Origin of the sequence: Bradyrhizobium sp. BWC-3-1 (genome assembly GCF_032917965.1) — a bacterium.
GTDB classification, from domain to species: Bacteria; Pseudomonadota; Alphaproteobacteria; order Rhizobiales; family Xanthobacteraceae; genus Bradyrhizobium; species Bradyrhizobium canariense_D.
In genome coordinates, this window is the sequence record NZ_CP136625.1 from 1,419,368 (window position 1) to 1,873,983 (window position 454,616).

The following is a 454,616-nucleotide window of genomic DNA, read 5'->3' on the forward strand; positions in this document are numbered from 1 at the left end:
CGCCGAAATCGCCGGCGAGGTCGTCGAGCTCTACGATGCCGCCGCCGAACAGGTTGCGACGCGGCTCAGCCTCGGCGGCGATCGCGAGGTGGCGATTATTGGCGATCGCGACCTGCTGTTCGACGCTATCGCCAATCTCGTCGACAACGCGATCAAGCACGGCTGCAAAGGCGGGCAGGTGACCGTCACCTGCAGCAGCACCGACGGCGGTGCGACGATCGCGATCGCCGACGACGGCCCGGGCATTCCGGCGGATCAGCGCGATCACGTGTTCAAACGCTTCTACCGGCTCGAGCAGAGCCGCTACACCCCGGGTAACGGCCTTGGCTTAAGCCTGGTCGCCGCGGTCGCTCGCCTCCATGGTGCCGAGATTGCCCTGCACGACAACGCGCCGGGCCTGACGGTCCAGCTCAGCTTCCCGCCGCACCCGACCTAGAGCTCGATCACGCCGCGGCGGGCCGCATGTGCCACCGCATCGGTGCGGCCGGTAGCGTCAAGCTTGTCGAGCAGCGAGCCGACATGGAATTTCACCGTGTGGACGGAAATGCCGAGCTGACGCGCGATCATCTTGTTGGAGCCGCCTTCCGCCATCAACGCCAGCACGTCGAGCTCACGCTGCGTCAGCGCAATGTCCTCAGGCATGATGCGCGGATCGCGAGTGACAATCGTCGCGACGGCTTTCTCGCCGGGTTCGGCGAGGCGAAGCCCGGCGATATTGCCGAGCAGAGCAGCCAGGCGATCGGCGAGGGCGGGATCGTCGATCTCCAAAGCCAACACGATCTCGGGCGCGATGTCCTCGCTCACGCCGCCGGCCTCTCGCCGATCGTGACCTTGAAGCTGACCGGCTCGCCGCCGCGGCGCGCCGCGATATCGACCACCGCGCCCACGCTCGCCGGACCCAGCGTCCGCGACAGCGCGCGCACGCCGGACAGCTTCTGGTCGTTGACCGCGACGATGACGTCGCCCTGGCGGATGCCGGCCGCCGCCGAAGGGCCGGCCTTGTCGACATTCATCACCATCGCGCCGACGCCGTCGTCGAGCCGGACCGGCTGCAGCCCGAGGCCGAGATATCCGCGTGCGATGCGGCCGCGCGCCTCTAACTGGGCCGCGACCCGCTCGATCGTCGCTGTCGGGATCACTAGCACACGCCTCGGGCCGAGCACGGCCATGCCGAAGGCTTCGCCCGATGCGTCGAGCGCGAGGCCGCCCTGCTGGCTGGAGCGCAAGCGGACGTCGAGCTCGATCCGCGCGTCGATGTCGCCGCCGCGCAGGGAGCGCCAGCTCTTGCCGGACTGCGACACCATCGCGAGCGCGGCGCTCGGCGTATCGCGGTTGGTGGCGACGACGACCGACAACGCGCCAAGGGGCGGCACAATTGTGGCCAGCTTGACCGGGGCAATCGCCGTATCGGCGCGCAGCAGTGCGATATCCGTCGTATGGTCGCGGCCGGCGATCGTGGCGGCCGCGGTGCTGCCGTCGGGGAGGCCGATCTCGACGTCGCCCTCGTCGGCCAGCGCCTCGTCGGCGGTGACGATCAGGCCGGGTTTCCAGACGAAGCCGGTGGCGCGGGAACGATGCGAATGGACGGCGACGACGGACGGCGCGGTGCGGGACACCATATCCGCGAGCGCGGACGACAGCGAAGTCAGGGGAGTTGAGTCGGTCATGGCAGGCTCCTGTAAAGCTGTCCTCAATCTGGGATGTCGCGGGCGATCGCGTAACTGGCCGCATGGCCAGGAAATAAGCAGGGAAGCTGGTCCGTAAGAGCACGGCCGACGAACATGTGATTGGAGCCGCTCACGGGAACGTGTAGCAATCGGCTCGACCTTGTGCCGTACGGCCTCAAGCCTTTTTGCGAGCCCTGATTGATGACCATCGACCTTACCCGCCGCACCCTGCTTCAACTCGCCGGCGCCAGCTCGCTCGCAATGGCGGCTGCGGGCGCGGCGCGCGCCGAGGGCACACCGCAGGGCGGCGGTCCGACCTATGCCAGCCGCACGCCGATGCGCGTCGGCATGGTGACGCTCCGGGTGAAGAATCTCGACAAGGTTGCGAACTACTACCGCGACGTGATCGGGCTCACCGTGATGGAACGCTCGGCGAGCGCCGCCAAGCTCGGCACGGCCGGCATCGCGCTGCTGGTGCTGGAGGCCCGTCCTGATGCCGAGATCGAGCCGCGCAACGCCGCCGGCCTCTATCACACCGCCTTCCTGATGCCGACCCGCAAGGACTTGGCCCGCTGGCTGGTAGCAGCCGCTTCGCATCGCGTGCCGCTGTCGGGCTTTGCCGATCATCTCGTCAGCGAATCCGTCTATCTCGACGATCCCGAAGGCAACGGCATCGAGGTCTATGCCGACCGCGATCCCTCGCAATGGCAGTGGAGCGAAGGCAACGTGAAGATGGCGGCCGACGAGCTCGACATTCCCGACCTGCTGTCGCTGACCAATACGCGCGTGCCTGATTATGCCAAGGCACCGGACGGAATGCGCATCGGCCACATGCATCTGCGCGTCGGCGACCTCGCGCAGGCGCAGAATTTCTACCACGGCACGATCGGACTCGACCCGACCCGCAGCCGCAACGGCGCCGCGTTCCTGTCGTCGGGACGCTACCATCATCATCTCGGCATAAACGTGTGGCAGAGCGAGGGCGCCGGCCAACGCGACGATCAGACAACGGGGCTCGCCTGGTTCTCGCTGGTGACAGCTAAGCAGGATCTGCTCGCCGCACAGGAAGAGCGCCTGCGCAAGGGCGGCGCGAAAGTCACGGCGCTAGCGGACGGCGTTGAGGCGATCGATCCCTGGGGCACGCGGGTGCGGCTGATCAGGATTTGATCGCCGGCACGAGCGTTGGTAAGACCGTCAGGCGCTAGCCAGTTTCCGGGATTCACACCTGACATGTCCGATTTTCGCGGCGTCTTCCCTTATCTCGTCTCTCCCGTCGCTGCCGATGGCGCGGTGCGGACGAACGTCCTCGCAAAGCTCTGCGACGATCTGATCGGCGCGGGCGTCCACGGTCTGACCCCGCTCGGCTCGACCGGCGAGTTCGCCTATCTCAACGCCGCCCAACGCACCGCGGTCGTGCAGACCACGATCGAGGCGGCAAGGGGACGTGTGCCTGTTGTCGCGGGCGTCGCCTCCACCTCGACGGCAGATGCGGTGGCGCAGGCGAAGGCGTATCAGAAGCTCGGCGCCGACGGCATTCTGGCGATCCTGGAAGCGTATTTCCCGCTCGCCGACGCCCAGATCGAATCCTATTTCCGCGCCATCGCGGATGCCGTGGACATCCCCGTCGTCATCTATACCAATCCGCAATTCCAGCGCTCCGATCTCACCCTCGAAATCATCGCGCGCCTCGCCGAACATCCGCGCATCGGCTACATCAAGGACGCCTCGACCAACACCGGCCGGCTGCTCTCGATCATGAACCGCTGCGGCGATGCCTTGCGGGTGTTCTCCGCCTCCGCCCATATCCCGGCCGCGGTGATGCTGATCGGCGGCCTCGGCTGGATGGCGGGCCCCGCCTGCATCATTCCGCGCCAGAGCGTCGCGCTCTACGACCTCTGCAAGGCCGGCCGCTGGGACGAGGCGATGGCGCTCCAGCGCAGGCTGTGGCGCATCAACGAAGCTTTTGCCCGCTTCAACCTGGCGGCCTGCATCAAGGCCGGCTTGGCCATCCAGGGGTACGACGTCGGCGATCCTGTCCCGCCGCAGGCCGCTCTCACCGCCGATGCGCGCAAGGTCGTAGAAGCGGCATTGCGGGAGCTGGCGTAGCGGTTTGTCACGCGGCAATGGGCCCCGGCACGGGCAGCGGAACCGTCCTTAGCTGCCCGATTCGAGAAACTTCCATTCATTTTCGACGTTGCTGCGTGAGCTGGCTCTGTCACCTCCCGGCATGTGCATTCGAGAGATCGTCTTCAGCATACGACACGGTGATCACTGATGAATCGTCGCTACGCAATCATTGCGGCGGCTTTTGCCGCCCTGCTGCTCGTGGTAACTGCCGTGAAGGTCCAGCATGCGCCATGGACAACCCCCTCCGCGCGCGCCGTCGAGCAACGTGGTCCGCTGTCCGAGGCCGAAAGGGCCACCATCGACATCTTCGAACGAGTGTCGCCCTCGGTTGTCCAGGTTGCGGTGAGATCGGCCGCTACTCCAGTCATGGGAGAGGAGGGGCAGGGCGGCGCTTCCGGCACGGGATTTGTCTGGGACCGCGACGGGCATCTCGTCACGAACAACCATGTCGTGGCCAATGGCGGCGAGATCGCGGTCCGCTTTGCGTCGGGAGAGGTGGCTCGGGTTGATCTGATCGGCACCGCCCCCAATTACGATCTTGCGGTCCTGCGGATCCGCAGCGTGCGCGAGCTTCCACCGCAGGTGGCTCTCGGCAGTTCGACCGACCTGAAAGTCGGGCAATCCGCGTTTGCGATCGGCAATCCTTTCGGGCTAGATCAGTCGATGACGAGCGGCATCATCAGTGCCCTCAAGCGGAGGCTTCCGACCCATGGCGGCCGGGAGATTGCCAATGTCATCCAGACGGATGCCGCAATCAACCCGGGCAATTCGGGCGGGCCGCTGCTGGACTCCGCCGGCCGGCTGATCGGCGTCACGACTGCGATCATATCGCCGTCCGGCTCGAATGCAGGCATCGGTTTCGCGGTGCCGGTGGACGTCGTGAACCGGATTGTCCCCGAGCTTATTCGCAATGGCCGCGTGCCGACGCCCGGCATCGGCATCGTCGCCGCCAGCGAGGATGTGTCGACGCGGCTTGGCGTCCAAGGGGTGATCGTGGTCCGGACAGCCCCCGGCAGCCCTGCGGAACAGGCGGGGATTCGCGGTGTCAACTTGTCGACCGGAACGGTCGGAGACATCATCACCGCGGTGGAAGGCAAGCCGGTGCGGCGGCTCTCCGACCTGACTGATGCGCTCGAGCAGGCCGGTGCCGGTAAGACCGTTCGCCTCACAGTAAAGCGGGATTCGGACACCCGTGATATCAATGTGGGCATCATCGACATAGAGCGCTCCTGACCCGGCAATCTGCGGCCAGAGCGGGCGTGACACGCAATGCAGATGTGCCGCGGCTCGGTTGTATCGACCGCAAAATCGGCTAAAACCCCCGCGGTCGTTTTCTGGGTTTCAAGGACATGGTGGAATGAACATTCTTCCCGGCAATTTGCGTTTCGGAGCGGGGCAGCCCGTCAAGCGTTTGGAAGACCAGCGACTGCTCACCGGGAAGGGGCAGTTCATCGACGACAAGCCGGAAGATGGCGCGCTGTGGTTGTACCTGCTGCGCTCGCCGCATGCCCATGCGAAGATCGTCTCGATCGACACCAGCGCCGCCACGGCGATGCCCGGCGTGACCGCGGTCTATACCGGCGCCGACCTCGTCAAGGACGACATCGGCGTTATCCCGACCTTGAGCATCTTCAAGCGCCCCGACGGCAAGCCGATGACGGTGCCGCCACGCCGTCTGCTGGCGCACGACATCGTGCGCTATGCGGGCGAGGCCGTGGCTGCCGTGGTGGCCTCCTCGCGTGCCGACGCGCAGAGCGCAGCCGAAGCGATCGTGGTCGAATATGACGTGCAGCCGGCGGTGGTCGATCCCGTCGAGGCGGTCAAGCCCGGCGCGCCCGTGGTGTGGCCGGAGGCCCCCGACAACATCGTCGGCGCGATGGCTTACGGCGATGCCGCCAAGGTGGACGAGGCTTTTGCCAGGGCGGCGCATACCGTCGAGCTCGATCTCGTCAGCCAGCGCCTGGTGCCCTCGGCGATGGAGCCGCGCTCGACCATTGCCGAGATCGACAAGACGTCCGGCCGTCTCCTGCTGCATGTGCAGTCGCAGACGCCTGCCTCGACCCGCGACGTGCTGGCCGAGGCCGTGCTGAAGCGTCCCAAGGACAGCGTTCGCGTGCTGGTCGGCGATATCGGCGGCGGCTTTGGCCAGAAGACCAACCTCTATCCCGAGGACGGCATCGTCGCCTATGCCGCAACCAAGCTGAACAGGAAGATCCGCTGGCGCGGCGACCGCACCGACGAATTCGTCGGTGGCACCCACGGCCGCGATCTTACCTCGACAGCTTCCTTTGCGCTCGACGAGAAGGGCAAGGTGCTGGCCTACCGCGTCAGCTCGATCGGCTGCACCGGCGCGTATTCCTCAGGCGCGGCCAATATCATCCCGCTGGTGCTGGGGCCGTTCGTGCAGACCGGCGTCTACGATTTGCCGCTGGTACATTTCGAGGTGAAGTCGGTGATGACCCACACCGCGCCGGTCGGCGCTTATCGCGGTGCGGGCCGCCCGGAGGCCGTGTTCATCGTCGAGCGCCTGTTCGACGCGGCTGCACGAAAAATCGGCATGGATCCGCGCGCGATCCGGAAAGCGAATTACATCAAGCCGGCGCAACTGCCCTACACCAACGCTGCAGGGCAGGTTTACGATTCCGGCGCCTTCGCGCACATGCTCGATCGTGCCGTGAAGCTTGCGGATTGGGACGGCTTTGCCGCGCGCAAGAAGGCGGCGAAGAAGAAGGGCCTGCTCTACGGCCGCGGGCTCACCTCCTATATCGAATGGACCGGCGGCCGCGCCCACACCGAGAAGGTCAGCCTGCATGCGACCGCGCAGGGCCGCGTCGTCCTGCATTCCGGCACCATGGCGATGGGGCAGGGGTTGCAGACCACCTACACCCAGATGATCTCCGACACGCTCGGCATCCCCATGGACAAGATCGACGTGGTCCAGGGCGACACCGATCTGGCGACGGGCTTCGGCAGCGTCGGCTCGCGTTCGCTGTTCGTCGGCGGCACGGCGGTCGCGGTCTCATCCAACGATCTGATCCAGAAGGCGCGCGAGAAGGCGGCGAACGTGCTGGAGACCTCGATCGAGGACATTGAATATCAGGGCGGCATGCTCACCGTGGTCGGCACCGACCGCCGCATCAGCCTGTTCGACATTGCCGAGAAAGAAGGCGGCGCAAAGCTCAGCGTCGATTCCGAAGGCGAGGTGGACGGTCCGAGCTGGCCGAACGGCACCCATATCTGCGAGGTCGAAATCGATCCCGAGACCGGCGTCTCCAAGGTCGTGCGCTACACCACGGTCGACGACGTCGGTGTCGCGGTGAACCCGATGCTGGTGACGGGACAGATCCATGGCGGTGTGGCGCAGGGTATCGGCCAGGCGCTGTATGAGGGGGTGTCCTATGATGCCGACGGCCAGCTGCTCACCGCGAGCTACCAGGACTATTGCATCCCGCGCGCCGACGACGTTCCGCCGATCGTGGTGACGCTCGACGATTCCGCGCCCTGTCGCACCAATCCGCTCGGCGCCAAGGGCTGCGGCGAATCCGGCGCCATCGGTGGCCCCCCTTGCGTCACCAACGGCGTGATGGATGCGCTCGCCGAGCTCGGCATCACCCAGCTCAACACGCCCCTGACGCCGCAGAAGATCTGGCAGGCGATCCGGGATGCGAAGGTGGGCGGTTAGCGGCCATTGTCGTGCTGGCTGTCGCCACAAATCCAACTCGTCGTCCCGGCCTTCGCCGGGACGACAGTGAGACCGGGACGACAGTGAGAATGTAGTGCCAGTGCCCCTCAGATCCCCAACATCATCTTCGCAATAATATCGCGCTGGATCTCCGAGGTGCCGCCGAAGATCGTATAGGCGCGGCCGTTGAGATATTCCGGCATCACCGTCAGCATCTCCTCCGGCATCGCCGGCTTGTGGTTGAGCTTGTAGAGCGGGCGCATCGGCTCGACCGCGAGGGCGTCATGGCCGATGACGTCGGCGCCGAGCCGGGTCACGGCCTGGCGGATCTCGCTGTTGCGCAGCTTCAGGATCGACGACACCGCACCGGGATTCTGTCCGGTCTGCAGCGCCGACAGCACGCGCAGCTCGGTCATCTCCAGCGCGTCGATGTCGACCTCGACTTCGGAGATGCGCGTCGCGATGTCGGGACTGTCGATCGCGCCGCCCGTCAGATCGGACTCGGCAAGCTCCGCGATCGCCTTCAGCCCCTCGCGCAGCTTCGCCGAGGCGATGCCGGAGCCGCGCTCGAACTCGAGCAGATACTTGCCGTAGGTCCAGCCCTTGCCTTCCTCGCCGACGCGGTTCGCCACGGGAACGCGCACGTCGTCGAAGAATACCTGGTTGACCTCGTGGTCGCCGCCGATGGTGAGGATAGGACGCGTCGTGATGCCCGGTGTCTTCATGTCGATCAGGATGAAGCTGATGCCGTCCTGCTGCCGTGGCCCGTCGCTGGTGCGCACCAGCGCGAACATGCGGTTGGCGTGGTGGGCATGCGTGGTCCAGATCTTGGTGCCGTTGATGACGTAGTCGTCGCCATCGCGCACCGCGCGCGTCTTCAGCGAGGAGAGATCGGAGCCGGAGCCCGGCTCGGAATAGCCTTGGCACCAATAATCCTCACCGGACAGAATGCGCGGCAGGTAGAAGTTCTTCTGCTCGGGCGAGCCGAAGCCGATGATGACGGGCCCGACCATCTTCACGCCCATCACATTGACATTGGGCACGCCGGCCCGCGCGCTTTCAGTCTCGAAGATCCAGCGCTGCGCCGGGGTCCAATCCGGCCCGCCATGCTCGACCGGCCAGCCCGGCGCGCCCCAGCCTTGCTTGTGCAGCGTGCGCTGCCAGGCCATGCCGATATCGGGATCGGAGAACACCGACGGCGTCAGCGCCGTCGCGCGCTTCATCTCCTCGGTGAGGTTTCTGGCAATGAAGCCGCGCACCTCGTCCTGGAAGGCGCGCTCCTCGGCATTGAACGACAGGTCCATGATGCGCTCCTTGTATCAGGCCGGCACGCTGGCGCGGCCAAGCCGGGCGTGGCGGCCATAATGGTGGGCGCTGCCGCCGAACAGCGTGTCGAACGCGACCAGCCGCTTGAAATAGGCGCCGACCTCGAGCTCCTCGGTGACGCCCATGCCGCCGTGAAGCTGGATCGACTGCTCGCCGACGAAGCGCGCAGATCTGCCGATCTTCGCCTTCGCGCCCGACGCGGCCCGCGCGCGCTCGACCGGATCGGCGTCGAGCTTCAGCGCGGCGCGCAACGCCATCGAGCGCGCTTCGTCGACCTGCACCGCCATGTCGGCGAGGCGGTGGCGGATCACCTGGTTGGCCGCGAGCGGCCGGCCGAATTGCTTCCGGATTTTTGTGTACTCCAGCGTGGTGTCCAGCAGCACCTGCATGATGCCGACGGCCTCGGCGCCAAGCGCAGCCATGGCGCGATCAACAGCCCATTCGATTGCCGGCAGCGCGTCATGCCCGTTGCCGAGCAAGGCATCCTCCGGCAGTTGCACGTCCGACAGCTCGATGTTGCAGGCCCGCCCGCCGCCGAGGCGCTCGTAGTCGGAGATCGCAACACTCGGAGTTGTCGCCTGCACCAGGAACAGGCCGATGCGGCCGGAGGAGCCCTGATGATCATGGATATGCGCGGAGACGATGATCTCGTCGGCGGCGTGGCCATCGAGCACGGCAATCTTGCGACCGGCCAGGCGCCAGCCTTGCGCCGTGCTGTGGGCGGTGGTTGCGACCTTGGCAAGATCGAACCGCGCCGCGCGCTCGGAATGCGCGAGCGCGAGCTTCAACGATCCGTCCGCGATCTTCGGCAGGATGGCCTGCTTCTGCGCCATGCTGCCGCATCGCTCGATCAACGCGGCGCCAAGCACGACCGACGCGATATACGGCTCCGACACAAGCCCGCGGCCGAAGGCTTCCATCAAAATACCGATCTCGACCGCGCTGCCGCCGAGCCCGCCACACTCCTCCGCGATCGGCAGCGCCAGCCAGCCCAGTTCTGCGAATTGTTTCCACACCGCCGGACTGAAGCCGAGCGGATCGTTCGCCATCTTGCGGCGGTGATCGGCATCGTAGCTTTCGGCCACGAAGCGCTCCGCGCTTTCGCGCAGCAGGCGTTGCTCGTCGCTGAGATTGAGATCCATCCTGTCTACTCCGCGGCGGCCGGCGGCTTGCGGACGGAGGGGTGTAGGCCCGATGGATCGACGATCATGCCGAATTCCTGAAGATTATGCGCGTGACAGAGCTGATGCAGCGCAAAGGCCTGGTCGATTGCAGCCGGTTGGCCCATCACGTCAACCGAACGATTCACGGCTTCCTTGGTCAGCTTCAGCGCAAAGGACGGTTTTGACGCGATTTTGCGCGCCAGCGCCAGCACGGCGGATGACAGCTCTGCGCGCGGCACGACCCGGTTGACCATCCCGAGTTGATGCGCCTCCTGCGCGCTCCATGCGTCGGCCGTGAACAGAAATTCCTTGGCCTTGCGCGGGCCGAGCTCCCAGGGATGCACGAACCATTCGACGCCGCAGACACCCATGGTGACCACGGGATCGCAGAACTGCGCATCGTCACTCGCGATGATGAGATCGCAGGCCCAGGCCAGCATCAGGCCGCCGGCGATGCACTTGCCGTGAACCTCTGCAATTGTCGGCTTGGCGAGGTTGCGCCAGCGCCGGGTGATCTGGAGATAGATCTCCTGCTCGCGCGCGAAGCGGCCATGGGCGTTTGCTTCGGCGAAGCCGCCCCAATTTCCGATCGGCGGAAAATCCACGCCCGCTTCATTCTTGCTGCCGGGTCGCAGGTCATGGCCTGAGGAGAAGTGCGGACCATTGCCGGCGAGAATGATCACCTTGACCGCGTCGTCCTGCACCGCCTCGTCGAAGGCGGCGTTGAGATCGTAGGTCATTTGCAGGTTCTGCGCGTTGCGCGCGTCGGGCCGGTTCATCACGACCCGGGCAATCGCCGGCTCCGGCCTCTCCACGAGGATGGTCTCGAACGAGCTCATCGCGTTCCCCTGGCGTTCCCGACCTGGCATTATTGTTCCCTCAAGTTGACTATTACAGCCAGGATTAAGCAAGAGGCTTGCGTACATCGGCTGCTTTTCACAGGCCACGGCCGGGACGCAAGATGTCTGGCATCTCGCGCGCGCAATCTGGTAGCTTGCGCCCGATTCCACCGGGAGAAATTTGATGCGCAAGATCCTGACCGTGCTGGCGGCGCTGGCCTCGTTGAGCCTCACCAATTGCGGCTATAACGCGATCCAGAGCGAGGACGAGCAGATCAAGGCCAATTGGTCCGAGGTCGTGAACCAGTATCAGCGTCGCGCCGATCTCGTGCCCAACCTCGTCAACTCGGTGAAGGGTTTTGCGCAGCAGGAGAAGGACGTGCTGCTCGGCGTCACCAATGCCCGCGCCAAGGTCGGCAGCATCCAGGCGACGCCCGAGGTGCTGAACGATCCCGCCGCATTCCAGAAATTCCAGGCCGCCCAGGGCGAACTCTCCGGCGCGCTGTCGCGGCTGCTCGTGGTCACCGAGAACTACCCCCAGCTCAAGTCGGATGCGCTGTTCAAGGATTTGATGTCGCAGCTCGAAGGCACCGAGAACCGCATCACGGTGGCGCGCAACCGCTACATCAAGGCGGTGCAGGACTATAACGTCACCATCCGTTCGTTCCCGAGCAACGTCACGGCGATGATGTTCGGCTACAAGGAAAAGCCGAACTTCACGGTCGGGAACGAGAAGGAAATCTCGACCGCGCCGAAGGTCGATTTCAATCCGGCGCCCGCGCCGTCGAAGTAAGTGCCTTCGACCCCGATGCATGCCCCACCCACCACCGTCATTCCCCGCGAAAGCGGGGAATCCAGTACGCCGCGGCTTCACGGTTCAATCACTGCTGCCTCTGGAATACTGGATCGCCCGCCTTCGCGGGCGATGACAACGATGTTGTGGCGTGCCGTTTTGGGCTTCTCAGCATTCGTCCTCGTCTTCGCGCTCCTGTTCACCTTTGCGCTCCCCGCCTCAGCCGATGTCGCCGTGCCGCAACTGACCGGCCGCGTGGTCGATCAGACCGGCACGCTCTCCAGCGGCGACATCGCCGCGCTGTCGCAAAAGCTGCAGGACTTCGAGATGCGCAAGGGCAGCCAGATCGCCGTCCTGATCGTGCCGACGACGGACCCGGAGACCATCGAGCAATTCGCGATCCGCGTCGCGGAGGCCTGGAAGATCGGACGCAAGAAGGTCGACGACGGCGCCATCCTCGTTGTGGCCAAGAACGACCGGCATTTGCGCATCGAGGTCGGTTACGGCCTCGAGGGCGCGCTCACCGACGTCACGTCGCGGCGCATCATCGATGAAGCCATCACGCCGAAATTCAGGAGCGGCGATTTCGCCGGCGGCATCACGGCGGGCGTCGACCGCATGATCCGCGTCATCGACGGCGAGCCGCTGCCGACGCCCTCGCGCAGCGTGAATTTCGGCGATTGGAACGACGTCGAGCCGCTTTTCTACTTCCTGCTGTTCGGCCCGCTGGTCATCGGAGGCATCCTGCGCTCCATGTTCGGGCGGCTGTTCGGTTCGGGAATAACGGGAGCGATCGTTGGTGTCCTCGCCTGGTTCGTGATCGGCTCAGCGGTCATCGGACTGGGCGTCGGTGTGCTCGGCGCTGTCCTGACGTTTATCGCCGATCTGTTTGGGGCGGGATCGGGCACGGGGTCCTCGCGTCGTGGCTCGTGGTCGAGCGGCTCGTCATCCGGCGGCTGGAGCAGCGGGTCGTCGTCGAGCGGCGGCTTCAGCGGTGGTGGCGGCAGTTTTGGCGGCGGCGGCGCCTCGGGGAGCTGGTAGGTCATGAGCATCAGGCGCATCACCCGGCATCTGCTCCAGCACCATTGGCGTGCCAAGCAGGTGTTCCCGAAGGGCGTGCTCGACCGCATCGAGCAGGCGATCAAGCGCGGCGAAGCCAGCCATTCCGGCCAGCTCCGCTTCGTGGTGGAAGGCGCGCTCGACGGCGGCCCGCTGTTTCGCAACCAGCCGGCGCGCGAGCGCGCGCTCGACGTGTTCTCGCAACTGCGCATCTGGGACACCGCGCACAACAATGGTGTCCTGATCTATCTCCTGCTCGCCGACCGCGATGTCGAGATCATCGCCGACCGCGGTATCGATGCGAAGGTTGGTGGCGAGCGTTGGGAGAGCATCTGCCGCGCCATGGAAGTCGAGTTCAGGTCGGGGCAGTTCGAGCGCGGCGTGATCGGCGGCATCGAGGCGGTGTCCCGGGAGCTGACAAAGCACTTTCCGTCAAGCGGCCCGCACCCCAACGAGCTGCCGGATGCACCGGTGCTGATGTGACGGACAGTGATGTGGACAGAGCGGGCGTCATCCACGCCCGTCGTTGACCACGTGGGGGCGGCAGACCCTGTCCGTTGCGCGGCCGTTCATCTTCGCCCGGTTACAAATTGCTTCATACCCGCCACACCGGTTCCACGTTCCCGGCCCAATTCGGCCCCGGATGACTCCCTAAAATTTCGGTAAGCGGGTCCCGAAGTAAGGATTTCGCAAGCAATGAAAGTTACCAAAAGGTCAATCCAGAGTGGAGTATTTGAGCTGTGAGCGAACCAATGGCTGAGCAGGCTGCCCAAACGACCGGTGAGCAGACGAGCGTCGTCGAAGCCGCCGCGACCGCGCCGCAGGCCGTCGAGTCTGCGGGAATCGAGGCCCCTTCGATTGCCCCTGACCACGAGGCGCCGCCCAAGCCTGATCCGATCGAGATTGAGCCGCCGCGGATCGAGGTGCCGAAGTTCGAGGCCCAGGTTGAGCCCAAAGCCGAGACCAAGTCCGAGCCAAAGCCCGGCAAGCTCATCGTCATGGCACCCGCAGAGCGGTCCTGGGACCGTGAGGAGTTTGCGCCGCATGTGAAGGCGGACGAGCCGCGCGAGAGCGGCGGCGCGCGCCGCCTGTCGGCGATGGCCGCGGTAGTGGCGATTGCAGCCAGTGTCGGCGCCATCAGCGGCGCGCTCGCGACCGCAGGGATGATGCACTTCGCAAGCTCCGCGCCGGCACAGGTTGCCGACACCAGCGCGCTGGAATCCTCGGTCGCCCGGATTGATGCCGATGTCGTCGCGCTCAAAGCCAACGTCGAGCATACCTCCAAGACCGGCCTCGGCCAGTTCAACCGGACCAACGACCGCCTCGACAAGCTCGAGAAGGCGCAGGCCGAGCCAATGGCCAAGATCGCAAAGCTGTCCGAGACGGTCGACAAGCTCCGCGCCACCCCGCCCGCGGCGCCCGTCCAGGCCGCAGCCGCCGTGCCCGCCAAGGAGACCACTGGTTCGATCGCACCGACCCAGGTTGCAACCGCCGCAGCTGCGCCGGCTCCCGTCGCACCCAAGACCGAGGTCGGCCGGTTGCCGACGGTCGAAGGCTGGGTGCTGCGCGACGTCTCCAACGGCGGCGCACTGGTCGAGGGCCGCGGTGGCCTCTACGAGGTGTATGCCGGTGACCCCATCCCAGGGGTTGGCCGTGTCGATGCGATCCGCCGTCAGGACGGCCGCTGGGTGGTCGTCACCAGCAAGGGGCTGATCGTCGCGCGCTGAGCGGCCCATATCCGATTTCCGAAAAGGCGCTTCACCACGATGTGAAGCGCCTTTTTGCTTGAATAGCCGTCCCTGCGCGGTGTTACCTGAGGCATGAGCCGCGCCTTGCGAATTCTCGTTGCCGCCGCCGTATTTTTCGGCGGCATCGTGTCGTTGTTGGCCGCGGAGAACGCGCAACTGGCACGCGGCACGGCGATCACCGATCCCGATCTCCTGCGCGAGCTCGACCAGCACGATGCGCTCACGATCTCGCGCCTGTTGTGGCCGGAGCGGAACGCGAACTTTCCGCTGACGACCGATCTGATGTTTTCGTGGTTGTCGCAGCTCAAGGAGATTCCTCCCGCGATCGAGGCGGAGATCGATCGCTACGTCGCCCAGCAGAAGGCGGCATATCCGACCGAGACCATCGGCGTCGGCGAGGGCTTCGACGTACAATTGTTCGATCGCGCCAATCTGAAATCCCGCGACACCCGTTTCGTGCTGGCCGGCATCGTCAACCGCATGGACCGGGCCTATGTCTCGGAAGACTCCTGCGGCGAGATCAGGCTGATCTATCGTCTTGTGCGTTTCGAGACCAAACCGGATGGCGGCAGGACAGCCACGCGGCTGCCGATGACGCTCAATCTGGTGATGAAGGCGCGCGACGTGCGCCAGATGGACGGGAACGGCAAGCCGATCACCTGCGCCGAGGTCGCGCGACGCTGGCTCGGCAATGGCGACTGGCAGGGGCTGATCGGCAGCGACTTCTTCCCTTACGATGCGATGCTCGATCGCATCGAGACCAACATTCAGATCTCAGTTGCGGCGAAATCGGCGCTGCACGATTTCCGCTCCGACTATCTGCTCAAGGTGTTCAAGTACGACGCCGCCTCGAAGACGTTCGAGGAATCGACGCTGGAGAACCAGATCGACCGCGACCGCATTCTCGCTGACAATGATCTCCGGCGCGACTTCAGGGATTGGCTGCTCGCGCCCGATCATCTTCGCGACTTCGATCGCGGTACGGTGCTGATCCCCGAGAAATTCCTGGCCAAGGCTGCAATCGTGCCGACGCCAGCCGGCCTCGATGCTTCTCCGTTGCAGCCGGAGTTCGGGATGGTGCAAGGGGAGGGCAACGGAGAGGGACAGGGCGAGCCGGTCTTCTCCGACAACGACGTGGTTGGTGCGTTGAAGCAAGCTGCCGCGCGCGGGGACATGCAGAACGTCCGCTCGGTCGCGGGCTTCCAGCGCCGCCTCAATGACGTCACCTGCGCCGGCTGCCACCAGACCCGCGGCATCGGCGGCTTTCACTTCCCGGGCGTCGATTGGCTTGCGGACAAGCCGTCCAACTCGACCATCGTGCCGGCCTCGCCGCATTTTCTTGGCGACCAGGTCCGCCGCCGTGACATCCTGACCGCGATGACCGCAGGCAAACGTCCTGATTTCTCACGTGGATTTGCCAGCCGGCCGCAGACCCGCGGCAGCACTGAGCTGGCGGGGACCGAATATCAGGACGGCTGGGGCGCGCATTGTTCCCTGGAAAATGCGGGATCGCGATCGACCGACAGGAGTTTTACGTCATGGAGCTGTGCTAAAGGATTGACCTGTCAGGCTGCCGCGGCTTCGCGCCGCATCGGCATGTGCTTCATCAAGACGCGTTAGGCTGTCTCGAACCGGTTTGGATGACCCATGACGGACTCCAGCGAAGCCAACAAGGAGCGCAATCGCGAGATCGCGCAGAATGAAGAGGCCAAGCAGGTTACCGGCAGCATCCGCGTCAGCACCTGGGCGGTCGCGGTCGTCGTCATCATCGGCGGAATCCTGTTCACGCTCGGCTGGCTGGCGCTGAAGTAGTCGGCGCCCTCACTTCGCGTAATTCGTCATCCGCTTGCCGGGCAGCAGCTCGTAGGCCGGCCTCCAGCCGGGCAGCGCGGCCATGCGGCCAAGCCAGGCGTGAATGGCGGGATAGCTTTCCTCGAAATCAAAGCCGTGCTCGTCGCTCGGATAGTGCAGATAGGCCATCATCGAGATATCGGCGACGGTCGGCGTGGTTCCGATCGCGAATTCGTTGTGCTGGAGATGACCGTCGAGAATGCCGAGAAAATCCTCGAGGCGCCGGCGAAAATGTTTTAGCACCTGCGGATCGTTGTTTTGTGTGAAGGCGCGCATGAAGCGGTAGGTCGCCATGTAGCCGGTGAGCTTGTGGTTGTCCCAGAACAGCCAGCGCAGCAGCTCGAACTTTTCCTCCTCGGTCTCGGCGCCGAAACGCCCGTGCTGCTCGGCAAGCTTGAGCAGGAGAGGCGCGGTCTGCGTCATCTTCACACCGTCGACTTCGAGCACGGGAATCTCACCCATCTCGTTCACGCTCTTGCGCCATTCCGGCGTGCGCGTGACGCCGCCGCCAAAATCGGTCCAGACCGGCTCGAACCTCTCGCCGCAAAGCGTCAGCATCAGCGCCAGCTTGTAGCTGTTGCCGGATTCGGGGAAGTAGTGCAGGCGGTAGCTGGGCATGGGACCTCGCGATGACTGTGATTGTTGAAGCGATCTACGTCGTCGTCCCGGCGAAGGCCGGGACCCATAACCACCGAACGCAGTTTGGCGAAGATTTGGAGTTATCAGCTTCGTTCGACAACTTCCTCTCTGGGATATGGGTCCCGGCCTTCGCCGGGACGACAGCGTGGATGTATGACCGCTGTCGGCTCCTTACCCCACAGCCCCCTGGGACCGCAGCTGCTTGATCGCGGCGTCATCGTATCCCGCGCCGCGCAAAATTTCGTCACTGTGCTCGCCGACGTCGGGCGGCTTGCGCGGCTGCACTTTCTTGGCGCCGTCGATCCAGATCGGGCTGGAGATGGTGAGCATGGTGTCGTTCTCGAACGGCACTAGCACCTCGTTATCGAGCATCTGCTTGTCGTTCGGGATGTCGTCCAAAATGCCGACAATGCCAAACACCAGTCCGTTGCCGTCGAGGATCTTGCGCCATTCGGCGAGATCCCTGGTCGCGAAGGTCTCGTCAAAGATCTTGATCAGCTCGACGGAGCGCGCGTGGCGGTCGGGTTTGGTGGCAAAGCGCGGGTCGGTGATGAGATCTTCGCGGCCGAGACACCTGGCCAGCGTCGGAAACTGTTTCTCTTCGCTCAGCAGTGACAGGATCAGCCAGCGGCCGTCCTTGCACTGGTAGTGGTTGGCGACCGCGTTCAACGCGCGTTCGCGCGGCCGCCGCTCGGCGAACTTGGCGCCGCAGAGCTTTGCCTGCGCCAGCACGCTCGCAGCCCACACGCCGTTCGCCATCAGATTGGAGGCGACGTGCGAGCCCTTGCCGGTCTTCTCGCGCTGGTACAGCGCGGTGACGATCGCGCCGTAGAATGCCATGGCGCAGGGATGGTCGCCCATGCCGGCGACCGAGCGGGCTGGCGTCGTGTCGGTGTCGGCGCGGACGAGGTCCATCAGGCCGGAGCGCGCCCAATAGGCGTTGCTGTCGAAGCCGGGCTTGTTGGCCTCTTCGCCTTTCTCGCCATAACCGGTGAACGAGGCGTAGATCAGGCGATCATTGAGATGGGCGAGATGGTCATAGGTGATGCCGAGCTTGGTGCGCACCGGCGGCGGCATGTTGGTGATGAAGACGTCGGCCTCTTCGACCAGCTTGTAGAGCACGGCCTGCGCTTCCGGCTTTGCGAGGTCGAGCGCGATGCTCTTCTTGTTGCGGGCCTCCAGCAGCCAGGCGAAATTGTGCTCGCTGGTCGGATAGCCCGGAATGTTGGGCAGATTGCGGTAGGGATCGCCGGCGCCGGGCGGCTCGATCTTGACGACATCGGCGCCGAAATCCGACAGCACGGTCGCGGCCGCTGGTGCTGCGATGAAACTCGCGCAATCCAGCACCTTGAGCCCTGCAAAAATGCCCTTTTCCATTGCGGCGTTGCTCCCTCACTCGTGTTGTATCCCGCGCGCTGGAATTGGCGAGGGCCACGTCACGGCAGCATTAGACCGATGTTTCGGCGGGATGCAACGCTCCTCGCCGCGCCTCACTCATCCCCTGCGAGCAGGGCAGCATTGCCGCCGGCTGCTGCGGTGTTGATCGTCACGGTCTGCTCGGTCGCAAAGCCCGCGAGGTAGTGCGGGCCGCCGGCTTTCGGGCCGGTTCCGGACAGGCCGTTGCCGCCGAACGGCTGCACGCCAACCACGGCACCGATCATGTTGCGGTTGACGTAGATGTTGCCGATCTGGACGCGGTCGACGATCGCCTCGATCGTATCGTCAATGCGGGAGTGGATGCCGAGCGTCAGCCCGTAGCCGGTGCGCTCGATCGCTTGCAGGACGCGTTCGAGATTTTCCGCACGATAGCGCACGACGTGGAGGATCGGGCCGAACACCTCCTCGGTGAGCTGGCCGGCATCCCCAAGCTCGAAGATGTGCGGCGCCACGAAGCAGCCCTCCGGCGCGGTGCCGGCAAAGTGCAGCCGTGCCTCTCTCCTCATCCGTGCGATATGCGCATCGAGGCGCTGCTTGGCCTCGACATCGATCACCGGCCCGATATGGGTCGCGACGTCGCTTGGATCGCCGATCTTCAACTCGCGCGCCGCGCCCGCGATCATCTCGATCATGCGGTCGGCTACGTCCTCCTGCACGAACAGCAGCCGCAGCGCCGAGCAGCGCTGGCCGGCGGAACGAAACGCCGAGGTGACGACGTCGTCCGCGACCTGCTCTGGCAACGCGGTCGCATCCGCGATCATGGTGTTGATGCCGCCGGTCTCCGCGATCAGCGGCACGATCGGCCCGTCCCTGGCTGCCAGCGCCCGGTTGATGCTGCGCGCGACCTCGGTCGATCCGGTGAAGACGATTCCACCGATATCGGGGTGCGCGGCCAGTGCGGCGCCGATGCGGCCGTCGCCAGTGACGAGGTGCAGCGCGCTTGCGGGGATGCCGGCCTCGTGCAGCAGCCGCACCGCCTCGACCGCGATGCGCGGGGTCTGCTCTGCGGGCTTGGCCACCACGCTGTTGCCGGCCATCAGCGCCGCCGTGACCTGGCCGAGGAAGATCGCCAGCGGAAAATTCCATGGCGAGATCGCCACGAAGACGCCGCGGCCGCGCATGGCCAGCGCATTGCTCTCGCCGGTCGGGCCCGGCATCGCCACATCGTTGCCGAACAGCTTGCGACCCTGCGCGGCATAATAGCGGCAGAAGTCGGTGGCCTCGCGCAGCTCCGACAGCGCATCGTCGAGCGTCTTGCCGCCCTCGCGTTGCAGCAGCGCTATGAAATGGGGCGCGCGGTTCTCCAGAAGATGCGCGGCCTGCTCCAGCGCCGCCGCGCGCGTGGCTGCGGGTGTCCGGCTCCAGGCGGCAAAGCCGGCGCGCGCCGCAGCCATTGCCGCATTGGCCTGATCCGGCGTTGCGTCCGCGATCGGCTTGAGGTCGATCGTCTCGGCCTTGACCTCCGTCAGCAACCGGTCGAGCGCGGCGCGCGCGCCGAATTCGACGCCGCGCGAATTGCGCCGCTCCGGCGCGAACAGGTCGCCCGGCAACGGAATCTTGGGATGGGCCGCGTGCTGCGGCCGGACGATGGCATCCGCCGGGCGCTGCAACAGCGCCGTAACCGGCACGCGATAATCGGACGCTTGCGCCACGAAGGAGGAGTTGGCACCGTTCTCCAACAGTCGCCGCACCAGATAGGCGAGCAGGTCGCGATGGCTGCCGACCGGGGCGTAGGTGCGGTAGGCGATGTCCGGGTGATCCTTGGCGAGCTGCTCGTAGAGCGCCTCGCCCATGCCGTGCAGGCGCTGGAATTCGAAGCCGCCGTTCGCACCGGCAAGCTCCAGCACGGTCGCGACGCTCAGCGCGTTATGGGTGGCGAATTGCGGGAAGATGCGTGGCCGCAGACTCAACAGCTTTTGAGCGCAGGCGACGTAGTTCAGATCCGTCATCGCCTTGCGGGTGAACACGGGATAGCCGTCGAGCCCGCGCTCCTGCGCGCGCTTGATCTCGGTGTCCCAATAGGCGCCCTTGACCAGCCGCACCATCAGCTTGCGGTCGTGCGCCCGGGCGAGCGCATCGACATAGTCGATCACGTCGCCGGCGCGCTTCTGATAGGCCTGGATCGCGAGGCCAAATCCGTCCCAACCGGCAAGCGAGGGATCGGCGAGCGTTGCCGCAATCACGTCGAGGGACAATTCCAGCCGGTCGGCTTCCTCGGCGTCGACGGTGAAGTTGAGATCATGGACCTTGGCGCGCTGCGCCAGGTCCAGCAGTTGCGGCACCAGCTCGGCCATCACACCGTCGCGGCTGATTGCCTCGAAGCGCGGATGCAGCGCCGAGAGCTTGACGGAGATGCCGGGCCGGTCGGGCAGGGGATGGTGACCCGCCGCCTTGCCGATCGTCTCGATGGCACTGGCATAGGCGTCGAAATAGCGCCTGGCATCGGTGGCGGTGCGGGCGCCTTCGCCGAGCATGTCGAAGGAATAGCGCGCCCTCTCGCCGGAGCGCGGCCGGGCCCGCTCCAGGGCCTGCGCGATGGTCTCCCCCAGCACGAAATGATTGCCCATCAGCCGCATCGCCTGGCGCGTGGCGGTGCGCACGGCGGGTGCGCCCAGCCGCTTCACCAGCCGGCCGATGGTGCCGTCGGGCGTCTCGCCGGGCCGGATCACCCGCGCCGAGAGGCCCAATGCCCAGGCCGAGGCGTTGACCAGGAAGGCGGTGGACTTGGTCTCGTGGTGGATGAAGTCGCCCTCGCCGAGCTTGTCCTCGATGAACTGGTCGGCGGTGCGCGCGTCCGGCACGCGCAACAGGGCCTCGGCCAGCACCATCAAGGCCAGCCCTTCCTTGGTCGAGAGCGCAAATTCCCGCAGCATATCCTCGACTCCACCAAGCCGGTCGTCGCGCTTGCGGATGGCTTCGATCAGCCGCGTCGCGGTGCGATCGATCCGCGCCTCCTGCGGCGGGCCGAGATGCACAGACGGCAAAAGGCGCGCGGCGATATCGGCGTCATCGGGCGCGTAGGCGGCGGAGAAGGGAGGCGGAATGTTCGGCATGGCGTGTCCTGTGGCTTCAATTCAGGATAATGCCCACGCTACCTTAGCTCGATAGACAATTTAGCTCATTCGGCTTAGAAAATGAAGTCGCCCAGTCATTTGACCTTACGGAATATGGAATTAGATCGAACCGACCGGAAGATCCTCTCGATTTTGCAGCAGGACGGGCGAATCGCCAATGTCGAGCTCGCGGAGCGCATTGGGCTGTCGCCGACCTCGATCGGCGAACGGCTGAAGCGTTTGCAGCGAGAGGGCTTTATCGAGGGCTATGGCGCGCGGCTCAACCCGCACCGGCTCGGCCTCGGCCTCCTGGTGTTTGTCGAAGTGCTGCTCGACAAGACTACGCCCGACAATTTCGAGCGTTTTGCCTGCGCGGTGAAGCTGGCGCCCGAGGTGCTGGAGTGTCACATGGTCGCCGGCGGCTTCGACTATCTTGTGAAGGCGCGGCTGGCAGACATGGCTGCGTATCGGCGCTTCCTCGGCGAGACCTTGTTGTCGATGCCCGGCGTGCGCGAAACGCGAACCTATGCGGTGATGGAGGAGATCAAGCGCGACGCACCATTGCCGGTGGACTAACGAAGTGCCGTCGCGATTGTCATTGCTGTGGCGTCCAATGGGCGGTCTTCGCGGGCAAATAGTTCTCCCTGTGCAATCGCAACGCCTGTCGTCGAGTGCACTGACCGTTTCTAAAATTTCTTGGCCCGGCTCCCGGATCGATCCGGGAGTTAGCAAAAGCCGGCGGGCTTATACTTTGAGGTTCTCTGCGGAGCTTTTGCCTCGGTTTGCGATCTCTTCATATTCCACCGTCTGTCCTTCGTTCAGGGACGACAGACCGGCTTTCTGCACTGCCGAGATATGCACGAACACATCCTTGCCGCCCGACGCAGGCTGGATAAATCCATAACCCTTCGTCGGGTTGAACCACTTGACCGTACCTTTAGCCATCACGACTTCTCCGCGGGTCTTCCTCCGAGATCTCGAACCGCCAGTCCCCGCCAACCGGCCGGTTCGGTCCTAATACGATACGCGGAATGTGGCTGGCTTGGTAGCTCAAACCACATCGGCATTTCGGCGAATTCCGCTCAACTTCGCGGCGTTTTTGCCGGATTTGCCCTTTCCGCGGTCACTTGGTCGGCGCGCCGCGCCATCCGTCAATAAGTCGCGGCCAGATAATCGACGATCTTGCTGACATCGGCATCGTCGATGGGGGCGCCATAGACCTTGATCATCTTGGTCACCTCGGCCTGCCAGAAACCTTTCTTGTCCTTCATCGGCGGCTGCGTGTTGATGTAGTCGGCGGAGTGGCAGGCGCTGCAATTGCCCTGCACGACTTCGAGATTGGGCCCGGGCTTGAACGCCGCGACCTCATCGGGGGTCTTGTAATTGACCGGTGCTGCAAGTGCCGAACCCACCACGGCGGCGAGGGCGAGCGTGATGGCGAGGAAAACGGTGCGCTGCATGATCATTCCCCTCAAGCCACGGTGACGCGGACGGTTTCGACGACGTTGCGCAAGTAACCCGCCGGATTCCAGCGCGGCGTATCCGGCTGGGTTTCGCCGCCATTGCCGGTGGCGCGCACCTTGAGCTCGTGGGAGCCCGCCGCGAGCTTCACCGGCAGCGTCCATTCACGGAATGAGTATTTGCCAAGATCCTTGCCGAGCCTGGCGTTGGTCCAGGTCTTGCCGCCGTCGGTGGAGACCGCGACCTCCTTGATACCCTTGCCGCCGTCGAAGGCGATGCCGCGCAGCGTCGTGCCGCCTGCTTTCAGCTTGGCTCCGTCGGGGACGCTGGTGATGAAGGAACGGATGGTGAAGCGGTTGATCGGGATCGTCGCCTTCGGCGCGGTGCCCGGCTCGACCGCATTGTTCGGCGTGTCCGGAATGCGATAGGCCGACTTCATCCAGAACCCGTCATAGACATTGTCGACGACGGTGATCTCGTTGAGGTGCTTGACCCAATAGGTGCCGAAATAGCCGGGCACGATCAGGCGCAGCGGAAAGCCGTTGAGGAACGGCAGGTCCTCGCCGTTCATGCCATAGGCCAGCATCACTTCGCCGTCGCTGGCGTGATCGATATCGAGGGCCTTGACGAAGTCGGGCGTCTTGTCGCTGACCGGACCGTCCATGCCGTTGAAGGTGACCTGCTTGGCGCCGCTCTGCACGCCCGCCATCGCCAGCACGGTCTTCAGCGGCACGCCGCGCCAGCGCGCATTGCCCATCGCGCCGTTGGCGAGCTGACCGCCGGCCACGCGCGGATCCAGGAAGCCGCGGCTGTTGCCGGAGCACTGGTTGACGGCGACGATCTCGGTCGCCTTCATCTTCCTTATATCCTTCAGCGACAGCTTGAGCGGCTTGTCGACCTTGCCCTTGACCTCGAGCGTGAACTTGTCGGGGTCGAGACTGTAGGGCAGGTCGGAAAGGTGATAGCGCACGAAGAACGCGTTATTCGGCGTGATCGGGCCGTCGTTGAACACCGCGAACGGCGTCTCGAGCTGCGGCGGGCGGCTGGTCAGGCCGATCATCGGCCGCTTCTGCGGATATTTCACCAAAGGTCGTTCGCCATTGGCGAAGGGCAGGGTGACGGTGTCGAGTGCCAGCGCTTTGGTCGGGTTCAGTGCAGTCGCAACAGCGGCAAGACCCGCTCCTTTGAGCAGGTCGCGTCGATCGAACATGTGGTCTCCTCCCGGAGCTTTTCGTTGGATCACGGTCATCACCGCGATCTCTCACTCATCTGTCGCAACGACTCAGATGAAGTCAATTCGTGCTTTCGCAGCAGGCCCATGCCGCTGCGTTGCAGCAAGCCGGTGTTACGCCGCGACGCGTTCGCCGGGATCGACGAGCGCCGACAGCTCCCTCGCGTCCGCAACCACACGCACGGCCATCGGTTCGTCGCGGCCGCGGATCGCGACCTCCTGCTGCGGCAGCGCATCGTCGGCAAGGCCGGCGGTCCGGCGGACTTCCTCCGAGACGATCGCTTCGCAGGCCAGCGTCTTGGTCATGTCCTGGAGGCGGGCCGCGACGTTGACAGCATCGCCCAGCGCCGTGAAGACGATGTGATCGCGATACCCGATGTCACCGATGATGACCTCGCCGCCATGGATGCCGATGCCGAAGCGGATCGGCTGGCGTAGATCGTGGGACAGGAGCTCGTTGAGCTCATCGATATGCCTGGCGATGCCGGCGGCGGCCTTCAGCGCCTGCCGGCAGGCGGTTTGCGGATCGGCGCTCAGTCCGAACAGCGCCAGCATGCCGTCGCCGACAAATTGGTTCGGCTGGCCGCCATTCTCGATCACAGCCTGCGAGACGGCGCCGAGGAAGCGGTTGACGATGAACACGGTGTCGAACGGCAGCCGCTTCTCGGCCAGCTGCGTCGAGCCGCGCATATCCACGAACAGGCTGACGAGATAGCGCTCCTGGCCGATTCTGGCAGGCGTCGAGGCCTGTGTGTTCGCCGAAAGCGTATGCGCGGTGAAGAGCTGGAAGAAGGAGAGATCCGACGTCGGCCGCAGCTGGCAGGCCAGCCTGATCGAGGGGTCACTGGTGCCGACACGGGTGAGCACGAACGCCTCGCGCTGCGACGGCTCGGGCAGGGCGCCATGATCGCCGATGATGCGGATGCGGCAGGTCGAGCAGCGGGCGCGGCCGCCGCAGACGCTGGCATGCGGCACATTGTGGCGCAGGCTCGCTTCCAGCACGGAGAGGCCCTTGGGGACGCGCACCGTCTTGCCGTTGCCGTAGGACAGCGCGATCATGCCGCCGCGCCGCTCGCACAGGGCGCGCGCGCCACGCGCCAGCAGCGCCAAAGCGAGCAGTCCGAGATAGCCGGCGGTGAGGCCGCCGGTGATGCGGTCGAGCATCGCGGCCTCTGCCGTGGTGCCCAGCTGGCGGCGCGTGAGATTGTGCGTCCGCCATTCCCCGTCGTCGGCCTCGACCTCGACGCTGCGGCCACCCTGGTAGACACCCAGCAGCGACAGCGTCGGGATCAGCACGGCAGCCGCGAGCAGATAGGGCGCCGCGCGCGTGAAGAACGGTTTGAGGCGAAGCCAGAAATAGATGCCGATGCAGCCGTGCACCCAGGCGATGAGAAGCAGGATCGTCATGGTCCAGATACGGTTCGACGCGACGAAGAACAGATAGAGTTCCTGCGGATAGAGTTTTTGGTGTCCGTAAAGCGTCTGACCGAGCCGCACCCCGATCACATGCGCCATGACCAGCGCGGGGATGCTCAAGCCCAGCACGAGCTGCAGCGGCTCGACCGTCCGCCAACGGAACTGCCGGCGCTGATACAACGCGTAGATGCCGAGCCCCATATGCGTGAGCGCCGCCGTGTAGAACACGATCGCAACCGGCAGGAACTGCCAGAACAGCATGTGGTAGTAGACCCCGATCTCCATGGCATCGACCGAGATGTTGCCGAGCGCATGGTTGAGGAAATGGCTGACCACATAGGCGAACAGGATGACACCGCAAACCAGCCGCACCTGGCGTACGCTGATGGCGCGGGAAAGATCGGAAAATCGTGTGGATGCGGTTGCGGCCATGATTCTGTTGTATCAGTTCATGAAGGAGAACAGCCAGCGTCGCGTTTAATTCCGGGGGTGGATAGCGCGCCCGATCACATGCGCGGCAAGCGGCCGCAATCTCCGTGTCGTCCTGGACAAGCACCCCCGGGGGCGCACGCGGATCCGGGACGACGGTACCCAACATTGACTCCCCCTCCCAGGTTGGCGAAAAGCGCCGCCGTGAGGACAGCTCCCGACATCACGATGCTCCCCGCCGGCGCGGCGCGCCGGCCGCTCGTCATGGCCGCGGCGATCATCGCCGCGATGACGCTGCTGCGCATCGTCTACGCCTCGGTCATCGAGCTGCGCACGGACGAGGCCTATTACTGGACCTGGTCGCAGGAGACGGCGCTCAGCTTCCTGGATCATCCCCCCGGCATCGCCTGGCTGATCCGGTTCGGTACTGCGATCTTCGGCGACACCACACTCGGTGTGCGCTTCGGCGGCATCGTCGCGATGCTGGTGACGCAGCTCCTGCTCGCGGACATCGTCCGCCGCCTCACTCATGATGTGCGCGCCGTCGTGCTCGCGGTGCTGATGCCGGAGGCCGCGCTCTATTACGGACTGCTGATGGCCAAGGTCGCGCCCGATGTCGCCATGATCCCGTTTGCGGTGGCAATGATGTGGTGCCTGGTGCGGCTCGCGCAGGGCGGCGACGGCCGCTGGTGGCTCGCGGCCGGCCTGTTCGCCGGGCTCGCGATGCTGTCGAAATTTACCGTGATCATGTTCGCACCGGCGGTTGCCGCCTTTCTGCTGGTGCCGGATTGGCGCTGGCGCTGGTTGCGCAGCCCCTATCCTTATCTCGCGGTCCTGATCGCAATCGCCGTGTTCTCGCCGGTCCTGATCTGGAACGTGCAGCACGACTGGGCCGCGATTCGCTTCCAGGGTGTGCGCGCCACCACCAGCTACGGCATCTCGCTCCGCACATTCGGCGACTACATCGGCCTGCAATTCGGACTGGTCGGCTTCGTCATGCTGCCGGTGGTACTGACGGGGGTGGTGCTGACGGCGTGGCGCGGCTATAGCACGCGCGAGCCGGTCGCGATTTTGCTGTCGACCGCGGTCCTGGTGCCGTTTCTCTATTTCCTGGCGAAATCGCTGACCCTCCGCGTCGGCGACACCTGGCCGATGTTCATGTGGCCGGTCGGTTTCGCCGCCGCCGCTGTCAACCTCACCATGCTGTCGCGTGAAAAATGGTCGGCGCGGATGATCAGATCGTCGCTGTTCTGGGTCAACACGGCGGTGGTCTCCGGCACCGCCTTTGTCGTCATCGTGTTCCTCTACTACGTCGCCGCGCCCTGGAATTTACTTGGCAAGATCGATCCGATCGGTGCCGAGTCCGGTTACGAGCAGGTCGCCGCGCGCGCACAGGCCGCATTGGACGAGACTGGCGCGACCTGGATCGCCACCACGGACTACCGCACCTATGCCATGATGCGCTGGCTGTTCAGGGGCCGGGTGCCGGTGATCGAGATCAACGAGCGCGGCCGCTTCCAGGACTTTCGCGATCCGGGCATGGACCGGATCAAGGGCCACGTCGGCATCTATGTCGGGCGCGAGCCGGACAATCGCTCATCACTGTGGGAGAACATCCCCGCCAAGCGCGAGCCGCTCGGTCAGGTCGAGCGCCGCTGGCGCGGTCTCGTGATGGACACGTACACGCTGGAAAAGCTCACCGGCTGGACCCCAGAGCTGTCGCCGCCGAAAGACTCGCCGCTGTTCCGGTGGCGCGTGCTGGCGGGCGAGTTTGAGCGGCGTACGCTCGCCTAGCAAGGCGGCCTTCTTCCTTCTCCCCTTGCGGGAGAAGGTGGCGCGAAGCGCCGGATGAGGGGTCTCTATCCGCTAAGACGACTGCGAGAGGCGCGCGCGGAGAGAACCCCTCACCCGTCTCGCCGCTCTGCGGCGAGCCACCCTCTCCCGCAAGGGGAGAGGGGAAAACGAGTCCGCCGCGCAAGATGGCGTTCTACTCTTCCTCGTCCTTCTTCCGCAGCAGATCCGTCGCGAGGTCCGACAGCTTCGGCGGCGGCAGTGCGGCGAACGGCAACGGCCGTGTGACGTCGATTGCGGCGAGGCCGAGCCGCGCCGTCAGTAATCCATTCAGCATGCCTTCGCCCAGCCGCTGCGACAGCTTCGCCGCAATGCCGTGGCCGAGCATCTGCTGCACCAGGCTGTCGCTCGCCGCCATGCCGCCGGTGATGGCGAGATGGGCGATGACATGGCGGAGCAGGCGGATCATGCCCAGCGCGCCAGGCCGGCCGCCATAGAGGAAAGCGAGCTGGCGGATCAGGCGCAGCGACACGATGAACACAAACATCACGTCGATCGCCGCTCGCGGGCTCACCGCCGTGACGATTGAGACTTTTTGCGCGGCTGACGACACCAGCCGCCGCGCCTCGATGTCCAGCGGCGACATCAATTCGCGCTCGGCGAGCCGGATCATGTCGGCGCCGTCGATGATCTCGCCGGCGTGGCTCTCCAGGGCGGCACGGGCGCGCGCGAGCTGCGGGTTCTGATGCGCTATCTTGAGCAGATCCTGCACGATGATGCGGCTCTCCTTGCGATCGTCGCTGGCAAGAACAGCGGCTGCGCGCTGATGCAGCTTTTCGATGGTTGCTAGCCGCGCCAGCCCGAAAGCCTCGCGTCCGGTCACCACCGCGAGCGCAAGCGCGGTGATGAAGGCAAGGGCCACTCCGACGAAGCCGAGGCTGTCGCTGCGCGCAAACAGATCCTCGATCAGACGGACGACGCCGAGTCCGACCCCGAGCAGCGTCAGCCCGGCAACGCCGGACCAGAACATTGGGCCCCAGGGAAAGCCGCGCCGCGCCGGAAGCGTCGCTGCGATTGGCACCGGCAAATTCGCCGGATCGGGCTCCGGCGTGATCTGGATGGTGGTACGGCCGAGCCGGGTCGTCTCGTCGGCCTCGGTGACGACGACGCCGGGGTCGTCGAGCCGGAACGTCGCCGGTCGCCGTGGCTTCGATCGGTCGTTCATGACAATTTGTCTCCGATCAGGAACTGCAAGGCACGGTCGAGGCGGATGTGAGGCAGCGCCGGGTGGTCGGCCCCCTCACGTTCGAGCTTCGGCGGACGGAAGCGCAGGAAGCGAAAATCGCTCTTCCCGGCGGCCTCGGTCGAGAGGCCGCGGAATGCGTCGGTGCCGTTGAACAACGGCTCGGGATCCAAGGGCAGGTCGCCCGGAAAGGTTGCCACCTCGGTGCTGCCGTCGAAGAATTCGCCGCCGGCGCTTTCTCCCGCGGCGGGCGTTCCCAAGATCGACGGCAATTTGTCACGGCCATGCGCGACCTGCGCCTCGCGCGTGGCGCGGACGGCGGCGAGCGCGACGACGTCGATCGCCGCACCGGTATTTTCCGCGCGCGCAACGGCGCGGGTGACCGCGCGGCGCAGCACGGCCTCGAGCCGGTCATGGCTGGAATGATGCAGATGATCCGCCTTGGTCGCCGCGAACAGCACGCGGTCGATCCGCGGCCGGAACAGGCCGGAGAGGAATGTGCTGCGGCCGATGTTGAAGCAGTCGAGAATGCCCGCGAGTGCGGCTTCGAGATCGTGCAGCGCTTCGGGGCCGGCGTTGAACGCGGCGAGCGCGTCGGCCAGTACGATCTGGCGATCGAGCCGAGCAAAATGATCGCGGAAGAACGGCCGCACCACGACGTCCTTGTAGGCCTCATAGCGGCGCACCATCATCGCCCACAGCGATCCCTCCGGCGCCTGGCCACCCGCGGGTACGTCGAGCGGCGCAAAGGTCAGCGCCGGTGTGTCGGCGAGATTGCCCGGCATCAGGAAGCGGCCGGGCGGCAGCAGGCTCATCGCAAACCGCTCGTCGCGGCAGCCTTGCAAATAGCCCCTGAAGAGCTTTGCGGCCGTCAGCGTCGCCTGCTCGTCCTCGCGCGCCTCGGGCTTGAGCGTTGCGAGATGCGCGTGCCAATCCGCGGCAAGATGGACGCGCGGCGCCTCGCGTGACAAGGCGAGACTTTCGGCCGACCATTGCTCAAAACTCTTCTGAAGCAGCGGCAGGTCGAGCAGCCACTCGCCGGGATAGTCGACGATGTCGAGCGTCAGCGTGCGGTCGGCGCCGTTCTGGCGCTGGTAGTCGATGACGAGCCTGAGCTCGCTGATGTCGACAGTCGAGTTCGGCCAGCGCCGCTCCTCGATCAGCGCGCGCAGATGGCTCTCATAGGCAAAGCGCGGCACCGCGTCGTCCGGCTGCGGCGCCAGATGCGCCCGCGCGATCCGCCCGGATGAATAGGCCTCGAACACCGGAAACCGGCCGCCACGGGTGAGGCCGTGGATCAGCGCGGTAATGAACACCGTCTTGCCGGCCCGGGACAGGCCGGTAACCCCCAATCGTACCGTCGGATTGAAGAAATGCTCGCCGTAGTCGATCAGCGCCCGAGCCGACAGGCGCGCCTCCTCGATCATATCCTGGAAACTAAATGCCATATGAACGTTGGGAATCCCGGGCGAGGGCGGATAGGCAAAAAGGACTAATCACAAAAGTGGCAACTGCCTGAGGAAAATCAAGCTTCATACTTCCACCGTCTTTGTCGGCAAATCAGCCGTTTGAACGACGCGCCGATCCCGAAACACCCATACAAGAGGGTATTAACTCACCTTGCGGATTGCCATGACCGTCTTCCAATTGAAACAGCTCGCATCCTCCTCCGTCCACGCAGCCGCCGACGCGGTCGGCTGGCATTACGACCGCGCCGAGTTGATCGCCGACGGCGTGATCCACGCGATCGGCGTGCTCTGCGGCATCATTGCCGCGACCGTGCTGGTGGTGCTGACGGTGCTCTTTGCCGACGCGACCGACATCGTCGGCGTCTCGATCTACGTCGCCGGCCTGCTTTCGATGCTGGTGTTGTCGGCGACCTATAATCTGTGGCCAGTCTCGCCGGCCAAATGGCTGCTGCGGCGCTTCGACCATTCGGCGATCTATCTCCTGATCGCGGCGACCTACACGCCGTTCATCCTGGAGGTGAAGGACAGTGGGTTCGCGCTGGTGCTGCTCGCCGGCGTCTGGTGCGTGGCGCTCCTCGGCATCGTGCTGAAACTTCTCTACCCCGGCCGGTTCGACCGCGTTGCGGTCGGGATCTACCTAGCGATGGGCTGGAGCGGCATCATGCTCTACGATTCCGTGGTCAAGGCGCTGCCTGCGCTGGTGCTGGGCTTCGTCCTTGCGGGTGGACTGCTCTACAGCTTCGGCGTGATCTTTCATGCCTGGCGGCGGCTGCGCTTCCAGAATGCGATCTGGCACGGCTTTGTCTTGGCCGGCGCGGCGTGCCATTATACCGCGGTGCTCGACCTCGTGTTGAGCTGAGCAAGCTCCGCGAAGCGCAATAAGCCAAAACGGTACAAGACAAGAGGAGACGTCGCATGCAGGTGACCGGCAAGGTCGTGGTCGTCACGGGCGGCGCCAACGGCATCGGCAAGGCGCTGTGCGAAGCCTTTCACAAGGCGGGTGCGGCCAAGGTCGTCGTCGCCGACATGGACGCGGACAACGCGCGGGCGGTCGCGGCCACGGTGGATGGCGCGGCCTTCAAATGCGATGTCGCGCAGGAAAAGGATATTTCCCACGTCATCGAGGAGACCGAGCGTCAGTTCGGCCCGATCGAATTGTTCTGCTCCAATGCCGGCATCGGCGGCGGCTTCGACCCGATGTCGGTCAATGCCGGCGGCGCCTCGGATGAGCCCTGGCAGCGCAGCTGGGCGATCCACGTCATGGCGCATGTCTATGCGGCGCGGCATCTGATCCCGCGCATGAAGGCGCGCGGCGGCGGCTATTTCCTTAACACGATCTCGGCCGCCGGCCTGCTGTCGCAGGTCGGCAGCCCGGCTTACTCCACCACCAAGCATGCCGCGGTCGGCTTTGCCGAAAATCTCGCGATCTCGCACAAGGCGCACAACATCCGTGTCTCGATCCTCTGCCCGCAGGGCGTGGACACCAACATGCTGCGTTCGATCCCCAAAGGCCCGCAATCCGGCGACGGCGACCTGTCGCCCGAGCAGGTCGCCAAGGACGTGCTCGCCGGTCTCGATCAGGAGACGTTCCTGATCCTGCCGCACCCGCAGGTGCTCGGCTACATGCGCAAGAAGACCGAGAATTACGACCGTTGGATCGGCGGCATGGCCAAGATCCAGGCTAAGATGCGGGAAGATTTCGGGACGTAGGAAGGGGCCTGCCACGACCTCCGGTGTCGTCCTGGCTTTCGCCAGGACGACGGTCGGCCCTCAATGCTTCTGCCCGTACAGCACCGGCACCGCCGAATCCACGACCACCTCCACCAGGCTCGTCCCTTCGAATGCCATCCCGCGCTTGAGCGCCTCGCCCAGTTCGGCCGCCTTGCTCACCCGCACCGCATGGCAGCCCATGCCCTCGGCCAGCCGCACGAAATCGATCCCCGGCAACTCGAGTCCCGGCACGTTCCTCACCTGCATCACCTGGCTGAACGAGCGCATCGCGCCGTAGCCGGAATTGTTGATGACGATGATCGTGAGCGGCAGCTTGCGCTGCGCGGCGGTCCACAGCGCCTGGATCGAATACATCGCCGAGCCGTCACCGATCAGGCACACCGTGCGGCTCGCCGGCTTGCCGAGCGCCATGCCGACCGCGGCCGGCAGCGAGTAGCCGAGGCCTCCGCTCGCCATGGTGTAAAAACTGTCCTGGCCGCGCATCGGCATGAACTTTTGCATGGCCGGCCGGTGCGAGGGGATTTCCTCGACCAGCGACGCGCCGTCCGGCATCGCCTGCGACAGCGAATGCAGCAGGAATTCGACCGGCAACGGATCGGCGGCTTGCGGCGTCGGCGGCAGCGTTCGCCCCTTCGGTGCCGCGCGCTTGCTCTCCGGCAAGAGGTCGAGCAGCATTGCGAGCGCCGGCTTCATCGTCGCGATGATGCTGGTGCCGACGGGCGTTACCGCCGCGGCATCGGGGTCATCGGTGATCTGGAAGATCGTCGCGCCGCCGTCGAAGATCGCGGCATGGCCTTCGACGTGGAAGGTGAACACCGGCGCGCCGATCACGACGACGAGGTCGTGCTCGCGCAGCGCGTCCGACAATTGCGCCGGCGAGGCATGCAGGAAACCCGCGAACTGGGGATGACGTTCCGGGAACGAGCAGCGCGCCGAAAACGGGCTGACCCAGACGCTGGCCCTGGCCTTCTCGGCGACGCGCACCATCAGGTCGACCGCGCCGGCGCGATCGACGCCGGGGCCGACGACGACGGCAGGGTGCTTGGCCGAGCCGAGCGCGGTGACCAGCGCCTTCATCGCGTCAGCTTCGGGCCCGATCTCGCGGCTGACCTTGCGCGCTTCGACGGGAGCTGTCGCATGCGCCCAGTCGTCGACCGGGATCGACACGAAGGTCGGCCCGCATGGCGGCTGCATCGCGGTGCAATAGGCGCGCGCGATGGCGGCCGGAACGTCCTCGGGCCGCGCCGGCTCCACGCTGTACTTCACATAAGGCCTCGGGAATTCGGACGCACGCTCCGCATACAGGAACGCCTGCAACGGCAGGATCGAGCGTGCCTGCTGGCCCGCGGTGATCACCAGCGGCGTCTGGTTGCGATGCGCGGTATAGATGTTGCCCAGCGCGTTGCCGACGCCGGCGGCCGAATGCAGATTGACGAAGCCGGCATTGCGCGTCGCCTGCGCATAGCCGTCGGCCATGCCGACGGCGGAGGCTTCCTGAAGCGCGAGCACGTAGTCGATGTCGTCGGGCCAGTCGCTCAGGAACGGCAGCTCGGTCGAGCCGGGATTGCCGAATACCTTCTTGATGCCGAAGGAGCGTAGCAGGTCGAGCGTCGCCTGCTTGACGGTGACGGATTTGCTGCCGGTCGTGCCGTTCTTCGCCATGGTTTCCGTTCCTCTAATTCCTCTTCCTGAGGAGCGCGTCTTCGCGCGTCTCGAAGGATGAAGGCCCGGCTGGTGGCCTCGCCCTTCGAGACGCGCGCAAAGGGCGCGCTCCTCAGGGTGAGGGTCTAGCAGCAGTGTATCACCACACCGCGGTCCCCTTCATCGTCGGCTGCCCCTCCGCGTTCGCGGTCCACAGCTCCATGCCATCAGCGGTCTCGTTGGCGTTGATGGAAAATTCGCTGCCCTCGAACAGCGGTTGCACCCCGCGATAAGTAAACCTCTTCGGCGCCTTGCCGCCGTGCAGCTTCGCCGCCATCTCGATGATGAACGTTGCCTGCAGCGGCCCGTGGAAGATCAGGCCCGGATATCCCTCGACCTTGGTGACGTAGTCGCGGTCGTAATGGATGCGGTGGCCGTTGAAGGTCAGCGCGGAATAGCGAAACAGCAGCACGGGATCGGAGACATGCGTCTGGCGATGCTGCGCCTTCGGCGGCGGAGGCGGCGCCTTTGCCGGCGCGGACGTCGTCGTCATCTCGCGATAGACGATGTCCTGCCGCTCGCGGATGGCGATGCCGCGCGGCGAGGAGATGCTGTGCTCGACCGAGACGAAGCACAGCGTGCCGGTCGAGCCGGTCTTCACCTGTACGTCCGCGATGCGCGAGCTCCGCGTCGATTCGTCGCCGACGCGCAGCGGCTGCAGGAACTCGATCTCGCCGCCGGCCCACATCCGGCGCGGCAGCGGCACCGGCGGCAGGAAGCCGCCGCGGGTGGGGTGGCCGTCGGGGCCGAGCATCGACATCGGAAACACCGGCTGCGCCAGGCACCAATGCACCGTGAACGGCGCCGCGTCGCCCGGCTTGGGCGCGCCGACCTCCTGGAACAGCGTCGCGCGCAGGCCCTTCACGAGCAGCGCGGTGACGGTGTCGGTTGCCTCTTCGCTGCGGCCGATCCATTGCCTGAGATGGTCGATGTCGAGCTTCTCGGTCATGACGCCTCGCGCTTGTTGTTACGATTTCTTGGCCGGTCGTTCGCCGATCGCCGGTACAGCACCATAGCTGCGCGTCTCGCCGACAATGATCGGCGCAGGCGCGGGATAGCTGACGCGTCCTTGCGGCGTGTCCACCTCGATGCGGCGCAGATGCGGATGCTTGGTGAGGTCCGCCATGGTGTTGACCTCGGCAAAGGCGATGTCGGCCTCGGACAGCCGCTTCAATAGCTCATCGCGCGTCATCTTGCCGAAGGCATCCGCGACCGTCTTGTCGGTGAAGTCGCGGTTGCGCACGCGCTCGACCATGTTGGCCACGCGCGGATCGGCGGGCAGATCCGGCTGGTCCAGCACTTTTGCGCAAAGCGTCTTCCATTCGCGCTCGCTCTGGATCGAGATCAGGATGTCCTTGCCGTCGCTGGACGTGAACACGCCATAGGGCGCGATCGAGGGATGGCGCAGCCCCATGCGCTTGGGCGGATTGCCGGCTTCGGAATTGAGCAGCGGCACGGTGCACCAGTCCGCCATCACGTCGAACATGGAGATGCGGATGTCGGCGCCCTTGCCGGTGCGTCCGCGCCCGATCAGCGCCTCCAGGATCGCCGCATGCGCGGTGGCGCCGGTCGCGACGTCGACGATGGACATGCCGACGCGCGAGGCGCCGTCGGGATTGCCGGTGATTGAGGCAAGGCCGCTCTCGGCCTGGATCAGGAGATCATAGGCCTTGCGGTGCGCATAGGGGCCGTCGTCGCCATAGCCGGTGATCGTGCACGAAATCAGCCTGGGATAATCCTTCAAGAGCCGCTCCCGCGAAAAGCCGAGTTTGTCCATCGAGCCCGGCTTGAGGTTCTGGATCAGCACGTCGGCGCTCGCGATCAGTCGCTCCAGTTCGGCGCAACCTTCCTTGGTGGCGAGATCGACCACCGCGGATTGCTTGCCTCGGTTGAGCCACACGAAGTAGCTGCTCTGGCCCTTGGCCGCCGCGTCATAGCCGCGGGCGAAATCGCCCTCGGGCCGCTCGATCTTGATGACTTCCGCGCCGGCATCCGCCAGCCGCGACGAGCAGAACGGTGCCGCCACCGCCTGCTCGACCGCAATCACCCTGATCCCGTCAAGTGCTCCCATGATGGCTGCCTCAGTACGAGCGGGGCATGCCGAGGACGTGCTCGGCGATGAAGGACAGCACGAGATTGGTCGAGATCGGCGCGACCTGATAGAGCCGCGTCTCACGGAATTTGCGCTCGACGTCGTACTCCTCGGCGAAGCCGAAGCCGCCATGGGTCTGGACGCAGGCATTCGCCGCTTCCCAGGACGCATCGGCCGCGAGCATCTTGGCCATGTTGGCCTCCGCGCCGCAGTCGAGCCCGGCCTCGTATTTGCGCGTCGCTTCCTTCACCATCAGTTCGGCCGCGCGCATCGCGGCGTAGGCCTTGGCGATCGGGAACTGGATGCCTTGGTTCTGGCCGATCGGCCGGCCGAAAACGCTGCGCTCCTTGGCGTAGCTGGTGGCCTTGGCGATGAACCATTTGGCGTCGCCGACGCATTCGGCAGCAATCAAAATGCGCTCGGCATTCATGCCGGAGAGGATGTAGCGAAAGCCCTTGCCCTCTTCGCCGATCAGATTTTCCGCCGGCACCTTCATGTCGGTAAAGAACACTTCGGTGGTGGCATGGTTCATCATGGTGCGGATCGGGCGGATCTCGAGGCCCTTGTTCTTGGCCTCGCGCATGTCGACGATGAACACCGAAAGTCCATCCGTGCGCTTCTTGACCTGGTCCTTCGGCGTGGTCCGCGCCAGCAGGAGCATCAGGTCGGAATGTTCGGCGCGGCTGGTCCAGATCTTCTGGCCGTTGACCACGTAACCGGCATTGCCGTCCTTGCGCGCAAAGGTCTTCAGCGAAGTGGTGTCGGTGCCGCTGGTCGGCTCGGTGACGCCGAAGGCCTGCAGCCGTAATTCGCCGCTCGCGACCTTCGGCAGATATTTTGCCTTCTGCTCGTCATTGCCGTGCCGCAGCACGGTGCCCATCGTGTACATCTGGGCGTGGCAGCCGCCGCCGTTGCAGCCCGCGCGCTGGATCTCTTCGAGGATCGCCGCGGCCGCTGAAAGCTTCAAGCCCGCGCCGCCATATTCCTCGGGGATCAGCACCGAGAGATAGCCGGCCTCGGTCAGCGCGTCGACGAAGGCCTTGGGGTAGGCCATCTCACGGTCGAGCTTGCGCCAGTATTCGCCGGGAAACTGCGCGCAGAGCTTTGCGACGGCTTCGCGGATGTCGGCGTGATCTTCGGTGTGGTGTTCTTCACTCATGGGGTTTCCCGTATGTGCGGCAGTTAAGATAACGCCGGCCGATCCTCTGGCGTTGTGAAAACACTGCCAGCCCCTATGCTCATTTGCTATAGCGTATGGAGTAGCCTTCCAGGATTGGCAAGCATGGATTTCCGTCAGCTCAGGACCTTCAGTTGCGTGGCGGAGCTCGGCAGCCTCTCCAAGGCGTCCGATACGTTGCGCGTGGCGCAGCCGGCGCTCTCCAGGCAGATCAAGCTCCTGGAACACGAGCTGCGCACGGAATTGTTCACCCGCAACGGCCGCGGCATGGTGCTCACGGATGCCGGCCGCCTCTTGCTGGCGCGCACCTCCGGCATCGTGCGGCAGATCGACCAGATCCGCGACGACATCCAGTCGTCCAAGGGGCCGCCATCGGGCCAGGTCGTGCTCGGCCTGGTCCCGACCGTGAGCTGCGTGCTGTCGGCGCGCTTCGCGCGGCGCTGCGTCGAAAAATTTCCCGGCATTTCGCTGCGCATCGTCGAGAGCTACAGCGGCCATCTCGTCGAATGGCTGCATCGCGGCGAGATGGATCTCGCCATCCTCTACGGCCGCTCCGCCGATCTGCATCTCAACGTGGAGAGCTTGGGGCGCGACAACATCGTCGCGGTTGGTCCGCGCGGTTGTGGCCTCGCGCGCAAGAAGAGCGTCGATGTCGGCTGGCTGCTGCGGCAACGGCTGGTGCTGCCCAGTCATTCCCACGGTCTCCGTGCGCTGATCGAGCATGCGGCGGCCCAGCGCAAGATCAAGCTCAACGTCCAGCTCGAAGCGGATTCGTTCCGCGTGCTCACGAGCCTCGTCGAGGAAGGCCTCGGCTTCGCGCTGCTGCCGCCCTCGTCGGTCCACGGCGAGGTCGCGGACGGGCGGCTGGAAACGGCTGTCGTCTCGAAGCCGATGACGCGCGAACTCATATTCGCCTCTCCGATCGACCGTCCGGTCTCGACGGCCTCGCTTGCCGTCACCGCCCTCCTGCGCGAGGAAGTCGCCGCCTGCCGCAAGGACGGCGTGTGGGACATCAAGTTGAGTTAGATGTGGCGGTGCGGTTTAGGACAGAAGGCCGTATGCGACCCATCGCATGTTGCGCGAGCTGTCATGCCGGAATTTTATAGCTGGGGTGGAGTCGCCCGCTCTCAATCCACCCTCGGTGTCATTGCCGCGAAGGCGGGCAAATCCAGTATTCCAGAGCCCGCAGTGCTTGAGCCGAGAAGCCGCGGCATACTGGACGCCCCGCTTTCGCGGGGCATCACAGTGGGGCCTACCCCGGTATCCTCACCGGCAGCGACTCGTACCCCTTGATGAAGCTCGAATAGATCCGCTTGGGCTCGCCGACCACCTCGATGCGGTCGAAGCGCTTCAGCATCTCTTCCCAGACGATCTTGAGCTGGAGTTCGGCGAGGCGCATGCCGACGCAGCGGTGGATGCCGAAGCCGAAGGAGAGATGGGTCCGCGGCCGCGGGCGGTCGATGATGAACTCGTTCGGCTTTTCGAACATCTCCTCGTCGCGATTGCCGGAGACGTACCACATCACGACACGGTCGCCCTTCTTGATGTGCTTGCCGCCAACTTCAGTGTCCTGCAGCGCGGTGCGCCGCATGTGCGCGAGCGGGGTCTGCCAGCGGATCACTTCGGGCACCATGGAATCGATCAGTTCCGGGTTGGCGCGCAGCCTGTCGTACTGCTCCGGATTCTCGTTCAATGCCAGCACCGAGCCGGTCATGGTGTTGCGCGTGGTGTCGTTGCCGCCGACGATGAGCAGGATGATGTTGCCCATGAGATTATCGGGGTCCATGAAGCGCGTGGCATCGTTGTGCGCCATCAGCGACAGCAGGTCGTTGCGCGGCGCGGAGTTGACGCGCTCGTTCCAGAGCTTGGACATGTAGGCGTAGCATTCGTCCATCTCGCGGCGGCGCTCTTCGGCCGAGGCCACGATGCCGCTCTTGGGCAGCGCGGTCGCGACATCGGACCAGCGCGTCAGCTTGCGCCGTTCTTCCCAGGGGAAGTCGAACAGGGTGGCTAGCATCTGCGTCGTCAGCTCGATCGAGACGCGCTCGACGAAATTGAAGGTCTCGTTGCGCGGCAGATTGTCGAGCACGGTCTGCGAGCGCTGGCGGATCAGTTTCGCCAGTTCGTCCAGATGCGTCGGCGTGAACATCGGCGACACCGTCTTGCGCTGCGACGAATGACGCGGCTGGTCCATGGCGATGAAGCTCGGCCAGTCATAGCCTTCCGGCACGTCGCGGATCCCGATGCCACCGAGCGTTGAATCCGAGGAGAACAGGCCGTGATTGGTGTCGACATGCATGATGTCGTTGTACTTCACCACCGACCAATACGGCTCGATCGGCGCATTGGTGCAGTAATGCACCGGCTCTTCCTTGCGCAGCCGCTCGAACCACGGCCACAGGGTGTCGTCCTGGAACAGCCTGGGCGCGCCCGGGTGGAATTGCGCCAGCGGCGTCGCATAGGCCTCCTCGCGCGCCCTGCGCATGCGTTCGGCCTTGTCCACTTGAACCGGCGCTTGGATGTTCATGGTGGTTTGCTCCAGTTGCTTGCTTAACCTCTCCCGCGTGCGGGAGAGGGGGCACAGCTTCCTTGTGGACGTGTCGAACTCATCTTTGCGAATCTAAGCCGCGATCTTCACCGGCAAGGTTTCAAGACCCTTCACGAAACTCGAATAGACCCGCTTGGGTTCGCCGACCACCTCGATATGGTCGAATCGCTTGAGGATCTCTTCCCAAATAATCTTGAGCTGGAGTTCGGCAAGCCGCAAGCCGACGCAGCGGTGGATGCCGAAGCCGAACGAGAGATGGGTGCGCGGCCGCGCGCGGTCAATGATGAATTCGTAAGGCTTTTCGATCGCATCGGCGTCGCGGTTGCCCGAGACGTACCACATCACGACCTTGTCACCTTTCTTGATCTGCTTGCCGCGGAACTCGAAGTCCGCAAGCGCTGTGCGCCGCATATGGGCCAGCGGCGTCTGCCAGCGGATCACTTCCGGCACGAAGCTGTCGAGAAGCGCTGGGTTTTCGCGCAGCTTGCGATATTGCTCCGGGTGCTGGCTCAGCGCGTGGAGCGAGCCCGACATGGTGTTGCGGGTGGTGTCGTTGCCGCCGACGATCAGAAGGATGAGATTGCCGAGGAAGTTCTTCGCGTCCATGTCGCGCGTCGCGGCGCCATGCGCCATCATTGACAACAGGTCGCTCTTCGGCGGCTGTTCGATGCGTTCCTTCCACAGTCGCGTGAAATAGCCCGCGCATTCCGTCAGCTCGGCCTGACGCTCGTCTTCGGTGGCGACGAGGCCGTCGGGGCCGGGAATGGTGGTCGCGATGTCCGACCAGCGCGTCAGCTTGCGGCGATCCTCCCAGGGAAAGTCGAACAGCACCGCGAGCATCTGCGTGGTGAGCTCGATCGAGACATGGTCGACCCAGTCGAACACCTCGCCGCGGGGCAGATTGTCCAGGCACTCGGCCGAGCGCTGGCGGATGCTCAGCGCGAGATTGTCCAGATGCGTCGGCGTGAACATCGGCGCCACGGTCTTGCGCTGCGCCGCATGGCGCGGCGGGTCCATCGAGATGAAGCTCTCGCGGCGCAGTTCCGGATCGATGTCGCGGATGGTGATGCCGCCGAGCGAGGAGGCCGAGGAGAATACCGAATGATTGGTCTCGATCTCCATGATGTCGTTGTAGCGCGTCACCGACCAATACGGCCCGAACATCGAGTCCTTGCAATAGTGCACGGGATCTTCGCGGCGCAGGCGATCGAAATAGGGCCAGAACGTATCGGTCCTGAACAGCTCTGGGTCGCCCGGATCGAACTGCTCCAGCGGCAGTGACGTAGCGCGTGCGCGTAACGCGTCGAGCTTCGCCGCGTTTTCGATGGTCCCATGCATGATCGCTCTCCCTGACATCAACCGCGCGTTCTCGTTGAATTCTGCGCTGCGGTATTTGATTTGCAATTACAGCCGGTTGTCTGCGCCGGAGCAAGGGCGAGTTTTGCCACATGGGTGTGATGTAGCCCGGATGGAGCGGAGCGAAATCCGGGATTCGGTCCGCCACTGCCGCTGTCCCGGATTGCGCTGCGCTCCATCCGGACTACGAGGCCATTGATCCAACAACGTGATCTCGCGCACGCCCTCGGCCGTGGAATCGTGCCAGAAATCGACCGGAATCGAGCTAAATCGAACCCGCCCATCTTGGGGATCGACTAATCTCTGATCTATAAGTTTGATCGAACCAGGTCCGCACCCCGAGGTTGCCGCCGTGAACGACATGCAATGGGCCCCCATCGGCTCCGAACCCTTACCCCCGCCGCTGCCGCCCACGCGGGTCGATTTCACCGGCAACCGTACCGAGTTTCGAAAATTGGTCACCAAGGGTGCCCTGCTCGAGCTCGTCACCTTCGGCTTCTACCGGTTCTGGCTCGTTACCGACATCCGCCGTCATCTGTGGGCGAACACCGCGGTTGATGGCGATGCCGCCGAATATACCGGGCGGGCCAAGGAGCTGCTGGTCGGCTTCCTGTTCGCGCTCGCGATCCTGGTGCCGATCTACCTCGCTTACTTCCTTGTCGGTATCGAGTTCGAACGCTGGCAGGGCTTTGCCTCGACGCCGCTGTTCATCAGCTTCTACGCCTTTGGTCAGTTTGCGATCTTTCGCGCGCGGCGCTATCGCCTGACGCGCACGGTCTGGCGCGGCGTGCGGTTCTGGATGGACGGATCGGGCTGGGCCTATTCGTTCCGCGCCATGCTATGGGGCTTGCTCGTGTTCCTGACGCTCGGGCTCGCATTGCCGTGGCGCGAAGCCTCGCTCGAACGCTACAAGCTGCGGCACACCCATTACGGCGATTTACGCGGCGATTTCGAAGGCGACGGCTGGACATTCTTCAAGCGCGGCTGGTGGCTGTGGCTGCTGAGCCCGATCGCGATGGTGATCTTCCCGCTCGCGCCGTTCTTCTATGCCGAGTTCAAGGCGCGCGAGTGGCGCTGGTGGCTCGACGGTATCCGCATCGGCGACGTCAGCGTGTCCTCGCAATTGCCGCACAACGCATTCTACGCGTTGTACTGGAAAGTGATCGGCTGGTGGATGCTGCTCTCGGCCATCTTCGCCGCCTATATCGGCGGAGCGACCATGCTCGTCGTCAAGCTGAGCGGTCTTTCGGTCGAGCAGGCGTTGGTGCCGGGCAATGCCGCCAAGAGCATCCCGACGCTGGTGATGATGGTGATCGGCTACTTCGCACTCGCTCTCGCCCTCAACATCGTCATGCGGGTCTATCTCCAGCGCGATCTCTGGGCCAAGGTGCTGGAAACTGTCGAGGTGCACAACATCGGAGCCGCGGCGGATGTGCGCGGCAGCGCCGAGCTCGCCAGCGCGCTCGGCGAAGGCTTTGCCGATGGACTCGATGTCGCGGGATTCTGAGCTGTGAGTGAGTTGTCCACAGAGGTCCCGGCGCAATCCGCAAAGCCGACGATCTTCTTCGACGGCGTGTCGAGCCGCAGGCGGCAGGTGGCGCTGACGCTCGGTGACGCGCTCGAGATCCTCGAAGAGGGTGCGACGCCCGTTCGCTGGGCCTATGCCGACATCCGCCGCGCCGATAGCCCGCCCGGCATCTTGCGGCTCGCCTGCGCTTCCGCTCCGCCGCTGGCCCGGCTGGAAATCCGCGACGCTCTGCTCGCGTCAGACGTGACCGCGCGCTGCATGCGGCTCGACGAGCACCAGACCTCGCGCCGCGGGGTCGCAAAAATCGTCGGCTGGTCGATGGCTGCCGCCGTCTCCATTGTCTGCGTCGTGCTGTTCGGCGTGCCGCTCGCTGCCGACCGCCTCGCGCCGCTGGTGCCGAAACCGATCGAGCGGCGCATTGGAGATGCGGCGGAGGTTCAGGTGAAGACGATCTTCGGGCGCAGCGAGTGCCAGGATGGGGCGGGGAAAGCGGTCTTCGTCAAGCTCGTCAATCGGCTGCGCGATGCCGCCGGCCTCGACGACGATTCCATGACCGCGGGCGTGCTGCCGACCCCGGTGCCGAACGCGTTCGCGCTGCCGGGCGGCAAGGTGTTCGTGCTGAAGGGCCTGCTCGACAAGGCCGAAAATGCCGACGAGATCGCCGGCATCCTCGCCCACGAGCTCGGTCATCTCAAGCATTACGACAACATGCGCGGCCTGATCTACAACGGCGGCACCTCGTTCCTGATCGGCCTGTTGTTCGGCGACGTCACTGGCTCGAGCGCCGTGATCTTCGCCTCGCGCAGCGTGGTTGAGGCTTCCTATTCGCGCGAGGCCGAGACCGCTGCGGATACGTTTGCCATCGAGATCATGCACAAGCTCGGCCGTTCGCCTAAGCCTGCAGCCGAATTGATGTTCCGCATCACCGGCAAGGAAGGCGGCGGCCTCACGTCGATCCTGGCGAGCCATCCGCTGACCGAGGACCGCCTCGCGCGCATGACGAAAGAAGACCGCCCCGCCAGCGGCCCGCCGCTGCTCACGGATGCGGAGTGGCAGGCGCTGAAGGGGATCTGCGGCAGCGGCAAGGTGTGACGGCCCGCCCTCAGCGCATCACTTCGCGGGCGCAGCAGGTGGATTCGATCCGGTGGTGACGCTCGGCGCGTTGTTCGGATTGGAGGTCGTGGTCTGCGGGCCGACGTCGCGTCCATTGTAGAAGAAGACGGCAGCGACCACGGCGATCACGAAGATCGCGCCGATCGCCCAGCCCACCGGGCTGTTGCGGCGTGCTCTGTCTGCCCTGCGGTCATCCTGATAGGTCATCGTGCTCTCCATCGTAGAGCAGGAAAACCTTGCGCGAGCGAACCTGTTCCTAACGTGACGCGGTTTGCAAGCCGGCGCCTATCTCGTCCCGTAGGCGCGGTCGCCGGCGTCGCCGAGGCCCGGCAGGATAAAGCCGTTCTCGTCGAGACCTTCATCGACTGCGGCCGTCCAGATCGGCACGTCAGGATGCAGTCCGCGCAGCCGTTCGAGCCCTTCGGGGGCGGCGATCAGGCAGGCGAGGCGAATATCCTTGGCGCCGCGCTCCTTCAGCCGGTCGATTGCGGCCACAGCCGTGTTGGCGGTCGCAACCACGGGCGTCACCACGATCGCCAGGCGCTCGCTGAGATCGGACGGCGATTTGAAGAAGTACTCGACCGCGGCAAAGCTGTGCGGCTCGCGGTAGAGGCCAATATGGGCGACGCGCGCGGTCGGCACCAAATCCATCATGCCGTCGACGAAAGTGGTGCCGGCGCGCAGCATCGGCACGAACACCAGCTTCTTGCCCGCGATCTTGGCCGAATGCATCGTCGCCAGCGGCGTTTCGATAACGGTATCGGCGAGCGGCAGGTCGCGCGTCACCTCGTAGCACAGCAGCATGCCGATCTCCTTGATCAGCTCCCGAAACGATTTGGTCGAGATCGATTTGTCCCGCACCAGGGTCAGCTTGTGCTGCACCAACGGATGATCGACGATCGTGACGCCTTGCATGATCGGATGCCTTTCTTCCTTCTCCCCTTGTGGGAGAAGGTGGCGCGAAGCGCCGGATGAAGGATCTGTTTCCGCGAACTCGAACGAGAGACTAGAACACCGTACCGTCGCTGATCACCTTGAGCGGCGGCGAACCATCGGGCCGGCGCGCGAAGGCGATGGCGCGGCCCGCGGCCCAGGTGCCGCCTTCGAGAATGCTGGCGAGCGGCAATGTCTCAGGAGTGCGCCCGAGTTTGGCGCGGACCAGTTCGGCGAGCCGGTCCAGCAGCGCCACGGTCAGCGCGCGCCACTCGACGACGAGCAGGGAATCCACCGCATGCGCGCGCTCGGCATCGGCGGCGTCGCGCAGGCGCAGCACCTCGTGATCGACGAACAGCCCGCCATTGCGATATTCGGCAAGCCCGGTCAGGCCGTCGATGTCGGTGACGTCGAATCCGGCGCGCTGCAGCGGCTCGATCAACGAATAGCTCAGCCATTGCGACAGCTTGTGCAGGGGCACGAGACTTTCCGTTGAGTCGTTCGCCTTGATCGCCGGGTGGTGCCAGCAATCACCGAGCGGAATTCCGGCAAGCTCCAACCGAGACGGCCAGATCGGTCCGAGCTGGTTCAGCACGGCGGTCAGGATGGCGGGCGCGGGAACCGCGCCGCCCTTCGCCTGCGCCGCGATGTGATCGAACAGCCCGCCCGGCCGCGGGGTGTCGTGCGAGCCGAACACGTCCGCGCGCTCCGCCACCAGCTTGCCCAAGCGGCGCAGCAGATCGGTCCGCCCCTCGACCCCGAGCAGCGGATTGGCATCGCTCACCTGAAAGGCCGAAGTGAGCGCGGCGAGTGGCAGTCGCGCGAGCACGTCGGCATCGGTCCTGAAGGGCGCGCGGGGATCGTGGGAAAAAAGACCGCTCGCGAACATGTCGAGGCTCGCAATCGCAAGCCCCTCGGATCGGCCGACGCTTTGTCCCGTCACGGCGTCCCGGTATCGCCACGCCGCCCCCGCGCCGGCATCGAGCAGCACGCTGACGATGGCAAGGTCGAACTCCGCGCGCGCCCGCGCCGCGCGATCGGGCCATGACGCCGCGTCCGCGAGCCGCGCCCAACGGTCGACGCCACCAAGCACGAAATGGCGCCAGCGCGCATGAAACGGGATTTCCAAAGTGGGATAGGCTTTGCGCGTCACTGCGACAACGGCATCAGCAACGCCGTCCATGCGGTCGAGATCGATGGTGAAGTGCGTCAGCCCGCCGTTCAGGCCGATCTCGAACATCTCGCCGGCTCGCGCGCGAACCGCTGCTGCGCTGAGCAGCGAACGGGCCTGCAATTCCAAAGCGTCTGCCATCAATCGATCAGTATTTTTCCAGCGAACGCCCGACCACGCCGTCGACGTCCTTCTCCGGCGCGATGTCGGTGGAGTAATAGCCGGCGGCCTTCTTCGCGGCGATCTCGACATAGGCGTCGGCGGGAATGAGCTCGGGCGGGATCGGCACGCGCTCGACGATGTCGATGCCCTGCGAGGTCAAAGCGTCGTGCTTCATGTCGCTCATCGACAGGAAGCGGTCGATGCGCTTCAGGCCCAGCCAGTGGATGGTGTCGGGCATCAATTGCTGGAAGCGCGCGTCCTGGACGCCGGCGACGCATTCGGTGCGCTCGAAGTAGGCGGCGGCCGCGTCGCCGTCCTCCTGGCGCTTGCGCGCATTGTAGACCAGGAACTTCGTGACCTCGCCGAGCGCGCGGCCTTCCTTGCGGTTGTAGATCACGAGCCCGAGTCCGCCCTCCTGCGCGCCGCGCGCGGATTCCTCGATGCCGTGAATGAGGTAGGGCCGGCAGGTGCAGATGTCGGAGCCGAACACGTCGGAGCCGTTGCACTCGTCATGCACGCGGCAGGTGATCTTGGTGCGATGGTCCGGCAGCTTGCTGACGTCGCCGAACATGTAGACTGTGGTGCCGCCGATCGGCGGCAGAAACACCTTCATGTCCGGCCGGGTCACCAGCTCGGGGAACATACCGGCGGTCTGCTCGAACAGCGTGCGCCGCAGCTCGGTCTCGTTGGTCGCAAAGCGCTCCGCAAGGCCCGGCAGATACCAGACCGGATCGATCGCGATCTTCACCACCGACACGCTGCCATTGGCGTGCACGACGTCGCCGTCGGCGCGCAGGCGCTTGGCGGCGAGCGCCTCGCGGATCTCCGGCAGGTCCAGCCGCGCGCGCGTCACCGCAATGCTCGGCCTGATGTCGATGCCCTCGGCGATGTCCTTGCCGAAATTCTCGGCGACGAGATGCCCCCAGGGATCGAGCGCGACGATCTTGGCGGGATCGCTCCATTGCGGGAACGGCCCGATGGTGGCGGCCGGAAAGGTGTTGGTGAGGTCGGGACGTCGGATCGGATCGAGCGCGCCGGCGGACACCGCGAGCGCGCGGTACATCGCATAGGAGCCGCCATGGCTGCCGATCACGTTGCGATCCCCAGCGCGCGACACCGTGCCGATGATCGGTCCGCGGGCGCGTGCGTCGGCGGCGCCCCAGTGGATCGGGAAGGCGGCTGTCCTGCCCGGCTCCGGATGGGAGGTGAGGCGGATGTGGTCGGTACGGTTCGCGCGGCTCATGACCAAACTCCTAAAAAGCCAACGGCCCGCCGCTCGGACGGGCCTTGGCTCGTCGCGCTGCCGATGCGGAACACCGGCGGCGCGAGCTCAATCCAACATATTGTAGCGGGCAGTCGCGACAGACAAGTTAATCGTGCTGCGCGGGGGCGGGGCGGTTCGCGGCCAAATTCCTGTCGTCCCGCGACCCGGCAGCGCTTGCCCGAGTCCCACGCTACCGCACTGGCGGAGCTCTCCGCCACCGCAGTAAGATGATGAAGTAATTATGGTTTTCACGTTTTCAAGAGGCGCCACACGGTTGGCGTGCCGGGCGTCGAGTTTCTGGACAAAACGTGTCATCAAACCAAAACGTACAGATCGCCTTTGCCGCATCGCCTTCCTTGGAGACCGCCATGCCCGCCCCCGCCTACATCGACCCCCGCAACGGTAAGCTCTATCCGCTGGACCAGCCGCGCTGGTGCTCGGACGAGCGCACGCCGCTGCTGGTGACGCCCGGGGCAGGGATGTCGCGGGAGGAGATCGAGCCGCGCACGCGTTCGCTCTGGCGCTACCGGGCGGCGCTGCCGGTCGAGATCAAGACTCCGATCACGCTCGGCGAAGGCTGCACGCCGCTGGTGCAGCAGGCCTGGGGCGAGCTGCGCCCGTTCTTCAAGCTCGAATGGTTCAACCCGACCGGCAGCTTCAAGGACCGGGGCTCCGCCGTGATGCTGTCGTTCCTGCGGCAGATCGGCGTCGACGCCATTCTGGAGGACTCGTCCGGCAATGGCGGCTCGTCGATGGCGGGTCTCGGCGCCGCCGGCGGCATGCGCGTGAAGATTCTCGCGCCTGCATCGACGTCACCGGCCAAGATCGCACAGGTCCGCGCCTATGGCGCAACGGTGCAGTTGGTTGAGGGCCCGCGCGAGGAATCGGAGGCCGAGGCGATCCGGCAGTCGGACCAGGCCTTCTATGCCAGCCACAATTGGCAGCCGTTCTTTCTCGAAGGCACCAAGTCGCTCGCCTATGAGATATGGGAGGACCTCGGCTTCCGCGCCCCCGACAACGTCATCGTTCCCGTCGGCGCCGGCAGCAGCCTTTTGGGTTGCGCCTTTGGTTTCCGTGAGCTGTTGAAAGCCGGCCAGATCACCAGGCTGCCGCGGCTGTTCGCGGCGCAGCCGCTCAACTGCTCGCCGATCGATGCAAGCTTCAAGGCCGGCGTCGACACCCCTGTCGCGCGCGAGGTGAACAAGACCATCGCCGAAGGCACCGCGATCAAGCATCCGCTGCGCCTGCGCGAGATCATCGCCGCGTTGCGCGAGAGCGGCGGCGGCGCTGTCGCGCTCACGGAGGACGAGATCGTCGCCGCGCTGCGGCGTCTTGCGCGGCAGGGCCTGTTCGCCGAGCCGACCAGCGCAAGTGCTGCCGCCGCGCTGGACAAACTATCCGCCACCGGTAGCATCAAGGCGACCGAGACCACGGTCGCGGTCCTCACCGGCACCGGCCTCAAGGCCGCGACCATCGTTGCCGATCTCGTGCAATAGGACCGCGAGGAGGCGAAGCCGTCGCCGTCATGGGCTTGCGTTGAACCTTTGGCATCCGTCGTCAGCCTCATGAAAAACTGACATTGAGCGAAGGGAGAGTTCCATGGCCGACCAAGACCCGTTTGCTGGTTTCAAGGCAGTCCAGAAGGAAGCCTGGTCGCTGTTCACGCCGATGGAAGTGTTCACCACGCCCTCGGCCGCCAAGCTCGTGAGCTTCGCCGGGGTCGCGACCGGCCAAATGCTGCTCGACGTCGGATGCGGCACCGGCGTTGCCGCGATCACGGCGGCGCGCCGCGGTGCGAAGGTCAGGGGTCTCGACCTGTCGCCGGTCCTGCTCGAGCGCGCCCGCGAGCACGCGCAGCTGGCGAATCTCGATGTCGACTTCGCCGAAGGCGACGCCGAAAGCCTGCCCTATGGCGACAACGAGTTCGACGTGGTGCTCAGCCAGTTCGGCCACATGTTCGCGCCGCGCCCCGAGGTCGCCATCGGCGAGATGCTGCGCGTGCTGAAGCCCGGCGGCACCATCGCCTTCTCCACCTGGCCGCCGCATCTCTATGTCGGCCGGATGTTCGCGCTGATCGGCCGCCATCTGCCGCCGCCCGAGGGCGTGGCATCACCGGTGTCGTGGGGCGATCCGAAGATCGTCGCCGAACGTCTCGCGGGGAAAGTGAAGGATATCGCCTTCGAGATGGACATCATGACGCCGTCCGCACTCAGCCCGCAGCATTTCCGCCGCACCATGGAAACGACGATCGGGCCTTTGATCAAGCTCGTCGCCCAGTACAAGGACGAGCCGGACAGGCTGCGGAGTTTTCGCAGCGAGTTCGAGGCGCTGATCTCCGAATATTACGACGGAAGCAACAACGTGATGCGCCAGCAATTTTTGATGTCGAAGGCGAAGAAGGCGTAAAGCCGCGCCACGGTGCTTTCCTTCTCCCCTTGCGATCTCACTCCTTCAGATCGTTCACGCGCCTCACCCAAATGCGTACATCGGTGAGCACGTCGGGCAGCGCCGCCTTGACCTCAGCCACGGTCATGCCGGCCTTGATGCGGGGATCGTAGAGCAGGTTGAGGATGTACTGGTCATAGACGTCGAAATAGCCCATCGAGACGTTGTCGTTGAACATGGTCCAGGGCACGCTGGCGGTGTCGTTGATCGGGCCGAGCGATTGCAGCAGCTCCTCATAGGCGCAGTCGAGGAAGGTGAAATCGCCGTTGTCGACGGTGAGGATGACGTCGGAATGCTCGATCTCGAAATTGTCGTTCTTGCGGAAGCCGGACAGGCATTGCGGATCGAGCGAGGTGCGGATCTCGCGGGCCTTCTCCGCACCGTAGAAGCTCGAGATGGTGCGGAACAGATCGCGGTCGCGCACGAGCTTCACGCGCACATTCGCCGCTTCGCTGGAGTCGATCATGGCGATGTCGAGATGCTGCACGCGCTTGCCGATGTCGGCTACGACTTTCGCGAGCTGCGCCTTGCGGTCGGCGCGATCGCTCTCGGCGAACACGCGCACCGGTCCGTCGAACTTGCGGATGCGATCGACACGGCCGGCAAGGTGGTATTCGGCGCCGAACGCTGTCTTCAGAAAGCCGTCGACGATCTCGCCGTCGGTAAAGCTCTTCTTCTCGGCGCGCTGGCGCGAAGCGATCGCGGGCAATTCGCCCGCGACGGCGATGGTAGCGGTGTCAGGCGCGAACGCGACGGTGGCGAGCGCCAGCAGCACGATGCGAAAGCCGGACGGAGACGGGGCCAATGCGCTCATTGCCAGGCGACGCTGCCGTATTCGGAACCGACGCACAAGGCCGCATATCCACGCGCCGCCGATTCTTGCTAGTTGTTCAGCACGACCACCGTGGTGCCGACCCCGACGCGGCCGTAGAGGTCGGTGACGTCGTCATTGGTCATGCGGAAGCAGCCCGAGGACACCGCCTGGCCGATCGTCTCCGGCTCGTTGGAGCCGTGGATGCGATAGAGTGTCGAGCCCAGATACATCGCGCGCGCACCGAGCGGATTTTCGACGCCGCCCTTCATGTGACGCGGCAGGTCCGGCCGGCGCGCCAGCATCTGTGACGGCGGCGTCCAGTCCGGCCATTCCTTCTTGGCGGTGATCCGGTGCACGCCGCCCCAGCGGAAGCCGTCGCGGCCGACACCGATGCCGTAGCGCAGGGCCTGGCCGTTCTGGAGCACCAGATAGAGCCGGCGCTCCGAGGTGTTCACCACGATCGTGCCCGGGGCGTAGTTGCCGTTATACATGACGGTGGTGCGGGGAACTGGGCTCGAGCCGCCGCGGAAGAAATTCGGGCCGCCGCCCATGATGTCGCGCGAGTCGAACTCCTCGGCGAAGGCGCCGCCGGCGGTCGCCGACAGCAGTGCGATGGCGGCAATCGGCGCGGCAAAATACCGGATCATTGTTCCCCCAGCAAAAAATCGATTCAACTGAAGTTACAGGCCATATTTGCGGGCTTTCCGCAAGCCACGGCCTCGTGAGACGGGGCATCCTTAACGGTTGGAGTTACCAAACCGGCAACCGCGCCAATTTGCCGGAAAGTATTAGCCAAACCAGCGCATCGCCGCGCGGGGCAGGGCGGCGACGCCGGCTATTGCTTTGACGAGACGAGCGAACAATGATTGATCGGATGGATTGTTGGAACATTGCCGGTTGCGGGAGCTGACGGATGAACGGTGCGGAAAGTCTGGTGCGGACGATGGTCAAGGGCGGGGTCGACGTCTGCTTCTCCAACCCCGGCACCTCCGAGATGCATTTTGTCGCAGCGCTCGACCGCGTGCCCGGCATGCGTTGCGTGCTTGGCCTGTTCGAAGGCGTGGTGACCGGCGCCGCCGACGGCTATTTCCGCATGAAGGGCACGCCGGCCTCGACGCTGCTGCATCTCGGCCCCGGTCTTGCCAACGGCCTTGCCAATCTGCACAACGCCAAGAAGGCGAATTCCGGCATCGTCAACATCGTCGGCCAGCACGCCGTCTACCACATCGACTACAACGCGCCGCTGACCTCCGACATCGAGGGCCTGGCCCGGCCGATGTCGTCCTGGGTCCGCACTTCGCCGGACTCCAAATCGGTCGCTGCCGACGGTGCCGCGGCGATCGCCGCCGCCAAGAGCGCGCCGCCGCAGATCGCGACCCTGATCCTGCCCGCCGACACCGCCTGGAACGAAGCGGACGGCATCGCCGAGGTTCCGGCCGAGCAGCAGCGCGCGAGCTATTCGCCGCAGGCGGTCGAGCAGGCCGCAAAGATCCTGCACGGCGACGGCGAGGGCACGCTGCTGCTGATGACCGGCAGTGCGCTGAGCGAGCAGGGCCTGGCGCTGGCAGAGCGCATCGCCGCCAAGACCGGTTGCACCGTGATGGGCCCGACCTTCCGTCCCAGGATGGCGCGCGGCCGCGGCCGCTTCTCGATCGACCGCATCCATTACGTGATCGACAACGCGCTGCAGATGCTGGCCAGGTTCCGCCATATCGTGCTGGTCGAGTCCGACGATCCCGTGGCGTTCTTTGCCTATCCGAACAAGCCGAGCATCCTCAAGCCCGAGGGCTGCGAGGTGCATCGCATGACCTCCTGGGGGGAGAATTCGGTCGCTGCACTGGAAGCGCTCGCCGGCGCGGTGAAGGCCAGCGCGAAGGACGTCAAGCCGCAGGCCGCGGCTGAGCTGCTCAAGCCGACCGGCGCACTGACCCACGCCTCGATCGCGCAATCGATCGCCTATGCGATTCCGGAGAACGCGATCCTGGTCGACGAATCCCTCACTACCGGCCGCGCCTTCTTCCCGCCGACAGCGGCGGCTGCTCCGCACGACTGGCTCCAGAACATGGGCGGCTCGATCGGCTTCTCGACGCCGCTCTCGATCGGTGCCGCGATCGCCTGCCCGGACCGCAAGGTGATCTGCATGGTCGGCGACGGCAGCGCGATGTACACGATCCAGTCGCTGTGGACGCAGGCGAGAGAAAATCTCAATATCGTCACCATCGTGTTCGCCAATCGCATCTACCAGATCCTGCGCGGCGAGTTCGACAATGTCGGCGCCGGCGAGCCCGGCCAGCGCGCCAACGACATGCTGCGGCTCGACCGGCCGACGCTGGATTTCGTGGCGCTGGCCAAGGGCATGGGCGTGCCCGGCCGCGCCGTCACCAACGCGGACGAGTTCAACAAGGCGCTGGCCGAGGCCGTCGCCGAGCCCGGACCGCGGCTGATCGAAGTCCAGATGTAGGGCACCGCATCAGGAGCGCCGAGGGCCGGGGGCAAGATGCAGACCGAGCTGAACAAGGTGATCGCGGCACTCCGGGACTTCTACGCACACGAAACATTCCTGTTCGAGAAGGACATCGGCGAGCGTGCCATCACGCACCGCTTCGCTGTGCATCTGGAGAAGCAGTTCTCCGGCTGGTCGGTCGATTGCAACTACGACCGGCTAGGCGAGCGTACGCTGCATCTGCCGCACGGCACCATCATCTCGACCGACGATCATCTGGGCAAGTCGATCTACCCTGACGTCGTGGTGCATCAGCGCGAGATCCCGAACAATTTGCTCACCGTGGAGATCCGCAAGGCCAGCAATCACACCGCGCTCGACCACGACCAGCACAAGCTGATGGCGTTGACCGATGCGCATGTCTGGTTCGCCTTTTGGATCGGCGTGCTGCTGGTGCTGGACAAGGACAACGTGACGATCTCGGAAGTCTATGTCAGCGGCGTCCTCGATCAGCCGCTGTCGCGCTGGTTCGCCACGCGGCTGGAGGAGGTCGGCCTCGGGATGGCGCGTTAAGGCGTGTGCCGAATTGTCGCCTTTAATTCAGCTATTCCCTTGAGTCATAGCCCAAGCGCGATCTCGGCCCATTTCAGCATGCGGTCGCTATTGAGGAACGCCAGCACCGCCGGCTCGAGCGACGCTGTGCCGCCCGGTGCGAGCAAAGCCGTCGCGGCCACCATGTCGCAGCGTTGATTGAAGGCGAGTGAGAGCGCGGCCTTGGCGTTCCCCTCGACGCGATATGCCCGGCTGCGGCCGCGCATTGGACCGACAAGGATCTCTCGGCCGGCGGCCGTCGGCGTTGCCTTCCCAATCAGCGCCAGGTCGCCCATCTGCTCGAGGTCGCCGTCATCGGCAATGCCGGTGGCGCAATTGCAAAAGCCGAGCTTGGCGCGAACGTAGAGCTGGACTTCGCCGCCGCAATCCGCGGCCTTGCAGCGGAACGCTTTTCCTTTCCCCCAGGGATCCGCACCGAAAGGCCAGTCGATTTCCGTCCACACTGGGCGAACCTCGCCGGAGGTCGCTGTTGCGCGTGCCGGTTCACCGGATCGCAATATCCAGAGCGCTGTGGCTGAGCAGAACAGTGCGATGGCTGCGCTGGTTGCAACGAGCTTGCTTGTCAGGCGCATGGAAGTTGCCGCGACATCTTTGCTAATTCTGAGCCATCAACTTTCGTGCGGCCGCGAGGTCCTCTCGCGACGAGTCGCCATTTCTCGCGGTTTCGACGACTTTCGCGTAGTACTGGCGGGCCTTCACAGGATCCCCCGCTTTCTCGGCCGCGTGAGCGGCGCCGATCGTCGCGCCAAATCGGTTCGGCTCCTTGCGCATCGTGCTTTCGAACGCGACCAATGCCTCCGTCGCCATGCCGCGTTCGAGCAGCATGGTCCCGTAAAGCTCGCGTGCGGGGGCAAGTGGACCCGGCGTCACGATGGATTTTTCGGTCTTGTCTTCGGCATCGGCGGCAAGGCGCATCGCTTCCAACGCATCCGCCTGCTTCCCCAGGGCGTTGAGCTGCCAGGCTGTAGCGACCTGCCGCTGAATGTCCACGATTTCGGCCCAATAGGCGTCCTTGTCCTGCTGCAGCTTGTCCCGCAACTCCGCCAGCTTGGCGATGTCCGCCGTTGCCGCGTCTGCATTGCCGGAGCGCGCGGCGCCAAGGGCGCGGGCGAAATAGGTGATCGCATCGGCATAGGCAAACCGGCTCGGCTCGACCTTCAGCGCGGCGGCGCCCTGCCAATCACCGCGCTCGACCATATAGCGCGCTTGGCTGGCCGCTATCGCGTAGGGACCGGCGCGCACAGCCGGCACATAGCCAGTGGTCGCAATCATGTCCGCGATGACCTCGCTGGCTCGGCTGTCCTGCGCAAGCTGGAGCAGCGCGTAGACCATATAATCGTCGGCATGCAGCTGCTCGCTGGGGTCTTTGCCCTCCTTGGCAGCCTTCGCGGAACGGCTATTGGCGTCGATGGATTCGTTCCAGTAGCCGACGCGCGTGAAGATGTGCGACGGCATATGCAAGGCGTGCGGTGCCGCCGGCGCGATCTCGGAATAACGCTTAGCAGCGTCGAGTCCTTGCTCTGCGATCGCCGGATAGTCATAGAGATGGATCAGGTAATGTGCGACGCCGGGATGCCGCGGCTGGCGCTTGAAGATCGGCTCCAGGATAGCGGCGCCCTTGAGCTGGTTGGCATAGGACTTGTCGTTTGGTGACGCCGTGACGTTCAGCGTAATGGCGTAGGCGATCTGCGCCTCGTCATCATCGGGATAGCGCGCGGCGACGGCTTCGGTTGCCCTGAGATAGGCCTGCGCACGCTGTCCAAACGTCGTCTTTTCGTCGCCCGAATAGAAGGCCAGCAGCGCATCGATATAGTCGCGTTCGCGTTCGCTCTTGGCGCCGAGTGCCTTCGCCTTCTGCAGCGCGGCGAGCCCTCCGGTGAGGTTTTCCTTCGGCGCGGCAAAATGCGGATTGTACAGCAGGCTCAGCGCAATGCCCCAATAGGCGATCGCGCATTCCGGATCGGCCTGCAGCGTCTCCTCGAAAATTTCCTTTGCGGGCCGGTACCAGAACGAGTGCTGATAACGCATCCCGCGATCAAAGCGGCGCTGCGCCACCTCGTTGCAGGAAGTCTGGAAGTGCACCTTGCCAAATTGCTCATCGGCCCCGTCTTCCGCGCGTGCGGCGGGCGTGCCGGAAATCGAGCCTAAGGTAGCGAGGGCGAGAAGAGAGACGGTTCTCAAGGCGAGCGCGCGCATCGGCCCCTCCGTTTCTGTTCAGAATAAATCTGGTCAGATGGCGCCGATAAAACCGAGGGCGCCGAAGTTCGTACTGCTGAGATCGGCAATGGCAATTGCGTTGTTGAAGGATTTCTCCATTCGCGATGCGAGTCAACAGGAAGCGGACGGATTTGCGTTAGGGAAGCACGCCTGCCAGGATCCATCCGCCGCGCGTCGAGGCGAGTGGGTCACAAGGCCGCTCGCATGACGAGCGGCCTTGCATCATCATCGTCCGTCACCCGCTCAATGCAGCGGATCGCCCTGGCCGAGCGCGTAGGCGACGAGGTCCTTCAGCGCGAAGCCGGAGCCGGTCACCGGCGTCCATTGCGGGTCGAGCGACAGCACGGAGGAATTATCTCCGAACATCATGCCGAGGAAGACTTCTGCGACGATGCGACCGCCGACCGGTCCGAGCTGCGGTGTCTTGACCGTGGCGGGCCCGCCGGTGGCGGAGATCGGCATGTTGGTCGCGTTTTGCCGCGCCTCGGCGAGGATGTAGGCCCACAGTGGGCAGTTGTCGGCGAACACGCCGTTCGCGATGCTCGCGATCTTGACTTGCGGATCGCCCGGTCCCGGCTCGTCGACCGCCTTGCCGATGATGATCTCGTCGTCGGTCAGCGGTGTCAGCTTCATCGCCTTGGCGACGGCCTGGCCGGACGGCAGCCCAAGCCGCCAGCTGCGCTCGAGATTGCGCAGCGCTAGCGACGCCGGATTGGAGGCGACTTCCGGCGGCAGCTTGCGCAGCGGGTCCACAAGCGAGGCATCGATGCGATAGGCAAACTGCAGCCGCCTCTTGTTGTCGGGATTGGCGTCGTCGTCCTCGACGCCATAGGGGCGCGTGTCGAGATCGATGAAGCGGCCCCAATCCATGGCGCGTCCTGGTCCCATCGCTCGGAAGCCGGTCAGTGCGTTGTGGTCGGGATTGTTGGGATCGGGAAAGATCTGCAGCAGCATGTTAGCCGCGTCGTTCAGCCGGTAGCCGGGGCGGATCATGGAGTGCCCGAGCCGGTAGGCCGCGACCGAGAACTCGACCGGCATGAACGGATAGGTCTTCCAATGGTAGTAAGCGAGCTTGCCGCGGTCGTAGCGACCCGCGGTCTTCAGCTGGTCCAGCACGCTGGCGTGGACGATGCGCGGCAGGAAGTCGTTCAGCACCACGTACTGATAGTGGAATCGAACGCGCTGCTGCACCTCTTCGAACGACAGGCTGTCATTGTCGTCGACCATGCGGTTGTGAAAGCGCAGCATCAAGGCTTGAAACTGCGAGACAATGCTGTTCTCGTCGTTGCGGGGATCGCCGATCAGCGCGCGGCCCTTGAAGCGCGGCAGATCGACGGCATCGAGCACGCCCGCGCCGGTGACCTTCTCGCCGAGCCGGAACTTGATGCCGTCATACATGTAGGGCTGGTCGTTCGGACCGCGGCCGTAGACATTGTCCATGTCGAGCGACGGCGTGCGGAAATCGACGAGCCCGTCGGGGTCCTGCTGCTTGGTCAGCGAGCTGACCGGATCGAAGGTGATGTCGTGGTCGATGAACTGGCCGAAATAAGTGTAGAGCGAGGGAATGCCGCTCTCTTCCGCGTCCGGTCCGTCCTTCGGCCCGTCGAAGCCGGCGACCATCTTGTCGGCGAGCGCCGACAGGTTTGCGATCGTGTTGGAATCGTTCGGGCCGAATTTGGCCGGTGCGAGCTTGCGGAACATGCGGCCGAAGCGGCCTTGCGAAAGCGGCGAACGCGTTGCGTTCAGACCGCGCGGAACAATTGCGTGGCGGCTGCTCATTGAAACACCTTCCTGAAAAGTCGAATGGAAAGATCGGGCTAAGGTTTCTCGCGCTGGAGTTTGCAGCCTAGGCGCGATCACGCCTGCCACGAGCGAGATGGATCACAATTGCCCGGTATCGAAATTTTCGGAAGGTGCGCCTTGGCCCGCAAGCCACGGCTGCGCATCGTGAATTTCTCGGTGCTGATGACGGATAACATTCTCGTCATCGACGGACGCAAGCGGCTTCGCACAGTTTCAATTCGCCGGCACGTCGGCGGAGCGGGTCGTCTTCACGCAAAAATTGTGGCGGCGCGCGCGTCATACGCGCACGCCGCCAATTCGTCAGTAGTCGCGCTGCTGCGAGAACGCGTAGCGCGGGTTGATGCCGCAATAGGACGACGTGCCGGAGGCGGTAGCGAGGCACTGCTGATAGCTGGCGAACTGGCAATTGCCGGGGTAACCCCACGAGCGGCCCTGGATGCAATATCGATCGTTCGCAGGATGTGCCTGGGCTGCCGGGGATGCTACGGCGAGCAGGGCCGCGAGCGATGCGAGAGTGAGGATGGTGCGACGCATGTCAGTCTCCTTCGAGAGCGAGTGGGTGGGAATGCCAGCGAGCCTGGCTCGTCTGTTGCGCAGTCATGCCTGTATTGGTGTCGCCAGAATGCTTTGCGTTCGCGACAAGGCACATCATGACGCAGCCTGCTGCCGGCAATGTGATCTCGGCCACAGTTCACCATGGGGTTCGAGCCTATCGTGAACGGACTTGCACGCGTCGATCCCGCAGAAATACGCTTGCCTTATTCGGATCAGGTATTTTGGAGGTTCTAATGCAGAAATCATACTTGCTGGCTGCGACAGCAGCGCTGGCGCTTCTCATGCAGGCACCACTCGCGTTGGCGCAGGGCGCACCAGCCGCCGCCGGAACCGCGGCGTCTGCGACGACAACCGCCGCGCCGGCAACGACGACGACCGCGCCGGGCGCAACCAGCGACACCTCCAGCCAGCCGACCGACTCCAAAAAGAGTGCGTCGAAGAAGCCGGCGAAGAAGAAGATGACGCGGCAGCAGGAGATCGATCACTCGGTCGACAGCGGCACGGTGCCCGCGCGCTACCGCAGCTCGGTGCCGAAGCAATACCAACAATACATTCCGTTCGATAAGCAGTGACGGATCGCACGGCAGCGCGGCGTGATCGGGCATCGCGCCGCCAATGCCATCGCGTGAAATAGGACCTTGGCCGGACGGAATCCGGCCATACATCCCCAGTGGCGGTCCGCGCGAGCGGTGCTAGAGTAGGTCGAAGCCTGGGGGGAGTAATGAGTGACGACGTGAAGGATGCTGGCCTCGTGGCGATGATCAGCAGCATCCTGGGAGGCAACAGGCGCGCCGCAGACAGTGTTGCGCCGCCGCCGGTCATCGAGGTTCCGCCGCCGACCGCGCCGACGAACGGATTTGAGCTGGTCGAGCTGCCCGCCGCCGATACGCCGCCGGCCAACCTCGAGGACAAGCCCGAAACAAATTCCGAGAACGCGCTCGATGCGGCGCTGGCCCCCGCGAAGTCAGTCGAGCCGCCAGCGAAGATCGCCACGACACCTGATGGCAAGCAGTTGCTGCCTGCTGAAGCGATCGCCGATCTCGTCCTGGGTGAGCTGCGCAAGCTCGAGAATTTTCCGGCGACCGGCGCCTCCGTCACGGTCTACGGCTACAGGCACTGGAACGCGATGATCACCTTCGCGCCGTTCTCGACCACGTTCCGGGATGCCACGCGGTTCCGGCAGGCCATGCCGGACATCGTTTTCAAGCTGCGCCGTTTCGTCGTACTTGAGATATGATCCGGGATGATCGCCAGCTTCTGCCCGCCGCGATTGCTTGCGGCGCGAAGGCGCGGGCCGTGAGCCCGAACAGTTCGACAGGATTTTCGACTTGAGCGTTGCCTTTACCAAGGAAGAGAGCGCGGAAACCGCCGCCGAGACGCTGTTGCCGGATCGGCCGATCTCGCCGCATCCAAACCTCGTGACGGAAGCAGGCTTGCAGGCGTTGCAAAAGAAGCTTCAGGACGCGCGCGAGGCCTATGAAGCCGCGCAAGCCATCGAGGACGTCAACGAAAAGCGCCGGCAGTCGGCGGTGCCCTTGCGTGACGCCCGCTATCTCACCGAACGGCTGCGCACGGCGCAGGTCATTCCCGCCCCGGCCTCGACCGATGTCGTCGCCTTCGGCAGCACGGTGACGTTCAGCCGCGCCGATGGCCGCGTGCAAACCTATCGCATCGTCGGCGAGGACGAAGCCGATCCCAAGGCCGGCACGATCTCATTCGTGGCACCGGTGGCGAAGTCGTTGATGGGGAAGGCGGTCGGGGATGTCGTGGGGTCCGGTGCGCAGGAGATCGAGATTTTGTCGATTGGGTAGGGGGCGTTTATCGATGGTTTCCGCTGTGTCCGCGCAACAAGGCGCGATAGCTGGATGAGGCGGTTTCTGTCGGGAGCATTGCCGTTTTACGCGCTGGCCGGGTTGGCCATGTGCATGTACCTCGTCCTGTACAGGACAAATCTCTTCGACCTGAACGCCGTCGTCCAGGATGCGACCGGCTCGGCGTGGTTTCCGGCCTTCATATTCGTCTGCGTGCTGCTGGAGGCGGTCTTCCCGTATTTTGGCTATTTCCCCGGAACCGCTCTCATCCTGATGTCCGTGGCGCTCAATCCAAAGCCCGCGGACGTCTCCGTTTTCATCGTGGCGTGGTTGGCCATCATCCTGGGCGCCGTTCTGAGCTACGGACAGGCTCGTTTTTTCAGACCGCTGTTGCAGCGGATTGCCTCAAAGGCGGCACTGAACCGGTGTGAGTCCCTCCTCGACGCCTACGGTCCTTACGCGCGAATTGCGCTGTTCCTTCATCCCAACGCCTGCGCGATGTATTTCACGGCACTCGGACTCCTCGGCCGCAACCTGACGCGCGAGCTCGCCTATCTCGGCGTGGGCGCAGCAGCCTCTGTGGGCATTCTGTTCGTCGTGGTGACCAGACTTGTGTCGTCCGTAGGCACCACGGACGATGGAGAATTGCAGCTGCTGCTGGCCGCAGCGCTGGTTACTATCGGGACGCTGGTCGGTCTCTACGCCGCCTGGCGGCCGGCGCGGGTTGCGTGAAGCTTGATGCGATCGCGCTTCAGGTCCCCTGCAATGATGCCATCATGCCGGTGTTTTGCCCGACGAGTCAAATTCTATTTCGGAAAAGTCGCAATCCCGTAACATTGATCCGACTGAGGTCGGCTACTGTGCATGGGGTTGTTTTCGATGTTTTTGATTTGGACGGGTGAAGTCAGCCGCCGAGCGTCGGTTATCGTCCGCAACAAATGATAGTTCAGGAAGGTGAATGGTGGGCGCACAAGGGATCGAACCTTGGACCTCTCCCGTGTGAACCACAATCCGTAGATCCCAGTTAACCAAATACAGCCATAGTTGGAATGTAGAAATTCCTTTAGTTGATGGTGGTTATGGCCATACTTGGCCATAAGAGCCCATAGGTGACCTTACTACATTTTGTATGCCCCCGTTGTGCCCGCCGTGGGTTTTCCCTTGGGGCACAAAAAACGGGGGAGGTCTGAGACTCGGTTCTGTTTGGGTCTGTGGATCCTCCCTCCGCGGGCACACAACAAGGAGAAGGTCTGAGGCCCGGTTCTGTTCGAGGGCTGAACGCCTTCTTGGGGGGCACACCGGGCACAGAGAGAGGGAATGAATCATGACGGAGCCGGCCAACCAGCTGACACTCACTGATACGGTAATCCGCAAAGCAACGCTGCCGCCCGGTAAGTCGCAGCATTATCTCCACGACGACAAGCTGCCCGGCTTGGCCTTGCGCATGCGCGCCACCGGCGGCCGGACCTGGGTCTACCTCTTCACCAAGCCGGGGGTGAGGGGGACCCAGCGCAAGACCCTCGGCGCGTGGCCTAAATATAGTGAGAAGGCCGCGCGCAAGGCCGCCACCATCGCCGCAGGCGAGGTCGTCAAGGGCTTGGACCCGAACGACCCGAAGCGCGAGGCGAGGCGGCAACAAGCAGCCGAGAAGCAGCGCACCACGCTCGCGGCCCTCATTGTTGAAGATGGTCCCTACCAGATGTCCTTGACCGAACGTCAAGTCGTCAACTGGAAGCCAGCAATGTCGGCGCTGCGGCGCGGGCTCAAGGATCACGCCGAGACCGGCGTAGGGGACCTAACGAGACGGCAGATCATGGCTGCGGTGGACAAGATTGCCAAGACCGGCAAGCGCGGTGCAGCCAAGGACTTGCGCAAGCACGTGCATACCTTTCTCGAATGGTGTGTCGGCGAGGGCTATGTCGAGCACAACGCGCTCGCCGGCTATCGCGCGCCCAAGGAAACCCGGGCGCAAAGGGTCGGACGCCGAACGAAGGGGCGCGCTCTGACCGATGAGGAAATCATCAAGGTCTGGAATGCATCAGGCAAGCTCGGGGCTTTCGGTCTCCTGGCACGCATGTGCCTGCTTGGCGGCCCGCGCCGCAGCGAGCCTACCATGATCGAGTGGCGAAAGCACATCATGGACGACCGGATCACCTTCGATGCGGCGTGGACCAAGATGGGACTGCACCACGATGTGCCGCGCACTCACCTGGTTGACGAGGTGCTCACGGCCGCGAAACATTTCCAGCGGGCAACCTCTGACTATGTCTTCCCGTCGCCAAAGACCGGCGGCCAGATGTCCGGCTTCACCAAGATGGTCAACCGCTTGGTCAAGGAAGCGAGCGTCGCCAAGTTCACCATGCACGACTTAAGGCGCAGCTTGCGTACCATCATGTCACGCTGTGGCTACGACAACGAAATCCAGCGTCTATGTGTTGGGCAAAAGCCCAGCGGAATCGATCAGGTCTACAATCACGACGAACAGTGGATCATCCGCAAGATGGCCTTTGAAGCTGCTCACGACTACATTGCGGAGTTGGTCGGCGCGAAACGGGTCGGCAAAATCGTGCGCCTTCAGCGGACGAATCCACTTGACCCGATCAAGGCAGAGCTCCTCGGCCGTCTCCGTGAGCATTATGCGGCTGAGGCGCCTTAGTGGTCTTGTCGCACTGGGACAGGTAGTCGCGCACCGCGTCGACACGATAGAGTGGCCGGCCATCGACGTAGCCGCCATTTCAGCGGGTGGTTTGGATCGCGCCGCCACGCTCCAGCGCGCCAGGCGTGCGCCGGATGACCGCGGCCGTCTCTAATGCCGCACAATTGGAGCTACAGGGCAGCGTATCGATATCGAACGTCGCGGGCGGCGGCATGCCGCCGTTTTTGCGTGGCCGCTTCGTAGCGTGCAGCTTCTTGCCACCGTCTTGCACCCCCAAATACCTCGATCGGAGTCTTCCCGCCCATGCCTGCGCCCGAACCGTGACCCGCTGAGGCAATAGAAGCGCAGGCTTCTTCAGGAACAAAGAGATCTAGAGCTTAAGCATAGCTGCCGGGTAGCTGTGGCGTGCAAAAAGGACGAAATGCATCCATTTGCCGAGAGGTGATGGGGGCTCGTGCGCCCGAGCCGTTGGTGTACTTGAAGTGTACCGCACGTGTGCGTGAGCGTGCGATTTGGTGGGGATAATTGCGTGGTATTTGGCGCGGAAAGCTTGCTAAACACGCTGTGGCGTGATCGGGCCAGAAACCAAAGTTGTAATGGAATCAAGGGCCTGTGACCGAAAGTGAGCACGGATTTGACGGGAAAACCCGCGAATCATAGTATGCTGGCCCCGGCAGGTGCCCCCCAGAGCTGACACTCTGAGGGGCGTGGTCCTGGAGGACCTACTTGCCGACATTATCTCGGGGTGTCTTCCATTCGTGGTAGACGCCCCGAGCCGTTTCGAAGACCATCATGCCGGCGTTGATCGCCACGATAGTCATCGATGCCGCCAGGACCACCTTCCAGCAAAGAAGCCAATTCATGGCTCCCTCCTTTCCAGCGGTTGACGAAATTGCACCTGATCTAAGAATCAGACATTGCTGTCTCAAATCACTCGACTAGGTGTACCCCTAACCAAATATGGCTTTGGTTTCGAGTCAATGTACATTTTGTTGTCCCGTTCCATCAGCTTGATTCCACTCACAGAATCGATCCTAAGTCCTATCATCGATTCGGCCGTGATTCGTCAAAAACGTCGATAAATCCAGACTCGATGCCGATTCCTAAACGAGTCGACCCGTACGATTCTGTGGATACGATTCCGAGCCTTGACGGTTCGAATCCTTTAAACAGCACGCGATTCGGAATCCTTTTTCGAAGGATTCGTACGACGCATCGAAAGGGTCGCTTGTTCATGCGTAGGCCTGGCTGCTCATGTGTGACCATCAAGCTGTCCTCGCTAATCCGTCGATCATGATCGACCACGGGCGACAGGACGAGTTATCCGCAGAGCATGCTGCGATCAAAATTGGGTTTCTTAAGTGCTGATATCAACCATCTCGGTAATCTGCGATTTATGGGAGCGACTGACAACATCCGCAAAAAGGCTGAGCTGCCTGCCGCGTATTTTGCCCGAATGAAGGCCGGAGGAATGAACATCACCAAGCACCTGCTCCTAGCCGACTATGCTGGTGATCCGTCGAAACTCGCCTTCGACAACGCCTCGTATAAGGAATTCCGGGACCTTCGTTTTGAGCGGATGTGGGATATCTTGTCGTCAACAACGAATCCTGAAGTCACGTAACAAGCAACGTCCCTTAAGCGGTTAAACGGCACCATGTCGACTATTCACGAGAATATCGTCGAGAAGCTCATTGCGGAGCTGACCGACAAGAAGTCACTGAGCGCAGAAAAGATCAAGGCGCTGCACAGTCTGCTGATCGCCGAGGGGAAACTGCGTCCGGACGATCTCATCCAGTTGTTTTCGTCCGACGACGGTGAGGTCGCATGATCAAGATTGTCGCGGCTCATATCGAAGAAGTCCGGGGTATCCGCAAGCTGGATATCCGGCTTGACCAGGCAACGTTCGCGATTTCGGGACCTAACGGGTCGGGCAAAAGCGGCGTGATCGACGCAATTGAATTTGCATTGACCGGGCAAATCGGCCGGTTGACGGGGCCCGGTACAAAGGACCTTTCCGTCAGCGAGCATGGGCCCCACGTCGACAAGGTGAAGTTTCCCGATGCTGCCTTTGTCAAGCTGGAGGTGTATTTTCCGTCCCTGAAGAAGGCCGCATCCATCACGCGCCAGGTGTCGGCACCGAAGAAGCCTGTAATCACTCCAAAGGATCCTGCCATCAAGGCGGCATTCGAGGAGATCGCCTCGCATCCTGAGATCACGCTGTCTCGCCGTGAGATCCTGCGGCTCATTTTGGTAGAGCCAACGAAGCGGTCGGACGAGATCCAGACAATTCTCAAGCTGGATGCGGTCGGGCAAACTCGCGGTGCCCTGAATACGGCCCACAATCGGCTGCAGACCGCACTGAAGGCCGCTGAGGGCCAGGCTTTGTCAAGCCGCGACACGCTTGCGCGGCATCTCAATATTGGCGAGTTCAGGCCCGAAGAAATCCTTACCTCGGTCAATGCCCGGCGCAAAATGCTAAACCTGCCTGAGATCGCCAAGCTCGCGGCGGACACGAAGCTGGATCAGGGGTTGTCAGAACCTGGCAAGGATCCAGACTTCAACAAGCAGGCTGTACTCAGGGACCTCAACGCGGTGTCCGAGGGGATTTCAGTACTTCCCAGGGCCGGAACGCCTGCGGCGGATGCCATCCTCGCAGCCATTTCCCGGCTTGAGTCCGATCCATCGCTGCTCAGTGCCCTTCATCATCGTGCTTTGGTCGAGCGCGGACTTGACCTTGTCGACGGCCCGCTCTGCCCGCTGTGCGATCACCGCTGGGCCGACGAAGATCATCTCCGGAGCCACCTGGCCGCGAAACTCGCGAAGTCGGAGGAAGCTGCGACGTTGCAGGCAGCGATGCTCTCCTCCGCGGGTGATCTTTCCCGCGAGTGCGCCAAGCTACGGGAGCTGCTCGTGGCTGGCTACCGCGTCGCGGCTGGCCAGAATCATGCTGCTTCGCGATTGGCGATTGAGGGATGGGGTAAGGAACTCGAAGGGCTGCGGGCTGATCTTGGTAAAATGGAGCGTATCATTGGCCTGAAGCCGCGTCTGACGTCCGGCTGGGCCGGACCTCCGAAGGACTTCGCCGACGTCCTTGCATCGCTGGTGGCCACCGTGGAGTCCAAGCCGGATCAAACGGCAACCGTGGATGCGCAGACGTTTCTCTCGGCCGCACAGCTTCGGCTTGATGATTATCGCGAGGCAATGCGACGGAAGCAGCGCGCCGAGACTGCAAGCCAAGCTGCGAAGGTGGCTTATGATGCTTACTGCACCGTGATGGAAGCGGAGCTCGATGCGCTCTATCAGGATGTGCAGGAAGACTTCAGCACCTTCTATCGCCTGATCAACGAGGGCGATGAGGAGAAATTCACGGCCAAATTGTCGCCGACCGCTGGCAAGCTGGATTTCTCGGTGAACTTCTACGAACGGGGCCTCTTCCCGCCTGCGGCCTTTCACAGTGAGGGGCATCAGGACGGCATGGGCGTTTGCCTATACCTTGCTTTGATGAAGCGTCTCTCGGGAGACAAATTCACGCTCGCCCTCCTCGACGACGTCGTGATGTCCGTTGACTCAGGTCATCGGTACCAGTTCTGCAAGCTGCTCAAGACGCATTTTCCGAACACGCAGTTCGTCATCACGACGCATGACCGCTTGTGGGCGGAGCAGATGCGATCGGCTGGGCTGGTGACGGGCAAGACATCGCTCTCGTTTCACGGATGGACTGTGGAAACGGGGCCCCTCGTCGAGTCCAATGCAGAAGTATGGGACGATATCGCGGCAGCTCTTGCGAAGAATAAAGCGCCTGAGGCGGCAGGGACGCTTCGCCGGCACCTGGAGTATGTCGCGCGGCGTTTGGCGGACAATCTTGGGGCAAGCCCGATTTTCAAATCGGATGGAAATTACGAACTGGGTGAACTCCTGCCGAGCGTTCTGGTGCGGCTGCGCGAATTGTGCGGCAAGGCGGCCGATGCGGCTCAGTCATGGGGAAACAGTGCTGAGAAGGATGCCGCTCTGGAGCGGAAGAAGTTGCTTTCGACGTGCAACGGCGCCGTCAATGTCGAACAATGGGCCGTGAATAAGGCGGTTCACTACAACGAGTGGGCCAACTTCGGGCGCAAGGATTTTGAACCAGTGATTGCTGCCTTTCGTGAGCTCCTCGGTTGCTTCCGGTGCGATGGATGCGAGTCGTGGCTATATATCACGCCACGCGGCCATCCGGATTCCGTGCGCTGCTCGTGCAGCCGCGTGAACCTGAATCTCAAATCGAAGGGGAAGTAAGCTGTTGTTTGGCGTACTGCCCAGGCGTCATTTCAGAAATTGGGTGTGGACTACGACAGCACTTTACTCGCTATTTGACCTTCCCTGCGCGGCTTCCTAGCTTTGGACCATGTTTGAGATCACAGGCGATGATATTGCGGCTTTGAACGACACAGACCTGCGCACACTCGTGGGCCGCCTGTGTGAAGCCGAGCTACGCGGAGGAGGCCTCTCAGTCTCCGCGGTGACTTATGGCGGAAATCAGACTGCCAAGGACGGCGGCTTGGATGTCCGCGTGGCAGCGCCGGCCGGATCGGCCGTCAACGGCTTCATTCCCAAGCCTCAGACCGGTTTTCAGGTAAAGGCACAGGATATGGCGCGAGCCGACATTCTCCATGAGATGAAGCCCAAGCCGGCACAGGTGCTACGCCCCTCGATTATCGAGCTGGCCGATATGGACGGGGCTTATGTCATCGTCAGCTCCAAGGGGGCGGTGACAGACATCGCCCTGAACGACCGCCGGGCCGCGATGGAAGAGGCACTTGTGGGCACGACTGCCGCCGGGAAGCTTGTTCTGGACTTCCTCGATCGCGACCGCATGGCGACGTGGGTTCGCGACCACGCGGGCGTTATCCCGTGGGTCCGCGAGCATATCGGCAAGGCTGTGCCGGGCTGGAAGTCGTTCGGGTCATGGTCACTTGCCCCCGGCGGGGCTGAGAGCAGTTACCTTTTTGACGAGCACGCGCGCATTCGCACCGGCGACAAAGATGAAGGCGATGGCATCTCCGCGATCGATGGCATCAATAAGATCCGCGAGGTGTTGTCGAGGCCGGGGCGGGTGGTTCGACTGGCTGGCCTGTCGGGCGTGGGCAAGACCCGTTTGGCAGAAGCTTTGTTCGAGCAATCGGTGGGGGATGCCGCTCTCGATCCCTCCCTTGCGATCTACACGAATGTCGCTGACGAGCCCAATCCGCCGCCGGTTGGCTTGGCATCGGACTTGAACGCCAATAACACCCGCGCGATCCTTGTGGTCGACAACTGCCCTCCGGAGCTGCACCGAACGCTTTCGGAAGTGGCGCGCGCGCAGGGGTCGTCCATCAGCGTCATGACGATTGAATACGACATTCGTGACGACCAGCCGGAAGGCACCGATGTCTTTCGCCTTGATACCTCATCCACCGACTTGATCGAGAAGTTGGTCGCGCGGCGCTATCCGGATTTGTCCCAGGTCGATGCGCGTACTATCGCCGTGTTTTCTGACGGCAATGCGCGCGTCGCGCTTGCGCTCGCCTCGCGGATCGAAAAGACCGAGCGTGTCTCTGAGTTGACCGATGAGGAGCTGTTCAAGCGGCTGTTCCAGCAGCGCCATGACCCCGATCCATCGCTGTTGTTGATCGCGCAAGCTTGCTCGCTGGTCTATTCCTTCGAGGGGGAGATGCTTGACGGCGATACGGCAGAGCTTCCAACACTCGGGCAACTGATAGGGAAAACGACGGACGAGGTCTACCACGGCGTTGCCGAACTGCACCGTCGCGATCTTGTGCAGGCGCGTGCACAGTGGCGCGCGGTCCTGCCCCACGCCATTGCAAACCGCCTTGCCAAGATGGCGCTTCAAAATATCCCGCCGGCCCGGCTAAAGTCCCTGCTGGTAGATAATGCATCCGAACGCCTGCTGCGTTCGTTCTCGAGGCGGCTCGGCTATCTCGATGACAGCAAGGAGGCAAAGGCCCTTGTGGATGGCTGGCTGGCCCCGGGCGGTCTTCTCGGCGACGTGAGCGACCTTAACGAACTCGGGTGCGCGATCTTCGCAAACATTGCCCCTGTCGCGCCCGAGGCCGTTCTAACGGCGATCGAGCGTACCGTCGCGTCGGGCGACGAGGAGACACTTAATCGCTGCAAGCACTTTGTGCGTCTATTACGGTCGCTGGCGTACGAGGAGAGATTCTTTGAGCGCGCCATCGCTGTTTTGATAAGGTTTGCAGCCCTTAACCCCGACAGCGAAAATGATGGTGACGCCAATCGGGTCGTCGCGTCATTGTTCTACATCGTTTTATCCGGGACCCGCGCACCCATCGATATGCGGATCGAGGTCGCGCAAGATCTACTGTCATCCGGCGATGCGAATGAGCGTGCGGTTGGCGTTGCAGCGCTGGAGTCGCTGCTAAAAACCGATCATTTCATGTCGAGCTATGATTTTGATTTCGGAGCCCGTTCGCGGGATCACGGTTATCATCCAGCCAACGGCGTCGAGGTCCGGTCGTGGTTCGACACGACGTTGAAATTGGCCCGAAGCGTAGCTCTTTCGAATAACCCGATTGCACCCGCTGCGAAGAAGGCGGTCTCACAGGAGTTTCGCAGTCTCTGGAGCCGCTCCGGCCAGGCTGAGCAGCTTGACCAACTCTTCCGTGACATTGCCGGCGCAACCTTCTGGCGCGACGGATGGGTCGCGGTGCGAGAAGCGCGTCGACTGGATGGCAGGGCCATGCCGCCGGAGATTCGCAAGCGTCTGACGGAATTGGAGGAATATCTTCGCCCGAAGGACCTTGTTAACCGGGTGCGAGGCCTTGTCTGCGGGCAACGCGGCGGCGCCCTCGATCTCGAAGATTTCGACGATGAGGAAGGGGACGAAGAGTCTGCCGCGGAAGATACGGTCCCCGCTCCTCGCAAGGTACAAGAAAGCTACGAGGTACGCGCTGCGCGTGCGGCGGCGGCGATCCGGGAGCTTGGGCACGATGTCGCTGCGGACGAAAACGCGTTCCGTAAGCTGTTGCCGGAGCTTATGAATGGCAACGACAAGGAGCGCATGTTTGGCGCGGCGCTTGCCGAGGCCTCGGAAAACCCGCGAGCATTGTGGGATGAGGTCGTCAAGCAATATGGTGACACGAAAGATGCGCGTCTGACCTTAGTCGGCGGGGTCTTGCAGGGCCTGTTGAAGCGCGACGAGGCGCTGGGGAACGTCATCCTTGACGAAGTGCTGTTCAGCGCAACGCTCGACGAGTCATTTCCTGTCTTGCAGGCGTCGGTAAACATCGATGGTCCAGCCCTTGGTCGCTTGCATAAATCTCTAGAGCTGGGAAAAGCGCCGATTGAAGCATTTAACAATCTTGCCTACGGCCGCGCGTGCGAAAACATCCCTGGACCAGAGTTTCGGGATCTGTTGCTCGCGATATCGCGCAAGCCGGGCGGCATCCCGGTTTCCGTGGAACTCATCGCCATGCGCCTTCATTCCGACGGATCGGCCAAGCGCCCGCCTGCACCAGAGGTTCGCGAGGCGGGCCGGGAAATTCTGGACCGCTTCGAGTTTCGACGTACAACGGGCCGCGCGCACCGGGACGATCACGAGCTTGGCATGGTGGTAAGAGGGACGCTGAGCGGACCGGAAGGCGCTCTTGTGGCTCGGCGGCTTAGCCGTAAGCTGATGGATGCCGCATCAAGGCACGATGTCCGCGCCTACGACAACGACGATCTCCTGAACGGTTTATTGCGGGTTCATCCATCCGATGTGCTTGACGAACTTTTCTCCGGTACTCCAGCCGAGATCAAACGTAGCGTAAGTTTTTTCCAGAATCTTTCTCGCCATCGTCAGAATATTTTTGGCGGCATTACGGACGATTGTATCCTGGAATGGTGCGATCGCGAGCCCGTGCTCCGCTATCCGCTTATGGCTTCCGTTGCAATCCTATTCAGCGGCGACGATGAAAACGCCGCGATTGAATGGCAGCCCCTTATTGGTGAGTTGCTCAAGAAGGCGCCTGACTCTGCGCTTGTCTTGCACGAGATTGTCCGGCGACTTTATCCCTCGTCGTGGAGCGGATCGCTTGCGACCGTGTTGGAGAAGCGGCAAAAACTGCTTAACGCCTTACCGGGCGCAACGGTGCCAGCTTTGGAGGCCGCTGTTGAAGCCGCAAATGAGCGGCTCCAGAAAACCATTGACGCGGAGCGGTTAAGCGAACGCGACGAGGACAAGCAGCGCAACAACCGTTTCGAGTGAGCGAAGAAGCTAACCTCGCGCCACCAGCAGCGTTCAATATGGTTTGCAGTGTTCGCAGTGGGTGCTCGGCGAGCGATAAGTGTTGTGAGAATCAAGGCTGTCTTTGAGCGTCTCCGGATGAGAATGGCCGACGATCCATTCTGGCGGGATACTAGCTCGAAGCATAAACGTGAAATCGATCGGTGCAGACCAGTCAGGCTGATTGCATGTTAAGCGGGTCCATTCCCGTAACATCTTGGCGGCTAATTCCGTACGCGTGGCAAGGCTGACTATTCGCAGTGGCAAATCTATCTCTAGAAGGGTTGGCACGCCCGTCTCTTTTAAAACATGCCGGTAAGTGTAACCGAGCACGGCGGATATCCATTCGCTGCCATAGATGAGGTAGTGATTGGCCTCATTAACTAAGGCCTGATCGTCGGCAACCACGTAAAGGAGGCCTTCCTCGTGATTATCGTCGAGTTGCGCGATGGCTTCCGGAAGACGCTTTCTGAGATACTGCAACTCGGAATGAGCTTCGACGATAGCGTGGAGTTGCTGTTTTAGCGCTGCGCGATCGTGTTTCCGCAGGCCTTCCCGATGATACACCCCGGCATCTGCAGTGCGGCAGCCGTGATAGGTTCGGATCGTCGCCGTTTCGATAGCTTCAGCGAGATTCGCCGTGTGGTATTCGAGATCCGCAGCGAGGCCCTTTTCGAGAACGCGCAACCATTCGGAATCATCCCAGCACAAGTCACGAAAAACGCCAGGCTTCAATCGTCGCAAGCCATTGGCACGCATGCGGGGACCAAGCCACGCAGTGAGCTGTGGCATCCAACTCATCGGTTTCTTCCAGATGAAGTGGTGTTTGTTCCAGACGTGGTCGTTGTTCGCCAAGGACGAAGATAGAATGTACAGCTCTTCGAATGTTTGAGTCATTGCAAAGGACACAGTGTTTTTGGTGGACCATCATCAAGCTTATTTAAAGCACGCCAAGTACGGAGCCAATGGCGCTCAATACTGCTGCGATGCCCGTAAGCACGGCGGCTGTACTATTTAGCTGAGAGGATTCGTAGAACGCGACTTGTCCGCTCATGATGTGCAGCTCGGGGACGTCCGAGATCGAGGCGGCCGGTTGCTGGATCGGAACGCGGCTGGCTTTCCACCAATAGGCGGCCGCAGCGATTGCAGTGCCTAAACCAGCGAGCGCAAAGATGACGGCTAACCAACGCGTGAAGTTCATGCTGCAACCTCGACCGGGCTTGTTTGATTCTCCGAATACAAGCATAACGCTAAATAGACTGCCGGTGCATGCTTAAGCAAATAGCCGTCACTGCTCGTCGAACTACGAGCCTGCGGTAATCGGCACCCGCTGCAGGCCTGTGCCGCAACCAACACTTTTAAAAGAGGCGCCCGCTTTCGGGACAGTGATAGCGCCGCCGTCATGGAATGAGGGCGGAGCCCGAAGCGAGTGCAGTCGCAAGACCGATTAACAAGGCACCCGCGCGATGGGCAGTGATAGCGGTGCCGCGAAGCGGGCGCGCTTCGTGTGAGTGGCACCGGCGAGCGAAACATTTTCGCATCACAAAGCGCCCCGACATATCGGCGTATGGAAAACGGCAATCGCTTTCTAATTAACAAGAATGACATTCAGTCGCATCGGTCCGTGCCGCTATATCTGCTGCGTCGCACAACAGCTTTCGAAGGAGCAGCAAATGAAGGCAATGGTGGGAACGGGTGGGTGTACGGGAGTAATTGCGGCAAAGACCAATGTGTTCGGTCGCGGAGCGACTGGCTGAGCAAGCAGGGCGCGAGAGCGCTGGCAAAGTTGCTGGAAGCCTACTGGCACGGCGAGCGCTATCCCGCAGCGCGCTTCTGGGCCGAACCTGTTGATGAGCGCTTCTCCAAGATCGGCACTTACGAGATTTATCGTATCGCCTGCGACCTCATCAATGGCCTGCCGCCCACCCATCGGTAGGGGCAACAAGACCGGTCGGGAGTCCCTGCGAACACGCGGGCCTGCTGCAAAAAGGATGAAGGGTTAGCGGCTTTTGAAGCTGCGTCGCAGTTGGTCGCCCTTTTGTCTGGGCTTCCTTTGGCCTTGGCGTTGCACTCGTATTATCGCCATGGAGAGCCCTTACGGCCGCGTTAGCTGCAGCGCGCTCAGTCAGGAAGTTTGCTACGACGACAGAAAGGCCCGTTTTGTCTCGGGTATGAGCGCAAGCTCGCGACCGGGCGCGGTGGCTTCATCACGGAGCAGCGCGGCACGGCGATTAATAATAGCTGCCGCAAGCTTGGAAAGCTTTCCGAGCCGAAGCTTATGACATCCTCTGTAATCTCAGCCGCGCCCGTGACAACGATCTCAAGTGCTTCCTTCACGCCTGAAATTCGCGATGTGCGCATATGTCGCTCGTATTCATAAACAAGCTCCTTGAGTTCGTCCTCAAGTTCAGTGGCGCTCCAGTCTTCTGCTACCATCTTACGGATCCAGCGGCGCATACTGCGGATAAAGTGCTGCGTGCGCTCTTCCTCGCGGAATCCAAAGACATCTTCCCATGGCGCGCGCGTGTCGAGCTGCGGAAGTTCCTTGAGCACCACGGTCCAAACGGTATGAGGCCGCTTGGCGCGTGGAAGAGTCTCATACTGGCGACCGACACTCGCGACGTTGTCAAACCCAGCAGCCTGCAACATCGCGACGTTGCGCTGCATAACCAAAGCTTCATACAGCATCTTGCGCGTTTGGATCTTGGGGTCGCGCCAGCCTACGCGCGAACGCGGATGCCAGCCGTTCGACGCATCAAAGTCGCCGATGTCAGGCCGGCCGATATATTTCATTTCGTTCGGCTCTTCGTTTATGTAGGGATTTCCCACGGGGATAAGACGCCGGTGCAGCGCGCCGGCGGCCCCCGCTGTATTGGCAGAGACGAAGGCGTCTCCTGAATCATAACCCATGTTTTGCGGGGTCAGCAGCAATCCGCGCTTTGCGAGATAACGCAGGGTTGCCGTTTCGGTATTTTCCTCATAGCCGCCAACGATTTCGCACGTCACGTCAAGATCATGCGTGAGGTAAATGCGGTCGAACAGAAGTGAGACTTTCTTGGCTACGCTTTCAAGCGGCCAAACCGCATCGCCGTGATCAGAGTCCGGCGGCCAATCGAGGCCATAGGCAAGATTCGACGGGAGCAGGGACGGCGGTCATTTTCGAGCGAGCCGTTGCAGGGCCTTAGCTTCCGCGTTCGTAAGCCGCAGCAAAACCTGCGGCGGATGGAAGCCGTCCCGGATTTCGCGCAACTCTTCTATCGTGATCGGCCCGACCCGCTTCACGGCTGCGAGCAGGATCGCGACCGCCTGCGGCGCACCGTGGAAATACTCCATAAAGGAGGCATGGTCGACACCGGCGCCATCGCGGTGCTTTTGCCAGATCGTGCGCGGATGAGCACGGTTGACATCGCTGATGGTCGCGACTCCGACCACCGCGGCCGTGGGACGAGTGGCGTAAATCCAGAGCCGCGTGCCATTAGCAAGTTCAGGAATCCGGCGTCGCAATTCTATCGTCTTCGTTCCGTCTAGGATCGCATCCGCATAACCCGGATGGATTGATATGATTGCGTCGCTTGCGTCAGGCACTTGACCATCCACGATCGAGAATTGCGGCCAACTGGACGTTAGGCAGCGGGGTTGTTGTTTGAAGATTCGACGATCCGTCGGCGCCGAGTCGCCGTAGTGTATCGAGTGTGACGGGATTCGGGAACCGGATTAGGCTGTCGAACGATGTTGCCAGGACGTCCGATGATGCCGTCAAAGGCTCGAGATCCTCGACCACGGCTCGCTGCAAAAGCTCATCGGATACGCGTTCCTTGCGCAGGATCGTCGCGTCCACGATCCGGCCAGCCGCCACAATGGCCGCGCGTCCGCCCGAGCGCTTGGACTCGTAGAAAAGAATGGGCACGCCGGGCCGCATCAGAGGTGCAGTCCGGGGGCTATTGAAATACGTCCGCAGGCCGACGAAGGCCGCGTTCGGACGGCCGAACATGTAGAGCTGATCGGCCGTACCAAGCAGGTCGTCGGCGAATGATTTTGCGATTGGAACGATGACGCCATCGCGGCCGGGCCACACGATCAAGGTTGGCGCGAGGGCGGCTTCCAGCGCGGCGAATTGAACCGTGATATCGCTTCCGTTGGCGCCTCTGACGGAAAGGCCGGATTGAACCGCACTGGCAGGCGGTACGGCTTCGGGCAAGGCGAGGCCGGTCCGTCGGCGCGTCTGCCGTGCAATCGCGGTCCAGGTCGAGGGCGTGAGAGGGCGCCCCAACGCGACCTTGATCAGGATGTCAGAATGGGCCGCGGGCAAAAAGCCGCGGAGCTTGGCGGCGCGGTTGACAGTCGATTGCCCCGGAATGGCTCTGAGCTCGATGGTGACAGGGCCCGAATGGCAGGAATCCCGGATCGCTTCGTCAAGGAGATGCTCCGCAAAGGTTTCGGAGGACACATGATCGGGCCGGACATGCACCAGCATGCGAGCGGGTGCATCGATGCTCGCCGGTGCCCGATAGATCCCGACCGCCACCAGCTTGCCATCCTCAAAGATTCCATGCGTACTCGCCCGCTGAAACGCCGCCGCCGATGGAAGATACTCAGCGACCAACCCCTCGCCGACGTTTTGGGAGGCAAGGTAGGCTCTCGCTTCACTGCTCGTGGCCGCCTTGGTTTCACACTTCGTCCCCTTGAGTTGGCCACGTTCGCGGTTCGGCTCCTCCGCGGGTAACAGCTCCACGAATTCATCCAGGCCCGCAACATCCACACCGATGAGCTTCAGCAGATCGTCGCGGGCATTCAGCAGAGCGTTGTCACTGGTGATATAGCCGGATGCCCGTATCAAAGCTGCTTCCGCAAGGTGCCGCGCGTCGCTAAGCGCTTGGCGCGTCCCGGCTTGCGCGTGGTTCGTATCGACGAACACGGTTTTGTGGATGGCATCCGCCAGCGGATCTACGTCTTCCTTCCGGAAGGCGGGCAGCTTCGGCAATTGCCGCGCAAGCTTCAGAGGTGTGTCGTTGCCAGGGTCCTTCGAGGTGCGCTCGAGCTCGATGATGAATTCGGGCGCAACCGCCAGGCGAACGAGATGCGCAAGGGCCGCTCCGAAAAGGCAGTTAGCCGTCGCCGATCGCGCGCGCTCCTGTACTAGGTCGAACAGGACATTGAGATCGATGAGGTACAAAGGTGCCTCAAAGGCGCTGCGCGGGCGAAGGCCCAGGTTCACAACGCCCTGCCCGGAGACGGCTGGTGGCGCCATTAGCGTGAAGAAATTCGCTGTATCCAGCTCCAGCGAGCGCAACACGATACGGCGTTGCCGCGCCTGGCCGCCGTCGCGAACATGCCGGGCGGCTTTCGTAAAAGGCTTGTGCGGTCGCGAGGTCCGAAGCCACCGCCGCCGTTATCGCGATGTAGCCGCGGCTTTCGAGGTGCGAGACAAGGCCGCTAACCGGCGCCGACGCAACACCGCTACGGCGATGTTCCGGGTTGACCGCGACGGCCTGTATGCGGGCATTGGGAAACACACCGCTAAACAGGATGAAGCCGGCCACCTGCGACGTGCCGTTTTCGCGAGCCAGCATCACCCTCAGCCGCTTCTGCATGATGGCATCGCGATAAGCCGCTTCCGGCAAGAAGCCGAGCGCTTCCTTCTCGCTATCGGCCAGCGCGCGAATGGCCGTGAAGTGCTGCAACAAGGCGGCGGGGTCAGTCTCGGTGCGATAGATGAAGCGTCTCGCCGACTTCTGCGATATACCGTTATCTTTCATAGGCAATGACCTGGCGGCAAAAACATCGGGCAGACTATGCGCTGTATCTTCTGCAAACGGGACTCAACCAAAAGTAGGAGTATAGAGCATATTATCCCCGAGTCCCTCGGAAATACCGATCACGTGCTCCCGCGCGGCGCCGTCTGCGATACTTGCAATAACTATTTTGCGCGCAAGGTCGAAGGGCCCTTGCTGGATACGCACTGGTTTCGGCATGCCCGCTCCCGGCAATGGGTGCCTAACAAGCGCGGGTTAATTCCCCCGATCCGAGGTATTGTCCCGGCGGCCCGTATGTCGGCCGATGTATGGCTGGACGGCTCGAAGCTTACTTTCGGAGGGCGCAATGAGCGGGAGCGGGATGTTCTTACCGACGCCATTCTGACAGGGCGCGCACGGTCCGTGTACATCCCGATCATCGAAGCGATCGATCCGCGCCTGATGTCGCGGTTTCTGGCCAAGGTCGGGCTGGAGGTGTTGACGCAGCGGCTGCTTCCGGTTGACGGGTGGAATGAAGAGATCGTCGATATGCCGGCGCTCGATCCGCTTCGGCATTTCGCGCGGGTCGGCGATCGTCCGGAGAAATGGCCCTTTTCACGCCGCCGGATTTATGGCGAAGACGATGTGCACGGGGATGGTGACGGCTACCAGGTCATGCATGAATTCACGATCCTTTGTGAACCGTTGCCCGAGCCCGGGCATCTCGATCTCTATGCCGTCGTGTGCATCTTTGGCGAAGAATTCGCGATCAATCTTGGAGAGCCCGAGATCGCCAGCTATGAACGGTGGCTGACGGCCCACGACGGGACGAGCCCACTTTACACTTCGGACAAGCTGCCTCTTCCGCCAGTGTTCGAATGACGCGCAGGCCGGTACACTTGCGCGTGGCTTGAACAAGGAGCGTCCGGAATGGCTGACGGTGAACAAGGCGACTTGCTGTCCGGTATCGACGACGTTTCCCTGATGAGGTTCCTGCTTGAGGATCTTCATGACGGCCTCTTGGGGAAAGTCCAGCGCTTTCGTTACTGCACCATCTCGGCGAACAGCATGGGCGCCGGACGATGTTGTTCGGCGGTCATGTCACGCATAAGCATGGGTCGAGGCGCGCTCATCCTTCGTCCACGGAAACTATGTAGCGACCGTTTTGCTGTGCCAGAGTCTCATTGAAAATCTTCTAGCCGCGCTCCTGCATGGTGGATTATTGGACGAGTTGCCTCCGGGCATTCAATTTGACGAAGCGCTGAAGCGTTGCAGGGCCGCCGGTATTTTGAGCGATGGGATGTGACCGAGCTGAAGAAGCTCGTCGCCCTTCGGAATCCACTGACGCACTTCAGGAACGTGTATGACGAGCGAAGTCTTCCACCGGCGCTCGATGGCGACCGGGCGGTACACCAGCGACATATTAAGTAAGGACGGTTAGTTCGCCATTTCGCTCGCATCGCGCATGATGGGGAAACCGCAGTTCCGGCTCGATGACACTCCGGGCTCCTTTTCATTGGGAATTTCAAGCTAAACCCTTCAAATTCAATGATCTATAAATAGATCACAAGGGCTTAAATGAACTATTTATAGAGCGTCGGCTTGACATTAGCTTCGTGATGGTCTATAAATAAACCATGAGACTTCTTTTGGCCTATTTATGGATCAAACGTGCCCAAGGCCAACCGTCCTGTTTCACCCTATGCCGCCGATGCCGCAGTCCGGCTCGGCCAGCTCATTCGCCGCGGACGCATCGACCGCCACATGACGGTGGTCGCCCTGGCGGAACGGGCCGGGGTTTCGCGCGGCCTTATACAGCGCATTGAGGCGGGCGATACCGGCTGTACGATTGGAGCCGTCTTTGAGGCGGCTGCGATTGTCGGCGTGCGCCTGTTCGACGCCGGCAAGGTAACGATGTCGCGCGACGTCGAATCCGCCCGCGAACTGTTGACCTTACTTCCCAAAGCAATCCGCAGCCACCGAACCGAACCCGATGATGACTTCTGAGCAAAAACATACCCAAGCCTACGTATGGGTTTGGCTGCCGGAAAGCACGCAACCCGTTGTCGCGGGGCTCTTGTCCGCGAGCGGAAAGCAACTCGTCTACAATTATGGGCAGAGCTATCTTCGACGGAATAATGCGATCCCGCTTTATGAGCCGGAATTGCCGCTCAAGAGCGGCGTCCTTCCGCTGCTCAACGGGCTCAACATGCCCAACTCCATTCGTGACGCGGCACCCGATGCCTGGGGCCGCCGCATCATCATCAATCGCAAGTTCGGGGGAGGCGGAAAGGATCTCGACCCCGGCAGCCTTGACGAACTCACCTATCTTCTTGAGTCCGGCTCGGACCGTATCGGCGCGCTCGATTTCCAAGCATCCGCGTCGAACTATGTACCGCGCGAAGGCGCGGAAGTGTCGCTTGATGAACTCTTGAACGCAGCCACGCTCGTTGAAAAAGGCGTACCGCTGACGGCCGAACTCGACCGGGCGCTTCTCCACGGAAGCTCCATTGGCGGCGCACGGCCAAAAGCCATGATCACGTCCGGCAACAAGAAATTCGTGGCGAAGTTCTCGTCGCAGAATGACCTCTTCGGCGTGGTGAAGGCCGAATTCGTCGCCATGCGTCTCGCCTCTCTCATCGGCCTCTCCGCCGCGCCCGTCGTCCTCAAACACGCGGCTGGAAAGGACGTGCTGCTCATCGAGCGCTTCGACCGCAAAAAAGCCGAGGAAGGCTGGCGCCGCAAGTCCATGGTGTCGGCGCTCACGCTTCTTGAGCTAGACGAAATGATGGCCCGCTATGCGAGTTACGAGCAGCTTGCGACCGTCATTCGTCATCGCTTCACATCGCCTAAAGAGACTTTGAAGGAGCTCTTTGGCAGACTTGTCTTCAACATCCTGTCCGGCAACACCGACGATCACGCGCGAAACCACGCGGCTTTCTGGAACGGCAAAGAGCTCGCGCTTACGCCCGCTTACGATATTTGTCCGCAGAACAGGACGGGCGGGGAAGCTTCGCAGGCCATGTTGATCATGGGACAGGAGCGCGCGAGCCAAATCGCGCTCTGCTTGAAAGCCGCGCCCTTATTCCTTCTTAATGAGGGAGAAGCGGTCGCTATCGTGACCGTGCAAATCAAGACCATCAAGGAACGCTGGACTCACGTATGCGACGAGGCCGCTCTTAGCGAGGTCGATCGCAATTTCCTTTGGCGCCGACAATTCTTCAATCCCTATGCGTTAATCAATGCTCCCGAAACGGTAACGCGCCTCGTTGATTAGCCGAATTGGCTGCGAAAGGTCCTTCTTACGAGATCGGCAACGCGAGCGCGGTCCGGAGATAGCAGCGCGATTCTGTCAATCGACTTAGTCGCCCGAGTACATCAGGTCCGAAATCCCAAAATCCTGCTCGATGAAGCGGCGTACCAGGAGATGCATGACGCGTGCGGCGGTGTGCAGACGGACGATCTCGTGGGCGTCGTCGGGATCGGACTTCGAGTGCTTGCCTGTGTTTCGGCATGGAATAAGGCCCCCGTTTTCGGGGTGATCGGCATCCAATCGGGGTTCTGACTCATATGTGGAACGGCCCGGGCTGCAAGATCTTTCTCTGGTTGAACAAGGGATGACGGTGCGGTCATATGTTCGGCCTGTGAACGCGGCGCCTAGCCGCTGGCCACGATGATATCCGCGGAAGCAATCGCCCAATCAATTTCTCGCGCTCGAAGCGCAGTGAGTCAGGCGGTCTGATTGCTACCGGGAATGACGTCATTCGGGGTTCATCCAGATTTGCACCTTGCCTCCTCGGCAGCGTTCTTCTTCCGCCGGAGAGCTCTTGAGATTAGGATTTCAGCATTGCGGCCGGCGCCTGATAGTTGCCGCCTCTGACCAGCAAGGCCCAGATCGTGCGCGCAATCTTATTAGCGAGCGCGACCGATACGACCTTGACCGGCCGTCTTTGCAGCATGGTCCGAATCCAGAGTGGGACTTTCAATCCTCGTTTAGCAAGCTTGATGATAGAGGTCGCACCAACGATCAGGAGCGTCCGTAGTTGCCGATTTCCGCGCTTTGATATCGCGCCGAGCCTTTCTTTCCCGCCGCTCGACTGTGCCCTCGGTGTGAGCCCCGTCCAAGCCGCAAAATCTCGTGCAGTCGCAAAATCGCGAGCATCCACGACGGATGTCCGAACGGTAGCGGCGATGAGAGGACCGACACCCGGAATGCTCATCAGACGCCTTGCATCAGGGTCCTTTCTGACGGCAACCAAAATCTCTCTGTCGAGCTTCTCTATGCGGGTTGTAAGCAGCTCAATCTGTTCAGCGAATAGGATCAGGGCAAAGCGGGCGGCGCCGGGAATCCTATTGTCTTTTTCGTCCCGGAGAAGCACCAGGAGTTTTGCGATGCTTGCCATGCCTGTGCCAGCGATAATGCCCAATTCGGCCATATGGGCACGCAGGGCATTTGCAGTCTGGCTGCGCTGCTTCATCAGCATCTCTCGCGTTCGCAAAATCATGCTGGCTGCTTGTTGTTCGGCAGTCTTCACGGGCACGAACCGCATTGTCGGGCGGTTGACCGCCTCACAAATGGCTTCAGCATCCGCCGCGTCGGTCTTGTTTCGTTTGACGTAAGGCTTCACGTAGGCTGGCGGCATCATGCGGACAGAGTGGCCCAACGCCGCTATCTCGCGTGCCCAGTGATGGGCACTCGCACAGGCCTCCATACCTACCACGCAAGCTGGAAGGCTCCGAAAGAAGGGCAGAACCTGCGATCGCCGCAATGTGCGACGAACCAAGACTTTCCCGTTTTCGGCGATGCCGTGAACTTGAAAGATCGACTTGGCCAAATCCAAACCCACTGTGATAATCTTCTCCATGGAACGGTCCTTCGTTTGTGGCGCCTCTCTACGCGACCACGTTAGGCACTTTTGATGCCGGTTCGAAGGGCCGTTCCACACCATCACTTTTGATGAAGTTCAGGCGCCGGCTCGCGTTGGTTTCACAAAGGAATCAATATGATGCAGCGAGCCCTACGTCCGTCGGTCTTGGTCCCTCGCGGATTTGACGTGGAAAGCGCCTTTTGTAGTGGCGCTACAACCGTGATCACCGTACATCCCACGAGCAGGACGAGTCTCTGTCCCGGTTGCGGGACCAGTTCAGAGAGGATTCATAGCCGATATCAGCGGCGCCTCACTGATCTGCCGCTGGCGGGGCGGCAGGTTCGCCTGGTGGTCGTGGCGCGCCGCTTTCGCTGCGTTACTGTTTTGTGCGATCGGCGCATTTTCACCGAGCGCTTCGATGACGGAGCTCTGGCACCGTGGGCGCGGCGAACGACCCGGCTCGATCTAATCGTCCATCACCTTGGCCTTGCTTTGGGGGGCCGCCCGGCGGCGAGTTTTGCCCGTCGACTTATGCTGCCCGTAAGCAACGACACATTGCTTCGGGTGGTTAGAAGGCGCGGGTGTCCGCCCTTTGCTCCGCCGAGCGTGATCGGAATCGACGATTGGGCCTGGCGGCGCAATCAGAGGTACGGAACGATCATCTGCGACCTCGAGCGGCGACGACCGATCACTCTCTTACCCGACAGAGAGCCAGCCACTGCGCAGGCCTGGCTCGCGGGCCAGCCACAGATCGCTGTGGTCGCGCGCGACCGCGGCGGTGGTTACGCCCTTGCTGCGGTCAAGGCACTCCCGCACGCCACCCAGGTCGCCGACCGTTGGCACCTCATGGAGAACGCCAGCCACGCCTTCCTGGATGCGGTTCGCAAATCCATGCGCCAGGTCCGCATCGCGGTCGGCTCCGCCACCATAAATCCCAGCTTGTTGACCGCCGCCGAGCGCATTCAATATGAGGGCTATCTTCGGCGAGAAGACACCAACGCGGCAATCCTCAAACAGGCTGAGACGGGCATCTCCATAAAGGAGATCGTACGGCTCACCGGCCATAGCCGGGGCCTCATCCGCAGGGTATTGCGAGGTCAGCGATCCGACGTGTTCAGGGTGCGCGAGAGCTCGCTCGAGCACTACCTGCCGTGGCTCGACGCTCAGTGGACTGCTGGCCGTTGTAATGGCGCCGACCTTTGGCGTTGCCTCAAGGCGCAGGGATTTAGAGGCTCGCTGCGGGTCGTTACCGAATGGACGACACGCCGTCGACGTGCCGAAATGCCCGATGCTCAGAGCCTGCAGCGCGTACCATCCGCGAGAACGATCGCTCGCCTGATGACCAATGGCCGCGATACGCTATCAAAGTCAGAAACCGTCACCATTGCGGCGATCGAGCAAGGCGTTCCTCTTTTGGTGGAAGCTCGAGAGATCATAGCCGCTTTCCATGCGATGATCCGCAAGAAGGCTCACGTAGAGCTTGAACCATGGTTGGAACGAGCGCGCGCAAGCCTCGTCATGTCCTTCGCCAATGGCGTCATCAAGGACAAGGCCGCTGTCAGCGCAGCGATCGCGACGTCATGGTCCAACGGACAGACCGAGGGCCAGATCACCAAGCTCAAACTGGTCAAACGGCAGATGTACGGACGCGCCAAGCTCGACTTGCTACAGGCTCGGCTAATCGGCGCCACATGACCAGTGCTGCACCAAAATTGCGTCAGAGCCCCTTTTGGATGCCGATAGGGGGTCCCAGTCGGGCTCTGACGCATATTCGATGATCGTGTTTGTTTTTATGGCGCGCCAATCAGCCTAGCCTGAAGGAGATCGAGCTTAGCGCGCCCGTACATCTGCCGCTTGACCAGCTTGAGCTTGGTGATCTGAGCTTCCACTTGGCCATTGGACCACGGTTGCGTGATAGCCGCGTGCACCGCGCCCTTGTCGTTGGCGATCCCATTCGCGAACGAGCCAATGAGGCTCCGCTTGGATTCATCTATCCAAGGTTCGAGCTCGATCTCGGCCCTCTTTCGGATCATCGCGTGGAAGCGGCCAACGAGAGCGTTGGCATCGGCCAGCATCGGGACGCTTTGTTCAATAGCGGCAACCGTGACGGTCTCGGCCTTGGTTAGGTGGTCCCGCTTCATCGTCATCAACTGCGCTATCGTCCGGGCGGCGGGGACCCTCTGCAATTGTTGACGGCTGATGGTCTCGGCGCGTCGCCGTCGCGTGGCCCATTCCGCCACCACGCGCAGCGATCCCTTAAAGCCTTGCCCTCTCAAACGGCGCCAGAGTTCGGCACCGTTACGACAGCCGCCTGACCACTGCGCGTCCAGGAATGGCAGGTGCCCATCCAGGGTGCTTTGACGGGTGCGGAAGATATCCGTACCGCCGCCGCGACTAATTTGGCGAACCAGATTGCGACTATGTCCTGTGCGGCGGACGATCTCCTTGAGCGGCACACCGTCGCTGACAAGAGCCGCGATTGCGGCATGGCTGTCCTGGCGCCGCAGATAACCCTGATAGCGAAGCTTTTCCGCGCAGGTCAGCAGTTTAAGATCGATCGTCGTCGCCCCGATTGCGGCTCGGATTTTGCTCATCGAACGGCGCACCGCTTCAAGGAAGGCCGCGCTCGCGTTTTCCATCAGATGCCAGCGGTCGGCGACCTGGATGGCGTTCGGCAGCGCCTTGGCTGCTGCCTCGCCATATCCACCACCGCGATCTCGCGACACAATGTTGATGCCCGGGTGCTTCGACAGCCACGCCTGAACGGTCGCCATTTCCCGGTCGGGTAGCAAGGCAACGATCCGCCGACGCTCCAAATCGCACACGATGGTCCCGTACCGACGATTTCTCCGGAACGCCCAGTCATCAATACCCACAACAAGCAAGGGATCCATCGGCATCGCCGCCCGCCGGCGGACCACCCGCAGCAAGGTATCGTTGCTGACAGGCAGCATGAGCCGCTTGGCGAAGCTTGCTGCCGGCCGGCCGCCGAGCGCCAACCCCAGGTGATGGACGATGTGTTCGAGCCGTGCCGTCCGACGCCGTCGAAGCGGAACGACGTCTTCTCCGAACCGCTCCGCGAAGATCCGCCGGCGGCAATGCGGCACCTCGCATGTGAAGCGCCGCGTGAGTAATCGGAGGCGCACCTTTCTGCCCGCTGATGGCAAATCGGCCACGTGCCGGATGTAGCGGCTATGGACTCGGCGCGATAGTGTCGCGCACAAAGGGCACCGAGCCTCCGCAGCCTCCGACCGAACAGCCAGAATAAGCGAATCCATTGAGTCACTTACACCAACAAACACCAAACCACTCGGTACTAGCGATGAAATTCGAAAGCCTGTCCGCATGGCGCCGATTCTCCGTTGAAGAACCACAGTCGCCGGCGAACTTCATCAGAAATGATGGTGTGGAACGGCCCTTCGAACCGGCATCAAAAGTGCCTAACGTGGTCGCGTAGAGAGGCGCCACAAAGGAAGGACCGTTCCATGGAGAAGATTATCACAGTGGGTTTGGATTTGGCCAAGTCGATCTTTCAAGTTCACGGCATCGCCGAAAACGGGAAAGTCTTGGTTCGTCGCACATTGCGGCGATCGCAGGTTCTGCCCTTCTTTCGGAGCCTTCCAGCTTGCTTGGTAGGTATGGAGGCCTGTGCGAGTGCCCATCACTGGGCACGCGAGATCGCGGCGCTGGGCCACGCTGTCCGCATGATGCCGCCAGCCTACGTGAAGCCTTACGTCAAACGAAACAAGACCGACGTGGCGGATGCTGAAGCCATTTGTGAGGCGGTCACCCGCCCGACAATGCGGTTCGTACCGGTGAAGACTGCCGAACAACAAGCGGCCAGCATGATTTTGCGAACGCGAGAGCTGCTGATGAGGCAGCGCAGCCAGACTGCAAATGCCCTACGTGCTCATATGGCCGAATTGGGCATTATCGCCGGCACAGGCATGGCAAGCATCGCAAAACTCCTGGTGCTTCTCCGGGACGAAAAAGACAATAGGATCCCCGGCGCCGCCCGCTTTGCCCTGATTCTATTCGCTGAACAGATTGAGCTGCTTACAACCCGCATAGAGAAGCTCGACAGAGAGATTTTGGTTGCCGTCAGAAAGGACCCCGATGCAAGGCGTCTGATGAGCATTCCGGGTGTCGGTCCTCTCATCGCCGCTACCGTTCGGACATCGGTTTTGGATGCTCGCAATTTTGCGACTGCACGAGATTTTGCGGCTTGGACCGGGCTCACACCGAGGGCACAGTCGAGCGGCGGAAAAGAAAGGCTCGGCGCGATATCAAAGCGTGGAAATCGGCAACTACGGACGCTCTTGATCGTTGGTGCGACCTCTATCATCAAGCTTGCTAAACGAGGCTTGAAAGTCCCACTCTGGATTCGGACCATGCTGCAAAGACGGCCGGTCAAGGTCGTATCGGTCGCGCTCGCCAATAAGATTGCGCGCACGATCTGGGCCTTGCTGGTCAGAGGCGGCATCTATCAGGCGACGGCCGCAATGCTGAAATCCTAATCTCAAGAGCTCTCCGGCGGAAGAAGAACGCTGCCGAGGAGGCAAGGTGCAAATCTGGATGAACCCCGAATGACGTCATTCCCGGTAGCAATCAGACCGCCTGACTCACTGCGCTTCGAGCGCGAGAAATTGATTGGGCGATTGCTTCCGCGGATATCATCGTGGCCAGCGGCCAGGCGCCGCTTCACAGGCCGAACATATGACCGCACCGTCATCCCTTGTTCAACCAGAGAAAGATCTTGCAGCCCGGGCCGTTCCACATATGAGTCAGAGCCCCAGTCGAACGCCGATTGACAGCTTGCCGGCATGCGCGACGGCAATGCGGCAGGAATCGTGGATGTATTTGTGCGGTGGTTCGCTGCCACACAAGGCGAGGAAGCGGGTAATATCATCGTCTTTCTTTGAGGCTGCTTGCAATGCCTCAAAGTTGGTGAGAAACCATTTTAGCGCCGCTTCCTTGCCGTGGTTCCGGATCTCAATGATCTTGTAATAGTTCAGCACCGCGTAGCTCACGAACCCATTCTGCTGCGCGTTGCGCGCCTCGCGAAAGAGGGCAAGTGCGCGACGTGCTTCTTCGGAGCCAGGGATCTTCCGGTCGAAGATGTAATGGACTGCCGTTGTGAAGGCGAGGTCGCGCTTGGTCACCGGAACGGGTACGGGATTGCCCGACCATCCAAATCCCGCAATCGCGAAGTTGTCGTCGCACCACGCCATGACGCTCAGGAAGCGATTGACCACCGTCATGGCTGTCCGCTTATCGACCCGGTTGGCGGCAAGATCAATGTGAACCGATTGCACGTGCTCTTTCGTCTTGGGCATGAGGACGAGCTGGTATCGATCGAAGGTGATAAGCCGCTCCTCCTTGGGCCATGTGACTTGGTTATCGACGCCGATATGAAGGTAGCGGGAGTTGTTGCGCACGCCGAGCTTCTGGTACCGTATGCGCTCGGCTTCCTCGGCGTTATATTCCGAGCCGTCGCCTTCGGGCGGCGCCGCAAAGCGCTCGGCCAGCGCGCATTCGCGCGCAAGGCGTCGAAAGAATTCCTGATTGAATGACATCTCACGCATTGCGGGCGCGTTCATCCGGCTGCGATCGGGATCGAAGCCGTTTTCGGCCCCGGGCGCGAGAAGCGAAATCGCGCCGTCCAGCACGAAACAGGCTCGCCGCCTTTGCCCGTCATGCAGGTAAACGACCTCCGCGCCGCTGTTGCTGTTCACGCCTGTCTCTGCCACGGTCAGCGTCATGCGGATAAAGCTCTTCCGCGCTTCTTCCTGAGCCAGGAGAATGCCGACCACGTCGCTAATCGTCTCGGCCCCTAAGAACGACGCGCCGGGGCCGCCGACCGGGCGCAGGCCGCCGAGGACGATGGCGACGTGCCCTGCCCATCCGGGATGGAGCGGGACAAGACAAAAAAAAGGCAGCGGCGATATGGTGCGGGGTCAGCTGCTCTTCGCGCCGCTCGCGCCCGCGCGGAAGCTTTCCGTAACGCCGCAAAGAGTCGAAACGATCATCGAATTCACGCGGCACGCTGTGTGAGACATCACTGTCCTGACACAAAAGGCCTAAAATGCGGGCGAGGTTCTTGGCGTACATTGGATATTCTCTGTTCCGCAGCCTAGTCGTAAGCGTTGCGGTAGTCTTGGACGACCCGGTTCGCCCCGGTCCGTGAGAGGCCTTTTTCAGGGACGGGCAACTCGAGCGCGGTCAGGAGGTAGCAGAGCGACTCCATCGCATGCGTCGATTTCGAGAAGGCCCGGAATTCGGCGTCGCTCTCCGGGTTGACGTGACCATGCGCGCTCTTGCCGCGAAAACCTATCGCGCGCTTCAAATGCTCGACCGCCTCCTTGGGCATGGCGCCCTTTCCGAATTTGGCTTCGACGGTCGCGATAAGTCGCTTGAATTGCTGTTCGGTAGTTTCCGACCGGATCCAGCGGACCGCGCCCGCAACGCGCTCGCCGATCGCGGCGTCATGACCGAGCTCTTGCGCTTTTGCCGCCGCAACGGCGGCGATCGCGTCGACATCCGAGGCCGAGAGCACCGGCTGCGCCTTCCCGATCGGGATCTCCTCGAACCAGCGGCACGCGTTCAACAGCCGCTCGGACGATACCACGTTCTTCAGGCTAAAAGCCGTCATCATCAGCGCATTCGGCCGCCGCCATGACGATGCCCGGTTCATCCACGCGGCGAGACATGTGCGGAAGGCGCCTAGCTCCTCATCGTCCCAGCAGCGTACGGGCGAACTCCCGACCCAAAGATCGCGATTGTCGACCTTCGCTTCCGGCCAGACGTAATGTACTTTGTGGTCGCCAGGATATTCGTCCCTTTTGATAGCGTTCATCATCTCGGTGAAGGAAAGGCGATCGATGCGGATTGAAGACGGCGCGAGAGGAACGCCCAAGCAAAACGATAAAAAATCGACGTAGTCCGAGACGTAGCCGATGTAGTCCCGAATGTTCTGCGGCTGGTTAAATTCGAGCCCGAAGGTCGGCCAGATCTCCTTGGGTCCCTCCAGCTCCACGCCGTAGATCGCGCCGTACCAGGCGCGCAGCGTCATGCCTTGTGCCGTGTCGTTGAAGATCGTGAGTTGATCCTGCTCGGGAAACGGCGTGCGGCCGATCGTCCTGACCTTGCCGTCATGACGCATCAGTTGCCTCGTATGCTTCACGTTGAAACAAACCTGCCGGACGCCGTCTTGGGCCGTCCATGCGTCGTGGCCCGCGACCGCGACATTCGAAAGGATTTCCTGATGCCGTGTCGACCGTAGCGGCGGCATGCTGCGTGAGGACGTCCCGGCGATCATCGTAACGTTCGCGTGCAGCGAGACGATCTCGTTCGTCTCGGTTTGCAAGAAAACCGGCTCTTCGCCCTTGATATGAAAATGACCGTCGTAGCTATAGATATCGGCGCGGAGCTCGTTGTCCGAGATCAGAACCGTTCCTGTGAGGTTCTTCCCCGTGACGAGCTCGACACAGTGCAGCGGTCTTGTGCTTTCGCTCTTCGGCATGCAGCACCTTTGGGTGTTTTACCTAGTTGGCCCTTGGCTATGGCTAGAAACGCCATGCCGCGCCAGAGCCGCAAAAAAGATCAGCACAGCGGCGCAAACCGCCAGCGCGCCGACCGCACTAATCTTAAAACCCCACAGACTGACTTCAAGCTTTGGCTCTCGCATGGCGCAATTCTCCATTAAGAATTCCGAGAATTGCCTTGCGGGGGGATTTCTTTTTGTCGCCGTTTTTCAGACGGCCGTCAACCGCGCGCGGAATTTTCGTCAAGGATCTCTTTGAAGGGCTTTTGCAATGCCTTTCAAGGCGGCTTTAACATAAAGAGGTCCCTGGACCCGCAAAAGACGCGGAGATAGCAGCACGTCCGGTTAAGTGATTCGCCCATGCCAGAAACAGCCATGACCGAAGATGGCCGTTGGCGCATGCGGCGTTGCCGCACCGGTGCTCTCGTGTTGGGGTGGACGGCCCCCTTCCGCCACAGTGCGTGGCAAGATGAGGTCGTCCCTGACCCCAAACGAAGGAGCCGCCCGTGGAAACGATTGTTCGCATCGGTTTGGATACGTCAAAGAGTGTATTTCAGTTGCACGGCGTTGACGGGACCGAGCAGCCGGTTTTACGGCGTAAGTTGAGGCGCCGTCAGGTTTTGGAGTTCTTCAGTCGTTTGCCGCCCGTGCTTGTCGCACTGGAGGCTTGCGGGGCGTCGCACTATTGGGCGCGGGAGCTACAATCGCTCGGGCACGAGGTGGCGATGATTCCGCCGCAATATGTCAAACCGTATGTGCAGCGCGGAAAATCCGACGCTGCGGACGCCGAGGCGATCTGCGAGGCGGCAAGCCGGCTGAAACTGCGCAAGAACTTTGTGCCTATCAAAAGCCCCGAGCAGCAGGGCGCACAGATGCTGGCGCGCGTGCGCAACCAGTTCATCGGCAGGCGGACCCAACTCGCCAACTCGATCCGCGGCTACGCTGCGGAGTTCGGCTTTACAGCACCCAAGGGGCTTTCGCGGCTTCAACAATTGCTGATCGACATCCAGGCCGACGCGACAGTCCCCGAGTTGACGAAGGAGTTGGTGGACGCTTTGGCAACAGAACTGACGCGCGTCGATAACCAGATCGCCAAGCTCGACAAGAAGCTCATGCAACTACACCGGAGTAACGAGATGAGCCGACGGCTGGCGGCTATCCCGGGCGTTGGTCCGATCGGCGCGACGCTGCTGTCGATCAAGGTCGTGGATGCACGAGGGTTTAAGTCGGCAAGAAATTTTGCCGCCTGGCTTGGCCTGACACCAAAGAATCACTCGACGGCCGGAAAGAACCGGCTCGGCGTGATAACACGCGCCGGTGACGGCATGTTGCGAACCGTTTTGGTGGCTGGCGCGACTGCTGTGATCGCAGAAAGGCGCCGACGGGAAAGTCGCTCCTGGCCTTGGCTAAAAGACATCATCGCACGCAAGCCGCCAAAGCTGGTGGCCATAGCGTTGGCAAACAAGCTGGCGCGGATTGCGTGGAAACTGATGGTCAGCGGCGAGCGGTACCGACCTGCAAGCAGCGTCATGTCGATGCCGACATAGACTTGAACGAAATGCAGAGCTTGGCGCCAGACCGGCAGGTTTGACGCTGGGGGCGGAACTTGCATGACAGGAAGAGGTGGTACGTTCGGCGCGAGCCGGTCAGTGAAATGCCCCGTTCGGTTTACCGGCAGAAAATGCCGCTCTCGTGTTTGGATTTCACTGTCCGCGAAGCCCATCTTGGCCAACGGTCGCAAGACCCGAAAACAGGCCGGACATATGAGCGCAAGCGATCCGAGCATGCTGCCAGAGCCAATCCTTGCAGGTCGGGGGCCAATGGTATGGACCCCGCCCTTGCCGCGGTGGAATCTCAAGCGTCAACTGCAGCGAAGGAGGATGTTATGCAGGTCGTTCGGATAGGTCTAGATCTGGCGAAGTATGTCTTCGAAGTTCACGGCGTCGACAACCACGGGAAAGTCGTTGTGCGAAAGAGGTTACGTCGCGATGCGGTGGCCGGCTTTTTCGCCAATTTACCGGCCTGCCTGGTCGGCATGGAGGCTTCCAACGGGGCACACTATTGGGCTCGCGTGCTCACGGAGCTTGGCCATCAGGTCCGACTAATCAGCCCTCAGTTCGTGACACCATACGTCAAGTCGAACAAAAACGACCAGAACGATGCGGAAGCCATCTGCGAAGCGGTCGGTCGTCCGTCCATGCGCTTCGTGCCACCGAAATCAACCGATCAGCTGGCGGTACAGGCCGTCCACCGCATTCGCCGGCGCCTGGTCGCCGATCGAGTCAGGCTCGTCAATCAGATTCGCGGTCTTCTGTCCGAGCATGGGATTGTCATTGCCCGTGACATCGCGCAGCTGCGGCGTGGCCTCGCGGTCATCGTAGGAAACATCAATGACGACCTCAGCGAGATGCTCCGAGCGCTCATGAGGGAACTGCAAGAGGAGTTGTCCGAGCTTGATACCCGCATTGCAGCCTATGACCGGCGGATAAGGGAAATCTTCCGTACGAGTGAGCAGTGCCAGCGGCTCGGCAAAATCGAAGGCGTCGGACCTGTGACAGCAACAGCCTTGGTCGCCGCCGTGGGCGATAGAAGCTGTTTCAAGAACGGCCGACAGTTCGCGGCTTGGCTTGGTCTGGTACCCAAGCAGCGATCCAGTGGAGGGCGGGCCCGCTTGTTCGGCATCAGCAAACGGGGCGATCGATACCTGCGGACGCTGATGATTCACGGAGCTCGCGCCGCTTTAAGCCGTGCTAATGGCAAGCAGGATCCGCGAAGCCTCTGGCTCGGCAAGATGCGGCAACGGCGCCATCCCAATGTCGCGGCCGTGGCTCTTGCCAACAAGAACGCGCGGATCGTGTGGGCTATGCTCACAGGCGGCGCGGCTTATGAGCCGGCGCTTTCGGTGAAGGCGGCCTGAAGCGAAGCGGCAATCAAGGAAAGGAGGTCTCACCGGCAATTGCAACAAATGGCAGGAGATGGCGAAACGGTCACCCCGTCGCTTCCCGAACCTGATGTGTGGACCGGCACGGCTTGCGCCGATGTCTCGGGGCCGTTGAGGTGGAAGCGGGCGAAAACCATCCAGGCTCGCGGCGGAGACGTTGTCCAGCCGCATCAAGAAGCCGGATATACGTCAGCAGTTGTGGCCGTCGATCCTGATCAAGCCAGTCGTTGCAATCGGGCGGGGTCCATATACGTCCACATATGAACCGAGCCGCATAGAGCGTGTCGGCCATTTGGCTTCGATCACGCTTGCGCAGATATAAGGAGAGCGGCGCGCGGCTCGCTTTTTATATCAGCCAAGAGCTAAGGGCTGCCGGCCCTCGCGCGCGCAAGGCATCCAGACGCTTCGCGCCGCCTCCGCACGTCTACCGCAAGCGCGAGGCCGTGCGGACCTTCGGCGCTACGCATCTGGAGCCTCCTTGCGCTTGCTACCCACGGGTTTCGCCAACGGGCAGGGGTGCAGCAGCAGCTGCACCCAAAAAGCAAGGAGGCGAAGTTGAATTTACTCACCGATGAAATCCGCAAGACGATGCTCGCGAACGGGCGCGCCAATGCGGGGCGCGAAGAAAGCATCGACTTCAAGCCCGCCGTCAAACTGTTCTTCCCGTGGGGTGCCGCAACGTGGCTGCTCACCGAGCTTGATCCCGAAAATCCGGATATCGAACTGCGAAATTGACACGTACCAGTACTGCTCTGATCATGCTATACATGGTTGCGCGGTTGGCGTGAATGGGGCGGAATGCCTGAGGATTTGCGAACTCTGATAACAGCGTCATTCGACGCGGACGTTGCCGAATCGTGGAGCAAGTTCACGGTCAGCGAAGCAGAGAAGCTCGTGCTGCGCGATGCTGCCCTCAAAGTTTTAGGCCTGTTCCCCGGCCGCATGGCGGGCCAATGCGCTTTGATGAGCGCGGCCTATTCGAGTGTGCTCGAACGGTTGGGTGCTCAGCCGGGCTACGTAGTGGCCGGCTCGCTTTATCTCGGTGACAAGCGCATCTTCGGAGAAAATAAGAAGTTTGACGGCAGGGAGCTCTTCTCGAAATCGAATCTCGACTGGAATGGGCATACATGGATCGTCCATGGCGACTATCTTGCCGATGTGTCCGTGTTCCGGACCGCTGATGCTGGGACCCAACGACTGCTGTCGAAGTATATCGAGAAAGAATACGGTCGTGGACGCGGGTTCTGCGCTTGGCCAATTGCGGGAATGGACCCAAATGGTCTGCGCTATGTGCCGCAATATGTGCTCACACAAGATCAAGTTGACGCGCTGATGCGCGGTGCACTTGCGATGATCGAGCAGTTCAACGTTCAGCAAGGCAAGAAATGAGCGTGGATGCCAACCTCTTCATCTTCTACCGGACCGATGATCTCGAAGCGGCTCAAAATGCCGCGTTCCTTGTTGAGGGCGGCAAACCGGTTGAGCTGCAACAAGGGTGGAGCTATCGCGCCGATCCTGCGCATGTGATGGGTATGCAAAATCACGTACACATCATGCTGAAGAAGAACGATGTTTCGATTATAAATCGCGATGGCACACAGAGCCACGGGACCTCGCGCGACAAAGTGCCAAACTGGGTCATCGACAAAATCAAAGCAAGAGGCCTGATAGAGAGTGCCTACATCATCGAGGCGAGCACCGCTCCTCCAATCTTGGTGCCAGAATTCACAATCGGGACGGCCTTGGCGCATTACCATATCGCCCTAGCTGCTAGACGGTGAACTAGCGCGGTAGGTGTTCGGTCAGCGCCGGCGAGGCGTTCTATTTCACGTTCTCGAGCTGCGTGATTAGTCCAGCGACGATTGCGACTATCGCCAACGTGCCGAAACCGGGCTCTTCGATCGCTCACTCGGCGACGAGCGTTATGTCAGGTGCATCGTGACTGACGCCGGACTTCCGGGCTTCGTAGCTGGCGGCGGCGACGACGCCGCCGCGCTCGCGCGAATCGCCGACCGCGACCGGCTTGCGGCGGAGATCCGGATTATCCCGCTGCTCGACCGATGCGTAGAACGCGTCCATGTGGATGATCTTGCGCTGGCGAGGCGTGCCCGATTCCGTCGTCGTTTCCGCCGGTCACGCCGGCGGCCTGGTCGGATCCTCCTTGACGCCGCGCACGACGATCCGCAGTGACCCGTCCGGCAGGGGACGCTGCAGCTTCAAGGCGTCGTCCGGAGAAGCGGTCATCTCGACTTCCACCGGCGTCGTCAGGATCACTGGCATCGCCTTGGGGTGGATGGCGCCGACCTCGGCGTTTGGCTCGGTCGTCAGGAACGCGTAGAGGTCGTTGGTGGTCGCGCCTTCCTTGACCTTCCGGACAGACGTCCAGTTGGTCCAGATGCCGGCGAAGCAGGTGAGGGGACGAGATCCGTCGAAGGCGATCCAAATGTCGCCGCCTTCGGCCTTGTTGAACTCGCTGAAGGAGTTGAACGGGACCACACAGCGGTTCGCCGTTTCCAGCCATCGCGTCCAGTGTTTGCTCTTCACGTTGCGGATGTTGGTCGTGCCGCCGTCCGGCTCCATTCTGAGCAGTTCTTTGAAATCCACTGTCGTGCCCTTGGCGTGCAGCTTTTCGGCTCGCTTCCTGGTGGCGTCCATCAACGCCATTGATGATGACGGCATCCCCCACCGCGCCGTGACGAGCTCGCGACCTTCGGCTCCGTTACGAACGATCGGCGCCTGGTAATCCGGAAACACGCTGGGCATCGGCGCCAGATTGCCGACCTATCGGTTCACGACGCGAAACAGCGCACTGATGGCGGCCTGGTTTGTCGTGATCGAATAGAGATTGCAGATGTGGACGGCCCCCCACTTGTCAGGATTGTAGCAGACTTCTGGCCAGATCGCTTGCTATCAGATGTCCGGCCTGTTTGCGCGGACAAAGTCCGCTGGCCAAGATGGTGTTCGCTACGCACGCTCCAAGCACATGGGCGACACTCGTGGTGCCAGTGTAATCTTCGGAAGCTCGCGCGTATCGACCGATCGGTCCTTCCATCTACTGCGTCCTGCAAGTTCGTGGTTAATCCGACGAGCAACCTCGCTCGCGGTCCGATTTCAGATCAAGTCGGCATGGCTGCTACCCGCTGATTGTACACGCCGCCCGATATCATCAAGCGCCAAGCGATGCGGGCAAACTTGTTGGCCAATGCCACCGCAACCAACTTCGGCGGCTTTCGCTCCAGCAGTGAGGCGAGCCATGGTGTTGGCTTATGACGACCCTTGCGGACGTGCCTCAGCAGTGCGGTGGCACCGACAATCAACGTCGATCGCAGTACAGAGTCTCCAGCCTTTGTGATTCCGCCGAGTCTTTGCCGGCCGCCAGTTGAATGATCCTTGGGTGTCAGTCCGAGCCATGCCGCAAAGTCGCGCCCCGATCTGAACGTCTCGGGCGGTGGTGCCTTCATGCTGAGCATCGACGCCCCAATCGGACCGATGCCGGGAATTGTCGCAATGCGCCTGCTGATCTCATCCTCGCGATGCCACTTCATCAGCTTGGCCTCGATCTTCGCCAGGCGGGCTTCAACCGCGGCATACTCGTCCGCCTGAAATCGGAAGAGATCCCGCGCCATTTCCGGCAGGCTATCGTCTTCCAGCACACGTTTGATGAGTGCGGCTACGTTCTGCCGGCCAGCGGGGCCGACGATACCAAACTCAGCGGCATAGCTTCTGAAAGCATTGGAGAGCTGAGACTTCACGGTGACCAGGCGTTCTCGGACGGTCATCAACATGCAAGCCGCTTGCTGTTCCTTCGATTTTACCGGTACGAACCGCATGCTGGGCCGGGTGACCGCCTCGCACAGCGCCTCGGCGTCGGCCGCGTCGTTTTTGCCGCGCTTCACGTAGGCCTTCACATACTGAGGTGGGATTAGCTTTACCTCGTGTCCAAACGATTGCAGCAGGCGCCCCCAATGATGCGAGCTGCCGCAAGACTCTATGGCGACGAGAACTGGCGGAATCCGTTCGAAGTAGCGGATCATCTCGGCTCGCCGAAACTGACGCCGAACGACCACTACCTCATTCTCATCAACACCGTGAAGCTGGAACACCGACTTCGAAGTATCCATGCCGATACGAACGGGAATATTCATTAGACTTTCCTCTCATCTTCTGTGACGCCGAGAGCGCCATCAAACCGTGGGGATGCGAGGCCGTCCACACCAGCACATCAGTCAGGCTTCGGTTCGAGAGTGGCGTGGCTGCCAGGCCAATTGTAGCAGAGTCGCGGAAGGACGCCGGCCGGCCTTGGCGCATTTGCGGCAGCGTAGCCGCCCGGCGAGATCGTGCACGAAGGTCGTCGGCGGGTGCTTCATCGCCGCGAGGTCGACGTCACTCGGCGTCTTGCAGCGCGCGCATCTGATCTCCAGCCAGGGGAAGCCTCCATTCACGGCCTGGTCGATGGTGGGCGACGGATCGATCGGCTCGCCGTCGCTCCACATCCGATCGTTCCAGCTTTCGCAAAGCAGCCTGTCAGCTTGCTGGATCATCGCCTCGCCCTTAGCTCGCATCTCTCCCGATTGGGCGGCCAGGATGTTGGCCATGGCGCGTGCCTTGCCGAGTTCTTTCGCCAGAGCCTTTCGGTCGCCGCCCGACAAGGGCGTAGGGTGATACTTCGGGGCCATCCGGACATCCAGGCGCCAAGAGATCGGATCGGCGATATGGAAGCAGGTTACGGCGTGTCGAACGCCGGCCAGCAGCCGTCTTCTTCATGCCTGCCGGTGCGCTGCTGGCAGGTGTTGTTGAGCAGCCGCCGCGCGACGTCCTTCGGTGGACAGGATCGCCAAGATCGGTAAGCGCGGCGCCGCCAAGGACGTGCGCAAGCACACGCATACCTTCCTCGAATGGTGTGTAGGGGAAGGTTATGTGGCGCACAACGTGCTCGCCGGCTATCGCGCGCCCAAGGAAACCCGTGCACAGAGGGTCGGGCGCCGAACGAAGGGCCGCTCGCTGATCGATGAGGAGATCATCAAGGTTTGGCATGCATCCGGCAAACTCGGGGCTTTTGGGCTGTTGACACGCATGTGCCTACTCGGTGGCCCGCGTCGCAGCGAACCAACCATGATCGAGTGGCAAAAGCACATCATGGACGACCGGATCACCTTCGATGCGGCGTGGACCAAGATGGGACTGCACCACGATGTGCCGCGCACTCACCTGGTTGACGAGGTGCTCACGGCCGCGAAACATTTCCAGCGGGCAACCTCTGACTATGTCTTCCCGTCGCCAAAGACCGGCGGCCAGATGTCCGGCTTCACCAAGATGGTCAACCGCTTGGTCAAGGAAGCGAGCGTCGCCAAGTTCACCATGCACGACTTAAGGCGCAGCTTGCGTACCATCATGTCACGCTGTGGCTACGACAACGAAATCCAGCGTCTATGTGTTGGGCAAAAGCCCAGCGGAATCGATCAGGTCTACAATCACGACGAACAGTGGATCATCCGCAAGATGGCCTTTGAAGCTGCTCACGACTACATTGCGGAGTTGGTCGGCGCGAAACGGGTCGGCAAAATCGTGCGCCTTCAGCGGACGAATCCACTTGACCCGATCAAGGCAGAGCTCCTCGGCCGTCTCCGTGAGCATTATGCGGCTGAGGCGCCTTAGTGGTCTTGTCGCACTGGGACAGGTAGTCGCGCACCGCGTCGACACGATAGAGTGGCCGGCCATCGACGTAGCGCCATTTCAGCGGGTGGTTTGGATCGCGCCGCCACTGCTCCAGCGCGCCAGGCGTGCGCCGGATGACCGCGGCCGTCTCTAATGCCGTCAAATTGGAGCTACAGGGCAGCGTATCGATATCGAACGTCGCGGGCGGCGGTGTGCCGCGGTTCTTGCGAGGGCGCTTAGCGGCACACGACATTTGTGTAGTGCCTGGCAATCCAAATGCTTCGACCGGCGTCTTTTCGTCCTTGCCGCGCATGCTTGCGCCCCATGATGGTCTGAGGCAATAAGGTCGTAGACTTCTCCGGCAAGCAAGACATCAAGCGCGCAGGTATGGCTGTGGGTGGCTGTGGCGTACAAAAAGGACGAACCGGTTCGACCGTCCTGGGGCCCGCGGGGAGCGCTTCTCGCTTTCAGTCCGACAAATCAATAACCGGAACTGCGTCTTCGGCTATCTACCTGGCTTGCCGTCCTATTCGGGCACTTCAGTCGCGGGATCGTCAGCACGCACGGAAGTCTGCAGCCGGGCAGGATCGGCTTTCTTGCGCTGTGCCCATTCCACGAGATTCTTCGGGCGGTAGGTCGGGTCGGCGCGCCACCGCTTGAATACGCTGGCGTCGATCGTCTCGTTGATGTTGATGTGGCTGCCGTCGTCCGTTGGGTGTGACCAAGCATCTCGGTCTCGGCGCGACCATTTCGACAACCTACGCCCAGCCCTATGCCCTGGCGCGGGCGCTCGCGACGCTCGACCATCTCAGCGGTGGCCGCGCCGCCTGGAACATCGTCACCTCGTTCCAGGAGGCGGAGGCGCGCAATTTCGGCCTGACCGAGCAGCTCTCACGCAAGGAGCGCTACGAGCGCGCCGACGAATTTCTCGAGGTCGTGACCAAACTGTGGAATTCGTGGGAGGATGGTGCGCTGGTCCGGGATCGCCAGACGCCGCTGTTCGCCGACTCTGCGCGGGTGCACCGGATCGACCATTCCGGCAAATGGTTCAACGTGCAAGGCCCGCTCAATGTCAGCCGGCCGCCGCAGGGGGCCCGGTCTTCATCCAGGCTGGGGCTTCCGATCACGGCCGCGATTTTGCGGGGCGTTGGGCGGAGATCATTTTCGTGACGCCGGGCCTCATCGATGTCGCTGTCGAATTCCGCAACGACTTGCGCGCCCGCGCGGTCCGTTTCGGTCGCGACTCTGATACAGTCAAGGTGTTGCCCGGCATGGTCCCGGTCATTGGCGATACGGAGAAGCAGGCCAAGGCGCTACACGATCAGCTCCACAAATTGGCGCATCCAGAGTCCGGTCTCTCGACTTTGTCCTAAAATCTCGGCGTTGATCTCTCGCGCTTCCCGCAGGACGAGGTCCTGCCTGAGAATCTCGACGTTCCCGGCGTCGAAGAGCACTATCGAGAGGTCGCCGAGCTGAAAGCAGCATGGAAGCACTCCTCGACGTACAGCCTGAGCCGCTCGCCGAGCGTATCGTTCTTCGGGTACATCGCGATGATCGCCATCATGCGTCGCACCGCTGGTGGCGTGATCGCCACCCTCCCAGGGAGAAGACGGCGACATGACAGATCGCGAATTGCTGCGGGACGTGACGGCCATACCAAAGGGAGGCCGCCTGCGTTGCCACAAGCGGCCCAAGTCTAGGGAGGAAACGCCCAAGGAGGGCAACGATAGCAGGGAGCTACCGCATACCCTTAGCTAGACGATCGCGATCAGCGGCTCAATTGAACGTAAGGGGTGATGGAACGATACAAAGGTTTATGGTCCTGTCGGGCTTACTTGCTCTGCTGCTTGAGCGCCCACGGCCGGTAGGCTCCATATCGCGCACCAGCCTTTGTGTGGGAGATGGTACGAAAGGAAATTCGAAAATCAAAAACCCCAAATACCCTCAAAGGTCGCGGTCGCGCGGTCCCTGCGGAGGTTGACATGCCCAGAGGTACCCGGACGACCGGACTGTGCGCAGGGTGGCCGCGTCGGTCCGCGCAGCGTGTTATCACCTCGACGCTCACGACCACTATGTCCGCTCACCGGGGGATATTGTTGCAAAAGTATCGAAAATCGAACGAGCCTGAAATTCTCGCGAAAGTAGATTTCTAGACCTCTCTGCTCCTGCGTCGCTATTCAGCTCCGCTACGAAGGTCCGTGGTCGATTTTGGACGAACCGATATGGTCCCTCAAGTCGCCGCGCGTAAAACGCATCAGCAGCTCTAAAAAATTTCGTTCGTCACCCCAAAAAGACTTTTTCAACACGATCCGGGGCAAAGCAGACATCCCGCCGCAAGGCCGCGACTTCCGATTCCGTTCGTTGACCCGATGTGGAAGTGGGGCCGACGCTTGAGCCTTTGTCATGCGTCGTCCTCGCCTGAGCGTGCACGCGCAGGGTCGACGTGCAACTGAAACCCCATTGCGTGCAAAACGCTCAAGACGGTGCTGAATTCGGATTTGCTTCGCCGCCTGCGAACGCGCGGTAAAAGCTAGTTCGTGTGATCCCAGAACCTCGCGCGAGCTCCGAAATGTCGTGCAGGCGGGCCGCATCCTCAATCGCACGACAAATATCGGCTCGCCAGTCTCGAATGCCGCATTGAGGCGTTCCGCAACTGTCGGATCTGATGCAGCGCCTTGCAACTTTCTCTGACATGGGCGTCAAACAAAAAGCCGGGCAAAATGCCCGGCCCATTGTGCTGACAAAAGCGTCGAGATGAAGTCAGTATCTCGCGGCGATAGGAGGTGTTCCCAAGCCGCCGAAGCGATAGTTAAAGCGCAGGGTGACCATGTCCACGTCCTGGCGGACCCCGTCGCCCAAGAGGGTGACCCCTCCGGGCGTGACCACGCCTGCGAAGGAGGTATTGTCGCGGCCCATCCAGAGATGGTCGTATTCAACACCGACCGACCAGTTCGGTGCGAAACCATATTCCCAGCCCACGCCAAGGGCGCCGCCCCAGCGCGTGTGACTTGCCGAGGCGAGGCCGACCCCGGTGATGTTGTTGAACACGTCAAAGCGATTGTGAGTGACGGCCGCGCCGCCCTTCACGTAGAGCAGCGATGCGTTCCATGCCCAACCGAGTTGGGCCGTGAAGAGGCCAATGCCATCGGTTTTCCCTGTGGTCGAAATCAGCGGATCGATCAGGCTGACGCGCGTATTCTTGATGTCAGCCCAATCGCCCTGTGCTTCCAGTCCCAACACAAACTGATTGGTTTGCCAGCGATACCCGATCTGTCCGCCAACAAGACCTCCGGAGCGATCAGCGCAACCGCCCGCAACTGTCCCTGCGAGCGTAACGAAATCCACACAGCTGTGGGTTTGGCCCCAGCCGCCGTTGGCGCCGATGTAGAAACCTGTCCAGTCATAGATCGGAGCGACCACCGGCGGCGGCGCCTTGGTGTAGGGGCGAGCCGCCAAATCAGCCGCCGACGCAGGGCCGGATAGAGCGACGGCCATCATCCCGGCCGCCACAATCAGAAGCTTTTTCATTACGAGAAATCTCCCCAGAAAGAAGTTTAAAAAAGGCACGACGCCCACCTAAGGAATCAATGGTATCCCGTTCGCCTGCAGGTTGATGTAGCCAAGCCGCAACACCCGGCTCAGATGTTTAGTGGCAATTCCTTGCAGGGAACCAAATGCCCGCCAACGTGCATCAAATCGCGAGCGGGGGCTTCTGGTCGACCGTTGGACTGCAGCATGGGAGCCCCCGCGCGAACCGGCGTCACAAACTTGTGGCATGACCATTGCATAATTCAGGACAACTGGGATTTCAGCGCTCAGTTAGAGAATAAGCGCTGCCGGGACGCTTATTTCGAGCCCGGCGACGCCCGCATATTGTTTCGAGAAGCGGGGTATTTGGCGCATGGCATACGACACGGCAACAGTACATTTGCTACGCGACGTTCTAGAGTAAGCGTCGTTCCGCTCCCACCTTCTCGCGGCACATGGGATAGGCGAGTTTCACGATCTCTTTGAAGGGATCGGCTTGTGTCTATGCTTGACCATACGCTTAGATCGGACGTGACGGCGCGCCGGCTGGAAGTGATCACGGAGACGGGACGCCGTCGTTGGTTCTCCAAGGACGACAAGGCCCGGATTGTCGAGGAGACGCTGGTCTCGGGCGCCGTCGTTTCTGAGATTGCCCGGCGACACGGGCTGACCCCACAACAAGTGTTCACCTGGCGCCGGCAAGCACGCCGGTTGCCGACGCCGATGGCTGACGATCCACCGTTTGTACCGGCGGTGGTAGACGCCTTGGTACCGGCCGTGGCTGTTGGCCATGAGCGCAAGACAGCGCGACGCAAGGCCAAGCCGGATATCGGGGGCATCGAGATCGAAGCCGAGGGCGTCACTATCCGGGTCGGCCGAGGCGCGGATGTGGCGATGATTGCGGCCATCGTCCATGCGCTGAAGGCAAGCCGGTGATCGGCCCGTCCGGAACTGTCCGGGTGATGGTGGCAACCAAGCCGGTCGACTTCCGCAAGGGAATGGAGGGGCTTGCCATATTGGTACGCGAGCACATGCAGGCTGACCCGTTCTCGGGTGCTGTTTATGTGTTCCGTGCCAAGCGCGCCGACCGGATCAAGCTGATCTTCTGGGATGGTACGGGTTTGTGCCTGTTCGCCAAGCGGCTCGAAGACGGCGTCTTCCGCTGGCCGAAGATCGAGGATGGCGTGATGCGTTTGTCGGCGGCGGAATTGTCGGCGCTGCTCGAAGGGCTCGATTGGCGGCGTGTCCACGCGGCACGGGAGACGGTCGTGCCGACGCAAGTCGGATAATTGTGAGCCGTGCTGCGGCGAAGTGAATCAGGGGCATCGAGCACGTCGTCAAGCGGGCGCGAATATGCTCTGATTTACCTGTGAGCGATAACCTTCCTGATGATCCCGAGACGCTCAAGGCGATGCTGCTGGCAGCGCTTCACGAGAGCGAGCGGCTGCGTCAGATTATCAAGGAGCTGCAACGCCACCGCTTTGGCCGGAAGGCAGAGTCGCTTCCCGAGGAGCAGATGCTGCTGGGCCTCGATGACGTCCAACAGGTCGCAGCCTTTGCCGAGGCTGGTCGGGACGAGACAGCCCCGGAAGGCCGGGCGGAGCGCGCACGCAAGCGCCGCGTCAATCGCGGAGCACTGCCGGCCCACCTGCCGCGGATCGAGGTCGTCGTCGACCTCGACGACAAGACCTGCCCCTGCTGCCAGGGCGAACTGCATCGGATCGGTGAAGACAGGAGCGAGCGGCTGGACATGGTGCCGGCGCAGTTCCGCGTTGTCGTCACCCGGCGTCCTAAATACGCCTGCCGAGCCTGCGAAGATGGCGTCACGCAGGCCGAGGCTCCGGCCCGGCTGATCGAGGGCGGCCTGCCAACGGAGGCAACCGTCGCCCAGGTTCTGGTGTCCAAATATGCCGATCATCTGCCGCTCTACCGGCAGGCCCAGATCTATGCCCGCCAAGGCATCGCTCTCGATCGATCGACGCTGGCGGACTGGGTTGGGCATGCCGCCTTCCATCTGCGCCCGCTGCATGAGCGCCTTCTCGCTCTGCTTCGCGCGAGATCCAAGCTGTTCGCCGACGAGACCACGGTGCCGGTGCTCGATCCGGGTCGAGGGCGCACCAAGACCGGCCAGCTCTGGGCCTATGCAGCCGACGACAGGCCCTGGGGCGGCCTCGATCCGCCCGGCATTGCCTATGTCTATGCACCCGACCGCAAAGCCGAGCGGCTGTTCAGCCATCTCGCCGGCTTCAAGGGCGTCCTGCAGGTCGATGGCTACAACGCCTATCCAAAGCTTGCCGAACGCGGCGGAGTCGAGCTCGCCTTCTGCTGGGTGCACATGCGGCGCAACTTCTACGAACTCGCGACAGCCGGCCCCGCTCCAATCGCAAGCGAGGCGCTCAACCACATCGCCGCATTCTATGCGATCGAGAAGGAGATTCGCGGCCGCAGCGCGGAGGAGCGTCGCCTCGTGCGGCAGCAGAAGAGCCGACCACTGGCCGATGCCTTTGAGGTATGGCTGCGCGCCAAGCTGGCTCTCATCAGCCAGAAGATCAAGCTCGCCGAGGCCATCCGCTATGCTCTCTCGCGCTGGCAAGGACTGACGCGCTTCATTGACGATGGCCGGATCGAACTCGATAACAACACCATCGAGCGATCAATCCGCGGTATCAAACTTTGCCGCAAGAATGCACTATTTGCAGGATCCGACGGCGGCGCCGAGCATTGGGCGGTCATCGCTTCCTTGGTCGAGACCTGCAAGATCAACGACGTCGATCCGCTCGCCTACCTCACCGACGTCCTGACCAGGATCGTCAACGGACATCCAAACCGCGACATCGACCTGCTACTGCCCTGGGCCTACCGCGCTCAAGCCCTCAAAGCCGTGGCCTGACAACGACGCTTACGTTCTAGACGACGTTCTTTCCAGTCCGTCATTCACTCGTCAGCAGCAACGAAGTTGCCGAGCGCGTTCTCTTGCTCGCTTCCCAAGGCGAGCGTGAACCGATCAGGATCAAGCGACACCTGCTAAATGAGTTTTTGACATCCGCTACCAGCGAAGCCAACGGGGTCGCCCCTTCGCCTGATCGACGGTGAGCCTGCTTGGCCGCCAAGTGCCGCTGGTAACGCCCTGTGGGTTCGATCGTGTCTACGATGCCACCACTGCCGCTCATCGGAGCATTCCCTGCCCATTGGCATGTCGCCTTGTGTTGTGCACAAAGCGGACTTGCTGAAGGCCAGCCCGAATGTCCGCTTCTGTGAAGGGTTTCGGATGCCGGCCCCATGACGGTGTTGCCGCGCACACGGGGGCCGGCGTCCGAAAGCCTCCAAAGGAGGAAACCGCGCTGGGGGGACGTAGGACAATGCCGCGTGATCGAGCTAGTCGCGTCGAACAACCTTCAGACGATCAGGACGATCGCCTATGGGGATTTAATGTTTGGCGGCACCTCTACTTTCAATGGCTTGGCTATAGCAAAAATACCACACCACACAATCTAAACGTGAGCTCCTCGATATTCGAAGGCCATGAGGCAAACTGATCTCTGGCGGCTGGAAAGCCCCCGGAGCTATCAGAGCCGAAACTGTTTCGAACTGCTCGTCAAGAGCATCACCGCATTTGTAACCCTGCTTACGTCGAGATTCCTGGACTGGGTCCAACGAGCGCGACGTTGCACACAATCGCGATCGAGGGTTCGAGTTGGCTCTTGTGCAATGGTTGGTGCTCCGCCACGAACTTCCAGATCAGCACGTCCTCGATCATCGGATCATCGCCAGCTACGGGCTAATTGCCCCGCTCGTCACGATGAGTTGTCGCCTATTGCTTCGCCGTGTCGCCAGCCGCGGCGTTCTACCGCGCGAGCGGTTTAGTCCTTTGGGCGGAACTCCGACATCGAAGGTCCTTACGGTGAGACCTTGGCCGCGTCGTCGCCTCCGTTGTGCCCGCCATGCCAACCACAGCAATCTGTAGCGGCTTGCCTGTCCATCGTGGCCGGGCGGAGCAGTTGCCATTTCTGCTCCCCGCCAAAGGACTAAACCGCTCGCGCGGTAGAACGCCGCGGCTGGCGACACGGTGAAGCAATCGGCGGCAGCGGTGACGAGCGGTGCTAATGCCGTTGGCGATGATTGGATAATCGAGAGCCTGCTGACCTGAGAGTTCGCGGCGCAGCACGCCAATTACACAAGAGTCGACTCGAACGCGGCATTCTCGACCGTGATTGGGGGCGCCATCGCGCTCGTTGGACCCAGTCCAGGAATCTCGACGCAAGCAGAGTTACAAATGCGATGGTGCTCTTGACGAGCAATTCGAAAGAGTTTCGGCTCGGTAGCTCAGAAGGCTTTGCAGGTCGATAGAGATCAGTTTGCCTCTTGAGATTCGAATATCAGGGAACTCACGTCTAGATTGTGTGGTGTGGTATTTTTACTACGGCCAAGTCCTTGAAAGTACGGGTGCCAAACATTAAATCCCCATAGACGACCCCATTGATCGTCTGAAGGTTGTTTGACGCGACTTAGATCCATTACGAGGCACCGTCCTACGTCCCCCAGCGCGGTTTCGTCCTTTGGAGGCTTTCGGACGCCGGCCCTCGGAGCCCGCGGCACCGTCACTCACTGGGCCGGCATCCGAAACCCTTCACATACTCTGACGGCGGCTGGGGGCCTGTAGAAGTGAGCTGGTCCCGGTTGTCTGAACAAAAATTCCGCGTCGATAAGTGGAGCCTCTGCCGGGGTTAGGCCGCCGCGCGGAGCGGCGGAAGGTTGAAGTAGGCTTGATCCGGGGTCATGTCGTCAAGACTCGAATGCGGACGTCGTCCGTTGTAAAAATCGAGATACCGGCCAATCGAATGTCGTGCCTCGCCGACGGTTTCGTAGGCTCGCAGATAGACCTCCTCGTATTTGATGCTGCGCCACAGCCGTTCGACGAACACATTGTCCCGCCAGGCCCCTTTGCCATCCATGCTGATGGCGATGCGGTGGCTGGCAAGCACGCCGGTGAAGGCCGCACCGGTAAACTGCGAGCCTTGGTCGGTGTTGAAGATGTCCGGCTTGCCGTGACGAGCCAAGGCATCCTCCAGCGTCTCGACGCAGAAGGCTGCTTCCATGGTGATCGACAGCCGCCACGACAGAACACGACGGGTTGCCCAATCGAGCACGACCGCGAGGTAGACAAAACCGCGCTCCATCGGGATGTAGGTGATGTCCATCGCCCAGACCTGGTTCGGTCGCGTGATCTCCATGCCGCGCAGCAGGTATGGATGGATCTTGTGGCCGGGCTCGGGTCTGCTGGTGCGCGGACGGCGATAGAGCGCCTCTATCCCCATCCGCCGCATCAGCGTCTTCACATGCCGACGGCCGATCTTGCACCCCTCGGCAGCCAGCAGGCCTTTCAGCATACGCGAACCGGCGAAGGGAAACTCCAGATGCAGCCGGTCGAGACGCCGCATGATCGCGAGATCGGCGTCCGGCACCGGGCGCGGCTGGTAATAAACGCTGCCGCGGCTGATCTTCAAAACTTCCGCCTGCCTGGTGATCGACAGATCGTGCTCACGGTCGATCATCGCTTTGCGCTCAGCAATCCCGCCTTGGTGAGCGCGCCTTCTAAAAAATCGTTCTCCAGCGTCAGCTCCCCGATCTTGGCATGCAGCGACTTCACATCGATCGCAGGCGCCGCCGGCGCAGCGCCGCCAAGTCCAAAAACTCCGGAAGCGCCACCCTCCAGCTGCGCCTTCCACGCCGTGATCTGATTGGGATGGACATCAAAGTGCTCGGCCAGTTGGGCTATCGTCCGGTCCCCCTTCACCGCGGCAAGCGCCACCTTCGCCTTGAAAGCCGGAGTGTGGTTCCGGCGTGCTCGTCTGCTCATCGTCGCTCCTGATTCGCAGACACCAGCGTGCCCGCTGTCAGGCAGAAACTCCACTTACCGACCTGTTCAAATTTGCGGAGCCGGCTCTAAGTTCGATGTGTATCTGAACACCAAGCGTGATCTGTTGGTTGTGCGCAATGGCTTGCCAATTCCTTTTCCTGACGCTTCAGGCAGATGGCGTAAGAAGAAAAATGTGGCGAGCGTCAGCGAGGACATTAACCTCGCCGTTCAGAGACAGGGCTACTACATGCGCAAACTAACGGATTTTAAGAAGCGGTAGTCCGCAAAGCGCATGTGCTGGTGTGGACGGCCTCTCATCCCCACGGTTTGATGGCGCTCTCGGCGTCACAGAAAGATGAGAGGAAAGTCTAATGAATATTCCCGTTCGTATCGGCATGGATACCTCGAAGTCGGTGTTCCAGCTTCACGGTGTTGATGAAAATGAGGTAGTGGTTGTCCGGCGCCAATTTCGGCGAGCCGAGATGATCCGCTACTTCGAGCGGCTTCCGCCGGTTAGGTCTACGGCCAGCTTCCGGCGCTGCATGCGCAAATCGTCGAGAGCCCCCGGTCATTCAAGCTAACGTAACCGTCTACAATGAGTCCAATCGCGTTTGCAGTAATAACCGGGTCGCGGCTTGGCGTTGTTGGTCGAGATCTCCCGCTCGTGCCAGCGGAACAGCACCTGGGTCGGCCTCGGGCTCGGCCCAAACCCGATCAGGCGCTCCAGAAGCTCGTTAATGGCGGCTGAAGCGATGCTGGTGGTGAAGGTCACCACCGCTGGTTCTATGCCTCCCAGGAGGGCGCGTAGCCCTCGTTTTCAAGTCGTATCCGCTCCTCCGGCGTTCGCAGCTCGGTTTGCCCGCGGGCAAGGTCGATCCGGTCGCGGCAGACGAGGCAGGCGCCCCCCGGGGTGAGGGTGGTTACGCGGCCGTTGATGCTTGCCAAGGCCCCATCGCCGCCCAGCAGCACGCCGCAATCGATCACAGGGGTGGCCATGAAGGTCGAGAACCGCGACAGAACCAGGCCGCCGGCGTTGTCATCAGTGCAACCAAAGACAACGTCGCACGGCATCAGCCCGCGCGCGGTTTTTTCAAGCGTAACCATCGCCGTCACGGTACGGCATTCGAGATCTGGTGCTATCGCTGTCAGATGGCTTTGTAGCATCTCCGTCTGTGGTTTGCCGACCGCGGCAGGGGTGGGAGCCATAGACACGGGTGTTCTTCGGCGCCAACGGCGGGATACTCGCGCCTCAGTGTCTGGTCCCCGACATTAACGTCTTCAGCCGGACACGGCTGAAGACGACAAACGCGGAATGTTGAATGATGATGGAGGCCTCTCATGTTCAATCGCGAACATCTGCTCCACGACGAGCTTACGACCGAGTCGCTCGGCTGATGCAGGCAGCGTCGCTGCCCGTGACGGATATGCAAATGAATTCGTCACATTGTTGCGGCGCGGGGTGGCCACGTAGAAAGTCCGCTTGCTACCATCGGGGAAGCGTTCAAGTCCGACGCCGGTGTGAGGAGACTGATATTTGCTGTGTGCGCTTTCCAGTCAGTTGCGGGCGGTTGCACGCGGCGCCGCGTCGTCAAGATCACCGGCATCGCCTTGACTGGGTGTCGACACCCCGGCGTCCCCCCCGTTGTCAGGAAGGCACAGCCGCTCATCGAGAAGGTCTGGAGGCACTGCGAGGACAAAGGTTCGCGGGGCCGGACGGTTAAACTGAGGGGCAGGTTCAACGATCTCGAGATCATCACGCGGAGCAGGACCGGACGCGTCCCGATTTCGAGCCGCTGCGAGCTCGAAACTTGTCGCTCGTCTTCCTTCAAACGAGATACCCGCTCCAAAGCCGATCCGCCTTCTCGTCTTCACGCCAGGGCGAACCGTAGGCCGAGCTGCAGCTCGGCCTACCAATTTGAGTCCGCATCGATCAGAATCAAGCCCGCGGTACATCAGTAGAGCGCGAGCCCTCGTGCGCAGCGCGGCAGAGTTTACCTCAACTGCGGGAATCCCAAGGTCGAAAGACTTACGCTAGGATAGGCGTCCATGTTTGAACACCCCACGACCGCTCTATCGCGAGCGGTACTTGACGAGGTCTGCGAGACGCTTCCGCGCAAGGGGAGCGGCGCTGGATTGGCCTCCAAGATCGTCGAAGCCGCAAAGACCGACGAAACAACGCCGAAGCTGCTGCGGCAGATCGGGCGTAAAGCCCTGGCCCGAGCGTCGATCATGTGGCGTTGATCGGGCGAGGTGCGGAGTGAACTTCCAGGTCACAGTCTTGAAGATCCTGGTGAGTTACCCCCAAGGATTTGCCGTGATGGCGGACCTCAAGCGGGACATGGCAATCCTCGCGACCAGCGGCCCGGAATGGGCCGAGCGCACCAAACGGCTGGCCGCGCGCGTTCCCGGGCTGGACATTTTTTCGGACGGCCTCGTTGAGCGCCAAAACGGCGGTTGGAGAATCACGGTGAGAGGGCGAGTTGTGCTCGAGACCATGGAGGCGCGCCGAGGCCAAGACGAGCCGACGGAGAAGGTCCCAGTCGAAACGGCCGGGCCGGTGCCATCGGTGCCCAGCCCTCGGAACGAGCGAACCGCTGACGCGAGCGCTTCCAGCGTCGCCGCGAAGCCCGCGAACGCGCGCGAGCGCATGCATCTTGAGGAGCAGCCGCCGAGTTCTCCCAGCGGCTCAGAAAGTCAGGTCGTTGACTCGCCTGTGGCGCACACGAACAGGTTCCCTGGGTAGGGGGTGTGGGAGCGAATTGGACTATGTCCGCCAGCAGCGGCGAAGCGCATCTCCATCCGGCAGCGCGACCCGCGCGTCAAACCGAACCGGTGCCTTTGGCGTACCGTGCGGCACGAGCGCTGGTGCTGTTACGGTTGCGGAGTTCCGGATGCCCAACTGGCCCCGTCAGCGTCCAACCATGGGTCTGACTCATATGTGGAACGGCCCGGGCTGCAAGATCTTTCTCTGGTTGAACAAGGGATGACGGTGCGGTCATATGTTCGGCCTGTGAACGCGGCGCCTAGCCGCTGGCCACGATGATATCCGCGGAAGCAATCGCCCAATCAATTTCTCGCGCTCGAAGCGCAGTGAGTCAGGCGGTCTGATTGCTACCGGGAATGACGTCATTCGGGGTTCATCCAGATTTGCACCTTGCCTCCTCGGCAGCGTTCTTCTTCCGCCGGAGAGCTCTTGAGATTAGGATTTCAGCATTGCGGCCGGCGCCTGATAGTTGCCGCCTCTGACCAGCAAGGCCCAGATCGTGCGCGCAATCTTATTAGCGAGCGCGACCGATACGACCTTGACCGGCCGTCTTTGCAGCATGGTCCGAATCCAGAGTGGGACTTTCAATCCTCGTTTAGCAAGCTTGATGATAGAGGTCGCACCAACGATCAGGAGCGTCCGTAGTTGCCGATTTCCGCGCTTTGATATCGCGCCGAGCCTTTCTTTCCCGCCGCTCGACTGTGCCCTCGGTGTGAGCCCCGTCCAAGCCGCAAAATCTCGTGCAGTCGCAAAATCGCGAGCATCCACGACGGATGTCCGAACGGTAGCGGCGATGAGAGGACCGACACCCGGAATGCTCATCAGACGCCTTGCATCAGGGTCCTTTCTGACGGCAACCAAAATCTCTCTGTCGAGCTTCTCTATGCGGGTTGTAAGCAGCTCAATCTGTTCAGCGAATAGGATCAGGGCAAAGCGGGCGGCGCCGGGAATCCTATTGTCTTTTTCGTCCCGGAGAAGCACCAGGAGTTTTGCGATGCTTGCCATGCCTGTGCCAGCGATAATGCCCAATTCGGCCATATGGGCACGCAGGGCATTTGCAGTCTGGCTGCGCTGCTTCATCAGCATCTCTCGCGTTCGCAAAATCATGCTGGCTGCTTGTTGTTCGGCAGTCTTCACGGGCACGAACCGCATTGTCGGGCGGTTGACCGCCTCACAAATGGCTTCAGCATCCGCCGCGTCGGTCTTGTTTCGTTTGACGTAAGGCTTCACGTAGGCTGGCGGCATCATGCGGACAGAGTGGCCCAACGCCGCTATCTCGCGTGCCCAGTGATGGGCACTCGCACAGGCCTCCATACCTACCACGCAAGCTGGAAGGCTCCGAAAGAAGGGCAGAACCTGCGATCGCCGCAATGTGCGACGAACCAAGACTTTCCCGTTTTCGGCGATGCCGTGAACTTGAAAGATCGACTTGGCCAAATCCAAACCCACTGTGATAATCTTCTCCATGGAACGGTCCTTCGTTTGTGGCGCCTCTCTACGCGACCACGTTAGGCACTTTTGATGCGGTTCGAAGGGCCGTTCCACACCATCATTTCTGATGAAGTTTGGCGGGCGACTGTGGTTCTCAAACGGAGAATCAGCGCCATGCGGACGGGCTTTCAAATCTCATCGCTAGTACCGAGTGGTTTGGTGTTTGTTGGTGTAAGTGACTCAATGGATTCGCTTATTCTGGCTGTTAGGTCGGAAGCTGCGGAGGCTCGGTGCCCTTTGTGCGCGACACTATCGCGCCGAGTCCATAGCCGCTACATCCGGCACGTGGCCGATTTGCCATCAGCGGGCAGAAAGGTGCGCCTCCGATTACTCACGCGGCGCTTCACATGCGAGGTGCCGCATTGCCGCCGGCGGATCTTCGCGGAGCGGTTCGGAGAAGACGTCGTTCCGCTTCGACGGCGTCGGACGGCACGGCTCGAACACATCGTCCATCACCTGGGGTTGGCGCTCGGCGGCCGGCCGGCAGCAAGCTTCGCCAAGCGGCTCATGCTGCCTGTCAGCAACGATACCTTGCTGCGGGTGGTCCGCCGGCGGGCGGCGATGCCGATGGATCCCTTGCTTGTTGTGGGTATTGATGACTGGGCGTTCCGGAGAAATCGTCGGTACGGGACCATCGTGTGCGATTTGGAGCGTCGGCGGATCGTTGCCTTGCTACCCGACCGGGAAATGGCGACCGTTCAGGCGTGGCTGTCGAAGCACCCGGGCATCAACATTGTGTCGCGAGATCGCGGTGGTGGATATGGCGAGGCAGCAGCCAAGGCGCTGCCGAACGCCATCCAGGTCGCCGACCGCTGGCATCTGATGGAAAACGCGAGCGCGGCCTTCCTTGAAGCGGTGCGCCGTTCGATGAGCAAAATCCGAGCCGCAATCGGGGCGACGACGATCGATCTTAAACTGCTGACCTGCGCGGAAAAGCTTCGCTATCAGGGTTATCTGCGGCGCCAGGACAGCCATGCCGCAATCGCGGCTCTTGTCAGCGACGGTGTGCCGCTCAAGGAGATCGTCCGCCGCACAGGACATAGTCGCAATCTGGTTCGCCAAATTAGTCGCGGCGGCGGTACGGATATCTTCCGCACCCGTCAAAGCACCCTGGATGGGCACCTGCCATTCCTGGACGCGCAGTGGTCAGGCGGCTGTCGTAACGGTGCCGAACTCTGGCGCCGTTTGAGAGGGCAAGGCTTTAAGGGATCGCTGCGCGTGGTGGCGGAATGGGCCACGCGACGGCGACGCGCCGAGACCATCAGCCGTCAACAATTGCAGAGGGTCCCCGCCGCCCGGACGATAGCGCAGTTGATGACGATGAAGCGGGACCACCTAACCAAGGCCGAGACCGTCACGGTTGCCGCTATTGAACAAAGCGTCCCGATGCTGGCCGATGCCAACGCTCTCGTTGGCCGCTTCCACGCGATGATCCGAAAGAGGGCCGAGATCGAGCTCGAACCTTGGATAGATGAATCCAAGCGGAGCCTCATTGGCTCGTTCGCGAATGGGATCGCCAACGACAAGGGCGCGGTGCACGCGGCTATCACGCAACCGTGGTCCAATGGCCAAGTGGAAGCTCAGATCACCAAGCTCAAGCTGGTCAAGCGGCAGATGTACGGGCGCGCTAAGCTCGATCTCCTTCAGGCTAGGCTGATTGGCGCGCCATAAAAACAAACACGATCATCGAATATGCGTCAGAGCCCAACCATGACCCCGGCCTACTGCTGATTTCGTCCAGACCAGTACTGACTTGCGATGGAATAGCTGGGGTCAGCGTTCGACGCACGGGGTGAAGTTGCTCTCCGATTCTACAATGTGACGCTTGCCAACACGCTCGACTATCTGGGATCGCTGAGGTCGTAAGAGCGGCAATGTGTGGGTGAGAGATGGGTTATTGTTCGATCTGGCATCGTCAAGCCTCGAGCAGTGCACCGGTGACGACTACAGGCGCCTGGAATGCCGCGAGTGCGGCAGGTACCGGATTACGGGTTCGGTATTGCAGATGCTGGACTCGCGACTGAGTTGAGCCATGCGACGCGTGCGATGTCGAAGGCGGAGTTCGAATCGCCGAGATAAACTCGTTCAACATGGACGACATGATCAAGGTTTTACAGACGCTGTGCGGTGATTCTTCGCCGATCATGATTTGTGCATATGTGGAACGGCCCGGGCTGCAAGATCTTTCTCTGGTTGAACAAGGGATGACGGTGCGGTCATATGTTCGGCCTGTGAACGCGGCGCCTAGCCGCTGGCCACGATGATATCCGCGGAAGCAATCGCCCAATCAATTTCTCGCGCTCGAAGCGCAGTGAGTCAGGCGGTCTGATTGCTACCGGGAATGACGTCATTCGGGGTTCATCCAGATTTGCACCTTGCCTCCTCGGCAGCGTTCTTCTTCCGCCGGAGAGCTCTTGAGATTAGGATTTCAGCATTGCGGCCGGCGCCTGATAGTTGCCGCCTCTGACCAGCAAGGCCCAGATCGTGCGCGCAATCTTATTAGCGAGCGCGACCGATACGACCTTGACCGGCCGTCTTTGCAGCATGGTCCGAATCCAGAGTGGGACTTTCAATCCTCGTTTAGCAAGCTTGATGATAGAGGTCGCACCAACGATCAGGAGCGTCCGTAGTTGCCGATTTCCGCGCTTTGATATCGCGCCGAGCCTTTCTTTCCCGCCGCTCGACTGTGCCCTCGGTGTGAGCCCCGTCCAAGCCGCAAAATCTCGTGCAGTCGCAAAATCGCGAGCATCCAAAACCGATGTCCGAACGGTAGCGGCGATGAGAGGACCGACACCCGGAATGCTCATCAGACGCCTTGCATCAGGGTCCTTTCTGACGGCAACCAAAATCTCTCTGTCGAGCTTCTCTATGCGGGTTGTAAGCAGCTCAATCTGTTCAGCGAATAGGATCAGGGCAAAGCGGGCGGCGCCGGGAATCCTATTGTCTTTTTCGTCCCGGAGAAGCACCAGGAGTTTTGCGATGCTTGCCATGCCTGTGCCAGCGATAATGCCCAATTCGGCCATATGGGCACGCAGGGCATTTGCAGTCTGGCTGCGCTGCTTCATCAGCATCTCTCGCGTTCGCAAAATCATGCTGGCTGCTTGTTGTTCGGCAGTCTTCACGGGCACGAACCGCATTGTCGGGCGGTTGACCGCCTCACAAATGGCTTCAGCATCCGCCGCGTCGGTCTTGTTTCGTTTGACGTAAGGCTTCACGTAGGCTGGCGGCATCATGCGGACAGAGTGGCCCAACGCCGCTATCTCGCGTGCCCAGTGATGGGCACTCGCACAGGCCTCCATACCTACCACGCAAGCTGGAAGGCTCCGAAAGAAGGGCAGAACCTGCGATCGCCGCAATGTGCGACGAACCAAGACTTTCCCGTTTTCGGCGATGCCGTGAACTTGAAAGATCGACTTGGCCAAATCCAAACCCACTGTGATAATCTTCTCCATGGAACGGTCCTTCGTTTGTGGCGCCTCTCTACGCGACCACGTTAGGCACTTTTGATGCGGTTCGAAGGGCCGTTCCACACCATCATTTCTGATGAAGTTTGGCGGGCGACTGTGGTTCTCAAACGGAGAATCAGCGCCATGCGGACGGGCTTTCAAATCTCATCGCTAGTACCGAGTGGTTTGGTGTTTGTTGGTGTAAGTGACTCAATGGATTCGCTTATTCTGGCTGTTAGGTCGGAAGCTGCGGAGGCTCGGTGCCCTTTGTGCGCGACACTATCGCGCCGAGTCCATAGCCGCTACATCCGGCACGTGGCCGATTTGCCATCAGCGGGCAGAAAGGTGCGCCTCCGATTACTCACGCGGCGCTTCACATGCGAGGTGCCGCATTGCCGCCGGCGGATCTTCGCGGAGCGGTTCGGAGAAGACGTCGTTCCGCTTCGACGGCGTCGGACGGCACGGCTCGAACACATCGTCCATCACCTGGGGTTGGCGCTCGGCGGCCGGCCGGCAGCAAGCTTCGCCAAGCGGCTCATGCTGCCTGTCAGCAACGATACCTTGCTGCGGGTGGTCCGCCGGCGGGCGGCGATGCCGATGGATCCCTTGCTTGTTGTGGGTATTGATGACTGGGCGTTCCGGAGAAATCGTCGGTACGGGACCATCGTGTGCGATTTGGAGCGTCGGCGGATCGTTGCCTTGCTACCCGACCGGGAAATGGCGACCGTTCAGGCGTGGCTGTCGAAGCACCCGGGCATCAACATTGTGTCGCGAGATCGCGGTGGTGGATATGGCGAGGCAGCAGCCAAGGCGCTGCCGAACGCCATCCAGGTCGCCGACCGCTGGCATCTGATGGAAAACGCGAGCGCGGCCTTCCTTGAAGCGGTGCGCCGTTCGATGAGCAAAATCCGAGCCGCAATCGGGGCGACGACGATCGATCTTAAACTGCTGACCTGCGCGGAAAAGCTTCGCTATCAGGGTTATCTGCGGCGCCAGGACAGCCATGCCGCAATCGCGGCTCTTGTCAGCGACGGTGTGCCGCTCAAGGAGATCGTCCGCCGCACAGGACATAGTCGCAATCTGGTTCGCCAAATTAGTCGCGGCGGCGGTACGGATATCTTCCGCACCCGTCAAAGCACCCTGGATGGGCACCTGCCATTCCTGGACGCGCAGTGGTCAGGCGGCTGTCGTAACGGTGCCGAACTCTGGCGCCGTTTGAGAGGGCAAGGCTTTAAGGGATCGCTGCGCGTGGTGGCGGAATGGGCCACGCGACGGCGACGCGCCGAGACCATCAGCCGTCAACAATTGCAGAGGGTCCCCGCCGCCCGGACGATAGCGCAGTTGATGACGATGAAGCGGGACCACCTAACCAAGGCCGAGACCGTCACGGTTGCCGCTATTGAACAAAGCGTCCCGATGCTGGCCGATGCCAACGCTCTCGTTGGCCGCTTCCACGCGATGATCCGAAAGAGGGCCGAGATCGAGCTCGAACCTTGGATAGATGAATCCAAGCGGAGCCTCATTGGCTCGTTCGCGAATGGGATCGCCAACGACAAGGGCGCGGTGCACGCGGCTATCACGCAACCGTGGTCCAATGGCCAAGTGGAAGCTCAGATCACCAAGCTCAAGCTGGTCAAGCGGCAGATGTACGGGCGCGCTAAGCTCGATCTCCTTCAGGCTAGGCTGATTGGCGCGCCATAAAAACAAACACGATCATCGAATATGCGTCAGAGCCCAACCATGACCCCGGCCTACTGCTGATTTCGTCCAGACCAGTACTGACTTGCGATGGAATAGCTGGGGTCAGCGTTCGACGCACGGGGTGAAGTTGCTCTCCGATTCTACAATGTGACGCTTGCCAACACGCTCGACTATCTGGGATCGCTGAGGTCGTAAGAGCGGCAATGTGTGGGTGAGAGATGGGTTATTGTTCGATCTGGCATCGTCAAGCCTCGAGCAGTGCACCGGTGACGACTACAGGCGCCTGGAATGCCGCGAGTGCGGCAGGTACCGGATTACGGGTTCGGTATTGCAGATGCTGGACTCGCGACTGAGTTGAGCCATGCGACGCGTGCGATGTCGAAGGCGGAGTTCGAATCGCCGAGATAAACTCGTTCAACATGGACGACATGATCAAGGTTTTACAGACGCTGTGCGGTGATTCTTCGCCGATCATGATTTGTGCATTCCAAAAAAACCGTAGCTTCGTAAGATTGGCAACAGCTCATGAAGGTTGTTAATCGTGTAGTCTGGATGCGCCGCTTGCAGGCGCGCCTCGGAAACAAATCCCCCGGTAATGGCTATACTTATAAGTCCGAGATTCCGTGCAATATCCGTTTCGATCGGCATATCGCCGATGATGAAAGTTGACGCTGGTTTCAAGTTGTTCTTCTGCATGTATAGACGAAGTCGCTCTCCTTTGCTTGTCGATTTGTATTGCGTGTCGCGGCTTTCGAACGCGAGCACATCGTCGATGCAGTCATTGATTCCAAGTCTTCTCAATTGGTAGCGCAGAGGGTCGACTATATGGTTGCTCACGATGATGGACGAAGCCCCTTCTCGGCGCGCCAAATCCAAGACTCTGCGCGCGCCCTCGCGTAGATCGGCTCTGCCCGCAAGAGCCTCATAGGCCTCGTGAAACATTGCACTCCCATCGCGATCCACCGTCGCAAGCTCGTCTCGCGATAGTCCGAGGCTGCGATAAAGAAGAGACAGCGGAACGTCGCAATGTTCCCGAAGCGTCTTCATGTCGATCGTTGTACGACCAAAGCGATCTAGAATTGCATTGGTGGTTTCGAGCAGTGCGTATGCATCATCGAGCAACGTTCCATTCCAATCGAAGACGAGAACCGGTTTCATGATCTGACCTTAAGCATAGATTCCGTGCGGGTGCCACCGTCGTTCGCCACGTATAGTAGCACCGAACTACTACGGCATGGGCATCGACACACTAGATGAGTTGAAATGCTGGCGAGAATGGAGACGATTGACGCCCGCGATCAATCGAGCAAGTTTCATTTGGACTCCTGGGCCGGCGACTGCGAGGCCGTCATGATCGTACGGGCTCTTTTCGGTGTCCCAGCAATCCACGTGCCACCAAAGCCATTTGCGAGCCTCGCTTGAAGAGGGCAAAACCATGTTCTTCGGCTCAGGCGACGGAATACTCGCGCGTCAGTGTCTGGTCTCCGACATTAACGTCTTCAGCCGGATACGGCTGAACACGACAACGCGAAATGTTGAATATGATGGAGGCGCCATTCGCAAGTGTTCGCGGGCGGCGCTCCATGGAGACAGGGCCTTTGCGCTGAAGACGCTCCGGTTGGCATGGGGAAGTCGGGCTTCAGCAGGCGACTGCCTGAGCAACACGCGATTTGAGGACCGCGAAGCGATCTTTCGTGGCGAGCACTCGCGGTCCTTGGCAGACTCGAGCTTCGCTGAATGCGCCTCAGGTCCGCTCATCATCCGGCTTGGGGACGCGGCCCTTGCCTCGCACTTATGTAAACGGTTACACCCAACGCACGGGCAGGGCGAAGATGCTAAAGCCCTCGCACAATTCCCGCCAGAATATCTGCCCGCTTAAGACATTTTCGACCGTAGCAGCGCAGAAGCTGCATCGCGTGTCGCGCACGTTACGTCATCTAAAAGCGCACGTTCCTGCGACCTACGGTGATCGCGAATCGCTTCGCAAGATTAGGTGGCCGACAGTTGACGAAAGCAACAGGGGCTCAGACAGAAGAAGTTGAGCTGCTGCAAGAACACGCAAGGCTTAGAAATATGATCTAACCTGGGCATGTCCCTGCCGGGTTAACTTTGTAACTAGCCGCCCGGCAGCGCTCCTGGCAGCCTTATTGTGTTCCGGCTTGTGGACCGTGGAGGATGGTGCGCGTCAAGACTTCGACCCGTTCGGCAATTTGGCGAATTCGCCTCGCCACGTCCTCGACTGCGGTCATGTCCACCGGCTGCGTGCAGGAAATTGAGCTCATCTTCGCGTTAAGGTCCCTCAGCTCAGCCTTGCAGCGATCTAACTCCGCGTTGAGCATCGCAACTTCATTCATCGCCATTGCCCGTATTGCCGTTGCTTCCGAGAAGATGTTTGTTCGGAGCATGCACCTGATTGCAATCTTTGTCGCGCTCGCGTGGTTCCACATGGGTAGGGGCATCTCGAAAGGCACAGAACGGCGAACCCAAACACCGACCGGGTCGTTCACGCGCACAGCTGCAAATGGAGTCCCCATACCCTATTTATATAAAGGAATGAATTTCAATGGCGCGCGCATGCGTTCCTCTCAGCAAAGCCCGGGCGACCGGCCGCACTCGCAAGAATCCAAAACGATTTTCGGGCCGCAAAGAGCCAAACGGCTTGGGTCCGTTAGGCGAACCGCCGAAATGCTTAGGCAAACCGCACGAGCGCGAGGCGCGGCGAACGCTGTCTGATGACCTTCGATGGTTCAACCCGGAGCCACCGGACGCTAGTGGCAATGGCAAGTGGGCTGGTTGCGCGGCAAATCGGAGGCGAAGACGTTTGCGAAAGCTCTGAATCTTCTCAGAATGATGCTGAATTCCATTGGCGGCTCGCTGTCCGATGCATCGAAAGTAATGATGCCGGAAGTGGAAGATGCTGAAGACCCGGCCGCGAAATACTTCTAGCTCATTCTCAAGTACTCTCGCCTGAATGGGCATCTCCAAACAAGAGTGTAGAAGCCCGGCTGAACCGGACTTCCGCTGTTGTCGGTCGCTCACTTCGGATTGTGATCTGCCCATACGATCAGACGCCATCGAATGGTGCTTGTGTTGACGTATGCGCATGTTTGCTTTGCGGAGGCAATGTGTGGCCTGCTGCAATTCCGATTGCGCGATGACAGCCCATGCATCGGTAGAGAGCGGCAAAGGGGAGCCGCGACTCCCGGCCCCTGATCCTGATCGAAACAGTCGCTGTTAGATTGCGGTAGGTAGTTGGCGTTCTTATAGGTAGCCATTCGACTTCTGTCACTAGAGTAAAGCCGGACTTGACCTCTCGGGGCTTACCGAATGTAATGCTGTTGCTGCTAACATCAGCGTTTGGCCCGCAGTCCGCAGCGTTGCGCGGGCAATCGGGGCCGCCAGTCGCAAGCTGGCGGTTCTCCCCGATTCGTTACGAGCAGTGGAACACGTTTCCCGGCGTGCAACCGCAAATAGCGGAACCTTATGCCGGCTATTCACAGGGCCTTCCTGTGGACAACCTCATTATTCGGAAGAGATATCGCCGCGCACCACACGCGCTCGGCGCATGGATTAATTATGACACCCAAACAGAAAGCCGCGCTGGCATCTAGCACTACGATGCCGGGATAAAGCAGGGAGGCGAAGTTGCCCTGTCCATCATAAGGGAGTTTCCAGACGGGTTCAGCGAAACGAAATGACGCAGAACTCGCCTCACAGGCTGGCGCTTCCCTTTCGACCGCCGTGACGGCAACTCATGAGCGCTTCCAGTTTGGGGTGGGCCTTCGCGCTGGTGTCTCGCGATATCGAGAAACCCTTTTAAAGTGCGGCTTCGGTCACTGCCGGCTTTTGCGTTGAGCGCGTCTTCATCGAGCGATCCGTCGGGGAGATGATCCGCCTCCACGGTGCGGACTGGCATTCGGCGGCGAACCGACAGCTCGAGTCATGAACGTCACCCGTCGCAAGCTCGTCGTTTTCACCATCCGATTGTCTGACCCGAGGTATCCTAAGTTCCATGACGGCGCCCTTGAACGCATCATAACAACATCACGAGGACCGGCATGCTTCGAGCGAGGGCAGCTTGTGAAGCCAACCGGGTTGCTGGGGTGATCAGAACCAGGAATCCATCAGGTGAACAAGCTGGGAGCCCGCCGTATAAAACGCCTCCTGCGCTGCACGAAAGCGCTGGGCTTCAACGGCGGTGACCGGCAACGGCAGGTCGTTCTCCGCGATCTGCCCCAATACATACGAAGCCAAAACACTGCCAAACACAGTGCCTGGTGCGATTCCGCGGCCGTTATAGCCACTGAAACCGATGACTTTGCGGTCCAGCTTGTGAAGCCGGGGCAAGTTGTCGGAGGTCATTCCAATCATGCCAAACCAGCCGGTTTCAAACTGGACGCCCCGAAGTCCTGGAAAAAGCTTGTGCAACGATCTTTGGGCCCAAGCGCGGTGAATAGATCGCCCAATCCCCTCAAGCGCACCAACACTGCCAAACACGAGTCGCCCGGAGCGATCGAGACGAAACGAAGAGAGGACTTCTCGAGTGTCCCACACACCCTGCCGCTCAGGCAGGATCGACTTTCTCAGATCATCAGGCAGACATGGCGTGCCAAAGTTGAAATAGGGCAGTTGAATCTGTTCCTGCCGTACCTCAGACCAAAGTCCCTTGCTATAAGCGTCCGTCGCGACGACCACCCAGTCGGCCTCTACAGATCCGCTTTCGGTGCCGACTCTCCAGCGGAAACCATTCTGTTGCGCCATGACGGCCTCACTATGCGTAAATATCCTGGCTCCCATCGCAAGCGCGGCCCGCGCTAACCCTCGCACATAAGCCAATGGCTGTATGGTGCCGGCGCGCTTATCGAGCAGCGCGCCGGTGTAGTCGCCACCGCCTACTTTGCTGCGTGTTGCCTCCGCATTTAGCACCAGGACGGGCGCTCCACGCTTCTGCCACTGTTCGGCACGGGCCTCAACCTCCTCCAAGCCCTTACGTCCGACCGCACAATGCAAGGTGCCGGCACGTTCGACTTCACATTCGATGTGGTGCTTTTCGATGAGCTCGAATACCGTCTGCGGTCCGCGGCCGAGCTGTTCAAGTAACCGTTCTCCAAAAGGCGCGCGGAGCGCGGCCGGAAGCGACCCAGGCATGAGCCACATGCCCGCATTCACGAGTCCGACGTTCCGCCCGGACCCGCCGAATCCTATTTCAGACGCCTCCAAAAGCGCAACACGCGCTCCACCTTCAGCTAGATGAAGGGCCGCCGACAGCCCGGTATATCCACCGCCAATCACGACGATATCCGCTGCAATTTCATCAGTAAGTGGAGCAGTTTGTGGCGCTGGTGGCGCAGTCAGCACCCACAGTCCGTGTGATCGTCGATTGTTTCGCATCCGCCAATCCTCTTACAAGTAGCTGCTTGATCGACCCGAGCTCCAGCAGCCATCGTGAATACCGCTAAGTTCTGGCGGACCTCTCTAGTATCCAAGCGGACCTCCCTAGTATCCAACACTGACGTGCCAGCGCCACACCGGCAGGCAAATCGCAGGCCAAAAGGGCAGTTCGTCATCACCCCGAAGATCAGGCCGAGCTACTAAGTTGTTGATCTGTTGAGGGCACGCGCAGCACCCACGCGGCGGTGCGCCGGAGCTCCGACTGCGCGAACAAAGCCAAAGCCCCTCGGCGCTTGCTCTGGAACGCGCCTTTGTGCGAGACAATGGGTCCCAAAAGGGCAGCAAGGGGACCACACCGTGAGAGCCTCTCTTGATGGCGAAATTCGCGACGGCCGCCATCATATGCAGATCCGGGTCTATTTCGAAGATACCGACTCCGGCCAGATTGTTTATCACGCAAATTTCTTGCGCTTCATGGAACGCGGCAGAACGAACTACTTGCGCCTGCTCGGAACGAATCAGCAAGCATTACTCAAAGAAGCCAAGAACGATGCGCCCGGTGTTGCCTTCGTTGTGCGCTCGATGACGATCGATTTTCTAAAACCGGCGGTCTTGGATGACATTCTTGACGTCGTCACAGTCCCGCAAGAGGTGAGGGGCGCGTCGATTGCCTTGCTGCAGGAATGCAGGCGTGGCGACGATCTCCTGGTCACAGCACGTGTACGGGTAGCGTTTATCTCAGCTGGAAAGGCGCAGCGCATCCCGAAGTCGCTGCGGCTCGCTATGGAAGGGCATAGATAAATCTGCCGCCTCATTCACGCGTTTGCCTTGCAGCGCTCCAACGAATTCAAGTCATCATGGCGGCGTAAGTTAAAGCAAATGGGCTGCGGCAAACCCGGGGTGGCTCAATTGCACAGTCCAGCCGAATGAATCAGAAGCCGGCGAAGAACGAAAATAAATCGGACTTCGTCGGCCGCTTTGGTCACAGCGACCACAGCGAAACCCACGTCAAGGATGACGGGCCGATTGGCGACTGGCGCGGCTATCCCGGCGGCGCTGCCGTGGCGAACTTGCGCGATCGCATTTCGCGGCTCTTCTCAAATGGCGGCACCGTCTCCATTGCCCCATGCTCCATCTGGCTGACGGCAGCGAGGCGGATGGTTTCCGAGCTGCGCGCCAACGCTCGGTGCTCTTGCCACTCCGGATAAAAAATCATGGAAGAGGGCGGAACCGAGCGCGATCATTTTCGACGAGATGGTCAAGACGGTCCAGGAGCCGGCCCAATCGAAGGCGGCCGGCGGCCTCGTCCTTGGGTCTGAAAACATCAAAGGCACGTTTGTCGGATTCATTAGAAGGTACAATCTTTATGTTGTTTTCTGGAATGCGGATCAGCACGATCGAGCGATCGTCATTCACCGTCGCTCAAAGAGGATGGATATCGTCGCGGAAATGCCGCTTACGTTCGAGACCGCGCATCGGCTAGCGCTCTTTATGCCGCGTGCCGTGCCGACAACAACATTGCGCCGGATGCGCCGCCAATCGAATGAAGGGCCGCGCGGCCATTTTCGAAGTTGGTCCGGGCCTCCAATAGGCAAAACTGTTTCGTGGGGCGCCCACTTTATGTCAGCGAGTGCCATGATATCAGAACGGCAACCGGTGGCCTGTGGGCTGCCATACCTTACTTCACCGCTTGAACGCGCGAGGATAGTGCCGTGGCTAATGACGTAGAGCTTCTGATCTCGTATTTCGCGCTTTCGGGGCACGTTTACCCGCTGGGGGCCTACTGAGGCCACTCCATTCCCATTCAAAGGCAGGGTCGAAGGGGCAGCGCGCGCGGGGTTCAACGGGTTTGGTCTTCACTACGAAAACACGATGGTCGCGCAAAGCAAGATTGGTTTTGCGGAAATGAGACGCATTCTTCAAGACAATGGCATCAAATATCTGAAGATTGAATTTCTGCTCGATTGGTACAGGACTGACGAGAAGCGAATGGAATCCGACAAATTCCGTCGGCAACTGCTCGATGTCTCCGCCGAACTTGGAATGCGGGATATCAAGGTGGGCCCGGGATTTCAAGAAACGCATGCCGATGTGGCGCTCCGCCCATGGTGGCCTCCGTAAGGGGACACTTGGGAATGATCTGCAACGCAGAACCTAACGCAGCGTCCGGTTCACGCATTTCTTTCGGCACGAATGTTGTGACGCAGCTACAGCAATTCGCGCGCACGTTGTTAAGACGCATGAGGCTCGGGGCACTCAAGACATGAGAGTAGAAATGAAGAACTTCTTGCTTACGACTGTGAGCATTGTGGCGCTTGGCGCAATTGCGTCCGCATCCGGTGCAGACCTGGCTGCGCAGCCCGTCCAACCTCTCTACTCCAAAGCTCCGCCGCCTGTCGCGGCTGCAATTTACGACTGGAGCGGCCTCTACGTCGGTGTGAACGGCGGCTTGGGCTCAAGCTCGAATTGCTGGGACTACAATGGTCGCACCCCTGAGGGCTGTCATGATGCGACCGGCATTACCGTCGGCGGGCAGATCGGCTATCGATGGCAGATCGGCCAGACCGTGCTGGGCGTTGAAGGTCAGGGGAACTGGGCTGATCTGAGCGGATCCAACGTCAGCATTGCGTTCGGCGATGTCGACCAGAGCAAGATTGGTGCGTTCGGTACGATGACTGGGCAGATCGGTTATGCGCTCGACACCGTACTGTTTTACGCCAAGGGCGGCGTCGCAGTGGCGAGCAACACGTATCGAGTCAACTCCGCAGTCACGGGCGCGCAGTTCGCGGGCGCTGATAGCAGCCCTTGGGGTGCTACTGTGGGCGCCGGGATCGAAGTCGGTTTCGCGCCGAACTGGTCGGTAAGCGTCGAGTACGACCACTTGTTCATGCGGGATGCCGACGTGAACTTTGTCGTGGCTGCTGGTTCGCTGGGCGGCGACCGCATCCGCCAGGATTTCGATCTTGTGACTGCGCGGCTCAACTATAAGTTCGGCGGCCCGATTCTGCTCAAATATTGATCTGAAGTCGGACTGGTGAATCGAAGGCCCCGGCTAGACCGGGGCCTTTCAGGCATCGCGCGTGCGACGCGACTGGCGGGTGACCGGAAGTCAGGAACAGTTAGCGAAACCGCGGCGAGTTCATCTTCTGAGCTGAAGTTCTAAGTCGATAAAGGACGGCGAGCATGTTCGTTTCATTCTTCCCTCGACCAAAGTTGTTCTTTGCGTCGTCAATTCTTTGGACGGCGTTGGCGATGGCGTTTTGGTATGTATTTGCCGGCAATCTCTTTCCAGCCCCGGAGAAGCCGGTCGGGCTTGCGACGTTCTGGTCGGCCTCGGCGCTGTGGTTTGATCTCTATTTTGCGCTGACCGTTACGGCGTTCGCGGCGGCATGGATGTTATTTGCCCCGCATCCCTGGGCGACGTGGTCCATTCTTGGTTCGGCGCTGATCCTGTTCACCTCTTACTTTCAGGTCCAGGTCTCGGTCGCGATCAACAGCTGGTATGGACCGTTCTATAACATGATCCAGGCTGCGCTTTCGAAGTCGGCGCCGGTCACGGTCGAGCAGTTCTACAGCGAGTTGTCGACCTTTGCCGGCATAGCGCTCGTGGCCGTCGTGGTCGGCGTGATGACGCGATTCTTCGTCAGCCACTACATCTTCCGCTGGCGCACGGCGATGAACGATTTTTATGTCGCCAACTGGCCGCGGCTGCGCACGATCGAAGGCGCCTCCCAGCGGATTCAGGAAGACACCATGCGCTTTGCCAGCACCATGGAAGGTCTAGGCGTCAATCTCATCAGCGCGGTGCTGACATTGGTGGCCTTCCTGCCGGTTCTGGTGAGGCTGTCCAGCAACGTCACGGAGTTGCCTCTGTTCGGCTCGATTCCCTATCCGCTGGTGTTCGCCGCGGTGATCTGGTCAATCCTGGGCACCGGCGTTCTCGCGCTTATCGGCATCCGCCTGCCCGGAATTGAATTTTTCAACCAGCGGGTCGAAGCGGCCTATCGCAAGGAGCTCGTGCTCGGCGAGGATGATACGGCGCGTGCCAATGCGCCGACATTGAGCGTACTGTTTAGAGACATTCGCAGGAATTACTTCCGGCTCTATCTGAACTTCATGTACTTCAATATCGGCCGGATCGTCTATCTGCAGACTGACGTCATCTTTCCTTATCTGCTGCTTGCGCCCACAATCATCGCGGGCAAGATCACCCTCGGCGCGATGAACCAGATCCTCAACGCGTTCAAGCAAGTGCGAACCTCGTTTCAGTATCTCGTCAACTCCTGGAGCACGATCGTCGAACTGATCTCGATTTATCAGCGCCTGCGGAGCTTTGAGGCAAAGATCCACGGTGGGCTACTGCCGTCAATCGAGATAAGGAAGCAAGCCACATGATTCCTATAGCTGTAGGGAGTTGACGGACACCTGACCTTCCGTTACGCGTCAATCGGTCGCAACGCTGCTGAATTGCTTAAGTTGTGAGAAGGGGCGCTCGAGAGAATGGCGCTCGGCGTGGAGAAACTTAGCAACTGCATATCGGAACCCCCGTGACGTGTTGTTGTGGATGAGGGCTAGCGTGCTGTTGCAACGCGCGGACTGAGGCAAGGGGGCGGCGGATGGCTGTAGGGGCCATTACAGCCGCCGCGGGTAAGCTACAAAGCAGCCGCGTCGCGTTCGACCTCCGGTCGACCCAGCGGGTTCATGACACCGAAGACTTGCTCCGAGAAAACAGCCATGAATCTGATTTTCTCCTGGAAATGGGTTCTCAGAGTCCACACCGCCTAGTTCTACAAATAAGTACCACCGTGTCGTAAGTTCGACAGTGTGAGTCAGACACGCCTCAACGGTGTTGTCCCGCGAGCAATCATAATTGTGTCACACATGGCACCGGACAGTGACTGACTAGCCAGAACGACCATGCGGGATGCTTCAAACTTGATCCGCTCCATGGAATACGGTGCTAAACAGGGGGGTAGGCATTATGTGGGGCGGCGAGCCCTGGTGACCGCCGGATGTGTTGGTGTCCATTCTGGTTCTGGCGGAACGGTAATCGAGCCCAGTGGCACCCAAGCACGTTCTAGCGTCACTGGATCGCGCAGCTGGGCGAAAGTTTCGGTGCGAATATCGAGCCACTCGAACCAGCGATCCTGGACGGCGACAAGCTGGGCTGGCCGGAGCACGCCGAAATTATCTCGAAGAGAAATTCTTATCACCGTAAGCTCAACTGTGAACCGTGCCAGAAGAGTTCAAGATGATGTTGCGTCGTGTTTCAACTACCAGAACCGGGATTTGACAACTCTGAGCCTGCGGACCAATCCGTTTCCGCCGAGCCGGAGCTCTGGCCGTGAACATGACCGCCAGATTGAGCAGCGTGGATTCACAAGCGTGGCTCGCCGACTATAGCAACCGCGCCGCACATCCGGCTCAAAAGGCGCGACGAGCTCCTAAGCTGGAATTGGCGCGATCGGAACAAGCAATCCACTAAGGCTGCCCAATTCACGGCTCGGCGATCCTCACCAAATGCTTTACGAACTTTTGTTGATAGCGTCAGCAAGCGTCGACTTGAAAACCAAAGGACCTATCCGCAGGATGCTTTCTTAAGCCGTCATGCATCCAGAATGAGCGGAGCACGAACTGTCACATTACCGAAACCTAGCTCTTGTACTAAGGCTCGGCCGTCTCCCTTATTCCTCCCGCTCCCTGGAGCGAAGAAGGTTTATTCCGCACGGCTTTCCGGGGGCCACCGGCCAGGCGGGCCGGAGCCGAGGTCGGCCAGATCTCCGTTGTTTTTGGATTAGCGCCATGACACCGAAAACCAAACTATGCGCTTTGTTGCGAGGTGTTCTGGACGATGCGATCGGGATGGTGCCCGAAGCAAACCGGACGTCTTCGTTGAAGGCGTGCCTCGCCGAAAAGGTATTAGCTCTGGCCGCAAAAGGTCACTTGGATCCAACTGTCTTGACGCGTCTCGCGCTACGGAGTCTGCAGGAATCCTGTTGTGGTTGCTACGGGTGCGAACTGCAGAACCCCTTCGAGGTGTGAAGGACCGAGAATGAACTCCAAACCTATTCCCCGCGCTCTGGCGTGGCTGACCGCCTGGGTTTCGGCGGGTTGCAAGGCGACGCGAGATTAGAGGTCTGCCCGGCCATGGAGCTTGCGCCCGGCAGCGATGCCATCTGAGCGCGAGGGTTATGGCGTCCTGGCCGGAGAAACTCGGGTCAGTCCTGCTGTGGATGCCGCCTTGCTTCATCATGAGGTCGCCCGTGTCCGCGGCTGTCACTGACGTCATTGCGCCCCGCCCGCGGCATAGATGATTTCTCCTCGGTCCGCATCGGCGCTTGGCGCGCGATGTCGGCGATGTCGGAGGGCAGGGTGCTCGCCTGCTCGGTTGCCGCTCGTAGCCGAAGCAGGCGAGGCCGAGTGATCCGAAAGATCGGACGGGCCGGTGAGATGCTGGAAAGCCGAGCTGCCTATCGTCCGGGTTCGCGACAGACGCGGATGAGCCGATCTATTATGTCCTCAACGCTTGCAGGCGGATCTTGCCGTGGCCGCCTCAGCGGAGGCAGCTGTGTTCGACGATCTCGTCTGCCTCGATTGCGACGGCGATGCGCCGCTTACCCTGGCAAGGCGGCAGCCGCAAGCTAAGCAGTATCATTCCCGCGGGATCGACGCAGGTTCCGAGCTCGTCGCCCTTGCGACTACCCTGTCCACGATTACGGCCGACTTTCGGTGTCGAATGTGCTCCAGCGCTGAGCCGGCGGTTCCCCGCCAAGTGCTGCCGAGCTTGCCGTCCGGAGAAGGAGGGATCGCAGGCCAGCGAAAGGCGAAGGGCCGGGATCGCGCGCTTGAATCTCACGTCGGATTGCCTGAATGGCCGGGCTCTGAGCGGGCCATGCTTTCCTTCAAATGGCCCCGGCTAGGCCGGGGCCATCGACACAAGTACGGATCAATATTTCAGGAGAATCGGACCGCCAAACTTATAGTTGACCCGTACCGTGATAAGGTCGAGACCCTCGCGGATGCGATCGGCTCCACCAATGTTCCCGCTGAATTTCGCCGTGCGGGGCTGGAAGAACAGGTGGTCGTACTCGAAGCCCACCGTCCAGTTCGGTGCGAGGCCGTGCTCGAATCCGACCCCCAACACACCGCCCCAAAGAACGTCACTTTTCCTACTGGCTCCTGCCACGGTCGAGCTGATCTGATGGATGTTGCTCGTGACTGCGGCGCCGCCTTTGCCGTAAAGTACGTTGTTCCCGAAGGCATAACCAATCTGCCCCGTCATGAGACCGAACGCGTCAATCTTAGTCTGGTTGGTAGTATCGGAAAACGCGATGCTTTGATTGGACCCGGTCAAATCAGCCCAGTTGCCCTGGCCCTCAACACCCAGCACGATCTGGCCCATCTGCCATCGATAGCCGATCTGGAGGCCCACGCTACCGCCTGTCGGATGATGACAGCCCTCGGGCGTGCTGCCAAGGTACTCCCAACAACTCTCGCCTGAGCTCAGACCACCGTTCACGCCGAAATAGTAAGCACTCCAATCGTAGATTGCAGCCGCGACAGGTCCTGGAGCGGTGGTGTAGAGAGGCCTGATGGGTTGCGCAGGCAGATCAGCACTGAATGCGGGGGCCACCGCAGCAAGCGCCACCGTACTGACTGTCATAAGCAACAAGTTCTTCATTTCTATTCCCATGTCTTGAGTGCCCCCGAGCCGGCTGCGTCTTAACAACGTGCACGCAAATTGCTGTAACTGCATCGCAACATTGGCGCTGGAAGAAATGCGTGAATCAAACGCCGCGTCAGGTTGCGGCGTCGCACATATCTCCAACTCCTTGACATGCCCCTTCGCTTGCGAGCGTAGATCAGCGCGGTGTCCTGCCTCTTGCGCACCCGACAGCTTGACGGCATCGCTCCACGTCGCGACGTAGTAGCGTGGTAGGTCGACGGGGCGCCCGGTAAGTGCGTGTTCCAGCCGTTCGTGATCACGGAGTCCAAGCCATCGTGATCGCCCATTCCAGAGCATCGTGATCACCGTTTCCAGCCGATCGTGATCGCTATTTCAGCGATTGCGATCGGGGGGAACCAGGAGGCGCGCACCGCTGACAGTCTGCAACCCAGCTACCTTGGTCTTTTGCCTAACTCCGACTGCTTCAGCTATGCGAACGCTCCAAGCAATGGGCCGGCCCCCTCAAGCCCATCCTGTCCCCAGGTCCATGTCGCCGGCGAGAAGCTGTTCGTCGACTATTCCGGCCAGGCCATGGAGCTGGGTTGACGGAGTACGATACACGCCAGTCCTGCTCCGGCTCCGCGGACGAAACCGTCAAAGCAGGAGCGATCGGTTGGGCTTTCGGTCAGGGGCGGCGCCGACGGAGCAACGAACCCGGAAACTCTCACGCAAATAACCGCACACGTTCTTAATGTGGGTCAGTGGTGTGAGGTCCGCGATAGGATCTCCCGAAATCAGGCTCATAAGTGCCGCGGTTTCGCCCATGGCACAAGTACGGGTCTAATTAGGTTGTGGGCGCGTCCGCTCCGCGGACGGGGCTCTATGAGCCAGCTTGCCGAGCCATGCTGTCTCGGCCCTTCGGATCACGATGCCTCGCGCAAGCCATAAAGTGCTCCTCGCCGGGGGCACTCGGAAAACGGGCTCGCCTGTGGCGAGCGTTATCACGGCCCCGTTCCCGCGTACCGCTCAAACACCGGTGTTGTCGCTGCACTCGTCCCGCATGCCCCTTCGGGCCGCTATGCTCGCGGCCGGGCTGACATTTCTCTCGAGGCGAGCTAGGTGAACACTGAAGCTGATCCCGAAGGCGCTGCGGCTCGCCATGAAAGGGACGTAGAAAAATCTGCGCTTGTTCACGCTATCGCCCTCCAGCGCCCCAACGAAATCAAGAACTTGGTATTCTGTTGCGATATCGTCAAACCAGAGTTTTCCGGCATCGTCTATCACGCCAACTATCTGCGCTTCATGGAGCGCGGGCGGACCAATCATCTGCGGCTGATGGGCGCCGAGCAGCAGGCATTGTTCGAGCAGGCCGAGGCGGAAGACGCAAGCTTCGCCTTCGTGGTGCGCTCGATGCATCTCGATTTCCTCAAGCCTGCCCGGATGGATGACGTGCTCGATGTCGTGACCTGGCCGGTCGCCGTGAAGGGCGCCTCCATCATGCTGGCGCAGGAGGTGCGGCGCGGCGAAGTCGTGCTGGTCAAAGCCGAGGTGCGGGTCGCCTTCATCAGCGGCGGACGTGCCCAGCCGATCCCGAAATCGATCCGCGCCTTGATGAAGGCTGATCCGATTTCGTGATCGGGCGATAGCGGACGGCCCTCTCGACTCCCCCGCGCGCGGCGATAGATTGCACTCCCGCCAACCGATGAGGCCCTCATGTCGCGCCCGCCGCTCCCGCCCTTTACCCGTGAGACCGCAGCGCAAAAGGCCCGCATGGCCGAGGATGCCTGGAATTCGCGCGACCCGGTGCGCGTCTCGCTCGCCTATACCGAGGACAGCCGCTGGCGCAATCGCTCCGAGGTTTTTCAGGGGCGCGAGGCCATCGTCACGTTCCTCACCCGCAAATGGGAGAAGGAGCACGACTACCGCCTGATCAAGGACCTCTGGGCGTTCGACGAAAACCGCATCGCGGTTCGCTTCCAATACGAATGGCACGATGCGAGCGGCCAGTGGTATCGCTCCTACGGCAACGAGCAGTGGGAGTTCGACGAGCACGGCCTGATGCGGCGCCGCGAAGCCTCGATCAACGACATCGCGATTGCGGAGAAGGACCGGCGGTTTCACTGGCCGGCACCGGGGCCGAGGCCTGCGGATGTGGCGGGGCTGGGGACGGATCCGTTCTGAGGCTTGCAAACAACTCTCTCCCCTCATGGTGAGGAGCCGCGAAGCGGCGTCTCGAACCATGCAGGCCCGGTTGCTGCATTTGGGCCTCTATCCTTCGAGACGCGCGCGGGAGCGCGCTCGTCAGGATGAGGAGGTGGACCTGCGCGCTAGAAATCTCGTAATCGCGCCACCAAGCTTGGCGTGATCCATCGGCTGCGCCAGTGATTCCCTCGCGGTGGCAACGACATCCTCCGGCGCCTTGCCGATGCGCAGCTCGCAGCACACTTGCGCAAACTCCACGTCGAACTCCGGATGCGGCTGCAGGGTGAGCGTCGCGCCGTTGGCGTAGAGCAGGCCGGCATGCGGGGTGAAATCGGAGGAGAGGATCGTCAGCGCATCGTTGGGCGGCTCCATCACCTGGTCCTGATGCGAGCAGGCGATGGCGACCGCTTCGTCGTCGATGACGCCGTTGTCCGGCAGCACCTGATAGACGTGCCGGCCGATGCCCCAGCCCTTCTCCGACTTGCGCACAGTGCCGCCGAGCGCCTGCGCGATCAGCTGATGGCCGAAGCAGACGCCGACCATTGGTGTCCTGTTGGCGTAGGCGGTGCGCACGAAATCTTCCAGCGGCGCGATCCAGTCGAGCCCGTCATAGACGCCGGCGGCGGCGCCGGTGATCAGCACCGCCTCCAAATTGCGCGGGTCGGGAAGCGCATCGCCGTTCGGGATGCTGACGATGTCGACCGTAGCTGTCGGGTCCTCGGCGCGGACCATGCGCTCGAACATGTCGGGGAACGAACCGTGGCGCTCGCGATATTTTTGTGGGACCTGTCCGGTCTCGATGATGGTGATGCGTGCCATGTGCCCTCCGGTAAAGGTCAAGCTCAGTCGCTTCCTGCCCCATGTTGTTGGTGTGGCGCTGTGCGCTCCAGCAGCGCACTCTCTTTCCGGACCTCGTTGAGAAACGCCTTGGCCAGGCGCGACAGCGGCTCGGCTTCCGACCATAGCATATAGGCCACGGCGTGCGTCGTCGGCGCGAACGGCCGTACGGCGAGGCCGGTCCAGCCGTTCTGCCGTGGCGAGAAGGGATCGACCACCGCGGCGCCGACGCCAGCGGCGGCGAGCACGCAGGCCGTGTTGCAGTAGCGCACCTCGACGGTCGGCTGGAACGGCGCGCCGGCGCGTGCGAAACTGTCGCGCACGGCCTCGCCAAGCCGCGTGCCGCGCTCGAGCCCGATGAAGGGCAGGCCGGACAGGTCGGCTGCCGAGATCACCGGCCGGTCGGCGAGCGGGTGCTGCGGCGGCAGCACGCAGACCATCTCGCCGGTGTGCACCACCTCATGGGCGATGCCCGGATGATGTGTCAGCCCGAGCGCGAAGCCGAGCTCGGCGACGCGGTTGAGCACGCCTTCGATGATGCCCTCATAGCGCCGCACGTCGAAGAACACCCGCGTCTCCGGGCGGCGGCGCAGGAAGCCTGACAGCGCCGCGGGGATGATGCTGTAGGCGAGCGGCGGCGTCGCGACCAGCGCGAGATGCCCGGAGCGGTTCTCGCGCAGATCGCGCACGCGGTTCTCGAGCTTTGCGTGCAGCGCGAAGATCGCCTCGCTCTCCTTGTAGAGCGCCATCGCTTCCGTGGTCGGAAACAGCCGGTTGTTGACGCGCTCGAACAGCGCAAAACCCGCCTGCGCCTCTATCGTCTTCAGCGCATTGCTGACTGCAGGCTGCGACAGCGCTAGTTCGTCGGCGGCCGCAACCGTGGTGCGGTGGCGGATGACGGCGCGGAGAATCTCGAGCTGGCGCAGGTTCATATCACTGCCGATTATACTCTGGGCCAAAACATCATAGCAGAACAAATTGATTTTGCAGCCCCGCTTCCGCGTAATGGCCGCGGATTTGCACGTCGCATCAAAGGGTTCATCCGCCCATTGAGGCGCCACTGCGCACAGATTGGAGGCAATCTTGGTTCGTGTCCTTCGCGCTGCCGCCGCACAGATGGGGCCGACGCAAAAAGCCGATCCGCGCGAGCATACGCTGTCGCGGATGCTTGCGCTGCTGGAAGAGGCGGCCGGCCGCGGCGCCAGCCTCGTGGTGTTTCCCGAGCTTGCCTTCACCACATTCTTTCCGCGCTGGTTGCTCGAAGGCGACGCGCTCGACCATTATTTCGAACGCGGAATGCCGAACCCGAACGTCGCCGCCTTGTTTGACCGTGCGCGTGCGCTGCGCGTCGGCTTCTATGTTGGCTATGCCGAGCTGACGCCGGATGGACGCCGCTACAATTGCGCCATCCTGGTTGACCGCGACGGCGAGCTGCTCGGCCGCTATCGCAAGGTGCACCTGCCGGGCTCGGTCGAGCCGCGACAAGGTGCGCGCTACCAGCAGCTTGAGAAACGCTATTTCGACTATGGCGACCTCGGCTTTCCGGCCTTCCGCGCCGGCTCGGCCTGGGCCCACGCCATTATGGGCATGATGATCTGCAACGATCGCCGCTGGCCGGAATCCTGGCGCGTGCTTGGCCTGCAGGGCGTCGAGCTTGTCTGCATCGGCTACAATTCGGCGGCCTATGATCCCAATGGCGGTAGCACGGAAGATGCCTCCTTGCGCACCTTCCACTCCACGCTGGTGACGCAGGCCAACGCCTATATGAACGCGACCTGGGCGATCTCGGTGGCGAAGGCGGGCGAGGAGGACGGCTCCGGGCTGATCGGCGGCTCCTGCATCGTCGATCCCAATGGCCGCATCGTCGCGCAGGCCGCAACGCTGACCGACGAGGTGATCGTCGCCGATATCGATCTGGACCTCTGCCGCCAGGGCAAGGACAAGATGTTCAACTTCGCCGCGCACCGGCGGCCGGAGCAATACAGGGTGATCACCGAACGCGCCGGCGTCATCGAACCCGCGGTTCTCGACGCGGACTGACAGGACGTTCCAACAACGTTGGCAAAGGAGCCGATATGACGCGCCTCTCGTATTTCCTCGGCATCGCAGCGCTGACGGCCGCCACGTCCGCGCAGGCGGCGGAGCTTCCGGCCGAGATCAAGCAAGCGGGCGCGTTGAAGCTCACGGTCAACTCGACATACGCGCCGATGGAACATCGCGATCCCGCAACGAATGAGCTCGTCGGGCTCGACGTCGATCTGGCGAACGAGCTCGCCAAGCGCCTCGGCGTGAAGATCGTCTGGAGCGAGACGCCGTTCGCCGAATTGATCCCGTCGCTCCAGACCAGGCGCGCCGACTTCATCATCTCCGGCATCTCCGATCGCGCCTCGCGGCGCGAGACCGCAGATTTCGTCGATTATCTCGGGACCGGCCCGCAGTTCTTCGTGATGGCGGAGAACGAAGCCAAGGCTGCGACCGATCTCTGCGGCAAGAAGGTCGGGACCACCCGCAGCACCAGCTTCCCGGTCGAGATCGAGAAGTGGAGCAAGCAGAATTGCGAGGCGGCCGGCAAGCCGGCGATCCAGTACGTGCCGGGCGAGAACTCGATCGACGTCCGCAACCAGCTCAAGCAGGGCCGCATCGACGCCGCCGTACAGGGCAGCGAGACGCTGCCTTATGCGCAGACGCAGGAACCCGGCAAATACCGCGTGATCGGCGAGCCCTTTGCCAAAGGCTATCAGGGCATCATGTTCCGCAAGGACGATGCGGCGCTTCGTGAAGTGGTGACCGAGAAGCTCATCGCGATGATCGCCGACGGTTCCTACAAGGCTGTCCTCGACAAATGGAGCCTTGGCGGCAACGCGGTCGCCCAGCCCATGCTGAACGCGGCGCCGCAATGAAGCCGGCACCGGCACTCGCGGAGGGTTTTCCCGATCTGTCGGGAATGCGGGTCGCGCGCGAGCCGCACTGGTTTCGCTGGCTCAGCGCGGCGCTGATCGTCCTCGTGCTTGCATTGATCGGGCGCGCTTTTGCGGGCGGCCAGATCGAATGGTCTTATGTCGGCCGCTTCCTGACCGCAAAGGTGATCATAGAGGGCATCGTCAACACCATGGTGATGGCGGTGCTGGCGATGGCGCTCGGTATCTTCCTTGGCGTCGTCGTCGCGATCATGCGGCTGTCGCCCAACCCGGTACTGAAGACCGTTGCCGCCGGCTACACTTGGTTGTTCCGCGGTACGCCGCTGATCCTGCAACTGCTGCTGTGGTTCAATCTCGCGCTGGTGTTTCCGACCATCGGCATTCCCGGCCTGTGGAGTGCGCGCGCCGTCGACGTCATGACGCCGTTCCTTGCCGCGCTGCTCGGGCTCGGCATCAACCAGGGTGCCTATACCTCGGAAGTGATGCGCGCCGGCATGCTGTCAGTCGATATCGGGCAATATGAGGCCGCGCAGGCGATTGGCATGGGACGCCTGCGTGCGCTGCGCCGGATCGTGCTGCCGCAGGCGATGCGGGTGGTGATCCCGCCGCTTGGCAACGAGTTCATCGGCATGGTGAAGGCGACCTCGCTCGCCAGCGTCATCCAGTATCCGGAACTGCTGCACAACGCCGAAAACATCTACTACGCCAATTCGCGCGTGATCGAGCTCCTGATCGTGGCCGGGCTCTGGTACCTGCTCGTCGTCTCAATCCTGACGCCGCTCCAGATGCTGCTCGAACGCCGTTTTGCGCGCGGCACATTGCGGCTCGCGCGATGACAAGACCCCTCGTCGCGATTCGCTCCGTCGCCAAGAATTTCGGCGAGTTCCAGGCTCTCAAGAGCGTCACGCTCGACGTCTGGCCCGGCGAGGTGATGTGTCTGATCGGCGCCTCCGGCTCGGGCAAGACCACACTGCTCCGCTGCATCAACCAGCTCGCGGCGATCGACAGCGGCGGCATCTGGCTCGACGGCGAGCTCCTGGGCGTGCGCGAGCAGGGCGGACGACTGCATCGGCTCAGCGAGCGCGAAATCGGGCGGCAACGGCTGAAAACCGGCATGGTGTTCCAGCGCTTCAACCTGTTTCCGCACAAGACCGCGCTCGAAAACATCACCGAGGGTCCGCTCCAGGTTCAAGGCCGAAAATCCGACGAGGTGCGCGCTGAGGCGATCGAGCTGCTGCGGCGCGTCGGATTGTCGGCCAAAGCGGACGCGTATCCCGCCCAGCTCTCCGGCGGCCAGCAGCAGCGGGTCGCGATTGCCCGCGCGCTTGCCATGAAGCCGATGCTGATGCTGTTCGACGAGCCGACCAGCGCGCTCGATCCCGAGCTCGTCGGCGAGGTCTTGGCGGTCATGAAGGAGCTGGCGCGGAGCGGCATGAGCATGATGGTCGTGACGCACGAACTCGGCTTCGCGCGCGAGGTCGCCGACCGCGTCGTCTACATGGACCAGGGCGCGATCATCGAGCACGGGCGCGCATCCGATGTCTTGGGCGCGCCGCGCGAGGAGCGTACCAAGGCATTTCTTTCGGCAGTGATCTGAATGGGGGCGTATCGATGAAGAGACTTCTGGTTACGGCGGCACTCGTTGGCGCCATGAGCGCTCCGGTCATGGCAGTCGAGCTGCCGGCGGAGATCGCCAAGCGCGGCAGCATCAAGGTCGCGCTGGTGCCGAACTATCCGCCGATGGAGTTCCGCGATCCCGCCACCAACGCGTTGTCCGGCTTCGACATCGATCTCGGCGGGGCCATCGGCCGCAAGCTCGGCGTCAAGATCGAGTGGCAGGAGACCAGCTTTGCCGAGTTCATGCCGTCGATCTCGACCGGGCGGGTGGACGCCATCCTGTCCGGCTTCACGGACTATGCCAGCCGGCACGAGATCGCGTCCTTCGTCGATTATTTGCGCAGCGGCCCGCAGTTCTTCGTGCAGCAGTCGCGCAAGGCGGAGTTCAAGGACGCAGCCGCGCTCTGTGGCAAGAAGGTCGGCGCCAGCCGCCGCACCATGTTCCCGGCGCAGATCGCGGCCTGGAGCGAGAAGAATTGCGGCACCAATCCGATCCAGTTCGTCGGCACCGACGGCTCGGCCGACGCCCGCACCCAGCTCAGGCAGGGCCGCATCGATGCCGCCGCCCAGGGCAACGAGACGCTGCCCTACATCATGGACCTCGAGCCCGGCACCTATGCGACCGTGGGCGAGCCCATCGCGCAGCAATTCACCGGCATCGCTCTGCCGGTCAAGGAAAAGGCGCTGCAGCAAGCCATGCTGGAGGCGGTCGATGCGCTGATCACGGACGGCACCTATCGCACGCTGCTTGCCAAGTGGAAACTGACCGACAACGCACTCGAAAAGGCGACCCTCAATGCTGGACAGTAAGGCACTCCAGAGCATTCCGCTCACCCCAGCCAACACCGCGGATCCTGCGCCGGAATACCCCTGGCCGAAGCCGTACAATTCGGCGATGTTCCTGTCGTTCGACGTGGACGCGGAGAGCGCCTGGACCAGCAAGGACGCGGTGCATGCGCAGCGGCTCATCACCATGAGCTATGGCGGCTATGAGGCACGCGTCGGCACGCCGAAGCTCCTGGAGCTGCTCGAACAGCTCGATCTCAAGGCGACCTTCTTCGTCACGGGATGGTCGGTCGACGCGCATCCGGCGATGGCCGAGGCCATTCTCAAGGCCGGTCACGAGATCGGCCACCACGGCTATCACCATCTGTTGCCCGATCCCGGCGATCCCTGGATCGAGGAGGAGCTCGAGCGCGGGTTCGAGGCGCTCAAGCGCCGGCTTGGCGTCAGGCCGACCGGCTACCGCGCGCCCTACGGCGAGTTCACCGAGGAGCTGCGGGTGGCCTTGGTGCGCCACGGCATCGTCTACACCTCCTCGTTCCGCGACGACGTGCGGCCCTATCGGCATCGTCTCGCCGACGGCAAGCCGGGCACGATCGAGCTGCCGGTGACCGCCAGCTATGACGACTGGATGCACGGCCTGTCCGCGCGCTTCAGCCCCCGCTCGATCTTCCCCAAGGAGCATGTGCTCTCGATCTGGAAGGACGAGCTCGACGAAACCAGAGACTGGGGCGCGATGGTGACGACCGTGCTGCATCCACAATGCAGCGGTCGACCGATGCGGCTGCGCCTGCTGCGCGAATTCCTGACCTACGCAAAGTCGTGCCCGGATGTCTGGATCACGACCGGTGAGAAGATCGCGGCCAACTTCCTGCGCCACGAGGCCGGAAAAAGTTGAGCCACGCCATGACCCGTATCCTCGTCATCAACCCCAACTCCTCCGCATCGGTGACGGCGGCGATCGACGACGCCGTCGCGCCGCTACGCATCGCCGGCGGACCCGCAATCGAGGTCGTCGGCCTTGCCGGGGGGCCGCCGGGCATCAGCTCGCAACGCGACGCCGACAGCATGGTGATGCCGCTGGTCAACCGTGTGTCGCGCGCCGATGCGGATGCCTTCGTGCTCGCCTGCTTCAGTGATCCCGGCCTGCATGCGGTGCGCGAGGCGGCCGGCGGGCGCCCGGTGATGGGCATCGCCGAGTGCGGCATCTTTCGCGCAATGATGCTGGGCGAGCGATTTGGCGTCATCGCGCTGTCGCCGTCGAGCATTCGCCGCCAGCAGCGGATGGTGCGGCTGATGGGCATCGACAGCCGCTATGCCGGAAGCTGGTCGGTCGGCGCGAGCGCGGCGGAGACGGCAGGCGCGGACATCCGGGGACGGTTGATTGAAGCCGGCCGCGCGCTGGTCTCGCAATGCCTTGCCGATGTCGTGGTGATGGGCTGCGCCGGCATGGCCTCGCACCGCGCGGCGATTGCGGATGCCATCGGTGTGCCCGTGGTCGAGCCGGCGCAGCAGGCGGTGGCCGCTGCGATCGGCGCGGTCTTGTTGAACACGTAAGATCCTTCAGGAGCCTCTTGCAATGCCCGTCTCCCGCCGTTCGCTCCTCAAGGCCGTAGCCGCGGTGCCGGCGCTGTCATTTCCGGGCATCCTGCGCGCCGAATCCCAGACCACGCTACGCTTCATTCCGGTGATCGACCTCGCCTTCGTCGATCCCATCTATTCGACGGCACAAGTGTCGCGAAACCACGGCTTCATGGTCTACGACACGCTCTACGGCATGAGCTCTTCGCTCCAGGTCTCGCCTCAGATGCTGTCGGGCCATGTCGTCTCCGGCGACCGGCTGCAATGGGACCTCAGCTTGCGTGACGGTCTGTTCTGGCACGATGGCGAGCGCGTGCTCGCCCGCGACTGCGTCGCGAGCATCCGCCGCTGGGCCGCGCGCGACGGCTTTGGCGGCGAGCTGATGGAGGCGACTGACAAGCTGTCGGCCACTGACGACCGCACCATCCGCTTCCGCCTCAAACGTCCATTCCCGCTGTTGCCGCAAGCGCTGGGCAAGGCCGCGATCAACGCGTGCTTCATGATGCCGGAGCGGCTGGCGGGCCAGGATCCGTTCAAGCCGCTCACCGAAGTGATCGGCAGCGGCCCGTTCCGCTATCTCGCCGACGAGCGCGTGCAGGGTGCGCGCAACGCGTATGCCAGGTTCGAGCGCTATCAGCCGCGCACGGACGGCAAGCCGGATTGGACAGCGGGCCCGAAGATCGTGCACTACGATCGGGTGGTCTGGACCACCACGCCCGATGCCGGCACCGGCGTCGCCGCGCTGCAGACCGGGGAGCAGGACTGGCAAGAGACCACGCCACACGACCTGCTGCCGATCATCAAGGCGGCCGGCGACATCGAGACGCGGATCCTCGATCCCCGCGGTTACGCCTGCATGCTGCGCCTCAATCATCTTCAGCCACCGTTCGACAATCCTGCCGTTCGCCGCGCGCTCCTGGGGGCCATCGATCAATCCGCCTTCATGACCGCGGTGGCCGGTACCGATCCGAACTTCCAGGTCTCACCGATCGGCTATTTCGCGCCGAATACGCCGATGGCCAGCGATGTCGGCCTCGATGTCTTCCGCGGCCCGCGTGACTACGCCAAAGTGAAGGCCGATCTCAAGGCCGCGGGGTATAATGGCGAGAAGGTCGTGGTGCTCGTGCCCACCAACTCACTGGCGCAGAAGCCGCTTGGCGAGATCGCCGTCGACTCCTTGCGCAAGGCCGGCATGAACGTCGAATATGCCGGGCTCGATTTCGCCGTGGTGCTGCAACGCCAACTCAAGAAGGACCCGATCGGGCAGGGCGGCTGGAGCGCGGCGGTCGGCAACTGGCAGGGCATCGACTGGCTCAATCCGGCCGGCAACACCAATATCCGTGGTGAGGGCAAGGTCGCCGGCTGGTATGCGAGCGAGAAGATGGCCGGCCTGCGCAGCCAGTGGCTGGCGGCCTCCGAGCTCGCGGAGCAGCAGCGCATCTGCCGTGAGATCCAGGCGGTGGCTTTCCAGGAAATCCCCTATATTCCGATTGGCCTGTACAAGCAGCCGACTGCCTATCGCAAAGCCATCACCGGCATTCTCGACGGCACCGCCGTTTTCTGGAACGTACGCCCCGCATGAGCACGATCGCAATCTTCGGCAGCTATGTGCTGTCACGCAAGGACGGCGCGCAGGACGTGTTGCGCGACCATTGGGTTCTGGTCGAAGGCAAGAAGATTGCCGCGGTCACGCGCGACAAGCCGCGGGCGGACGAGGTGCATGACCGTCCCGGCCGCTTCGTTCTGCCGGGCCTGTTGAACCTGCACAATCACTGCTTCTCCGAAGCGGTGGCGCGCAGCCACACCGAGGACGGCAACGGCCGCCGCAACAACCAGAGCATCGTTTACACGGTGCTTTTGCCGCTGACCAAGCGCGGTGCAGATATCTTGTCGGCGGAAGAGCGCATGGCGGTCGCGCGGCTCGGCATCCTCCAACTCCTGAAGGGCGGCGCCACCACGGTGATGGAGCCGTTCCGCAACTCGATCCCGGAGATGTTCGATGCCGCCGAGGAGATGGGCATCCGCTTCTACGGCGCGCCCTATCTGTTCTCGACGTCGGACGCCAAGGCCGGCCCCGACGGCGTGGTGCACTATTCCGGCGATGACGGCACAGCCGACATGGCGACCTGGGATGCACTCTACCAGCGCTGGAATAATCGCGGCGACGGCCGCATCGGCCTTGCGATGAGTCCGCATGCCACCGACACCTGCGGGCCTGATCTGTTGAGGGCCTGTGCCGCGCGGGCACGCGAGCTCGGCGTGCCCGTCACGACGCATATGGCGCAGAGCCGCGCCGAGGTCGAAACCATCGGCAAGCGCTATGGCGGCCGCACGCCGGCGCAATATCTCGACTGGCTCGGCCTGCTGGCGCCCGACCTGATGGCGGCGCACTGCATGTTCAGCACCGATGACGATCTCAAGCTGATGGCCGCGCGCGGTATGACGGTTCTCAACTGCCCGCGCGTGTTCGCGCGCGCCGGCGTCACCGCGGCCTTCAGCCAGTTCGCGGAGCACGGCGTGCGCACGGTGGTCGGCACCGACGGCTACAACATGGACCTGCTCGGCGAGCTCAATGCGGCGTCGCTGATCTCCAAGATCACCTCGGCGCGTGCCGATGTCGCGAACGCGCCCGAGTTGATCGAGGCGAACACGGCAATCGCGGCCGATGTCATCAAGCGGCCCGATCTCGGCCGTATCGAGCCGGGCGCGACCGCCGACCTCACGATCGTCGATCTCACCCATCCGCATCTTCAGCCGCTGTTCGACCCGCGCCGCGCGCTGATCGCGCTCGCCAATCGCGCCAATATCGATCAGGTCATGGTCGACGGCCGCATGCTGGTCGATGCCGGCCGCTATCTCGGCGCCGACGAGGCCGCGATCACGGCTGCCGGCACCGCTGCGATTGGCAAGATCTGGGACCTGCCGGAGGCACAGGCGGCGTTCAACGGCTGAGGGGTGGCTCGTCGAATTCGGCGAGCGCCTTGCGTATGGTCTCGACCAGATCGAGCGCTACCGGCGAGGGGCTGCGCTGTGCCGGAAAGACCGCCGAGAATGCGAAGTCGATGCGCGGCAGGAAGCGGCGCACGACGACGCCGCGGGTAGAAAATTCCTGGGCGGTGAAGGGATCGCAGATGGCGACGCCAAGTCCTGACGACACCATGCCGCACATGATCTCCGACAGCGTGGTCTCGACCCTGAGCACGCGGCGGACATCGTGGCGATGGAAGACCTGGTCGACGAGGTGGCGGCTCGACGAGCCCGCCGACAGCGAGATGAAAGTCTCGCCCTCGAAGTCGCGGGGCTCCAGCACTTCCTTTTCCGCGAGGCGGTGACCGGTGGGCAGTACAGCCACACGCGCGGGCGCCGGCAGCTTCTGGCTCGGCAAGCCCGAATGCGCGATGGGCACCTCGGCAAAGCCGACGTCGCACTGATTGTTCAGTACCCAGTCGACCACGATCGGCGAGATCACGCCGAAGAAAGCGAGGTTGAGGTTCGGCCGCTCCTTCAGGAAGTGCCCGGTGAGCCGCGGCAAATAGCCATTGGACAATGCTGGAAGTGCCGCGATCCGCAGTGAGCCGGTGCGGCGGCCGCGGATTTCCTCGGCTGCCGCCGTGATCCGTTCAAGGCCGACGAAGGAGCGCTCGACTTCGGTGTAGAGCGCCATTGCCGCAGCGGTCGGCACGAGGCCGGTGCCGCGCCGCTCGAACAGCTCCATCTTCAGCAGCGCCTGGAGGTCGCGCAGCAAGCGGCTGACCGCCGGCTGCGTCACTTTCATCAGCGCCGCCGCCTCAGTCACGCTGCCGGTCAGCATCGTAGCCCGGAAGGCTTCCACCTGCCGCGAATTGATGCGCGCCATCCTGAATTCCATTCATAACATTTAGGCATACAGAGGGTGCCATTATTCATTGGACGACGGAAGCCGGAGTTTGCGATCTTTTTCATCAGAGCTGGAGACGGCCCGCTTTTTCGGCAGATTGGAGGGGTTCGAACCTCCGGATCGCGCCAAACCTGTCGAGCAGGGGCCGGAGCCCTGGTCGGAGAGGGGTTTTGCGCGGAAGGAAATGCGGAAGGTCCAGCCAACGAGACTCGTCGGCACGTCACCTCATCCCGGTATGGAGATCGGACCACATGAAGACTTTTCGCCTTCTGACAGCGGTCAGCATCGCGGCCCTCATCGCCGCCCCGTCGGTTGCCACGGCTCAGCAAAAGACGCTCTATGTCGCCGGCTATGGCGGCTCGTTCGAGAAGACCATCCGCGACGAGGTGATCCCGACTTTCGAGAAGGAGAACGGCGTCAAGGTCGAGTACGTCGCCGGCAACTCCACCGACACGCTGGCCAAGCTGCAGGCGCAGAAGGGCAACCAGCAGATCGACGTCGCCATCGTGGACGACGGCCCGATGTACCAGGCGATCCAACTCGGCTTCTGCGGCAAGCTCGATGGCCTGCCGACCGATCTCTACGACACCGCGCGCTTCAAGGACGATCGTGCGGTCGCGATCGGCATCGTCGCGACCGGCCTGATGTACAACACCAAGGTGTTTGCGGAGAAGGGCTGGGCGCCGCCGACCTCCTGGAACGATCTCAAGGACACGAAATACGCCAAGCAGCTCGTGATCCCGCCGATCAACAACACCTATGGCCTCGAAGCGCTGGTGATGCTGTCGAAGATGAATGGCGGCGGCGAGTCCAATGTCGATTCCGGCTTCAAGATCTTCAAGGAGCAGATCAATCCGAACGTGCTCGCCTATGAGCCGTCGCCGGGCAAGATGACCGAGCTGTTCCAGTCCGGGCAGGCTGTGATCGCGGTGTGGGGCACCGGCCGCGTGCAGAGCTTTGCCAATACCGGCTTCCCCGTCGATTTCGTCTATCCGAAGGAGGGCGCCGCGACGTTGCTGACGACCGCCTGTCCGATCACCAAGCCGAACGCCTCGCCGCTTGCGTCTAGCTTCGTCAAGATGCTGCTCGAACCCAAGATCCAGCTCGTGATGCTGAAGGATTACGGCTACGGCCCGGTGCTGAAATCGCTGGTGATCCCGCCCGAGCTCGGCAAGATGGCGCCGATCGGCGAGCGCGCGGCAAAGCTCTATAATCCGGACTGGACCGTCATCAACGAGAAGCGCGAGGAATGGACCAAGCGCTGGAATCGCGAGGTCGAGCGCTGATCGGTCATCCCGGAGACAGTGCGATGGCCTATCTCGAGCTCGAAGGGGTCGCCAAGCAATTCGGAGCGCAGACTGTCGTCGACGACTTCAGTCTCGCGGTCGGGAAGGGGGAGTTCGTCTCCTTTCTCGGCCCCTCCGGCTGCGGCAAGACCACGACCCTGCAGATGATCGCGGGCTTCCTCGATCCCACCCGCGGCGCGATCCGGCTGCAAGGCAAGGATCTGACCGCGATCCATCCGGCCAAACGCGGGCTCGGGATCGTGTTCCAGAGCTACGCGCTGTTTCCGCACATGACCGCGGCCGAGAATGTCGCCTTCGGGCTCGAGATGCGCAATGTGCCGCGCGGCGAACGGACCGAGCGCGTTCGCGCAGCGCTCGCGATGGTCGGGCTTGCCGGCTACGAGGATCGCCATCCGCGTCGCATGTCCGGCGGCCAGCAGCAGCGCGTGGCGCTGGCGCGCGCGCTGGTGATCAAGCCGAGCGTGCTGTTGCTCGACGAGCCGCTATCGAATCTCGACGCCAAGCTGCGCGAGGAGATGCAGATCGAGCTGCGCCAGATCCAGCGTACCATCGGCACCACCACGATCCTCGTCACCCACGACCAGAACGAGGCGATGTCGTTGTCCGACCGCATCGTGGTGATGAGCCAGGGCCGGATCGAGCAGATCGGCACGCCGCAAGAGGCTTATGAGAAGCCGGCCTCGGCCTTCGTCTCGCAGTTTTTGGGAAAGACCAACGACTTTGCCGCGACGATCGATCGGACCAGTGCGCCTGGGCGATTGATCGCCGGCTCGTGGAGCGCGCCTGCGCCTGCCGGGCGTAGCGGTCCCGTCACCGTCAGCATTCGCCCCGAGCGGATCGACTTTGGCGACGCAGGCCTCAGCGCAAAGATCGTCACCCGCATCTTCCAGGGCAATCACTGGCTGTTCCAGTGCGAGAGCGAATGTGGCCCGGCGACCGTGATCCGCCAGAATGACGGCCGGTCGCAACCGGTCGAAGGCGAGGCAGTTCACCTCACCTGGCGACCGGAAGACATGGGCGTGAGAGGCGTCGCATGAGCGCTTCCGCCGAGGAACGAAACGTACGCACGCCGTGGGCGCTGACCGCGCCCGCTTTGATGCTGTTCGTCGGCGTGCTCCTGATTCCGCTGGCAATGACCGTGATGCTGTCGTTCCACGATTGGGGCCAGTACAAGGGCATCGAGCCGGTCTTCATCCTCAAGAACTGGCACGAGATCGTCACCGATCCCTATTACGCCGAGATGTTCGGGCGGACGTTTCGCATCGCAATCCTGACCACGCTGCTCACCGCGCTGCTCGGTGCGCCCGAAGCCTACATCCTCAACCGCATGGGCGGACGCTGGAAGAGCGTTTTCCTGCTGGTCATCCTGGGGCCGCTGTTGATTTCCGTGGTGGCGCGGACGCTCGGCTGGGCGCTGCTGTTCGGCGGCAATAACGGCCTCGTCAACAAGCTCTTGATGTCGGTCGGGTTGATCCGCGCGCCTATCCCCTTCATGTTCACCGAGACCGGAATGGTTATCGCGCTCGCGCACGTGATGATGCCCTTCATGGTGCTGTCGGTGTGGGCGGCGCTGCAGCGGCTCGATCCGCAGATCGAGAATGCCGCGATGTCGCTCGGCGCCGGCCCTGTGACCATCATCCGCCGCATCATCATGCCGCAGATCATGCCGGGCGTGCTGTCGGGGGCGATCATCGTGTTCTCGCTCTCGGCCAGTGCGTTTGCGACGCCCGCGATCATCGGCGGCCGCCGACTCAAGGTCGCGGCGACGCTGGCCTATGACGAGTTCCTCAACACGCTGAACTGGCCGCTGGGTGCGGCGGTCGCCACGCTGCTGCTGGCCGCGCTGGTCTTGATCGTCGTCGGCAGCAACGCGCTGATCGAGCGTCGTTACGCGGAGGTGTTCCGATGAGCCGGAATGGCCCGCTGGCGTTGATCTTCCACACCATCTTCGTCATCGTCATGGTGGCGCCGATCCTCGTCGTCTGCCTCGTCGCGTTCACGCCTGAAGGCTTCTTGTCGCTGCCGACAAACGGCTTTTCGCTGCGCTGGTTCAGGGCGATCGCCAACTATCCCGAATTCGTCCACGCTTTCTGGGTCAGTCTTGGCCTTGGCGCACTGTCCTCCCTCGTGGCGCTGCTATTCGCGGTGCCTGCGGCGCTGGCGATCGCGCGCTATCGGTTCCGCGGTCGAGACGCACTGGCGGCGCTGTTTCTGTCGCCGCTGATGATCCCGCATGTCGTGCTCGGCATCGCGTTCCTGCGCTTCTTCACTTCGGCTGGCCTCGGCGGCAGCTTCGCCGCGCTGATCATCGCGCATGTCATCATCGTGTTTCCGTTCGCACTGCGGCTGACGCTGGCGGCAGCGACCGGCATGGACCTCTCGGTCGAGATGGCCGCGGTCTCGCTCGGCGCCGGCGGCTGGACGCTGTTCCGCCGCGTCACGCTGCCGTTGATCCTGCCCGGCGTCATCAGCGGCTGGGCGCTCGCCTTCATCCAGTCCTTCGACGATCTCACCATGACCGTCTTCCTCGCGGCACCCGGCACCGAAACATTGCCGGTGCGCATGTTTCTGTACATCCAGGACAACATCGATCCGCTGGTGACTTCAGTCTCGGCCTGCGTGATCGCGATCACCATGACCGCCCTCATTCTGCTCGACCGCTTCTACGGGCTCGACCGCGTGCTCGCCGGCAAGGGCGATACAGGGCGATAGGAGAGTCCATGCGAACAGATTACGACGTCGCCGTCGTCGGTGGCGGATTGCTCGGCTCCGCCATTGCCTGGGGCCTCGGCCGACTCGGCAAGAGCGTCGCCGTGCTCGATGAAGGCGACAACACCAAGCGTGCCTCGCGTGCCAACTTTGCGCTGGTCTGGGTGCAGAGCAAGGGGCTCGGCATGCCGGCCTATACGGTGTGGACCGTGCAAGCGTCACAGGCATGGAGCCGGCTCGCGTCCGAGCTGAAGCAGCAGACCGGCCTCGATGTCTCGCTTCAGCAGAACGGCGGTTTTCATCTGACGCTTGGCGAGGACGAGTTCGGTCAGCGCGCCGAGCTGGTCAAGCGCATGCACAACCAGACGGGTGCCGCCGATTACAAGATGGAGATGCTGCCGGCATCCGAGGTGAAGAAGGCGCTGCCGCTGATCGGGCCCGAGGTCTCCGGCGGCAGTTATTGTCCACTCGACGGTCACGTCAATTCGCTGCGCACGTTTCGTGCGTTCCACACCGGCTTCAAGGCATTCGGCATCGATTATCTTCCGGAGCGCCCGGTCTCGGCGATCAGCAGGAGCAGCGGCGAATTCTGCCTGACCACGCCGCAGGGCGAGCTCCGTGCCGCCAAGATCGTGCTCGCCGCCGGCAATGCTAACCAGACCCTGGCGCCGATGGTCGGTCTCCACGCCCCGATGGGCCCGACCCGCGGCCAGATCGTGGTGACCGAGCGCACCATGCCCTTTCTGCCGCATCCGCTGACCACGATCCGCCAGACCGACGAGGGCACGGTGATGATCGGCGACAGCAAGGAAGACGAGCTCGACGATCGCGCGCTGAAGCACTCGATCAGCGCCGTGATGACGGATCGCGCCCAGCGCATGTTTCCGCATCTCGCGCGGCTCAACGTGGTCCGGAGCTGGGCCGGCATCCGCGTCATGCCGCAGGACGGCTTTCCGATCTACGACCAGTCGGAGACGCATCCCGGTGCCTTCGTCGCCTGCTGCCACTCCGGGGTGACACTCGCCTCCAACCACGCCTTCGAGATCGCGCGGATGGTTGCGCAAGGCGCGCTCGAGCCCGAGCTGGTCGGCGCGTTCTCGGCCAGCCGTTTTGGCGCCGCCGGTGCCGCGAACAACAGCGGCTACTAGGGACATTGAAGGAGCCAGGATGTTCAAACGATCCGAGCAGGACAAGCGGCCAGCGGTGCAAATCTTCGTCGATGGCGTTGCCGTCGCGGCGCGGCAGGGCGACACCGTCTCCGCCGCGCTGCTGGCCTCGAGCTGCGATGCACGCCGTTCGACCGCAGTCAGCGGGGCGCTGCGTTTGCCCTATTGCATGATGGGCGTGTGCTTCGATTGCCTCGTCACCATCGATGGCGTCGGCAACCGACAGGGCTGCCTGGTGCCGGTCACCGACGGCATGCAGATCGAGATTCAGAAGGGCAAGCGGGAGATCGGGAAATGACTGTGGCTCCCAAGCGCGAAGAATATGACGTCGTGGTGATCGGGGCCGGGCCTGCCGGCCTTGCCGCCGCCGCGACGGCCGCCGAAGCCGGCCTGTCCACGCTGCTGCTCGACGAGAATATCGGCCCCGGAGGCCAGGTGTTTCGTGCCATCGCCTCGACGCCGGTGACCGACCGCAGCCAGCTCGGTGAGGACTATTGGGTCGGTACCGATCTCGTGCAGGCGCTACGCGCAGGCAACGCGGAGGTCATTCAGCGCGCGACGGTCTGGAGCCTCGATCGCAATCTCGATATCGCCGTCTCGGTCGGCGGCGCGTCCGCCTTCGTCAAGGCCAGGCGCGTGATCCTCGCGACCGGCGCGCTGGAGCGGCCGTTTCCGATTCCCGGGTGGACGCTTCCGGGCGTGATGACCGCGGGCGCCGCGCAGACCATGTTGAAATCATCGGCCCTGGTGCCGGATGGCCGCACGGTGATCGCGGGGCAGGGGCCGCTGCTCTGGCTGCTCGCCGCGCAGATCTTGCGTCTCGGCGGTCGCATCGATCGCATTCTCGACACCACCGAGCGCGGAAACTATTTCGCCGCACTCCCCCACGCTTTCGCTTTCCTGACCTCGCCGTATTTCGCCAAGGGCTTGTCGATGATGCGCGAGGTGAAGGCGAAGGTGCAGGTCGTCTCAGGTGTCAGCGAGCTTGCTGCCTCTGGTGACGGCCAACTCGCGAACGTCAGCTATGTCGCCGGCGGCAAACGCGAGACCGTCCTTGCGGATCTCTTGCTGCTGCACCAGGGCGTCGTGCCCAACGTCAATCTGGCGATGGCGGCCGGAATCGAGCATCGCTGGGATGATTTGCAATTGTGCTGGTCTCCGGTGCTGGATGCCAGCGGCAATTCGTCGGTCGCCGGCATTGCGATTGCTGGCGACGGCGCCGGCATCGGCGGGGCGAACGCAGCCGTAGTGCGCGGCCGCATCGCGGCACGCGCGGCAGTGGAGGCGTTGGCGCCTGCGGCTGCAAAAAAATTTGCGCCGATGGCGAGCCTCCGCGCCGATCTCGCCAAGGCCGAACGTGGTCGCGTTTTTCTCGACACGCTGTTCCGGCCGGCGCCGCAGTTTCGCATTCCCGCAGGCGACACCATCGTCTGTCGCTGTGAGGAGGTCACCGCAAAGGATATTCTCGACGCCGTCGCGATCGGCGCGACCGGGCCGAACCAGCTCAAGGCCTACCGCCGCACCGGCATGGGGCCGTGCCAGGGCCGGCTCTGCGGCCTCACCGTCACCGAGCTGATGGCGCAGGCGCGGGGCAAGAGCCCGCAGGAGATTGGCTATTACCGGCTGCGCGCGCCGGTCAAGCCGATCACGCTCGCCGAGCTCGCCGCCGTTCCGAAGAGCGCAGACGACATCAAGGCGGTGGTGCGCGGATGACGAAAAACGTGGATGCGATCGTCGTCGGCGGCGGCATCCACGGGTGCTCGACCGCGCTATATCTGTGTCTCGCCGGCCTCAAGCCGGTGCTGATCGAGAAGGACTATGCCGGCCGGCACGCTTCCGGTGTCAACGCCGGCGGCGTGCGCCAGCTTGCGCGGCACATCCCCGAAATCCCGCTTTCGATCCGCTCGATGGGTATCTGGGAGAAGATCACCGATCTCCTCGACGACGATTGCAGCTTTGAGAGCTATGGCCAGGTCCTCGTCGCCGAGAACGAAGAGGAACTCGCGGTCTGCCGCGCACGTGTGGCCGAGCTCAACGCGCTCGGCTTCACCCACGAAGAGCTGATCGATGCCGCAGAGCTGCGGCGCCTCGTGCCGGCGGTGGCCGAGACCTGTCCCGGCGGCGTGGTCTCGCGCCGCGACGGTGCGGCCAATCCCGCGCAGGCGACGACGGCGTTCCGTCGCAAGGCGGAGCAACTAGGTGCGACCGTGCGCGAGGGCATTGCCGCCACGAATATCCGGCACACCGATGGTCTCTGGCATGTCGATGTCGGCGCCGAGAGCTTTGCCGCGCCGGTGCTCGTCAATGCCGCCGGCGCCTGGGCCGGGACCATCGCAGCCGCGCTCGGTGAGCCCGTTCCGGTCGAGACGGTGGCGCCGATGTTGATGATCACCTCGCGCGTGCCGCATTTCATCGATCCGGTCGTGATCCTGCGCGGCCGCAAGCTGTCCTTCAAGCAATTCAAGAACGGCACGGTGCTGATCGGCGGCGGCCATTTGGCTACGCCCCATCAGGATCGCAACGAGACGGTGTTGGACTGGAAAAGCCTCGCGACCAGCGCCCGCACCGTGTTCGAGCTGTTCCCGGTCATGCGCGACGCGACGATCATGCGGGCCTGGGCCGGCATCGAGGCCAAGACCAAGGACGATCTGCCCGTGTTTGGACCGAGCAGCCGGCACAAGGGCCTCTATCACCAATTCGGTTTTTCGCTGCACGGTTTCCAGCTCGGCCCCGGCGCGGGCGCCGTCATGGCGGAGCTGATCGTCAACGGCGGCACCCAGACCCGCATCGGCGATCTCGGCATCGACCGTTTCCACCCCTCCACGCTCTAGCAAAAGAGGACATCATGAGCATTACCCGCAGCATCCGCACGTCCATCATGCACCGCGCCGTCGAAGCCAACGGCTTCGTCTTCATTGGCGGCACCATCGCCGACGACACCTCTGTGTCGATGGGCGAGCAGACCCGCAACATCCTCGGCAAGATCGCCGGCTATCTGAAGGAAGCGGGCACCGACAAGTCGCGCGTCGTGAGCACCTCGATCTTCGTCACGGACCTTTCCAAGAAGAAGGAGATGGACGCGGTCTGGACCGAGTTCTTCGGCGACAATCTGCCGACCCGCGCCACCGTCGGCGTCGCCGATCTCGGCGGCAGCGCGCTGATCGAGGTCGTGGTCACCGCGCTCAAGGGTTGATCGCGCGGGCCTGCGGCGGACGTCGGCGCTCCGCGCGCCGTCGCTCCTCAGAGCCTCGCCTTGATCTCGCCCTTCGATGGGATTAGTTAGAGAGCCCTCAAACAGGATATTCGAGATCCATGGATTTGACCCCGACCGCAAAGCCGACCTGCCTTGCTCACGGGGAATTCCATGCCTGCTTCCATCATCCTGTCCAACCTGTCGCTGTCCTCGCCTGACGGCCGCTCTCTTTTTTCCAATATCGATCTGACGTTCGGCGCCGAGCGGACCGGCCTCGTCGGCCGCAACGGCGTCGGGAAGACGACGCTGCTTGCGTCGATTTCGCGAGAGCACATTCCTCAATCGGGGCGCGTTGCTATCAACGGAACCGTTGGTCTGTTGCGCCAGGACGTCCAGCCCCTTGCGGGCGCGAAGGTGATCGACCTGTTCGGTGCGCGAGCCGCGCTCGATCTGCTTCGCCGTGCCGAGCGCGGGGATGCCTTGGCCGAGGAGGTTTCCGAGGTCGATTGGACCCTCGAAACACGGCTTACGTCCGCCCTTGCGCGTGTCGGGTTCGACGTCGCTCCGGAGATCGAGCTCGACCGCCTGTCGGGCGGGCAGGTCACGCGGGTTCGTCTGGCCGCGCTGATCTTTGCGGAGCCAGACTTCCTGCTGCTCGACGAGCCCACCAACAATCTCGATCGGGAGGGGCGCAAGGCGGTGATCGATTTCCTTGCGTCTTGGCGCGGTGGGGCGATCGTCGTCAGCCACGATCGGAGCCTGCTCGAAACCATGGATGCGATCGTCGAGCTGACGTCGCTCGGAGCTACGCGATACGGCGGCAATTGGAGCAGTTATTGCGAGCAGAAAGCCGTTGCGCTCGCGGCTGTCAGGCACGACCTCGCGCATGCCCAGAGGCGCCTGTCCGAGATCGACGGGAAAGCGCAGGAGGCCGCGGAGAGGAAAGCGCGCAAGGACGGCGGGGGCAAGAAGAAGCGCGCCAAGGGCGACATGCCGCGCATCCTGGCCGGCGCACGCAAGGACCGTAGCGAAGACACCGGCGGCAAGACCGCGCAGATCGCCGAGCGGCGGCGTGCGGATGCGCTTGAGGCCCTTGATACGGCGCGCCGGCGCATCGAGATTCTTCAGCCGCTGTCGGTGAAGCTGCCCTCGACCCGGCTGCCAGCGGGCAGGGAGGTGGTTTGGCTCGATTGCGTCAGCGCCGGCTATCGGCCGGACCGGGAAGTCTTGCGCGATCTATCGCTCGCGATCGTTGGTCCGGAGCGCCTGGCAATTGTCGGACCCAACGGTTCCGGCAAGACGACGCTGCTGAAACTCGTCGCCGGCGAACTACGTCCGCTCTCCGGCACCATGCGGGTCAGGCCGGATCTTGCGCTGTTCGATCAGAAGGCCAGCCTGCTCGATCCCGCGGTCTCCATCCTGGATAACTTCAGGCGCTTCCATCCGAAGGCGGGTGCAAATGAATGCCATGCGGCGCTGGCCCGGTTCATGTTTCGAGCCGATGCCGCCCTGCAGATCGTGGGACATTTGAGCGGCGGGCAGATGTTTCGTGCAGGCCTTGCCTGCGTGCTGGGCGGAGCGATGCCGCCGTCGCTGCTGATCCTCGACGAGCCGACCAATCATCTGGACATCGAATCCATCGAAGCCGTCGAAGCGGGCTTGAGGGCCTATGACGGCGCGCTGCTCGTCGTCAGTCATGATGAGGCGTTTTTGCAGGCGATCGGGATTACCCGACGGCTCGATCTTGCTGCCCCGAGGCAGCGCGCCGGTTGCAGGATCATTTGATCCCGCTTTGCGGTTCGGCACGACGACAATTTTCAAAAACCCGACGCCCTGCCCCCAGCGCGTCGGGTGGAAAAAGATGAGTATCAATCCGTGATCCCAACGCAGCAGTTGTGACTCGCGTCGCTCCAATTTACCACTCCGGGAAACTACCGCGTTGGAACCGGACGCCGCCCAACCTGCGCGCGGCCTAGGAGGCGGCGCTGCCGCCCGGTTCGAGCGCCTCACCCATCTCCAGCGGATGGGCCATGGTCTCGTGCAGCGCATCGCGGTCGAGCTCGCCTTCGGAGATGCTGATGACGACACAGGCGACGCCGTTGCCGATCAGATTGGTCAGCGCGCGGCACTCGCTCATGAACTTGTCGATGCCGACAAGGATCGCAATCGACTGGATCGGGATGTCGGGCACGATCGAGAGCGTCGCCGCCAGCGTGATGAAGCCCGCTCCCGTCACGCCAGAGGCGCCCTTCGAGGTGATCATGGCGATGCCGAGAATGCCGAGCTCCTGCCAGATGGTCAGATGGGTATTGGTCGCCTGCGCCAGGAACAGCGTTGCCAGCGTCATGTAGATGTTGGTGCCGTCGAGGTTGAAGCTGTAACCGGTCGGAATGACGAGGCCGACCACCGAACGCGAGGCGCCGAGATGCTCCATCTTCTGGATCATCTGCGGCAGCACCGTTTCTGATGACGAGGTGCCGAGCACGATCAGCAGCTCGTCCTTGATGTAGGCGATGAAACGCAAGATCGAGAAGCCGGCGAGCCGCGCGATTGCGCCGAGCACGACCACAACGAACAGGATGCTGGTGAGATAGAACGTGCCGATCAGGGCCGCGAGGTTGAGCAGCGAACCGAGGCCGTAGGCACCGACGGTGAACGCCATCGCGCCGAACGCTCCGATCGGGGCGACGCGCACGATGATGCGGATGATGCCGAAGAACATCTTTGCGGCCTTGTCGATCGCCTCCGCAATGGGCTCGCCGGCCTTGCCGAGGAACGCGATGGCGAAGCCCGACAGGATCGAGATCAGTAGCACCTGCAACAGATCGCCGCGTGCGATGGCGCCCAGATAGCTGTCGGGGATGATCGCCATCAGATGGGCGACGATGCCTTCTTCCTTGGCCTTGGTGACGTAGGTCGCCACCGATTTCGGGTCAATCGTGGCGGGATCGATGTTGAAGCCGTGCCCGGGCTGGAGCACCTCGCCGACCAGCAGGCCGACCGCGAGCGCCACGGTCGAGACCGTCTCGAAATAGATCAGCGACTTCAGCCCGACCCGACCGACGCGCTTGAGGTCGCCCATCGAGGAGATGCCGTGCACCACGGTGCAGAAGATCACCGGCGCGATCATCATCTTGATCAGCGCGATGAAACCGTCACCGAGCGGCTTCAGGGCCTTGCCGAGATCGGGATAGAAATAGCCGACGAGCACCCCGAGTGCGATCGCGATCAGCACCTGAATGTAGAGGATCTTGTACCAGGGCTGGTGCCGGCGGTGGACGGCTGGCTGGATCGCAATCTGTGTCATAGAATAGGACCCGGACGTATTGATCTTGTTTGATTTGCATCATGTGATGGCCGCTGCAGAAGCGACAATCACATTTTTGTCTGTTCGCACGAAGATCGGTCGCTGCACCGCAACTGGGGGGAACATGCCGATTGCAACGGGCTCCGATGAGCGAGCGCAAGGCTATTTTCCGCGTTGGATTCTGAAGTCCTCCGGCGTGATCATGCCCGAGCAGCGGCTGCCGCTTGGCCAGACCGTCGTCTCCGGTCTCCAGCATTGCGTCGCAATGTCGGGCTCGACGATCATCGCGCCGCTGCTGATGGGGTTCGATCCCAATGTTGCGGTGCTGTTTTCCGGCATCGGCACGCTGATCTTCTTCGTCATCGTCGCGGGGCGCGTGCCGAGCTATCTCGGCTCGAGCTTCGCGTTCATCGCGGTCGTGATCGCCGCCACAGGCTATGCCGGGCACGGGCCGAACCCGAACCTGTCGGTTGCGCTTGGCGGCATCGTAGGAGCCGGCGTCCTCTATGGCCTGATCGCGCTGGTCGTGATGTGGTCGGGGGTTGGCTGGATCGAGAAGCTGTTGCCGCCGGTCGTCACCGGCGCTGTGGTCGCCGCGATCGGCCTCAACCTCGCGCCGGTGGCGGTCAAGGCAGTGAGCGCCAATGCGTTCGACACAGGAATCGGGCTCGCGACCGTTCTGATCATCGGCGTGGTTGCCGTTGGCGCGCCTGGCCTGTGGCGCCGCCTGCCGATCATTCTCGGCGCGATCGGCGGATATCTTTTGTACCTGCTGTTCGCGAACGGCCTCGGCTTCGGCAGGCCGATCGACTTCACGCAAGTTTCGGCTGCGTCGCGGATCGGCCTGCCGAGTTTTACCACGCCGACCTTCCAGGCCGATGCAATCGTCCTGATCGCGCCGGTCGCGATCATTCTCGTCGCCGAGAACCTCGGTCACATCAAGGCCGTCGGCGCCATGACGGGCCGGAGCCTCGATGACTATCTCGGCCGCGCCTTGCTTGCCGACAGCCTCGCGACCATGGTGGCCGCCTGCGGCGGCGGCACCGGCGTCACCACCTATGCCGAAAACATCGGCGTCATGGCGGCGACGAAGGTCTATTCGACCTTGCTGTTTGCCTTCGCGGCGATGGTGTCGATCGTGCTCGGCTTCTCGCCGAAATTCGGCGCGCTGGTCCTGTCGATCCCGGGTCCCGTCATCGGTGGGCTCTCGATCGTGCTGTTCGGGTTGATCGCCGCAATGGCCGGCCGGATCTGGGTCGAGAACAAGGTCGACTTCTCAAGTCCGGCAAACCTGATCACCGTCGCGGTCGCGCTCACCGCAGGCGCCGGCGACCTCACGCTCAAATTCGGCGCCTTCACGATCGGCGGGATCGGCACCGCAACCTTTGGCGCCATCATCCTGTACCAGATCCTGACTTCGCGACTGGCTCGCCGCTAGGAGTGAATCCCAGCGGTGCGCCGACGGATGGAACAAAACGCCGGTTCCCTCCATGTTGATGTGTCCCCGGAGAAGAACGATGCCACATACCGACCGCTCGACCACCTTTTCTTCGCGCCTCGTCGGCCAATACGCGCTGGTGACGGGCGCCTCGCAAGGCATCGGCCGCGCCGTCGCCATTCGGCTTGCCCAGGAAGGCGCGACCGTTGCCATCAACTATGTCGATCATCCGGAAAAGGCAGAGGAGGTGCTCGCGTACGCGCGTACGGCATCGAGCGATCGCGGCCACGGCAAGCTCGACCATGTCGTCGTCAGGGCCGACGTCAGCAACGAGCAGGACGTAGCCGCGATGTTCGAGACGATCCTGGCGCGCTGGAAGCGTCTCGACTGCCTGGTCAACAATGCGGGCTTCCAGCGGGAATCGCCGAGCGAGGCGCTCGACATCGACACCTATCGCCGCATCATCGACGTCAATCTCAACGGCGCCGTGCTCTGCGCCCAGAAGGCGCTCGCGCATTTCGTTGCGCGCGGCGCAGGCGGCAGCATCATCAATTGCTCCAGCGTCCACCAGATCATCCCGAAACCCGGCTACCTCGCCTATTCCATCAGCAAGGGCGGCATGGCCAATCTGACACGCACGCTGGCACTCGAATTCGCCGGCCGCGGCATTCGCGTCAATGCGGTCGGTCCAGGCGCGATCGACACCCCAATCAACGCGGCCTGGACCGGCGATCCGGAAAAGCGCGGTGTGGTCACCAGCCACATTCCGCTCGGCCGTGTCGGCACGCCGGAGGAGATCGCCGGCGTGTTCGCCTTCCTCGCCTCGGATGAGGCCAGCTACATCACGGGGCAGACCATCTATGCGTGCGGAGGTCTGACGCTGTTTCCCGAATTCCGCGAGAACTGGGCAAGCTAGCGGGCTTCCTCGCCATCTGGCAAAACCGGCCTGCGCAGACTACATCTGCGTCATGGCAAATCATCCGCTCCGCGATTTCGTCGGACGGCACGAAAATCTGTTCGTGCTGACCGGCGCTGGCTGCAGCACCAATTCGGGCATCCCCGATTATCGCGACAGTCACGGCAACTGGAAGCGGACCCAGCCGGTGAACTTCCAGGCTTTCATGTCGGAAGAGCATACGCGTCGGCGCTATTGGGCGCGCAGCCTGATCGGCTGGCGGCGGTTCGGCCAGGCGAGGCCGAACGATGCGCATCACGCGCTCGCCCGGCTCGAGGCGAGCGGGCGTTGCGGAATGCTGCTGACCCAGAACGTCGACCGGCTGCATCAATCCGCCGGCCACCGCCAGGTGATCGACCTGCACGGCCGGCTCGATCTGGTCCGCTGCATGGGCTGCGGTCAAAAGACCCCGCGGAGCGAATTCCAGGAGACGCTCGGCCACGCCAATGCGGAATGGTTGACGCTCGACGCGGCCGATGCGCCCGACGGCGATGCGGACCTGGAGCATGCGGATTTTTCGTCGTTCAAGGTGCCGGCCTGCGAATCCTGCGGCGGCATCCTCAAGCCCGACGTCGTGTTCTTCGGCGAGACCGTCCCGCGCGACGTGGTCGTGACCGCGCAGGATCATCTGGCGCAGGCGGACGCCATGCTCATCGTCGGCTCGTCACTGATGGTCTATTCCGGTTTCCGCTTCGTGCAGGCGGCCGCGCAACGGCAAATCCCGATCGCTGCGGTCAATCTCGGACGCACCCGCGCCGATGATCTCCTCACGCTGAAGGTCGAGGAGCGCTGCGAAGCGGCGCTTGCATTCCTGCTCTGATCGCGCGGCCTGCGAACACGCCTTGCCTATTGCATGGGTGCCAAGCAGAATAGCTGGACGGCAGCATGTTCCTGTCATCCATGGCATGGAAATTGCTCCGCTTTTGTCCTCGGTCTTGACGATCAGCACGGAGAGTTTGGAATGCTTGAGGGAGCCGAGGTGCGGCTTGCCGTCGATATCGGTGGCACGTTCACCGACATCGTGCTGGACGTGGGCGAGGTGCGCAAGACGCGCAAATTGCTGACGACGCCGCAGCGGCCGGAAGAGGCGGTGCTGGACGGCATGCGGCTCATTCTCGCTGATGCGCGCGCCTATATCAGCGACATCGACGTCTTCATTCACGGCACGACGCTCGCGACCAACGCCATCATCGAGCGTCGCGGCGCCAAGACGGCGTTGATCGCGACCGAGGGCTTTCGCGACGTGCTCGATATCGGCACCGAGAGCCGCTACGACCAGTATGACCTCTCCATCGATAAGCCGAAGCCGCTGGCGCCGCGATCCCTGCGCTTCACCGTGCCCGAGCGCATCGACGCGCATGGCGCCGTCCGCCTCCCGTTGGACGAAGCGGCGGTGCGCGCGCTCGCGCCAAGATTGCGCGCGCTGAACGTCGAGAGCGTCGCAATCGCGTTCCTGCACTCCTACGCCAATCCCGAGCACGAGCGCCGCACGGCCGCGATCATCAGTGAGGAGATGCCCGGCATTTCCGTGACCGTATCGTCCGCGGTGTGCCCGGAGATCCGCGAATATGAGCGCACATCGACTGCAGTGGCCAACGCCTATGTGCAGCCGCTAATCGATGGTTATCTCGCTCGCATGTCCGACGCCTTGCAGGTCGAGCAGTACCGCGGCGCGATCTATCTCGTCACCTCCGGCGGCAGTGTCACCTCGATCGAGACGGCGCGGCGCTTTCCGGTGCGCCTCGTCGAATCCGGTCCTGCCGGCGGCGCCATTTTCGCGGCGCAGATCGCGGCGCGTCTCGGCGAGAGCAAGGTGCTGTCCTTCGATATGGGCGGTACCACGGCAAAGATCTGTCTGATCGAAAAATACCAGCCCGAGACCTCGCGCGTGTTCGAGGTCGATCGCGCAGCGCGCTTCCTGAAAGGTTCGGGTCTGCCGGTGCGGATTCCCGTGATCGAGATGGTCGAGATCGGCGCCGGCGGCGGCTCGATCGCCCATGTCGATGCGATGAAGCGCGTCACGGTCGGTCCTGAGAGTGCCTCGTCGGAGCCCGGGCCCGCCTGCTACGGCCGCGGCGGCCTGCGCCCGGCCGTGACGGATGCCGACGTCGCGCTCGGCATGATCGATCCGGACGACTTCGCGGGTGGCACGATCAAGCTCGACCCTGAACTCTCGAAGCAGGCGCTGCTGCGCAGCGTCGGCGAGCCGCTGGGTCTGTCGGCAGAGACTGCGGCCTATGCCGTGCACGAGGTCGTCTGCGAGAACATGGCGAGCGCGGCGCGCGTGCATACGGTCGAGCGCGGTGAGATTGTCGGTCAGCACACGCTGATCGCCTTCGGCGGCGCGGCGCCTCTGCATGCGGCGCGCGTCGCCGAGAAGATCGGTGTCTCCCGCGTGATCGTTCCTTCCAATGCCGGCGTCGGCTCGGCCGTTGGCTTCCTCGCGGCTCCGATCGCCTACGAGCTGGTGCGCAGCCGTCATGTGCGGCTCGACGATTTCGACACCGAAGGGGTCTCCGATCTGCTCCAGGAGATGGTGACCGAAGCGCGTGCGCTGGTCGAGACGGGTGCGGCAGGCGCGCCGGTCCGCGAGCGCCGCGCGGCCTTCATGCGCTATGTCGGTCAAGGCCATGAGATCTCGATCGAACTGCCGAACCGGCGGCTGGCGACGGCCGATCTGGCCGGCCTGCGTCAGAAGTTCGAGGCGGATTATGCGGTGATGTTCGAGCGGCCGATCCCGGGTGCGGCGATCGAGGTCTTGAGCTGGTCGGTGCTTGCGACGACCGAGGCGCGCAATCCGCCTATTGTCGCAACCGTTACGCGCAAGCCCGCCGGGAAGGCGACCGGCAGCCGCAAGTTCTTCGATGGCCGGGTCGGGGAGGTGATCGAGATCCCGCTCTATCGCCGCGAGGACATGGCGCCAGGCGCGACGATTGCAGGTCCCGCCGTGATCGCGGAGGACGAGACCTCGACGTTCGTCTCCAACAGTTTTGATGCCCATATCGACGGTGCCGGCAGCATCGTCATGGAACGGAAGGCGGCCTGATCATGAGCAAGGCAAGCGGCGCGAGCCTGATCGACCTTCAGATCATGTGGCACCGGCTGATCGCCGTGGTCGAGGAGCAGGCGCAGGTGCTGCTCCGCACGGCCTTCAGCCCGATCGTGCGCGAATGCGGCGACCTCTCGGCCGGCGTGTTCGACCTCAAGGGACGGATGCTGGCGCAGGCGGTGACCGGCACGCCCGGCCACGTCAACTCGATGGCGGAATCGGTCAAGCACTTCATCGCCCACTTTCCGATCGAGACGATGAAGGAGGGCGACGCCTACATCACCAACGATCCCTGGATGGGCACCGGCCATCTCAACGATTTCGTCGTCACCACGCCCTGCTTCAAGGACGGCAAGCCGGTCGCGCTGTTTTCCTGCACCAGCCATCTCATGGACATCGGCGGCATCGGCTTCGGACCCGACGCCACCGACGTGTTCATGGAGGGGCTCTACATCCCCATGCTGAAGCTGATCGACCAGGGCGTCGTCAACGAGACGCTGATGGCGATGATCCGCACCAACACGCGGCTGCCGATCGACACCGAGGGCGATACCTATTCGCTCGCCGGCTGCAACGACGTCGGCTGCGAGCGCCTGGTCGAGATGATGACGGAGTTCGGCATCGACTCGCTCGATGCGCTCGGCGACTACATCTGCGACCGCTCGCGCGAGGCCGTGCTGGCCGAGATCGCCAAACTGCCGAAAGGCAGCTGGCGCAACACCATGGTGGTCGACGGCTATGATGAGCCGGTCACGCTGGCCGCCGTGCTGACGATCTCGGACGAAGGCATCCACGTCGACTTCGACGGCACCTCGGCCGCGTCCAGGTTCGGCATCAACGTGCCTCTGTCCTACACCATCGCTTACACCGTGTTCGGTCTCGGCTGCGTCGTCGCCTCCCAGATTCCGAACAATGCCGGTTCGCTCTCGCCACTGACGGTGTCGGCTCCCAAAGGCGCGATCCTCAATGCGCCAAAGCCGGCGCCGGTCGCCTCGCGCCACATCATCGGCCAGATGCTGCCCGATGTCGTGTTCGGCTGCCTGCGCCAGATCATTCCCGAGCGCGTGCCCGCGGAAGGCACCTCGTGCCTGTGGAATCTCAACGTGCGCGGCCAGACCCGCTCGGGCGCCGGCGGCAATTACGGATTTTCGATGGCGGTGACCTCCAATGGCGGGACCGGCGCGCGCTTCGCGAAGGACGGGCTGTCGGCGACCGCCTATCCCAGCGGCGTGCGCGGCACGCCGGTTGAGATCGCCGAGACGCAGACGCCGCTGATCTTCTGGCGCAAGGAACTGCGTCCGGATTCCGGCGGGGCAGGGCGAACCCGCGGGGGCCTCGGCCAGATCATCGAGGTCGGCAGCGGTGTCGATGCGCCGTTCGACATCCTGGCGGCATTCGATCGCATCGATCATCCGCCACGCGGACGTGATGGCGGCAAGAACGGCGAGGCCGGCTATGTCGGCCTGAAGTCCGGCAAGAAGCTGCGTGGAAAAGGCTTTCAGCAGGTGCCGCCGGACGACCGGCTGGTGGTGCTGACACCAGGCGGCGCCGGCATCGGCGATCCCCGGGAGCGCGCGCCGACAGCCGTCAACGACGACATCGAAAGCGGCCTCGTGTCTGCCGACAATGCGGTTGAAATTTATGGGCACACGCGATGACGCTTCAGGCGCCGTGCGCGTAGCAAACGGAGGGGCTCAATGATCACGCGACGGACTTTTACCGCGGGCGCAGCGACGCTGCTCGCAGCCGGCCACATCTCGACCCGCGCGCGAGCGGCGACGGTAAGCTGGGACATGTCGACGGTATGGCCCGACGGCAATTTCCACACCCAGAACGCGTTTGCCTTCGCGGAAGAGGTGAAGAAGCAGACGGCTGGCTCGGTCGCGATCACCGTGAAGGCCGGTGGACAGCTCGGCTTCAAGGGCCCCGAGCATCTGCGCGCCGTCCGCGACGGTCTGGTGCCGCTCGCCGATGTCCTCAATATTCAGCAGGTCGGCGACGAACCCTTCATGGGCGTCGAAAGCATTCCCTTTCTCTGCGGCTCCATGGACGAATTGAAGGTGCTGCACAAATACGTGCGGCCCGAATACGAGAAGGTCGCCGCGCGCAACAACCAGAAGATCCTCTACATCGTGCCCTGGCCGACGCAATATCTGCATCTCAAGGTCAAGGTCGCCGATGTCGACGGCTTGAAGAACATCAAGATCCGCGTGCCCGACAAGAACGCCGTCGACATGCTGGCCGTGGTCGGCATGGCGCCGGTGATGATTCCGTGGGGCGAGACCATCCCGGCGCTGGCGTCGGGCGCGGTCTCCGGCGTATCCACCTCGTCGGTGTCGGGCGTCGACGGAAAATTCTGGGAATTCCTGAAATACATCTACCCGACCAACCACGTCTGGTCGTCGCAGATGCTCACCGTCAACCTCGATTCCTGGAAGGCGCTGAGTGCCGATCAGCAGCAGCTCGTCGCCGGCATTGCCGCGAAGATGGAGCCGGGCTTCTGGGCGAACTCGCTCAAGGCGGACGTCGACAGCCTCAACCGGCTCAAGGAAGGCGGCATGGAGGTGGTGCCGGTCTCGGATGCCATGATCACGGACATTCGCGCCAAGACGGCGCCGCAGCTCGACGCTTTCGTCAAGCGCGTGCCGGCGGCCGACAAGCCGGTGCGGGCCTATCTCGCCGAAATGAAGCGCTGAGGACTTGCAGTGGCGGATGTTTTGCCTGCGTCGTCCCATAGTCTCAACGCGGCGGCGCCGGCGCCGCTGCGCATCCTGCTCGACGGCATCGACCGTCTTGGCCGGCTGGACGGCTGGATCGGTGGCGGCTGCCTCTTGATGCTGACGCTGCTGATGCTGTGCGAGGTCGCAACGCGCTTCCTCTCGAACTTCCTGCCGTTATTTCCGCCCACAATCTCGATCGCGTGGGAGTATTCCTCCTATCTGATGGCGGCGTCCTTCACCTTCGGCGCCGCCATGACCCTGCGCGTCGGCGGCCATATCCGTGTCGTGCTGCTGCTGAAGAACGTCCCCGCTCCGTTTCAGCGCGCGATCGAAATCCTGTCGGCCGCCGCCGGCTTCGCCTTCATGGCCTTCCTGACATCATCGATGGCGAAGTTCGCCTTCGGCGCCTATGTGCGCGGCCAGGTCTCGACCTCGAGCGACACCCCGCTGTGGTTTCCACAGGCCGTCGTCACCTTCGGCATGCTGCTGCTGACGCTGCAGTTCCTGGCGCGCGTGATCCAGGCCGTGCTCGGCCTGCCGCTGGAGGACCACCGCATGAAGGCCTCGCCCGTCGAATGATCGCCCACGCGCCAGCCAGCAGACACCGGATACCATGACCATCGAAGTCGTTGCTCTCTTCGGGATCCTGTTTGCGCTTCTGGCATGCGGCGTATGGATCGGCCTGACGCTTGCGCTCACCGCAACGCTGCTGCTGGCGATGTTCCGCTCAATCCCGCTCGACAAGCTGCTGCCGCAATACGCCTGGAACATCTTGACGACGCAGGAACTGCTGGCGCTGCCGCTGTTCATCCTGATGGGCGAGTTGCTGTTTCGCACCCGTCTGTCACGTTCTCTGTTCCAGGGGCTCGCGCCCTGGGCGGGGCTTTTGCCGGGTCGTCTTCTGCATGTGAACGTGATCGGCTGCACCATCTTCGCCGCAATCTCCGGCTCGTCGGCGGCGACGACGCAGGTGATCGGCCGCATGTCCCTGAACGAACTGCTGCGCCGCGGCTATTCCCGCGACATCGCGATCGGCTCGCTCGCCGGCGCCGGCACGCTCGGCTTTTTGATCCCGCCATCCAACATCATGATCATCTACGGCGTGCTCGGCGACGTCTCGATCCTGAAACTGTTCACGGCCGGGGTGCTGCCCGGACTGCTGCTGGCCGCCACCTTCATGGGGTGGGTGATGCTGCACACGACCCTTAACCCCGGCATGGTGCCGGAGGCGGAAGCCAAGCTCTCGCAAGTGCCATGGCGCGAACGGTTTGCGGCGCTCAAGGACCTCGCGCCGGCGCTGTTCCTGATCGCCTGCGTGCTCGGCTCGATGTATGGCGGGCTGGCGACGCCGTCGGAGGCCGCCGCGGTCGGCGTGTTCGGCGCGGCGCTGGTCGCCTGGGCGCAGGGCTCGATGTCGCAGCAGGTGATGCGTGACGTGCTGATCGGCTCGGTCGTGACCTGTTCGATGATCGCGCTGATCGTGCTCGGCGCCTCGATCCTCGGCAACGCCGCGGCCTTCCTCGGCATCCCGCAGGCAGTCGCCGCCTTCGTGAAGGGCTTGGGGCTATCGCCGTTCATGCTGATCGTGGTGCTGATTATCTTTTATCTGATCCTCGGCTGTTTCCTCGATGGCTTCTCGATGATCGTGATGACGCTGCCGATCGTGCTGCCGATCGTGAAGGGCGCGGGCTTCGACGAGATCTGGTTCGGCATCTTCCTCGTGCTCGCGGTCGAGATGGCCCAGATCACGCCGCCGGTCGGCTTCAACCTGTTCGTGATCCAAGGCCTGACCGACGACGGCCTCGGCTACATCGCGCGCGTCACGATGCCCTATCTCCTCATCATGGTCGGATTCGTGCTGCTGCTGACGCTCTGGCCCGGCATCGTCACGATCCTGCCGAGGGTGTTGTACGGATAGATTGCGCCGTCCCGGCCGCTCAGCCGGGACGGCGCGCCTCAATCGTCAAAGCTTACGCCGCGGCCTTCTTCCGCGCCTGCTCGGCCTTGTACAGCTCGAACTCTTCCGCGATCGCCTTGGCGATCGAGGGCCGTTGACGCAGGCGTTCGTAATAGGCCTTCACGTTCGGCCATTTGGCGAGCTCGATCAGCGGCGTCGCCATGGTCCAGTTGATGACCGTGACGAGATAGGCGTCGGCGACGCTGAATTGGTCGAGCAGGAAGTCGCGCCCCTTCAGGTAATTGTCGAGATAGTCCAGCCGCGACAGGTTCTTCTCCAGCGCGTAGGCTTTCGTCTCCTGCGGCGCCTTGCGGTCGAGCACCGGGATGAACAGGCCCTTGTGCAGCTCGGTGCCGATGAAGCAGAGCCATTGATGCAGTCGCGTGCGCTCGATGCCCGCTGCGGCTCCGAGACCCGATTGCGGGAAGCGGTCGGCGATATATTGCAGGATCGCGGCGTTCTCGGTCAGCACCACGCCGTCGTCCGTCCGCAGTGTCGGCACCAGGCCGATCGGGTTCACGGTTCGAAAGTCGGTGCCGTCGCTCAGCACCGTCTTGGTCGGCGGATCGACTTCGAGATAATTGGCTTCGGCGCCGGCTTCATACAGCGCGACGCGGCTCGCCATCGAACAGGCGAGCGGCGAGAAATAAAGATCCATCTTGAGCCTCCTTGGGCAATTCTTCGATGTGACTTTTGGAGTGGCGCTCAACCTGGCCAGATTGATTTTTGTACTGTCCTGCATATTATGGCATTGGTCAAGGATTAAATTGCGAAATGGTACAAAAATCGAAGCCGCCAGCTGCTGCCACTGAGCCCAAGCGCCGCGGCCGTCCGCGCGCCTACGAACCCGAGGTCGCGCTCGGCAAGGCGCTCGACCTGTTCCGCACGCAGGGTTTCGCCGCGACCTCGCTCGACGATCTCAGCGAAGCCACCGGCATGAATCGCCCGAGCCTCTATGGCGCCTTCGGCGACAAGCGCGAGCTCTACATCAAGAGCTATCAGCGCTACCGTGAGGACGCGCGCGCATCCATGGTGGAGATCTTTCGCCAGGAGATGCCCGTGCGCCAGCGGCTGGAGCGTATCTTCGCGTCCGCGCTGAACATCTATCTGTCCGGCGCAACCGGCCCGCGCGGCTGCTTCACCGTGGTCACGGCGGCCTCCGAAGCGGTCGGCGATCCCGACATCCGCGCCATGGTGCTCGATGGCCTTAACGAACTCGACAAGGCGTTTGCGAGTTGCTTCCGCCGCGCCAAGGAGAAAGGCGAATTGCCCGAAAGCGCCGATCCCGCCGTGCTGGCGCAGCTAGCATCTGCGACGGTGCACTCAATTGCCATTCGGTCGCGCGCCCGCGTATCGCGGAAGGAGCTCGAGGCGATCGTGAAGGGAGCGATCGACGTGATGGTGGGACGAAAGAGCTAGGCGGTTGCGTGGCGCGAGCTAACGTCGTCCTGGCGAAAGCCAGGACCCCTAGCCACCGAATCTGGTTTGGCGAAGATTCGGAGTTGCCGCCGTCGCGCCGCAGCTCCTCCCTGTAGCCCGCCTACGCCGCGCGAATATGCGCGAGGAAGCGGTCCACCTCGTCCCGCAGCCGCTGCGATTGCTTTGACAGCTCGATCGCGGAGCCCAGCACCTCCTCCGCTGCTGTTCCCGTCGCGGCGATGCCGGCGGTGACGCCTGCGATGTTTTGCGAGACCTCGCCGGTGCGGGCGGCTGCCTGCTGCACGTTCTGGGCGATCTCCTGCGTTGCGGTGCCCTGCTGGCCGACGGCGGCGGCGATCGCGGCGGAGATCTCGTCGACCTCCTGGATCGTTGCGCAGATCGACTGGATGCCGTCCACTGCTCCGGTGGTCTCGCCTTGTACCGCCGTGACCTGGGCGCCGATCTCCTCGGTCGCTTTGGCGGTCTGGGTTGCCAACGCCTTCACCTCGGAGGCAACCACCGCAAAGCCGCGGCCGGCTTCGCCCGCGCGCGCCGCCTCGATCGTCGCGTTGAGGGCCAGCAGATTGGTTTGCTCGGCGATGCCGCTGATGAAGGAGACGACGTCGCCGATTTTTTGCGCGGCGTCGGCCAGACTTTGCACGCGCTCGTTCGACCGTCGTCCGTCGCTCGCGGCTTTGCCGACCACCGCGGTCGCGTGCGCAAGGCGCCGGCTGATCTCGGTCATGGACGACGACAGCTCTTCCGCGGCGGCAGCGACCGTCTGCACATTTTCCGAGGCGAGCGCCGAGGCCGACGACACCGTGCCGGTCTGCTGCCGCGACCGCTCGACGATATCAGACATCGAGCGCGCCGTGTTCTCCATCTCGACCGCGGCCGAGGAGACCGTGGTGACGACCTCGCGGATGCTGGCTTCGAAATTGTCGGCGAGCGCGGCGAACGCGCGTCGCTTCTCCGCTTCGGATTGCGCCTTAGTGTCGGCCTGTTCGGCCTGGAGCCGGTTGAAGTTGACGGCGTTGTCGCGGAACACCGCGACAGCCTTGACCATCGCGCCGACCTCGTCATTCGCCTTGCTGACGGGGATGGTGACATCGAGGTGTCCGTCGGCCAGCTCGCGCATCACGCTGGTGATGGAAATGATCGGGCGCGAGATGCTGCGGGCGATGAGATAGCCGACGATGGCGGCGAGCACGAGCCCGAGCGCGGCGATGCCGAATGCCAGCAGCCAGGCACGGTCGGCGGAGGCCACATAGTCGGCATTGTCCATCACCAGTTCGACGGCGCCGAGCGGCTTGCCGGAAAAATCCCTGATCGGTCCGAGCAGCGCCGCTACCGGCGTCGTGTCGAGCTTGGCCTGCCGTACCGTGAAGTCGCCGCCGGCGGCGCGGCCGTAATCGGCCGCATCGAAGAAGCTCTTCCCCTTCAGCGTGCCGCCGAACAGCTTGAAGCCGCCGCCGTCCGCGAGATGGAAGGCGATGTCGACATGGCGGTTGGTCTTGAAATCGTCGAGGAAGGACTGGCCGAAGGTCAGGCCAAACTCCACTGAGCCGAGATGCTTGCCGCCTTGCGCGATCGGCACGACGCCGCGGATGCCGAGCCCAGCCAAGCCGCCCTCGAGGCCGACCACGACCTTGCGCTCCTGGTTGGCCATGATCACGGTTTTGCGGAAGCCCGAGAGGTCGTCGCCAAATTTAGCAGGCTGGTGCACGCGCAGGAACGAGGTCGCGGGCGCCACGTGGAACTGGAACTGTTCGACGCCGTACTCCGATTTGGTCGCAGCAAACACCGGCCCGAACAGGCTGATCAGGGCATTGCGATCCTGTTTGGCCATCGCGTCCTGCGTTGCCGGCATCGCGGCGACGACGGCGCTCATGGCGGCGGCGCGCTGGGATTCCTCGGCAATTCGCGACTGGAGCGCGTCGTAATGACTGCGAAGCTCGCGCTGGTCGGCCCGGTCGATGATGCCGGAAATGATCCACATCGCCCCGAGCACGGCGAACAGGGCGGTCGCCGCCGCCGTCACCGCCAGCGCAACCGTGATCCGCATCCTGAGGCCGAGCGTGAAGCGCATGTCCGACTCGTTCGTTGAGCGTTGATTAAGGAGACCTATCAACTTCTCGCTAAGAGAGGGTGAACGGGATGCCGGCCGAGCGGGTGCCTTCGGGGGTGACGGAGTGACCAAAGAAGTCTGGTGTCGTCCTGGCTTTCGCCAGGACGACACGGAGGGTAGGGAGCGGTCGTGCCTTTTTCAGGCGTGCGGCCTAATACCCCCGCGTCCGGTCCACCACGTTCTCCAGCACACCACACGCCTCGAACCGCGCGATCTGCTCGGCGACATAGGCCGAGATCGCGTCGGCGTCGGTGTCGGCGGCGTTGTGCGGGGTCAGCAAGACCTTGGGATGGGTCCAGAACCGGCTGTCCGCCGGCTGCGGCTCCTGTACGAAGACGTCGAGCGAGGCGGCGCCCAGCGTGCCGTCGTCGAGGCAGGCCAGGATGTCGGCTTCATTCTGGAGGCCGCCGCGGCCGGCGTTGATCAGCACGGGCGCACCGAGCGGGCTCTTGCGGTTGAGCTTGGTGAAGACGTCGCGGTTGAGGATGCCGTGTGTATCAGGCGTCAGCGGCAATAGGCTGACGAGAATATCGGTCGTGCGCAGGAACGCGTCGATTTGCCCGGCGCCATGGAAACATTCGACACCCGCGATGATACGCGGGCTGCGGCTCCAGCCGGCGACGCGGAAACCAAGCCGCCGCAGCACATCGGCCGCATCAGTGCCGAGCGTGCCCAGGCCCATGATACCCACCGTGACGGCGCTCGCTGGCCATTGATAGGTCGGCTCCCAGCGCTTTTCGCGCTGCGACTGGCGCAGATAAAGCTCCTGGCGGTGGTGCATCAGCACGTGCTGCACGACGTATTCGGTCATGCGGCCGGTCAGATCAGGCACGGCCACGCGCACCAGCGGCACGTTCGGAAGGCTCTTGTCCGCCATCAGCGCGTCGACGCCGGCGCCCAGATTGAAGATCGCACGCAGATTGGGGAAAGAGCCGAGGTCGCCCGGCACCGGCTTCCACACCGCGGCATAATGCACCTCGGCCGGATCGAGCCCGGCATCGGGCAGCAGCACCACGCGGCGGCCGCCGCAGACGGCGTCGAACCGGGCCTTCCAGCGCTCAGGCAGCCAGTTCTGCTGCGTGCTGTTGATCAGGACGGCCAGGGTGCCAACGGTCATTCGAAGTGCCTCTTTAAGTTCCGCTTTTGAAGGCCCTCCTTGGCACGATCTGCCGGATTTTTCTTGCAATTTTTTTCCGCAGCCATGTCGGGGCAAGGCATACTGGATCGTCTTCAAAACAAGCGCTCAGAGAAGGTACTGCCCATGCTTTATGCGATCCTTTGCTATCACGACGAGGACTTCGTCGGCTCATGGAGCAAGGACCAGGACGAGACCGTGATGAAGAAGCTCGCCGTGGTGCAGGAAGGTCTCGCGAAGCAGGGCAGGCTCGGCCCGGTGGCGCGGCTGCTGCCGACCACTGCGGCAGCGACGCTGCGCAAGGAGGACCCGCCACTGGTGCTCGACGGCCCCTACGCTGAGACCAAGGAGCAGTTGCTCGGCTTCTATATCGTGGATTGCAAGAATCTCGATGACGCACTCGATGTCGCCCGCGACCTCGGTGCCGCCAATCCCGGCGGCGCCTACGAGGTGCGCCCCGTCGGCGTGTTCAGTCCCGGAGGGAATCTGAAATGAGCGAAGCCGATACCGCCTGGATCGAGACCGCGCTGACCTCGGCGCGCCCCCAGGCGGTCGGCGCGCTGCTGCGCTATTTCCGCGATCTCGACACCGCCGAGGAGGCCTTCCAGAACGCCTGCCTGCGCGCGCTGAAGACCTGGCCGCAGAACGGACCGCCGCGCGATCCCGCCGCCTGGCTGATCATGGTCGGCCGCAACGTTGCCATCGACGAGGTGCGCCGCACCCGCAAGCAGCAGCCGCTGCCGGAGGACGACCAGGCGATCTCCGATCTCGACGACGCCGAGGGCGCGCTCGCCGAGCGGCTCGACGGCTCGCACTACCGCGACGACATCTTGCGGCTGATGTTCATCTGCTGCCATCCAGGGCTGCCGGCAACGCAGCAGATCGCGCTGGCGCTCCGCATCGTCTGCGGCCTGACGGTGAAGCAGATCGCGCGCGCCTTCCTGGTGTCGGAAGCGGCGATGGAGCAGCGCATCACGCGTGCCAAGGCCAAGGTCGCGGAGGCCGGGACGCCGTTTGAAACGCCGGGCGCGGTCGAGCGCTCGGAGCGGCTCGCCGTTGTCGCGGCGATGATCTATTTGATCTTCAACGAGGGCTATTCGGCGAGCGGCGACACCGCCGAAATCAGAAAGCCGCTGTGCGAGGAAGCGATCCGGCTGGCGCGGCTGCTGCTGCGGCTGTTCCAGAGCGAGCCGGAGATCATGGGACTCACGGCGCTCATCTTGTTGCAGCATGCGCGCAGTGCCTCGCGCTTTGCCGCGGATGGCTCGCTGATCCTGCTGGACGACCAGGATCGTTCGCTGTGGAACGGCACGATGATCGCGGAAGGCCTCGCGCTGATCGACAAGGCGATACGCCATCGCCGCAGCGGGCCCTACCAGATCCAGGCCGCGATTGCTGCGCTGCATGCCCGCGCCTCCACGCCTGAGGAGACCGACTGGGCGCAGATCGACCTGCTCTATGGTGCGCTGGAGGTGGTGCAGCCCTCGCCGGTGGTGACGCTCAACCGCGCGGTCGCGGTTTCCAAGGTGCGCGGACCGCAAGCCGCGCTCGACCTGATCGAGCCGCTGGCGCCAAAGCTTGCCAACTATTTCCATTTCTATGGCGTGCGCGGCGCCTTCCTGATGCAGCTCGGCCGCAACGACGAAGCCCGCATCGCCTTCGACCGCGCCATCGCCCTCGCCAACACGTCCGCAGAAGCCGCTCACATCCGCATGCATCTCGATCGCCTGATCCGGGACAGCCAGCCCAAGGGCGCCAATGGCGGCGCCAGGCAAGACGCTAAGGTCGAAGGCGCAAAGGTGAAGTAGGGAGCGCCTGCCTGGGGCATAACAAATTTTTCCGCTTCGCCTTGTCGGGCCCGGTCCCCTCCCTTCGTCCTAGGAGCGTATCCAGGGAGCCATTCATGCTGAAAGCCATTGCCGTCATCGCCATCCTGCTCGCGGTCGGAATCGTGGGCGTGCTCGGCTTTGCCCTGACGAAGCCCGACACATTCCGCGTCGAGCGCAGCCTCGCCGTGAAAGCGCCGGCCAATGCAGTCTATCCCTTGGTTGCCGATTTCCATCGCTGGACGGCCTGGTCCCCCTACGAGAACCGCGATCCTGCGATGAAGCGGGCGTTTGGCGGCACCGCGCAAGGCAAGGGCGCGACCTATGCCTGGGACGGCAACAACAATGTCGGCGCCGGCCATATGGAGATCCTCGAGGCGAGTGCGTCGTCAAAACTACGCATCAAGCTCGATTTCGAGCGGCCTTTCGAAGGCCACAACACCGCCGAGTTCACCTTTGTGCCGCAAGGCGATGCCACACTGGTCACGTGGGCGATGTCCGGTCCGGCCCCGTTCCTGTCCAAAGTCATGCAGGTGTTCGTCAACATGGACAACATGATCGGCAAGGATTTCGAGGCGGGCTTGGCCAGCCTGAAGAAGCTCACCGAGAAGTAGCGCCGTCACCCCGAACCAAAGCAAAAAGGAGAGAAACGATGCTCAATCCCTATCTGTTCTATCAGGACACCTGCGAAGCGGCGTTCAATTATTACGCCAAGGTTCTCGGCGGCAAGATCGACGCCATGATGCGTTCTTCGGACGCACCGCCGGACATGGCTGCGGCGCCCGGCCGCGAGAAGACGATCATGCATGCGCGGATGTCGCTGCCCGACGGCAGCGTGCTGATGGCCTCCGACGCACCAAGCGAACATTTTCACAAGCCGCAGGGCTTTTCGATCTCGCTCACGGTCGCGGACCCGGCGGAGGGCGAGCGCAAGTTCAACGCGCTCGCCGATGGGGGCAACGTCACCATGCCCTTCAGCAAGACGTTCTGGGCCAAGGGTTTTGGCATGTGCGTCGACAAGTTCGGCATTCCCTGGATGGTGAACTGCCCGGCCGAGGGAATGTGACAGGCGCGATCGCCTGACGCGCTGAACGGCGATCCCCCTCTCCCCTACGATGCGGGAGAGGGGCGCCCATGAGGACGTCGCGTCGACCGCGTGCCCCTCAGCGGATCGATCCGGTCACGTCATTGCTCGGTGGCTGGGAGGAGGGAACGCAGCGCGGACAGATCACGAGCTTTGTCCCGAGCTGCCTGTCATTCTCCGCTTCGATTTCGTCGTGGATTGCCCACCACGCCGCGGAGTACGGGCGCAAGGTGCCGAGGACTCTCTCCCGCTCCTGATTCGGATCACTCGCCGCGGGAGCTTGGGTCGCCACGCGACGCTTGATGACGGAGGGACGGTTCGGATCCTGACCGAGGCCGTCCCATGCGATCGGACGGCGATCCTGCGCAGGCGCGACCACGCATCCCATGAGCGTTGCGCAAAAAGTGAGCAAGACGAAGCCGTGTCGCATCATGCCGGACCCTTGGGTGTTGTATGCGACGCGCCAAGTCCGCTTACCGAAGCTTGCGTCGCACCGCTCAAATGGAACCTAAGGGAAACGCGTGGCCGACATGGCCGAATATGAATTCTGCTGTCGCACCACATTGCGAGAGCAGTGAGGCCGCTTCGTGAAATGATGCGGACCGCATCGCACAACAACTGGCGCAAGATTAGGCTGTGAACTCCGGGACAGAATCGTTATTTATTTCGTCATAAATTCTAAAAACTGGGGCGGGCGGACTTGGAAGGGGAGCGACCGATGGCGGCGGCGCTGCAGATCAACTTTGCACTTTGGGGTATGCTCATCTGCGCGAGCATGGAATTGACCGAGTTGATCCAGAGTTTTTACTAGACCTCTCGAAGCAGGTGACCGGCGCAATTTTGGCGGGCGATTGCGTCCGCCGATCATCACCGGCAACGCGGATAGATCGCGGCGAGGTCGCGTCCCTTCAGCAGAAGCAACCGCGACGAGAGGCCGCCGCGGCGGCTGATCCAGTCACGCACCGGGCCGGGATAGGCCGCAAGCACCGCATCTGATGCTTCCGGCTCGGCGTAGAAGCGTCCGCGCCGATCGACCGATCGCGCCGCGTGGAAGCCGAGCACGGCGCGTTTCGTCACGCAAATCCGCTCGCCCGGCACGATGCTCAGTACCAGTGTGCAGGCGGACAGGCAGGGACCATCGATCACCACGCGCTCGCCGCTCTCGCGCACCTTCTCGAACAAATCGAGGAACGGCCCGACCTGTCCACCGGGCGACTGGATGATGCGGATTTCGGCCGAGGCAGGCGTGGCGGCGAGCAGCGCGGATGCGAGGATCAGGGCCCTGAGAAAGGTGACGCGCCGCATGAAGCCTCCGCGAATTCGAGTCCGTAGGATAGGCCGACGAGAAGAGGTGGTAACGCTTCGCTAGGCCAACCTACGCGGTGCCTACCCGTTCCTCCGCTCGCCGCGCAGCGTCGGCAGGCCGATGCCTGCCGCATCGAAGCCGCCATCGACGGCCAAAATTTGTCCGGTGATGTAGCTCGATCGTTCCGAGCACAGGAAGTAGATGGCTTCGGCGAGTTCCTCTTCCAGGCCGTAGCGGTTGAGCGGAATGGCGTCGTGATAATCGGCGCGGATCTCGCTGGTGTGCACCTGCTTCGCCATCGCGGTGTCGACCGGTCCCGGCGCGACCGCGTTGACACGGATGTTGAGGGACGCGAGCTCAACCGCGAGCTGCTTGGTAAGGTGCGCGAGACCGGCCTTGCTGGTGCCGTAGGCCGAGCGCAGCGTCGAGGCGCGCACTGCCGAGATCGAGGTGATGTTGACGATGGCGCCGCCATTGCCGTCGCGCATCAGCGGCACCGCCGCCTTGGTGCAGAGGAACGGGCCGGTGAGGTTGACCTCGAGCACGCGCCGCCAATCGGTCTCCGACGTCTCCATCAGCGGCGCGAACACGGCAATGCCGGCATTATTGACGAGCGCATCGAGCCGGCCAAACCGCTGTTCGACCGTCGTCATCGCGGCGGCAACCGCGGCTGCGTCCGAGACGTCGCAGGTCAACGCCAGCGTGGCCTCGTCCCGGCCGATCTCGGCGACCGCGCAGCCGAGCAACTCGCCCTCGATGTCGATCAACGCCACCCGCCAGCCCTCGCTCAAAAACTTCTTCGCGGTCGCAAGCCCGATGCCACGCGCGGCTCCGGTGACGAGGGCAACGCGGTGCGGGGTAGGGGGCATTGGCTGATCGGTCCTTATGAAAGATTGGGTCGCGCAAACGCGAGCCTCTTTTACTTCGCTTTCGTCCCGACGAGGAAGGCCTTAACTCGAAGGCACGATGTCGGGACGGTCCTCGATGGATCGTCTTCCAGGGGATCATTGCCAGGGAGATCCGCAATGTCCAACCACGAGCGCCAGATTCGAGACCTTTTCGCCGCTTATCTCGGCAACGACCGGCAACGGGTCGCCGACGCGTTGGCGGACGATTTCCGCTTCACCAGCCCGTTCGACGACGACCTCGACAAGGCGGCTTATTTCGAGCGTTGCTGGAGGGACACCGGCTGGATTGCGCGGCACGACATTGAGCGGATCTTCGTCCAAGGCGACGAGGCCTTCGTCACCTATCTCTGCCTGGCGACAGATGGCAGGAGCTTTCGCAACACCGAGTTCTTCACCTTCGCCGGCGGCAAGGTTCGCCGCATCGACGTCTATTTCGGCGCTGCCCGGCGGGACGGGCGTTTCCTGCCGCAGGCGCGCTAGCGCCAGCCAATAATCGCCAGAAGAAATTTCGTCACCTGTCGGTTTCGTCAAGGTTCCTTCGTCTTGGAGGTGAGAGCGGGCGGCCCGGGCGTCGCTCCCGTCCATCCGGAGTGGCGCCTCGCCGCGCAACCCGAACGAAAAAGCACGCAAGGAGTGCTCATGCGATTCATGATGCTGATGATCCCGCTCGGCTACGAGACCGCGGCGCCCGACGTTCAACTCGATCCCGAGCGGGTCGCTGCGATGGTGCGCTACAACGAGGCGCTGAAGGACGCCGGCGTGCTGATCACGCTCGACGGCCTGCACCCGCCCTCGATGGGCGCGCGCGTCTCGTTTGCGGCCGGCAAGCCCATCGTGACCGATGGTCCGTTCGCCGAGGCCAAGGAGGTCCTGGGCGGCTACTGGATGATCGAGGTTGCCTCGCGTGCCGAGGCGATCGCCTGGGCCAGGCGGTGTCCGGCCGCACCGAACGAAATCATCGAGATCCGTCAGGTGCAGGAGATGAGCGACTTCCCGCCTGACGTGCAGGAGGCCGCCGGTTTCGGCGACCTGAAGAAATAGCCGCAGCTTCGTCTATCCATCACCAAAGGAGAGAACCGATGAGCACCGACACCTATCTCGCCGTTTTCCTCGGCAGCAAGACCAGTTCCAAATGGACCGCATGGAATGCGATGCCCGAGGCCGAGCGCAAGGCGAAAGAGCAGGCGGGCATGGCGGCGTGGAAAGGCTGGGTCGAAAAGCACCAGGGCGCGATCGAGGCCATGGGCGGCCCGCTCGGCAAGACCAAGAAGGTCGACGGCAAGGGCATCGCCGACATCGCCAACGAGATGGGCGCCTTCACCGTGGTGCGCGCAGCGTCCCATGAAGCCGCGGCGAAGATGTTCGAGAACCACCCGCACTTCACGATCTTCCCCGGCGAACGCGTCGAGATCATGCCGGTGCTGCCGATCCCTAGCGGCTAGGATCTCGGGCCGCCTCGCCGGACCGGGAAGAATACGGGCTGATCAACCCGTCGCCGCTAGTGACCTTCACCGCCGGCTCATGTAAAGGTCGTTCACATGAGCTGGCGCAAGGAGACGCGCCGCGCCGAGCGCGGCTATCACCACGGCAATCTGAAGGAAGCCCTGTTGCAGGCCGCCCTCGGATTGATCGCCGAGAAGGGCGCGGCCGGCTTCACCTTTGCCGATGCCGCGCGCATGGCCGGCGTCAGTGCGGCGGCGCCGTACCGGCATTTTCGCGACCGTGAAGAACTGCTGTCCTCGATCGCGCAGCGCGGCTTCGAGCAGTTTGAATCGCGCCTGACCGCGGCTTGGGACGACGGACGGCCCGACACCGTCACGGCGTTCGAGCGTGTCGGCAGGGCCTATCTCGCCTTCGCCCGCGAGGAGCCCGCGTTCTACAACGCGATGTTCGAATCTGGCCTCCCGGTGGATGCCAATCCGGCGCTCCAGGCGGCCAGCGAGCGTGCTTTCAACATCATTCGTGCCGCGGCGGAGCGGCTTGCCGCGCTGGCGCCGCCGGGCACGCCGCGGCCGCCGGCGATGATGATGGCGCTGCACATCTGGTCCATGGCGCATGGCGTGGCCTCGCTGTTCTCCCGCGGTGACGCCGCGCGTCGAAAGCTGCCGATGTCGCCGGACGAGCTGCTCGAAGCTGAGGTGCTGATCTATCTGCGCGGTCTCGGGTTCCCGACCGATCGCCGTCCCCCGGCGAAAAGCGCCGAGCCGCCGCCGGTGCCGCCGGAGGCATCCTCCGGTTCAGGCGTGCCGCCCGGTGGTCCCTGGGGCAAGCCGAAATAAAGTTACCCAAATAATTGCCCCGCCCTGTCAGGCGGTCGGCTTGACAAAACCGCGGGATGATCTACCTATGTAAATGTTATTTACATTCACAACGGCGCTGATGCCGTCATGGAGAGGGAAATGGCCTACACCGCTGATGTCAATCGATGGCGCGGCCCTTCGGACCAACACTACGAGCGCCCCCACATGCTCAATACGCCCTGGCATCCCGGCTGGATCGCCGTGACCATCCTCGGCTTCATCATCTGGTGGCCGATCGGACTTGCCCTTCTCTTTTTCACACTCGGGAGCAGAAGAATGTCGTGCTGGAGCAACCAGGATCGCTGGCAGAACAAGATGGAGCGGATGCAGTACAAGATGGATCGTATGCGCGGCCGCATGGAGCGCCACGGTTTCGGCTTTGGCTTCGGTCCGCCCTCGAGCGGCAACCGCGCCTTTGACGAGTACCGCACCGAGACATTGCAGCGGCTCGAGGAGGAGCAGGTCGAGTTCAAGAACTTCCTCGACCGTCTGCGTCACGCCAAGGACAAGGAAGAGTTCGACCAGTTCATGGCGCAACACAAGACACGCCCGACCCCGCCGCCGACCGACCAGCAGCAAGGTTGATCTCAAGCTTGATCTCGGGACTGACGCCTCTCAAAGCCGTCAGGCGCATGCCCCCAAAGTCCTGATGGCCCCGAGCCGCCCGCCTGCGCAACCCGCAGGCGGGCGGTTTGATTTTGGGAATGCGCGTCAGGCTGCCGCGACCGTCCGGATTGCCTTGGTTTGGAAAAGTCTTGGTCTGGAAAGTCCTGGTCCAGAGAGACTTGGTCAGCGCGCCGTGGCGAGCTGCGCGCGAACCGACTCCAGGAAGTGTTCGTAGGCATAGTCCACGATCTCGTTCAGTGATCGCGTTCGCGCAAACATCGCCTTGGCCTCGGCGAGAAACTCGTCGCGGGTCGGAATCTTCGGCAAATGCAGATGCGTCAGTGCATCGACACCTTCGTGCGCGCGACTCAGGATGTCGTGCAGCGTCGGCAGTTGCAACTGGGCCAAATCGGCTCGGCGGAGCGCCGACGAAATCGCATGCGCCAGGGTCTGCGCATCGAACCGTCCGGCAAGCTCGCGGGCCGCCCGGTTGATGACGCGTGCGCCAAGCGGCTGCTCGTTGCGCAGCACCTGCTCGGGTGGCGACTTCATGTTCCAGACGATGCCGAACCAGGACAGCACCTTCAGGATGTAATAGGTGACGTCGATTTCCCACCAGCGAAAACCCTGCCGCACGCTGCTCTGGTAGGCGTGGTGATTGTTGTGCCAGCCCTCACCGAGAGTGAACAAGGCCAGCAGCCAATTGTTGCGTGAATCATCGCCGGTCACGTACCGCTTGCGTCCATGCACGTGGGCGAGGGAATTGATGCAGAAGGTCGCGTGATAGACCAGCACGGTGCTCCACAGGAAGCCGACGACGAGACCGGACCATCCGCCAACCAGGAAGCAGAGCGCAGCCAGCGTGACGGCTGGCAGGAGTTCCAGGCGATGCAGCCACATCAACTCCGGATAGGCGGCGAAATCTCCGACTTTCACGAGGTCGGTGCCATCGTGCTCCCTGTAAAAAATCCAGCCGAGATGACTGTAGAGGAAGCCTCGATGACGCGGCGAATGCACGTCGTCTTCGGTATCGGAATGCAGATGATGATGTCGATGCTTGGCCGCCCACCACAAAACGCTTTTCTGCGCGGTGCTTTGCGCAAGCCAGGCCAGGATGAACTGAAACACTCGACCGGTCGCAAAAGCCCGATGGGAGAAATAGCGGTGGTAGCCTGCTCCGATCGCAAACATACGGACGACATAGAGTGAGGCGCAGATCGCGATGGCCTGCCAGGTAACGCCGGTCCAGATCGCAGCAATGCAGCCGAGATGGACCAGCAGGAACGGCAGGGCGGAGGGATACATGATGTCGTCGTGTTGGTCGTCAGCGGGGGCGTTGGGCGACATGTATTGGCGTGACCTTGGAGGACGGGGATTCGGGAATCGCTTCGGCAGCACTGAGGGCCGCTGTGTGCGACAATCCCGGGGATGGCGGACCACTGCGGGGCTTTGAACGAGATGCTTTGCCTGAGCAACCCGGGCCAGCGCGGCAGCACGAACCTGAGACCATAGCTACGGGCGGAACTCGGCTGCCTCCATATATATGATCCCGACTGCTTGGCATGCAAGCTCGTAGCCTCACGGGGTGCGTGGCGCGCGGGCTGCCGACGGCCTATAGCCGACAGTGAAAAGGAAGCGTCAAAATACCGCAGGCAGCAACGATGGCGGAAGCGGCGATGATGGCGAGCGAAACCCTCTGGCAGAAGATCCGCGACGAGGCGCAGCGCACCGCGGCAGCCGACGCCATATTCGGCAAGGCTCTTGTCGGACTCATCCTCGTCCATGACGATTTTACCGCCGCACTGTCCGACCTGATCGGACGCCGGCTTGGCGACAGCGAGGTCGAACGCGCGCGCTTCACGACATTTTCCCGCGACGCCTTCAATGGTCAGCCGGATCTGATCGAGGCGGCCGGCCGCGACTTGCAGGCCATCGTGCTTGGCGATCCCGCCATCAGCGGAGTGTTGGCGCCGCTGCTGCACTTGAAGGGCTACGTCGCCTTGCAGGCGTGGCGCGTCTCGAACTGGCTCTGGCATCACGACCGTGGTGACGCGGCGCTGCTGTTTCAGAACGAGGCGTCGAACGTCCTGCAGGTCAGCATTCATCCGGCGGCGAGCTTGGGATCGTCGGTGTATCTCGACCACGCCACCGGCATCGTGATCGGTGCCGATGTGGTGATCGGCGACGAGGCCACCATCCTTCAGAACGTCAGCATCGGTCGTGGCACGGAACTGCCGGCGCGCTCGCCTCGCATTGGTCGCGGCGTGTTCATCGGCTCCGGCGCGACAATTCTCGGCAACGTCAGAATCGGCGATTTTGCAAAGATCGGCGCCGACACCGTCGTGACGAGCGACGTGCCCCGGGGCTGCACCGCAATCGGCAATCCGGCGCGGCTGACCAATTGCCCAGAGCCCGCTTCCGCGGCCTGACTCGCCGTCACGTCATCAGGCGACGTGCTCCTCGTTCACGCGGCGCGGCGGCGGCTCTCGCCGCCATGACGCGGGCTGACCGGCTCCGAACTGGTCTGGCCCGGCGCGTCCAGCACCGCGACGTGATGCCGGTAGACCAACTCCCAGCCCTTCCAGCCCGTGAAAAGCAGAATGCCGACCACGACCAGGGACAGCGCCACGCCCCACGGCTTGATTGCAGCTTCCGCGCCTTGCGCGTAGCGGAGGTAGAAATTGATCAGGGCCAGCACGACGGCTACGAGATTGCCGATCATGTGATACCAGGCGTCATTGAGGCTGCGGATGCGGGCGTCGCTGAAGAAGTCGGTGAAGCCGGCCACGGCCGCAACGAGCGCCATCACAATACCGGCGCCGATCAGCCAGATCGCGGCTCTGGCCCAAAAGCCGTCACCGGTGCCGATGAAGGCGAGATCGGCGATGGGCGCGCCGACCAGGAAGGCGACGGGGAACGGGATGATCATGGGGTGGAGCGGATGATCGCCGACCGCGGCGGTCGTCTTGGGGTTGATGCTCATGGCAAAACCTCGCGAGAAGTGATTTTCCAGACAATTTTTCGGACGGAGGCTGGTTCCTCTGACCGGGATAGCGGGCTCCGCTCCTGATGCGCACGGGAAAGCGGAACTCTGCTGTCCCGGGCGCAGCGCACCGTCCCGTCGGGAACACGGCCCGCCCGCCGCGCCTCCCATCCCCCTGTGCGACCTCCCTTTCCCGCACTCAAATTCGTCTGCGGTAACCCAGCATTAACCATCGCCGGGCTCTGGTAATTGCGGACAATCGCGCGCCCAAAGCCTGAAGTCTGAGCCTTGGGGTCGGGCCCATAGTTTTGACATCTTGGCAGGGAATGCAGGCGGCCGGCTTTGGACGAGCCCTGCACCCCAGAAAGACAAGGCTTTGAGCGGGCTTGCCGGCCGCGCCGGTTCTAGCGCGGCTATTGGGGAACCGGCGGCCATTTGCTGGCCGGGACATTAGGTCGGGACATCAGGTAACGATCGCCTTGAGAGGATACTGCTTATGAATCCGGCCGACGTGGCTCAGTCAGCCCTTCCGGTTGCCGCTTCCGCGGACGTGTCGCTGATCGCGCTGTTCTGGCAGGCTCACTGGATCGTGAAAGCGGTGATGCTGGGGCTTCTCGCCTGCTCGGTCTGGGTCTGGGCGATCGCCATCGACAAGATCTTCCTGTTTGCCCGCACCCGCCGCTCGATGGACCGTTTCGAGCAGGCTTTCTGGTCCGGCGAGTCGATCGAGGACCTCTATCGCACGCTCTCGGCCAAGCCGACACATTCCATGGCGGCCTGCTTCGTCGCCGCGATGCGCGAGTGGAAGCGTTCGTTCGAGAGCCAGGCCCGCTCGGTCGCAGGCCTTCAGATGCGCATCGACAAGGTCATGAATGTCTCGATCGCCCGCGAGGTCGAGCGGCTGGAACGCCGGCTGCTGGTGCTCGCCACCGTCGGCTCCGCAGGCCCCTTCGTCGGCCTGTTCGGCACCGTCTGGGGCATCATGTCGAGCTTCCAGTCGATCGCGGCGTCGAAAAACACCTCTTTGGCGGTGGTGGCCCCTGGCATCGCGGAGGCGCTGTTTGCGACCGCCGTCGGCCTTATCGCCGCCATTCCTGCCACTATTTTCTACAATAAGTTCACCTCCGAGGTGAACCGGCAGGCCCAGCGGCTCGAAGGCTTCGCCGATGAATTTTCAGCCATCCTGTCGCGCCAGATCGACGAGCGGGGCTGACGGACGGCATGTATAGTGTGAAGGGCAATTTGGGCACCAGACCATGGGCATGAACGTTGCGAGTTCGTCCGGAGGCGGTGGGCGCCGTGGCCGGCGCAAGCCGGTCGTGGCCGAAATCAACGTCACGCCGATGGTGGACGTGATGCTGGTGCTGCTCATCATCTTCATGGTCTCGGCGCCGATGTTGACGGTCGGCGTGCCGCTCGACCTGCCGCAGACCCAGGCCAAGAGCCTCGAAAACAACGACCAGAAGCCGATCCAGATGTCGGTGGACATCAAGGGCAAGGTGTTCATCAACGACGCCGAGATCGCGATCAACGAACTGATCCCCAAGCTGAAGGCGATCACGGACGCGCGCGGCGGGCTCGAGGAACGCATCTATTTGCGTGCCGACAAGAAGGCGGATTACGGGACGGTGGCCAAGGTCATGGGCCAGTTGTCCGGCGCAGGCTTCAAGAAGCTGGCGCTCGTCACGGAAGCGGATCAGGGGTAAACCGTGAAGGTGAAGGTCGACAAGACACTCGTTGCGTCGATTGCCCTCCACGTCCTCGTGCTGGGATGGGGGCTCGTCACCTTTAGCAGCAGGGCTTTTGTGCCGGCGGAAGAGTCGCTGCCGATCGACATCATCTCCACCGATCAACTCGCGCAGATGATGTCGGGGCAGAAGACCGGCGACAAGAAAGAGCCGAAGCCGAAGGTCGAGAAGATCGCGGAAGCCAAGCCCGAGGAAGACGCTGTCGGCAAGGTCACCGAGAAGAAAGAGCTGATCAAGACCAACTCGACGCCGGAGCCGCCGCCAAAACCCGTGGAGAAGCCGGTCGAGAAGAAGCCCGAGCCGCCCAAGCCCGTCGCTGAGGCGAAGCCCAAGGAAGAACCGAAGCCGCCGGAAAAAAAGCCTGACCCGGCCAAGGAAGATCCGATCGCCGAGCTGCAGAAAAAGCTCGAAACCAAGAAGCCGCCGCCCAAGCCGCCGGAGCAAAAGGTCGCGGCGGTGCAGCCGCAACAGCAGCTGCCGAAGCCCAAGGAGCGCAGCTTCGATCCCGCGCAGATCCAGCGCGATCTCGACAAGCGCGCCGCGACCCGGCACGAACTCGCCGGCTCGACGCTGAATGCGTCGGCCTCGCTGGGATCGACGACCGGAACGGCCGCCAACAACATTGCGACCTGGCGGGGCGCGTTCCAGGGGGCGGTGAAGCGCTGCTTCACGCCGACCTATAACGGCCAGGATGCGGATCAATACGAAGCCGACATCGACATTCCCATGAAGATCGACGGATCGCTCGCGTCCGAGCCGATCGTCGTCGCGGTGAGGGGACCGTCGCGATCGATCGCACAGGCGGTGGCGGAGAGTGCCAGACGCGCCATCGTGCAGTGTCAGGTCTATTCGTTCATGCCGAAGCAGCAATACGAGAGCTGGAAGCTCATTCCGATGACTTTCGGCCTGAAAGACATGTTGTGACATCCGAACAAAAGAATTTTGCGATGAATGACGTTCGATCGATGAACCGCCGCCGCTTCATGACCCTGACCGGATCGACGCTCGCGATGCTGGGGGGCGGACAAGCCTTGGCCCAGCAGCCGCAGGGACGGCTCCGCATCGATCCCACCGAGTTTCGGCCGATTCCGATTGCGATCACCAATTTTGTGCCGGGCTCGCCGGCCGACGGTGACGTCGGCAACGGCGTCACCCAGGTCATCACCAACAATCTGAAGCGCTCGGGCCTGTTTGCGCCGGTCGACCAGGCCGCCTTCATCGAGCGCATCAGCAACATCGACGTCGCGCCGCAGTTCGAGAACTGGAAGACCCTGAACGCGCAGGCCCTCGTCACCGGCCGCATGACGCGGCAGCCGGACGGCCGCCTCAAGGCTGAATTCCGCTTGTGGGACGTCGTCACCGGCCAGCAGCTCGCCGGCCAACAATATTTCACCTCGCCGGAATATTGGCGTCGCATCGCCCACATCATCTCCGACCAGATCTATGAGAAGCTGACCGGCGAGAAGGGCTATTTCGACAGCCGCGTGGTGTTCGTTGACGAGACCGGGCCGAAAGAGCGCCGCGTCAAGCGGCTCGCGATGATGGACCAGGACGGCGCCAATGTGCGCTATCTGACCCGCGGCTCCGACCTCGTGCTGACGCCGCGCTTCTCGCCGAACTCGCAAGAGATCACCTACATGGAATTTGGCCAGGGCGATCCGAAGGTCTACCTGTTCAACATCGAGACCGGCCAGCGCGAGATCGTCGGCAACTTCCCCGGCATGACCTTTGCGCCGAGGTTCTCGCCGGACGGCCAGCGCGTCATCATGAGCCTGCAGCAGGGCGGCAATTCCAACCTGTTCGTGATGGATCTGCGCTCGCGCTCGACCACGCGCCTCACCGACACGCCCGCGATCGACACCTCGCCTTCCTACTCCCCGGACGGCACCCGCATCTGCTTCGAGTCCGATCGCGGCGGCAGATCGCAGATTTATGTCATGGCCGCGGGCGGCGGAGCGGCGCAGCGCATCTCCTTCTCCAAGGACGACAACAACGCCACCTATTCGACGCCAGTGTGGTCGCCGCGCGGAGATTACATCGCCTTCACCAGGCAAGGCGGCGGGCAGTTTTCGATCGGCGTGATGAAGCCGGACGGCTCCGGCGAACGGCTTCTCACTTCTGGCTACCACAACGAAGGTCCGACCTTCTCGCCGAACGGCCGCGTGCTGATGTTCTTCCGCGATCCGGGCGGCAGCGGCGGGCCGTCGCTGTTCTCCGTCGACATCTCGGGCCGCAACGAGCTGAAGGTGCCGACGCCGGGCTTCGCCTCCGACCCGGCATGGTCGCCGCTCTTGTCCTCGACATCGGGCTAGCCGCCGCCCCCGGCGCGCGATGATTTGACCGCGCGCCTTTTCCGAAAACTTGGCGAGATGTTTCCCCGCGATAATTGTTCTTTAAGGTTGCACTAGGCAAACTTTTCCCATGGGTTTGTTTCTATTGATGTATTCCGACTATTGGTCATTCAAAACAACTCGACTTTAACGATGTTCCCTCAGAAAGACTTCATACCGGATCGGTAAAACTGCGCTCCAGACAGGACGCGCGTAAACACCAGATGCAGTTTGCAAGTCATAGCGGAGAGCCGGAACAGCGGCCGCCGAAAACTTCGGCGGCGCAAATCGATTCGCTGTTCGAAGCGCCTGGCCCGTTGCTGGCGGGACTCATTTTCGTGTCGATTGGTGCGGCCCTGACCGCGCTGAGGACGGGCGAGCCGCTGATCTGGTCGTGCGTCGCACTTCTGATCCTGGCCGGGACCGCGCGGGCGATCGACCTGCGCCTCTATCAGGCACGTCACGCGGTCATGACCGTCGAGGCGGCCGCACGCTGGCAGAAGCGCTATCAGATCGGAGCAAAGATCCAGGCGGCTGCGATCGGCATCTGGTGCGCCACCACCCTGTTGGCCACGGACGACGCCGTGGCCCACATGATCGCCTTGTCGGTCACGACCGGAATCGCGGCAGGCGGCGCGGGCAGGGCATATGGCCGGCCTGCGATCTTCCACCTCCAGGCCGTGCTGATCTTCGGCCCGGCCGTGCTTGCCTTGGCGCTGCGTGGAACACCCTACTACATCGCGATGGCGCTGGTCAGCGCCGCGTTCCTGATGGCGATCATGCAGCTCTCGGTGAATCTGCATCGAATCTTCATGGGAGCGGTCGTGGCACGTGAGCGTGAAGCCGCGCTCGCCGGCCAGTTCGATACGGCTCTGAACAACATGCCGCACGGCCTCTGCATGTTCCGCGTCGACGGACAGCTGGCGGTCATGAACCACCGCTTCGGCGCAATGATGAATCTGCCGGAAGGTCTCGCGCAGCGCGGGGTCAACGCGCGTGACATCGTCGCGGCGTGCGTGAGCGCGGGATCCATCTCGGCTGGGAGCGGCGAGCGAATCGTCGCGGACATCGAGAGTTCGCAAGCCAAGGAGATCATCACCGCCGATCCCGATACGCAGCGAAACCGGTCGTTGTCCTGGACTGTCCAGCCGATGGCTGACGGTGGCGCGGTGGTGCTGCTCGAGGACATTACCGAGCGACGTAGCGCCGAGGCCAAGATCACGCATCTGGCGCGCTACGACGACCTCACCGCGCTGCCCAACCGCGTTCATTTCCGCGATGAGATCGAAAGGCTGCTGGCGATCTCGCACGGCGCCGAGCGCCTGTCCGCGCTGCTGTTCGTCGACCTCGACCAGTTCAAGCAGGTCAACGACACGCTCGGCCATCCCTGCGGCGACCAGCTCCTGTGCGCGGTCGCCAACCGTCTGCGCGAGATGCTGCGCCCCGAGGATTTCGTCGCCCGCTTCGGCGGTGACGAATTCGTCGTGTTCCAGGAGAACATCTCCTCGCCCGAGGACGCCGCTGCGCTGGCGCGCCGGATCGTCGAACGGCTGAGCGAGCGTTACCGCATCGACAATCATCTGGTCGAGATCGGCGCCAGCGTCGGCATCGCATTGACCTTGCCGGAGGGCATCAGCGCAGACACGCTGCTCAAGAATGCCGACATGGCGCTGTACCGGGCCAAGGCCGACGGCCGCGGCACCTTCTGCTTCTTCCGCGACGAGATGGCGGCGACCGTCGAGGCGCGCCGCATCCTCGAGCTCGATCTGCGCAAGGCGCTCGCCAACGAGGAGTTCGAGCTGTTCTATCAGCCGCTGGTCAATCTGAAATCCGGCAAGATCACGACGTGCGAGGCGCTGCTGCGCTGGAATCATCCGGTGCGCGGCACGGTCTCGCCGATCGACATCATCCCGGTCGCCGAGGACATGGGGCTGATCGTCGATCTCGGCCGCTGGATCCTGCGCCGCGCTTGCATGGAATGCATGAAATGGCCGGAGGGCGTCAGCGTCGCCGTCAACTTCTCGCCGCAGCAATTCCACCAGCGCGACGTCTTGAGCGAAATCCGCTACGCGCTCGAGGTTTCGGGGCTCCCGGCGCATCGGCTGGAGATCGAGATCACCGAATCCTCCCTGTTGCGCAACACCCAGCTCACGCACGACATCCTGTCGCAATTGCATGCGATCGGCGTGCGCATTTCGCTGGATGATTTCGGCACCGGCTATTCGAGCCTCAGCTACCTGCACAATTTCCCGATGCAGAAGGTGAAGATCGACCGCTCCTTCCTCGAGGGCATCGATGCCGACCGGCCGCTGACGCTGCTGCGCGGCGTAGCGCGGCTGTCGGCCGATCTCGGCATGGCGGTCGTGGTCGAGGGCATCGAGACCAATGATCAGCTCGAGTTGATCAGCGCCGACGGCACCGTGACCGAAGGGCAGGGCTATCTGTTCAGCCGGCCGGTGCCGGCAGTCCGGATTCGCCAATTGCTCAATGCCTCGCATGGCCGCCGCGGGGCTGAGGACCACATCGTCATGGTGTCCTCGCGATCGATCGCCTGATCTTTCTCCGCGTCACTCCTTCAACGCATTTAGCTCTCGTTCGCCCGTGTTTTTGCGGGCTGCAAAGGTTAACCCTAACGTTTCTAAGCCTTTGCAATTCCGTTAATGAACCATTAATCTCCTCACACTCGCAGAAGTTGCTTTGGAGTGTAGGGGTACTGGATGACGTCTGGAGCTGAACCGCAAACGGTGCTCCTTCCGCGGGGAGCCGCTCTGTTTGACCGCATCGATTACCGCCTGATCGAAACTCCCGAGGACCGAGACAACCTCTATTTGATGCGGTACCGGGCCTATCTGCACGCCGGTCTGATCGAGCCGTCGGAGTCGCGGCGCGTAACCGATCGCTTCGACGATGCGCCCAACACCTGGAATTTCGGGGTCTATGTCGATGGAGAGCTCTGCAGCTCCGTTCGCATTCACGTCCTGACGTCGGACTGGCGGATGTCCTACACGACCGAAGTGTTTGGCGACGTGCTGCATCCCCGCCTCGACCGCGGCGAAGTTCTCATCGATCCATGCCGGTTTGTTGCCGATCCCGAAAAGCACCAGCGTTTTCCGGAGCTGCCCTATCTGACCGTGCGGCTGGCCTTTGTGGCCTGCGATCATTTCAACGCCGATACCGGGCTGGCCATGATCCGGACCGACCACCAGGCGTTTTATCGTCGCATCTTCCTGCACGAGACCATTTCACCGGAGCCACGCGGGTTTCCGGGCTGGCCCACCAAGAAGGCCGTGCTGATGGCGTCCGATTTCCGGAACCAGCGGGAAAAGGTCCTGACGCGCTTTCCGATCATGCGCTCCAGCGCGTTTGAGCGGCGCATGCTGTTTCAACGCAGCAGCCCCCGCCAGGCTGCCGCGCGCCCGGTGTCGCTGGCCACGCAGCGGCCCCCGGACGTAGCCGTCTCGGCAACGGGTTCTGCCCGCTAGGCCCCACGCGACGAGCCTAAAATTCCAGCAAAGGCCGCGGTTTTTGCCGGTCGTTGCGGCTTGCCTTCACCGTCGCGCCACATTTACAACCCATTAACCATGACGGTTGCTTTTCGCTGGTTGGGGGCATTTGACCGGCTGTGGCAAGGTTCCATCAAGGTTGACGGAACGTTCGCTTAACCAACCCCCTGTAGACCGGACAGCAGTGGACGAAACGTGAGCGTGGAGGCTCCGGAATGAAACATCCTATGCGCATCCTCCAGGGATTGAAGCTGGCCGCGGTGCTTGCCGTCGCGTTGTCGATGGGTGCCTGCGCCAACAAGAACTCTGCCACGGATGCGATGGCCAACGCGGCGACGCCGGGCAGCCAGCAAGACTTCGTCGTCAATGTCGGCGACCGCGTGTTCTTCGAAAGCGACCAGACCGATCTGACCCCGCAGGCGATCGTGACCCTGGAGAAGCAGGCGCAGTGGCTCCAGAGCTATCCGCGCTACAGCTTCACGGTCGAAGGTCATGCCGACGAACGCGGCACCCGCGAATACAACATCGCGCTCGGCGCTCGCCGCGCCCAATCGGTGCGTTCGTTCCTCGCCTCGCGCGGCATCGATCCGAACCGCATGCGCACGATCTCGTACGGCAAGGAGCGGCCGGTGGCCGTTTGCAACGACATCTCCTGCTGGTCGCAGAACCGCCGCGCCGTCACCGTGCTGAACGCGAGCTCCTGACGATCGGTCAGACGCCGTTCATCTTCAGATAGCGATTATGCCGGCGCCCTCTCGGGCGCCGGTTTCGTTTCAGCGATCTGTGACAGAAACCCGTTTGTTACAGTCACAGTTTTGGCGTACTCCCCTTCAATGTGTGGCGCGTCGAATGTTCGGTCGCAGGCCATTTCGCTTTCGTCGTCAGGGCAAGATGTCATCCAGATTTAAGGTTTTCACCGGCACCGTGGCGATCGCCGCGCTGCTTTCGTTGTGCTCGCCCGCCCTCGCACAATCGGACGATGCAGATCCCGAGATGCGGATCGAGCGGCTGGAGAACCAGCTGCGCCAGCTCACCGGTCAGAACGAAGAGCTGCAATATCGCAACCGCCAGCTCGAAGAGCGGCTAAGAGCGCTCGAGGGCGGCGCGCAAGCTTCGCCCGGCCAGACGCCGGTCCAGCCCAATGTCGCGGCCATGCCGCCCGCACAAGCCGCGCCGGCCTATCGCCAGCAGCCGCCGCACCAGCAAGCGGCCCAGCCGAATTACGAGCAGCCGCAGATCGCCTCTCCGGCACCGATCGTTCAGGAGCAGCCTGCGCCCGGCGCGCCGGGCACGCGCCGCCGCGGCGATGCCTTCGACCCGAACCAGAGTCCGAATGCGCCGGGTGCGCCGCGCGCGCTCGGCGGCGGGCAGCAACCGATGCCTGCAGGTGCCCCGAGCGGCGCGCCCGGCGGCCGTGGCGCCGGCGAACCGCTTGATCTCGCCAACAGCGGCCCCCGCTATCCGCAGGCGGTCGGGCCTCAGGCTGCGCAGCCCGGCTATCCGCCGGTCTCATCCGGCTCTCCCGCGCCATCAGGCGGCACGGGCCTTGCGACCCTGCCGCCCTCGGCAACGCCGCGCGACGAATTCGACCTCGGAATCGGCTACATGCAGCGCAAGGACTATGCGCTGGCCGAGCAGACCATGAAGAATTTCTCGCAGAAATATCCGAGCGACCCGCTGCTCGGTGACGCGCAATACTGGGTCGGCGAGAGCTATTTCCAGCGCCAGCAATATCGCGACTCCGCGGAAGCCTTCCTCGCCGTCACCACGAAATACGACAAATCCGCCAAGGCACCGGATGCCCTGCTGCGGCTCGGCCAGTCGCTGGCGGCGCTGAAGGAGAAGGAGGCGGCGTGTGCCGCCTTCGGTGAAGTCGGTCGCAAATATCCGCGCGCTTCCGCCGGCGTCAAAGCTGCGGTCGACCGCGAGCAGAAGCGGGTGAAGTGCTGAGGCGCGGCGATTGATCCTGACAAGAAGGATGGCGCTGCGCTAAACAGTGTCCATCCGCGGACGATTGCAGTGTCATGTCAGAGGACAATTCACCGATCTCGGCGCGTGAGGCCAAGCGCCTCTTCGCAGGCCTGAAAGGCGCGCAGGGACTGCTGCTCGCGGTCTCCGGCGGGCCCGACTCGGTGGCGCTGATGTGGCTTGCGGCGCGCTGGCATCGCAGCCTTTCGCGGGGCCCGCGTCTCACCGTAGTCACTATCGACCACGGCTTGCGGCCGGAGGCGGCGCGCGAGGCGCGCGAGGTCAAGCGTCTCGCAACCGGGCTTGGCCTGCCGCACCGGACCGTGCGCTGGCGCGGGGCAAAGCCGAAAACGGGACTGCCGGCCGCCGCGCGCGAAGCTCGCTACCGCCTGCTTGTGCAGGCCGCGCGCCTCGCCGGTGCGAGCCACGTGCTGACCGCCCACACCCGCGACGACCAGGCCGAGACCCTGTTGATGCGGCTTGTGCGCGGCAGCGGATTAGCCGGGCTGTCGGCGATGGCCCGTCTCACCGAGCGCGACGGCGTCGTTCTTGCGCGTCCACTGCTCGATGTTCCGAAGTCGCAGCTGATCGCGACCTTGAAGCGGGCGAAGATCGGCTTTGCCGACGATCCCACCAACCACGACGCTGCCTTTACCCGGCCGCGGCTGCGTGCGCTGCTGCCGCAGCTCGCGGCGGAGGGCGGTGATGCCCGCAGCCTGGCTCGGCTCGCGGCAAGGCTGGCGCGCGCCAATTTGGCCGTCGAGGTGCTGACCGATGGAGCCGAGCGCTTCCTCCGTTTGCGGGATCGCGGCGATGCGCCGCAGGCCGGCGTTCGAAGCTTCGAGGCCTCCGGGTTTGCCGCCCTGCCGGAGGAGGTCCGGCTGCGGATCCTGCTGCGGGCCATCAACGCGTTCGGGCATGAGGGGCCGGCGGAACTCGGCAAGGTCGAATCCCTCCTGGCCGTGCTCGATCAGGCCATTGCCGCAAGTGCCCGCGCACCCGCAAATGGCCGGCCGGCCCTGAAGCAGACGCTTGCGGGAGCCTTGATCAGCCTTGCCGGGGGACGTATCCGCATCGCCCCGGCGCCGGCCCGGCGCAAGGGTGGATCAAGGGTGGATAAGGGCGGATCATGGCACCGGCCGTTTCGAGACCGCGCCGTGAGGACACCTTAACCAGGCAGGAAAAACCCGGACCCGAGCGCCATTATTTCAGCGGGAATCGGACTAAGATGGGCTAAATAGTCCCATCTCGTTCCCTTGGCAGCGACCGGAGCGACACCTAGATTGTATGCGTCTAACCGAGAGGATTCCTTGGGGATTTCCTCGCGCTGCCCAAATAACTGCCCAAGGCTCAGGCCGCGATCCGCGCGACCACGAAGGAAGATCGATGAACGCCAATCTGCGCAATTTCGCCCTCTGGGTCATCATTGTCCTGCTGCTGTTGGCGTTGTTCACGCTCTTCCAGAATCCGGGTCAGCGCGCCTCCTCGCAGGACATCGCCTTCTCCCAGCTCCTGAGCGAGGTTGACCGCGGCAATGTGCGCGACGTCGTAATCCAGGGGCCGGACATTCACGGCACCTTCACCAACGGCTCGAGCTTCCAGACCTATGCGCCGAGCGATCCGACGCTCGTGAAGCGCCTCTATGACAGCAAGGTGCAGATCACTGCGAAGCCGCCCGGCGACAACGTGCCGTGGTTCGTCTCGCTGCTGGTCTCCTGGCTGCCCTTCATCGCGCTGATCGGCGTGTGGATCTTCCTGTCGCGGCAGATGCAGGGCGGCGCCGGCAAGGCGATGGGCTTCGGCAAGTCGCGCGCAAAAATGCTGACTGAAGCGCATGGCCGCGTCACCTTCGAGGACGTCGCGGGCGTCGACGAGGCCAAGCAGGACCTGCAGGAGATCGTCGAATTCCTGCGCGACCCCGGCAAATTCCAGCGCCTCGGCGGCCGAATTCCGCGCGGCGTGCTGCTGGTCGGACCTCCCGGCACCGGCAAGACCCTGATCGCGCGTGCGGTCGCGGGCGAAGCCAACGTGCCGTTCTTCACCATTTCGGGTTCTGACTTCGTCGAGATGTTCGTCGGCGTCGGCGCCAGCCGCGTCCGCGACATGTTCGAGCAGGCTAAGAAGAACGCGCCCTGCATTATCTTCATCGACGAAATCGACGCCGTCGGTCGTCACCGTGGCGCCGGCCTCGGCGGCGGCAATGACGAGCGCGAGCAGACGCTGAACCAGTTGCTGGTCGAGATGGACGGCTTCGAGGCCAACGAGGGCGTGATCCTGATCGCCGCGACCAACCGTCCCGACGTGCTCGATCCCGCGCTGCTGCGTCCCGGCCGCTTCGACCGTCAGGTCGTGGTGCCCAACCCGGACGTCGTCGGCCGCGAGCAGATCCTCAAGGTCCACGTCCGCAAGGTGCCGCTGGCGCCGGATATCAACCTCAAGACCATCGCGCGCGGCACCCCGGGTTTCTCCGGCGCCGACCTGATGAACCTCGTCAACGAAGCCGCGCTCACCGCCGCCCGCCGCAACAAGCGGATGGTGACCCAGGCCGAGTTCGAGGAAGCCAAGGACAAGGTGATGATGGGCGCCGAGCGCAAGTCGCTCGTCATGACCGAGGAAGAGAAGCTGCTGACGGCCTATCACGAGGGCGGCCACGCCATCGTCGGCCTCAACGTCGTCGCGACCGATCCGATCCACAAGGCGACCATCATTCCGCGCGGGCGTGCGCTGGGTATGGTCATGCAGTTGCCCGAGCGTGACAAGCTGTCGATGTCGCTGGAGCAGATGACCTCGCGCCTTGCCATCATGATGGGTGGCCGCGTCGCCGAAGAGCTGATCTTCGGTCGCGAGAAGGTAACCTCGGGTGCGTCGTCCGACATCGAACAGGCGACGCGTCTGGCGCGCATGATGGTGACGCGCTGGGGCCTGTCCGAGGCGCTCGGTACCGTGTCCTACGGCGAGAATCAGGACGAGGTTTTCCTGGGCATGTCGGTGTCGCGCACCCAGAACGCATCGGAAGCGACGGTTCAGAAGATCGACACCGAGATCCGGCGCTTCGTCGAAGAAGGCTATAACGAGGCAACGCGTATTCTCACCGAGAAGCGCGCCGATCTCGAAGCTCTCGCCAAGGGCCTGCTCGAATTCGAGACGCTCTCCGGCGACGAGATCATCGACCTGCTCAAGGGCAAGAAGCCGAACCGCGAATCCGTGCTCGAGCCGACCACACCGCGCGCCTCGGCCGTGCCGCCGGCCGGCAAGTCGCGCCCGCGACCCGATCCGGATCCCGGCCTGGAGCCGCAGCCGCAGGCGTAATCGCGTACGGCAGATCGAATTGAAAAACGCGGCGGAAACGCCGCGTTTTTTGTTGGTGATGGTGATTTGCGGGTGGTGCCAACTCAGCGCCCCGTCATTGCGAGCGCAGCGAAGAAATCCAGAATAGATCCGCGGTGACAGTCTGGATTTGCTTCACTGCGCTCGCATTGACGATTTTGATGCAGTTGCACTGGAAACTCAGAAGTACGGCAGGCAAAGGTGCCTAAGCGCCGCGCCCACCATCTCTCGCCAATCACGCTAGAAGTGGTGGCACACGCTCTGGAGTTTGCGTCATCACTTCGGCGCCCGCATCGCCAGCCGCAGATTGGATTCAGGAATGCGGCGACATTGCCGGCTCGCCAGACCCTGCCGGACTGCGCAACGCGCCGAACACGACGCCGATGAGAGCGACGATGAGGAGCGGCGATAGTCGTCCCGCCGGAATATACACCGCCGGGCTGAGCAACGGCACCATCCAGATGCCGAGCCCGATCAGCCAGTCGCGAAAGCGTGGAGCATCGATCGATGCGGCAAGCCACAGCACGACGGCGACCGTCAGCAGCGTCGCGTCATAAGGGCCCGAATGCGGGGCTGCCAGCACGGTTGCCGCAAGCAGTACGATCAGCTTGTTGTTGGTACTGAGCGAGGAGCGAAAGACCGCGAACGTTGCCGCCGCGCTCGAAAGGATCGCGGCCAGCTGCAGGATGGAGGCCAGCCGCTCCGGCAGGCCTAGCAGCATCGCGCAGGCCCACACGCTGTGACCCCAGATGCGGCCATAGGCCAGCCATTTCGCGTCGGGGCTGACCAGATTGTTGTACGCCTGCGGTATCCACCAGAGCCACAATTCGACGCCAAAAATCATGGCACTTGCAGCCGCCAATGCGAATGCCGAGCATGCAGCAGCGCACAGGCTGCCATAGCGGCGCGCCCCCATTAGCGCGAGCGGGACGAGCAGGAAGAATTGCGGCTTGAAACTCAGCAGCCCGAGGATTGCCCCGGCCAGGAGCGGTCGCGGTCCGAGCAGCCTGACGCCCGCGACCAGCAGTGCGGCAACGAGAAAGGCGCATTGTCCATCGGCCAGGTTGAGAGATGCCGATGGCGAGACCAGCACGGCCGCGATGATGTAGGGCGTCAGTTGCGGCTGATCGGACCGGTTGCGAAGCGCCCAGGCCAGGAAGCCTGCGGTCGCGGCCTGGAATGCGACATAGGAGCCGATGAAGCCAAGCGGCGCGAATGGCAGCAGCAGAACGAGGAAGCCGGGCGGATAGAACCATGGACGGAACTCCAGAGGCACCGTGAGCCATGATGCGAACGACTGGTTGAGATAGGCCGTGAACGCGTCACCATCGGTGACCAGCGCAAGATTGCCGGCGAGCAACGATCTGACGGCGCCGTAAAACACCATCCAGTCGGTGCCGGGAGCGACGTGGTTCAGCCCGATCCAACCGGGATGGGTGAAGGTGGAGATCAGGACGCCCCAGGCGAAGAGCGTTGCGATCGAAAACGCTGGCAGCATCACGAGAGGAATTCCGATCCAGCGGCGCGATGGACCGGATATCGGCTGCTGAGCTGACGCGCTCACTTGACGGCTTCCCTCGAGGACTCCGCTTCCGGCATCGCGCCGGCCTCTGTGCCGCCGGTTCGCACGTGGATCACGGCGATGTTGTCCGCGTAGAGCCGCTTCCAGCCCTTGATGTGGTCCAGCACCTGGGCGGCCGGTGCGTCCGCGACCATGAGCGTGGCGTCGATCTGGTACGCGTCGAGCAGCCGCGTCAGACTGTCGAGCTTCTTGAGCTCCACGGCCTTGAAGACGTCCATGGCGAAGGTTTCGCCGTAGAGCTCGGCGCGGCCGTCGATGAAGACCGGGATGTCACGCGAGATCAGATAGCCGCCGAACTGGTAGGCGTTGAAGATGCGTTGCGCCTTGCGTTTCTCGAGCAGATCGACGGCGGCGACCGGTGTCTGATCCATCGTGAAGGTGAAGCGGTGATGCGCCATGTAGAGTGAGGTCGAGGTCCAGCCTGCGGCCACGATCATCAGCGCGCCGGTCGCGGTGACGTAACGGGCAGCCCAACTCTCGCCGCCCTGCGTGCCAGGCTGCGGCAGCGCAGACCGTTCGCCGAGGGGCTTGGCCAGCACCAGCGGCACCAGGAAGGCGAAGGCCTCGATGCTCCTGACGTGGGTGAGCGCCATCCAGGTCAGAAGCAGGATCAGAAGAATACGCGGGGGCGAGAGCGTCAGGCCGCGATACAGCCCGATCGCAATCAGGCCGAACAGCGCGCCTTCGAATGCGTTGAAGGAGGCGAAGTTCGCGGGCGCCCACTCGGAGATGATCGTCAGCAGCTCGCCCAGATTGAGGATGTTGATCGCGCCGAGCAATGTGCGCCAGCCATAAGGCGTGACGCAGCTTGCGGCGAGTGCCGCAACACCGAACAGGAACCAGCGCGACAGCAGTCGGACCTGCTTGCCGGACTCCATGCCCCAGAGCGCCACAAATGACATCGGGCCGATCAGGGCCAGGCCCAGCACGAAGCCGCCATGCAGGTTCGACCACAGGGACATCAGCGGCAGCCAGTACCATGACGGGGCGCCCTTGCGGTCGGCTGCGGCCATCAATACGCCGACCCACGCGATCATCACGGGCAGCGCCAGCATGTGTGGCCGCGCCAGAACGTGGTGCAGCGACAGCAACAGCGCGAACATCGCGAACAGAACCGCTCGCGGAATTTCCAGATGGGCCTCGAGCAGGCCGACCAGCATCGCCGCCGACAATGCGACCGCAAGCGCGGTGAGGATCACCGGGCCGGCCCAATCCCATTGCGCATAGGAGAGGGCGAACAGGACCTGCGACAGCCATGAGGTCGAAACCCAGGGCGCCCCCGGACGGGTGAAGGAATAGAAGTCCGTGTAGGGAAGCGCCTGGTGATCGAGGATCCATTGTCCGATCTTGATCTGCCAGAGCGAGTCGGAGTCCTGAAGCAGCGTGTCGCCGACATACACGAAGAAGAGATAGGCGCCCGCACCGACGCACAGCGGCACCAGGGCTCGCGCACGACCCTGCACCGTGATGCTGTTGGCAAAGGAAAGGGACATGCCGCCTCGTCGTCCTGGTGTTTTTGTCGTTGTGCCGAGCGATCGACATTGGACCACGGCGGTCATAATTCCGGGTAAACCGGTGAGGCGGGGCCGGCTTGATGTCTCGACAATTTAACGGATCGTTTTAGATTTCGGTTTACCATCGACGCATACACGCAAACCGCTCTGTGTTTCCGCAGTCGAATTAACTGCGGCGCAATTCTTTGCCTCTACGTTCGGTTCCATGGTCAAGCGGCGCTGGGAAGCCCAAAAGACCAGATCAGTTGTAGCCTCGTGTACTCATTTGGAGCTCTTTATGAAGAACCTCGTTGCGCGTTTTGCGAAAGATGAATCCGGCGCCACCGCTATTGAATACGGTCTGATCGCCGCCGGCATTGCGCTGGCGATCATCACTGTCGTCAATAACCTGGGCACCACGTTGAACGCCAAGTTCACCTCGATCTCGAGCAGCCTCAAGTAACGCTGTACGAATCGCGAATTCAAAGAGCCCCTTGACGGGGCTCTTTTCTTCTGGCGGACGATTTCCGGATCTGAGAAGTCGTGAAGCTGTAGCAAGCTTGTAGGGCGGCAAAGCGTCTGCCGCGGCTCCGAAAGCGCAGGCGTTCCCACCGTCGAGAACATTGAACATTGAAAGTTACCGGCGGGCACGCCGCTACGCGCGGACCCTAGGGCAACTTGTCGGCTGTCATTCCGCGAGGCCGGGCTGCCAGACCGCCGACGGCGCAGGCGCGGCAGACGTTTGCTGCGCGCGGCGGTGCCATTCGAGATAGAATTTCGCCGCCCAGATCGACGCTGCGGCGACTGCGATTCCGCCGGCGACGTCGATGACGTAATGCGCGCCGATCACCGGTGTTGCCGCAATCATCAGCAGATTGAGCGCAGCCGCGATGCCGCCGAGGCCGCGCACCGGCCACAGCGCCCACATGTAGAGCACGGCGGATGCGGCGTGGAAGCTCGGAAACGAGACAATGCCGGCGAGGAAGAACAACTGGAGCTCGTGCAGGCTACCGTCGCGAAGCGCGAGGATGTCGCGCAACTGCCCGGCATAGACCGCGGTGTTGATTTCGGGAAAATGCGCGGCGGACAGCTGCAGCCCCCAATAGGTGCCGATCGCGGGCACGACGGCGGAGATCGCGATGGTGACTGCGAGCGCGAGGCTCATCGCGAGCATGAACAATTGCAGCCGCATATAGTGCGCCGTCAGTGCCAGCACGACGGGAATGCCGAGCAGCGGCAATTTGATCAGCCCATATCCGCGAGCCAGGCAGTCCGCGAGCCAGGGATGGTCGTTGACGTATCGCGCGATCGGTTCAGGATCGAGGCCGAGTGCACGGTCGATCGCAAGCAGCGCCTGGTCCTGCAGCGGCCAGTTCAGCTTGGCCGCGACATAGCTGAGCGGTCCGACGATGGCGCAGGTGAGAATGATCTGTCCGATCGTTCCGAGCGAAAACAGCAGCTTCGGGTCAGCAAGCTCGCCTTTGACGATGCGATGGCCATAGGCCAGCGCGAGCAAGACTGCAGCAACTGCCAGCGTCACCCAATAGGCGACTGGTTCGAGGCTCAGGCCGGTGAAGGCGAGGCCCAGCGCCAGCAGGCTGCCCATGGCTGCGATGGGAAGCCAGTTCAGGTGGAAGAGCTGCCAGGCGGTCCGGGCATCCGTGTCGACCATGCTGCACCGAGGTGGGATCGCGATACCGCAGCACAGTCGCGGAGCAGGTTTAAGATGGCGGTAACGATCGTGGTTACCCCTTCACCAAAGCAGTTCGCGACGTTTTTAGCTGTTTGAGCTCGCGTTTTTTTTGCGTGACGCTTCATGCATTTGCACCTTGTCATCCACTCTGAATAGTTGTTCAGTCCTTGCGGGGCGATTTGCGATATCAGTGACGAAGCGTTCGGCCGCAGGGCGTGCGACCGGCGTGTGGGACAGGAAGCGCGCCATGGTTTATCGGCGGACGCATCAAGTGGTGAAGCGCCTTGCGGCCCGGCGCAGTGCGATACTGGCGGCGGCGCGGGAGGCGGCGGCGGAAGGCGGGATGGCGGCGGTGCAGATTGCGCCAGTCGCGGTTCGCGCCGGCGTCGCTGCGGGTACGGTCTACCGCTACTTCCCCTCCAAGGCCGATTTGATCTCCGAGTTGATTGCCGAAGTCTCCCGCGACGAGCTCACGGCGATCCGGCGAGCCGCCGATGCCGCGCCGGGGCCGTCCTCGGCGCTGGCGGCGGCGGTCACCACCGTGGCTGTCCATACCCTGTCACAGCGCAGGCTCGCCTGGGGCATCCTGGCCGAGCCGGTCGATGTCGATGTCAGCGCTTCACGTCTCGCCAGTCGGCGCGAGATCGCGGGCGAGATGGCCTCGCGGATCGACGCCGCCGTGCGCGCCGGCCACCTGCCGGCGCAGGACACGGCCCTTGCTGCCACCGCGCTGCTCGGCGCGCTGCACGAGGCCCTGGTCGGACCGCTCGCGCCGGACAATCTCGACGATCCCGCCAGGATGCGCGATGCCGTGCAGACCGTGACGCTGCTGGCGCTCCGCGCGGTCGGCGTCATGGACGCCCGCGCCAGGGGGCTCGTCGTGCAGCAGACGCTGCTGCCGACGGCGAAAGCGCTGGTTGGGGCCTAAAACGTCATCCTGATCGACCGGCGGACCTGATCGCGCCCAGGCCGTTGCTCGAGCTCGCCTTTTCAAAAAACCTCAGCACATCCGCCGGACTCGCCGGCTACTGTGCATGGGGTTGTTTTCGACATTTTTTGTTTGCCGGGTGCCGGCGGAGCTAGATATTCGCTTCGCCCTCGGGGCCGACCGAGGCGATGCGCACCATGTTGGTGGTGCCGGGGATGCCGAGCGGCACGCCGGCGACGATGATCACGCGCTGGCCCGCCCGGACGAAGCCGTCGCGGAACGCGATCTGGCCGGCGCGGCTCACCATGTCGTCCTGGTCGCGCGCATCTTCTGCCACCACGCAATGTATGCCCCAGACGACCGACAGCCGGCGTCCCGCCGCGACGTTCGGCGTGATCGCCACGATCGGCGGCTTCGGCCGCTCGCGCGCCACGCGCACGGCGGTCGATCCCGAACTGGTCCAGCAGATCAGGGCCGGCAGGTCGAGCGTCTCGGCGATCTGCCGCGCAGCGTCCGCGATGGCATCGCCGGCGGTGGCTTCCGGGGCCGGGCGCTGTGCGGTGATGACGGAGCGATAAATCGGGTCGCGCTCGACCTCCTCGCCGATGCGATTCATGGTCGAGACGGCCTCGACCGGGAATTTGCCGGCCGCCGATTCCGCCGACAGCATGATGGCGTCGGCACCTTCGTAGACGGCGGTGGCGACGTCGGAGACCTCGGCGCGGGTCGGCACCGGCGACTGGATCATCGATTCCAGCATCTGGGTCGCGATCACCACCGGCTTGCCGGCGCGCCGCGCCATGCGCGTCATCTGCTTCTGCAGGCTCGGCACGCGTTCCAGCGGCAGCTCGACGCCGAGGTCGCCGCGCGCCACCATCAGGGCGTCGGAGGCGTCGATGATGTCGGCGAGGCGATCGATCGCCTGCGGCTTCTCGATCTTGGCCATCACCGCCGCACGGCCGCGGATCATCTTCTTGGCCTCGAGCACGTCGTCGGCGCGCTGCACGAAGGACAGCGCGATCCAGTCGACGCCGGTGACCAGCGCCGCTTCGAGATCGGCGCGGTCCTTCGGCGTCATCGCCGAGACCGGCAGGTCGGTGTCGGGCAGGCTGACGCCTTTGCGGTCGGACATCCGGCCGCCGACCACGACGCGCGTCACCGCGTGCTCCTTCGAGGTCTCCTCGGCGATCAGCCGCACCTTGCCGTCGTCGAGCAGCAGCGCGTGGCCCGGCCGCAGCGCGGCCAGGATCTCCGGATGCGGGAGCTGGACGCGGGTGGTGTCGCCCGGCGCCTTGTCGGAATCGAGCGTGAAGGTCTGGCCATTCTGGAGCTGGACCGCGCCTTCGGCGAAGGCACCGAGCCGGAGCTTTGGCCCCTGGAGATCGACCAGAATGCCGATCGGCCTTCCATAGCTGCTCTCGACGTTGCGGATCGTCGCCACCAGCTCGCGCATCTTGTCATGCGGGGTGTGGCTCATGTTGATGCGGAAGAGGTCGGCGCCGGCCTCGAACAGGCGGCGGATCATCGCGAGGTCCGAAGAAGCGGGTCCAAGGGTCGCGAGAATCTTGATACGGCGAAGACGCCTCATGGCTTATTTCCAGACGGGGGCGAGGGAGCTGGCGGGAGGCCAGGCGCGGCGGGGGGCGTACCACCGGGCGGGCCATTGGGCAAACCCGGGACCCCCGGGCCAACAGGGCCGGGGAGGCCTGGCACGCGCTGCTGCTTTGACGGCTGTTCGTTGGCATCGGTGAGCTGCACCGTCCAGGCCCGCTGCTCGCCGGTATCGACCTCGAAATAGCCGGTCCGGTCATAGCCGCGCGCAAGGCAATCCTCGGTGCCGCGGATGGTGAACTCCTTATCGCGCGAGCACATGAAAGCCTGGCCCGACCATTCGCCGCCGCGGTCATAGTCGATGGCGTAGATGTAATAGAAGCGGGCCACCAGAGTTCCGCGCAGCAGGGTCTCGCAGGAGCGCGACGAGATGTTCCACCAGCCTTCGGTGGTCCAGCCCTCGGCATCCTTGTAGCCGAGCGCGATGCCGACCCGGCTCGATGTGTTGTTGCAGAGCCGGAAATCGGCGGAGGCCGGGCTGGCCCAGAGGCACAGCAGGCCAACCACCAGCACCGGGACCAACCGGGCGAGCAGGCGAAGGCGGGAGCGGGGAGATTCGGCGATCATTGTCGCGGAAGCTATATCAGATCATTGACGATTTGGCGTAGAGCCCGGGAACTGCCTGAAGCCGGCTTCGCGCCCGTTTGCGCCGCGATATGGCAAAATCTGTGACAGGCCCCACCTGATCTCGTAAGGGTGACCCATCCAGGTCACAGCCAATTCGCAAAGCCGAGGGATCCAGCCATGGCAATTGACGACAAAACCAGAACGGAACTCGAGGCTGCCGCTTTCCGGCGCCTGGTCGATCATTTGAAGACGCGGACGGACGTCCAGAACATCGACCTGATGAATCTCGCAGGCTTCTGCCGCAACTGCCTGTCGAACTGGCTCAAGGACGCCGCCGACGCCCAGGGCGTCGCCTTGAGCAAGGATGAGAGCCGGGAAGCCGTCTATGGCATGCCCTACGAGGCCTGGAAGTCGAAATACCAGGGCGCGGCCACGCCTGAGCAGCTCGATGCCATGAAGAAGGTTCATCCCGGGCACTGAACGGCCTCGCCGGCAGCCTGATATGCGGTGCCATTGAGTCGCATCACACAACCGCTTTCTTCGACACGCCGCAGGAAGGTGTGGGCGCGCTGTGGACGAGCGCGATGCTGCCTTGAACGCGAGAGGTCCGAACCCTAAGGGTCTAACCAGCACGCGCGGTGAGGATGCCGGCGTCACCTCGTTTTGCCAGTTCTATTGGGAGTACCAAGATGGCCACCTCCGCCGCCGTCCGCGACGACGAGCCCGCGACGAAATTTGCCAAGGACCAGCTCAAGTCCATCATCGAGCGCATCGAGCGGTTGGAGGAAGAGAAGAAGGCGATCTCCGACGACATCCGCGACGTCTTCGCCGAGGCCAAGGGCAACGGCTACGACGTCAAGGCGCTGCGCACCATCGTGCGCATGCGCAAGCAGGACCCGAACGAGCGCGCCGAGGCCGAGACGATCCTCGAGACCTACATGCAAGCACTGGGGATGATCTGAGCTATCGGTGTCGTCTTGGCTTTCGCCAGGGCGACACCATGCCGATCGAAGGAGACCGCGGTGACTGCGCCGCCGCTGCCGCGCGAGGTAAGCCGTGCCTACGATGCTTTTCCGGCGTCGATCGGCAAGCGGCTGCTTTGGGTACGCGAGCTGATCTTCGCGGCCGCCGCGGCGCATGAAGGCATCGGCCGTCTTACCGAAACGTTGAAATGGGGCGAGCCTGCTTATCTGACCGAAGAGACCGGCAGTGGCAGCACGATCCGGCTCGGCCGCCTGAAGGACTCCGCGCACGCCGCGATTCTGTTCAACTGCAAGACGACGCTGGTCGATACCTTTCGTGAACGCTTTCCCGATCAGTTCGAATATCGGCAGACCAGGGCGTTGCTGTTGCCGGTGTCGGGCAAGCTGCCGAAGCAGGACCTATCGGTCTGCCTGTCGCTGGCGTTGACGTATCATCTGGATCGACGGAGGAAGCGTTAGCGGCGCGCGAAGACGTCAGCGCAGCGAAGCCGTCCGTACGACGAAGGACGTCGTCTCGAGTTTGGCGGTGGCGGTGCCCGAGAAACTGTCGCAGGACAGGCCCTGCATCGGATCGTCGGCAAAACCCATGGCGATCACGGACTGCGGCTTGACGAAGTAGGCGCGCATTGCGGCGGTGTCGAGCTCACCCATCAGCGTGACCGACATCGCGCGGCTGGCGCTCGGCGACAGCATCACGATCTTGAGCCAGATGCTTTCGCCCTTGGCTGCGGAGAGCCGGGTCGCGGTTGCGACCATGCCGTCGACGCGCTTACCGACTACCGTGTTGATCTCGGTCGCCGGCGCAAGGTTACGCGACGCGGAGGCGGGACGGGCGGAGCGCGGGATCGGCGCGGAGGCGGCGACGACGTTGGCGCGGTCGACCGGTGAGGCGGACGCCGGCGCGTAGGCCAGGGCCTGATAGGCGGCGCTGGACACGCTCGCGGTCGGCTGCGGATCGGTGGCGGCGGCAAGCGCCTGCCGTGCCTTCAGCGCAGCAATTTGGGCCGGCGTCGCCTGCTGCGGCGCAGTCGGGGTATCCCAGAAGCCACGGGCATTGATGATGTCGGCGGGGGTCTCGGGCTTTGCGTCAGCAGATTTGCCGGCGGCCGGCTTGTCAGCCACGGGGGCCGGCTTCGGCTTGGCCAGCGCGACGATCTGCGCATCGGCCGAGGCGAGCTGAATCGTCGCCGCGACTGACGGCTTGGCGCGCGGCGTCGGCACCGGATCGGCCGGCTTGGTCGCGGCGGCGACCACGGTCGGCGCGACAGTCTTCGCGGACGGGGCGGGCGCGCCCTCGTCATCCTCGTCGTTGCTCGCCGCGGCCGGAGCCGGCTTACCCTTGAACAGGGCGGCAAAGAAATTCGACTTGCTGCCGGAATCCTCGCCGCTGCCGCGCCGCTCGATCTCGGCCTTGGCGAGCTCATAGCCCTTCAGCGGCGTGCCGTCGGTCGGGAGGTGGACGGTGCGTCCGTCCGGGAAGACCCGGGCGAGCTGGTCATGCGTCATGCGCGGCCAATGCCGGATGCTGCCGGTGTCGAGATGTACGAACGGCGAGCCGGAGGTCGGGTAGAAGCCGACGCCGCCGCGCTGGAGGCGCAGGCCGGCGAAGCGGATCTGCTCCAGCGGCACGTTCGGGATGTAGAAGTCCATCGCATGCCCCAGCATGTGCTGGCTGAAGCGCGCCACGCCGGAGGAGCGGCGGCGGAGCATGGAGTTGGTCGCGGGCGAGCGGTAGGCGGAGATGATCTGGATCGGCTGCTTGCCGTCGACGTCGCGGTAGACTTCCCAGAGGATGTCGAAGAGGTGACGGTCCATGACCGTCTCGTCCTGGCTGCGCCAGTCGCGCAGGAAGTGGTTGAGCTGCTTCAGCGCCGCTTCGTCGTAGCGTCCGTCGCGCTTGAAGGTGACGGTGAGGTCTTCGCCGGAATGGGTGTGGTGGAAGGAGAGCGTCTTGGTCTCGTTGAGCGCGGCGGCGTTGTGAACTGAACCCGCGGCAGCAAGCAGCAATACGGCAGCGAGGCCGATTCTGGATCCGGCCTTCACTCCCGCATGGGACAACGACAGCACAGCGAATTGGCGTGCGATTCCAGTCAGCACGTTAGAGCCCACCCAGTCGACGAGCGTTCAAAATGGACTCTCCCGCTAACCCCGTTAGCGCGCGAAAGAGGATGAACGCTTTGTTAAAGCGAGAAGGTTAATTCGAGGTTGACCTTCCCGCCCCCAAACCAAGTCAGATCGCGAACCTAACCGGGTGAGTGTGGCAAAAAAACGCCCGCTGCCTGAGGTCAGGTGGAGAATGGTTAACGTTAAGCGACCCCACCAGAGGATGAGGTCGCTGATTGTACTGCAGAATTTCAGGAAATCAGGCGCCGGGCGGCCTGGCTCAGCGGGTGAATACCCGCTGCTGCTGCGGCCGGCGGCCGACCGGGGCCGGCGGCGGGGTGGGCGCTCCGAACAGCCGCTCGAAGAAATTTGGCCCGGACGAGCCGCCGTTGTTGGCCGCCAACACCCCGTTCGGCAGTGTCGTCGCCGGGCGTGAATAGCTCGGCTGGGAGTGCGCGACGACGTTCTCGAGATCCTTGCCGCGACCGTTCTTCAGGATGTTGATCATGGTCGCGTCGCGGCCATAGACGTCCTTGCGGAATTGCAGCTTGCCGCCATCGTCCACGAATGCGGTCTGATAGGTGATGTTGACCGGGATCGGGGTCGGGAATTTCAGGTCGATCTCGCTCTTGCCGTACATGCTGCGGATGCGTTCCGGCGTGTACTTCTCGTTCGGCATCGCGATGTTGAGCAGGACCGAGGCGTACTGATCCGGGTTCTGCACGCGCATGCAGCCGTGGCTGAAGGCGCGTTCGTCCCGGGCGAACAGGTTCTTGTCCGGCGTGTCGTGCTGATAGACCAGGAACTTGTTGGGGAAATTGAAGCGGATGCGGCCGAGCGCGTTGGCTTCACCGGGCGGCTGCGAGATGTGCACCGAACCATCGCGGTTCTGTTCGAGCTTGAGACCCATGCGCTGGAGCACGGTCGGGTCCTGCTGAAGCGCCGGCAGATATTCGTTGTAGACGATCGACGGCGGCACGTTCCAGGTCGGATTGACCGTGATGTACTTCATCGTCTCGGTGAGCAGCGGGGTCGCATGCGTGCCGGGCTTGCCGGTGACGACGCGGGTGGTCCAGACCTGTTGGCCGCGCTGCATCACCTTCAACGTGTAGTCGGGAATGTTGAGGATGACATAGGCATCGCCCAGCGAGGGCGCGCCCAGGTCGCGCGGCAGCCAGCGCCAGCGCTCCATGTTCACCAGCACCACGTCGATCTGCTTGTCGCGCTTCGGGGCGTTGATCGCCCTGACCGTCTTGTCGTCGAGGATGCCGGTCGCCTTGAGCTCGGCGCTGTTCTGGAATTTGCGCACGGCTTCGGCGACCGCCGCGTCATAGCGGGTGTCGCTGGCGTTCTCGGTGATGCCGAGCTTGGCGCGCAGCTGCGGCACGCGCGGATCTTCAACGACGATTTCAGCCTGCTTCTTGCCGGCCGGGGTGTATTTCAGCGCCGGACCATCGGCGATCTCGATCACCGGGCCGTTGCCCTGGCCGCGGAGCTCCGCGAGCTTCGCCTTCAGCTCCTTGTAAAGTTTTTGCGGCGGATTGTAGCTGTCGAGCGCCGCGGAGGCGTCCGCCGCGGTCGTGACCTTGGCGAGCACCTCGTTCGGATCGACCGGATGCTCGGGATAGAGGATGTCGCCGCTGACCTGCGACCAGTGCATGCGGCCGCTCTGGGCCTGGCGCGCATAGTCGAACATGCTGGCGGTGAGCTTGAGCTCGGCATCGGCGAGCGTATCGGGTGTCGTGGCGGCCGCGAAGTCCGGCACCGGGTAATCGGCGGGATTGAGACCGTCGGACGCCGCGTCCTTCAGCCGTGCGATCACGCCCTTGGCCGCAGCGGTCAGGCTGCCGCCCTGGCTCCAGACCGGCGCGAAGTCGCGTGCACCGTAGAACTTCTCGATCGCAGCGCGTTCGTTCTTACGGTCGAAATAGCGCGAGGCCTTTGCGCCAATGATGTCCTTGAGCTTGTCGGCGACCGGCTGGTCGGCCGCGGGAACGTTGCTCGCGGCCCCTACCGGCTCCGAGGCCGGAGCCGCAGCGGTGGCGGGCGCGGCCGGCGTTGGGATCGCCGTGTCGGCCTTGGCAGGTTCGGTCTTGGCAGGTTCAGTCTTCGCCGTCTCGCTCTTCGTCGCCTCGGCGGCGGGCGTGGTGGCGACGTCGGAAGGCTTGGTCTCGACCTTGTCCGGCGCGGGGGCGGATTCGGCCTTCAGGGGTTCCTTGGCGGGCTCCTTAGCAGGGTCCACCATCGTGGCGGTGGTGTCGACCTTGATGTCTGATGCGGTCGGGGGCGGGACGTTTGCGGGTTCGGGGCGCGGGATTGCGGCTTCGATCGCGAGCTCGGCAGCGCTGCTGCGCGCCTGATCCTGCGCCAGGGCTGAGCTGGCCGATACCGTGAGGAAGGTCGCCGCGACCGTGAACAAGACACGGTCAAAGCCTGCACGGTGGTTCAAACAGTCGCGCATTGTGTCGCACCCCTCGGGTGAACTGTCCCCCGTGGAACAGCTTCGTTATCGCCTATTGAGCTTCGGCTAAACCGCGCCGGCCTCTCGAAAGTTGCACGCCTGCACGCAACGATTCCTACGCAGACGAATCTTACGCGGACGATATACAGGCCCCGATTTCGCAGCCAGCGCTACCCGGGACAACTCACGACAAACTGACTTCAAGCACGCCTCTTGGCAACGGATTGTGCGCTTCTGCCACGCGCTTTTCCCTGTGTCTGTCACTTCCAAGTCACGGTTCAAATCGCAGTCGAATTCCGTCGTCATACGAACGGCTTACAGTCGTATCGCTCCGCCCGGACGAACCTCCGTTCGCTCAGGCTCAGTGCGTCTCCTCACCGCTTTTGCCGCCATGGCCGGGAACCCCGGCCTCATCGAGTTTGCGGTAGAGGGTGGACCGGCCGATTTTGAGGCGGCGGGCGACCTCCGACATCTGCCCGCGGTAATGCGAGATCGCGAAACGGATGATCTCGTTCTCGATGTCCTCCAGCGGCCGGACGTCGCCGGTCGCGGTCAGCATGGAGAGAGCACCCGCTTGCGGCAGCGGTGCGATCGGTATGTCATTACCCGACACGACGGAGGGGGCCGCGATTGGCTCCAGCATCAGCGGCGCCGTCGGAATGTCTGTTCCCGGATGCGGCTGCGAGGCGATCAGGGGGAAGTCGTCGAGGCCAAGCTGGTCGCCCTCGCTCATCACCACGGCGCGATAGACCGCGTTTTCGAGCTGGCGGATGTTGCCGGGCCAATCGAGCTGAGCGAGGTGCGCAACGGCCTCGCCGCTGATGCCGGTGATGGGGCGGTTCTCCTCGGCGGCAAAGCGCGCCAGGAAATGCCTGAGCAGATGCGGAATGTCCTCGCGCCGGGCGCGCAGCGATGGGATCGTCAGCGGCAGCACATGCAGGCGATAGAACAAGTCTTCCCGGAAGTGGCCCTGCTTGACCCGCTCGAGCAGCCTGCGGTTGGTCGCCGAGATGATGCGGACGTCGACCTTCACGGGTTTGCGGCCGCCGACCGCCTCGACCGCGCCTTCCTGGAGCGCGCGAAGCAGCTTGACCTGCGCGCTCAGCGGCAGCTCGCTGACCTCGTCCAGGAACAGCGTGCCGCCATGAGCTTCGACGAACTTGCCGGTGTGGCGTTCGGTGGCGCCGGTGAAGGCACCCTTCTCGTGACCGAACAGAATGGATTCGACGAGGTTGTCGGGGATCGCGCCGCAATTGACCGCGACGAACGGCTTGGCCTTGCGCTCGCCGCTGCCATGAATGGCACGCGCGAACATCTCCTTGCCGACGCCGGACTCGCCCTCGATCAGCACCGGGATCGAGGAGTTTGTTGCTTTCTGCGCCGCGCGCATCACGCCCGCCATCGCCTCGGCGCGTGTGATGATGTCGGAGAAGGTCAGCCGGCCCTCGCGGCTGTGACGGATGCGCTGCAATTCGCCCTTGAGCGCGGACGAATTGAGCGCGTTGCGAAGCGAGACCTGGAGCCGCTCCAGGCCGACCGGCTTGACCACGAAGTCGGCCGCACCCGCGCGCATCGCCGAGATCACATTGTCGATGCCGCCATGGGCCGTCTGCACGATGACGGGGATGCTGAGACCCGCTTCGCGGATTTTCGCCAGCACGCCCATGCCGTCGAGGCCGGGCATCACGAGATCGAGGATGACGCCGTCGATGGCCGCGTCGGGGGCGGTGAGGGCGGCGATCGCCGCATCGCCGGAGTCCACCACGATCGTCTCATAGCCGCATTTCTGCACCATGTTTTCGACCAGCCGGCGGGCTACAGCGTCGTCGTCGGCGATCAAAATACTGGCAGCCATGGTGTTCCCCGCACGCTACTACTATCTGTCTCGAATCGGGGCAGTCTGGCCGAAGCCGATTAACGCACTGTTAAATCCTGATGCCCCCGCCCGCCGTCGCGATTGTTGAACACAGGTTTCCCACACAATGAATTCGCGCTCCAAGCTTGCACTCAAAAAGTCTGCTCTCAAAAAGTCTGCTCTCCGCAAACCAGGCACCAAGCAATCGGTCATCAAGGCAAAGTCCTCCAGACCTTCACCCGCAAAGCCTGCGAGCAAGACCGGCAAGCTTCCGGAGTGGAACCTCGCCGACCTCTATTCCGGGATCGATGCGCCGGAAGTGGCGCGCGATCTCGCAAAGATGGATGCCGATTGCGTCGCGTTCGAGACGGACTACAAGGGCAAGCTCGCAACAGGAACAGCAAAGGAAGATGGCGGAAAATGGCTCGCAGAAGCCGTGCGACGCTATGAGGCGATCGACGACCTCGCCGGCCGGCTCGGCTCGTACGCTGGCCTCGTTCATGCCGGCGACAGCGTGGACCCCAAGATTTCAAAGTTTTACGGCGACGTTTCCGAGCGCCTGACGGCGGCATCGACGCATCTGCTGTTCTTCGCGCTCGAGCTCAACCGGATCGATGACGATATTTTGAACCGCGCGATGCAGGCCACCGAGCTCGCGCACTACCGTCCCTGGATCGAGGATCTACGCAAGGAGAAACCGTACCAGCTCGAGGACAAGCTCGAGCAGCTCTTCCTGGAGAAGGCGCAGACCGGCTATTCCGCCTTCAATCGGCTGTTCGACCAGACCATTTCGAGCCTGCGCTTCAAGGTCGGGCCCAAGGAGCTCGCGATCGAGCCGACGCTCAATCTGTTGCAGGACCGCGACGGCGCCAAGCGCAAGGCCGCGGCAGAGGCGCTCGCAAAGACCTTCAAGGCCAATGAGCGCACCTTTGCGCTGATCACCAACACTTTGGCCAAAGACAAGGACATCTCCGATAGCTGGCGCGGCTTCAAGGACGTCGCAGATTCCCGGCACCTGAACAACCGCGTCGAGCGCGAGGTGGTGGATGCGCTGGTCGCCTCGGTGCGCGCAGCCTATCCAAAATTGTCGCATCGCTACTACGCGCTGAAGGCACGCTGGTTCGGCAGGAAGCGCCTGGCCTATTGGGACCGCAACGCGCCGCTGCCTTTTGCGGCGACCGACGTGATCGGCTGGGGCGATGCGCGAAACATGGTGCTCACCGCCTATCGCGGCTTCTCGCCAAAGATGGCTGACATCGCCGAGCGCTTCTTCACCGACCGCTGGATCGACGCGCCGGTGCGCCCGGGCAAGGCGCCGGGGGCCTTCTCGCATCCGACCACGCCGTCCGCGCACCCCTACGTGCTGATGAACTACCAGGGCAAGCCGCGCGACGTGATGACGCTCGCCCATGAGCTCGGCCATGGCGTGCATCAGGTGCTGGCGGCCAGGAACGGCGCGTTGATGGCGCCGACGCCGCTGACGCTGGCGGAGACCGCGAGCGTGTTCGGCGAGATGCTGACCTTCCGGCGGCTGCTGGCGCAGACCAGGAGCGCAAGGCGGCGCCAGGCGCTGCTCGCCGGCAAGGTCGAGGACATGATCAACACCGTGGTGCGGCAGATCGCGTTCTATTCCTTCGAGCGCGCGGTCCACACCGAACGCAAGAACGGCGAGCTCACCGCGACGCGGCTCGGCGAGATCTGGCTCTCGGTGCAGGGCGAGAGCCTTGGTCCGGCAATCGAGATCAAAGCGGGCTACGAGAACTACTGGATGTACATCCCGCACTTCATCCATTCGCCGTTCTACGTCTACGCCTATGCATTCGGCGATTGTCTCGTGAACTCGCTCTACGCCGTCTACGAGAACGCGGCCGAAGGCTTTGCCGAGCGCTATCTCGACATGCTCGCCGCCGGCGGCACCAAGCATTATTCCGAACTGCTGCGGCCGTTCGGGCTCGATGCCAAGGATCCAAAGTTCTGGGACGGCGGCCTGAGCGTCATCGCCGGCATGATCGACGAACTGGAAGCGATGGGCTGAGCCGAACCGCCTTCAGCGCTGCAGCGAGCAGGTCGGGTCGGCCGTCCGAGTGTCCCGTTGTTCCGACAACGGGGGAGGCGGGTTGTAAAGATCCCGCCATGCGCATTGAACGTTTGTGCCCGGGACCAGACTAATTCTTGCAGGCGGGTTCGACCTGCAATGCAATCTGTGATTGTTGATCGTCGCGGTGTGCTCGGCCAGGGAGGCGAACATGGCCAGGATCAGTGCCCCAGACCCCAAGGTAGAGCCGCCACGGGCTGTGGGGGAACAGCAGCTGTGGGGGACGCAGCACCGGAAGATCGTCAAGCGCGAGCTCGCAGCCATCAACAACCGCCGCCTAGCCCAGGGTATGGATCCCGTTGCATACCCTGGCGACGAAAAGGCGATCGACACGGTCGGCCTTGCGCTGTCAGGCGGCGGGATCCGATCCTCCGCAATCTGCCTCGGCGTCTTGCAGGCTTTCAATCACCACGGGCTCATCAAGCACATCGACTATCTGTCGACCGTATCGGGCGGCGGTTACACCGGCTGTTCGTTTACGGCGACCATGACGCGGGCGCAGAATTTCGTCTTCGGAAGCACGCCGACACCTGGAGCCGAGAGCGCAAATGAGATCAGTGACACGCCTGCGGTGGGCCATATCCGGAATTACTCGAACTATCTCGTTCCGGCCGGCGCGCGCGACCTGATCACCGGCGTCGCAATCGTCGTGCGTGGACTCGTTGCCAATCTGAGCCTGACGCTGCCGGTCGTACTGCTCGTTGCAGTGATCACGATCCTGTCCAACGCCGCACGCTCGTCACTCTATACGACCAATTTCTTCGGCCTGAGCGTCGACGACACCCACAATCTTGGTCCCCTCTCCAGCCTGGGATTGATGCCTGCCTTCTTTCTTGTCGGCCTTGTTGTCGCTTTGCTGCTTTTGTTGGTCGGGCGCCTTTTCAAAGTCGGGCGGCGCGAGCTGTTTCGGTACCTGGCCGGTCTTGCGTTTGCGATGGGTCTCATCTGTGCGATCGCCAGCTGCCTGAATGTCGATCACTTTGGCCTTTCGCTTGCAGCGGTCCTGCTCGGCCTTGCGCTTTTCTTTGGCTGGGCAGTGCTGCGATCGATTTCGTCGACCAAGGGAGGTGAATTCCGCGGCTATCCGTCGACGGTCGGCGCGACCTATCTCGTTCTGCTTGCCGCCATCTGCTTCTTCGAATTTCAGCCCTTCATGATCGCCCAGATGTTCGATGTCGCCGACGCTAACACGACTCAGTCCGGCGGCATCATTGGCGGCGTTGCAATCAAGTGGGTCCAATCGCTTGCGGCCATCACTGCGCCGGTTGCGGCGGCTGTCACGCTGTTCCGGCAGCAATTCGCCGACCTGCTGAAGGGCGCCGGCGCCTCGGACCTGGGATCACGCCTGCTCGCCCATGCGGCGAAAGCAGCCGTGCTTGTCGCGGGACTGGCGCTGCCCTTGCTGATCTGGGTCGGATATCTCTATCTTTGCTATTGGGGCATCGCGAACGACAAGACGCTCGACGCCGCCTACCGTCAATACCCCATGATCGAGGAGTGGGGAGCGGCTGGCGTGCAACCCGTGCCGCCCGCGGCCGGTGTCGATGTCAAGGGAAATGTCCAGTTTGACTCGGCGACCCGCAAGCTCTCGGCCGAAATCACCAATCGCGAAGCGAAGGTCGTCGTCTCCAAGCCGGTGGGGCCGATCTCGCACATTCCCGCATGGCTGTTTTCCGTTGCGTCATTGCAGTCCCCGGACAAATTCACTTGGTCGAAGTACCAGTTCGGCAACAGTGTCAGCTGGCGGATGATGCTGCTCTACTTCTTGTCGGGCTCGGCCATGTTCGGCCTGTCGTGGGTTCTCGGGCCGAATGCCAATTCGTTGCACCGGCTCTATCGTGATCGCCTCAGCAAGGCCTTCTTGTTCAATCCGCTCTATTACGCCGACGGGGAGCCGTCGCGGAACATGCCGAGCCTGGACCAGGGGAGGGATTTCCTTCCGCTCGACGAGGAGAAGCTGAGCGGTCTGTTACATCAGATGGTCTACGGGGTCGATCCAGCGGGAGCGATGACGGTCGCGACATCGAAAAAATGCAGCCTGGCCTCGCCATATCCCATCATCAACGCCGCGCTGAACATCCAAGGATCCGACTTCGCCAATCGGCGGGGACGGAACGCGGATTTCTTCATATTCTCGCCGCTGCACGTCGGCAGCGAGGCCACTGGCTATGCGAATACACCGGCATTCGAGAAGGTCGCGCCGGGCCTCGATCTTGCGACCGCGATGGCAATCTCCGGGGCCGCCGCTTCGTCGAACATGGGCTCGGGGTCGATCCGCTCGCTGACCCCGACCCTGGCGCTCCTCAACGTGCGCCTGGGGTACTGGTTGAAGAACCCGCGCTGGGTCTCGACAAAGGACAAGCCGCAGCACCACTCGACCCCTTTGTTTCTATGGTCTGAGATCTCGGGCCGGCTTTACGAGAATGCCGATGCGGTCTACCTGACGGACGGCGGACACATCGAGAATCTCGGTGTCTACGAGTTGTTGCGACGACGCTGCAAGGTGATCATCGCGGTTGACGCCGAAGCCGATGCACCCATGAATTTCTCATCCCTGGTGACGCTGCAGCGCTATGCGCGCATCGATCTCGGGATCATCATCGATCTGCCGTGGACGCCGATCCGCAACACCACGCTCGAGTGGATGAAGTGCAACGCAACCAAATCCCCGGCCCGGCGCACGGCGGGCGGACCGCACGTGGCGGTCGGCACCATCGACTACGGCTCGGGGGAAAAGGGGTACCTCGTGTACATCAAGTCGTCCCTGACCGGAGACGAGAACGACTACATCCGCGACTATGCACGCCGCAACGACACCTTCCCGCATGAAACCACCGGTGACCAGTTCTTCTCGGAGGAGCAGTTCGAGGTCTACCGCGCGCTGGGTTTCCACATGAGCCACGGTTTTCTCACCGAGGATGCCGGCGCGGATGCAATCGTCGTCAACGTTCCGGGAGAACGCTGCGCAAAGCGAAACTTCTGCGACAGCAAGGTGGAGCCGATCGGCGCAGTCCGCCGTGCGCTCGGCCTGCGCTGAGAGGCCTCGGCTCGTGGCATCGGAGACCGCCTCTGACGGGCGGATCACCGGTCTGAGCCGAATTCCCGCCCATTGGAATTCCAAATGACCTGATTTGCCGGGAAACCGCGCCTCCGTGCCGTTGCCCTGCCCGGAAGTTTGCGGTATCCCAGCCACGAAATTCGACTTTCGACTGGGGACAATTCATGGCTGACCATAGCGAAGTGGCGTACAGCACCGCCGACGGCAACGACTACGTTGCCCACGAGCAGACCTACGAGGGCTTCATCAAGCTGGTGAAGTACGGCACGGTCTCGGTCGCGCTTATCGTGATCCTGATGGCGATCTTCCTGACCTGATCCATCCCCTGCAGCACCGCCAGTGTCGTCGGTGCCTATAAAATTTGCAATCAAGCCGGATTGAAAACCGGTATCCAACGTTGCGGGAGTAACGCTAAGTTCGCGTGCGCGCTTCTTCCCGCGTCGCCGGAGGGCCTATGAAGATCGCCGTTGCCAAGGAAATCGATCCGTCGGAGCCGCGGGTCGCCGCTTCGCCGGATACGGTGAAGAAGTTCAAGGCGTTGGGCGCCGAGATCGCCGTCGAGCCGGGCGCCGGCCTCAAGTCGGGCCTGCCGGACTCCGAATTCACCGCCGTGGGCGCCACCGTCAGCGCCGACGCGCTGAAGGACGCCGACATCATCATCAAGGTGAAGCGCCCTGAAGCCTCCGAGTTGGCGCAGTACAAGCGCGGCGCGCTCGTCATCGCCATCATGGACCCCTACGGCAACGAGGCCGCGCTGAAGACGATCGCCGATGCCGGTGTCTCCGCCTTCGCGATGGAATTGATGCCGCGCATCACGCGCGCGCAGGTGATGGACGTGCTGTCCTCGCAGGCCAACCTCGCCGGCTACCGCGCCGTGATCGAGGGCGCGGAGGCCTTCGGACGCGCCTTCCCGATGATGATGACCGCGGCCGGCACGGTGCCCGCCGCCAAAGTGTTCGTGATGGGCGTCGGCGTCGCCGGCCTCCAGGCGATCGCGACCGCACGCCGTCTCGGCGCCGTCGTCACCGCGACCGACGTCCGGCCCGCCACCAAGGAGCAGGTCGAATCGCTCGGTGCAAAATTCCTCGCCGTCGAGGACGAGGAATTCAAGAACGCGCAGACCGCCGGCGGCTACGCCAAGGAAATGTCCAAGGAATACCAGGCCAAGCAGGCCGCGCTCACCGCCGAGCACATCAAGAAGCAGGACATCGTGATCACCACCGCGCTGATTCCGGGCCGGCCTGCGCCGAGGCTCGTCACGGCTGACATGGTCAAGTCGATGAAGCCGGGATCGGTGCTGGTCGATCTCGCCGTCGAGCGCGGCGGCAATGTCGAAGGCGTCAAAGCGGGCGAGGTCGCCGAGGTCGATGGCATCAAGATCGTCGGCTACACCAACGTCGCCGGCCGCGTCGCGGCGTCGGCCTCCAGCCTCTACGCGCGCAATTTGTTCAACTTCATCGAAACGATGGTCGACAAGACCAGCAAGGCGCTGGCCGTGAACTGGGACGACGAACTCGTCAAGGCGACCGCGCTGACCAGGGACGGCGCCGTCATCCACCCGAATTTCCAGCCGAAAGCGTAAGGAGAGCCGTCATGGAGCATATTGCACAGGTCGTCGATCCCTTCGTCTTCCGGCTGTCGATCTTCGTTCTCGCCGTCTTCGTCGGCTATTTCGTGGTGTGGTCGGTGACCCCGGCGCTGCATACGCCGCTGATGAGCGTGACCAATGCGATCTCCTCGGTGATCGTGGTCGGCGCGCTGCTCGCGGTCGGCGTCGGCATGATCTCGAGCGGCTCAGGCTGGGCGCGCGGCTTCGGCTTCATCGCGCTCATTTTCGCCTGCGTGAATATCTTCGGCGGCTTCCTTGTCACCCAGCGCATGCTGGCGATGTACAAGAAGAAGGTGAAGTGAGCGGCGTGCACCTCGGGGTGACAAAGACAAAGGGGACCTGAGATGAACGCCAATCTGGCTGCAGTTCTGTATCTCGTGGCGGGTGTGCTGTTCATCCTGTCACTGCGCGGGCTGTCCAGCCCCGCCTCATCGCGGCAGGGTAATTTCTTCGGCATGATCGGCATGGCGATCGCGGTCGCCACCACGCTGGCCAGCCATCCGCCGGCGGACGGCCTCGCCTGGATCCTCGTGATCCTTGGCATCGCGATCGGCGGCAGCGTCGGTGCGGTGATCGCCCGCCGGGTGCCGATGACCTCGATGCCGGAACTGGTCGCCGCGTTCCATTCGCTGGTCGGTATGGCCGCGGTGCTGGTCGCCGCCGGTGCGTTCTACGCGCCGGAGGCCTTCGACATCGGCAGCCCCGGCAACATCCATCCGCAGAGCCTGGTCGAGATGTCGCTCGGCGTCGCCATCGGCGCGCTGACCTTCACCGGCTCGGTGATCGCGTTCCTGAAGCTGTCCGCGCGCATGAGCGGTGCGCCGATCATCCTGCCGTTCCGCCACATCATCAACATTGCGCTCGCGATCGCGCTCGTCGTCTTCATCGTCGGGCTGGTCATGACGGGCAGCGCGCTCGACTTCTGGCTGATCGTCATCATCGCGCTGGCGCTCGGCGTCCTCATGATCATCCCGATCGGCGGCGCCGACATGCCGGTCGTGATTTCGATGCTTAACTCGTACTCGGGCTGGGCCGCGGCCGGCATCGGCTTCACCCTCGGCAATTCCGCGCTGATCATCACCGGCGCGCTGGTGGGATCAAGCGGCGCGATCCTGTCCTACATCATGTGCCACGCGATGAACCGCTCCTTCATCTCGGTCATTCTCGGCGGCTTCGGCGGCGAGACCGCGGCGGCCGGCGGTGGCGGCGGCGAGCAGAAGCCGGCCAAGCTCGGCTCGGCCGACGACGCCGCCTTCATCATGAAGAACGCGCAGAAGGTCATCATCGTGCCCGGCTATGGCATGGCGGTGGCGCAGGCTCAGCATGCGCTGCGTGAAATGGGCGACATCCTGAAGAAAGAAGGCGTCGAGGTGAAATACGCCATTCACCCGGTCGCCGGCCGCATGCCCGGCCACATGAACGTGCTGCTGGCCGAGGCCAACGTGCCCTATGACGAGGTGTTCGAGCTCGAGGACATCAACTCCGAATTCGCGCAAGCCGATATCGCCTTCGTGATCGGCGCCAACGACGTCACCAATCCGGCGGCCGAAGAGGACAAGACCTCGCCGATCTACGGCATGCCGGTGCTCCAGGTCTGGAAGGCCGGCACCGTGATGTTCATCAAGCGCTCGCTCGCTTCCGGCTATGCCGGCATCGACAATCCGCTGTTCTATCGCGACAACACCATGATGCTGCTCGGCGACGCCAAGAAGGTCACCGAGAACATCGTCAAGGCGATGTAGCGCGGAGGCAAGCGGGCCATTGCCAATGCGACGCGCGAGCAGCGCGTCGCGTGGCACACCGCTCACCAGGCGGCATCCGGCTGCCGTGACGTTCCGGCCCGCCTCGGGCGATGTCATGAAATTGCTGCCGAGCCGGTGCAAACCCTGAACAGGGGCCGGGTCGCGTCATCATGACCATCGTCAAATGGATCGCCATCCTGCTCGTGACCGTCTATTGCGCCGGTCTCCTCGTGCTGTATGTCAGGCAGCGCGAGATGCTGTTTCCGATCCCGCCCGTCGGTCGCACCACGCCGGACGCCGCAGGCTTCCCCGAGGCCGAAGAGCACGTCCTGACTACCTCCGATGGCGAGAATGTCATCGTCTGGCACGTGCCGGCGAAGCCAGGCCGCCCCGTGATCCTGTATTTTCCGGGCAATGGCGATTATCTCGCCGGTCGCGTCAGCCGCCTCAAGGCCATGACGGCGGACGGCACCGGCCTGGTCGCGCTGTCCTATCGCGGCTATGCCGGCTCGAGCGGGGCGCCGAGCGAGGCGGGCCTGCTGCGCGATGCCGCGGCCGCCTACGCCTTCACCACCGCGCGCTACGCGGCGGAGCGAATCGTCGCGTGGGGCTTTTCGCTCGGGACCGGCGTGGCGGTCGCGATCGCCTCGGAGCATCGTGTTGGAAAACTCATCCTGGAAGCGCCCTATACATCGACGGCCGATATTGCAGCTTCATCGTTCTGGTACGTTCCGGTCCGCCTGCTGATGCGAGATCCATTTCATTCCGACGAGCGCATCCCGCGCGTCACTGTGCCGCTATTGGTGATGCATGGCACCGATGACCTTGCCATTTCCATCGTGTTCGGAGAGCGTCTGTTCGCGCTTGCGCACGAACCGAAGGAGTTCGTTCGCTTTGCGGGCGGTGGACACGACAATCTCGATGCGTTCGGTGCGATTGAAACGGCGAGGCACTTCATTGCTTTCTAGACGGCTTGTCGTTCGGCGCGCGAGCGGGTTCATCGCCGCGATCCTCGTCGTGTTGTTGCCACAGCACGCATGGGCGGCGACCGGGCTCGACGGCGCGGCGATGCGCTGGCCGTATGCGCTGCCCTTTGCCGGCCTCCTGCTGTCGATCGCGCTCGGGCCGCTGCTGTTTGCAAAAGTCTGGCACCATCATTACGGCAAGATCGCCGCGGCCTGGTCGCTGCTGGCACTCGCCTCGCTCGTCATCCTGGCCGGGAGCATGGCGACGTTGGCGGCGCTCGTTCACGCCATGCTCGCCGAATATCTCGGCTTCATCGTGCTGCTGTTCTCGCTCTATGTCGTGGCTGGCGGCATTCTCGTGACGGGCGACATCAAGGCGACGCCGGCATCAAATGCCGGCATCCTCGCGCTCGGTACGGTGATGGCGAGTGTCGTCGGCACCACGGGGGCGGCCATGATCCTGATCCGCCCTCTGATCCGCGCCAACCGGCCGCGGCGCTACAACGCCCATGTCGTCATCTTCTTCATCATCCTGGTCGCCAATGTCGGTGGCGCGCTGAGCCCGCTCGGCGATCCCCCGCTGTTCGTCGGCTTCCTGCATGGTGTCGACTTCTTCTGGACCACGCGGACCATCTGGCTGCAGACGGCGATCGTTGCCGGACTGCTGCTCGCGATCTTCGTCGTCATCGACGTCTGGTGCTTCCGCAGCGAACCCTTGCTCGGCGCCGCCGGCGCCGCGAAGCCGGTCCGCATCCGCGGCCTCGTCAACCTGGTGCTGATCGCAGCCATCGTCGCGAGCCTGCTGGCCTCGGCGATGTGGAAGCCCGGCATCGCTTTCGACATTCTCGGAACCAGGCTGGAGCTGGAAGATATCGCCCGCAACGCGGCGCTGCTGGCCATAGCGGGCCTGTCGGTGTGGTTGACGCCGGACGAGCACCGGCAGGCCAACGGCTTCACCTGGGAGCCGATCCGCGAAGTCGCAAAGCTGTTCGCCGGCATTTTCATCGCGATCATCCCGGTCATCGCCATGCTCGATGCCGGCCATCACGGCGCGTTCGCCTGGCTGTTGTCGGCCGTGACCGCTCCGGACGGCACGCCGCGCGAGGTTGCCTATTTCTGGTTCACCGGTCTGATGTCGGCGTTCCTCGACAATGCGCCGACCTATCTGTTGTTCTTCGAGCTCGCCGGCGGCGACCCGCAGGTGCTGATGCACGAACTCTCGGGCACGCTCGCCTCCATCTCCATGGGCGCAGTCTACATGGGCGCGCTTACCTATATCGGCAATGCGCCGAATTTCATGGTGAGCAGCATCGCCAGCGAGAACGGCATCGAGATGCCGAGCTTCTTCGGTTATTTCCTGCGCGCCGGCGCGGTGCTGATCCCGCTGTTCGTGCTGCTGACGCTGCTGCCGTTCGCTCCGATCCTGCGCTGGCATTGAATCTGCCGCGCGATTGCTACTGCTCGGCTGAGACAATTGGAGCCGATGGATGCGCGCGCACAATCCGACGCCTCGATCGGCCTGGATCTTTCCGGCGCTGGCCGTGCGAGGCGCATCTGTCGGGCCGGGCCTTGGTGCTCAGCGTCGTGCTGCTGCTGATTGCGCTGCTGGCGGTCGTGTTGCTGTCCAAGAAATTCTCGCTGGTGGTCGATGCCGTCGCGGCCAGGATCGGCGCGCCGCCTGCCTTTGCTCCTGACCTTCTTCCTGAGCATGCTGACCTTCGGTACGGGCAGGACCAATGTCCTGTTCGGGCTGGTCCATAAGGTGGTATTTGCCGTCTACGTGTTCGTGGTTTTCGTGCCCTGAACCGGTTTTCCGGATATGCCCCAGGAGAGTTCCGATGCTTGCCGCCGAGTCCGAGGTTCAGGTCGACAATGAGCAGGTTCGGGTGACCGAGTGGCGGCTCGCGCCAAACAGCGCCACCGGGCATCACACCCATGGCATGGACTACGTCATTGTTCCCATGGTCGGAGGGGAAATGACCATCGTGGCGCCCGATGGCGAGCGGTCCAAAGCACAGCTTGCGGCCGGGAAATCCTATTTTCGCAAGGCCGGCGTCCAGCACGACGTGCTTAACGAAACCGCAACCGAGATCGTGTTCCTTGAGGTTGAGCTGAAGTCGTAAGTCCGGCGTACCCCTTTGCCATTGATCCGTCGCAGTTGATCCCTCACTATGCCTCAAAGTTCCCGCATCAGATCGCGCGGGGAGTGGCCGGAATGCTGAAATACATCGCTAAAATCTCGATGGACATCTTCCCCTCGGTGCTCGCAACGATCATCGGGGCGTATATCGTTAATCATTACATCAACGCCAAGCCGGCGGCGGATGCGCCCGCGGCCGTGACGGCGCCCGCCGAGGCCGGCAAGAACGGCAAGCCCGCCGATGTGGCCAACCTCCCCGCGCCCGGCGTCAAGGCCAAGGGCATCTCCGAGAAGAACGTGACGGACAAGCCGGCGGCCGAGAAGGCTGCCGATCATCCGGGCGCGGAGTCGAAGACCTCGACGGCGGACGTGGCACCGGCCGAGGCCGCCCCGCGCGGCAAGCCGTCCGGTCGCGAGAAGGCAGTCGCCAAGTCCACGCCGGCCGTCAGTGCAGCCGCTCCCGCCACCCCGGTGGTGGAGGCCAATTCGGCGCCCGCTGCTGCCGCGCCGGCCGCAGCCCCCGACGCCAACGATCTCGTGCGCGCTGCTATCGAGCGCCTGCGCAAGTCGCCTGAGAGCAAAGCGGCTGAGGCCAAGGCTTCCGATACAAAGCCTTCCGACTCAAAGGCTTCCGACAACAAGTCTTCTGAGATCAAGGCGCCCGAGAAGACTCAGGAGCCTGCGGTGCGTGAAGCCGCCCGCACTCCAGAGGCCCCGCGTATCATTCCCGTGGATACGTCATCGGTGCGTCCGTTGCCGCCGCCGATCACGGTCTCGACACCCGCAGCCGAGGCCTATGGCAATGGCGGCTCGTTGCAGCCGAGCCCGCCCTACACGGCGTCGATCGGCAACGAGAACCCGAATCGGCTGACGCCGCCGGCTGATATTCCGGTCCCGATGATTGCGCCCCCGCTCGATCTGCGCGCCGATGCCGGCGCGTCGATGCCGCGGCCGAAGACCAATGTCGCCGACGACATGCTGTCGGGCGTTAAGTCCATGTTCCACTCCGTTCTGCCGAAGAGCGTCACCCCGGATTAAGACGGCGCCTGCGCTGCGCCAGACTTGTCAGCCGCCGACGCGGGCGAGGCCGCTGCGGGCGGCGTCGTCGCGTGGGCGAAGCGAGACCGCCTTGGTGTAGGACGCCGCCGCCTTGGTCCTGTCGCCCAGCCGTTCATAGGCTTGCCCGCGTATGGTCCAGACTTGGGCATTGTGGGGATCGGCCTCGGAAGCCTCATCCAGATCGGCCGCGGCCTCCTTGACCTTGCCGAGGGCGAGATAACTGGTGGCGCGGCCGAGCAGCGGCTCGACCTTCTGCGGGTTAAGGCCGCTCGCGGCACTGAAATCGGCGATGGCGAAGTCGTGCTGGTTCTTGCCCTGGTAGATCAGGGCGCGGCCATAGAGCGCCTGCGCATTGTAGGGATCGAGTCCGACCGCGTGATTGAATTCATCGAGCGCGGCCGCCGTCTCGCCGGACTTTGCCAGAGCCTGGGCCTTTGCCGTATGGGCCTGGGCTTCGCTGACATTGCCGGCGCTGACCACGTTCTCAGCGGTCGTGGCCGCCTTGGGTGCCTCCTGCGGCTTCTCCTTCTCCGGCGTCAGCGACCCCAGGTCGAAGGAGCAGCCGCATAGCGAAATCCCCATCAAGGCCAGCGCAAACGGCTGCTGCAAGATCTGCCGGAGCCGCGCCAAGCCGCGCTTGGGGAGAGGGGAGGCCATCTACGGTTCGCTCGCGCTAGTGCCGCATCGGTAGTGCCCCATCCCAGCAAGGCACCGCTCACAAAACAATAACGCGGGCCAGGGGCCCGCGTCATCGAAAAGTGAAATCTCTCAAGTCGGGTAAATCAGCGCGGTCCGCGCGGACCAGCACTTGCACCTGCGCCTGCACCCGGGCCGCCGCGACCGCCACGATCACCGCCGGGGCCAGCACCGAACACCGGCTTCGGCTTCATCGGCAGCAGGCCTTCGCGCTGCAGCTTCTTGCGGGCCAGCTTGCGTGCGCGACGCACGGCTTCGGCCTTTTCACGGGCCTTCTTCTCGGAGGGCTTTTCGTAGTGACCGCGGAGCTTCATCTCGCGGAAAATACCCTCGCGCTGCATCTTCTTCTTCAGCGCCTTGAGGGCTTGATCGACATTGTTATCGCGAACGAGAACCTGCACGCGGCATCCTCTTCAGTGGATCGGATTTGAATTCTGGTAAATCAAAGGGGATGGCGAAACGCACAAGCCCTTAACCTTGAGGGCGCGGATGTATCAGACAAAACTTGGGATGTCCACCGGCCAAGCGGGTCTTCGGGCCAAGTTCAGCCATTAAATGAGGCAAAATACCTCCGTGCGGCCCTGATTTGGGAGATTTGACGCCAAGGGTGGGGCCGTTTCCGGAGCTTTGTTCCGGAATCTTTGAAAGCAGGGGACGACACATGGATATGAAGAAATACGCGGCCGAAGCTATCGGTACCTTTTGGCTCACATTCGCAGGTTGCGGAAGTGCGGTGATCGCAGCCGGCTTTCCGCAGGTTGGCATCGGTCTGGTCGGTGTCTCCCTCGCGTTCGGACTGAGCGTGGTCACCATGGCCTATGCGATCGGCCACATCTCAGGCTGTCATCTCAATCCGGCCGTCACTGTCGGTCTTGCCGCCGGCGGACGTTTTCCGGCCGGACAGATCCTGCCTTATGTGATTGCGCAGGTCGCCGGCGCGATCGTGGCCGCGTGGCTGCTCTACGTCATCGCAAGCGGAGCTCCCGGCTTCGACGTCAGCAAGGGGTTCGCGTCCAACGGGTACGATGCCCATTCTCCCGGCCAGTACAGCATGATCGTGTGCTTCCTCACCGAGGTGGTCATGACCATGATGTTCCTGTTCATCATCATGGGCGCGACTCACGGCCGCGCGCCCGCCGGCTTTGCGCCGCTGGCGATCGGGCTCGCGCTGGTGATGATCCATCTCGTCAGCATCCCCGTCACCAACACCTCCGTGAACCCGGCGCGTAGCACGGGGCCCGCGCTGTTCGTCGGCGGCTGGGCGCTGTCGCAGCTCTGGTTGTTCTGGGTTGCGCCACTGATCGGCGGCGCGCTGGGCGGGGTGATCTATCGTTGGCTCAGCGAAGAGCCCACTGGCGTCGTCGCGGGCGCGAAGACGGCATAACTGCAAAGCGGGATCGCGGCATGCGCCGCGGTCCCGTTATTTGCCGGTCGTGGGTCGCACTTCGGTGACATGTCCCATCTTGCGGCCCGGACGCGGCGCGCCCTTGCCGTAGATGTGCACCGTTGCGCCCGCGACGCTCAACCACTTGTCATATTCGTTGATCTCGTCGCCGATCAGATTGGTCATGGTGACGACTTCGCCGTGGCGCACGGGCTTGCCGAGGGGCCAGCCGGCAATGGCGCGGATGTGCTGCTCGAACTGCGAGACGGACGCACCGTCGAGCGTCCAATGTCCGGAATTGTGCACGCGCGGAGCGATCTCGTTGACCAGCACCTTGGGTCCGGTGCCGTTGGCGAGCACGAACATCTCGACGGCAAGCACGCCAACATAATCGAGCGCGCCCGCGATCTTGCCGGCGATACTGCGCGCTTCCTCGGCGAGCACGTCCGGGATCCGGGCGGGCGCACGGGAGATCTTCAGGATGTGGTCGCGGTGCTCGTTTTCGGTGACGTCGAAACACTCGACCTGGCCTGTGGCCGAGCGGGCGGCGATCACGGAAATCTCACGCTCGTACGGCACGAAGGCTTCCAGGATGGCCGATTTGGTGGCGAGACTGGTCCACACTTTCGCGACGTCGTTGCCCTCGCGGATGATGGCCTGGCCCTTGCCGTCATAGCCGAAGCGACGGGTCTTCAGCACCGCCGGAAGGCCGATCCTGGCGATCGCCTCGCGCAATGACGGGACCGAGGTGACGTCGGCGTAGGCTGCGGTGCCGATGCCCAGCCGCGTCACGAAATCCTTCTCGGCGAGCCGGTCCTGGGTGGTCTCGAGGATCTTGCGGTTGGGCAGCACCGGGCGGCGCGCATCCAGCACCATCGCGGCCGCGGACGGCACGTTCTCAAATTCGTAGGTGATGACGTCGACGTCGTTGGCGAACAGCTCGAGTGCTTCGACATCGGCATATTCGGCGCAGGTCGCATTCAGGACGACGTCGAAGGCCGGTGAGTCCGGATCGGGCGAGAACACCTGGCAGCGCAGGCCAAGCCGGGCCGCCGCCATGGCCAGCATCCGCCCCAATTGTCCGCCGCCGAGGATGCCAATGGTGTCGCCGGGCTTCAGCTTCACCTGCTTTGCGTCAGTCACGCCTTGTCCTCCGGGCGCTCGGCCACGGCCTCGGTCTGCGCCTTGCGCCAGGCGGCGAGGCGATCGGACAAGGCCGGGTCGGACAAGGCCAGCACGGCCGCCGCCAGCAACGCCGCATTGATGGCGCCCGCCTTGCCGATGGCGAGGGTGCCGACCGGGATGCCTGCGGGCATCTGGACGATCGAATAGAGCGAATCGATGCCCTTGAGCGTCCTGGATTCGATGGGGACGCCGAACACGGGCAATTCCGTCAGAGCCGCCGCCATGCCGGGCAGGTGGGCTGCGCCACCCGCGCCGGCGATGATGACCTTGTAACCAGCCGTCTTGGCGCCTTTGGCGAACGTAAACAGCCGGTCGGGGGTGCGGTGGGCCGAAACGATGCGGGTGTCGGCGGCAACGCCGAGCCCTGCGAGCGTGTCGGCGGCATGCCGCATCGTGTCCCAGTCCGACTGGCTTCCCATGATGATGGCGATCGGCGCTGTCATGACGTGAATTGTTCTCGAAAAACAGAAAGATAGGCCAGACTAAAGGTTCCGGCCGGTGGCTCGCAAGGCGGTGGCAAGGAGAAGGGAATGAACTATCCTGTCTTGGTGAATCCCCGCAAGCCTTCATTGAGCAGGATGCCCATGAAGAAACCAAAAAGGGCAAGCGCTGCGAAGGCCAAAAAGGGCCCGAAGGCCAGTGCCGGCCGCTCCAAAGTTGCTCTCAAGCGTCCGGCCAAGCGTCGGATCAAGGGTCCGGCGCGGCGTCCGACCAGGCCGTCGCAGCGGGCAGCGTCTGCCGATGACGGGGCCAAAGCGGCCATCGAGCCGGCCATCAACGCGACCATCCGCGAGCTCCGGAGCAAGCTCAGGGGGGCGCTGCGGCGGGTCGCGGAGCTCGAGGCGGCTGCCGACACCGATTTCCTGCTCGAAATTCCGAACCGGCGCGGCTTCGAACGCGAGCTCGCCCGCGCCGTCGCCTACATGAAGCGCTACCGCGCCAGCGGGGCGCTGATCGTGCTCGACGTCGATCGGTTGAAGCCGATCAACGATTCCTTCGGCCATGCGGCCGGCGACGAGGTCCTGAAGGCGATTGCCACCACGCTGACGCGGCAGATCCGCGCTTCGGACGTGGTCGGCCGGCTCGGCGGCGACGAGTTCGCGCTGCTGCTCTGGAATCTCAGCGAGACCGACGCCAAGGCGAAGGCCGCGGCTTTCGAGCAGGCCATCGACGAATTGTCCTTTGTCTTTCGCGGCCAGCACGTGAGCGCGGGCGCTTCCGCCGGCGTCGCCCTGCTCGGAGTGCAATCCGACGCCACGCGCGCCCTGGAGGAGGCCGATGCCGCGATGTATGTGCGCAAGGCGCACCGGCGGCACGAGCCGCACATCAGGCTCGTCAGCAGCTAGTTAAAGCGTGCCGAGGTCTTTCGGTACGTCGCCGAAGCTGCGGAGCAGTTTTGCGTCCCCGAATTCGCCGGTCATGGGATCGCCGCTGCGGCTGAACGCGACCGCGCCGGTGTGGCCGGCGCCGTGCGACATAATCTCGGCGCGCCGTAGCGCGGCCGCCGCGCTCTGGCATTCCTCGGCCGCACCCGCGACCGGCGATCCGTCCTCGTCGGTCAGGAAAGGTAATGCAACGTAATAGGTGACATCGGACATGGTCGGCTCCGATAGCTGACAGTCAGGCGGCGCTGCTCTTGCTCCGCATCTTGCTGCGCGAGGTCTCCGGAATGCAGCCTGCGGAAACCGCCGCCTGCAATTCTTCCAGCTCGGCCTCCAGATATTCATTGGCCATGATCAGCGCCTTGATGGTGCTGCGCAGATTGCCGTCGCACATCGCGATCGCCTGATCGCAGGCTTGTTCATAATGGCTGTTGTCGAGAAGGGCGGTTGCCGACATCTGCATTTTCCTTAGACGGTTTCCCCGGGGGTGTTGGGTGCTCAAATGTTCTTATTTTGTTCCTTTCGAGTCAAGCGGATTTACGTGCGGCGGGGCCGCCGTAAAGTTCTACCCGTGGATCAGGCGATGATGTCGGGCGTGATCTGGTCTTCGATGAACGCGATACGGTCACGCAACAACAGCTTGCGTTTCTTCAACCGCTGTAACCGCAACAGGTCGGGGGCGGGCGATTGATGCAGTGCATCGATCGCCACATCGAGATCTCGGTGTTCCTGGTGCAACCGGGCGAGCTCGGATTCGAGTTCGCGCGCATCTTCATTGGTCATGTCTGCGGTGGCCGAAAAACCGATAGGCGTGAGATTAAGGCTGTGGATGCCCTGTGGAAACTATCGTCCTTGCGCGCCGTGATCGCAAGCGATCTCGGGCTGTCGCGAGCCGATCTCCCGCGAGATATTTCTGCGGTCGCTCCGGCGTTGCGCAAGCGCATTGATATCACGGATTTTTCCCGCGTGGTTCCCTTACTCACGCTTCGTTACATATGAATTTCTAAAAATGACAGCGCGACGACTGATATCCATCGACAGAACAAATCGGTGATGTACACTTCCTCGTCCGGTCGAATCCAAGGTTCACCCCTACCGAGGAGGTTTCGAATGACAATTCAGGCACATCTGGTTGAATTGGAACGGAAGCACAAAACTCTCGAAAACGAATTGCACGAAGCTCTCGTGCACCTTTCAACAGACGACCTGCAAATTGTTGAGTTGAAGCGCCGGAAGTTGATGGTCAAGGACCAGATCGAGCGTCTCAGGCACGGCGACACGCTCCACTAGTAACCCCGTAACAGCGTAGAGTTGATCGCACCCTTTCAGGCAGGGATGGGAGCCTTTGCGCTCATCCCTGCCGCAAGGCGCGCAGCGTGCAAGGATTTGCGCGGCTCCAGCGTCTTGTCTGGACGCAGTTCTTTACGCGCAACCGGAATCCAATTCGCTTTAAACCACTAGATGTTTGCGAGCTCGGCGACGTGATCCGCGATCGCGAGCGATGACGTCAATCCGGGCGACTCGATGCCGAACAGATTGATCAGGCCTTCGACGCCGTGATCGCGCGGGCCCTGCATCAAGAAATCCTGCGTGGCCACCGCCGGCGGCACGATCTTCGGGCGGATGCCCGAATAGCTCGGCATGAGAGCACCGTCAGGCAACGTCGGCCAGTATTTGCGGATCGCCGGGTAGAAGCGCTCGGCGCGTGACGGGTCGACCTCATAGTCGATCGTCTCGATCCACTCGACGTCAGGGCCGAAACGGGCCTGCCCGGCCATGTCCAGCGTCAGATGCACCCCTAGGCCACCGGGCTCGGGCACCGGATAGATCAGGCGCGAGAACGGCGCCCTAGCATTGCAGCTGAAGTAGTTTCCCTTGGCGAGGTAGGCCGTCGGGATCCGTTCCAGCGGCATGCCCTCGATGTTGCGCGCCACGGTGGTCGCCGAGAGCCCGGCGGCGTTGACGAGGAGGCTGCATTGCAGCGTCATCGGCGCTTCGCCGCCCGCCTCGATCTCGATGACGCCGGCGGTCGCCTTGGCACGGATCAGCGGGGTGTGAAACGCGAAGGCCGCGCCCGCGTCCTCGGCTTCGCCGCGCAGCGAGAGCATGTAGGCGTGGCTGTCGATGATGCCGGTCGACGGCGACAGCAGCGCGGCGTCACAGGCGAGCGCCGGCTCCAGCGCACGTGCCGCATCACCCGTGAGCAACTGCATGTCGAGCACGCCGTTGGCCTCGGCATGCGCCTTGATCGATTGCAGCTTCTCGGTCTCTTTCGGATTGGTCGCGACGATCAGCTTGCCGCAATTCCTGTGCGGGATGCCGCGCTCGGAACAGTAACGATAGAGCGCGTGCTTGCCGTCGACGCACATGCGCGCCATCCAGCTTCCGGCGCGGTAGTAGATGCCGGCATGGATCACCTCGCTGTTGCGCGAGGAGGTGATGGTGCCGATGGCCTCGGCTTGCTCGAGCACGATCACCTCGCGCCCGGCTTGCGCCAGCTTTCGAGCCACCGCGAGCCCGATCACGCCGGCTCCGATGACGACGCAGTCCACCCTATCCATGGTCGTGCAGGGCGTCCGCTCGAAGCGACGATGGCCCCACGCCTGGGGAGGGCGGCGCGGGGGCTTTTTCCGTTAAGGAAGCATTTATCATGTCAGGGCAATTGCCGTATTTGATGCCACATTGTTCCGTTGCGCGTACAGGCGTTTACCCGATCCAAACTCGCGAGGCCAGACAATCCGACGTTGAAATCGCGGGTGGCTGATGGCTGAGAAGAACTGGCACGCGGGCAGCGCGCTTCCGATTGCGGTGCAGGCCGTCGTGTGCCTGGCCGCAGCGGTCGCGCCTGCGCGCGCCTTTGCCCTCTCAGACAGCTTCACCCCTCCGAGCTATCTCGGCGAGCTTGATCCCAACGTGATCTGGGAAGCCCTGATCGCGGGAATTGTGATCTGTTCGTTCTTCGCCGCGATCGCGCTGTGGATCCATTCCTCGCTGCGCCGGACCAGGCGTCTGCAGCTGCGGCGCAATGCCTTCGTCTCCTCCGCCATGAACAATCTCAACCAGGGCGTGGTGATGACGGATGCGCAGCGGCGCGTCATCTTCTGCAACGACCGCTATATCGAGATTTACGGCCTGGCGCGGTCGGATCTCTGGGCCAACATGAACGGCTACGAACTCCTTGAGCTGCGACGCAAGCGCGGGGTGCTCGGCGCCGCCTCCAACGACGAGTTCTACGAGAAGGCGGCAAGCACCAACGGCTTGATCACCGAACTGCCGGACGGGCGGGCCATCCTGGTGAAATATTTCGTGCTGCCCAACGGCGGCTCGGTGACGACGCATCTGGACGTCAGCGAGCAGCGCAGGCTGTCGCGGCAGCTCGCCTCCACCAAGCAGTTCCTGGAAACGGTGCTGGACAACGTGCCGGCCTGCGTGGCCGCAAAGAACATCGAGGATGGTCGCTACATCTTCGCCAACAGCGCCTATGAGCGGTTCTGGGGCTTCTCGCGCGACCATGTCGTCGGCAAGAACGCGCGCGAGCTGTTTGCGCCGATCTCGGCGGACAGCATCGAGGCGACCGACCGCACGGCACTCGATTCGCCGGACGGCCAGTTTCGCAACGAATTCGAGGTCGACCGCGCCGGTGAGCGACGCATGGTTGCCTCGATCCGGATCGTTGTCCGCAACGAGAGCAACAAACCCGAATTCCTGATGCTCGTGTTCGAGGACATCACCGATCGCCGCTCGCTGTCGAAGGAGCTGGAGAGCACGAAGAAGTTCCTCGAGCTCGTGGTCGACAACATCCCGGTGGCCCTGATCGTCGAGCAGGTCAAGGACGGCCGCTACCTGCTCGCCAACCGCAGCGCCGAGACGATCCTCAACCGCAGGCGCGAGGAAGCCACGGGCCTGACCGCGTCCGACATCTTCAATCCCAAGGAAGCCAAGCTGATCATCGCGCGCGACGAAGCCGCGATCAAGAAGCGTGGGATGATCACCGAAGAGCACCCGATCTCCACCAAGGACGGGCTGCGGCTGTTCCTCACCCGCCGCGCCACCGTGCTGAGCGACACCGGCGAGCCGCAATATCTGATCAAGACCCACGAGGACGTCACCGATCGCCGGCAGACCGAGTCGCGCATGGCGCACATGGCCTATCACGACGGCCTCACCGATTTGCCGAACCGTGCCGCTTTCCTGCAGGCGTTGACCCAGATGATCGAGGCCTGCGAGGGCACCGGCGAGGAGTTCGCGGTTCTGTGCGTCGATCTCGACGGTCTCAAGGAGGTCAACGACGTCTTCGGTCATGCGCACGGCGACAAGCTCCTGGTCGAGGTGGCCCAGCGGCTCCAGGACTCCGCGCGCGGCGGCGTGGTGGCGCGCCTGTCCGGCGACGAGTTCGGCCTGATCATCGACGGTAAGCAGCCGGATGCAGGTCTCGCGCTGGCGCAGCAGATCGGTGATGCCGTCGCTAAGGAATTCCAGATCGACGGCCGCCCGGTCCGCGCCGGCGTCACCACCGGCATGTCGATCTTCCCGCACAACGGCGCCGACGCCGCCTCGTTGCTCGCCAATGCCGGCGCGGCGCTGTTCCGCGCCAAGCAGAAGTCGCGCGGCACGATCAGCCTGTTCCAGCCGGAGATGGACCAGCAGATCCGCGATCGCCGCGTGCTGCACCAGGATCTCTCGATGGCGATCAAGAACGGCGAGCTCTCGCTCGCCTTCCAGCCGCAGGGAGCAGCGGGCCACAGCGTCGCCGAGAGCGAGATCATCGGCTTCGAGGCGCTGGCGCGCTGGCAGCATCCGGTGCGCGGCCAGGTCTCCCCGGCCGAATTCATCCCGATCGCGGAGGAAAGCGGCCTGATCGTCGAGATGGGCGAGTGGATCCTGCGCGAAGCCTGCCGCGAGGCCGCGTCCTGGCCGAAGCCGCTTCAGATCGCGGTCAACCTGTCGCCGGCGCAGTTCATGCACGGCGACGTGGTCGGACTCGTGCATTCCATCCTGCTCGAGACGGGTCTCGCACCCGGTCGGCTCGAACTCGAGATCACCGAGGGCGTGCTGATCGAGGACTTCGATCGCGGTCTGGCGCTGCTGCGCCGGCTCAAGGCGCTCGGCGTGCGCATCTCCATGGACGATTTCGGCAGCGGTTATTCCTCGCTGAGCTATCTCCAGGCATTCCCGTTCGACAAGATCAAGATCGACCGCGCCTTCATCATCAATCTCGGCCGCAACCCGCAATCGGCGGCGATCGTGCGCGCGGTGATCGATCTCGGCCATGGCCTGGAAATGTCGATCGTCGCCGAGGGCGTCGAGACGCTGGAACAACTCGCCTTCCTCGCCGCGGAAGGCTGTGACGGCGTGCAGGGCTATCTGCTCGGCAAGCCACTGCCGATCGGGAAATATGCCGGCCTCGTCGGTCGTGCCGAAGTCATGGAGCTTGCGCTCAAGACCGGCTAGAGCGTTTTTCGAGCGCAGCGGATGCGGGTTCGCGTCAAGAAAACGCGCCAAATCAGAATCTAGAGCCCCGTTCCGATTTTCATCGGAAGGGAAATGGCTCTAGAGATGGCGAGCGTTTCGCTCCCATTCGACGGCTTCATGGCGGATTACGATTTTGCGATCATCGGCGGCGGCCTGAACGGCGTCAGCCTCGCCCGCGATGCCGCCGGCCGCGGCCTGCGGGTCATCCTGTTGGAGCAGGGCGATCTGGGCGGCGCGGCGTCGTCGGCAACGCCGCGGCTGATCCATGGCGATCTCTCGGTTCTGGAACGGCGCGGCTTCCGCCGGGTGCGCCGGGCGCTCGCCGAGCGCCGGATCTGGCTCCGGATCGCGCCGCATCTGGTTCGGCCGATGCGCTTCGTGATCCCGGCGCATTCCGACGAGCGCCCACCATGGCTGCTGCGCGTCGGCCTGCTCCTCTACGACAGCCTCACCAGCCGGTGCGGCCTGCCTGCAACGGCGACCCTCGACATCACGCATCATTCGGTCGGCAACGCGCTGAAACGACCATTCGGCACGGCCTTCGAATATTCGGATTGCGTTGTCGACGATTCCCGACTGGTGGTGCTCACGGCACTGGATGCGGCCGAGCGCGGCGCCGTGATTCGGACTGGAGCGCGCTGTGTGCGCGCCGATCGAACCGACACATGGCGGCTCGCGGTGGTCGACCGCGGCCATCGTCGCACGATCACGGCCCGGGCGCTGGCCAACGCCACCGGCGGCTGGACGTCGATAGTCGCCGAGACCGTGCTGCGGCAGCCGCAACCCGCCATGGCGGCGATGCAGATGAGCCAGATCATCGTCCCGCGGTTGTTCGATTCCGATAACGTCTACGTCTTCCAGAACAGCGATGGCCGGCTGATCTTCGCGAGTCCCCTCGCGCGCGATTTCACCCTGATCGGAACAGTCACGCACGATTTCACCGGCGATCCTGCGATCGTCGCGATGCGGGGGGCCGACGTCAGCTATCTCTGCGAAGCGGCCAGTCGCTATTTCCGCGAGCGCGTTGCCCCGACCGACGTGGTGCGCGCGGTCTCCGGCGTCAACCTGACGCTGGCGTCCGCGCGCGGGCGTGATGGCACGACGCTGTTCGACGCGCGACGGCGCAAGGCGCCGCTGATCACGATGTTTGGCGGTGACGTCACCACCTCGCGCCTGCGGGCGGAGCGCGCGGTGACGAAGTTGACGCCGTTCTATCCGATGTCGCCGCCCTGGACCGCAGGCGCGGCGCTGCCGGGCGGAGATTTTGCCTGGGATCGTTTCGACACCGAGGTCGATCTTGCGCGTGACCGCTGGCGCTTTCTCTCGGAGGCGCAGGCCCAACGCCTCGTCGCGGCCTATGGCTCGCGGCTATCGGCTGTGCTTGCCGAGGCGAAGACCCGGGACGATCTCGGCCCCGCCTTCGGTCCCGAACTGACCGGGGCCGAGGTGCGCTATCTCATGACCCACGAATGGGCGCGTTTTCCCGAGGACATCCTGTGGCGCCGCTCCAAGCTCGGCCTGACGATGTCAGCGGGGGAATGCGATGCGCTGGCTGCGTTCATGGCGAATGCGTGAACGAACGGCCTCTAACCGGTTGAGTGAGGGACGATCGGCCGCTAGCGTGCGGCTTGATTGGGGTTGGCAGGAACCATGACTGACGAGTTGCCCAGAACAGACGCGGCTGCGGCTGCGGTCGGAGAGACGCAGTTCGCTGCCGGCGAGCCGTTGCTGCGCATCGAGGGCGTTGCCAAGACGTTCGGGACGTTCCGGGCCGTCGATGGCGTCTCGCTCGACATCAAGGCCGGCGAGTTCTTTGCGCTGCTCGGGCCCAGCGGCTGCGGCAAGACCACGCTTCTGCGCATGCTCGCCGGTTTCGAAGCGCCGGATCAAGGGCGCATTCTGCTCGGCGGCAAGGACATCGCGCAGGCGCTGCCGCATGAGCGGCCGATCAACATGATGTTCCAGAACTACGCGCTGTTTCCGCACCTGTCGGTGCGCGACAACATCGCCTTCGGCCTGAAGCGCGCCGGTATGGCGCGCGCTGACATCGCCACGCGTGTGGCGGAGATGGTTGCGCTGGTGAAGCTCGACGGACTCGAGAAGCGCAAGCCCGACCAGCTCTCCGGGGGACAGCGCCAGCGCGTGGCGTTGGCGCGTGCACTGGCGCGACGCCCGCAGCTCCTTCTGCTCGATGAGCCGCTCGCAGCGCTGGACAAGAAGCTGCGCGAAAGCACCCAAGGCGAACTGATGGAGCTTCAGCGCCGGCTCGGCATGACCTTCATCATCGTCACCCACGACCAGGAAGAGGCGATGACGATGGCGAGCCGGATCGGCGTGATGAGAGACGGCAAGCTCGCGCAGGTCGCGAGTCCCCGCGAACTCTACGAGGCGCCACGCTCGCGCTGGATCGCGGAGTTTGTCGGCGACATCAACCTGTTCGACGCCGAGTCCAAATTGCGCGACGGTCATCGTCTGGTCATAGGCACGCGCGATGCGGGACCGTTGGTGGTGGCGGAGCCGCGCGAGCCGTTCGGCGAGGTCAGATTATCGGTTGCGATCCGCCCCGAAAAGGTCAGGCTGTCGCGCCGTGGTCCGGCGAGGGAGGCCGGTCATGAAACGGCGATCAACCAGCTGGACGGCGTGATCGCCGACATCTGCTATCTCGGCGGCACCACCACTTACAAGGTGAAGCTCGAGGCCGGAGGGATGGTGCAGGCTTCGGTCGCCAACAGTGCGCGCCTTGATGTCGACGCCTACAGCCTGAACCAGCCTGTCGTCGCCTGGTTCACGCCCGACGACTGCGTGGTGCTGCCGTCATGAGCGGGCGCCGCATTTTTGCGCGACCGGCTCGCTTTGCCGCGATCGCGCCCTATGTCTGGATGGTGCTGTTCTTCCTGGTGCCGTTCGGCTTCGTGCTGAAGATCAGCCTGTCGCAGACGGCGATCGCGCAGCCGCCTTACGAGCCGGTGTTCGACCTGATGGCGGGATGGGGGGCGCTGAAGGCCGCCTTTGCCGCGCTGTCGATCGACAATTTCAGGCTGCTCGTCTCTGACGATATCTACGTGTTCGCCTATGTGCGTAGCCTCACCGTCGCCGTCACCGCGACCGCGCTGTTGCTCCTGATCGGCTATCCCATCGCCTACGGCATGGCGCGGCTGCCGGCGCGCTGGCAGGCCGTGGCGATGGTGCTGGTGATCGTGCCGTTCTGGACCTCGTTCCTGATCCGGATCTATGCCTGGATCAACATCCTCCAGCACGACGGCCTGCTCAACCAGATCCTGCTGGGGCTGCATCTGGTTAGTCAGCCCGTGGTGTGGCTCTCCACCGACAGCGCGATGTATATCGGCATCGTCTATTCCTACCTGCCGTTCATGATCCTGCCGCTCTACGCCACGCTGGCCAAAATGGAGCCGGTGCTGGAGGAGGCGGCCTCCGATCTCGGCGCGCCGCGCTGGCAGGTGTTCTGGCTCGTCACCTTCCCGCTGTCGCTGCCCGGCGTCGGCGCCGGCGTGCTGCTGTGCTTCATCCCCATCGTCGGCGAGTTCGTCATTCCGGATCTCCTGGCCGGCTCCAATGCGCTGATGATCGGCCAGACCTTGTGGCTCGAATTCTTCACCAACAAGGACTGGCCGGTCGCCTCCGCCGCGGCCATCGTGTTGTTGGTGGTGCTGCTGGTCCCGCTGCTGCTGTACGAACGGCTGCAGAAGCGGCAGCTGGAACAGGGGCGGTGAGGCGATGCGCAAGGTCTCCCGCCTGTCCCGCTTCAACGTCGCCTCGCTCGCGCTGGGTCTTGCCTTCCTCTATCTGCCGATCCTGATCCTCGTGATCTATTCCTTCAATGCCTCGCGGCTGGTGACGGTGTGGGGTGGCTGGTCGCTGCGCTGGTATCACGAGTTCTTCAATGACCGCGCCATGATCGAGGCGGCCTGGATGAGCCTGCGCGTCGCGGTTTCGTCGGCGACTATTGCGACCCTGATCGGCACGCTCGCCGCCGTGGCGCTGTCGCGCGGCGAGCGGTTTCGCGGCCGCACCCTGTTCTCCGGCATGCTCTATGCGCCGCTGGTGATGCCGGAGGTGATCACCGGATTGTCGCTGCTGCTGCTGTTCGTGGCGCTAAACGCGGAGCGCGGCTTCTGGACGGTGACGATCGCCCATACCACGCTGACGATGTGCTTCGTCGCCGTCGTCGTGCAGTCCCGCCTCGGCTCGCTCGACCGCTCCTTGGAAGAGGCCGCGATGGATCTCGGCTGCGACCCCCTGCGCGCGTTCGTGGCCGTAACGCTGCCGCTGATCGCGCCTGCGATCGTCGCGGGCTGGATGCTCGCCTTCACGCTGTCGCTGGACGATCTCGTGATCGCGAGCTTCACCACCGGCCCCGGCTCGGCGACGCTGCCGATCCGGATCTATTCGGAGGTGCGGCTCGGAGTGAAGCCCGAGATCAACGCGATCTGCACGCTGGTGATCGCCTTGATTGCTGTTGTCATCGTCATCGCCTCGCTCGCCTCGAAACTGTCGAGTTCGCAGGGCGAGAGCGCGGCGCCGCTATAACGGGAGGCGATGATGACGTTTGCCTATCAGGTCCTGGTGCATACGCCGCTCTGGGTCTGGACCTTGCTCGCCTATCTGGTCTGGCAGGGCATCAAGGCGATGCAGCCGCGCAAGACGCCGGTCTGGCGTGCGCTGATCGTTCCGATCGTATTCATCGTCTGGGGCATTTCGCGGATTGGCTTCGGACATCAGGATAGCGCGTGGCCGCTGGTTGCCTGGGGCGGGGCCGCATTGGTGTTGTTGCCGATCGGCGTATTAACGTCGCGTCCGTTCGACGTCGATCACAAGACAGGCGAGATCATCCGCGCGGGTGGCGCCTTTGCGCTGATCCGCAACCTCGTCATATTCTCTCTGCAGTATGCGGTCGGCGTGATCTCGACGGTCGATGCGAGCGACCGTGCACTCGCACTCGTCGTCGGCCGCGCGATTTCGGGCGCGACCGCGGGCTATTTCATCGGCTCGACGATCGCGCTGCTGGTTGCCTACCAAAGAAAGCGCGCCGTGGATCTCAGGACTTCACCGCACCGGCCGTGAGCCCGCCCACCATGTAGCGCTTGAAGGCGTAATAGACCGCGGCCGGCGGCAGCGCGTAGATGAAGCCGGTGGTCATCAACAGCTCCCACGGCGAGTCGTCGGCGGCGAGGAAGTTGCCGAGCGCGACCGGCAGCGTGATATCGGTGTCCTTGGACAAGAGCAGGAACGCGTAGAGATATTCGTTCCAGGCCAGCAGCACGGCATAGGTGCCGATCGCGACCAGCGAGGGCATCATCAGCGGCACATAGACCAGGCGGAACAGCTGCAGCGTGGTCGCGCCGTCCATCACGGCGGCCTCGTCGAGCTCGACCGGCAGCTTGTCGGACGCCTGCTTCAGCACCCAGATCGCGTAAGGCGAAGCGATCGTCACCATCGCCAGGATCAGCGACCAGTGATTGTTGAGCAGGCCGTAGTTGCCCATGGTGCGGTACATCGGCACGGCGAGGAACGCCGCCGGGATGAAGTAGGTGAACAGCGCGAGATTCATCACCCAGCGGCCGCCCGGCGCCTTAAGCCGCGAGATCGAGAATGCGGCGGCGGTCGCGACGAACAAGGTCAGCGCGCCTGCGGCCAGCGCGATCACCGTCGAGTTCCAGAACTGGATCCAGAAGTCTCGCAGGAAATAGTGCTCCTGGTAGAACACGATGTGAAAGTTGTGCAGCGTCGGATGATCCGGCCACAGCTTGCCCGAGAACGCGTCCTCCTTGGGCGAGATCGCGAACAGGAACATGTGGTAGATCGGAATCATGGTCCAGATGAAGACCGGGATGCCGATCAGCAGGAGCTTGGCTTCGGTGCCAACTTCGCGGAGGGTGGGAAGCTTCATCGCGACAACCGTTTCATCATGAAGTATATCAGCGGCAGCACGAGCGGTATCGCGCAGACGATAGAGGCCATCGCAAGCGAGAGCTGGTCGAGCCGGAGATAGCGGATGCCGAGTGTCGACAGCACGTGCGTGAGGTCGGCCGGCCCGCCGCCAGTGAGCAGATAGACGCTGTTGAAGTCGCCGAGCGTCCAGATCATCGAGAGCAGCGTGCAGGTGACGTAGAGCATCTGCATCGACGGCCAGGTGATGAAGCGGAATTTCTGCCACGGACTGGCGCCGTCGACCTCGGACGCCTCGTACAGATCCTGCGGGATCGCGAGCCGCCCGGTCAGCAGGATCAGCGTCCAGAACGGCAGCGACTTCCAGATATGCACGGCGATCGCCATGGTCAGCGCGACCGTCGGATCGTTCAGCCAGTTCGGCCCGTCATCGCCGGTGAGAGAGAAGATGAAATGGTTGACCATGCCCCATTCGGGATTGAGCATGAAGCGGACCGACAGGATGGTCGGGATCGACGGCACCGCCCAGGGCAGGATGAAGATCACCGACAGCCATTTGATCCAGGGGCGCTGCTGGGCGAAGAAGCCGGACAGGAACAGCGCGATCAGCATCTTCACGTTGATGCCGATGACCAGGAAGATCAGCGTGTTGACCGCGGCGCGCGCGAAGATCGGGTCGTTGTACAGCGCGACATAGTTCGCCGGACTGCGCGCCAGCCACAGGCCGTAGCCGACGGGATAGACGACGAAGGCCAGGAAGACGAGTAGATAGGGCACAAGCAGCAAGATGCCCCAGACCTGCTGCGTGGTCAGGCGCGCCGACAGGGGAGGGGCCGGAATTGTGTCTGAGCCGGAAAGTGTGATCGCCATATCGCATACCCACCGAAAGCAACCGGTCGCGGAGAGCCGCGACCGGTATTAGCATATACCTTATTGCAGTCCGAGATCAGCCCGCGACCGCCTTGATGCGGGCGATCAGCTCGTCGACCGCCTTGTCCACCGGCACCTTCTCGCTGACCACGCGGTTCATCGCCTTGGCCCAGACGTTCTCGTTGTTTAGGATGGTGAACTTCCAGTTCTTGGTGAAGTCGAACGCGGCGGTGCCGCCCTTGAACTGCGAGTAGACCGCCTTGCGATGCCGGTCAGCCTGCCAGAACGGGCTCTCTTGGCTTTCCTTCGTCACCGGGAACCAGCGGCCGAGCGCACCCTCGATATAGGGCCGGACGTTCTCCTCCTGGAGCAGGAAGGCGATGAACTGCTTGGCCTCGGCCTTGTTCTTGGCCACGGAGAAGACCAGCCCGGTCTTGACGTCCGAGCGGTAGCGGATCGTCGAACCGTCCGGAGCCTTCGGGAAGGACGCGGTGATGATATCCTCGCCATAGGCCTTCTTGCTGGCTTCGCGCTGCTCGGGCGTGAGCGTCTGGTTCTGGGAGTCCTCGAACCATTTCGCCGCGATCGAGATCGTGAAGTTGTGGGTCATCACGATGGTCTTGTTGTGGAACGCGACGTTGTTGTCGGGATCCTTCCAGGTCGTCGAGGACGGCGGGGTGCAGCCCTTGATGTAGGTGTCGGTGTAGTCCTTCATCGCCTTGATCAGGTTCTCGCGGACCTTGGGATCGTCGACCGTGAGCTTGCCGTCGTCGTCGACCAGCTTGACGTGATAGGCATCCATGAAGGTGTAGAACGACTGGAAAGCGTCGGTGGATTCCACGCCCATCGGCTGGCCGACGCCGTAGACGCGCTGGCCGGTCGCCTTGCGGATCCCCGGTTGCACCTTGTCGCACCAGAATGTCCAGTAGCCTTCCCAGTCGGTCGGGATGTCGGCGAGCTTGAAGCCGGCCTTCTCAAGCATGTCGTTCCAGATCTCGACATGCATGCTCTGCTGCTTCAGCGGGAAGCCGTAATAGGCCTTCTTCTTGGTGACGTCGTTATAGAGGATCGACGCATCCAGCGTGTTCTGCACGAACCGATCCTTGATCGGCTCCATGATGTCTGAGAGGTCCTCGAGCCTGCCTTCGTAGGCCCACTTGCCCTGGACCTGCACGTCGTAGGTGTCGGAATAGGCAACATCGGGCACGGTGCCTGAATCGAGTGCGGCGACCGTCTTCGGAATCATGTCCTGGATCGCGTACTGCGACAATTCGACCTTGATGCCGGTCTTGGCTTCGAACTTCTTGATCGTCTCGAGCAGCGCGTCGTCTTCGGAGCGGTAGAAGCCCTTGCCCCACCAGACCGTAATCGTCTTCTGCTGCGCAAATGCGGGTGCAGCGGCTGCAAACAGCCCGGCCGCAGCGACCGCCAGTGATACTGCGCCAATAACCTTGGATTTCACGTTTTTCTCCCTCAAACGGCCGGTGTTTTTAACCGGTCGTATAAAACACTAGCGCATGGCCGCTATCCGATCTAGCGGCTTCTTGTCAGACATAGGTCGTGGGGTGTCGGGCGAGAGGAGATGCTTAATGTGCGCATCGATCCAATCGCCGCATCAATTCGCCCTGATCAATTCGCGCCGATCTGCTGGCGCCGCTTGATCGCCGTCCTTAATTGGACTTCGCGCCTTCCTTGGCGTTCTCCGCCGTCGGCGCTTCGGCCGGTGCGGGACGTTTTCCGGTGCCGGTGATGCGCTCGATCGCGGAGCGCACCGCGTCGCCCGGCTTGCGGTCTTTCAGCATGTCGAGCAGGGGCGCAGAGGCCGGCGAACGGCGGATCAGGCTTTCCGGATCGGGGAAGACGAGGGGGTCGTCCCAGGGGCCCTGCACCACGAAGGGCAATTCGAACCCCGACGCGCTGTTGAGGCTGGCCACGCCCTTCATGTCGTATTCGCGCGTCGGCACCGAGGCGGTACCGGTCATGGTGATCTTCGCCGCCGGTCCTTCGACGCGGATGTCCTCGGCGGTGGCGACGCCGTCGGAGAACTTCACCGCGATGGTGAGATTGTCGTAAGGGGTAGAGCCGTTGCGGAAATTGCCGCCGCCGGACAGCGGCCGCCGCTCGAGCCGCTTCAGGAGCTGCTCGGCATTGAAGCCCGCGATCGCGCCGTCATGCCCGGTCACTGTGGCGCTGCCGTCGAGCGACTGCACGAGGCCGAACGGGCTCGAGCCGGACGCGAGGAGCGAGACGTTGATGTTGCCGCGCCCGGACAGCTTGTTGATGCCAAACAGCTCGGAGGCGCAGGCCTGAAGGTCGACGTCGGTGAACTGGAATTGCGCCTTGATGTCGGCGACGGTGTCGGAGCGCGCGATGCCGAACGAGCCCTTGGCGATACCGCCATAGACCTGGGCCTCGCCGACCGAGAGCGCCAGCGTGCCGTTGCGGAGATTCGCGCCGATCGCGGTGCGGCCGAGTTTCGACGTCCCGACCGTCAGCTTGGCGGCCGACAGGCGCATGTCGAGGTCGGTGGTCGACAAGGCGTTGAGATCGAACAGCTGCCTGTTCCAGTCGCGCGCGCCGCTCGCGAGCAGGCGGAAAGTCGAGATATAGGGGGTGAAGTCGAGCGCGTCGGCTGCGAGCGTCGCCTGCAGCGTCTGCCGGCCGTTATTGGCGTAGGTCATCACGCCCTCGGCGGTGTTGCCGTCGAGCTCGACATTGACATTGGTGAGCGCGATGGACGCGCCGACGACATTGGCCCGCGCCTTCAGCGCGAAGCGGCCGAAGCCGCCGCTGGCGGGCTGCGGTTGGCCGGTCCAGCGTAGCGCGTTGCGCAGGGACGGGCTGTCGATGGTGAGCGTGCCCTCCATCATCGGGCTGGTGCGGTTGGCGACGCTGCCGTCGAAGGCGAGCTTGAGCGGCGCGCTCGCGATCCGCGCCTTCAACCCCGAGCGCTCGCCGGAGAGCGCGGCGACGAAATCGGAAAAGCTGATCGAGCCGTCGACCCGTTCGCCGCGCCAGTCGAACTGTCCGGTCGCGGCGAAGGAGCGCGAGATCGAGGGCCAAGCCAGCGACAGGTCGATGTCCTCGAGCTTCTCGGTGCCGTGCGTGGCAGCGTCCTCGTAATTGAGCACGCCGTCCTGGATCCGGATCTCAGAGAACGACACTTGATTCTCGGCGCCGGGCTTCATGGTGCGCGCGATGGTCTGGATGAACGGTGTCCAGTTGCTTTCACCGTCCGGCTTCAGGCTGACATGGATGCGCGGCCGCAGCAGCGTCAGGTCCGCGATCTCGAACCGTTGCAGCAGCAGCGGCAGCAGCCGCAGGTTCGCGGTGAGAACGTCGACATGGAGCGCGGGATCGCTGGTGCCGCCGCCCTTCAGCCCGACGTCATGGAAGGAGATGTAGCTTGCCGGCAGCACCGAAATGTCGATCGCGCCTGCGACGTTGACCTCGAGTCCGGTGACGTCGCGGATCTGCGTTTCCACGGCCTTGCGCAGTGCGTCGCGGTTGATGAGCCATGAGGTCGCGATCAGGGCGATCAGCGCCACGCCGAGCAGCGCCGCGATCGGCGTCCCGAGGCGCTTCATTCCTTGGGCCATGGTCAATGGCATGTCCTGATCGAGTTGGTCGCTGGAGCCAGAAGGCGGGCTGGGAAACCTGCGCGCCCCACGCCCAAGACCTATTGTGTTAAGTGCCGCAACTTGATGGGTTTTCTTGTCGCTTTCAAGGCCGCGGGAACGGTTGCGCCCACGGCTTGGGCAGCTTCTATCACCCAGGGGCGGAGCGGAGAACCCCGTATCATTGACGGCTTCGGACGATTTCGCCTAATAATCGCCGCCACTAAGGCGCGACGCCTGCAAGCCGAAGGTTCACTCGAAGGTAATTTGCATGAACAAGGTCTATCCCGACGCCAAGTCGGCTCTCGAGGGCGTTCTGAAAGACGGCATGATGATCATGTCGGGCGGCTTCGGCCTCTGCGGCATCGCCGAGACGCTGTCGGACGCGATCCGCGACTCCGGCGTCAAGGACCTGACGGTGGTCTCAAACAATGCCGGCGTCGACGGCATTGGCCTCAGCCGCCTGCTCGAAACCCGCCAGATCAAGAAGATGATCTCGTCCTATGTCGGGGAGAACAAGCTGTTCGCCCAGCAATTCCTCGCCGGCGAGCTGGAACTCGAATTCAATCCGCAGGGCACGCTGGCCGAGCGCATCCGCGCGGGCGGCGCCGGCATTCCGGCCTTCTACACCAAGACCGGCGTCGGCACGCTGATCGCCGAAGGCAAGGAAGTGAAAGAATTCGACGGACAGAAATACCTGATGGAGCGCGGCCTGTTCGCCGACCTCGCCATCGTCCACGCCTGGAAGGGCGACACCGCAGGTAACCTCATCTATCGCAAGACCGCGCGCAACTTTAACCCGATGATGGCGACCGCCGCCAAGGTCACTGTGGCCGAGGTCGAGCATCTGGTTCCGGCCGGCGAACTCAATCCCGACCACATCCACACGCCCGGTCTTTTCGTCAAGCGCATCGTCGAGGTCGGAACGGCCAAGAAGCGCATCGAATTCCGCAACACCCGCCCGCGCACGGCAGCTTGAGATCAGGAGACTAAGATGGCCTGGACCCGTGAACAGATGGCTGCGCGCGCCGCGAAGGAACTGCGTGACGGCTATTACGTCAATCTCGGCATCGGCATCCCGACGCTGGTCTCGAACTACATCCCGGACGGCATGGACGTCAGCCTTCAGAGCGAGAACGGCATGCTCGGCATGGGCCCGTTCCCGTATGAGGGCGAAGAGGACGCCGATCTCATCAACGCCGGCAAGCAGACCGTGAGCGAACTGCCGTCGACTTCGTATTTCTCGAGCGCGGATTCCTTCGGCATGATCCGTGGCGGCCACATGGATCTGTCGATCCTCGGCGCCATGCAGGTGGCCCAGAACGGCGATCTCGCCAACTGGATGATCCCCGGCAAGATGGTCAAGGGCATGGGCGGCGCGATGGATCTCGTCGCCGGCGTCAAGCGCGTGGTCGTGGTGATGGAGCATTCGGCCAAGGACGGTCCAAAGCTCCTGAAGCAGTGCAATTTGCCGCTGACCGGCGAGCGCGTGGTCGACATGGTCGTGACTGACCTGGCCGTCTTCACCATCGACAAGCACGGCAGCGGCGGCATGGCGCTGATCGAGCTCGCCGACGGCGTCTCGCTCGACGAGGTCAAGGCCAAGACCGAGGCCGAATTTCGCGTCGCACTGAAGAACACGTAAGGTTTTCGCGAAGGGGGCGCGCATGACGATACGGTCTGCGCGTCCCGAAGACGCCGATTTCATCGCACAAACCATCCTGTCATCGCAGCGCGGCTACCGGCCGCGTGGCTGGTTCGACGTTGCGCTCGGTTGGCCTGAAACACAGTGCCGTGATTTCATCGCGCACGTCGCAGCCGCTCGCGCGGTGTCGATGTGGCACGTCTCGCAATTTCTGGTCGCCGAGATCGATGGTAAGCCTGCTGCCGCCTTGTGTGCGCTACCGGCGGCCGGCACGGGACCAGCGGCTTGGCGTGCGGTCGAGGAAGTCGCAGCCACGTCCGGACTCGCCGCGGCAGAGCTGGAGGCCATTCGTCAACGTGGCGGCTACACGCGCGCCTGCTGGGTTCAGGGCGGCGAGGGCGATTGGATGATCGAGCATGTCGCGACCGATCCCGCCTATCGCGGCCGCGGCCTGGTGCAGTCGCTGATCATCCACGCACTGGAAAAGGGGCGGGCGGCTGGCTTTGCCCGAGCGACAATATCGTTCCTGATCGGCAACGAGCCCGCCGAGCGCGCCTACGTCAAGGCCGGCTTCCTCTTTGCGGAGGAGAAGCGCGATCCTGAGTTCGAGGCGATCATCGGTGCGCCGGGCTTTCGCATGTTCGCGCGGGCGATGTGATCGGTCTTGAAAATCAAGCCGCGGTTGCCGCCAATGGCCGGACGCCTTTGCGCCATGCGGTGATGGTGCAGCCGAAGCGGCCGCGGAACCAGCGGGCCATGGCGCTCTGTGCGGAGAAGCCGAGCTGCACGGCGATGTCCGCCAGCGGTCGGCCAGGGTCGTCGATGAGCTGGACCGCGAGATCGGCGCGCTGCGCGTCGTGAATGGCCGAGAAGCTGGTGCCGGCTTCGGCGAGGTGGCGGTGGATAGTGCGCCGGGTGCAGGCGAGGTGCTCGGCCACGCGCTCGACCGTGCAGTCGCCGCCGGCGAGCAGGAGACGCACGACCTCGTCGACCTTCTCCTCCCAGCTTGCCGGCCGCGTCTCGATCGCCTCGATCCGCTTGCGCAGATAGCTCGCGATCAGCGGATGCGCGCTCGGGATCCGGCGCTCCATGTCGTGCGCCGACAACAGGATCGAATCGTCCTCTGCGTTGAAGATCACACGGCAGCCGTAGAACTCGCGGTAGCGCTTGCGGTCGTGCGGCGGCGGGTAATGCAGGTGCACTTCCTGCGGCCGCCAATCGCTGCCGAACAGCGACTGGATGATGCGGTGGACGCTGCCGAGCGCCATGTCGATCGACTGGCGCGGCGCGGCCGGCTGCCGGCCGCGCAGGTGCAGCGTGACGCTGACGGTCTGCTTGTCGCGGGTGACGTCCAGCTTCATGCCGTCGTGATGGATCGGGATGAAGCGCGAGAAGGCTTCGATGGCTTCACCAACGGTCGCCTGTTCGCGCACGATCAGGCCGACCGCGCCGAAATTGGTCAGCCCGCCGCGTTCAGCAAGCCGCAACCCGAAATCTTCGGCTCCGGACGCCTCGGCCGACAATTCGAGCAGACGTCGCAGGCTTGTGACGGCAATGGGTGTATCGGGCTTGTCGAGGCAGGCCAGCGGCAGCCTGACCTTGCGCATCATGTGTTTGGGGTCGAGCCCGACCGACCGGGCGACCTCCAGGTAATAGCTCAAGCCCGCGCTACGAATGAGGTCGGTCATGCGCCCCGTTCCTGCCGGTCGTCCCGCCGATGTCCCGAAATGTAAAGTTTCTGTCCCGATCGGTCAAATCCGGGAACAGGGTGGAACATACATAAGTGAAACCGAAGCACGGGCGTGAGTGCTGTGCAAATGACGGCGCGGCGCGACGAGGCCCCGCTGCCGTCTCGGACCATTTTGACCAAGACATTGCTGGATCGGAATTATGCCGGGAAACATGCTTTCCAAGGGTGAGGTATTCGTCATCGACACCGATGCCGCCTCCCGCGAACAACTTTCCACCGCGCTCCAACAGAGCGCATACAACGTGATCTGCTTCGCCGACGGCGCGTCTCTGCTCACGGAGGCTAAGGCGCGGATGCCGGCCTGCGTGCTGCTGGAGATGCCGCCTGATCGCTCCGGTCTCGACGTGCTCAAGCGCCTGCGCGAGGAAAACTGCATGGCGCCGGTGCTGGTGACCGCGACAAACGGCAGCATCGCCATGGCGGTCGACGCCATCAGGAGCGGTGCGGCCGACTTCATCGAGAAGCCGTTCCGCACCCGCGACATCGTCGACCGGATCGATGCCGCCATCGACGAGTTCGCGCAGCCGGGCTCCAACCGGCAGCGGTGGTTGCCCGGCTGCGAACCCCTGTCCGCGCGCGAAGGCGACGTGCTCGAGCATCTCGCCGCGGGCCTGACCAACAAGGAGATCGCCCGGCGCATGCATCTGAGCGCGCGCACGGTCGAGGGCTATCGCGCCGGCATTCTGAGGAAGGCCGGTGCGAAGAACGTGACGGACCTGCTTCGCCGCATCTTCGCGCAGGGTTCTACCCCTCAGGATTAAGCGCTCCGTCGCGGGCCTTGCTGCCGCCGCGGCGGCGCCCCACGGAAACCCCAATCGAACCAGTTCCTCCCCTGCCGCGTCCAACCGTGTTGGCGAGGCATTGGATCGCGCGTCCGGCTGGCGGCGGCGATGACTTGGAGGAGGGACTTGATGCGCATCACCGCAAAATGTTTGGCAACGACGAGCCTGGTTCTGGTGACCACGGCATTCGCGTCGTGGTCATGGGCCGCCGAATTGGACGCCACATCGGCGATCGATACCGTTACGGTTTACCCCGATGGCGCGACCGTCACCCGCGTCATCGCGGTGGACCTGCCGTCTGGTGACTCGACGCTCATTGCCAAGGACTTCCCGCTTGGTCTCGACACCTCCTCGATCCGGGTGGAGGGTGAGGGGGGAGCGAAGCTCACCATCGGTACGATCGATGCGCGAACGCCGCGTGCGGCGCCGGTCAATCTGCCGGAGCTGGACAAGCGCATCGAGGCGCTGAACGACCAGCGCGCCGACCTGCAAGGCGCGATCGACTCGGCCATTGCGCGGCGCAAATTCGCGGAGCACTTTGCGGAAGCCTCTCCCGCGGGCATCGGCGACAAGGGCGAGGCGCGGCCGATTGCCGAATGGCGCACGGCCTTTGCCGCCGTTGGCGACGAAATTGCGAGCGCCGATACCGCCGTTCGCGACGCCACGCGCAAGATGCGCGAGATCGATCGGCAGATCGCCCAGCTCGAAGTCGAGCGCAAGGCCAAGCCGCCGAGCAAGCTCGAAGTCCGCATGGACATCGCGGCGCCGGCAGCAACCAAGGCGACGTTGCGGGTCACCTACAATGTGCGTAATGCGCGCTGGCTGCCGCTCTACGACGCCCGGCTCGATACCGGCGCGAAGGACCGCAAACCGCAGCTCGAGCTTGTCCGCCGCGCCGAGGTCACGCAGGCGACCGGCGAGGACTGGTCGAACGTCGCGCTCGGCGTCTCCACGGTCCGCATCGGCCGCGGCGGCAGCGCGCCGGAGCTGAATTCGCTGGTCGCACAATATCCGCAGGTACCGAGGCCGCGGGCGCTGGGCTCAGTTTCGGATTCGGCAATGCCTGCGGCGGCGCCCATGCAGCAGCGCAAGATGGAAACTTCCGCGGCCAAGGCGGCGGACGATATCCGCGAACGCGCCGAAGAGCAGCAGGCGGTCGCCGAGATCGGTGACTTCCAGGCCACCTACAAAATTCCCGGCCGCGTCAGCCTCGGGGCCGCCGAGGGCGCCAAGAGCCTGCGCATCGCCTCGATGACCGTGCCCGCCGATCTCATGGTGCGCGCGGCACCGGTGATGGACCCCACCGCCTTCCTCGAAGCGAGCTTCAAGCAGACCGACGACACGAGCCTGTTGCCGGGCAAGGTCGCAATCTATCGCGACGGGACTTTCGTCGGCCGCGGCAAACTCTCGGCTTCGGCCAAGGACGATATCGTGCGGCTCGGCTTCGGCGCCGACGACAAGGTCAGGATCGAGCGCGCGGTGCTCAAGCGCAACGAAGGTTCGGCCGGTCTCCTGGTCACGACGTCGAAGACCGACGAGCGATCGTTCAAGACGACGATCCGCAATGGTCACGACTTCCCGATCAAGGTCGCGATTGAGGATCAATTGCCGGTCAGCGAGAACGAGGACATCCTCGTCGAGATGCTGCCTGCGACCACGCCGCCGACCGCAAGCAACATTCGCGACCGGCGCGGCGTGCTGGAATGGTCGTTCGACGCCAAGCCCGGCGAGGTCAAGGACATCAACTTCGTCTGGCGCATTCGCTGGCCGAAGGACAAGAGCATGGTGATCGTGCCGGCGGGTTGATGTGCGGCGCCGAGGTGCGAGTTGTCTTTACCTCGTGCTCGCTCACTGTCCGTCATGTCCCGCCTAGTGCGCAGTTACGCACGAGGGCGGGGCATCTAGTACGCCGCGGCCTCACGATTTGATCCCTGGCGCCGCGGCGTACTGGATCGCCCGGTCGAGCCGGGCGATGACCCGCGTTGAGAGAGCGCTGGCTTACTTCGCCTTCAGGAAGTCCGCGACATTGAGCAGCATGAACTCGTCGTCGTCGGCCTTGTTGGGATCGCGGCTGGACGAGAACGGCAGATTGTTGTCATTGCCGACGATGATGTGGGTTTCGTCGACACGATCGACGTTCTCGATGGTGAAGAACGGGAACGTGTAGACGCCGTCATTGAGCGGCTTCTTCGCCTTCTTGTCGGGATCCCTGATCTTCAGGAGGTCGATGTAGCCGATCTTGCGCACGGGCTTGCCGACATTGGCGTCGGTGAGCTCGATCTTGTAGACGCGCTTGAACTTGGCCACGTCGGGGAAGCAGTTCTCGCCGCGGGTGCCTTGCGGGCAGGCCTTTTCGGGCGTGCCTTCGCCGTTGTCGCGCTCGATGATCAGGCCGGCGCTCGGGTCGATCATGTTGAAGTCGCCGATGGCATTGCCGTTCTGCTCGAACACATACTGCCAGTAGCGGCCGGTGAATTTTTCCGCGGCGACGTCGAATTCGAGGATGCGCGAGGCTTCCTTGCCGTCGACCTTCTCCCAGTCCTTTTTCTCGGCATCCCAGAGCGGCCCCTCGAGCAGGCCGTAGAGAAATTTGCCGTCTTTCGAGGCGGCGAAGCCCTCGTAACCCTTGGAGCGTCGGAGGTTGACGTTGGTGTAGGTCGCACCCGGCGCGCCCGGGGTCGCCACCGCCCAATGATCCGGCGATCGCACGGGCTTACCGTCGGCGACCGTCTCGAATACGGCCAGAATCTTGCCGGTCTTGTCGGCCTTCAGGATGTAGGGGCCGAACTCGTCGCCGATCCAGAAGGTGTCGCCGATAATCTGGAAACCTTCGGTGTCGAAGTCGGAGCCGGTGAGGTAACGCCTCTCGGTGTCTTCATGCACGATGCGGAACGGCACGCGTCTGTCGGGATCGTGCAGGAACACGGTCTCCAGCCGCTCGATCTTGCCGCCGGCCCAATCCATCCTGTAGCGGTTGAGGTACAGCATCGAATCTGGCGAATTGGCGCGCGCGCCCATGCCGTTGTCGGTGATGACCCAGAAAGTGCCGTCCCCCATCGACTTGATACCGGAATGGCCCTGCAGCGGCTGGCCCTTGAACGGCAGCGACACGCCGGTGGCCCGCTCATAGGACTTGCCCATCACCGTGCCGAGCGCGTCGACCCGCTTCCCGGTGGTGTATTTACCGGATGTCTTGAGATCGGCGGGAGCATCAGCCGGCGCGTCGATGAACGTGGCGGCCGGCATCACGACGTGGCCGGCGAGCTTGGCGGGGAATTCGCCTTCGCTCTGCGCCAGCGCGGAGCTCGCGGTCAGAATGATCGTTGCGACGGTACTAAGCAAAGTCGCGCGCATGTGCGTCTCCTGTTAACGGAGGCCGTCTTATGCGGACCGCGCATTGCAGTTTTGTGAAACCGGGCCAAACGCCGCAGCCGACAGCTACTCCTTGACCGCGCCCGTCAGCGACGACACGTAGTAATCGACGAACAGCGAGTAGAAGATCGCAACCGGCAGCGAGCCGAGCAGCGAGCCCGCCATCAGCGCGCCCCACTGATAGACGTCGCCGGTGACGAGCTCGGTCAGGATCGCGACCGGCACCGTCTTGTTGGCGCCGCTCTGGATAAAGGCGAGCGCGTAGATGAACTCGTTCCAGGACAGCGTGAAGGAGAAGATGCCGGCCGAGATCAGGCCGGGCACCGCCAGCGGCAGCGTGATCCGTCGCAGGATCTGGAGCCTGGTGGCGCCGTCCACCAGCGCGCATTCCTCGAGCTCGTAGGGGATCGACTTGAAATAGCCGATCAGGAGCCAGGTGCAGAACGGCACCAGGAAGGTCGGGTAGACCAGGATCAACGCAAGCGGGCTGTCGAACAGGCCGAACTGCACGACCACGGTCGCGAGCGGAATGAACAGGATCGACGGCGGCACGAGATAGGCCATGTAAATGCCGAGGCCGACATAGGGACTGCCGCGGAAGCGCAGGCGCTCGATCGCATAGGCGGCCAGCGTGCTCGCGATCAGCGACAGCGTAGTCGCCCCGACCGCGACCAGCATCGTCGTCCACAGCCAGCGCGGATAGGCGGTGTCGAACAACAGGTGCTTGATGTGGGCCAGCGTCGGCGAGGAGATCCAGAACGGGTTGTGCTCCTTGTAGTTCATCAGCTCTGCGTTCGGCTTGAACGACGTGATCGTCATCCAGTAGAACGGAAATAGGAGGATCAGCACGAAGCAGCCGAGCGGCAGATAGATCATCATCAGCCGCCGCAGCCCGGAATCCCAGGCCATGGTGTCCGGCGGCGTGGTGGCGACGGCGGCCGGCTCGGCGGCGGTATCAGTCATTGCTCTCTCCCTGCTGCCATTTGCGGCGCGCCAGGCCGAAATAAGAGAACAGCGTTGCGAACACGAGGAACGGGATCATCGACACCGCAATCGCCGCGCCCTCGCCGAGCTCGCCGCCCGCAATGCCGCGCTGGAAGGCCAGCGTTGCCAGCAAATGGGTTGAGTTGCCGGGGCCGCCCCGGGTGATGGCGTAGACCAGCTGGAAATCGGTGAAGGTGAAGATGATCGAGAAGGTCATGACGATCGCGAGGATCGGCATCATCATCGGGAAGGTGATGTAGCGGAACCGCTGCCAGGCGCTGGCGCCATCGAGCATCGCGGCTTCGTAGAGCGAGGGCGAAATGGTCTGCAGGCCCGCCAGCAGCGAGATCGCGACGAAGGGAATGCCGCGCCAGATATTGGCGGCGATCAGCGAGAAGCGCGCCGGCCAGGGCGAGCCGAGGAAGTCGATATTGGTGGTGCGCCAGTGCAGCACGTCGACCAGAAGGTAGGAGATGATCGAGAACTGCGGATCGTAGATCCACCAGAACGCCAGCGCCGAGAGCACCGTCGGCACGATCCAAGGCATCAGGATGATCGCACGCAACAGGCTCTTGAACGGAAAATGGTTGTTGAGCAGCAGTGCGAGCCAGAAGCCGAGCGCGAACTTTCCAAAGGTCGCGATCCCCGTGTAGACCACGCTGTAGAACACCGCGTTCCACCACAGGGAATCGGTGAGCAGATACTGGAAATTCTCGAAGCCGACGAAGACGCCTTTTCTGCCGATTGTCGTGTCGGTGAAGGCGAGCCAGATGCCGAGGCCGAGCGGATAGGTCAGGAACACCGTGAGCAGCCCGATCGCAGGTGCGAGGCACATCACGATCAGGAACGGCTTGTAGTCGAACAGGCGCACCAGCCAGGAGGGTTGCCGGTGCACGAGGGCTGGAGAAGAGAGTGTGGTCACGGACATCGGTTTGTTGTCCCGTCTCTGAAAGTCACCAAGCCCGTCATTGCGAGGAGCCCGTGACAAAATTGCGAAGCAATTTTGCACTGGTGCGACGAAGCAATCCAGGCTGTAACTGGGAAGACAGGCTGGATTGCTTCGCTTCGCTCGCAATGACGCGCTTTGTCCAGCGCTACTTCTGCCGCCGGAAGTACCGCTTGCAGCGCTGCTCGGCTTCCGCGGCCGCGGCTTCCGGCGTGGCAGCGCCGGTCGCGACGGATGCGAACATCTGAATCAGCACGTAGTCGGCGCTGACGGCACCGGTCGCGGTCGAGATCGGGCCAGCATAGCCGTCATAGTAGATGGTGTTCATGGTGTCCTTGAAGATCTTGATCTTGGGATCTTCGCTCCAGACCTTGGCCTCCGCGTAAGCCGCGAGCGGCTGGGCCCAGTAGCCGGAATTGGCGTTGAGCCACGGCTCGTACTGGTCCTTTTCCAGCATGTATTGCAGGAAGGCCTTTGCGGCGTTGGGGTACTGGCTGTGCTTGAACAGCATGGCGTTCAGCGTCAGGCCCGCCATCGGCGAGACCTTCGCGACACCCTTCGGCAGCAGTTGATGTTCGCTGTCGTCGGCGATCGCCTTGGTCGCCGGATCGTTCTTCAGTGAAAAATACAGCGAGACGCCGTTGGCGGTCAGCGAGATCTCCTGCGCGGCGTAGGCGCGGTTGTTGCTGACGTCGTTCCATGACGTCGTGCCGGCGATGAAGGTCGGATAGAGCTGTTTGACCCAGTTCAGTGCGGCGATCGTCTCCTTGCTGTTGATGACGACGTTCCCCTCTTCGTCGAGCAGCGCCGCGTTGTGCGACCACAGCGCCCAGTTCGCAAAACCGTTGCCGTCGCCCTTGGCGTTGCCGAGCGCCAAGCCGGCCGGCTTGCCGGCCTTCTGAAGCTTCTGGCAGAGATCGAGGATTCCGGCATGGTCTTCCGGCACCTTGTCGAAGCCGACCGATCGCAGGATCGACTTGCGGTAGATCAGCGGACCCGCGGTCGCGCCGAACGGCAGTCCGATCCAGGCGTCGCTCTTGTTCTTCTTGCCGTAGCGCTGCGCCAGCGGCAGCCAGCCGCCGTACCGCTTGCCGACATAGTCGGCGACGTCGGTCAGCTCGATCAGCTTGTCGATATAGATGTGCGGCGCATCGGAGAAGCCGATGATAATATCGGGGCCGGCACCGGAATTCGCGGTCACCGCGGTCTGCTGGTTGATGTCCTCCCAGCCGACGAAGTCGACCTTGACCTCGACCCCGGTCTCCTTGGTGAATTTGGCCGCATTGGCGCGGAACACGTCCTCGTCGGCCTGGACGAAACGTACCGGTCGCAGCATGCGCAGGGATGCGCCTTTCTCGATCGGCAGTTTCGGTGTGGGGACGTCCGCGGCCTTGATCGCGGATTGCGCATTTGCCGGAGCACCGGTTGCCGCGATTGCCGCAGCGGACAGGCCCAGCGCCAAGGCATCACGACGCGTGATGTCGTTCCTCATCGGTTCCTCCCTATATGTTTCCCTTCCCGGCGTTGATCGCCGGTGAAGGGTCTTTCCGGTTGCCGGCGCGCCTTCGCGGCCGTCCCGTCTAGCTGTTCGGGCCGCGGTCCATGCTGACAGGCTGCCAGCGGCGGAGCGCGGTGTCTTGCAGCACCGACGGATTGACGCAGCTTACCGGCCACATGCCCTGAAGCACCAGTGACAATTCGTAGCCCACCCGGCGCTTGCGCGCCTCGTCAAACCGTGCCGAGGCGGAGGCGACGTGGGCGGTCAGGGTGACATTGTCCATGCCGAGCAGCGGATTGTTGTGCGAGGGCGGCTCCTTCTCCAGCACGTCGAGGGCGGCATGGGCGATCCAGCCCTCCTGAAGCGCCTTGATCAGGCTTTCCTCGTCCACGGTGGCGCCGCGGCCGGTGTTGATGAAGACCGAGCCCTTCTTCATCTGCCGGAAGTGCTTCTCGGTGAGCATGTGATGCACCTCGGGCCGAGCGGGGGCGTGCATCGAGAGGAAGTCGGATTGCGACAACACCTCGTTCAGCGTCGCCGGAATCACCCCGTGGTCGGACATCAGCGTTTCCTGGATGAAGGGATCGTAGGCCATCATCCGCAGACCGAACGGAGCTGCGCGTTTCGCAACTGCACGCGCGACGCGGCCGAACGAGATGAAGCCGAGCGTCTGGCCCATCAGTCGTGGGATCTTCGACAACGCCGGCCGGCCCTCCGCCCAGCGGCCGCTGCGCGCCATCCGGTCCTGCTCGACCAGCCGGCGGAAGCCCGCGAGCAGCAGCATCATGGCATGGTCGGCGACCTCCTCGATGAAGGTGTCGGGGATGTTGGTGACGGGAATGCCGCGCGCAGTTGCCGCCTTGATGTCGACGCTATCGACGCCGACCGAGCCGAGCGTAATGACCTTGCAGCTCTCCAGCGCGTCGATGATGGTCTTGGTGATCGGGATGCCCTTGGCGTAAATGGCGTCCGCTGTCTTCGCGGCGGCGATGAACCCGGCCTCGTCGGCCGGCGCCTCGACGATCTCGGCGTCGATCGGATCGAGCGCCTCGCGCTCGTAGGAATAATCGCTGCTCGCGACCGTGAAGCTCGCGCCCTTCGGCGTCACCACCCTGTATTTCGGCATATCCTGCTCCCGATTTGGTTTCTTGTTGTGACCCATGCTTTGCGCGGGCCTTTGCGTCTTTTACGCGAAATCGAGGAGGTCGCGTACAATTCCCGGTTGTCATTGAGGCGATTTATACGACTGGTTCGACGTCTTCTCCGGGCTTCTACGGGGCGCTCCGTAACAGCTTGCTAAGGGGTCACCCCCTAAAGGTTAATTTGATTTCGATCGATTCACTCGCGCGTCCTTATCCCTGTGTTGCCGGAGCATCCCGTGAAATTAAGCAATATGAAGATCGCCCCCAAGCTCGGCATCCTCGTCGGCGTCACCTTGTTCGGACTGTGCATTTCCGGGATCCTCGCCGGATACCTGATGAAGCAGGAGATGGTGAACGCGCGCATCGATCAGGCCAAGGCGATCGTGGAGATGGGGCGCAACTACGCCGCTGCCCTCAAGAAGCGGGTCGACGCCGGCGAGCTGACGAAGGATGCGGCGATGGCCGAGATTCGTCGCTACGGCAATGCAATGACGTATGACAACGGTGCGGGCTATTTGTTCGGCACGTCCTATGACGGCATCACCCAGCTCGCGCCCGATCCGAAGCAGATCGGCAGCAACCGCATGGATGTCGTGACCAACGGCCGCAAGCTGTCTGCCGAGTTGATGGACGGGGTCAAGGCCAATGGTTCGATCCTGCTGTATTATGAATATGTGAAGCCCGGCCAGGAGAAGCCGATCCGCAAGCTCGGCTACGCGGTCGCGGTCCCCGGCTTCGACATGTATCTCGGCACCGGCGCCTATCTCGATGATATCGATGCCAAGATGGGTCCGGTCTACTGGCTGCTCGGCTTGGCCATGCTCGGTATCGTCATCGTCGCCGGCAGCGTTGCCTGGCTGATCGGTCGCAGCATCAGCCGCCCGCTCGCCCTGCTCGGAGCCCGCATGAAGGATCTCGCCGAGGGCAAGCTCGACGGCGACATTCCCGGCGTCGGCCGTGGTGACGAGGTCGGCGCAATGGCGTCGACCGTCCAGATCTTCAAGGACAACGCTGTCCGCATCCGCGACATCGAGAAGAGCGAAGCCGATGCCAAGGATCGCGCAGCGGCGGAACGTCGCAGCGTGATGGAGGGCATCGCCAGCGACTTCGAACGCAGCGTCAATGGTATCGTCCGCTCGGTCTCCTCGGCTGCGACGGGCATGCAAGCCACTGCGCAATCGATGACCGCGACCGCCGGCGACGCCTCGTCGCGTGCGGCGACGGTCGGCGCGGCCTCGCAGAGAGCGTCGGGCAATGTCGGCACGGTTGCCGCGGCTGCCGAAGAGCTGTCGAGCTCGGTTGCGGAGATCTCGCGCCAGGTCACCCGCTCGACCGAAGTGGCGAGCCGCGCTGTCAACGACGCCGAGCGTACCAATGCCACGGTGCAGGAACTCTCCACCGGCGCCGAGAAGATCGGCGAGGTGGTCAAGCTGATCCACTCGATCGCGGCACAGACCAATCTGCTCGCCCTCAACGCCACCATCGAAGCGGCGCGCGCCGGTGAATCCGGCCGCGGCTTCGCCGTCGTCGCTTCCGAAGTCAAGGCGCTCGCCAACCAGACCGCCAAGGCCACCGAGGAAATCTCCGCCCAGGTCGCGGCGATGCAGACATCGACCAGCGATGCGGTCGCCGCCATCGGCGGCATCACTCAGACCATCGCCGAGATGAGCGAGATCACCGCGGGCATTTCCGCGTCGATCGAGCAGCAAGGCGAGGCGACCCGCGAGATCGCCCGCAACATTCAGTCGGTCGCGGCCGGATCGAACGAGATCAACGCCAATATCGGCAGCGTCACCTCGGCCGCGGAAGCGACCGGCACGGCGGCAAGCGACGTGCTCACCAACGCTCGCGAGCTCGACAGCCAGTCCGGCGCGCTGCGCAGCGCAGTCGACGGCTTCCTCGCCAAGGTGCGCGCGGCGTAGGTCGCCACACCAAAGCGACGCCATCTCCTCTATCGTCATGCCCGGGCTTGTCCCGGGCATCCACGTTCTTGGACACCGGACGCTTTGATCGACGTGGATGGCCGGGACAAGCCCGGCCATGACGGAGAATGCCGAGCGCGCGGCTTTCGCGAGCCCCTACTGCTTCTCGATCCCTGCCTCGCGGATCAGCTTCTCCCACAACACCAGCTGTTCGTTCACGAACGTGCCGAGCTGCTCGGGCGTGCCCGAAAACGCGTCCATGCCGAGGGTGGCGAGCTGGGCCTTGATCTCCGGCTTCTCGACGATCTTCCGGATCTCGGCGTTGAGTCGCGTCACGATCTCCTTGGGCATGCCGGCGGGGCCAAAATAGCCCTGCCACGACGAGATGTCGAAGTCCGGCACGCCGGCCTCCTGCATCGAGGGCAGGTTCGGCACCAGCGACGAGCGGTCCTTCGTCGTGACGGCGAGCGCGCGTAGCGCGTTGCCCTGGACATGCGGCAGGCCGGTCAGGATGTCCACGAACATCATCGAGACGCGGCCGCCCATGACGTCGTTGAGCGCCGGCGGCGAGCTCTTGTAGGGCACGTGCAGGAGGTCGAGCCCGGCATTGTGTGCAAAGGTCGCCCCCGACACGATCGCCGAGGACGAGCCCGAGGCGTAGCTCAGCTTGCCCGGATTGGCCTTGCCGTAGGCGATGAGCTCGCCGACGGTCTTGGCCGGCACCTCCGGGTGGATCACCAGCATGAAGGGCAGGTCGCCGGTGCGCGCGATCGGGGTGAAGTCCTTGACCGGATCGTAGGTCAGGCTTTTGAGCAGATAGGGATTGGCCGAATGCGTGGTGTTGGTGGTCACCAGCAGCGTGTAGCCGTCGGGCGCGGCGCGCGCGACATAGGTGGCGGCGATCATGCCGTTGGCGCCCGCCTTGTTCTCGATGACGATGCCGACGCCGAGGGCCTGCGACAAATGCTGCGAGATCAGCCGCGTCGTGGTGTCGGTGCCGCTGCCGGCGGCGAACGGCAGCACCAGCGTGATGTTGCGGCTCGGATAATTGTCGGCCTGCGCAGCGGACGCGGCGGCGAGACAAAGGGCGCCCGTGCCGATGGCACGCAGGTTTCGCATCAACGCTGAAAGCATGTCTGGTCGTTCCCTCTTTTTTGGTTGGCGGGGAACCTAGCGTCTCCTCGTCGAAATCGGAAGGCGCGAGTTTGTCGCCTCGTCTCGCGTCGCGGAATTACTTCACCGCAGAACCCTGGCGCGAGGCGATCACGACGCCGGCGAGCACCAGCAGGTAGCCGATCAGGTGGAAGGGCTGAATCTTTTCGCCGAGCAGCAGGATCGCCATCGCCGAGCCGAACACCGGCACCAGATGGAAGAACGGCGCGGCGCGGTTCGGGCCGATCAGCGCCACGCCCCGGTTGAAGAACAGATAGGCCAGCGTCGAGGGAAAGATCAGGATGTAGCCCAGCGTCGCTAGCGTCACCCCGTCGAGTTGCAGGACGCGACCACTCCAGGCCTCCCAGATCGCGGTCGGCAGCAGCATCGTCGCGCCGCAGCAGGTGGTGAAGGAGAGAAAGGAGAGCTGGTGGATCTTGGGCCGCCGCGGGATGAAGGCAGAGTAGATCCCGAACGCCACCAGCGAGGAGGCGAACATGATGTCGCCCCTGTTGAAGCTGATGCTCGCGAGCGCGGCGAGATCGCCGCGCAGGATGATGATCAGCACGCCGAGAAGCGAGATCCCGATGCCGGCGAGCTGCGCACCGGTCAACCGCACGCCGAACAGCACCAGCGACCACAGCGCCACGAACAACGGTCCGGCCGACTGGATCAGCAGCGCGTTGAGCGCTTCCGTGTACTGCATCGCCCAGTACGAGATCGCGTTGTTGAAGGCAAAGCCCACCAGCGACAGGAACAGCATCAGCGGCAGACTCTTGCGCAGATTCGGCCAGTCGCGCTTCAGATGCGGCCAGGCGAAGGGCAGGAGGATCAGGAACACGCCGAACCAGCGGATCGTGGTCACCGTCAGCGGCGGCACATGCGCGCCGACGTGGCGCGCGAGCACGATGTTGCCGGCCCAGAACAGCGAGCTCAGGCTGAGCAGCAGATAAGGCCGGTTGTTGAGCCAACTGGCCGGATTGGAGGCCGGTGGCGCGGGCGAAGCGATCGTCATTGGCGTTGCATACGAGCTTGCGCCGGATTTGCGTCGTGACACAAGTCATGCGACCGCAATGCTACAATGCAGGCATGACCAGAGGAGGCGGCATTGGCGGTTAATATGTTGAACATCGATGGCCTTGATCGGCTCGATCGGCATGCACCGGTGGTGATGTTGAACCTGATGCGCTTCCACGCGCACTCCGGCGACGGCGACGGTTCCGGCTGGGACGCCTATCTGCGCTACAGTGCGGTCACAGTGCCGATGATCAAGGCACGCGGCGGCACGCTGCTCTGGACCGGCGAGGCCAGGGCCGTTGCGCTCGGCCCGCAGCAGGGCAACGACTGGGATTTCGCGGCGCTGGTCTATTATCCCACCGTCACGGCTTTCATCGACATGATGACCTCGAAGGCCTACGAGACGGAGGCTGATCCGCACCGCGTCAACGCCTGCGCCGAGCACGTCATCATTGCGACCAGCGAAGCGTACAGCAAGTTCAAGATGAAGTAGCGCCGCCTGCTGCCGGCTTACTTCAGCCCGTCCACAGCCGCGTGGCACGCCGTCTGCAGCAAGCGACAGACCTCCTCCGTCGACCGCTGCCGGCTCAGCGCTGCAAACGTCGGATAACTCGTCAGCACGAAGATCAAATCAACCGTGTCCCGCATGGCGCGCTTTGCCGCGTGCTTGCCGACGATCCGCGACAGCAGCGCGGTCAGCAATTCGCGCCGTCGCTCGTTGCGCTCGATCAGCGCCTCACCGAATTCCGGATCGGTCGCGATGGCCTGGTTGAGCCCGCCGATGGCGGGATCGCGCCCCCAGAACGTACAGAAGATTTCGATGACGCGGTCGAGCGCGGCGTGCGGATCCGCCATCGTCATCACCTCGGCCAGTTCGAACAGTCCGCCCTGGTGCGCGATGTCGTCGAACACGGCCTCCAGCAATCCCCGCCGCGATCCGAACTGGTTGTAGACGGTCAATCGCGTGACGCCGGCCGCCTTGGCGACCACGTCGAGGGAGAAGTTCGCAATGCTCGCGTCCTCGCGTAGGAGTCGCGCGCCGGCCGCGATGATGCGCTCGCGCGTCGCCGCCGCCGCGGAAGCCCGCGCGGAGCTCACATAATTGCGCTTCGGCATCGCCTTGCCATTCTGTTGACGTATTGACTATACATGTAGTATATCTAATTTAGAAGCCGGTTCGGAGCTTGCCATGCAAACTGCCCTCGTGATCGCCTTGTCACTTCATGTGTTGTCGTCCGTGTTCTGGGCGGGATCAAGCTTTGCGCTGGCCCGCATCGGCGGAGTTGCCGGTGAGCAGCTGGTCTTTCCACAACTCGGCGCGGCGACGATTGCCATCCTGACCGGCGGCTATCTCGGCCATCTCGTTCATTCCCACAGCTTCGGCACGACCGAGCAGGTGCTCGCCGTCGGTGCTGTCTGTGCACTGATCGCGGCCGCTATTCAGGCTGTCATCGGTCCTCGTGCGCTCGCGGCCTTGCGTCGCGGCACCGGCAAGCCGGAGGACCTCCGTGCACGTATCGCCGCCGCCCAACGTGCGGCGGCCGGCCTGCTGGGCATGGCCGCGCTCTGCATGGGCGCCGCGCGCTACATTTGAATGCAGTCCAGGGAGGAGTGTTGAGAGCTCTCTGTTCCCAATGTCAGACCATAGCGCGGCTTCCAGCCGCTTTCGAAGGAAAAGCAATGTCCAAGATGATTCTGGTCAACCTGCCGGTACGCGATCTCGCCGCATCGACAGCGTTCTACGTAGCCCTGGGTGGCGCGGTGAATCCTCAATTCTCCGGAGCAAATTCGACGTCGCTCATGTTCACGGACGCGATCGGCGTGATGCTGCTGACCCACGACCGGTATCGTGAATTCACCAGCCGCGAGATCGGCGACGCGCGGCGCCACAGCCAGGCTATGTTCGCTCTCACGGTCGACGACCGCGATGCCGTCGATGCAACGCTGGCGCGCGCGGTGGCTGCGGGCGGTCGCGCCGATCCCAATCCGGCGCAGGATCTCGGCTTCATGTACAACCGACACATTGAAGACCCCGATGGCTATGTTTGGGAGATGGTGTGGATGAACCCGTCGACAAACGCTTGATCGCAGCCGATCGAACCGGGCCCCAAGCCTAGCTCGCCTGCTTCCGTGACGCCACGAACACGCCGGCCAGCACCAGCGCGAAGCCGATGAAGTGGAACGCCTGCGGGTGCTCGCCCAGAAACGCCATTGCCATGATCGAGCCGAACACCGGCACGACATGGAAGAACGGCGCGGCGCGGTTGGCGCCGATCAGGCGGACACCGCGATTGAAGCAGAGATAGGCGAGCGTCGAGGGGAATACCGCGACATAGAACAGGGTCAGGAGGTTCGGCCCGTCGAGCTTCATCCCGGGACGCGCGGACAACTCCCAGATCTCCAGCGGAATGAGACAGGCAGCACCGCAGCCGAACGTGAAGGCGAGGAACGACAGGCCGTGCATCGGCGGCCGCTTCAAGGTCAGCACCGAATAGAGCGCGAAGATGATCAGCGCGACGACAAAGATGAGGTCGCCCTTGTTGAAGTCGATGTTCGACAGCGTGGTGAAGTCGCCATGCAGCAGGATGATCAGCACGCCGCACATCGACAGCAGCACGCCGAAGGCCTGCGCTACGGTGAGGCGGACGCCGAGGATGGCGAGCGACCACAGCGCCACGACCAGCGGCGCGGCGGATTGCAAGAGGAGAGTGTTGAGCGCCTGCGTATGCTCCAGCGCCCAATATTGCAGCGTGTTGAAGGCGCCGATGCCGGTGATCGAGAGCGTGACCATCAGGCCGAGCCTGCCGCGGATCGCGGGCCAGTCCTGCGCAAGGTGTTTCCAGGCGAACGGCAGCACCAGCAGGAAGGCGAAGAACCAGCGCAGGAACGACAGCGTCACCGGCGGGATGTGACCGGCGGCGAGCCGGCCGACGATGGCATTGCCGGCCCAGCACAGCGCGGTGATGCTGAGCAGCAGATAAGGTTGGTTGGCGATCCAGTTGTGGCCGGACGTGGCGGCGCCGGTGGTCTCGTCGGTGGCGGACATTGGATTGTTGTGGCCCCGCGTCATGCGCCAAGCCTCCAGCCCGGTGGCACCCGGGCCGGTTCAAACCCGGCCCCGTTCAAAGACACGGAAATCGAGGTTGCATCAACGGGGGCCGGATGCATCGCGACCATGCAGCGGCGGAAGCAGCCTCTCACGCTTTGGTCGAAGCATTGCACCCGCCGCGAAGGTTTCTGGATTTTCAGGGGATATCAAAGGCTTGGGATGCGCTCGCGGCCTCGAAAAAGTCCCGTTCTTGCTTGCCTAGAGAGGCTGCATCCTTTATCCGGTTGGCTGCCTCGCGTTCGAGCGGCCCCGGCCGTGATTGGGCTGGGCGCATCTGACAGATTGCATAGGGATTACCCGCGAATGGCCAATGTTGTCGTCGTCGGCGCCCAGTGGGGCGACGAAGGAAAGGGCAAGATCGTCGACTGGTTGTCGGAGCAGGCGGACATCGTCGTCCGTTTCCAGGGCGGCCATAACGCCGGCCACACGCTGGTGATCAACGGCAAGACCTACAAGCTGGCGCTGCTGCCCTCGGGCGTGCTGCGCGAGCAGAAGCTGTCGGTGATCGGCAACGGCGTCGTGTTCGATCCCGCCGCCTTCCTCGACGAGGTCACCAAGCTGCGGTCGCAGGGCGTCGCGGTCGGCCCGGACAATCTGCGGGTCGCCGAGAACGTCACCCTGATCCTGCCGCTGCACCGCGAACTCGACGCGCATCGCGAATCCGCCAATGCTGCGACCGCGATCGGCACCACCCGCCGTGGCATTGGCCCGGCCTACGAGGATAAGGTCGGCCGCCGCGCCATCCGCCTGATGGACCTCGCCGATCTCGACACCCTGCCGCACAAGATCGACCGGCTGCTGGCGCATCACAACGCATTGCGCCGCGGCCTCGGCCTGCCGGAGTTCGACGGCAAGGAGATCGTGAAGGAATTGACCGCGCTCGCGCCGCAGCTCTTGCCCTATGCCGAGACGGTGTGGCGGCTGCTCGACATCAAGCGGCGCGAGGGCAAGCGCATGTTGTTCGAAGGCGCGCAAGGCGCCCTGCTCGACGTCGATCACGGCACCTACCCTTACGTCACCTCGTCCAACACGGTGGCGGCGCAGGCGGCGACCGGCTCGGGCCTCGGCCCCGCCGCGGTCGGCTATGTGCTCGGCCTCTGCAAGGCCTATACGACCCGCGTCGGCCAGGGCCCGTTCCCGACCGAGCAGGACAACGAGACCGGCCGCAAGATCGGCGAGCGCGGCCGCGAGTTCGGCACCAATACCGGGCGGCCCCGCCGCTGCGGCTGGTTCGATGCGGTTCTGGTTCGCCAGGCGGTCCGGACCTGCGGCATCAACGGTCTGGCGCTGACCAAGCTCGACATCCTCGACGGCTTCGATTCGATCGAGGTCTGCACCGGCTACAGGCTGGACGGCAAGGAGATCGATCATTTCCCGGCGGGCGAGGGCGCCCAGGCCCGGGTCGAGCCGATCTACGAGACCATCGAGGGCTGGAAGGAGCCGACCGCCAATGCGCGGTCCTGGGCCCAGCTGCCGGCCCAGGCGATCAAATATGTCCGCCGGATCGAGGAATTGGTGGGGTGCCCGGTGGCGCTGCTTTCCACCAGCCCCGAACGCGAGGATACTATCCTGGTACAAAATCCGTTTGAGGCTTAACGATCTCTTACCGGGACGCGCGTATAATTGAGTAGAAATGGCTGATTACTACCCGCTGATCGCCCGCGCTATTGCCGCCCTGGACCCCAACGCTCCCGGCGAGAGCCGTCGCGCGCTCTACGAGCGGGCGCGCACGGCGCTGATCGCGCAACTGCGCAGCGTGCAGCCGCCGCTCTCCGAATCCGAGATCACCCGCGAGCGCCTCTCGCTGGAAGAGGCCGTCCGCAAGGTCGAATCAGAGGCGGCCCAGCGTGCCCGCGAGGCCTCGCGCCCCGGTGGCGGCGCCCGCAGCAGCGGCAGCGGCGACGCCTTCCGCCGTGCCAGCACCCGCGCCACCGAGGGCAACTCGCCCGCGCCGCAAACCGCTGCCCCGCCGCGCACCCGTCCGGCTCCGCCGCCGCCGCGGGCTGACCGGCCCTCCTTCAATGTCGATGACCAGGGCGACGCCCCGCGTGCGCCGCGGGCCCCGCGTTTCGACGCGCCGCGGCAGCCGGGTCCGCTGGCCCCGTCGTCGATGCCGGAGCCTCCGCCGGTCGGACGTGATCGCGCTGGTGGGCGCCGTCCGCCGGACATGGGACCGCCACCGCCGCTGCCGCCCGCACCGGGCGTGCGCGGCTTCCGCGACATCACGGCGGATGCCAACGAGCTCGGCGGCGCCGCCGCGCAGGCCAACCGCGCGGCGCGCCGCACCTACGCCAACGTGCCCTCGCCCTCGCCGGAATTCGACCGGCTCGAGCCGAGCCTGGAGAATCGCGGCGCCGGAGCCGACGCGCCGTATTCCTACGACGAATCGATCGAGGAAGCTGAGCGCTACGCGCCGCCGTCGCAGCCGCCGTCGCAACGTCCGCACATCCCCGTTCTCGACCGCGAACCCAAGAAGAAGCGCGCCCGCACCGGCCGCGCCTTTCCGTTCAAGAGCGCGATCGCCGTCGGCATCGTGCTGATCCTGGTCGGTGCCGGCATCCTGTGGGGCAAGCAGCTGGTCCAGACCGCGACCAACCTGTTGAAGTCTTCGCCGACGCAGGTGGTGGAGGCGCCCAAGGATTCGTCTCAGCCGCAGAGCAAGCCCAAGATTCTGGATCGCGTCGGCCAGCCCTCGGCCAGCGACCAGCCGGTCGCGCCGGTGGCGCAGAAAGTCGTGCTCTACGACGAGGATCCATCCGATCCGAAGGGCAAGCAATATGTCGGCTCGGTGGTGTGGCGGCTCGAGCCGATCAAGGCGTCGGGCAACCAGAAGGCCGACGTCGCCGTGCGCGCCGACATCGAGATTCCCGACCGCAAGTTCAAGATGACGATGTCGTTCCGCCGCAACACCGACTCCTCGCTGCCGGCGAGCCACACCGCGGAGCTGACCTTCGTCCTGCCGCCGGACTTTCCGGGCGGCGGCGTTTCCAACGTGCCGGGCATCCTGATGAAGTCGAACGAGCAGGCACGCGGCACGCCGCTCGCAGGCCTCGCGGTCAAGGTCACCGACGGCTTCTTCCTGGTCGGCCTCTCCAACGTCGATGCCGACCGCAGCCGCAACGTCCAGCTGCTGAAGGAGCGCTCCTGGTTCGACGTGCCCTTGGTCTACGCCAACCAGCGCCGCGCCATCATCGCCATCGAGAAGGGCGCTCCCGGCGAGCGCGCCTTCAACGACGCCTTCGCGCAGTGGGGCGACTAGATCTCTACTCCGTGAGACCTCGGCCTGCATGGTTCGAGACGCCAGCCTTGGCGGGCTCCTCACATGAGGGTTTGATATCTCGCCGCGAAACGAGACCTCATCCTGAGGGCCCGCCCCTTGGGCGGGCCCTCAGGATGGCCGCAGATACGCTCTCTCTATTGCGCGGCTGCTTCCCGCTTGCGCGATCCTGTCGCGGCGGCGTGCTCGCGGTCCATCACGGCGCGACAGCCCGGGCTGACCTGAGCCTTCTTCTGCACCATGCAGGCCCTGATCCTGGGGATGTCGGGGATCTCACTGGAGCACAGCCGCATCGCATCGCCCGAGCACATCTGCTGCGCTTCGGACGAGAACGCGAAGCCGGGCGATGTCGGGATTGCGATGGCGGTGGTGGCGAGGGCGAAGAGAGTTGCGATCGTCTGATTGCGTGTCATGTAGAATGCGTCCCCGAGTTCCGTGGGCTTGAGCCACTTGGTTTTGGGGCGCCGCACGCGGCTTGACCTGCCGCATGTCTCAGCCATCACGCCGGGACCTCAATCCCGCATGTGGTTGCTCGATCTCTGGTGATGTTCGAATCGAAAAGTGCTGCGCCGCCCGAATCAAGTATGCGCCATTGTCAGGCCGCCGCAATGCCAGGCAAAAAGGAATTCGCAATTGTTGCGCGCACGTCACGCACAACGCGACTCGCGTGCGATCAGATCAACCGATCGGAGGATACGCTCGCTTGTTCCACATCGCTTGCGCCAAGCGCTGCATGCTCTTCGACCGCCGTAACGCCCTTTGCCGTGAGCTCGAACAGATCTCCGTCCTTCATCACGTAACCGTCGGCGATCAGCTCGCCTATCTTGCCGTGCCGGTCGTCGGCAAAGGCGATGGATTGGCTGATGTCCCTGAGGATCGAGAGCTGTTCGTCGCGCAACATGGCTTCACTCTCCGTTCGCCGGGGATGGTTCCGGTCCTCACATGCCGTGGCTCTGAAAGACCTTGCTGCAAGACCGCGACAGTTTGGCCCGGTTGGCTTGCAGGCAGGCCTGCACCGCACCGTCATTGCCGAGGTCCTTGCGGCAGAAGCGCGAGGCGTCCCGCGAACAGGCCTGCTGCTCCTGCGGCGAACCCATATGGCCTTGTGCGAGAGCGGGCGCGTTCGACAGGCCGCTCACGGCCGTCAGTGCGATCGTCGCCAGGAAGAACAGTTTGCGGGACATCGGCGGCTCCAAATCTGACAGGTGAATTTCAAGTCCGTCGCTATGCCGCTTGTTCCCAGCGCAGAGCCCGCACCCCCGCTATTCAAGGTTCCCGCGGCGCTGCTATAGTAAGGTGAAGGATGAGGGTGCCTGATGAAACGCTATCTCGTGTTTGCGCTGGTCGGCCCGTTCGTGGGCGGGTTCCTGCTGCTGCTGACGACGACCTATCAGTCCGGCTATTGGACCCAGACCAGTCTCGCTGAGGTCGGCAAGCTGTTCGCGGTGTTCTTCAAATCCTTGCAATATAGTTATCTGTTCGGCTTCCTGCCCTCGCTGATGATCGGTGCGGTCGACGATATCCTGGTCCACGTCCGCCGGATCGGCCCGGTGCTGCGGATGCTGCTGGTCGGCGTGTTCGCCTTCATCCTGGCCTCGCTGACCTACAGCTCGCGCGGGCCGGACTCGGGCGCGGTGCAGTTCATCCTGTACGGCCTCGTCGGGTTCGTGCCGGCGGTGATTTCATCCTGGCTCGTGCATAAATATGTCGCGGAGCCGCAGCCGGCGGCGGCACAGACTTGAGGGCGCGACCTTCGATCACGCCGCAGCAACCTCCGCCGCGCTGGCGCGTTCCCGACAGGCCATGACCATCTCCGATGACGATATTCTTGCTCCGCGTCGATCCCGTTCGGGAAGCCGCTCGGGTGCGGCCTCTTCGGGCACCGACGGGCGTGGGCCGATCATCGATCAGGACGGTCACGAGATCCGGCCCGAAACGCTGGGGCAGGGCTTTCGCGAATTTCGCTTCGAGTTCGGGAAGGACAGTCCCTTCGCCGGCAACCCGTTTGGCAATCTAACGCGCGAGCAGCGGATCGCGCGGATCGAGGCGATCGCAAAGCTGCTCGACGTCGCCTTCGTGCTGCCCGGAACCAACATCCGCTATGGCATCGATGGGTTGATCGGGTTGATCCCCGTCGTCGGCGACATCATCACCACCGCGATCTCGCTCTGGCTGGTGCAAGAGGCGAGGGCGCTCGGGGCGCCCTGGTACATCACCGCGCGCATGCTCGGAAATGTCGCCCTCGACGGCGTCGTCGGCATCGTCCCGTTCGCGGGCGACGCATTCGACGTCATGTTCCGTGCCAACATGCGCAACGTGCGCCTGCTCCGCCGCTGGCTCGACAAGCAGCCTCGCATCTGACACGCCCCAAAACGCAAAAAGCGCGACGGCCTTTCGGGCCATCGCGCTTTCAGCGCACATCGGAGCGCGTGACGAAAACTTACGCCGCGTCGGCAGCGTCGGTGCTGGCTTCCACCGGCTTGCGGTGGCGGGGCAGCGGGAAGGCTTCGCTCTCATAGAGCGACCGGATGCCGTTCTGGTCGAAGCGCGCTTCCTCGACCTGGAGATAGGCGCCGTTCAGCGAATCCGTCGGCAACTGCTCCATCGCGAACTGGACGGCTTCGGCCGCGGTGCCGAACCGGCGATAGGTGAAGCCTGCACGCTTCTTCTTGCGGATCGCAGCGGGGAAGAGTTCGGCGGAAGTGTTGAAGTTGAACGGACGCAGTGGACGCATGGTCAAAGACCTCGTGATCTCTCTGGGGCTTTAAGCGCGTGGGGTTGGGACGGGCAGAGGCCACGATTGAGTGGGCGCCGCACATGTCATTTTCGTCCTCTAATATAGCCCGTTTTGACAAAATTGCGACCCCCGCGATGCGAGATGATGAATCTGCGCATGGCAGCTCCGCAGCCCGGGAAATTGCAGGAATATCAGCGACTTGAATGGTCTACAGCTTGCCAAGGAGCAGCAGCACGAGCAGCACCACCAGGACGAGGCCGCCGATCCCCATGCCGGAATGACCCATTCCGTAGCCGTAGCCGCCGAAGCGGCCCGACAGGCCGCCGACGAGATAAATGATCACCAGGATGATCAGGATGGTCCCAAGCGTCATGGCATCCTCCCTGGCGGCCGCCGCCACGCCATGGCCAGCCGCACCACCAGGGAAGAAAAGCACATCGCGGCGCCGGGTTCCATGACGGAACTCGGCGCCGCGCAAGGTTTATTTGGGTTCGAGCTTCAGCGCGGCGGAATTGATGCAGTAACGCAAGCCCGTCGGCCCCGGGCCGTCGGGGAAGACATGGCCGAGATGACCGCTGCACTTGGCGCACAGCACCTCGGTACGGATCATGCCGTGGCTGACGTCCCGCTCCTCTTCGATATGGCCCTCGACGGCGGGTTGGGTGAAGCTCGGCCAGCCGCAGCCGGAATCGAACTTCGCGTCGGACTCGAACAGCACGTTGCCGCAGCCGGCGCAGGTGTAGGTGCCGGCGCGGTGGTCGTGCTCATATTCGCCGGAGAAGGGACGCTCGGTCGCCTTCTCGCGCAGCACCGCGAATTGCATCGGCGACAACTCGCTGCGCCATTGCTCTTCGCTCTTGATGACCTTGTCGTCCGTGGTTTTCGTCTTGGTGTCGGGCATGGGTCTCCCGTTTTTTCAGTTGGTGGCCTTGCTGGCGCTCACCAGCGTCGGCTTCTCGATATAGTTATCCGCGAACAGCTTTTTCAGGTTCTCGACCTTCGGAAGGTCGTTGTAGGCGATATAGGGCTGGTTCGGGTGCAGGGTCAGATAATCCTGGTGATAGGCCTCCGCCGGATAGAATGCCTCCAGCGCGCCGACCTTGGTCGCGATCGGCTTGCTGAAGACCTTGGCGCCGTTGAGCTGGGCGATATAGGCCTCGGCCACCTTCTTCTGTTCGTCGGACGTGGTGAAGATCGCCGAGCGATATTGCGGACCGGTGTCGGGGCCCTGCCGGTTGAGCTGGGTCGGGTCGTGCGCCACCGAGAAGTAGATCTGCAGGATCTTGCCGTAGGAGATCTTCTTGGGGTCGTATTTGATCTCGACGGATTCCGCGTGGCCGGTCCGGCCGCTCGAGACGGTCTGGTAGTCGGCCGTCGCCTTGGTGCCGCCGGCGTAGCCGGAGACCGCGTTGACGACGCCCGCGGTGTGCTGGAACACGCCCTGCACGCCCCAGAAGCAGCCGCCGGCGATCACGGCGGTCTGGATCCCGCTTGCGGGGGCCACATCAACGGCAGGAGCGGGGATCACGACCGCATCCTCTGCGGCCCGGGTCGGCGCGGCAAAGGCCAGCGTCAGTGCGGTGGTTGCGGCGAGCAGGGACAGGACGGCAGGTCGGCGCATGGCGATCCTCTTTCGGAAGGTCTGACAGTCTAGGGCGGTTGGGGCCGGGCGAACAGCCTGCCCGGCATTTTCGGACATTCGAGATACGGGCGGACCGGGCGATTGTTACGGCCGGAGGGACACGAGTCCGTGAAACGCGCCGCCTCCAGCGGCCCGGCTTGGCGACGACCGGAACTCCGCGCTAGATGAACCGGCGCGATCGGTGATCGACTTAAGAGAATCGTGGCTGGAGCTGACCTGACAACATGCTGCGCGTGGCATCCCTGACCCTCGTCGTCGTGCTCGCCATCCTGGCCGGCTGGAGCTCGCTCGCGGCGGCCGAACCGCAACCCGGCGACGACCTCGCCATTTGTCGCGACCGCCAGGCGGATGCACAGGCGAGGGCGCAGGCCTGCGACAAGCTGCTCAACGCCGACCGGCTCACCGGCAAGGACAAGGCCATCGCGCTCTCCGTGCGCGGTAACACACTGCTCAACAAGCGCGACTACGGCCACGCGATCGAGACCTTGTCCATGGCCGTCGACCTCGATCCCGACAACGTCGTCACGCTCAATTTGCGCGGCCTCGCCTATGAGCGGACGGGCCAGGACGATCATGCGATGGCGGACTACGACCTCGCGCTCCAGAAGCGCCCGACCTACGGTGTCCCCTACAACAACCGCGGCGTCATCCAGTTGCGCCGGGGTGCGCTGCAAAGCGCGCTCGACGATTTCAACCTGTCGATCAAATACGCGCCCAGGTTCCTGCTCGGCTACACCAACCGCGCCCGCGTGCGCACGCTGATGCAGGATTTTGACGGCGCGATTGCCGATTTCGCGGAGGCCGAGAAGATCGAACCGGCCGCGCAGCAGATCACCGGCAACCGCTGCATCACCTACGGCATGATGGGCAAGTTCGACCAGGCCTTCGCCGACTGCAACGGCCTAATCGAGAAGCAGCCGAAGAACACGTACGCGATCAACAATCGCGCCGACGTCAACATGTTGAAGGGCGATTTCGACGCCGCGCTGAAGGACTACAACACGGCCATCCAGATCAACCCGAACAACGTCCGGGCACATTCAGGTCGCGGCCAGATCTACGAGCGCAAGAAGGATCTCGCCCAGGCCCGTGCCGACTATCGTGCGGCGGCCTATTCGCTGACGAAGTTCGACGAGCTCGACGTCGCGCGCGCCCGCGCCATCGCGCAGGAGCGATTGGCCGCGCTGACCCCGCAGGCACCGGCCGGATCCACGGGGCGCCGTGTGGCGCTGGTGATCGGGAACGGCGCCTACAAGAACGTCCACGCCTTGCCCAATCCGCCACGCGACTCGAAAATGATCGCAGCCGCGCTGCGCGATGTCGGCTTCCAGACCGTGATATCCGTCAGCGACCTCACCCGCGACAAGTTCTTCGAAGCGTTGCAGACGTTTGCCGCCGAGGCGGAGAAGGCGGATTGGGCGGTGGTCTATTATGCCGGCCACGGGTTCGAGATCGGCGGCGTGAATTATCTCGTTCCCGTCGACGCCAAGCTCGCCGCCGACAGGGACGCCGAGACCCAGGCGGTCGCGCTGGAGCAGGTGATCGCGGCGGTGGGCGCTGCGCGAAAAGTGCGTCTGGTGATGCTGGATGCCTGTCGCGACAATCCGTTCGCGCCGACCATGCAGCGCACGCTGTCGCTCAAGCTCGTGGACAAGGGCTTTTCCAACATCGAGCCGGGCGCCGGCTTCATGGTGGTCTACGCCGCCAAGCACGGCGAGACCGCGATGGATGGCGACGGCGGCGCCGACAGCCCGTTCGCCACCGCGCTCGCTCGCGAGATCAAGATGCCGCGCGTCGAGATCCGAAAACTGTTCGACATCGTTCGCGACGATGTCTGGCTTGTGACCAAGCACGAGCAGCAGCCGTTTTCCTACGGCTCGCCGCCGGGGCGCGAGGATTTTTATTTCGTCGCGGGGAAGTGACTTCGTAGCCCGGGTGGAGCGCAGCGAAATCCGGGAATCACGATCGCGGAGCTAACCCCGGATTACGCTGCGCTCCATCCAGACTACCGCAGTTTCAAACCACGATGCTCAGCCGCTTCGCCGCCCGCGTGATGCCCGTGTACAGCCACCTCGCCCGGCTCTCCTGAAACGCAAAGCTCTCGTCGAACAGCACGACGTCGTCCCATTGCGAGCCCTGCGACTTGTGCACGGTCAGCACGTAGCCGTAGTCGAACTCGTCATAGGGCTTGCGCTGCTCCCAGGCGATCGCCTCGACGCCGCCCTCGAAGCAATCGGCGCGCACCGAGACCTTGGTCACCTTGTGGCCGAGATCCTCGTCCGGCGACAGTCTCATGCTGAGAATGCGGGATTTCGAGCGCGAGGTGTTGCGCGACTTCACGCGCCACAGCCCGCCGTTGAACAGGCCCTTCTTGCGGTTGTTGCGCAGGCAGACCAGCTTGTCGCCGGCGACGGGGAAGATGTCCTCGATGTTCTGGCGCTGGCGCACCCGCATGTTGTACGCGCGTCGCGTGTTGTTGCGGCCGACCAGCACCTGGTCGGCGGCCATGACGCGATCAGGGTCGAGCTCCTTGCGCGACACCACCTCGCTCTCGCCGTAGCGGCCGATGTCGAGCTCGCGGCCCTCGCGGACGTCCATCGACATCCGCACGATCGGATCGTCCTGGGCCTGGCGGTGCACCTCGGTCAGCATCGCGTCGGGCTCGGTATTGGTGAAGAAGCCGCCGCCCTGGATCGGCGGCAGCTGCGCGGGATCGCCCAGCACCAGCAGCGGGCAGTCGAACGACATCAGGTCGCGGCCCAGTTCGGCATCGACCATCGAGCATTCGTCGATCACGATCAGCTTGGCCTTGGAGGCCGGGGCGTCGTCCCACAGCTCGAAGCTGGGCTGCTCCTCACCGGATTCGCGGGTGCGGTAGATCAGCGAATGGATGGTGGAGGCTTCGTCGCACCCCTTGTTGCGCATGACCAGCGCCGCCTTGCCGGTGAAGGCGGCGAACTTCACCTCGCCGTCGACGCCGTCGGCGATGTGCCGCGCCAGCGTGGTCTTGCCGGTGCCGGCATAGCCGAACAGGCGGAACACCGGCGGCGTGCCGTTGCGGCCGGGTTTGGCCTTGAGCCAGTCGCCAACGGCCTTGAGCGCGGCATCCTGATGCGGGGTGAATGTGGCCATGTCTGTCTTGAGGAGGGGGCGAAAACGGAGCGATTCGCCAGCCCCAAAACTAACCATTCGCACCGCTGGTTCAAGCCGGGCGGGGCGCCCTATTGCCAGCCGGGAACGCCGCGCATGTCGGGCAGATGGTGGGCGATGCCCTTGTGGCAGTCGATGCAGGTCTTTTCCTTGGTGAACAGGAAGCGCTGGTGCGCGACCGAGGCGCGCGGCGACTGCTTGGTGATGTCCATGGAATCGGCGCTGTGGCAGTTCCGGCATTCCAGCGAATCGTTGGACTTGAAGCGCGCCCATTCATGCGCCGCCAGTTCGAGCCGGTGATCCTGGAATTTCTCGCGGGTGTCGATCGTGCCGAAGATCTTGCCCCAGACCTCCTTGGAGGCCTGCATCTTGCGGGCGATCTTGTCGGTCCAGTTGTGCGGCACGTGGCAATCCGGACAGGTCGCGCGCACGCCGGAGCGGTTGGCGAAATGGATGGTCGACTTCAGCTCGGCGTAGACGTTGTCCTTCATCTCGTGGCAGCCGGTGCAAAATTTTTCGGTGTTGGTCAATTCCAGCGCGGTGTTGAAGCCGCCCCAGAAGATCACGCCGGCCATGAAGCCCGCCAGCACCAGCACGCCGAGCCCGAACACCGAGCTCGGACGGATCAGCACCTGCCAGAGCTCGCGCGCGAAGTCCCAGCTTCGCGCGACGAAGCCGCGTCTGGCCTTCAGTCCCTCGCCGGGTTCATCAGCGGTCGTCGTCATCGGCGGCCACCGGGGCTTGCGCGCGACAGCAGCGTGTCGATGTCGGTGAAGTCGTTGCTGACGGGCGGATTGGCGGTGTTCTGCGGCACGTGGCATTCCGTGCAGAAGAAGCGGCGCGGCGAGATCGAAGCCAGAAACTGGCCGTCGCGGTCCATGAAGTGGGTGATCGAGACCATCGGCGCCTGCGATTCCGCGATGCGCGCCCGCGCATGGCAGGACAGGCACTTGTTGCCGTTGAGGTCGATCTGATAGCCGTCGATCGTGTGCGGAATGACAGGCGGCTGTTCCGGATAGTTGCGCACTTCTCTTTCAGAGGTGTTGCGGTTCGGCAGCATCGGCGGGGCCGGGCCTTCGTCGTTGAGCGGCGTCGGGCCGCGCAGACCTGACGTCACCGTCTGCGCGGTCAGCGAACTCGCGCCAGCCGCGATCGCGACTGCGAGCAGCGCTACTCCAAATCGTTTCATCATGACATGTTCATCCGCTCGATGCGCACGGCGCACTTCTTGTAATCGGTTTGCAGCGAGATCGGATCGGTGGCGTCCAGCGTCACCTTGTTGATCAGCTTGGATTCGTCGAACCACGGCACGAATACGAGGCCACGCGGCGGCCGGTCGCGGCCGCGCGTCTCGACGCGGACGCGGATGAAGCCGCGGCGGGAGACCACCTTCACCTCGTCGCCGCGGCGGATCTTCGCCTCCTGCGCGTCGTCAGGATGCATGAAGCAGACGGCCTCGGGGAAGGCCTTGTAGAGCTCGGGCACCCGGCGCGTCATGGTGCCGGAATGCCAGTGCTCGAGCACGCGGCCGGTCGAGAGCCAATAGGGATATTCGTTGTCGGGCGATTCCGCCGGCGGCTCGTAGGGAAGTGCGAAGATGCGCGCCTTGCCGTCGGGATAGCCGTAGAACTGCACGTCCGTGCCTTGCTTGACGTAGGGGTCGCTGCCCTCGCGGAAACGCCATTTCGTCTCCTGGCCGTTGACGACGGGCCAGCGCAGGCCGCGCTCGCGGTGATAGGCGTCGAACGGCGCGAGGTCGTGGCCATGGCCGCGGCCGAACGCGGCATATTCCTCGAACAGGCCCTTCTGCACGTAGAATCCGAACGCCTTGGACTCCTCGTTGGCGTAGCCGTCCTCGATCTCAGACGTCGGGAATTTGTCGACCTGGCCGTTCTTGTAGAGCACGTCGAACAGCGTCTTGCCGCGAACCTCGGGCTTCTTGGCGATCAGCTCCTCCGGCCACACCTCCTCGATCTTGAAGCGCTTTGAGAACTCCATGAGCTGCCACAGATCGGACTTCGACTCGCCCGGGGCAGCGACGAGCTGGTGCCAGAACTGCGTGCGGCGCTCGGCATTGCCGTAGGCGCCTTCCTTCTCCACCCACATCGCGGTCGGCAGGATGAGATCGGCGGCGAGCGCCGTCACCGACGGATAGGCGTCCGAGACCACGATGAAATTGTCGGGATTGCGGAAGCCCGGATAGGTCTCCTCGTTGGCGTTGGGACCGGCCTGGAGGTTGTTGTTGACCTGCACCCAATAGGCATTGATCAGGCGGTCCTTCAGCATCCGGCTTTGCAACACGGCGTGCGCGCCGGGCTTGTCGGGAATGGTGCCCTCGGGAAGCTGCCAGATGTGCTCGGCCTTGGTGCGGTGCTCCTTGTTGGTGACGACCATGTCGGCCGGCAGGCGGTGCGAGAACGTGCCGACCTCGCGCGCGGTGCCGCAGGCCGAGGGCTGGCCGGTCAGCGAGAACGGGCTGTTGCCGGGCGAGGAGATCTTCCCGGTCAGAAGATGGATGTTGTAGACGAGGTTGTTGCACCAGACGCCGCGGGTGTGCTGGTTGAAGCCCATGGTCCAGAACGAGACCACCTTGGTCTTGGGATCGGCATAGAGCTCGGCCAGCGCCTCCAGGCGGTTGAGCGGCACGCCCGACATCTCGGCCGCCTTCTCCAGCGTGTAGTCCGAGACGAACTTGACGTACTCATCGTAGCTCATCTCGGTGGAATCGTTGGCCTTCGCCGCGCCCGTCGCCTTCTTCTGCAGCGGATGCTCGGGCCTCAAACCATAACCAATGTCGGTCTGGCCGCGCCTGAAGATGGTATGCGCGGCGACGAAGTCCTTGTTGACCCGGCCGGTCTTGATGATGTGGTTGGCGATGGCGTTGAGGATGTAAAGGTCGGTCTGCGGCTTGAAGATCATGCCGATGTCGGCGAGGTCGAACGAGCGATGCTCGAAGGTCGAGAGCACGGCGACGCGGACATGCGGCGCGGAGAGCCTGCGGTCGGCGAGGCGCGTCCACAGGATCGGATGCATCTCCGCCATGTTAGAGCCCCACAGCACGAAGGCGTCGGTGGCCTCGATGTCGTCATAGCAGCCGGCCGGCTCATCGATGCCGAAGGTGCGCATCATGCCGGCCACCGCGGAGGCCATGCAGTGCCGTGCATTGGGGTCGATGTTGTTGGTGCGGAAGCCGGCCTTGAACAGCTTCACGGCCGCATAGCCCTCCCAGACCGTCCACTGGCCGGAGCCGAACATGGCGACGCCGTTCGGCCCGCGCTTCTTGATCGCCTCCTTCCACTTCACCTCCATGATGTCGAAGGCTTCGGTCCAGGACACAGGGGTGAATTCGCCGTTCTTGTCGTATTTGCCACCTGTCTTGCGCAGCATCGGCTGCGTCAGGCGATCGTGGCCGTACATGATCTTGGAGAGGAAGTAGCCCTTGACGCAGTTGAGGCCGCGATTGACCTCGGCCTTGGTGTCGCCATGGGTGGCGACGACGCGGTTGTTCTTGGTCGCGACCATCACGGAGCAGCCGGTGCCGCAGAAGCGGCAGGCGGCCTTGTCCCATTTCAGTTCGGCGACGTCGCGCTCGGCGATGAGGTTCGCGGCGAGCGCCGGTGCCGGCATGCCCGCAGCGGCGGCCGCGATGGCGGCGGCCTCGAGCTTCAGCATCTGGCGGCGGTCGAGCTTTGGCGATGTCATAACGACTCTCCCGGCCTTAAGCCGTTTCGATGGCGTGAAAGACCAGCGCCGCCGAATAGACGTCCGGCAGCGACTGGATGATGTTGAGCAGGGTGCCGAGGCTGCCGGAATCAGGCGCCTCGGTCACGACGATGAGCTTGCCTCGCGGGTCGCGGCCGTGGATCTCGCAGCCGGCAAGGGCGGTGATCGCGGCTTCCAGTTGGTCCAGGCGCTCGGGGCGCGCCTGCACGATGATGCTGGCGATTTCGCAACCGGGCGGGGCGATGACGCGCTCGGCGCTGAGCACCCGGCCGGTGATCAAGGCACGGCGGTTGAGTGTGGCGTGGGCCATGATGCCTGTCTTTCGCTTTAAGGGATCAATGCAGGGAGGGCGGTGGGCCGGGAGGGCCGGCGAACATCTGGTAGATCCAGACGGCGAGGCCGTAGGAGCCGACCGTTCCGACCGCGAGGACGGGCATCACGACCGCGGTCAGGAACAGGAATGCGAAAATCTCCATGCGCTTGCGGCGCACACGCCCGGTCGTGTCGTCACGCGCCGACATGCTCGTCTCTCTGAATGGGGGGATTGGGACGGCATCCGGGCCGTTGCCTTGCTGCATTTTTGATGCATTCGGGCCGCTGCCGCGTTGATCTGGATCAATCCGCCAATCTGCGGCTGTCGCTGCGGCCGTTGCCACGACGGCAAGTTTGGGTTGTACCCGTGCGAAGGCGATGCGACAGTTTGGCATCGAACGGGGATCCGGGTTGTGAACGCGACAGGGCTGACGGCGATCGATCTCGGACTTCGCGGCGCGGCCAGCGGCGTGTTCCTGTTGATCGTTCTCGTGGCCTTGCTGCGTCGTGCAACCGGCCAACAGGCTTTGCTGGGCATAGCGATGTGCGCAGGCGGCATGTTCTATGCGATCGCGACGGCGCCCAATCTCCCCAAAACGGCGTGGTGGTGGGTGTTGCCGATCCTGTCCGCGCAGCCTGCCGTCTTCTGGCTGTGGGCGCGCGCGGCGTTCGACGACGATTTCGTGCTGAGGCGTTGGCACGGCGCCCTGTGGCTGAGCATCGTGGTTTTCGGATTTGCGATCACGCTGGCCTGGGCGAACTGGCCCGCTTTGGCCGGCGCAGGCGGCCGAGTCTTGGCTCTGGCCACCCTGGTGCTGGCCCTCGCTGCTGCGGTTCAGACGGTCAAGACCTGGCGAGCCGATCTGGTCGCGCGGCGACGCCGACTGCGGCTGGCGATGCTTGCGATCAATGTCGTGCTCATCGCGACCGTCGCCGTCGCCGGCTTCGCCGCAATTCCCGTCGCGGTTCCTGGCGCGCCGGGCAGTCTCCCGACCGCGCTCGGGCTGTTCGTGGTGGCCATGCTTGCCGGCATCTGCCTGTTCAGCGCGCCGGCGATGGCCGTCAATGACGCCACGGCCGCGATCGCATCCGGCGAGGCGGGGAGGCAACCCCCGGCCGCCGGCCCAGCCGCGGGTCGGGTCGTCGTCGACCCGATCCTGCTCCGGCGCCTCGACCATCTGATGACGGTGGAGCGAACCTACCGCCAGGAAGGCCTTGCGATCGGAGCGCTCGCGGCGCGGCTCGACGTTCCCGAGCATCGGCTGCGCCAGGCGATCAATGAAGGGCTGGGCTATCGCAACTTCAACGCTTTCCTGAACCGCTACCGTATCGAGGACGCCAGGCTCGCGCTGTCCGACGTGACGCAACGGGAGGTCCCGGTGCTGACCATCGCCATGGATGCGGGCTTCCAGTCGATCGGACCTTTCAATCGCGCGTTCAAGGCCGAAACCGGCATGACCCCGACCGAATTCCGGCGTGAGGCGCTGAGCCGGCCCGACAGCGCTGAACTTAGCCCGCCGCGCCGCGAAATCGGCTAGCCGATTTTTGGATCAGGCAAGAGCGCCGCGCCCCGATTGGGCAGACTGTCCGGCAGATCCTCTCGCCAGCCGAATGAGCCCACCCATGTCACCTTCGACCGCCGCCACCCCTGCATCGGAACGGCTGCACGCTCTCGACGCACTCAGGGGCGGCGCCCTGCTGCTCGGCATCGTCCTGCACGCGGCCATGTCGTTCGTGCCCGCCACGTCCCGGTTCTGGTTCATCCAGGACACCCATCCAAGCCTGCTCCTGGGCCTGCTGACCTTCACCATCCACGTCTTCCGGATGACGACCTTCTTCCTGATGGCGGGTTTCTTCGCGCGCATGAGCTTTCATCGCCGGGGCGTCAGGGGCTTCGTCCGCGACAGGCTCCTGAGAATCGGGCTGCCGCTCGTGATCGGTTGGCCGATCCTGTTCGCGCCCATGTACTTCATCGCGATCTGGGCGTCTCATTTCCCGAACGGCGGCTGGTCCCGCAGCTGGCCACCGGTGCTGCCGAATTTCCCCCTGACCCATCTCTGGTTCATCTATGTGCTGCTGGAGCTTTATGTCGTCGTGCTGCTGCTGCGCGGCGCATTTGTCTGGCTAGATGCGTCAGGCAGGTGGCGAGCGGTGATTGACCGCGTCTTCGCCGGGATCATGAAAAGTCCGCTGGCCCCCCTTGTTCTGGCAATCCCGATCGGCGCCGCCTTCTGCCTCGACCAACGCTGGATCAACGTGATGGGCGTGAGGACGCCGGATCAATCGCTCGTCACCAACGCGCAGGCCTGGATTGGCTTCGGCACCGCCTTCGCGATCGGCTGGCTGCTGCATCGGCAGATCGATCTGCTGCGACTGATTGAGCGGCGCTGGCTCCCGCATCTTCTGCTCGCAATCACTCTGATCCTGATCAGTTTCGTGCTGGTTGGGGCGATGACGTCCGCGCCGGGGGCACTGAAACTGCCTTTCGGCTTCGCCACGCTCCGGCTTGTCTCCGTGATCCTGTATGCGCCGGCGATATGGATTTCGACCTTTGCGGTCATTGGCCTCGCGCTCCGCTTCATGTCCGGCTTCAGCCCGACCTGGCGCTATCTCGCCGATGCATCCTACTGGCTCTATCTGATCCACCTGCCGATCGTGATGGCGCTGCAGGTCGCGCTGTCGCAGCTCGACTGGCCCGGTCTGATCAAGTTCGGTGTTCTTCTTGTCGTCGCGCTTCCTCCGATGCTGGCGAGCTATCATCTGCTGGTGCGCTTCACCTTCATCGGCGTGGTCCTGAATGGCCGCCGCGCCGAAAAGCACCTTCTCCCGCAAGGCGGAATTGCGACTGCGTAGACAGCGCCGCCCCGCCCATTAAGATGCCCGCAACAAAAACATAAACGGCAAGAAAACCTGCAAGAAAACCTGGGAGAGACGGCGTCATGAAGTTCGGCATCTTCTATGAGCTGCAACTGCCACGGCCGTGGGTGGCCGGCGACGAGCTCAGCCTCTATCAGAACGCGCTCTCGCAGATGGAACTCGCAGACAGCCTCGGCTACGACCACGCCTGGGTTGTCGAGCATCACTTCCTCGAAGAATACTCGCATTCGCCCTCGCCGGAATCGTTTCTCGCAGCCGCGAGCCAGCGCACCAGGAACATCCGGCTCGGCCACGGCATCCTCCAGCTCACGACCAACCACCCCGCACGTGTCGCCGAGCGCGTCGCGGTGCTCGATCTGCTCTCCAACGGCCGCTGCGAATTCGGCATGGGCGAGAGCGCCTCCATCACCGAGCTCACGCCCTTCGGCCGTGACATGGAGACCAAGAAAGAGGTGTTCGAGGAGGCCGTCGCCGCGATCTTCCCGATGTTCAAGGACGCAGGAAGCGAGCACCACGGCAAATATTTCGACATCCCGTTGCGCAACGTCGTGCCAAAACCGGTGCAGAAGCCGCATCCGCCATTGTGGATGGCCTGCTCGCAGCTTCCGACCATCGAGCGCGCCGGCCGCCATGGCTTTGGTGCGCTCGGCTTCCAGTTCGTCAGCGCAGACGCCGCGCACGCCTGGGTGCACGCCTATTACAACGCCATGACCAAGCGTCTCGCCAAGCTCGCCGACTACGAGATCAACCCGAACATGGCGCTGGTGTCGTTCTTCATGTGCGCAAAGACGGACGAGGAGGCGCGTGCGCGCGCCGACGGCGCCACCTTCTTCCAGTTCGCGCTACGCTTCTACGGCGCGTCGCAGAATCGCCAGCGTCCGGCGCCCTATACCGTCAACATGTGGGACGAGTACAACAAGTGGAAACGCGACAATCCCGAGGCGCAGGAGGCTGCGCTGCGCGGCGGACTGATCGGCTCGCCCGAGACGATCCGCAGGAAGCTGAAGCGCTTCCAGGGCTCGCATATCGACCAGGTCATCCTGCTGAACCAGGCGGGCAAGAACAGCCACGAGCACATCTGCGAATCGCTGGAGCTGTTCGGCCGCGAGGTGATGCCGGAATTCCAGAACGATCCCGCGCAGGCGGCCTGGAAGCAGGGCGTCATGAGCGGCGAGATCAAGCTCGAGGAGATCGACACGCAGGCGTTCACCGACCGCTATGGCAAGCTCGCGATCAACGTTCCGCCGGCGAAGGCGGCGGCGGGGTAGGGTCTTTCGCCGCTGCGGCCGGCTGAGTTTATTTGGATTCGGTTTTCGTCTGGATGTTCTGAACGGCTCCGCCCACCGGAGTCCACTGCACGCGGCCATCCAAAGCGGAGAAGTTTAGACCACCGCCGGTCCCGAAGAGAACCATGTGACCCGAGCTGACGGAGTCCACAGCGAGCGTCGCACGGGGAAGTTTTGCAGCATTGTACATCGTTAAGGACGCATCCTGATGATCGTTCAGGGACAGCACTGCCCGCTGACCCTGCTCCGTATCGAGGAGCGACACCGAAGGTACGCCATCCTGGCGAAGCCCGATGCTGAGACGCACCTTCTCGCGGCTATCCAAGAGCGAGATGTGCGGCGTTCCGTCGGAAGTGGATGAGATCAAGGCGACGATTTTGCCGGTGCCATTTCGTAAGGCAATTGTTTCCACAGACAGGGTCTTGGCCTTGACTGTATCGGCATTAGCGGTCGCATGCCATTGCGATGAAATGATCGCCGCAGCCGCCAGGATCGTAGCCCCCAAAACGCTCCAACTCATAGCCTTCAGCGACCGGTCCTGCCGCTGGATATGCGATGCGAGATTTTCAAGCGTGGGTTCGACCTTGAACATAGCTGCGCCTTTGCCTTGGAGTAAGCTTCACATCCGAGCATACCCTGCTGGGTGCGAATTCTGCTAACCTAGCAGGGGGTGCCGGCAAAACACTGTCGAGACAGTCACCTCAGCGGCCGCCCGGAAGGTGGTTGCGCTGGCACGATGCAGAGTGCCGCAACTGCCTTGAACGCTCAGTGACCGATATCACGGGCGCTTTGATGGAGCGCATTTGCCGCCGTATATTGCTTCGCGGGGCTTCTCAGTCAGAACCTCTACAGGCAACTCCATCGATGATATCGTATAAGGCCTTCGGCCGCAGCGAGATCCATGGAGTGGTTATGGCGAAACACAGGATCTATACCACCAGCTTCGCAAGCGTTTACCCGCTTTACGTTGCGAAGGCGGAGAAGAAAGGACGTACCAAAGCAGAGGTCGATCAGGTCATCTCCTGGCTGACGGGCTATGGTCAGACGGAATTGGAAGCTCAACTGGAGCAGGGGACGGACTTCGAAACCTTCTTTGCGAAGGCCCCCAAGATCAATCCTTCGCGAACCCTGATCACAGGCGTGGTTTGCGGCGTCCGGGTCGAGGACGTCAAAGAACCCACGATGCGAGAGATCCGCTACCTGGACAAGCTGATCGATGAGCTGGCCAAGGGAAAAGCAATGGACAGGATTCTGCGCAAAAGTGCTTCCTGAGCCCCTTCGTCCGCCGGCTCGGCGACGTGGCAGGAGATATCGGGCGACACCCGCCTTCCGCTGCGCGGCCATTGCTGATAAATTTCGTCAAAAGGCGATGGGGAGAAAACGATGCGCCCTCGCGGGACGCCCGCAAATCCGGCAGCTGGGGATGTCACGCCCGCGGTGCTTGCCATCGGTCGCCCGGATTTCCCTGATGTCCTGATCGAGACGTTGCGTCGGCAGGCCGGGGTCGGGCATTGCATGGTGTTCGCGCTGAGCCGCGCGGGCGCCGCACACTGCCTGCTCGATGCCGGCAACATCCCGATCGGCGGCGATCTCGGCGCTGCCTATGCCGGCCAGTTCCACCAATCCGATCCCAACCGCGATGCGCTGTTCGAAGGCGAGGGCCGCGCCACGCTCGTGCTGCCCGCCTTCGCGCCGCGCATGTACGGCGCCCGCTACCGAAAAATGTTCTTTGTGGATTCCGGCATCGTCGACAAATGCGCGACGGCGATCTGGGTCGACGACACCTGCTTCTACGTCAATTTCTATCGCATCGCTGTCCAGGGCCGCTTCAGCGCCCCCCAGCGTGCGCGGCTTCAGGCCATCGCACCGGCCATCAGTGCGAGCGTGGCACGCCATTTCCAGCACGGCTCGGCTGCGACGACCGAGCAGTCTCTCGCCGCGCTCTTCGCGACGCGCGCGCCGCTCGCCAGCCTCACCCCGCGCGAGCAGGACGTTTGCCGGCGCATCCTCTCCGGCTTCAGCTCCGAGGCGATCTCGCAGACGCTCGGCATCAGCCTGCATTCGACGCTAACCTATCGCAAGCGCGCCTATGAGCGGCTCGGCATCTCGTCACAAAGCGAGCTGTTTGCGATCGTGCTGCGCCTGCTCGCCGGCCCGCGCAGCCTGAACTGAAGCTGTCCCAATCGCTGGGGACAGACGGCGCCTCGTGAAGCCGCTAGCCTTGGCGGCTAACCAGCAATGGAGCGAAGCTTGAGCACCGCGCCGCGCATCGACATCGACCCGGCCGCATTCTGGGCCGATCCATATCCGATGCTGGCAACGATGCGCAAGGAGGCGCCGATCGCCTTCGTGCCGCAGCTCGGCTCGACACTGCTGACGAGCCGCGACGATATCTCGATCTCCGAGAAGCAGATCGACGTGTTCTCCTCGCACCAGCCCGCGGGCCTGATGAACCGGCTGATGGGCCACAACATGATGCGCAAGGACAGCGAGGCGCATCAGGTCGAGCGCCGCGCGATGTTTCCAACGGTGTCGCCGAAGACGGTGAAGGCGCACTGGACCGCGCTGTTCCAGGCCCATGCCGATCGCATCATCGACGCGATCGCGCCCGGGCGGATCGATTTCATGCGCGACTTCGCGTTGCCGTTCTCAGGCGAATGCCTGAAGTCGATCACCGGCCTCACCAATATCGGCTTTGCGGACATGGACGCCTGGTCACAGGGCATGATCGAGGGCATCGCCAATTACAGCGGCGACGCGGCCGTCGAGGCGCGTTGCCATGCGGCGACGTCGGGCATCGATGCCGCGATCGACGACATCCTGCCGGTGATGCGCAAGCATCCCGACCAGAGTATCCTCGGCGTGCTCCTCGCGTCCGGCATGGCGATGGAGAGCGTGCGCGCCAACGTCAAGCTCGCGATCTCCGGCGGCCAGAACGAGCCGCGCAAGGCGATCGCCGGCACGGTGTGGGCGCTGCTGACCCATCCCGACCAGCTCGATCTCGTGCGCAAGGGCGAGGTGACGTGGCTCCAGGCCTTCGAGGAATATGCCCGCTGGATCTCGCCGATCGGCATGTCGCCGCGGCGCATCGCAAAGCCGTGGACGATCCGCGACGTCGCGTTCGAAACCGATGAACGCGTATTCCTCATGTTCGGCTCCGCCAACCGCGACGAGAAGCATTTTGAGCGCGCCGACCAGTTCGACGTGCGGCGTGATACGGCCAAGAGCGTCGCGTTCGGCGCCGGTCCGCATTTCTGCGCCGGCGCCTGGGCCTCGCGCGCCATGATTGCCGACGTCGCACTGCCGACCTTGTTCGCCCGTGCCGGCCGGCTCGAGATCGCCGACGACGAGCCGGTACGGATCGGCGGATGGGCCTTTCGCGGGCTGCAGAATCTACCGGTGAGATGGCTGCATTAGGCCGGCAGGGACCGGTCCATCCGCAACGCCGCCACGATGCCATCCTGCTCCTGTTTTGCCCGACGAGTCAAGGTCAATTTCGGATAAGCGTAAGTCATTGTTTTCGCGCGCCCCGGCTACTGTGCATGGGGTTGTTTTCGCGATTTTTAATTTCTCGGCTCGGTTGCGTGCGTTTTTCACATTCGCGTGCGGAAAAATATCCCCTGCGTTCGCTCCGTGGATCGAAAGATTAATCATGCGCTCCGCCACGTGCGCAGTGCATGCATCGCTATTTTTCCGCGCGTCTCGACACCTCCGATAAGCCGCCCCATCATTCCCGAGCACGAATGAAGGACGGCCGCACGCGGCCGGGAGTGTCGGATGCAACGTCGGGATTTTCTCAAACTATCCGTTGGAACTGCGGCAGCCGCCGCATTCGTTTCGCACGCCAACGCGCAAGCAACGTCACAAGGCGCGGTGAAGGACATTCGTGTCGGCTACCAGAAGACCGGCGTGCTGGTTATCACGCGTCAGCAGGCCGCCCTGGAAAAGCATTTCGCGCCCCTGGGCATCGACGTGAAATGGGTCGAGTTCTCGTCGGGGCCTCCGATGATGGAGGCAATGAATGTCGGTAGCATCGATTTCGGCGCGGTCGGCGACTCCCCGCCGGTGTTCGCCCAGGCCGCGGGCGCGGCGATCGTCTATGCCGCCGGCCAGCCCATCACCAACGGGCAGGGCATCCTGGTGCCGAAGGATTCGCCGATCCGCGGCATCGCCGACTTGAAAGGCAAGCGCGTCGGCTTCACCAAGGGCTCCAGCGCCCACAACATCGTGGTGCAGACGCTCGAGAAAGCCGGCCTGACCTATGCCGATATCACGCCGGTCTATCTGACGCCGCCGGATGCCGGGCCTGCCTTTGCCAATGGCAGCATCGAGGCCTGGGCGATCTGGGATCCGTATTTCGCGATCGGCGAGACCAAGCAGGGCGGCCGCATCCTGATCAATGCGCGCGAAGTCACCAAGACCAATTCCTTCTTCATCGCCAACCGCGAATTCGCCAGGAATCACGGCGCCATCCTGCAGCAGATCATCGATGTGACGACCGCGGCTGGTCAATGGGCCGAACAGCACCGCGACGAGGTCGCCAAATCGCTCGCCGCGGTCACCGGCGTTCCACTGGACATCCAGACCGTCGCCGCCAATCGCGCGAATTTCGTGGTCGGCCCGGTCACCGACGACATCGTCACGACCCAGCAGGGCGTCGCCGACCGCTTCCACAGGCTCGGCCTGATCCCGAAGCCGATCGTGATCCGCGACATCGTCTGGCGCAACCCGGCAGCCTGATCGTGCCAACCAGCCTTCCCATTCAAAAGGGTTTGAACATGAGGCGTATCATCCAGCGTCTGATCGCGGCCATCGTGCTGTCGATCGGCATCGTCGCCGCCGCGGTCGGCACCTCCTACGGACAGGACAAGGTCGTCCGCATCGGCTACCAGAAATACGGCAAGCTGGTGCTGCTCAAGAGCAAGGGCACGCTGGAGCCGAAGTTAGCTGCCGACGGCTACAAGGTGGTGTGGACCGAATTCCCCTCCGGCCCGCCGCTTCTCGAGGCGCTCAATATCGGCGCGATCGATTTCGGCAACACCGGCGAAGCCCCGCCGATCTTCGCGCAAGCCGCCGGCGCGCCGATCCAGTATGTCGCCTACGAGCCGCCGGCGCCGAAGGGCGAGGCGATCCTGGTGCCAAAAGACAGCCCGCTGAAATCCATCGCCGATCTCAAGGGCAAGAAGGTCGCGCTCAACAAGGGCTCCAATGTCCACTACCTCCTGGTCAAGGCGCTGGAGAAAGCCGGCGTCAAATATTCCGAGATCGAGCCTGTGTTTCTGGCGCCGGCCGATGCGCGCGCCGCCTTCGAGCGCGGCGCAGTCGATGCATGGGTGATCTGGGATCCGTTCCAGGCCGCCGCGGAAGCCGCCACCAGCGCCCGCACGCTTACCGACGGCACCGGCATCGTCGCCAACTACCAGTTCTATTTTTCCTCGAAGAAATTCCTCGAAGCCAATCCGAGGATTGTCGACGCCGTGCTGGCCGAGCTGAGCGCGGTCGACGATTGGGCCAAGGGCGATATCCACGCGGTTGCCGAGCAGCTGGCGCCCTCGATCGGCCTGTCAGTCCCGGTGGTCGAGGTCGCGCTGAAGCGGCAATCCTACGGCATCAAGCCGCTGACCGATGCCGTCATCGCCGATCAGCAGCAGGTCGCGGACGCGTTCTTCGCGCTCAACCTGATCCCCAAATCCATCAAGATTTCCGACGTGGCGCGGAAGCCAGGATCATGAGCAAGCAAATGAGCAAGCAAACGAACGCCAACATCCTCTGGTTCCTGCCGACCCACGGCGACGGCCGCTATCTCGGCACCGGCATCGGCGGCCGCGAGGTCAATTTCAACTATCTACGCCAGATCGCGCAGGCCGCCGACCAGCTCGGCTATTTCGGCGTGCTGCTGCCGACCGGGCGGTCTTGCGAGGATTCCTGGATCGTGGCGTCCTCGGTCGCGCCGTTCACCGAGCGGCTGCGCTATCTCGTGGCGGTCAGGCCCGGCCTGCAATCGCCGAGCGTGGCCGCGCGCATGACCGCGACGCTCGACCGCATCACCAACGGCCGGCTTCTGGTCAACGTCGTCACCGGCGGCGATCCCGTCGAGAACAAGGGCGACGGCATCTTCCTCGCCCATGACGAGCGCTACGAGGTTACCCGCGAGTTCCTCAGCGTCTATAGCGAGCTGCTCGCCGGCAAGACCGTCAATGTCGAGGGCAAGCACATCCATGTCGAAGGCGGAAAGCTGCTGTTTCCTCCGGTGCAGTCGCCGCGTCCGCCGCTCTATTTCGGCGGCTCGTCGGATGCCGGCATCGACGTCGCCGTCGACACCGTCGACAAATATCTGACCTGGGGCGAACCGCCGGCCTTGGTAGCCGAGAAGATCGCGAGGGTGAGGGAGGTCGCAGCAGCTCGCGGTCGAAAACTATCCTTCGGCATCCGGCTCCACGTGATTGTCCGCGAGACCAATGACGCGGCTTGGCGAGCGGCCAATGAGCTGATCAGACATGTCAGCGACGAGACCATCGCGACCGCGCAGAAGAACTTTGAGCGGATGGATTCGGTTGGCCAGCAGCGCATGGCGCAGCTTCACGGCGGCAAGCGCGACAAGCTCGAGATCGCTCCGAACCTATGGGCCGGTGTCGGCCTCGTGCGCGGTGGCGCCGGCACGGCGCTGGTCGGCGACGCCCAGACGGTCGCGGCCCGTATCAAGGAGTATCAGGACATTGGCATCGATACCTTCATCATGTCGGGCTACCCGCATCTGGAGGAAGCCTATCGTTTCGCCGAGCTGGTGTTCCCGCTGCTCTCGCTGGAGCAGCCCAGCAACGTGACCAGGCTTCACTTCAACGGTGGTCCTTTTGGTGAAACGGTCGGCAGCGATTATCGTCCGCAGCAGCAGGTATCGCAATCATGAGCCTGATCGACAACGTTTCGCTCCCGCGCGGTTTGCGGCTGCCGCGCGTGGACGGCCTGATCCAGTGGATCGTGCCGCTAGCCATCATCGCGATCTGGCAGGTCGCCGGCGTCACCGGCTTCGTGCCGACGCGGGTGCTGCCGGCGCCGAGCGACGTGTTGCTTGCGGGCTGGAAGCTGCTGCTCTCCGGCGAGCTCGTTCGCAACATCTGGGTCTCGTTCTGGCGCGCCTCGATCGGCTTCCTGATCGGCGGCAGCATCGGCTTTGCCTTCGGCCTCGCCAATGGCCTGTCGCAGCTGTCGTCAAAGCTCACCGACACCACGCTGCAGATGGTGCGCAACGTGCCGCATCTGGCGCTGATCCCGCTGGTCATCCTGTGGTTCGGCATCGACGAGAGCGCGAAGCTGTTCCTGGTGGCGCTCGGCGTGTTCTTCCCGATCTACCTCAATACGCTGCACGGCATCCGCACCGTCGATCCCCAGCTGATCGAGATGGGCCGCATCTACGGCATGAGCGACGGCGAGCTGTTTCGCCGGGTGATCTTCCCGGGCGCGCTGCCCTCGATCTTCGTCGGCATCCGCTTCGCGCTCGGCATCATGTGGCTGACCCTGATCGTCGCCGAGACCATCGCGGCGTCCTCGGGCCTCGGCTACATGGCGATGCAGGCGCGCGAGTTCATGCTGATCGACGTCGTGGTGCTCTCGATCCTGATCTACGCGCTGCTCGGCAAGCTCGCCGACAGCGCCTCCCGCGTGCTGGAGCGCCTGACGCTCTCCTGGCACCCCGCTTATTGGAAACGCTGAGCAGACATACTGGGAATCACATGCAGACAGCCCTTCGTACCTCCCTTCCGGACACCGAACTCGCCAGCCGTTCCCATTTCGCGCCTCACGCCCGCGTCGTGCGCGAGGAGCGCCCAGTGCAAACGAGCGGCCTGCCGCTCAGCATCCGTGGCCTGCGCAAATCCTACGGCGACAACGAGGTGCTGCGCGGCATCGACCTGCACATCCCCGCCGGCCAGTTCGTCGCCATCGTCGGAAAAAGCGGCTGCGGCAAGAGCACGCTGCTGCGCCTCATCGCGGGCCTGGAGAAGTTCGACGCCGGCAGTATCTCGCTCGGCGACGCCGTGAAGCCCGAGGATATTCGCGTGATGTTCCAGGAGCCGCGGCTGTTGCCTTGGGCCCGCGTTCTCTCCAATGTCGAGGTCGGCCTCGGTCGCGATCGTTCATCCAGTGATGCGCATACACGCGCCGATAAGGCGTTGACCGAAGTCGGACTGACCGACAAGCGCGACCAGTGGCCCTCGGTACTGTCGGGCGGCCAGAAGCAGCGCGTAGCTCTTGCCCGCGCGTTGGTCTCGCGTCCCCGTGTGCTCGCCTTCGACGAGCCGCTTGGCGCGCTGGACGCGTTGACCCGCATCTCGATGCAGCGGTTGTTGGAGCGCGTCTGGCGCGACCAGGGCTTTACCGCGATCCTGGTGACCCACGATGTCGCCGAGGCGGTCGCGCTGGCCGACCGGGTGCTGGTGATCGAGGAAGGGCGGATCGCCCACGACGTTGTGGTTAACACGGCCCGACCGCGCGAACGCGGCTCGGCCGAGCTCGCGGGTCTCGAAGGCTCGATCCTGAGCCACCTTTTGTCGGCGGACGATCGTACCTAGATAGACAGGGACCCCGCTTGGGGACGAAGCCATGAATGTAGTGCCCCGCGATCTCATGACCGAAAATGCCGTCTCCTCCGCCGATTTCCGCGGCGCCATGCGCCACCTTACCGGCGGCGTCAGCGTCATCACCGCCGGACGGGGCAAGGACATCACCGGCATGACCGTCACCTCGGTCAGCTCGTTCTCGGTCGATCCGCCGACGCTGATCGTCAGCATCAACCGCGACGCCTCCTCCTTCCCGCTGATCCGGCGCCACGGCGCCTTCGGCGTGAACATCCTCGCGGCCGATCAGCTCGACATCGCCGAGCGCTTTGCCGGCAAGGGCGGGCTCAAGGGTGCCGATCGTTTCGCGGGCGCCAGATGGGTGACGGCGGTCTCGGGTGTTCCGCTGCTGGTTGGCGCATTGTCCGCCGTCGATTGCGAGGTCGAGGAGATCTTCGAGCGCCATTCGCACGGGATCATCATCGGGCGTGTCAGAGACGTCAGGAATTCGACCCGCAACGCTGCGCTGGCCTATTGGCACGGCCAGTACGTGGCGGTGGATCAGGACGAAGACGCACTCCGGCTTGCGGACGTCAGCGTTCCCACCCAGGTCCGGCGCGGCATTTGATCGCCGCCGGCGACAGGCCGTGCAGGCTGGCGTTTTCCTCCTCATCGCTCTAGAAGCGCTGCCTGAGCCTCCCGCCGGGACAGCAATGGAGCGCAATGATGAAACGCGTCGCGACCTGGGCCTTCTATGCGGTCGGCGCGCTCGCGATCGCCTATCTCGCGCTCTATGCCTATGCGATGTTCAGCGGCCATCCGATCGTGCCGGGCGACCCCATCCAGATCTTCCGCAGGCCGGATGCGCCGAGCTATTCGTGAGGTTTTCGCGGGCGGGCGCGGCACCTGTTTTTACCCCCGCAAGATCGCCAGCGCCAGCGCCTGTGCGCGCGGCACGATGCTGTCGAGCTCGAGATATTCCTCCGGCGAGTGCGCGAGCCCGCCGACCGGGCCGAGCCCGCAGATGGTCGGTGTCCCGACCGCGGCGGTGAAGCCGGAATCGGCGCAGCCGCCGGAGAACTCGCCCTGGAGCGTGGTGAGGCCGGCCTGCCTTGCGGCGGCCTGATAGTTCTCGAACAGCGCCCTTGAATCGGCGCTCTGTACCACCGGCACGAACTCGCCTTTGACCGTCAGCGTCGCGCTGGTGCCAGGCACGTAAGGTGTCGCGATGATGGTCTCGATCGCAGCCATCACCCTCGCGCGGTCCGCCGGATCGACATAGCGCAGATCGATCTGTCCTTCCGCGTAAGGCGCCGTGGTGTTGACGGACTGCCCGCCCGAAACAAGGCCGACATTGAGCGTGATACCCTTGTCGAGATCGGTCAGCGCGTGGATCTGCACGATCTTGTGCGCGAGCTCGCCGATTGCGCTGACGCCGGCGGCGAAATTGGCCCCGGAATGCGCGGCTTTGCCGATAATGGCGAAATGCATGAAGATGCCGCCCTTGCGTCCCGTGACGATATTGCCGGTCGGACGGCCCGGCTCGGAATTGAACACGGCGCGCGCGGTTCGGCCTTCGCGCTCGATCACCGGCCGCGAGGAGGGCGAGCCGATCTCCTCGTCCGAGGTGATCAGCAGCTTGATCGGGTGCGGGTTGCCGCCGAATTTGTGGAAGGCGGTTGCCACGAATATGTTCATGACGACGCCGGACTTCATGTCGGCAACACCGGGACCATAGGCGCGCCTGCCCTGGATCGTGAACGGACGCCGTCCGGCCTCGCCCTTGCCGAACACGGTGTCACGATGCCCCATCAACAGCACCGGCTTCTCGTTGCTGCCGGGCTTTGCCACTTCGGCGTGGATGGCATCGCCGAATGTGGCGTGGCTTTCGCGCCGGAACGGAATGCCGTGCTCGGCGAAATGCTGCTCGAACCGCGCCCCGACCGCATCGACGCCTTCCTTGTCATAGGATCCGGAATCGATGTTCACGACATCGCGCAGCAGGTCGATCATCGCCTGCCGTTGCGTCGCCAGCCAGTCCGTGATTTGAGCTTGAGACATGTTGACCCTCGCGTGGTTCTCACGCGGGCTTATAGGGCCTGGCGCCGGTGTGACCTAGTCGGAGAACGCGGTGCGGCCATGTCGCCGGTCCACGGAATTGGACGCACCGTGCCTTCCACGTCGTCCCGGCTTTCGCCAGAACGAAGTTGAGCGTGTGGCAACCGGCTAACGCCTCGGCTCCGCCATCGCTTCCACGCCGCGAAGCTGCGTGGCGACGGTCAGCGCGCCGATCTTCCGGCCCATCTCCTTGCCGATCTCGGTCGAGAACCGATAGTGAAAGCCGGCCCAGATACGGGCGTTGGAGACTTCGTCGCTATAGTCCTGGAGCCGCGTCCATTTGCGGGTGACGCCTGGTGCCGTGGGGCTGGTCACCGAGAACTCGCCGAAATCTCCAACGATGGTCTGGAGCACGGTCGAAATCGCTGCCGACGTAATGCAGTGAGCACAGGGATATTCCGGATGCATCGGCGTGTCCCCCAGCGGCAGCCAGGATGCGTCGCGAGGCGTCGCTGCGTTCGATGTCAGGTCGGCGTTGCGTATGGCCGTGATCGGCCGCCAGAAATTGTAGTGGTACTTCGCGTCGAAAACGGCGACGAAGGCGTCGTTGCCGGCAATTGAGGTCAGCGCGTACAGCCGGGCGCAGTCGACGAGATCCATGCCCTTGGCCGTTGCCGCCTGCCTCACGATCGGATTGTAGGTGCGGGCACCGACAAAGAACCAAAATCGACCGACCGTGGTTTGCTCGGGCGTCCGGATCACACTTGTTCGGCTGCCGACCTCGCGGATTTCGTTGACGTCCCGGGTCCACAGCTCTGAACCGAGCGCCGGCGGCGGGCCGGGGCGATACTGAGATCCGGACGTCATGACCCAGGGCGTCGTCGCGCCCGCGATCGAGAACAGCGGGACGGTCGTCGGAACGTAGGCACCCGCCGTTGTCAGGGGCCGGTAAGTTTCAAGGGCGGCGCTGCCATCGTTCTCACGAAGCGCGATGATCTGCATCGCGGCCTCCTTGCCGAGGCCGATGCCCGCGATCTTGGACTCGCCGTCGGCGATCGGCACCAGAGAACTCGTCAGCGCCGCATCCAGCTCCGGCTTGAGGTCCGGATAGAGCGACAGCAGCACGTCGTGAGCCGCAACTGCGGCCGCAGCTTCCCGCGACGTCGAACGATCCGCGGATAGGGCAAGCTTGTAAGGCGCGTACCGGCGATCGATCGCGTTGACCGCCTCGAACATCGCGACGTGCATCATAGACAAGACACGGCTGTGGGGCGCTGGAAGGATTTGCTTTTCAGTGGCGATCGCGTCGGCCTTTGCATTCCAATCCATGATCACGTCGGCGCGCGCAAGCGGCGCCGACGCTGCGAGCAGCGATACAATCAATGAGAGGCGGAAGATGGTCCACGACGAGTTCTTCATGGGATGCCCTTTCGATGTAAAGGACGTTTCGCGAGACCAATGCGGCTCTGCCGACATCACGTCGCGCGGCTCGAGGACTTTAACCATCTTGTTGTGGTTTGATTGTGAATTGCTTCACGCGGCGGAAGAGTAGCTCCGAATGGGTCGGCGTGGCTTACCGTTCGCACTGAGTAATGGATCCTGACTTTCGCCGGAAGCCGCGGATTGTGGTGACTGTTTTGCGTTCTTCTCAAAGAAAAATGCCCGGGACCAGCCCGGGCATTCGTTTCTCTCAGTCAGCGAAGAGCGCCTACGCCCCCACCATCGGCATGCGCGGATATTCACCCGGCGTGCCGGCGGGGGTGATCGGAATGCCGCCGTCGGAATATTCGTTGAGCTTGTTGCGCAGCGTGCGGATCGAGATGCCCAGGATGTTGGCGGCATGGGTCCGGTTGCCGAGGCAGTGCTTCAGCGTTTCCAGGATCAGGTCGCGCTCGACATCGGCGACGGTGCGGCCGACCAGTGCCCGCGTCACCTGCTCGGCGGCCATGGTGGCATGCGCCACGGCCGGCACGGTCTTGGCGAGGTCGAGGCGGTCGCCGTCGGGCGTGAGGATCGCATCGGCGCCGATCTCGTCGCCCTGCGCCATCAGGACCGACCGGTGCATGGTGTTTTCGAGTTCGCGGACGTTGCCCTGCCAGCGGTTGGTGGAGAGCACCCGGCGCGCTTCCGCCGAGATCGGGCGCATCGGCACGCCGTTGGCTTCGGCGTATTTCTTCACGAAGTGCTGGGCGAGCTCGAGAATGTCGGCGGGACGCTCGCGCAGGGGCGGAATCTTCAGGTTCACGACGTTGAGCCGGAACAAGAGGTCCTCGCGGAACGTGCCTTCGCGCACCGCGTCGACCAGGTTGCGGTTCGAGGTCGCGATGATGCGGATGTCCACCGGGACGGGCTTGGTGCCGCCGACACGGTCGATCACGCGCTCCTGGATGGCGCGGAGCAGTTTGGATTGCAGGCGGACGTCCATCTCCGAGATTTCGTCGAGCAGCAGCGTGCCGCCGGTTGCCTCCTCGAACTTGCCGATGCGGCGGGCGATTGCGCCGGTGAAGGCGCCCTTCTCGTGGCCGAACAGCTCGGACTCCAGCAGATGCTCGGGGATCGCGGCGCAGTTGATCGAGATAAACGGGCGCTTGGCACGGGCCGAGCGGGTGTGGACGTAGCGAGCCAGCACTTCCTTGCCTGTCCCGGATTCGCCGGTGATCATCACCGAAGCGTCCGAGCCTGCGATCTGCTGGGCGAGCTTGATCACCTTGGCCATCGCCTCGTCGCGATAGACCAGCTCGCGGGAATCGTTGGCGACGGCAGCCAGCACCGCCGCGATCAGTTCCGGGTCCGGCGGCAGCGGGATGTATTCCTTGGCGCCGGCGTGGATCGCGGCGACCGCGGCGCGGGCGTCGTTGGTGATGCCGCAGGCGACGATCGGCGCGTGGATGTGCTCGGCCTCGAGCCGCATCACGAGATCGCGGATGTCGAGGGCGACGTCGACCAGCAGCAGGTCGGCACCCTTGCCGCCGCGCAGCACGCGCATTGCCTGTTCGTTATCCTCGGCGTGGGTCACGGTGGCGCCGTTCGCCATCGCGATCTTGGTGGCGGTGGTGAGCTGGCCCTTCAATGTGCCAACGATGAGAAGCCGCATATCAGTCTCCTGTCCGTCTGGTCGCGCTGCCGCGCGTCGCCGCTTTAGGCGCGTTCAGTCTTGATGATTTCGGTCATGGTCACGCCGAGCTTGTCCTCGACCAGGACCACTTCGCCGCGGGCGACCAGCTTGTTGTTGACATAGATGTCGATGGCCTCGCCGACGCGCCGGTCGAGCTCGAGCACGGTCCCGGGTCCGAGCTTCAACAGCTCGCTGACGTCCATCTTGGAGCGGCCGAGCACGGCCGAGACCTGCACCGGAACGTCGAACACGGCCTCGAGGTCGGCGGCGGCGCGCGTCGCGTATTCGTCCTCGTTGTAGCCGACGTCGGTGCCGGTAGGCGGCATCGGGCCGTTGAGATCGGGCAGCGGGACCTGTCCGTCAGTGTCGCTCATGGCTTAACTCCCCCTGCGGGACGCAACATAGCGTCCCACCATTTCGTCGATCTTGGCCGTGATGGCGGCGCGCTCCAGCACGACGCCGCCATCGGCCCATTCGATCCGGCAGTCGCCGGTGGCAATCTCGGGTTCGGCCAGAATCACCAGCCGGCCTTCGAAGCCGTTCTGCCTGGCCAGGCGCTCGATGTTCTCGCGCGCGGAATCGTAGAGCGCGTCGTTGATGCGGACGACGAGATGCGGCGTCGCGACCAGATGCGAGAAGCAGTCCTTGACCAGCGCGACGATCTCGCCGAGCGGCTCGGCGGCGACCAGATCGGCGCACAGCTTGCGCGCCACCGCGACCGCGACGTCGACCGCCTCGGTTTCCATCTTGGATTCGATGTTGCCGATGCCCGAAGCGATGCCGCGGATGGCGATGTTGATCTCTTCCATGGCGAGCGCGACACGGCGGTCGCTCTCGGCCTTGGCCTCGCGCTGGCCGGCGGCGAAGCCGTCCTGATAGGCGCGCGCCTCGGCTTCCGCGACCTTCTGGGCGATCTCGGCCGCGGTTGCGGCCTTCTCGCGCGTCCGGTCGGGCGCGGCGAAGTCGTTGTCGAACAGGAATTTTGCCGGAGCGGCCATCAATACACCAGCTCGTCGTCGGCGCGGTTCTTGGTCAGCATGATCTCGCCCTTGGCGGCGAGATCCTTGGCGAGGTTGACCAGCAGCGCCTGAGCCTCGTCGACGTCGCGCAGGCGGACCGGGCCCATCGCCGCCATGTCGTCCTGGAGCATTTTTGCCGCACGCGAGGACATGTTGCCGAAGAAGAAGTTGCGGACGTCCTCGTTGGCGCTCTTGAGCGCGACGCCGAGCTTGTCCTTGTCGACATTGCGCATCAGGGTCTGGGCGGAGCCGGAGTCGAGCTTCACGAGGTCGTCGAAGGTGAACATCAGCGCCTTGATGCGCTCGGCCGATTCGCGATTGTCCTCTTCCAGCGAGGTGATGAAGCGGGTTTCGGTCTGGCGGTCGAAATTGTTGAAGATTTCCGCCATCACCTCGTGGGCGTCGCGTCGGCGGGTCTGTGACAAATTGGACATGAATTCGGTGCGCAGCGTCTTCTCCACGCTCTCGATCACCTCCTTCTGCACCGCCTCCATCTTCAGCATGCGGTTGACGACGTCGAGCGCCAGGTCCTCCGGGAAGATGCCGAGCACGCGCGCGGCGTGTTCCGGCTTCAGCTTCGACAGCACCACCGCGATAGTCTGCGGATATTCGTTCTTGAGATAGTTGGCGAGCACCTCTTCCTGCACGTTGGAGAGCTTCTCCCACATGTTGCGGCCGGCGGGGCCGCGGATTTCGTCCATGATGCCGTTGACGCGCTCGGGTGCCAGGTATTGCTGGAGCAGCCGTTCGGTGGCGTCGAAATTGCCCATCAGCGCGCCGGAGGCCGACATCCGCGAGACGAATTCGAGCAGCATGTCCTCCACGGTGTCGACCTCGACAGTGCCGAGCGTCGACATTTCCAGGGAGAGCTGGCGCACCTCGTCGTCGTCGAGCAGCGACCAGATCTTGCCGCCATATTGCTCGCCGAGCGCCAGCATCAGGATCGCGGCGCGCTTCGGCCCCGCCACCGCTTCGGTCTTCGCGCCTCCGCGGCTGCCCGCACGCTGACCGAGCGTGGAGATCACGCTGGTGATGTCGTTGGAATTGGCGTTTTGCAGGGCGGCGGCCATATCAGATCACTTCTCGATTATTTCGTGGGTTCGGTCAGCCATTGGCGGATGATGGCGACGGTCTCGTTGGGATTGCGCTCGGCGAGTTCGCCGACGCGATGGACGGATTGGGCATGGACCTGGCCCTGGACCGTGGCGACGTCGATCGCGCTCGCGGCGCCGCTCGGCAAGAGCGCCTGGCTGGCAGGTGCGGCCTCGTCGCTCGCCGGACCGGTGAGGGCGCCGGAGATGGCGGCTGCGACTTCGTCGGATGCCAGGATGCGCTTGACCAGCGGCCGGACCACCAGGAACAGCACGACCAGGCCGAGCAGCATCATCACGCCGAGCTCGACGAAGTACATGACGTCGTCCTTGGTGAACTGGAGCATGCCGAGTAAGCCGCTCGGCTCGGCGATCGGGGGGGTGGAGGGGGCATCGGCAAAGCGCAGATTGACCACCTCGACCTGGTCGCCGCGCTTCTGGTCGAAGCCGATCGCCGAGCGCACCAGCGTGGCGATGCGGTCGAGCTGCTCCTTGGTGCGGTCCTGGTAGGCCAGATCGCCCTTCTCGTTCTTGGAGTAGATGCCGTCGACCAGCACCGCGACCGAGATGCGGTTAACCCGGCCGGCCTCGGTCACTTCGGTCTTGGTGGTGCGGGAGATCTCGTAATTGTTGGTCTCTTCGCTCTTCTTGCTCTGGTCCTTGGCCGCGACGCCGCCGTTCTGCTGGTTGCCCGGCAACTCGTTGTTGACGGTGACCTGGCCGTTGTTGTCGGCGGTCATGCTCTGCTCTTCGCGGGTCTGGCTCGAGCGCAGCACGCGGCCTTCGGGATCGTACTTGTCCGAGGTCTGGGTGACCTTGTTGAAGTCGAAATCGGCGGAGAGCTGGACCCGGGCGCGTCCCGTGCCCACCACGGAGGAGACGATGTCCTCGACCTGCTTGCGCATCCGCTTCTCGAAGGCGGTGCGGCGCTCGTCGCCGATCTGCTGGTCCGGATCGGTCTGGGCGCCGTCGGCGAGCAGCTGCCCGGTCTCGTCGACGATCGAGACCCGCTGCGGCTTCAGCCCGTTCACGGCCGAGGCGACGAGGTGGCGGATGGCGCGGATCTGCTGGGCTTCCAGCGCGCCGCGGACCCGCACCACGATCGAGGCCGACGGCTCCGGCGCCTCGCGCGAGAACAGCGGGCGCTCGGGCAGCACCAAATGGACGCGGGCGGCCTGGATGCGGTCGATGGCGCGGATGGTGCGGGCGAGCTCGCCTTCCAGCGCGCGGAGATGGTTGATGTTCTGGACGAAAGAGGTGGTGCCGAGCGCATCCGACTTGTCGAACACCTCGTAGCCGACGCCGCCGCCCTTGGGCAGGCCGCCCTCGGCGAGCTTCATCCGCAGCCGGGTGACCTTGTCCTTGGGCACCATGATGATGGTGCCCTCGTTGCGCAGCTCGAACTGGATGCCCTGGCGCTCCAGGTCCTTGATGATGCCCGAGGAGTCCTCGACGCTCAGGTCGGTGAACAGCGTCGTCATCTGCGGCGTGGTGACGCGCATGATGACGAACGCGAAAAAGCCGACGAGCGCGGCGGTGACCGCGATCATCGCCCCGAACCGGGCGGCTCCGATACCCTTCAGAAAGTCCGCAAGACCTTGCAAGCAACCGCCCCGACAGATTCGGCTGCTTTCACAGGAAAGGCCGACTGGGCAATTATTGCCTAGGTGATGGTTTCGATATGGTTAACGAAGGTTAAGAGCTGCGACAAAAGTCGCGCCAAAACGGAGCATGAAAAAAATCGGCCTCGCAAGGCGAGGCCGATTTTAGTCAAAAGCCGCAGATTTCCGGATTGCCTACTGGCGATATTGTTGGATACGGGTGGTGCGAAGTCCCGCCAGACCATGCTGGTCGATCGAAAACTGCCAGGAGAGGAATTCGTCAACCGTCAGCGTATAACGGCTGCAGGCCTCCTCGAGGGAGAGAAGACCGCCACGGACTGCGGCGACGACCTCGGCCTTGCGGCGGATGACCCAGCGTTTGGTGCCGGGTGCAGGCAGATCCGCAATCGTCAACGGACTACCGTCCGGCCCGATGACGTATTTTACCCTCGGGCGATGGGGTTCTGTCATGGCGTACTCACAAACTCGCAACCACTGAACTCACTCAGGAACCCTACGCGCGCCGGCTTAAAAATCCGCTAAGCCTAAGGCTTCAATACAATTCTCGTTGAAAATGGCTGGAACGCAGCCGACTCGGCCGGCGGGACGGTACGTCCAGGCGGGCCGAGGGGGTGTTCGTAAATACTTTACTAACAAACGAGGCCTGCGCGGGGTGTCGCAGAGCCTCAATTGTCGTCCTGGCGAACGCCAGGACCCATTACCCCAGGGAGGAGTCGCTACAACGACTCGGGGTTACTTCGTCGAACCAAACGACTTCGGTGGTTTCGCCAGGACGACACCGAATATCCAGCGGCATTCCGCCTTTAATTACTCGTCGTCGCGATGATGCTCTTGACCTGGCTCAGCGTGTAGCTGGCGCCGTCGATGGTCAGCAGCGGCGGCGACTGGGTCAGGTCGACGGACGACACCGTGCCCTGCACCTGCGCGGCGATGCCGACATTGTTGTTGGCTACGTCCTTGCCCGTGGCCGAGATCGTGTACTTGCCGTCGGGCCATTGCGTGCCGTCATTGCCCTGGCCGTTCCAGGTGAATGGAACGTCGGTGCCGGCGCCGGCGGTGTATTTGCCGGTGAATACGGTCTGGCCGCTGGCATTGGCGATGGTGATGTCGACGGTGGCGTCGCTGGGCACGTTGAGATGCCAGGTCGCCGACGAATTCGTCATGGTCCCGGTGGTGCCGTCGACCAGGGCGGTCTTGCCGACGAAGCCCAGCGCCTGGGTCGCCTGCGTGGTCTGCTGCAGCGTGACGAGCTGGGACAGCGAGTCGTTGGTCTTGAGCTGCTGCTCGACGCCGGCGAACTGCACCAGCTGCTGGGTGAACTGGTTGGTGTCGAGCGGATCGAGCGGGTTCTGGTTCTGCAGCTGCGTCGTCAGCAGCGTCAGGAAGGTCTGGAAATTGCCGGCGAGCGTCGCGCCGGTGGTCGAGCCCAAGCTCGGGTTCGACGAGGATTTCGGCAGGTCGGTCGTGCCCGAGACGACGGACGGGGCGGTGGCGGCATTCGTGGTGGTCATGATCGAATACTCCTCACACTCTGATGTCGACGCCGCTGCTCGATCCGAGCATGCGGCCGTAGCTGCGCCCGACCGGGGCCGCGGGAACTGCGTCCTCGTCGCTGACGATCAGCCGGCGGGCATTGCCGCCGTTGTCGTTGTTCTGGCCGGAGTTCTGGCCCGATGAATTCTGGTCGCGCAGACTGAAGGACAGCCCGTTGCTGCCGGTCTTCAGGCCGGCATCGTCGAGCGCGCGCTGCAATTGGGGAGCGTCTTGCCGCAGCATCTGCAGCGTCTCCGGCTTCTCGACGGTGAGATGCGAGGTGACCTGTCCGTTGCGGTCGACATTGATGCGGACGTCGATGCGGCCGAGGTCGAGCGGATCGAGGCTGATGTCGAACCGGGTCTTGCCCGCGCGTGCGGCGGCGGCAATTTCGATCGGCACGCCGGTGATCGGAATGGCCGTATTGGTGGCTGCGGTCGCCGTGAGCGTCGCGGTCGATGCGGTCGCGGCCGAAGTCGTATTGGTCAGTGACGCCTGCACGGCCGAGGCCGCCTGCGCGCCGGTGTCGGTGGTGGGGACAGCGGCCTGCGTGCCCGCATTGGGATGCGGTGTCGCAGTCGCCGGTGCCGCATCGGCGGTGCGGTCGGAAGTCCCAGCCTTGGTGTCGCCCGCGTTCGCGTCGATCGGCGGCTTGTCGGCGTGCGGATGCGCCGCGGTGGCGGACGCTGCCGTCGCCGAGGTCTGCGCGGCGTTGGCCTTGCTGGTGTCCTGGCCGATATTGGAAACGTCGCTCGCGCCTTGCGCAGTGACTGCGGCCTTGAACGAGGTTTTTGGCGTGCCCTGGTCGACGGCGGCGATCAGGCCGCCATTGGTCTTGGCATCGGCCGCGGTCGAATCGGTGGTCCCGGTCGCGGTATCGGCCAGCACTGCCGAGGTGTCGGCATCGACCTTGGCGCTTGCGGTCTTGGCGCTCTTGTCGCCCGGCGTCGCGGTATCGGTCTTGGTGCCGGCGATCTGCGCTGCGATGGATGCGCTGGCGGCGATGCCGGCGGCGGCAATCGTCAGCGGCGAGGAGGCGGAGCCGGCGGCTTGGTTTGCAGCCGCGTTGGAATCGACCGGCACGGCGACCACGAGTGCATTCGGATCGGATACGGCGGCCTGCGTCGCGTCGACTTGCGCGGCGGCGGCGGTATCGACGGCGGCGGCGAGGCCATCGATGCCGCCGGCCTTGTCCGCATTGGTCTCGTCGGATTTGTCCGCAGATTTGTCGGCCGATTTGGCGTCGGACGCCTCCGGCTTGTCCTTGGTCTTGCTATCAGCCTTGGCCGCATCAGCCGTCGAGTCGTTCTTGGCGTCGCTCTTGGCGTCGTTCTTGATGTCGTTTTTGGCGGGCGCGGAATTGTTGGCGTCGTCGCTGGCCTTGCTCTGCGAGGACTGGTCGCTCGCTGAGCGATCGCGCGGGCTCTTGTCGGAGGCGGAGGACGAGGAATCGGTGCGGCGCGGGGAGTCCTGCACGGAGGACGCCGCGCTGTCGCTGATCGCCTGGGTGTTGCTGTCCACCAGCGAGCCAAAGGAGTCGTTGGACGTGTCTTTCGGCGCTTGCGACCGGGCAGGCTTTTGCTGCGCGCTTGGGACTTGCACGCTTGCCACGACATCTGACGTTCGACCGACCACAGGCAACCCCTTGGAAACATCTTCGCCATGAGAGGTAGCAAGGAGCGGGCCACCCTTGTGGTAGGAATTTTATCCAATCAAATCAATGCGTTGACGAATTCGCGCCCCGCCGCGGAGCCTCCCAAAGCCCCGCCATTTCTGCCTCCCCGGCAAGAATTGCCGTAAACCTTGCGGGGTCCGTGATTGCTTCACCGGAAGGCCGCCTATATTAAAGAGAGAGCTCTCAACCGCTTTCGACCGGGCAGGCCGCGCCCTTCGGGAACTCTCGGTTCCCGGGGATTGCCTTTGTCCCGCCGGAAGCACCCAGCGGATCGCCCAACGCCGCCGTCCACAACGCTTTAAGGCCCATGCTCAACAGTCTGGATCTCGAAGGCCGTCCTGAGGATACCAGGGTCGTCGTTGCCATGTCAGGCGGCGTCGATTCATCGACGACGGCTGCGCTTTTGAAGGCGGAAGGCTACGACGTTGTCGGCATCACGCTGCAGCTCTATGACCATGGTGCGGCGACCCATCGCAAGGGCGCCTGCTGCGCCGGCCAGGACATCCACGACGCCCGCGACGTCGCCGCCAAGCTCGGCATTCCCCATTACGTGCTCGACTACGAGGATCGCTTTCGCGAATCCGTCATCGACAATTTCGCCGACAGCTACGCGCTCGGCGAGACGCCGGTGCCGTGCATCGAGTGCAACCGCTCGGTCAAGTTCCGCGACCTCTTGAAGACCGCGCGCGAGCTCGGCGCCACCGCGCTTGCCACCGGCCATTACGTTGCCTCGCGCCGCCGCGACGACGGCTCGCGCGCGCTGGTGTGTGCCGCCGACGCCGATCGCGACCAGAGCTACTTCCTGTTCGCGACCACGCAGGAGCAGCTCGATTATCTGCGCTTTCCGCTCGGCGACATGACCAAGCCCGAGACGCGCGAGCTGGCGCGGCGCTTCGGTCTTGCCGTCGCCGACAAGCACGACAGCCAGGACATCTGCTTCGTGCCGACCGGGCGCTACACCGACATCATCACCCGCCTGCGGCCGAACGCGATGGACCCCGGCGACATCGTCGATCTCGACGGCCGCGTGCTCGGCCGGCACAACGGCATCGCCAATTTCACCATCGGCCAGCGCCGCGGCCTCGGCATCGCAGCCGCCGCGCCGCTGTTCGTGGTGCGGCTGGAGGCCGCCAACCGCCGCGTCGTCGTCGGCCCGCGCGAGGCGCTGAAGATGCACCGCATCGTGTTGCGCGACGTCAACTGGATCGGCGATGGCGACATCGACCGCGCCATCGGCAATGGCCTCGAAATGTTCGTGCGCGTGCGCTCGACCCGCGCGCCCCAGCCGGCGTGGCTGCGCGGCGCGAACGGCCATTACGAGGTCGAGCTCGTCGCCGGCGAAGAGGGCGTTTCGCCGGGACAGGCCTGCGTGTTCTACGACGCACCTGGCGGCCAGGCCCGCGTGCTCGGCGGCGGCTTCATTCAAAGCGCCGCCGCGAAGGCCGCAAGCAGCACGACGAGGCCGCTCGCAGAAGCGGTCCGCGGCTAAGCGCATGATCCGGAAAAGTGTGCAGCGGTTTTCCGAACAGATCATGCGCAAAATAAGAATCTAGGCAGGGCAGGGGGCATGGCAGCAGACATCTCGCGGGCCGGGGTCGAGAAGGCCTATGGCCGCTGGGCGCCGGTCTATGATCTCGTGTTCGGCAAGGTGTTCGACGCCGGCCGGCAGTCGACCATCGCCGAGGCCGATCGCATCGGCGGCCGCATCCTCGACGTCGGCGTCGGCACCGGGCTGTCGCTCTCCGACTATGCGCGCACCACGAAGATTTGCGGGGTCGACATCTCCGAGCCGATGCTGCGCAAGGCGCAATCGCGCGTGCGCGCGATGCGCTTGAGCAATGTCGAAGTACTCTCGGTGATGGACGCGAAGAACCTCGCCTTCCCCGAAAACTTCTTCGACGCGGTGGTCGCACAATACGTCATCACCGCGGTGCCCGATCCCGAAGGCACGCTCGACGAGTTCATGCGCGTCTTGAAGCCCGGCGGCGAGCTGATCCTGGTCAACCACATCGGGGCCGAAAAAGGTTTGCGCAAACTCTCCGAGCTCGCGTTTGCGCCGCTCGCCCGCCGCCTCGGCTGGCGCCCGGAATTTCCATGGCAGCGCCTGGTCGACTGGGCCGCAAAACACGGCGGCGTTACGCTGGCCGAGCGCCGCCCGATGCCGCCGATGGGCCACTTTTCGCTGATCCGCTACCTCAAATCGTGATCGGGGGTGCGGAACACGCGGGCTGACCCGCGCGTTTCCCTCCCATGCGCACGACATCAAACATCATTCTGGCCAGTCTCCTGATCGCCGCCTCCGGCAGCGCGATCGCGCAGGCTCCGCCCGCCCCGGCGACGCCGCCGCAAGCGACCGCGCCGCCATCCCCGCAGCATGCGACCAATTGCACGCCGCAGGACCGCCCGAACCGCTCGGCCGACGGCACCACCACCGGCCAGTCCCGGGAACCGCTCGGCGATAAATTGGCAAAATCGGACGGCGTGCTCTGCCCGCCCTCCGGCGTCGATCCCGAGATGCACGCCCCGGCGCCCAGCACGAACGGCGCCATGCCCGTCATCCCGCCCCCCGGCAGCCCCGGCGGCGACCCGACGGTGCGGCCGAAATAGCTCGTCGCGCCGAAGCCTTGGCGTAGGCGGAGCCTGTTCCGCATCCCAATCTCGTCGTCATGCCCGGGCTCGTCCCGGGCATCCACGTTCTTGTGGCCGGCCGGGATGGCCGGGACCAGCCCGGCCATGACGGATTCAGCGCCAAAAGGCCCAAATCCCCCGCCGACATGTCCCGCCGAAGCTTTAGCGAAGGCGGAAGCCTTGGCGAAGGTGGAAGCTTTGCCAAACTCGGATTGACAGCCCGCCGCCCCCTTCCTTATATGCCGCGCGTTCGCGAGGTCGGCTTGTTTCGGCCCTCGCGACCCTGTGGCGGGGTAGCTCAGCTGGTTAGAGCACGGGAATCATAATCCTGGGGTCGGGGGTTCGAGTCCCTCTCCCGCTACCAACAAAATCAGCACTTTCGGGCATTCGAGGTCGCGGTGCGTTCTTTCGTACCACACTCGGTACCACAATTTCTCCCAGCTCTCTCGTGAGATAATCACTCCCTGCCGTGGTTCGCTTGGGCGCCTTTTCTCGTCCAAGTTTTGCACCTAGTCCGATAGTGCGAGCACTCGTACAGCGCTGATGGGTGCGTGTTCCGCTGGTGCTTCCGTGGACCGACCCGTCTGTATTCGAACGGCCAAGAAGTGGTTCACTGACCGCACCGGGGCTGGGCGGTTCGTGGTCGACCCTTCGGTGCTAAAAGCGAAGAGGAAAGGAGATCGCCGGCTAAAGCGAAGTCTCGAATTGCCGAGGAGGCATGAACAGCTTCCCAAGCATACGAGGGTTCGATTCCCTTCGCCCGCTCCAGCCACTGGGCAGATAGACTATTTGAAATAGGTCTATCCAGATCACCATGTTTCGGGACTCCCGGGGGCGTTTCGGGGCGTCGGGGTCGTCGATCGGTGTGGAAATCGGCCGCGCGGAGGTCCGCGGGCTTGCCGCGCACCACCGGACGTGGAATTTTCCTCGACCAACAGCGCATGGGCGACGGGACCGATGGCGGAAAAGAAGAAGGCCGGCAGGCCGGGCCGGAAGCCGCCAGCGGGCGCCAAGAAGCAGCTCCTGACGTCAATGGATCCGGAGATCATCCGCAGGATCAAGTCGGCGGCCGCGCTGCGGGACACGACGGCGTCGCTGGTGATGGAAGAGGCCGCCGGCGAGTGGCTCGAGCGGCACCAGGACGGGAAGAAGTAGTCCTTGGAAGGACGGCATTTCGAGTCGGTCGATGTCATCAAGCGGCGCAGACACGCAAACCCAAAGCGATCTCGACGCGGAAATCGCCGAGCTCTCGTCCGCTATCGCCCGCGATCCGGGGGACGCCAAGGCCCATCGCCGTAGAGGCCTCCTCAAGGCGCGCTGCCGCAGGTACGACGAGGCGCTGGTGGACCTGGAGAGCGCGCTGAAGCTCGCGCCCGACGACGGTCATGCGTACGGACTCAGAGCGCTGGTCTGGGAAAAGAAGGGCGAGCGCGACCGCGCGCTCCACGACTTCGACGAGGCGATCCGGCTCGCCCCGCACGACGCGATCCTTTTCCGGTCCCATCGCGACCGCGTCTTGTCGGAGGGTCGCAGCGGTCCCATCGCGGGCGGCGACTTCAACCTCCTCAAGAATCCCTTCGTCCTCCTCGGTCTGTCCCCCGACGCCGACCCCGCGACCGTCAAGGAAGCGTACGAGGACGCGGTCGAGGACGAGGCGGACGAGCCGGACGCCCTGATGCGCGCGCAGCAGACGCTCCTGACGCCGAGGCTCCGGATCGAAGCCGAAGTCGGAGGCTTCCTCGACGTCGATCCGGGCGTGGCGACCGAGATCGTCTCCGATATCCGCACGGGAAGACCGATCGGCGAGATCAAGGACGGTCTGACGCGCCTCCACTCCCTCCCGAGATCCAACGTGATCGCCCATTACGGCTCGGCGGGGCCGCTCGGACTCGATCACCTCCGTGATCTGATCGCGGCACAGGCCGCAGTCGCTCCGGGCGCCGTGTGCGACGCCATCAACGACGTCCGCCAGGAGATCGCCTTGGGCCGCGTCGACCGCGACGTCGTGAGCGATGCGCTCTCCAAGCTGCTGGACCGGCAGACCAAGGCCGTGATCGAGGCCCTGGGCATCGGCGACAAGGCGGTTGCTCTCTTCGATCTGTTCGTCTCGAGGATCGTCGCCGGCGGCGACAGCGCAGCGCTCTTCAGGCTCGACGTGTACGTCTCCATGTTTCGTCAAGCCGTGGCCTCCGAACTTTCCAAACGCCGCGAAGCCGTCGTGGCGGCCTGCGACGAGATCCGCAGGAATCCGAAACCGGATGCCGCGTACCGCAAGCTCGACAAGGCGGTGCGCTTCTGGATGGCGCTGGTTCGGCCCGTCCAGACCTACGAAAATCACCGACAGCGCGAAGACGCCGCGACCCGCGAGATGTACGGGACGGTCCGGCAACTCGCTCTCGATCTTTCCAACGAGCAACGCGAATTCGAGGGCGCGGAAAAGGTCGTTGCCATCGCGTCCGGAGCTTTCGGCCACCTGCCGCGCGCCGCCGACCAGATGTCCGAAGACACGAAACAACTCGCCGAACTCCGCAACGACAAGCTGGCCGACGAGCTGCTCACGCCGCTTCTGCAGGCCTGCGAGCAGGCCAACAATTCGCACCGCACGATCGAAGGCGAATTGCTCAAGGGCGGTTTCGGCCGCGGGTCGGTCGGAAGCGTGAGATCCATCTTCGACAAGTTCGCAGCCGCCGTCGATGCGACCTCCAAGTTGCCGTTCTCGGATGCGCCATGGCGCCTCGTCCGTTCCATCGCCATTTCACTGAACAACGACTCGTCGTCCCCGCAAGCTGCGGACAGGATCATCCAAGGACTTCTCGACCACGCGGCCCATAGGGCGCCCTCGCCCGACATGCTCGCGATGCTCCGGGAAGACCAGCGCGCCGCCCGCAAGATACTCGTCGAGAACGACCTGACGAAAAACCTGAAGGCGCAAAAGTGGAAGGACACCGAGCAGCTCGCGGAGAGGCTCCTCACGCTGGAAACCGACGAAGAGAACTTGAGCGCCGTGAGGACCATTCGGGATGCGGCGGCCGCCAAGCGCAAGGCCAACACCCGAGTCATGTGGTTCTGGGGCATCGTGGTCGTGGGCGGCGGGCTCTGGGCCATCCTGGCCAACGGAGGAGGTACCTCGGGATCGCAGACGACCCAATACCGGCCGCCGCCCTCCTATTCCAATACGCAAACCTGGCCGCAGACGCCCGCACCTTCTCAGACGACCGCCCCGCCGCCGCAGAGAGTCGAAATAGTCGATACCAGGGAAGCGCTGCCGTCGGTCGGCACCGGTCTGGCGCTGACCCGGGCGAACATCCGCTACTGCGCATTCCAGCGCGTCCGGATCGAGGCCGCCCGACCCCTGATCCAAGCCGGCGTGCAGGGTCAGCGCTTCAGCACGGTGGTCGACGACTACAATGCGCGCTGCAGCGACTATCGTTTTCGGCAGAGCGACAAGGATGCCGTCGATACCGAGCTGATCGGGAAGCGGTATTCGCTGGAATCCGAGGGACGTGCTCTCGCGGCGTCGTGGCGACCATCGGGTACGCCGGCGACGCGGCGATGAGCGCGCAGGAAACAACGCGCGCGATCGAGGAACGGTCATGACGGACGGCGGAGATACGATGGCGCGGCTCGCGGTCGAGTATTGGAAGCTCCTGCGCGTGCTGGAGCGTGCACTCGACAGCGTTCCGGAGGACCGGCGGGAGAGATACGCCTCGCAGGGACGCTACGCGGCGGACCGCCTCGACGAGCTTCTTCGAGATCGGAAAATGTCCGTTCAGTCGTTCGACGGGATGGACTTCGAAGTCAACCTGCCGGTATCTCCGGTCAACGGGGATGAATTTCAGGGACGCACCGACGTCGTGGTCGCCCGCACCATCGAGCCCGCCGTCATCGCGGACATGCGTCCCGTGCTGATGGGCAAGGTCTATCTGGCGAGCAAGGAGTGAGCATGTATCTCGGCATCGATTTGGGAACGTCCAATTCGGCCATCGTCGGCAACGACGGTCGGGAATTGCGCCTCTACAAGACCGTGGACGGATCGGACGTGCTTCCGAGCGCGATCATGATCGACCGCCGCGGCGGAATGTTCGTCGGACAGCGGGCCTACGAGCAGGATGCCTTCTCCCCGGAGAACGTGGGCAAGAAGTTCAAGCGTCTCATGGGCACCTCGAGCCCCATCGAATTCAAGAGCGCGGATCACTCGATGAGCGCCGAGGAGGCGAGCGCCGAAGTGCTCAGGACGCTGCTGGCACAGGCCAAGCTGGCGGCAGGTCAGTTCGATCTGGAGGGCACCGTCATCACGATCCCGGCGGCGTTCAACCAGATGCAGTGCGAAGCGACGATGCGGGCGGCGCAGGCCGCCGGCATCGGGCGCGTCGGCCTGGTCCAGGAACCGATCGCGGCCGCGATGGCGTCGATCGCCGATCGTCAGCGACGCAACTCGGCGCTGAAGGACGGCCAATTCCTGGTCTACGATCTCGGAGGTGGCACCTTCGATGTCGCCATCGTGCAGAGCGTCGGGGGCACGATCAACGTCGTGGGTCACGGCGGCATCAACATGCTCGGCGGCACCGACTTCGATCGCCGGGTCGTCAACGAGATCGTGCGGCCGTGGCTCATGGACCAGTTCGACCTCCCGGAGGACCTGCAGAAGGATCCGACCTATCAGCGCGTGCTCCGGATCGCGGCCTTCTATGCGGAGAAGGCCAAGATCGAACTGTCGGCGCAGCCCTCCACGCGCATTTCAGCCGACGAAAGCCAACTGTCGTCCCGCGACCTGGCCGGGAAGGAAATCTACCTCGACATTTCGTTCGACCGACGGCAGCTCGAGGATCTGGTCTCCGACCAGGTAGACCGGTCGATCGATGCGTGCCGGAAGCTGCTCAAGGAGAACGGCTACCAGAGCGGCGACATCGATCGCGTCGTGTTCATCGGCGGTCCGACCCGCATGCCCATCGTTCGTTCGCGCGTGCCGGAACAACTGGGAATCGCCGGAGACCTCGATTCCGATCCGATGACCGCGGTTGCGTTCGGTGCCGCGATCTTCGCCGAGAGCCGCGACTGGTCCGGCGAAGCGGTGACCGCCAAACCGACGAGGGCGACGGCCAAGGCGGGCGGCGCCGTCAAGATCGAATACGGGTATCCGGAGCGCACCTCGGATGCGCGGATCCGGATCCGGGTCAGGCCCCAGCCGGAAGCGCAAGGCAAAGGCTATCGGCTCCAGATCGACAGCGACATGGGTTGGACCAGCGGGCAGCTACCCCTCGACGGCACCACCTCCATCAACGACGTGCCCGTCGCGCGCCGCGGCGACAACCAGTTCCGGGTGATGGTGTTCGACCGATCCGGGAACCCCGTGCAAGAGGCCGAAACCAGGCTCGTGGTGAAGCGCACGGACGCATCGTCGTCGGGCACGCCGATCACCCACACCATCGCCGTCAAGGTGGTGGCCGACGAAGGCGGTATCCCCAAGAACACGCTCCACGAACTCGTGGCGAAGGGACAGTCGATTCCGGCGAGCGGCACCGAGAGCTACCGGGCCGCGAACGATCTGAAGGGCGGAGACAAGGCCGGGCTCGATTTCGAGGTCTACCAGATGGAAGCCGGTGTGACAGATCCGGCACTCAACCTCCATGTCGGAAGCTTCCGCGTCGAGGGCTCGCAGCTGGAGATCGGCGACATCATCCGTCGCGGCGACGTCGTCCGCGTGCACTGGAATCTCGACGAGAACGGCCTCCTGAACTGCGCGCTCGAAGTGCCCTCGATCGGCCGCCGCTTCGACACCGGCAAGATGTTCACCGATCACGGGGCCAGAAAGAGCTTCGAAGGGCACGAAGGCGAGGAGCTCGCCAACTCCGTCCTCGACACGACCGCGACCGAACTCGAAGAACTCGAGCGCGCCCTCGGTGCGAAGCGCAGCGCCGAGACCGAGGAACTGAACCGGCGGCTGGACGAGCAACGCGAGAACCTGAGGACGTCCTTCGAAGCCGACACGCGCCGATCGATCGCCGAGGAGGGTCGCGCCATCAGGCAGGAAATCTCCCGCATCAAGAACCGCCCTGAAAACGTGGGCGGCGTCCTGACGGAAGAGACGGATCGTCTGGCCCAGGACTACGATTCCATCGTCCGGCCCCACGCGGCCAAATCCACGAACGATCGCTTCGACGCACTGCTCGCGCAGGTTCGGGAGGCGCTCAGCCATGGTCGGCCCGACGACGCGCGGAAGTCGCACTCCGAGATGTTCGCCATCTTCATCAACGGAGCCAAGGAGCATCCTGGCTTTCAGGTCGACCTGTTCCTCGCCTTCTCGCGCGAACGCCACCTGGCCATCGACAAGGCGCTGCACGAGAGGCTGGTCGTCGACGGACAGGCCTGCATCGACCGAAACGATCTGGAGGGATTGCGCCGAACCATCGGACGAATCCTCGAGAACCAGATACCGACCACCGCCAAGAACGCGGCCAGCGCGGCTCTCGCCGGCCTCATGAAGTAGCATGTCGGGCTTTCCATGGTTTCCGATCGGTCAGAAGCTCGTATCCGGCACGGTCGGCAGGCTGCGGGCCGAAGGGCCGGGCTATCAGGTGTTGCAGGAGCAGGCTGGCGACGGCCTCATCCTCGTTCTCGCCGGCGGGGAGCCGGCCGCGGATGATGCGGGTCGGATCGAATGCGCCCCGCCGTTCGCCGAGTTCGAGTTCGGCGGCCGCCACTTTTTGACGATGCCGATGGCGAAGTCCTCCGAGCCGGTGCCGTTGCTGCAGTGGCCGAAGCGGTTCGGTCTTCCCACGACCAGCGACGTCAGAGCCCTTGGTGGGGCCATTGCCGGAATGCGCCGGCGCGCTCCGCAGGCGGAGGTGGCGAGCGCTCTGTTTCTGCCCGCGCTGGAGGTGTGTCTGCCGGTGAACGATGCCGACGGGGCGGAAGACATGAGGCAGGTCGCCGCGCAGATACTTACGGCTTCGCAGGCGTCCGCCCTGGACGTCGGGTCGGTGCGCAGCGCCAATCCTTGGGTCTCCGCCGACGACATAGCCTTCTTCCTCGCTGCTCTGGACGTCTCCGAGCTCGCGGAGCCGGTCACCCCCGAAGCCTTCGCTCTGCCCGGTCGCCCCGCTCTCGAGGCGTTCTTTCGCGAGTACGTCATCGAGCCGAGCGCCGATCCCGACAGGTACCAGGCGCTGAGGGTGCAGTTGCCGAACGGAATTCTGCTCTACGGACCGCCCGGATCGGGCAAGACCCATGCGGTGGATACGCTGGTCGCAGCGTTGCGTCGGCCGACGTTCAGGCTGGATCTCGGGGAAGTGGGAAGCCCCTTCATCCACCAGACGACCGTCGCGATGCGGCGGGCCTTCGAGCAGGCCAAGCGCAGCGCCCCGTCGCTGCTCGTCCTGGAGGAGATCGACGCTGTCGCCTCGGCGCGGGGGCCGATGTCCCAGGACCACAAGGTTGAGGAATTGACCGAGATCCTGAGGATGATCGAGGCTGCAGCCAAGAATGGCGTGTTGGTGCTGGCGACGACGAACAGGAAGGAAGCGCTCGATCCCGCGGTTTTGAGAACCGGACGGTTCGACCACTCGGTACTCGTTGACTACCCGACCGAGGAAGAAGTCGAGCTCGCCCTCGCGGGTATGCTCAAGGATCGGCCGCACGCCTCGCTCGACCTATCCGGAGCGAGCCGATCCCTCGCCGGCCGTCCGATGAGCGATGCCGCTTGGGTGGTGAATGAGGCGGCTCGGCTGACCGCGCGGGCGAAGCAGGACAAGATCACAGGGACCCTCCTGCAGGAAGCGTTGAGCCGCTTGCGGACCTAAGCTGCGGTATTTCCTGTGGAGAGCGTGTCCAACAGCATGGACTCGCGCTCCCGTTGCAAGCTGGCTGTCAGCCTTAAGGCAGCAGCCGAGTCGGTGCGCAGTGAAGAACACAGCAGGTCCCGACCACTAGCTGCGAAGCATCGCTGTGATTCGTCGCAGCCCGCGCCGTCAGAGTGCTCCGCGAACCGCGAGATCGTCAATGTGGCCCGATAACGAAACCGAGCGCGACTTCCTGAACTTCTCCGGCGTCGCTGACACCGTTGCGGAAATCATTGTCCAGGCGCGGGGCCGCCCGATTTCCATCGGAGTTTCGGGAGCATGGGGCATCGGGAAGTCTTCGATGATCAAGCTTACGCGATCCGCCGTCGCGGCTCGCGAGAAGACGGACGAAGCCAACAAGTACGTTTTCGTGGAGTTCAATGCCTGGCTTTACCAAGGATACGACGACGCTCGCGCCGCGCTCATGGACGTGATCGCGACGAAGCTCGAAGAGGAAGCTGAAACCCGCGAAACAGCGATCGACAAGGTCAAGTCGCTCGCAAAGCGGATCAAGTGGCTACGCGCAGCAAAGCTTGGCGCGACATCGGCGGTCTCCATGTACTTCGGCATCCCGCCGGCCGGCGCGATCGGCGAATTGGTCGGCGTCGGAAAACAGCTCTGGAACGAAGGGCTCGGAAAGGAAATCGTTGATCCCGCAAAACAAGCCGCATCGGATGCGGCGAAGGAAGGCAGCGGTCTCTTAAATCCGAAACAGGAAACCTCGCCGCCCAAGGAAATCCAGGCGCTACGCGACACCTTCGAGCAGACCCTTGAGGAGCTCGGGATCACGCTTGTGGTGCTGATTGACGATCTCGACCGCTGCCTGCCCGAGACCACGATCTCGACTCTTGAAGCGATACGCCTGTTCCTCTTCCTGAAGAACACCGCCTTCGTCATCGCCGCAGACAACGACATGATCAAACACGCCGTACGCAAGCACTTCGTCGGCGTCAGCGACGACCTGCTCGTCACCAACTATTTCGACAAGTTAATCCAGGTTCCGATCCGGGTGCCGCAGCTCGGCACTCAGGAAGTGCGTGCCTACATGATGCTGTTGTTCGTGGAGAACAGCGAACTCTCCGACGGCGACAAGGAAAAGATTCGCGCAGCCATGATTGCCCAACTCAGGCAGACTTGGCAGGGAAAGAAGGTCGATCGTGCCTTTGTCCAGTCTCTGGGCCTGAGGCTGCCTGGGCCCCTAGTGGGCCAGTTCGACACCGCCGAACGGCTCGCCTCCCTCATGACTACCGCCTCGGGTATCCTTGGCAATCCACGCCTGATCAAGCGCTTCCTGAATGCGGTTTCTATTCGCATGACGATCTCGAAGGCGCAAGGTGTCGGCGTGGACGAGGCGGTGCTCGGCAAGCTCCTGTTGTTTGAGCGCATCGGCGACAGTGCCGCCTATGCAGACCTGGTCAAGCGCGTCAGCGCCGACGCCGAGGGAAAGCCAACGTTCCTCAAGGGGTGGGAAGAGGACGCAACGGCCGGGCGCGAACTGGATCTGAAGGCGCCTTGGACGGGCGAGTTCGTGAAGGAGTGGCTGGCGCTCGCGCCCGCTCTGCACGACACCGATCTTCGGGGCGCGCTCTACGTAAGTCGCGAGCATGCCCCACTCATCACTCCCGAAGATCGATTGTCATCCGACGCTGCCGAACTGCTGTCCGCGCTGCTCGACCACCCGGAGGTAGCGAGCAGCCTGAAGGATAGGCTCAGCCGTGTCGCTCGCATCGAAACCACAGTGATGATGGATCGGCTGTTGGAGCGCGCCAGGAAGGAACAGGAATGGGGTGTGCCACCGATACTCAACGCCTGTATCGCACTTGCGGATGCGGATCCGGCCCAAGGTCCCCGTCTCGCGGCCTTCCTGGCGGATCGGCCCTCGCAGCAAATCCAACCAAGCATCGTTCCCAAGATCCGTGACCGCGCATGGTCAGCGACAGTTCTAGATATGTGGAATTCCGGGGTCGGAATAGCGAAACCGGTCAAGAACGCGATCAAGCAGGCGAGGGAAAATGGGCACCTCGCAGTCTAGCGATGGACCGGGCTCCGGCGTACCCATGGTTCCCCCATGGACGCCGGCCGCGCCTCAGGACCCGATGCCGCCGGTCGGAGCTCCCGATGCCATACCCGAGGTCGCCCCTGCAGAGGGAAACGTGGTCGCCCCACCCGCAGCACTTTCTCAAGTCCTTCAGGCTCCGCCGATTGCGCCGGAGGGAAGGTTTGGTGGTGTTCGCACCAGCTTGGGAAATTTCGCAAGATCGGGCGATAACGGCGATCTGAGGCGCGGACTCGGACACTACGTCCGAAGTGGCTACGGCGGATCTAACACCGCAACTCGGCGGTTCGGCGGCACTGCCGAAACCGCCGGTTCGTTCGGCCACGCGTTCTACTCGACGGCAAGCGGTGCAGCGGATGCGCCGGTCGACGCAGCGGCGCTCGCCGGGCGATCGACCGAGGAAATCGCGAACGCGATCATAGAAGCGGTAAGGCCCATCGATGGCACGCAAGACGCGGAAGCGGAACGCGCTGCGATGCACGACGCGATGTCAGAGCTGTTGACTCAATATCCGGATGCCGACCTGCTCAACCTGTCCGATGCGGAGCGAGAGTTCGCCATCGAGACTTTCACCGCAATCGACGTGGCAAGACGGTTCGAGCTCGACGTCGGAAAGCACCTGCTTGAGAAGGCTCCGACCGCGACCGTCGCTTTGGCCCGCTTGAAGCAGGCGCGCTCATATATAGCCGAAGCCGTCGCTGCATCCTTCCGCAAGCTGAGGGACCAGGGCAGAACCTTGACGGCCGGCCGCATCGCTCGGGTCGTGCAAGCTGCCCTACGCGAGACATTCGAAGTCTTCGAAGGGTACGAAGAATGAGGTTGCTGTGCGCACCCGCTGCCATCGGCCGCCTGAACGAGGCCGGCACGATAAGGATCATGCTTTATGGTCAGGCCGGATCGGACCAACGCGGAAGCGCCGGTGCCTCCGTGCGCAACGTGGTCCGGAGGGAGCGGCTGGCGCCGGCGCTAAGAGCCTGGGATCTCCTGTCGATCGCGATGTCGGTCATGGCGGCCGACGCGGCCGGGCAACGAAAAGAGAGTCCCGACGGCTGGACCCGCGAGTTCGAGTTGGAGATCGCGGTTTCAGATCCGGCGTTTTGGAACGCGGCGGCGGGCATGCTCTCAGGAGCGCTGGGATTCCTCACGACCGACCGATGGGTATTCCGTTTCACCCACGGCGGCGAGGCACCTCCGGTCCCCGCGCAAGTGTTCGTGCCTCCCGAAGAAGGAGTCGTGCTGCTGTCGGGCGGACTGGACAGTCTTAGCGGCGCCCTCGATCTCGCGGCGGAGGGAAGCCGCCCCGTCGCGATCAGCAAAACCGTCCGGGGCGACGGGGCGAAGCAGGTCAATTTCGCAGCGTCGATCGGCGGCGGACTGAGGCACTTTCAATTCAACGACAACGCCAGGGTCCCAGTAACAGACGACACCAGCCAGCGGGCGCGTTCCATCATATTCCTTTCCTTCGGCGTTCTGGTCGCCTCGGCGCTTGCTTCTTACCGCGAAGGCGCAACGGTTCCCCTCTACGTCTGCGAAAACGGCTTCATAGCCGTTAATCCGCCGCTGACGGGAAGCCGCCTCGGCAGCCTGAGCACGCGCACCGCGCATCCCTACTTCCTGGCCCAATTCCAAGACATCCTTGCAGCCGCCGGTCTTCGCGTCGAGATACGCACACCCTACGCCGATCAGACCAAGGGTGAGATGCTCAAGAAATGCGCCGATCAGGCACTGCTCCGGATGTTCGCGGCTGGCTCGACAAGCTGCGGCCGCTTCCAGCGATATAACTATCACCATTGCGGACGCTGCGTGCCCTGCCAGGTCAGAAGGGCGGCGTTTCTTAACTGGGGAGTGCAGGACACCACGGAATACGTTTTCGAGGCGCTCGGTCGCGACGACACCGATCATGCCGGCTTCGACGACGTGCGTTCGGTCGGCATGGCACTGGCCGCCGGGAAGGGCGACGGCTTCGACGAATGGGTCGGCAGCGCGCTTACGTGGCCGCAAATCCAGCGTCGCGACGCGCTCAATGATATGCTCCGCCGCGGCCTCGACGAGCTCGGCGCGTTGCACGCTAAGTACGGTGTCAAGTGATTGACCTTCACGCCCATATCGACCTCTACCCCGATCCGGTCGCGACGACGAAGGAATGCGTCGACCGCAACCTCTTCGTCCTCTCCGTGACGACCACACCTTCCGCCTGGTCCGGTACTGCCGCGCTCGCCAAGCACGCCGCCCGTATCCGAACCGCGCTTGGCCTGCATCCACAGATCGCGCAAGAGCGCCAGAGCGAGCTGGCGCTCTTCGAGGAATTGCTTTCCTCCACAAGATACGTGGGTGAGATCGGTCTGGATGGCGGTCCCGAACTGAAGGGGACATGGGATATCCAGCGACGGGTTTTCGACGAGATCCTACGCATGTGCAGCGCCGCCGGCGGCCGCATAATGACGATCCACAGCCGACGGGCTGCAACGCAAGTCCTCGATAGCCTGGCGGCAAGAAGCGAAGCCGGGGCGGCCATCCTGCACTGGTTCTCGGGAACACGGCGAGAACTCCAGCGAGCCGTTGATCAAGGATGCTGGTTCAGTGTGGGGCCGGCGATGCTGGCTGGCGAAAAGGGGCGAACGATGACGGCCGTCATGCCGCCCGACCGGATACTCACGGAATCTGACGGACCCTTCGCGCAGATCAACGGACGTCCCCTTTTTCCTTGGGACGTGGAGACGGCAGAGAAAGCGCTCGCAAAAATCTGGAGGGTCTCAGACGAAGAAGCTCGACATCGTCTGATGGAGAATCTTAGGCGTTTGGCCAACCATGTCGCTCCGGAAAAATCCGACGTTTTCTCGCATGATCCGAAGTCCTGACAGCCAGGAGTCGATATGAGCAAGAACATCGTGGTGTTCTCGGACGGCACTGGACAGGACGGCGGAGCCCGTCCCGAACAGCGCGTCAGCAACGTCTACAAGATGTACCGCATCGCGCGCAATCATGCCGATACCGGCATCGATCCGTCGCGGCAGGTGGTCTTCTACGATGCTGGCCTCGGCACCGACATTGGCACCACGGCGCTTACCGCGCCCGTCCGGTTCGTCCAGAAGCTGCTGGGATCGGTCACCGGCGCCGGCATCAAGCGCAACATCGCCGACTGCTACGAGTTCGTCATCAACCACTACGAGCCCGGCGACCGGATCATGCTGTTCGGCTTCAGCCGCGGCGCCTACACGGTCCGCAGCCTGGCCAACCTCCTGATGCTCTGCGGCGTGCCGACCAGAGGTCCGGACGGTCCGTTGGTGCGCTTCCGCAAGCAGGTCAAGGACATCGCCTGGGAGGCAGTCGACGCCGTGCTCGAGCACGGCGCGGGCCATCCGCGCGAGGAATACGAAGCCGAGCGTTTCGAACTTGCGCGGCGCTTTCAGATCAAGTTCGGGTCCGGAGACGGCAGCGACTCCAACGTCGCTCCCTACTTCATCGGCGTCTTCGACACCGTGGCCGCGCTCGGCGCGAGCGGCCTGCGCTACTTCGTCATCCAGGCGGGGCTGGCCGCCGGCGTTGCGGCCGCGGCGTTCGCCGCCGGCTTCCTTCCCGCCATCGGAATCGCGCTGCTGTGCTCGTGGCTCGGTGTCGGCTTCATGCTCTCGGGCTTCCTCGCGCAGATCGTCATCGTGGCCGGCGCGCTCGGTGCGTTCTGGTATTGGCAGAACAAGTCGACGACCAAGACAATCGTCGACTACCCTAAGCCCGGAGAATCGCGTTCGCACAAAGCCGAGTGGAAGGGCGCGAACTTCGACCGACTTCTTAGCCGCCACGTCGCTTTCGCGCGCTCCGCCAACGCCATCGACGAGCGGCGGAAGGATTTCGACCGCGTCGGCTGGGGCGGCGGCAGCGAGGGCGCGCCGGTCTTCTCCGGACACGAACGGCTCCGCCAGTGGTTTTTCGCCGGCAATCATTCCGACGTCGGCGGCTCCTATCCGGAGCCCGAGTCCCGCCTCTCCGACGTCGCGCTGGAATGGATGTGCCGCGAAGCGATCTCTGTTCCCGACGGCCTGCTCACCGGGCCGATCTTCGTCGACGGGACGAAGATGGACGGAACGGGCGACGTCGGGCAGGCGCTGAACATCCGTCCGGGCGCCGGCGGCGTGCAGCATTGCGAGGTCGCCGGCATGCGCGACACCATCGACGCCATCGCCGACTCGCTGCCGAACTGGGCGTGGCTGCGCCGCCTACTCGGCCGTCAGAACTGGGAGATCAAGATCCGCGAAGTTGGCAGGGAGTCCAAGGTCCATCCGACCGTCGCACAACGCTTCGATCTGCCGGCCGTCGTGCAGTGCGCGGCAGGAACGGCACCCTATCGGCCGGAGGCACTCACCGAACACGTCGATTTCGAGCAATACTATCTTGGTACCGGGACATGAAGCTTGAACTCCGTCCCGGTATGACTCGACTCAGTCGTTCATGATATGTTCTAATGCGGGATGACCGACCGACCCGCCAGCTGGCGCATGCCGTCCCGAAAGCAGATGGAGCAGATGGCTGCCGCCGTCGGCAGAAACGCCCCGTCCAGGCGTGGAATGGCTCCGTACGACGACTTGCCGCCAGAATACTGGCAGGCCTTGCTGGATGACCCGCGTGCCGATGGCGGCCCTCCAACCCCAGGCGCGTCCGGGCGCCTGCTGCGACTAAGCCAAATCCCCCAGCATTTGCTTAGTCGTCCGTGAACAAGGCTCTAAGCGATTGAGCAGGAGTCAGTTTTCCGGTTGCGGCGGCATTTGAGATTGCAGGGATTGGGGGCTTGAGGCCGCCAAACCCTGCAATTTCGCTTTTGGATTTCCTTTCCCTGCGGCCCATGATTCTGTGGTGCATCGGAGGGAACGATGCGGCCGAAGAAGCACAAGACGACGGGATCGAACGATCTGTTCCGGGCGCGGCTGGACCAGATCATCAATCTGAAGCACGAGTTGGTTCTGCTTGCCGGCAAGATCGATTGGGACTGGATCGACGGCGAGATCGCGCCGCTCTACAGCGAGAACGGCCGGCCGGGGGTCGAGACCCGCTTCATGATCGGGCTGTTGTTGCTCAAGCATATCTACGGGCTGTCCGATGAGGGGGTGTGCGAGCGCTGGGTCCACGACCCTTATTTCCAGTTCTTCACCGGCGAAGAGTTTTTCCGGCACGCTTTCCCGCACGAACGCTCGGACCTGAGCCATTGGCGCAAGCGGCTCGGCGACAAGCTGGAGCTGCTGCTGGCCGAGAGCCTGCGGGTGGCGCACGAAGCCGGCGCCTTACGCAGCCAGGACCTCAAGCGCGTCACGGTCGACACCACGGTGCAGCCGAAGGCCATCACCTTCCCGACCGACGCCAAGCTGCTTCATGCGGCCATCCAGGGCCTCAACCGCCTGGCGAGAAGGCACAGCGTCAGGCTCCGGCAATCCTATTCTCGCGTGGCCAAGGCCGCTGCGATGATGGCGGGCCGCTACGCCCATGCCAAACAGTTCGGGCGGCATCAGCGGCAGTTGCGTATCCTGCGCAGCCGGCTGGGCCGGATCATCCGCGACATCCGTCGCAAGATCGAGGGCCAGCCAGCCCTCGAGGAGGCATTCGCCCTTCCGCTTGGCCGAGCCAGCCAGATCCGCTCCCAGCAGCAGCGCCAGCGCGGCTGGAAGCTCTATTCCTTTCATGCCCCGGAGGTGGAGTGCATCGGCAAAGGCAAGGCCTCAGCCCCTTACGAGTTCGGCGTGAAGGCCTCCATCGTCACCAACAATCGCCGAGCTCCCGGCGGCCTGTTCGTACTGCATGCCAGCTCGCTGCCCGAAAATCCCTACGACGGTCACACCTTGCGGAACGTCATCGACCGGACCGAGACGCTCACCGGATGTCCGATCGAGCGGGCCTATGTCGACAAGGGATACCGCGGCCACGATGCTCAAAATCCAGACCGGCTGTGGTAACAGCGTGCAGGATTGAGCTGTGGCGCATCGTGATGACTCGATCTCCTCGGCTAAGCCCATCTTAGAAGATCGATTCTTTCCGTCTCCTGTCGAAGAAATTAATCCTTGGTAACGCTACGCGGCCGCCCATCCCAGCGCAGCGCGAACGTCTGCAGTGAGTCACAAGCGGTCCTCAGCCGCATGCACACGGCGGGTCGGCTGAGGGCCAAAAGGCGATCATGCGGGATATTACTCTATCAAGAGCAGCCCCCGCTTCTCGTCGCCGTCGAAGGTATTAACAGCGTCGAACAGCCGCTTCCGCTCGACGAGCCAGGGCTGGAAATCGAGATTGACATCGAGCACGAAAACGAGGTCTTCGGCTTCCAAATAGCCCCCGATTGGCGAATGGTGGCCACTCCCAGCACCGAAAATTTGAGCGCGATCGAAATTCACGATGTAGCGTCGCCCCGGATCGTTGGAGCGACGGAGATGCTCCAGAAACAGGTTCTCGCTGAGTTCACGCAAGACTGTAACTTTCCGGCTGGTGTAGGACTGGGCGACTTTGGCCAGCTCGTCGAGCGTGAGACCCATGATGCATACGCCTGTCCAGCAGCTCCACGTGCGGGCCAACACCTTGCCCTCCGTCCTCGCCGCCTCGCCAAGAGACCGGTACGTATTCGCAACAGCGGCAGGTCCGCAGCGAGAGCCATTTGATTGCCAATCAACATGTCTTTGGAATGTGGCTGCCACGGGCAGGTGCCACGCACGCTCTATGAGTTCAGGCGTACGTGTTACCGATGAAGCTATGGCTTCTGATGGAACGTGCGATCGGCTGACCACGAGGGCCCCGGCCCACACCAGACCCACGGCGAGAACCATGCTGCTGATGCTGACGCGGTGCCATCGCTTCATCGGTCAAAACCTTTGGCGGCAACGACGACATCGGCCGGCAAAATGATATTCAGTAGCCTATCGGCAGGAAGAAATTTCATGTGCGCGTCCGTTCGGGCTGAAAATGCGACCGCATCTCGACGGGGCCGACCAAGTCTTCAGGAAAAGCGACAGCCAATCGGACCCTTTTTCCGCGACATCGCCGACACGTTTCAGCGTCGCGATCCAGATGCTAGATTTCCGACCTACCCCGTATAGGAGGACGACATGCCCGATAGCGTCTACAAGGTCATTGAGCTGGTCGGCACCAGCACCGACTCGTGGGAGAAGGCGGCTGCCAATGCGGTCGAGCAAGCCGCTAAATCCCTCCGGGATCTTCGCATTGCAGAGGTGGTCAAGCTCGATATGCAACTGGACGACAAGGGAAAAGTCGAGGCCTATCGCACCAAGCTCAACGTCTCGTTCAAGTTCGAAGGCACCTGAGCCTCAAGCACCTCGCCCTTGCGGGCGAGGATGCCTCATGGGAAAAGGCGCGTTGCGCGGTCCGCCCAACCGGGCGCTGTGGTCTATCGCGGAAGTTGGCACTGGTCCGACTGGGACCGATATGCTCTGATGCGGGGAGCGTATGGCGCGTGGTGGACCCATGTACATGGTCATTCGCAAATACACGAAGGTTCGTTCGGTGGCGGACGCCGCTCGTCGCGCCAAGAGCGGCGTCGGTGAGATCCTGAGGCAATCGCAGGGATTTAGATCTTACCATGTGCTGGATGCGGGCGACGGTGTCGGCGTCGCCATGATGATATTCGATGACCGCGAAAGCGCTAACGTAGCAAACGCCAAGATACTGGCGTTTGTTCAGGCAAGTCTGCATGACCTCGATCTTGGGGTTCCCGAAATCACCAGCGGCGAGCTTTTGGTTGACATAGAGTCTGATGGGTTTTCGATCAAGTAGCCTCGCCAGTTGCGTGGCGGTGCTGCCCCTGCTCATGTCGTCGACCTGATGTCACCCTCGCGTTTGCGACAGTCGCGCGCCCTGGATCTGCGCGTGCCGCCGGTCAGGATTTCACGGAGGATGCTTTTCGAGGAGCAGCAACACATGAAGCAACACACCTTCGAAGCTTCCATCACGGCGATCTGCTGGACACCGCTCGTGCTTATGGGCAGCGCGACGCCCCCAAGAGATCCCGATGAAGATGAAGAGGATGAGGAGGATGAAGATGACGAAGGCGGCGATGACGAACCGGCGGTCGTGCGCGAGCCGGACGAAGACTAGATTGACGCGTGTTCGGCCGTCGGTGCTATAATATCCCCCATGGGCTGGGATGCGAAAGACATAGAGCTCCTCACCAGGCTCTGGTCCGCAGGACATACCGCGGCGCAGATAGCGCGGCGGCTCGGGTGCAGTCGTAACGCGGTCTGCGGCATGCTGACCCGTCAGGGCCTGAAGCGCGGTCACAAGTCGCTCACGGCAAGGCCCAAGATAAGGCAGACACCGAAGCTGAGGGCGACGTCGTCGGCAGCTTGCGCCCTTCCAGTCGCAAAGAAGGTGTCGCGGAACGCAGCGGAGAGGCAGCAGCCTAAGCAATTCAGCAAGCAGCAGCTTTACGAGATACTGGCTGAAGCGGTCAAAAATACCGGCTAAGAGGTCACCGCGAGCGCCGTTGCGCTGCGCGCAGTATTCGGCTCGGCTCGGCAGTTCGGGGGTCGTGCACCTTCCCAAGTTCGTCTGCTAGACTGTATGTCCCCCCACAAAATGAGGCGACTCACCCTCGATGTTGCGACGAGGGTTGCCCGGATGGACGGGTAGAGCCTCAAACAAGGAGGGCGAGTCGTGGGTCATCATACCGAGGTCTTTGTCGGAATCGATACGTCAAAATCGCGCAATGCTATAGCCATTGCCGATGGCGGCCGTGGCGGCGAGGTACGATATCTCGGGGAGTTTCCTGCCACGGAGGCAGCAATCCGAAAGCTGGTGGCAAAGCTTGCAGCGAAATGCTGTCAGTTGACGTTTTGCTACGAAGCAGGGCCAACAGGATACGGTCTCTACAGACTGCTCAAGAGCCTCGGCCATGACTGCCTGGTGGTGGCCCCCTCGCTCGTTCCGAAGAAGGCCGGCGATCGAGTGAAGACGAACCGGCGCGATGCGGTAAGCCTCGCCAAGCTGTTGCGCGCGGACGAGCTCACGGCGGTATGGGTGCCGGACGAGCGCCATGAGGCTATGCGCGATCTCTCGCGCGCCCGTCAAGCAGTGAAGAAGGACCTCCAGGGCAAGCGTCAACAGATCTCGTCATTGATGCTGCGGCTGGGACGCATCTATCCGGGCAAGACAACGTGGGGACCAGCCCACATGAGATGGCTCATGTCGCAGAAGCTCGAGCATCGCGAGCAGCGCATCGCATTCGAAGAGTTACTTGAGGGGGTACGCCAGGAAAGTGAGCGGCTGGAGCGTTTGGAAGATGCCATCCGCGAGGTAGTACCCGAGTGGTCGCTCGCCGAGGTTGTGTCGGCCCTGCAGGCGGTGCGCGGGATTGATCTCATTGCGGCTGTGGGGGTGCTGGCTGAGATCGGTGATCTATCCCGCTTTCAAAATCCGCGCGAGCTGATGGGCTATCTGGGTCTGGTGCCCACAGAAAACTCGACTGGCGACCAAGTCAAGCGAGGCGGCATCACCAAAGCCGGTAATGGGCGGGCGCGACGTATTCTTGTAGAGGCGGCCTGGAGCTATCGATATCCGCCGCGCGTGAGCCGAGACAAGCAGCCAAAGGTGGAGGCCGCACCGAGAGTCGCGCGCGAGATTGCGTGGAAAGCGCAAACCAGGCTGTGCGGACGCTTCCGCTCACTCGAGCGGAAGGGCAAGCGGCGAACCGTAATCGTCACGGCGATTGCCCGAGAGCTATCCGCCTTCATTTGGGCGATCAATCGCGAGCTCATGCCACCTCGACAGGCGTGACATCGTTGGGGGCTGTGGACCGCTCGAGTCGTGAGGTGCGCTCGACCGGCCCACAGCCCCCTTTTGTTGCAATCAAGATCAGGGGGCAGTCGCAGACATTAATCGTGCAGAAGTGAAGGCGGGACCACGGCAGGGGAAATCCTGAAATCCATTATGTGGCCGATCATCCGATCGACGCCCGACGCTAGACCAGGGACAGCCCCAGACGAAAAAACGGAAATGCGGTATCCAACCCGCGCATCAGAGCCTGTTCACCGACGTCTTTGAGTCCCGCCTTCTCCTCTGCACGATCCATCGGCACAAGAACTTCACGATGAGTCCTCGTGGAGATGAGAAACCGTGCGCTGTGTGCTTGACTGGGGACATCAGAATGGAATGGTCCGGCCGTGCTCCGGCCCTGCCAGCACGAGAAGCTGGCAAGGGGCGCCCAAGACAAGGAGCACGCCATGTCTCAGAAACTCGACGCTTCGCCCGCCGTCATCGGCATCGATATCGGCAAGAACTCGTTCCACATCATTGGCCAGAATCAGCGCGGCGGCATCGTGCTGCGGCAGAAGTGGTCGCGCGGCCAGGTGGAAACGCGGCTCGCCAACCTGCCGCCGTGCTTGATCGGCATGGAGGCCTGCGTCGGCGCGCATCACCTCAGTCGCAAGCTGCAAACGCTTGGCCACGACGCCCGCTTGATGCCGGCGAAATACGTGCGCCCCTATTCGAAGGGACAGAAGAATGACTTCCGAGATGCGGAAGCCATCGCCGAGGCTGTCCAACGCCCGACCATGAAGTTCGTCGCAACCAAGACCGCCGACCAGCTCGACCTGCAGGCGCTGCACCGCATGCGCGAGCGATTAGTCGGTCAGCGCACCGGCGTCATCAATCAGATCCGTGCGTTCCTGCTGGAGCGGGGCATCGCCGTGCGGCAAGGCCTGCGCTCCCTGCGGTCCGAGTTGCCGGGTATCCTCGCGACGCGCACCGATGTGCTCTCGCCTCGCATGTTGCGCATCATCGAGGATCTGGCGGGTGACTGGCGCCGGCTGGATGAGCGTATCGAGGACCTCTCCAGCGAAATCGAGGCATTGGCCCGTCAAGACAAAGGCTGCGAGCGACTGATGACGGTGCCCGGCATTGGCCCGATCATCTCGAGCGCGATGGTGGCTGCGACCGGCACTGGAGACGTGTTCTCGAAAGGCCGCGACTTCGGCGCCTGGCTTGGACTGGTGCCGAAGCAGATATCGACCGGCGACCGCACGATCCTCGGCAAGATATCAAGGCGCGGCAATCGCTACCTGCGCGCGCTGTTTGTGCAGGCCGCGTGGGTTGTGCTGGTCAAGGTCAAGGGTTGGGAGCGCTATGGCCTCAAATCTTGGATCGAAGCCGCCAAGAAACGATTGCACCACAACGTGCTGGCGATTGCGCTCGCCAACAAGCTCGCCCGGATCGCCTGGGCGGTTCTCAACAAGGGACGCGCCTTCGAGTGCGTCAACACGGAGGAGACGGCGTCCCGAGCTGCCTGATCCTCGCACCGTGCTCGGGGCCGTCAAGGCGCGGCCTGACCGCGGTAGAGCAAGACGTCAGGACAGCACGACGGCCGGCCTTGACGGCCCTTGCGCGCGGCGCGTCTGCGCTCGCAGGCCGGGACAAAGGAACGACCGCCAGGCACGAACTAAGGAACAGCACGAGGTGAGGTGCGATCGATGACGTAACCAACATCCCTTACCCGCCGAGGTCTGCGAGAGGAATGAGACAACGATGGAGGATCGGTCTTCCCGGCGCATGCGAACACTGGTGACCCGAATGGCCCGTTCGAGGCCTGTCCGCTAATTAGCTCGAATGCGCGCTGATATCCATGATGGCCCGGAGCACAACACGCTCCAATCAGAGGCCGGATACATTGATGCAAGACCGCATCTGCCAGGTTGACGAAACCTCTTGCAACGCGCGGCCGGACCATACATTCGGGTCAGTAGCGGACTTGGGCCGGCTGCGCGGGACAGGTCGGCTGTGGGGCAAAATCGGTCCTGCCATCGTTTGAATTGAATGCAAGTACGTCTTCAATCGTCTAGAAGCGGACGCCGGATTGGAAGGTCTCCGGATCGAAAATGACAAGCCTCACTGTTTGAGGAGGTCAACATGACCATTATTCCAAGCACCGTCCCCGCCATCTCGAAGCACGTTCCTTGGAACAAGGGGAAGATCGTCGGCGCAAAGCCGCCGCTCCGTCCAAAGCATGTGTGGTCAATCCGAACCAAGCTCCAGGTCGAAGGTCGAACGCGCGATCTGGCAATCTTCAACGTCGCCATCGATAGCAAGCTGCGCGGCTGCGACGTCGTAGCCTTGAAAGTTGAAGACCTCGCGCCGGGCGGGTATTCGGCCGACCGCGCGACAGTCCGGCAGAAGAAGACCGGCCGACCAGTCAAGTTCGAACTGACGGAATCGACGCGGCAGGCAATCGACGATTACCTGCGGCTTACGGGTAAGAAGTCAGGAGAATACTTGTTCACGGGCCGGCGGCCGAGTGTTCATATGACGACACGCCAGTATGCCCGTCTCCTATCCCGCTGGCTCGCCGATATCGGCTTGGATCCGCACTTTTTCGGGACGCATTCCCTTCGTCGGACCAAAGCGACCTTGATATATCGACGTACCGGCAACCTGCGAGCCGTACAGCTCCTTCTGGGGCATACGAAGATCGAGAGCACCGTTCGATATCTCGGCATCGAGGTCGACGACGCGCTCGCGATAGCAGAACAAGTCGACGTCTGACTTCGGGGGCAGAGCAGACGCGCTCTGCCCTGCCCTCACAGACCGCTCCGGGCCACTAGGAGAAGTCGCTCGCGGCAATGGCGAGTTGATCTGCAGGGCTCACGAGGGCCCGCACGCTATTCGGACGCCAGCCCCAATGTTCTCACGGCATCCACCCAGATCGGCGTTTCGTCGTCGTACAGCTTCTTGAACGCGACGTATCCTAGAGGGGATTCGTCGATGCCATACGAGTCGAGCCACTTCTGTATCGTGTCAGTCTTGCCTGCCTCCACCATCAGGCCGGAAAGACGCTCGACGATTTCCTGCGGCATGTCGATGGGCCCAGCGAGAAAGATGTAGCCGGTAAGGGCGAAGACTTTCGGGTCGCCACCCTGCTCGATAAACGTGGGAACATCGGGGAGCTTCCTGTTCCGCGTCTTCGTTGGCACGGCGATTATCTTACCGGCTCCAAATTCCAGCGCGTTAACGGCATTGGGGTAGCCCCCCATCGCCGCCTGAAGCACGCCGGCGGTGAAGTCCTGCCACATCGGCGATTCGCCGCGGTAATGCACTGCTTTCATCTGTAGCCCGTACTGCTTGTTGAGCTCCGCCACGACGATATGCGCGTAGGAGCCTGGGCCCCAGGTCCCGACGTTCGTCTTGTTATTGCGAGCGTATTCGACGAACTCCTTCAAGTTAGTGGCGTCAGTCGCCTTACCGACGACGAATGGCAGGGGTCCCACAGACATGCCAGAAATGAGCGCGAAGTCCTTGTCCGCGTCGTACGGCAAATTCTTAAAGATCACGCGGCTTTGCGCCAGAGTCGCAGTGATGGCGACGAGTAGCGTGTAGCCGTCCGGCGGCGACTGCTTCACGGCTGCCGCACCGATCGAGCCGCTGGCACCCGCCTTATTCTCAACTATAACCCGCTGGCCGAGTTTCTGGGAAAGGTATTCGCCGTGGATGCGCGCGAACGAGTCCGCGGCACCGCCGGCAGGGAAGGCGCAAACGATCTTAATCGGCCTGGATGGCCACGCCTGTGTCCAACCGCGATCAGGATGCGAAAAGGCGATCGTGGCAGCGCCGGTCGTGACGAATCCACGACGCGTGATTTTCAATGCCATGACGACCTCCCATCACGTTTCCGTTTCGAGGACGAGCGTTGCGGGTTTGGGGCTGTCGGTCGTCGGCCGGCGGGGCTTACGTTCAATCTCGAGCCGCTGCTCGGCACTGCTGCGCAGGGAGGCAAGTTCTTGGTTGTGCTCATGGATTGTTTCCTGAGCGAATTTGCTTTGACCCTAGGATGATATCAGGAATGGCGGGGCGCACTTGACATTCGGCTTACATTTTCCTCACCGGCAGCTTATTCTTGCGTTGCAACCGATGCGAGAAACGGACGGCGGAAGTCACCCCAAGGAATTATCAGCTTGCGGTACCTCTTCGACGAGTACGCATTCGACACCGACCTTCGCGAACTTTATCGCGGGGCGGACGTAGTCTTCATTGCGCCACAGGTATTCGATCTGCTCGATTACCTGATCCGCAACAGAGAGCGGGTTGTAAGTAAAGACGACCTCATCAATACCGTTTGGAACGGCCGTGTCGTGTCCGATGCAGCACTGACGACGCGTCTGAGTGTCGCCCGGAATGTGATCGGCGATTCCGGCGAAAAACAGCGTCTAATTAAAACTCTGCAACGCAAGGGCTTCCGTTTTGTCGGAACGGTGCACGAAGTGCAGAGGCCTACAGACGCGGCACTAATCGCTGGTTTGGGTGAACAGAGCTTTCAGAATATCGCCGGGGTGAACAACAGCGGCGCGACGTCGATTTCGCCTGCTTCGCCGCGTCTTTCCATCGTCGTGCTGCCGTTTGCGAACATCGGAGGCGATTCCGAGCAGGACTATTTCGTCGATGGCGTGACTGAGAGCCTGACCACCGACCTTTCGCGCATCAGTCGCTCATTCGTGATCGCCCGCAACACCGCTTTCACCTTCAAGGGCAAAGCCCTCGATGTTAGGCAAGTCGGGCGCGAGTTGAACGTCCGCTATGTGCTCGAAGGCTCAGTGCAGCGAGGCGGCAACCGGCTTCGGGTGAATGTTCAGCTGATAGATGCCGAAACCGGCAATCATCTTTGGGCCGAACGCTTCGAGAAACCCGTCGCCGACTTGTTCGATATGCAAGACGAAATCGTATCGCGGCTGGCAAACACGCTAAATGCCGAGCTCATTCAGGTTGAGGCGCGGCGAGCGGGACGTTCTACCCATCCCGATGCGACGGACCTGTATTTCCAGGGATGGGCTTACGAGAACAATGGGACGACCGCGGAATACATGACGCAAGCGCAGGCCTTTTTCGATGGTGCCTTGGCGCTTGATCCCGGGAATATCGAGGCGCTGGTCGGCTCGGCGCGGGTTAACGCGGCGATTGGGGGCAACCTTATCACCGACGATTGGAAAGCACACCTGGCGGCGGCCGAGGCAGCCTCAACCATGGCTCTGTCCCTTGCGCCAAACCATGCTCGGGCTCATAGCGTCTTAGGCCTCGTCCAATCATTTACCAATCGCGCGGTCCAAGGTATCGCTGAATGCGAACGGGCGTTAGCACTGGACCACAATTTGGCCGACGCTCATGCTTTCATCGGTCTCGCCAAGTTTTTTCTCGGCCGCAGCGAGGAGACCGAAGCCCATATCCACGAGGCGCTTCGCCTCTCTCCTCGCGATAACAACGTCTACCGGTGGTCGATGTTTGTCGGTCTCGCAAAGTTGGCGCTCGGCGCCGACCTGGAAGCGGTTGCCTGGCTGCGCCGGAGCATCGAGGCCAACCGAAATCATCCCGTCCCGCATTGCTTTCTCGCCGCCGCCCTGGCGCTGCTCGGCTCACTGAAAGAAGCGCGGGGCGCCGCGCAGGCTGGCCTTGTGCTCAATCCGACCTTCACCCTCCGCCGCTTCCGCAGCAGCGCAAAGAGCAACAATCCGGCTTACCTCGCCGGACGAGAGCGTGTGTATGAGGGCATGCGCATGGCCGGCGTGCCGGAGGGGTGAGCTGAGGTTGCCAGATGTGCGACCAATGTCCGTTCAGGGTCACAAGCGGTCCTGCACCGGCTGCGCGCGGCAGGTCAGCTACGGGCCAGAACCTGAAGTAGCCGCCTTTTCGATTGGCTTGTATGCTACGCAATTGTTTTTTCGTAGTTTGGAGGATTGTTTGTGCCAGACCATGAGCCGCCGACAGCCAACGTTGTTCCGCCTCACATCCAATTGATCCAGATGGGTCAGGCCGCCATTGTCTCCAGAATCGTCTACACGGCGGCCAAGCTGAGCCTGGCCGACCATCTCGCGGCGGGGCCTAAAAGCGCTGCGGAGCTTGCGGGTGGGATGCAGGTGCATGCGCCTTCCTTGCACCGGTTAATGCGCACCCTTGCGAGCTTGGGCGTCCTGGCTGAACAACCGGAGCAGCGCTTCGCCTTGACCCATCTCGGCCAGGCATTGAAGGCCGGCGCTCCTGGCTCGGCAAAATCCACGCTGCTATGGATCGGCGGCCCCGTGCAGCAGCGTGGCTGGGATCATCTAGTCTACTCCGTCCAGACCGGCAAACCTGGTTTTGAAAAGGCCCAAGGGGTGTCATTCTTTGAATACCTAGCGCAGCATCCGGAGGATGCGTCGTTATTCAGCGAGACGATGGTTGGTTTTCACAGCCAGGAGCCTCCAGCCGTCGCCGCTGCTTACGACTTCTCAATCTTTAATACCATTGTGGACGTCGGCGGAGCGACCGGCAGCATGCTTTCGACCGTGCTATCCCAGCATTCCAAACCGCGCGGCATACTGTTCGATAGGCCGCACGTTGTGAAGGATGCCTCCCGCTTGCTTGAGGCATAACGATTGAACCCGGGGACTTTTTCACAAGCGTCCCTGGCGGGGCGGATGCATATATCCTCTCGCACATCATCCATGACTGGGACGAGGATCGGTGTCTGACAATCCTTGGCCATGTTCGTAGGGCGATGGACCCAGCCGGTCGCCTGCTGATCGTCGAGATGGTGCTGCCGCCCGGCGACATCGCTCATCCGGGAAAAATGCTCGATATGGTGATGCTAGTTGCATTAGGGGGCCGGGAGCGAACAGAGGCCGAATACGCGTCACTTCTGAGCAAGGCCGGCTTCCGGCTAACGCGGGTAGTGCCGACCAAATCAGCAGCGAGCATCGTAGAAGCCGTGGTGGCTTGAGTGAGAGTGGATGTTGGTCGGGCGTCCGGTTTGGGTCAGAATGCGAAGAACTCAGAGTGAGCAAAGTCAGTCCATCTACCCCACCAAGCGGACGTCAATGAAAGGTGTCGCCACTTCGCTGATGGGCCACAAGCGGTCCTCCACCGGCTGCGCGCCGCAGGTCAGCAATGAGGCCAGAAGCGGTCATTGCTGCAAGATAGTTTCTCAGCCCCTTCTTGCATCACCCCTCCGGCACGCCGGCCAGGTGCATACCTTCATAGAATTGGTCGCGCCTGGCGAGCCATCCCGAATTGTCGGATAGGAAGAAGGCGTTGATGCGGTATCGGCGAATGGTGAAGTCGGGATCAAGCGCCAGTCCAGCCTCAGCGCTGGATCGAGCTTCCGTGAGGTCTCCCACGACCGCCAGCACGCCTGCTAGGTGAAAGTGAGACAGCGCTTGGTTCGGATTGGCCTCAATACTCCGGCGGAGCCAGGCGAGCGCCTCAAAGTCTGCGTTTATCGTGAACTTTGTCATCCCGACAAACATGAACCAAAGAAAAGCACGGATGTCGCGCGGAGACAGTCGTAGCGCTTCCTGGATATGCCCCTCGACTTCCTCGACGCGCCCCAGCGCATGCTTCCCAAGACCAATGTATCCATGCGCTTCGGCCAAATTCCGATCGAGCGCCAGCGCCTGCCGACATTCAGCGATACCTCTGACAGCACGGTTGGTCCGAATTTGAACCGCGCCGAGAAGCATGTGGGCTCTGGGATGATTGGGCGCACGCAACAAGAGCCTAGTCACCGCGATCTCTGCGGCCCTGAAATGCGCTGGTGCGTCGTCGGCCATGATGGCCGAACCCATCGATACATCCACGGCCGCCGCGGCAACCGCTGCTTCAATATTGTCAGGATCAAGCGCCAAGGCACGCACGAAGAAATCCCTTGCACGCGCCGCGAAGGCAGGCGTTATTCCCTTGTTCTGGAAAGCCCTGCCCTGAAAGTACAGATCCATGGCGTCCTGCCGCGACGACCGTTCTGCGCGCCGCGCCTCTACCTTGATGAACTCGGCGTTCAATGAATTGGCCAGTCGCGATACGATCTCATCCTGCATGTCCAGCAGGTCGGCGGCTGGCTTGTCGAAGCGCTCGGCCCACACCTGGGCTCCGGTTTCCGTGTTGGTCAACTGGACGTTCAGGCGAAAGCGGTTGCCGCCGCGTTGCACCGATCCCTCCAGCAGGTAACGCACATTCAACTCACGACCGATCTCTCTCGCGTCCACCGTTTTCCCCTTGAAGGCGAACGCAGTGCTACGGCTGATGACGAAAGCGCCGGCGATGCGCGACAAGTCGGTGGTCAGACTGTCAGTCACCCCGTCGACGAAATACTCTTGTTCCAGATCACCGCCAATATTTGCGAACGGTAGAACAACGATGGATAGGTGTGGAATAGAGGACGAAGCCGCTGGCGCTCCGGGGCTGTCCGGCATCGGAGAGGCCGTAATGGTCGAAGGGAGGGAGCGGACGATCGTATCTCCATCTGCGACCAGCATGTAGCCGCGGCGAGGCAAGGTTCTCAGCGCCGATCGGCCCGCGTCTCCCAACGCCTCTCTGATATCGCCAATCGCCTGGACCAGAGAGTCTTCGGTGACCTCGCAGTCCGACCAGACCTCATCCAATATCTCGTCCTTCCGCACCAGGTGACCGACCCGTTGCGCGAGCAACCGCAGCACCGCCCAGGCTTGAGGACGCAACGGCACGATCTCGCCGCGTCCATCAAGCAGCAATTCACGCCTCAAATCCACGATCCGGTCGCCGACAACAATCGATGGCTGCGATGATTTGAGCAAGGACGCCTCTGGGGCCGTTTCGGGAAATATCGGCTGAATATCGGTCGAGTTTCGGGACCCAATGGCAGTTGTACAGCATTCTCGTGCGGCCCGGGATAGCAAACCGTCCGACTAGCGATCCGGCAATCCCCGAAAGGCAGTGAACGCAAGGCAGGAATCTCATGACTCGTCCGACCATTCTTTTTCGCGCTAAGTGTTTAGATTTTCAGTGTTTCCTCAGTCGCGGGAGCGGATAACTGTGGCCCCCGCGTCAACGGACCTGTCCGAGAAAGATTTACGCGTCCGGCGGAATTCAACGGCCGCAAGACGACGCGTACGCACCACGGAAAACGGCAGAGCGGCTCGCAGGCCCGTCGGCGATGGTATCCCGGCGATCGTCGGGTCTATGGGCAGTCCGACCAACCTTGCCGTCGCCAAATATCTTAACGGTGCGACGGCCCAACAAATCCTACTTCGTGCAAATGGGAGCGAATGACCGATGTCTTCTCCGCAAGCAGCTGCGCAATTGTCGCACCTGGTTCAGTCGCAGCGCGTGACTGCGATCATCTATGTCGCCGCAAAACTGGGAATCGCTGAACTCCTGCGCAATGGATCTCGGCCGCTTGGCGAACTCAGCGAGGCAACGGGCGCGAACAAACAGGCACTCCGCCGCTTGCTGGCCGCGCTTTCGACCGTAGGAATTTGCTCGGTCGCTGAAGAGCGATACGCACTGACCGAACTGGGCGCTTGCCTTGACGGGGCCGCACCGCAGTCCCTCAAGAACTGGACGATTTTTGAAGGCGCGTTCATGGCCAAATCGTGGATCGGCTTGCTGGACTCGATCATGACAGGCAAGAGTGCCGCGCAACTGCTTGGCCTCGACAACAGCTTTGATCTCATGGAGCGCGATCCAGAGATGGTCGACATCTTCAACGCAGCGATGATGGAAGGGACTCGTCGGGCGATTCCTGACATCCTGCGGGCCTACAATTTCGGTGCGTCCGATCATATCATGGACGTCGGTGGCGGATCCGGCGAACTTCTCGGTGCCATAGCTGGGCAATATCCGCACCTCGGTGCGACTATTTTTGACCTTCCGCGTTGCGCCGAATCCGCGAACGACCACCTGCGGCGGATCGGGCTCGGTGACCGCGTCAAATTCATCGCCGGCGATTTCTTCCAGACCATTCCATCGATCGCGGATGTGATTGTCATGAAACACATCATCCACGATTGGAATGATGAGCGCAGCCTGGCTATCCTTGCAAACTGTCGACGGGTGCTTCCGGGGAATGGCGTGCTGCTGCTGGTCGAACGGATCATGCCGGAATTCCCGAGCGCAAGCGATGAGCACAGGGAGCACACGCTAACCGATCTGCTCATGCTTCGCGGGCCCGGCGGCCTTGAAAGAACGGAAAAGCAGTACGCCTGGCTGTTTCGCGAATCCGGCTTTACTCACACGGCAACCTACCCGGCCGGACGTCTCAGTATCATCGAGGCAAAGGTCGGCTGAGTTCGAGGTCGAGACCATCAGACCCGCATAATGGAGCAGCGACTGGTTCGCAGGACGTCATAGGCAAAGCAACACTTTGGAAGGAAGAGGGATGTATCTGGCTGCTGGAAGCAAGACATCGTCGCCTATTTTGGAGAACCCGGTCTATAAGGCCGTCTTCGCCAAGATCGACTGGCGCCTTATACCGCTGTTGCTCGTCGCCAGCATGGTGGCCTTTCTCGACCGCATCAACATCGGCTTTGCTCAGCTTCAGATGAAGCAGACACTGCCGTTTGACGATGCAGTCTACGGGCTCGGAGCGGGTATCTTTTTCATCGGTTATTTCCTGTTTGAGGTGCCCAGCAATCTGCTTCTGGAGAGGATCGGCGCGCGCAAGACCCTGTTGCGGATCATGGTGCTCTGGGGCCTGGCGGTGACCACCATGATGTTCGTATCGACGCCGCTGCAGTTCTACGCGGCCCGGTTCCTTCTTGGGGTCTTTGAGGCTGGCTTCGCTCCGGGCGTGCTTCTGTATTTGACTTACTGGTATCCGTCGGTGAGGCGCGGCCAGGTGATCGCGATCCTTTTGTCGGCGCCCCCTCTTGTGATGTTCATCGCAGGCCCGCTGTGTGGTTCGATCCTGAAATATCTCGATGGTGTCGGCGGCCTTTACGGCTGGCAATGGCTATTTGTGATTCAGGGACTGCCTGCGCCGATCCTTGGCATTCTCGTGTACTACCTGCTCCAGGACAAGCCATCCCAGGCCGCGTGGCTCTCGAGGGAGGAGAAGGCGCTGCTGCATGATGCTTTGCAGCATGATGAAGATAACATCGTGAAGACGACCTCAGGGACATTCGGGCAGTTGCTGCGGGATCCGAGGGTCTACATGTTGTCGCTGGTGTGTTTCCTTTTGCTGGGTGCCAACTACACGATGGTGTTCTGGATGCCGACCCTGATCCGCAGCTGGGGTGTGAGCGATCCGTTCCTGGTCGGCGTCTATCACGCAGTATCCAACGCCGCCGGCATCATCTGCATGGTCCTGATCGGGCGTCATTCGGACAAATGGCATGAGCGCCGATGGCACTATGCGAGCTGCGTCACGATTGCGGCTGGCGGCCTGTTCGTCATCATGTTGCTCCAGGGCACTTTGGTTGGTTCGATCGCGGCTCTCTCCATCGCCGTCATCGGAATTGTGTCGGCGCCGCCGCTGTTCTATGCACTCACCAGTGAGTATCTCTCTGCCGGCGCGGCGGCCGGTGGACTTGCCCTCATCACCAGTCTGGGAAACCTCGGTCCGGCGGTAGGCCCCTCGCTCACCGGGTTGATCGTGCGAAATACCGGCGACAACATGTATGGCCTCTACTTCGTCATGGCGCTGTACGTGCTCTCCGGCGCGCTATTGCTGTTAAGCATGCGGCCCGCAGCGACGCCTCCGGATCGCTCTGCCCCCCAATCGACCGACGAGTGGTTACCCACCACTTCCCATACGTTGCATCGGCGCTCGGAGGCCGGTCGTCGAATGGGGGGTCGCTAGATGGCGCAAACTGCACCGAACGTAACCATCCGCCGGGGACGAAGTTGGCGTGAATTGATCACCGGCGCATCGTCGTCGGGGTGCGCACGACATTTAGTGAAGGTCTGCTTTGGGTCACAGGCTGCCCTTGGCACGCTGCTTCACCTTGTTCGGCTCATCACCCGGAAGCAGACGTTGCGGCCCTCCGAGCGAAGGTCAGCGACGGGCCAGTTCCAGACTCTTGCACCGCAGCAAGCGAGACCATGATTTTCTGAGAAAACCAGCTGTGCTAACTTTGAAGGGCGGACTGAAGGAGGGACACGTGGCTCGTTTAGTAACGCGTCGTACCTTGGTTACGACTACCTGTTCGATTGCCATTGTCGCCGTGGTGAACGCCGAGACGTCGCGGCCATGGCGCGTCGGACTGGTTACCTCTGGGTCGGGCGACCGGATTATCGCATGGTTCAGGGAAGCTTTCAAAGCCAAGGGATATCGCGAGGGGAAGGACCTGGTAATCGAACTGCGAGAAGCGAAGGGTCACTACGCGCTGTTGCCAAATCTGGTTGAGGAGCTCGTTGCGCTGAAGCCAGATGTCATAATCGCTGAAGCAACACCCGCAATCGCAGCGGCACAACGAGTGACCTCGACGATTCCAATCGTCATGTCACCATCCACTGATCCCGTTGGCTCCGGCTTCATCAATAGTTTTGCCAAGCCCGGTGGCAAAATTACTGGCGTAGCGAACATGTTCGGTGACCTCACAGCCAAGACACTTGACATCGTTCGCCTTCTCTTTCCCAAAGTGCAGAAAATCGGTGTGCTCACCTCAAATAACCCGACGCATCCGGCGTTGGCCGAAGTGGCGACGAGTGCAGCGGGTGCGATCGGTGTTGCAGCCCAACGGTACGTTGCGGTGAACCCCGAGGACCTCGACAAGGCATTCGCCGAGATGCAAGCGGCGAATTGCGAAATCGTTTACGTGCTGGCAGACCCACCGCGACGAACAATGCCCTCAATCGCGCTCAAGTATGGGCTGCCCACGGTCTATCAGGTCACGAACTACCCAGACATAGGTGGGTTGATGGCTTATGGGCCGGACATCGAGGCTCTATTTGTACTAGCGGCCGATTACGTGGATCGCATCCTAAAAGGTGCGAATCCAGCGGACTTGCCGGTTCAGCAACCGACGAAATTCCAGTTCGTGATCAACCTCCAAACGGCCAAAGCATTGCACTTGACTGTCCCAGAGCAAGTGCTCCTACTCGCGGACAGAGTGATCGAGTAGCGCTCGTGTTGAGACACCGAAAGTCTGCTTCGGGTCAAAATCGGTCTTGTCATAGATCGAAATGGACACAAGTACGTCTTCAATCTTCTAGAAGCGGACGTGGGATTGGGAGGGCTCCGGGCTGAAAATGACCAACCTCACTAGCTGAGGAGGTCAACATGACCGATATCCCAAGCACCATCCTTGCTATCTCTAAACACGTTCCTTGGAACAAGGGCAAGATCGTCGGCGCAAAGCCGCCGCTCCGTCCGAAGCACGTCTGGTCAATCCGAACCAAGCTCCAGGTCGAAGGCCGAATGCGCGATCTGGCGCTGTTCAACGTCGCCATTGATAGCAAGCTGCGCGGCTGCGACGTCGTAGGCTTGAAGGTCGATGACCTTGCGCCGGGCGGATATGCCGCAGACCGCGCGACCGTCCGACAAAATAAGACCGGCCGGCCGGTCAAATTCGAACTCACGGAATCGACCCGGCAGGCAATCGACGACTACCTGCGGCTTACTGGCAAGAAGTCAGGAGAATACTTGTTCACTGGCCGGCGGCGGAGTGGACATATGACGACCCGCCAGTACGCCAGGCTCCTGTCTCACTGGATCGCTGATATCGGACTGGACCCGCACTTGTTCGGGACGCATTCCCTTCGCCGGACCAAGGCGACCTTGATCTATCGCCGAACCGGCAACCTGCGAGCCGTACAGCTCCTACTGGGGCATACCAAGATCGAGAGCACCGTCCGATATCTAGGCATCGAGGTCGACGACGCCCTCGCGATAGCAGAACAAGTTGACGTCTGAACTTCGGGGGCGGAGCAGACGTACTCTGCGCTGCCCTCACAGACGGCTACGGGCCACAACCAGACTGATGCACCGCAACAATCAGCTTCTCTATTCGATCACCTCGTCAGCGCGGGCGAGCAACGTCGGCGGCAGTCGAAGGCCAAGTTGCTTTGCTGCGTTTTGATTGACGATCAGCTCAAATTCGGTTGGGGCTTGAACTGGCAGTTCAGCGGGATTAGCGCCACGCAAAATCTGGTCAATGTAAGTGGCCGCGCCGACATATATCTTATTCATGTCGATACCGTACGATATCAGGCCGCCTGCTTCAGGGAAGCCACGGAGCGGATATATTGCCGGAAGTGCGCACTGTCCGATCAGGTCCGTCAAATGCCTCCGTTGAACCCAAGTAAAGGCGTCAGGCAAGAAGATCAGCCCACTATTAGCCTTCTCCTTTAGGGAAATGATTAGACGCTCGATACCGGAGCTGTCGCCGCTGGGTGCTTCCACCGACACAATCCCAGTCAGGCTCGCAGTCTCATCAATCGATTTGCGAAATGCAGCGGCATTATTCCCAGGTTCAGGATTGTATATGAGACCAACGTGCTGGATGTCCGGTGCAACCTCCTTCAGAATGGAAACCCATTTACCCCCCAGCGACGGCACAAATGGCGTAAAGCCTGTCACATTGCGGCCCGGTCTGTGAAAGCTATCGACGTAGTGTCTCCCGACCGGATCGCTAACCATCGCAAAGACGGTCGGAATCGTCGAGCCTTCCAATTGAAACGCCGCCATTGAGGTATTGGTTACAGCATACAGCACATCTGGCTTTAGGGAGATTAGCTCGCGGGCATAACGGTGCGCCAGATCGGTATCCCCGTTGTAAATCCGGTACTCAACCTTGAGGTTCTGACCAAGCATCCAACCCAGCTTTTTGAGGGTCTCTTCGAGAAGCGGCTTCGCAGGCCCTTCTAAAGTGAGCACACCGATACGACGAGTTCGGACTTGAGCTTTGGATTTAGCCATCGGGCCCAGACCGGCAATGGCCCCAACAGCTATCACGAAATCTCGTCGCCTCATTCGACCACCTCATCAGCACGGCTTGCGTGCCAAAGCTACGCGGAGAACCAGCAACCTGCATCCGCCGCAACGCGGCAACCACTCCCGAAAATAAGCTGATGAATTCGCGACCGCTTCTTAGCTCAGCGCCCCTTAGAGTGGGGAGGTGATTATAGCTCCTCCAATAGGGCTTCGGAAGGGGCACGACGCTGCCCAATGTCCGCGTAGGGTCAAAGTGCGAAGAACTCAAGGTGAGCAAATCTGGTCTGCTGTGCCTCGGTCAGCGGACCTCATGGTAAGGCCCTGCCAGTTCGCCGATGGGCCGATTCCGTTGAAAAAGGCCCGAAGTAGTTCGCTGTAATGGTACGAGTTGCGATGCGGACGAAGGGCTCACCAGTTCTTATGCGAGCCTTGGGGTTGGCATTGGGATCAGCTTGGCCATTTTGCGGAGGTTCTGGGCTGTGGCTGCGAGGGTGAACTCGTCGCGCGCGCCGTTCGGACCCCTTAGTCGCAGGCGATCGAGCTTGAGAATGCGCTTGAGGTGCGCGAACAGCATCTCGATCTTCTTGCGGAGCCGACGAGAAGTGCGACCCTCCCATGATCTTGCGATCTGGCGCGCCATGTCGCGAGCGCCCTCGTAGATCGAGCGTGGCACCCTCCGTGAGGCCTGCGTGGGGCAGCACCGGAGCTTCAATGCGCAGCGATCACAATCGCGCTTACTGGCCAGGTAAAGCATGGTGGCACCATCATTCACCAGCGTTCCGGTCGTGGTAAGAACTTTGCCATCGGGGCAACGATAGACGTCTCCGGTATGGTCATAGGTGAAGTCGTCGCGCGAGAAGATCCCGTCTGTGCGGGCCGACTTGTCGAACACTGTAACGTGGGGCTCGATGCCGTGCTCATAGAGCAGCCAGGCGAGCATCTCGGCCGAGCCATAACCGCTGTCGCCGAGGAGCCGGCTTGGATAGAGATCGAACCGTTCGAGCGAGCGCTCAATCATGCGCTTGGCAGCCAGCACCTCCGCCTGCCGAATCGCCGTAGTCGCCTCAACATCGACGATGATCGCGTTCTCGACGTCGATCAGGTAGTTCGTGGAGTAGGCGAAGAAGGCTTGGCCACCGTGAGCCCCCGTCCAGCGCGCCGCCGGGTCGGAGGGCGACACGAACTTGGGGGTGACTTCGGTCGCTGCCCCGAAGGCTGCATCGTCGAGGACAGCTAGATACTCATCGATGGCTCGTCCGGCCGCCGCTGGCGGAAGTCCCTTGTCGCCTTCGATGCCCTTCTGCCGATTGGCATCGGCCTTGATCAAGCTCGCATCGACTGCAAACCCTTCACCGCCGACCAGCCGCTCCTCGATGCAGCGGCGCAACACGCACTCGAACACGCGTCGGAAGAGATCGCTTTGCCGGAAGCGGCCGTGCCTGTTCTTGGAGAACGTCGAGTGATCCGGCACCGCCCCCTCGAGACCGAGCCGGCAGAACCACCGGTAGGCCAAATTAAGGTGAACCTCATCGCACAGGCGCCGCTCTGACCGGATACCGAAGCAGTAACCGATCAGCAGCATCCGGATCATGAGCTCCGGATCGATCGAAGGCCGACCGATGTTGCTGTAGAAAGGTGCCAGGTCCCGCTTGATCTCTCCGAGGTCAACAAACCTGTCGATCGACCTGAGCAGGTGATCGGCGGGAATATGCTTCTCAAGTGAGAACTCATAGAACAAAGCGGCTTGCTCGACTTGCCGATGCCCCATCATGATCTTCAGTCCTGCCAACTAGACAGACTGAATCACTGATCTATCTGCGCCGCAACAGCCGACTTTTTCAACAGAATCGGCCAGAAGCGGAACTATTCAATCACCTCGTCGCCGCGGGCGAGGAGTGCTGCTGGTATAGCGACGTCGAGCGCCTTTGCCGTCTTGAGGTTGACTGCCAGCCACAGCTTGCTTGGAAATTCGATGGGGAGGTCGCCTGGGTGTACCCCCCTGAGTATCTTATCCACAAAATAGCCTGTGCGGCGATAACACCAGCGCAAGTCAACGCCATAGCTCACAAGGCCCCCGTGAATAACATGCTCGCGGTATCCGAACACGGTCGGCAGCCGCCTTTCAAGGGCAATGGCGCCGATCTGCTCGCATCGGACAAGGAGCAGATTGGTCTGAAGGACTACGACAACATCGACCTTTTTGTTTGCGAGCGCAGCGAGCGCACCCGGAATGTCGTTCGGCGTATTGGCGTCGGCTTCAACCACGCTAAGGCCTATAGTTTGGCAAGCTGCCTTCAAGTCCTCGACCTGAGGCGGGCCCTTGGGATCGCTCATGTTGGTGAGCAGTCCCACGTATCTTGCCCTCGGCGCAATTTCCCGCGCAAGTTCGATTTGCTTGGTCGGCAATCCCGAGATGTAGGGTTCGATGCCCGTTACATTTCCCCCCGGGCGAGCTTCGCTGGCAATCAATCCGAGATGAACCGCGTCTGCGAGTGCGCCGCAAACAATCGGTATCGTCGATGTCGCCTTTCGGGCCTCGACGGCTTGCAATGTCGCGGGCGCGACGATGACATCGGGTTTGGCTAGGGCCACCATCTCTTCCATGGTTGCTACTCGATCAGAAAACATGTCAAAGCGCTTTATGACCTCCACATTCCGACCATGCTCGTATCCGAACTCCGCAAGACCCTTAACAAAATTGCCGTACACCAGGTCTAAAATGAATTGCGGCACGTTTACGCCTGCAGGCGCACCTGCGGGCGGAGCTCCCGCCCACGCAATGACCGGCCGTTTTCGCGCAGGCTGAGCGCTCGAGCCCCGACTAAACAATGTCGATCCTGCTGCAGCGCCAAGAACGCCGAGATTTCCAATAAATTCTCGCCGTCGCATGTGTCCCCCTCGTACGGGCCACGCCGTTGCGAGGCGAGGTTAGCACGTTGCAGCAGTCTATGCCGGCAATTTAGGGAGCTCGTTGCCCGGCGACATTCGTGTGAGGATGGTCGAGATCGATCAAATGCGGTCTTGTTCTACGATTGCAACAGGGTCCGCTCGGGGTCACAAGCGGTCCCGGACCGGTTGCTTGTGGCAGGTCGGCTATGGGCCGATTCCGTTGAAAAAGGCCCGAAGTAGTTCGCTGTAATGGTACGAGTTGCGATGCGGACGAAGGGCTCACCAGTTCTTATGCGAGCCTTGGGGTTGGCATTGGGATCAGCTTGGCCATTTTGCGGAGGTTCTGGGCTGTGGCTGCGAGGGTGAACTCGTCGCGCGCGCCGTTCGGACCCCTTAGTCGCAGGCGATCGAGCTTGAGAATGCGCTTGAGGTGCGCGAACAGCATCTCGATCTTCTTGCGGAGCCGACGAGAAGTGCGACCCTCCCATGATCTTGCGATCTGGCGCGCCATGTCGCGAGCGCCCTCGTAGATCGAGCGTGGCACCCTCCGTGAGGCCTGCGTGGGGCAGCACCGGAGCTTCAATGCGCAGCGATCACAATCGCGCTTACTGGCCAGGTAAAGCATGGTGGCACCATCATTCACCAGCGTTCCGGTCGTGGTAAGAACTTTGCCATCGGGGCAACGATAGACGTCTCCGGTATGGTCATAGGTGAAGTCGTCGCGCGAGAAGATCCCGTCTGTGCGGGCCGACTTGTCGAACACTGTAACGTGGGGCTCGATGCCGTGCTCATAGAGCAGCCAGGCGAGCATCTCGGCCGAGCCATAACCGCTGTCGCCGAGGAGCCGGCTTGGATAGAGATCGAACCGTTCGAGCGAGCGCTCAATCATGCGCTTGGCAGCCAGCACCTCCGCCTGCCGAATCGCCGTAGTCGCCTCAACATCGACGATGATCGCGTTCTCGACGTCGATCAGGTAGTTCGTGGAGTAGGCGAAGAAGGCTTGGCCACCGTGAGCCCCCGTCCAGCGCGCCGCCGGGTCGGAGGGCGACACGAACTTGGGGGTGACTTCGGTCGCTGCCCCGAAGGCTGCATCGTCGAGGACAGCTAGATACTCATCGATGGCTCGTCCGGCCGCCGCTGGCGGAAGTCCCTTGTCGCCTTCGATGCCCTTCTGCCGATTGGCATCGGCCTTGATCAAGCTCGCATCGACTGCAAACCCTTCACCGCCGACCAGCCGCTCCTCGATGCAGCGGCGCAACACGCACTCGAACACGCGTCGGAAGAGATCGCTTTGCCGGAAGCGGCCGTGCCTGTTCTTGGAGAACGTCGAGTGATCCGGCACCGCCCCCTCGAGACCGAGCCGGCAGAACCACCGGTAGGCCAAATTAAGGTGAACCTCATCGCACAGGCGCCGCTCTGACCGGATACCGAAGCAGTAACCGATCAGCAGCATCCGGATCATGAGCTCCGGATCGATCGAAGGCCGACCGATGTTGCTGTAGAAAGGTGCCAGGTCCCGCTTGATCTCTCCGAGGTCAACAAACCTGTCGATCGACCTGAGCAGGTGATCGGCGGGAATATGCTTCTCAAGTGAGAACTCATAGAACAAAGCGGCTTGCTCGACTTGCCGATGCCCCATCATGATCTTCAGTCCTGCCAACTAGACAGACTGAATCACTGATCTATCTGCGCCGCAACAGCCGACTTTTTCAACAGAATCGGCCAGAAGCAGAAGCACAAGCAGAAGCAGCGCCCATTTACCAGAGGTTAGGACTGCCTGTAACACAACCAAACGATGCGGACGCGGACGTGGCATCGAACACTTGGTGCGATACTGTTCTTCCTGCTGGCAGCCGGTGTCTTCCGAGTTGCTGGGGGCTGGGTGTATGGCGAACCTCCGTATGTCCAATACTTAAAATGGGCGCACCATGACATCCCGCGATTTTCCGTTCCGGTGCTGCTTCTCGAGGGAACACCCTTCACCTTCCAAGCCCGCATCATCGCAAAGAAGCAATATCAGCTGAACCTCGTCGTCTATTTCACGGGAGCAAAGGAGGAGGCTGCTCTTGCGGCTCTCCTGGGCGGTCCCGTTGCACAACCGATCAACGCAGGCTCGCCTCCCGGCAAGCTGCCGACGACGTTTCGCGTAACCGTCCGGGATCAGGAAAACCGCGTCGTGCATGATCAGACTGGTAGTTCGGACGGGATCGTCGCGTCATCAGCTTTCTCCCGCGCTCGTGAACTCGCCTTGTTGCCGCTGGATGAGGGGCTCTACACGCTGAGCATTACGCCTTTGCTGGAAGTGTCGGCATTAGCTCCATTCCGGACCGAGATCGAGCTCACTTACTCGGGAAAATAATCGTCGTGCAGGCGAGCGGTCCAACTCAGCGATGGTTCACACGCGGTCTTGGACCGGCTGCTCGCCCAGCTCAGCTGAGGGCCAGAGGCGGACCTCAGGAGAAATCTCACAAGGGAGCGCCAAAGCCTATCTTGCGACAAGCCATCCATAACCGATGTAGCTCATCGTCGGACGGAGCAGGCATTGCCTCGCGGTGAAAAACGCGAAGAGGCGTTTACCCAAAGTCCGATGTTGATGGCGATCTGGAGCGTGGCCATTATGAGGAATGCGCTGACGACTGCCGACAGAGACCGCCCATCAACAGCGTATTGCTTGTACAGGTTCTGACTGGAAAAGGCCATCAGGCCAACGCTATACACTGCATATGCCACGGAAAATGCGCGCCAGAATTTGCGCGGCAAAAAGTCAATCTCAAATGCCATGAGTGCAAGACCGGCCGCCGATAGCGCGCTCATCATCAGGTGGATGAGTCCTGTCGAAGTGTAAGGTTCTGAGTCCGCAAAACTCCAACCCGTGAGCACGACAATTAGCAGTGCAAAGAGCTTCCAACCCACGCCGACTTCGGGGACGCCGGATTGGAAGGTCTCCGGATCGAAAATGACAAGCCTCACTATTTGAGGAGGCCAACATGACCATTATTCCAAGCACCGTCCCCGCCATCTCGAAGCACGTTCCTTGGAACAAGGGGAAGATCGTCGGCGCAAAGCCGCCGCTCCGTCCAAAGCATGTGTGGTCAATCCGAACCAAGCTCCAGGTCGAAGGTCGAACGCGCGATCTGGCGATATTTAACGTCGCCATCGATAGCAAGCTGCGCGGCTGCGACGTCGTAGCCTTGAAAGTTGAAGACCTCGCGCCGGGCGGGTATTCGGCCGACCGCGCGACAGTCCGGCAGAAGAAGACCGGCCGACCAGTCAAGTTCGAACTGACGGAATCGACGCGGCAGGCAATCGACGATTACCTACGGCTTACGGGTAAGAAGTCAGGAGAATACTTGTTCACGGGCCGGCGGCCGAGTGTTCACATGACGAAACGCCAGTATGCCCGTCTCCTATCCCGCTGGCTCGCCGATATCGGACTGGACCCGCACTTGTTCGGGACGCATTCCCTTCGCCGGACCAAGGCGACCTTGATCTATCGCCGAACCGGCAACCTGCGAGCCGTACAGCTCTTACTGGGCATACCAAGATCGAGAGCACCGTCCGATATCTAGGCATCGAGGTCGACGACGCGCTCGCGATAGCAGAACAAGTCGACGTCTGACTTCGGGCAGAGCAGACGCGCTCTGCGCTGCCCTCACAGACCGCTCCGGGCCAAAAGGCGACGTTGGGCCGCTTATCCTTGCGAGGAGGGGCCATTTTGCGCTCGCTTGCGGAGAGCCGCGTTCATCTCGTAAGGCGTCGTATTGGGCGGAAGCCCATTCGTGCTGACTATATGCCATCCAAGCAAATAGCCCATGACCGCGCCTGCCAACGCTGACAGAACGACCGCTACCGGACGATCGGAAATAAATTGGCCGAAGAACCGTCCTGTTGTCGCGTCCAAGAGACCAAAGACTGTGACGCCGATGAGCGCGTACAAAATCGGGACAGGGAGCGTTGATCTTATAAATCTCAGCGCGCCATTCGATTGTTGCGGAGCTTCAATAACCGGCGGGGCAGTTTGCTTCGGTTCAACGCCCAGCGACCTTGCGCGGCGAAACCCGAGTACTAGAGCGAAGAGCGCTGGCACAAAGAAAATCAGATGGGCGAACCCGATCTGCGAAGACTCCGAGTTGAAATGGGGAAGAAACGAGAAATTCGCGAATACGAGGATGACGGCCGAATAGACAGCAATCAGTTGTGCGCACGCGATGCAGAAAAGATATCCGAAAATCGAGCTTTTCGTTTGTCCCGCGATCCAGGTGCCCGCCCAGCGGCTGGGAGCCACAAGAACTCCGAACACGACAAACCAAACACCTAAAATTGCAACGACTGCTGACATGCAAGTTTCCCAAGGCACCGCTTGTAGTTTAGAAACCGATTGCAAAGAAACCGTTGCGGGTACCATTACCTCCAAGCAGCACCTGGTTGCGCTCCATTAACTTCCGCTGTGGGTCAGAGGCTGCCGTCGACAGCCAGCATGCCCTTGGTCGGGTGATCTCTCGGAAATGGACATCGCCGCGCTCTGGGCTGACGTCAACCCCGGGCCAACAGCGGACTTAAACGGTCTGCAAACCTTGTTCGTGGGCGGGCGCGAACCTAGGCGACCTTGTGCTACCATGGTGAGCATGTTTCGCATCAAAATCCCGCCCACCGTGCTGCTCTTCCTTATCGTCGGCGGCGCGTCCTGCATTTTCGTGTTTTACGGCCTCTATCTACTGATCGCGCTGATTGCTTTAAACTTGGCCTGCCTGCTGTTGGCCCCGATTGCGAGGCGGCGCGGATGGGGCGCTGAAGGACGGCTCACGAGACATCTCAGTCGTCCCCGGATGGAAGACGAAAGCCGCAGAGTCATTGAGCGCGAGAGCGTACGTACCCTGAAGGAAGAGGGATGACTGTTTCAGAGGGCGTCCGATTTTGGCGGCTTCGAGTGCGCGGCTTTACGGTTGCTGGAGCTGTATGTCTCGCCTTGATTTTCGTGGTGAAGGCTCTCGATCCAATCGAGTTCGTAAAAAGCTTCATTAGTGCCCTTGTTCTGCTTTTCGCTTTCCTTTGGCTGTGCGGGCTATATTGCACCTATCGGTATTGGGGAGTTTTTAGAGAAGATCAAGGGCTCCAGTATGCTGAGCAGTGCCTGACGGAGTGGGCGACGGAGATGCGCATTATGTGCAATCCGGACGTCCCTCCTGAGTTATGGCAGCGGAGACGCGGACAGGTTGACCAAGGTCCGCTGTGGGCCGATTTTGTTGCAAAAGTCGGTTGAGACAAGTCACGAACCGTGATTCCGTTGTGTTGACGCGAATCTCGGCGAGGTCGATCCATGATGGGCCGTCTGAAGAGTGACCAAGGTCAACTGTTCTACGAGTTTCGTCTTGGCGACGCGATACCCGAAGATCATCTGGTGCGGAAGATCGATGCTGCTCTCGATCTGTCCTGGCTTCGCGGTGAACTAGCATCTCACTATTCGTCGATGGGGCGCCCGTCGATTGATCCGGAACTGATGATCCGGATGCTGGTCGTGGGGTATGTCTTTGCGATCCGCTCGGAACGGCTGATCTGCCGTGAAGTGCAGGTGAACCTCGCCTATCGCTGGTTCTGCAAGCTTGGTATCGAGGACGCTGTCCCGGATCATTCGGCATTTTCGCGCGCCCGCAACGAGCGCTTCCGTGATGGAGATGTTCTCCGCCGCGTGTTCGAACGGATTGTCGAGACATGCATTGCCGCCGGTCTGGTTGGTGGCGAAGGATTTGCAGTCGATGCGAGCCTGATTGCGGCCGACGCGAACAAGCAGCGCTCGATCGCAGGTCAGGACTGGCGCAGGGATCGCGATCCGGCCAGGTCCAGCCGCGCGGTGAAGGAGTATTTGGCAACCCTCGACGATCCGGCGTGGGGCGCCGCCAGCGATGTCATCCCGAAGTTTGTCTCGCCATCCGATCCGGCAGCGCAGTGGACCGGCGCTCACAAGGGGCCGGCATTCTTCGCGTACTCCGACAACTATCTCATCGACGTGAAGTTCGGCGTCATCGTGGATGTCGAGGCCTCCCGCGCCATTCGCCAGGCCGAGGTCGGTGCAGCAAAAACCATGATCGAACGAACCGAGGAGCGCTTTGGTCTCAAGCCAGAGCGACTTGTCGGGGATACCGCTTACGGAGCGGCTCCGATGCTGAACTGGCTGGTCGAGGAGAAGGGCATCGCGCCGCATATCCCTGTGTTCGATAAGTCGAAGCGGGATGATGGCACCTTCTCGCGGAGCGACTTTCGATATGACCCAACCGGGGACGTTTACCACTGCCCGGGTGGTAAGCGGCTTGGGACGAGCGGTACCGTGCACGAGGGCAAGACCCTTCTGTATCGTGCCAGCAAGCTCGACTGCGATGTATGCCCGCTCAAACCGCAGTGCTGCCCAAAGGAACCATCACGCAAGATCCCGCGCGATATCCATGAGCATGCCCGAGACGTTGCCCGGTCGTTCGCTGGCACCGAGGGCTTCGAGCTCTCTCGGCGTCAGCGCAAGAAGATCGAGATGAGGTTCGCACACTTGAAGCGCATCCTGAAGCTTGGTCGGCTCCGATTGCGAGGCCCGCAAGGTGCCCAGGATGAGTTTGTTCTAGCCGCCATCGCTCAGAATCTGAGGCGGTTTGCATCGCTGGTCGCACGACCGCCGCCGGCTCAGGTTCTGCGCATCGCGTAGCGTAGCGTCAAAGTTGCGTAAAATGCGTCAGGGCCAGCGCTTCAAAGCGCGGCTCAACAAAAGGCCCAGCGGCCAAATCCATTGCAGCCAACTTTTGCAACAAAATCGGCCACAAGCTGACCTTCGACCTAGAGAGTGATGGACGGATTCTTTGAAGTTTTAGTCTGGTAGACGAAGATTTATGCACCAATCTTATCTATTGGAAGCCGATTGGAGGATGTTGTCTCTCTATGCTCTCGCTTGGCATCTTATGGACGGTCCTTGCCTCCACGGCTGCATGGGGGTCATTTCACTTCGCGCGTCGTGATCCACGCTCAACATCTTGGATGAAAATCGCGATTGCCGGGTCTCTGTTGCTCGTGACGACAGCAGCACCTCTTTGGCTACGAGGTGACGTCATAGGAGAGGGTTTGGCAGCTCACCTCCTGCTACTCGCATTCTGGGCAATGATCGGCGTTGGTGCGCCTCTGTGCCTTGGGTCGGTAGCCGGTACATTGGGTGCAATGTATCGGAACCCGCGACAATAACGGTTGAGCTGGGTCCTCACGTAGTCCGCCGCGCCGCGATGGTCCGCTACGGGTCAAAATGCGAAGAACTCAACCTGAGCAATCTAGTCGGCAATGCCTCGGTGAGCGGACCTAGTGGAGTGCTGCGCTCACTTCTCCGATGGGCCAGGAGCAGAAGAAGCTTCGCTGGTGGCGGCGAATGGGACAGGCTATCATCGCCTCAGTATGACCCAGCCCGTTTGCAGCATCCGCTCCGGACTTGTGATCGTCGAAGGGATCATGGGGTCCGGTAAGTCGACGAGCGTACGGCGAATCGCCGATCGATTGAATCGATCCGGCTTCGCCGCCCTCAGTATCACCGAGGGCGTCAGTCCACATCCGATCCGCTTCGATTGGGACGTGCCGTGGACGGACATGCCGGCAACGCAACTGGCGAAATCAGCCGTTGCACGCTGGCGGACGTACGTCAATTCGGCGTCGATGTCAGAGCGCATCACGGTTGTCGATGGACAACTTTTCCATGGCAATCTGACGTCACTGTTCCTGCTTGATGCCGACACAGCCCTGATTCGTGGCTACATTCATGAGGTGGTGGCTGCCATGAAGCCATTACGTCCCTTGCTGATCTACTTTAATCAGGATGACGTCGACCGGGCGATCAGAACGGTTGCCGCCGAGCGTGGCGATGCATGGGTGACATATCAGGTCGACTGGAAGCTGGCATCGCCCTATGCCGTCAGGCACGGCCTGGTTGGCCTTGGTGGGCTCATCGAGCTGTACCGAGAATATCGCAAGCTCACTGACCGGCTTTACGCAGAGCTGGATATCCCGAAGATCAGCATCGATAACTCGGGAAGGGAATGGTCGAAATACGACGCAACCATCGATACCGTTCTGATGAACCCATCCGGGACTGCCGAGGTTACGAATTTGGATTGATCACCGGATTCTTGATCTTGCGGAAAACGCGCGGGGACAGCAAGGTCTGCGGGTCAAAATCGGTCTTGTCATAGATCGAAATGGACACAAGTACGTCTCCAATCGTCTAGAAGCGGACGCGGGATTGGAAGGGCTCCGGGCTGAAAATGACCAACCTCAGTAGCTGAGGAGGTCAACATGACCGATATCCCAAGCACCATCCTTGCTATCTCTAAACACGTTCCTTGGAACAAGGGCAAGATCGTCGGCGCAAAGCCGCCGCTCCGTCCGAAGCACGTCTGGTCAATCCGAACCAAGCTCCAGGTCGAAGGTCGAATGTCGAATGCGCGATCTGGCGCTGTTCAACGTCGCCATCGATAGCAAGCTGCGCGGCTGCGACGTCGTAGCCTTGAAGGTTGATGACCTTGCGCCGGGCGGATATGCCGCCGACCGCGCGACCGTCCGACAAAATAAGACCGGCCGGCCGGTCAAATTCGAACTCACGGAATCGACCCGGCAGGCAATCGACGACTACCTGCGGCTTACTGGCAAGAAGTCAGGAGAATACTTGTTCACTAGCCGGCGGCGGAGTGGGCATATGACGACCCGCCAGTACGCCCGATTCCTATCTCACTGGGTCGCTGATATCGGATTGGACCCGCACCTGTTCGGGACGCATTCCCTTCGCCGGACCAAGGCGACCTTGATCTATCGCCGAACCGGCAACCTGCGAGCCGTACAGCTCCTACTGGGGCATACCAAGATCGAGAGCACCGTCCGATATCTAGGCATCGAGGTCGACGACGCCCTCGCGATAGCGGAACAAGTTGACGTCTGAACTTCGGGGGCGGAGCAGACGTACTCTGCGCTGCCCTCACAGACGGCTACGGGCCAAACTCAGACGTGAGTCTGGCACTCACGCCGGATGATTTAGTAAGCGCAACAGACTTTAAGTTCATCTTCTCAAAGGCGGCCAATTGCCGCTGCTGGACTGCCGATTGTACATGTCCTCCATACAATTTACGTGCAATTTGCGGGCGGAGTCCGAAAGTGGATCCGGTTGCGCATGTTTTGGCGACGGGATGTCTGCATGTTGACGAAGCGCTGTCCGTTGACGGGCTCTCTGGTCCACTTACCAGAAACTGTCTCGTGAAGCCGTCTTGGGGGCCAAATGTGCAACCTGATCGGACACGCTATCCAGCAAGCGCTCACGCGCCGTGGCTTCCTAGCGGGAAGTGCGGCAGGAGCCGGCTTGCTTGGGCCGATGATGTGCACGGCCGTGGCCGGCGACGGCCGCCTGGACACACGAATTCAGCTCGCCCAATCATCCGCAGACGCCAGCAACTCGTGGGCGAAGCTCATTCTGCTCGGCACGGCAGGCGGCCCGACCTGGTGGCCGAATTCGGATCAGTGCGGCATATCGTCGGCCGTGGCGGTCGGTGACGCCTACTATATCGTGGACTGCGGCGAGGGGGTCGGCAAACGCCTTCAACAGGCGATATCGCCGACAAGCAGCCGTGTGATGGACGACAAGGTGCGAGCGCTGTTCCTGACCCACCTGCATTCCGATCATACAGTCGATTATGCTAACTTGCTTTTGTTCGGTTTGTTCGTCGGGCTCGACCGCCGGTCCACTCCTTTCAAGGTCTTCGGCCCGGGTCGGCGAGGCCAGATGGCACCTGTGTTTTCGCTGCCCGGCTCTCCCACTCCGACCGTGCCAATCATCAATCCCGACAATCCGACGCCCGGCACCAGGGATATGACGGGCTACCTCTATCAGGCTTTCGCGACGGATCTGAATGACCGAATCCGCGACAACGGCAAGCCGAGCCTCGAAGCGGTGGTCGAGGCGCACGACATCGAACTCCCGCCGATTGCCGGCTTCAAATCGCCCAATGAAACCCCTTCTCCTCCGATGGAGCCGTTCAAATTCTTCGAGGACGATCGCGTTCGCGTTTCCGCAACCTTGGTCGAGCACGCGCCTGTCTGGCCTGCATTCGCCTATCGCTTCGATACTGACGACGGATCCATCGTATTCTCCGGCGATACGGGGCGAAGTGAGAATTTGATCAAGCTCGCGAAAGGCGCAGACATTCTCGTTCACGAGGTCATTGTGACGAACTGGGTCAAAGGTCTCTTCCCGACGCCGCGTTCGCTCGCACAGGAAGGCTTGATGCAGCATCTGCTCAACGCCCACACCCAGGTCGAAGAGGTCGGAGCGATCGCTGAAGCGGCAGGCGTCAAGAAACTTGTTCTCAGCCACATCGTGCCCGGCAACGCTACGCGAGAGCAACTGCTACCCGCGGGCAAGGGCTTCTCGGGCGAACTGGTGATTGGCCGAGACCTGATGCAGATCGGCGTCGCCCAGGCGACGGCTCGCAAGGGTTGAGATCGGAAGGTCCGCTCGGGGTCAAAATGCGAAGAACTCAACCTGAGCAAATCCCGTCCGCCATGCCTCAATAAGCGGACTTCTTGGAGCGATGCTGCCACTTCGCCGAAGGGCCATCATCGGAAGTCGGCACTCATCTATCGCGCCCGCGCGGATAGATCATTCAGGAATGCCCGCTCTGCGGATGCCCTCGATCACCAGTTTGTTGCGCGTATGCCACTGGCTGGCGCCCCGTTTCACCCATTCGGAAATGCGAAAATCAGGATTAAGTTCGAGCAACCGGGACACCGCTTTTTGTGCTTCCGCCTCAGGTCCGGCGTGTCCCAGGGCTGATGCCAGGCAGTAATAACTCTGCACGTATTTCTGGTTCTGACGGATCGCTTTTTTGGCCGCGCCAACCGCCTCGTCAAACCGGCGAAGCTCGATGAGTGCGAACCCCATGCCCGAAAGCGTAAAATAAAGCAGCGGGTCGAGCGGGTTCAGGCGAATGCTGCGTTCAAAGCTTCGAACCGCCTCAGCGCACTTACCGCCCAGCAGATATGCCTGTCCTCTCTGGCTCCACGCAAGCGCTGAATTTGGATTGAGCGCAACCGCACGATCGACCATTTCGGTCGCAACGTCGGTATCCTCTGCCAGGTAAGACATCCCAAGGCCGACAGTAGCCAGTACGCCAGGGTCGTTCTTGTCGATGGCAAGCGCCAACGAAAGCAACCGGATCGCCTCCTCAGTCGCGTGCTTCACGTCAGGAGTCCATCCTTGACTTATGCTGACGAAATGACAACTGCCCGCTATAAACGCGGCAAAGCCATATCGAGGATCAAGCTCCAGAGCGCGAAGACATAGTTCGATCGCCTCGGCAATTCCTTCGCGTGTCATCGAGTTGAAATGTTGCGATGCTCGCAGGCCGAGGTCGTACGCGCTAAGGTCAAGGGGGCGCCGCCGCGCCGCCAGATCAATTTCGGCTTGATACACAGCCGGCTCGATTGCAGAAACGACGGCTTCGGTTATCTTGTCCTGCAACGCGAAGACATTGTCCAGATTGCCATCAAACCGGTCTGCCCAAAGATGAGTGCCGGTCGCGGCATTGATCAATTGACCCGAGATACGAATGATGCCCGCTGCCTTGCGCACGCTCCCTTCAAGCACATAACGGACACCAAGATCGCGCCCCACCTGCTTGATGTCGACAGCCCTGCCCTTATAAGTAAAGCTGGAATTACGCGCGATCACGAACAGCGATTTGAACCGCGAGAGCGCTGTGATGATGTCCTCGACCATGCCATCGGCGAAGTAATCCTGCTCCCGATCACCGCTCAGATTCTCGAATGGCAGCACCGCGATCGATGGTTTGTCGGGGAGAGCGAGCGCCGGAGCTTGACCTGGTGACCCCATCATAGCGTTTAGGCCACCAGGCTGAGCCCGCCAAGCCCTCATCGGTTCGACAATGTTCTTCAGCTTCTGCGGACCGATATCTTCGAAGGCGATATCAACCTTTCCTCGAATTTGTCGCTGCGCGTCGTCGGAGATGCAGACGCTCCCGGGCGCTGCAATTCCTTCAAGTCGCGCGGCAATGTTGACCCCGTCGCCAAAGATATCGTCGTCGTCGATGATGATGTCTCCGACATGGATGCCGATGCGGAATTGTATTCGAACTTCCTGCGGGAGGTCGGCATTCAGTTCCGCAATTGCGCGCTGAACTTCAACCGCGCAACGTACGGCGTCCACGGCGCTGGCAAATTCGACCAGCATGCCGTCGCCGGTCGTCTTAACGATGCGGCCTCGATAGGAGGCTATAGCAGGGTCAGCAAGCGCCTTTCTGATAGTCTTCAGCCGAGCCAAGGAGCCTTCCTCGTCAGCCCCCATCAAGCGGCTATACCCAGCAACATCCGCCGCCAACACAGCCGCCAACCGTCGTTCAACGCGCTCGTCGCTCAAGACGCACCTCGGCAGGAAATCGAATGCCTATTTAGCAGAAAACTGGGCCGATGTCTGGCCAGGCCCAACGTCCGCAACGGACCAAACTGATAAGTCCGGAAGTTCAACCTGCAGGTCGACTTTGCCCCAACTCCGGATATGCCCCTGCGCCGCGCAAACTAAAGCTTTGTGCCATAAACAGACGTTCGGGAAAGCGTTACGGGAATGAAGCCCCGATCACTCCGGCAGGCCGGCCTTCCGCAGACCCTCTTCCATTCTGGCAAGTTCTGACGGGCTGAGAGGAACTGCGTACTTGATTGTCGCAATCCGGGCCGCGGGTTCGATCTGCCGGAGACGCAGAATAGCCTTTTGCGCTTGCTCCTGTCGACCGGACAGGGCGTTGCTCGCCGCCATGATCCGCCATGCGGACGAATTGTTCGGATTTTCCCCGATGGATTTCGCCGACCATGCCGCTGCCTCGTCATAGCGATCCGTCTGGAAATATCCGATTGCAGTCCCGTGCTGCATCATGAACAACAGCGGATCAAACGGACTGAGACGCATGGCATGCGCGAAATGTTCTATTGCGATGCTCCAGTCGCGCAACAGCAGCCTGATCAAGCCGCTCGAGAGCCACGCGTCCATCAGGTTCGGATTAAGCCGGAGTGCGCGTTCGACAAGGGCGCCCCCTGCATCAACCTCGCCGCATACGAGGCCGAGCGCCGCACCACTCCAGCACAATACCTGCGCATCATTTTGATCCAATTGGACCGCACGCTCGGCTAATCGCTTGGTTTCGGCGATCTCGCTCGCGGCGTCGGTCACCCACCCGTTGGATTTGCGCCAAGCGTAGCAAGTCGTTGCGAACGCGTGGGCCGTTGCAAATTCAGGATCGAGCTCGATGGCTCTGTAGTAGTGTCGCAGAGCCTCGCTGGTGGCTTCGCTGGTCCACCGGTATGCACTGGCAATTCCCCGCATGTAATGATCGTACGCGTCGAGGCTGCCGGTTGGCTTGAGCACAGCGCGCCCAATTTCGGCTCGCTCCAGCGTCGGCGTAATGGCCCCAACAACGCTTCTCGTCACCTGGTCCTGCAACTCGAAGACGTCTTCAGTTGCACCATCGAACCGGTCCGCCCAGAGATGCATGCCCGTCGCAGTGTCAATCAGCTGACCCGTAATGCGTACTCTGCCTGCCGCTTTGCGTACGCTACCTTCGAGCACATAGCGCACGCCCATCTCGCGCCCAACCTGTTTGATGTCGACAGCCTTTCCCTTGTAGGTAAAGGACGAATTTCGGGCGATCACGAATAGAGACCTAAACCGCGATAAAGCCGTGATTATCTCTTCCACGATCCCGTCGGCAAAATATTCCTGCTCGAGGTCGCCGCTCATGTTTTGAAATGGCAGGACGGCAATGGAGGGTTTGTCGGGAAGTGAGAGCGCCTGAGTTTCACCGAGAGCCGAACCAGATGTTACTGCCGAAGGGGTTTGACCGACCGGCCGAACCCGCCACGCCTGCATGGGCTCGGCAATATTCTTGAGAGGCTGCGGCCCCAGATCATCGCATACAATCTCGACCTTGCCGCGGACCTGCCGGTAGGCATCATTGGAAATGCAGATCCCGCCCGGGTCGGCGATGACCTCGAGGCGGGCGGCAATATTCACGCCATCACCGAAGATGTCGTTGTCATCGAACATGATGTCCCCGACGTGAATACCGATCCGGAATTCGATCCGCGTATCCTGCGGCACAGAACCGTTCTGCTCGGCCATGGCGTGCTGGACTTCAACGGCACCGCGTACCGCATCCACGGCGCTGGCAAACTCAACCAGCATGCCGTCGCCGGTGGTCTTGACGATCCGCCCGCGATGCGCGGCGATGGTGGGGTCGATAAGAGCCTTTCTGACTGCCTTGAGCCGGGCCAGCGTGTCTTCCTCGTCGGCGCCCATCAGGCGGCTATATCCGGCGACATCCGCTGCCAGCACCGCCGCCAACCGCCGTTCCACACGCTCGCTCGTCAAAGATCGCCCCCTTGGGGTGGCAAACTGCTTACCTCATCAAAGCACGTCGGGCTGCTGTCAGGCTAGAGGCGACGTCCGTTGTGGGTCAAAATGCGAAGAACTCAACCTGAGCAAATCCCGTCCGCCATGCCTCAATAAGCGGACTTCTTGGAGCGATGCTGCCACTTCGCCGAAGGGCCACTTGCTGACTTCGCAGGAGCGAACGTTCAGGTCAGCCTTAGCCAACAGGCCACCGAAAACATTTGCCCGGATGTGAACCAATTCACATATGGCGACGCCGCCCGGCGGCAGTATCAACGCAGCACCGTCATCAGAACCGCGGGGTCGGGGTGATGATTTGGCTTCTCGCTGTACTCGCGGTCTTCGTGTGGCGCCGAAAGGAGAGCCGCCGCCGAGGCGCCGATCAAGCGCTGCAAGTTACTTGGTCGGGTCGGTCATTACTTGCGACAGCTGCCATACAGCGGCCTCAACATGGAGCGGCGGTTTCCGGCGAATGCATCGTCTGGGACGGACCGGCTTACGATGTCCATAGGTCAAACATCACGTCCCGACGGCGACACAGGCGTTCGAGCCGAAGCGACGAGGACGCGGCGCTGACAGAGGAGAGCAGCCGCGTTCGACGATTGCCAACCCTCCTGCTACGGAGTGTTCAATGAGTGGGGAACGGTGGCCGTACTTTGCAGGCGTTGCATCGATCATCTTAGCGATATCCGTCGCGTACTTGGTTGAACGGAACTGCCAAAGAGACCTTGCATTTCAGCGCTCCTTTCCATCCGCTCTGTCTGAGCTAATTGTAGGGAGCGAGCCAATTAGGTGTTGGTTCAGTAATTGACCTGTGTGGAGGCCGACGTCTGCTCTGGGCGATGAGCGATCCTCGAACCGCCATCCACTCGCTTCCGGTTACCCCAATGAGCCGACGAGAAGGGGCTCGGTCCAGATTTCCTGTTCGGGCCAGGAATGGACATCAGAGATGCCTTCGAGATTACGCAGCAGGCTCTAGAGGGTCAGGGCCGATGAGCGCGAAATGCCAAATAATTTGAGGAATTCTCGCATTGATTCTACCAAATACTGATTTTTCGACTTCGATTGTTACCTGACGAACACCGACGCTTTTGCGCGGGGAGTGTCTGATGGACTCGAGCAGCAGCGCAGATCTTTCGACGCTACTAAACCGAATTCTTGATACGGCGGCGGACAATCTCAGGATCGCAAAGATTCTGGTTCAGATGGGTCTCGATCCCAACAATATCACTTTCGACGCACTGCTTAATCGGCTGTTTGATGTTGTGTTAGCTAATATTACGCTCGCCAATATGTTCGCCTTGGTTGGCGCCATATTCTTGGTCGCTACCTTGCTGATGCAGAGAATGGTGCCGCTGCGGGTCGCGAATATGGTCGGGTGTATTTTCTTAGCAGTTTCCGGCGCGCTTTCCGGAAGCGTCGCCACCTTTCTGCTTTATCTGCTGCTGTTGCCAGTGAATGTCGTTCGCCTGCGTCAACTGCTCAAGCTCGTTAAGAAGGCACGTAACGCGACGCAGGGTGACAGGTCGATGGAATGGCTCAAACCATTCATGACAGAGCGTAAATATCGACGGGCCGACATACTATTCAGGAAGGGTGATGCCGCCACGGAAATGTTCCTCACCGTCACCGGGAAGTTTCTCGTCAAAGAAATCGGCGTCGAGCTTCCGCCAGGGCGTCTCATGGGAGAACTTGGCCTCCTTACGCCCAATAACCGACGAACCGGAACGGTCGAGTGCATAGAAGATGGCCAAGTCCTAACCATAACTTACGAAAGGGTACTTGAACTCTATTTTCAAAGTGATCAGCAATTCGGCTATTATATCCTCGTCCTGATCAGCCAGCGTCTCCTGGAAAACAACCAGCGCCTCCAGGAAAACATCTCGCGGCTGGAAGCAACTCTCGCACAAGAGAAAGCGGCGCGATAGAAGGCGCCGCGCAGGCATAGCTTAAAACCTCGGCCTGAACTGCTCCAGCATCGGTGCCACGACTGTCGCGCAGTCCGGGCCTCGCGAGGCGGGGATGTCCGCTAGACTGTATGTCCCCCCACAAAATGAGGCGACTCACCCTCGATGTTGCGACGAGGGTTGCCCGGATGGACGGGTAGAGCCTCAAACAAGGAGGGCGAGTCGTGGGTCATCATACCGAGGTCTTTGTCGGAATCGATACGTCAAAATCGCGCAATGCTATAGCCATTGCCGATGGCGGCCGTGGCGGCGAGGTACGATATCTCGGGGAGTTTCCTGCCACGGAGGCAGCAATCCGAAAGCTGGTGGCAAAGCTTGCAGCGAAATGCTGTCAGTTGACGTTTTGCTACGAAGCAGGGCCAACAGGATACGGTCTCTACAGACTGCTCAAGAGCCTCGGCCATGACTGCCTGGTGGTGGCCCCCTCGCTCGTTCCGAAGAAGGCCGGCGATCGAGTGAAGACGAACCGGCGCGATGCGGTAAGCCTCGCCAAGCTGTTGCGCGCGGACGAGCTCACGGCGGTATGGGTGCCGGACGAGCGCCATGAGGCTATGCGCGATCTCTCGCGCGCCCGTCAAGCAGTGAAGAAGGACCTCCAGGGCAAGCGTCAACAGATCTCGTCATTGATGCTGCGGCTGGGACGCATCTATCCGGGCAAGACAACGTGGGGACCAGCCCACATGAGATGGCTCATGTCGCAGAAGCTCGAGCATCGCGAGCAGCGCATCGCATTCGAAGAGTTACTTGAGGGGGTACGCCAGGAAAGTGAGCGGCTGGAGCGTTTGGAAGATGCCATCCGCGAGGTAGTACCCGAGTGGTCGCTCGCCGAGGTTGTGTCGGCCCTGCAGGCGGTGCGCGGGATTGATCTCATTGCGGCTGTGGGGGTGCTGGCTGAGATCGGTGATCTATCCCGCTTTCAAAATCCGCGCGAGCTGATGGGCTATCTGGGTCTGGTGCCCACAGAAAACTCGACTGGCGACCAAGTCAAGCGAGGCGGCATCACCAAAGCCGGTAATGGGCGGGCGCGACGTATTCTTGTAGAGGCGGCCTGGAGCTATCGATATCCGCCGCGCGTGAGCCGAGACAAGCAGCCAAAGGTGGAGGCCGCACCGAGAGTCGCGCGCGAGATTGCGTGGAAAGCGCAAACCAGGCTGTGCGGACGCTTCCGCTCACTCGAGCGGAAGGGCAAGCGGCGAACCGTAATCGTCACGGCGATTGCCCGAGAGCTATCCGCCTTCATTTGGGCGATCAATCGCGAGCTCATGCCACCTCGACAGGCGTGACATCGTTGGGGGCTGTGGACCGCTCGAGTCGTGAGGTGCGCTCGACCGGCCCACAGCCCCCTTTTGTTGCAATCAAGATCAGGGGGCAGTCGCAGACATTAATCGTGCAGAAGTGAAGGCGGGACCACGGCAGGGGAAATCCTGAAATCCATTATGTGGCCGATCATCCGATCGACGCCCGACGCTAGACCAGGGACAGCCCCAGACGAAAAAACGGAAATGCGGTATCCAACCCGCGCATCAGAGCCTGTTCACCGACGTCTTTGAGTCCCGCCTTCTCCTCTGCACGATCCATCGGCACAAGAACTTCACGATGAGTCCTCGTGGAGATGAGAAACCGTGCGCTGTGTGCTTGACTGGGGACATCAGAATGGAATGGTCCGGCCGTGCTCCGGCCCTGCCAGCACGAGAAGCTGGCAAGGGGCGCCCAAGACAAGGAGCACGCCATGTCTCAGAAACTCGACGCTTCGCCCGCCGTCATCGGCATCGATATCGGCAAGAACTCGTTCCACATCATTGGCCAGAATCAGCGCGGCGGCATCGTGCTGCGGCAGAAGTGGTCGCGCGGCCAGGTGGAAACGCGGCTCGCCAACCTGCCGCCGTGCTTGATCGGCATGGAGGCCTGCGTCGGCGCGCATCACCTCAGTCGCAAGCTGCAAACGCTTGGCCACGACGCCCGCTTGATGCCGGCGAAATACGTGCGCCCCTATTCGAAGGGACAGAAGAATGACTTCCGAGATGCGGAAGCCATCGCCGAGGCTGTCCAACGCCCGACCATGAAGTTCGTCGCAACCAAGACCGCCGACCAGCTCGACCTGCAGGCGCTGCACCGCGTGCGCGAGCGATTAGTCGGTCAGCGCACCGGCGTCATCAATCAGATCCGTGCGTTCCTGCTGGAGCGGGGCATCGCCGTGCGGCAAGGCCTGCGCTCCCTGCGGTCCGAGTTGCCGGGTATCCTCGCGACGCGCACCGATGTGCTCTCGCCTCGCATGTTGCGCATCATCGAGGATCTGGCGGGTGACTGGCGCCGGCTGGATGAGCGTATCGAGGACCTCTCCAGCGAAATCGAGGCATTGGCCCGTCAAGACAAAGGCTGCGAGCGACTGATGACGGTGCCCGGCATTGGCCCGATCATCTCGAGCGCGATGGTGGCTGCGATCGGCACTGGAGACGTGTTCTCGAAAGGCCGCGACTTCGGCGCCTGGCTTGGACTGGTGCCGAAGCAGATATCGACCGGCGACCGCACGATCCTCGGCAAGATATCAAGGCGCGGCAATCGCTACCTGCGCGCGCTGTTTGTGCAGGCCGCGTGGGTTGTGCTGGTCAAGGTCAAGGGTTGGGAGCGCTATGGCCTCAAATCTTGGATCGAAGCCGCCAAGAAACGATTGCACCACAACGTGCTGGCGATTGCGCTCGCCAACAAGCTCGCCCGGATCGCCTGGGCGGTTCTCAACAAGGGACGCGCCTTCGAGTGCGTCAACACGGAGGAGACGGCGTCCCGAGCTGCCTGATCCTCGCACCGTGCTCGGGGCCGTCAAGGCGCGGCCTGACCGCGGTAGAGCAAGACGTCAGGACAGCACGACGGCCGGCCTTGACGGCCCTTGCGCGCGGCGCGTCTGCGCTCGCAGGCCGGGACAAAGGAACGACCGCCAGGCACGAACTAAGGAACAGCACGAGGTGAGGTGCGATCGATGACGTAACCAACATCCCTTACCCGCCGAGGTCTGCGAGAGGAATGAGACAACGATGGAGGATCGGTCTTCCCGGCGCATGCGAACACTGGTGACCCGAATGGCCCGTTCGAGGCCTGTCCGCTAATTAGCTCGAATGCGCGCTGATATCCATGATGGCCCGGAGCACAACACGCTCCAATCAGAGGCCGGATACATTGATGCAAGACCGCATCTGCCAGGTTGACGAAACCTCTTGCAACGCGCGGCCGGACCATACATCGGGTCAGTCGCGTCGTAGATTTTCCGGTTATATCCGCTTACGGGGTAGTCTCGGAAGTACCGGTCCTCTGGTTTTTCCGGTTGAAGGTATCGGGTTGAACGTGATTCAAGCGTCCAACCCGGAGCCTTGAATGCGCTACGAACTCAGCGACTACGAATGGACCGCCATCAAACCGATGCTACCCAACAAGCCGCGCGGCGTTCGGCGGGTAAATGACCGTCGCGTGCTCAATGGCATCTTTTGGGTTCTGCGGTCAGGCGCTCCCTGGCGCGACCTGCCAGAGACGTATGGTCCCCGCACCACCTGTTACAATCGCTTCGTTCGGTGGCGGCGCGCTGGCGTCTGGGACCAGATCATGGATGCACTTGCCGCCGGTCATGACACGGCGGTGCAGATGATCGACACTTCCGTCGTGCGCGTGCACCAGCACGGTGCCAGTGTTGCGGACAACAATCATCAGGATATGGGTCGCTCGCGGGGTGGCCTGACCAGCGAGATTCACGCGGTCGTGGACACCAATGGCTTGCCGGTCCATCTCGCCCTCACGCCCGGTGAGGCGCACGACAACCGGCTGTGCTCGGTTCTCCTCAGCGCCTTGCTTCCACAAACGATGTTGCTCGCGGATCGCGGCTATGACGCCGACTGGATTAGGGAGCTTGCTCGCCAGCAAGGAGCATCGGCGAACATTCCGCCGAAGCGAAATCGCAAAGACTCGATCTGCTTCAGCCCGTATCTGTATCGCGCACGCAACCTGATTGAACGGTTCTTCAACAAGATCAAGCAATGTAGGCGTATCGCGACCCGATACGACAAGCTTGCAGCCAACTATCTGGCGTTCATCAAACTCGCATCAATCCGGATTTGGCTACGCGCTAATGAGTCCACGTCCTAGGGCGCACGGGCGATGGCGGAATGCCGTCGCGCCACGGTCCGCGCCCTAATCTAGTCGGGATAGACGCCGCCTGCTTCCTTGAACGCCCTGAGCAGTGCATCGCTCCACAAGGCCATCGCCGCGGTTTTTTCCGGAATCCGCTGTGCCTGGAAGTACCAGCGTTTGCCGGTCTGTCCGACGCGGTCGAGCTCGTTCCTGCGGTCGCCCGCGATCTCATGGCCGATCATCAGCGATGCGGTGCCGGGGGAAGTCCGGTCTCGTCGAGGATATAGTCCCCCATCGTGGAGCGGATGATGTGCATGGAGAACGGAGGGATTCCGCGCAACACGTCCCGATGATTGCCCTCGCGCAGGCCGCGCATGTTGCGCAGATGATTGGCCAGTGCGGATCCGGAGACGGCGATGTCGCCGGCCTCGGACTGCATCACGCGCGAGGCGAACACCCACTTGCTCTTTCGATTCCAGATGCCGGCGCGCTCGGCCGCCCGCGTCCAATCGCGCTTGCAGCAATCGGCGATGTGCAGCCCGAGCTGCGGAATGGGTAGCGTGAAGGGATTTTGCGCCTTCATGACTTCGGGCTGCCATGTCGCGAGGCCCCAGCCGGGCTCGCCGCGCGGGTCGGAGTAGTCGAGATCCTCCTGGGCGATCCACGTGCCGGAGCCCCGCCGGTGGCCGGTCAAGGCGTCCCACCACAGCCCCCAACGCACACCTGGCGAGATGCGCTCGTTGCCGCTGCGCGAGGCGCAGAAGCGTTCGTGCTCTGCCAGCAGCATGCCGAGCTGCTCCACCTTGAAATCGTCCTTTTTCTTCGCCCGCGCCTTGTCGCGCACGACCTTCTTTTCGATCTCTTCCTTGGTTCGACGGCGCCGCTCCGCGAGAAGCCACCATTTGCGCCCGGCAAGGCCGCACTCCTTGCGCCTGAAGGCCGCCGCCCAATTCAGAGCCGCTTGGCCGTATGCGCGGAACTTGCGGTAAGCGTCGTAGCCGTATTCCTCGTGCAGCGCTTCCTGCACCTCTTCGAGCCAGTTCTCGTCGAGGGAAGCGAGCAGGCGCGTCTCGTGCTTTTCCACCTCCTTGCGGCCGAAGATCTGGCGGACGTCGCTCTGGGTTTCCGCCGACGGGTAGATCGGGCGGCCGGAGGAATCCTCGCGCATCCCCGCGATGTGGGCCTTGTATTCATCGGCCAGTCTGCCCCAGGTCCAGCCCGCCGGCGTCTCGGCCGCGATCGTGGGATTGCCCATCCTGGCCCATTCGCGCTTGGCGGCTTCGCGCGCCTCGCGCAACCCAAGGATCCGTTCCCCTGCGGCGCTGCCCCGTTTGCGGCGCTGCGGGACCTTGCCCGCGGTCGCGGCCGGCATGGCGTCGCCGATCTTCAGCGTCCGTTCGCGCGTCTTGACCAGCCATGACGCCGAGTGCCCGCGGACCCGCAGCACCAGGTACGGCTGCAGCTTGTCGCAGACGTCATGGATTCCCTCTTGCCCGTCCAGCGCGCGCTTGAGGGCCGTCTTGACGACCTCGGGCGTGAGGTCGAGCCGTACGGACGACATTTTCCGTTCCTTTCCCAGGCAAGGAACGGGAAGGTACCACTGCCGTACCATCGAAGTCCAAGAAATCGGCCGCCGGACATGGGGGCTGGAGCGGTCTGGCGCGAGATTTACCCATTTTTTGCTGCCAAACCGCCGTACGCGCGCCCAGAACCACAAGAGGCGGGTAATCATAATCCTTAGGCCGGAGGCATCAGACGCACCGTATGCCCCAACGCCTGCAGCTCGCGAGACCAATGGTGCGACGAAGCGCAAGCCTCGATCGCGACTAGGCACGGCGGCAACTTCTCGAAGAAGGACAGCACGAAACGGCGCTTGAGCTGACGGCGTATGATCACCTGGCCGGCTGCATCGACCCCATGTACTTGGAACACCGACTTCGCGATGTCCAGACCAATCGTTGCAACTGACTGCATAGGCTGCTCCTCCGAATCGTGGGAGCCTTAAACGGCGCCCAGTCTTTGGCACTCTCGTGCCCGTGGAGGAGCCGCCCACAGCATCACAAGCGAATATCACCTGATGCGCACTTACCCAGTCGATCTGCATCATGGATGATTCGGGTCCATGCCGTTCTTCCTGAATACGGGAGCGGCGGCGGGCGCGGACAAAAACGCTTGCAGTGCTTTGGCGGGCTCTGCATTCGACCTGAAGGGGATACCACTGGAGTAAACTGTGACATTCTGGATTTCTGCCGGCAGCGGCCCTAGAAAATCGATGCCCGCTTCGTGGACCAACTCGCTCACTTGCTGGAAACCGAGTTCGGCTTCGCCGTTCACAAGATATTGGGCAACGCGCACGCCGGGTGCCGTCTGCTTCGACTTGTCCTTCATCTGGTCGCCTATCCCAAGATGGTCGAACAGGCGCTGGACATAGACGCCACTTGGACCCGTCGAATATGCAACTGCCCCAGCGGAAAGCAGCGCCTTCTTAACCGCCTCGCCGGAACTGATGTCTGGCCTGCGCGAACCGGCCTTTACCGCCAGGCCGATACCGGAACTGGCGATGTCAACGCGGCTCCCCGGCATCATCTTGCCGCCCCTGACGAACGCATCAATGTCCGGTGCGCCGACGATAACGAGATCGAAAGCTTCACCCGCGGCTATGCGCTTTCTTATATCTGCGGAGCCAGTCCATGTTGCCGCCACCTTGTTGCCGGAGGTGCTTTCGAATTGCGGGACAAGCTCGAGAAAGGCTTCTTTGACGGCTCCCGCGGCAAGCATTCTGATTTCGGCCGCCTGGACCACATGGACCATCAACAGGCTGCAGGCCGCGACGGCGATAAGGCGAGCTTTCATGTTGGATCTCCGGCGAGGGCGAACTGCCAAATTACGTTCTTTCCAGTCCGATACCAAACGTCCGCTGTGGGTCAAAACCGGCGGTGGACCTGCACGACGGCCAACGTCCGACTACTATCGGACAGCCGACATGGAACGGCTCAGGGCAATACCCCGCTCTAGACAGGAACGCTGTCGCAACTGATGTCCGCATTGTTTGAACCGAGGACGCGACAGCGGACCCCATAGATTCCTCTGTGCTCAAGGAACCGCTGCGGTTTAGGAAACTCTCGCTACCGCCGTTCAGCATCCACTACTTCGCACACTCGAGAGGTCTGGCCTGCTCGCAGAGGACCTCGACTACCACGTCGTCCGCGTCTCGATGGTGATCATGTTCTTCTTCTTCGGCTAACAGAAGTGCTTTCCGTACGAATGCGAGCGACTGGGTCCTTCATCAACAACGGGTGGCTCGGCGTCCTCACTGCTCTGGGCGCGACCGGCCTTCATCGCGACGGTCACAATCATTCCGTTTACGCCCGAAGGCTGGGACGTCGCCGCAGGAGGCGTCCCTGCGATGACAGGCAATGTGCCCTTCCTGACAGGACGTCGTTCTGCTTGTGGTCTCGCTCTACCTGTTTGAGACAGGATGTGATCGCCTGACGCGGCAATAAGGTTGTACAAGTCGATGGCGATGCATCGCCGGCGCGCTTCAACTGGCCAGTGATTGCGCATGCAATAATGTCAGTCTTTCGGCAGCTAGGCTACTGAGAGCGGCGGTTCCGCCGTTCGCTTCGGCCCAGCGGCTAGGCGCTGCTCCAGGTCGGCCGCCCCGCGGGACGCTAGTCAGAGGCCCTCAATCTCGGCTAGACTACGTCGATGGGAAGATCGGGAGGAAGCGATGGCTTGTCGTCCTGCATTTTCGCTCCGGGGCCGCGGCGTGAATTTTGTCGGCCGGCGCAAGTTGCATATCCGCAGCGGTTTGGGCGGTGGACACATAGCAACATTGCCCGACCCGCGATTGCATAAGGCACATCTAAATTCAAGCGAAGCCTCGCGCTGGTCCAGCCGATTTCGGCAACGTCAGGAAGACACAATCGGTTCAGGGCTTCATGCGTTCGAGGCATTCGGCGACATGTCAGCCGTTCGCCGCCATGTACTAAGGCGACCCGCGACGAACCAAGAGCCGGCCTAGCGTCCAGGGCCCGCTGTTGAGGGCCGCACGCGCGACTGTTGAAATGAGAGCGCTGCTAAGCGGACCAGTTCACGTTTTGAGCACAAAGGAGAAACAATGAAAGGGGTTGTGTTCAATTTGCTCGAAGCCGTCGTCCGGCGCGATTACGGTGACGATGCGTGGGAAGCGCTTCTCGATGCGGCCGGCACCGACGGCGCGTATAGCTCGCTTGGCAACTACCCCGACGAGGAGTTGGTGAAACTGGTTGGCGCGGCGTCATCGGCGCTCAAGATGCCCGCCGATGACGTTGTTCGCTGGTTCGGCCGAAACGCCCTGCCGCTTCTTGCGAAAACGCATCCGCATTTTTTCACCGCTCATAAATCGACACGCCCATTTCTTCTTACTCTGAACGACGTTATCCACGCCGAGGTTCGCAAACTGTATCCCGGAGCGGACGTGCCCGTGTTCACCTACGACACCTCCTCCTCGGACTTTCTGCTGATGCACTACAGGTCGCACCGCAAGCTCTGTGCGCTCGCGGAGGGTTTCATCCAGGCAACCGCCGCCTACTATGCCGAAGAGCTTTCGCTGGACCAACTGGAATGCATGAATCGAGGAGACGACAAGTGCGTGCTGCGCGTGTCCGTCAAGAAAGCGAGGGGCTGACGTATGGAGAGCCTCAATGATGCCGACGTCCAACTTACCCGGCTGAAGAAGCGGTTAGATCGGGAGCAACGGGCGCGAGCTGAAAGCGAGGCGATTGCCGAGAAGGCCCTAAGCGAGCTGTACACGAAGAAGAAGGAAATCGAACTTCTTCAGCTGATAACAGTTGCCGCGAATGAGGCTTCGACGGTGGACGAAGCCATGCGAACCGCCCTCGACGCGGTGTGCGCCCACAGTCGTTGGCCGGTCGGGCACGTTCATATCAAGGACGCAGCGGGGGCGCTTGTATCGACGAGCCTGTGGCATCTCGATGATCCCGAACGATACGAAACGTTCCGCGAAGCCAGCGAGGCCACGACGTTTGCACCAGGCGCCGGCTTGCCGGGTCGCGTTCTCGATGAGAGGAAACCTGCGTGGATTGTCGACGTGACCAAGGACGCCAATTTCCCCCGGTCGAAGGCAGCACAAGACACTGGTCTGAGAGCCGGTTTCGCCTTTCCGGTGCTGATCGGGGAAGAGGTCGCCGCCGTCATGGAGTTTTTCTCCAGAGAGCCTGCCGAGCCGGATGTTGCGGTACTCACGATCATGGCCCATGTGGGCAGTCAGCTCGGACGCGTCATCGAGCGCCGTCGTGCCGAAGACGCGCTCAAGCTTGCAAGTCAGCATAAGTCCCAGTTTCTCGCCAACATGTCGCACGAACTGCGTACGCCGTTGAACGCGATCATCGGCATTACCGAGATGCTGCAGGAGGATGCGCGCGATTCCAACCGCGAGGACGAGTTCGAGCCGCTCGACCGCGTTGTCCGCGCGGCCCGCCACCTGCTGGCGCTCATCAACGATATTCTCGATTTGTCCAAGATCGAGGCCGGAAAAATGGACCTTCATGTGGTGTCGTTCGCGATCGCGCCTGTCGTCGAGGACGTGGTCAATACGGTCGCGACGCTCGTTGCCAAGAACCAGAACTCCCTGAGCCTCGAGTGTCCTCCCGAGATCGGGTTCATGTGTGCGGACCAGACTCGAATCCGCCAGGCACTGCTCAATCTCGTCAGCAACGCGGCAAAATTCACCGAGAACGGCACGATCACGATCAACGCCGATCGTACGGCTGCAGACGCCGGCGAGTGGATTGTCATCTCGGTGTCCGACACCGGCATAGGCCTGACAGCCGAGCAGAAGGGACGGTTGTTTCAGGACTTCGTACAGGCTGATGCGTCGACCACCCGCAGGTACGGAGGCACCGGGCTCGGGCTGGCGATCAGCCGGCGCTTCTGCCAGATGATGGGGGGGGACATCACCGTCGAGAGCGAGCCCGGGCGGGGCTCGACATTCACGATCCGCTTGCCGGCTGACGGTACGTCGTCACAGGCGCCGGTGCTGCCCAAAAGTTGTCCGCCGACGCGCGCCACAGATTTTCATCGAGCACCGCTCATTCTGGTTATCGACGACGATGATTCGGTACGGAAGGTGACAACACACTTTCTCGCGCGCGAAGGCTTTGCCGTGATGACGGCAAGCGGCGGACAGGAGGGGCTCCGGCTCGCGCGCGAACTGCAGCCGGCGGCGATCACCTTGGACATCACGATGCCCGATCTCGATGGCTGGACTGTACTTGCCGCGATCAAGGGCGACCCCGCAACGGCGGGCATTCCGGTTGTCCTGATGACGATCGTGGACGAGAAGAACCGCGGCTATTCGCTGGGCGCTGCTGATTACATGGTGAAACCGGTCGATTGGAGCGGATTAGCCGGCGTGCTGCGCAGCATATGCAAGTCGGCCGGGCGGGACGTGCTGATCGTTGATGATGACGACACGATGCGATCCGGTTTGCGGCGCGCGCTCCATGAAGAGGGCTGGCAGGTGACGGAGGCCGAGAACGGGCGTGTCGCACTGGCGCGCCTTGCCGAGTCGCCGCCCGACGTGATCGTGGTCGATCTCATGATGCCCGAAATGGACGGTTTCGAGCTGCTCGACGCGCTGCGGAGCAGCGGCGCATGGCGCGATATCCCGGTCCTGGTTCTTACCGCCAAGGACCTGACGGACGACGACCGCGCGCGCCTGAACGGCGGAATCGCTATCCTTCAGAAGCGCGATCGGCAGGAGCTGCTGGGCGAAGTCCTCGACGTTCTTGACCGATGCATCGAGCGCCGCCGCGAGAGTGTCGCCGTACCATGACCAGGGTCCTTTATGTGGAAGATAACGAAGACAACGTCTATGTGTTGCAGAGCCGGCTGACACGCAAAGGCTACACCGTCTTGATCGCCTCCGACGGAGCGAAGGGCTTGTCCATGGCCGCAACAGAACAGCCGGAAATCATCCTGATGGATCTGAGCTTGCCGGTACTCGATGGCTGGGAAGCAACACGCCGCATCAAGGCCGGCGAAGCGACCCGGCACATTCCCGTGATCGCACTTACCGCCCACGCCATGACCGGGGACAGGGAAGAGGCGCTGGCCGCCGGCTGCGACGACTTCGATACCAAGCCGGTGGAGATCGCCCGGTTGATCGAGAAGATCCAGGCGCTGGTCGGGAAAGGCCGCGTGTCATGACCGCCGCCGGGGCCGCTCTCCTGGTCGTCGACGATAATGAGGACAACCGATACACGCTGACGCGCCGTCTCAACCGCGAGGGCTATGAGAACCTCACAATGGCAAGCAACGGGCGGGAGGCGCTGGACAAGATGAAGGCGCAACCTTTCGATCTCGTCCTGCTGGACATCATGATGCCCGACATGAACGGCTATGAGGTCCTCGAACAGGTGAAGACCACGCCGACGCTGCGCGACATTCCAATCATCATGATCTCGTCTCTCGACGAAATCGAGAGCGTCATCCGCTGCATCGAGCTCGGCGCTGAGGATTACCTGAGCAAGCCGTTCAATCCGACGCTGCTCCGTGCGCGGCTCGGTGCATCGCTCGAAAAGAAGCGTCTGCGGGACGAGGTTCGCAGGAACATGATGCGGCTGGCGCAGGAGCTGCAGGCCGCGCGCGAGTTGCAGCTTGCCATGTTGCCGCGGCAGTTCCCGACCTGCTCGCCCTCGCACCCGATCGCCGTTCACGCTGTCATGGAGCCGGCAAGGGAAGTCGGCGGAGACCTGTATGACTGCTTCTATGCCGGCGATCACACATTCTGCTTCCTGGTCGGCGACGTCTGCGGCAAGGGTGCTTCCGCGGCGATGTTCATGGCGCGCGCCCGCAGTCTCGTGCGCATCATCGTCGCTCTCTGGCGGGAATGGCGCACCGATGACAACGATCCGGGAGCCCTGCTGGAGGCCGTCAACCGCGAGTTGTGCCAAGACAACGACGATTGCATGTTCGTAACGATGTTTCTGGGCCTGGTCGACACCCGCAGCGGACTCGTGTCGTTCGTGAATGCCGGCCATCCCCGGCCCCATCTGGTTTCGAGCACCGGCGAGACGAAGCAGATCGATTCGAAGTCGTCGTTGCCGCTTGGCGTCCGGCGCGAAGCTCGGTTTCAGAGGCAAACGCTTCAAATTCTTCCTGGCGATGCGCTGTTCGTGTGCTCGGATGGCGTGTTCGAAGCGGTAAACGACAAAGGAGACCTGTTCTCCATTGAGCGCTTGGGGCAGCTCTTGCGCCGGGCCAATGCGGCCGAGCCGCAGGAGATGGTTCGCATTGTCAGGGACGCCGTTGATGCTTTCATGGGGAATGCTTCAAGAACGGACGATCTGACGGCACTGGCGCTGCGGTGGCGGCCCGCCGAGCGCTCCATCGTGTGATGCCCATGCCGCATGCAGTCGATGTCCGAATCCGAAATGATGATTCTGATATTGGTATCGTTCGCGACACGCTGGATAATCTCGCCCGCGAGTTCGGCATCCCGGCTCGCGCCTTGACGCAATTGCAGGTGGCCCTCGACGAGGTCGTCACTAACGTGATCAAATATTCCTGGGACGACGGGGAGCAGCACGAGTTCCTTGTCCGAATCACGGTGCAACCCGACAGGGTGGATCTGGAGATTTTCGACGACGGCAGGGAGTTCGATCCGGTGACAGCACTCCTCCCGAACCATGAGCCCCGGGGGCGGCGACCTCGGGCCGGGGGCCTCGGCATTCGTATGATCAGGAAACTGGTCGATCGTTTCCGCTACGAGCGCTTTGATGGGTGCAATCACACCACGTTGAGCAAGACATGCGAGGTCGACGCGGCAGTCCAAAGGAGTGAGAAATGAATGCGCTCAGTATCGGCCAGACGCGCGCCGGCAGCGTCTGCATTGTGACACTTTCGGGTCGCATCGACAGCACGAGCGCCGGCGATGTGATGGCCGAGCTCACGCGCCTGATCTCTTCCGGCGAAAAGTCGATCCTGGTAGACTTGGGCGCTGTGCTGTACCTTACCAGCGCCGCTTTCCGCGCCCTCTTGGTCGCAACCGATGAAGCCGAGCGCAAGGCGGCGAAACTTGCGCTGTGCAATCTTGCGGGGCACGTCCGCGAGCTGTTCGAAATGGGCGGACTGCTCGACGTCTTCGCGATTCACGGTTCGCGCGAGGAGGCGCTGAATCAGCTTGCCGGGCCGCGCACGCCATGACCCGTCCGCCGGGGCTGCTTTACGCCGTCGATGATCATCCGCCATGGGCGATTTTGATCGTCTCGGCATTGCAGCATATCGGGCTCATGGCGATCACGCTGATCTTTCCAATCATAATCGCGCGGGAGGCGAACCTCTCTGGAACACAGTTTCTCGACCTGGTCTCGCTATCGATGCTTGGACTTGGCGCAGCTACCATATGCCTGTGCATTCGATCGAGATACATCGGATCCGGCTATCTTTGTGGGGCCGCCTATACGGCTATCTTTCTCGGCCCCTCACTATTCGCGCTGCGGCAGGGTGGTCTTGCGCTGGTTTTCGGGATGACGGTTATTGGTGGGTTCGTACAGGTCGCCCTAGCGCCGCTGCTCCATCGACTGCGAGCTCTGCTGCCTTCTGAAATCGCCGGCCTCGTGATTGCCGTGGTCGGCCTCACTCTGGCGACGCTCGGCGTGCGCTATGGGCTGGGCATCAATGCGCAGCAACAGAACATCAACCCCGATTATATGATTGTGGCCGGCGTATCGCTTGTCACCATGACGGTGCTGAACATCTGGTCGAAAGGTTATGGCAAGATGTTCTGCGTGCTGATCGGGATGATGGTCGGCTATGCCGTAAGCGCCGGCATCGGGATATTCGATCTAGCCAGCATCGTCCCGGAGGGAGGACTGAGCATTGTACGCTTGCCGCGGTTTCAGCATGTGGGCTGGTCGTTCGATCCGGTGCTGGTCGGCCCTTTTATGATTGCATCGCTGGCCGCCACGCTCCGCGCGATGGGCGACGTGTCGAATGCGCAGCGCATCAACGATGCCGACTGGTTGCGCCCCCATTTCGGATCGCTCGCGGGCGGCGTATCGGCCAACGGCGTGGCTGTCATATTTTGCGGGCTGGTCGGCAGTTGCGGCATCAACACGTACAGCTCGTCTATTGGATTGTCTGGCGCGACCGGCGTGACCAGCCGCAGTGTCGGCTATGCGATCGGGTTCGGATTCTGCGTGCTTGCCTTCGTTCCGCCGGTGGCCGTGGTGCTGGCCGCGATGCCGCTGCCAGTGATGGGCGCTGCGCTGTTTTTCACGGCCGCCTTCGTATTTACCAGTGGCTTGCAGATGATCACGGCGCGCATGCTCGACGCTCGCAAGACCCTGGTCATTGGTTTCTCCTTTGCAATGGCTGTTGTCGCTGACCTCTATCACGAGGCGCTCACGGAAGTACCGATTGTTCTGCAGCCGATCTTCGGAAACGCGCTGGTCTTGGGGACGGTCAGTGCCGTCGTGCTCAACCTCATCATGCGTATTGGCGTGCGTCAGCAGGTTTCCATCAAACTGGCACCCGGCGGTATCAATCGCGAGGCAGTGGAACGGTTTCTGTCGGAGCAAGGTGCGCGCTGGGCAGCGCGGCGGGACATCATGCAGCGGGCAATCTTCGGCGTGATCCAGGTCCTCGAAGTGATTGGTGATCCGCCCGGCGGCATCGAGGTCGAAGCGAGCTTCGATGAATTCAACCTCGATGTGCGAATCCGCTATGTCGGCGCGCCACTGACCATTCCAGAGCGCAAGCCCACGCCGAGGGAGATCGTCGCGAGCGAGCACGGCGAGCGGCTGCTTGCCGGCTATCTCCTCCGTCAAAGCGCCGACAGCATCAGCGCACAGGGAACCGGTGGGTCTGTCGAGATGATACTGCACTACGACCACTGAGACGGAACGCCGGCTAAGGCCCTCAGCCGACCTCGCTATGCCGAGCACCCCACATTTGAATGGAGGGCCCGTTTCCGCCGACGAGAGCACCTGCCGTTTCAGGCCGGCTTGGAAGCGGTCGATGAGGACACACGGCGTCCGGAGACCGGTCAGCTCGAGGATGGCCGTGGGCCCCAGCTCGATAAGGGTGCCGAGCGGCATCCGCTCCAGGTCCAAGCCAGTCGTTGTGATATTCTCGCCCAGGTCACCCGCCGCGACCTTGAAGCCAGCATCCGAGAGGGATGCAAAGAGCTCGGCCGGGATGAGGTAGACCTGCCGGAAATTGGGTAGGCGGGGCTGGCGGCGGGCGAGATAATGATGCCGGACAAACGGGCCTGCATGTGCGTCGCCTTCGACGCCATGGCCTTCCACCAGGACTATGCGGTCAAGGGCCGCTTTGCTGAAGTGGTGCCTGCGATCGGCGGCGACTGCGACACAGTGCCCTCCAGAGAACGCGCGTGCTCCGACGGCATCAGGCGGCCCGGGCGAGCGGGCGTTTCTTCTGGCGTAGGTAACGTGTGATCTTCGGAAGCGCCATAGTGTTTAGGACCCGGTCGGCGGGGAGGAGTTGCGCGAGACCGAGGCGGAGCTGGATGACGGGGACGAGCAGATTCGCGCCGCTCAGGATGTGGTTGATCGGATCGATGTCCGTTCGCCGGTCCAAGGTATTGTGGTGAAGAACAACTTCCATACACCGGGCGGCGTCGTCTCTCCTGGTGCCGTGATCCTTGAGCTCCTGCCAATTGGCGACGAGCGCATCATCGAGGCACATGTGAATCCCAAGGACATTTCGCATGTGAGCGTTGGCCAGGAGGCGCTGGTGCGGCTGTCGGCACTCAACCAGCGCATCACGCCGATGGTTGGTGCGAGCGTCATCTACGTGTCAGCGGACGCCTTGGCGGAGCAAGTGCAGGCGAAGACCGAAACCCGTCCCGACGGTGACACGCGTCGGGAATTCTATGTTGTTCGGGTGCGCCTGGACCAGGACGATGTTCTCAGGCGAATGCCTGAATTCATCCCGACGCCCGGGATGCCCGCGGACGTTTACATCAAGACGGGAGAGCGTACCTTTTTCGAGTACATCATGAAGCCGATTCTCGACAGCTTCTCCCGCGCGTTCCGCGAGACGTGATAGGCGACAAAGGAAATTGCCGATCCACGGCCGGCCTGTAGCACCGGCTCGCCCGTGTCAGCGACCGGCGCCGCCCTCGCAAAAGTATCCGCACTGCTCGCGTCGAGCGGATCCGACACGTCGCTGGTCGGATTGGTCAGAGCGGCAGCCATCGTGCTAAGCACCGGCTCGCCCGTGTCAGCGACCGGCGCCGCACTCGCAAGAACATCCGTATCGATCAGCTTCAGCAATTGCTGGCGCTCCGGACCGCCGGCGCCGCTACGCAGGAATTGGCCGATATCCATATAGGAGACTTGGCCCCCTGAGCTGATGTTGGGCTGGTGTTTCACGGGCGTATTCGTCCGCGGATCTCGCGTCAGCGCCCAGACGTCACCATTGCTGCTTTCGTAGAGAACTCGCTCGGTCATACCGACCAATCGAACGGACGATCATCCGTTCCAGATTGTCCGAAGGCAGGTCCGAGCATCTGTGTCGATCCGGCAACTGCCATCAACACGGTCACGGGTTGGATGGACGGCTCAGGGGCGGGGCCATCGAATGGACTTTCGATCTGGCAGCGGGCACCCTCTCGTTTACCCATCCACTTGGGTGTAGAGTGCACACCAGTAAGATTGCACATCAGTAGGAGGGCGTGATGAAAACTGCCTTTCTTTCAACCCTGATCCTTGCACTTTCGACAAGCGCCGGCTTCGCACAACAGCCCGCGCAGTGCCGAAACTTCGAGGCTACAATTGCGCTTCAGATGACTAAAGAAGGTTGCTCAAGCGAGATCGACCTTTGCACTGTCGGAACAGTCATGAGCAACGAGCCCGCTCTAAGCGGCGCAACGTGGTTTTTCACGGCGCACGGAATCGCCGAAATAGCGGGACTGCCTTCGTTGCCCAAAACACTGCAATGTTACGCGGGAACGGTGCTAGTCACGGCAAAAGGGGGAACATTCACGACCAGCACTGCTGGCGTGTACGAAACCGAGTCGCCGGCCTTCAGCCAACTGGATAAGATCGTCAAGGGAACCGATCGATTTAGCAACTCTAGCGGTCGCCTCATTTTCCTCACCGGCATTGGTCGGCAAGGCGGCGGATTTGATACGCACGCTCGCGGCGAGTTGTGCGTGAACGAGTAACCAGCCCGGTGCCCTACATGTTTTCGAGCGGATGGAGTAGGCTCGTCGCATGGGACTATTGACCTTCAGCATAAACGCCACCCTGGACGGCCGCGTCGACCATGAGGAGGGAATCGCCGACGATGAGACCCACGCGTTCTTCACCCGCCTTATGGACGAGGGCGGGGCGATGCTGTGGGGCCGCATTACCTACGAGATGATGGAGAGCTACTGGCCGGCGGTCGCTCGTGGCGACATGGAGGCGCCCCCAGCGATACGCGATTGGGCGGTCAAGCTGGATGCCAAACCGAAGTACGTGGTGTCGTCGACGCGAACGGACTTCCCGTGGGCCAACAGCCACCACATCGCCGACGACCTGCGAACAGGCGTACAGAGGCTCAAGGACGTGACTCCCGCCGGCGTGCTCCTCGGAAGCGGCAAACTCGCTACCGAGCTGGACCGGCTGGATCTAATCGACGAATATCAGCTCCTCGTCCATCCCAGGATCGCCGGCCACGGCCCGACCCTGTACCAGGGTGGGCTGCCCAGTGCGCGACGGCTCAAGCTGGTCTCGGCGAAGCCGCTCCGTAGCGGCGCGGTCGCTATGCACTATCGACGGGAGCGCTGACTCGGAGCAGCCTCAACGCGTCCAGGGTCCGCTGTTGGCCCAAGGCTCCGGCTGAGGTCCACCGCGGCCCCTCAGCGAACATGGGCAGCTGAGGCCATGGCCACACTGCCCATGAGCTTATCGCCGATCAATTGCACTGCTTGGCCCTTAGCCGTAGGCTACCCAGTGGGCTAAGCCGGCGGAAAAGCCATGGTTGTCGAGACACGCTATGTGACCAGCGGCGAGGTCTTCGTCGCGTACCAAATATCCGGACAGGACGGTCCGGATTTGCTCATGACGCCGGGCTTTGTATCGCATCTCGAGCTGTCGTGGGAGAACCCCAACGCCGTGCGCTTCCTTAACGAATTAGGCTCGTTCTCACGACTGATCCGATTCGACAAACGCGGCACGGGTCTCAGTGATCGTGGCGTCGGTGTCCCGCATCTCGATGAACGGATCGACGATATTCGCGCCGTGCTCGACGCCGCGGGTTCTAAGAGGGCCTACTTGTTCGGGGTCTCGGAGGGCGGGCCGATGTCGATCCTGTTCGCGGCGACCTATCCTGAACGGGTCGCCGGTCTCATCCTGTTCGGCACGTATGCGCGCACGGTGGGCGCGTCCGTTCCGTTTGATGATTTTGCGGGATTGGAGCGCGATATCCGATCCAACTGGGGAACCGGCAAGAGTCTGCCCAGTTTCTCCCCGTCTGCAGCCGCCGTTCCCGGGGCCATGGAGCGCTTCGCCAAGTTCGAGCGCTCGGCGGCCAGCCCGTCTGATGTTATCAACCTGATGCGTATGAACCGCGAGATCGACGTAACGGCCATCCTGCCGTCGATCTATGTTCCTACGCTGGTCATGCATCGGCGCGAGGACGTACGCATTCGCGCACTCGCCGGCCGCGAGCTTGGAGAGAGAATTTCTGACGCACGCTACATCGAACTACCGGGTAGCGATCACCTCGCATGGTCAGGAGATCAGGATCGGCTTGTGGAGGAGATCAGACAATTCATGGGTGTTTCCGCTACTGCCGTCGAGGTTGATCGCGTCCTCTCCACTGTGCTGTTCACCGATATCGTCGATTCGACAAGGAGAGCCTCGTTGATGGGTGACAGGCAGTGGCGTTCAACTCTGGAAGCGCATCATGCGGTGGTGCGTTCGGAACTGGAGCGGCATCGCGGACGCGAAGTTAAGACGACGGGCGACGGATTTCTGGCCCTGTTCGATGGCCCGGCGCGCGCTGTCCGCTGCGCCCAAAGGATCGTCAGCGCGGTGCGGCAGCTCGATCTTGAAGTGCGCGCCGGTGTCCATACCGGTGAGGTTGAAATGATGGGCGACGATGTGGGCGGCATTGCTGTGCACATCGCAGCACGGGTAGCTCAGTACGCCAAAGCGAGCGAAGTTCTGGCCTCGAGCACGGTAAGAGACCTAGTGGCAGGTGCTGGCCTCAAGTTTGTCGATCAGGGACCGGCCAAGCTTAAGGGTCTCTCCGAGACCATGCGCCTATTCGCAGCGGTCAGCTGAATGAGTTCCGGGGCGCCGAATCCGTCTTGAAAAGCTGAGACGCTATCATCCGATGTCCTCTTGTGGCCCATCTGCGACCTCGGAGGCCATCCGCACTTCGGCTTTCGCGGTAAACCGGACATCGACGGCTACTTCTAATCGTTCCAATGACGCCACTGTCGCTCTTGAGCGGCACCAAAAGTCTGCTGCGAAAACCGCGAGCTCGGCCAACATTCCTGATGGGAAGATCGGCGTTTTCTTTGGCCTCAGTGTCATCGAGTTCAGATATCTCTCCGCGTCTAACCGTCTCGAATCCCGGATTGCCGGAGATGACCATTGGAAATGCATTCCGCAACACGGCATCGGCTTCCTCGCTGACAGGCGTGAACGCCGCCAAACTGGCCGTATCGCCGTCGAAGCGAATAACGGTGCTGGCATACCCTCCAACAAGTTTGTTGGCGCGCTGCGCGATGGCCTCGAACACCGGCTGAACATCGTTAGGCGAACTGGCGATCACCTTGAGAATATCAGCCGTAGCGATCTGCCGTTCCAGCGCCTGTGAAGGCAATTCCGGATCCAACGCTGATATTGATCCTTTCAGATATAAATATGCCGGGCATGTCCGGTCTTGAGATGCTCCAAAAGGCAAAAGCGGAACGTCCCAATGTGCCTGTCATCTTGATTACGGCCTACGGTAATGACGCGACCAGAAGGAAAGCGACGGAGTTGGTCGAAGGCGGAGCGGCTGATCACCTTGAGCACATCGGCGGTTGCGGTCTGCTGCTCCAAAGCTTCCTTGGTCTCCTTAAACAGCCGCGCGTTGTCGATAGCGATCATGGCCTGATCAGCGAAGTTTTTCAGGAGTGCGATCTGCTTGTCGGAGTATGGTCGTACTTCGTTGCGATAAATGGTTATGTAGCCAGCAACGGCATTGCTCTTTAGTAACGGAACCAGCAGCACAGTCCGTGCCCCGCCGAGATCGACCACTGCGCGGCGGTTTGGGTCATTGCGATACGCATCCCCCGTATTTTAAATCTACGATGTGGACTACACGCTCTCCTGCGAGAATCCGTGCGGGCCCCGTTTCAGGTCCATAATCGGGCGGATTGTTCTTTCGGTATTCGGCGAATGCTGCGGGCACGCCTCGTGTGGCAACTGTTCGGATCTGCGTCTCGTCGTAGGTTGCTAAAAGACCGAACTCTGCCTGGCAGAGGCGCATCGCCCGTTCGAGTATTGCTTCGAATACCGGCGCGAGATCGCCAGAGGCGGCATTAATGACGCGCAAGACCTCGTTTGTCGCAGCTTTCTGTTCTAGAAGCTCGTCACGTTCGGCGAGGCTTGCCCGCAACCGCAGCTCAAGATCAGCTGCAATTTGTTTGAAATCTGTCAATTTCGGACGCCGCGAATTTCAAGTAACTTTCCCGGAAGTCTTAATTGCCTCATCAGGGCATAGATCGCCCGTTCGCGGCTAGAGCCTGAAGCCGGATGATGGACTGTGGGCCCAAACCAGCGAAGTGCCGCTCTGTGTCAAAGGGCGAAGAACTCAAGTTGAGCAAATCTGCTCCACTGTGGCGCGATGAGCGGACCTCCAACAAACGAGGCGCAACTTCGCTGATGGGCCATGAACAGACTCTTGCATCGCAACGAGATAGCTCTATTCAATCACCTCGTCAGCGCGAATGAGTAGTGAGGTCGGCAGCGCCTTGGCCGTCTTCATGTTGATCACCAACTCGAATCTGGTCGGCTGCTCGACCGGCAACTCGGGGGCTTGATGCCTTTGAGGATCTTATCGACGTAGCCGCCAGCACGACGCAATAGATCGAAAATATCCGGGCCGTAGACGACTAATCCGCCATCCGCGAATTGTCGGAAGAAATGCATCGCGGGCAGATGATGTTTGGCCGCGAGCGCGATCACTCGTGGGGCTTGGCGAATGATAAGAACATCGCCCAAGACAATGATTGCATCGGCGTGCTGGGCGGCAGCCGAGGCAAAGGCGATATCAAGCTCCTCGTCCGCGGTCGCCTCAACTATCGGCAGAGCCACGCCCAACTTCCGGGCTGCGCTTGGTGCCTCCTCGGCTACCATCAGCCTGTGCATGGGGTTGCTCGGATTGACCAAGAGCGCAATTTTCGACGCGCCAGGAACCAGTTCCTGTAGGACTTGTATTTGTTTGGCGGTCCAATCTCCCGGCACCCAGCTCGCGAGACCGGTGATGTTACCGCCTGGACGCGCGAGGCTTTGGATGAGGCCGAGCCCCACGCGATCGGCGACAACCACGAATACAATCGGAACGGTGGCAGTTGCCGATTTTAAGGGCAAGGGCTGGTGACGGCCCGAGGGCAATTACCAGATCGGGAGTTAGCGTCACCAACTCCGCAGCTAGGGTTGACAAGCGATCCGGAGTTTCGGCAAAACGATATTCAACGAGCAGGTTCCTGCCCTCGATCCAGCCCTTCTCGCGCAAACCACTGCGCCACGCGTTGCGACCCTGAGAATCTAGGAATCCGCCCAAGAAGCCGATCCGGCGAGGCGCGCCTTGGGCCCGCAAAGGCGTTAGCGAAACCAGCGGCACCGCAGTGCCCGCTATGAACTCCTGCCGCTTCATTCGTACCTCATCGGAGCCTGAGGACGATGGGAGACAGGGTATCACGTCTCGTTAGTTGGTGCACCCACAGCGGCCAGATGGCCGCAGGAGCAACTTCGGGTCACGTGCCGACATCGCTAGAGGCGAGCGCCAGGTTCCAGGTAGTGGCGCTATTGGATGGGGTTGGAAATCATGACTTATCGTGTTCGTACTTCTCCAGGAGCAGCCGATTATATTCCTCTCTCACGGCCTTCCGCGAAATATGCCCTCTTCGGGTTTTGGCAATCTGCAGAAGATAAGGATCGGTCGGTGCCCGTGATTTCCGCCTAAATCTCACAAAGAGTCTCGCAGTGGGCGAAGACGCCCTTCCAAACAGTCGGTCAAACCATCCCATGATGTCCTCCCCGACGGGCCGCAATTGCGACACTATCACCATGAATTTGGGGGTCAAAAGGACAGCGCGACTGCATCTTTCAAAAAACTCGCAACCACGTAATCCGCAACGGGTACTAGCGGGCCCTAAGCGACGCAGTTCGAATGTCGGTTATCCTTGTTGACGTAGGGCTTCACATAGGCCGGAGGCATCAGTCGCACCGTATGCCCCAACGCCTGCAGCTCGCGGGACCAATGGTGCGATGAAGCGCAAGCCTCGATCCCGACTAGGCACGGCGGCAACTTCTCGAAGAAGGACAGCACGAAACGGCGCTTGAGCTGACGGCGTATGATGACCTGGCCGGCTGCATCGACCCCATGTACTTGGAACACCGACTTCGCGATGTCCAGACCAATCGTTGCAACTGACTGCATAGGCTGCTCCTCCGAATCGTGGGAGCCTTAAACGGCGCCCAGTCTTTGGCACTCTCGTGCCCGTGGAGGAGCCGTCCACAGCATCAGAAGCTGACTTCGTCGGCATTATCACTGCCGCGGCTTGAAGGGCCGTCGCGGCTGGGGGATTTATCCGGGCTCAAATGACTTGATGCGGAGCTATCGCTCTTGCAAAAGCTATTACATTGCATGGGTCCTCGGAGGTCGACCCGGCGCCACAACCTTATAGCCTCGTTCCGGCGTATCTCATCCGGCGGCTGCACATGATCTCGACGGCTGTCATCGCCGAAGAATTTGAAGAGGAGGACATGAGCGTCCCGGAATGGGCGGTCCTAACGATCATTGAAACCATCCGGAGATAGATCAGAGCCGCCTTGCCGAAGTGGTCGCCGTCGACAAGACAAACACTGGCCGACTGGTGGATCAGCTCGAGGCAAAGGGGCTGGTAAAACGGCGGCCTAATGATTCAGACCGGCGCGTCTGGATGCTCCGCTGCACCCCTCTCGGTCACAGGATCAGAAAGCGGCTGCGTCCACGAGCGCTCGCCACTCAAGAGAGGCTGCTATCCTGCCTCGAACCGGCGGACCGCGAGCTGTTCATCGAGTTAATGTCCAGAGTGGTCAGGGCCAACGAGAAATATGTCCGCCCTGGCGCCGGACGTCGAAAGCGGAAGTCGCGCTGAACGCAATTCGGAAGGAGTAGGCATGAGCATCTTCGTTCGCTTCTTCGCTGCCGTCGGTCTTCTCCTCGCCATCTCCTGCTGGAGTTCCAAGCTCGTGGCGGCCGACTGGCCTCACCGGACGGTCCGCTTGATTGCACCCGTGCCAGCTGGAAGTGGTTCTGACTTCAGCGCTCGACTGTTTGCCGAACGGCTTTCAGAACAGTGGGGACAGCCCGTCATCGTGGAAAATCGGCCCGGCGCCGACGGAGTGATCGGGGTTTCTGCTTTTCTCAACACAGAGGATGATCACACCCTGCTTTATGCCATCTCCGCAGTATTTACCTTGCTTCCAATTACGCACGAGAAGTTACCCTATGATCCTGTGCGTGACTTGGTCCCGATTTGCCCCACGTCGGACGTTGTCTTAGCGATAGCGGTGACCGGAAAAAGATCGATCCGTTCGCTCGATGATCTGGTTCAAACAGCTCGCGCCGAACCGGGCAAGCTGAACTGGTCTAGCTCGCCAGGCCTTCCGCCCTTTGTTGTCGGCGGATTCTTCAAGAATGCAAAACTGGAACTCGCCTTTGTGCCCTATAGGGACCTTGCTCCTGCACTACAGGACCTGGGTGAGGGGCGCATAGACGTCTTCGTTCATGCACTTAGCGTGACAATGCCGCAGGTGCAGTCAGGGAGAGCTCGGCTCCTGGCGGTAGCGAGCGACGCCCGCGCACCGCTTGTCCCTGATGTCCCCACGGTCGCGGAGGCTGGTTTCCCGGACCTTCGCATGGACGGTGTGGTTGGCTTATTCGGCAAGCGCGGAATTCCGCATACCTTGCGAGACCAGATTGCATCCGCCGTCAGCGCCGTCGCGAACGATCCTGGCATCAGGCAAAGGCTGGCTCACGTCGGACAGGCCGCTCATCCAGGGACGGCGGCCGAATTTGCAGCTTTGCTCGACGAACGGCGTCGCAGTCTTGCTGACCTCGCGAAAGCAATGGACTTCAAGCCGACCCAGTGATTTTCGCAGCATCCGGACCATGCCAAGCCAGAACCGTCACTCAAGGAGCGCATCCATGACAAGCGATCCTCGCCTGGACTTGCTGACTCTGATCAATGGCTTCCAGGTCACGAAGGCGATTAGTGTCGCAGCAAAGCTGCGAGTCGCCGACCATCTAAATGACGGCGCTCGATCGGTGGACGAGCTCGCGGTGCTGACGAAGAGCCATCCCGATTCGCTGTACCGGCTGTTGCGTGCGCTCGCCGCCGTCGGTGTGTTCCGGGAGGAAGAAGGCAGATATTTTGCGCTCACCCCGGTGGGTCATTGCTTGCGTGCCGACTCCGCGACACCGGTCGGAGCCTGGGCGGAAGTGGTCGGAAGCCCCTATTATTGGCAAGCGTGGGGGCATCTGCTGCACAGCGTGCAAACGGGCGAGAACGCATTTCAACACTTGCACGGCAAAAGTGTCTGGCAATTCCGAGCAGAGTACCCCGAATACGGCGCGACCTTCGATCAGGCTATGGCGCAATTCTCACGGGACGGAGCCGACGCAGTGCTCCGCGGCTATGATTTCTCGCCGTTCAGTCACGTAGTCGACGTGGGTGGCGGGCGAGGCTCGATGTTGGCGGCCCTGCTATGCGCTCACCCTCACCTTGGCGGTACGCTGTTTGATCAACCCGACGTCGTCGCGGGAGCAAAAGCCGTTCTGGCAGAACGCGGCGTGCTCGACCGCTGCAAGATCGTGGGTGGAAGCTTCTTCGAATCGGTCCCTGAAGGCGGAGACGCCTATCTGATGCGGGCGGTCATTCACGATTGGGAAGACACGGAAGCTGCTGCTATCCTCACCGCGTGTCGGCGCGCGATGACCAAAGGCGCAAAGTTGCTTCTGATCGAACGGATTGTCGGGCCTCCGAACGAAATGCCGGCAACCAAGTTCAGTGATTTGAACATGCTGGTCTCCCCCGGCGGGCGAGAGCGAACCCTTGAGGAGTTCGCGGAGCTCCTTGCCAACTCGGCGTTCGAGTTGACGCGGGTGTTTCCGGCTGGCATCCAAAATGTGATCGAAGCACAACCATGGTAGGCCTCGCGGCTTATCATTCGAGCCCAAGGACTGCGAGCCGAACGTCTGCCTAAGGTCCAAACGTCCTCGGTCACGCTGAGATTGCTGCAAAGTCCGCAATGGGTCAAAATGCGAAGAACTCAACCTGAGCAAATTTTGTCCGCCATGCCTCAATAAGCGGACCTCGTGGAGCGATGCTGCCACTTCGCCGAAGGGCCATAACCGGAAGTGCAAATTTGGTCTCGACATATTCCGGCGTGGCACCGGCAATGGGCTATCGGTGAGACCGGACGATGTGAGGACCAGGGCCAAGCACGACATCTCGCATTGGGACACCGTAGTATCGCTCAGCTATTTCTCGAAGCCCTAGGTCTTCTATCAAATTAAAGCCTTTGACCTGCAGCATTTGCAGCAGGTCGGTCGAAAAAGCTGAGCCAGGGCTCGCCTCGCGACGCCGCTCTCGCGGCCGTTGCCATGACGCCTGCGCGGCGCTCGACAGGATAATTCTGGAATGGTTCGGGGTAGTCGAAAACCACGGCGGCCTGCGGCACTTTGGAGATAAAGGTCAATGTGGAAGAGACCGCCTCTCTGGTCAGATAAGGCACTACGCCAAGCCATTGAAAAAACGCAGGCTCGTCCAGGATGAACCCCGCTCTTGTTAATCCCTCCGCGAGGCTTTCGCGCTCAAAATCAACCGGCGCGAAAACAAGCGACGGCGGCTCTGCGAGACCTGCGGCCCTAATCCGAGCGCGTTCCACATTTGTGTCGACGGGTAATCGACCTCGAAAGTTCGAACGCCGAGATGAGCATAGGGATTACGCAGCGAGAACGTATCGAGGCCTGCGCCCAGCACGACGACCTGTCGGCAGCCGCATGCGATGCAATCCCCCATTGTGTCCTCGGAAAACCGGCTCCGCGCTGCAACGAATAGGCGCCAGGGCTTCGTCGACTCTTTTGCAGCGATCTCGTCTAAGGCAGCGGCTGTCTCCTCGTCCAATATACTCAACGCCAACGGATCCTTGAAGATCGCTCCGCCTTCAAGTTCTTGATGAATGGCTCGGTAAGCAGCCGCTCCCCGAGCGGTCTGACTAGGTTGTCCATCGCGCATGATGATCTCGCGGGAGAGTGTAGGCTCATGGCATCGTCTCTGTTCGAGTTTAGCACACCCGCTAAGCGCCGCCCGGCGGGACCGCCATCATTCTTCAATGGTACGAGCCGACTGGACCGAACGAAACCGAGAATAATCACCAATCCAGGTGCATCTTTCCACAATGCGCGACACTATTCAAAGCCCTTGGTCTTCAGAACGGTTCGGCTGGCAGGCGAGGACAGGAACGCGACCAGCGCTTTCGCGGCGTCAGCCTGATTGCTACCGGTAATGATCCCGGGAGCAAACTGGGTGTAATTCTGGATATCTAACGGCAACGGGGCAATGAGTTCGACGGTCGGTTGAGCCAGGATTTCACTGACTTGATTGAAGCCTATCTCGACCTCGCCGGTGGCCACGCTTGCATAAAGGGTTTCAAGCGTTGACAGTCTGGTCTTGGGTTTCATCTCCCCAGCAATCTCCATTCGTTCGAGCAAGTTGGCCACGTAAACGCCACTAGCACCGCCGCCTGCCGGATCGGGATAAGCGATCGATCTTGCGGCCAGCATGGCGCGTTTGAAAGCGTCGGCCGAGCTCATATCGGGCTTCGCGGCACCTTTGCGCACAAATGCGCCCACACCGACCTTTGCGATTACGATGCGATTCTCGGCCAGGACCTTGCCCTGCGTCTCAAGCCGGCCAATTGCTTGAACCGAACTCAAGATGATGTCGGCAGCCTCGCCCTTCAGAACGCGCTCCGCCACAGCACCGGCGGTCCCATAGTCGACCGTGACCTTGTGCCCTGAGGATTTTTCAAAATCCGGTATCAGGTCGTCAATCGCGGGATGCAAGGCTGAGGCGGATAGGAGCTTAAGGTCGGCGGCTCCGGCGACAGCTCCCATAGTAGTGCCGAGCGATACTAGCCCCATCGCTACCCCCGCAAATGTACTCCGTAGTTTCTGACGATACATGGCGTTTGTCCCTTGTACGTTTTGTTCGGCTTCCGCGAGATGCGCGATCGTCTAGTGATCACCACCCCTGCCGAGTTCTTCGCGCAGAGTTTGACGCACCCAGCCTCCGCCGCAATGGAAAAGCGCAGATCACATCCACATCGTGGACTCTGCCGAGCGGTTGTGTCACGGTAAGGTTGGTACCTCACTGGGAGTAATATCGGTCCTACAAGGCGCATCTCATGACACCTCATGGCCGTCGCGATATTGCCGGCGCCCCATTGGTCGATAGACCTGGCGGAACGCAAAGTATTCAGAGAGCAGTGGCTGTGTTGCGGATCTTGGCGACCGCCCGCGAGGCAGGCCTAGGACTCACCGATATATCGAAACAGGCAGAACTCACGCGCCCAACGACGCATCGCATTCTGAGTGTCCTGATTTCGGAAGGCATCGTTGAGAGGCGACAAGGGTCTCAGCGATATCTGATCGGCGAACAGGTATCATTGCTGGCGCTGTCGCGGCGAACTCGCGATCACCTCCTCGATATCGTTAATCCTCATCTTCAGGCTGCGGTCGGTGAACTCGGTGACACCGGCTTTTTGACGCGTATTGTGGGCCTTGAGACGGTCTGCATCGCAAGACAGCTGGGAAGCTACCCTAGCCAGGCGCTGACTTGGGATGTCGGTGAACGCCGCCCCCTTGGCGTTTCCAACGCCGGAATTGCGATCCTATCCGGCATGCAAACCGACGCGGCGCGCGAAGTCATCACCACAAACCGATCACGTTTCCCTCGCTACGGTTTATCGACCGAAGCAATTTTCCGGGAGGTCGCAATGGCCCGATCTAAGGGCTTCGCAAATCGTGCAATATCCCTCATTCCTGGCGCAAGCCCCGTATCCGTGACCATCAGGTCTTCTGATGGCGTAGCTCGTGGCGCTCTCACAATAACGCCAACAGGGCGACGGCGCTCGCCCCAACACACCGAAGAGATCGTAGCTTGCCTTCGCAGGCATGCCACGGCGGTTGAACTTGAACTTAATAATACGGCCACCCTGCCACCGCAGCGCCAGTAGCTTTGCGAGCTGGCTTCGGCAATGACAATGCCTGGAGCTATCGGAGGCAGGTCCGGAATGGGTCACAAACGGCGCTCGCCGCCAAGCTGGTCGACGTCCGGTTTGCCCCTGACAACCGACATGAGATGTCTTCAAGCGACCTTCGGCGATGGGCCATGTGTGGACGTATATGGGTTGGCAAGGAGAAACTTCACTTGCGGCGTTGGTCGGAGCAGCCATGTGTTCGGCCTTCTTGTGCGGTCCTCATGACCGCTGGCCATAATGCCCTCCGCGGATCAGGTTCCGATCAAAAGCACGCATTCGAAGATGCCATGGCCCATGTGGGTTGTCCTGATCGCCGGATCGACCGGCGCTGCATTAGTGCTGTTCGCCCTTCCAACCGCTACGTCACAGCCGGATGACCCGCTGTGATCTCGTTCACGCCGTAAGACCGGCGGGTTCCTTATAGGGCTCGTGCCTGGCCATCATCGCCCATGCCATCCTGGCGAGCTTATTGGCGAGTGCGATGGCTGCGACCTTGGTGGGGCGCCGTGCCAACAACGCAGTGAGCCAAGGCCGATAGCTCGCGCCATGGATCTTGGCATAGCGGATCACGGCGAGTGGGCCCGCTGTGAACAGGCTGCGTAAATAGCGGTCAGGGCTTCGACATTTGGCAGTATGCGGGTGACGAGCGCTTCGAGTCCGGGCTGCGTTTGGGTGCAGGCCGTCCAACAGCTTTAGTTGAGTGTCCACAAACGCTTCGTCGAAAGCCGGGTAGAACAGCACATTATGTTCACGGGCAAGGCCAGAAAACATCGCGGCAAATGCCTTCTTGTATTCGTCTTCAAAGGTGGTGCGGGTCCGCACCCCGCAAAGAAGCACTGCAATTCGTCGGGCTTCGAAGGTATGCAGCAACTCCGCGAATGCGGTGCGAGTGACACTTGGATCGACTCCTCCGAGCATGTCATTCGCACCGAGTTCTAAAATTGCCGCGTCGGTACCATCTCCGGCTTCAGCCAGCCCCGCCAGTGCGGCGATAACGTATTGCGGATGTTGGTGACAGGCGGCCCGCCGGTCCGGGGCGGTGGCGGCATGCCCCAATACATCAGTTATCGCCCCTCGGTAGCTTCGCGACGGCCCGACGGAGCTTGACTTCGATGCACCGAGCGCAGATCAGTTCGCCGTCACCGGCTGGCGGCGCAAGAACGGTTAGTTCTTCAGGTGCGAAGTCTTCTTCGCAGTGATCACAGCGGGGGATTTCAAGCATCCCCGCATTTGCTCACGCAGTTGTGGCCGAAATCAGCAGCGTCTTCACCGGACCGCTCGCAAGAGCTTGATCCCCACGGCTGAGCTTGCACAAAAGTTCGTTCCCAATCCGGAACGCCGCTGAAGAAATCCCGGACGTTGCAGATTTACAACCCGCGCTGCCATTCGAGATACTAAGCTCGTCCACTGAGACAACCCATATTTCATTCTTAGTTCGATATGGTCAGCGGGGGGCGCAAGGTGTTTGATGTCTATCGCAATGACAAGCGCGACTTGCTCGTTCTAAGTACGGGCTCTCCCGTACCCGTGCTTTACTCTGCACATAAGTGGCGCAAGAGCAGGAAACGAGTTCTCAAGGTCAGCGACGAAATCAAGTCAGCCGTTCAGGCACAAGGGTATTACGTCCGCAGACTGCGGGTCACAAGGAGCGGATGATCGAAGTCGAGTAGATCGCCGGCCGGTGTTCTCGTTTGCGCAATCTCTGTTCGATCACCAGCAACCAAGCCGCCATTATCGCGCTGTTCCGCGTCGTCAATCGCTATGTCGGCAACCTCGCACCGATGCCGGGTGTTTCAGAACTTTCGCGTTTTTCCGAGGATGTAGGGTGCGAGATGGTCTGCGGGTGGGCATGCCACCCAGCACGGGCGGGCCGCCCTTACGTCTCAACGGAACTCCACGAGCGGGCACGTACGAGATTTTGGCTGGTTCCATTGAACCTTTAAGCGAACTGTCTGACGAACCTTCGATCGGAAACCGGAGGTTTCCCATGAAGCATCTGATCTCATCTGCATTCGCGGCCGTTGCCTTCCTCATTGTTGCAACCACTATGCTGTGGTCTTACACACCTTCGACTGAGCGCCATGTCACCCGTACAGCCATAGGTCATTGCAAGAATTTCCACAGCTTGGCCGGGACAAAAGCGTCCGAACTATTGCCTTACTAAGCGGCAGTAATCCGTCGAGACGATGTTGACCTGCAGGTGCTGGATGCGCACGCCCACATGGGAGTAGGCGAAGGCGCTGCAATGGCCCGTTGCCGGATGATGTGCTTAAGATCGTTATGCGTGGGGCCGAGAAAGAAGGTAATTGGGCGGCTTGAACCGCGTACTGCTTTGGCAGCTTAGCTCGTCGCCGCCTCATCCAACCGCGCCAGCCCAGCCTCGATCACGATGATATCTTCCTCGATCTGCTGGACGGCTGCCCGAACATCAAAATCTGTACGTGCCTTTAGGTCCACGGCCAGCTTCCGGCGCTGCATGCGCAGATCATTCAGAGCCCTCCGATTGTTCAAGCGAACGTAACCGTCCACAATCAGCTCGATTGCGTTTGGCATTCCCATCCCCCTGTCGTGATCGACCGGCGCCGAACCGCTTAACTAGCGACACCCTTCAAAACGGCATCTCGTCGCAAGGCGTCTCCAGCAACGGTCAAATGCGACCCTATGGCCAGCCCGAGGCGAGCCAACGTCAGGAGGGCAAGCGGGTCACACAGTTCAATGGAAAGACCGGCTCCCAATATCGCAATTGCGCGTTGTTCAGCCCTATCGAGATCGGCCCATGAGATGCCGTCCATGATGCGTCTCCGTCGCAAAGAACTATCTAAAATCCAAACGCATGACGAATTTGCCGCAGCATAGCCATCGCCGCGTCGGTGTACCGACCGTGGGTTAGGTATTGATCGATCTGCGCTGTACTGATCAGCGCCACAACTGCCACCATGAAGCCCTTAAACATTGGGCCTCTCCTACAAGAGACCGCCAACCGGGCGTGTCGAAGTATTGAACCGTTCTCGGAATGCGCTGCTGTATGTGACGACCTAATACAGCAAATGGTGACAGTCACTAGTAACCAGTTCCTTAACGGCGCGATGTCTGGATGGGAGCGCCATGGAAAGAGGCGAAGGCGTTGCAACGGCCTTTGCGAGATGATGCGCTCAACTCGTGATCGTGGCGATGAAGGAAAGATCGAGCGATAGTACGAGGGTCTGAACACTTGCCCCGGTGTCCTCCGGCCCCATATCCGACGTATGCAGCTCACCGAAATCCAAGACCAAGCAATCCAAGCCCGCATAGCTCTAATCGTCGGCGCAAGGACGTTCGACCGTCTGTTCGCAGGCGTGCGGTTCGATGAAGTCGATGGGGGTCCTGTTCGTCTACGCCAAGGACGAGGACACCGCCGCCAAGATCGAAGATGAATTCGCGCTGCACATATCGATCATTGCCTCAAAGATATTGGAGCGCGAGATCAACATCGTGATGGTATTGCCGAGACAGCTCGTCAGTTGAGCTTACCAGTGAGACCGGGGGAGCGGCGGTGGCGTGCCGATGTCCGATCTTTTGCGAAAGCCCGTCTCGCGCGCCAGGCAGCAGTTGGTGTTGACGAGGTTGCCTGAGCGTTCAACGGCCCTCACGCAGCGCGCGATCACACGGGAACAAAGTAGATTGTGGCGACGCATTTCGACCCAATGGGCAGAGGGGCCATTAAGGCTTCCTTGACCAAGTTGTTCATATAACGAGGCATATATTCCTCCGAGGAGCCGATGAAGGTCTGGGTCAGCCTGGCTTTGCTTGCGGTGCTTGTGCCGCTGGGGCTGCGCTTTGGCTCGACGGTGGCGGAGGAATCAAAGGAGGCGGCAGAGATCCGCGCCAAGTACAGTCGGCCGGCGGCGATTCCTTTCCCGGACCGCAATCCCTACTCGGCACCAAAAGCGGCTCTCGGGAAGATGTTGTTCTTCGATCCGTTGCTCTCGAGGTCCGGTACCATTTCCTGTGCGACTTGCCACAATCCGTCGCTGTCGTGGGGAGATGGCCTTGCGCGTGCGGTCGGGGAGGATCCGAAAGGCCTGCCGCTTCGTTCGCCCACTCTGATCGATGTGGCGTTCACCCAGCCGTTGGGCTGGGACGGGAAGTTCAGGGATATCGAATCCGTCACGTTTGGTCCGATCACGGGTCGGGCAAACATGAATCTGACAGAATCGGAGTTGATTGACCGTCTGTCGACCAGCCCGGCCTATGTCGATGCGTTCGCAAGCGCCTACGGGGATAGTGCGATCACCCGGCCCAGGATCGAAGCTGCCTTGGCGACCTTTGAACGCACCATTGTCGCGGACGAGTCCCCGTTCGACCGCTGGATCGCTGGGGATGAAACCGCGATCAGCGCGGCGGCCAAACGCGGCTTTGCGCTCTTCAACGGCAAAGCGCGTTGCTCAGACTGCCACAGTGGGCCGTCTTTTACCGATGGATCGTTTCAGGATATCGGCACCGCGAAAGACGGTGATATTGGCCGCGGCCGGCTGTTTCCGACGTCACAAAAGCTCCGATACGCATTCAAGACGCCGACATTGCGCAACGTTGCGCAGCGTGCGCCCTACATGCATGATGGATCGGTCGCAACGCTCGAAGAGGTCATCGAACTCTATGACCAGGGTGGGATTGACCGTCCAAGCCGGTCCCCTTCGATAAAGTCTTTATCTTTGGCAGCAGAGGAAAAGACCGATCTCGTCGCCTTTCTTCAAACGCTAACTGCGTCGTCCCAGGCCACGCCTTTTCACAACTTCTCGCGCTGACGAACTACCGCCATCGGGTCCTCGGTACGAACCTTAGTGAACGTGCGGCAATGCCGACCCCAGCAGGCCAAAGCCGAGGATAACAAGCGCGCCTGCCCAAGCCTCCAGGGTCTCGGTTCGCGTAGCGTAGCGCTTTGCCCCGCGGACCAGCACCGAGCCTACCGCCACACGCGCTGCACCTAACGCTTCGAACATGGACTGCTCCAACCATCCCGTTTTGTCTGACGTTCAGTACGACACCCGGATTGAAGGCTCGTCCTCGAAATCTATAAAATTTGAAAGGACTTGCGGCGGCGCCCGCCCAAATCGGCCCCATTAACCACCCGTCAACCACCGGGTGTGCGGACGGTACAAACCCCAAAATTTATGCTAAGGTGAATAGATCGTTAAGCCGTGCCTTCCACGACGGGCGGATTTCTTAAAATGTTGAGGTCTTTGGGGCGGGATGCCACACGGGTGTCTCCGGGGGTTGCCCTCGTTGCCAGGTTTATCGCGGTGTTCTCCGTCTGGGTCTTGGGGACCCGAGCTGCCAGCGCTCATGTCAAATGGTTTTGCGCTTATGACGCTGCCGGCCAGCCGCGGGGCCTTGAAAACGTTCTGTGCCAGGATTTTGAGCTGCTCCTAGGGGTTGCGGTGCTCTGGTTCTTTTCCGGCTGTGTGGTGGAGCGCACGTCTCTGGGCGAGCTGACGGCCCGCTCACTCAACAGGTTCACGGAAGGCTTGCGCCTGCACACCGAGGTGATGATCCGCGCGGTGTGCGGCTTTTTCTTCGTCTCGCTCTGGGCGGTCGGAGGTATCATCTTGACCCCAGAACTGAAGACGACGTCCGCATGGGTGGGACCTTTGCAGCTCGCCATCGCCGCCGGCCTGCTGTCGCGCCACACCATGCCGCTCTCTGGGGCGGGGATCGTGGTGTTGTTTGGCCTCGCCGTGCGCGACTACGGTACGTTTCATCTGGCCGACTATCCGATCTTTCTGGGCCTTGCGGCCTATCTCGCTCTCACGGGGTTGCAAAAGAATTTGTTCGGTTTTCCGGCGCTCGACGTGGTGCGCTATGCGACCGCCGTGACCTTGATGTGGGCCTCGATAGAGAAGTGGGCCTATCCGGAATGGAGCTTCCCGCTTCTGATCGAGCACCCCGGTATCACCCTTGGGTTCAACAACGAGTTCTACATGCGGGCTGCGGGCATGGTCGAGTTCACGCTCGCCTTTGCCCTGGCTTGGACGCCACTGGTTCGGCGCATCGCGGCGGCCGTGCTGCTCGGAATGTTCATCAGCGCGTGCTTCGAATTCGGCAAGCTTGATGTCATCGGACATTCGGCGATTATCGTCGTCCTGGTCGCCATCCTTTCCGATAATCGGCCGACAGAGGCCGATGATCGCGCTCCGTGGCTCGCCCCGGCCGGATTATGTGCGGCGCTGACGGTTACGCTTTTCGCCTACTATGTTGGCCATGCCGCGATCTTCAACACGGCGATACTTTAGAATCCTACTTTGTGACGTGCACGCCAAGCTTCATCTTGGGATGAATGCCACACAGGACCGTGTAGTCACCAGCCATCGAAAAGACGACGTCGAATTGGCTGCCCGGCTGCTGATCGCCGGTGTCGAAGTCAAAGGTCTCCGCGCTCAAATAGGCGTGGTGCAAGAGCTCACCATCGTCGTTAACAAACCGTAAAGTCTCGCCGCGCTTGATGATGATCTCTCGCGGCCTGAATTCTCGATCCTTTTGCGAGATCGTATAGGAAGTTGCGCCAAGAGCGGCGCCTGCCAGCAGTCCCCCGGTGACCACGGCAGTGATCTGGAGCCCGAACCTGCCTTCGCGCAAAGTTAAAAGTCTTGCCACCATTTCAACCCCGCTGAAGCTTCAACTTTATTAAATGTCCGGCTTGGCTCAAATCGTCCGAGCGCGTGAGTAATCCGTACTTTATCACAGCTTGATCTTAACGATTTCCGCATCCCTTTTAGTCATTACTAGGGAAATTTGAGGCGGAGGCAGCCGGCTGCGTCCGCGCCCTATGTTTGCGATTGTTTGTTTACAGCGAAAGACATCGCGATGAGTCTTTTCGTCGGCAGGGTTGTGCGTCAACCGAAAGCGGTTTTTGACACGCTTCGGTCCACAAGCGCCTGTCTGCCACGGCTGCTTGAAGCGCGCGGCTCGATTCGAATAGGCATTTTGATCTTTTGTCTCGCGATGAGCGCCATTGCAGCAGCCCTCGGAGGCTATGCCACCCTTGGTATCCGGCATGCCGGCGACCTGGTGGCTAAAACCTTCGACGAGTCACTGATGTCGATCAATTACGCACGCGCGGCTGGCGCCGATTTCGCCGCAATGCGCGTGGCGTCGGCACAACGCCTCCTCACCAAGGATCCGTCGGTCCGTGCACGACTCGAAGCCGAAATCGACGAGCTGGCGAAATCGCTGTCGGAGGATGTGACCATCGCGGCGGAACGGTCGCAATCCGCGCGCGCCGCAAAAGCGGCCGCCAAAGTCCAGGAGGCCGCAAAAGCCTGGACCGCGCTTCATCGTCGTTCACTTCAACCGCTTGCTGGCGAGCATGGGAGCGTTGAAGCGAATGCGCGTGAGATCGCCGATCTCGATCAGTACTCCAACGCCGTCAATCAGCAGATTGAACTGCTTGTGAACTATACGGCCGGTGATGGCTTTCTATTCCGTCAACGTGCGCTGGCTGCAATCAGGCGGGATGTGCAATTCAATGTGGCGGGGCTGACTGTTGCCCTTCTTCTGTCCGGGTTGTTCTCGTGGATGTTGGCACGCCGCATCATCGGCCCAGTCGCGATTGCCTCCAAAGTGGCAAGGAGTATTGCCGATGGTGACTTGAACACAGACATTCCGGAGGGCGGCGCTGATGAGCTGGGTACCCTCCTGAGCGCAATGGGAAGGATGCGGGACAACATCAGGACGATGGTGGACCGGGAGGTGGCGCAGCGGCGTTCGGCCCAGGTGAGGCTTTCCGATGCACTCGAGAACTCCCGCGAGGGCGTCGTTCTCCTCGATAATGATGGTCAGATCGCCCTATCCAATTCTAGGGCCAGCGAGTTCATTCATTGCTTGCCACAGCTCGTTCACCCGGGCTGGTTGCGGGGAACGCGGGCGTCCAGCGAGGACAGCTCACCAGCACTCATTCGCCGAGACAACTTTAGCGATGTGGATAGCGAGGAGGGTGAAGCCCAGCTCCCTGACGGTAGGTGGCTGCGGGTCAGCCGCAGCCCGACCCAGGAAGGCGGCGTGATGCTCGTCTACAGCGACATTACGGGTTTAAAGCAGCAGAAAGCTGAGCTGCACGCGACGAATCTGAGACTGGACGCGGCGCTGACGCACATGTCGCAAGGCCTCTGTCTCTATGACAGGGAGGGACGGCTGCAGGTGGTTAACCGTCGCTTCTCCGAGATCTTTGATATCTCCCCGGAGCTTGTGCGTCCAGGCATGACGTTCGAAGACGTCCTCCGCCTGAGTGTTGCCGCCGGCACTCATGGCAGCCAGACCGTAGCCGATCTTCTGGCGGAATGCGAGGAGTTCCAGGCTCGCCGCAGGAGCGGCAACTACCTCCAGCGGCTCAGTGAGGGACGCATCGTCTCAATCGCTCATCGCCCCACATCCGACGGCGGCTGGCTCATCAGTTGCGAAGACGTGACCGAACAACAAAGGGCGCAATCTCAAATCGCGTTCATGGCGCGCCACGACGCTCTGACCAGATTACCCAACCGGTCTCTCTTCGGCGAGCGAATCGAGCAGGCCGTCGCGGAGGCCGGCCGGGGGGCGGGGTTTGCCGTATTTTGTATCGATCTGGATAACTTCAAGCAGATCAACGATACCCTGGGACATCCGGTGGGCGACGCGCTGCTTTGCGCGGTTTCCGAGCGGTTAAGCAGGTGCGTCCGAGACGTTGATACCGTTGCGCGTTTGGGTGGCGACGAGTTTGCGGTCATTCAATTTGACGTCCGAAACGCTGAAGAGGCCGAGAGCCTCGCCCAGCGCATCGTTGAGGGTGTCGGAGCGCCCTATGAACTGCTCGGGCATCGCATCATCGTCGGGTGCAGCGTCGGAATTTCGCTCGCGCCAGCGGACGGTGTGACGCGAGAAAAGCTACTGAAAAATGCGGACATGGCGCTGTACCGGTCCAAAATGGACGGTAGGGGAACATGGCGGTTCTTCGAGCCAGCAATGGATGCAAGCCTGCAAAGCCGCCGAGCGCTGGAAATCGACCTGCGCGAGGCTATGGACAAGCAAGAGTTCGCGCTGTTCTACCAGCCGATTTATGACTTGCGAAGGGATCGGATTAGCGGCTTCGAAGCTTTGTTGCGCTGGCAGCACCCGAATAGGGGGTTCGTGCCGCCCGACCAATTCATTCCGCTCGCAGAAGAAATCGGTCTCATTGCTCCGCTCGGTGAATGGGTTCTCAACCGCGCGTGCGAACAAGCGGCCAATTGGCCCGACGAGCTCAAGATTGCGGTCAATGTCTCGGCGAGTCAGTTTCGTGACCCGAAGTTTGCAGACGTCATCGCCAACGCGATCGACGCATCAGCGCTTTCACCGCACCGCCTTGAGCTCGAAATCACGGAATCAGTTCTCCTTGGCAACAGCTCCGAAACCATCGCGACGCTGCACGAGCTCAAGGCGCGTGGGCTGCGCATCGCTTTGGACGATTTTGGGACCGGCTATTCGTCGCTGAGTTACCTCCGCAGTTTTCCCTTTGACAAAATTAAAATCGATCAGTCCTTCGTCCGCGACGCAACGGCGACAAAGGGATCGAAATTGATCGTCAGGGCCATTACCAGCCTCGGAAGGAGCCTTGGTATGACAACAACAGCGGAGGGGGTGGAGACGGTTGAGCAGTTGAACCAGATGAAGGCGGAAGGTTGCAACGAGGCGCAAGGGTTCTTGTTCAGCCGCCCGGTCCCTGCAACCGAACTCGCCTCAACGATCCTGAGCTTGCGAAACGGCCTTAAGCAAAGGGACCGGAGCAGGGCGTTAGCCAGCTAGGACTACAGGATGTCACGGCCTCGACTTCAGCGCGGTCATTTCCTTGCGAGTATATATTGCGGGCCGACGCTATCGCGTCCCGAACTGGCTCGGATGCAAAACAACGCTCCAATATGGAACAAACGTCCGTCAATGCAGGAATACCAGATCCATCTAGCAGTTTTATTTGCAGCTCTGACTAGGCGGGCTGTTTTCATTTCCGCCACACTAGCAGCCATTGACTACGGTCAGAAGCTTCCGTCGAGGCTTCAGCGCGCGTTGACGTCAGCGTCGACGATCCAATGACTTGCAGAAACCACGTTCGTCAAACGAGCTGGCCAGACTTCATTTCTTATTAACCGATTCAGCGCAGGGTTGCATCATTGGGATTGGGCGTATTTAAGGGGAATTCTTGTGCCATTCCTTCGTTTGAGGATCAGGGGACGTTTGATTTCAGGATTCGCGGTGCTGTGCGCAGTTTTGATGGCCGCGGTTGGGTGCACGATCATTGCGGTCGGCACTCTTTCTCACGCCGTCGATCGGATGGTGACTTTGCGTACTCCAGTCGCCATCAGCAGCACTGAGCTGGTTGGCAATCTTTACTCTACTCTTGCGGCCCTGCGCGCCTATCTCCTGACAGGCGATCCACAAGCCAAAGCTGAGCGCGCCGCAGTGTGGAAAGAGCTCGACGCGACCGTCAGTGCCTTCGACAAAATGGCGATGCGCTTCACCAACTCGGAAAACCTTCGCAATTGGGCAGACGCCAAAGTCAAGTTAGAGGAGTTCCGCGTCACGCAAAGTCGGGCCGAGAGCATTGCATTCACGTCCGACGCGTTTCCGGCCACCAAGCTCCTGCTGACGGAAGCGGCGCCGCGAGCGGATATAATGTTCGCCCAGATCAGCCGCATGATCAACGAAGAGGAGGGGCTTGAGGCGACGGCCGACCGCAAACGACTATTGAAGGCAATGGCCGACACGCGCGGCAACTTCGCCGCAGCCATGGCGCAGATTCGAACTTACTTGCTCTCCGGGGACAAGGCCGAGAAGGACAAGTTCACGCGGCCATGGCAGAATTTCAAACAAGGCCTTGCCGGAGTCGCGGCCCGCGAATCCCTGCTCACTTCCGCGCAGCGAACAGCCTTCGATGCCTTTACCAAGGCCTATGGCGAACTGGAGCCCATGCCCGAACGAATGTTTGCGATTCGCGATTCGGCGGGTTGGAACGTGCCGGTCCTGATTCTGGCCACCGACGCCGCACCAAAGGCGCGCGCAATCCTCGACCTGATCGACGGCCCCAAAGGGGGAGATGGAACGCGCTCAGGAGGCATCAAGACCAACCAAAATCTGATGCTGCAGCAGGAAGCCCGCAACGTACAGGACGATACCGCCTTCCTGATCTGGATCGAATGGGCGCTCTTGACAACGGGGCTGGTCGCCGGCGGCGCCATTGCGTTCTTTACCGTGCGTTCAATTACGAAGCCAATTCGGGCCATGACGGGCGCGATGGGCCAGTTGGCAAACGGCGAAATGTCGCTCGTTGTCCCCGGCCTTGGCCGGTCCGACGAGATCGGCGAAATGGCGGGTGCGGTGCAGGTGTTCAAGGACCATATGGTAGAGGCCGAACGCCTGCGTGCCCGAGGCTTGGAAAACGATAAGCGCGCGGCCGAGCAGCGCCGGGTGGATATGCATAGTCTGGCCGATGACTTTGACGCGGCGATCGGCGAAGTCGTCGAAACCGTCTCATCGGCCTCGACCGAATTGGAAGCTTCAGCGAGTACGCTGACCGCAACGGCGGGACAAGTCCAGGAGCTGACGGTGATGGTGGCCGCGGCGTCGGAACAAGCTTCCACCAATGTCAAGTCGGTGGCCTCAGCGGCGAAGGAGATGGCGTCATCGGTCAACAAGATCGGCCGCCATGTCCAGGAATCTGCACGCATCGCCAGCGATGCGGTGAAGCAGGCTCAGAAGACCAACGATCAGATCGGACATCTCGCTCACGCCGCGAGTCGGATCGGTGCCGTCGTAGACCTGATCAACACGATCGCCGGCCAGACCAATCTTTTGGCGCTGAACGCCACCATCGAGGCAGCGCGGGCTGGCGAAGCCGGACGGGGTTTTGCCGTGGTTGCTTCCGAGGTGAAGGCCCTGGCCGAGCAAACAGCCAAGGCAACTGACGAGATCAGCCAGCAGATCGACGGAATGCAGTCGGTGACCGGCCAATCAGTCGCCGCGATCAAGGAGATCGGCGACACAATAGGGAAGATGTCGGAAATTGCCTCCATCATCGCATCTGCGGTCGAGGAGCAGGGCGCCGCGACACAGGAAATCTCCCGCAACGTTCAGCAGGCCGCCCAGGGAACGCAGCAGGTGAGCTCAAATATCACTGACGTGCAGCGCGGCGCTACCGAAACTGGATCGGCATCGACCCAGGTTCTCGCGGCGGCCCAATCGCTGTCGCGCGATAGCAATCGGCTCAAGGATCAAGTCAGCAAGTTCCTAGAGTCGGTCCGTGCCGCTTAGTGCTTGAAAGCAAGCCGGCTCCCCAAAACGGGCTTCGACATGTGCGAATGGAGAGGACCGAAAATGGCCCAGATTCTAGAGTTTCCGAGGGCCTTGCGAGTTGAGCCTTTTTCGACTCAGAGCAAGAGTGCAGACAAAAACAAATTGCAGGCGGATTGGGAGACGCTTCAACATGCCTTGGCCGAGATTAAAAATTCCAGCGAAATCGTACTTCAAAGAACGCCAGCGCTGCTGGAACACCTCGACCAACTTGATATGATCCTCGATAAAGCTCTCGATGGGCCGACGACCCAGTGGATGCGTGCAAAGGTTGCCGATGCCCGCACCGTGCTGTTGAAGGAAAGCCACGAGTTCTCCACTCGAATTGAGGAAATGGTGTCCTGCGCTGCACAGCTTGAAAATAGCGTCAATCTCAAGCGATAAACGCAGCTTGCCATCCACGCGAACGACAAGTTGCCCCCGAAAAACCCCACGCTAGGCGGGGCCGTCGGCGTCGGCGGCGTCCTAGTGTTGGCGAACATAATGTCATCGTGGCTCACGGTCGACAAGACTAAGCATGACCTGCAAGGCACGCCTGGACGGCGGCAAGCACACGTGAGTCCTCGAAGAGCAGTGCCGGAACACCAACCAGCCCCTGATCAACGTCGTAGTCTTGCCGTATCAAGTACTGCCGTGAGACCGCGATCTCGGGCCAGGTCGGCGATCACGGCCGGCAACAGCGCGTCGAGATCGTCCGCGTTCGGCTTCGGAAACTTTATCACTCGAAAGCGGTCACGGATCGGGCTCGGCAGGGGATCAAGCGAGTCATCCGCACCTATCCGCACATGTTGCGAGCTGCCGTTGCGCCAGCGTCGCAGAGTTTCGAACTGGAGCGCGTAAGCCTAAGAAGTCTGCTGGCGGCTGCTGCCATAAGTTGCTACGTGTCGGCCACCGCCGTGACCTCCGCCAATCCGCGACAGCACCGCCATTCCAGCAGCGTGGGTGCAAGCCATTTGCATGACCAAAGCAGCCTCCACTTCAGTCTGGGGCTTGGCATTCTCTACAAAGCTGAGCGCCGCGTTGATCGCGATTTCTGAAACCCCGCCATTGGATAGCCGCGCTGCACTTTGCAACTGGAACAACAAGGCCACCAGGGCAATCTTCCAAATGTTATTGACGGCTCCGTATCGCGTTCGAATTTCTCCAGCATCCTGGTCGCTCGCCTCGAAGATTGAGGCGCCACGCACCTCCCTAGACCCAGGGAGAAGGCGCGGTTGAGATCGAGGGGATAAAAGGCGACGCGCCGTTCTAACGAGCTGCGTGCCGGCAGAAGATTGTCAATGAGGTCAAAGTTGATCAGAGGCGCGCGGTAAGAGCGGCGGAAACGGCGCATCTGATCACTGCATTTTTCGCCCGAGGTCTCTCAGGAGCGAGTGGAGAAAATCACTCGCATGGTCGTACCGCGCGCCGCCGCTGGCGATTTCACGGGCCCGCGGCTCCACTACACTACCGACGGTTTCTGGACCGAGTAGATCAGCTTTTTCAGACCATTGCTGCAGCAGGCGATCGGGAATGTATTCCGCAGACCCGAACAACGTCAAAAGGCAATCCTCGGCTTCGGCTTTGTGATCGTGATGAGCCTTCGCCCAGTACAAAGCGAATAGTCCACGAAAAGCATCACGGGAAACGGCTGGTTTTGCCATTGCAATGTCCCCGCAGAATTGAATTCTCAACGAAGAGGCCACCTAAAGGCGGCCTCAGGAGTTCATTAGGCAATCTAAATAACACGTACTGAAACGCCTGCCGCAGCGTTGCCGTTGCTTCAGAACCCAGGTGTAAATAGATGCGAGATGAACGTGCCAGCCCCGGTCACAGGAGCATGCCAACATGATTCGCTTCTGCCAACTAAAATCTGAAGACTGCCGGGAAATTCTGGCAACCCCAAACCTATGTTAGTTTGTGTGACCATGATCTATCAGGTTACGTGGGTGACGAACTCGACAACGCCGTGAGTTTGGTGCGCGAGAGGTCCAAGCAAAGCAGCGATAATGGACGAATACCTCGTGGAACTTTGGTGCGATTGTCGGCGCCTCGCCTGTTGGCAGCCGCAGCTGGACTAGTCCGAAGCGCCGTCGAGGACGTCACGCACCTTCGCCGCCAGATCGCTGAAGCTGAATGGCTTCACGAGCAACTGCACGCCCTTGTCCAACCGGCCGTGGTGGATGATTGCGTTCCTCGCGTAGCCCGTCGTGAACAGCACCTTCAAGGTCGGACGGACCGTCTTCGCCTGGGCGGCAACCTGTGCTCCTGTCAGGCCGCCTGGCAAAACAACGTCGGTGAAGAGGAGGTCGACCCGGGGCTGCCGTTCCAGGAGCCTTAAGGCCGAGGGTCCGTCGTGAGCCTCGATGACGCGGTAGCCGAGTTCGCGGAGAGTCTCGACCGAATATGCTCTCACCTCGTCGTCGTCCTCGAGGACGAGGACGGTCTCTTCCTGTGCGGCTTCGGGACTTGGATTGGACTCGACTTGCTCGGCACCCGCCGCCTGCGTCGCGAGCCGCGGCAAGTACAGCTTCACCGTCGTTCCCTGTCCCACTTCCGAGTAGATCTTGACGTGACCGCCGGACTGCTTGACGAAGCCATACACTTGGCTGAGCCCCAGTCCGGTGCCCTTGCCGACAGCTTTGGTCGTGAAAAAGGGCTCGAAAGCCTGAGCGACCGTTTTCGAATCCATGCCGACGCCCGTGTCCGTCACCGCGACGGCGACGTACTGGCCCGGCACGACCTCGGTGTGCGAGGCGACGTAGGCCTCGTCGATGTGCGCATTGCTGGTCTCAATCGTCAGTCGACCGCCGTTCGTCATCGCGTCGCGGGCGTTCACGGCTAGATTGATGACAGCCGCCTCTAATTCGGCCGGGTCGGCTTCAACTCGCCACACGCCTGCACCCAGGACAGTTTCCACGTCGATCGTTTCGCCGAGCGTACGATGGATCATGTCCGACAGTCCGTTGACGAGTGCGTTCACATCGAGGGGCTTGGGATCGAGAGGTTGGCGACGCGAAAACGCCAAGAGGCGTTGGGTTAGGGTGGCTGCCCGCTGCGCGCCCGTCATCGCGTTTCGCGCCGCCCGCTGCAATCGACCCGATTCAGCCGGAAGATTGCGCTGCAGGGTGTCCAGATTTCCCAGAATGATCTGCAGCAGATTGTTGAAATCGTGCGCCACGCCGCCGGTCAGTTGCCCGACGGCCTCCATCTTCTGCGACTGGCGCAAAGCTTCCTCGTTCTTGCGCAACTGCTCGGTCCGCTCCATCACCTGTCGCTCCAGAGTGGCATTGAGCTCGACCAGGGCCTCTTGCGCCCGCTTCCGTTCCTCGATCTCTCGGTGCATGGCTTGGGACAGGCGGACGTTATCAATCGCGACCGCGGCCTCGGCGGCAAGCCCGGACAGGCCCCGCTCCGACCGCTCGTTGAACACGCCAGTCCGCGCATGCCCGAAGAAAAGACCGCCAAGCACTTCACCAGTGCGAGATATGACCGATACAGCAAGGTAGCTCCGGACCGGCAGGTGGCCTTCAGGCATCCCTTCGCGGGGCGAGTTCTTCCCGTAGCGCGGATCCTTGGTGATATCGTCCGAACGGACGATGCCTTGGCCCAGAAAGGTCGGCGCGAACACCTCCGTATTGCGCGGCATGGGGAATTTCGAGAATGCCTCGATCGGCGCTCCGGAGAGCGTATAGAGCATATAGCTCTCGCCCGCATTGATGATGACGTTGTAGAAGAAGGCGCCGAACTCGGCCCCCGTAAGCGCCACGCCCGCATCCGTAACGATCTGAACGAGGCGCTCGAGGTCTGTCTCCGCTGCGAGCGCCGAGCCGGCACGGTTGAGCACTTCCAGAGCGTGCCGCTCTTCTCGGATAGCTTCCTCGGCTTCGCGCTGCGCTGTGCGGTCCCTCAGGATCTTGATGAAACCTACGACGTTCGACTTTTCCCGGATCGGGCTGAGCTCTCCGACGGCCCAAAAACGTGAGGCATCCTTGCGAAGACGCCAGCCTTCTTCGCCGCCGCCCTTGCCCTTTGTCATCGCGTGCGCGATTTCGCGGCTAAGCTGGGCCTCCTGGTCCTCCTCCGCAAAGACGCGGCTCAAGGAGCGGCCGATCATCTCCTCTTTTGTCCACCCGAGAATGTTGCCCGCGCCAATGTTCCAACTCGTCACTCGGCCACGCATCGGTGGTGATGATGGCGGTATCGGTTGCGCCGTTGACGATTTGCTTCCACTGCCATGCGGCAATTTCCGGCTTTTGATCTTCGCTATTTCGCGTCATGAGCCTCCCAGCGGGCCGCGCTCTTCTGGCGCAGACACGTCGGACACGCCGACCGTCTCTTTTGCTCTGGTTGAAGGAATGTCCCCATTGGCACGGGGCAACGATCAACGAAGGTTCCAGTTCCTCAATAGCTTACCTTGGTACCTCTGACCATAGAGCCGGTTGCACCTGAATCGCTCGGGACGACGTAAAGCTCCAGAGCAGGAGGCGCGCGCCAAGAGGACGTCCACTCGGGACCGGGATATGGAGCCGCAGCGGCGCATTCGGCGTGCGTTGCGCGCCCCGCGAACATGGGAAGCCGCGGCCTGCCTGGCATGGTCGAGCGAGAGGCCGTTGAAGTCTAAGGCTTCGAAGCTGGCCCGGTACAGTGGTCGATTGCTTCGTCTTTGCTGCCGATCGGAGCCCCTGGAAGCGTATCGTTTTCGGTGCTCGCAGGGCTCGCTTCCCTGAACGAACTGCTGCTCCCGGTGTCGGCTTTACTCAAGCCACTACTGTTCCCATCTTTGACGGGCGCGGCCTCATCATTGACCTCGAAGAAGAACGTCGGCATGTCCGCAAATGCCATTGGCCGCTCCTAGTTTTCATTCGCGCCTGGAAAAATGCCGAGGACCTCGCCTTCTGCGTTCCGTACGGTGACAGTTCGCCCAGTCGTCTCGGCCATCCGCTTCCCCACCGCGCAGGCCTCCTCCGCATTTTCCAGATCGAGAGCGACCACCGATAGCTTTGTTGCGCCAGCTCCTATGACGGCGATATCGAAGGGTTTGCTATAAGCCATATGGCGCAACTCCTGCTGTTGGCGGGTAGCGCGATCCTTTCTTGCTGCAACCGTGATTTAAGGATGAGACACTTTGTACACAAGTGAACACGGAACCTGGTCGCTCATCAATTGGCGATACGCGAGCGGACGGAGGCCCTTAGACTTCCGACATCACCATCCGTAGAAGTTCTTGGCGATGGCCAGTGTCTCAAGTTCGCTCGTCTCTAAAGCGATTTTTTGAACCAGCATCACATCCCCTTCGACCAGCTCACCAACCGGAACAAAGCACCATCCCATTCCTAGTCGACCGGATGCATCGACCTCGCGGACATTGGCCGATGTGCCATGACGGATGCGGTAGCGGGTACCCGTGTCGGACCCGACCACCTCGAAATAGCCCTTCCCGACGAACTGGGCGCGCTGCTGCGGAGTGAGCCAGCCGCGGAGCAGGCACAAGCCCTTTCTCCGCCTTTCCTCCTGACAGCTCCGGTAGAAAAGCCTACACGCCCGACGCCGAAAGAGGCTGAGGTAATGGAAATTGACCAAATCAATCTCGTTCATCTGAAAGGGTGACGAAGCCCAGTGGAAGATGCCGAGAAGCCAGCGCGTGTTCCTATGCACGATGCGCGCCGATTGCCGCCTTGGGACTCACGGTTCTGCATCCGCATCGAACGGCCCACGACCGCTGAGGTTGCTGGTCTCAGGGAGCGGAATGCGGCCGGAGGGATCCATCGCCTTCGAGGGGCATCCGCAAGGTGAACTTGGTTTCTGTGTCGGTCGAGTCGACGCCGATTGAACCTCCGTGCGCCTTCGCTATTTCAGACGCGATGTACAGACCAAGTCCCAATCCTTGAGAAGGGCCGTGCGCCTTTCCTCGGTAGAACGGCTGAAACAGGCGCGTCCGCGCCTCTTCCGGAATAGCCGCACCTCCATTCGCCACCGAGAGCTCAAACATTTCTGCTTTGGCGGTAGCTTGGACCCGCACTGGCTGATCCGGCGCGCCGTGGCTGATTGCGTTGCCGAGCAGGTTCGAGAACAACTGGGCGATACGGGCCGGATCGCAGAAGACCGGTGTCTCGACCTCGAAGCTGGTTTCGATGCGGCGCTCCGGATGGGCCGCCGTCAATTCGGCGACGACCTGGTCGAGCACGGGTTCAATCGCCGTAATTGACTTGGACAGCGAGATGCCTCCGCCAAGGCGGCCTCGTGCCAAATCCATGACGCTCTCGATCATCTTGGCCATTCGCCCGACGCTGCTCTGCATCATGGCCTCGAGCCGCAGCGCGTCTTCCGGCGTCTTGGCCTTGAGCATCAGCCGTGCACCGGCCGCAATGGATGCGAGAGGGTTGCGTAGGTCGTGGCCGAGCACGGCGATGAACTGCTCACGCAACTCCGCGTTTGCGCGCTCCTGCTGCAGACGCTCTTCCAGCGCCGACTTGAGCTCATCGCTTTCCTTCCGGGCGTCGATGAGCTCGCGCTCGTAGCGACGCCGGTCCGTGGCCCGCATGATTGTCAGGCGGGTGAACAGAAGCGCGTCCGCGTCGGTGCGCCGCTCGCGGGCGTTGGCGATCGCCGGAAGCCGCGCCCCGCTCTTGGTGAGGAGATCGAGGGCGAACTCGTCGAAGAAGCCCTGCATGCGCAGCAGCGGCGCCACGTGGGTCTCCAGGAATATGCGTCCCGCCATGTTGAGCAGGTCGCTCAGTCGCATCCCAGGAAGGTCGTCCGGCTGGTAGCCCATCCAGCCCGCCAGCGTTCGATTGGCACGATCGATGCGGCCGTCCGGACGAACGGAGAGGTACCCGCATGGCGCGTTTTCGTAGAGGTCTTCGAAATCGCTGTCGGCGGGGTAATTATTGTTCACTCAGACGAAATCTCGGATTGCGGCAACGACTTCGTCAGGCGCGCTCAGGTTGGGACAATGGCCGGTTGCCTTCAGAACCACCATTTTGCTGTTCGGGATGTTGCGCTGCACGTACGCGCCGACCTGCTGCCCGGCGATGATGTCTTCGCTGCACTGGAGGATCAGCGTGCGAGCGTTGACCTTGGCCAGGTCCGCGCGATTGTCGGAGAGGAACGTGACCCGGGCGAACTCCTTGGCGATCGCGGGATCGGTCCGGCAGAAGCTGTTGGTCAGTTCCTCGCCGAGTTCGGGACGGTCGGGATTGCCCATGATGGCAGGCGCCATCTGGGCCGACCACCCCATGTGGTTCTCTTCCAGGAAAGAAAGAAGCTCCTCGATCTGCTGGGAGCTGAAGCCGCCGACATAGTCGCCATCGTCGATGTAGCGCGCCGAAGGCCCCACAAGGATGAGGCTTTCGAACAACGAGGGGTCTTTGATCGCAGCCAAAACCCCGATCATGGCGCTGACGGAGTGCCCTACGAAGACCGCGCCCTTCAGCCCGAGCGTCTGACCGATCTCAACGACGTCGTCGGCATAACCAGACAATTTGGAATACTTCTGACGGTCGTACGCGGTGAGGTCGGACCGGCCCGCTCCGACGTGATCGAACAGCACCGTGCTGAACTCGCCTTCGAATGCCGGGGCCACGAAGCGCCACATGTTCTGGTCGCACCCGAACCCATGAGCGAACATCATGGCCCGCTCGCCGCGGCCGCGGACTTGCACGTTGTTGCGAAATTCGACAGACACTTGGTACCCCTGAGCGCGAGACGGTTTTTATTATTTCGAGAAGCTTAGGGTGAACTGAACCTGGATGCATCCCTTTTCCGGCGCCCGGCAGCTATGACGTTCGGATGAGAAGACCCGACAAAGCCTGGACCAATTGCGCCGGCGCGAACGGCTTAGGCAGGAGGATGCTGCGGGGCACGCCATTGGAGGCCCATCGGTGGGCGCTATCGCCGGAGACGTACAGGATCCCGCAGCTTGGGTCGTTCTCGCGTGCGAGGCGAGCCAGCCCCCATCCGTCCATCCTGGCGCGGCCGAGATTGATGTCAGTGACCACAGCTCGCGGAAGGGGCGTTCTGATGAGCAAACGGGCGGCCTCTTCGCCCGATGCGGCGCTAACAACACCGTAACCGGCCTCGATCAAGGTCTCTTCCAGCATCTCGCGGAGAAGTGCTTCATCCTCAACCAGAAGAATGGTCGATCCATCTGCGGCGTTGTGGGAGTTGCTCAGGTGCATCCTCTCGCATCTCTCAACAAAATGGCACCGCACCCCGATGACGCAGGTCACCCGTCTCAACGTTGAACAGGACGAAGCGTTCACTTTTTCTCGCCGGGTCGCGCTCAGCAAGGAATCAGTGAAAATGTTGGCGCAGATTTGGCGATGGTGCCAGCCGCAGTCAATTCGCCATTGGTTCGGCCAGAGACGCACCTTACGCAAGGCGGAACTTCCGTAAGGCTCCCGCCAGGCGCCCATCCGGTCCCGGTGCTATTGCCCCGTGCGGACGAGGTCGAGAAACCGATTCCAGGCGATCTTGGGAACGAGCCGCCGCTGGTCTCCGGGCATGCTGTCGTCCATCATCTTGTTCGCCAGGCGCTGCACTTCCTTGGAGGCCTTGCTGATATGACCGGCATCAAAGGGCGGATGCGGATCGTATTCGATGACCAGTTGGATGGCCTCGGCCCGCTCACGGCCCGCAATCTCGCCGGCCAGCCAGAGCGCCAGGTCGATGCCAGCCGAGACGCCCGCCGCCGTGACGACTTTCCCAGACCGGACGACGCGCTCATCGGGCCTGGGCTTCGCACCCATGATCCGCAGCACGCCCATCTTGTACCAGTGCGTCGTCGCCGGCTGCCCTTTCAGGATTCCCGCCGCGCCAAGGATCAAAGCTCCCGTGCAGACCGAAGCCGTCCACACCGAGGTTCGGTGCACCTTCCGCAGCCAATCGAGGACCTCGTCGTCGACCATCTGACCGGGGGTGGTCGAGCCTCCGGGAACGACGAGCACGTCGGGACAGATCGTCTCCGAGATCGAGCGGGTGGCTCCGAGTAGAAGCCCGTGGCCTTCCGCCACCACCGGTCCGACTTCCTTGCCGACGAACTGCACCTTCGCCCCGGGAATGCGCGACAGCACTTCCCAGGGCCCGACCGCATCGAGCGCCGTCACACCCTGATAGAGAAGGATTGCGATCTCAACAGAAGCTGCCATTCGAAAGTCTCCTTGAAGGGTCCGGCGCTGACCGGCGACAACCTCAACAGTGCAAGTCAGGCCAGCCTGCTTTCCGTTGCGGCCTGAAGCCGACGGCGAGGATCTCTGTCGACATCAGTCGATCGCCTCCACTCCTTCCTCCTTTAGCCGCTCGATCTGGTCCTTCATCTCCTTCAGCCGCTCGGCGGAATGTCCGTCCATTGGCTGACCTCGCCGATAACGCGGAGTGGCTCGCGCGACCGGTAGGACTGCGTGGGGTTTCCAGGGAATTTCCTGTCGGTCAAGTTGGGATCATCCACGATCTCCCCGGTCGGCTCGACGATGTAGATTCTCTCCGCGCCGTCGCCGTGTGCCAGCTCTGCGCCCCAAATGGCTGCTTCCAAAGTACCCGTGTGATAGAGCCAGGATGCCTGAGCCCGCCTTCCGTAATTGGAGCGAAAACCGGCAGCGATCAGGTCCCCCGGCTTCAAGTCGGCCCGGGTGCCGTGGTAGGAGAGTCTCGTTCCGCTCATTGAAAAAACCTCGAAAATGATCCTGGGCCCGCGCGCTCAGCAGCAGCGCCTGGCGTGAGTTTACGAAGCGAAAAGAGTTAAATTTTGGCCGGTCAGCGCTTACAGTTCGGTCGAGCTGAACCGCCGAATCAAAAGAGTTGAGAATGCAATATCGAGCCTGCATCGTTGATGCGAATGGTCGCGAGAACTCCCGCACGTTCGCCTGTGCCAACGACGAGGACGCCATCGTCTGGGCGAGGCAGATGCTGCACGGCAATTCAGTCGAGCTCTGGTGCGGTGAGCGACTGGTGAAGCGTTTGCCGGTTTCAGAGGACAGCCGCGCCGTAACGCATGAGGTGCATGAAGGTCGAATGGTGCCAAAAGCAAGAGAATGAGCTACCTGCGAAACCGCTATGGAGCCGCGATGCTAACCGTCTCCTCAATGATCCTCATTTCGTCGCCATCGCCGGCAGGATTGCGCTGTAGTAGCCGCGGAAAGGCTGATCGCCCACTTTGGCCTGCCATTCTCCGACGTTAAGTATGAACGATCCTTCTGTGCGAGATATGACGCGCCTGACGGAGTAGTCGTGCAGTCCTATTTTTAAGGCTTCTTGAAAACTTCGCCGTATGGCATCGCGACCCTGGAAGATTCCGCTAGGAGTAACTCTGATTGCATCCTCGGCGAATGCTGCCGCCATTGCGTCAACGTCGCCTCGGTTGTACGCGGATGCGAAATTCTTCTGAAAATTGGCGCTCGCACTTTCGGCGGATAGCTTCTCTTGGGCACCAAGTGACGGGGATATAGAGAGCATGAAGGCGACCGTGAACAAGGTTCTCAGCAGAGATGGCTCCGTGTCGCTAGTTGCAGCTCAGGCCGACTTGAAAACCGTGATGCGATCGCCGGTCTGATAGTTGATCTTCTCGTAAGGTCGGGGTCAATGCGACCGGATGGGTGACGAGGCAGAGTCAAGAAGCCTTCGGTTCATACGGGGCTGTTGGTCATGCTACGTTTCCCGGGGGCTCCGCATCAAGACGAACTGAGGTCCACGGTTCCCTCCGGCCGCTGTCCGCGCGATCAAGTCCTGTAGCGGCCCACCTGAACACGGCACCCATCGGCAAGGACATGGCTCAATGACTGCCAACGGAGCGCTCGTGACCGGTTGCATTTGGCGGCCCGGAGACCCGTGCGGTGCGGAAGGTTAACCTTTCGCCGAGGAAAGGTAGGGTCGCAGTCCAACATCCGATCCGTCCGGAACAGCGACGGTCCACCCGTCAATCCGCCATCTTGGGCGCATCGACAAAACCGCTGAAGTTAGGGAACTATCCGTCGCCTCCGACGTTAGGGCTTGTTCGGCGGTCCAGCGGGGGAGCTGCCCATATTCCTTTTCAAACAGTTGGCCGGTGTGGTGGGCCTTCGCTCCTCTCGCCCCGAGAGATGCTTTCATGTCCAATGTTGAGGATTTTCCGGTCTCTGCCCGTCGTCAGCCGACGGAGTTCGAGGCGCTGGTCGCGGCCGGTCGCGCCGCACTCGACGCCATTCCTGGGGCGGTATACCTCTGCGATGCAGAGGGACTTCTCGTCGCCTACAACAGTGAGGCGGTTGAGCTGTGGGGCCGGACGCCCGATATGGCCAAGGAGGAGCGCTTCTGCGGCTCCCATCAGCTTTATCACCTCGATGGAACGCCGCTCGCCCACAGCGACTGCCCCGTGGCCACGGCCGTTCAGACGGGAACGCCCGCGCGCAATGCCGAAGTCATCATGGCGCGACCTGATGGCTCGCGCTTCACGGCTTTAGTCAACATCCGAGCGTTGCGCGACCGCTCCGGCCGCATCCAAGGTGCGATCAACTGCTTCCAGGACATCACGGGACGCAAGCAGATCGAGGAGGAAGTCCGCCGGACGAAGCAGGACCTGGAGGACTTCTTCGAGAATGGAGCCGTAGGTCTCCATATCGTCAGCGGCGAGGGTATTGTTCTCCGAGCCAACAAAGCCGAACTGGACATGCTCGGATACAGACCCGAGGAGTACATTGGCCGCCATATCGCGGAGTTTCATGCCGACGCTCCGGTGATCGGTGACATCCTACAGCGCCTTTCATGCGGCGAACCGCTCGACCGCTATCCCGCGCGGCTGCGGGCGAGCGATGGGTCGGTGAAGCATGTGCTGATTACATCGAACAGCCGCTTCGTGGATGGTAAGTTCGTTAATACACGTTGCTTCACCATGGACGTCTCGAAACTGCATGCTGCCGAAGAGGCTCGACGAGGCAGTGAAGCCCGGCTCGCAGCGACCTATGAGGCTGCGAGCGTCGGCATCTCCGAGACAGACGAGAACGGGCGCTTCTTGCGCGTGAATGATTCCATATGCCGCATCACGGCGCGTTCGCGCGACCAATTGCTTGGAATGACCTTCCTGGATTACACCGATCCGGATGATCAGGCGGATGACGCTGAGCTATATGCGCGGCAAGTCCATGGCGATATCGAGAACTACACCACACGAAAGCGCGTATTGCGACCTGACGGCTCCATGCGCCACCTTGATATTTTCAGTTCGTCGGTGCGCGATGCGGATGGCCGCTTTCTTTACGGCGTCCGTGTTGCCCAGGACGTCACCACCGCCAAACAGTTAGAGGATCGTTTGCGCGAGGGCGAGCAGCGCATGCGCGATCTCCTTGAGGCATTGCCCGCCGCAATCTACACGACCGACGCTGAGGGCCGTATCAATTTCTTCAATCGAGCGGCGGTCGAGATGGCGGGCAGAACCCCCCAGCCTGGCGACGAATGGTGTGTAACCTGGAAACTCTATTGGCCCGACGGTTCGCCCCTCCCACACAATGAATGTCCGATGGCTGTGGCTCTACGCGAAAACCGCCCCGTTCGTGGTGCTGAGGCTGTTGCCGAGCGGCCGGACGGCAGACGTGTGCCGTTCATTCCCTATCCCACGCCACTGCGCAACGCGGACGGAAAATTGGTCGGTGCCATCAACATGCTGGTCGACATCAGCGAGCGCAAGCAAGCAGAGAACGCCCAGAAGGTTCTCATCGACGAATTGAACCACCGCGTGAAAAACACGCTTGCCACAGTACAGTCTCTGGCGAGCCAGACTGCCCGCCATGCTGCTGATTTAGAAGAGTTTCTGCCGACCTTCACGGGAAGGTTGCTGGCGCTCGCCGGAGCGCATGATCTGCTTACCCAAAGAAACTGGCAAGGTGCCCCTTTCGAAAAGCTGGTCCACGATATCGTCGCTCCAGTGTCGGGCGGGCGCGTCGTGGCAGGCGGGCCGCACGTCGATCTCGACCCGCGGACGGCCTTGAGTATCACCATGGTACTCAACGAGCTTCTGACCAATGCTGCCAAATATGGCGCACTCTCCGCGCCGGGCGGGTCCGTGTCGCTCACCTGGAGCATCGGCGACGGCGAACAGTCGAAAGGCATGCTCGAATGCGAATGGCGCGAACGAGGGGGCCCCCCTGTTGTGCCTCCCAAGCGGCGAGGGTTCGGTACACGGCTGATGGAGCGCTGCATAGAACACGACCTTGCCGGAGAGTTCGAATTGGTGTTCGAGCCGGAAGGCACAAGCTGCAGCATTGCCTTTCCGGTTAGGGTCCCAGCATCCAATGGCTGACATGTCGGGCGCCAGGGTTCTTCTCGTCGAAGACGAAGGATTGGTGGCGCTCATGATCGAAGACATGCTCGAGGAACTGGGATTGAAGGTCGTTGCCTCGGCTGCCCATCTGAAAAAGGCCTGCCAACTTGCGACGACCGCATCCATCGATGTCGCGCTCCTTGATGTAAATCTGGCTGGAGAGCTTGTCTTCCCGGCAGCTCGGATCCTGCGCGCGCGGAGTATTCCTTTTCTCTTCAGCACCGGCTACGGCGGGCCTGCCCTCGAGGGGGAGTTCAGGAATGCCCTCGCGATCGGGAAGCCCTTCTCTGCCAACCAATTGAGCGACAAATTGCGAACGCTTCTGTCGCCGCTCTAGGGTCCGAAGCATCCTCGTAACGGCAAGATCCACACCGTTCCTTACAGTCCCCTTTGCTGCGAGGGTAAGCTTCGAGGGTCCATCAAGCTGGCCGTTCTTCTGACCAATCTACGATCGTCACTCAGGTTTTTCGGCATTGATGTGCAGGACGAAGAGAGTGTTTCGGAATTCGTCTGTAACTTCCATCCGCCATTCCCGCCCAGGCCCCAGCTTTCCGTCAATGCCCTGCAACGTCTGACCGGCCATCACGGTCGCCTCTTTCCAGGCTGCATGTTTGTCCGGCAACTCCTCGCCGACGCGGTCAATCTCCGTGTGTTCGTGAATAACATTGAAGTAGTAGCGCGGCATCACGAAACACCTCTGGTTATAGGTACTTCCGTAACTTCTGGGCCTGTTCGCCGTTCCGCCTTTAGGTTCGATCCAACAGCTTGGCGATACACCCATTGAGTTGATCTAGTTGGAAAGGTTTGGTGAGGAGCGGTCGCTCCTGAAATCGGGCGGGTACTCCGTCGGCCCCATACCCGCTCGCGAAAACGAACGGAACGTTGCGTTGTGCGAGGACTTGAGCAACTGGCTCACTACTGGTGCGGCCAAGCAAGACGTCCAGCACAGCGAAATCGAAATTGGTGGTATTAGCGTGCTCTAGGGCGGAGACCAGATCCCCGGCTTCGGCCACAACCGAGTGGCCTAGCTCGGCCAGCATATCGGCTATCATCATCTGAATAAGTGCTTCATCCTCTACCAGAAGTACCGAGGCCATGAGCCACCTCCAAGGCCTATGACCGCGCCAGTTTTGCTGCACCAGGAAATGCTCGGAGCGTAGCGGCCCGTAGCTCGTCCAATGTGATGTGCCCCGCTTCGGCAGCTGCAAGAAGCTGTTCGGCAATAAGCTTCCGGCTCTCATGATCACCGCCGCTCGGAAGCTCCCGGCACGTCTCTTCCAACACGACTTCCATATTCGACTTCACTCGATCCGACAGCGTCATCCTGCTTCCTCAGGGGCTTGGTTTGGCACGCCGATAGTATGGAACTGAAGGCCGGGCACCGTCAACTTCAGGCTTTAGCGGCGAGCGCCCCTTCACCCTAGGATGCTTGTCTCGGGGGGCAACGGCCCACTGTCCGGATCGCCGCCAACCGGGTCGCGATGGAGCGGGAGCCTGCTATCGTGCGGACTGCACGGCTTCCGCTCCTGGAGCCTCTCTCTATGCTCCCGGGAGACCGGGCCATCTGGTATTTGCTGTTGCCCAGGCGAAAGACTGCGACCTCCAGTGAGCCAGCTCCAACTGGCCGTTTGTCTCCGTTGGCCGTTAGCTGCGGCGACCTCGCCGTAACCGATGGTGACGCAACGGACATTGCCGCGGCTCTAAAAGGAGTTTGCGGCCGCCGGCGTTCACGCAACGCCCATAAAGCCATGGGCGCGCGCAAGGTAGGCAAACGCGCCATCGGCGGATAGGCAGAGCTGCGATCTGGTTTCCGCCTGGACATCGAGCCGCTGCATGCCGCCAAGCTTGCCGACCATCTTTCCGGTTGGGCTTCCGGCGATTTGCGACACCCAGAACTCATCAAACTCCTCAAAATGCATTTTCACTTCGAACGCCCTTGTCGCAGGCTGCCTTAGACCGGCTGCTGCCAAAAGGGTTCGAAGCGCTGATCGGCTGGTCTGACTTGCGCCCGGTACTGCCGGCACAGAATAACCGAGGCACTTCAAGGCCTCGCGTAGGGGCCATGTCGGCGAACGCTCACCCGCGAAATCCCAGACGTAACCGCATATCAAGCCTTCCGCAGCCGCCACCCGCGCCATCTCCGACAAGCATCTCGGAATAACCGGGATGAAATTGAGAACGAGGGCACTGGCCACAACATCAAAGCTCCTTGATTCGAAAGGCAGCAGGCATGCGTCGGCAACACCGACCTGCACTTCGCGGAGCGCGAACCGATCATTGGCATACACAACTTGCGCCGGCTCCGCATCAATCGCAACAACGCGACTCGGATGACAAGTCTCAACGATCAGGTCGGTAAAACTTCCTGTGCCGCAGCCAACGTCGAGCCATCGTGCCGCCTTGCGCGGGGCCGCCCACGTCAGCAATGCCTCACCGGCGGCACGGCTCCAACGGCTCATCAAACGGTCGTATCCCTCAGCATCGTCAAAGCGATACGCGGTCATTCGGGCTTAATACCCGCAGCATCGACCAGGACGCGATTCATGGCGATCTCCTTGCGGACGAGATCATCAAACTCGGCCGGAGCGAGTTGCAGCGGATCAACCCCGAGCGCCTTTAATTTAGCCGACACTCCTGGGGCCTGGAGTGCAGCACGCGTCTCGGCATGGAGCCGTTCAACGATCTCGCGTGGGGTTCTTGCTGGAACGAAGATCCCGAACCAGATTGGGTACTCGGCATCGGCAAGGCCGGCTTCCCTCATTGTGGGCACGTCCGGCAGCGACGCTGCTCGGCTTGCGGCATTGACGGCAAGCGGGCGCAATTTTCCCTCCTCGATCAGCGGCAGCACCAGGCCGACAGGGCCAAGAAAGAAGTCCACGCGGCCCGTCATGGTTTCGGACATCGCTTCGGCGCCGCCCCGGAACGGCACATGTAGGGCCTCGATCCCGGCGCTTGTCACGAACCTTACCGCGCTCAGATGCGTTGCGCTGCCCATCCCGACCGAGGCAAAAGTCAACGCGCCGGGACGGGCCCTGGCCACCGCGACAAGCTCAGCCGTTGTCTTGAATGGCTTGTCAGCAGCAACCACCAGCACACTCGCCGAAGTCCCGAGTGGAATCACGGCGGCGAAATCGCGCGCGGGGTCGTAAGCGAGCTTGGAATAGATTGCCGGCGCGATGGTGTGCGCATTGGAATTGATGAGCAAGGTTTGCCCATCGGGGGCAGACTTCGCTACGGCGGCAGCTCCAATGGTACCTCCCGCTCCGCTGCGGTTTTCCACCACGATACCCTGACCGAGCCTGGCCGAAAGTTCCTCGAGCACCAGCCGCGGCACGATGTCGGTGGTGCTGCCCGCGCCGTAGGGAACGACTGCATGGAGCGGCCGGGCTGGCCAGGCTTCCACCGCAACCGCCGCAAAAGCCGAACTAAGACCAATCGCTAGAGCAGAGAGTATTTGCTTCACGGTTGCCTCCTACGTTCCGATGGCGTCCCCGCGAACGCTACGCGCACGCTCAACCGCCGTCCAATGCAGGGTTTATCTAGGAATTCATGCCGAAACGGCATAAAGGAGGACATGGATCTGAAGCATGCCCGTACCTTTTTAGCGGTCGGCGACCTCGGCAGCGTCTCCAGAGCTGCGGTGCAGCTGCGCATCGCGCAGCCGGCGCTTTCGCGCCAGCTACACGCGTTTGAAAGCGAGCTAAGCCTCAAGCTCTTCGACCGTGTCGGTCGCCGTCTCGTCCTGACGGCCGCGGGTGAGCAGTTAATGCGAGATTGCCGCAATCTCTTGAACCATGCCGCCGCGGTCGAGGAAAGGGCGAAACTCCTGCAACGCGAAGACAGCGGCGTGCTTAGGGTGGGAGGCTCACCACAGCATATCGAGAGCGTGCTGGCGCCCTTCCTGCACATCTTCGCCAGGCGTTTCCCCGACGTCGAGGTGCGGTTGGTTGAGGCCGCTGGCGTGACAACAATGAGATTGCTGGAGCGCGGTGAAATACATCTTGGACAAAATCTGGCTTATATTGTCGATCCCGCGGTCGACTGGCTCGGAATCCAGCCACTTAATCACGTCGATCTTTTGGCTGCGTTTCATCCTTCGCTTCCACTAGGACGAGCGAAGTCGCTGGAAGTCAGTGAACTTGCGCCCTTTCCACTGTTGCTCGTGGATTCCAGCTTTGCCTTGCGGCGGTCATTCGATGCAGCATGCCGCCTCGCGGGTCTGCGACCGCGTGTTTTTCTCGAGAGCACGACCCCACACACGCTCGTGGCCCTCGCCGAGGCGAAACACGGCATTGCCATCATCCCCTCGCAGTTTCGTTTGCGAAACCACGACCTCCGGATCGTGGGCCTGACCTACAACCGCAAGCCGCTCCGAGAAGGCATGATGCTGTTGTGGGACAAGCGCCGTCCTCTTCCCCGTTACGCGGGCGCTTACAGTATGATGCTGGCGGAACACGTTCGTCGGGTCTTCCCGATCACGCGTCCTTCCGACGTACTGCGCTAAACCGAGGTACTGCACGTCGCAGCCAAGCGGCGAATGTCGCGATTACGCGCCCGAAGAACGCTTTGTTTGCTCAGGTAAGAAGGTGGAACCTCAACAGCGAACGAATTTGCGGACGGCACGGTTTTAACTTATGTTTAAGTGAGCGCGAGGATAAATTGGAGTGATCCAATGCTCGATAAGCATCTGAATTTCCATGTTGGTCGGGATCAAGAGACGCTTATCCGGGTCCGGGCAGGCACCGAGTTGTCTGCCAGACTGGTCGAGCGCTCCAGAGAGCAGCTAAGCGTTTCCCTCGATCTTCTAAAGATTGAAATCCAGAAGGTTTGGCCGCTTACGGGCTCGCGCTTGCGTATCAACTTCTCAACTTCAAGCGATGAAGAAGGTACATCTGAGCGATCTTCGTTCTCCATTCGTCCGCCTGTTTGTTACCTGGCTGCAAGCGCCACCGCTTCACCGAAGGCTGCGATGGAGTGATGCTGCAGGACCACGGTAAATGCGCAAAACTAATCTGAGCAAATCCGGTCACACGCTCGCGCGGCGGTCTGATCGGGCCCGATAAGCCAACAAAGGTCACGGCACTTGCTGTTTGTCCCAGGTCGGGCCACGCTTCGTCTGTCGGGAAGATCGGTGACAATGGGAACGCTGCATGCAGCCGATTACGCAATACGCCAAAAGCGGCGACGTTCACATTGCCTACCAGAACTTCGGTTCGGGCCCAATCAACGTGGTGATGGTTCCGGGATTTGTGTCAAACGTGGAGAACTACTGGGAGCAGCCCGACTTCGCGCGCTTCCTTCGTCGCTTGAGCAGCTATGCTCGGGTAGTGACTTTCGACAAGCGTGGCACCGGCGGCTCCGATCGCGTTTCAGAGCTGCCAGGCCTGGACATTCGCATGGACGACCTCCGCGCGGTCATGGATGCCGCAGGTATGGAGCAGGCGGCCCTCCTCGGGATCTCGGAAGGAGCGCCCCTGTCCGTACTGTTTGCAGCGACCTATCCCGAGCGTTGCCGGGCGCTGGCACTATACGGCAGCTTTTCTCGCTTCTCTTACTGGTTTCCAAGCGACGAGGCGCTTGCAAACTTCTTTGGGTATGTCGAGAAAGCCTGGGGTAGCGGCGGCAGCATCCAACGGTTTGCGCCGTCGCGCGCCAACGACATTGGGTTCCAACAATGGTGGGGTCGAAACGAACGCCTCGGCGCCAGCCCGTCCGCAGTAACCGCCCTGATGCGCATGAACAGCCAAATCGACATCAGCGGCATCCTTCCAGCAGTCCGGGTACCGACCCTTGTGCTTCATCGCACGGACGACCAGGTCGTCGACGTCGCCGGCGGGCGAGATGTAGCCGCCCATATTCCGGGTGCCAAGCTCATCGAGTTTCCAGGCATCGATCATATCTTCTACGTCGGCGAGGGCGCAGAAGCCATCTCAGACGCGATCGAGGAGTTCCTCACCGGCGCGCCCGCGCGCATCGAGGCGGATCGCGTGCTGGCGACCGTTCTGTTCACTGATATCGTAGGCTCGACGGAGAAAGCCGCAAGCCTCGGTGACCTGCGCTGGCGCAATCTGCTCGACGACCATCATACAACGATCCGCCGCGTACTTGCGCGTTTCCGTGGCCGCGAGGTGAAGACGACCGGCGATGGCTTTCTTGCTACTTTTGATGGTCCCGCGCGTGGCGTCCGCTGCGCTTGCGCCATCGTCGATGAGATCAAGCTGCTCGGCATCGAGGTCCGCGCCGGGCTTCACACAGGCGAGTGCGAAGTGATCGGTGACGATGTTGGCGGTATTGCTGTTCACATAGGTGCGCGGGTTGCGGCACTTGCTGGTCGAAGCGAAGTCTTGGTCTCGAGTACTGTCAAAGACTTGGTAGCAGGTTCTGGCCTGCGCTTCGACGACCGCGGCGCCCAATCCCTTAAGGGTATCCCCGGTGAGTGGCGCATATTCGCAACTGAACGCTAGAGAGATCTCAGGTTGACTCATGCGAGGCGGCGGTGACCCCGACCCGGCGCAGTAGCGCGAAGAGGTTCGGCGACGCAGTTTTCCACTTCAGCGACAAGTCGGCATCTGCTCATTCATAGTCTCAGGTTCGAGCGTTCGTCTCGGGCCTGGCGTGGCCGGGACTGCGGCGATCGTCGCCTTGCGCGGCATAAGCACGGTTTTGTTAGTCACCGGCACTTCTGCTCTGGCGCAAGCGATGTCGTGCCCGCGGTTTTGCTCAAATAGTGGATTTCGTCGTCGCTTCCTCATCCGGCGGGATTGTCTGAACTATTTCAGCTGAAATTCCAAATTCATCGACAAGAATTTGGGCTCGCTCCGCTAGAGTGATTTCCCGTTTACTAACGACGTTGTCGCAACTTATCTCCGTTCGGGTAAGACGACCAAGATTGAGAATGCGATCTGGAAAGTGACGACCGATAAATATCGCCTCGTTGAACGGCGAACGCTTCCGATCTCGCAAGGCGGACAAAGCGTATTGTGCCATGAATACCGAGTGGTCGACGGGTCCAGGCTTGAGATCGAGGCGTGTGATCATCGGCACTTGACGGTTTGAACCAGGGTACCACTGCACGTCAAATTCTTCTCCGCGAGGAACGGCTTGTACGTCGTGAATACCTCCTCCCGTTTTGGCAAACCGGCCCACAATCAACGGCAACGCCGAGAAGGCGGCAAGCTGCGCATCGACCAAATACTCAATGTCGGCGATCCGGACGAGCACTGTGCCATGATTCCTCTCGTGTTCGATGCCTTCCATCATCACTGAGCCCAATATTCGCCGCGCATCAAAGCCGATGGCGCACAATAGTGAGCAAAGGGCACCATTGGTCGGGAAACAGGTGCCCCCCGTTCCATGTTCTAACCAGTTCTCAAAGAACTCGGCCGGTTCTCCGCCAGTCACCGGCTGTGATTTATTACCCGACAGCCAGATACGTTTCTGGATGTTGTCATTGGGTATGTGGCCGGAATATGCAGCGTAGATCTGGTTCAATCCGGTGAGATCGACCCTTGGCCTGCTTGGCAGACCCAACTTCGACTTCACGGCGTTCAAGAGTTCAGCCGAGACCATGATGCGCACTCCTACGACTGCGTTCACTCACTCTTTGAGTAGCACGTCCGTCAAATGGGGTCGCGAATCTCGTGGTTGCGACCCCGTCTGATCTGGCCTCGCCCGTTCCGCGCTTTGGCTCTACGCCTGTCGAAAGTCCTGCTGGCGGACCCAGGTACATCGGGTGGGGTCGTCGCCTTGAGATGCCCCACGTGCTGATGCGAGCGTCTGTGACGAAATCGAAGGGATTGAACTTATGAGGGGCCCGCAAAGCAAGACCAAGACTGGTGGTGCCGTGGGGCAGCACTGTGCTGCCTCTCCAAGATCAAGATACGGATTTGTGGACCTGCGCGGGCGGCGACCCTGCCGGGTTGTCCTACATGCTTTTAGATCCCCAATCCAAGCCGACCGACCGACCGGGAAAACTTGGAACTTCTCAGCCCAGCGTAGGTTGTACCCTGCAACTACGGGAGGACGGACTATGAACAAGAAACTTTTTCTTCTGCTATCTGCTGCCTCGCTTCTGGCGGGTCCGTCGTTTGCGCAAAACCCGCCGGCCGCTGATCGGCCCAACAACAATGCGGTCAACAGTTCCGATCAGAAAAATTCCAACAAGCCGGTCGCTGGCGCAAACAGTTTCACCGAGGGCCAGGCCAAGTCGAAGATCGAGGACGCGGGCTACACCAACGTCACATCCCTCAAGAAGGACGACAACGGCGTTTGGCGCGGAAAGGCCAGTAAAGGCGGCACCTCGACCGATGTCAGTCTGGATTTCCAGGGCAACGTGAACGCGGCGAAATAACGCGCACCCAAATTGAGAGGGCTTCAAGATGACCGTTACGATTTCACGTCTCTACGACAACTATTCCGATGCGCAGCGCGCGGTGACGAGCCTGGAGGCCGCGGGTGTGCCACATTCGGATCTGAGCATCGTCGCGAACAATTCCGACAACTGGTACAGCACCGACAAGAAGGTCGATCGCGATGGCGATGGAGTGGACGATCGGGCGGAAGGTGCGGCAACGGGAGCAGGCGTGGGCGCAGGCCTCGGCGGTGCTGCTGGCTTGCTCGCTGGCCTTGGTTTGTTGGCTATCCCCGGCCTGGGTCCGGTCGTCGCGGCGGGATGGCTCGCGTCGACCGCGCTCGGTGCCGTTGCAGGCGGCGCGACGGGCGGAGTCGTCGGGGCGCTGACGCAGGCCGGCGTATCCGATGAGGAAGCTCCGCTCTATGCGGAAGGTGTGAGGCGCGGCGGCACGCTGGTTTCGGCGCGTGTGCCAGACGCGGACCGCGCGCGATACGAAGCGATCCTGAACCAGTCTGCAGTCAATCTGCGCGACCGGAGCGCAGCCTGGCAGAAGGCCGGTTGGAAGACTTACGATCCATCCGCCCAGCCTTATGGTGCGGAGGAGGTCCGGAGAGAACGGCAGCTCTACGGCACCGGAGTGCGATGAATTAGCCGGCGGCCCGCTCCAGGCGGGCCGCCCTTTTCTTGGACGGTTACCAATCATCGAACCGAGGAGCCGAATATGAGCCGCGGATTGCCATCGATGACCGCCCTCTTGGGTATGCTCGCAATCGCCGGTTATCAAAATCGGGACAAGTTGGCCGACATGTTTCGCAGTGCGACCTCCGGTCAGCCGGCGGGTGCCAAGGATTCCCTGAGCGGCATGCTCGGCAACCTTGGTGGCCTTGTGGGGGGCGGCGGCGTGGGTTCGCTCCTGAACGGAGGGATCGGCGAGTTGCTCGAGCACTTCAAGCAGAACGGACAGGGCGAGGCGGCTCAATCCTGGATCAATCAGGGTCCAAATCGGGAAGTCACCCCGCCCGAACTCCAGCAGGCTATCGGTCCGGACGTCCTTCAAAAGCTGGAGCAGCAGACCGGCCTGTCGCAGCAGGAGATCCTCGACCGATTGTCCCGAGAGCTTCCGACGGCCGTCGACAAATACACGCCTGATGGACGTCTTCCGGCTCCATCGGCGGGATAATCACAGCGATAGAGAGAGACATGGGCATTATCTGGACGATCATCATCGGCTTCATCGCAGGCATCATCGCGAAGTTCATCATGCCCGGCGATAACGAGCCGTCGGGCTTCATCCTGACCACAATCCTGGGAATAGTAGGGGCGTTCGTTGCGACCTATCTTGGTCAGGCTCTCGGCTGGTATCGGCCTGGAGAAGGCGCGGGGCTAGTGGGGGCAGTGGTAGGCGCCATCATCGTGCTTTTCATCTACGGTTTTGTGGCCGGTCGCAGCCGTCGGGCCATCTAACCACAGCGAGCGGAATTCTGCGGGTTAGCGGAGAATTCGCCCGGTGTGAAAGGCGATCGGCAAGATGAAATGGATGCTCGTTGTCCTGGTAGGAGGAATGACCCCGGTCAATACCGACCTGGTCTTCGACAAGTTCGCCGATTGCCTCGCCGCCGAGGAACAGATGCGAAAGCACTATACGGACGCTTTCGAGGCCTGGGACAGATGGGCCGCGGCCAATATCGAGCGACGGCGCGAATACTCGAAGGTCCGCGATCTCCAGGCCAAACGCCTGCTCAGCAACATCGGTACGTGCGTTCCTCATGCGGGCGGCGACGCCGTAGCACCTCAGCAGCAGAGTAGTCCCGCACCTTCTCAGCCTCCCCAAGGTCTTCCCACTCCGCAGCCAAGTCCGAAAACGTGAGGTCCGATCGTTTCGAACAGCACGTCGCAGCGGCGCTTTCATCGCCCCTGCCTTCATTGTTCTCGCCACGCGCTGAGCTGTGGCCTTGCTGACGATTATAGGTGCACGCCTAAATCTCCCCCATAACGGACCTGCGGGGTGACGATGTCGACCGAACTATAGGCGAGAATGGGCGTTTACCGAGACCATGTCTGACGCCTTCGATTACTTCCGCGCCTACGCCGTCCGGGCTCTTTGCGAAGCCCGATCGGTGCCGCGCGGCAGAATGAAGCATCTGCAGCTGGTTGCGGGGCGGATTTACAATCTCCTCAAGAAGGAGGCCGCTTATAGCCCGAACACGCAGCACCTTGAGGACTTCCGGGCAGCGCAAAAACTTGAGGCATCTTTGGATCCCCGGCACGACGACGTCCCATCCGCTAAACGAGCCTTTGCTCCGGTGAGGCGGGGCGCGGAACGGGAGGCGCGTTGAGTGGCTTCCGTCGACGATCGCACCTTAGCGAGTCTCCTGCGAGAATACGCACAGCGAACGGCGTTGCGTGGCGGCAACCCGTACAGGGCTAAAGCCTATGCTCGGGCCGCCGACAGCCTGGCAGCCCTTGCCGTCCCTCTGCACGTGCTCATCGCCGAGGACCGACTGACCGAAATCCCCGGCGTCGGCGAGGCGATCGCCGACATCATCACCAAGCTGCACAAGACGGGCACTCATCCGAGCCTTGAGAAGCTGCGGAAGGAGATTCCCGAGGGCGTGCTCGAGATGCTTGCCGTACCCGGTCTCCGTCCCGAGAAGGTGCTGCGTCTCTACAAGGATCTCGGCATCACCTCGTTCGCGGAGTTGGAGGTCGCCGCCAAGGACGACCGCATCAAGAAGGCCAAAGGCCTCGGCGCCGCGCTGCAGACCAAGATTCTGCAGAACCTGGCCATCGCGAAAAGCGGAGAAGGCCGCCTCCATCTGCACCGTGCCGCCGTCCTGCTCGCCCACGCCAAGGATTCGCTCCGCAAGGCCCGGCGCGAACTCAAGCGCGTGACGATCGCGGGCGACTTCCGCCGCGGCTGCGAACTGGTCGGCGACCTCACGATCGTTGCAGAAGCGCCCAAGGTCACCAAAACGTCGAAGGCTTCCGGGGCGGATGGAATGCAGATCCGCCTGTCCGATCGCAAACACTTCGGCGCCGCTCTTCTCTTCGCCACCGGCTCCGCCGCTCACGTTGAGCAGCTCCAGGCGTTGGCCACTGAGAAGGGAATGCGGTTGGAGGCCGACGGCTTGCACAAGGGCCGCACCCTGATCGCCGGCGACGAGGCCGAGATCTACGGTGCCCTCGGTCTGCCCTTCATCGATCCCGAACTCCGGGAGGGGCTCGGCGAGGTCGAGCTGGCTCTGAAAGGCAAGCTGCCGAAGCTAATCACCGACGAGGACCTGCGCGGTATCCTTCACTGCCACACGGATGCCTCCGACGGCACCGAGACCTTGGAGACGATGGCCAAGGCCACGCGCCAGCGCGGTTTCGAGTATTTCGGCGTCGCCGACCACTCCAAGTCCGCGCACTATGCGGGCGGCCTCTCGGAGGAAGAGATCGCGCAGCAGCACCGGGACGCCGACCGGTTGAACAAGCGCTTCGGCAAGGATTTCCGGATCCTGAAAGGCATCGAGTCCGACATTCTGGCCGACGGCTCGCTGGACTATGCGGACGAAGTGCTGCAGCGCTTCGACTTCGTGGTCGCGAGCATCCACGGCCGCTTCAAACTCGACCGCAAGGCGCAGACGCAGCGCCTGCTTCGTGCAATCTCCGATCCTCACACCACCATCATAGGCCACATGACGGGGCGACAGCTGCAGCGGCGGCCGGGCTACGAAATCGACGTCGAGAAGGTGCTTCGGGCATGCGCCAGGCATGACGTCGTGGTGGAGATCAACGCGCATCCATGGCGCCTCGACCTGGATTGGCGCTGGCACCAGGCCGCCCTTGAGTTCGGCTGCTTGATGAGCATCAATCCGGACGCGCACTCGATCCCCGAGCTCGACCACATGCACTGGGGCGTCGAGATGGCTCGGAAGGGCGGTGTCCCCGCCGACCGGGTCCTGAACGCGATGGCTCTTCCGGAGATCACGCGCTACCTCCGCCAGAAGCGGCGCTCGTTCGCCCGGGCGGCCTGATGCAGCAAGGGCACGGCTTCTCGCTGGAGGGCACCGTGATCGCAGTTGCCGCCGATCGCGATCACCACTTCAGCAAACCGCCGCAGGACCGGATCATGCTGGTGGAAGGCCATGGCGTCGAAGGCGACGCCCACGCCGGCGCGTTCATCAAGCACCGGTATCTCGACCGCCGGCCCGGCCGAGCTCTTTGCATCCCTCTCGGATGCCGGCTTCAAGGTCGCAGCGGGGGACCTGGGCGAGAATGTCACCACTGCCGGTCTGGACCTTGAGCGGATGCCTCTCCGGACGCTCATCGAGCTTGGACCAACGGCGATCGTGGAGCTGACCGGCCTCTGGACGCCTTGCGTTCTGATCGACCGCTTCCAGCCCGGCGTTAAGCAACAGGTGCTCTCGTCGGCGGAAACGGGCCCTCCGTTCAAATCTGGGGTGCTGGGCGTGGTACGGGCCGGCGGGATGGTCGCGGCTGGTGATACCGCGCGGGCTCGCCCTCCGTCCTCCTCATTTCGGCCTCTGCCGGCCGTGTAGAAAGAGCCTACCATGGCCCGCAAATCGACCCTGCCTTATCGCCTGCAGCCCATGTTGGCCACGCTCACGGATGCGCCGTTCGACGATCCCGATTGGGTCTTCGAGGACAAATTCGATGGTTTCCGCATGGTCGCGGAAATCCGAGGCGGTCGCGTGGTGCTCTACAGCCGCAACGGGAAGATCATCAGCCACTCCTATGTCGATGTCGCGAAAGCACTCGAGGGAGTGAAGGCGGACGCCGTGATCGATGGCGAGCTCGTTGCGATCGGGAAGGACGGCGTATCCCATTTCCAGTTGCTTCAAAACGCCCTGCGTCACGAGGTCAAGCTTTTGTACTGCGCGTTCGACCTCATGTTCGCAGCCGGCGAGGACCTGCGTGGGCTGCCGCTTCTCGAGCGCAAGAAGCGGCTCAAGGCCCTCCTGCCGCGCCACAAGCTGATCGCGTTCAGCAACCACCGCAAAGGCAGCGGCACAAAGTTCTTTGCAGAAGCCGAGCTGAGACATCTCGAAGGCATCATGGCCAAGCGCGCCGACAGCCCGTACGCGTCCGGACGACGGACGGCCGATTGGCTGAAGGTGAAGACCGCGCAGCGGCAGGAGGTAGTGATCGCCGGATTCACCGCGCCGAGGCGAACACGGCCCTTCTTCGGCGCCCTGGTGCTGGCAGTGCGTGAAGACGACGGGTGGCGGTACATCGGCCACGTCGGCACCGGATTCAGCCACCAGGTTCTCGAAGAGCTTCACGGCAAGCTCATGAGGCTCAAGACAGCCAAGTCGCCCTTTCCTGCCAAGGTGAAGGACGAGGGGGTCACCACCTGGGTGCGGCCTTCGTTGGTCGCGGAAGTGAAGTTCGCCGAGTGGACCAGCAAGGGAGAGCTGCGCCAGCCGGTCTATCTAGGACTGCGGTCCGACAAAAAGGCCAAGGACGTCGCTCGCGAAAAGAGTTGGTCGCGAAAATAACCGACCCGAGAAGAGACGTCCGACCCGGTCAGCCGGCTTCGCGCTCGGCTGCCGAAGGCCAAGGCGGCAGGGGCGGCAACCCGAGAGCCTTGCGTACAGGTCCGAACGACCGGCGGTGAGCTGCGCATGCACCCAGCCTGGCAAGAGCTTCGTAGTGAGCCGGCACGGGGTAGCCTTTGTGATCCGCGAATCCGTACCCGGGGTGGCACAAGTCGAGAGTCCGCATGACCGTGTCGCGCTCGACTTTCGCCAGGATCGACGCAGCAGCGATGCTGGCGGACTTGGCGTCGCCCTTGATGATGGCCTGCTGGGGGATTTCGATCTCCTTCAACCGCTTCGCGTCGATCAGTAAGTGCTGCGGCGTCACTCCCAGCCCCCGGACCGCACGCTGCATGGCTCGGATGCCCGCCCAGTAGATATTGATCGCGTCGATCTCCTCGACTTCGACGAACGCCACACACCAACTCTCAGCCTTTTCCTTGATCTCCTGCGCGAGTTCTTCGCGAGCTGAAGCGTCGAGCTTTTTCGAGTCGTCGATTCCGACTATCCGCGTGCCAGGTTTCAGGATCACCGCGCCCGCCGATACTGGCCCCGCAAGAGGGCTCATTCCGGCCTCGTCCACGCCTGCCACGGCATGATGGCCGCTTGCCCAGAGAGAGGTCTCGAAGCGGAGCATCTTGCGGAGGCGCTGCCCCTCGGACCTGTTTTCGAAGCGCCTTTTATCGATGGATGCCAGGATGGCACGTGCTCCCGCGCGGCCGTCAGCCCGCAGGATCTGCTCGACGCTGGCCTCGAGTGGTCGTTTCTCGACGACATAGCGCTGACGCAACACATCGAGCGAATATTGGGACATAGCGGCCTTCGCACAGACTAATTGGGAAAGCGTGTCCGTAAACTTTGTGGCGATTGTCTGAAGTTGGGCCTTGCCGCCATCGTCAGCCTGCGCAGCGCCCCGTCGAGAGGAACCACCGGCTCTAGCTTCGGTATTCTGCGCGGCACTGATCTGCATATACGACCCACAGATCTCCGAACGGAACCAACCGCTGTTTTCATTCCTTTAGAAAGGAGTGGAGCCTCGATCCCCGGGTGCTTCCGAGGACAGGCCCATGCTCCGAGAGACTCGCAACGAAGAACAGGTTCTGGACCGCACGGCCGAGGTCGCAGCCACCATTGCGGAAGAAGGCCTTCGCTATGTCAGCGACTCCGCGCCCGGTTACACCCGCAAGCGGACGGGGAATACCTTCAGCTACTACGACAAGGACGGGAAGCGCATCACAGATGCCGCCGTTATCCGGCGCATCAAGTCGATCGGCATCCCGCCGGCCTACGAATCCGTGTGGATCTGCCCGTCTTCGAACGGCCACATCCAGGCAACCGGGCTCGATGCGCGGGGCCGCAAACAGTATCGCTACCATCCGAAATGGCGCGAACTCCGAGACCAGAACAAGTATGAGCATATCATCCTGTTCGCTGCCGCGCTGCCCGCGCTGCGGGAGCGGGTCGCCGCCGACATGAAGCGGGACGGACTGCCCCGCGAGAAGGTGCTGGCCACGATCGTTAGTCTTCTGGAGAAGACATTGATCCGGGTCGGCAACGCCGAGTATGCCGAGAAAAACAAGTCGTACGGGCTCACCACCATGCGCCGCAAGCACGTCGAGGTCGGCCGCGGCGTCCTTCGGTTCGACTTCACGGGCAAGTCGGGCAAACAATGGAAGCTTCGCGTCGAGGACAAGCGGATAGTCGCGATCGTGAAGCGCTGCGCGGAGATCCCGGGACACGAACTCTTCAAGTACCTGGACGACGACGGACAGCCCCGCACCGTCGATTCCGGCGACGTCAACGCCTACATCAAGGACATCACGGGCGAGGACTTCAGCGCCAAGGATTTTCGGACTTGGGCGGGAACGGTTCTGGCGGCGTTGGCGCTTGCCGAATTCAAGAAGTACGACAGCCAGGCCGAGGCCAAGCGCAACGTCGTCGCCGCCATCGAAAGCGTCTCGAAGCAGCTCGGCAACACACCGGCGATCTGCCGCAAGTGCTACGTGCACCCGGAAGTCCTGAACGCCTACATGTCCGGTGACCTCGTGAAGATGATTGATGCCAAGATCGCGCAGAAGTTCAAGCGCCAGTACGCCAAGCTCACTTCCGACGAGATCATGGTGCTGGCATTTCTCCGCAAGCGTCTCAATTCTCTGAAGGCGCCCACCTAGCCTCGCGTACCAGTCTCCGGACGTCTGCCTCCTTCTCGATGCCACCAGGTACCCCTCGGCTGGTGCTCTCGTCGGCAAAACGCGCCCTCCATTAAAATGCGGGGTGCTGAGAGTGGCGAGGGCCGGCGGACCGGTCAGCGCAGGCGTAGGGCGCGGTGCTGATACCATCCAGTCCTGCTTCCGCGTTGTCAGCGCTCTAGACGAAAGTACATGCCGGGGACCACCTGAACGCGGAACTGGAGGGTGCGGCTTTCCATTGACCATCAAGGGTGTCCTGATGGCCCGGATCGAAGATTACGCGCTTATTGGTGATTGCGAGACCGGCGCACTAGTCGGGCGCGACGGCTCAATCGATTGGCTCTGTTTCCCGCGGTTCGATTCCGATAGCTGCTTCGGGCGGCTGCTGGGGGACGAGAAGAACGGATATTGGAGCCTTCGCCCGATCGGCCGATATACGACCGAGCGTCGCTACCGACCAGGCACGCTGATCCTGGAGACCGTCTTCGCGACGGAGACAGGCCGTGCACGTCTCATCGACTTCATGCCCCCCAAGACCGGCGTGTCGAACGTCGTCAGGATCGTTGAGGGCGTCGAAGGATCGGTCGAGATGCGGAGCGAGCTGGTCGCACGGTTCGACTATGGGGTCAGTGTACCCTGGGTGAGCCGCCTGGAGGATGGTGCAGTCAGCTTGGTCGCGGGAGCGTCCATGCTGGTGCTAAGAACGGCGGTGCCGCTGCACGGCAAATCGATGAAGACAGTCGGCGCGTTCTCCGTCGAACCGGGCCAACGCGCTGCCTTTGTTCTCTCCTACCAGACATCGTATGAAGATCCAGCCTCCCCTGACGATCCGTCGCTTCTCCTCGATCGTGCAGAAAGTTTCTGGCGCGATTGGTCCAGCCGCTGTGAAGCGGCCGGGCCATATTCCGACCAGGTTCTGAGATCTCTCATAACTCTCAAGGCCCTGACGTTCGGACCCAGCGGCGGCATTGTCGCTGCCGCCACGACCTCGCTTCCGGAGCAAATTGGTGGCTCTCGCAACTGGGATTATCGCTTCTGCTGGGTCCGCGATGCCACGCTAACGCTGTTGGCCCTGATGGGGGCCGGTTACTACGACGAGGCGCGCGCCTGGCGAGACTGGCTCATACGCGCGGTGGCGGGAAGCCCGAACCAGTTGCAGATCATGTACGCCGTCACAGGCGAGCGCAGGCTAACCGAGTGGGAGGTGCCCTGGCTGTCGGGATACGAAAACTCAAAGCCAGTGCGAATTGGGAACGCGGCCCACAGCCAGCTTCAGCTTGATGTCTATGGCGAGTTGATGGACGCCTTATACCAGGCCCGCCGAGGCGGCCTCGCCGAGAACAAGCGAGCCTGGGCAATTCAATGTGCCCTCCTCGACCACCTCAAGGGAATTTGGACTGAGCCGGATGAAGGTATTTGGGAAGTGCGAGGCGGCGCCAAGCACTTCACCTACTCAAAGATCATGGCGTGGGTCGCTTTCGATCGAGCCATCAAATCGGCCGACGAGTTCGGGATGCGCGGTCCCGTGGACGATTGGAAAGCGCAGCGCGCAGCCATTCAGGAAGATGTCTGCCAACGGGGCTACGATGAACAGCGAAAGACCTTCGTTCAGGTCTACGGTGAGTCCCAGCTCGATGCATCCCTGCTGCTGATCCCGGCGGTAGGTTTCTTGCCGCCCGAAGATCCGCGGGTGATATCGACCATTGAAGCTATCGAACGCGAGTTGCTCAAGGACGGCTTTGTGCAGCGATACGATACGAAGGCGACCAAGGACGGCCTGCCGCCTGGTGAAGGCATGTTTCTGGCCTGCAGCTTCTGGTTGGCCGATGCCTATCACCTGATCGGCCGCGATGCTGACGCCAAGGCATTGTTCGAGCGTCTTCTTGCTCTGCGCAATGACGTCGGGCTGCTGTCGGAAGAGTACGACACCGGGCGAAATCGATTGGTCGGCAACTTCCCCCAGGCCTTCTCGCACATCGCCCTAGTGAACACTGCTCATAATCTCACCCACTGCCAAAAGCCATCGGAGCATCGCGGTAGCAAGAAAGCTCTGCCGAGCAAGGCGGACGAAAGTAACGGCACGACGAGGAGACACGTATGACAGAGAGGCCGATCGATCCGGCTGCCTCAGCGGATCCGGAGGCGCGAGCTCAATGGCCGGTTCGCTTTCCCACCATACTGGAAGGGCAACCAGCGCTGGTGACGGGGGCAAACTCTGGAATCGGGCGCGCGGTGGCCCTTGGGCTCGCGGCCTCTGGCGCTGATGTGGTGGTCAACTACGTCGTTGACCCACAAGCAGCGGACGACGTGGCCCATCAAGTCGAGGCGCTTGGCCGCAAGGCGATCACGATCAAGGCAGACGTCAGCAACGAGGAGGACGTCCAGTCGATGTTCTCCAGCGCTATAGGTCGTTTTGGAACTCTGCACATCGTGGTGAACAATGCCGGATTGCAGCGGGATGCGCCGTTTCATGACATGACGCTTGAACAGTGGAACAAAGTCATCGGCGTTAATCTCACGGGCCAGTTTCTCTGCGCCAGAGAGGCAATTCGTGAGTTCAAGAGACGAGGTGTAGTGAAGGACATCTCTGCAGCAGCTGGTAAACTCGTCTGCATGAGCTCCGTCCATCAGGAGATCCCTTGGGCAGGTCATGCGAACTATGCGGCCTCAAAGGGTGGCGTCATGCAGATGATGCGAAGCCTGGCGCAGGAAGTTGCTCCGCTGGCCATCCGGGTCAACGGCGTCGCGCCTGGAGCCATCCGTACACCGATCAACCGATCCGCCTGGGAAACCACGGAAGCCTACGACAGCCTGATGACGCTGGTCCCCTATCGGCGCATCGGTGAGCCAAACGATATCGCGCAAGCGGTCGCTTGGCTGGTTTCAGATGCGGCCGACTACGTGGTTGGCACCACCTTGTTCATCGACGGCGGCATGATGCTCTTCCCGGGCTTTGCAAGCGGGGGATAGACACAGCCGCACGGTACCATTCTCAACCAAGTGTAAGGGGTTAAATCGGAACGGCCAAAGCACGCGGGTGTTGCGGCATGGGGTCTTCCGGCAAAAAGGAGGAATGAACATTGCCAAATGGCGCACGGGCAATGGCTGCAGGCAAGATCGCCCGCGCGGTAGCGAGAGCATTGGCGTCCGCTCTGAAGCGGCATTCGGTTAGCTCTCCGAAGAAGGGCCATCGAAAAGAGGAAGAAGGACCTCGCCAGACCTCACCCTCGCTACGCCCCGAAAAGTCGGGGGATTCGTGGAACGAAAGCCGTTTGAAAGCATGTCGGTTGAAGAGCTGTGGCGACTGCACACGCTCGTCAATGACGTTCTCGCCGTGAGGCTGGTGTCAACCGCGGCGACAAGACGCCTTCGCAATAGGCATTGAGCGAGCGAGGCTTGCCGCAGCAAAGGTGTGGGAGGACCCGCGGGGGCTGGCTGAGCGGGCGCGCCCTCAACCACAAGAAGGCCGCGTATGTCCCCACGGCCCCGCGCGTCGGGTAGCTTGCGTCAATCGCGCTAATCGCGAGCTGCGGCGCGCTCGCTGGCGGGCCTTTCCGTTAGGAGAGGCAAGCGACGATGGCGAGAACCACGTCAGCGCCCAGATCACCGGAATACGCCGTGAAGATAAATCCGGCACCAACAACAAGCGCAAATGCTTTAAGCGTGATCATGTTCAGATCCCCTCGGTAGTGGGAGGAGGGTAGACCCCGACCATTTCCGGAGTGCTTCGCGCAACGCGGCAAACGGTTTCATTCACCGAGGCGTTATCCGGAAGCTGCTGGCCGCTAAAGGTTGCAGCAGGGGACACTGCTGTGGCCGCGCGTGGTCAAATGAAGCCGGGCTAAAAGGATCAAGTGAAATATGCAGCCAGCCCCGGTGAGATGATCGTAATCCAGCGTTTCAGGCTTGCAATATGCCGCTTCCACAATCGGCAGAAGGCTTAACATGCATCATGGGCCGGCTCCGCGACCCGTCGGGAACAATCGGCAATCGGGGCGCATTCGTCTCCAGCTCCGGGCGATGTCTCGGAGCGTACGCGTAGAACTTCCGCCTCAGGAATCATCCTCTGGGGCCGGCTTTTTGCAGCATTGCCTTGCCGCCAGTTTGATTTAGCCGTCGCGTATGCCATTCGCATATGAAAGTTGGCGGTCGCGAAGGCCATTTTACCTCCATGGAAAACGGCCGGGACATCGTGGCAACCAACGGAAGCCTGATGCTCTTTCCACGGCAAAGCACCGTGTAATCGCCGGCGTCAAGGAGCGTCACCACCTTGCTGCCGTCTGGCAGCACGATCGGCTCGTCAAACTCGCGGGACCAACTCAGTCGTCGGCAGCAAATCCTCGCCGGCGTCAGCAATCGCACATAGGTGCCGCTCTCATGCAGCTCCAGCCAGCCCTTCTCGACAGCGCACCTGATGCCGGCGCCGAACTCCGCGCCGCTTGCCTTGAGCGTGTAGAGGAATGGGTAGTTGATCTTCTCGATATGGATTCTGCCGTCCTGTACTGCCTTGATGCCCGAAGCCAGCTGAACGAGCTGAAGCGCGGCGACTTCCGCATCGGTAAAAGGGCCTTCGGTGACGTGCTTCATCGCTGGAATCACAACCTCAAGCGCCCATGCTTGGCCTGACTTGCCCGCGACTGTCATGCCAGTTCGGGAAGATACATCCTGCGGAAGCGCGTCGAGCCGCAAGCGGGCGATTGCAGCGGCCGTTGAGGTGTTGGGATTGCAGGTTAGCATTCGCGCCGCGCCTGCTGAAGGGGCGGCCAAAGTGGGCGCTACATACGGTAGGAACGTTGGAGGGATCTCGGGTTTGTTGGCTTGTCTAGCCCGAAGAGGTTTCCGCATGATCAATCGAGATCGGAATTACCGTGACAACCCCATAGCCTGGGTGGTCATCGCAATTGTCGTGATCGCCGCGATCGCCGCCATTTTCTACAGCACCGGCAACCACACTATCGCGTCCAACCAGACCAGCGCGCCCGCAACCACAACCAGCTCAACGATCCGGCCAACAACGACCGGGTCGGGCGCTGGTTCTCCGGCCAGCGCCCCATCCACAGCTCCTGCAAATACCGGTACCGGGTCGAAGTAGGTAGAGAGCAACCCGCGTCCGGCGTTAACGTTGATGCACTCCGCCAAAGCGTCGAGAGGGCATGATGGAACCGTCTAACCCGCGACCCCCTTGAACATAGCCTTGGGCTTCGTTTGGCGTAAATGCCTGAGGCGAATAGGGAAGGCATCCTCGGCCTCAGATCCGCCCCGTCCTGAGGCCGTCTTTTTTGGCCGGTCGACGGGAGCTGGGCATACTGCTCTGCAGGAGCCAGGCTTCCCCTTTGGAACTCGGTTCCAGCTCCGGAATTACCGGACGTGCCTAGAGAGATCAGGATAACACTGTGGTCATTAGCAGCCGCCTGCGTGGTGGCCTTTGGCGTGGCCGCTATCGTCTCTCCTCACTAACCCTGCTGCCGCGAGTGGCTTAGCTGCTCGACCGGAGCAGTATCGAGCCTTTCCGGTCGACCGGCTTGTCAAACCGGGGGGCGTCAGCATATGCGCTCGGTATTAGCCACTGGTCATAGCCGGTGGCGAAGATGAACGGCACTCCTCGCGCGCGCAGATCGTCGGCTACCTGGAAAACCTTCTCGACACCGAGATTCACGGCGAGGATGGCAAAATCGAGCGCCGACTCTCCTGCGACAAGCGCCAGGGCATCTGCCAAGGAGGCTGCGGGACCGATCACCGTCGCGCCGAGATCCTCGAGAGCCCTCGCAAGGTCGACAGCGATCATGTATTCGTCCTCGACCACCAGAACGTGTCGTCCTTGCAGCACACTTCTCGCTGCATCAGCCATCCACAGCCCATGGCTCTCAATCTCGGTTGCGATCCGGCAGCGCACTCCGTCGGGACCAAATTCCAGACAGGTCTTGGCATTAAGCTGGTAGGGGAGCGCGCCCTCAATCAGCTCGCTGCCGTAGCCCTTCCGAGCCGGACGGCCGCTTCCATCCGGCATCTGGACGCCGCTCTCGCGCCAGTCAAGCACGGCTCGCCGCTTTGACCCGTTAGCTCCCTCCAGTCCCCACAGAATATCGAGCCTACCCGCCGGTTGCCTCAATGCCCGTACTTGAGCGCATTGGTGGCGAGTTCATGGATCGCAAGCGCGAATCTTTGAGCTGAGCTGGGAGGCAGCATGGCCGGTGGACCGTCAATCGTGACCTTGCCCCGCTCTACACCACCGTCGCCGTGCGCCGTTAGCTCCAGCTCGATAAGCTCCCGCAGATCAATGGCACACCCACAATGATCGTGAGAGGAGCTGAGCAATGGCCAGGACAAGTTCGAGCTTGATGCTGATCGCCTTACTGGCGAGCGCGTCGATAGGGGCCGCCTCGGCGCAGAGTGGCGGGGGTGGAGGTGGCGGCGGTGGCAGTTCGGGAGGATCGGGCGGAGCAAGCGCGAGCAGCGCGGGCGGTGGCGCCAGCGGTGTTGTTTCATCAGCTGCTGCAATGGCATCATATGTTAAGCGGCTGGTATCCGCTCAACTCCATCGACAACGTCAAGCTCAACACGAGCTGGGACGGCATCTTCCACAGCGCGGCCTATGTCGCTGTGCTCCTCGGGCGGTATGTGCTGTGGCAACGGGCGCGCAGGTCTGACATCCACTGGTCGCGCGGCCAGTGTCTCGGCGCGGTGTTGCTCGGTTGGGGCATCTTCAATCTGGTTGAAGGCGTGGTGGACCATGAGATCTTCAAGCTGCACCAGGTGAATGAGACCGTGCCTCACGAGCAGCGCATTTTTTGGGACATGGGCTTCCTGCTATGGGGTGCGGCCATGTTGGTCATCGGCGCCGCCATGACACGCGCCGCCACGCAAGGGAGGGTCCATCTGATGCTCGCGACAGCACCGGCCTTTCGCATCGTGCTCTTGGGTGTGTCGCTGGATGATCTTCTGCAACTCCGCTGCTTCAATCCCGGCTGATGCGCGGTTCAGCTGCGCAAGTGAGTTCAACGCCGCGGCTTTTCGTCAACGCCTCATGTCTTCCCGGAGGTAACATGGTCGAGTTCAGGCTTCCGAAACACTCCCGCGTCGAAAACGGAAGGATCTGGCCCAAGCCGGACAGCAAATCGTTGCGCGAATTCCAGGTCTATCGCTGGAATCCCGACGACGGACGCAATCCCCGGCTCGACACCTACTTCGTCGATATGAGCGATTGCGGGCCCATGGTTCTGGATGGTCTGATCTGGATCAAGAACAACATCGACTCCACGCTGACATTCAGGCGGTCCTGCCGCGAAGGCGTGTGCGGCTCCTGCTCGATGAATGTCGCCGGCCAGAACACGCTCGCCTGCACCAAGTCCATGAGCGAGGAGGTTCCGAACGGCGAGCCGCTGCGCGTGCTGCCCTTGCCGCATCAGCCAGTGGTCAAGGACCTCGTTCCCGACCTGACGAATTTCTACGCACAGCTCGCATTGATCGAGGCTTGGCTACAAACCGTGTCACCCACGCCACCAAAGGAATGGCGACGGAGCCATGAGGATCGGGCGAAGCTCGACGGGCGCCTCAACGGGGGACGGACACTCCCCGCAGAAAGGAACGATGGCTGCGGCGTTGGCTTATCGACCAAACTGGAGGCGCCTGATGGGCAAGAAACAATTCGCCGCGTTGCCGTTCATGCTGAACAATTCCGAATTGCGCGTGATGCTGATCACGACCAGGCGCAAGCGCAGGTGGAGTGTCCCGAAGGGATCGCCGATGCGCAAGACGGAGCCGCATCGTACGGCTGCACTCGAAGCTTACGAGGAGGCCGGCCTTGTCGGCGTCACCGCAAAGCGCGCGCTGGGCAGTTTCAAGCATCGCAAACGGAAGGGTGATCGCAAGCGGACCATGAACGTTGCCGTCTTTCCCATGAGGGTCCACGGGCAGGAGCGCTGGTGGCCGGAAAAGGGAGAGCGCGAAGCAATCTGGGTCTCGCCGAAGACGGCGGGCCGTCTGGTACACAAGGCGCAGCTTCGGCGTCTGATCGCCCGCTTCGCGGCGCAGACGGAGAAGACCGGCTCCTCGCAGCTGAGCGACGGCATGGCTCCAGGAACCCGCGTCTCGTCCAGTTATTCAAGGTAGATGAACCAGCAACCGACCGGACTCGCATTTGAGGAGCGACCGCCTCATCAGGTACTGGCCGCTGCAATCAAGCGGCGCTGCGCGATCCTGTTCGTCGGCGCCGGCGTCTCGATGGCTGTCGGCCTGCCGTCCTGGCGATCCCTGATCGACCATCTGCTGGATGATCTTGGACTTGAGCGCGACGTGATCGCTGGGATGCACGGCGGCTATCAGATGCTGGCGGAGTACTACCGGCTGAAGCGCGGCGGAATCGGCCCGCTCCGCAGCTGGCTCGACCGCAACTGGCGCGTCGACCCGGACAGGATCGCGGCCTCGCGCCTCCACAAGCTGATCGTGGAGCTCGATTTTCCGACCATCTACACCACGAACTACGACCGCAACCTCGAGACAGCCTTCGAGGTCCTGGAAAAGCCCTATGCCAAGATCAGCAACGCAAAGGACATTGCAAGCGCCCGTTCCGGCGTCACGCACATCATCAAATTCCATGGCGACTTCGACGACGATGCCTCGCTCGTCTTGACCGAGACCGACTTCCTCAACCGGCTCGCGTTCGACTCGCCACTCGATATCCGGTTTCGCGCTGACGCTTTGGGAAGCACATTGCTCTTCATCGGATACAGCATGTCCGATCCCAACATTCGGCTCCTGCTGCACCGGATTTGGCAGAGTTGGGACGAGTCCGGGCACCGCCAGGACCGACCGAGGTCCTTCGCTTTCGTCACGCAACGCAATCCGGTGCAGGAAGCGGTATTGGCGAACTGGGGCATCACCACCATAGCGCCGCCTGACGGCGTCAGCCCGGATGATGGTGTGAGCCGGTTTTTGCTGGACATCCGCGAGTGTATCGAGCGAGAGAACTGAAGCGGTCCCTGGCGCTGAAACGCCCTACCCTCGTCGTACGTTGCATATCCCGTTTCCGGGAGCCAGGGATCCGGCATGTTGCATGTCCAAAAAGCCCGCGCGCCAACGTTGCGCCATGGCGGGTTCCGACAGGTCGAACGATTTCTCAGGTCCGGCTTCCTCGCGGCCGGGCCGGTAGCTCAGGAGATAGATCCTGTCGTTGCGATCCAGGCCCTGTAGCTCGGCGCGAAGCTGGCGAGCTTCGAGGGCGTGACGAAGGCGCTGAAAGGTCTGATTGCCGAAGGTGAGATCGCTCTTGCGCTCAGCCGCGGCCTCTAGTCCGTCAGGGACGCTGCCGTCGCGCGCAAAGAGGTCGACGACGTAAAGACGAAGCGAGGCTGCAGCTTCGAGGACCGGATCGAACGGCGCGTTGAGCGAGAACCCGCCATCGCCGAGCCATCTCCCGGCAACCTGCACCGGAGCGAATTCGGGGAGAAATCCGCAACTGGCCAGGATGTGATCCATTTCGATCCGCTCCGACGACGAGTCGAACAGCACGGCATCGCCGCTTTCGAGGTCCGTTGCGCAGATGGAGATGCGCAGCTCGCCGTTGTTCAGGCGCCCGAAATCGATCAGCCGCTGAAGGCGTTCGCGTGTTGGGCCGAGATCGTACAGACCGGTGAACGGGAACGACGGTAGAGGGAGACGGGGATGGAAAAAGCCGGTGTGGCCAAGCAGGCGGGTATTGATTGAGCTCAGCCAGGCAGACAGATGGCGGCTGGCGTCCGTTGTAGCGACAGGCGCCGCGGCAGCATGCCAGTAGCTGCGTAAGTTCTGGATTCGGTCGCCGGTGGGACATCCGCCGATCAATGCGGCCGTGATCGCGCCGGCGGACGAGCCGGCGACCCAGTCGATGTGCGGCGAGACAGAAATGAGTGCTTCGAATGCGCCGCCATGATACGCGCCAAGACCGAGACCGCCCGCCAACACGACGGCCGTGAGCGTTTGCTCTGCTGCCATGGGGCCGCTCGGATCAGCGGCGGGACGGGTCAGAATGGGGCTCGGTTGCCAGTCGGCAACCTGGGCCGGTCACCGATATCCCCTATATCGCCGTGCATAGGCATAGCGAGGATTGACGCCGCAATAGGCGTTCGTTCCCGATGCAGTCGCCATGCACTGAGCGTAACTGGCGAACTGGCAGTTGCCCGGATAGCCCCAGACGCGGCCCTGAAGGCAGTAGCGGTCTTGTGCGACGGCCGCCGATGGGGAGCCGATGCCCGCCACGAGCGCGAGAGAGGCGGCGGCCAGGAGCAATCGATGTTTCATGAAAATCTCCAATTTCAACATTGAACGTCGCTCGTGAAGCGGCGTTCCAAAGTGCAACGTTCATGGCTCCTTATCCAGGGTTCGAGGCGAATCGTTAACCTGTGTGAAGCCGTCCGATGTCAATCACGATTAAGGTGAGGGATGCCCTCGATCGGAAGCGATATGCCTGAGCAGTCTCCCAGCTTGAGAAACTTCACCATCAATTTCGGTCCCCAGCATCCCGCCGCTCATGGCGTGCTGAGGCTCGTGCTCGAACTTGACGGCGAAGTCGTCGCACGGGTCGATCCGCACATTGGTCTTCTGCATCGGGGCACCGAAAAGCTGATCGAGGCCAAGACCTATCTTCAGGCGATCCCCTATTTCGACCGGCTCGACTATGTCGCTCCCTTGACGCAGGAGCACGCATTTTGCCTGGCGATCGAGAAACTGATCGGGCTTGAAGTTCCGCGGCGAGGGCAGCTGATCAGGGTGCTCTATCACGAGATTAGCCGCATCCTGTCTCATCTTCTGAACGTCACGACGCAAGCGATGGATGTCGGGGCCTTGACGCCGCCTCTTTGGGGTTTCGAAGAGCGCGAGAAGCTCATGGTGTTCTACGAGCGTGCGTCCGGCAGTCGGATGCATGCCAACTATTATCGTCCAGGCGGCGTGCATCAGGACCTTCCACCCGAACTGATCGACGATATCGAAGCCTGGTGCGATCCGTTCCTGCGCGTCGTCGACGATCTGGATCGGCTGCTCTCGCTCAACCGCATCTTCAAGGCACGAAACGTGGATATCGGCCGGGTGACGCTCGAGCAGGCCTGGGCGTGGGGCTTCTCCGGCGTGATGGTGCGGGGGTCGGGCGCGGCCTGGGACTTGCGAAAGGCACAGCCCTACGACTGCTATGCCGAGATGGACTTCGACATTCCCGTCGGCAGGAACGGCGACTGCTATGACCGCTATCTCATTCGCATGGAGGAGATGCGGCAATCCGTTCGCATCATGAAGCAGTGCATCGAAAAGCTGAAGTCTGCGGACGGCCAAGGCCCGGTGCTCGTGCAGGACAACAAGGTCGCGCCGCCGCGACGTGGCGAGATGAAGCGTTCCATGGAGGCGCTGATTCACCACTTCAAGCTATATACCGAGGGCTTCCACGTTCCCGCCGGCGAGGTCTATGTCGCCGTCGAAGCTCCGAAGGGAGAGTTCGGTGTGTTCCTCATCGCGGACGGGACGAACCGTCCCTACAAGTGCAAGATCAGGTCGCCGGGGTTCGCCCACCTGCAAGCGATGGACTTTCTCTGCAGGGGGCATTTGCTCGCGGACGTCTCGGCGATCCTCGGGTCGCTGGACATCGTTTTCGGCGAGGTCGATCGCTGACCGGAAAACCGCACTGGAGGATCAGGATGGATATCAAGGAAAGCTCCGCCATGACCGAAGCGTCCGGTCTTGTGGACGATCAGGTCACCGCGCAGAACGGCTCGCACGCGCCGCACGGCGATACAAGAACAGGACTCGATACGCCTTTCCTAGCGACCTCGGCGCAATTGGCCGACCAGCTGAGGAGGATGACCAGAGCGGCGCCGCTGCAAGCGGTCTTCGCGGCGTTTCTGTTGGGCGTTCTGGTGGCTAGGCGTCGCTAGACATCGGCCAAGGCCGTCCCTTTCATCGGCCGACCCCGCCCGTTGCACGAGAATCACGCCAGCGCGTTCGTTACCGGGGGCTCGTTCATCTGCTCGACCTGTGCGCCGCTATCCGGCCGCGCCGGTCCGAGCACAGGCTCCTCGCCCAAAGGTTCGAACCCGGCCCGGAAGCTGAACGACCCCTGGCCGTCGAGCGAAGGGCCTTCGCAGTAGCGCCCCGGCTGCAGCGGCGCCGCGTTGCGTTCGGTGCCCATGAACATGTAGCTGAATTCGGTCGCCTCCTTGCTGCGAAACCGAGGCCGGCCTCCCAGATCGCCCACGCCATCGTTCCGGCCAGCAGCGCGGGATAGATCCAGAGCGCCTCGGCGCGACGGCGCCCGAGCAGCCAGCTCGTGAGCGGAAGCATGATGCCCGCGATCAGATAGTAGACGGAGCCACCGAGGGCCGCGAGCCAGGCACCGCCAGCCAAGAGGCCCAGTCTCATGATGACGATCACGACAGTGACGGCCAGCAATGGCGCGTCACGGAACCAGTTCGTTGAACGATGCGTCGGAGTCATGATGGTCACTTCAGCGATAGAGAAACGCCGTGATATCCCGCGCGTCCTTCTGCGGGAAGCCCATTCTCGGCATGGCATTGCCCGGCAACGCCCGCTGTGGATCCTCGATCCAATCAGCCATGTTGTCCGGCGAGTTCTGGATGTAGCCGGCGATGTAGGTCCGCGTGCCGATCCGATGCAAGGGTGGGCCGACATTGCCTTCGGCGCCGGCAATGCCGGGAATATCGTGACACAGCCGCCGCAATGATACTGCTTGACGAGGTCGGCGCCACGACGCGCGTCGCCCATGAAATTGTCCGGGCCCGCAGCCTTGCAGGCGGCGCCTGTCATAGCCAGCAGCGCGGTGACTAGCAATCTCGTGATCGGATTTGCCATCGCTGCTTCCCGGCGGTCAGGGCTTCTGGCCGAAATTGAAAGACTTGGTGGCAGACCAGGGATCGGTCGTCGAGACCTGTTCGGTCGGGACTTGCTCCACTTCAGCTTCGCCGAGGAAGGAAGTCCGGCCCCATTGGTGGCTCGGCTCGTTGCTGATCTTGCCGATATAGGTGACGAGGTCCCAGATGACGCTGTCAGGCAGTACGCCGCCCCACGCCGGCATCCCGTTGGGCCGTCCCTGGTAGATCGAGAGAAAGATGTTCTCGGGCTGCGAGCCGTAAATAAAGGTGTTGTTGCTCAGCGCCGGCCCCATGCAGCCGCCGCCATTGGGTGCGTGGCAGCCGACGCAGTTGAAGTTGACATAGTAAGTCATCCCGCGCTGCTCCGCATTGGGATCGCCCTGCACAGGATTCTTGATTTGCGGCGGGTCCGGCTGCGCGCCGGGATGGAGGTGACTGACCGGGACCTGCATGAAGACGCCGGGCCTGCCATTGCCGACGCTGCCACCGTAATTCGGGCGGGGAGACAGCGTCGGCATCTGCGCCTCCTGCGACTGCGGCAAAGTCTGCTGGGCCAGCCCCGCACCATTCGGCACAACCGCCAGCAGCAACGAAAGGGCGCTCGCGCGCAGCACTGGAGCAGACATCACTCATGTCCTCCCGATACCGCAACCGGTTGGTCCACCAGCGGAACGCCTTAACTGCGCAGCAGCGAGGTGATCTCGGACCGGTGCTCGTCGATGAATGAATTCAGTCGGTCGCGCAAGGCGTCGTCGCCTTTGCGCACGCCCACCGCGATGGCGAACCGGAACCGATCGGTCGCGAGCAGATCAGTTGGGCCGATGTCCTCCGAAAGGCGTGGCTCACCGGCTTCGCTGCCAAATCTCGAACGGCGATCGTGGTGAGGAACGTTCCTCCATCACCTGCATTGCGTTCGCAGATTATAGCTGAAGTGGAGCAATGCTATACTGGGCGTTTATTGACGTTGACGATTGCGTTCCTCCTGATCGGGACCGGCATTTGGGCCGATCTCGGCGATAAACCCTCCCGCGATTCACGCGGCGTATGGTTCACCCAAGCGATGCGCGGCATGGCTTCATATTAGGCCGTCTGCCGGCCCCCGTGAAACGCTGGTAGGGCGGATCGACCGCAAGTCAAATTTTTCCGTTACCCCATCACATGTTATTTCGGTCACCGCCGTTTCGTTTAGACAAGACGTATAGACCTGCTTCGGCCGTGCAGGGCGGATGCCGCAAGGCCTCGGCTCCGGCCGGGGCCTTTTGCATGTGAGGCGAGGCTCGCGCGGATGGCTCCCCTCGGTCGAGCGCTTGAAAGCGCTTCGACTGGGACGCCGCCCGAAGAAGCGATCAGGCCATGGGCTCGTCATCGCGAGGTGGCGCATTCGTTCGCTGCCCTTTGCGGCTGAGATCGCTGGGGACGATGCGGTTGTTGCGATCGACTGCAACTTGCGCCGGCGCGCTGCTATCTCCGGCTCGTGCCGCGAGCTCTTTCAGGATCTGGCGGGACTCGCGCGCGGCCTGGCCCCGGCCAAGTTCCTGCGGGGATTTTCGTCGACCGGCGGTCAGGCGAGCGATGCCGAAGACAAGTACCAGCGCAAGGACTGCAAACGCGATCATTTCCATCGGAGATGAACCGTGGACGGTGCCGCAGTTCCTAGTGAGCTGGCGTCGGCCGCCCGTTCGAACAGAGAAAGCCGCCGGCTTCCTCACCCAGACGGCTTCAGAAGTACGTAGCTGTTGATCGTCCTCTCAGCTGCCGTGCGTACCGCCGTTACCTTCGTTCGCGCATGCCGGCCCTTCCGACGCAGGCGGCCGTGTCTGCTGTGATCTGAACGCAGAGATTGCGAAGCGGCGACCCAGCCGGAAAGAGGAACTGCGGCGCATCGTTGCAGTTGCCGGTCGAAGGAGCCGCCCATGCGAAGCCTAAGCCTAGGTCAGGCAATTCTCATCGTCGCGTTGTGCGCCATGCTCGCACTTGTTGTGGTCGGTATCGTGTGGGTCTCGGATGCAACCAATGGCGTCGACGACGTCGCCATGGACGAGAACGGCTGGATCGCACTTGGTCTTGGATCGTTCTTTTCGCTCGCGATTGGCTGCGGACTGATGGCGCTGATGTTCGTTAGCAGCCGGCGTGGCTACGACGAGGCTGCAGATCCATTTCGAAAACGGAGCCGAGATAGAACATGAAGTATATCGCGATGTTTCTGAGCCTCATGTTTAGCAGCTTGCCCTTTGCCCTCGCGCAGAGCAATTCGGGCGGGTCGGCAGCGGGACAAACGACGACCAATTCGTCGAGCGTGCAGGGTACCGCGGGCACGAACGCCAGCGGCACCATCCATACCAACCAGGGCAACAGCTACGGCAACAATGCGGCGGGTGGGATCAGTCCAGGTAGGGATCGGACGGGTCAACCTGCGACGAGCAACGCCACGTCCGGCTCAGCAGGGCAGGGCAGCGGCAAGTAGCCGCCGGCGAAGTCAGGCGAGCGGGCGCGGCTCAAGTCGCGTGCTGCGCCCGGACACTGGCTCTCCAGTTTCGCCGTCGTGACGTGCCAGCCTGGACTGTCGAGCATGCGGCCGCGATCAGGGGCGAGGGATGTCGCCACTGAAATCCCGGATTCCGGTATCGCTTCGGGTGCAGGAAGAGGAGTTCCCCATGTTCGACGCCGAAACTACCGCCATTCTGCGGGCGGTTCTGGCTTGCACTGGCGAGGCTAACGCCATTGCGAACAGGCACTACGAAGGTAGCTCGAGCTGCTATTGATGCGCAGCCGTCACACGCCAGATCGTGTTCGAAAGGTCGTCGGCCAGACATGAGCGCGATGAAGGCTATCCTCTGAGCCGCCCTAGCCGTTGAGCCCCGAAGAAAAGGCGAAACGTGGATGACAGAATCCTCTCCAGCGGCAGCACGACCTCTGCGACGCTCTTGCGACCGCGACAGCAGGCGATGATTGCGCCGAATCACGCGTTGGCGACCTGGGGACCGTCGCATCCGCCGACGTCCGCGAGCAACTAAATGACTGAGCGGCCCGCTGTCCTGGCCCGAGGAGGCGCGGGCTATATCGGTTCGCATACCTGCCGCGCTCTAATGCCAGCGGTGCCGACCGGCCGGCGGCATCGGCGAATTGCGTGACAAGGAGACGCATCTCATTCCGATGATGGCGCTGCAACTTCGCCGTGTTCGGCGACGACTACGCGACACTCCCGACCGGACCGCGATGCGCGACTACATCCATGTCCCCGATCTTGCCGCAGCGCACGTCGCCCCGCTGAAGCTGTTGGAAGAGGGATCTGCCGGCGGCTTCAATCTCGGCACCGGCTCCGGCTTTTCCGTGCGCGAGGTCCTGACTGGGATGCGTTCCCCAACCTGAGCATCGATCACCGTTGCTAAAGCACAGGAAGGGCCTAAAGCCGGACGATGGCGGAGCTCAGGCACGTATGTATTAGTAGAAGACGAACCGCGGAAACGAAGCCTTCATCTGCCGGGACTCGATCTCGTCCACCGTTTCTCTAGCTGCCCTCTTGCGATGGCCAGCAGCCCGACGGGGACGGCCTCACCGAACCGAATGGCGCGTGAGCTCGCGGGGGACCTTCAGCCGCAGTATCCTGCTGTGCATTGTGCCAACGGCTCGAGGGGCGGGCGGCGACCCCTTGACCGCGCAATCGGGCATCATGAGGCCCACAAGCAGAACGCCAACAACCCGAACAACTCGAACGCCCAGGCGCCGTCCGGGCAGAAGTAGCTGCTCAGCGCGCTGCGACAGCGCGCCCAGCTCCTCGCGAGGAGGAAATCGATACAGTGCTCGGACCTCCCTAAGGCCAATCTGGAACGGATTAGCGCCCGTTGGATTGGTCGGCATGACCGAGCGAGTTCTTTACGAAGTCAGCAATGGTGACGTCTGCTGACGCGAGATCCGCGGACGAATACGCCCGTCGTGAAACACCAGCGCAACATCAGCTCAGGGGCCAAGTCTCCCATACGGATATCGGCCAATTCCTGCGAAGCGGCGCAAGCGCTCCGGAGCGCCAGCAACTGCTGAAGTTGATCGATACCCTGTTGGAGAGAACGCGCTCAGGCCGACCACTTGTCCTCCTCACGGCGCGCTTCGTCGTCGTTGATGCGCTCGGCCAAGTCGGCAGCGGTTTCATGATCCTCCGTAGTGGCGATGGGCTCGCCATCTTGCTTCTTGATCTTTTGTCTGTCGGTGGTCACCGGAAAATCATCGGGTGCTAATGGCTTCTTGGAAGCGGACATGTGTCTTCCTCCTGTAGCCGCGATGATAGCACGCCGCCCAATGAGCCCTCAGGTGTTTCAGACGGTTAGATCTGACGGCTGGACGAAGGGTCCGTCCTACCCTGGGAACGTTCGCGAAACGGCAGCGGATTCGGTTCCGAAACCGCGGCGGGAGATGTTTGCCTGCCGCCTTGAATTTATCCCGTAAAGGTCCATTTACCATCCCTACCCCATCCGGGCGGATGGAAGAATGGATGTACCTGATGACCGACAATGTACGCGAACTGCGACCCCGGACCCCCGATACGGAGAAGATCACAATCAACCTGGGCTATGTGGACCTCGGCCAGGTCGATCTCATGGTGCAGGAAGGGTTTTATTCGAACCGCACCGATTTCATTCGGACGGCGATACGCAACCAGCTCGAGCGGCACGCGGATGTGGTCAAGCAGTCGACGGCCCGCAAAAGTCTGGACCTGGGGCTGCGTAATTATGCCCGCGTCGACCTCGAACGAGCGCGACGCGCCGGGGAGATGCTGCACATCAACGTTCTCGGCCTGGCGACCATCGATCAAGACGTCACGCCCGAGCTGGCCCGCGCGACAATCGCCTCGGTCTCGGTGCTCGGCGCCCTTCATGCCAGTCCTGCGGTCAAGGCCGCTCTCGCCGACCGAACGAGGTGAAACGATGCTGAATCCAGACATGGTTCGCGAAGCGACTCGCCTCACACGCGCCGGCCAACTGGTCGAAGCCACTACACTGCTGCAGCGAATGCTGCGTGGCGACGCCGGCCCCGCATCGACCAGGGGAAATACTGCGCCTGTCGAGCGTGCGAGGCTCGAGCCGCCGACACTCGAACTGAAGGCCAATGTCGTCGAGAAGAGGGAGAGCGGGCCGTCCACGCAAGCCACGCCTGCCAAACGACACAAAGGCCTCGCGCCCTTCGGCGGCATTAAAGATCTTTCCGGTTTCGGCATGCCAGGTCCGGTCGGGCGCGCTCCACTGTCCAAGGCGGATATTGCACCGGACGCCACAAGGTTCGTCGCTGCCACCTTCACCAACGCGGCGGGAAGTCGGACCTACAAGCTGTTCATCCCCAGCCGCACTGATGGAGGACCGCGTCCCCTCATCGTCATGCTTCACGGCTGCACCCAATCACCGGACGATTTCGCCGCCGGCACCCGGATGAATTTTCTGGCGGAAGAGCGGAATTGCTTCGTTGTCTATCCGGAGCAGCCACGCGGAGCCAACCATGCGAAATGCTGGAACTGGTTTCGCACGGGGGACCAGCGGCGGGATGGCGGGGAGCCTTCGCTGATCGCCGGCATTACCCGCCAGATCATGCGGGAGCATCCTATCGATCCCAAGCGCGTCTACGTCGCAGGCCTGTCGGCCGGCGGGGCCGCCGCGGCCATCATGGGTGCGACGTATCCCGACCTATATGCCGCCGTCGGCGTTCACTCCGGGTTGGCCTGCGGGGCTGCCAGCGACCTTCCGTCCGCACTGGCCGCTATGCGGCAGGGCAGCGCTGGACCGATCGGGACGGCTGGCGCATTGGTGCCCACGATCGTCTTCCATGGCGATCACGATACCACGGTGCATCCGAGCAATGCTGACCGGATCCTCCGTGGGTCGAGCGAGACGAAGATTCTTCGCGGGCGAGTACCTGATGGGCACGCGTATACCCGCACCATCCTCGCCGATGCAGATGGCTTGGACATGTCCGAGCACTGGAGCGTCCACGGGGCCGCCCATGCCTGGTCGGGAGGCAGTCCTGCCGGGTCCTACACGGATCCGCGCGGGCCGGACGCGACCAGGGAGATGCTGCGTTTCTTCCTCGAGCATTCGCTGGCAAGCTTCACGCGGAGATAGGGCGCGGCCTGAATTCACAATCGCGGGGATCCGGTTTGACTGAACGCGACGGAACGGCCCGCCGGTGGAAGTCAGGCCTCGCCCGGTCCGGAGAAGATGGAAGCCGGCGGCGTGGTGCGCGGGACCGGTAGCGGTCGTTCAGTTGCTCCAGATCGCCCGGTGCCGCCCTTGGCGTCGTACCGCTTGGCGAGATCCAGCAGACGACGTCGGGTGAACGGATCGGCCTTTTCGGCGATGACACGGACCCGCTGCGCGAGGCTTTGGTAGAACTCCTGCTCCATCACGCACCTCCACAATATCAGTTCCTCAAGTTGAGTAGCCCGCGGTCTAGGAGTCAAGAAGCGTCGGCAAGCGCATGCAACTTTCCGCGACCGTCTTGAGATCGCGGTGGCGACGGACGTAGACTGGCCGTCGCAGGGGGAAATCAGATGGCAGTGTCCTATCCGGTCCGGAAGGCGTGCCCGGCGTGCGGCAGGCCGATGAAGGCTGTGCCCGACGAAATCGCCGACGGGAAGCTGCGGTACGTGTGCACCACTTGCGCCGACGACCCGCTGCAGGACCCGACGGCCCGCAAGTGGGCCGACGGTCCGCTGCGTCCGCCGGCGAAATAGGAATTTCCCCGCGACCCGGCGCTCCGGTTATGATGCAGCGATCGCCAGGATTTGCTCCCCATGCGAATACTGACAGCTGCTGTTCTCGTCGCCTGCCTGTTCACCTCGCCGGCCTCCGCAGCGACGTGCTCAGAAGCGATCGCGCACTGCAAACAGGACGAATCCAGGCATCCAGACGCGGATCCGCAGTGTGCCGGTGCGGGGCAGGCCTGCATGAAGACCGGAATTTTCATCGGCCCCTACACACGCAAAGCCTGGCGCGGCCTCGTCAGGCAGTAGAAGAGGAGGCGGACCGTCCGCGCCAGAAGAGACGCGTTTTCGCCATCTCGAGAAGCCATTTCGTCAATCCCGCGAAGTCATTCTGAAACGAACGCCTGCTGTTGTGGCCCGGCGTCGGGTGTTGGCCGGCCTCAATGGAGAGTGACATGAATGCTGCGATTGCATGGTTGCTGCCCCGCGCGTCCGCGAAATCGATCGAAGACATCGACACGGCCCTTTCGGTGGCGATGTTCAGTGGCCTGGGCCTGCTGCTGTCCCTTTCTGTACTGATCGTCGATAAATACACGCCGGGCGAATGGTTCTGAGCTGAGCGCTCGGACTCCAGCGTCTGGTCGCGTTGTGCCTTGGCTGCCGGCGAGGTCGCTCTATGCGGCATCCGTCGATGGCTCGCCGTCCTGTCAGGCGCGGCAGAATCCCTCGGGGAGGCTTTCCAGGCCTGACGCTGTGAAGGCTGATCCTTCCGCAGCAGGTGTAAGATCCTTTCGACGTGCGCGTGTCCGTGGAGGTGTTCGATGACGGTGGTTTGCCGGCCTGCGCGCGCGGAAGACCTGGAGCTTGCCGATGCGCTTGTCGTCTCCAGCATCAACGATCTCACAACCCGCCATGGCTTTGGGACCATGGCCGCAGCGAGTCCTCCGAATTTTCAGTCGTTCTCTCTGGCGGACGATCCCGACGGTCTCTGGGTTGCGGAAGACGAGGGGCGGATCCTCGGCTTTGCTTGGAGCTGGGTCTGCGGCGGCATCTGGTTTCTGGCGCAGCTTTTCGTTTCGCCTAACCGCCAGGGTGGGAGTATTGGCAACGAGCTGATCGAGCGGACCCTGGATCACGCCAGGAAATCCGGCGCTTCCAACACGGTTCTGATCACCTTTGCCTTCAACGCCGTCTCGCAGGGGCTCTACATCCGACATGGACTCTTTCCGCGGTTTCCAATCTACACCGTCAGTGTGCCCCGAGAGCGTTTGATCGACCGCCTGAGTGGGCCGCAATTCAAATGCGCTCCGCTCGACGAAGACGCTTCGACGCTGGCTCGCCTCGCGCAGGCGGATGAGCGGGTGCTTGGGGTATCCCGGCAGAAGCATCATCGCTATCTCATCAACGACAGCCGGACGCGAGGCTTCAGCCTCTACGACGGAGACGATTGGGCCGGCTACGTTTATGTCGATGCCGGCGGCCATATCGGACCGGTCGCGGTTCTGCAGTCCGGCGCCGCAACAACAGCCTTCAGGACGGCGCTGCGGCTGGCCGTTGAGAGTGGCGCACCGCAAGTATCGGCATTTCTGCCGGGCGCGGGCGAAGCTGTCCTGACGACGGCGCTCGAGCACGGTATGCGGATCAAGTTTCCGATGCTGCTGATGTCCTCCCGCGATTTCGGCAGTTGGGCCCAGTACCTGCCTCGGAACCCAGGCTTTATGTGAAGCTCCGCTATTCAGGTGTGGTCAGCGGCCACCACGTTGGACTTTCGTCGGTCCTCTGGGGTCCTGTCTGAGGAAGGTCACGCCGAGTTCGCCGCCGTATAGCCACGCCAGTTCGCATCGCGATAGGAAAGGCCCGTGGACGAGAGCACCAGGAAGAACTCCTTCAATGGCAGCCCCTTTATCGAGTCCTCGATCAAAAGCTTGGCTCGGACGTCAGATATATCTTTCAATGGAAGGCCGCGGCTTTATTAGCGCGCTTGTCAGCGGCGCCTTTTGGCAGACCCCAGCGCAGGCACAGGAGCGTCAATCCACTCTGAAAGACTTTAGTAGGGCGGCATCTCTGCGGCTCGTGCTTCGATCTGCTACGCGTGTAATGTTCAGTTCCGAATGGAACGCGGCTATCCACTCCCGTCACGGTGCCGAGCCCATCAACCCCGCCGCCGAGTAAAGGATTATATCCAGCGGACGGACTGAGCCGACATCACCGCCTGGTGTGGACAATTTCTGAGGATCCGCTTCCGGCCCTTCTGGCCTTGGCGCGGCGCAAACGGCTTGCTCAAGAACGAAGCCGATCGGCATCCGACGCACGGAAACGCACGAAGCCGCCTTCTATGGGAGCGCCAGAATCGCCAGCAACTTCTCGTTCAATTGACCGATAGAAAACGGCTTGCCTATCGCGGGCGAACTGCTGAACTCTTCCGCCAGCGGAGGTCCGCCGTAACCCGTGCTGAACAGGAAGGGAATCCTTCGCTCCCGCAAGATGCGAGCTACCGGGAAAACCTTGCTTGCTAATTCGGCCAAGCTTGTCCTTGCCCCCACTAGAGTTCTGCTTCGGCACGAGCCCGACCCAGGCCGAGAAGTCCCGCCCCGATCGGAAGGTTGTGGCGTCGGCAACGCTTGCGACTAGCGCCGTTGCCAGTGCTGGACCCCGGCGCCGTGATTCCCGGCTGGGAGTCTTACACTTTCCTGCAGTGGGTGAGCCCCAAAGGGGGGTGAGTATCCTCCGCCGTAACCCGACAGTTGCGCGTCAGCCCGGACGTCGGGCTCCACCCCAGGGGCTCTACGGCCGACGAAAAGACGGTCGACCAGCATCCTTGCGAGGTGCTCTCCGTGTGGCTCAGTAATTTCGAATTTGCGCAGCTCATGTCAGGCGATTTCGGAACGCGGGCTTGCTTTCAAGCACTGCGAAACAAACAAAAGTTAAGCGCCCCTGCTATGTATAAAATCGAAGCAGTTCAATCACGAAGCAACCTTTGTGCACGATTGCGGTTTCACTCTTCATCAACACACGAGTGAGGCAGCAGAGGACAACATTGCACGAGCCCCGTACGAGAATTGATCCGCACGATCCCATTGCCTGCAGCCGCTGGGCGCTTCGATTAGGAACAAACGTCAGAGAACTCAAGGCCGCGATTCATCAATTCGGCAGCGCGGCGGATGCCGTGGCGTACGGTCTTCAACAGTGGCGGCTCGACCGGTCCCGCGGTCAGTGGAAGGCTCGCAGCGGCGCGCCGCAGGTTGGGCTTCTCTCCGATTCAACAATTGCGCGCGGCGAGCTGCTCTCGTCCGTTGCCATGATTTGTGTCAACGCCATCGGCGTCGCCGCAGGTGCCGTCCCGCGGGTCTTGCCCGCGGCGCCCGAAGCAGATGTCGAGGCCTATCTCGACGGCCTAGACGGCCTCTTTGTGGGCGGCGGGCAGACCAACGTTCACCCCTCCCGCTATGGGAAAATGGCCGACCAGGCGCACGATGGCCCGTTTGATGAATTCCGCGACGAGGTCGCTCTTCGCCTGATTCCGCATGCGCTGGCGCGCGGCATCCCCACTCTTTTCGTGTGCCGTGGATCGCAGGAGTTGAATGTCGCCTTCGGCGGCACGCTGGCGAAGGAGCCGGACAGTTTGCCTGAGGATAAACGCCATGGCACGCCCGAGGCGGACAACGAGGATAGCCGCTATAGATTGCGACAAAAAGTGACGCTGCGCAAAGATGGCATCCTGCAAGCGATCTGCGGCGCAGACACTCTCATCGTGAATTCGTTGCATAGCTTCCTGATCGCCGATCTGGCACCGGGGCTCGTGGCGGAAGCCATTGCCGAAGACGGCTCGGTCGAAGCCATCAGCGTCGAGGGCGCGAGCGCCTTCGCTCTCGGCACCATGTTTCATCCAGACTACTGGGCGAGCACCGATCATGCGTCGGCGCGCATCCTGTCTACTTTCGGCGATGCTGTTCGCCAGCATGCAAGAGCGCAACGGACAGGTTAGGCCATGCACGGTTACCGCTTCGGCATCGAGGAAGAATATTTTCTGGTGAACCGCCAGTCGGCAGCACCGCGCTCCGAGTTGCCTAAACCCTACATGACGGCGGCCCAGAAGCGCCTCGGCGAACGTCTGACCACGGAAATCCTGCAATCGCAGATCGAGGTGGCGACCCCGCCGCTGACGAATTCGGCGGATGCGTTGGCGGAGCTTGCGCGCTACCGCGCGGTTCTTGCCGAGGTCGGCAAGGACCACGGCGTCGGCATCATTGCGGCAGGGACGCATCCGCTGGCGCAACCCCAGCAGCAGCGCATGACGCGCAAGCGCCGCTACAGCAAGGTCATCAGCGACCTCGGAATGGTCGGGCTCGGCAATCCCATCAGCGGGCTGCACGTTCACGTCGAGGTGCCCGAGCCAGGCCAGCGCGTCGAGATCATGCACCGCCTGGTACCGTTCCTGCCGCTGCTGCTGGCGTTGTCGACTTCGTCGCCGTTCTGGTGCGGCTACCCAACCGGATTGCTCGGCTATCGCAACGCCGCGAACGACGCCCTGCCGCGGACCGGCTTTCCCGAGATGTTTCGCAACCTTGCTGAATACGAGACCTATGTGAGGACATTGGTCGACGCGGGCATCGTCCCCAACGCCACCTATGTCTGGTGGGCGCTGCGGCCTTCCCTCCAGCATCCGACCCTCGAGCTTCGTATCACGGACTGCTGCACGGCCATCGCCGACACGGTAGCGATCGCGGCGTTGTATCGCGCGCTGGTCAGACACGTCGTACACTATCCGGATCTGAACGCTACCTATTCGGCCGTGCACCGCGCGCTAATCGAGGAAAACCGCTGGCGCGCCCAGCGTTACGGGACGGATGGAACGTATATCGATCTCGCGTCGTTCGAGCCGGTCTCGTTCAGGAGCTGGCTGGAGGCGGTGATCGCGATGCTTGCGCCCGACATCGCGCATCTGGGCATCGAGGACGATATTCAGCACCTCAAGGCCATCCTGAAACGCGGCACTTCGGCGCATCTTCAGCTGGAGTATTTCCGGGGGCTGAGAAAGTTCGGCCGCTCGCCGCGTGAGGCGATCGGTGACGTCACGAAGTGGCTGCGCAGCTCGACGGAGGCCGGAGATTTCGCCGCCCGGACCAGCGAACCGAAGGGCACTCCTGCGCGGCAGCTTTTGACCGAGACGGTCTAATATTGCTAAGTCAGCGGCTACAAAATGACTTCCGGCTGGAGGCGTCGACCTCGAAGCGACCGCCCATGTAAGCACAGCGAAAAAAACCTCTAAGGGGCAGCTTAGAACTGTGCGTAGCCCCCGGCTTTTGAGCTCTCCGCCTGGGCGACGCCGAGTTTTCTCAACCTGCTTCTCGTGATCTGCTCTCCCCCGCATCCATCGAAGACCGACAGGCATGACGCCCCACGTACCGCGGGGCCTGCCTGCCATTCTTCACTCCGCCACCGCAGCGCTACTCAAGCGGGGCGTCGATGTTGTGGAGGTGCGACATGGATGAGCAGTTCTATCGAGTTCTCGCGCAGCCGGTCCAGATCACCGCCAAGAATGTTGATCCGTTCACCCGGCGTCTGCGGCATCTCCTTGCGATCCGGAGTAACCGAGCTGCCGATGCCCCGGCGCCCCCGGCACGCATGGTCTCCAGACGGGCGTCTGACACCCCCCAGCTGTTCGCACGGGATCAAAGGCGTGGCATCCGCCAGCCGCGTCAGGGCGCCTGGCTCACACAGGGCGATACTCGCTGGATCCCGACAGCAAGCGGCGGCAAACGGTTCGCGCAGACGCAATTTAGCTTGAGCTGAGCGCTTCGTGACCTCGCTTAGTACGTCGTGAAAATTACGTGCATTTAGATTCCGATGCAGAGGTCGATACTGCAGCTCTACCTCAGAATTACGCTGAGCTGGACATCGAGCTGAAAGCATGCCGTAGGACTAGGAGATAGTTGACTAAGAACATCAGGTGCAACGGGGCTTACGCTTAGCGAGATTTACCGAGTTGCCCGATCATTCGAGCCGGCGCGGCATGCCGGCGCTCAGTTAGAGCTGGCTTCATCGATCCTGCGCATGCAGCGGATCAAGCGAGGAGAGTTGCCGTTCCAGGTTTGCGGCCGTCTCGGCCGCACGAAGCTTCTGCAAAAGCGCGTCTTTCTTTTTACGGTCCGCTGTGACGGCAGCCTGCCTGCGCACCGTCTCGGTGAATTGCGCGATGCGGTCTTGGAGGGAGGTGGTCTGCTTGAAGCGACATCGTTTTTGCATTGGCACTCCTCTGTTCCGCTACAACGCTAAAGCCGCACGCTTCAATCGCCATGTACATAGGTTGCGGAAATTGCTGAGATGCGACGGTGTTTCGACGCCGTTGGGAAAGGCAAAGGCCCTTGGCCAAGCCAAGGGCCTTGCCGCTTGTCACAAGGGTACATCCGCCCTGCAACGCACCGAAGCATCAGATATTGGGTACTATGTGCCGCGCGGGCATTAACATGTGATAATAATCAATCAGCCGCATGGCCAGGCACAAAGGCTTTGGAGTGGTTCAGTGCACCACGGCCGAGGCAACCGAGCTCATCATCGTGTTCACTGGCAGGGAGCTCCGGGCAGCCGTGGTTGACTAAATCTCGCGGACGCAGGTTGAGCTCGTTAGTCCCGCCGACTTTTCTTTCCGCGTAATCGGCCTATCGCGCGCGCTTCTGGTGTCCGTAGACGGTACGGCGTTGAAGCTGTCGAAGGCGCTCCGGGGAGGCAAGGCGGCATCAATCGTGTTCAACAACCCTATGCCCCCGCGGAATTTGACGGCGCACTCACGTCAAACTCCGTCAAGCCTCCAGCATGCGTCTCGTCATCGGGTTGTGTCCGGTCCAATCTGGGCCAGTGACGTTCGGACCGCTACACTATCCGTATCCACACAGCCAAGCAGCCAAGACCCAATTCGGACATTAGGACCAAAGATATTAAATTTTCTTTTTTGCTACACGGCGTTGGCCAATTGCTTTGCATGCACGAGCGATGCCAATGGAATATCAAGTTTGCAAATGACGCCGGAGGGCTTAAAGGCCAGATGAGCTTCGCTGTGTTTCGGCATGGAATAAGGACCCCGTTTTCGGGGTGATCGGCATCCAATCGGGGGTCTGACTCATTTCCGATGAAGTTTGCCGGGCGACTGTGGTTCTCAAACGGAGAATCAGCGCCATGCGGACGGGCTTTCAAATCTCATCGCTAGTACCGAGTGGTTTGGTGTTTGATGGTGTAAGTGACTCA

425 protein-coding genes, 1 tRNA gene and 21 pseudogenes (2 of these 447 running past the window's edge) are annotated in these 454,616 nt (G+C 62.4%); 263 read left to right on the forward strand and 184 right to left on the reverse strand.

Annotation, left to right across the window (positions count from 1 at the left end):
- On the forward strand, window positions 1-436 hold the 3' portion of the coding sequence (locus RX329_RS06940) for a sensor histidine kinase (protein ID WP_018453655.1). Its footprint begins 638 nt before the window's first position; only the last 436 of its 1,074 coding nucleotides appear in the window; its start codon lies off the left edge, out of view; it ends in the stop codon at window positions 434-436.
- Here RX329_RS06940 and RX329_RS06945 read toward each other — a convergent pair.
- Both RX329_RS06945 and RX329_RS06950 read right to left on the reverse strand, forming a co-directional pair.
- On the reverse strand, window positions 433-804 hold the full coding sequence (locus tag RX329_RS06945; protein WP_018453656.1) for a response regulator transcription factor: 372 nt from the start codon (window positions 802-804) through the stop codon (window positions 433-435). The genes RX329_RS06940 and RX329_RS06945 overlap by 4 nt on opposite strands.
- Window positions 801-1,667 carry a S1C family serine protease gene (locus RX329_RS06950; RefSeq protein WP_018453657.1) on the reverse strand — a complete coding sequence of 289 codons (867 nt, stop codon included), beginning with the start codon at window positions 1,665-1,667 and terminating at the stop codon, window positions 801-803. Before RX329_RS06950 ends, RX329_RS06945 begins: the two co-directional genes overlap by 4 nt.
- Window positions 1,668-1,868: 201 nt before the next feature.
- On the opposite strand from RX329_RS06950, the gene RX329_RS06955 reads away from it, so the two are divergent.
- The 4 genes from RX329_RS06955 (at window position 1,869) to RX329_RS06970 (ending at window position 7,476) form a co-directional block, all read left to right on the forward strand.
- The gene (locus tag RX329_RS06955; RefSeq protein ID WP_085360489.1) at window positions 1,869-2,834 is read left to right on the forward strand and encodes a VOC family protein; all 966 of its coding nucleotides are present in this window, start codon (window positions 1,869-1,871) and stop codon (window positions 2,832-2,834) included.
- 63 nt (window positions 2,835-2,897) lie between these two features.
- Entirely contained in the window at window positions 2,898-3,773 is an 876-nt protein-coding gene (locus RX329_RS06960) for a dihydrodipicolinate synthase family protein (RefSeq protein ID WP_018453659.1), read from the forward strand.
- Between the two features lie 168 nt (window positions 3,774-3,941).
- Window positions 3,942-5,027, forward strand: coding sequence for a S1C family serine protease (locus tag RX329_RS06965; RefSeq protein ID WP_018453660.1), 1,086 nt, complete (start codon window positions 3,942-3,944; stop codon window positions 5,025-5,027).
- 124 nt (window positions 5,028-5,151) lie between these two features.
- Window positions 5,152-7,476, forward strand: a complete 2,325-nt coding sequence (locus RX329_RS06970; RefSeq protein WP_085360487.1) for a xanthine dehydrogenase family protein molybdopterin-binding subunit — start codon at window positions 5,152-5,154, stop codon at window positions 7,474-7,476.
- Window positions 7,477-7,583: 107 nt separating this feature from the next.
- On the opposite strand, the gene RX329_RS06975 is transcribed toward RX329_RS06970, so the two are convergent.
- The 3 genes from RX329_RS06975 to RX329_RS06985 are packed head-to-tail and all read right to left on the reverse strand — an operon-like array spanning window position 7,584 to window position 10,804.
- Window positions 7,584-8,780: an acyl-CoA dehydrogenase family protein gene (locus RX329_RS06975; protein WP_317245557.1), complete on the reverse strand. Its 1,197-nt coding sequence runs from the start codon at window positions 8,778-8,780 to the stop codon at window positions 7,584-7,586.
- A gap of 15 nt (window positions 8,781-8,795) precedes the next feature.
- Window positions 8,796-9,944 (reverse strand): acyl-CoA dehydrogenase family protein, encoded by a 1,149-nt coding sequence (locus RX329_RS06980; protein WP_085360485.1) that lies wholly within the window; start codon window positions 9,942-9,944, stop codon window positions 8,796-8,798.
- Window positions 9,945-9,949: 5 nt separating this feature from the next.
- Window positions 9,950-10,804: an enoyl-CoA hydratase gene (locus RX329_RS06985; protein ID WP_018453664.1), complete on the reverse strand. Its 855-nt coding sequence runs from the start codon at window positions 10,802-10,804 to the stop codon at window positions 9,950-9,952.
- A gap of 184 nt (window positions 10,805-10,988) precedes the next feature.
- Between RX329_RS06985 and RX329_RS06990 the strand changes: the two genes are divergently transcribed.
- From RX329_RS06990 to RX329_RS07015, 6 genes are all read left to right on the forward strand, one after another.
- Window positions 10,989-11,597: a LemA family protein gene (locus RX329_RS06990; RefSeq protein ID WP_007596535.1), complete on the forward strand. Its 609-nt coding sequence runs from the start codon at window positions 10,989-10,991 to the stop codon at window positions 11,595-11,597.
- A 132-nt stretch (window positions 11,598-11,729) separates the two neighbouring features.
- Entirely contained in the window at window positions 11,730-12,638 is a 909-nt protein-coding gene (locus RX329_RS06995) for a TPM domain-containing protein (RefSeq protein ID WP_085349575.1), read from the forward strand.
- Window positions 12,639-12,641: 3 nt separating this feature from the next.
- Window positions 12,642-13,139, forward strand: coding sequence for a TPM domain-containing protein (locus tag RX329_RS07000; protein WP_085349574.1), 498 nt, complete (start codon window positions 12,642-12,644; stop codon window positions 13,137-13,139).
- Between the two features lie 269 nt (window positions 13,140-13,408).
- Window positions 13,409-14,383, forward strand: a complete 975-nt coding sequence (locus RX329_RS07005) for a hypothetical protein (RefSeq protein ID WP_018453668.1) — start codon at window positions 13,409-13,411, stop codon at window positions 14,381-14,383.
- 93 nt (window positions 14,384-14,476) lie between these two features.
- On the forward strand, window positions 14,477-16,024 hold the full coding sequence (locus RX329_RS07010) for a hypothetical protein (protein ID WP_085360481.1): 1,548 nt from the start codon (window positions 14,477-14,479) through the stop codon (window positions 16,022-16,024).
- Window positions 16,025-16,051: 27 nt separating this feature from the next.
- Window positions 16,052-16,216 (forward strand): hypothetical protein, encoded by a 165-nt coding sequence (locus RX329_RS07015; RefSeq protein WP_007596528.1) that lies wholly within the window; start codon window positions 16,052-16,054, stop codon window positions 16,214-16,216.
- Window positions 16,217-16,225: 9 nt separating this feature from the next.
- On the opposite strand, the gene RX329_RS07020 is transcribed toward RX329_RS07015, so the two are convergent.
- The 3 genes from RX329_RS07020 to putA form a co-directional block, all read right to left on the reverse strand.
- Complete coding sequence (locus tag RX329_RS07020) at window positions 16,226-16,873, reverse strand: glutathione S-transferase family protein (RefSeq protein ID WP_085360479.1); 648 nt, start codon at window positions 16,871-16,873, stop codon at window positions 16,226-16,228.
- 192 nt (window positions 16,874-17,065) lie between these two features.
- Entirely contained in the window at window positions 17,066-18,271 is a 1,206-nt protein-coding gene (locus RX329_RS07025; protein WP_085360477.1) for a CaiB/BaiF CoA transferase family protein, read from the reverse strand.
- Window positions 18,272-18,384: 113 nt separating this feature from the next.
- The gene (gene putA, locus RX329_RS07030; RefSeq protein WP_317245558.1) at window positions 18,385-21,384 is read right to left on the reverse strand and encodes a bifunctional proline dehydrogenase/L-glutamate gamma-semialdehyde dehydrogenase PutA; all 3,000 of its coding nucleotides are present in this window, start codon (window positions 21,382-21,384) and stop codon (window positions 18,385-18,387) included.
- A gap of 114 nt (window positions 21,385-21,498) precedes the next feature.
- Here putA and RX329_RS07035 point away from each other — a divergent pair, with 114 nt between their 5' ends.
- Window positions 21,499-21,960, forward strand: coding sequence for an Lrp/AsnC ligand binding domain-containing protein (locus RX329_RS07035; protein WP_085360473.1), 462 nt, complete (start codon window positions 21,499-21,501; stop codon window positions 21,958-21,960).
- Between the two features lie 168 nt (window positions 21,961-22,128).
- Here RX329_RS07035 and RX329_RS07040 read toward each other — a convergent pair whose 3' ends face one another.
- The 4 genes from RX329_RS07040 to RX329_RS07055 all read right to left on the reverse strand — a co-directional run bounded on the left by RX329_RS07040 (window position 22,129) and on the right by RX329_RS07055 (window position 25,924).
- Complete coding sequence (locus RX329_RS07040; protein ID WP_007596519.1) at window positions 22,129-22,329, reverse strand: cold-shock protein; 201 nt, start codon at window positions 22,327-22,329, stop codon at window positions 22,129-22,131.
- A gap of 206 nt (window positions 22,330-22,535) precedes the next feature.
- Complete coding sequence (locus tag RX329_RS07045) at window positions 22,536-22,844, reverse strand: sulfite:cytochrome C oxidoreductase subunit B (protein ID WP_085384418.1); 309 nt, start codon at window positions 22,842-22,844, stop codon at window positions 22,536-22,538.
- Window positions 22,845-22,855: 11 nt separating this feature from the next.
- A complete protein-coding gene (locus RX329_RS07050) occupies window positions 22,856-24,055 on the reverse strand; it encodes a molybdopterin-dependent oxidoreductase (RefSeq protein WP_085360471.1) in 1,200 nt (399 codons plus the stop codon).
- Between the two features lie 135 nt (window positions 24,056-24,190).
- A complete protein-coding gene (locus RX329_RS07055) occupies window positions 24,191-25,924 on the reverse strand; it encodes an adenylate/guanylate cyclase domain-containing protein (RefSeq protein WP_018453676.1) in 1,734 nt (577 codons plus the stop codon).
- 225 nt (window positions 25,925-26,149) lie between these two features.
- Between RX329_RS07055 and RX329_RS07060 the strand changes: the two genes are divergently transcribed.
- Window positions 26,150-27,715: a glycosyltransferase family 39 protein gene (locus RX329_RS07060; protein ID WP_018453677.1), complete on the forward strand. Its 1,566-nt coding sequence runs from the start codon at window positions 26,150-26,152 to the stop codon at window positions 27,713-27,715.
- Between the two features lie 193 nt (window positions 27,716-27,908).
- Here the strand turns inward: RX329_RS07060 and RX329_RS07065 are convergent, their stop codons facing one another.
- Together RX329_RS07065 and RX329_RS07070 are read right to left on the reverse strand one after the other, a co-directional pair.
- Window positions 27,909-28,937: a YcjF family protein gene (locus tag RX329_RS07065; RefSeq protein ID WP_018453678.1), complete on the reverse strand. Its 1,029-nt coding sequence runs from the start codon at window positions 28,935-28,937 to the stop codon at window positions 27,909-27,911.
- A complete protein-coding gene (locus tag RX329_RS07070) occupies window positions 28,934-30,403 on the reverse strand; it encodes a YcjX family protein (RefSeq protein ID WP_026232571.1) in 1,470 nt (489 codons plus the stop codon). The genes RX329_RS07065 and RX329_RS07070 overlap by 4 nt, the downstream gene beginning before the upstream one ends.
- 184 nt (window positions 30,404-30,587) lie before the next feature.
- On the opposite strand from RX329_RS07070, the gene trhA reads away from it, so the two are divergent.
- Both trhA and RX329_RS07080 read left to right on the forward strand, forming a co-directional pair.
- The gene (trhA, locus tag RX329_RS07075; RefSeq protein ID WP_018453680.1) at window positions 30,588-31,283 is read left to right on the forward strand and encodes a PAQR family membrane homeostasis protein TrhA; all 696 of its coding nucleotides are present in this window, start codon (window positions 30,588-30,590) and stop codon (window positions 31,281-31,283) included.
- A 56-nt stretch (window positions 31,284-31,339) separates the two neighbouring features.
- Window positions 31,340-32,134 carry an SDR family oxidoreductase gene (locus RX329_RS07080; RefSeq protein ID WP_018453681.1) on the forward strand — a complete coding sequence of 265 codons (795 nt, stop codon included), beginning with the start codon at window positions 31,340-31,342 and terminating at the stop codon, window positions 32,132-32,134.
- A 60-nt stretch (window positions 32,135-32,194) separates the two neighbouring features.
- On the opposite strand, the gene mdlC is transcribed toward RX329_RS07080, so the two are convergent.
- The 4 genes from mdlC to RX329_RS07100 all read right to left on the reverse strand — a co-directional run bounded on the left by mdlC (window position 32,195) and on the right by RX329_RS07100 (window position 37,107).
- The gene (mdlC, locus tag RX329_RS07085) at window positions 32,195-33,817 is read right to left on the reverse strand and encodes a benzoylformate decarboxylase (RefSeq protein WP_085360467.1); all 1,623 of its coding nucleotides are present in this window, start codon (window positions 33,815-33,817) and stop codon (window positions 32,195-32,197) included.
- Between the two features lie 139 nt (window positions 33,818-33,956).
- Window positions 33,957-34,805, reverse strand: coding sequence for a MaoC family dehydratase N-terminal domain-containing protein (locus tag RX329_RS07090; protein WP_085360465.1), 849 nt, complete (start codon window positions 34,803-34,805; stop codon window positions 33,957-33,959).
- A gap of 18 nt (window positions 34,806-34,823) precedes the next feature.
- The gene (locus RX329_RS07095; protein ID WP_085360463.1) at window positions 34,824-35,927 is read right to left on the reverse strand and encodes a CaiB/BaiF CoA transferase family protein; all 1,104 of its coding nucleotides are present in this window, start codon (window positions 35,925-35,927) and stop codon (window positions 34,824-34,826) included.
- Between the two features lie 10 nt (window positions 35,928-35,937).
- A complete protein-coding gene (locus tag RX329_RS07100) occupies window positions 35,938-37,107 on the reverse strand; it encodes an acyl-CoA dehydrogenase family protein (protein WP_018453685.1) in 1,170 nt (389 codons plus the stop codon).
- Between the two features lie 123 nt (window positions 37,108-37,230).
- Between RX329_RS07100 and RX329_RS07105 the strand changes: the two genes are divergently transcribed.
- On the forward strand, window positions 37,231-38,151 hold the full coding sequence (locus RX329_RS07105; protein ID WP_085349559.1) for a LysR substrate-binding domain-containing protein: 921 nt from the start codon (window positions 37,231-37,233) through the stop codon (window positions 38,149-38,151).
- 226 nt (window positions 38,152-38,377) lie between these two features.
- Here the strand turns inward: RX329_RS07105 and RX329_RS07110 are convergent, their stop codons facing one another.
- Both RX329_RS07110 and RX329_RS07115 read right to left on the reverse strand, forming a co-directional pair.
- Window positions 38,378-39,652 carry a cytochrome P450 gene (locus RX329_RS07110; protein WP_018453687.1) on the reverse strand — a complete coding sequence of 425 codons (1,275 nt, stop codon included), beginning with the start codon at window positions 39,650-39,652 and terminating at the stop codon, window positions 38,378-38,380.
- A 93-nt stretch (window positions 39,653-39,745) separates the two neighbouring features.
- Window positions 39,746-41,011, reverse strand: a complete 1,266-nt coding sequence (locus RX329_RS07115; RefSeq protein ID WP_018453688.1) for a cytochrome P450 — start codon at window positions 41,009-41,011, stop codon at window positions 39,746-39,748.
- A 379-nt stretch (window positions 41,012-41,390) separates the two neighbouring features.
- Here RX329_RS07115 and RX329_RS07120 point away from each other — a divergent pair, with 379 nt between their 5' ends.
- Window positions 41,391-42,536: a YjgN family protein gene (locus RX329_RS07120; protein WP_198957621.1), complete on the forward strand. Its 1,146-nt coding sequence runs from the start codon at window positions 41,391-41,393 to the stop codon at window positions 42,534-42,536.
- Between the two features lie 3 nt (window positions 42,537-42,539).
- Entirely contained in the window at window positions 42,540-43,649 is a 1,110-nt protein-coding gene (locus RX329_RS07125) for a M48 family metallopeptidase (RefSeq protein ID WP_085349558.1), read from the forward strand.
- 18 nt (window positions 43,650-43,667) lie between these two features.
- Here the strand turns inward: RX329_RS07125 and RX329_RS07130 are convergent, their stop codons facing one another.
- From RX329_RS07130 to RX329_RS07145, 4 genes are all read right to left on the reverse strand, one after another.
- On the reverse strand, window positions 43,668-43,877 hold the full coding sequence (locus tag RX329_RS07130; RefSeq protein WP_026232575.1) for a hypothetical protein: 210 nt from the start codon (window positions 43,875-43,877) through the stop codon (window positions 43,668-43,670).
- A gap of 78 nt (window positions 43,878-43,955) precedes the next feature.
- A complete protein-coding gene (gene upp, locus RX329_RS07135; RefSeq protein ID WP_007614501.1) occupies window positions 43,956-44,585 on the reverse strand; it encodes a uracil phosphoribosyltransferase in 630 nt (209 codons plus the stop codon).
- Window positions 44,586-44,676: 91 nt separating this feature from the next.
- A complete protein-coding gene (locus RX329_RS07140; protein ID WP_085349557.1) occupies window positions 44,677-45,915 on the reverse strand; it encodes a URC4/urg3 family protein in 1,239 nt (412 codons plus the stop codon).
- A gap of 7 nt (window positions 45,916-45,922) precedes the next feature.
- Window positions 45,923-47,179 carry a GTP cyclohydrolase II gene (locus RX329_RS07145; protein WP_085349556.1) on the reverse strand — a complete coding sequence of 419 codons (1,257 nt, stop codon included), beginning with the start codon at window positions 47,177-47,179 and terminating at the stop codon, window positions 45,923-45,925.
- A 389-nt stretch (window positions 47,180-47,568) separates the two neighbouring features.
- On the opposite strand from RX329_RS07145, the gene RX329_RS07150 reads away from it, so the two are divergent.
- Together RX329_RS07150 and RX329_RS07155 are read left to right on the forward strand one after the other, a co-directional pair.
- On the forward strand, window positions 47,569-48,696 hold the full coding sequence (locus tag RX329_RS07150) for a threonine synthase (protein ID WP_085384416.1): 1,128 nt from the start codon (window positions 47,569-47,571) through the stop codon (window positions 48,694-48,696).
- Between the two features lie 103 nt (window positions 48,697-48,799).
- Window positions 48,800-49,606 (forward strand): class I SAM-dependent methyltransferase, encoded by an 807-nt coding sequence (locus RX329_RS07155; RefSeq protein ID WP_085349555.1) that lies wholly within the window; start codon window positions 48,800-48,802, stop codon window positions 49,604-49,606.
- Window positions 49,607-49,643: 37 nt separating this feature from the next.
- On the opposite strand, the gene RX329_RS07160 is transcribed toward RX329_RS07155, so the two are convergent.
- Complete coding sequence (locus RX329_RS07160) at window positions 49,644-50,459, reverse strand: DUF2927 domain-containing protein (RefSeq protein WP_018453696.1); 816 nt, start codon at window positions 50,457-50,459, stop codon at window positions 49,644-49,646.
- A 68-nt stretch (window positions 50,460-50,527) separates the two neighbouring features.
- Window positions 50,528-51,106 carry a L,D-transpeptidase gene (locus RX329_RS07165; protein ID WP_007596474.1) on the reverse strand — a complete coding sequence of 193 codons (579 nt, stop codon included), beginning with the start codon at window positions 51,104-51,106 and terminating at the stop codon, window positions 50,528-50,530.
- Between the two features lie 266 nt (window positions 51,107-51,372).
- Here RX329_RS07165 and RX329_RS07170 point away from each other — a divergent pair, with 266 nt between their 5' ends.
- Window positions 51,373-52,920 carry an acetolactate synthase large subunit gene (locus RX329_RS07170; protein ID WP_085349553.1) on the forward strand — a complete coding sequence of 516 codons (1,548 nt, stop codon included), beginning with the start codon at window positions 51,373-51,375 and terminating at the stop codon, window positions 52,918-52,920.
- Window positions 52,921-52,956: 36 nt separating this feature from the next.
- Entirely contained in the window at window positions 52,957-53,475 is a 519-nt protein-coding gene (locus tag RX329_RS07175; protein ID WP_085349552.1) for a hypothetical protein, read from the forward strand.
- A 44-nt stretch (window positions 53,476-53,519) separates the two neighbouring features.
- On the opposite strand, the gene RX329_RS07180 is transcribed toward RX329_RS07175, so the two are convergent.
- From RX329_RS07180 to RX329_RS07195, 4 genes are all read right to left on the reverse strand, one after another.
- On the reverse strand, window positions 53,520-54,086 hold the full coding sequence (locus RX329_RS07180; protein WP_085349551.1) for a hypothetical protein: 567 nt from the start codon (window positions 54,084-54,086) through the stop codon (window positions 53,520-53,522).
- 22 nt (window positions 54,087-54,108) lie between these two features.
- Window positions 54,109-55,710, reverse strand: coding sequence for a hypothetical protein (locus RX329_RS07185; protein ID WP_085360461.1), 1,602 nt, complete (start codon window positions 55,708-55,710; stop codon window positions 54,109-54,111).
- A 264-nt stretch (window positions 55,711-55,974) separates the two neighbouring features.
- On the reverse strand, window positions 55,975-57,510 hold the full coding sequence (locus RX329_RS07190; protein WP_085360459.1) for a peroxidase family protein: 1,536 nt from the start codon (window positions 57,508-57,510) through the stop codon (window positions 55,975-55,977).
- A 324-nt stretch (window positions 57,511-57,834) separates the two neighbouring features.
- Complete coding sequence (locus RX329_RS07195) at window positions 57,835-58,068, reverse strand: DUF3551 domain-containing protein (protein ID WP_007596464.1); 234 nt, start codon at window positions 58,066-58,068, stop codon at window positions 57,835-57,837.
- A gap of 254 nt (window positions 58,069-58,322) precedes the next feature.
- Here RX329_RS07195 and RX329_RS07200 point away from each other — a divergent pair, with 254 nt between their 5' ends.
- The 5 genes from RX329_RS07200 to RX329_RS07220 all read left to right on the forward strand — a co-directional run bounded on the left by RX329_RS07200 (window position 58,323) and on the right by RX329_RS07220 (window position 62,556).
- Entirely contained in the window at window positions 58,323-58,661 is a 339-nt protein-coding gene (locus RX329_RS07200; protein WP_085349549.1) for a hypothetical protein, read from the forward strand.
- A 149-nt stretch (window positions 58,662-58,810) separates the two neighbouring features.
- Window positions 58,811-59,326, forward strand: a complete 516-nt coding sequence (locus RX329_RS07205; RefSeq protein WP_085349548.1) for a hypothetical protein — start codon at window positions 58,811-58,813, stop codon at window positions 59,324-59,326.
- A gap of 91 nt (window positions 59,327-59,417) precedes the next feature.
- Entirely contained in the window at window positions 59,418-59,900 is a 483-nt protein-coding gene (gene greA, locus RX329_RS07210) for a transcription elongation factor GreA (protein WP_085349620.1), read from the forward strand.
- Window positions 59,901-59,954: 54 nt separating this feature from the next.
- On the forward strand, window positions 59,955-60,632 hold the full coding sequence (locus RX329_RS07215) for a hypothetical protein (RefSeq protein WP_085360457.1): 678 nt from the start codon (window positions 59,955-59,957) through the stop codon (window positions 60,630-60,632).
- Between the two features lie 592 nt (window positions 60,633-61,224).
- Window positions 61,225-62,556, forward strand: coding sequence for a tyrosine-type recombinase/integrase (locus tag RX329_RS07220; protein WP_317245560.1), 1,332 nt, complete (start codon window positions 61,225-61,227; stop codon window positions 62,554-62,556).
- 722 nt (window positions 62,557-63,278) lie between these two features.
- Here the strand turns inward: RX329_RS07220 and RX329_RS07225 are convergent.
- Window positions 63,279-63,419 (reverse strand): hypothetical protein, encoded by a 141-nt coding sequence (locus RX329_RS07225; RefSeq protein WP_247551758.1) that lies wholly within the window; start codon window positions 63,417-63,419, stop codon window positions 63,279-63,281.
- Window positions 63,420-63,889: 470 nt separating this feature from the next.
- Between RX329_RS07225 and RX329_RS07230 the strand changes: the two genes are divergently transcribed.
- From RX329_RS07230 to RX329_RS07245, 4 genes are all read left to right on the forward strand, one after another.
- Entirely contained in the window at window positions 63,890-64,180 is a 291-nt protein-coding gene (locus RX329_RS07230; RefSeq protein ID WP_317245561.1) for a hypothetical protein, read from the forward strand.
- A 33-nt stretch (window positions 64,181-64,213) separates the two neighbouring features.
- A complete protein-coding gene (locus RX329_RS07235) occupies window positions 64,214-64,387 on the forward strand; it encodes a hypothetical protein (RefSeq protein ID WP_247551762.1) in 174 nt (57 codons plus the stop codon).
- Entirely contained in the window at window positions 64,384-66,834 is a 2,451-nt protein-coding gene (locus RX329_RS07240) for an AAA family ATPase (protein ID WP_317245562.1), read from the forward strand. The genes RX329_RS07235 and RX329_RS07240 overlap by 4 nt, the downstream gene beginning before the upstream one ends.
- A 109-nt stretch (window positions 66,835-66,943) precedes the next feature.
- Entirely contained in the window at window positions 66,944-70,804 is a 3,861-nt protein-coding gene (locus RX329_RS07245; protein WP_317245563.1) for a hypothetical protein, read from the forward strand.
- Between the two features lie 33 nt (window positions 70,805-70,837).
- On the opposite strand, the gene RX329_RS07250 is transcribed toward RX329_RS07245, so the two are convergent.
- Both RX329_RS07250 and RX329_RS07255 read right to left on the reverse strand, forming a co-directional pair.
- Window positions 70,838-71,719, reverse strand: coding sequence for a hypothetical protein (locus tag RX329_RS07250; protein ID WP_317245564.1), 882 nt, complete (start codon window positions 71,717-71,719; stop codon window positions 70,838-70,840).
- A 43-nt stretch (window positions 71,720-71,762) separates the two neighbouring features.
- Complete coding sequence (locus tag RX329_RS07255; protein ID WP_317245565.1) at window positions 71,763-72,023, reverse strand: hypothetical protein; 261 nt, start codon at window positions 72,021-72,023, stop codon at window positions 71,763-71,765.
- 366 nt (window positions 72,024-72,389) lie between these two features.
- Here RX329_RS07255 and RX329_RS07260 point away from each other — a divergent pair, with 366 nt between their 5' ends.
- On the forward strand, window positions 72,390-72,758 hold the full coding sequence (locus RX329_RS07260; protein ID WP_317245566.1) for a hypothetical protein: 369 nt from the start codon (window positions 72,390-72,392) through the stop codon (window positions 72,756-72,758).
- A gap of 185 nt (window positions 72,759-72,943) precedes the next feature.
- Here RX329_RS07260 and RX329_RS07265 read toward each other — a convergent pair whose 3' ends face one another.
- The 4 genes from RX329_RS07265 to RX329_RS07280 all read right to left on the reverse strand — a co-directional run bounded on the left by RX329_RS07265 (window position 72,944) and on the right by RX329_RS07280 (window position 76,578).
- Window positions 72,944-73,828 carry a hypothetical protein gene (locus tag RX329_RS07265; protein ID WP_317245567.1) on the reverse strand — a complete coding sequence of 295 codons (885 nt, stop codon included), beginning with the start codon at window positions 73,826-73,828 and terminating at the stop codon, window positions 72,944-72,946.
- A 147-nt stretch (window positions 73,829-73,975) separates the two neighbouring features.
- Entirely contained in the window at window positions 73,976-74,407 is a 432-nt protein-coding gene (locus tag RX329_RS07270) for an ASCH domain-containing protein (protein ID WP_247558697.1), read from the reverse strand.
- Window positions 74,400-75,995: a hypothetical protein gene (locus tag RX329_RS07275; protein ID WP_317245568.1), complete on the reverse strand. Its 1,596-nt coding sequence runs from the start codon at window positions 75,993-75,995 to the stop codon at window positions 74,400-74,402. The genes RX329_RS07270 and RX329_RS07275 overlap by 8 nt, the downstream gene beginning before the upstream one ends.
- Before the next feature lie 7 nt (window positions 75,996-76,002).
- Window positions 76,003-76,578: a GNAT family N-acetyltransferase gene (locus RX329_RS07280; protein WP_317245569.1), complete on the reverse strand. Its 576-nt coding sequence runs from the start codon at window positions 76,576-76,578 to the stop codon at window positions 76,003-76,005.
- A 36-nt stretch (window positions 76,579-76,614) separates the two neighbouring features.
- On the opposite strand from RX329_RS07280, the pseudogene RX329_RS41850 reads away from it, so the two are divergent.
- From RX329_RS41850 to RX329_RS07295, 4 genes and pseudogenes are all read left to right on the forward strand, one after another.
- Window positions 76,615-76,713, forward strand: a pseudogene (locus RX329_RS41850) (HNH endonuclease); the annotation flags it as partial.
- Between the two features lie 156 nt (window positions 76,714-76,869).
- Window positions 76,870-77,436: a hypothetical protein gene (locus tag RX329_RS07285; RefSeq protein ID WP_317245570.1), complete on the forward strand. Its 567-nt coding sequence runs from the start codon at window positions 76,870-76,872 to the stop codon at window positions 77,434-77,436.
- Window positions 77,437-78,225: 789 nt separating this feature from the next.
- Window positions 78,226-78,561, forward strand: a complete 336-nt coding sequence (locus tag RX329_RS07290; RefSeq protein WP_317245571.1) for a helix-turn-helix transcriptional regulator — start codon at window positions 78,226-78,228, stop codon at window positions 78,559-78,561.
- Window positions 78,551-79,831, forward strand: coding sequence for a HipA domain-containing protein (locus RX329_RS07295; protein ID WP_317246387.1), 1,281 nt, complete (start codon window positions 78,551-78,553; stop codon window positions 79,829-79,831). Before RX329_RS07290 ends, RX329_RS07295 begins: the two co-directional genes overlap by 11 nt.
- 84 nt (window positions 79,832-79,915) lie before the next feature.
- Here the strand turns inward: RX329_RS07295 and RX329_RS07300 are convergent, their stop codons facing one another.
- Together RX329_RS07300 and RX329_RS07305 are read right to left on the reverse strand one after the other, a co-directional pair.
- The gene (locus tag RX329_RS07300; protein WP_317245572.1) at window positions 79,916-80,107 is read right to left on the reverse strand and encodes a hypothetical protein; all 192 of its coding nucleotides are present in this window, start codon (window positions 80,105-80,107) and stop codon (window positions 79,916-79,918) included.
- A gap of 280 nt (window positions 80,108-80,387) precedes the next feature.
- Window positions 80,388-81,419, reverse strand: coding sequence for an IS110 family transposase (locus RX329_RS07305; protein ID WP_231188901.1), 1,032 nt, complete (start codon window positions 81,417-81,419; stop codon window positions 80,388-80,390).
- 141 nt (window positions 81,420-81,560) lie between these two features.
- Here RX329_RS07305 and RX329_RS07310 point away from each other — a divergent pair, with 141 nt between their 5' ends.
- Complete coding sequence (locus tag RX329_RS07310; RefSeq protein WP_317246388.1) at window positions 81,561-83,117, forward strand: ISL3 family transposase; 1,557 nt, start codon at window positions 81,561-81,563, stop codon at window positions 83,115-83,117.
- Between the two features lie 95 nt (window positions 83,118-83,212).
- On the opposite strand, the gene RX329_RS07315 is transcribed toward RX329_RS07310, so the two are convergent.
- Window positions 83,213-84,769: an ISL3 family transposase gene (locus tag RX329_RS07315; RefSeq protein WP_317245573.1), complete on the reverse strand. Its 1,557-nt coding sequence runs from the start codon at window positions 84,767-84,769 to the stop codon at window positions 83,213-83,215.
- 138 nt (window positions 84,770-84,907) lie between these two features.
- On the opposite strand from RX329_RS07315, the gene RX329_RS07320 reads away from it, so the two are divergent.
- A complete protein-coding gene (locus RX329_RS07320; protein WP_317245574.1) occupies window positions 84,908-85,939 on the forward strand; it encodes an IS110 family transposase in 1,032 nt (343 codons plus the stop codon).
- A gap of 267 nt (window positions 85,940-86,206) precedes the next feature.
- Here RX329_RS07320 and mauJ read toward each other — a convergent pair whose 3' ends face one another.
- A complete protein-coding gene (gene mauJ, locus RX329_RS07325; RefSeq protein WP_317245575.1) occupies window positions 86,207-87,235 on the reverse strand; it encodes a methylamine utilization protein MauJ in 1,029 nt (342 codons plus the stop codon).
- 320 nt (window positions 87,236-87,555) lie between these two features.
- Window positions 87,556-88,944: a hypothetical protein gene (locus tag RX329_RS07330; protein WP_317245576.1), complete on the reverse strand. Its 1,389-nt coding sequence runs from the start codon at window positions 88,942-88,944 to the stop codon at window positions 87,556-87,558.
- Between the two features lie 527 nt (window positions 88,945-89,471).
- Here RX329_RS07330 and RX329_RS07335 point away from each other — a divergent pair.
- The 5 genes from RX329_RS07335 (at window position 89,472) to RX329_RS07355 (ending at window position 93,687) form a co-directional block, all read left to right on the forward strand.
- Window positions 89,472-90,512: an IS110 family transposase gene (locus RX329_RS07335; RefSeq protein WP_317245577.1), complete on the forward strand. Its 1,041-nt coding sequence runs from the start codon at window positions 89,472-89,474 to the stop codon at window positions 90,510-90,512.
- 338 nt (window positions 90,513-90,850) lie between these two features.
- Window positions 90,851-91,882, forward strand: a complete 1,032-nt coding sequence (locus RX329_RS07340; protein WP_247296495.1) for an IS110 family transposase — start codon at window positions 90,851-90,853, stop codon at window positions 91,880-91,882.
- A gap of 540 nt (window positions 91,883-92,422) precedes the next feature.
- On the forward strand, window positions 92,423-92,641 hold the full coding sequence (locus RX329_RS07345; RefSeq protein WP_317245578.1) for a DUF2958 domain-containing protein: 219 nt from the start codon (window positions 92,423-92,425) through the stop codon (window positions 92,639-92,641).
- Between the two features lie 63 nt (window positions 92,642-92,704).
- Window positions 92,705-93,295 (forward strand): hypothetical protein, encoded by a 591-nt coding sequence (locus RX329_RS07350; protein ID WP_317245580.1) that lies wholly within the window; start codon window positions 92,705-92,707, stop codon window positions 93,293-93,295.
- Between the two features lie 2 nt (window positions 93,296-93,297).
- A complete protein-coding gene (locus RX329_RS07355; RefSeq protein WP_317245581.1) occupies window positions 93,298-93,687 on the forward strand; it encodes a hypothetical protein in 390 nt (129 codons plus the stop codon).
- Window positions 93,688-93,826: 139 nt separating this feature from the next.
- Here the strand turns inward: RX329_RS07355 and RX329_RS07360 are convergent.
- The 4 genes and pseudogenes from RX329_RS07360 to RX329_RS07375 all read right to left on the reverse strand — a co-directional run.
- A pseudogene (locus RX329_RS07360) lies at window positions 93,827-93,985 on the reverse strand (DNA polymerase IV); the annotation flags it as partial.
- Window positions 93,986-94,039: 54 nt separating this feature from the next.
- Window positions 94,040-94,759, reverse strand: a pseudogene (locus RX329_RS07365) (SOS response-associated peptidase).
- Window positions 94,760-95,022: 263 nt separating this feature from the next.
- Window positions 95,023-96,051 (reverse strand): IS110 family transposase, encoded by a 1,029-nt coding sequence (locus tag RX329_RS07370; RefSeq protein ID WP_317245582.1) that lies wholly within the window; start codon window positions 96,049-96,051, stop codon window positions 95,023-95,025.
- 81 nt (window positions 96,052-96,132) lie between these two features.
- Complete coding sequence (locus tag RX329_RS07375; RefSeq protein ID WP_317245583.1) at window positions 96,133-96,582, reverse strand: hypothetical protein; 450 nt, start codon at window positions 96,580-96,582, stop codon at window positions 96,133-96,135.
- Between the two features lie 142 nt (window positions 96,583-96,724).
- Here RX329_RS07375 and RX329_RS07380 point away from each other — a divergent pair.
- Window positions 96,725-97,561 (forward strand): annotated as a pseudogene (locus RX329_RS07380) (tyrosine-type recombinase/integrase); the annotation flags it as partial.
- A 717-nt stretch (window positions 97,562-98,278) separates the two neighbouring features.
- Window positions 98,279-98,934: pseudogene (locus RX329_RS07385) on the forward strand (NtaA/DmoA family FMN-dependent monooxygenase).
- A 1,387-nt stretch (window positions 98,935-100,321) separates the two neighbouring features.
- Here RX329_RS07385 and RX329_RS07390 read toward each other — a convergent pair.
- Entirely contained in the window at window positions 100,322-101,089 is a 768-nt protein-coding gene (locus tag RX329_RS07390; protein ID WP_317245584.1) for an outer membrane protein, read from the reverse strand.
- Between the two features lie 504 nt (window positions 101,090-101,593).
- Here RX329_RS07390 and tnpA point away from each other — a divergent pair.
- The 3 genes from tnpA (at window position 101,594) to tnpC (ending at window position 103,979) form a co-directional block, all read left to right on the forward strand.
- Entirely contained in the window at window positions 101,594-102,025 is a 432-nt protein-coding gene (gene tnpA, locus RX329_RS07395; RefSeq protein WP_247476491.1) for an IS66-like element accessory protein TnpA, read from the forward strand.
- Window positions 102,022-102,378 carry an IS66 family insertion sequence element accessory protein TnpB gene (gene tnpB / locus RX329_RS07400; RefSeq protein WP_026233531.1) on the forward strand — a complete coding sequence of 119 codons (357 nt, stop codon included), beginning with the start codon at window positions 102,022-102,024 and terminating at the stop codon, window positions 102,376-102,378. Before tnpA ends, tnpB begins: the two co-directional genes overlap by 4 nt.
- A gap of 122 nt (window positions 102,379-102,500) precedes the next feature.
- Complete coding sequence (tnpC, locus tag RX329_RS07405; protein ID WP_247904074.1) at window positions 102,501-103,979, forward strand: IS66 family transposase; 1,479 nt, start codon at window positions 102,501-102,503, stop codon at window positions 103,977-103,979.
- A 1,834-nt stretch (window positions 103,980-105,813) separates the two neighbouring features.
- On the opposite strand, the gene RX329_RS07410 is transcribed toward tnpC, so the two are convergent.
- Window positions 105,814-106,946, reverse strand: a protein-coding gene (locus tag RX329_RS07410; protein WP_317245080.1) for an IS3 family transposase whose coding sequence is annotated in 2 segments (ribosomal slippage) — window positions 105,814-106,691 and window positions 106,691-106,946 — 1,134 coding nt in all. Because the reading frame shifts where the segments join, the coding sequence is not laid out codon by codon here.
- A 371-nt stretch (window positions 106,947-107,317) separates the two neighbouring features.
- Between RX329_RS07410 and RX329_RS07415 the strand changes: the two are divergent.
- A pseudogene (locus RX329_RS07415) lies at window positions 107,318-107,458 on the forward strand (IS110 family transposase); the annotation flags it as partial.
- Window positions 107,459-107,729: 271 nt separating this feature from the next.
- Here RX329_RS07415 and RX329_RS07420 read toward each other — a convergent pair.
- The gene (locus RX329_RS07420) at window positions 107,730-108,152 is read right to left on the reverse strand and encodes a ThiF family adenylyltransferase (RefSeq protein WP_317245585.1); all 423 of its coding nucleotides are present in this window, start codon (window positions 108,150-108,152) and stop codon (window positions 107,730-107,732) included.
- Between the two features lie 333 nt (window positions 108,153-108,485).
- Here RX329_RS07420 and RX329_RS41855 point away from each other — a divergent pair, with 333 nt between their 5' ends.
- On the forward strand, window positions 108,486-108,905 hold the full coding sequence (locus tag RX329_RS41855; RefSeq protein WP_410706475.1) for a hypothetical protein: 420 nt from the start codon (window positions 108,486-108,488) through the stop codon (window positions 108,903-108,905).
- Between the two features lie 298 nt (window positions 108,906-109,203).
- Window positions 109,204-109,689: a hypothetical protein gene (locus RX329_RS07430; protein ID WP_317245587.1), complete on the forward strand. Its 486-nt coding sequence runs from the start codon at window positions 109,204-109,206 to the stop codon at window positions 109,687-109,689.
- A 456-nt stretch (window positions 109,690-110,145) separates the two neighbouring features.
- Here RX329_RS07430 and RX329_RS07435 read toward each other — a convergent pair whose 3' ends face one another.
- Window positions 110,146-111,177, reverse strand: coding sequence for an IS110 family transposase (locus tag RX329_RS07435; RefSeq protein WP_231188901.1), 1,032 nt, complete (start codon window positions 111,175-111,177; stop codon window positions 110,146-110,148).
- A 138-nt stretch (window positions 111,178-111,315) separates the two neighbouring features.
- On the opposite strand from RX329_RS07435, the gene RX329_RS07440 reads away from it, so the two are divergent.
- Entirely contained in the window at window positions 111,316-112,872 is a 1,557-nt protein-coding gene (locus tag RX329_RS07440) for an ISL3 family transposase (RefSeq protein WP_317246389.1), read from the forward strand.
- A gap of 749 nt (window positions 112,873-113,621) precedes the next feature.
- Here RX329_RS07440 and RX329_RS07445 read toward each other — a convergent pair.
- Window positions 113,622-114,653, reverse strand: coding sequence for an IS110 family transposase (locus RX329_RS07445; RefSeq protein WP_317245588.1), 1,032 nt, complete (start codon window positions 114,651-114,653; stop codon window positions 113,622-113,624).
- A 138-nt stretch (window positions 114,654-114,791) separates the two neighbouring features.
- Here RX329_RS07445 and RX329_RS07450 point away from each other — a divergent pair, with 138 nt between their 5' ends.
- Window positions 114,792-116,348 (forward strand): ISL3 family transposase, encoded by a 1,557-nt coding sequence (locus RX329_RS07450; RefSeq protein WP_317246389.1) that lies wholly within the window; start codon window positions 114,792-114,794, stop codon window positions 116,346-116,348.
- Between the two features lie 471 nt (window positions 116,349-116,819).
- On the opposite strand, the gene RX329_RS07455 is transcribed toward RX329_RS07450, so the two are convergent.
- Together RX329_RS07455 and RX329_RS07460 are read right to left on the reverse strand one after the other, a co-directional pair.
- A complete protein-coding gene (locus RX329_RS07455; RefSeq protein WP_317245589.1) occupies window positions 116,820-117,506 on the reverse strand; it encodes an HAD family hydrolase in 687 nt (228 codons plus the stop codon).
- 986 nt (window positions 117,507-118,492) lie between these two features.
- On the reverse strand, window positions 118,493-118,855 hold the full coding sequence (locus RX329_RS07460; protein ID WP_317245590.1) for a hypothetical protein: 363 nt from the start codon (window positions 118,853-118,855) through the stop codon (window positions 118,493-118,495).
- 277 nt (window positions 118,856-119,132) lie between these two features.
- Between RX329_RS07460 and RX329_RS07465 the strand changes: the two genes are divergently transcribed.
- Window positions 119,133-119,294: a hypothetical protein gene (locus RX329_RS07465; RefSeq protein WP_157158605.1), complete on the forward strand. Its 162-nt coding sequence runs from the start codon at window positions 119,133-119,135 to the stop codon at window positions 119,292-119,294.
- Window positions 119,295-120,455: 1,161 nt separating this feature from the next.
- On the opposite strand, the gene RX329_RS07470 is transcribed toward RX329_RS07465, so the two are convergent.
- Complete coding sequence (locus RX329_RS07470; RefSeq protein WP_317245591.1) at window positions 120,456-121,739, reverse strand: FAD-binding oxidoreductase; 1,284 nt, start codon at window positions 121,737-121,739, stop codon at window positions 120,456-120,458.
- A 357-nt stretch (window positions 121,740-122,096) separates the two neighbouring features.
- Between RX329_RS07470 and ybgC the strand changes: the two genes are divergently transcribed.
- Together ybgC and RX329_RS07480 are read left to right on the forward strand one after the other, a co-directional pair.
- Window positions 122,097-122,540, forward strand: a complete 444-nt coding sequence (ybgC, locus tag RX329_RS07475; protein ID WP_007596415.1) for a tol-pal system-associated acyl-CoA thioesterase — start codon at window positions 122,097-122,099, stop codon at window positions 122,538-122,540.
- Window positions 122,541-122,665: 125 nt separating this feature from the next.
- A complete protein-coding gene (locus RX329_RS07480) occupies window positions 122,666-122,947 on the forward strand; it encodes a hypothetical protein (RefSeq protein ID WP_085348290.1) in 282 nt (93 codons plus the stop codon).
- Window positions 122,948-122,951: 4 nt separating this feature from the next.
- Here the strand turns inward: RX329_RS07480 and RX329_RS07485 are convergent, their stop codons facing one another.
- Window positions 122,952-123,155, reverse strand: coding sequence for a hypothetical protein (locus RX329_RS07485; RefSeq protein ID WP_219683517.1), 204 nt, complete (start codon window positions 123,153-123,155; stop codon window positions 122,952-122,954).
- 456 nt (window positions 123,156-123,611) lie between these two features.
- Here RX329_RS07485 and RX329_RS07490 point away from each other — a divergent pair, with 456 nt between their 5' ends.
- From RX329_RS07490 to sbmA, 3 genes are all read left to right on the forward strand, one after another.
- Window positions 123,612-123,860: a hypothetical protein gene (locus tag RX329_RS07490; protein WP_317245592.1), complete on the forward strand. Its 249-nt coding sequence runs from the start codon at window positions 123,612-123,614 to the stop codon at window positions 123,858-123,860.
- A gap of 154 nt (window positions 123,861-124,014) precedes the next feature.
- A complete protein-coding gene (locus tag RX329_RS07495; RefSeq protein ID WP_317245593.1) occupies window positions 124,015-124,758 on the forward strand; it encodes an outer membrane protein in 744 nt (247 codons plus the stop codon).
- A gap of 164 nt (window positions 124,759-124,922) precedes the next feature.
- A complete protein-coding gene (gene sbmA, locus RX329_RS07500) occupies window positions 124,923-126,134 on the forward strand; it encodes a peptide antibiotic transporter SbmA (RefSeq protein WP_317245594.1) in 1,212 nt (403 codons plus the stop codon).
- 2,551 nt (window positions 126,135-128,685) lie between these two features.
- Here the strand turns inward: sbmA and RX329_RS07505 are convergent.
- Window positions 128,686-129,420, reverse strand: a complete 735-nt coding sequence (locus RX329_RS07505; RefSeq protein ID WP_317246390.1) for an outer membrane protein — start codon at window positions 129,418-129,420, stop codon at window positions 128,686-128,688.
- A gap of 1,215 nt (window positions 129,421-130,635) precedes the next feature.
- On the opposite strand from RX329_RS07505, the gene RX329_RS07510 reads away from it, so the two are divergent.
- A complete protein-coding gene (locus tag RX329_RS07510) occupies window positions 130,636-131,040 on the forward strand; it encodes a YbgC/FadM family acyl-CoA thioesterase (RefSeq protein ID WP_317245595.1) in 405 nt (134 codons plus the stop codon).
- Window positions 131,041-131,118: 78 nt separating this feature from the next.
- Entirely contained in the window at window positions 131,119-131,586 is a 468-nt protein-coding gene (locus RX329_RS07515) for a DUF1348 family protein (RefSeq protein WP_085359507.1), read from the forward strand.
- Window positions 131,587-131,706: 120 nt separating this feature from the next.
- Here RX329_RS07515 and RX329_RS07520 read toward each other — a convergent pair whose 3' ends face one another.
- Window positions 131,707-132,426 carry a type 1 glutamine amidotransferase gene (locus RX329_RS07520; RefSeq protein WP_085359505.1) on the reverse strand — a complete coding sequence of 240 codons (720 nt, stop codon included), beginning with the start codon at window positions 132,424-132,426 and terminating at the stop codon, window positions 131,707-131,709.
- A 23-nt stretch (window positions 132,427-132,449) separates the two neighbouring features.
- Complete coding sequence (locus RX329_RS07525) at window positions 132,450-133,376, reverse strand: LysR family transcriptional regulator (protein ID WP_317245596.1); 927 nt, start codon at window positions 133,374-133,376, stop codon at window positions 132,450-132,452.
- Between the two features lie 184 nt (window positions 133,377-133,560).
- Between RX329_RS07525 and RX329_RS07530 the strand changes: the two genes are divergently transcribed.
- The 9 genes from RX329_RS07530 to RX329_RS07570 are packed head-to-tail and all read left to right on the forward strand — an operon-like array spanning window position 133,561 to window position 142,295.
- On the forward strand, window positions 133,561-134,484 hold the full coding sequence (locus RX329_RS07530; RefSeq protein ID WP_018453741.1) for an N-carbamoyl-D-amino-acid hydrolase: 924 nt from the start codon (window positions 133,561-133,563) through the stop codon (window positions 134,482-134,484).
- Window positions 134,485-134,519: 35 nt separating this feature from the next.
- Window positions 134,520-135,344 carry an ABC transporter substrate-binding protein gene (locus RX329_RS07535; protein WP_085359501.1) on the forward strand — a complete coding sequence of 275 codons (825 nt, stop codon included), beginning with the start codon at window positions 134,520-134,522 and terminating at the stop codon, window positions 135,342-135,344.
- Window positions 135,341-136,198, forward strand: coding sequence for an amino acid ABC transporter permease (locus tag RX329_RS07540; RefSeq protein WP_018453743.1), 858 nt, complete (start codon window positions 135,341-135,343; stop codon window positions 136,196-136,198). Before RX329_RS07535 ends, RX329_RS07540 begins: the two co-directional genes overlap by 4 nt.
- Entirely contained in the window at window positions 136,195-136,959 is a 765-nt protein-coding gene (locus tag RX329_RS07545; RefSeq protein ID WP_085348937.1) for an amino acid ABC transporter ATP-binding protein, read from the forward strand. Before RX329_RS07540 ends, RX329_RS07545 begins: the two co-directional genes overlap by 4 nt.
- 14 nt (window positions 136,960-136,973) lie before the next feature.
- Window positions 136,974-137,789: an ABC transporter substrate-binding protein gene (locus tag RX329_RS07550; protein ID WP_085359499.1), complete on the forward strand. Its 816-nt coding sequence runs from the start codon at window positions 136,974-136,976 to the stop codon at window positions 137,787-137,789.
- Window positions 137,776-138,660: a polysaccharide deacetylase family protein gene (locus tag RX329_RS07555; protein WP_085348935.1), complete on the forward strand. Its 885-nt coding sequence runs from the start codon at window positions 137,776-137,778 to the stop codon at window positions 138,658-138,660. The genes RX329_RS07550 and RX329_RS07555 overlap by 14 nt, the downstream gene beginning before the upstream one ends.
- Before the next feature lie 8 nt (window positions 138,661-138,668).
- Window positions 138,669-139,319: an aspartate/glutamate racemase family protein gene (locus RX329_RS07560; protein WP_085359497.1), complete on the forward strand. Its 651-nt coding sequence runs from the start codon at window positions 138,669-138,671 to the stop codon at window positions 139,317-139,319.
- 22 nt (window positions 139,320-139,341) lie between these two features.
- A complete protein-coding gene (locus RX329_RS07565; RefSeq protein WP_085348933.1) occupies window positions 139,342-140,925 on the forward strand; it encodes an ABC transporter substrate-binding protein in 1,584 nt (527 codons plus the stop codon).
- Complete coding sequence (locus RX329_RS07570) at window positions 140,922-142,295, forward strand: amidohydrolase family protein (protein WP_085348932.1); 1,374 nt, start codon at window positions 140,922-140,924, stop codon at window positions 142,293-142,295. Before RX329_RS07565 ends, RX329_RS07570 begins: the two co-directional genes overlap by 4 nt.
- Here RX329_RS07570 and RX329_RS07575 read toward each other — a convergent pair.
- Window positions 142,285-143,199 (reverse strand): LysR substrate-binding domain-containing protein, encoded by a 915-nt coding sequence (locus RX329_RS07575; RefSeq protein WP_317245597.1) that lies wholly within the window; start codon window positions 143,197-143,199, stop codon window positions 142,285-142,287. The two genes, RX329_RS07570 and RX329_RS07575, sit on opposite strands and share 11 nt — an antisense overlap.
- Before the next feature lie 272 nt (window positions 143,200-143,471).
- Between RX329_RS07575 and RX329_RS07580 the strand changes: the two genes are divergently transcribed.
- From RX329_RS07580 to RX329_RS07625, 10 genes are all read left to right on the forward strand, one after another.
- The gene (locus RX329_RS07580; RefSeq protein ID WP_018453751.1) at window positions 143,472-144,506 is read left to right on the forward strand and encodes an ABC transporter substrate-binding protein; all 1,035 of its coding nucleotides are present in this window, start codon (window positions 143,472-143,474) and stop codon (window positions 144,504-144,506) included.
- A 23-nt stretch (window positions 144,507-144,529) separates the two neighbouring features.
- Complete coding sequence (locus tag RX329_RS07585; RefSeq protein ID WP_085384902.1) at window positions 144,530-145,564, forward strand: ABC transporter ATP-binding protein; 1,035 nt, start codon at window positions 144,530-144,532, stop codon at window positions 145,562-145,564.
- A complete protein-coding gene (locus RX329_RS07590; protein ID WP_085348928.1) occupies window positions 145,561-146,436 on the forward strand; it encodes an ABC transporter permease in 876 nt (291 codons plus the stop codon). The genes RX329_RS07585 and RX329_RS07590 overlap by 4 nt, the downstream gene beginning before the upstream one ends.
- Window positions 146,433-147,239 (forward strand): ABC transporter permease, encoded by an 807-nt coding sequence (locus RX329_RS07595; protein ID WP_085348927.1) that lies wholly within the window; start codon window positions 146,433-146,435, stop codon window positions 147,237-147,239. The genes RX329_RS07590 and RX329_RS07595 overlap by 4 nt, the downstream gene beginning before the upstream one ends.
- Window positions 147,240-147,247: 8 nt before the next feature.
- Window positions 147,248-148,384 (forward strand): FAD-dependent oxidoreductase, encoded by a 1,137-nt coding sequence (locus RX329_RS07600; RefSeq protein WP_317245598.1) that lies wholly within the window; start codon window positions 147,248-147,250, stop codon window positions 148,382-148,384.
- Window positions 148,385-148,403: 19 nt separating this feature from the next.
- Window positions 148,404-148,700, forward strand: a complete 297-nt coding sequence (locus tag RX329_RS07605; protein WP_018453756.1) for a (2Fe-2S)-binding protein — start codon at window positions 148,404-148,406, stop codon at window positions 148,698-148,700.
- Window positions 148,697-150,115, forward strand: coding sequence for an NAD(P)/FAD-dependent oxidoreductase (locus RX329_RS07610; protein WP_085359491.1), 1,419 nt, complete (start codon window positions 148,697-148,699; stop codon window positions 150,113-150,115). Before RX329_RS07605 ends, RX329_RS07610 begins: the two co-directional genes overlap by 4 nt.
- On the forward strand, window positions 150,112-151,233 hold the full coding sequence (locus RX329_RS07615) for an NAD(P)/FAD-dependent oxidoreductase (protein WP_018453758.1): 1,122 nt from the start codon (window positions 150,112-150,114) through the stop codon (window positions 151,231-151,233). The genes RX329_RS07610 and RX329_RS07615 overlap by 4 nt, the downstream gene beginning before the upstream one ends.
- Window positions 151,234-151,247: 14 nt before the next feature.
- Window positions 151,248-151,595: a RidA family protein gene (locus tag RX329_RS07620; protein ID WP_085359489.1), complete on the forward strand. Its 348-nt coding sequence runs from the start codon at window positions 151,248-151,250 to the stop codon at window positions 151,593-151,595.
- Window positions 151,596-151,766: 171 nt separating this feature from the next.
- Window positions 151,767-153,380: an ABC-F family ATP-binding cassette domain-containing protein gene (locus RX329_RS07625; protein WP_085359488.1), complete on the forward strand. Its 1,614-nt coding sequence runs from the start codon at window positions 151,767-151,769 to the stop codon at window positions 153,378-153,380.
- 187 nt (window positions 153,381-153,567) lie between these two features.
- Here the strand turns inward: RX329_RS07625 and RX329_RS07630 are convergent, their stop codons facing one another.
- Complete coding sequence (locus RX329_RS07630) at window positions 153,568-154,902, reverse strand: dicarboxylate/amino acid:cation symporter (RefSeq protein WP_085359486.1); 1,335 nt, start codon at window positions 154,900-154,902, stop codon at window positions 153,568-153,570.
- A 124-nt stretch (window positions 154,903-155,026) separates the two neighbouring features.
- Between RX329_RS07630 and RX329_RS07635 the strand changes: the two genes are divergently transcribed.
- The 8 genes from RX329_RS07635 to RX329_RS07670 all read left to right on the forward strand — a co-directional run bounded on the left by RX329_RS07635 (window position 155,027) and on the right by RX329_RS07670 (window position 164,982).
- A complete protein-coding gene (locus RX329_RS07635; RefSeq protein ID WP_085359484.1) occupies window positions 155,027-156,340 on the forward strand; it encodes a solute carrier family 23 protein in 1,314 nt (437 codons plus the stop codon).
- Between the two features lie 79 nt (window positions 156,341-156,419).
- Window positions 156,420-157,256, forward strand: coding sequence for an SDR family oxidoreductase (locus RX329_RS07640; protein ID WP_085359482.1), 837 nt, complete (start codon window positions 156,420-156,422; stop codon window positions 157,254-157,256).
- Between the two features lie 52 nt (window positions 157,257-157,308).
- Complete coding sequence (locus tag RX329_RS07645; RefSeq protein ID WP_085348919.1) at window positions 157,309-158,115, forward strand: NAD-dependent protein deacetylase; 807 nt, start codon at window positions 157,309-157,311, stop codon at window positions 158,113-158,115.
- Between the two features lie 141 nt (window positions 158,116-158,256).
- Window positions 158,257-160,341, forward strand: coding sequence for a hydantoinase/oxoprolinase family protein (locus tag RX329_RS07650; RefSeq protein ID WP_085359480.1), 2,085 nt, complete (start codon window positions 158,257-158,259; stop codon window positions 160,339-160,341).
- A 2-nt stretch (window positions 160,342-160,343) separates the two neighbouring features.
- Window positions 160,344-162,002 carry a hydantoinase B/oxoprolinase family protein gene (locus RX329_RS07655; protein WP_085359478.1) on the forward strand — a complete coding sequence of 553 codons (1,659 nt, stop codon included), beginning with the start codon at window positions 160,344-160,346 and terminating at the stop codon, window positions 162,000-162,002.
- A 39-nt stretch (window positions 162,003-162,041) separates the two neighbouring features.
- The gene (locus tag RX329_RS07660) at window positions 162,042-163,040 is read left to right on the forward strand and encodes a TRAP transporter substrate-binding protein (protein WP_018453766.1); all 999 of its coding nucleotides are present in this window, start codon (window positions 162,042-162,044) and stop codon (window positions 163,038-163,040) included.
- 9 nt (window positions 163,041-163,049) lie between these two features.
- Entirely contained in the window at window positions 163,050-163,643 is a 594-nt protein-coding gene (locus RX329_RS07665) for a TRAP transporter small permease (protein ID WP_317245599.1), read from the forward strand.
- Window positions 163,644-163,677: 34 nt separating this feature from the next.
- The gene (locus RX329_RS07670) at window positions 163,678-164,982 is read left to right on the forward strand and encodes a TRAP transporter large permease (RefSeq protein WP_085348915.1); all 1,305 of its coding nucleotides are present in this window, start codon (window positions 163,678-163,680) and stop codon (window positions 164,980-164,982) included.
- A gap of 52 nt (window positions 164,983-165,034) precedes the next feature.
- Here the strand turns inward: RX329_RS07670 and RX329_RS07675 are convergent, their stop codons facing one another.
- Complete coding sequence (locus RX329_RS07675; RefSeq protein ID WP_085348914.1) at window positions 165,035-165,679, reverse strand: glutathione binding-like protein; 645 nt, start codon at window positions 165,677-165,679, stop codon at window positions 165,035-165,037.
- A gap of 116 nt (window positions 165,680-165,795) precedes the next feature.
- Here RX329_RS07675 and RX329_RS07680 point away from each other — a divergent pair, with 116 nt between their 5' ends.
- The gene (locus RX329_RS07680) at window positions 165,796-166,440 is read left to right on the forward strand and encodes a TetR/AcrR family transcriptional regulator (RefSeq protein WP_085348913.1); all 645 of its coding nucleotides are present in this window, start codon (window positions 165,796-165,798) and stop codon (window positions 166,438-166,440) included.
- A gap of 121 nt (window positions 166,441-166,561) precedes the next feature.
- On the opposite strand, the gene RX329_RS07685 is transcribed toward RX329_RS07680, so the two are convergent.
- Window positions 166,562-168,529 (reverse strand): methyl-accepting chemotaxis protein, encoded by a 1,968-nt coding sequence (locus tag RX329_RS07685; protein WP_085384890.1) that lies wholly within the window; start codon window positions 168,527-168,529, stop codon window positions 166,562-166,564.
- Between the two features lie 190 nt (window positions 168,530-168,719).
- Entirely contained in the window at window positions 168,720-169,685 is a 966-nt protein-coding gene (locus tag RX329_RS07690) for a 2-hydroxyacid dehydrogenase (protein ID WP_018453772.1), read from the reverse strand.
- A gap of 144 nt (window positions 169,686-169,829) precedes the next feature.
- Between RX329_RS07690 and RX329_RS07695 the strand changes: the two genes are divergently transcribed.
- The 4 genes from RX329_RS07695 (at window position 169,830) to RX329_RS07710 (ending at window position 172,595) form a co-directional block, all read left to right on the forward strand.
- A complete protein-coding gene (locus RX329_RS07695; protein WP_026232592.1) occupies window positions 169,830-170,198 on the forward strand; it encodes a YciI family protein in 369 nt (122 codons plus the stop codon).
- Window positions 170,195-171,511, forward strand: a complete 1,317-nt coding sequence (locus tag RX329_RS07700; RefSeq protein WP_018453774.1) for an RNA polymerase sigma factor — start codon at window positions 170,195-170,197, stop codon at window positions 171,509-171,511. The genes RX329_RS07695 and RX329_RS07700 overlap by 4 nt, the downstream gene beginning before the upstream one ends.
- Window positions 171,512-171,606: 95 nt before the next feature.
- Entirely contained in the window at window positions 171,607-172,143 is a 537-nt protein-coding gene (locus RX329_RS07705; RefSeq protein ID WP_018453775.1) for an SRPBCC family protein, read from the forward strand.
- Window positions 172,144-172,181: 38 nt separating this feature from the next.
- Window positions 172,182-172,595, forward strand: coding sequence for a VOC family protein (locus tag RX329_RS07710; RefSeq protein ID WP_085348912.1), 414 nt, complete (start codon window positions 172,182-172,184; stop codon window positions 172,593-172,595).
- Between the two features lie 97 nt (window positions 172,596-172,692).
- Here RX329_RS07710 and RX329_RS07715 read toward each other — a convergent pair whose 3' ends face one another.
- The 3 genes from RX329_RS07715 to RX329_RS07725 all read right to left on the reverse strand — a co-directional run bounded on the left by RX329_RS07715 (window position 172,693) and on the right by RX329_RS07725 (window position 174,788).
- A complete protein-coding gene (locus RX329_RS07715) occupies window positions 172,693-173,046 on the reverse strand; it encodes a hypothetical protein (protein WP_085348911.1) in 354 nt (117 codons plus the stop codon).
- Between the two features lie 434 nt (window positions 173,047-173,480).
- On the reverse strand, window positions 173,481-173,918 hold the full coding sequence (locus RX329_RS07720) for a hypothetical protein (protein ID WP_018453779.1): 438 nt from the start codon (window positions 173,916-173,918) through the stop codon (window positions 173,481-173,483).
- 81 nt (window positions 173,919-173,999) lie between these two features.
- Window positions 174,000-174,788 (reverse strand): SDR family NAD(P)-dependent oxidoreductase, encoded by a 789-nt coding sequence (locus RX329_RS07725; protein WP_085348910.1) that lies wholly within the window; start codon window positions 174,786-174,788, stop codon window positions 174,000-174,002.
- A gap of 156 nt (window positions 174,789-174,944) precedes the next feature.
- On the opposite strand from RX329_RS07725, the gene RX329_RS07730 reads away from it, so the two are divergent.
- From RX329_RS07730 to RX329_RS07750, 5 genes are all read left to right on the forward strand, one after another.
- Window positions 174,945-175,307 carry a nuclear transport factor 2 family protein gene (locus tag RX329_RS07730; protein WP_085359474.1) on the forward strand — a complete coding sequence of 121 codons (363 nt, stop codon included), beginning with the start codon at window positions 174,945-174,947 and terminating at the stop codon, window positions 175,305-175,307.
- Window positions 175,308-175,466: 159 nt separating this feature from the next.
- Window positions 175,467-175,868, forward strand: coding sequence for a YciI family protein (locus RX329_RS07735; protein WP_085359472.1), 402 nt, complete (start codon window positions 175,467-175,469; stop codon window positions 175,866-175,868).
- A gap of 38 nt (window positions 175,869-175,906) precedes the next feature.
- Window positions 175,907-176,269: a YciI family protein gene (locus RX329_RS07740; RefSeq protein ID WP_085359470.1), complete on the forward strand. Its 363-nt coding sequence runs from the start codon at window positions 175,907-175,909 to the stop codon at window positions 176,267-176,269.
- A 96-nt stretch (window positions 176,270-176,365) separates the two neighbouring features.
- Window positions 176,366-177,106 (forward strand): TetR/AcrR family transcriptional regulator, encoded by a 741-nt coding sequence (locus RX329_RS07745; RefSeq protein WP_085348908.1) that lies wholly within the window; start codon window positions 176,366-176,368, stop codon window positions 177,104-177,106.
- Between the two features lie 120 nt (window positions 177,107-177,226).
- Window positions 177,227-177,712, forward strand: coding sequence for a DUF2852 domain-containing protein (locus RX329_RS07750; RefSeq protein ID WP_007596323.1), 486 nt, complete (start codon window positions 177,227-177,229; stop codon window positions 177,710-177,712).
- A gap of 204 nt (window positions 177,713-177,916) precedes the next feature.
- On the opposite strand, the gene RX329_RS07755 is transcribed toward RX329_RS07750, so the two are convergent.
- On the reverse strand, window positions 177,917-179,080 hold the full coding sequence (locus RX329_RS07755; protein WP_018453786.1) for an acyl-CoA desaturase: 1,164 nt from the start codon (window positions 179,078-179,080) through the stop codon (window positions 177,917-177,919).
- A gap of 314 nt (window positions 179,081-179,394) precedes the next feature.
- On the opposite strand from RX329_RS07755, the gene RX329_RS07760 reads away from it, so the two are divergent.
- Entirely contained in the window at window positions 179,395-180,162 is a 768-nt protein-coding gene (locus RX329_RS07760; RefSeq protein ID WP_085348906.1) for a serine O-acetyltransferase, read from the forward strand.
- Between the two features lie 35 nt (window positions 180,163-180,197).
- On the opposite strand, the gene RX329_RS07765 is transcribed toward RX329_RS07760, so the two are convergent.
- Window positions 180,198-180,716 carry a DUF2231 domain-containing protein gene (locus RX329_RS07765; RefSeq protein WP_018453788.1) on the reverse strand — a complete coding sequence of 173 codons (519 nt, stop codon included), beginning with the start codon at window positions 180,714-180,716 and terminating at the stop codon, window positions 180,198-180,200.
- A 496-nt stretch (window positions 180,717-181,212) separates the two neighbouring features.
- Between RX329_RS07765 and tolQ the strand changes: the two genes are divergently transcribed.
- The 10 genes from tolQ (at window position 181,213) to ftsH (ending at window position 193,574) form a co-directional block, all read left to right on the forward strand.
- Window positions 181,213-181,929, forward strand: a complete 717-nt coding sequence (gene tolQ / locus RX329_RS07770; protein WP_007596319.1) for a protein TolQ — start codon at window positions 181,213-181,215, stop codon at window positions 181,927-181,929.
- A gap of 43 nt (window positions 181,930-181,972) precedes the next feature.
- Window positions 181,973-182,422 carry a protein TolR gene (tolR, locus tag RX329_RS07775; RefSeq protein ID WP_018453789.1) on the forward strand — a complete coding sequence of 150 codons (450 nt, stop codon included), beginning with the start codon at window positions 181,973-181,975 and terminating at the stop codon, window positions 182,420-182,422.
- Window positions 182,423-182,425: 3 nt separating this feature from the next.
- Window positions 182,426-183,388, forward strand: a complete 963-nt coding sequence (locus RX329_RS07780; protein WP_018453790.1) for a hypothetical protein — start codon at window positions 182,426-182,428, stop codon at window positions 183,386-183,388.
- Between the two features lie 41 nt (window positions 183,389-183,429).
- Complete coding sequence (gene tolB / locus RX329_RS07785; RefSeq protein ID WP_026232593.1) at window positions 183,430-184,776, forward strand: Tol-Pal system beta propeller repeat protein TolB; 1,347 nt, start codon at window positions 183,430-183,432, stop codon at window positions 184,774-184,776.
- A 242-nt stretch (window positions 184,777-185,018) separates the two neighbouring features.
- Window positions 185,019-187,349: a putative bifunctional diguanylate cyclase/phosphodiesterase gene (locus RX329_RS07790; protein ID WP_085359468.1), complete on the forward strand. Its 2,331-nt coding sequence runs from the start codon at window positions 185,019-185,021 to the stop codon at window positions 187,347-187,349.
- Window positions 187,350-187,511: 162 nt separating this feature from the next.
- Window positions 187,512-188,276: an N-acyl amino acid synthase FeeM domain-containing protein gene (locus RX329_RS07795; protein ID WP_026232594.1), complete on the forward strand. Its 765-nt coding sequence runs from the start codon at window positions 187,512-187,514 to the stop codon at window positions 188,274-188,276.
- A gap of 236 nt (window positions 188,277-188,512) precedes the next feature.
- Window positions 188,513-189,001, forward strand: a complete 489-nt coding sequence (gene pal, locus RX329_RS07800) for a peptidoglycan-associated lipoprotein Pal (protein ID WP_026232595.1) — start codon at window positions 188,513-188,515, stop codon at window positions 188,999-189,001.
- Between the two features lie 187 nt (window positions 189,002-189,188).
- The gene (gene ybgF, locus RX329_RS07805; RefSeq protein WP_317245600.1) at window positions 189,189-190,247 is read left to right on the forward strand and encodes a tol-pal system protein YbgF; all 1,059 of its coding nucleotides are present in this window, start codon (window positions 189,189-189,191) and stop codon (window positions 190,245-190,247) included.
- A gap of 74 nt (window positions 190,248-190,321) precedes the next feature.
- Window positions 190,322-191,437 (forward strand): tRNA lysidine(34) synthetase TilS, encoded by a 1,116-nt coding sequence (gene tilS / locus RX329_RS07810; RefSeq protein WP_085348901.1) that lies wholly within the window; start codon window positions 190,322-190,324, stop codon window positions 191,435-191,437.
- A 214-nt stretch (window positions 191,438-191,651) separates the two neighbouring features.
- Window positions 191,652-193,574: an ATP-dependent zinc metalloprotease FtsH gene (gene ftsH / locus RX329_RS07815; RefSeq protein ID WP_007596301.1), complete on the forward strand. Its 1,923-nt coding sequence runs from the start codon at window positions 191,652-191,654 to the stop codon at window positions 193,572-193,574.
- A gap of 331 nt (window positions 193,575-193,905) precedes the next feature.
- On the opposite strand, the gene RX329_RS07820 is transcribed toward ftsH, so the two are convergent.
- A complete protein-coding gene (locus RX329_RS07820; protein WP_085359465.1) occupies window positions 193,906-195,090 on the reverse strand; it encodes a glycosyltransferase family 87 protein in 1,185 nt (394 codons plus the stop codon).
- Between the two features lie 62 nt (window positions 195,091-195,152).
- Window positions 195,153-196,667: a hypothetical protein gene (locus RX329_RS07825; RefSeq protein ID WP_085359463.1), complete on the reverse strand. Its 1,515-nt coding sequence runs from the start codon at window positions 196,665-196,667 to the stop codon at window positions 195,153-195,155.
- A gap of 298 nt (window positions 196,668-196,965) precedes the next feature.
- Between RX329_RS07825 and RX329_RS07830 the strand changes: the two genes are divergently transcribed.
- Window positions 196,966-197,130 carry a Flp family type IVb pilin gene (locus RX329_RS07830; RefSeq protein WP_007614256.1) on the forward strand — a complete coding sequence of 55 codons (165 nt, stop codon included), beginning with the start codon at window positions 196,966-196,968 and terminating at the stop codon, window positions 197,128-197,130.
- Window positions 197,131-197,355: 225 nt separating this feature from the next.
- Here the strand turns inward: RX329_RS07830 and RX329_RS07835 are convergent, their stop codons facing one another.
- Entirely contained in the window at window positions 197,356-198,339 is a 984-nt protein-coding gene (locus RX329_RS07835; RefSeq protein WP_085359461.1) for a phosphatase PAP2 family protein, read from the reverse strand.
- Window positions 198,340-198,607: 268 nt separating this feature from the next.
- On the opposite strand from RX329_RS07835, the gene RX329_RS07840 reads away from it, so the two are divergent.
- Window positions 198,608-199,288: a helix-turn-helix domain-containing protein gene (locus tag RX329_RS07840; protein WP_026232596.1), complete on the forward strand. Its 681-nt coding sequence runs from the start codon at window positions 198,608-198,610 to the stop codon at window positions 199,286-199,288.
- A 151-nt stretch (window positions 199,289-199,439) separates the two neighbouring features.
- Here the strand turns inward: RX329_RS07840 and pyk are convergent, their stop codons facing one another.
- Both pyk and RX329_RS07850 read right to left on the reverse strand, forming a co-directional pair.
- Window positions 199,440-200,876, reverse strand: coding sequence for a pyruvate kinase (gene pyk, locus RX329_RS07845; RefSeq protein WP_026232597.1), 1,437 nt, complete (start codon window positions 200,874-200,876; stop codon window positions 199,440-199,442).
- Window positions 200,873-201,466 (reverse strand): DUF1036 domain-containing protein, encoded by a 594-nt coding sequence (locus RX329_RS07850; protein ID WP_085359459.1) that lies wholly within the window; start codon window positions 201,464-201,466, stop codon window positions 200,873-200,875. Before RX329_RS07850 ends, pyk begins: the two co-directional genes overlap by 4 nt.
- Window positions 201,467-201,643: 177 nt before the next feature.
- Between RX329_RS07850 and RX329_RS07855 the strand changes: the two genes are divergently transcribed.
- The 3 genes from RX329_RS07855 (at window position 201,644) to RX329_RS07865 (ending at window position 202,908) form a co-directional block, all read left to right on the forward strand.
- Window positions 201,644-201,946: a DUF1244 domain-containing protein gene (locus RX329_RS07855; protein ID WP_007596287.1), complete on the forward strand. Its 303-nt coding sequence runs from the start codon at window positions 201,644-201,646 to the stop codon at window positions 201,944-201,946.
- Window positions 201,947-202,155: 209 nt separating this feature from the next.
- Window positions 202,156-202,428 (forward strand): DUF2312 domain-containing protein, encoded by a 273-nt coding sequence (locus tag RX329_RS07860; protein ID WP_007596286.1) that lies wholly within the window; start codon window positions 202,156-202,158, stop codon window positions 202,426-202,428.
- 60 nt (window positions 202,429-202,488) lie between these two features.
- Window positions 202,489-202,908: a hypothetical protein gene (locus RX329_RS07865; protein ID WP_085359457.1), complete on the forward strand. Its 420-nt coding sequence runs from the start codon at window positions 202,489-202,491 to the stop codon at window positions 202,906-202,908.
- 15 nt (window positions 202,909-202,923) lie between these two features.
- Here the strand turns inward: RX329_RS07865 and RX329_RS07870 are convergent, their stop codons facing one another.
- From RX329_RS07870 to RX329_RS07880, 3 genes are all read right to left on the reverse strand, one after another.
- A complete protein-coding gene (locus RX329_RS07870; RefSeq protein WP_240543275.1) occupies window positions 202,924-204,546 on the reverse strand; it encodes a DUF882 domain-containing protein in 1,623 nt (540 codons plus the stop codon).
- Window positions 204,547-204,832: 286 nt separating this feature from the next.
- Window positions 204,833-207,013, reverse strand: coding sequence for a L,D-transpeptidase family protein (locus tag RX329_RS07875; protein WP_085359454.1), 2,181 nt, complete (start codon window positions 207,011-207,013; stop codon window positions 204,833-204,835).
- A gap of 361 nt (window positions 207,014-207,374) precedes the next feature.
- Window positions 207,375-208,868 carry a sigma-54-dependent transcriptional regulator gene (locus RX329_RS07880; RefSeq protein ID WP_085359452.1) on the reverse strand — a complete coding sequence of 498 codons (1,494 nt, stop codon included), beginning with the start codon at window positions 208,866-208,868 and terminating at the stop codon, window positions 207,375-207,377.
- Between the two features lie 127 nt (window positions 208,869-208,995).
- On the opposite strand from RX329_RS07880, the gene RX329_RS07885 reads away from it, so the two are divergent.
- The 11 genes and pseudogenes from RX329_RS07885 to RX329_RS07935 all read left to right on the forward strand — a co-directional run bounded on the left by RX329_RS07885 (window position 208,996) and on the right by RX329_RS07935 (window position 221,515).
- Window positions 208,996-210,903, forward strand: a complete 1,908-nt coding sequence (locus RX329_RS07885; protein WP_085359450.1) for a M3 family oligoendopeptidase — start codon at window positions 208,996-208,998, stop codon at window positions 210,901-210,903.
- A 211-nt stretch (window positions 210,904-211,114) separates the two neighbouring features.
- Window positions 211,115-214,000, forward strand: coding sequence for a cell division protein (locus RX329_RS07890; protein WP_026232600.1), 2,886 nt, complete (start codon window positions 211,115-211,117; stop codon window positions 213,998-214,000).
- A gap of 185 nt (window positions 214,001-214,185) precedes the next feature.
- On the forward strand, window positions 214,186-214,338 hold the full coding sequence (locus tag RX329_RS07895) for an aa3-type cytochrome c oxidase subunit IV (protein WP_007596280.1): 153 nt from the start codon (window positions 214,186-214,188) through the stop codon (window positions 214,336-214,338).
- A 137-nt stretch (window positions 214,339-214,475) separates the two neighbouring features.
- Window positions 214,476-215,603, forward strand: a complete 1,128-nt coding sequence (locus RX329_RS07900; RefSeq protein WP_007596279.1) for a Re/Si-specific NAD(P)(+) transhydrogenase subunit alpha — start codon at window positions 214,476-214,478, stop codon at window positions 215,601-215,603.
- A gap of 11 nt (window positions 215,604-215,614) precedes the next feature.
- Window positions 215,615-215,932 (forward strand): proton-translocating transhydrogenase family protein, encoded by a 318-nt coding sequence (locus RX329_RS07905; RefSeq protein WP_007596278.1) that lies wholly within the window; start codon window positions 215,615-215,617, stop codon window positions 215,930-215,932.
- A 42-nt stretch (window positions 215,933-215,974) separates the two neighbouring features.
- Window positions 215,975-217,372, forward strand: a complete 1,398-nt coding sequence (locus RX329_RS07910) for an NAD(P)(+) transhydrogenase (Re/Si-specific) subunit beta (RefSeq protein WP_085349147.1) — start codon at window positions 215,975-215,977, stop codon at window positions 217,370-217,372.
- Window positions 217,373-217,542: 170 nt separating this feature from the next.
- Complete coding sequence (locus RX329_RS07915) at window positions 217,543-218,340, forward strand: alpha/beta hydrolase (protein ID WP_018453814.1); 798 nt, start codon at window positions 217,543-217,545, stop codon at window positions 218,338-218,340.
- On the forward strand, window positions 218,294-219,775 hold the full coding sequence (locus RX329_RS07920) for a sodium:proton antiporter (protein WP_085359448.1): 1,482 nt from the start codon (window positions 218,294-218,296) through the stop codon (window positions 219,773-219,775). Before RX329_RS07915 ends, RX329_RS07920 begins: the two co-directional genes overlap by 47 nt.
- 110 nt (window positions 219,776-219,885) lie before the next feature.
- Window positions 219,886-220,141, forward strand: a pseudogene (locus RX329_RS07925) (ionic transporter y4hA); the annotation flags it as partial.
- A 34-nt stretch (window positions 220,142-220,175) separates the two neighbouring features.
- Window positions 220,176-220,460 carry a cupin domain-containing protein gene (locus tag RX329_RS07930; RefSeq protein WP_085359446.1) on the forward strand — a complete coding sequence of 95 codons (285 nt, stop codon included), beginning with the start codon at window positions 220,176-220,178 and terminating at the stop codon, window positions 220,458-220,460.
- A 92-nt stretch (window positions 220,461-220,552) separates the two neighbouring features.
- The gene (locus RX329_RS07935) at window positions 220,553-221,515 is read left to right on the forward strand and encodes a hypothetical protein (protein WP_085359444.1); all 963 of its coding nucleotides are present in this window, start codon (window positions 220,553-220,555) and stop codon (window positions 221,513-221,515) included.
- A 27-nt stretch (window positions 221,516-221,542) separates the two neighbouring features.
- On the opposite strand, the gene RX329_RS07940 is transcribed toward RX329_RS07935, so the two are convergent.
- Window positions 221,543-222,193 carry a tetratricopeptide repeat protein gene (locus RX329_RS07940; RefSeq protein ID WP_085349151.1) on the reverse strand — a complete coding sequence of 217 codons (651 nt, stop codon included), beginning with the start codon at window positions 222,191-222,193 and terminating at the stop codon, window positions 221,543-221,545.
- A gap of 125 nt (window positions 222,194-222,318) precedes the next feature.
- Window positions 222,319-222,633, reverse strand: a complete 315-nt coding sequence (rpsU, locus tag RX329_RS07945) for a 30S ribosomal protein S21 (protein WP_007614218.1) — start codon at window positions 222,631-222,633, stop codon at window positions 222,319-222,321.
- Window positions 222,634-222,893: 260 nt separating this feature from the next.
- Here rpsU and aqpZ point away from each other — a divergent pair, with 260 nt between their 5' ends.
- Entirely contained in the window at window positions 222,894-223,616 is a 723-nt protein-coding gene (gene aqpZ, locus RX329_RS07950; RefSeq protein WP_018453820.1) for an aquaporin Z, read from the forward strand.
- 36 nt (window positions 223,617-223,652) lie between these two features.
- Here aqpZ and RX329_RS07955 read toward each other — a convergent pair whose 3' ends face one another.
- Together RX329_RS07955 and purE are read right to left on the reverse strand one after the other, a co-directional pair.
- On the reverse strand, window positions 223,653-224,759 hold the full coding sequence (locus RX329_RS07955) for a 5-(carboxyamino)imidazole ribonucleotide synthase (protein ID WP_317245602.1): 1,107 nt from the start codon (window positions 224,757-224,759) through the stop codon (window positions 223,653-223,655).
- Window positions 224,756-225,244 carry a 5-(carboxyamino)imidazole ribonucleotide mutase gene (purE, locus tag RX329_RS07960; RefSeq protein WP_007614214.1) on the reverse strand — a complete coding sequence of 163 codons (489 nt, stop codon included), beginning with the start codon at window positions 225,242-225,244 and terminating at the stop codon, window positions 224,756-224,758. Before purE ends, RX329_RS07955 begins: the two co-directional genes overlap by 4 nt.
- 141 nt (window positions 225,245-225,385) lie before the next feature.
- Here purE and RX329_RS07965 point away from each other — a divergent pair, with 141 nt between their 5' ends.
- Window positions 225,386-226,147: a GGDEF domain-containing protein gene (locus RX329_RS07965; RefSeq protein WP_085384897.1), complete on the forward strand. Its 762-nt coding sequence runs from the start codon at window positions 225,386-225,388 to the stop codon at window positions 226,145-226,147.
- Here the strand turns inward: RX329_RS07965 and RX329_RS07970 are convergent, their stop codons facing one another.
- From RX329_RS07970 to RX329_RS07980, 3 genes are all read right to left on the reverse strand, one after another.
- Entirely contained in the window at window positions 226,148-226,399 is a 252-nt protein-coding gene (locus tag RX329_RS07970; protein WP_007614211.1) for a hypothetical protein, read from the reverse strand.
- 22 nt (window positions 226,400-226,421) lie between these two features.
- The gene (locus RX329_RS07975; RefSeq protein WP_007614210.1) at window positions 226,422-226,640 is read right to left on the reverse strand and encodes a hypothetical protein; all 219 of its coding nucleotides are present in this window, start codon (window positions 226,638-226,640) and stop codon (window positions 226,422-226,424) included.
- Window positions 226,641-226,759: 119 nt separating this feature from the next.
- Window positions 226,760-226,966 carry a YdcH family protein gene (locus RX329_RS07980; RefSeq protein WP_007596255.1) on the reverse strand — a complete coding sequence of 69 codons (207 nt, stop codon included), beginning with the start codon at window positions 226,964-226,966 and terminating at the stop codon, window positions 226,760-226,762.
- A gap of 327 nt (window positions 226,967-227,293) precedes the next feature.
- On the opposite strand from RX329_RS07980, the gene RX329_RS07985 reads away from it, so the two are divergent.
- Window positions 227,294-227,473 (forward strand): YdcH family protein, encoded by a 180-nt coding sequence (locus RX329_RS07985; RefSeq protein ID WP_007596254.1) that lies wholly within the window; start codon window positions 227,294-227,296, stop codon window positions 227,471-227,473.
- Window positions 227,474-227,640: 167 nt separating this feature from the next.
- On the opposite strand, the gene RX329_RS07990 is transcribed toward RX329_RS07985, so the two are convergent.
- Window positions 227,641-228,744: an NAD(P)/FAD-dependent oxidoreductase gene (locus RX329_RS07990; protein ID WP_018453826.1), complete on the reverse strand. Its 1,104-nt coding sequence runs from the start codon at window positions 228,742-228,744 to the stop codon at window positions 227,641-227,643.
- Window positions 228,745-228,946: 202 nt separating this feature from the next.
- Here RX329_RS07990 and RX329_RS07995 point away from each other — a divergent pair, with 202 nt between their 5' ends.
- The 6 genes from RX329_RS07995 to RX329_RS08020 all read left to right on the forward strand — a co-directional run bounded on the left by RX329_RS07995 (window position 228,947) and on the right by RX329_RS08020 (window position 236,737).
- A complete protein-coding gene (locus RX329_RS07995; RefSeq protein WP_018453827.1) occupies window positions 228,947-231,634 on the forward strand; it encodes an EAL domain-containing protein in 2,688 nt (895 codons plus the stop codon).
- A 138-nt stretch (window positions 231,635-231,772) separates the two neighbouring features.
- On the forward strand, window positions 231,773-233,230 hold the full coding sequence (locus RX329_RS08000) for a glycerol-3-phosphate dehydrogenase (RefSeq protein ID WP_317246391.1): 1,458 nt from the start codon (window positions 231,773-231,775) through the stop codon (window positions 233,228-233,230).
- Between the two features lie 75 nt (window positions 233,231-233,305).
- A complete protein-coding gene (locus RX329_RS08005) occupies window positions 233,306-234,475 on the forward strand; it encodes an ABC transporter ATP-binding protein (protein WP_085359442.1) in 1,170 nt (389 codons plus the stop codon).
- The gene (locus RX329_RS08010) at window positions 234,472-235,386 is read left to right on the forward strand and encodes an ABC transporter permease (protein ID WP_085359440.1); all 915 of its coding nucleotides are present in this window, start codon (window positions 234,472-234,474) and stop codon (window positions 235,384-235,386) included. Before RX329_RS08005 ends, RX329_RS08010 begins: the two co-directional genes overlap by 4 nt.
- Before the next feature lie 4 nt (window positions 235,387-235,390).
- Window positions 235,391-236,203 (forward strand): ABC transporter permease, encoded by an 813-nt coding sequence (locus RX329_RS08015; protein ID WP_085349158.1) that lies wholly within the window; start codon window positions 235,391-235,393, stop codon window positions 236,201-236,203.
- 12 nt (window positions 236,204-236,215) lie between these two features.
- Window positions 236,216-236,737 carry a DUF6622 family protein gene (locus RX329_RS08020; RefSeq protein WP_085349159.1) on the forward strand — a complete coding sequence of 174 codons (522 nt, stop codon included), beginning with the start codon at window positions 236,216-236,218 and terminating at the stop codon, window positions 236,735-236,737.
- Here RX329_RS08020 and RX329_RS08025 read toward each other — a convergent pair.
- From RX329_RS08025 to RX329_RS08040, 4 genes are all read right to left on the reverse strand, one after another.
- Entirely contained in the window at window positions 236,712-237,563 is an 852-nt protein-coding gene (locus RX329_RS08025; RefSeq protein ID WP_018453833.1) for a carbohydrate ABC transporter permease, read from the reverse strand. The genes RX329_RS08020 and RX329_RS08025 overlap by 26 nt on opposite strands.
- A complete protein-coding gene (locus RX329_RS08030; protein ID WP_018453834.1) occupies window positions 237,560-238,432 on the reverse strand; it encodes a carbohydrate ABC transporter permease in 873 nt (290 codons plus the stop codon). Before RX329_RS08030 ends, RX329_RS08025 begins: the two co-directional genes overlap by 4 nt.
- Window positions 238,433-238,508: 76 nt before the next feature.
- A complete protein-coding gene (locus RX329_RS08035; protein ID WP_317245603.1) occupies window positions 238,509-239,894 on the reverse strand; it encodes an ABC transporter substrate-binding protein in 1,386 nt (461 codons plus the stop codon).
- A gap of 208 nt (window positions 239,895-240,102) precedes the next feature.
- Window positions 240,103-242,031: an AsmA family protein gene (locus RX329_RS08040; protein ID WP_162496341.1), complete on the reverse strand. Its 1,929-nt coding sequence runs from the start codon at window positions 242,029-242,031 to the stop codon at window positions 240,103-240,105.
- A 289-nt stretch (window positions 242,032-242,320) separates the two neighbouring features.
- On the opposite strand from RX329_RS08040, the gene RX329_RS08045 reads away from it, so the two are divergent.
- The 3 genes from RX329_RS08045 to RX329_RS08055 are packed head-to-tail and all read left to right on the forward strand — an operon-like array spanning window position 242,321 to window position 244,352.
- On the forward strand, window positions 242,321-243,028 hold the full coding sequence (locus RX329_RS08045) for a CoA transferase subunit A (RefSeq protein ID WP_085349162.1): 708 nt from the start codon (window positions 242,321-242,323) through the stop codon (window positions 243,026-243,028).
- A gap of 15 nt (window positions 243,029-243,043) precedes the next feature.
- Window positions 243,044-243,694, forward strand: a complete 651-nt coding sequence (locus RX329_RS08050; RefSeq protein ID WP_007596236.1) for a CoA transferase subunit B — start codon at window positions 243,044-243,046, stop codon at window positions 243,692-243,694.
- Between the two features lie 22 nt (window positions 243,695-243,716).
- Window positions 243,717-244,352 (forward strand): GNAT family N-acetyltransferase, encoded by a 636-nt coding sequence (locus RX329_RS08055; protein ID WP_085359438.1) that lies wholly within the window; start codon window positions 243,717-243,719, stop codon window positions 244,350-244,352.
- 13 nt (window positions 244,353-244,365) lie between these two features.
- Here the strand turns inward: RX329_RS08055 and RX329_RS08060 are convergent, their stop codons facing one another.
- On the reverse strand, window positions 244,366-245,382 hold the full coding sequence (locus RX329_RS08060) for an AraC family transcriptional regulator (protein ID WP_085359436.1): 1,017 nt from the start codon (window positions 245,380-245,382) through the stop codon (window positions 244,366-244,368).
- Between the two features lie 202 nt (window positions 245,383-245,584).
- Here RX329_RS08060 and RX329_RS08065 point away from each other — a divergent pair, with 202 nt between their 5' ends.
- Together RX329_RS08065 and RX329_RS08070 are read left to right on the forward strand one after the other, a co-directional pair.
- A complete protein-coding gene (locus tag RX329_RS08065; protein WP_085359434.1) occupies window positions 245,585-246,205 on the forward strand; it encodes a response regulator transcription factor in 621 nt (206 codons plus the stop codon).
- 150 nt (window positions 246,206-246,355) lie between these two features.
- Entirely contained in the window at window positions 246,356-248,032 is a 1,677-nt protein-coding gene (locus RX329_RS08070) for a mucoidy inhibitor MuiA family protein (RefSeq protein ID WP_085359432.1), read from the forward strand.
- A 192-nt stretch (window positions 248,033-248,224) separates the two neighbouring features.
- Here RX329_RS08070 and RX329_RS08075 read toward each other — a convergent pair whose 3' ends face one another.
- The 5 genes from RX329_RS08075 to RX329_RS08095 form a co-directional block, all read right to left on the reverse strand.
- Window positions 248,225-249,580: an esterase-like activity of phytase family protein gene (locus RX329_RS08075; RefSeq protein ID WP_085359430.1), complete on the reverse strand. Its 1,356-nt coding sequence runs from the start codon at window positions 249,578-249,580 to the stop codon at window positions 248,225-248,227.
- An 84-nt stretch (window positions 249,581-249,664) separates the two neighbouring features.
- Window positions 249,665-250,561, reverse strand: coding sequence for a carbohydrate ABC transporter permease (locus tag RX329_RS08080; protein WP_018453844.1), 897 nt, complete (start codon window positions 250,559-250,561; stop codon window positions 249,665-249,667).
- Window positions 250,554-251,510: a carbohydrate ABC transporter permease gene (locus tag RX329_RS08085; protein WP_018453845.1), complete on the reverse strand. Its 957-nt coding sequence runs from the start codon at window positions 251,508-251,510 to the stop codon at window positions 250,554-250,556. Before RX329_RS08085 ends, RX329_RS08080 begins: the two co-directional genes overlap by 8 nt.
- A gap of 166 nt (window positions 251,511-251,676) precedes the next feature.
- Window positions 251,677-253,020 (reverse strand): ABC transporter substrate-binding protein, encoded by a 1,344-nt coding sequence (locus RX329_RS08090; protein ID WP_018453846.1) that lies wholly within the window; start codon window positions 253,018-253,020, stop codon window positions 251,677-251,679.
- A gap of 88 nt (window positions 253,021-253,108) precedes the next feature.
- The gene (locus RX329_RS08095) at window positions 253,109-254,152 is read right to left on the reverse strand and encodes a C-terminal binding protein (RefSeq protein ID WP_085359428.1); all 1,044 of its coding nucleotides are present in this window, start codon (window positions 254,150-254,152) and stop codon (window positions 253,109-253,111) included.
- 252 nt (window positions 254,153-254,404) lie between these two features.
- Here RX329_RS08095 and RX329_RS08100 point away from each other — a divergent pair, with 252 nt between their 5' ends.
- Window positions 254,405-256,090, forward strand: a complete 1,686-nt coding sequence (locus RX329_RS08100) for a methyl-accepting chemotaxis protein (RefSeq protein ID WP_026232608.1) — start codon at window positions 254,405-254,407, stop codon at window positions 256,088-256,090.
- Between the two features lie 156 nt (window positions 256,091-256,246).
- Here RX329_RS08100 and RX329_RS08105 read toward each other — a convergent pair whose 3' ends face one another.
- Together RX329_RS08105 and RX329_RS08110 are read right to left on the reverse strand one after the other, a co-directional pair.
- Window positions 256,247-257,224: a Bug family tripartite tricarboxylate transporter substrate binding protein gene (locus tag RX329_RS08105; RefSeq protein ID WP_085359426.1), complete on the reverse strand. Its 978-nt coding sequence runs from the start codon at window positions 257,222-257,224 to the stop codon at window positions 256,247-256,249.
- Window positions 257,225-257,321: 97 nt separating this feature from the next.
- Window positions 257,322-258,257, reverse strand: a complete 936-nt coding sequence (locus tag RX329_RS08110; protein ID WP_317245604.1) for a DMT family transporter — start codon at window positions 258,255-258,257, stop codon at window positions 257,322-257,324.
- 105 nt (window positions 258,258-258,362) lie between these two features.
- Here RX329_RS08110 and RX329_RS08115 point away from each other — a divergent pair, with 105 nt between their 5' ends.
- The gene (locus RX329_RS08115; protein WP_018453850.1) at window positions 258,363-258,752 is read left to right on the forward strand and encodes a hypothetical protein; all 390 of its coding nucleotides are present in this window, start codon (window positions 258,363-258,365) and stop codon (window positions 258,750-258,752) included.
- Window positions 258,753-258,769: 17 nt separating this feature from the next.
- Here RX329_RS08115 and RX329_RS08120 read toward each other — a convergent pair whose 3' ends face one another.
- On the reverse strand, window positions 258,770-259,375 hold the full coding sequence (locus tag RX329_RS08120; RefSeq protein ID WP_085359424.1) for a TetR/AcrR family transcriptional regulator: 606 nt from the start codon (window positions 259,373-259,375) through the stop codon (window positions 258,770-258,772).
- A gap of 73 nt (window positions 259,376-259,448) precedes the next feature.
- Between RX329_RS08120 and RX329_RS08125 the strand changes: the two genes are divergently transcribed.
- Entirely contained in the window at window positions 259,449-259,853 is a 405-nt protein-coding gene (locus RX329_RS08125; protein WP_018453852.1) for a hypothetical protein, read from the forward strand.
- A gap of 86 nt (window positions 259,854-259,939) precedes the next feature.
- Window positions 259,940-260,344, forward strand: coding sequence for a VOC family protein (locus tag RX329_RS08130; RefSeq protein WP_018453853.1), 405 nt, complete (start codon window positions 259,940-259,942; stop codon window positions 260,342-260,344).
- A gap of 28 nt (window positions 260,345-260,372) precedes the next feature.
- Here the strand turns inward: RX329_RS08130 and RX329_RS08135 are convergent, their stop codons facing one another.
- A complete protein-coding gene (locus tag RX329_RS08135) occupies window positions 260,373-261,305 on the reverse strand; it encodes a DMT family transporter (protein WP_085359422.1) in 933 nt (310 codons plus the stop codon).
- A 366-nt stretch (window positions 261,306-261,671) separates the two neighbouring features.
- On the opposite strand from RX329_RS08135, the gene RX329_RS08140 reads away from it, so the two are divergent.
- Both RX329_RS08140 and RX329_RS08145 read left to right on the forward strand, forming a co-directional pair.
- The gene (locus tag RX329_RS08140) at window positions 261,672-262,964 is read left to right on the forward strand and encodes an adenylosuccinate synthase (protein WP_018453855.1); all 1,293 of its coding nucleotides are present in this window, start codon (window positions 261,672-261,674) and stop codon (window positions 262,962-262,964) included.
- Window positions 262,965-263,001: 37 nt separating this feature from the next.
- Window positions 263,002-264,627, forward strand: coding sequence for a hypothetical protein (locus RX329_RS08145; RefSeq protein WP_085359420.1), 1,626 nt, complete (start codon window positions 263,002-263,004; stop codon window positions 264,625-264,627).
- Between the two features lie 155 nt (window positions 264,628-264,782).
- Here the strand turns inward: RX329_RS08145 and RX329_RS08150 are convergent, their stop codons facing one another.
- The 3 genes from RX329_RS08150 to RX329_RS08160 form a co-directional block, all read right to left on the reverse strand.
- Entirely contained in the window at window positions 264,783-265,145 is a 363-nt protein-coding gene (locus RX329_RS08150; protein ID WP_085359418.1) for a hypothetical protein, read from the reverse strand.
- A 173-nt stretch (window positions 265,146-265,318) separates the two neighbouring features.
- The gene (locus RX329_RS08155) at window positions 265,319-265,546 is read right to left on the reverse strand and encodes a hypothetical protein (protein ID WP_018453858.1); all 228 of its coding nucleotides are present in this window, start codon (window positions 265,544-265,546) and stop codon (window positions 265,319-265,321) included.
- A gap of 37 nt (window positions 265,547-265,583) precedes the next feature.
- The gene (locus RX329_RS08160) at window positions 265,584-265,829 is read right to left on the reverse strand and encodes a cysteine rich repeat-containing protein (RefSeq protein WP_085384905.1); all 246 of its coding nucleotides are present in this window, start codon (window positions 265,827-265,829) and stop codon (window positions 265,584-265,586) included.
- A gap of 132 nt (window positions 265,830-265,961) precedes the next feature.
- Here RX329_RS08160 and RX329_RS08165 point away from each other — a divergent pair, with 132 nt between their 5' ends.
- Window positions 265,962-266,387 (forward strand): DUF5413 family protein, encoded by a 426-nt coding sequence (locus tag RX329_RS08165; protein WP_085349175.1) that lies wholly within the window; start codon window positions 265,962-265,964, stop codon window positions 266,385-266,387.
- 61 nt (window positions 266,388-266,448) lie between these two features.
- Window positions 266,449-267,006, forward strand: a complete 558-nt coding sequence (locus tag RX329_RS08170; protein ID WP_085359515.1) for a DUF4112 domain-containing protein — start codon at window positions 266,449-266,451, stop codon at window positions 267,004-267,006.
- Between the two features lie 79 nt (window positions 267,007-267,085).
- Here the strand turns inward: RX329_RS08170 and RX329_RS08175 are convergent, their stop codons facing one another.
- The 4 genes from RX329_RS08175 to msrA all read right to left on the reverse strand — a co-directional run bounded on the left by RX329_RS08175 (window position 267,086) and on the right by msrA (window position 269,003).
- Window positions 267,086-267,379, reverse strand: a complete 294-nt coding sequence (locus RX329_RS08175) for a hypothetical protein (protein ID WP_007596188.1) — start codon at window positions 267,377-267,379, stop codon at window positions 267,086-267,088.
- Window positions 267,380-267,590: 211 nt separating this feature from the next.
- Window positions 267,591-267,755, reverse strand: a complete 165-nt coding sequence (locus tag RX329_RS08180; RefSeq protein WP_083926348.1) for a DUF3309 family protein — start codon at window positions 267,753-267,755, stop codon at window positions 267,591-267,593.
- 108 nt (window positions 267,756-267,863) lie between these two features.
- A complete protein-coding gene (gene msrB / locus RX329_RS08185) occupies window positions 267,864-268,283 on the reverse strand; it encodes a peptide-methionine (R)-S-oxide reductase MsrB (RefSeq protein WP_018453863.1) in 420 nt (139 codons plus the stop codon).
- Window positions 268,284-268,298: 15 nt separating this feature from the next.
- Entirely contained in the window at window positions 268,299-269,003 is a 705-nt protein-coding gene (gene msrA / locus RX329_RS08190) for a peptide-methionine (S)-S-oxide reductase MsrA (protein WP_018453864.1), read from the reverse strand.
- A 245-nt stretch (window positions 269,004-269,248) separates the two neighbouring features.
- Here msrA and RX329_RS08195 point away from each other — a divergent pair, with 245 nt between their 5' ends.
- The gene (locus tag RX329_RS08195; protein WP_085359416.1) at window positions 269,249-270,946 is read left to right on the forward strand and encodes a caspase family protein; all 1,698 of its coding nucleotides are present in this window, start codon (window positions 269,249-269,251) and stop codon (window positions 270,944-270,946) included.
- Between the two features lie 94 nt (window positions 270,947-271,040).
- On the opposite strand, the gene RX329_RS08200 is transcribed toward RX329_RS08195, so the two are convergent.
- The 6 genes from RX329_RS08200 to napE form a co-directional block, all read right to left on the reverse strand.
- The gene (locus tag RX329_RS08200; protein ID WP_018453866.1) at window positions 271,041-272,156 is read right to left on the reverse strand and encodes an ATP-dependent RecD-like DNA helicase; all 1,116 of its coding nucleotides are present in this window, start codon (window positions 272,154-272,156) and stop codon (window positions 271,041-271,043) included.
- Window positions 272,157-272,245: 89 nt separating this feature from the next.
- Entirely contained in the window at window positions 272,246-272,899 is a 654-nt protein-coding gene (locus tag RX329_RS08205; protein ID WP_085349178.1) for a NapC/NirT family cytochrome c, read from the reverse strand.
- Window positions 272,896-273,366 carry a nitrate reductase cytochrome c-type subunit gene (locus tag RX329_RS08210; protein ID WP_007614113.1) on the reverse strand — a complete coding sequence of 157 codons (471 nt, stop codon included), beginning with the start codon at window positions 273,364-273,366 and terminating at the stop codon, window positions 272,896-272,898. The genes RX329_RS08205 and RX329_RS08210 overlap by 4 nt, the downstream gene beginning before the upstream one ends.
- Window positions 273,363-275,876 (reverse strand): nitrate reductase catalytic subunit NapA, encoded by a 2,514-nt coding sequence (napA, locus tag RX329_RS08215; RefSeq protein ID WP_085359414.1) that lies wholly within the window; start codon window positions 275,874-275,876, stop codon window positions 273,363-273,365. Before napA ends, RX329_RS08210 begins: the two co-directional genes overlap by 4 nt.
- Window positions 275,877-275,892: 16 nt before the next feature.
- Window positions 275,893-276,207 (reverse strand): chaperone NapD, encoded by a 315-nt coding sequence (locus RX329_RS08220; RefSeq protein WP_085359412.1) that lies wholly within the window; start codon window positions 276,205-276,207, stop codon window positions 275,893-275,895.
- A 25-nt stretch (window positions 276,208-276,232) separates the two neighbouring features.
- Entirely contained in the window at window positions 276,233-276,418 is a 186-nt protein-coding gene (gene napE, locus RX329_RS08225) for a periplasmic nitrate reductase, NapE protein (RefSeq protein WP_085349182.1), read from the reverse strand.
- A 204-nt stretch (window positions 276,419-276,622) separates the two neighbouring features.
- Between napE and RX329_RS08230 the strand changes: the two genes are divergently transcribed.
- The 3 genes from RX329_RS08230 to RX329_RS08240 all read left to right on the forward strand — a co-directional run bounded on the left by RX329_RS08230 (window position 276,623) and on the right by RX329_RS08240 (window position 280,354).
- Window positions 276,623-277,747 (forward strand): AraC family transcriptional regulator, encoded by a 1,125-nt coding sequence (locus RX329_RS08230; protein ID WP_085384900.1) that lies wholly within the window; start codon window positions 276,623-276,625, stop codon window positions 277,745-277,747.
- An 85-nt stretch (window positions 277,748-277,832) separates the two neighbouring features.
- On the forward strand, window positions 277,833-279,062 hold the full coding sequence (locus RX329_RS08235) for an acyltransferase family protein (RefSeq protein ID WP_085384901.1): 1,230 nt from the start codon (window positions 277,833-277,835) through the stop codon (window positions 279,060-279,062).
- An 86-nt stretch (window positions 279,063-279,148) separates the two neighbouring features.
- Window positions 279,149-280,354 (forward strand): LLM class flavin-dependent oxidoreductase, encoded by a 1,206-nt coding sequence (locus RX329_RS08240; RefSeq protein ID WP_085359408.1) that lies wholly within the window; start codon window positions 279,149-279,151, stop codon window positions 280,352-280,354.
- A gap of 28 nt (window positions 280,355-280,382) precedes the next feature.
- Here the strand turns inward: RX329_RS08240 and RX329_RS08245 are convergent, their stop codons facing one another.
- Window positions 280,383-280,964, reverse strand: coding sequence for a hypothetical protein (locus tag RX329_RS08245; RefSeq protein WP_085359406.1), 582 nt, complete (start codon window positions 280,962-280,964; stop codon window positions 280,383-280,385).
- Between the two features lie 320 nt (window positions 280,965-281,284).
- Between RX329_RS08245 and RX329_RS08250 the strand changes: the two genes are divergently transcribed.
- From RX329_RS08250 to RX329_RS08295, 10 genes are all read left to right on the forward strand, one after another.
- Window positions 281,285-281,644 carry a DUF2200 domain-containing protein gene (locus tag RX329_RS08250; RefSeq protein WP_085359511.1) on the forward strand — a complete coding sequence of 120 codons (360 nt, stop codon included), beginning with the start codon at window positions 281,285-281,287 and terminating at the stop codon, window positions 281,642-281,644.
- 111 nt (window positions 281,645-281,755) lie between these two features.
- Window positions 281,756-282,544, forward strand: a complete 789-nt coding sequence (locus tag RX329_RS08255; RefSeq protein ID WP_085359404.1) for a helix-turn-helix transcriptional regulator — start codon at window positions 281,756-281,758, stop codon at window positions 282,542-282,544.
- Between the two features lie 78 nt (window positions 282,545-282,622).
- Window positions 282,623-283,789, forward strand: a complete 1,167-nt coding sequence (locus RX329_RS08260; protein WP_198957614.1) for a cytochrome P450 — start codon at window positions 282,623-282,625, stop codon at window positions 283,787-283,789.
- Window positions 283,790-284,149: 360 nt separating this feature from the next.
- A complete protein-coding gene (locus tag RX329_RS08265) occupies window positions 284,150-285,112 on the forward strand; it encodes a sulfonate ABC transporter substrate-binding protein (protein WP_085359400.1) in 963 nt (320 codons plus the stop codon).
- A gap of 38 nt (window positions 285,113-285,150) precedes the next feature.
- Window positions 285,151-286,104, forward strand: a complete 954-nt coding sequence (locus RX329_RS08270) for a sulfonate ABC transporter substrate-binding protein (RefSeq protein WP_085359398.1) — start codon at window positions 285,151-285,153, stop codon at window positions 286,102-286,104.
- Window positions 286,101-287,279 (forward strand): FMNH2-dependent alkanesulfonate monooxygenase, encoded by a 1,179-nt coding sequence (gene ssuD / locus RX329_RS08275; protein WP_085359396.1) that lies wholly within the window; start codon window positions 286,101-286,103, stop codon window positions 287,277-287,279. The genes RX329_RS08270 and ssuD overlap by 4 nt, the downstream gene beginning before the upstream one ends.
- A complete protein-coding gene (gene ssuC / locus RX329_RS08280) occupies window positions 287,276-288,082 on the forward strand; it encodes an aliphatic sulfonate ABC transporter permease SsuC (protein WP_085359394.1) in 807 nt (268 codons plus the stop codon). The genes ssuD and ssuC overlap by 4 nt, the downstream gene beginning before the upstream one ends.
- Before the next feature lie 20 nt (window positions 288,083-288,102).
- A complete protein-coding gene (locus tag RX329_RS08285) occupies window positions 288,103-288,939 on the forward strand; it encodes an ATP-binding cassette domain-containing protein (RefSeq protein ID WP_085349192.1) in 837 nt (278 codons plus the stop codon).
- Window positions 288,940-288,970: 31 nt separating this feature from the next.
- Window positions 288,971-289,552: a flavin reductase family protein gene (locus tag RX329_RS08290; protein ID WP_026232615.1), complete on the forward strand. Its 582-nt coding sequence runs from the start codon at window positions 288,971-288,973 to the stop codon at window positions 289,550-289,552.
- A 95-nt stretch (window positions 289,553-289,647) separates the two neighbouring features.
- Window positions 289,648-289,806 (forward strand): hypothetical protein, encoded by a 159-nt coding sequence (locus tag RX329_RS08295; RefSeq protein ID WP_018453881.1) that lies wholly within the window; start codon window positions 289,648-289,650, stop codon window positions 289,804-289,806.
- A gap of 30 nt (window positions 289,807-289,836) precedes the next feature.
- On the opposite strand, the gene RX329_RS08300 is transcribed toward RX329_RS08295, so the two are convergent.
- The 10 genes from RX329_RS08300 to RX329_RS08345 all read right to left on the reverse strand — a co-directional run bounded on the left by RX329_RS08300 (window position 289,837) and on the right by RX329_RS08345 (window position 300,997).
- Window positions 289,837-290,985: a M20 family metallopeptidase gene (locus tag RX329_RS08300; RefSeq protein WP_085359392.1), complete on the reverse strand. Its 1,149-nt coding sequence runs from the start codon at window positions 290,983-290,985 to the stop codon at window positions 289,837-289,839.
- A 165-nt stretch (window positions 290,986-291,150) separates the two neighbouring features.
- A complete protein-coding gene (locus tag RX329_RS08305; RefSeq protein ID WP_085359390.1) occupies window positions 291,151-292,401 on the reverse strand; it encodes a vanadium-dependent haloperoxidase in 1,251 nt (416 codons plus the stop codon).
- Between the two features lie 289 nt (window positions 292,402-292,690).
- A complete protein-coding gene (locus RX329_RS08310) occupies window positions 292,691-294,076 on the reverse strand; it encodes a sigma-54 interaction domain-containing protein (RefSeq protein WP_026232617.1) in 1,386 nt (461 codons plus the stop codon).
- Between the two features lie 44 nt (window positions 294,077-294,120).
- A complete protein-coding gene (gene fliN / locus RX329_RS08315; protein WP_007596160.1) occupies window positions 294,121-294,471 on the reverse strand; it encodes a flagellar motor switch protein FliN in 351 nt (116 codons plus the stop codon).
- Window positions 294,472-294,474: 3 nt separating this feature from the next.
- Window positions 294,475-295,095 carry a FliH/SctL family protein gene (locus tag RX329_RS08320; protein WP_018453885.1) on the reverse strand — a complete coding sequence of 207 codons (621 nt, stop codon included), beginning with the start codon at window positions 295,093-295,095 and terminating at the stop codon, window positions 294,475-294,477.
- Complete coding sequence (gene fliG, locus RX329_RS08325; protein ID WP_018453886.1) at window positions 295,095-296,186, reverse strand: flagellar motor switch protein FliG; 1,092 nt, start codon at window positions 296,184-296,186, stop codon at window positions 295,095-295,097. The genes RX329_RS08320 and fliG overlap by 1 nt, the downstream gene beginning before the upstream one ends.
- Before the next feature lie 17 nt (window positions 296,187-296,203).
- Window positions 296,204-297,811 (reverse strand): flagellar basal-body MS-ring/collar protein FliF, encoded by a 1,608-nt coding sequence (gene fliF, locus RX329_RS08330; protein WP_085349194.1) that lies wholly within the window; start codon window positions 297,809-297,811, stop codon window positions 296,204-296,206.
- 192 nt (window positions 297,812-298,003) lie between these two features.
- Window positions 298,004-298,279, reverse strand: coding sequence for a DUF1153 domain-containing protein (locus RX329_RS08335; protein WP_002714638.1), 276 nt, complete (start codon window positions 298,277-298,279; stop codon window positions 298,004-298,006).
- Window positions 298,280-298,632: 353 nt separating this feature from the next.
- The gene (locus RX329_RS08340) at window positions 298,633-299,340 is read right to left on the reverse strand and encodes a flagellar hook assembly protein FlgD (RefSeq protein WP_085349195.1); all 708 of its coding nucleotides are present in this window, start codon (window positions 299,338-299,340) and stop codon (window positions 298,633-298,635) included.
- A gap of 13 nt (window positions 299,341-299,353) precedes the next feature.
- Window positions 299,354-300,997 carry a flagellar hook-length control protein FliK gene (locus RX329_RS08345; protein ID WP_085359388.1) on the reverse strand — a complete coding sequence of 548 codons (1,644 nt, stop codon included), beginning with the start codon at window positions 300,995-300,997 and terminating at the stop codon, window positions 299,354-299,356.
- 347 nt (window positions 300,998-301,344) lie between these two features.
- Between RX329_RS08345 and mnmA the strand changes: the two genes are divergently transcribed.
- The 15 genes and pseudogenes from mnmA to RX329_RS08420 form a co-directional block, all read left to right on the forward strand.
- The gene (gene mnmA / locus RX329_RS08350; protein ID WP_018453891.1) at window positions 301,345-302,526 is read left to right on the forward strand and encodes a tRNA 2-thiouridine(34) synthase MnmA; all 1,182 of its coding nucleotides are present in this window, start codon (window positions 301,345-301,347) and stop codon (window positions 302,524-302,526) included.
- Window positions 302,527-302,604: 78 nt separating this feature from the next.
- Window positions 302,605-303,243: a class I SAM-dependent methyltransferase gene (locus RX329_RS08355; RefSeq protein WP_018453892.1), complete on the forward strand. Its 639-nt coding sequence runs from the start codon at window positions 302,605-302,607 to the stop codon at window positions 303,241-303,243.
- Window positions 303,244-303,287: 44 nt separating this feature from the next.
- Window positions 303,288-303,644 carry a hypothetical protein gene (locus tag RX329_RS08360; protein WP_063994841.1) on the forward strand — a complete coding sequence of 119 codons (357 nt, stop codon included), beginning with the start codon at window positions 303,288-303,290 and terminating at the stop codon, window positions 303,642-303,644.
- Between the two features lie 308 nt (window positions 303,645-303,952).
- Window positions 303,953-304,029, forward strand: a tRNA-Met gene (locus tag RX329_RS08365).
- 593 nt (window positions 304,030-304,622) lie between these two features.
- Window positions 304,623-304,820: a hypothetical protein gene (locus tag RX329_RS08370; protein WP_317245606.1), complete on the forward strand. Its 198-nt coding sequence runs from the start codon at window positions 304,623-304,625 to the stop codon at window positions 304,818-304,820.
- Window positions 304,821-304,851: 31 nt separating this feature from the next.
- Window positions 304,852-307,221 (forward strand): tetratricopeptide repeat protein, encoded by a 2,370-nt coding sequence (locus RX329_RS08375; protein ID WP_317245607.1) that lies wholly within the window; start codon window positions 304,852-304,854, stop codon window positions 307,219-307,221.
- Window positions 307,222-307,258: 37 nt separating this feature from the next.
- Complete coding sequence (locus RX329_RS08380; protein WP_247808360.1) at window positions 307,259-307,606, forward strand: hypothetical protein; 348 nt, start codon at window positions 307,259-307,261, stop codon at window positions 307,604-307,606.
- A 2-nt stretch (window positions 307,607-307,608) separates the two neighbouring features.
- Window positions 307,609-310,152, forward strand: coding sequence for an Hsp70 family protein (locus tag RX329_RS08385; protein ID WP_317245608.1), 2,544 nt, complete (start codon window positions 307,609-307,611; stop codon window positions 310,150-310,152).
- Window positions 310,153-310,240: 88 nt separating this feature from the next.
- The gene (locus tag RX329_RS08390) at window positions 310,241-311,464 is read left to right on the forward strand and encodes an ATP-binding protein (protein ID WP_317245609.1); all 1,224 of its coding nucleotides are present in this window, start codon (window positions 310,241-310,243) and stop codon (window positions 311,462-311,464) included.
- A 199-nt stretch (window positions 311,465-311,663) separates the two neighbouring features.
- A complete protein-coding gene (locus tag RX329_RS08395) occupies window positions 311,664-313,535 on the forward strand; it encodes a P-loop NTPase fold protein (protein ID WP_317245610.1) in 1,872 nt (623 codons plus the stop codon).
- Between the two features lie 64 nt (window positions 313,536-313,599).
- Window positions 313,600-314,376, forward strand: coding sequence for a Qat anti-phage system associated protein QatB (qatB, locus tag RX329_RS08400; RefSeq protein WP_317245611.1), 777 nt, complete (start codon window positions 313,600-313,602; stop codon window positions 314,374-314,376).
- A complete protein-coding gene (gene qatC, locus RX329_RS08405; protein WP_317245612.1) occupies window positions 314,373-315,647 on the forward strand; it encodes a Qat anti-phage system QueC-like protein QatC in 1,275 nt (424 codons plus the stop codon). The genes qatB and qatC overlap by 4 nt, the downstream gene beginning before the upstream one ends.
- Complete coding sequence (qatD, locus tag RX329_RS08410; protein WP_317245613.1) at window positions 315,644-316,417, forward strand: Qat anti-phage system TatD family nuclease QatD; 774 nt, start codon at window positions 315,644-315,646, stop codon at window positions 316,415-316,417. The genes qatC and qatD overlap by 4 nt, the downstream gene beginning before the upstream one ends.
- 15 nt (window positions 316,418-316,432) lie before the next feature.
- Window positions 316,433-317,965: a DUF2235 domain-containing protein gene (locus RX329_RS08415; RefSeq protein ID WP_317245614.1), complete on the forward strand. Its 1,533-nt coding sequence runs from the start codon at window positions 316,433-316,435 to the stop codon at window positions 317,963-317,965.
- A gap of 459 nt (window positions 317,966-318,424) precedes the next feature.
- Window positions 318,425-319,495: pseudogene (locus RX329_RS08420) on the forward strand (IS5 family transposase); the annotation flags it as partial.
- Between the two features lie 231 nt (window positions 319,496-319,726).
- Here the strand turns inward: RX329_RS08420 and RX329_RS08425 are convergent.
- Window positions 319,727-320,389, reverse strand: coding sequence for a phytochelatin synthase family protein (locus RX329_RS08425; protein ID WP_317245615.1), 663 nt, complete (start codon window positions 320,387-320,389; stop codon window positions 319,727-319,729).
- Between the two features lie 246 nt (window positions 320,390-320,635).
- Between RX329_RS08425 and RX329_RS08430 the strand changes: the two genes are divergently transcribed.
- The 7 genes from RX329_RS08430 to RX329_RS08460 all read left to right on the forward strand — a co-directional run bounded on the left by RX329_RS08430 (window position 320,636) and on the right by RX329_RS08460 (window position 326,078).
- Complete coding sequence (locus tag RX329_RS08430) at window positions 320,636-320,851, forward strand: dodecin family protein (protein WP_009859447.1); 216 nt, start codon at window positions 320,636-320,638, stop codon at window positions 320,849-320,851.
- 160 nt (window positions 320,852-321,011) lie between these two features.
- A complete protein-coding gene (locus tag RX329_RS08435) occupies window positions 321,012-321,320 on the forward strand; it encodes a hypothetical protein (protein ID WP_317245616.1) in 309 nt (102 codons plus the stop codon).
- A 144-nt stretch (window positions 321,321-321,464) separates the two neighbouring features.
- On the forward strand, window positions 321,465-321,641 hold the full coding sequence (locus tag RX329_RS08440; RefSeq protein ID WP_009859449.1) for a hypothetical protein: 177 nt from the start codon (window positions 321,465-321,467) through the stop codon (window positions 321,639-321,641).
- A gap of 39 nt (window positions 321,642-321,680) precedes the next feature.
- Complete coding sequence (locus RX329_RS08445; RefSeq protein WP_317245617.1) at window positions 321,681-322,010, forward strand: GcrA family cell cycle regulator; 330 nt, start codon at window positions 321,681-321,683, stop codon at window positions 322,008-322,010.
- A gap of 189 nt (window positions 322,011-322,199) precedes the next feature.
- Window positions 322,200-323,318 carry an IS110 family transposase gene (locus tag RX329_RS08450; RefSeq protein ID WP_085362079.1) on the forward strand — a complete coding sequence of 373 codons (1,119 nt, stop codon included), beginning with the start codon at window positions 322,200-322,202 and terminating at the stop codon, window positions 323,316-323,318.
- Window positions 323,319-323,764: 446 nt separating this feature from the next.
- Window positions 323,765-324,829 (forward strand): IS110 family transposase, encoded by a 1,065-nt coding sequence (locus RX329_RS08455; RefSeq protein WP_317245618.1) that lies wholly within the window; start codon window positions 323,765-323,767, stop codon window positions 324,827-324,829.
- A gap of 616 nt (window positions 324,830-325,445) precedes the next feature.
- A complete protein-coding gene (locus RX329_RS08460) occupies window positions 325,446-326,078 on the forward strand; it encodes a tyrosine-type recombinase/integrase (protein WP_317245619.1) in 633 nt (210 codons plus the stop codon).
- A gap of 116 nt (window positions 326,079-326,194) precedes the next feature.
- On the opposite strand, the gene RX329_RS08465 is transcribed toward RX329_RS08460, so the two are convergent.
- A complete protein-coding gene (locus RX329_RS08465) occupies window positions 326,195-327,181 on the reverse strand; it encodes a tripartite tricarboxylate transporter substrate binding protein (RefSeq protein WP_317245620.1) in 987 nt (328 codons plus the stop codon).
- Window positions 327,182-327,484: 303 nt separating this feature from the next.
- On the opposite strand from RX329_RS08465, the gene RX329_RS08470 reads away from it, so the two are divergent.
- The 3 genes from RX329_RS08470 to RX329_RS08480 all read left to right on the forward strand — a co-directional run bounded on the left by RX329_RS08470 (window position 327,485) and on the right by RX329_RS08480 (window position 330,276).
- Window positions 327,485-329,098: a winged helix-turn-helix domain-containing tetratricopeptide repeat protein gene (locus RX329_RS08470; RefSeq protein ID WP_317245621.1), complete on the forward strand. Its 1,614-nt coding sequence runs from the start codon at window positions 327,485-327,487 to the stop codon at window positions 329,096-329,098.
- Between the two features lie 162 nt (window positions 329,099-329,260).
- Complete coding sequence (locus RX329_RS08475; RefSeq protein ID WP_317245622.1) at window positions 329,261-329,929, forward strand: methyltransferase; 669 nt, start codon at window positions 329,261-329,263, stop codon at window positions 329,927-329,929.
- A 53-nt stretch (window positions 329,930-329,982) separates the two neighbouring features.
- Window positions 329,983-330,276 (forward strand): methyltransferase, encoded by a 294-nt coding sequence (locus RX329_RS08480; protein WP_317246392.1) that lies wholly within the window; start codon window positions 329,983-329,985, stop codon window positions 330,274-330,276.
- 220 nt (window positions 330,277-330,496) lie between these two features.
- On the opposite strand, the gene RX329_RS08485 is transcribed toward RX329_RS08480, so the two are convergent.
- The gene (locus RX329_RS08485) at window positions 330,497-332,104 is read right to left on the reverse strand and encodes a winged helix-turn-helix domain-containing protein (RefSeq protein WP_317245623.1); all 1,608 of its coding nucleotides are present in this window, start codon (window positions 332,102-332,104) and stop codon (window positions 330,497-330,499) included.
- Window positions 332,105-332,582: 478 nt separating this feature from the next.
- Here RX329_RS08485 and RX329_RS08490 point away from each other — a divergent pair, with 478 nt between their 5' ends.
- The 4 genes from RX329_RS08490 (at window position 332,583) to RX329_RS08505 (ending at window position 337,164) form a co-directional block, all read left to right on the forward strand.
- A complete protein-coding gene (locus tag RX329_RS08490) occupies window positions 332,583-333,596 on the forward strand; it encodes a methyltransferase (RefSeq protein WP_317245624.1) in 1,014 nt (337 codons plus the stop codon).
- A 91-nt stretch (window positions 333,597-333,687) separates the two neighbouring features.
- Entirely contained in the window at window positions 333,688-335,109 is a 1,422-nt protein-coding gene (locus tag RX329_RS08495) for an MFS transporter (protein WP_317245625.1), read from the forward strand.
- Window positions 335,110-335,410: 301 nt separating this feature from the next.
- Window positions 335,411-336,373 (forward strand): ABC transporter substrate-binding protein, encoded by a 963-nt coding sequence (locus RX329_RS08500; protein WP_317245626.1) that lies wholly within the window; start codon window positions 335,411-335,413, stop codon window positions 336,371-336,373.
- A 158-nt stretch (window positions 336,374-336,531) separates the two neighbouring features.
- Complete coding sequence (locus RX329_RS08505) at window positions 336,532-337,164, forward strand: tyrosine-type recombinase/integrase (RefSeq protein ID WP_317245627.1); 633 nt, start codon at window positions 336,532-336,534, stop codon at window positions 337,162-337,164.
- A 90-nt stretch (window positions 337,165-337,254) separates the two neighbouring features.
- On the opposite strand, the gene RX329_RS08510 is transcribed toward RX329_RS08505, so the two are convergent.
- The 4 genes from RX329_RS08510 to RX329_RS08525 form a co-directional block, all read right to left on the reverse strand.
- Window positions 337,255-338,169 carry an ABC transporter substrate-binding protein gene (locus RX329_RS08510; protein ID WP_317245628.1) on the reverse strand — a complete coding sequence of 305 codons (915 nt, stop codon included), beginning with the start codon at window positions 338,167-338,169 and terminating at the stop codon, window positions 337,255-337,257.
- Between the two features lie 433 nt (window positions 338,170-338,602).
- Window positions 338,603-339,955: a transposase gene (locus tag RX329_RS08515; RefSeq protein ID WP_085384478.1), complete on the reverse strand. Its 1,353-nt coding sequence runs from the start codon at window positions 339,953-339,955 to the stop codon at window positions 338,603-338,605.
- Window positions 339,956-340,047: 92 nt separating this feature from the next.
- Window positions 340,048-340,917 (reverse strand): ABC transporter substrate-binding protein, encoded by an 870-nt coding sequence (locus RX329_RS08520; RefSeq protein ID WP_035992221.1) that lies wholly within the window; start codon window positions 340,915-340,917, stop codon window positions 340,048-340,050.
- A 445-nt stretch (window positions 340,918-341,362) separates the two neighbouring features.
- The gene (locus RX329_RS08525; RefSeq protein WP_085384478.1) at window positions 341,363-342,715 is read right to left on the reverse strand and encodes a transposase; all 1,353 of its coding nucleotides are present in this window, start codon (window positions 342,713-342,715) and stop codon (window positions 341,363-341,365) included.
- Between the two features lie 153 nt (window positions 342,716-342,868).
- Here RX329_RS08525 and RX329_RS08530 point away from each other — a divergent pair, with 153 nt between their 5' ends.
- Window positions 342,869-343,432, forward strand: a complete 564-nt coding sequence (locus RX329_RS08530; protein ID WP_317245629.1) for a DUF5625 family protein — start codon at window positions 342,869-342,871, stop codon at window positions 343,430-343,432.
- 161 nt (window positions 343,433-343,593) lie between these two features.
- Here RX329_RS08530 and RX329_RS08535 read toward each other — a convergent pair whose 3' ends face one another.
- Complete coding sequence (locus RX329_RS08535; protein WP_317245630.1) at window positions 343,594-344,043, reverse strand: hypothetical protein; 450 nt, start codon at window positions 344,041-344,043, stop codon at window positions 343,594-343,596.
- 17 nt (window positions 344,044-344,060) lie between these two features.
- On the opposite strand from RX329_RS08535, the pseudogene RX329_RS08540 reads away from it, so the two are divergent.
- Window positions 344,061-344,692 (forward strand): annotated as a pseudogene (locus tag RX329_RS08540) (tyrosine-type recombinase/integrase).
- A gap of 72 nt (window positions 344,693-344,764) precedes the next feature.
- Here the strand turns inward: RX329_RS08540 and RX329_RS08545 are convergent.
- The gene (locus tag RX329_RS08545; protein WP_317245631.1) at window positions 344,765-345,412 is read right to left on the reverse strand and encodes a hypothetical protein; all 648 of its coding nucleotides are present in this window, start codon (window positions 345,410-345,412) and stop codon (window positions 344,765-344,767) included.
- A 166-nt stretch (window positions 345,413-345,578) separates the two neighbouring features.
- Between RX329_RS08545 and RX329_RS08550 the strand changes: the two genes are divergently transcribed.
- The 6 genes and pseudogenes from RX329_RS08550 to RX329_RS08575 all read left to right on the forward strand — a co-directional run bounded on the left by RX329_RS08550 (window position 345,579) and on the right by RX329_RS08575 (window position 351,574).
- A complete protein-coding gene (locus RX329_RS08550; RefSeq protein WP_317245632.1) occupies window positions 345,579-345,965 on the forward strand; it encodes a hypothetical protein in 387 nt (128 codons plus the stop codon).
- Window positions 345,962-346,333, forward strand: coding sequence for a hypothetical protein (locus RX329_RS08555; protein WP_317245633.1), 372 nt, complete (start codon window positions 345,962-345,964; stop codon window positions 346,331-346,333). Before RX329_RS08550 ends, RX329_RS08555 begins: the two co-directional genes overlap by 4 nt.
- Window positions 346,334-346,390: 57 nt before the next feature.
- A complete protein-coding gene (locus tag RX329_RS08560) occupies window positions 346,391-347,761 on the forward strand; it encodes an IS1182 family transposase (RefSeq protein ID WP_026233905.1) in 1,371 nt (456 codons plus the stop codon).
- Window positions 347,762-348,492: 731 nt separating this feature from the next.
- Window positions 348,493-349,206, forward strand: a complete 714-nt coding sequence (locus RX329_RS08565; protein WP_317245634.1) for a hypothetical protein — start codon at window positions 348,493-348,495, stop codon at window positions 349,204-349,206.
- Window positions 349,207-349,383: 177 nt separating this feature from the next.
- Window positions 349,384-350,023 (forward strand): annotated as a pseudogene (locus tag RX329_RS08570) (tyrosine-type recombinase/integrase).
- Window positions 350,024-350,356: 333 nt separating this feature from the next.
- On the forward strand, window positions 350,357-351,574 hold the full coding sequence (locus RX329_RS08575) for an MBL fold metallo-hydrolase (RefSeq protein ID WP_317245635.1): 1,218 nt from the start codon (window positions 350,357-350,359) through the stop codon (window positions 351,572-351,574).
- 159 nt (window positions 351,575-351,733) lie between these two features.
- Here RX329_RS08575 and RX329_RS08580 read toward each other — a convergent pair whose 3' ends face one another.
- Window positions 351,734-353,509 (reverse strand): adenylate/guanylate cyclase domain-containing protein, encoded by a 1,776-nt coding sequence (locus tag RX329_RS08580; protein WP_317245636.1) that lies wholly within the window; start codon window positions 353,507-353,509, stop codon window positions 351,734-351,736.
- A gap of 216 nt (window positions 353,510-353,725) precedes the next feature.
- Complete coding sequence (locus RX329_RS08585; RefSeq protein WP_317246393.1) at window positions 353,726-355,474, reverse strand: adenylate/guanylate cyclase domain-containing protein; 1,749 nt, start codon at window positions 355,472-355,474, stop codon at window positions 353,726-353,728.
- Window positions 355,475-356,640: 1,166 nt separating this feature from the next.
- Here RX329_RS08585 and RX329_RS08590 point away from each other — a divergent pair.
- The 4 genes from RX329_RS08590 (at window position 356,641) to RX329_RS08605 (ending at window position 361,626) form a co-directional block, all read left to right on the forward strand.
- Complete coding sequence (locus RX329_RS08590) at window positions 356,641-357,459, forward strand: cyclic nucleotide-binding domain-containing protein (protein WP_317245637.1); 819 nt, start codon at window positions 356,641-356,643, stop codon at window positions 357,457-357,459.
- Between the two features lie 203 nt (window positions 357,460-357,662).
- Window positions 357,663-358,781 carry an IS110 family transposase gene (locus RX329_RS08595; RefSeq protein WP_085362079.1) on the forward strand — a complete coding sequence of 373 codons (1,119 nt, stop codon included), beginning with the start codon at window positions 357,663-357,665 and terminating at the stop codon, window positions 358,779-358,781.
- 446 nt (window positions 358,782-359,227) lie between these two features.
- The gene (locus tag RX329_RS08600) at window positions 359,228-360,292 is read left to right on the forward strand and encodes an IS110 family transposase (RefSeq protein WP_317245638.1); all 1,065 of its coding nucleotides are present in this window, start codon (window positions 359,228-359,230) and stop codon (window positions 360,290-360,292) included.
- A 572-nt stretch (window positions 360,293-360,864) separates the two neighbouring features.
- Window positions 360,865-361,626, forward strand: coding sequence for an IS5 family transposase (locus RX329_RS08605; protein WP_317245639.1), 762 nt, complete (start codon window positions 360,865-360,867; stop codon window positions 361,624-361,626).
- A 50-nt stretch (window positions 361,627-361,676) separates the two neighbouring features.
- On the opposite strand, the gene RX329_RS08610 is transcribed toward RX329_RS08605, so the two are convergent.
- From RX329_RS08610 to RX329_RS08625, 4 genes and pseudogenes are all read right to left on the reverse strand, one after another.
- Complete coding sequence (locus tag RX329_RS08610; RefSeq protein ID WP_317245640.1) at window positions 361,677-361,853, reverse strand: hypothetical protein; 177 nt, start codon at window positions 361,851-361,853, stop codon at window positions 361,677-361,679.
- Window positions 361,853-363,172 (reverse strand): hypothetical protein, encoded by a 1,320-nt coding sequence (locus RX329_RS08615; RefSeq protein ID WP_317245641.1) that lies wholly within the window; start codon window positions 363,170-363,172, stop codon window positions 361,853-361,855. Before RX329_RS08615 ends, RX329_RS08610 begins: the two co-directional genes overlap by 1 nt.
- A 179-nt stretch (window positions 363,173-363,351) precedes the next feature.
- A pseudogene (locus tag RX329_RS08620) lies at window positions 363,352-363,585 on the reverse strand (IS110 family transposase); the annotation flags it as partial.
- A 129-nt stretch (window positions 363,586-363,714) separates the two neighbouring features.
- Window positions 363,715-364,464, reverse strand: coding sequence for a molybdate ABC transporter substrate-binding protein (locus RX329_RS08625; RefSeq protein ID WP_317245642.1), 750 nt, complete (start codon window positions 364,462-364,464; stop codon window positions 363,715-363,717).
- Between the two features lie 1,267 nt (window positions 364,465-365,731).
- Here RX329_RS08625 and RX329_RS08630 point away from each other — a divergent pair.
- Genes RX329_RS08630 through RX329_RS08660 form a run of 7 tightly spaced genes read left to right on the forward strand, consistent with a single transcriptional unit; the run spans window position 365,732 to window position 372,515 of the window.
- The gene (locus tag RX329_RS08630; protein ID WP_317245643.1) at window positions 365,732-366,280 is read left to right on the forward strand and encodes a heme NO-binding domain-containing protein; all 549 of its coding nucleotides are present in this window, start codon (window positions 365,732-365,734) and stop codon (window positions 366,278-366,280) included.
- A gap of 3 nt (window positions 366,281-366,283) precedes the next feature.
- The gene (locus RX329_RS08635; protein WP_317245644.1) at window positions 366,284-368,449 is read left to right on the forward strand and encodes a response regulator; all 2,166 of its coding nucleotides are present in this window, start codon (window positions 366,284-366,286) and stop codon (window positions 368,447-368,449) included.
- Window positions 368,446-368,823: a response regulator gene (locus tag RX329_RS08640; protein ID WP_317245645.1), complete on the forward strand. Its 378-nt coding sequence runs from the start codon at window positions 368,446-368,448 to the stop codon at window positions 368,821-368,823. The genes RX329_RS08635 and RX329_RS08640 overlap by 4 nt, the downstream gene beginning before the upstream one ends.
- Window positions 368,820-370,013, forward strand: coding sequence for a fused response regulator/phosphatase (locus RX329_RS08645; protein ID WP_317245646.1), 1,194 nt, complete (start codon window positions 368,820-368,822; stop codon window positions 370,011-370,013). Before RX329_RS08640 ends, RX329_RS08645 begins: the two co-directional genes overlap by 4 nt.
- Before the next feature lie 5 nt (window positions 370,014-370,018).
- A complete protein-coding gene (locus RX329_RS08650; RefSeq protein ID WP_317245647.1) occupies window positions 370,019-370,465 on the forward strand; it encodes an ATP-binding protein in 447 nt (148 codons plus the stop codon).
- The gene (locus RX329_RS08655; RefSeq protein WP_247276057.1) at window positions 370,462-370,821 is read left to right on the forward strand and encodes an STAS domain-containing protein; all 360 of its coding nucleotides are present in this window, start codon (window positions 370,462-370,464) and stop codon (window positions 370,819-370,821) included. Before RX329_RS08650 ends, RX329_RS08655 begins: the two co-directional genes overlap by 4 nt.
- Entirely contained in the window at window positions 370,818-372,515 is a 1,698-nt protein-coding gene (locus RX329_RS08660) for a uracil-xanthine permease family protein (protein WP_317245648.1), read from the forward strand. The genes RX329_RS08655 and RX329_RS08660 overlap by 4 nt, the downstream gene beginning before the upstream one ends.
- Window positions 372,516-372,680: 165 nt before the next feature.
- Here RX329_RS08660 and RX329_RS41860 read toward each other — a convergent pair.
- Window positions 372,681-372,926: pseudogene (locus tag RX329_RS41860) on the reverse strand (MOSC domain-containing protein); the annotation flags it as partial.
- On the opposite strand from RX329_RS41860, the gene RX329_RS08665 reads away from it, so the two are divergent.
- Together RX329_RS08665 and RX329_RS08670 are read left to right on the forward strand one after the other, a co-directional pair.
- The gene (locus RX329_RS08665; RefSeq protein WP_317245649.1) at window positions 372,870-373,076 is read left to right on the forward strand and encodes a hypothetical protein; all 207 of its coding nucleotides are present in this window, start codon (window positions 372,870-372,872) and stop codon (window positions 373,074-373,076) included. The pseudogene RX329_RS41860 and the gene RX329_RS08665 overlap by 57 nt on opposite strands.
- Before the next feature lie 46 nt (window positions 373,077-373,122).
- On the forward strand, window positions 373,123-373,686 hold the full coding sequence (locus RX329_RS08670; protein ID WP_317245650.1) for an HlyD family efflux transporter periplasmic adaptor subunit: 564 nt from the start codon (window positions 373,123-373,125) through the stop codon (window positions 373,684-373,686).
- Here RX329_RS08670 and RX329_RS08675 read toward each other — a convergent pair.
- Window positions 373,599-374,093 (reverse strand): hypothetical protein, encoded by a 495-nt coding sequence (locus RX329_RS08675; protein ID WP_317245651.1) that lies wholly within the window; start codon window positions 374,091-374,093, stop codon window positions 373,599-373,601. The genes RX329_RS08670 and RX329_RS08675 overlap by 88 nt on opposite strands.
- Before the next feature lie 227 nt (window positions 374,094-374,320).
- Here RX329_RS08675 and RX329_RS08680 point away from each other — a divergent pair, with 227 nt between their 5' ends.
- The 3 genes from RX329_RS08680 to RX329_RS08690 all read left to right on the forward strand — a co-directional run bounded on the left by RX329_RS08680 (window position 374,321) and on the right by RX329_RS08690 (window position 376,916).
- A complete protein-coding gene (locus tag RX329_RS08680) occupies window positions 374,321-374,809 on the forward strand; it encodes a hypothetical protein (protein ID WP_317245652.1) in 489 nt (162 codons plus the stop codon).
- Between the two features lie 49 nt (window positions 374,810-374,858).
- Window positions 374,859-375,416: a dihydrofolate reductase family protein gene (locus RX329_RS08685; RefSeq protein WP_317245653.1), complete on the forward strand. Its 558-nt coding sequence runs from the start codon at window positions 374,859-374,861 to the stop codon at window positions 375,414-375,416.
- Window positions 375,417-375,605: 189 nt separating this feature from the next.
- On the forward strand, window positions 375,606-376,916 hold the full coding sequence (locus RX329_RS08690; RefSeq protein ID WP_317245654.1) for an adenylate/guanylate cyclase domain-containing protein: 1,311 nt from the start codon (window positions 375,606-375,608) through the stop codon (window positions 376,914-376,916).
- Here the strand turns inward: RX329_RS08690 and RX329_RS08695 are convergent.
- Entirely contained in the window at window positions 376,909-377,475 is a 567-nt protein-coding gene (locus RX329_RS08695; RefSeq protein ID WP_317245656.1) for a hypothetical protein, read from the reverse strand. The genes RX329_RS08690 and RX329_RS08695 overlap by 8 nt on opposite strands.
- Here RX329_RS08695 and RX329_RS08700 point away from each other — a divergent pair.
- Window positions 377,463-377,621: pseudogene (locus RX329_RS08700) on the forward strand (response regulator); the annotation flags it as partial. The gene RX329_RS08695 and the pseudogene RX329_RS08700 overlap by 13 nt on opposite strands.
- A gap of 156 nt (window positions 377,622-377,777) precedes the next feature.
- Here the strand turns inward: RX329_RS08700 and RX329_RS08705 are convergent.
- From RX329_RS08705 to RX329_RS08720, 4 genes and pseudogenes are all read right to left on the reverse strand, one after another.
- Window positions 377,778-377,882, reverse strand: a pseudogene (locus tag RX329_RS08705) (hypothetical protein); the annotation flags it as partial.
- A gap of 16 nt (window positions 377,883-377,898) precedes the next feature.
- Complete coding sequence (locus RX329_RS08710; RefSeq protein ID WP_317245657.1) at window positions 377,899-378,285, reverse strand: hypothetical protein; 387 nt, start codon at window positions 378,283-378,285, stop codon at window positions 377,899-377,901.
- A 332-nt stretch (window positions 378,286-378,617) separates the two neighbouring features.
- Window positions 378,618-379,175: an ABC transporter substrate-binding protein gene (locus tag RX329_RS08715; RefSeq protein ID WP_317245658.1), complete on the reverse strand. Its 558-nt coding sequence runs from the start codon at window positions 379,173-379,175 to the stop codon at window positions 378,618-378,620.
- Window positions 379,176-380,031: 856 nt separating this feature from the next.
- Window positions 380,032-380,289 (reverse strand): annotated as a pseudogene (locus RX329_RS08720) (IS110 family transposase); the annotation flags it as partial.
- A gap of 400 nt (window positions 380,290-380,689) precedes the next feature.
- On the opposite strand from RX329_RS08720, the gene RX329_RS41865 reads away from it, so the two are divergent.
- From RX329_RS41865 to RX329_RS08730, 3 genes are read left to right on the forward strand one after another with little or no spacing between them, the layout of a single operon-like run.
- Window positions 380,690-380,989, forward strand: coding sequence for a MarR family winged helix-turn-helix transcriptional regulator (locus RX329_RS41865; RefSeq protein WP_410706278.1), 300 nt, complete (start codon window positions 380,690-380,692; stop codon window positions 380,987-380,989).
- A 22-nt stretch (window positions 380,990-381,011) separates the two neighbouring features.
- A complete protein-coding gene (locus RX329_RS08725; protein WP_247392930.1) occupies window positions 381,012-381,986 on the forward strand; it encodes a Bug family tripartite tricarboxylate transporter substrate binding protein in 975 nt (324 codons plus the stop codon).
- A 55-nt stretch (window positions 381,987-382,041) separates the two neighbouring features.
- Window positions 382,042-383,046, forward strand: a complete 1,005-nt coding sequence (locus tag RX329_RS08730) for an acetylserotonin O-methyltransferase (protein ID WP_247392931.1) — start codon at window positions 382,042-382,044, stop codon at window positions 383,044-383,046.
- Window positions 383,047-383,408: 362 nt separating this feature from the next.
- Here RX329_RS08730 and RX329_RS41870 read toward each other — a convergent pair.
- Both RX329_RS41870 and modA read right to left on the reverse strand, forming a co-directional pair.
- Window positions 383,409-384,133 (reverse strand): annotated as a pseudogene (locus RX329_RS41870) (SAM-dependent methyltransferase).
- A 173-nt stretch (window positions 384,134-384,306) separates the two neighbouring features.
- Complete coding sequence (gene modA / locus RX329_RS08745) at window positions 384,307-385,083, reverse strand: molybdate ABC transporter substrate-binding protein (protein ID WP_085351514.1); 777 nt, start codon at window positions 385,081-385,083, stop codon at window positions 384,307-384,309.
- Between the two features lie 221 nt (window positions 385,084-385,304).
- On the opposite strand from modA, the gene RX329_RS08750 reads away from it, so the two are divergent.
- Entirely contained in the window at window positions 385,305-386,135 is an 831-nt protein-coding gene (locus RX329_RS08750; protein WP_317245663.1) for an IclR family transcriptional regulator, read from the forward strand.
- A 417-nt stretch (window positions 386,136-386,552) separates the two neighbouring features.
- Here RX329_RS08750 and RX329_RS08755 read toward each other — a convergent pair whose 3' ends face one another.
- A complete protein-coding gene (locus tag RX329_RS08755; RefSeq protein ID WP_317245665.1) occupies window positions 386,553-387,215 on the reverse strand; it encodes a GDSL-type esterase/lipase family protein in 663 nt (220 codons plus the stop codon).
- A gap of 635 nt (window positions 387,216-387,850) precedes the next feature.
- Here RX329_RS08755 and RX329_RS08760 point away from each other — a divergent pair.
- A pseudogene (locus RX329_RS08760) lies at window positions 387,851-387,952 on the forward strand (SOS response-associated peptidase); the annotation flags it as partial.
- Window positions 387,953-388,499: 547 nt separating this feature from the next.
- Here the strand turns inward: RX329_RS08760 and RX329_RS08765 are convergent.
- The 3 genes from RX329_RS08765 to RX329_RS08775 are packed head-to-tail and all read right to left on the reverse strand — an operon-like array spanning window position 388,500 to window position 389,112.
- Window positions 388,500-388,712 carry a hypothetical protein gene (locus tag RX329_RS08765; protein ID WP_317245666.1) on the reverse strand — a complete coding sequence of 71 codons (213 nt, stop codon included), beginning with the start codon at window positions 388,710-388,712 and terminating at the stop codon, window positions 388,500-388,502.
- A gap of 38 nt (window positions 388,713-388,750) precedes the next feature.
- The gene (locus RX329_RS08770; RefSeq protein ID WP_317245667.1) at window positions 388,751-388,951 is read right to left on the reverse strand and encodes a hypothetical protein; all 201 of its coding nucleotides are present in this window, start codon (window positions 388,949-388,951) and stop codon (window positions 388,751-388,753) included.
- 26 nt (window positions 388,952-388,977) lie between these two features.
- Complete coding sequence (locus tag RX329_RS08775) at window positions 388,978-389,112, reverse strand: hypothetical protein (protein ID WP_317245668.1); 135 nt, start codon at window positions 389,110-389,112, stop codon at window positions 388,978-388,980.
- 392 nt (window positions 389,113-389,504) lie between these two features.
- Here RX329_RS08775 and RX329_RS08780 point away from each other — a divergent pair, with 392 nt between their 5' ends.
- Window positions 389,505-389,663, forward strand: a complete 159-nt coding sequence (locus tag RX329_RS08780; protein ID WP_317245669.1) for a hypothetical protein — start codon at window positions 389,505-389,507, stop codon at window positions 389,661-389,663.
- A 254-nt stretch (window positions 389,664-389,917) separates the two neighbouring features.
- On the forward strand, window positions 389,918-390,943 hold the full coding sequence (locus RX329_RS08785) for a cytochrome-c peroxidase (RefSeq protein WP_317245670.1): 1,026 nt from the start codon (window positions 389,918-389,920) through the stop codon (window positions 390,941-390,943).
- Window positions 390,944-390,976: 33 nt separating this feature from the next.
- Here RX329_RS08785 and RX329_RS08790 read toward each other — a convergent pair whose 3' ends face one another.
- On the reverse strand, window positions 390,977-391,138 hold the full coding sequence (locus tag RX329_RS08790; protein WP_317245671.1) for a hypothetical protein: 162 nt from the start codon (window positions 391,136-391,138) through the stop codon (window positions 390,977-390,979).
- Between the two features lie 228 nt (window positions 391,139-391,366).
- On the opposite strand from RX329_RS08790, the gene RX329_RS08795 reads away from it, so the two are divergent.
- Window positions 391,367-392,428 carry a hypothetical protein gene (locus tag RX329_RS08795; RefSeq protein ID WP_410706477.1) on the forward strand — a complete coding sequence of 354 codons (1,062 nt, stop codon included), beginning with the start codon at window positions 391,367-391,369 and terminating at the stop codon, window positions 392,426-392,428.
- Window positions 392,429-392,432: 4 nt separating this feature from the next.
- On the opposite strand, the gene RX329_RS08800 is transcribed toward RX329_RS08795, so the two are convergent.
- Window positions 392,433-392,792, reverse strand: a complete 360-nt coding sequence (locus tag RX329_RS08800) for a methylamine utilization protein (protein ID WP_317245673.1) — start codon at window positions 392,790-392,792, stop codon at window positions 392,433-392,435.
- A 207-nt stretch (window positions 392,793-392,999) separates the two neighbouring features.
- On the opposite strand from RX329_RS08800, the gene RX329_RS08805 reads away from it, so the two are divergent.
- From RX329_RS08805 to RX329_RS08815, 3 genes are all read left to right on the forward strand, one after another.
- On the forward strand, window positions 393,000-395,948 hold the full coding sequence (locus tag RX329_RS08805) for an EAL domain-containing protein (RefSeq protein WP_317245674.1): 2,949 nt from the start codon (window positions 393,000-393,002) through the stop codon (window positions 395,946-395,948).
- Between the two features lie 426 nt (window positions 395,949-396,374).
- A complete protein-coding gene (locus RX329_RS08810; RefSeq protein WP_317245675.1) occupies window positions 396,375-398,447 on the forward strand; it encodes a HAMP domain-containing methyl-accepting chemotaxis protein in 2,073 nt (690 codons plus the stop codon).
- 63 nt (window positions 398,448-398,510) lie between these two features.
- A complete protein-coding gene (locus RX329_RS08815; protein ID WP_317245676.1) occupies window positions 398,511-398,870 on the forward strand; it encodes a hypothetical protein in 360 nt (119 codons plus the stop codon).
- Between the two features lie 458 nt (window positions 398,871-399,328).
- Here RX329_RS08815 and RX329_RS08820 read toward each other — a convergent pair whose 3' ends face one another.
- The 11 genes and pseudogenes from RX329_RS08820 to arr all read right to left on the reverse strand — a co-directional run bounded on the left by RX329_RS08820 (window position 399,329) and on the right by arr (window position 408,126).
- Window positions 399,329-399,577: a hypothetical protein gene (locus tag RX329_RS08820; RefSeq protein ID WP_317245677.1), complete on the reverse strand. Its 249-nt coding sequence runs from the start codon at window positions 399,575-399,577 to the stop codon at window positions 399,329-399,331.
- 246 nt (window positions 399,578-399,823) lie between these two features.
- Window positions 399,824-400,129 (reverse strand): hypothetical protein, encoded by a 306-nt coding sequence (locus RX329_RS08825; RefSeq protein WP_085357201.1) that lies wholly within the window; start codon window positions 400,127-400,129, stop codon window positions 399,824-399,826.
- Between the two features lie 413 nt (window positions 400,130-400,542).
- A pseudogene (locus RX329_RS08830) lies at window positions 400,543-402,745 on the reverse strand (PAS domain S-box protein).
- A 340-nt stretch (window positions 402,746-403,085) separates the two neighbouring features.
- On the reverse strand, window positions 403,086-403,310 hold the full coding sequence (locus RX329_RS08835; protein WP_085394232.1) for a hypothetical protein: 225 nt from the start codon (window positions 403,308-403,310) through the stop codon (window positions 403,086-403,088).
- 9 nt (window positions 403,311-403,319) lie between these two features.
- On the reverse strand, window positions 403,320-403,520 hold the full coding sequence (locus RX329_RS08840) for a hypothetical protein (protein WP_085383267.1): 201 nt from the start codon (window positions 403,518-403,520) through the stop codon (window positions 403,320-403,322).
- A 153-nt stretch (window positions 403,521-403,673) separates the two neighbouring features.
- Entirely contained in the window at window positions 403,674-403,958 is a 285-nt protein-coding gene (locus RX329_RS08845) for a hypothetical protein (protein WP_094183532.1), read from the reverse strand.
- Between the two features lie 244 nt (window positions 403,959-404,202).
- Complete coding sequence (locus RX329_RS08850; RefSeq protein ID WP_085357354.1) at window positions 404,203-405,363, reverse strand: PAS domain-containing sensor histidine kinase; 1,161 nt, start codon at window positions 405,361-405,363, stop codon at window positions 404,203-404,205.
- Window positions 405,364-406,152: an alpha/beta fold hydrolase gene (locus tag RX329_RS08855; RefSeq protein WP_085394230.1), complete on the reverse strand. Its 789-nt coding sequence runs from the start codon at window positions 406,150-406,152 to the stop codon at window positions 405,364-405,366. It abuts the gene before it with no gap.
- A 91-nt stretch (window positions 406,153-406,243) separates the two neighbouring features.
- Entirely contained in the window at window positions 406,244-406,645 is a 402-nt protein-coding gene (locus RX329_RS08860) for a response regulator (protein WP_085394229.1), read from the reverse strand.
- A 249-nt stretch (window positions 406,646-406,894) separates the two neighbouring features.
- Window positions 406,895-407,614, reverse strand: a complete 720-nt coding sequence (locus RX329_RS08865) for a DJ-1/PfpI family protein (protein WP_317245680.1) — start codon at window positions 407,612-407,614, stop codon at window positions 406,895-406,897.
- Window positions 407,615-407,728: 114 nt separating this feature from the next.
- A pseudogene (arr, locus tag RX329_RS08870) lies at window positions 407,729-408,126 on the reverse strand (NAD(+)--rifampin ADP-ribosyltransferase).
- A gap of 143 nt (window positions 408,127-408,269) precedes the next feature.
- On the opposite strand from arr, the gene RX329_RS08875 reads away from it, so the two are divergent.
- Window positions 408,270-408,500, forward strand: coding sequence for a hypothetical protein (locus tag RX329_RS08875; protein WP_317245681.1), 231 nt, complete (start codon window positions 408,270-408,272; stop codon window positions 408,498-408,500).
- A gap of 54 nt (window positions 408,501-408,554) precedes the next feature.
- On the opposite strand, the gene RX329_RS08880 is transcribed toward RX329_RS08875, so the two are convergent.
- Complete coding sequence (locus tag RX329_RS08880) at window positions 408,555-408,935, reverse strand: nuclear transport factor 2 family protein (protein ID WP_317245682.1); 381 nt, start codon at window positions 408,933-408,935, stop codon at window positions 408,555-408,557.
- A gap of 613 nt (window positions 408,936-409,548) precedes the next feature.
- Here RX329_RS08880 and RX329_RS08885 point away from each other — a divergent pair.
- Together RX329_RS08885 and RX329_RS08890 are read left to right on the forward strand one after the other, a co-directional pair.
- On the forward strand, window positions 409,549-411,732 hold the full coding sequence (locus RX329_RS08885; RefSeq protein ID WP_085394227.1) for a PAS domain S-box protein: 2,184 nt from the start codon (window positions 409,549-409,551) through the stop codon (window positions 411,730-411,732).
- Complete coding sequence (locus RX329_RS08890) at window positions 411,725-412,090, forward strand: response regulator (RefSeq protein WP_317245683.1); 366 nt, start codon at window positions 411,725-411,727, stop codon at window positions 412,088-412,090. The genes RX329_RS08885 and RX329_RS08890 overlap by 8 nt, the downstream gene beginning before the upstream one ends.
- A 117-nt stretch (window positions 412,091-412,207) precedes the next feature.
- On the opposite strand, the gene RX329_RS08895 is transcribed toward RX329_RS08890, so the two are convergent.
- The 5 genes from RX329_RS08895 to RX329_RS08915 form a co-directional block, all read right to left on the reverse strand.
- Window positions 412,208-412,438, reverse strand: a complete 231-nt coding sequence (locus RX329_RS08895; protein ID WP_317245684.1) for a DUF6894 family protein — start codon at window positions 412,436-412,438, stop codon at window positions 412,208-412,210.
- A 61-nt stretch (window positions 412,439-412,499) separates the two neighbouring features.
- Window positions 412,500-412,850 (reverse strand): response regulator, encoded by a 351-nt coding sequence (locus RX329_RS08900; protein WP_317245685.1) that lies wholly within the window; start codon window positions 412,848-412,850, stop codon window positions 412,500-412,502.
- 16 nt (window positions 412,851-412,866) lie between these two features.
- Window positions 412,867-413,076: a hypothetical protein gene (locus RX329_RS08905; RefSeq protein WP_085357345.1), complete on the reverse strand. Its 210-nt coding sequence runs from the start codon at window positions 413,074-413,076 to the stop codon at window positions 412,867-412,869.
- Between the two features lie 404 nt (window positions 413,077-413,480).
- Entirely contained in the window at window positions 413,481-414,257 is a 777-nt protein-coding gene (locus RX329_RS08910) for a class I SAM-dependent methyltransferase (RefSeq protein ID WP_085394224.1), read from the reverse strand.
- A complete protein-coding gene (locus tag RX329_RS08915; protein ID WP_317245686.1) occupies window positions 414,254-415,216 on the reverse strand; it encodes a Bug family tripartite tricarboxylate transporter substrate binding protein in 963 nt (320 codons plus the stop codon). The genes RX329_RS08910 and RX329_RS08915 overlap by 4 nt, the downstream gene beginning before the upstream one ends.
- A gap of 111 nt (window positions 415,217-415,327) precedes the next feature.
- Here RX329_RS08915 and RX329_RS08920 point away from each other — a divergent pair, with 111 nt between their 5' ends.
- The 3 genes from RX329_RS08920 to RX329_RS08930 all read left to right on the forward strand — a co-directional run bounded on the left by RX329_RS08920 (window position 415,328) and on the right by RX329_RS08930 (window position 418,217).
- Window positions 415,328-416,257: a LysR family transcriptional regulator gene (locus RX329_RS08920; RefSeq protein WP_161494784.1), complete on the forward strand. Its 930-nt coding sequence runs from the start codon at window positions 415,328-415,330 to the stop codon at window positions 416,255-416,257.
- 168 nt (window positions 416,258-416,425) lie between these two features.
- Window positions 416,426-416,731: a hypothetical protein gene (locus tag RX329_RS08925; RefSeq protein WP_143275341.1), complete on the forward strand. Its 306-nt coding sequence runs from the start codon at window positions 416,426-416,428 to the stop codon at window positions 416,729-416,731.
- Window positions 416,732-416,903: 172 nt separating this feature from the next.
- On the forward strand, window positions 416,904-418,217 hold the full coding sequence (locus tag RX329_RS08930; protein WP_085394221.1) for an adenylate/guanylate cyclase domain-containing protein: 1,314 nt from the start codon (window positions 416,904-416,906) through the stop codon (window positions 418,215-418,217).
- 256 nt (window positions 418,218-418,473) lie between these two features.
- On the opposite strand, the gene RX329_RS08935 is transcribed toward RX329_RS08930, so the two are convergent.
- The gene (locus RX329_RS08935; protein WP_317245687.1) at window positions 418,474-419,322 is read right to left on the reverse strand and encodes an arylamine N-acetyltransferase; all 849 of its coding nucleotides are present in this window, start codon (window positions 419,320-419,322) and stop codon (window positions 418,474-418,476) included.
- Between the two features lie 460 nt (window positions 419,323-419,782).
- Here RX329_RS08935 and RX329_RS08940 point away from each other — a divergent pair, with 460 nt between their 5' ends.
- The 7 genes from RX329_RS08940 to RX329_RS08970 all read left to right on the forward strand — a co-directional run bounded on the left by RX329_RS08940 (window position 419,783) and on the right by RX329_RS08970 (window position 424,125).
- A complete protein-coding gene (locus RX329_RS08940; protein WP_317245688.1) occupies window positions 419,783-420,103 on the forward strand; it encodes a hypothetical protein in 321 nt (106 codons plus the stop codon).
- Between the two features lie 28 nt (window positions 420,104-420,131).
- Window positions 420,132-420,752 carry a general stress protein gene (locus RX329_RS08945; protein WP_085394218.1) on the forward strand — a complete coding sequence of 207 codons (621 nt, stop codon included), beginning with the start codon at window positions 420,132-420,134 and terminating at the stop codon, window positions 420,750-420,752.
- 75 nt (window positions 420,753-420,827) lie between these two features.
- The gene (locus RX329_RS08950) at window positions 420,828-421,286 is read left to right on the forward strand and encodes a YidB family protein (protein WP_085394217.1); all 459 of its coding nucleotides are present in this window, start codon (window positions 420,828-420,830) and stop codon (window positions 421,284-421,286) included.
- A gap of 20 nt (window positions 421,287-421,306) precedes the next feature.
- The gene (locus RX329_RS08955) at window positions 421,307-421,570 is read left to right on the forward strand and encodes a GlsB/YeaQ/YmgE family stress response membrane protein (RefSeq protein ID WP_085352470.1); all 264 of its coding nucleotides are present in this window, start codon (window positions 421,307-421,309) and stop codon (window positions 421,568-421,570) included.
- A gap of 64 nt (window positions 421,571-421,634) precedes the next feature.
- Window positions 421,635-421,973 (forward strand): hypothetical protein, encoded by a 339-nt coding sequence (locus RX329_RS08960; RefSeq protein ID WP_085357337.1) that lies wholly within the window; start codon window positions 421,635-421,637, stop codon window positions 421,971-421,973.
- A gap of 187 nt (window positions 421,974-422,160) precedes the next feature.
- Window positions 422,161-422,442: a hypothetical protein gene (locus RX329_RS08965; RefSeq protein ID WP_317245689.1), complete on the forward strand. Its 282-nt coding sequence runs from the start codon at window positions 422,161-422,163 to the stop codon at window positions 422,440-422,442.
- Entirely contained in the window at window positions 422,443-424,125 is a 1,683-nt protein-coding gene (locus RX329_RS08970) for a helix-hairpin-helix domain-containing protein (protein ID WP_317245690.1), read from the forward strand. It begins immediately after the preceding gene.
- Here the strand turns inward: RX329_RS08970 and RX329_RS08975 are convergent.
- On the reverse strand, window positions 424,083-424,280 hold the full coding sequence (locus RX329_RS08975) for a hypothetical protein (RefSeq protein ID WP_317245691.1): 198 nt from the start codon (window positions 424,278-424,280) through the stop codon (window positions 424,083-424,085). The two genes, RX329_RS08970 and RX329_RS08975, sit on opposite strands and share 43 nt — an antisense overlap.
- Here RX329_RS08975 and RX329_RS41875 point away from each other — a divergent pair.
- Window positions 424,237-424,650, forward strand: a complete 414-nt coding sequence (locus RX329_RS41875) for an MOSC domain-containing protein (RefSeq protein ID WP_410706279.1) — start codon at window positions 424,237-424,239, stop codon at window positions 424,648-424,650. The genes RX329_RS08975 and RX329_RS41875 overlap by 44 nt on opposite strands.
- Window positions 424,651-424,662: 12 nt before the next feature.
- Window positions 424,663-425,610 (forward strand): non-homologous end-joining DNA ligase, encoded by a 948-nt coding sequence (gene ligD, locus RX329_RS08980; RefSeq protein WP_317245692.1) that lies wholly within the window; start codon window positions 424,663-424,665, stop codon window positions 425,608-425,610.
- A gap of 28 nt (window positions 425,611-425,638) precedes the next feature.
- On the opposite strand, the gene RX329_RS08985 is transcribed toward ligD, so the two are convergent.
- A complete protein-coding gene (locus RX329_RS08985) occupies window positions 425,639-426,463 on the reverse strand; it encodes a ribonuclease HII (protein ID WP_317245693.1) in 825 nt (274 codons plus the stop codon).
- A 253-nt stretch (window positions 426,464-426,716) separates the two neighbouring features.
- Here RX329_RS08985 and RX329_RS08990 point away from each other — a divergent pair, with 253 nt between their 5' ends.
- The 3 genes from RX329_RS08990 (at window position 426,717) to RX329_RS09000 (ending at window position 430,808) form a co-directional block, all read left to right on the forward strand.
- On the forward strand, window positions 426,717-427,820 hold the full coding sequence (locus RX329_RS08990; protein ID WP_317245694.1) for a DNA topoisomerase IB: 1,104 nt from the start codon (window positions 426,717-426,719) through the stop codon (window positions 427,818-427,820).
- A 277-nt stretch (window positions 427,821-428,097) separates the two neighbouring features.
- Window positions 428,098-429,939 carry a glycoside hydrolase family 15 protein gene (locus RX329_RS08995; RefSeq protein ID WP_410706280.1) on the forward strand — a complete coding sequence of 614 codons (1,842 nt, stop codon included), beginning with the start codon at window positions 428,098-428,100 and terminating at the stop codon, window positions 429,937-429,939.
- Window positions 429,936-430,808 (forward strand): SDR family oxidoreductase, encoded by an 873-nt coding sequence (locus RX329_RS09000; RefSeq protein WP_317245695.1) that lies wholly within the window; start codon window positions 429,936-429,938, stop codon window positions 430,806-430,808. Before RX329_RS08995 ends, RX329_RS09000 begins: the two co-directional genes overlap by 4 nt.
- 1,089 nt (window positions 430,809-431,897) lie before the next feature.
- Here the strand turns inward: RX329_RS09000 and RX329_RS09005 are convergent.
- The gene (locus RX329_RS09005; RefSeq protein WP_317245696.1) at window positions 431,898-432,425 is read right to left on the reverse strand and encodes a hypothetical protein; all 528 of its coding nucleotides are present in this window, start codon (window positions 432,423-432,425) and stop codon (window positions 431,898-431,900) included.
- Window positions 432,426-432,681: 256 nt separating this feature from the next.
- Here RX329_RS09005 and RX329_RS09010 point away from each other — a divergent pair, with 256 nt between their 5' ends.
- Window positions 432,682-432,930 (forward strand): hypothetical protein, encoded by a 249-nt coding sequence (locus RX329_RS09010; protein ID WP_161495103.1) that lies wholly within the window; start codon window positions 432,682-432,684, stop codon window positions 432,928-432,930.
- 384 nt (window positions 432,931-433,314) lie between these two features.
- Here the strand turns inward: RX329_RS09010 and RX329_RS09015 are convergent, their stop codons facing one another.
- Window positions 433,315-433,875 carry a hypothetical protein gene (locus RX329_RS09015; RefSeq protein WP_317245697.1) on the reverse strand — a complete coding sequence of 187 codons (561 nt, stop codon included), beginning with the start codon at window positions 433,873-433,875 and terminating at the stop codon, window positions 433,315-433,317.
- Window positions 433,876-434,237: 362 nt separating this feature from the next.
- Between RX329_RS09015 and RX329_RS09020 the strand changes: the two genes are divergently transcribed.
- The 4 genes and pseudogenes from RX329_RS09020 (at window position 434,238) to RX329_RS09035 (ending at window position 436,808) form a co-directional block, all read left to right on the forward strand.
- Complete coding sequence (locus RX329_RS09020) at window positions 434,238-434,807, forward strand: DUF2243 domain-containing protein (protein WP_317245698.1); 570 nt, start codon at window positions 434,238-434,240, stop codon at window positions 434,805-434,807.
- Window positions 434,808-434,881: 74 nt separating this feature from the next.
- A pseudogene (locus tag RX329_RS09025) lies at window positions 434,882-435,385 on the forward strand (2Fe-2S iron-sulfur cluster-binding protein); the annotation flags it as partial.
- A 142-nt stretch (window positions 435,386-435,527) separates the two neighbouring features.
- Window positions 435,528-435,947, forward strand: a complete 420-nt coding sequence (locus RX329_RS09030) for an NUDIX hydrolase (RefSeq protein WP_317245699.1) — start codon at window positions 435,528-435,530, stop codon at window positions 435,945-435,947.
- Entirely contained in the window at window positions 435,948-436,808 is an 861-nt protein-coding gene (locus RX329_RS09035; RefSeq protein WP_317245700.1) for an SIR2 family NAD-dependent protein deacylase, read from the forward strand. It begins immediately after the preceding gene.
- A gap of 24 nt (window positions 436,809-436,832) precedes the next feature.
- Here RX329_RS09035 and RX329_RS09040 read toward each other — a convergent pair whose 3' ends face one another.
- Window positions 436,833-437,777, reverse strand: coding sequence for a patatin-like phospholipase family protein (locus tag RX329_RS09040; protein ID WP_317245701.1), 945 nt, complete (start codon window positions 437,775-437,777; stop codon window positions 436,833-436,835).
- 99 nt (window positions 437,778-437,876) lie between these two features.
- A complete protein-coding gene (locus RX329_RS09045; RefSeq protein WP_201263779.1) occupies window positions 437,877-438,113 on the reverse strand; it encodes a DUF3551 domain-containing protein in 237 nt (78 codons plus the stop codon).
- A 162-nt stretch (window positions 438,114-438,275) separates the two neighbouring features.
- On the opposite strand from RX329_RS09045, the gene RX329_RS09050 reads away from it, so the two are divergent.
- Window positions 438,276-439,472: an NADH-quinone oxidoreductase subunit D gene (locus RX329_RS09050; RefSeq protein ID WP_317245702.1), complete on the forward strand. Its 1,197-nt coding sequence runs from the start codon at window positions 438,276-438,278 to the stop codon at window positions 439,470-439,472.
- Window positions 439,473-439,498: 26 nt separating this feature from the next.
- Window positions 439,499-439,735 carry a hypothetical protein gene (locus RX329_RS09055; RefSeq protein WP_085394062.1) on the forward strand — a complete coding sequence of 79 codons (237 nt, stop codon included), beginning with the start codon at window positions 439,499-439,501 and terminating at the stop codon, window positions 439,733-439,735.
- A gap of 53 nt (window positions 439,736-439,788) precedes the next feature.
- On the opposite strand, the gene RX329_RS09060 is transcribed toward RX329_RS09055, so the two are convergent.
- The 4 genes from RX329_RS09060 to RX329_RS09080 all read right to left on the reverse strand — a co-directional run bounded on the left by RX329_RS09060 (window position 439,789) and on the right by RX329_RS09080 (window position 442,311).
- Window positions 439,789-440,055, reverse strand: a complete 267-nt coding sequence (locus tag RX329_RS09060) for a hypothetical protein (RefSeq protein WP_317245703.1) — start codon at window positions 440,053-440,055, stop codon at window positions 439,789-439,791.
- Between the two features lie 249 nt (window positions 440,056-440,304).
- A complete protein-coding gene (locus RX329_RS09065; protein ID WP_317245704.1) occupies window positions 440,305-440,538 on the reverse strand; it encodes a hypothetical protein in 234 nt (77 codons plus the stop codon).
- A gap of 147 nt (window positions 440,539-440,685) precedes the next feature.
- A complete protein-coding gene (locus RX329_RS09070) occupies window positions 440,686-441,315 on the reverse strand; it encodes a cytochrome c (protein WP_317245705.1) in 630 nt (209 codons plus the stop codon).
- A gap of 720 nt (window positions 441,316-442,035) precedes the next feature.
- Window positions 442,036-442,311, reverse strand: a complete 276-nt coding sequence (locus tag RX329_RS09080) for a hypothetical protein (protein ID WP_317245707.1) — start codon at window positions 442,309-442,311, stop codon at window positions 442,036-442,038.
- Between the two features lie 291 nt (window positions 442,312-442,602).
- Between RX329_RS09080 and RX329_RS09085 the strand changes: the two genes are divergently transcribed.
- The 3 genes from RX329_RS09085 (at window position 442,603) to RX329_RS09095 (ending at window position 444,058) form a co-directional block, all read left to right on the forward strand.
- Window positions 442,603-442,875, forward strand: coding sequence for a hypothetical protein (locus RX329_RS09085; protein WP_317245708.1), 273 nt, complete (start codon window positions 442,603-442,605; stop codon window positions 442,873-442,875).
- Window positions 442,872-443,153, forward strand: a complete 282-nt coding sequence (locus RX329_RS09090) for a hypothetical protein (protein WP_317245709.1) — start codon at window positions 442,872-442,874, stop codon at window positions 443,151-443,153. The genes RX329_RS09085 and RX329_RS09090 overlap by 4 nt, the downstream gene beginning before the upstream one ends.
- A gap of 659 nt (window positions 443,154-443,812) precedes the next feature.
- Window positions 443,813-444,058, forward strand: coding sequence for an NAD-dependent epimerase/dehydratase family protein (locus RX329_RS09095; protein WP_317245710.1), 246 nt, complete (start codon window positions 443,813-443,815; stop codon window positions 444,056-444,058).
- A gap of 701 nt (window positions 444,059-444,759) precedes the next feature.
- On the opposite strand, the gene RX329_RS09100 is transcribed toward RX329_RS09095, so the two are convergent.
- Entirely contained in the window at window positions 444,760-444,942 is a 183-nt protein-coding gene (locus tag RX329_RS09100; RefSeq protein ID WP_317245711.1) for a hypothetical protein, read from the reverse strand.
- Between the two features lie 242 nt (window positions 444,943-445,184).
- On the opposite strand from RX329_RS09100, the gene RX329_RS09105 reads away from it, so the two are divergent.
- Together RX329_RS09105 and RX329_RS09110 are read left to right on the forward strand one after the other, a co-directional pair.
- Entirely contained in the window at window positions 445,185-445,604 is a 420-nt protein-coding gene (locus RX329_RS09105) for a CopG family transcriptional regulator (protein WP_317246395.1), read from the forward strand.
- 4 nt (window positions 445,605-445,608) lie between these two features.
- The gene (locus RX329_RS09110) at window positions 445,609-446,793 is read left to right on the forward strand and encodes an alpha/beta hydrolase family esterase (RefSeq protein WP_085394074.1); all 1,185 of its coding nucleotides are present in this window, start codon (window positions 445,609-445,611) and stop codon (window positions 446,791-446,793) included.
- A 71-nt stretch (window positions 446,794-446,864) separates the two neighbouring features.
- On the opposite strand, the gene RX329_RS09115 is transcribed toward RX329_RS09110, so the two are convergent.
- Window positions 446,865-447,074 carry a hypothetical protein gene (locus RX329_RS09115; protein WP_317245712.1) on the reverse strand — a complete coding sequence of 70 codons (210 nt, stop codon included), beginning with the start codon at window positions 447,072-447,074 and terminating at the stop codon, window positions 446,865-446,867.
- Between the two features lie 390 nt (window positions 447,075-447,464).
- Here RX329_RS09115 and RX329_RS09120 point away from each other — a divergent pair, with 390 nt between their 5' ends.
- From RX329_RS09120 to RX329_RS09130, 3 genes are all read left to right on the forward strand, one after another.
- Window positions 447,465-447,683, forward strand: a complete 219-nt coding sequence (locus RX329_RS09120; RefSeq protein ID WP_085394077.1) for a hypothetical protein — start codon at window positions 447,465-447,467, stop codon at window positions 447,681-447,683.
- A gap of 146 nt (window positions 447,684-447,829) precedes the next feature.
- The gene (locus tag RX329_RS09125; RefSeq protein ID WP_317245713.1) at window positions 447,830-447,988 is read left to right on the forward strand and encodes a hypothetical protein; all 159 of its coding nucleotides are present in this window, start codon (window positions 447,830-447,832) and stop codon (window positions 447,986-447,988) included.
- A gap of 207 nt (window positions 447,989-448,195) precedes the next feature.
- On the forward strand, window positions 448,196-449,098 hold the full coding sequence (locus RX329_RS09130; protein ID WP_085394078.1) for a GNAT family N-acetyltransferase: 903 nt from the start codon (window positions 448,196-448,198) through the stop codon (window positions 449,096-449,098).
- Window positions 449,099-449,876: 778 nt separating this feature from the next.
- Here RX329_RS09130 and RX329_RS09135 read toward each other — a convergent pair.
- Window positions 449,877-450,026, reverse strand: a pseudogene (locus tag RX329_RS09135) (transposase); the annotation flags it as partial.
- A 385-nt stretch (window positions 450,027-450,411) separates the two neighbouring features.
- Here RX329_RS09135 and RX329_RS09140 point away from each other — a divergent pair.
- From RX329_RS09140 to RX329_RS09150, 3 genes are all read left to right on the forward strand, one after another.
- Window positions 450,412-451,359: a gamma-glutamyl-gamma-aminobutyrate hydrolase family protein gene (locus RX329_RS09140; RefSeq protein ID WP_317245714.1), complete on the forward strand. Its 948-nt coding sequence runs from the start codon at window positions 450,412-450,414 to the stop codon at window positions 451,357-451,359.
- A gap of 3 nt (window positions 451,360-451,362) precedes the next feature.
- Complete coding sequence (locus RX329_RS09145; protein ID WP_085394085.1) at window positions 451,363-452,550, forward strand: carboxylate-amine ligase; 1,188 nt, start codon at window positions 451,363-451,365, stop codon at window positions 452,548-452,550.
- A gap of 308 nt (window positions 452,551-452,858) precedes the next feature.
- Window positions 452,859-453,167, forward strand: coding sequence for a hypothetical protein (locus RX329_RS09150; RefSeq protein ID WP_317245715.1), 309 nt, complete (start codon window positions 452,859-452,861; stop codon window positions 453,165-453,167).
- Between the two features lie 246 nt (window positions 453,168-453,413).
- Here RX329_RS09150 and RX329_RS09155 read toward each other — a convergent pair whose 3' ends face one another.
- Window positions 453,414-453,626: a hypothetical protein gene (locus RX329_RS09155; protein ID WP_143275320.1), complete on the reverse strand. Its 213-nt coding sequence runs from the start codon at window positions 453,624-453,626 to the stop codon at window positions 453,414-453,416.
- A gap of 921 nt (window positions 453,627-454,547) precedes the next feature.
- On the opposite strand from RX329_RS09155, the gene RX329_RS09160 reads away from it, so the two are divergent.
- Window positions 454,548-454,616 carry the 5' end (the start) of an ISL3 family transposase gene (locus RX329_RS09160; protein WP_317245716.1) on the forward strand. It continues 1,488 nt past the right edge of the window, so 69 of the gene's 1,557 nt are visible here — the first part of the coding sequence; its start codon is at window positions 454,548-454,550; its stop codon lies off the right edge, out of view.

Excerpts from the sequence above, each read along its gene's own strand:
- RX329_RS07235 (WP_247551762.1), top strand. The coding sequence starts at position 64,214 with ATGTCGACTATTCACGAGAATATCGTCGAGAAGCTCATTGCGGAGCTG.
- RX329_RS07520 (WP_085359505.1), bottom strand. The coding sequence starts at position 132,426 with ATGGCACGCATCACCATCATCGAGACCGGACAGGTCCCACAAAAATAT.
- RX329_RS08180 (WP_083926348.1), bottom strand. The coding sequence starts at position 267,755 with ATGACGCTTGGGACCATCCTGATCATCCTGGTGATCATTTATCTCGTC.
- RX329_RS07840 (WP_026232596.1), top strand. The coding sequence starts at position 198,608 with ATGGTTTATCGGCGGACGCATCAAGTGGTGAAGCGCCTTGCGGCCCGG.
- RX329_RS08060 (WP_085359436.1), bottom strand. The coding sequence starts at position 245,382 with ATGACCGACCTCATTCGTAGCGCGGGCTTGAGCTATTACCTGGAGGTC.
- RX329_RS08065 (WP_085359434.1), top strand. The coding sequence starts at position 245,585 with ATGCCGGGAAACATGCTTTCCAAGGGTGAGGTATTCGTCATCGACACC.
- RX329_RS09130 (WP_085394078.1), top strand. The coding sequence starts at position 448,196 with ATGACGGTGGTTTGCCGGCCTGCGCGCGCGGAAGACCTGGAGCTTGCC.
- RX329_RS07230 (WP_317245561.1), top strand. The coding sequence starts at position 63,890 with ATGCTGCGATCAAAATTGGGTTTCTTAAGTGCTGATATCAACCATCTC.
- RX329_RS08895 (WP_317245684.1), bottom strand. The coding sequence starts at position 412,438 with ATGCCGCGCTACTACTTCAATGTTATTCACGAACACACGGAGATTGAC.
- RX329_RS07190 (WP_085360459.1), bottom strand. The coding sequence starts at position 57,510 with ATGAGCAGCCGCCACGCAATTGTTCCGCGCGGTCTGAACGCAACGCGT.
- RX329_RS07245 (WP_317245563.1), top strand. The coding sequence starts at position 66,944 with ATGTTTGAGATCACAGGCGATGATATTGCGGCTTTGAACGACACAGAC.
- RX329_RS07550 (WP_085359499.1), top strand. The coding sequence starts at position 136,974 with ATGAAGAGACTTCTGGTTACGGCGGCACTCGTTGGCGCCATGAGCGCT.
- RX329_RS08360 (WP_063994841.1), top strand. The coding sequence starts at position 303,288 with ATGCGCACGACATCAAACATCATTCTGGCCAGTCTCCTGATCGCCGCC.
- RX329_RS08000 (WP_317246391.1), top strand. The coding sequence starts at position 231,773 with ATGGCGGATTACGATTTTGCGATCATCGGCGGCGGCCTGAACGGCGTC.
- RX329_RS07650 (WP_085359480.1), top strand. The coding sequence starts at position 158,257 with ATGCTTGAGGGAGCCGAGGTGCGGCTTGCCGTCGATATCGGTGGCACG.
- RX329_RS07675 (WP_085348914.1), bottom strand. The coding sequence starts at position 165,679 with ATGGATCTTTATTTCTCGCCGCTCGCCTGTTCGATGGCGAGCCGCGTC.
- tnpC (WP_247904074.1), top strand. The coding sequence starts at position 102,501 with ATGCTGCTGGCAGCGCTTCACGAGAGCGAGCGGCTGCGTCAGATTATC.
- purE (WP_007614214.1), bottom strand. The coding sequence starts at position 225,244 with ATGACAGCGCCGATCGCCATCATCATGGGAAGCCAGTCGGACTGGGAC.
- RX329_RS08015 (WP_085349158.1), top strand. The coding sequence starts at position 235,391 with ATGCGCAAGGTCTCCCGCCTGTCCCGCTTCAACGTCGCCTCGCTCGCG.
- RX329_RS08265 (WP_085359400.1), top strand. The coding sequence starts at position 284,150 with ATGCAACGTCGGGATTTTCTCAAACTATCCGTTGGAACTGCGGCAGCC.
- RX329_RS08195 (WP_085359416.1), top strand. The coding sequence starts at position 269,249 with ATGCTGCGCGTGGCATCCCTGACCCTCGTCGTCGTGCTCGCCATCCTG.
- RX329_RS09150 (WP_317245715.1), top strand. The coding sequence starts at position 452,859 with ATGGATGAGCAGTTCTATCGAGTTCTCGCGCAGCCGGTCCAGATCACC.
- RX329_RS07150 (WP_085384416.1), top strand. The coding sequence starts at position 47,569 with ATGCCCGCCCCCGCCTACATCGACCCCCGCAACGGTAAGCTCTATCCG.
- RX329_RS07000 (WP_085349574.1), top strand. The coding sequence starts at position 12,642 with ATGAGCATCAGGCGCATCACCCGGCATCTGCTCCAGCACCATTGGCGT.
- RX329_RS08790 (WP_317245671.1), bottom strand. The coding sequence starts at position 391,138 with ATGTTCGAAGCGTTAGGTGCAGCGCGTGTGGCGGTAGGCTCGGTGCTG.
- RX329_RS07565 (WP_085348933.1), top strand. The coding sequence starts at position 139,342 with ATGCCCGTCTCCCGCCGTTCGCTCCTCAAGGCCGTAGCCGCGGTGCCG.
- RX329_RS09000 (WP_317245695.1), top strand. The coding sequence starts at position 429,936 with ATGACAGAGAGGCCGATCGATCCGGCTGCCTCAGCGGATCCGGAGGCG.
- RX329_RS07965 (WP_085384897.1), top strand. The coding sequence starts at position 225,386 with ATGAAGAAACCAAAAAGGGCAAGCGCTGCGAAGGCCAAAAAGGGCCCG.
- upp (WP_007614501.1), bottom strand. The coding sequence starts at position 44,585 with ATGCAAGGCGTCACGATCGTCGATCATCCGTTGGTGCAGCACAAGCTG.
- RX329_RS07205 (WP_085349548.1), top strand. The coding sequence starts at position 58,811 with ATGAGTGACGACGTGAAGGATGCTGGCCTCGTGGCGATGATCAGCAGC.
- RX329_RS07540 (WP_018453743.1), top strand. The coding sequence starts at position 135,341 with ATGAAGCCGGCACCGGCACTCGCGGAGGGTTTTCCCGATCTGTCGGGA.
- RX329_RS07305 (WP_231188901.1), bottom strand. The coding sequence starts at position 81,419 with ATGGAGAAGATTATCACAGTGGGTTTGGATTTGGCCAAGTCGATCTTT.
- RX329_RS08355 (WP_018453892.1), top strand. The coding sequence starts at position 302,605 with ATGGCAGCAGACATCTCGCGGGCCGGGGTCGAGAAGGCCTATGGCCGC.
- ybgF (WP_317245600.1), top strand. The coding sequence starts at position 189,189 with ATGTCATCCAGATTTAAGGTTTTCACCGGCACCGTGGCGATCGCCGCG.
- RX329_RS07310 (WP_317246388.1), top strand. The coding sequence starts at position 81,561 with ATGCAGCGAGCCCTACGTCCGTCGGTCTTGGTCCCTCGCGGATTTGAC.
- RX329_RS08090 (WP_018453846.1), bottom strand. The coding sequence starts at position 253,020 with ATGAGGAACGACATCACGCGTCGTGATGCCTTGGCGCTGGGCCTGTCC.
- ftsH (WP_007596301.1), top strand. The coding sequence starts at position 191,652 with ATGAACGCCAATCTGCGCAATTTCGCCCTCTGGGTCATCATTGTCCTG.
- RX329_RS08945 (WP_085394218.1), top strand. The coding sequence starts at position 420,132 with ATGACCGTTACGATTTCACGTCTCTACGACAACTATTCCGATGCGCAG.
- RX329_RS07655 (WP_085359478.1), top strand. The coding sequence starts at position 160,344 with ATGAGCAAGGCAAGCGGCGCGAGCCTGATCGACCTTCAGATCATGTGG.
- RX329_RS07690 (WP_018453772.1), bottom strand. The coding sequence starts at position 169,685 with ATGACCGTTGGCACCCTGGCCGTCCTGATCAACAGCACGCAGCAGAAC.
- RX329_RS08295 (WP_018453881.1), top strand. The coding sequence starts at position 289,648 with ATGATGAAACGCGTCGCGACCTGGGCCTTCTATGCGGTCGGCGCGCTC.
- RX329_RS08045 (WP_085349162.1), top strand. The coding sequence starts at position 242,321 with ATGAACAAGGTCTATCCCGACGCCAAGTCGGCTCTCGAGGGCGTTCTG.
- RX329_RS08095 (WP_085359428.1), bottom strand. The coding sequence starts at position 254,152 with ATGCCGAAATACAGGGTGGTGACGCCGAAGGGCGCGAGCTTCACGGTC.
- putA (WP_317245558.1), bottom strand. The coding sequence starts at position 21,384 with ATGCCGAACATTCCGCCTCCCTTCTCCGCCGCCTACGCGCCCGATGAC.
- RX329_RS08865 (WP_317245680.1), bottom strand. The coding sequence starts at position 407,614 with ATGGCAGCTTCTGTTGAGATCGCAATCCTTCTCTATCAGGGTGTGACG.
- RX329_RS08340 (WP_085349195.1), bottom strand. The coding sequence starts at position 299,340 with ATGACCACCACGAATGCCGCCACCGCCCCGTCCGTCGTCTCGGGCACG.
- RX329_RS07855 (WP_007596287.1), top strand. The coding sequence starts at position 201,644 with ATGGCAATTGACGACAAAACCAGAACGGAACTCGAGGCTGCCGCTTTC.
- RX329_RS08125 (WP_018453852.1), top strand. The coding sequence starts at position 259,449 with ATGCAAACTGCCCTCGTGATCGCCTTGTCACTTCATGTGTTGTCGTCC.
- RX329_RS09120 (WP_085394077.1), top strand. The coding sequence starts at position 447,465 with ATGCGAATACTGACAGCTGCTGTTCTCGTCGCCTGCCTGTTCACCTCG.
- RX329_RS07025 (WP_085360477.1), bottom strand. The coding sequence starts at position 18,271 with ATGGAAAAGGGCATTTTTGCAGGGCTCAAGGTGCTGGATTGCGCGAGT.
- RX329_RS07825 (WP_085359463.1), bottom strand. The coding sequence starts at position 196,667 with ATGTCCCTTTCCTTTGCCAACAGCATCACGGTGCAGGGTCGTGCGCGA.
- RX329_RS08995 (WP_410706280.1), top strand. The coding sequence starts at position 428,098 with ATGGCCCGGATCGAAGATTACGCGCTTATTGGTGATTGCGAGACCGGC.
- RX329_RS07900 (WP_007596279.1), top strand. The coding sequence starts at position 214,476 with ATGAAGATCGCCGTTGCCAAGGAAATCGATCCGTCGGAGCCGCGGGTC.
- RX329_RS08205 (WP_085349178.1), bottom strand. The coding sequence starts at position 272,899 with ATGACGACGACCGCTGATGAACCCGGCGAGGGACTGAAGGCCAGACGC.
- RX329_RS08455 (WP_317245618.1), top strand. The coding sequence starts at position 323,765 with ATGTCTCAGAAACTCGACGCTTCGCCCGCCGTCATCGGCATCGATATC.
- RX329_RS09100 (WP_317245711.1), bottom strand. The coding sequence starts at position 444,942 with ATGTCCGCTTCCAAGAAGCCATTAGCACCCGATGATTTTCCGGTGACC.
- RX329_RS08725 (WP_247392930.1), top strand. The coding sequence starts at position 381,012 with ATGAGCATCTTCGTTCGCTTCTTCGCTGCCGTCGGTCTTCTCCTCGCC.
- RX329_RS08925 (WP_143275341.1), top strand. The coding sequence starts at position 416,426 with ATGCTCGATAAGCATCTGAATTTCCATGTTGGTCGGGATCAAGAGACG.
- RX329_RS08550 (WP_317245632.1), top strand. The coding sequence starts at position 345,579 with ATGGACATCGCCGCGCTCTGGGCTGACGTCAACCCCGGGCCAACAGCG.
- RX329_RS08370 (WP_317245606.1), top strand. The coding sequence starts at position 304,623 with ATGGCGGAAAAGAAGAAGGCCGGCAGGCCGGGCCGGAAGCCGCCAGCG.
- RX329_RS08905 (WP_085357345.1), bottom strand. The coding sequence starts at position 413,076 with ATGACGCTGTCGGATCGAGTGAAGTCGAATATGGAAGTCGTGTTGGAA.
- modA (WP_085351514.1), bottom strand. The coding sequence starts at position 385,083 with ATGTATCGTCAGAAACTACGGAGTACATTTGCGGGGGTAGCGATGGGG.
- fliN (WP_007596160.1), bottom strand. The coding sequence starts at position 294,471 with ATGAGCGACACTGACGGACAGGTCCCGCTGCCCGATCTCAACGGCCCG.
- RX329_RS08610 (WP_317245640.1), bottom strand. The coding sequence starts at position 361,853 with ATGATCGGCCATGAGATCGCGGGCGACCGCAGGAACGAGCTCGACCGC.
- RX329_RS08175 (WP_007596188.1), bottom strand. The coding sequence starts at position 267,379 with ATGCGTCCACTGCGTCCGTTCAACTTCAACACTTCCGCCGAACTCTTC.
- RX329_RS07170 (WP_085349553.1), top strand. The coding sequence starts at position 51,373 with ATGAACGGTGCGGAAAGTCTGGTGCGGACGATGGTCAAGGGCGGGGTC.
- RX329_RS09050 (WP_317245702.1), top strand. The coding sequence starts at position 438,276 with ATGCCTGAGCAGTCTCCCAGCTTGAGAAACTTCACCATCAATTTCGGT.
- RX329_RS09085 (WP_317245708.1), top strand. The coding sequence starts at position 442,603 with ATGCGAAGCCTAAGCCTAGGTCAGGCAATTCTCATCGTCGCGTTGTGC.
- RX329_RS08955 (WP_085352470.1), top strand. The coding sequence starts at position 421,307 with ATGGGCATTATCTGGACGATCATCATCGGCTTCATCGCAGGCATCATC.
- RX329_RS07935 (WP_085359444.1), top strand. The coding sequence starts at position 220,553 with ATGCTGAAATACATCGCTAAAATCTCGATGGACATCTTCCCCTCGGTG.
- RX329_RS07495 (WP_317245593.1), top strand. The coding sequence starts at position 124,015 with ATGAAGAACTTCTTGCTTACGACTGTGAGCATTGTGGCGCTTGGCGCA.
- RX329_RS07975 (WP_007614210.1), bottom strand. The coding sequence starts at position 226,640 with ATGTCGGCAACCGCCCTTCTCGACAACAGCCATTATGAACAAGCCTGC.
- RX329_RS08615 (WP_317245641.1), bottom strand. The coding sequence starts at position 363,172 with ATGTCGTCCGTACGGCTCGACCTCACGCCCGAGGTCGTCAAGACGGCC.
- RX329_RS06960 (WP_018453659.1), top strand. The coding sequence starts at position 2,898 with ATGTCCGATTTTCGCGGCGTCTTCCCTTATCTCGTCTCTCCCGTCGCT.
- RX329_RS08525 (WP_085384478.1), bottom strand. The coding sequence starts at position 342,715 with ATGATGGGGCATCGGCAAGTCGAGCAAGCCGCTTTGTTCTATGAGTTC.
- RX329_RS07640 (WP_085359482.1), top strand. The coding sequence starts at position 156,420 with ATGCCACATACCGACCGCTCGACCACCTTTTCTTCGCGCCTCGTCGGC.
- RX329_RS07515 (WP_085359507.1), top strand. The coding sequence starts at position 131,119 with ATGTCGCGCCCGCCGCTCCCGCCCTTTACCCGTGAGACCGCAGCGCAA.
- RX329_RS07670 (WP_085348915.1), top strand. The coding sequence starts at position 163,678 with ATGACCATCGAAGTCGTTGCTCTCTTCGGGATCCTGTTTGCGCTTCTG.
- RX329_RS06965 (WP_018453660.1), top strand. The coding sequence starts at position 3,942 with ATGAATCGTCGCTACGCAATCATTGCGGCGGCTTTTGCCGCCCTGCTG.
- RX329_RS08775 (WP_317245668.1), bottom strand. The coding sequence starts at position 389,112 with ATGTTTAAGGGCTTCATGGTGGCAGTTGTGGCGCTGATCAGTACAGCG.
- RX329_RS06975 (WP_317245557.1), bottom strand. The coding sequence starts at position 8,780 with ATGGACCTGTCGTTCAATGCCGAGGAGCGCGCCTTCCAGGACGAGGTG.
- qatC (WP_317245612.1), top strand. The coding sequence starts at position 314,373 with ATGAGGTTGCTGTGCGCACCCGCTGCCATCGGCCGCCTGAACGAGGCC.
- RX329_RS08300 (WP_085359392.1), bottom strand. The coding sequence starts at position 290,985 with ATGTCTCAAGCTCAAATCACGGACTGGCTGGCGACGCAACGGCAGGCG.
- RX329_RS07005 (WP_018453668.1), top strand. The coding sequence starts at position 13,409 with ATGGCTGAGCAGGCTGCCCAAACGACCGGTGAGCAGACGAGCGTCGTC.
- RX329_RS07185 (WP_085360461.1), bottom strand. The coding sequence starts at position 55,710 with ATGCGCGCGCTCGCCTTGAGAACCGTCTCTCTTCTCGCCCTCGCTACC.
- RX329_RS07895 (WP_007596280.1), top strand. The coding sequence starts at position 214,186 with ATGGCTGACCATAGCGAAGTGGCGTACAGCACCGCCGACGGCAACGAC.
- RX329_RS07765 (WP_018453788.1), bottom strand. The coding sequence starts at position 180,716 with ATGAGCATCAACCCCAAGACGACCGCCGCGGTCGGCGATCATCCGCTC.
- RX329_RS08010 (WP_085359440.1), top strand. The coding sequence starts at position 234,472 with ATGAGCGGGCGCCGCATTTTTGCGCGACCGGCTCGCTTTGCCGCGATC.
- tolB (WP_026232593.1), top strand. The coding sequence starts at position 183,430 with ATGAACCGCCGCCGCTTCATGACCCTGACCGGATCGACGCTCGCGATG.
- mnmA (WP_018453891.1), top strand. The coding sequence starts at position 301,345 with ATGCTCAACAGTCTGGATCTCGAAGGCCGTCCTGAGGATACCAGGGTC.
- RX329_RS07755 (WP_018453786.1), bottom strand. The coding sequence starts at position 179,080 with ATGTCGCCCAACGCCCCCGCTGACGACCAACACGACGACATCATGTAT.
- RX329_RS07505 (WP_317246390.1), bottom strand. The coding sequence starts at position 129,420 with ATGAAGAACTTGTTGCTTATGACAGTCAGTACGGTGGCGCTTGCTGCG.
- RX329_RS07160 (WP_018453696.1), bottom strand. The coding sequence starts at position 50,459 with ATGAGCGCATTGGCCCCGTCTCCGTCCGGCTTTCGCATCGTGCTGCTG.
- RX329_RS08170 (WP_085359515.1), top strand. The coding sequence starts at position 266,449 with ATGACCATCTCCGATGACGATATTCTTGCTCCGCGTCGATCCCGTTCG.
- RX329_RS08605 (WP_317245639.1), top strand. The coding sequence starts at position 360,865 with ATGCGCTACGAACTCAGCGACTACGAATGGACCGCCATCAAACCGATG.
- RX329_RS07295 (WP_317246387.1), top strand. The coding sequence starts at position 78,551 with ATGACTTCTGAGCAAAAACATACCCAAGCCTACGTATGGGTTTGGCTG.
- RX329_RS08235 (WP_085384901.1), top strand. The coding sequence starts at position 277,833 with ATGTCACCTTCGACCGCCGCCACCCCTGCATCGGAACGGCTGCACGCT.
- RX329_RS09115 (WP_317245712.1), bottom strand. The coding sequence starts at position 447,074 with ATGGAGCAGGAGTTCTACCAAAGCCTCGCGCAGCGGGTCCGTGTCATC.
- RX329_RS07580 (WP_018453751.1), top strand. The coding sequence starts at position 143,472 with ATGAAGACTTTTCGCCTTCTGACAGCGGTCAGCATCGCGGCCCTCATC.
- RX329_RS07715 (WP_085348911.1), bottom strand. The coding sequence starts at position 173,046 with ATGATGCGACACGGCTTCGTCTTGCTCACTTTTTGCGCAACGCTCATG.
- RX329_RS06995 (WP_085349575.1), top strand. The coding sequence starts at position 11,730 with ATGACAACGATGTTGTGGCGTGCCGTTTTGGGCTTCTCAGCATTCGTC.
- RX329_RS08645 (WP_317245646.1), top strand. The coding sequence starts at position 368,820 with ATGACCGCCGCCGGGGCCGCTCTCCTGGTCGTCGACGATAATGAGGAC.
- RX329_RS07720 (WP_018453779.1), bottom strand. The coding sequence starts at position 173,918 with ATGCGGCGCGTCACCTTTCTCAGGGCCCTGATCCTCGCATCCGCGCTG.
- RX329_RS08575 (WP_317245635.1), top strand. The coding sequence starts at position 350,357 with ATGTGCAACCTGATCGGACACGCTATCCAGCAAGCGCTCACGCGCCGT.
- RX329_RS08415 (WP_317245614.1), top strand. The coding sequence starts at position 316,433 with ATGAGCAAGAACATCGTGGTGTTCTCGGACGGCACTGGACAGGACGGC.
- RX329_RS07940 (WP_085349151.1), bottom strand. The coding sequence starts at position 222,193 with ATGGCCTCCCCTCTCCCCAAGCGCGGCTTGGCGCGGCTCCGGCAGATC.
- RX329_RS07740 (WP_085359470.1), top strand. The coding sequence starts at position 175,907 with ATGAGCACCGACACCTATCTCGCCGTTTTCCTCGGCAGCAAGACCAGT.
- RX329_RS07095 (WP_085360463.1), bottom strand. The coding sequence starts at position 35,927 with ATGGGAGCACTTGACGGGATCAGGGTGATTGCGGTCGAGCAGGCGGTG.
- RX329_RS08050 (WP_007596236.1), top strand. The coding sequence starts at position 243,044 with ATGGCCTGGACCCGTGAACAGATGGCTGCGCGCGCCGCGAAGGAACTG.
- ssuD (WP_085359396.1), top strand. The coding sequence starts at position 286,101 with ATGAGCAAGCAAATGAGCAAGCAAACGAACGCCAACATCCTCTGGTTC.
- RX329_RS07200 (WP_085349549.1), top strand. The coding sequence starts at position 58,323 with ATGCAGAAATCATACTTGCTGGCTGCGACAGCAGCGCTGGCGCTTCTC.
- RX329_RS08255 (WP_085359404.1), top strand. The coding sequence starts at position 281,756 with ATGCGCCCTCGCGGGACGCCCGCAAATCCGGCAGCTGGGGATGTCACG.
- RX329_RS08965 (WP_317245689.1), top strand. The coding sequence starts at position 422,161 with ATGTCTGACGCCTTCGATTACTTCCGCGCCTACGCCGTCCGGGCTCTT.
- RX329_RS08780 (WP_317245669.1), top strand. The coding sequence starts at position 389,505 with ATGAAGTCGATGGGGGTCCTGTTCGTCTACGCCAAGGACGAGGACACC.
- RX329_RS07890 (WP_026232600.1), top strand. The coding sequence starts at position 211,115 with ATGGCCAGGATCAGTGCCCCAGACCCCAAGGTAGAGCCGCCACGGGCT.
- RX329_RS07995 (WP_018453827.1), top strand. The coding sequence starts at position 228,947 with ATGGCTGAGAAGAACTGGCACGCGGGCAGCGCGCTTCCGATTGCGGTG.
- RX329_RS09005 (WP_317245696.1), bottom strand. The coding sequence starts at position 432,425 with ATGAAGCACGTCACCGAAGGCCCTTTTACCGATGCGGAAGTCGCCGCG.
- RX329_RS08220 (WP_085359412.1), bottom strand. The coding sequence starts at position 276,207 with ATGGCCCACGCCACACTCAACCGCCGTGCCTTGATCACCGGCCGGGTG.
- RX329_RS07115 (WP_018453688.1), bottom strand. The coding sequence starts at position 41,011 with ATGCATGGGACCATCGAAAACGCGGCGAAGCTCGACGCGTTACGCGCA.
- RX329_RS08495 (WP_317245625.1), top strand. The coding sequence starts at position 333,688 with ATGTATCTGGCTGCTGGAAGCAAGACATCGTCGCCTATTTTGGAGAAC.
- RX329_RS07145 (WP_085349556.1), bottom strand. The coding sequence starts at position 47,179 with ATGAGCCGCGCGAACCGTACCGACCACATCCGCCTCACCTCCCATCCG.
- RX329_RS08335 (WP_002714638.1), bottom strand. The coding sequence starts at position 298,279 with ATGACAGAACCCCATCGCCCGAGGGTAAAATACGTCATCGGGCCGGAC.
- RX329_RS07175 (WP_085349552.1), top strand. The coding sequence starts at position 52,957 with ATGCAGACCGAGCTGAACAAGGTGATCGCGGCACTCCGGGACTTCTAC.
- RX329_RS08085 (WP_018453845.1), bottom strand. The coding sequence starts at position 251,510 with ATGTCCGTGACCACACTCTCTTCTCCAGCCCTCGTGCACCGGCAACCC.
- RX329_RS07820 (WP_085359465.1), bottom strand. The coding sequence starts at position 195,090 with ATGCTGCCAGCGTTTTCGATCGCAACGCTCTTCGCCTGGGGCGTCCTG.
- RX329_RS07140 (WP_085349557.1), bottom strand. The coding sequence starts at position 45,915 with ATGGCAGACGCTTTGGAATTGCAGGCCCGTTCGCTGCTCAGCGCAGCA.
- RX329_RS06970 (WP_085360487.1), top strand. The coding sequence starts at position 5,152 with ATGAACATTCTTCCCGGCAATTTGCGTTTCGGAGCGGGGCAGCCCGTC.
- RX329_RS08660 (WP_317245648.1), top strand. The coding sequence starts at position 370,818 with ATGACCCGTCCGCCGGGGCTGCTTTACGCCGTCGATGATCATCCGCCA.
- RX329_RS08940 (WP_317245688.1), top strand. The coding sequence starts at position 419,783 with ATGAACAAGAAACTTTTTCTTCTGCTATCTGCTGCCTCGCTTCTGGCG.
- RX329_RS07260 (WP_317245566.1), top strand. The coding sequence starts at position 72,390 with ATGGAAAACGGCAATCGCTTTCTAATTAACAAGAATGACATTCAGTCG.
- napA (WP_085359414.1), bottom strand. The coding sequence starts at position 275,876 with ATGACATCGCCAAAGCTCGACCGCCGCCAGATGCTGAAGCTCGAGGCC.
- tolR (WP_018453789.1), top strand. The coding sequence starts at position 181,973 with ATGGGCATGAACGTTGCGAGTTCGTCCGGAGGCGGTGGGCGCCGTGGC.
- RX329_RS08025 (WP_018453833.1), bottom strand. The coding sequence starts at position 237,563 with ATGAAGCTTCCCACCCTCCGCGAAGTTGGCACCGAAGCCAAGCTCCTG.
- RX329_RS09035 (WP_317245700.1), top strand. The coding sequence starts at position 435,948 with ATGAACCAGCAACCGACCGGACTCGCATTTGAGGAGCGACCGCCTCAT.
- RX329_RS08685 (WP_317245653.1), top strand. The coding sequence starts at position 374,859 with ATGGGACTATTGACCTTCAGCATAAACGCCACCCTGGACGGCCGCGTC.
- RX329_RS08950 (WP_085394217.1), top strand. The coding sequence starts at position 420,828 with ATGAGCCGCGGATTGCCATCGATGACCGCCCTCTTGGGTATGCTCGCA.
- RX329_RS07370 (WP_317245582.1), bottom strand. The coding sequence starts at position 96,051 with ATGAATATTCCCGTTCGTATCGGCATGGATACTTCGAAGTCGGTGTTC.
- RX329_RS08425 (WP_317245615.1), bottom strand. The coding sequence starts at position 320,389 with ATGAAGCGATGGCACCGCGTCAGCATCAGCAGCATGGTTCTCGCCGTG.
- RX329_RS08565 (WP_317245634.1), top strand. The coding sequence starts at position 348,493 with ATGACCCAGCCCGTTTGCAGCATCCGCTCCGGACTTGTGATCGTCGAA.
- RX329_RS08890 (WP_317245683.1), top strand. The coding sequence starts at position 411,725 with ATGGCTGACATGTCGGGCGCCAGGGTTCTTCTCGTCGAAGACGAAGGA.
- qatB (WP_317245611.1), top strand. The coding sequence starts at position 313,600 with ATGCCGCCGGTCGGAGCTCCCGATGCCATACCCGAGGTCGCCCCTGCA.
- RX329_RS09010 (WP_161495103.1), top strand. The coding sequence starts at position 432,682 with ATGATCAATCGAGATCGGAATTACCGTGACAACCCCATAGCCTGGGTG.
- RX329_RS07445 (WP_317245588.1), bottom strand. The coding sequence starts at position 114,653 with ATGGAGAAGATTATCACAGTGGGTTTGGATTTGGCCAAGTCGATCTTT.
- RX329_RS07625 (WP_085359488.1), top strand. The coding sequence starts at position 151,767 with ATGCCTGCTTCCATCATCCTGTCCAACCTGTCGCTGTCCTCGCCTGAC.
- RX329_RS07250 (WP_317245564.1), bottom strand. The coding sequence starts at position 71,719 with ATGACTCAAACATTCGAAGAGCTGTACATTCTATCTTCGTCCTTGGCG.
- RX329_RS07620 (WP_085359489.1), top strand. The coding sequence starts at position 151,248 with ATGAGCATTACCCGCAGCATCCGCACGTCCATCATGCACCGCGCCGTC.
- RX329_RS08135 (WP_085359422.1), bottom strand. The coding sequence starts at position 261,305 with ATGTCCGCCACCGACGAGACCACCGGCGCCGCCACGTCCGGCCACAAC.
- ligD (WP_317245692.1), top strand. The coding sequence starts at position 424,663 with ATGGCCCGCAAATCGACCCTGCCTTATCGCCTGCAGCCCATGTTGGCC.
- RX329_RS07450 (WP_317246389.1), top strand. The coding sequence starts at position 114,792 with ATGCGGACGGGCTTTCAAATCTCATCGCTAGTACCGAGTGGTTTGGTG.
- RX329_RS07970 (WP_007614211.1), bottom strand. The coding sequence starts at position 226,399 with ATGTCCGATGTCACCTATTACGTTGCATTACCTTTCCTGACCGACGAG.
- RX329_RS07630 (WP_085359486.1), bottom strand. The coding sequence starts at position 154,902 with ATGACACAGATTGCGATCCAGCCAGCCGTCCACCGCCGGCACCAGCCC.
- RX329_RS07875 (WP_085359454.1), bottom strand. The coding sequence starts at position 207,013 with ATGCGCGACTGTTTGAACCACCGTGCAGGCTTTGACCGTGTCTTGTTC.
- RX329_RS07525 (WP_317245596.1), bottom strand. The coding sequence starts at position 133,376 with ATGAACCTGCGCCAGCTCGAGATTCTCCGCGCCGTCATCCGCCACCGC.
- RX329_RS07375 (WP_317245583.1), bottom strand. The coding sequence starts at position 96,582 with ATGGCCCCGAAGTATCACCCTACGCCCTTGTCGGGCGGCGACCGAAAG.
- RX329_RS07055 (WP_018453676.1), bottom strand. The coding sequence starts at position 25,924 with ATGGCCGCAACCGCATCCACACGATTTTCCGATCTTTCCCGCGCCATC.
- RX329_RS08155 (WP_018453858.1), bottom strand. The coding sequence starts at position 265,546 with ATGTTGCGCGACGAACAGCTCTCGATCCTCAGGGACATCAGCCAATCC.
- RX329_RS09105 (WP_317246395.1), top strand. The coding sequence starts at position 445,185 with ATGACCGACAATGTACGCGAACTGCGACCCCGGACCCCCGATACGGAG.
- RX329_RS08930 (WP_085394221.1), top strand. The coding sequence starts at position 416,904 with ATGCAGCCGATTACGCAATACGCCAAAAGCGGCGACGTTCACATTGCC.
- RX329_RS08800 (WP_317245673.1), bottom strand. The coding sequence starts at position 392,792 with ATGGTGGCAAGACTTTTAACTTTGCGCGAAGGCAGGTTCGGGCTCCAG.
- RX329_RS09070 (WP_317245705.1), bottom strand. The coding sequence starts at position 441,315 with ATGTCTGCTCCAGTGCTGCGCGCGAGCGCCCTTTCGTTGCTGCTGGCG.
- RX329_RS08825 (WP_085357201.1), bottom strand. The coding sequence starts at position 400,129 with ATGGCAAAACCAGCCGTTTCCCGTGATGCTTTTCGTGGACTATTCGCT.
- RX329_RS07585 (WP_085384902.1), top strand. The coding sequence starts at position 144,530 with ATGGCCTATCTCGAGCTCGAAGGGGTCGCCAAGCAATTCGGAGCGCAG.
- RX329_RS07180 (WP_085349551.1), bottom strand. The coding sequence starts at position 54,086 with ATGCGCCTGACAAGCAAGCTCGTTGCAACCAGCGCAGCCATCGCACTG.
- RX329_RS08900 (WP_317245685.1), bottom strand. The coding sequence starts at position 412,850 with ATGGCCTCGGTACTTCTGGTAGAGGATGAAGCACTTATTCAGATGATG.
- RX329_RS08990 (WP_317245694.1), top strand. The coding sequence starts at position 426,717 with ATGCTCCGAGAGACTCGCAACGAAGAACAGGTTCTGGACCGCACGGCC.
- RX329_RS08105 (WP_085359426.1), bottom strand. The coding sequence starts at position 257,224 with ATGCTTTCAGCGTTGATGCGAAACCTGCGTGCCATCGGCACGGGCGCC.
- RX329_RS07745 (WP_085348908.1), top strand. The coding sequence starts at position 176,366 with ATGAGCTGGCGCAAGGAGACGCGCCGCGCCGAGCGCGGCTATCACCAC.
- RX329_RS07700 (WP_018453774.1), top strand. The coding sequence starts at position 170,195 with ATGAGCGAAGCCGATACCGCCTGGATCGAGACCGCGCTGACCTCGGCG.
- RX329_RS08430 (WP_009859447.1), top strand. The coding sequence starts at position 320,636 with ATGCCCGATAGCGTCTACAAGGTCATTGAGCTGGTCGGCACCAGCACC.
- RX329_RS08675 (WP_317245651.1), bottom strand. The coding sequence starts at position 374,093 with ATGACCGAGCGAGTTCTCTACGAAAGCAGCAATGGTGACGTCTGGGCG.
- RX329_RS07070 (WP_026232571.1), bottom strand. The coding sequence starts at position 30,403 with ATGGCATTTAGTTTCCAGGATATGATCGAGGAGGCGCGCCTGTCGGCT.
- RX329_RS07090 (WP_085360465.1), bottom strand. The coding sequence starts at position 34,805 with ATGACCGAGAAGCTCGACATCGACCATCTCAGGCAATGGATCGGCCGC.
- RX329_RS07980 (WP_007596255.1), bottom strand. The coding sequence starts at position 226,966 with ATGACCAATGAAGATGCGCGCGAACTCGAATCCGAGCTCGCCCGGTTG.
- RX329_RS09125 (WP_317245713.1), top strand. The coding sequence starts at position 447,830 with ATGAATGCTGCGATTGCATGGTTGCTGCCCCGCGCGTCCGCGAAATCG.
- RX329_RS07555 (WP_085348935.1), top strand. The coding sequence starts at position 137,776 with ATGCTGGACAGTAAGGCACTCCAGAGCATTCCGCTCACCCCAGCCAAC.
- RX329_RS07600 (WP_317245598.1), top strand. The coding sequence starts at position 147,248 with ATGCGAACAGATTACGACGTCGCCGTCGTCGGTGGCGGATTGCTCGGC.
- RX329_RS07440 (WP_317246389.1), top strand. The coding sequence starts at position 111,316 with ATGCGGACGGGCTTTCAAATCTCATCGCTAGTACCGAGTGGTTTGGTG.
- RX329_RS08240 (WP_085359408.1), top strand. The coding sequence starts at position 279,149 with ATGAAGTTCGGCATCTTCTATGAGCTGCAACTGCCACGGCCGTGGGTG.
- RX329_RS08785 (WP_317245670.1), top strand. The coding sequence starts at position 389,918 with ATGAAGGTCTGGGTCAGCCTGGCTTTGCTTGCGGTGCTTGTGCCGCTG.
- RX329_RS08690 (WP_317245654.1), top strand. The coding sequence starts at position 375,606 with ATGGTTGTCGAGACACGCTATGTGACCAGCGGCGAGGTCTTCGTCGCG.
- RX329_RS07545 (WP_085348937.1), top strand. The coding sequence starts at position 136,195 with ATGACAAGACCCCTCGTCGCGATTCGCTCCGTCGCCAAGAATTTCGGC.
- RX329_RS08935 (WP_317245687.1), bottom strand. The coding sequence starts at position 419,322 with ATGGTCTCGGCTGAACTCTTGAACGCCGTGAAGTCGAAGTTGGGTCTG.
- RX329_RS08310 (WP_026232617.1), bottom strand. The coding sequence starts at position 294,076 with ATGCGGCTTCTCATCGTTGGCACATTGAAGGGCCAGCTCACCACCGCC.
- RX329_RS07255 (WP_317245565.1), bottom strand. The coding sequence starts at position 72,023 with ATGAACTTCACGCGTTGGTTAGCCGTCATCTTTGCGCTCGCTGGTTTA.
- RX329_RS08505 (WP_317245627.1), top strand. The coding sequence starts at position 336,532 with ATGACCGATATCCCAAGCACCATCCTTGCTATCTCTAAACACGTTCCT.
- RX329_RS07240 (WP_317245562.1), top strand. The coding sequence starts at position 64,384 with ATGATCAAGATTGTCGCGGCTCATATCGAAGAAGTCCGGGGTATCCGC.
- tolQ (WP_007596319.1), top strand. The coding sequence starts at position 181,213 with ATGAATCCGGCCGACGTGGCTCAGTCAGCCCTTCCGGTTGCCGCTTCC.
- RX329_RS07220 (WP_317245560.1), top strand. The coding sequence starts at position 61,225 with ATGACGGAGCCGGCCAACCAGCTGACACTCACTGATACGGTAATCCGC.
- napE (WP_085349182.1), bottom strand. The coding sequence starts at position 276,418 with ATGTCGGCGCGTGACGACACGACCGGGCGTGTGCGCCGCAAGCGCATG.
- RX329_RS07020 (WP_085360479.1), bottom strand. The coding sequence starts at position 16,873 with ATGCCCAGCTACCGCCTGCACTACTTCCCCGAATCCGGCAACAGCTAC.
- RX329_RS08960 (WP_085357337.1), top strand. The coding sequence starts at position 421,635 with ATGAAATGGATGCTCGTTGTCCTGGTAGGAGGAATGACCCCGGTCAAT.
- RX329_RS07570 (WP_085348932.1), top strand. The coding sequence starts at position 140,922 with ATGAGCACGATCGCAATCTTCGGCAGCTATGTGCTGTCACGCAAGGAC.
- RX329_RS07610 (WP_085359491.1), top strand. The coding sequence starts at position 148,697 with ATGACTGTGGCTCCCAAGCGCGAAGAATATGACGTCGTGGTGATCGGG.
- RX329_RS07635 (WP_085359484.1), top strand. The coding sequence starts at position 155,027 with ATGCCGATTGCAACGGGCTCCGATGAGCGAGCGCAAGGCTATTTTCCG.
- RX329_RS08290 (WP_026232615.1), top strand. The coding sequence starts at position 288,971 with ATGAATGTAGTGCCCCGCGATCTCATGACCGAAAATGCCGTCTCCTCC.
- RX329_RS08375 (WP_317245607.1), top strand. The coding sequence starts at position 304,852 with ATGTCATCAAGCGGCGCAGACACGCAAACCCAAAGCGATCTCGACGCG.
- RX329_RS08460 (WP_317245619.1), top strand. The coding sequence starts at position 325,446 with ATGACCATTATTCCAAGCACCGTCCCCGCCATCTCGAAGCACGTTCCT.
- RX329_RS07905 (WP_007596278.1), top strand. The coding sequence starts at position 215,615 with ATGGAGCATATTGCACAGGTCGTCGATCCCTTCGTCTTCCGGCTGTCG.
- msrA (WP_018453864.1), bottom strand. The coding sequence starts at position 269,003 with ATGCGCCGACCTGCCGTCCTGTCCCTGCTCGCCGCAACCACCGCACTG.
- RX329_RS08590 (WP_317245637.1), top strand. The coding sequence starts at position 356,641 with ATGGACTCGAGCAGCAGCGCAGATCTTTCGACGCTACTAAACCGAATT.
- RX329_RS07885 (WP_085359450.1), top strand. The coding sequence starts at position 208,996 with ATGAATTCGCGCTCCAAGCTTGCACTCAAAAAGTCTGCTCTCAAAAAG.
- RX329_RS07920 (WP_085359448.1), top strand. The coding sequence starts at position 218,294 with ATGCGTTCGGTGCGATTGAAACGGCGAGGCACTTCATTGCTTTCTAGA.
- RX329_RS06980 (WP_085360485.1), bottom strand. The coding sequence starts at position 9,944 with ATGGATCTCAATCTCAGCGACGAGCAACGCCTGCTGCGCGAAAGCGCG.
- RX329_RS08885 (WP_085394227.1), top strand. The coding sequence starts at position 409,549 with ATGTCCAATGTTGAGGATTTTCCGGTCTCTGCCCGTCGTCAGCCGACG.
- RX329_RS07100 (WP_018453685.1), bottom strand. The coding sequence starts at position 37,107 with ATGAGTGAAGAACACCACACCGAAGATCACGCCGACATCCGCGAAGCC.
- RX329_RS07990 (WP_018453826.1), bottom strand. The coding sequence starts at position 228,744 with ATGGATAGGGTGGACTGCGTCGTCATCGGAGCCGGCGTGATCGGGCTC.
- RX329_RS07830 (WP_007614256.1), top strand. The coding sequence starts at position 196,966 with ATGAAGAACCTCGTTGCGCGTTTTGCGAAAGATGAATCCGGCGCCACC.
- RX329_RS07225 (WP_247551758.1), bottom strand. The coding sequence starts at position 63,419 with ATGAATTGGCTTCTTTGCTGGAAGGTGGTCCTGGCGGCATCGATGACT.
- RX329_RS08640 (WP_317245645.1), top strand. The coding sequence starts at position 368,446 with ATGACCAGGGTCCTTTATGTGGAAGATAACGAAGACAACGTCTATGTG.
- RX329_RS08680 (WP_317245652.1), top strand. The coding sequence starts at position 374,321 with ATGAAAACTGCCTTTCTTTCAACCCTGATCCTTGCACTTTCGACAAGC.
- RX329_RS07015 (WP_007596528.1), top strand. The coding sequence starts at position 16,052 with ATGACGGACTCCAGCGAAGCCAACAAGGAGCGCAATCGCGAGATCGCG.
- RX329_RS06990 (WP_007596535.1), top strand. The coding sequence starts at position 10,989 with ATGCGCAAGATCCTGACCGTGCTGGCGGCGCTGGCCTCGTTGAGCCTC.
- RX329_RS08555 (WP_317245633.1), top strand. The coding sequence starts at position 345,962 with ATGACTGTTTCAGAGGGCGTCCGATTTTGGCGGCTTCGAGTGCGCGGC.
- aqpZ (WP_018453820.1), top strand. The coding sequence starts at position 222,894 with ATGGATATGAAGAAATACGCGGCCGAAGCTATCGGTACCTTTTGGCTC.
- RX329_RS09030 (WP_317245699.1), top strand. The coding sequence starts at position 435,528 with ATGCTGATCACGACCAGGCGCAAGCGCAGGTGGAGTGTCCCGAAGGGA.
- RX329_RS08650 (WP_317245647.1), top strand. The coding sequence starts at position 370,019 with ATGCCGCATGCAGTCGATGTCCGAATCCGAAATGATGATTCTGATATT.
- RX329_RS07105 (WP_085349559.1), top strand. The coding sequence starts at position 37,231 with ATGGATTTCCGTCAGCTCAGGACCTTCAGTTGCGTGGCGGAGCTCGGC.
- RX329_RS09045 (WP_201263779.1), bottom strand. The coding sequence starts at position 438,113 with ATGAAACATCGATTGCTCCTGGCCGCCGCCTCTCTCGCGCTCGTGGCG.
- RX329_RS07850 (WP_085359459.1), bottom strand. The coding sequence starts at position 201,466 with ATGATCGCCGAATCTCCCCGCTCCCGCCTTCGCCTGCTCGCCCGGTTG.
- RX329_RS08530 (WP_317245629.1), top strand. The coding sequence starts at position 342,869 with ATGCGGACGCGGACGTGGCATCGAACACTTGGTGCGATACTGTTCTTC.
- RX329_RS08600 (WP_317245638.1), top strand. The coding sequence starts at position 359,228 with ATGTCTCAGAAACTCGACGCTTCGCCCGCCGTCATCGGCATCGATATC.
- RX329_RS07010 (WP_085360481.1), top strand. The coding sequence starts at position 14,477 with ATGAGCCGCGCCTTGCGAATTCTCGTTGCCGCCGCCGTATTTTTCGGC.
- RX329_RS07660 (WP_018453766.1), top strand. The coding sequence starts at position 162,042 with ATGATCACGCGACGGACTTTTACCGCGGGCGCAGCGACGCTGCTCGCA.
- RX329_RS07760 (WP_085348906.1), top strand. The coding sequence starts at position 179,395 with ATGGCGGAAGCGGCGATGATGGCGAGCGAAACCCTCTGGCAGAAGATC.
- RX329_RS07195 (WP_007596464.1), bottom strand. The coding sequence starts at position 58,068 with ATGCGTCGCACCATCCTCACTCTCGCATCGCTCGCGGCCCTGCTCGCC.
- RX329_RS07645 (WP_085348919.1), top strand. The coding sequence starts at position 157,309 with ATGGCAAATCATCCGCTCCGCGATTTCGTCGGACGGCACGAAAATCTG.
- RX329_RS07750 (WP_007596323.1), top strand. The coding sequence starts at position 177,227 with ATGGCCTACACCGCTGATGTCAATCGATGGCGCGGCCCTTCGGACCAA.
- RX329_RS08165 (WP_085349175.1), top strand. The coding sequence starts at position 265,962 with ATGAAACGCTATCTCGTGTTTGCGCTGGTCGGCCCGTTCGTGGGCGGG.
- trhA (WP_018453680.1), top strand. The coding sequence starts at position 30,588 with ATGACCGTCTTCCAATTGAAACAGCTCGCATCCTCCTCCGTCCACGCA.
- RX329_RS08380 (WP_247808360.1), top strand. The coding sequence starts at position 307,259 with ATGACGGACGGCGGAGATACGATGGCGCGGCTCGCGGTCGAGTATTGG.
- RX329_RS08055 (WP_085359438.1), top strand. The coding sequence starts at position 243,717 with ATGACGATACGGTCTGCGCGTCCCGAAGACGCCGATTTCATCGCACAA.
- RX329_RS07165 (WP_007596474.1), bottom strand. The coding sequence starts at position 51,106 with ATGATCCGGTATTTTGCCGCGCCGATTGCCGCCATCGCACTGCTGTCG.
- RX329_RS07915 (WP_018453814.1), top strand. The coding sequence starts at position 217,543 with ATGACCATCGTCAAATGGATCGCCATCCTGCTCGTGACCGTCTATTGC.
- tnpA (WP_247476491.1), top strand. The coding sequence starts at position 101,594 with ATGCTTGACCATACGCTTAGATCGGACGTGACGGCGCGCCGGCTGGAA.
- RX329_RS09090 (WP_317245709.1), top strand. The coding sequence starts at position 442,872 with ATGAAGTATATCGCGATGTTTCTGAGCCTCATGTTTAGCAGCTTGCCC.
- RX329_RS07280 (WP_317245569.1), bottom strand. The coding sequence starts at position 76,578 with ATGAAAGATAACGGTATATCGCAGAAGTCGGCGAGACGCTTCATCTAT.
- RX329_RS08115 (WP_018453850.1), top strand. The coding sequence starts at position 258,363 with ATGTTGAACATCGATGGCCTTGATCGGCTCGATCGGCATGCACCGGTG.
- RX329_RS07215 (WP_085360457.1), top strand. The coding sequence starts at position 59,955 with ATGAGGCGGTTTCTGTCGGGAGCATTGCCGTTTTACGCGCTGGCCGGG.
- RX329_RS07040 (WP_007596519.1), bottom strand. The coding sequence starts at position 22,329 with ATGGCTAAAGGTACGGTCAAGTGGTTCAACCCGACGAAGGGTTATGGA.
- RX329_RS08635 (WP_317245644.1), top strand. The coding sequence starts at position 366,284 with ATGGAGAGCCTCAATGATGCCGACGTCCAACTTACCCGGCTGAAGAAG.
- RX329_RS08625 (WP_317245642.1), bottom strand. The coding sequence starts at position 364,464 with ATGAAAGCTCGCCTTATCGCCGTCGCGGCCTGCAGCCTGTTGATGGTC.
- RX329_RS07560 (WP_085359497.1), top strand. The coding sequence starts at position 138,669 with ATGACCCGTATCCTCGTCATCAACCCCAACTCCTCCGCATCGGTGACG.
- msrB (WP_018453863.1), bottom strand. The coding sequence starts at position 268,283 with ATGCCCGACACCAAGACGAAAACCACGGACGACAAGGTCATCAAGAGC.
- RX329_RS08020 (WP_085349159.1), top strand. The coding sequence starts at position 236,216 with ATGACGTTTGCCTATCAGGTCCTGGTGCATACGCCGCTCTGGGTCTGG.
- RX329_RS07120 (WP_198957621.1), top strand. The coding sequence starts at position 41,391 with ATGCAATGGGCCCCCATCGGCTCCGAACCCTTACCCCCGCCGCTGCCG.
- mdlC (WP_085360467.1), bottom strand. The coding sequence starts at position 33,817 with ATGGCGAAGAACGGCACGACCGGCAGCAAATCCGTCACCGTCAAGCAG.
- RX329_RS08805 (WP_317245674.1), top strand. The coding sequence starts at position 393,000 with ATGAGTCTTTTCGTCGGCAGGGTTGTGCGTCAACCGAAAGCGGTTTTT.
- RX329_RS08245 (WP_085359406.1), bottom strand. The coding sequence starts at position 280,964 with ATGTTCAAGGTCGAACCCACGCTTGAAAATCTCGCATCGCATATCCAG.
- RX329_RS07685 (WP_085384890.1), bottom strand. The coding sequence starts at position 168,529 with ATGCGCTTCACGCTCGGCCTCAGGATGCGGATCACGGTTGCGCTGGCG.
- RX329_RS07060 (WP_018453677.1), top strand. The coding sequence starts at position 26,150 with ATGCTCCCCGCCGGCGCGGCGCGCCGGCCGCTCGTCATGGCCGCGGCG.
- RX329_RS07605 (WP_018453756.1), top strand. The coding sequence starts at position 148,404 with ATGTTCAAACGATCCGAGCAGGACAAGCGGCCAGCGGTGCAAATCTTC.
- RX329_RS07695 (WP_026232592.1), top strand. The coding sequence starts at position 169,830 with ATGCTTTATGCGATCCTTTGCTATCACGACGAGGACTTCGTCGGCTCA.
- tilS (WP_085348901.1), top strand. The coding sequence starts at position 190,322 with ATGTCAGAGGACAATTCACCGATCTCGGCGCGTGAGGCCAAGCGCCTC.
- RX329_RS06955 (WP_085360489.1), top strand. The coding sequence starts at position 1,869 with ATGACCATCGACCTTACCCGCCGCACCCTGCTTCAACTCGCCGGCGCC.
- RX329_RS07470 (WP_317245591.1), bottom strand. The coding sequence starts at position 121,739 with ATGCGAAACAATCGACGATCACACGGACTGTGGGTGCTGACTGCGCCA.
- RX329_RS07315 (WP_317245573.1), bottom strand. The coding sequence starts at position 84,769 with ATGCGGACAGGCTTTCGAATTTCATCGCTAGTACCGAGTGGTTTGGTG.
- RX329_RS07420 (WP_317245585.1), bottom strand. The coding sequence starts at position 108,152 with ATGGCTCCCACCCCTGCCGCGGTCGGCAAACCACAGACGGAGATGCTA.
- RX329_RS07390 (WP_317245584.1), bottom strand. The coding sequence starts at position 101,089 with ATGAAAAAGCTTCTGATTGTGGCGGCCGGGATGATGGCCGTCGCTCTA.
- RX329_RS08305 (WP_085359390.1), bottom strand. The coding sequence starts at position 292,401 with ATGAAGAACTCGTCGTGGACCATCTTCCGCCTCTCATTGATTGTATCG.
- RX329_RS08750 (WP_317245663.1), top strand. The coding sequence starts at position 385,305 with ATGACACCTCATGGCCGTCGCGATATTGCCGGCGCCCCATTGGTCGAT.
- RX329_RS08985 (WP_317245693.1), bottom strand. The coding sequence starts at position 426,463 with ATGTCCCAATATTCGCTCGATGTGTTGCGTCAGCGCTATGTCGTCGAG.
- RX329_RS08140 (WP_018453855.1), top strand. The coding sequence starts at position 261,672 with ATGGCCAATGTTGTCGTCGTCGGCGCCCAGTGGGGCGACGAAGGAAAG.
- fliG (WP_018453886.1), bottom strand. The coding sequence starts at position 296,186 with ATGGCCGCCGCCCTGCAAAACGCCAATTCCAACGACATCACCAGCGTG.
- RX329_RS07985 (WP_007596254.1), top strand. The coding sequence starts at position 227,294 with ATGACAATTCAGGCACATCTGGTTGAATTGGAACGGAAGCACAAAACT.
- RX329_RS08110 (WP_317245604.1), bottom strand. The coding sequence starts at position 258,257 with ATGACGATCGCTTCGCCCGCGCCACCGGCCTCCAATCCGGCCAGTTGG.
- RX329_RS08200 (WP_018453866.1), bottom strand. The coding sequence starts at position 272,156 with ATGGCCACATTCACCCCGCATCAGGATGCCGCGCTCAAGGCCGTTGGC.
- RX329_RS07725 (WP_085348910.1), bottom strand. The coding sequence starts at position 174,788 with ATGCCCCCTACCCCGCACCGCGTTGCCCTCGTCACCGGAGCCGCGCGT.
- RX329_RS07535 (WP_085359501.1), top strand. The coding sequence starts at position 134,520 with ATGACGCGCCTCTCGTATTTCCTCGGCATCGCAGCGCTGACGGCCGCC.
- RX329_RS07575 (WP_317245597.1), bottom strand. The coding sequence starts at position 143,199 with ATGGCGCGCATCAATTCGCGGCAGGTGGAAGCCTTCCGGGCTACGATG.
- RX329_RS07110 (WP_018453687.1), bottom strand. The coding sequence starts at position 39,652 with ATGAACATCCAAGCGCCGGTTCAAGTGGACAAGGCCGAACGCATGCGC.
- RX329_RS07860 (WP_007596286.1), top strand. The coding sequence starts at position 202,156 with ATGGCCACCTCCGCCGCCGTCCGCGACGACGAGCCCGCGACGAAATTT.
- RX329_RS08655 (WP_247276057.1), top strand. The coding sequence starts at position 370,462 with ATGAATGCGCTCAGTATCGGCCAGACGCGCGCCGGCAGCGTCTGCATT.
- RX329_RS07930 (WP_085359446.1), top strand. The coding sequence starts at position 220,176 with ATGCTTGCCGCCGAGTCCGAGGTTCAGGTCGACAATGAGCAGGTTCGG.
- RX329_RS07910 (WP_085349147.1), top strand. The coding sequence starts at position 215,975 with ATGAACGCCAATCTGGCTGCAGTTCTGTATCTCGTGGCGGGTGTGCTG.
- RX329_RS08665 (WP_317245649.1), top strand. The coding sequence starts at position 372,870 with ATGATGCCGGACAAACGGGCCTGCATGTGCGTCGCCTTCGACGCCATG.
- RX329_RS07035 (WP_085360473.1), top strand. The coding sequence starts at position 21,499 with ATGGAATTAGATCGAACCGACCGGAAGATCCTCTCGATTTTGCAGCAG.
- RX329_RS08815 (WP_317245676.1), top strand. The coding sequence starts at position 398,511 with ATGGCCCAGATTCTAGAGTTTCCGAGGGCCTTGCGAGTTGAGCCTTTT.
- RX329_RS08030 (WP_018453834.1), bottom strand. The coding sequence starts at position 238,432 with ATGGCGATCACACTTTCCGGCTCAGACACAATTCCGGCCCCTCCCCTG.
- RX329_RS07155 (WP_085349555.1), top strand. The coding sequence starts at position 48,800 with ATGGCCGACCAAGACCCGTTTGCTGGTTTCAAGGCAGTCCAGAAGGAA.
- RX329_RS07080 (WP_018453681.1), top strand. The coding sequence starts at position 31,340 with ATGCAGGTGACCGGCAAGGTCGTGGTCGTCACGGGCGGCGCCAACGGC.
- RX329_RS07045 (WP_085384418.1), bottom strand. The coding sequence starts at position 22,844 with ATGCAGCGCACCGTTTTCCTCGCCATCACGCTCGCCCTCGCCGCCGTG.
- RX329_RS08630 (WP_317245643.1), top strand. The coding sequence starts at position 365,732 with ATGAAAGGGGTTGTGTTCAATTTGCTCGAAGCCGTCGTCCGGCGCGAT.
- RX329_RS08445 (WP_317245617.1), top strand. The coding sequence starts at position 321,681 with ATGGGCTGGGATGCGAAAGACATAGAGCTCCTCACCAGGCTCTGGTCC.
- RX329_RS08270 (WP_085359398.1), top strand. The coding sequence starts at position 285,151 with ATGAGGCGTATCATCCAGCGTCTGATCGCGGCCATCGTGCTGTCGATC.
- RX329_RS07435 (WP_231188901.1), bottom strand. The coding sequence starts at position 111,177 with ATGGAGAAGATTATCACAGTGGGTTTGGATTTGGCCAAGTCGATCTTT.
- RX329_RS08440 (WP_009859449.1), top strand. The coding sequence starts at position 321,465 with ATGAAGCAACACACCTTCGAAGCTTCCATCACGGCGATCTGCTGGACA.
- RX329_RS08835 (WP_085394232.1), bottom strand. The coding sequence starts at position 403,310 with ATGGCATTTGCGGACATGCCGACGTTCTTCTTCGAGGTCAATGATGAG.
- RX329_RS06950 (WP_018453657.1), bottom strand. The coding sequence starts at position 1,667 with ATGACCGACTCAACTCCCCTGACTTCGCTGTCGTCCGCGCTCGCGGAT.
- RX329_RS07480 (WP_085348290.1), top strand. The coding sequence starts at position 122,666 with ATGAATCAGAAGCCGGCGAAGAACGAAAATAAATCGGACTTCGTCGGC.
- RX329_RS08145 (WP_085359420.1), top strand. The coding sequence starts at position 263,002 with ATGGCTGATTACTACCCGCTGATCGCCCGCGCTATTGCCGCCCTGGAC.
- RX329_RS09055 (WP_085394062.1), top strand. The coding sequence starts at position 439,499 with ATGGATATCAAGGAAAGCTCCGCCATGACCGAAGCGTCCGGTCTTGTG.
- RX329_RS08160 (WP_085384905.1), bottom strand. The coding sequence starts at position 265,829 with ATGTCCCGCAAACTGTTCTTCCTGGCGACGATCGCACTGACGGCCGTG.
- RX329_RS08150 (WP_085359418.1), bottom strand. The coding sequence starts at position 265,145 with ATGGCTGAGACATGCGGCAGGTCAAGCCGCGTGCGGCGCCCCAAAACC.
- RX329_RS08840 (WP_085383267.1), bottom strand. The coding sequence starts at position 403,520 with ATGGCTTATAGCAAACCCTTCGATATCGCCGTCATAGGAGCTGGCGCA.
- RX329_RS07490 (WP_317245592.1), top strand. The coding sequence starts at position 123,612 with ATGGTCGCGCAAAGCAAGATTGGTTTTGCGGAAATGAGACGCATTCTT.
- RX329_RS08070 (WP_085359432.1), top strand. The coding sequence starts at position 246,356 with ATGCGCATCACCGCAAAATGTTTGGCAACGACGAGCCTGGTTCTGGTG.
- RX329_RS08210 (WP_007614113.1), bottom strand. The coding sequence starts at position 273,366 with ATGATGAAACGATTTGGAGTAGCGCTGCTCGCAGTCGCGATCGCGGCT.
- RX329_RS07615 (WP_018453758.1), top strand. The coding sequence starts at position 150,112 with ATGACGAAAAACGTGGATGCGATCGTCGTCGGCGGCGGCATCCACGGG.
- RX329_RS07530 (WP_018453741.1), top strand. The coding sequence starts at position 133,561 with ATGGGGCCGACGCAAAAAGCCGATCCGCGCGAGCATACGCTGTCGCGG.
- RX329_RS08075 (WP_085359430.1), bottom strand. The coding sequence starts at position 249,580 with ATGCGCGCGACTTTGCTTAGTACCGTCGCAACGATCATTCTGACCGCG.
- RX329_RS08765 (WP_317245666.1), bottom strand. The coding sequence starts at position 388,712 with ATGCCAAACGCAATCGAGCTGATTGTGGACGGTTACGTTCGCTTGAAC.
- RX329_RS07285 (WP_317245570.1), top strand. The coding sequence starts at position 76,870 with ATGTCGGCCGATGTATGGCTGGACGGCTCGAAGCTTACTTTCGGAGGG.
- RX329_RS08320 (WP_018453885.1), bottom strand. The coding sequence starts at position 295,095 with ATGGCCGCTCCGGCAAAATTCCTGTTCGACAACGACTTCGCCGCGCCC.
- RX329_RS09145 (WP_085394085.1), top strand. The coding sequence starts at position 451,363 with ATGCACGGTTACCGCTTCGGCATCGAGGAAGAATATTTTCTGGTGAAC.
- RX329_RS07795 (WP_026232594.1), top strand. The coding sequence starts at position 187,512 with ATGACGTCTGGAGCTGAACCGCAAACGGTGCTCCTTCCGCGGGGAGCC.
- RX329_RS07130 (WP_026232575.1), bottom strand. The coding sequence starts at position 43,877 with ATGACCTATCAGGATGACCGCAGGGCAGACAGAGCACGCCGCAACAGC.
- RX329_RS08005 (WP_085359442.1), top strand. The coding sequence starts at position 233,306 with ATGACTGACGAGTTGCCCAGAACAGACGCGGCTGCGGCTGCGGTCGGA.
- pyk (WP_026232597.1), bottom strand. The coding sequence starts at position 200,876 with ATGAGGCGTCTTCGCCGTATCAAGATTCTCGCGACCCTTGGACCCGCT.
- RX329_RS08120 (WP_085359424.1), bottom strand. The coding sequence starts at position 259,375 with ATGCCGAAGCGCAATTATGTGAGCTCCGCGCGGGCTTCCGCGGCGGCG.
- RX329_RS08730 (WP_247392931.1), top strand. The coding sequence starts at position 382,042 with ATGACAAGCGATCCTCGCCTGGACTTGCTGACTCTGATCAATGGCTTC.
- RX329_RS08875 (WP_317245681.1), top strand. The coding sequence starts at position 408,270 with ATGCAATATCGAGCCTGCATCGTTGATGCGAATGGTCGCGAGAACTCC.
- RX329_RS07330 (WP_317245576.1), bottom strand. The coding sequence starts at position 88,944 with ATGCCGAAGAGCGAAAGCACAAGACCGCTGCACTGTGTCGAGCTCGTC.
- RX329_RS08285 (WP_085349192.1), top strand. The coding sequence starts at position 288,103 with ATGCAGACAGCCCTTCGTACCTCCCTTCCGGACACCGAACTCGCCAGC.
- RX329_RS08490 (WP_317245624.1), top strand. The coding sequence starts at position 332,583 with ATGTCTTCTCCGCAAGCAGCTGCGCAATTGTCGCACCTGGTTCAGTCG.
- RX329_RS07350 (WP_317245580.1), top strand. The coding sequence starts at position 92,705 with ATGCCTGAGGATTTGCGAACTCTGATAACAGCGTCATTCGACGCGGAC.
- RX329_RS07730 (WP_085359474.1), top strand. The coding sequence starts at position 174,945 with ATGTCCAACCACGAGCGCCAGATTCGAGACCTTTTCGCCGCTTATCTC.
- RX329_RS08920 (WP_161494784.1), top strand. The coding sequence starts at position 415,328 with ATGGATCTGAAGCATGCCCGTACCTTTTTAGCGGTCGGCGACCTCGGC.
- RX329_RS41875 (WP_410706279.1), top strand. The coding sequence starts at position 424,237 with ATGGCGTCGAAGGCGACGCCCACGCCGGCGCGTTCATCAAGCACCGGT.
- RX329_RS08395 (WP_317245610.1), top strand. The coding sequence starts at position 311,664 with ATGTGGCCCGATAACGAAACCGAGCGCGACTTCCTGAACTTCTCCGGC.
- RX329_RS08560 (WP_026233905.1), top strand. The coding sequence starts at position 346,391 with ATGATGGGCCGTCTGAAGAGTGACCAAGGTCAACTGTTCTACGAGTTT.
- RX329_RS08860 (WP_085394229.1), bottom strand. The coding sequence starts at position 406,645 with ATGCACCTGAGCAACTCCCACAACGCCGCAGATGGATCGACCATTCTT.
- RX329_RS07320 (WP_317245574.1), top strand. The coding sequence starts at position 84,908 with ATGGAGAAGATTATCACAGTGGGTTTGGATTTGGCCAAGTCGATCTTT.
- RX329_RS07835 (WP_085359461.1), bottom strand. The coding sequence starts at position 198,339 with ATGGTCGACACGGATGCCCGGACCGCCTGGCAGCTCTTCCACCTGAAC.
- RX329_RS08795 (WP_410706477.1), top strand. The coding sequence starts at position 391,367 with ATGTTGAGGTCTTTGGGGCGGGATGCCACACGGGTGTCTCCGGGGGTT.
- RX329_RS09080 (WP_317245707.1), bottom strand. The coding sequence starts at position 442,311 with ATGGAAATGATCGCGTTTGCAGTCCTTGCGCTGGTACTTGTCTTCGGC.
- RX329_RS08385 (WP_317245608.1), top strand. The coding sequence starts at position 307,609 with ATGTATCTCGGCATCGATTTGGGAACGTCCAATTCGGCCATCGTCGGC.
- RX329_RS08770 (WP_317245667.1), bottom strand. The coding sequence starts at position 388,951 with ATGGACGGCATCTCATGGGCCGATCTCGATAGGGCTGAACAACGCGCA.
- RX329_RS07710 (WP_085348912.1), top strand. The coding sequence starts at position 172,182 with ATGCTCAATCCCTATCTGTTCTATCAGGACACCTGCGAAGCGGCGTTC.
- RX329_RS07050 (WP_085360471.1), bottom strand. The coding sequence starts at position 24,055 with ATGTTCGATCGACGCGACCTGCTCAAAGGAGCGGGTCTTGCCGCTGTT.
- RX329_RS07340 (WP_247296495.1), top strand. The coding sequence starts at position 90,851 with ATGCAGGTCGTTCGGATAGGTCTAGATCTGGCGAAGTATGTCTTCGAA.
- ssuC (WP_085359394.1), top strand. The coding sequence starts at position 287,276 with ATGAGCCTGATCGACAACGTTTCGCTCCCGCGCGGTTTGCGGCTGCCG.
- RX329_RS08515 (WP_085384478.1), bottom strand. The coding sequence starts at position 339,955 with ATGATGGGGCATCGGCAAGTCGAGCAAGCCGCTTTGTTCTATGAGTTC.
- RX329_RS07880 (WP_085359452.1), bottom strand. The coding sequence starts at position 208,868 with ATGGCTGCCAGTATTTTGATCGCCGACGACGACGCTGTAGCCCGCCGG.
- pal (WP_026232595.1), top strand. The coding sequence starts at position 188,513 with ATGAAACATCCTATGCGCATCCTCCAGGGATTGAAGCTGGCCGCGGTG.
- RX329_RS06985 (WP_018453664.1), bottom strand. The coding sequence starts at position 10,804 with ATGAGCTCGTTCGAGACCATCCTCGTGGAGAGGCCGGAGCCGGCGATT.
- RX329_RS07455 (WP_317245589.1), bottom strand. The coding sequence starts at position 117,506 with ATGAAACCGGTTCTCGTCTTCGATTGGAATGGAACGTTGCTCGATGAT.
- RX329_RS08510 (WP_317245628.1), bottom strand. The coding sequence starts at position 338,169 with ATGGCTAAATCCAAAGCTCAAGTCCGAACTCGTCGTATCGGTGTGCTC.
- RX329_RS07705 (WP_018453775.1), top strand. The coding sequence starts at position 171,607 with ATGCTGAAAGCCATTGCCGTCATCGCCATCCTGCTCGCGGTCGGAATC.
- RX329_RS07590 (WP_085348928.1), top strand. The coding sequence starts at position 145,561 with ATGAGCGCTTCCGCCGAGGAACGAAACGTACGCACGCCGTGGGCGCTG.
- RX329_RS08130 (WP_018453853.1), top strand. The coding sequence starts at position 259,940 with ATGTCCAAGATGATTCTGGTCAACCTGCCGGTACGCGATCTCGCCGCA.
- RX329_RS09110 (WP_085394074.1), top strand. The coding sequence starts at position 445,609 with ATGCTGAATCCAGACATGGTTCGCGAAGCGACTCGCCTCACACGCGCC.
- RX329_RS08250 (WP_085359511.1), top strand. The coding sequence starts at position 281,285 with ATGGCGAAACACAGGATCTATACCACCAGCTTCGCAAGCGTTTACCCG.
- sbmA (WP_317245594.1), top strand. The coding sequence starts at position 124,923 with ATGTTCGTTTCATTCTTCCCTCGACCAAAGTTGTTCTTTGCGTCGTCA.
- RX329_RS08545 (WP_317245631.1), bottom strand. The coding sequence starts at position 345,412 with ATGTCAGCAGTCGTTGCAATTTTAGGTGTTTGGTTTGTCGTGTTCGGA.
- RX329_RS08465 (WP_317245620.1), bottom strand. The coding sequence starts at position 327,181 with ATGGCATTGAAAATCACGCGTCGTGGATTCGTCACGACCGGCGCTGCC.
- RX329_RS08435 (WP_317245616.1), top strand. The coding sequence starts at position 321,012 with ATGTACATGGTCATTCGCAAATACACGAAGGTTCGTTCGGTGGCGGAC.
- RX329_RS08080 (WP_018453844.1), bottom strand. The coding sequence starts at position 250,561 with ATGACTGATACCGCCGCCGAGCCGGCCGCCGTCGCCACCACGCCGCCG.
- RX329_RS07595 (WP_085348927.1), top strand. The coding sequence starts at position 146,433 with ATGAGCCGGAATGGCCCGCTGGCGTTGATCTTCCACACCATCTTCGTC.
- RX329_RS07680 (WP_085348913.1), top strand. The coding sequence starts at position 165,796 with ATGGTACAAAAATCGAAGCCGCCAGCTGCTGCCACTGAGCCCAAGCGC.
- RX329_RS08910 (WP_085394224.1), bottom strand. The coding sequence starts at position 414,257 with ATGACCGCGTATCGCTTTGACGATGCTGAGGGATACGACCGTTTGATG.
- RX329_RS07065 (WP_018453678.1), bottom strand. The coding sequence starts at position 28,937 with ATGAACGACCGATCGAAGCCACGGCGACCGGCGACGTTCCGGCTCGAC.
- RX329_RS07790 (WP_085359468.1), top strand. The coding sequence starts at position 185,019 with ATGCAGTTTGCAAGTCATAGCGGAGAGCCGGAACAGCGGCCGCCGAAA.
- RX329_RS07735 (WP_085359472.1), top strand. The coding sequence starts at position 175,467 with ATGCGATTCATGATGCTGATGATCCCGCTCGGCTACGAGACCGCGGCG.
- RX329_RS08040 (WP_162496341.1), bottom strand. The coding sequence starts at position 242,031 with ATGGCCCAAGGAATGAAGCGCCTCGGGACGCCGATCGCGGCGCTGCTC.